412 protein-coding genes, 11 tRNA genes, 4 pseudogenes, 1 CRISPR repeat array and 3 riboswitches (1 of these 431 running past the window's edge) are annotated in these 461,373 nt (G+C 40.9%); of the genes and pseudogenes, 185 read left to right on the forward strand and 242 right to left on the reverse strand.

Going from position 1 to position 461,373, the window contains the following annotated elements; translation table 11 throughout:
• Positions 1–94: 94 nt before the first annotated feature.
• Positions 95–166, reverse strand: a tRNA-Met gene (locus IT6_RS04625).
• A 181-nt stretch (positions 167–347) separates the two neighbouring features.
• Here IT6_RS04625 and IT6_RS04630 point away from each other — a divergent pair.
• Positions 348–421 (forward strand) — tRNA-Pro (locus IT6_RS04630).
• A gap of 17 nt (positions 422–438) precedes the next feature.
• Entirely contained in the window at positions 439–1,083 is a 645-nt protein-coding gene (locus tag IT6_RS04635; RefSeq protein ID WP_206828189.1) for a polyphenol oxidase family protein, read from the forward strand.
• Positions 1,084–1,086: 3 nt separating this feature from the next.
• Here the strand turns inward: IT6_RS04635 and IT6_RS04640 are convergent, their stop codons facing one another.
• From IT6_RS04640 to lgt, 11 genes are all read right to left on the reverse strand, one after another.
• Positions 1,087–1,461, reverse strand: coding sequence for a hypothetical protein (locus IT6_RS04640; RefSeq protein WP_206828191.1), 375 nt, complete (start codon positions 1,459–1,461; stop codon positions 1,087–1,089).
• A gap of 39 nt (positions 1,462–1,500) precedes the next feature.
• A complete protein-coding gene (gene hpnH, locus IT6_RS04645; RefSeq protein ID WP_134439371.1) occupies positions 1,501–2,505 on the reverse strand; it encodes an adenosyl-hopene transferase HpnH in 1,005 nt (334 codons plus the stop codon).
• 121 nt (positions 2,506–2,626) lie between these two features.
• Positions 2,627–2,911, reverse strand: a complete 285-nt coding sequence (locus tag IT6_RS10640; RefSeq protein WP_134439372.1) for a Sec-independent protein translocase subunit TatA/TatB — start codon at positions 2,909–2,911, stop codon at positions 2,627–2,629.
• A 57-nt stretch (positions 2,912–2,968) separates the two neighbouring features.
• A complete protein-coding gene (gene ispG / locus IT6_RS04655; RefSeq protein WP_206828201.1) occupies positions 2,969–4,720 on the reverse strand; it encodes a (E)-4-hydroxy-3-methylbut-2-enyl-diphosphate synthase in 1,752 nt (583 codons plus the stop codon).
• A 12-nt stretch (positions 4,721–4,732) separates the two neighbouring features.
• Positions 4,733–6,178 carry an RIP metalloprotease RseP gene (rseP, locus tag IT6_RS04660; RefSeq protein WP_206828208.1) on the reverse strand — a complete coding sequence of 482 codons (1,446 nt, stop codon included), beginning with the start codon at positions 6,176–6,178 and terminating at the stop codon, positions 4,733–4,735.
• A 31-nt stretch (positions 6,179–6,209) separates the two neighbouring features.
• Positions 6,210–7,370, reverse strand: a complete 1,161-nt coding sequence (locus IT6_RS04665; protein WP_206828210.1) for a 1-deoxy-D-xylulose-5-phosphate reductoisomerase — start codon at positions 7,368–7,370, stop codon at positions 6,210–6,212.
• A gap of 42 nt (positions 7,371–7,412) precedes the next feature.
• A complete protein-coding gene (gene rplT / locus IT6_RS04670; protein ID WP_134439376.1) occupies positions 7,413–7,775 on the reverse strand; it encodes a 50S ribosomal protein L20 in 363 nt (120 codons plus the stop codon).
• 50 nt (positions 7,776–7,825) lie between these two features.
• The gene (gene rpmI, locus IT6_RS04675; RefSeq protein WP_134439377.1) at positions 7,826–8,035 is read right to left on the reverse strand and encodes a 50S ribosomal protein L35; all 210 of its coding nucleotides are present in this window, start codon (positions 8,033–8,035) and stop codon (positions 7,826–7,828) included.
• 27 nt (positions 8,036–8,062) lie between these two features.
• Positions 8,063–8,683 carry a translation initiation factor IF-3 gene (gene infC / locus IT6_RS04680; RefSeq protein WP_206828212.1) on the reverse strand — a complete coding sequence of 207 codons (621 nt, stop codon included), beginning with the start codon at positions 8,681–8,683 and terminating at the stop codon, positions 8,063–8,065.
• Positions 8,684–8,697: 14 nt separating this feature from the next.
• Entirely contained in the window at positions 8,698–10,533 is a 1,836-nt protein-coding gene (thrS, locus tag IT6_RS04685) for a threonine--tRNA ligase (RefSeq protein ID WP_206828524.1), read from the reverse strand.
• A 119-nt stretch (positions 10,534–10,652) separates the two neighbouring features.
• Positions 10,653–11,492, reverse strand: coding sequence for a prolipoprotein diacylglyceryl transferase (gene lgt / locus IT6_RS04690; protein WP_134439401.1), 840 nt, complete (start codon positions 11,490–11,492; stop codon positions 10,653–10,655).
• Positions 11,493–11,688: 196 nt separating this feature from the next.
• On the opposite strand from lgt, the gene IT6_RS04695 reads away from it, so the two are divergent.
• Positions 11,689–11,877, forward strand: a complete 189-nt coding sequence (locus IT6_RS04695; protein ID WP_134439379.1) for a hypothetical protein — start codon at positions 11,689–11,691, stop codon at positions 11,875–11,877.
• 137 nt (positions 11,878–12,014) lie between these two features.
• On the opposite strand, the gene cimA is transcribed toward IT6_RS04695, so the two are convergent.
• Positions 12,015–13,592, reverse strand: a complete 1,578-nt coding sequence (cimA, locus tag IT6_RS04700) for a citramalate synthase (RefSeq protein WP_134439380.1) — start codon at positions 13,590–13,592, stop codon at positions 12,015–12,017.
• 90 nt (positions 13,593–13,682) lie between these two features.
• Between cimA and hpf the strand changes: the two genes are divergently transcribed.
• On the forward strand, positions 13,683–14,030 hold the full coding sequence (hpf, locus tag IT6_RS04705) for a ribosome hibernation-promoting factor, HPF/YfiA family (protein WP_134439381.1): 348 nt from the start codon (positions 13,683–13,685) through the stop codon (positions 14,028–14,030).
• A 148-nt stretch (positions 14,031–14,178) separates the two neighbouring features.
• Here the strand turns inward: hpf and IT6_RS04710 are convergent, their stop codons facing one another.
• The 5 genes from IT6_RS04710 to IT6_RS04730 all read right to left on the reverse strand — a co-directional run bounded on the left by IT6_RS04710 (position 14,179) and on the right by IT6_RS04730 (position 21,358).
• Complete coding sequence (locus IT6_RS04710; protein WP_206828214.1) at positions 14,179–15,915, reverse strand: M3 family oligoendopeptidase; 1,737 nt, start codon at positions 15,913–15,915, stop codon at positions 14,179–14,181.
• Positions 15,916–18,333: a glycosyltransferase gene (locus IT6_RS04715; protein ID WP_134439383.1), complete on the reverse strand. Its 2,418-nt coding sequence runs from the start codon at positions 18,331–18,333 to the stop codon at positions 15,916–15,918.
• Positions 18,311–19,060, reverse strand: coding sequence for a DUF2334 domain-containing protein (locus IT6_RS04720; protein ID WP_206828216.1), 750 nt, complete (start codon positions 19,058–19,060; stop codon positions 18,311–18,313). Before IT6_RS04720 ends, IT6_RS04715 begins: the two co-directional genes overlap by 23 nt.
• A gap of 28 nt (positions 19,061–19,088) precedes the next feature.
• The gene (locus tag IT6_RS04725) at positions 19,089–19,916 is read right to left on the reverse strand and encodes a GNAT family acetyltransferase (RefSeq protein ID WP_242524346.1); all 828 of its coding nucleotides are present in this window, start codon (positions 19,914–19,916) and stop codon (positions 19,089–19,091) included.
• 221 nt (positions 19,917–20,137) lie between these two features.
• Positions 20,138–21,358, reverse strand: a complete 1,221-nt coding sequence (locus IT6_RS04730; protein ID WP_206828224.1) for a glycosyltransferase — start codon at positions 21,356–21,358, stop codon at positions 20,138–20,140.
• Between the two features lie 307 nt (positions 21,359–21,665).
• Here IT6_RS04730 and IT6_RS04735 point away from each other — a divergent pair, with 307 nt between their 5' ends.
• Both IT6_RS04735 and IT6_RS04740 read left to right on the forward strand, forming a co-directional pair.
• Positions 21,666–23,105 carry an outer membrane beta-barrel protein gene (locus IT6_RS04735; RefSeq protein ID WP_242524347.1) on the forward strand — a complete coding sequence of 480 codons (1,440 nt, stop codon included), beginning with the start codon at positions 21,666–21,668 and terminating at the stop codon, positions 23,103–23,105.
• Positions 23,106–23,164: 59 nt separating this feature from the next.
• A complete protein-coding gene (locus tag IT6_RS04740; RefSeq protein WP_206828226.1) occupies positions 23,165–24,157 on the forward strand; it encodes an NADP-dependent oxidoreductase in 993 nt (330 codons plus the stop codon).
• A gap of 10 nt (positions 24,158–24,167) precedes the next feature.
• Here IT6_RS04740 and IT6_RS04745 read toward each other — a convergent pair whose 3' ends face one another.
• The 3 genes from IT6_RS04745 to IT6_RS04755 form a co-directional block, all read right to left on the reverse strand.
• A complete protein-coding gene (locus IT6_RS04745) occupies positions 24,168–25,685 on the reverse strand; it encodes a maltokinase N-terminal cap-like domain-containing protein (RefSeq protein WP_134439386.1) in 1,518 nt (505 codons plus the stop codon).
• 32 nt (positions 25,686–25,717) lie between these two features.
• Positions 25,718–27,721: an alpha-1,4-glucan--maltose-1-phosphate maltosyltransferase gene (locus IT6_RS04750; protein WP_134439387.1), complete on the reverse strand. Its 2,004-nt coding sequence runs from the start codon at positions 27,719–27,721 to the stop codon at positions 25,718–25,720.
• Between the two features lie 128 nt (positions 27,722–27,849).
• Complete coding sequence (locus IT6_RS04755; protein WP_206828228.1) at positions 27,850–28,290, reverse strand: hypothetical protein; 441 nt, start codon at positions 28,288–28,290, stop codon at positions 27,850–27,852.
• Positions 28,291–28,388: 98 nt separating this feature from the next.
• Here IT6_RS04755 and IT6_RS04760 point away from each other — a divergent pair, with 98 nt between their 5' ends.
• On the forward strand, positions 28,389–28,808 hold the full coding sequence (locus IT6_RS04760) for an enzyme of heme biosynthesis (RefSeq protein WP_242524348.1): 420 nt from the start codon (positions 28,389–28,391) through the stop codon (positions 28,806–28,808).
• 48 nt (positions 28,809–28,856) lie between these two features.
• On the opposite strand, the gene IT6_RS04765 is transcribed toward IT6_RS04760, so the two are convergent.
• A complete protein-coding gene (locus tag IT6_RS04765) occupies positions 28,857–29,438 on the reverse strand; it encodes a hypothetical protein (RefSeq protein WP_134439389.1) in 582 nt (193 codons plus the stop codon).
• Positions 29,439–29,555: 117 nt separating this feature from the next.
• Between IT6_RS04765 and IT6_RS04770 the strand changes: the two genes are divergently transcribed.
• From IT6_RS04770 to IT6_RS04795, 6 genes are all read left to right on the forward strand, one after another.
• Positions 29,556–30,590, forward strand: a complete 1,035-nt coding sequence (locus IT6_RS04770; RefSeq protein ID WP_305798140.1) for an amine dehydrogenase large subunit — start codon at positions 29,556–29,558, stop codon at positions 30,588–30,590.
• Positions 30,580–31,140 (forward strand): MauE/DoxX family redox-associated membrane protein, encoded by a 561-nt coding sequence (locus IT6_RS04775; protein WP_206828230.1) that lies wholly within the window; start codon positions 30,580–30,582, stop codon positions 31,138–31,140. The genes IT6_RS04770 and IT6_RS04775 overlap by 11 nt, the downstream gene beginning before the upstream one ends.
• A complete protein-coding gene (locus tag IT6_RS04780; RefSeq protein WP_206828233.1) occupies positions 31,133–31,762 on the forward strand; it encodes a thioredoxin domain-containing protein in 630 nt (209 codons plus the stop codon). Before IT6_RS04775 ends, IT6_RS04780 begins: the two co-directional genes overlap by 8 nt.
• A gap of 16 nt (positions 31,763–31,778) precedes the next feature.
• Positions 31,779–32,336: a methylamine dehydrogenase light chain gene (locus tag IT6_RS04785; RefSeq protein ID WP_206828235.1), complete on the forward strand. Its 558-nt coding sequence runs from the start codon at positions 31,779–31,781 to the stop codon at positions 32,334–32,336.
• 44 nt (positions 32,337–32,380) lie between these two features.
• Positions 32,381–32,842, forward strand: coding sequence for a c-type cytochrome (locus IT6_RS04790; RefSeq protein ID WP_206828236.1), 462 nt, complete (start codon positions 32,381–32,383; stop codon positions 32,840–32,842).
• 182 nt (positions 32,843–33,024) lie between these two features.
• A tRNA-Leu gene (locus IT6_RS04795) sits at positions 33,025–33,110 on the forward strand.
• 15 nt (positions 33,111–33,125) lie between these two features.
• Here the strand turns inward: IT6_RS04795 and glk are convergent.
• The 4 genes from glk to IT6_RS04815 form a co-directional block, all read right to left on the reverse strand.
• Entirely contained in the window at positions 33,126–34,121 is a 996-nt protein-coding gene (gene glk / locus IT6_RS04800; protein WP_134439394.1) for a glucokinase, read from the reverse strand.
• A gap of 2 nt (positions 34,122–34,123) precedes the next feature.
• Complete coding sequence (locus IT6_RS04805; RefSeq protein ID WP_206828238.1) at positions 34,124–35,140, reverse strand: class I SAM-dependent methyltransferase; 1,017 nt, start codon at positions 35,138–35,140, stop codon at positions 34,124–34,126.
• Between the two features lie 48 nt (positions 35,141–35,188).
• Complete coding sequence (locus IT6_RS04810) at positions 35,189–35,860, reverse strand: energy transducer TonB (RefSeq protein WP_206828240.1); 672 nt, start codon at positions 35,858–35,860, stop codon at positions 35,189–35,191.
• Positions 35,861–35,973: 113 nt separating this feature from the next.
• Positions 35,974–36,369: a hypothetical protein gene (locus IT6_RS04815; protein ID WP_206828242.1), complete on the reverse strand. Its 396-nt coding sequence runs from the start codon at positions 36,367–36,369 to the stop codon at positions 35,974–35,976.
• A gap of 154 nt (positions 36,370–36,523) precedes the next feature.
• Between IT6_RS04815 and IT6_RS04820 the strand changes: the two genes are divergently transcribed.
• The gene (locus tag IT6_RS04820) at positions 36,524–37,090 is read left to right on the forward strand and encodes a Slp family lipoprotein (protein ID WP_242524350.1); all 567 of its coding nucleotides are present in this window, start codon (positions 36,524–36,526) and stop codon (positions 37,088–37,090) included.
• Positions 37,091–37,161: 71 nt separating this feature from the next.
• Positions 37,162–37,722 carry a Slp family lipoprotein gene (locus tag IT6_RS04825; RefSeq protein ID WP_206828244.1) on the forward strand — a complete coding sequence of 187 codons (561 nt, stop codon included), beginning with the start codon at positions 37,162–37,164 and terminating at the stop codon, positions 37,720–37,722.
• Positions 37,723–37,749: 27 nt separating this feature from the next.
• Here the strand turns inward: IT6_RS04825 and IT6_RS04830 are convergent, their stop codons facing one another.
• The 3 genes from IT6_RS04830 to IT6_RS04840 all read right to left on the reverse strand — a co-directional run bounded on the left by IT6_RS04830 (position 37,750) and on the right by IT6_RS04840 (position 40,815).
• Positions 37,750–38,796, reverse strand: a complete 1,047-nt coding sequence (locus tag IT6_RS04830; protein ID WP_206828534.1) for a PA0069 family radical SAM protein — start codon at positions 38,794–38,796, stop codon at positions 37,750–37,752.
• Positions 38,797–38,830: 34 nt separating this feature from the next.
• Complete coding sequence (locus IT6_RS04835; protein ID WP_134440614.1) at positions 38,831–39,847, reverse strand: LysR family transcriptional regulator; 1,017 nt, start codon at positions 39,845–39,847, stop codon at positions 38,831–38,833.
• 557 nt (positions 39,848–40,404) lie between these two features.
• Positions 40,405–40,815: a hypothetical protein gene (locus tag IT6_RS04840; protein WP_134440436.1), complete on the reverse strand. Its 411-nt coding sequence runs from the start codon at positions 40,813–40,815 to the stop codon at positions 40,405–40,407.
• 94 nt (positions 40,816–40,909) lie between these two features.
• On the opposite strand from IT6_RS04840, the gene IT6_RS04845 reads away from it, so the two are divergent.
• The 5 genes from IT6_RS04845 to thiS all read left to right on the forward strand — a co-directional run bounded on the left by IT6_RS04845 (position 40,910) and on the right by thiS (position 48,112).
• Positions 40,910–43,354: a Lon protease family protein gene (locus IT6_RS04845; RefSeq protein WP_206828247.1), complete on the forward strand. Its 2,445-nt coding sequence runs from the start codon at positions 40,910–40,912 to the stop codon at positions 43,352–43,354.
• Positions 43,351–44,154: a universal stress protein gene (locus IT6_RS04850; protein WP_134440438.1), complete on the forward strand. Its 804-nt coding sequence runs from the start codon at positions 43,351–43,353 to the stop codon at positions 44,152–44,154. The genes IT6_RS04845 and IT6_RS04850 overlap by 4 nt, the downstream gene beginning before the upstream one ends.
• A gap of 98 nt (positions 44,155–44,252) precedes the next feature.
• Entirely contained in the window at positions 44,253–46,730 is a 2,478-nt protein-coding gene (locus tag IT6_RS04855) for a class I SAM-dependent methyltransferase (protein WP_206828249.1), read from the forward strand.
• Positions 46,731–46,787: 57 nt separating this feature from the next.
• A complete protein-coding gene (thiH, locus tag IT6_RS04860; RefSeq protein WP_206828256.1) occupies positions 46,788–47,921 on the forward strand; it encodes a 2-iminoacetate synthase ThiH in 1,134 nt (377 codons plus the stop codon).
• Positions 47,900–48,112, forward strand: a complete 213-nt coding sequence (thiS, locus tag IT6_RS04865) for a sulfur carrier protein ThiS (RefSeq protein WP_242524352.1) — start codon at positions 47,900–47,902, stop codon at positions 48,110–48,112. The genes thiH and thiS overlap by 22 nt, the downstream gene beginning before the upstream one ends.
• A gap of 21 nt (positions 48,113–48,133) precedes the next feature.
• On the opposite strand, the gene IT6_RS04870 is transcribed toward thiS, so the two are convergent.
• The 7 genes from IT6_RS04870 to trpC all read right to left on the reverse strand — a co-directional run bounded on the left by IT6_RS04870 (position 48,134) and on the right by trpC (position 54,064).
• A complete protein-coding gene (locus tag IT6_RS04870; RefSeq protein WP_206828258.1) occupies positions 48,134–49,276 on the reverse strand; it encodes a 5-(carboxyamino)imidazole ribonucleotide synthase in 1,143 nt (380 codons plus the stop codon).
• Positions 49,277–49,282: 6 nt separating this feature from the next.
• A complete protein-coding gene (purE, locus tag IT6_RS04875; protein ID WP_206828261.1) occupies positions 49,283–49,786 on the reverse strand; it encodes a 5-(carboxyamino)imidazole ribonucleotide mutase in 504 nt (167 codons plus the stop codon).
• Positions 49,783–50,376: a flavoprotein gene (locus IT6_RS04880; protein ID WP_206828263.1), complete on the reverse strand. Its 594-nt coding sequence runs from the start codon at positions 50,374–50,376 to the stop codon at positions 49,783–49,785. The genes purE and IT6_RS04880 overlap by 4 nt, the downstream gene beginning before the upstream one ends.
• 28 nt (positions 50,377–50,404) lie before the next feature.
• Complete coding sequence (gene gmk / locus IT6_RS04885; protein WP_242524353.1) at positions 50,405–50,992, reverse strand: guanylate kinase; 588 nt, start codon at positions 50,990–50,992, stop codon at positions 50,405–50,407.
• A 144-nt stretch (positions 50,993–51,136) separates the two neighbouring features.
• Complete coding sequence (gene trpB / locus IT6_RS04890) at positions 51,137–52,354, reverse strand: tryptophan synthase subunit beta (RefSeq protein ID WP_134440446.1); 1,218 nt, start codon at positions 52,352–52,354, stop codon at positions 51,137–51,139.
• Positions 52,324–53,034 (reverse strand): phosphoribosylanthranilate isomerase, encoded by a 711-nt coding sequence (locus tag IT6_RS04895; RefSeq protein WP_242524354.1) that lies wholly within the window; start codon positions 53,032–53,034, stop codon positions 52,324–52,326. The genes trpB and IT6_RS04895 overlap by 31 nt, the downstream gene beginning before the upstream one ends.
• A 199-nt stretch (positions 53,035–53,233) precedes the next feature.
• Positions 53,234–54,064 carry an indole-3-glycerol phosphate synthase TrpC gene (gene trpC / locus IT6_RS04900; protein ID WP_206828265.1) on the reverse strand — a complete coding sequence of 277 codons (831 nt, stop codon included), beginning with the start codon at positions 54,062–54,064 and terminating at the stop codon, positions 53,234–53,236.
• A gap of 184 nt (positions 54,065–54,248) precedes the next feature.
• On the opposite strand from trpC, the gene IT6_RS04905 reads away from it, so the two are divergent.
• From IT6_RS04905 to IT6_RS04915, 3 genes are all read left to right on the forward strand, one after another.
• On the forward strand, positions 54,249–56,186 hold the full coding sequence (locus tag IT6_RS04905; RefSeq protein WP_242524355.1) for a tetratricopeptide repeat protein: 1,938 nt from the start codon (positions 54,249–54,251) through the stop codon (positions 56,184–56,186).
• A 65-nt stretch (positions 56,187–56,251) separates the two neighbouring features.
• On the forward strand, positions 56,252–57,553 hold the full coding sequence (locus tag IT6_RS04910) for an MFS transporter (RefSeq protein ID WP_206828270.1): 1,302 nt from the start codon (positions 56,252–56,254) through the stop codon (positions 57,551–57,553).
• Positions 57,554–57,718: 165 nt separating this feature from the next.
• Complete coding sequence (locus IT6_RS04915; RefSeq protein WP_206828272.1) at positions 57,719–59,017, forward strand: MFS transporter; 1,299 nt, start codon at positions 57,719–57,721, stop codon at positions 59,015–59,017.
• 147 nt (positions 59,018–59,164) lie between these two features.
• Here IT6_RS04915 and IT6_RS04920 read toward each other — a convergent pair whose 3' ends face one another.
• Positions 59,165–62,323: an efflux RND transporter permease subunit gene (locus IT6_RS04920; RefSeq protein ID WP_206828274.1), complete on the reverse strand. Its 3,159-nt coding sequence runs from the start codon at positions 62,321–62,323 to the stop codon at positions 59,165–59,167.
• Positions 62,324–62,671: 348 nt separating this feature from the next.
• Between IT6_RS04920 and IT6_RS04925 the strand changes: the two genes are divergently transcribed.
• Positions 62,672–64,102: a hypothetical protein gene (locus tag IT6_RS04925; RefSeq protein ID WP_242524356.1), complete on the forward strand. Its 1,431-nt coding sequence runs from the start codon at positions 62,672–62,674 to the stop codon at positions 64,100–64,102.
• An 8-nt stretch (positions 64,103–64,110) separates the two neighbouring features.
• Complete coding sequence (locus IT6_RS04930; protein WP_206828276.1) at positions 64,111–64,680, forward strand: hypothetical protein; 570 nt, start codon at positions 64,111–64,113, stop codon at positions 64,678–64,680.
• A gap of 530 nt (positions 64,681–65,210) precedes the next feature.
• Here the strand turns inward: IT6_RS04930 and IT6_RS04935 are convergent.
• From IT6_RS04935 to IT6_RS04960, 6 genes are all read right to left on the reverse strand, one after another.
• Complete coding sequence (locus tag IT6_RS04935; protein WP_206828278.1) at positions 65,211–65,612, reverse strand: hypothetical protein; 402 nt, start codon at positions 65,610–65,612, stop codon at positions 65,211–65,213.
• A complete protein-coding gene (locus IT6_RS04940; RefSeq protein WP_206828279.1) occupies positions 65,590–66,381 on the reverse strand; it encodes a type II toxin-antitoxin system antitoxin SocA domain-containing protein in 792 nt (263 codons plus the stop codon). Before IT6_RS04940 ends, IT6_RS04935 begins: the two co-directional genes overlap by 23 nt.
• A 2-nt stretch (positions 66,382–66,383) precedes the next feature.
• Positions 66,384–66,629, reverse strand: coding sequence for an HNH endonuclease signature motif containing protein (locus tag IT6_RS04945; RefSeq protein ID WP_206828281.1), 246 nt, complete (start codon positions 66,627–66,629; stop codon positions 66,384–66,386).
• Between the two features lie 524 nt (positions 66,630–67,153).
• Positions 67,154–67,245 (reverse strand) — tRNA-Ser (locus tag IT6_RS04950).
• Positions 67,246–67,316: 71 nt separating this feature from the next.
• Positions 67,317–67,772, reverse strand: a complete 456-nt coding sequence (locus IT6_RS04955) for a PTS sugar transporter subunit IIA (protein WP_134440311.1) — start codon at positions 67,770–67,772, stop codon at positions 67,317–67,319.
• 51 nt (positions 67,773–67,823) lie between these two features.
• Complete coding sequence (locus tag IT6_RS04960; protein ID WP_206828283.1) at positions 67,824–68,690, reverse strand: NAD(+)/NADH kinase; 867 nt, start codon at positions 68,688–68,690, stop codon at positions 67,824–67,826.
• Positions 68,691–68,858: 168 nt separating this feature from the next.
• On the opposite strand from IT6_RS04960, the gene IT6_RS04965 reads away from it, so the two are divergent.
• A complete protein-coding gene (locus IT6_RS04965; RefSeq protein ID WP_206828285.1) occupies positions 68,859–69,779 on the forward strand; it encodes a carbohydrate kinase family protein in 921 nt (306 codons plus the stop codon).
• Between the two features lie 287 nt (positions 69,780–70,066).
• On the opposite strand, the gene IT6_RS04970 is transcribed toward IT6_RS04965, so the two are convergent.
• The 17 genes from IT6_RS04970 to IT6_RS05050 all read right to left on the reverse strand — a co-directional run bounded on the left by IT6_RS04970 (position 70,067) and on the right by IT6_RS05050 (position 95,881).
• Positions 70,067–71,107: a type III polyketide synthase gene (locus IT6_RS04970; protein ID WP_206828287.1), complete on the reverse strand. Its 1,041-nt coding sequence runs from the start codon at positions 71,105–71,107 to the stop codon at positions 70,067–70,069.
• A 64-nt stretch (positions 71,108–71,171) separates the two neighbouring features.
• Complete coding sequence (locus tag IT6_RS04975; protein WP_206828289.1) at positions 71,172–72,212, reverse strand: NAD(P)/FAD-dependent oxidoreductase; 1,041 nt, start codon at positions 72,210–72,212, stop codon at positions 71,172–71,174.
• Positions 72,209–72,895 carry a class I SAM-dependent methyltransferase gene (locus IT6_RS04980; protein ID WP_206828290.1) on the reverse strand — a complete coding sequence of 229 codons (687 nt, stop codon included), beginning with the start codon at positions 72,893–72,895 and terminating at the stop codon, positions 72,209–72,211. The genes IT6_RS04975 and IT6_RS04980 overlap by 4 nt, the downstream gene beginning before the upstream one ends.
• Before the next feature lie 338 nt (positions 72,896–73,233).
• A complete protein-coding gene (locus IT6_RS04985; RefSeq protein ID WP_206828293.1) occupies positions 73,234–75,456 on the reverse strand; it encodes a filamentous hemagglutinin N-terminal domain-containing protein in 2,223 nt (740 codons plus the stop codon).
• 27 nt (positions 75,457–75,483) lie between these two features.
• The gene (locus tag IT6_RS04990; protein WP_206828295.1) at positions 75,484–76,674 is read right to left on the reverse strand and encodes a class I SAM-dependent methyltransferase; all 1,191 of its coding nucleotides are present in this window, start codon (positions 76,672–76,674) and stop codon (positions 75,484–75,486) included.
• A gap of 367 nt (positions 76,675–77,041) precedes the next feature.
• Complete coding sequence (locus tag IT6_RS04995) at positions 77,042–78,799, reverse strand: glycosyltransferase family 2 protein (RefSeq protein WP_206828297.1); 1,758 nt, start codon at positions 78,797–78,799, stop codon at positions 77,042–77,044.
• Positions 78,792–79,496, reverse strand: coding sequence for a DUF707 domain-containing protein (locus tag IT6_RS05000; protein ID WP_206828300.1), 705 nt, complete (start codon positions 79,494–79,496; stop codon positions 78,792–78,794). Before IT6_RS05000 ends, IT6_RS04995 begins: the two co-directional genes overlap by 8 nt.
• The gene (locus IT6_RS05005) at positions 79,493–82,567 is read right to left on the reverse strand and encodes a glycosyltransferase (RefSeq protein ID WP_206828302.1); all 3,075 of its coding nucleotides are present in this window, start codon (positions 82,565–82,567) and stop codon (positions 79,493–79,495) included. The genes IT6_RS05000 and IT6_RS05005 overlap by 4 nt, the downstream gene beginning before the upstream one ends.
• A 96-nt stretch (positions 82,568–82,663) precedes the next feature.
• On the reverse strand, positions 82,664–84,289 hold the full coding sequence (locus IT6_RS05010; RefSeq protein WP_242524366.1) for a methyltransferase: 1,626 nt from the start codon (positions 84,287–84,289) through the stop codon (positions 82,664–82,666).
• Between the two features lie 1,031 nt (positions 84,290–85,320).
• A complete protein-coding gene (locus IT6_RS05015) occupies positions 85,321–87,555 on the reverse strand; it encodes a beta strand repeat-containing protein (protein ID WP_206828306.1) in 2,235 nt (744 codons plus the stop codon).
• A 447-nt stretch (positions 87,556–88,002) separates the two neighbouring features.
• On the reverse strand, positions 88,003–90,096 hold the full coding sequence (locus IT6_RS05020; protein ID WP_206828308.1) for a beta strand repeat-containing protein: 2,094 nt from the start codon (positions 90,094–90,096) through the stop codon (positions 88,003–88,005).
• Between the two features lie 196 nt (positions 90,097–90,292).
• Positions 90,293–92,104 (reverse strand): ShlB/FhaC/HecB family protein, encoded by a 1,812-nt coding sequence (locus tag IT6_RS05025; protein WP_206828310.1) that lies wholly within the window; start codon positions 92,102–92,104, stop codon positions 90,293–90,295.
• 86 nt (positions 92,105–92,190) lie between these two features.
• Positions 92,191–92,583, reverse strand: a complete 393-nt coding sequence (locus IT6_RS05030; protein WP_206828312.1) for a hypothetical protein — start codon at positions 92,581–92,583, stop codon at positions 92,191–92,193.
• 10 nt (positions 92,584–92,593) lie between these two features.
• A complete protein-coding gene (locus IT6_RS05035) occupies positions 92,594–93,421 on the reverse strand; it encodes a peptidylprolyl isomerase (protein ID WP_206828314.1) in 828 nt (275 codons plus the stop codon).
• A gap of 363 nt (positions 93,422–93,784) precedes the next feature.
• Entirely contained in the window at positions 93,785–94,513 is a 729-nt protein-coding gene (locus tag IT6_RS05040) for a tetratricopeptide repeat protein (protein ID WP_206828316.1), read from the reverse strand.
• A 711-nt stretch (positions 94,514–95,224) separates the two neighbouring features.
• Complete coding sequence (locus IT6_RS05045; protein WP_206828318.1) at positions 95,225–95,389, reverse strand: hypothetical protein; 165 nt, start codon at positions 95,387–95,389, stop codon at positions 95,225–95,227.
• Positions 95,390–95,809: 420 nt separating this feature from the next.
• A tRNA-Thr gene (locus tag IT6_RS05050) sits at positions 95,810–95,881 on the reverse strand.
• 104 nt (positions 95,882–95,985) lie between these two features.
• Between IT6_RS05050 and IT6_RS05055 the strand changes: the two genes are divergently transcribed.
• Entirely contained in the window at positions 95,986–96,567 is a 582-nt protein-coding gene (locus IT6_RS05055) for a tetratricopeptide repeat protein (RefSeq protein ID WP_134440327.1), read from the forward strand.
• Between the two features lie 3 nt (positions 96,568–96,570).
• Here the strand turns inward: IT6_RS05055 and IT6_RS05060 are convergent, their stop codons facing one another.
• The 9 genes and pseudogenes from IT6_RS05060 to IT6_RS10645 all read right to left on the reverse strand — a co-directional run.
• Positions 96,571–97,791, reverse strand: a complete 1,221-nt coding sequence (locus IT6_RS05060) for an aspartate kinase (protein ID WP_206828321.1) — start codon at positions 97,789–97,791, stop codon at positions 96,571–96,573.
• Positions 97,792–98,231: 440 nt separating this feature from the next.
• Positions 98,232–99,872 carry an outer membrane beta-barrel protein gene (locus tag IT6_RS05065; protein WP_206828323.1) on the reverse strand — a complete coding sequence of 547 codons (1,641 nt, stop codon included), beginning with the start codon at positions 99,870–99,872 and terminating at the stop codon, positions 98,232–98,234.
• A 46-nt stretch (positions 99,873–99,918) separates the two neighbouring features.
• On the reverse strand, positions 99,919–101,556 hold the full coding sequence (locus tag IT6_RS05070) for an outer membrane beta-barrel protein (RefSeq protein ID WP_242524357.1): 1,638 nt from the start codon (positions 101,554–101,556) through the stop codon (positions 99,919–99,921).
• Between the two features lie 208 nt (positions 101,557–101,764).
• Entirely contained in the window at positions 101,765–103,429 is a 1,665-nt protein-coding gene (locus IT6_RS05075; RefSeq protein ID WP_242524358.1) for an outer membrane beta-barrel protein, read from the reverse strand.
• A gap of 1,276 nt (positions 103,430–104,705) precedes the next feature.
• Positions 104,706–106,100, reverse strand: a complete 1,395-nt coding sequence (locus IT6_RS05080) for a sigma-54-dependent transcriptional regulator (protein ID WP_206828324.1) — start codon at positions 106,098–106,100, stop codon at positions 104,706–104,708.
• Complete coding sequence (locus IT6_RS05085; protein WP_206828332.1) at positions 106,097–107,284, reverse strand: two-component system sensor histidine kinase NtrB; 1,188 nt, start codon at positions 107,282–107,284, stop codon at positions 106,097–106,099. The genes IT6_RS05080 and IT6_RS05085 overlap by 4 nt, the downstream gene beginning before the upstream one ends.
• A 95-nt stretch (positions 107,285–107,379) precedes the next feature.
• Complete coding sequence (locus IT6_RS05090; protein WP_206828334.1) at positions 107,380–108,408, reverse strand: N-acetylmuramoyl-L-alanine amidase family protein; 1,029 nt, start codon at positions 108,406–108,408, stop codon at positions 107,380–107,382.
• Entirely contained in the window at positions 108,399–109,172 is a 774-nt protein-coding gene (gene panC / locus IT6_RS05095; RefSeq protein WP_206828336.1) for a pantoate--beta-alanine ligase, read from the reverse strand. Before panC ends, IT6_RS05090 begins: the two co-directional genes overlap by 10 nt.
• Positions 109,173–109,394: 222 nt before the next feature.
• Positions 109,395–109,613, reverse strand: a pseudogene (locus IT6_RS10645) (helix-turn-helix domain-containing protein); the annotation flags it as partial.
• Between the two features lie 22 nt (positions 109,614–109,635).
• Here IT6_RS10645 and tnpA (IT6_RS05105) point away from each other — a divergent pair.
• Together tnpA (IT6_RS05105) and IT6_RS05110 are read left to right on the forward strand one after the other, a co-directional pair.
• Positions 109,636–110,050, forward strand: a pseudogene (tnpA, locus tag IT6_RS05105) (IS200/IS605 family transposase).
• A gap of 361 nt (positions 110,051–110,411) precedes the next feature.
• Positions 110,412–111,317: a TerC family protein gene (locus tag IT6_RS05110; RefSeq protein ID WP_206828341.1), complete on the forward strand. Its 906-nt coding sequence runs from the start codon at positions 110,412–110,414 to the stop codon at positions 111,315–111,317.
• A gap of 81 nt (positions 111,318–111,398) precedes the next feature.
• Here IT6_RS05110 and IT6_RS05115 read toward each other — a convergent pair whose 3' ends face one another.
• The gene (locus IT6_RS05115; protein WP_134438880.1) at positions 111,399–111,899 is read right to left on the reverse strand and encodes a bifunctional nuclease family protein; all 501 of its coding nucleotides are present in this window, start codon (positions 111,897–111,899) and stop codon (positions 111,399–111,401) included.
• Positions 111,900–112,008: 109 nt separating this feature from the next.
• On the opposite strand from IT6_RS05115, the gene speA reads away from it, so the two are divergent.
• Positions 112,009–114,009, forward strand: coding sequence for a biosynthetic arginine decarboxylase (gene speA, locus IT6_RS05120; RefSeq protein WP_242524367.1), 2,001 nt, complete (start codon positions 112,009–112,011; stop codon positions 114,007–114,009).
• 87 nt (positions 114,010–114,096) lie between these two features.
• Here the strand turns inward: speA and IT6_RS05125 are convergent, their stop codons facing one another.
• On the reverse strand, positions 114,097–115,026 hold the full coding sequence (locus IT6_RS05125; protein ID WP_134438882.1) for a LysR family transcriptional regulator: 930 nt from the start codon (positions 115,024–115,026) through the stop codon (positions 114,097–114,099).
• A 38-nt stretch (positions 115,027–115,064) separates the two neighbouring features.
• On the opposite strand from IT6_RS05125, the gene IT6_RS05130 reads away from it, so the two are divergent.
• From IT6_RS05130 to IT6_RS05140, 3 genes are all read left to right on the forward strand, one after another.
• Entirely contained in the window at positions 115,065–115,805 is a 741-nt protein-coding gene (locus IT6_RS05130; protein WP_134438883.1) for a YggS family pyridoxal phosphate-dependent enzyme, read from the forward strand.
• A gap of 18 nt (positions 115,806–115,823) precedes the next feature.
• Positions 115,824–116,651 (forward strand): hypothetical protein, encoded by an 828-nt coding sequence (locus IT6_RS05135; protein WP_206828349.1) that lies wholly within the window; start codon positions 115,824–115,826, stop codon positions 116,649–116,651.
• A 69-nt stretch (positions 116,652–116,720) separates the two neighbouring features.
• Positions 116,721–117,185, forward strand: coding sequence for an RrF2 family transcriptional regulator (locus tag IT6_RS05140; protein WP_134438885.1), 465 nt, complete (start codon positions 116,721–116,723; stop codon positions 117,183–117,185).
• 125 nt (positions 117,186–117,310) lie between these two features.
• Here IT6_RS05140 and IT6_RS05145 read toward each other — a convergent pair whose 3' ends face one another.
• From IT6_RS05145 to rpsO, 10 genes are all read right to left on the reverse strand, one after another.
• Entirely contained in the window at positions 117,311–118,030 is a 720-nt protein-coding gene (locus IT6_RS05145) for a hypothetical protein (RefSeq protein WP_206828351.1), read from the reverse strand.
• Positions 118,027–118,854 (reverse strand): ATPase, encoded by an 828-nt coding sequence (locus tag IT6_RS05150; protein WP_134438887.1) that lies wholly within the window; start codon positions 118,852–118,854, stop codon positions 118,027–118,029. Before IT6_RS05150 ends, IT6_RS05145 begins: the two co-directional genes overlap by 4 nt.
• A 157-nt stretch (positions 118,855–119,011) precedes the next feature.
• Complete coding sequence (locus IT6_RS05155) at positions 119,012–120,364, reverse strand: hypothetical protein (protein WP_134438888.1); 1,353 nt, start codon at positions 120,362–120,364, stop codon at positions 119,012–119,014.
• 20 nt (positions 120,365–120,384) lie between these two features.
• Positions 120,385–121,830, reverse strand: coding sequence for a leucyl aminopeptidase (locus IT6_RS05160; RefSeq protein WP_206828358.1), 1,446 nt, complete (start codon positions 121,828–121,830; stop codon positions 120,385–120,387).
• A 28-nt stretch (positions 121,831–121,858) separates the two neighbouring features.
• Positions 121,859–123,103 carry a 4-hydroxy-3-methylbut-2-enyl diphosphate reductase gene (locus IT6_RS05165; protein ID WP_206828366.1) on the reverse strand — a complete coding sequence of 415 codons (1,245 nt, stop codon included), beginning with the start codon at positions 123,101–123,103 and terminating at the stop codon, positions 121,859–121,861.
• 84 nt (positions 123,104–123,187) lie between these two features.
• Complete coding sequence (locus tag IT6_RS05170) at positions 123,188–123,739, reverse strand: hypothetical protein (protein WP_134438891.1); 552 nt, start codon at positions 123,737–123,739, stop codon at positions 123,188–123,190.
• Positions 123,740–123,830: 91 nt separating this feature from the next.
• Complete coding sequence (locus tag IT6_RS05175) at positions 123,831–124,922, reverse strand: 6-phosphofructokinase (RefSeq protein WP_134438892.1); 1,092 nt, start codon at positions 124,920–124,922, stop codon at positions 123,831–123,833.
• Positions 124,923–125,012: 90 nt separating this feature from the next.
• A complete protein-coding gene (locus IT6_RS05180; protein ID WP_206828368.1) occupies positions 125,013–125,498 on the reverse strand; it encodes a redoxin domain-containing protein in 486 nt (161 codons plus the stop codon).
• Between the two features lie 43 nt (positions 125,499–125,541).
• Positions 125,542–127,665 carry a polyribonucleotide nucleotidyltransferase gene (locus IT6_RS05185; RefSeq protein WP_206828370.1) on the reverse strand — a complete coding sequence of 708 codons (2,124 nt, stop codon included), beginning with the start codon at positions 127,663–127,665 and terminating at the stop codon, positions 125,542–125,544.
• A 78-nt stretch (positions 127,666–127,743) separates the two neighbouring features.
• Entirely contained in the window at positions 127,744–128,010 is a 267-nt protein-coding gene (gene rpsO, locus IT6_RS05190; protein ID WP_134438895.1) for a 30S ribosomal protein S15, read from the reverse strand.
• A 200-nt stretch (positions 128,011–128,210) separates the two neighbouring features.
• On the opposite strand from rpsO, the gene IT6_RS05195 reads away from it, so the two are divergent.
• Positions 128,211–130,139, forward strand: a complete 1,929-nt coding sequence (locus IT6_RS05195) for a phospho-sugar mutase (protein ID WP_206828372.1) — start codon at positions 128,211–128,213, stop codon at positions 130,137–130,139.
• Between the two features lie 75 nt (positions 130,140–130,214).
• Positions 130,215–131,831 (forward strand): sodium:solute symporter, encoded by a 1,617-nt coding sequence (locus IT6_RS05200; protein WP_206828375.1) that lies wholly within the window; start codon positions 130,215–130,217, stop codon positions 131,829–131,831.
• Here the strand turns inward: IT6_RS05200 and IT6_RS05205 are convergent.
• From IT6_RS05205 to IT6_RS05215, 3 genes are all read right to left on the reverse strand, one after another.
• Positions 131,828–132,745, reverse strand: a complete 918-nt coding sequence (locus IT6_RS05205; protein WP_134438898.1) for a beta/alpha barrel domain-containing protein — start codon at positions 132,743–132,745, stop codon at positions 131,828–131,830. The two genes, IT6_RS05200 and IT6_RS05205, sit on opposite strands and share 4 nt — an antisense overlap.
• 111 nt (positions 132,746–132,856) lie before the next feature.
• A complete protein-coding gene (gene lpxA / locus IT6_RS05210) occupies positions 132,857–133,633 on the reverse strand; it encodes an acyl-ACP--UDP-N-acetylglucosamine O-acyltransferase (protein WP_134438899.1) in 777 nt (258 codons plus the stop codon).
• A gap of 99 nt (positions 133,634–133,732) precedes the next feature.
• A complete protein-coding gene (locus IT6_RS05215) occupies positions 133,733–135,037 on the reverse strand; it encodes a bifunctional UDP-3-O-[3-hydroxymyristoyl] N-acetylglucosamine deacetylase/3-hydroxyacyl-ACP dehydratase (protein WP_134438900.1) in 1,305 nt (434 codons plus the stop codon).
• 341 nt (positions 135,038–135,378) lie between these two features.
• Between IT6_RS05215 and IT6_RS05220 the strand changes: the two genes are divergently transcribed.
• A complete protein-coding gene (locus tag IT6_RS05220) occupies positions 135,379–137,031 on the forward strand; it encodes an ABC transporter substrate-binding protein (protein ID WP_242524359.1) in 1,653 nt (550 codons plus the stop codon).
• A complete protein-coding gene (locus tag IT6_RS05225) occupies positions 137,019–137,564 on the forward strand; it encodes a methylated-DNA--[protein]-cysteine S-methyltransferase (RefSeq protein WP_206828379.1) in 546 nt (181 codons plus the stop codon). The genes IT6_RS05220 and IT6_RS05225 overlap by 13 nt, the downstream gene beginning before the upstream one ends.
• Positions 137,565–137,578: 14 nt before the next feature.
• Here the strand turns inward: IT6_RS05225 and IT6_RS05230 are convergent, their stop codons facing one another.
• From IT6_RS05230 to IT6_RS05250, 5 genes are read right to left on the reverse strand one after another with little or no spacing between them, the layout of a single operon-like run.
• Positions 137,579–138,499: a class I SAM-dependent methyltransferase gene (locus IT6_RS05230; protein WP_134438903.1), complete on the reverse strand. Its 921-nt coding sequence runs from the start codon at positions 138,497–138,499 to the stop codon at positions 137,579–137,581.
• Positions 138,500–138,510: 11 nt separating this feature from the next.
• Positions 138,511–139,314 carry an ABC transporter ATP-binding protein gene (locus IT6_RS05235; RefSeq protein WP_134438904.1) on the reverse strand — a complete coding sequence of 268 codons (804 nt, stop codon included), beginning with the start codon at positions 139,312–139,314 and terminating at the stop codon, positions 138,511–138,513.
• Positions 139,311–140,153, reverse strand: coding sequence for an ABC transporter ATP-binding protein (locus IT6_RS05240; RefSeq protein ID WP_134438905.1), 843 nt, complete (start codon positions 140,151–140,153; stop codon positions 139,311–139,313). The genes IT6_RS05235 and IT6_RS05240 overlap by 4 nt, the downstream gene beginning before the upstream one ends.
• A gap of 25 nt (positions 140,154–140,178) precedes the next feature.
• Positions 140,179–141,246: an ABC transporter permease gene (locus IT6_RS05245; RefSeq protein ID WP_134438906.1), complete on the reverse strand. Its 1,068-nt coding sequence runs from the start codon at positions 141,244–141,246 to the stop codon at positions 140,179–140,181.
• A complete protein-coding gene (locus IT6_RS05250) occupies positions 141,236–142,207 on the reverse strand; it encodes an ABC transporter permease (RefSeq protein ID WP_206828382.1) in 972 nt (323 codons plus the stop codon). The genes IT6_RS05245 and IT6_RS05250 overlap by 11 nt, the downstream gene beginning before the upstream one ends.
• Before the next feature lie 110 nt (positions 142,208–142,317).
• On the opposite strand from IT6_RS05250, the gene IT6_RS05255 reads away from it, so the two are divergent.
• From IT6_RS05255 to IT6_RS05310, 12 genes are all read left to right on the forward strand, one after another.
• On the forward strand, positions 142,318–143,682 hold the full coding sequence (locus tag IT6_RS05255) for an AsmA family protein (protein WP_206828384.1): 1,365 nt from the start codon (positions 142,318–142,320) through the stop codon (positions 143,680–143,682).
• A gap of 599 nt (positions 143,683–144,281) precedes the next feature.
• On the forward strand, positions 144,282–145,253 hold the full coding sequence (locus IT6_RS05260; protein ID WP_206828385.1) for a DHH family phosphoesterase: 972 nt from the start codon (positions 144,282–144,284) through the stop codon (positions 145,251–145,253).
• A gap of 40 nt (positions 145,254–145,293) precedes the next feature.
• Positions 145,294–146,007, forward strand: coding sequence for a tRNA pseudouridine(55) synthase TruB (gene truB / locus IT6_RS05265; RefSeq protein WP_134438910.1), 714 nt, complete (start codon positions 145,294–145,296; stop codon positions 146,005–146,007).
• Positions 145,964–146,971, forward strand: coding sequence for a bifunctional riboflavin kinase/FAD synthetase (locus IT6_RS05270; RefSeq protein WP_206828387.1), 1,008 nt, complete (start codon positions 145,964–145,966; stop codon positions 146,969–146,971). The genes truB and IT6_RS05270 overlap by 44 nt, the downstream gene beginning before the upstream one ends.
• 31 nt (positions 146,972–147,002) lie before the next feature.
• Entirely contained in the window at positions 147,003–147,548 is a 546-nt protein-coding gene (locus IT6_RS05275) for a DUF2165 family protein (RefSeq protein ID WP_242524360.1), read from the forward strand.
• 204 nt (positions 147,549–147,752) lie between these two features.
• Positions 147,753–147,847: riboswitch (Fluoride riboswitch) on the forward strand.
• An 18-nt stretch (positions 147,848–147,865) separates the two neighbouring features.
• Complete coding sequence (locus tag IT6_RS05280; RefSeq protein WP_206828389.1) at positions 147,866–149,620, forward strand: efflux transporter outer membrane subunit; 1,755 nt, start codon at positions 147,866–147,868, stop codon at positions 149,618–149,620.
• A gap of 63 nt (positions 149,621–149,683) precedes the next feature.
• A riboswitch (Fluoride riboswitch) is annotated at positions 149,684–149,762 on the forward strand.
• 120 nt (positions 149,763–149,882) lie between these two features.
• Positions 149,883–151,400, forward strand: a complete 1,518-nt coding sequence (locus IT6_RS05285) for an MFS transporter (RefSeq protein WP_206825429.1) — start codon at positions 149,883–149,885, stop codon at positions 151,398–151,400.
• Between the two features lie 14 nt (positions 151,401–151,414).
• Complete coding sequence (locus IT6_RS05290; RefSeq protein ID WP_242524094.1) at positions 151,415–152,722, forward strand: HlyD family secretion protein; 1,308 nt, start codon at positions 151,415–151,417, stop codon at positions 152,720–152,722.
• Between the two features lie 114 nt (positions 152,723–152,836).
• On the forward strand, positions 152,837–153,244 hold the full coding sequence (locus tag IT6_RS05295) for a universal stress protein (RefSeq protein ID WP_134438914.1): 408 nt from the start codon (positions 152,837–152,839) through the stop codon (positions 153,242–153,244).
• 232 nt (positions 153,245–153,476) lie between these two features.
• Entirely contained in the window at positions 153,477–153,890 is a 414-nt protein-coding gene (locus IT6_RS05300; RefSeq protein ID WP_134438915.1) for a DsrE/DsrF/DrsH-like family protein, read from the forward strand.
• Positions 153,891–153,902: 12 nt separating this feature from the next.
• Positions 153,903–154,145, forward strand: a complete 243-nt coding sequence (locus tag IT6_RS05305) for a sulfurtransferase TusA family protein (RefSeq protein WP_134438916.1) — start codon at positions 153,903–153,905, stop codon at positions 154,143–154,145.
• A 23-nt stretch (positions 154,146–154,168) separates the two neighbouring features.
• Positions 154,169–155,314, forward strand: a complete 1,146-nt coding sequence (locus IT6_RS05310) for an NAD(P)/FAD-dependent oxidoreductase (protein WP_134438917.1) — start codon at positions 154,169–154,171, stop codon at positions 155,312–155,314.
• A 74-nt stretch (positions 155,315–155,388) separates the two neighbouring features.
• Here the strand turns inward: IT6_RS05310 and IT6_RS05315 are convergent, their stop codons facing one another.
• From IT6_RS05315 to IT6_RS05325, 3 genes are read right to left on the reverse strand one after another with little or no spacing between them, the layout of a single operon-like run.
• The gene (locus IT6_RS05315) at positions 155,389–156,006 is read right to left on the reverse strand and encodes a class I SAM-dependent methyltransferase (RefSeq protein ID WP_242524095.1); all 618 of its coding nucleotides are present in this window, start codon (positions 156,004–156,006) and stop codon (positions 155,389–155,391) included.
• Positions 155,972–156,421: a hypothetical protein gene (locus tag IT6_RS05320; protein ID WP_206825431.1), complete on the reverse strand. Its 450-nt coding sequence runs from the start codon at positions 156,419–156,421 to the stop codon at positions 155,972–155,974. Before IT6_RS05320 ends, IT6_RS05315 begins: the two co-directional genes overlap by 35 nt.
• Positions 156,393–156,974, reverse strand: a complete 582-nt coding sequence (locus IT6_RS05325) for a GNAT family N-acetyltransferase (RefSeq protein ID WP_206825433.1) — start codon at positions 156,972–156,974, stop codon at positions 156,393–156,395. Before IT6_RS05325 ends, IT6_RS05320 begins: the two co-directional genes overlap by 29 nt.
• A 142-nt stretch (positions 156,975–157,116) precedes the next feature.
• On the opposite strand from IT6_RS05325, the gene phoU reads away from it, so the two are divergent.
• Positions 157,117–157,794: a phosphate signaling complex protein PhoU gene (phoU, locus tag IT6_RS05330; RefSeq protein WP_206825435.1), complete on the forward strand. Its 678-nt coding sequence runs from the start codon at positions 157,117–157,119 to the stop codon at positions 157,792–157,794.
• 208 nt (positions 157,795–158,002) lie between these two features.
• Here phoU and IT6_RS05335 read toward each other — a convergent pair whose 3' ends face one another.
• On the reverse strand, positions 158,003–158,566 hold the full coding sequence (locus tag IT6_RS05335) for a hypothetical protein (protein ID WP_242524096.1): 564 nt from the start codon (positions 158,564–158,566) through the stop codon (positions 158,003–158,005).
• 267 nt (positions 158,567–158,833) lie between these two features.
• Here IT6_RS05335 and gcvT point away from each other — a divergent pair, with 267 nt between their 5' ends.
• From gcvT to IT6_RS05365, 6 genes are all read left to right on the forward strand, one after another.
• Positions 158,834–159,955: a glycine cleavage system aminomethyltransferase GcvT gene (gcvT, locus tag IT6_RS05340; RefSeq protein WP_242524097.1), complete on the forward strand. Its 1,122-nt coding sequence runs from the start codon at positions 158,834–158,836 to the stop codon at positions 159,953–159,955.
• A gap of 30 nt (positions 159,956–159,985) precedes the next feature.
• Positions 159,986–160,372 carry a glycine cleavage system protein GcvH gene (gcvH, locus tag IT6_RS05345; RefSeq protein WP_134440587.1) on the forward strand — a complete coding sequence of 129 codons (387 nt, stop codon included), beginning with the start codon at positions 159,986–159,988 and terminating at the stop codon, positions 160,370–160,372.
• An 85-nt stretch (positions 160,373–160,457) separates the two neighbouring features.
• Positions 160,458–163,295: an aminomethyl-transferring glycine dehydrogenase gene (gcvP, locus tag IT6_RS05350; RefSeq protein WP_206825437.1), complete on the forward strand. Its 2,838-nt coding sequence runs from the start codon at positions 160,458–160,460 to the stop codon at positions 163,293–163,295.
• Between the two features lie 69 nt (positions 163,296–163,364).
• Positions 163,365–164,348, forward strand: coding sequence for a lysylphosphatidylglycerol synthase transmembrane domain-containing protein (locus IT6_RS05355; RefSeq protein ID WP_206825438.1), 984 nt, complete (start codon positions 163,365–163,367; stop codon positions 164,346–164,348).
• 20 nt (positions 164,349–164,368) lie between these two features.
• The gene (locus tag IT6_RS05360) at positions 164,369–165,709 is read left to right on the forward strand and encodes a CCA tRNA nucleotidyltransferase (protein WP_206825439.1); all 1,341 of its coding nucleotides are present in this window, start codon (positions 164,369–164,371) and stop codon (positions 165,707–165,709) included.
• Positions 165,710–165,804: 95 nt separating this feature from the next.
• Entirely contained in the window at positions 165,805–166,110 is a 306-nt protein-coding gene (locus tag IT6_RS05365) for an HU family DNA-binding protein (protein WP_134440591.1), read from the forward strand.
• 539 nt (positions 166,111–166,649) lie between these two features.
• Here IT6_RS05365 and IT6_RS05370 read toward each other — a convergent pair.
• From IT6_RS05370 to IT6_RS05400, 7 genes are all read right to left on the reverse strand, one after another.
• Positions 166,650–166,826, reverse strand: coding sequence for a hypothetical protein (locus IT6_RS05370; protein ID WP_206825440.1), 177 nt, complete (start codon positions 166,824–166,826; stop codon positions 166,650–166,652).
• 165 nt (positions 166,827–166,991) lie between these two features.
• Positions 166,992–168,626 (reverse strand): chaperonin GroEL, encoded by a 1,635-nt coding sequence (gene groL, locus IT6_RS05375; RefSeq protein WP_206825441.1) that lies wholly within the window; start codon positions 168,624–168,626, stop codon positions 166,992–166,994.
• 21 nt (positions 168,627–168,647) lie between these two features.
• A complete protein-coding gene (groES, locus tag IT6_RS05380) occupies positions 168,648–168,947 on the reverse strand; it encodes a co-chaperone GroES (protein ID WP_012464513.1) in 300 nt (99 codons plus the stop codon).
• A gap of 95 nt (positions 168,948–169,042) precedes the next feature.
• On the reverse strand, positions 169,043–170,959 hold the full coding sequence (gene dnaK / locus IT6_RS05385) for a molecular chaperone DnaK (protein WP_134439960.1): 1,917 nt from the start codon (positions 170,957–170,959) through the stop codon (positions 169,043–169,045).
• Positions 170,960–171,099: 140 nt separating this feature from the next.
• Positions 171,100–172,530: a UDP-N-acetylmuramate--L-alanine ligase gene (locus IT6_RS05390; protein WP_134439958.1), complete on the reverse strand. Its 1,431-nt coding sequence runs from the start codon at positions 172,528–172,530 to the stop codon at positions 171,100–171,102.
• A 43-nt stretch (positions 172,531–172,573) separates the two neighbouring features.
• On the reverse strand, positions 172,574–173,296 hold the full coding sequence (locus tag IT6_RS05395) for a hypothetical protein (protein ID WP_242524098.1): 723 nt from the start codon (positions 173,294–173,296) through the stop codon (positions 172,574–172,576).
• A gap of 10 nt (positions 173,297–173,306) precedes the next feature.
• The gene (locus tag IT6_RS05400; protein ID WP_242524099.1) at positions 173,307–173,825 is read right to left on the reverse strand and encodes a nucleoside deaminase; all 519 of its coding nucleotides are present in this window, start codon (positions 173,823–173,825) and stop codon (positions 173,307–173,309) included.
• 251 nt (positions 173,826–174,076) lie between these two features.
• On the opposite strand from IT6_RS05400, the gene ygfZ reads away from it, so the two are divergent.
• The gene (ygfZ, locus tag IT6_RS05405; RefSeq protein ID WP_206825442.1) at positions 174,077–174,952 is read left to right on the forward strand and encodes a CAF17-like 4Fe-4S cluster assembly/insertion protein YgfZ; all 876 of its coding nucleotides are present in this window, start codon (positions 174,077–174,079) and stop codon (positions 174,950–174,952) included.
• 10 nt (positions 174,953–174,962) lie between these two features.
• Here the strand turns inward: ygfZ and IT6_RS05410 are convergent, their stop codons facing one another.
• The 7 genes from IT6_RS05410 to IT6_RS05440 all read right to left on the reverse strand — a co-directional run bounded on the left by IT6_RS05410 (position 174,963) and on the right by IT6_RS05440 (position 180,719).
• Complete coding sequence (locus IT6_RS05410; RefSeq protein WP_206825443.1) at positions 174,963–175,418, reverse strand: hypothetical protein; 456 nt, start codon at positions 175,416–175,418, stop codon at positions 174,963–174,965.
• Between the two features lie 102 nt (positions 175,419–175,520).
• The gene (locus IT6_RS05415) at positions 175,521–175,844 is read right to left on the reverse strand and encodes a tetratricopeptide repeat protein (protein WP_134439951.1); all 324 of its coding nucleotides are present in this window, start codon (positions 175,842–175,844) and stop codon (positions 175,521–175,523) included.
• A gap of 21 nt (positions 175,845–175,865) precedes the next feature.
• Positions 175,866–177,404 carry a uroporphyrinogen-III C-methyltransferase gene (gene cobA, locus IT6_RS05420; protein WP_206825444.1) on the reverse strand — a complete coding sequence of 513 codons (1,539 nt, stop codon included), beginning with the start codon at positions 177,402–177,404 and terminating at the stop codon, positions 175,866–175,868.
• A 46-nt stretch (positions 177,405–177,450) separates the two neighbouring features.
• A complete protein-coding gene (hemC, locus tag IT6_RS05425; protein WP_206825451.1) occupies positions 177,451–178,347 on the reverse strand; it encodes a hydroxymethylbilane synthase in 897 nt (298 codons plus the stop codon).
• Positions 178,344–179,408, reverse strand: a complete 1,065-nt coding sequence (gene hemA, locus IT6_RS05430) for a glutamyl-tRNA reductase (RefSeq protein WP_134439946.1) — start codon at positions 179,406–179,408, stop codon at positions 178,344–178,346. Before hemA ends, hemC begins: the two co-directional genes overlap by 4 nt.
• A gap of 8 nt (positions 179,409–179,416) precedes the next feature.
• Entirely contained in the window at positions 179,417–180,226 is an 810-nt protein-coding gene (ccsA, locus tag IT6_RS05435) for a cytochrome c biogenesis protein CcsA (protein ID WP_206825453.1), read from the reverse strand.
• Between the two features lie 46 nt (positions 180,227–180,272).
• Positions 180,273–180,719 carry a GatB/YqeY domain-containing protein gene (locus tag IT6_RS05440; RefSeq protein ID WP_134439942.1) on the reverse strand — a complete coding sequence of 149 codons (447 nt, stop codon included), beginning with the start codon at positions 180,717–180,719 and terminating at the stop codon, positions 180,273–180,275.
• A 160-nt stretch (positions 180,720–180,879) separates the two neighbouring features.
• Between IT6_RS05440 and IT6_RS05445 the strand changes: the two genes are divergently transcribed.
• On the forward strand, positions 180,880–181,971 hold the full coding sequence (locus IT6_RS05445; protein WP_242524100.1) for an LptF/LptG family permease: 1,092 nt from the start codon (positions 180,880–180,882) through the stop codon (positions 181,969–181,971).
• A gap of 181 nt (positions 181,972–182,152) precedes the next feature.
• Here the strand turns inward: IT6_RS05445 and IT6_RS05450 are convergent, their stop codons facing one another.
• From IT6_RS05450 to IT6_RS05460, 3 genes are read right to left on the reverse strand one after another with little or no spacing between them, the layout of a single operon-like run.
• Positions 182,153–182,296 (reverse strand): hypothetical protein, encoded by a 144-nt coding sequence (locus IT6_RS05450; protein WP_166792847.1) that lies wholly within the window; start codon positions 182,294–182,296, stop codon positions 182,153–182,155.
• A gap of 41 nt (positions 182,297–182,337) precedes the next feature.
• A complete protein-coding gene (locus tag IT6_RS05455; protein ID WP_242524101.1) occupies positions 182,338–183,498 on the reverse strand; it encodes a M24 family metallopeptidase in 1,161 nt (386 codons plus the stop codon).
• Positions 183,461–185,083: an efflux transporter outer membrane subunit gene (locus tag IT6_RS05460; protein ID WP_242524102.1), complete on the reverse strand. Its 1,623-nt coding sequence runs from the start codon at positions 185,081–185,083 to the stop codon at positions 183,461–183,463. Before IT6_RS05460 ends, IT6_RS05455 begins: the two co-directional genes overlap by 38 nt.
• Before the next feature lie 195 nt (positions 185,084–185,278).
• Here IT6_RS05460 and uvrA point away from each other — a divergent pair, with 195 nt between their 5' ends.
• From uvrA to IT6_RS05495, 7 genes are all read left to right on the forward strand, one after another.
• Positions 185,279–190,786 carry an excinuclease ABC subunit UvrA gene (gene uvrA / locus IT6_RS05465; protein ID WP_206825455.1) on the forward strand — a complete coding sequence of 1,836 codons (5,508 nt, stop codon included), beginning with the start codon at positions 185,279–185,281 and terminating at the stop codon, positions 190,784–190,786.
• A gap of 70 nt (positions 190,787–190,856) precedes the next feature.
• Entirely contained in the window at positions 190,857–192,473 is a 1,617-nt protein-coding gene (locus IT6_RS05470; protein WP_206825456.1) for an alpha-keto acid decarboxylase family protein, read from the forward strand.
• Positions 192,474–192,523: 50 nt separating this feature from the next.
• Positions 192,524–193,204, forward strand: coding sequence for a response regulator transcription factor (locus tag IT6_RS05475; protein WP_206825457.1), 681 nt, complete (start codon positions 192,524–192,526; stop codon positions 193,202–193,204).
• Positions 193,205–193,220: 16 nt separating this feature from the next.
• A complete protein-coding gene (locus IT6_RS05480) occupies positions 193,221–194,192 on the forward strand; it encodes a sensor histidine kinase (RefSeq protein ID WP_134439930.1) in 972 nt (323 codons plus the stop codon).
• Between the two features lie 215 nt (positions 194,193–194,407).
• Positions 194,408–195,103 (forward strand): energy transducer TonB, encoded by a 696-nt coding sequence (locus tag IT6_RS05485; protein ID WP_206825459.1) that lies wholly within the window; start codon positions 194,408–194,410, stop codon positions 195,101–195,103.
• A 157-nt stretch (positions 195,104–195,260) separates the two neighbouring features.
• The gene (locus IT6_RS05490) at positions 195,261–198,038 is read left to right on the forward strand and encodes a TonB-dependent receptor (RefSeq protein ID WP_206825461.1); all 2,778 of its coding nucleotides are present in this window, start codon (positions 195,261–195,263) and stop codon (positions 198,036–198,038) included.
• Between the two features lie 140 nt (positions 198,039–198,178).
• On the forward strand, positions 198,179–200,866 hold the full coding sequence (locus tag IT6_RS05495; RefSeq protein WP_206825463.1) for a TonB-dependent receptor: 2,688 nt from the start codon (positions 198,179–198,181) through the stop codon (positions 200,864–200,866).
• A gap of 25 nt (positions 200,867–200,891) precedes the next feature.
• Here the strand turns inward: IT6_RS05495 and IT6_RS05500 are convergent, their stop codons facing one another.
• Positions 200,892–201,869 carry a deoxyhypusine synthase family protein gene (locus IT6_RS05500; protein ID WP_134439922.1) on the reverse strand — a complete coding sequence of 326 codons (978 nt, stop codon included), beginning with the start codon at positions 201,867–201,869 and terminating at the stop codon, positions 200,892–200,894.
• A gap of 268 nt (positions 201,870–202,137) precedes the next feature.
• Between IT6_RS05500 and hpnE the strand changes: the two genes are divergently transcribed.
• Complete coding sequence (gene hpnE, locus IT6_RS05505; RefSeq protein WP_206825465.1) at positions 202,138–204,378, forward strand: hydroxysqualene dehydroxylase HpnE; 2,241 nt, start codon at positions 202,138–202,140, stop codon at positions 204,376–204,378.
• 79 nt (positions 204,379–204,457) lie between these two features.
• Here the strand turns inward: hpnE and IT6_RS10650 are convergent.
• Positions 204,458–204,640, reverse strand: a pseudogene (locus IT6_RS10650) (transposase); the annotation flags it as partial.
• Between the two features lie 85 nt (positions 204,641–204,725).
• Here IT6_RS10650 and IT6_RS05515 point away from each other — a divergent pair.
• Entirely contained in the window at positions 204,726–205,094 is a 369-nt protein-coding gene (locus IT6_RS05515) for an RNA-guided endonuclease InsQ/TnpB family protein (protein WP_206825468.1), read from the forward strand.
• A 131-nt stretch (positions 205,095–205,225) separates the two neighbouring features.
• Positions 205,226–205,453 (forward strand): hypothetical protein, encoded by a 228-nt coding sequence (locus IT6_RS05520; protein ID WP_206825469.1) that lies wholly within the window; start codon positions 205,226–205,228, stop codon positions 205,451–205,453.
• On the opposite strand, the gene IT6_RS05525 is transcribed toward IT6_RS05520, so the two are convergent.
• From IT6_RS05525 to IT6_RS05560, 8 genes are all read right to left on the reverse strand, one after another.
• A complete protein-coding gene (locus tag IT6_RS05525; RefSeq protein WP_390881588.1) occupies positions 205,448–207,490 on the reverse strand; it encodes a sodium-translocating pyrophosphatase in 2,043 nt (680 codons plus the stop codon). The genes IT6_RS05520 and IT6_RS05525 overlap by 6 nt on opposite strands.
• A gap of 127 nt (positions 207,491–207,617) precedes the next feature.
• Positions 207,618–207,693: transfer RNA gene (locus tag IT6_RS05530), tRNA-Val, on the reverse strand.
• A gap of 3 nt (positions 207,694–207,696) precedes the next feature.
• Positions 207,697–209,121 (reverse strand): NADH-quinone oxidoreductase subunit N, encoded by a 1,425-nt coding sequence (locus IT6_RS05535; RefSeq protein WP_206825470.1) that lies wholly within the window; start codon positions 209,119–209,121, stop codon positions 207,697–207,699.
• Between the two features lie 87 nt (positions 209,122–209,208).
• Positions 209,209–210,675 (reverse strand): complex I subunit 4 family protein, encoded by a 1,467-nt coding sequence (locus IT6_RS05540; protein WP_206825471.1) that lies wholly within the window; start codon positions 210,673–210,675, stop codon positions 209,209–209,211.
• Between the two features lie 138 nt (positions 210,676–210,813).
• Positions 210,814–212,616 carry an NADH-quinone oxidoreductase subunit L gene (gene nuoL / locus IT6_RS05545; RefSeq protein ID WP_134439908.1) on the reverse strand — a complete coding sequence of 601 codons (1,803 nt, stop codon included), beginning with the start codon at positions 212,614–212,616 and terminating at the stop codon, positions 210,814–210,816.
• Positions 212,617–212,639: 23 nt separating this feature from the next.
• Complete coding sequence (nuoK, locus tag IT6_RS05550; RefSeq protein ID WP_134439907.1) at positions 212,640–212,945, reverse strand: NADH-quinone oxidoreductase subunit NuoK; 306 nt, start codon at positions 212,943–212,945, stop codon at positions 212,640–212,642.
• A 157-nt stretch (positions 212,946–213,102) separates the two neighbouring features.
• The gene (locus IT6_RS05555; protein ID WP_134439905.1) at positions 213,103–213,600 is read right to left on the reverse strand and encodes an NADH-quinone oxidoreductase subunit J family protein; all 498 of its coding nucleotides are present in this window, start codon (positions 213,598–213,600) and stop codon (positions 213,103–213,105) included.
• 111 nt (positions 213,601–213,711) lie between these two features.
• The gene (locus tag IT6_RS05560; protein WP_134439904.1) at positions 213,712–214,230 is read right to left on the reverse strand and encodes a NuoI/complex I 23 kDa subunit family protein; all 519 of its coding nucleotides are present in this window, start codon (positions 214,228–214,230) and stop codon (positions 213,712–213,714) included.
• Positions 214,231–214,473: 243 nt separating this feature from the next.
• Here IT6_RS05560 and IT6_RS05565 point away from each other — a divergent pair, with 243 nt between their 5' ends.
• Positions 214,474–215,502 carry an aldo/keto reductase gene (locus IT6_RS05565; protein ID WP_134439902.1) on the forward strand — a complete coding sequence of 343 codons (1,029 nt, stop codon included), beginning with the start codon at positions 214,474–214,476 and terminating at the stop codon, positions 215,500–215,502.
• Positions 215,503–215,795: 293 nt separating this feature from the next.
• On the opposite strand, the gene IT6_RS05570 is transcribed toward IT6_RS05565, so the two are convergent.
• The 6 genes from IT6_RS05570 to IT6_RS05595 all read right to left on the reverse strand — a co-directional run bounded on the left by IT6_RS05570 (position 215,796) and on the right by IT6_RS05595 (position 219,086).
• Complete coding sequence (locus tag IT6_RS05570) at positions 215,796–216,167, reverse strand: lipid-A-disaccharide synthase N-terminal domain-containing protein (protein ID WP_134439900.1); 372 nt, start codon at positions 216,165–216,167, stop codon at positions 215,796–215,798.
• 62 nt (positions 216,168–216,229) lie between these two features.
• Entirely contained in the window at positions 216,230–216,811 is a 582-nt protein-coding gene (locus IT6_RS05575) for a DJ-1 family glyoxalase III (protein WP_134439898.1), read from the reverse strand.
• A gap of 2 nt (positions 216,812–216,813) precedes the next feature.
• Positions 216,814–217,413: a DUF1802 family protein gene (locus IT6_RS05580; RefSeq protein ID WP_206825473.1), complete on the reverse strand. Its 600-nt coding sequence runs from the start codon at positions 217,411–217,413 to the stop codon at positions 216,814–216,816.
• The gene (gene pgsA, locus IT6_RS05585) at positions 217,406–218,011 is read right to left on the reverse strand and encodes a CDP-diacylglycerol--glycerol-3-phosphate 3-phosphatidyltransferase (RefSeq protein WP_206825475.1); all 606 of its coding nucleotides are present in this window, start codon (positions 218,009–218,011) and stop codon (positions 217,406–217,408) included. The genes IT6_RS05580 and pgsA overlap by 8 nt, the downstream gene beginning before the upstream one ends.
• A 107-nt stretch (positions 218,012–218,118) precedes the next feature.
• Positions 218,119–218,451 (reverse strand): DUF5666 domain-containing protein, encoded by a 333-nt coding sequence (locus tag IT6_RS05590; RefSeq protein ID WP_206825477.1) that lies wholly within the window; start codon positions 218,449–218,451, stop codon positions 218,119–218,121.
• A complete protein-coding gene (locus IT6_RS05595; protein ID WP_206825479.1) occupies positions 218,448–219,086 on the reverse strand; it encodes a c-type cytochrome in 639 nt (212 codons plus the stop codon). Before IT6_RS05595 ends, IT6_RS05590 begins: the two co-directional genes overlap by 4 nt.
• Before the next feature lie 129 nt (positions 219,087–219,215).
• Here IT6_RS05595 and IT6_RS05600 point away from each other — a divergent pair, with 129 nt between their 5' ends.
• The gene (locus tag IT6_RS05600; protein WP_206825481.1) at positions 219,216–219,782 is read left to right on the forward strand and encodes a BsuPI-related putative proteinase inhibitor; all 567 of its coding nucleotides are present in this window, start codon (positions 219,216–219,218) and stop codon (positions 219,780–219,782) included.
• Positions 219,783–219,820: 38 nt separating this feature from the next.
• On the opposite strand, the gene IT6_RS05605 is transcribed toward IT6_RS05600, so the two are convergent.
• From IT6_RS05605 to IT6_RS05615, 4 genes are all read right to left on the reverse strand, one after another.
• Complete coding sequence (locus IT6_RS05605; protein WP_206825483.1) at positions 219,821–220,780, reverse strand: NAD-dependent epimerase/dehydratase family protein; 960 nt, start codon at positions 220,778–220,780, stop codon at positions 219,821–219,823.
• Positions 220,781–220,799: 19 nt separating this feature from the next.
• Positions 220,800–221,495 (reverse strand): glycosyltransferase, encoded by a 696-nt coding sequence (locus tag IT6_RS10445; RefSeq protein ID WP_242524103.1) that lies wholly within the window; start codon positions 221,493–221,495, stop codon positions 220,800–220,802.
• A gap of 50 nt (positions 221,496–221,545) precedes the next feature.
• Positions 221,546–222,040 carry a hypothetical protein gene (locus IT6_RS10450; RefSeq protein ID WP_242524104.1) on the reverse strand — a complete coding sequence of 165 codons (495 nt, stop codon included), beginning with the start codon at positions 222,038–222,040 and terminating at the stop codon, positions 221,546–221,548.
• Positions 222,041–222,167: 127 nt separating this feature from the next.
• Positions 222,168–222,239 (reverse strand) — tRNA-Ile (locus tag IT6_RS05615).
• A 202-nt stretch (positions 222,240–222,441) separates the two neighbouring features.
• On the opposite strand from IT6_RS05615, the gene IT6_RS05620 reads away from it, so the two are divergent.
• Entirely contained in the window at positions 222,442–224,817 is a 2,376-nt protein-coding gene (locus tag IT6_RS05620; RefSeq protein WP_242524105.1) for a TonB-dependent receptor, read from the forward strand.
• Here IT6_RS05620 and IT6_RS05625 read toward each other — a convergent pair.
• From IT6_RS05625 to IT6_RS05685, 13 genes are all read right to left on the reverse strand, one after another.
• On the reverse strand, positions 224,805–225,821 hold the full coding sequence (locus IT6_RS05625; protein WP_206825485.1) for a small ribosomal subunit Rsm22 family protein: 1,017 nt from the start codon (positions 225,819–225,821) through the stop codon (positions 224,805–224,807). The two genes, IT6_RS05620 and IT6_RS05625, sit on opposite strands and share 13 nt — an antisense overlap.
• A gap of 6 nt (positions 225,822–225,827) precedes the next feature.
• A complete protein-coding gene (locus tag IT6_RS05630) occupies positions 225,828–228,449 on the reverse strand; it encodes a TonB-dependent receptor (protein WP_206825486.1) in 2,622 nt (873 codons plus the stop codon).
• 224 nt (positions 228,450–228,673) lie between these two features.
• The gene (gene murD, locus IT6_RS05635) at positions 228,674–229,981 is read right to left on the reverse strand and encodes a UDP-N-acetylmuramoyl-L-alanine--D-glutamate ligase (protein ID WP_206825487.1); all 1,308 of its coding nucleotides are present in this window, start codon (positions 229,979–229,981) and stop codon (positions 228,674–228,676) included.
• Entirely contained in the window at positions 229,974–231,392 is a 1,419-nt protein-coding gene (locus IT6_RS05640; protein WP_242524106.1) for a hypothetical protein, read from the reverse strand. The genes murD and IT6_RS05640 overlap by 8 nt, the downstream gene beginning before the upstream one ends.
• Positions 231,393–231,416: 24 nt before the next feature.
• Positions 231,417–232,160, reverse strand: coding sequence for a nucleotidyltransferase family protein (locus IT6_RS05645; protein ID WP_206825488.1), 744 nt, complete (start codon positions 232,158–232,160; stop codon positions 231,417–231,419).
• A gap of 40 nt (positions 232,161–232,200) precedes the next feature.
• Positions 232,201–233,964 carry a phosphoenolpyruvate--protein phosphotransferase gene (gene ptsP, locus IT6_RS05650; RefSeq protein ID WP_134439876.1) on the reverse strand — a complete coding sequence of 588 codons (1,764 nt, stop codon included), beginning with the start codon at positions 233,962–233,964 and terminating at the stop codon, positions 232,201–232,203.
• A gap of 60 nt (positions 233,965–234,024) precedes the next feature.
• Positions 234,025–234,342, reverse strand: coding sequence for an HPr family phosphocarrier protein (locus IT6_RS05655; RefSeq protein WP_134439874.1), 318 nt, complete (start codon positions 234,340–234,342; stop codon positions 234,025–234,027).
• The gene (gene hprK / locus IT6_RS05660) at positions 234,343–235,323 is read right to left on the reverse strand and encodes an HPr(Ser) kinase/phosphatase (RefSeq protein ID WP_134439872.1); all 981 of its coding nucleotides are present in this window, start codon (positions 235,321–235,323) and stop codon (positions 234,343–234,345) included.
• A gap of 53 nt (positions 235,324–235,376) precedes the next feature.
• Entirely contained in the window at positions 235,377–236,486 is a 1,110-nt protein-coding gene (locus tag IT6_RS05665; protein WP_134439870.1) for a chorismate-binding protein, read from the reverse strand.
• A gap of 103 nt (positions 236,487–236,589) precedes the next feature.
• On the reverse strand, positions 236,590–237,750 hold the full coding sequence (dnaJ, locus tag IT6_RS05670; RefSeq protein ID WP_206825489.1) for a molecular chaperone DnaJ: 1,161 nt from the start codon (positions 237,748–237,750) through the stop codon (positions 236,590–236,592).
• Between the two features lie 81 nt (positions 237,751–237,831).
• Positions 237,832–238,443, reverse strand: a complete 612-nt coding sequence (locus IT6_RS05675; RefSeq protein WP_206825490.1) for a nucleotide exchange factor GrpE — start codon at positions 238,441–238,443, stop codon at positions 237,832–237,834.
• Positions 238,444–238,465: 22 nt separating this feature from the next.
• Positions 238,466–239,725, reverse strand: a complete 1,260-nt coding sequence (locus IT6_RS05680; protein WP_134439866.1) for a PP2C family protein-serine/threonine phosphatase — start codon at positions 239,723–239,725, stop codon at positions 238,466–238,468.
• Positions 239,709–240,236 (reverse strand): STAS domain-containing protein, encoded by a 528-nt coding sequence (locus tag IT6_RS05685; protein WP_206825492.1) that lies wholly within the window; start codon positions 240,234–240,236, stop codon positions 239,709–239,711. Before IT6_RS05685 ends, IT6_RS05680 begins: the two co-directional genes overlap by 17 nt.
• Positions 240,237–240,446: 210 nt before the next feature.
• Between IT6_RS05685 and IT6_RS05690 the strand changes: the two genes are divergently transcribed.
• From IT6_RS05690 to trmFO, 4 genes are all read left to right on the forward strand, one after another.
• Positions 240,447–241,241, forward strand: a complete 795-nt coding sequence (locus IT6_RS05690; RefSeq protein ID WP_206825494.1) for an MBL fold metallo-hydrolase — start codon at positions 240,447–240,449, stop codon at positions 241,239–241,241.
• 70 nt (positions 241,242–241,311) lie between these two features.
• Complete coding sequence (locus IT6_RS05695; protein WP_206825495.1) at positions 241,312–242,106, forward strand: TatD family hydrolase; 795 nt, start codon at positions 241,312–241,314, stop codon at positions 242,104–242,106.
• A gap of 46 nt (positions 242,107–242,152) precedes the next feature.
• Positions 242,153–243,901 carry a dihydroxy-acid dehydratase gene (gene ilvD, locus IT6_RS05700; RefSeq protein WP_242524107.1) on the forward strand — a complete coding sequence of 583 codons (1,749 nt, stop codon included), beginning with the start codon at positions 242,153–242,155 and terminating at the stop codon, positions 243,899–243,901.
• Between the two features lie 56 nt (positions 243,902–243,957).
• The gene (trmFO, locus tag IT6_RS05705) at positions 243,958–245,304 is read left to right on the forward strand and encodes a methylenetetrahydrofolate--tRNA-(uracil(54)-C(5))-methyltransferase (FADH(2)-oxidizing) TrmFO (protein WP_206825496.1); all 1,347 of its coding nucleotides are present in this window, start codon (positions 243,958–243,960) and stop codon (positions 245,302–245,304) included.
• 236 nt (positions 245,305–245,540) lie between these two features.
• Here the strand turns inward: trmFO and pheT are convergent, their stop codons facing one another.
• Positions 245,541–247,844: a phenylalanine--tRNA ligase subunit beta gene (gene pheT / locus IT6_RS05710; RefSeq protein ID WP_206825497.1), complete on the reverse strand. Its 2,304-nt coding sequence runs from the start codon at positions 247,842–247,844 to the stop codon at positions 245,541–245,543.
• Positions 247,845–248,149: 305 nt separating this feature from the next.
• Between pheT and IT6_RS05715 the strand changes: the two genes are divergently transcribed.
• Positions 248,150–248,911 (forward strand): outer membrane beta-barrel protein, encoded by a 762-nt coding sequence (locus IT6_RS05715; protein ID WP_242524108.1) that lies wholly within the window; start codon positions 248,150–248,152, stop codon positions 248,909–248,911.
• A 33-nt stretch (positions 248,912–248,944) separates the two neighbouring features.
• Here IT6_RS05715 and trmB read toward each other — a convergent pair whose 3' ends face one another.
• From trmB to IT6_RS05730, 3 genes are all read right to left on the reverse strand, one after another.
• Entirely contained in the window at positions 248,945–249,595 is a 651-nt protein-coding gene (gene trmB, locus IT6_RS05720; protein ID WP_206825498.1) for a tRNA (guanine(46)-N(7))-methyltransferase TrmB, read from the reverse strand.
• Positions 249,596–249,696: 101 nt separating this feature from the next.
• The gene (locus IT6_RS05725; RefSeq protein ID WP_134439859.1) at positions 249,697–250,080 is read right to left on the reverse strand and encodes a dUTPase; all 384 of its coding nucleotides are present in this window, start codon (positions 250,078–250,080) and stop codon (positions 249,697–249,699) included.
• Positions 250,081–250,113: 33 nt separating this feature from the next.
• Positions 250,114–250,557, reverse strand: coding sequence for a thiol-disulfide oxidoreductase DCC family protein (locus IT6_RS05730; protein ID WP_134439858.1), 444 nt, complete (start codon positions 250,555–250,557; stop codon positions 250,114–250,116).
• Positions 250,558–250,693: 136 nt separating this feature from the next.
• On the opposite strand from IT6_RS05730, the gene IT6_RS05735 reads away from it, so the two are divergent.
• The 3 genes from IT6_RS05735 to IT6_RS05745 are packed head-to-tail and all read left to right on the forward strand — an operon-like array spanning position 250,694 to position 253,384.
• A complete protein-coding gene (locus IT6_RS05735; RefSeq protein WP_134439857.1) occupies positions 250,694–251,440 on the forward strand; it encodes a dolichyl-phosphate beta-glucosyltransferase in 747 nt (248 codons plus the stop codon).
• Complete coding sequence (locus tag IT6_RS05740; RefSeq protein WP_134439856.1) at positions 251,418–252,212, forward strand: polysaccharide deacetylase family protein; 795 nt, start codon at positions 251,418–251,420, stop codon at positions 252,210–252,212. The genes IT6_RS05735 and IT6_RS05740 overlap by 23 nt, the downstream gene beginning before the upstream one ends.
• Positions 252,209–253,384, forward strand: coding sequence for a glycosyltransferase family 87 protein (locus IT6_RS05745; RefSeq protein ID WP_206825499.1), 1,176 nt, complete (start codon positions 252,209–252,211; stop codon positions 253,382–253,384). Before IT6_RS05740 ends, IT6_RS05745 begins: the two co-directional genes overlap by 4 nt.
• Here the strand turns inward: IT6_RS05745 and hisF are convergent.
• From hisF to trpA, 7 genes are all read right to left on the reverse strand, one after another.
• On the reverse strand, positions 253,352–254,125 hold the full coding sequence (gene hisF / locus IT6_RS05750) for an imidazole glycerol phosphate synthase subunit HisF (protein ID WP_134439854.1): 774 nt from the start codon (positions 254,123–254,125) through the stop codon (positions 253,352–253,354). The two genes, IT6_RS05745 and hisF, sit on opposite strands and share 33 nt — an antisense overlap.
• A gap of 41 nt (positions 254,126–254,166) precedes the next feature.
• Positions 254,167–254,649, reverse strand: coding sequence for a tRNA (cytidine(34)-2'-O)-methyltransferase (locus IT6_RS05755; protein WP_206825500.1), 483 nt, complete (start codon positions 254,647–254,649; stop codon positions 254,167–254,169).
• A 68-nt stretch (positions 254,650–254,717) separates the two neighbouring features.
• Complete coding sequence (locus tag IT6_RS05760; RefSeq protein ID WP_242524109.1) at positions 254,718–255,191, reverse strand: hypothetical protein; 474 nt, start codon at positions 255,189–255,191, stop codon at positions 254,718–254,720.
• Positions 255,192–255,387: 196 nt separating this feature from the next.
• Positions 255,388–256,155 (reverse strand): tRNA pseudouridine(38-40) synthase TruA, encoded by a 768-nt coding sequence (truA, locus tag IT6_RS05765; RefSeq protein ID WP_206825502.1) that lies wholly within the window; start codon positions 256,153–256,155, stop codon positions 255,388–255,390.
• On the reverse strand, positions 256,152–256,838 hold the full coding sequence (locus IT6_RS05770; RefSeq protein ID WP_206825504.1) for an acyloxyacyl hydrolase: 687 nt from the start codon (positions 256,836–256,838) through the stop codon (positions 256,152–256,154). Before IT6_RS05770 ends, truA begins: the two co-directional genes overlap by 4 nt.
• Positions 256,839–256,859: 21 nt before the next feature.
• A complete protein-coding gene (gene ruvX / locus IT6_RS05775; protein ID WP_206825512.1) occupies positions 256,860–257,300 on the reverse strand; it encodes a Holliday junction resolvase RuvX in 441 nt (146 codons plus the stop codon).
• 40 nt (positions 257,301–257,340) lie between these two features.
• Entirely contained in the window at positions 257,341–258,135 is a 795-nt protein-coding gene (gene trpA, locus IT6_RS05780; protein ID WP_206825514.1) for a tryptophan synthase subunit alpha, read from the reverse strand.
• Positions 258,136–258,507: 372 nt separating this feature from the next.
• Between trpA and gltB the strand changes: the two genes are divergently transcribed.
• Both gltB and IT6_RS05790 read left to right on the forward strand, forming a co-directional pair.
• The gene (gene gltB, locus IT6_RS05785) at positions 258,508–263,064 is read left to right on the forward strand and encodes a glutamate synthase large subunit (protein ID WP_206825516.1); all 4,557 of its coding nucleotides are present in this window, start codon (positions 258,508–258,510) and stop codon (positions 263,062–263,064) included.
• A gap of 240 nt (positions 263,065–263,304) precedes the next feature.
• Entirely contained in the window at positions 263,305–264,924 is a 1,620-nt protein-coding gene (locus tag IT6_RS05790) for an IS1634 family transposase (protein WP_206825518.1), read from the forward strand.
• Positions 264,925–265,240: 316 nt separating this feature from the next.
• Here IT6_RS05790 and IT6_RS05795 read toward each other — a convergent pair whose 3' ends face one another.
• The 11 genes from IT6_RS05795 to IT6_RS05845 all read right to left on the reverse strand — a co-directional run bounded on the left by IT6_RS05795 (position 265,241) and on the right by IT6_RS05845 (position 279,252).
• The gene (locus IT6_RS05795) at positions 265,241–265,603 is read right to left on the reverse strand and encodes a LysM peptidoglycan-binding domain-containing protein (RefSeq protein WP_206825519.1); all 363 of its coding nucleotides are present in this window, start codon (positions 265,601–265,603) and stop codon (positions 265,241–265,243) included.
• 98 nt (positions 265,604–265,701) lie between these two features.
• Positions 265,702–268,012: a CRISPR direct-repeat array (repeat unit 37 nt; unit sequence GTTTCAATCCCTTTCAGGGAGTTATATTAGTTTCTAC).
• Between the two features lie 233 nt (positions 268,013–268,245).
• Positions 268,246–268,521, reverse strand: a complete 276-nt coding sequence (gene cas2, locus IT6_RS10655) for a CRISPR-associated endonuclease Cas2 (RefSeq protein ID WP_206825523.1) — start codon at positions 268,519–268,521, stop codon at positions 268,246–268,248.
• Positions 268,522–268,528: 7 nt separating this feature from the next.
• Positions 268,529–269,488, reverse strand: a complete 960-nt coding sequence (cas1d, locus tag IT6_RS05805; protein WP_242524110.1) for a type I-D CRISPR-associated endonuclease Cas1d — start codon at positions 269,486–269,488, stop codon at positions 268,529–268,531.
• A gap of 102 nt (positions 269,489–269,590) precedes the next feature.
• Complete coding sequence (gene cas4, locus IT6_RS05810; RefSeq protein WP_206825530.1) at positions 269,591–270,289, reverse strand: CRISPR-associated protein Cas4; 699 nt, start codon at positions 270,287–270,289, stop codon at positions 269,591–269,593.
• A gap of 89 nt (positions 270,290–270,378) precedes the next feature.
• Positions 270,379–271,221 carry a CRISPR-associated endoribonuclease Cas6 gene (gene cas6, locus IT6_RS05815; protein WP_206825531.1) on the reverse strand — a complete coding sequence of 281 codons (843 nt, stop codon included), beginning with the start codon at positions 271,219–271,221 and terminating at the stop codon, positions 270,379–270,381.
• A gap of 18 nt (positions 271,222–271,239) precedes the next feature.
• Positions 271,240–273,552, reverse strand: coding sequence for a type I-D CRISPR-associated helicase Cas3' (cas3, locus tag IT6_RS05820; RefSeq protein WP_206825532.1), 2,313 nt, complete (start codon positions 273,550–273,552; stop codon positions 271,240–271,242).
• Positions 273,542–274,300 (reverse strand): type I-D CRISPR-associated protein Cas5/Csc1, encoded by a 759-nt coding sequence (gene cas5d / locus IT6_RS05825; RefSeq protein WP_206825534.1) that lies wholly within the window; start codon positions 274,298–274,300, stop codon positions 273,542–273,544. The genes cas3 and cas5d overlap by 11 nt, the downstream gene beginning before the upstream one ends.
• A 12-nt stretch (positions 274,301–274,312) precedes the next feature.
• A complete protein-coding gene (gene cas7d, locus IT6_RS05830; RefSeq protein WP_206825536.1) occupies positions 274,313–275,275 on the reverse strand; it encodes a type I-D CRISPR-associated protein Cas7/Csc2 in 963 nt (320 codons plus the stop codon).
• Entirely contained in the window at positions 275,250–277,997 is a 2,748-nt protein-coding gene (gene cas10d / locus IT6_RS05835; protein WP_206825539.1) for a type I-D CRISPR-associated protein Cas10d/Csc3, read from the reverse strand. The genes cas7d and cas10d overlap by 26 nt, the downstream gene beginning before the upstream one ends.
• 120 nt (positions 277,998–278,117) lie before the next feature.
• The gene (locus tag IT6_RS05840; RefSeq protein ID WP_206825541.1) at positions 278,118–278,282 is read right to left on the reverse strand and encodes a hypothetical protein; all 165 of its coding nucleotides are present in this window, start codon (positions 278,280–278,282) and stop codon (positions 278,118–278,120) included.
• Positions 278,269–279,252, reverse strand: coding sequence for a helix-turn-helix transcriptional regulator (locus IT6_RS05845; protein WP_206825543.1), 984 nt, complete (start codon positions 279,250–279,252; stop codon positions 278,269–278,271). Before IT6_RS05845 ends, IT6_RS05840 begins: the two co-directional genes overlap by 14 nt.
• 745 nt (positions 279,253–279,997) lie before the next feature.
• On the opposite strand from IT6_RS05845, the gene IT6_RS05850 reads away from it, so the two are divergent.
• Positions 279,998–280,876: an FkbM family methyltransferase gene (locus IT6_RS05850; protein ID WP_206825544.1), complete on the forward strand. Its 879-nt coding sequence runs from the start codon at positions 279,998–280,000 to the stop codon at positions 280,874–280,876.
• Between the two features lie 63 nt (positions 280,877–280,939).
• Here the strand turns inward: IT6_RS05850 and IT6_RS05855 are convergent, their stop codons facing one another.
• Positions 280,940–281,485 (reverse strand): gamma-glutamylcyclotransferase family protein, encoded by a 546-nt coding sequence (locus tag IT6_RS05855; RefSeq protein WP_206825546.1) that lies wholly within the window; start codon positions 281,483–281,485, stop codon positions 280,940–280,942.
• Between the two features lie 562 nt (positions 281,486–282,047).
• Between IT6_RS05855 and IT6_RS05860 the strand changes: the two genes are divergently transcribed.
• Together IT6_RS05860 and IT6_RS05865 are read left to right on the forward strand one after the other, a co-directional pair.
• On the forward strand, positions 282,048–282,590 hold the full coding sequence (locus IT6_RS05860; RefSeq protein WP_206825548.1) for a LexA family protein: 543 nt from the start codon (positions 282,048–282,050) through the stop codon (positions 282,588–282,590).
• A gap of 115 nt (positions 282,591–282,705) precedes the next feature.
• Positions 282,706–283,953 carry a Y-family DNA polymerase gene (locus tag IT6_RS05865; RefSeq protein WP_206825550.1) on the forward strand — a complete coding sequence of 416 codons (1,248 nt, stop codon included), beginning with the start codon at positions 282,706–282,708 and terminating at the stop codon, positions 283,951–283,953.
• Between the two features lie 109 nt (positions 283,954–284,062).
• On the opposite strand, the gene IT6_RS05870 is transcribed toward IT6_RS05865, so the two are convergent.
• The gene (locus IT6_RS05870; protein ID WP_134440431.1) at positions 284,063–284,482 is read right to left on the reverse strand and encodes an NADH-quinone oxidoreductase subunit A; all 420 of its coding nucleotides are present in this window, start codon (positions 284,480–284,482) and stop codon (positions 284,063–284,065) included.
• A gap of 60 nt (positions 284,483–284,542) precedes the next feature.
• On the opposite strand from IT6_RS05870, the gene thpR reads away from it, so the two are divergent.
• From thpR to IT6_RS05910, 8 genes are all read left to right on the forward strand, one after another.
• Positions 284,543–285,148, forward strand: coding sequence for an RNA 2',3'-cyclic phosphodiesterase (gene thpR, locus IT6_RS05875; RefSeq protein WP_206825552.1), 606 nt, complete (start codon positions 284,543–284,545; stop codon positions 285,146–285,148).
• A gap of 83 nt (positions 285,149–285,231) precedes the next feature.
• Complete coding sequence (purB, locus tag IT6_RS05880; protein ID WP_242524111.1) at positions 285,232–286,524, forward strand: adenylosuccinate lyase; 1,293 nt, start codon at positions 285,232–285,234, stop codon at positions 286,522–286,524.
• A 13-nt stretch (positions 286,525–286,537) separates the two neighbouring features.
• A complete protein-coding gene (gene purS / locus IT6_RS05885; RefSeq protein ID WP_134440428.1) occupies positions 286,538–286,792 on the forward strand; it encodes a phosphoribosylformylglycinamidine synthase subunit PurS in 255 nt (84 codons plus the stop codon).
• On the forward strand, positions 286,789–287,493 hold the full coding sequence (purQ, locus tag IT6_RS05890) for a phosphoribosylformylglycinamidine synthase subunit PurQ (RefSeq protein WP_206825556.1): 705 nt from the start codon (positions 286,789–286,791) through the stop codon (positions 287,491–287,493). Before purS ends, purQ begins: the two co-directional genes overlap by 4 nt.
• Positions 287,417–288,157: a methyltransferase domain-containing protein gene (locus tag IT6_RS05895; RefSeq protein WP_242524112.1), complete on the forward strand. Its 741-nt coding sequence runs from the start codon at positions 287,417–287,419 to the stop codon at positions 288,155–288,157. Before purQ ends, IT6_RS05895 begins: the two co-directional genes overlap by 77 nt.
• Before the next feature lie 24 nt (positions 288,158–288,181).
• Positions 288,182–289,669 carry an ArnT family glycosyltransferase gene (locus tag IT6_RS05900; protein ID WP_206825558.1) on the forward strand — a complete coding sequence of 496 codons (1,488 nt, stop codon included), beginning with the start codon at positions 288,182–288,184 and terminating at the stop codon, positions 289,667–289,669.
• An 82-nt stretch (positions 289,670–289,751) separates the two neighbouring features.
• The gene (locus IT6_RS05905) at positions 289,752–290,510 is read left to right on the forward strand and encodes an inositol monophosphatase family protein (RefSeq protein ID WP_206825560.1); all 759 of its coding nucleotides are present in this window, start codon (positions 289,752–289,754) and stop codon (positions 290,508–290,510) included.
• Between the two features lie 10 nt (positions 290,511–290,520).
• The gene (locus IT6_RS05910) at positions 290,521–291,150 is read left to right on the forward strand and encodes a DUF4412 domain-containing protein (RefSeq protein ID WP_134440423.1); all 630 of its coding nucleotides are present in this window, start codon (positions 290,521–290,523) and stop codon (positions 291,148–291,150) included.
• A gap of 263 nt (positions 291,151–291,413) precedes the next feature.
• Here the strand turns inward: IT6_RS05910 and IT6_RS05915 are convergent, their stop codons facing one another.
• The 4 genes from IT6_RS05915 to IT6_RS05930 all read right to left on the reverse strand — a co-directional run bounded on the left by IT6_RS05915 (position 291,414) and on the right by IT6_RS05930 (position 294,346).
• Positions 291,414–291,959 (reverse strand): NUDIX domain-containing protein, encoded by a 546-nt coding sequence (locus IT6_RS05915; protein WP_134440422.1) that lies wholly within the window; start codon positions 291,957–291,959, stop codon positions 291,414–291,416.
• Positions 291,960–292,671: 712 nt separating this feature from the next.
• Positions 292,672–293,100, reverse strand: a complete 429-nt coding sequence (locus IT6_RS05920; protein WP_134440647.1) for an ExbD/TolR family protein — start codon at positions 293,098–293,100, stop codon at positions 292,672–292,674.
• Positions 293,101–293,121: 21 nt separating this feature from the next.
• Positions 293,122–293,781 carry a MotA/TolQ/ExbB proton channel family protein gene (locus IT6_RS05925; RefSeq protein WP_242524113.1) on the reverse strand — a complete coding sequence of 220 codons (660 nt, stop codon included), beginning with the start codon at positions 293,779–293,781 and terminating at the stop codon, positions 293,122–293,124.
• Between the two features lie 256 nt (positions 293,782–294,037).
• Positions 294,038–294,346: a DUF883 family protein gene (locus IT6_RS05930; RefSeq protein ID WP_134440645.1), complete on the reverse strand. Its 309-nt coding sequence runs from the start codon at positions 294,344–294,346 to the stop codon at positions 294,038–294,040.
• 387 nt (positions 294,347–294,733) lie between these two features.
• Here IT6_RS05930 and glgA point away from each other — a divergent pair, with 387 nt between their 5' ends.
• The gene (gene glgA, locus IT6_RS05935; RefSeq protein WP_206825564.1) at positions 294,734–296,338 is read left to right on the forward strand and encodes a glycogen synthase GlgA; all 1,605 of its coding nucleotides are present in this window, start codon (positions 294,734–294,736) and stop codon (positions 296,336–296,338) included.
• A gap of 1 nt (position 296,339) precedes the next feature.
• Here glgA and IT6_RS05940 read toward each other — a convergent pair whose 3' ends face one another.
• Positions 296,340–296,849, reverse strand: a complete 510-nt coding sequence (locus tag IT6_RS05940) for a c-type cytochrome (RefSeq protein ID WP_206825566.1) — start codon at positions 296,847–296,849, stop codon at positions 296,340–296,342.
• Between the two features lie 110 nt (positions 296,850–296,959).
• On the opposite strand from IT6_RS05940, the gene IT6_RS05945 reads away from it, so the two are divergent.
• A complete protein-coding gene (locus IT6_RS05945; protein WP_206825568.1) occupies positions 296,960–297,676 on the forward strand; it encodes a cyclase family protein in 717 nt (238 codons plus the stop codon).
• Between the two features lie 81 nt (positions 297,677–297,757).
• On the opposite strand, the gene argF is transcribed toward IT6_RS05945, so the two are convergent.
• The 8 genes from argF to IT6_RS05985 form a co-directional block, all read right to left on the reverse strand.
• Complete coding sequence (argF, locus tag IT6_RS05950) at positions 297,758–298,654, reverse strand: ornithine carbamoyltransferase (RefSeq protein WP_206825570.1); 897 nt, start codon at positions 298,652–298,654, stop codon at positions 297,758–297,760.
• Between the two features lie 85 nt (positions 298,655–298,739).
• The gene (locus tag IT6_RS05955; protein ID WP_206825572.1) at positions 298,740–299,963 is read right to left on the reverse strand and encodes an aspartate aminotransferase family protein; all 1,224 of its coding nucleotides are present in this window, start codon (positions 299,961–299,963) and stop codon (positions 298,740–298,742) included.
• A gap of 84 nt (positions 299,964–300,047) precedes the next feature.
• Positions 300,048–300,941, reverse strand: a complete 894-nt coding sequence (gene argB / locus IT6_RS05960) for an acetylglutamate kinase (protein WP_206825573.1) — start codon at positions 300,939–300,941, stop codon at positions 300,048–300,050.
• 8 nt (positions 300,942–300,949) lie between these two features.
• Positions 300,950–302,167 carry a bifunctional glutamate N-acetyltransferase/amino-acid acetyltransferase ArgJ gene (argJ, locus tag IT6_RS05965; RefSeq protein WP_206825574.1) on the reverse strand — a complete coding sequence of 406 codons (1,218 nt, stop codon included), beginning with the start codon at positions 302,165–302,167 and terminating at the stop codon, positions 300,950–300,952.
• Positions 302,164–303,201 carry an N-acetyl-gamma-glutamyl-phosphate reductase gene (gene argC / locus IT6_RS05970; protein ID WP_206825575.1) on the reverse strand — a complete coding sequence of 346 codons (1,038 nt, stop codon included), beginning with the start codon at positions 303,199–303,201 and terminating at the stop codon, positions 302,164–302,166. Before argC ends, argJ begins: the two co-directional genes overlap by 4 nt.
• An 82-nt stretch (positions 303,202–303,283) precedes the next feature.
• A complete protein-coding gene (rpsI, locus tag IT6_RS05975; RefSeq protein ID WP_242524114.1) occupies positions 303,284–303,694 on the reverse strand; it encodes a 30S ribosomal protein S9 in 411 nt (136 codons plus the stop codon).
• A gap of 1 nt (position 303,695) precedes the next feature.
• A complete protein-coding gene (gene rplM / locus IT6_RS05980; RefSeq protein WP_206825576.1) occupies positions 303,696–304,127 on the reverse strand; it encodes a 50S ribosomal protein L13 in 432 nt (143 codons plus the stop codon).
• A gap of 90 nt (positions 304,128–304,217) precedes the next feature.
• A complete protein-coding gene (locus IT6_RS05985; protein WP_206825578.1) occupies positions 304,218–304,565 on the reverse strand; it encodes a phenylpyruvate tautomerase MIF-related protein in 348 nt (115 codons plus the stop codon).
• A 137-nt stretch (positions 304,566–304,702) separates the two neighbouring features.
• Here IT6_RS05985 and ilvB point away from each other — a divergent pair, with 137 nt between their 5' ends.
• The gene (ilvB, locus tag IT6_RS05990; protein WP_206825580.1) at positions 304,703–306,472 is read left to right on the forward strand and encodes a biosynthetic-type acetolactate synthase large subunit; all 1,770 of its coding nucleotides are present in this window, start codon (positions 304,703–304,705) and stop codon (positions 306,470–306,472) included.
• 223 nt (positions 306,473–306,695) lie between these two features.
• On the opposite strand, the gene IT6_RS05995 is transcribed toward ilvB, so the two are convergent.
• Both IT6_RS05995 and hisB read right to left on the reverse strand, forming a co-directional pair.
• On the reverse strand, positions 306,696–307,607 hold the full coding sequence (locus IT6_RS05995; protein WP_206825582.1) for a dihydropteroate synthase: 912 nt from the start codon (positions 307,605–307,607) through the stop codon (positions 306,696–306,698).
• A gap of 32 nt (positions 307,608–307,639) precedes the next feature.
• Positions 307,640–308,260 (reverse strand): imidazoleglycerol-phosphate dehydratase HisB, encoded by a 621-nt coding sequence (gene hisB / locus IT6_RS06000; RefSeq protein ID WP_242524115.1) that lies wholly within the window; start codon positions 308,258–308,260, stop codon positions 307,640–307,642.
• Between the two features lie 268 nt (positions 308,261–308,528).
• Between hisB and IT6_RS06005 the strand changes: the two genes are divergently transcribed.
• The 3 genes from IT6_RS06005 to IT6_RS06015 are packed head-to-tail and all read left to right on the forward strand — an operon-like array spanning position 308,529 to position 310,846.
• Positions 308,529–309,251, forward strand: a complete 723-nt coding sequence (locus tag IT6_RS06005) for a hypothetical protein (protein WP_242524116.1) — start codon at positions 308,529–308,531, stop codon at positions 309,249–309,251.
• Positions 309,139–309,639 (forward strand): hypothetical protein, encoded by a 501-nt coding sequence (locus IT6_RS06010; protein ID WP_206825584.1) that lies wholly within the window; start codon positions 309,139–309,141, stop codon positions 309,637–309,639. Before IT6_RS06005 ends, IT6_RS06010 begins: the two co-directional genes overlap by 113 nt.
• 49 nt (positions 309,640–309,688) lie before the next feature.
• Positions 309,689–310,846 (forward strand): VIT1/CCC1 transporter family protein, encoded by a 1,158-nt coding sequence (locus IT6_RS06015; protein WP_206825586.1) that lies wholly within the window; start codon positions 309,689–309,691, stop codon positions 310,844–310,846.
• Between the two features lie 133 nt (positions 310,847–310,979).
• Here IT6_RS06015 and IT6_RS06020 read toward each other — a convergent pair whose 3' ends face one another.
• The 4 genes from IT6_RS06020 to nifJ are packed head-to-tail and all read right to left on the reverse strand — an operon-like array spanning position 310,980 to position 317,582.
• Positions 310,980–311,834: an FAD/NAD(P)-binding protein gene (locus tag IT6_RS06020; RefSeq protein WP_206825587.1), complete on the reverse strand. Its 855-nt coding sequence runs from the start codon at positions 311,832–311,834 to the stop codon at positions 310,980–310,982.
• Positions 311,835–312,968: a 4Fe-4S dicluster domain-containing protein gene (locus tag IT6_RS06025; RefSeq protein ID WP_134440019.1), complete on the reverse strand. Its 1,134-nt coding sequence runs from the start codon at positions 312,966–312,968 to the stop codon at positions 311,835–311,837.
• Positions 312,969–312,986: 18 nt separating this feature from the next.
• A complete protein-coding gene (locus tag IT6_RS06030) occupies positions 312,987–314,021 on the reverse strand; it encodes a dihydroorotate dehydrogenase-like protein (RefSeq protein ID WP_134440021.1) in 1,035 nt (344 codons plus the stop codon).
• Between the two features lie 12 nt (positions 314,022–314,033).
• Positions 314,034–317,582 (reverse strand): pyruvate:ferredoxin (flavodoxin) oxidoreductase, encoded by a 3,549-nt coding sequence (gene nifJ / locus IT6_RS06035; protein WP_206825588.1) that lies wholly within the window; start codon positions 317,580–317,582, stop codon positions 314,034–314,036.
• A gap of 139 nt (positions 317,583–317,721) precedes the next feature.
• Here nifJ and IT6_RS06040 point away from each other — a divergent pair, with 139 nt between their 5' ends.
• Genes IT6_RS06040 through IT6_RS06060 form a run of 5 tightly spaced genes read left to right on the forward strand, consistent with a single transcriptional unit; the run spans position 317,722 to position 322,214 of the window.
• Positions 317,722–318,861, forward strand: a complete 1,140-nt coding sequence (locus tag IT6_RS06040; protein WP_166792852.1) for a 4Fe-4S dicluster domain-containing protein — start codon at positions 317,722–317,724, stop codon at positions 318,859–318,861.
• 9 nt (positions 318,862–318,870) lie between these two features.
• A complete protein-coding gene (locus tag IT6_RS06045) occupies positions 318,871–319,332 on the forward strand; it encodes a cyclic nucleotide-binding domain-containing protein (RefSeq protein WP_206825589.1) in 462 nt (153 codons plus the stop codon).
• Positions 319,316–320,161 (forward strand): FAD/NAD(P)-binding protein, encoded by an 846-nt coding sequence (locus IT6_RS06050; protein WP_206825590.1) that lies wholly within the window; start codon positions 319,316–319,318, stop codon positions 320,159–320,161. The genes IT6_RS06045 and IT6_RS06050 overlap by 17 nt, the downstream gene beginning before the upstream one ends.
• A 6-nt stretch (positions 320,162–320,167) precedes the next feature.
• A complete protein-coding gene (locus tag IT6_RS06055; RefSeq protein WP_134440031.1) occupies positions 320,168–320,926 on the forward strand; it encodes an NADH-quinone oxidoreductase subunit B family protein in 759 nt (252 codons plus the stop codon).
• The gene (locus tag IT6_RS06060; RefSeq protein WP_206825591.1) at positions 320,916–322,214 is read left to right on the forward strand and encodes a Ni/Fe hydrogenase subunit alpha; all 1,299 of its coding nucleotides are present in this window, start codon (positions 320,916–320,918) and stop codon (positions 322,212–322,214) included. Before IT6_RS06055 ends, IT6_RS06060 begins: the two co-directional genes overlap by 11 nt.
• A 21-nt stretch (positions 322,215–322,235) precedes the next feature.
• Here the strand turns inward: IT6_RS06060 and IT6_RS06065 are convergent, their stop codons facing one another.
• The 5 genes from IT6_RS06065 to IT6_RS06085 all read right to left on the reverse strand — a co-directional run bounded on the left by IT6_RS06065 (position 322,236) and on the right by IT6_RS06085 (position 327,958).
• A complete protein-coding gene (locus tag IT6_RS06065; protein ID WP_206825593.1) occupies positions 322,236–324,047 on the reverse strand; it encodes a pyruvate kinase in 1,812 nt (603 codons plus the stop codon).
• Between the two features lie 323 nt (positions 324,048–324,370).
• The gene (rfbA, locus tag IT6_RS06070) at positions 324,371–325,258 is read right to left on the reverse strand and encodes a glucose-1-phosphate thymidylyltransferase RfbA (protein WP_134440036.1); all 888 of its coding nucleotides are present in this window, start codon (positions 325,256–325,258) and stop codon (positions 324,371–324,373) included.
• An 11-nt stretch (positions 325,259–325,269) separates the two neighbouring features.
• Positions 325,270–326,358, reverse strand: a complete 1,089-nt coding sequence (rfbB, locus tag IT6_RS06075; protein WP_134440038.1) for a dTDP-glucose 4,6-dehydratase — start codon at positions 326,356–326,358, stop codon at positions 325,270–325,272.
• Positions 326,359–326,578: 220 nt separating this feature from the next.
• Positions 326,579–327,178 carry a riboflavin synthase gene (locus IT6_RS06080; RefSeq protein WP_134440040.1) on the reverse strand — a complete coding sequence of 200 codons (600 nt, stop codon included), beginning with the start codon at positions 327,176–327,178 and terminating at the stop codon, positions 326,579–326,581.
• A gap of 51 nt (positions 327,179–327,229) precedes the next feature.
• The gene (locus IT6_RS06085; RefSeq protein WP_134440042.1) at positions 327,230–327,958 is read right to left on the reverse strand and encodes an SDR family NAD(P)-dependent oxidoreductase; all 729 of its coding nucleotides are present in this window, start codon (positions 327,956–327,958) and stop codon (positions 327,230–327,232) included.
• 79 nt (positions 327,959–328,037) lie between these two features.
• Between IT6_RS06085 and IT6_RS06090 the strand changes: the two genes are divergently transcribed.
• Positions 328,038–329,024 (forward strand): L-histidine N(alpha)-methyltransferase, encoded by a 987-nt coding sequence (locus tag IT6_RS06090; protein ID WP_206825594.1) that lies wholly within the window; start codon positions 328,038–328,040, stop codon positions 329,022–329,024.
• A 12-nt stretch (positions 329,025–329,036) separates the two neighbouring features.
• On the opposite strand, the gene IT6_RS06095 is transcribed toward IT6_RS06090, so the two are convergent.
• The 3 genes from IT6_RS06095 to mnmG all read right to left on the reverse strand — a co-directional run bounded on the left by IT6_RS06095 (position 329,037) and on the right by mnmG (position 333,885).
• Positions 329,037–331,136 (reverse strand): ComEC/Rec2 family competence protein, encoded by a 2,100-nt coding sequence (locus IT6_RS06095; protein WP_206825598.1) that lies wholly within the window; start codon positions 331,134–331,136, stop codon positions 329,037–329,039.
• A 50-nt stretch (positions 331,137–331,186) separates the two neighbouring features.
• Entirely contained in the window at positions 331,187–331,918 is a 732-nt protein-coding gene (locus IT6_RS06100; protein WP_134440048.1) for a rhodanese-like domain-containing protein, read from the reverse strand.
• Positions 331,919–332,013: 95 nt separating this feature from the next.
• On the reverse strand, positions 332,014–333,885 hold the full coding sequence (gene mnmG / locus IT6_RS06105) for a tRNA uridine-5-carboxymethylaminomethyl(34) synthesis enzyme MnmG (protein ID WP_206825600.1): 1,872 nt from the start codon (positions 333,883–333,885) through the stop codon (positions 332,014–332,016).
• 504 nt (positions 333,886–334,389) lie between these two features.
• Between mnmG and dnaB the strand changes: the two genes are divergently transcribed.
• Positions 334,390–335,802 carry a replicative DNA helicase gene (dnaB, locus tag IT6_RS06110; protein ID WP_242524117.1) on the forward strand — a complete coding sequence of 471 codons (1,413 nt, stop codon included), beginning with the start codon at positions 334,390–334,392 and terminating at the stop codon, positions 335,800–335,802.
• A 16-nt stretch (positions 335,803–335,818) separates the two neighbouring features.
• Here dnaB and IT6_RS06115 read toward each other — a convergent pair whose 3' ends face one another.
• Together IT6_RS06115 and IT6_RS06120 are read right to left on the reverse strand one after the other, a co-directional pair.
• Entirely contained in the window at positions 335,819–336,607 is a 789-nt protein-coding gene (locus IT6_RS06115; protein ID WP_134440053.1) for a thiazole synthase, read from the reverse strand.
• Positions 336,608–336,664: 57 nt separating this feature from the next.
• The gene (locus IT6_RS06120) at positions 336,665–337,513 is read right to left on the reverse strand and encodes an MqnA/MqnD/SBP family protein (protein WP_134440055.1); all 849 of its coding nucleotides are present in this window, start codon (positions 337,511–337,513) and stop codon (positions 336,665–336,667) included.
• Positions 337,514–337,572: 59 nt separating this feature from the next.
• On the opposite strand from IT6_RS06120, the gene IT6_RS06125 reads away from it, so the two are divergent.
• On the forward strand, positions 337,573–338,514 hold the full coding sequence (locus IT6_RS06125; RefSeq protein ID WP_134440057.1) for a histone deacetylase family protein: 942 nt from the start codon (positions 337,573–337,575) through the stop codon (positions 338,512–338,514).
• A 182-nt stretch (positions 338,515–338,696) separates the two neighbouring features.
• Here the strand turns inward: IT6_RS06125 and IT6_RS10660 are convergent, their stop codons facing one another.
• Positions 338,697–338,879: a transposase gene (locus IT6_RS10660; protein ID WP_390881589.1), complete on the reverse strand. Its 183-nt coding sequence runs from the start codon at positions 338,877–338,879 to the stop codon at positions 338,697–338,699.
• Between IT6_RS10660 and IT6_RS10455 the strand changes: the two genes are divergently transcribed.
• The 4 genes from IT6_RS10455 (at position 338,799) to IT6_RS06145 (ending at position 340,093) form a co-directional block, all read left to right on the forward strand.
• A complete protein-coding gene (locus IT6_RS10455) occupies positions 338,799–338,972 on the forward strand; it encodes a hypothetical protein (protein ID WP_242524118.1) in 174 nt (57 codons plus the stop codon). The two genes, IT6_RS10660 and IT6_RS10455, sit on opposite strands and share 81 nt — an antisense overlap.
• Before the next feature lie 21 nt (positions 338,973–338,993).
• Positions 338,994–339,362, forward strand: a complete 369-nt coding sequence (locus IT6_RS06135) for a transposase (RefSeq protein WP_206825606.1) — start codon at positions 338,994–338,996, stop codon at positions 339,360–339,362.
• Positions 339,363–339,517: 155 nt separating this feature from the next.
• Positions 339,518–339,781, forward strand: coding sequence for a hypothetical protein (locus IT6_RS06140; RefSeq protein WP_206825608.1), 264 nt, complete (start codon positions 339,518–339,520; stop codon positions 339,779–339,781).
• Between the two features lie 141 nt (positions 339,782–339,922).
• Entirely contained in the window at positions 339,923–340,093 is a 171-nt protein-coding gene (locus IT6_RS06145) for a hypothetical protein (protein ID WP_206825610.1), read from the forward strand.
• Between the two features lie 43 nt (positions 340,094–340,136).
• Here IT6_RS06145 and IT6_RS06150 read toward each other — a convergent pair whose 3' ends face one another.
• The 4 genes from IT6_RS06150 to nadC all read right to left on the reverse strand — a co-directional run bounded on the left by IT6_RS06150 (position 340,137) and on the right by nadC (position 343,414).
• Entirely contained in the window at positions 340,137–340,616 is a 480-nt protein-coding gene (locus tag IT6_RS06150) for a cytochrome C (protein WP_242524119.1), read from the reverse strand.
• Between the two features lie 163 nt (positions 340,617–340,779).
• Positions 340,780–341,661, reverse strand: coding sequence for a homoserine kinase (gene thrB, locus IT6_RS06155; RefSeq protein WP_206825611.1), 882 nt, complete (start codon positions 341,659–341,661; stop codon positions 340,780–340,782).
• A 6-nt stretch (positions 341,662–341,667) separates the two neighbouring features.
• Positions 341,668–342,357, reverse strand: coding sequence for a rhomboid family intramembrane serine protease (locus tag IT6_RS06160; RefSeq protein WP_242524120.1), 690 nt, complete (start codon positions 342,355–342,357; stop codon positions 341,668–341,670).
• 172 nt (positions 342,358–342,529) lie between these two features.
• Positions 342,530–343,414: a carboxylating nicotinate-nucleotide diphosphorylase gene (nadC, locus tag IT6_RS06165; RefSeq protein WP_206825612.1), complete on the reverse strand. Its 885-nt coding sequence runs from the start codon at positions 343,412–343,414 to the stop codon at positions 342,530–342,532.
• 224 nt (positions 343,415–343,638) lie between these two features.
• On the opposite strand from nadC, the gene IT6_RS06170 reads away from it, so the two are divergent.
• From IT6_RS06170 to argH, 15 genes are all read left to right on the forward strand, one after another.
• Complete coding sequence (locus IT6_RS06170) at positions 343,639–344,439, forward strand: Fis family transcriptional regulator (protein WP_242524121.1); 801 nt, start codon at positions 343,639–343,641, stop codon at positions 344,437–344,439.
• Positions 344,432–344,956: a GTP-binding protein gene (locus IT6_RS06175; RefSeq protein ID WP_206825613.1), complete on the forward strand. Its 525-nt coding sequence runs from the start codon at positions 344,432–344,434 to the stop codon at positions 344,954–344,956. The genes IT6_RS06170 and IT6_RS06175 overlap by 8 nt, the downstream gene beginning before the upstream one ends.
• A 161-nt stretch (positions 344,957–345,117) precedes the next feature.
• Positions 345,118–345,492 (forward strand): roadblock/LC7 domain-containing protein, encoded by a 375-nt coding sequence (locus tag IT6_RS06180; protein WP_134439712.1) that lies wholly within the window; start codon positions 345,118–345,120, stop codon positions 345,490–345,492.
• Between the two features lie 67 nt (positions 345,493–345,559).
• A complete protein-coding gene (gene atpB, locus IT6_RS06185) occupies positions 345,560–346,417 on the forward strand; it encodes a F0F1 ATP synthase subunit A (protein ID WP_134439713.1) in 858 nt (285 codons plus the stop codon).
• Positions 346,418–346,738: 321 nt separating this feature from the next.
• Positions 346,739–346,933, forward strand: a complete 195-nt coding sequence (locus IT6_RS06190) for an ATPase (protein WP_242524122.1) — start codon at positions 346,739–346,741, stop codon at positions 346,931–346,933.
• A 13-nt stretch (positions 346,934–346,946) separates the two neighbouring features.
• Positions 346,947–347,477, forward strand: a complete 531-nt coding sequence (atpF, locus tag IT6_RS06195; RefSeq protein WP_206825614.1) for a F0F1 ATP synthase subunit B — start codon at positions 346,947–346,949, stop codon at positions 347,475–347,477.
• Between the two features lie 27 nt (positions 347,478–347,504).
• On the forward strand, positions 347,505–347,900 hold the full coding sequence (locus IT6_RS06200) for a F0F1 ATP synthase subunit delta (protein WP_134439715.1): 396 nt from the start codon (positions 347,505–347,507) through the stop codon (positions 347,898–347,900).
• A 52-nt stretch (positions 347,901–347,952) separates the two neighbouring features.
• A complete protein-coding gene (gene atpA, locus IT6_RS06205; protein ID WP_134439716.1) occupies positions 347,953–349,506 on the forward strand; it encodes a F0F1 ATP synthase subunit alpha in 1,554 nt (517 codons plus the stop codon).
• Positions 349,507–349,520: 14 nt separating this feature from the next.
• Entirely contained in the window at positions 349,521–350,405 is an 885-nt protein-coding gene (gene atpG, locus IT6_RS06210) for an ATP synthase F1 subunit gamma (RefSeq protein ID WP_206825615.1), read from the forward strand.
• Positions 350,406–350,430: 25 nt separating this feature from the next.
• Positions 350,431–351,834 carry a F0F1 ATP synthase subunit beta gene (gene atpD, locus IT6_RS06215; RefSeq protein WP_134439718.1) on the forward strand — a complete coding sequence of 468 codons (1,404 nt, stop codon included), beginning with the start codon at positions 350,431–350,433 and terminating at the stop codon, positions 351,832–351,834.
• A gap of 6 nt (positions 351,835–351,840) precedes the next feature.
• Positions 351,841–352,275, forward strand: coding sequence for an ATP synthase F1 subunit epsilon (gene atpC, locus IT6_RS06220; RefSeq protein ID WP_134439719.1), 435 nt, complete (start codon positions 351,841–351,843; stop codon positions 352,273–352,275).
• A gap of 76 nt (positions 352,276–352,351) precedes the next feature.
• Positions 352,352–352,657, forward strand: a complete 306-nt coding sequence (locus tag IT6_RS06225; protein WP_134439824.1) for a DUF971 domain-containing protein — start codon at positions 352,352–352,354, stop codon at positions 352,655–352,657.
• A gap of 28 nt (positions 352,658–352,685) precedes the next feature.
• Positions 352,686–353,609, forward strand: a complete 924-nt coding sequence (gene tilS / locus IT6_RS06230) for a tRNA lysidine(34) synthetase TilS (RefSeq protein ID WP_134439720.1) — start codon at positions 352,686–352,688, stop codon at positions 353,607–353,609.
• On the forward strand, positions 353,606–354,340 hold the full coding sequence (locus IT6_RS06235) for a pseudouridine synthase (protein ID WP_206825616.1): 735 nt from the start codon (positions 353,606–353,608) through the stop codon (positions 354,338–354,340). Before tilS ends, IT6_RS06235 begins: the two co-directional genes overlap by 4 nt.
• A 33-nt stretch (positions 354,341–354,373) precedes the next feature.
• Positions 354,374–355,768 (forward strand): argininosuccinate lyase, encoded by a 1,395-nt coding sequence (gene argH, locus IT6_RS06240; protein WP_206825620.1) that lies wholly within the window; start codon positions 354,374–354,376, stop codon positions 355,766–355,768.
• 6 nt (positions 355,769–355,774) lie between these two features.
• On the opposite strand, the gene IT6_RS06245 is transcribed toward argH, so the two are convergent.
• Both IT6_RS06245 and tnpA (IT6_RS06250) read right to left on the reverse strand, forming a co-directional pair.
• Positions 355,775–357,445 carry a cytochrome c biogenesis protein gene (locus IT6_RS06245; RefSeq protein ID WP_242524123.1) on the reverse strand — a complete coding sequence of 557 codons (1,671 nt, stop codon included), beginning with the start codon at positions 357,443–357,445 and terminating at the stop codon, positions 355,775–355,777.
• A 194-nt stretch (positions 357,446–357,639) separates the two neighbouring features.
• A pseudogene (gene tnpA / locus IT6_RS06250) lies at positions 357,640–357,991 on the reverse strand (IS200/IS605 family transposase).
• Positions 357,992–358,011: 20 nt separating this feature from the next.
• Here tnpA (IT6_RS06250) and IT6_RS06255 point away from each other — a divergent pair.
• The 4 genes from IT6_RS06255 (at position 358,012) to IT6_RS06270 (ending at position 362,035) form a co-directional block, all read left to right on the forward strand.
• Positions 358,012–359,292 carry an RNA-guided endonuclease InsQ/TnpB family protein gene (locus tag IT6_RS06255; protein ID WP_206825624.1) on the forward strand — a complete coding sequence of 427 codons (1,281 nt, stop codon included), beginning with the start codon at positions 358,012–358,014 and terminating at the stop codon, positions 359,290–359,292.
• A 113-nt stretch (positions 359,293–359,405) separates the two neighbouring features.
• Complete coding sequence (locus IT6_RS06260; RefSeq protein ID WP_206825625.1) at positions 359,406–360,653, forward strand: bifunctional 3,4-dihydroxy-2-butanone-4-phosphate synthase/GTP cyclohydrolase II; 1,248 nt, start codon at positions 359,406–359,408, stop codon at positions 360,651–360,653.
• Positions 360,654–360,665: 12 nt separating this feature from the next.
• On the forward strand, positions 360,666–361,433 hold the full coding sequence (locus IT6_RS06265; protein WP_134439725.1) for a hypothetical protein: 768 nt from the start codon (positions 360,666–360,668) through the stop codon (positions 361,431–361,433).
• Positions 361,421–362,035, forward strand: a complete 615-nt coding sequence (locus IT6_RS06270; RefSeq protein ID WP_134439726.1) for a hypothetical protein — start codon at positions 361,421–361,423, stop codon at positions 362,033–362,035. The genes IT6_RS06265 and IT6_RS06270 overlap by 13 nt, the downstream gene beginning before the upstream one ends.
• A 203-nt stretch (positions 362,036–362,238) precedes the next feature.
• Here the strand turns inward: IT6_RS06270 and haoB are convergent, their stop codons facing one another.
• The 4 genes from haoB to IT6_RS06290 all read right to left on the reverse strand — a co-directional run bounded on the left by haoB (position 362,239) and on the right by IT6_RS06290 (position 367,058).
• A complete protein-coding gene (gene haoB / locus IT6_RS06275; RefSeq protein ID WP_242524124.1) occupies positions 362,239–363,180 on the reverse strand; it encodes a hydroxylamine oxidation protein HaoB in 942 nt (313 codons plus the stop codon).
• Positions 363,181–363,234: 54 nt separating this feature from the next.
• The gene (locus tag IT6_RS06280) at positions 363,235–365,400 is read right to left on the reverse strand and encodes a multiheme c-type cytochrome (RefSeq protein WP_206825626.1); all 2,166 of its coding nucleotides are present in this window, start codon (positions 365,398–365,400) and stop codon (positions 363,235–363,237) included.
• An 80-nt stretch (positions 365,401–365,480) separates the two neighbouring features.
• Positions 365,481–366,029 (reverse strand): YdbL family protein, encoded by a 549-nt coding sequence (locus tag IT6_RS06285; protein ID WP_242524125.1) that lies wholly within the window; start codon positions 366,027–366,029, stop codon positions 365,481–365,483.
• Positions 366,030–366,365: 336 nt separating this feature from the next.
• Complete coding sequence (locus IT6_RS06290) at positions 366,366–367,058, reverse strand: hypothetical protein (RefSeq protein WP_134439730.1); 693 nt, start codon at positions 367,056–367,058, stop codon at positions 366,366–366,368.
• A 54-nt stretch (positions 367,059–367,112) separates the two neighbouring features.
• Between IT6_RS06290 and IT6_RS06295 the strand changes: the two genes are divergently transcribed.
• Positions 367,113–367,643 (forward strand): NUDIX hydrolase, encoded by a 531-nt coding sequence (locus IT6_RS06295; RefSeq protein ID WP_134439731.1) that lies wholly within the window; start codon positions 367,113–367,115, stop codon positions 367,641–367,643.
• Here the strand turns inward: IT6_RS06295 and trhA are convergent.
• From trhA to IT6_RS06325, 6 genes are all read right to left on the reverse strand, one after another.
• A complete protein-coding gene (gene trhA / locus IT6_RS06300) occupies positions 367,631–368,251 on the reverse strand; it encodes a PAQR family membrane homeostasis protein TrhA (RefSeq protein WP_206825631.1) in 621 nt (206 codons plus the stop codon). The genes IT6_RS06295 and trhA overlap by 13 nt on opposite strands.
• 135 nt (positions 368,252–368,386) lie before the next feature.
• On the reverse strand, positions 368,387–369,559 hold the full coding sequence (locus IT6_RS06305; RefSeq protein WP_206825632.1) for a lipocalin-like domain-containing protein: 1,173 nt from the start codon (positions 369,557–369,559) through the stop codon (positions 368,387–368,389).
• Positions 369,560–369,571: 12 nt separating this feature from the next.
• Positions 369,572–372,142, reverse strand: coding sequence for an FtsX-like permease family protein (locus tag IT6_RS06310; protein ID WP_242524126.1), 2,571 nt, complete (start codon positions 372,140–372,142; stop codon positions 369,572–369,574).
• 24 nt (positions 372,143–372,166) lie between these two features.
• Positions 372,167–372,844, reverse strand: coding sequence for an ABC transporter ATP-binding protein (locus IT6_RS06315; RefSeq protein WP_134439733.1), 678 nt, complete (start codon positions 372,842–372,844; stop codon positions 372,167–372,169).
• A complete protein-coding gene (locus IT6_RS06320; protein WP_206825633.1) occupies positions 372,844–374,193 on the reverse strand; it encodes a CHASE2 domain-containing protein in 1,350 nt (449 codons plus the stop codon). The genes IT6_RS06315 and IT6_RS06320 overlap by 1 nt, the downstream gene beginning before the upstream one ends.
• Positions 374,194–374,347: 154 nt before the next feature.
• Entirely contained in the window at positions 374,348–375,175 is an 828-nt protein-coding gene (locus tag IT6_RS06325; protein WP_242524127.1) for a hypothetical protein, read from the reverse strand.
• Positions 375,176–375,486: 311 nt separating this feature from the next.
• Here IT6_RS06325 and IT6_RS06330 point away from each other — a divergent pair, with 311 nt between their 5' ends.
• The 9 genes from IT6_RS06330 to IT6_RS06370 all read left to right on the forward strand — a co-directional run bounded on the left by IT6_RS06330 (position 375,487) and on the right by IT6_RS06370 (position 385,281).
• Positions 375,487–376,221, forward strand: coding sequence for a MotA/TolQ/ExbB proton channel family protein (locus tag IT6_RS06330; RefSeq protein WP_134439735.1), 735 nt, complete (start codon positions 375,487–375,489; stop codon positions 376,219–376,221).
• An 18-nt stretch (positions 376,222–376,239) separates the two neighbouring features.
• Positions 376,240–376,653: an ExbD/TolR family protein gene (locus IT6_RS06335; protein WP_134439736.1), complete on the forward strand. Its 414-nt coding sequence runs from the start codon at positions 376,240–376,242 to the stop codon at positions 376,651–376,653.
• A 94-nt stretch (positions 376,654–376,747) separates the two neighbouring features.
• Positions 376,748–377,512 (forward strand): TonB family protein, encoded by a 765-nt coding sequence (locus IT6_RS06340; protein ID WP_206825635.1) that lies wholly within the window; start codon positions 376,748–376,750, stop codon positions 377,510–377,512.
• A 54-nt stretch (positions 377,513–377,566) separates the two neighbouring features.
• Positions 377,567–378,715 (forward strand): PD40 domain-containing protein, encoded by a 1,149-nt coding sequence (locus IT6_RS06345; protein WP_206825637.1) that lies wholly within the window; start codon positions 377,567–377,569, stop codon positions 378,713–378,715.
• A 104-nt stretch (positions 378,716–378,819) separates the two neighbouring features.
• Entirely contained in the window at positions 378,820–379,362 is a 543-nt protein-coding gene (locus IT6_RS06350) for an OmpA family protein (RefSeq protein WP_206825639.1), read from the forward strand.
• A 57-nt stretch (positions 379,363–379,419) separates the two neighbouring features.
• A complete protein-coding gene (locus IT6_RS06355; protein WP_206825640.1) occupies positions 379,420–380,784 on the forward strand; it encodes a replication-associated recombination protein A in 1,365 nt (454 codons plus the stop codon).
• Between the two features lie 52 nt (positions 380,785–380,836).
• Complete coding sequence (locus IT6_RS06360) at positions 380,837–381,859, forward strand: VWA domain-containing protein (protein WP_206825641.1); 1,023 nt, start codon at positions 380,837–380,839, stop codon at positions 381,857–381,859.
• Positions 381,816–382,556, forward strand: coding sequence for a hypothetical protein (locus tag IT6_RS06365; protein ID WP_206825642.1), 741 nt, complete (start codon positions 381,816–381,818; stop codon positions 382,554–382,556). Before IT6_RS06360 ends, IT6_RS06365 begins: the two co-directional genes overlap by 44 nt.
• Positions 382,525–385,281: a BatD family protein gene (locus tag IT6_RS06370; protein WP_242524370.1), complete on the forward strand. Its 2,757-nt coding sequence runs from the start codon at positions 382,525–382,527 to the stop codon at positions 385,279–385,281. Before IT6_RS06365 ends, IT6_RS06370 begins: the two co-directional genes overlap by 32 nt.
• Before the next feature lie 178 nt (positions 385,282–385,459).
• On the opposite strand, the gene IT6_RS06375 is transcribed toward IT6_RS06370, so the two are convergent.
• Both IT6_RS06375 and IT6_RS06380 read right to left on the reverse strand, forming a co-directional pair.
• Complete coding sequence (locus tag IT6_RS06375; RefSeq protein ID WP_206825644.1) at positions 385,460–386,620, reverse strand: hypothetical protein; 1,161 nt, start codon at positions 386,618–386,620, stop codon at positions 385,460–385,462.
• 221 nt (positions 386,621–386,841) lie between these two features.
• Positions 386,842–387,150: a Rieske (2Fe-2S) protein gene (locus IT6_RS06380; protein ID WP_206825645.1), complete on the reverse strand. Its 309-nt coding sequence runs from the start codon at positions 387,148–387,150 to the stop codon at positions 386,842–386,844.
• Between the two features lie 117 nt (positions 387,151–387,267).
• Between IT6_RS06380 and IT6_RS06385 the strand changes: the two genes are divergently transcribed.
• Positions 387,268–388,311, forward strand: a complete 1,044-nt coding sequence (locus IT6_RS06385; protein ID WP_206825646.1) for a L,D-transpeptidase family protein — start codon at positions 387,268–387,270, stop codon at positions 388,309–388,311.
• A 185-nt stretch (positions 388,312–388,496) separates the two neighbouring features.
• On the opposite strand, the gene IT6_RS06390 is transcribed toward IT6_RS06385, so the two are convergent.
• Together IT6_RS06390 and IT6_RS06395 are read right to left on the reverse strand one after the other, a co-directional pair.
• A complete protein-coding gene (locus IT6_RS06390; protein ID WP_206825648.1) occupies positions 388,497–388,751 on the reverse strand; it encodes a hypothetical protein in 255 nt (84 codons plus the stop codon).
• A 92-nt stretch (positions 388,752–388,843) separates the two neighbouring features.
• Positions 388,844–388,921, reverse strand: a tRNA-Pro gene (locus tag IT6_RS06395).
• 386 nt (positions 388,922–389,307) lie between these two features.
• On the opposite strand from IT6_RS06395, the gene sufC reads away from it, so the two are divergent.
• The 4 genes from sufC (at position 389,308) to sufT (ending at position 393,468) form a co-directional block, all read left to right on the forward strand.
• Positions 389,308–390,066, forward strand: a complete 759-nt coding sequence (gene sufC, locus IT6_RS06400) for a Fe-S cluster assembly ATPase SufC (RefSeq protein ID WP_305798136.1) — start codon at positions 389,308–389,310, stop codon at positions 390,064–390,066.
• Between the two features lie 61 nt (positions 390,067–390,127).
• Positions 390,128–391,552 (forward strand): Fe-S cluster assembly protein SufB, encoded by a 1,425-nt coding sequence (gene sufB / locus IT6_RS06405; protein WP_242524371.1) that lies wholly within the window; start codon positions 390,128–390,130, stop codon positions 391,550–391,552.
• A gap of 45 nt (positions 391,553–391,597) precedes the next feature.
• Positions 391,598–392,890: a SufB/SufD family protein gene (locus tag IT6_RS06410; RefSeq protein ID WP_134439749.1), complete on the forward strand. Its 1,293-nt coding sequence runs from the start codon at positions 391,598–391,600 to the stop codon at positions 392,888–392,890.
• A 23-nt stretch (positions 392,891–392,913) separates the two neighbouring features.
• Complete coding sequence (sufT, locus tag IT6_RS06415; protein ID WP_390881590.1) at positions 392,914–393,468, forward strand: putative Fe-S cluster assembly protein SufT; 555 nt, start codon at positions 392,914–392,916, stop codon at positions 393,466–393,468.
• A 9-nt stretch (positions 393,469–393,477) separates the two neighbouring features.
• Here sufT and IT6_RS06420 read toward each other — a convergent pair whose 3' ends face one another.
• Together IT6_RS06420 and IT6_RS06425 are read right to left on the reverse strand one after the other, a co-directional pair.
• Positions 393,478–394,767 (reverse strand): N-acetylmuramoyl-L-alanine amidase, encoded by a 1,290-nt coding sequence (locus IT6_RS06420; protein WP_134439751.1) that lies wholly within the window; start codon positions 394,765–394,767, stop codon positions 393,478–393,480.
• Between the two features lie 27 nt (positions 394,768–394,794).
• Entirely contained in the window at positions 394,795–395,418 is a 624-nt protein-coding gene (locus IT6_RS06425) for a hypothetical protein (RefSeq protein WP_242524128.1), read from the reverse strand.
• A 147-nt stretch (positions 395,419–395,565) separates the two neighbouring features.
• On the opposite strand from IT6_RS06425, the gene IT6_RS06430 reads away from it, so the two are divergent.
• Positions 395,566–396,663 carry a complex I NDUFA9 subunit family protein gene (locus IT6_RS06430; protein WP_206825650.1) on the forward strand — a complete coding sequence of 366 codons (1,098 nt, stop codon included), beginning with the start codon at positions 395,566–395,568 and terminating at the stop codon, positions 396,661–396,663.
• A gap of 7 nt (positions 396,664–396,670) precedes the next feature.
• Here the strand turns inward: IT6_RS06430 and IT6_RS06435 are convergent, their stop codons facing one another.
• Both IT6_RS06435 and epsC read right to left on the reverse strand, forming a co-directional pair.
• Positions 396,671–397,816: a cysteine desulfurase family protein gene (locus tag IT6_RS06435; RefSeq protein WP_206825651.1), complete on the reverse strand. Its 1,146-nt coding sequence runs from the start codon at positions 397,814–397,816 to the stop codon at positions 396,671–396,673.
• An 11-nt stretch (positions 397,817–397,827) separates the two neighbouring features.
• Positions 397,828–398,697, reverse strand: coding sequence for a serine O-acetyltransferase EpsC (gene epsC, locus IT6_RS06440; RefSeq protein WP_134439754.1), 870 nt, complete (start codon positions 398,695–398,697; stop codon positions 397,828–397,830).
• 216 nt (positions 398,698–398,913) lie between these two features.
• Between epsC and IT6_RS06445 the strand changes: the two genes are divergently transcribed.
• The 8 genes from IT6_RS06445 to IT6_RS06480 all read left to right on the forward strand — a co-directional run bounded on the left by IT6_RS06445 (position 398,914) and on the right by IT6_RS06480 (position 405,510).
• Positions 398,914–399,069: a hypothetical protein gene (locus IT6_RS06445; protein WP_166792835.1), complete on the forward strand. Its 156-nt coding sequence runs from the start codon at positions 398,914–398,916 to the stop codon at positions 399,067–399,069.
• A 15-nt stretch (positions 399,070–399,084) separates the two neighbouring features.
• Complete coding sequence (locus IT6_RS06450; protein WP_242524129.1) at positions 399,085–399,978, forward strand: shikimate dehydrogenase family protein; 894 nt, start codon at positions 399,085–399,087, stop codon at positions 399,976–399,978.
• Between the two features lie 302 nt (positions 399,979–400,280).
• Positions 400,281–401,648, forward strand: a complete 1,368-nt coding sequence (gene dnaA, locus IT6_RS06455) for a chromosomal replication initiator protein DnaA (RefSeq protein ID WP_206825652.1) — start codon at positions 400,281–400,283, stop codon at positions 401,646–401,648.
• A 205-nt stretch (positions 401,649–401,853) separates the two neighbouring features.
• Positions 401,854–402,969 carry a DNA polymerase III subunit beta gene (dnaN, locus tag IT6_RS06460; protein WP_134439756.1) on the forward strand — a complete coding sequence of 372 codons (1,116 nt, stop codon included), beginning with the start codon at positions 401,854–401,856 and terminating at the stop codon, positions 402,967–402,969.
• 12 nt (positions 402,970–402,981) lie between these two features.
• A complete protein-coding gene (locus IT6_RS06465) occupies positions 402,982–403,368 on the forward strand; it encodes a hypothetical protein (RefSeq protein ID WP_134439757.1) in 387 nt (128 codons plus the stop codon).
• Between the two features lie 101 nt (positions 403,369–403,469).
• Positions 403,470–403,928: a signal peptidase II gene (gene lspA / locus IT6_RS06470; RefSeq protein WP_256359900.1), complete on the forward strand. Its 459-nt coding sequence runs from the start codon at positions 403,470–403,472 to the stop codon at positions 403,926–403,928.
• A gap of 18 nt (positions 403,929–403,946) precedes the next feature.
• Positions 403,947–404,873, forward strand: coding sequence for a quinolinate synthase NadA (gene nadA, locus IT6_RS06475; RefSeq protein ID WP_134439759.1), 927 nt, complete (start codon positions 403,947–403,949; stop codon positions 404,871–404,873).
• 28 nt (positions 404,874–404,901) lie between these two features.
• Positions 404,902–405,510 (forward strand): RNA ligase partner protein, encoded by a 609-nt coding sequence (locus IT6_RS06480; protein WP_134439760.1) that lies wholly within the window; start codon positions 404,902–404,904, stop codon positions 405,508–405,510.
• Here the strand turns inward: IT6_RS06480 and IT6_RS06485 are convergent.
• On the reverse strand, positions 405,472–406,575 hold the full coding sequence (locus IT6_RS06485) for an RNA ligase (RefSeq protein ID WP_206825654.1): 1,104 nt from the start codon (positions 406,573–406,575) through the stop codon (positions 405,472–405,474). The two genes, IT6_RS06480 and IT6_RS06485, sit on opposite strands and share 39 nt — an antisense overlap.
• A gap of 274 nt (positions 406,576–406,849) precedes the next feature.
• Here IT6_RS06485 and IT6_RS06490 point away from each other — a divergent pair, with 274 nt between their 5' ends.
• The 11 genes from IT6_RS06490 to IT6_RS06540 all read left to right on the forward strand — a co-directional run bounded on the left by IT6_RS06490 (position 406,850) and on the right by IT6_RS06540 (position 420,924).
• Positions 406,850–408,139: a UDP-glucose dehydrogenase family protein gene (locus tag IT6_RS06490; RefSeq protein WP_134439762.1), complete on the forward strand. Its 1,290-nt coding sequence runs from the start codon at positions 406,850–406,852 to the stop codon at positions 408,137–408,139.
• Positions 408,140–408,149: 10 nt separating this feature from the next.
• Positions 408,150–409,418: an adenylosuccinate synthase gene (locus IT6_RS06495; RefSeq protein ID WP_134439763.1), complete on the forward strand. Its 1,269-nt coding sequence runs from the start codon at positions 408,150–408,152 to the stop codon at positions 409,416–409,418.
• Positions 409,419–409,580: 162 nt separating this feature from the next.
• On the forward strand, positions 409,581–410,369 hold the full coding sequence (locus IT6_RS06500; protein WP_134439764.1) for an isoprenyl transferase: 789 nt from the start codon (positions 409,581–409,583) through the stop codon (positions 410,367–410,369).
• A 51-nt stretch (positions 410,370–410,420) separates the two neighbouring features.
• Positions 410,421–411,311 (forward strand): phosphatidate cytidylyltransferase, encoded by an 891-nt coding sequence (locus tag IT6_RS06505; RefSeq protein WP_206825656.1) that lies wholly within the window; start codon positions 410,421–410,423, stop codon positions 411,309–411,311.
• A 21-nt stretch (positions 411,312–411,332) separates the two neighbouring features.
• Entirely contained in the window at positions 411,333–411,980 is a 648-nt protein-coding gene (locus IT6_RS06510; protein WP_134439766.1) for a phosphatidylserine decarboxylase family protein, read from the forward strand.
• A complete protein-coding gene (gene pssA, locus IT6_RS06515; RefSeq protein ID WP_242524131.1) occupies positions 411,977–412,858 on the forward strand; it encodes a CDP-diacylglycerol--serine O-phosphatidyltransferase in 882 nt (293 codons plus the stop codon). The genes IT6_RS06510 and pssA overlap by 4 nt, the downstream gene beginning before the upstream one ends.
• 92 nt (positions 412,859–412,950) lie before the next feature.
• Positions 412,951–413,034: transfer RNA gene (locus tag IT6_RS06520), tRNA-Tyr, on the forward strand.
• Between the two features lie 73 nt (positions 413,035–413,107).
• Positions 413,108–414,292: a KamA family radical SAM protein gene (locus tag IT6_RS06525; RefSeq protein WP_206825657.1), complete on the forward strand. Its 1,185-nt coding sequence runs from the start codon at positions 413,108–413,110 to the stop codon at positions 414,290–414,292.
• 32 nt (positions 414,293–414,324) lie between these two features.
• Positions 414,325–415,524, forward strand: coding sequence for a class I SAM-dependent rRNA methyltransferase (locus tag IT6_RS06530; protein WP_206825659.1), 1,200 nt, complete (start codon positions 414,325–414,327; stop codon positions 415,522–415,524).
• A 219-nt stretch (positions 415,525–415,743) separates the two neighbouring features.
• On the forward strand, positions 415,744–418,176 hold the full coding sequence (gene ppsA / locus IT6_RS06535) for a phosphoenolpyruvate synthase (RefSeq protein ID WP_134439770.1): 2,433 nt from the start codon (positions 415,744–415,746) through the stop codon (positions 418,174–418,176).
• 27 nt (positions 418,177–418,203) lie between these two features.
• The gene (locus IT6_RS06540) at positions 418,204–420,924 is read left to right on the forward strand and encodes a bifunctional acetate--CoA ligase family protein/GNAT family N-acetyltransferase (RefSeq protein ID WP_206825660.1); all 2,721 of its coding nucleotides are present in this window, start codon (positions 418,204–418,206) and stop codon (positions 420,922–420,924) included.
• A gap of 31 nt (positions 420,925–420,955) precedes the next feature.
• Here IT6_RS06540 and IT6_RS06545 read toward each other — a convergent pair.
• Positions 420,956–421,027 (reverse strand) — tRNA-Val (locus IT6_RS06545).
• 141 nt (positions 421,028–421,168) lie between these two features.
• Between IT6_RS06545 and IT6_RS06550 the strand changes: the two genes are divergently transcribed.
• Positions 421,169–422,041: a ParB/RepB/Spo0J family partition protein gene (locus IT6_RS06550; RefSeq protein ID WP_134439772.1), complete on the forward strand. Its 873-nt coding sequence runs from the start codon at positions 421,169–421,171 to the stop codon at positions 422,039–422,041.
• On the opposite strand, the gene IT6_RS06555 is transcribed toward IT6_RS06550, so the two are convergent.
• Complete coding sequence (locus IT6_RS06555) at positions 421,986–422,582, reverse strand: CAP domain-containing protein (RefSeq protein WP_166792836.1); 597 nt, start codon at positions 422,580–422,582, stop codon at positions 421,986–421,988. The genes IT6_RS06550 and IT6_RS06555 overlap by 56 nt on opposite strands.
• Positions 422,583–422,671: 89 nt before the next feature.
• Between IT6_RS06555 and mutL the strand changes: the two genes are divergently transcribed.
• On the forward strand, positions 422,672–424,459 hold the full coding sequence (gene mutL / locus IT6_RS06560; protein ID WP_134439774.1) for a DNA mismatch repair endonuclease MutL: 1,788 nt from the start codon (positions 422,672–422,674) through the stop codon (positions 424,457–424,459).
• 4 nt (positions 424,460–424,463) lie between these two features.
• Here mutL and ychF read toward each other — a convergent pair whose 3' ends face one another.
• Positions 424,464–425,564: a redox-regulated ATPase YchF gene (gene ychF, locus IT6_RS06565; protein WP_206825661.1), complete on the reverse strand. Its 1,101-nt coding sequence runs from the start codon at positions 425,562–425,564 to the stop codon at positions 424,464–424,466.
• Positions 425,565–425,693: 129 nt separating this feature from the next.
• Here ychF and nusG point away from each other — a divergent pair, with 129 nt between their 5' ends.
• From nusG to IT6_RS06585, 4 genes are all read left to right on the forward strand, one after another.
• Positions 425,694–426,251, forward strand: coding sequence for a transcription termination/antitermination protein NusG (nusG, locus tag IT6_RS06570; protein ID WP_206825663.1), 558 nt, complete (start codon positions 425,694–425,696; stop codon positions 426,249–426,251).
• A gap of 103 nt (positions 426,252–426,354) precedes the next feature.
• Positions 426,355–427,248 (forward strand): sugar nucleotide-binding protein, encoded by an 894-nt coding sequence (locus IT6_RS06575; protein WP_206825666.1) that lies wholly within the window; start codon positions 426,355–426,357, stop codon positions 427,246–427,248.
• 40 nt (positions 427,249–427,288) lie between these two features.
• Positions 427,289–428,518 carry a DegT/DnrJ/EryC1/StrS family aminotransferase gene (locus IT6_RS06580; protein ID WP_242524132.1) on the forward strand — a complete coding sequence of 410 codons (1,230 nt, stop codon included), beginning with the start codon at positions 427,289–427,291 and terminating at the stop codon, positions 428,516–428,518.
• A 79-nt stretch (positions 428,519–428,597) separates the two neighbouring features.
• Positions 428,598–431,093, forward strand: coding sequence for an LptA/OstA family protein (locus tag IT6_RS06585; RefSeq protein WP_242524133.1), 2,496 nt, complete (start codon positions 428,598–428,600; stop codon positions 431,091–431,093).
• On the opposite strand, the gene IT6_RS06590 is transcribed toward IT6_RS06585, so the two are convergent.
• From IT6_RS06590 to priA, 6 genes are all read right to left on the reverse strand, one after another.
• Positions 431,069–431,644: a pyridoxamine 5'-phosphate oxidase family protein gene (locus tag IT6_RS06590; protein WP_134439778.1), complete on the reverse strand. Its 576-nt coding sequence runs from the start codon at positions 431,642–431,644 to the stop codon at positions 431,069–431,071. The two genes, IT6_RS06585 and IT6_RS06590, sit on opposite strands and share 25 nt — an antisense overlap.
• An 11-nt stretch (positions 431,645–431,655) precedes the next feature.
• Positions 431,656–432,231 (reverse strand): K(+)-transporting ATPase subunit C, encoded by a 576-nt coding sequence (kdpC, locus tag IT6_RS06595; protein WP_242524134.1) that lies wholly within the window; start codon positions 432,229–432,231, stop codon positions 431,656–431,658.
• Positions 432,232–432,250: 19 nt separating this feature from the next.
• Positions 432,251–434,296, reverse strand: coding sequence for a potassium-transporting ATPase subunit KdpB (gene kdpB, locus IT6_RS06600; protein ID WP_206825670.1), 2,046 nt, complete (start codon positions 434,294–434,296; stop codon positions 432,251–432,253).
• Positions 434,297–434,299: 3 nt separating this feature from the next.
• A complete protein-coding gene (gene kdpA / locus IT6_RS06605; protein ID WP_206825672.1) occupies positions 434,300–436,024 on the reverse strand; it encodes a potassium-transporting ATPase subunit KdpA in 1,725 nt (574 codons plus the stop codon).
• A gap of 16 nt (positions 436,025–436,040) precedes the next feature.
• Positions 436,041–436,121, reverse strand: a complete 81-nt coding sequence (kdpF, locus tag IT6_RS10665; RefSeq protein WP_134439832.1) for a K(+)-transporting ATPase subunit F — start codon at positions 436,119–436,121, stop codon at positions 436,041–436,043.
• Positions 436,122–436,313: 192 nt separating this feature from the next.
• Positions 436,314–438,602, reverse strand: coding sequence for a replication restart helicase PriA (gene priA, locus IT6_RS06615; RefSeq protein ID WP_206825674.1), 2,289 nt, complete (start codon positions 438,600–438,602; stop codon positions 436,314–436,316).
• A gap of 111 nt (positions 438,603–438,713) precedes the next feature.
• On the opposite strand from priA, the gene IT6_RS06620 reads away from it, so the two are divergent.
• Positions 438,714–438,926 carry a dodecin gene (locus IT6_RS06620; protein WP_134439782.1) on the forward strand — a complete coding sequence of 71 codons (213 nt, stop codon included), beginning with the start codon at positions 438,714–438,716 and terminating at the stop codon, positions 438,924–438,926.
• A gap of 49 nt (positions 438,927–438,975) precedes the next feature.
• On the opposite strand, the gene IT6_RS06625 is transcribed toward IT6_RS06620, so the two are convergent.
• A complete protein-coding gene (locus IT6_RS06625; protein WP_134439783.1) occupies positions 438,976–439,482 on the reverse strand; it encodes a nucleoside deaminase in 507 nt (168 codons plus the stop codon).
• A gap of 269 nt (positions 439,483–439,751) precedes the next feature.
• Between IT6_RS06625 and IT6_RS06630 the strand changes: the two genes are divergently transcribed.
• The 4 genes from IT6_RS06630 (at position 439,752) to IT6_RS06645 (ending at position 442,849) form a co-directional block, all read left to right on the forward strand.
• Positions 439,752–440,426 carry a c-type cytochrome gene (locus IT6_RS06630; RefSeq protein ID WP_134439784.1) on the forward strand — a complete coding sequence of 225 codons (675 nt, stop codon included), beginning with the start codon at positions 439,752–439,754 and terminating at the stop codon, positions 440,424–440,426.
• Between the two features lie 16 nt (positions 440,427–440,442).
• A complete protein-coding gene (locus IT6_RS06635) occupies positions 440,443–441,840 on the forward strand; it encodes a cbb3-type cytochrome c oxidase subunit I (protein WP_134439785.1) in 1,398 nt (465 codons plus the stop codon).
• A 21-nt stretch (positions 441,841–441,861) separates the two neighbouring features.
• Complete coding sequence (locus tag IT6_RS06640) at positions 441,862–442,152, forward strand: hypothetical protein (protein ID WP_134439786.1); 291 nt, start codon at positions 441,862–441,864, stop codon at positions 442,150–442,152.
• A 190-nt stretch (positions 442,153–442,342) separates the two neighbouring features.
• Complete coding sequence (locus tag IT6_RS06645) at positions 442,343–442,849, forward strand: general stress protein (protein ID WP_134439787.1); 507 nt, start codon at positions 442,343–442,345, stop codon at positions 442,847–442,849.
• A 156-nt stretch (positions 442,850–443,005) separates the two neighbouring features.
• On the opposite strand, the gene IT6_RS06650 is transcribed toward IT6_RS06645, so the two are convergent.
• From IT6_RS06650 to IT6_RS06670, 5 genes are all read right to left on the reverse strand, one after another.
• On the reverse strand, positions 443,006–443,806 hold the full coding sequence (locus IT6_RS06650; protein ID WP_206825676.1) for a class I SAM-dependent methyltransferase: 801 nt from the start codon (positions 443,804–443,806) through the stop codon (positions 443,006–443,008).
• Between the two features lie 139 nt (positions 443,807–443,945).
• Positions 443,946–444,578 carry a superoxide dismutase gene (locus IT6_RS06655; RefSeq protein ID WP_134439789.1) on the reverse strand — a complete coding sequence of 211 codons (633 nt, stop codon included), beginning with the start codon at positions 444,576–444,578 and terminating at the stop codon, positions 443,946–443,948.
• Positions 444,579–444,669: 91 nt separating this feature from the next.
• A complete protein-coding gene (recN, locus tag IT6_RS06660; protein WP_206825685.1) occupies positions 444,670–446,343 on the reverse strand; it encodes a DNA repair protein RecN in 1,674 nt (557 codons plus the stop codon).
• Between the two features lie 33 nt (positions 446,344–446,376).
• Positions 446,377–447,511, reverse strand: a protein-coding gene (gene prfB / locus IT6_RS06665) for a peptide chain release factor 2 (RefSeq protein WP_242524135.1) whose coding sequence is annotated in 2 segments (ribosomal slippage) — positions 446,377–447,435 and positions 447,437–447,511 — 1,134 coding nt in all. Because the reading frame shifts where the segments join, the coding sequence is not laid out codon by codon here.
• A 39-nt stretch (positions 447,512–447,550) separates the two neighbouring features.
• On the reverse strand, positions 447,551–448,195 hold the full coding sequence (locus IT6_RS06670) for a hypothetical protein (protein ID WP_242524136.1): 645 nt from the start codon (positions 448,193–448,195) through the stop codon (positions 447,551–447,553).
• Between the two features lie 189 nt (positions 448,196–448,384).
• Here IT6_RS06670 and moaC point away from each other — a divergent pair, with 189 nt between their 5' ends.
• The 3 genes from moaC to hisI all read left to right on the forward strand — a co-directional run bounded on the left by moaC (position 448,385) and on the right by hisI (position 449,987).
• Positions 448,385–448,858, forward strand: coding sequence for a cyclic pyranopterin monophosphate synthase MoaC (moaC, locus tag IT6_RS06675; protein WP_134439792.1), 474 nt, complete (start codon positions 448,385–448,387; stop codon positions 448,856–448,858).
• Positions 448,855–449,373, forward strand: a complete 519-nt coding sequence (gene mog / locus IT6_RS06680; protein ID WP_134439793.1) for a molybdopterin adenylyltransferase — start codon at positions 448,855–448,857, stop codon at positions 449,371–449,373. The genes moaC and mog overlap by 4 nt, the downstream gene beginning before the upstream one ends.
• Before the next feature lie 176 nt (positions 449,374–449,549).
• On the forward strand, positions 449,550–449,987 hold the full coding sequence (gene hisI / locus IT6_RS06685) for a phosphoribosyl-AMP cyclohydrolase (RefSeq protein WP_206825688.1): 438 nt from the start codon (positions 449,550–449,552) through the stop codon (positions 449,985–449,987).
• Between the two features lie 16 nt (positions 449,988–450,003).
• Here the strand turns inward: hisI and IT6_RS06690 are convergent, their stop codons facing one another.
• Together IT6_RS06690 and IT6_RS06695 are read right to left on the reverse strand one after the other, a co-directional pair.
• Positions 450,004–451,083 (reverse strand): acyl-CoA reductase, encoded by a 1,080-nt coding sequence (locus IT6_RS06690; protein WP_242524137.1) that lies wholly within the window; start codon positions 451,081–451,083, stop codon positions 450,004–450,006.
• Positions 451,084–451,115: 32 nt separating this feature from the next.
• Positions 451,116–452,189 carry a LuxE/PaaK family acyltransferase gene (locus tag IT6_RS06695; RefSeq protein WP_134439796.1) on the reverse strand — a complete coding sequence of 358 codons (1,074 nt, stop codon included), beginning with the start codon at positions 452,187–452,189 and terminating at the stop codon, positions 451,116–451,118.
• Between the two features lie 78 nt (positions 452,190–452,267).
• Between IT6_RS06695 and IT6_RS06700 the strand changes: the two genes are divergently transcribed.
• From IT6_RS06700 to IT6_RS06710, 3 genes are all read left to right on the forward strand, one after another.
• Entirely contained in the window at positions 452,268–452,510 is a 243-nt protein-coding gene (locus tag IT6_RS06700) for a bactofilin family protein (protein WP_134439797.1), read from the forward strand.
• A gap of 23 nt (positions 452,511–452,533) precedes the next feature.
• Positions 452,534–453,277, forward strand: coding sequence for a polymer-forming cytoskeletal protein (locus tag IT6_RS06705; RefSeq protein ID WP_242524138.1), 744 nt, complete (start codon positions 452,534–452,536; stop codon positions 453,275–453,277).
• 62 nt (positions 453,278–453,339) lie between these two features.
• Positions 453,340–453,492: a small basic protein gene (locus IT6_RS06710; RefSeq protein WP_134439799.1), complete on the forward strand. Its 153-nt coding sequence runs from the start codon at positions 453,340–453,342 to the stop codon at positions 453,490–453,492.
• Between the two features lie 77 nt (positions 453,493–453,569).
• Here IT6_RS06710 and IT6_RS06715 read toward each other — a convergent pair whose 3' ends face one another.
• The gene (locus IT6_RS06715; protein WP_206825693.1) at positions 453,570–454,460 is read right to left on the reverse strand and encodes a ChaN family lipoprotein; all 891 of its coding nucleotides are present in this window, start codon (positions 454,458–454,460) and stop codon (positions 453,570–453,572) included.
• Between the two features lie 18 nt (positions 454,461–454,478).
• Positions 454,479–455,177, reverse strand: coding sequence for an HAD family hydrolase (locus IT6_RS06720; RefSeq protein ID WP_134439801.1), 699 nt, complete (start codon positions 455,175–455,177; stop codon positions 454,479–454,481).
• 59 nt (positions 455,178–455,236) lie between these two features.
• Here IT6_RS06720 and IT6_RS06725 point away from each other — a divergent pair, with 59 nt between their 5' ends.
• Positions 455,237–456,430 (forward strand): retropepsin-like aspartic protease, encoded by a 1,194-nt coding sequence (locus IT6_RS06725; RefSeq protein WP_206825694.1) that lies wholly within the window; start codon positions 455,237–455,239, stop codon positions 456,428–456,430.
• Positions 456,431–456,453: 23 nt separating this feature from the next.
• Here the strand turns inward: IT6_RS06725 and IT6_RS06730 are convergent.
• A tRNA-Lys gene (locus tag IT6_RS06730) sits at positions 456,454–456,525 on the reverse strand.
• Positions 456,526–456,652: 127 nt separating this feature from the next.
• Between IT6_RS06730 and folE2 the strand changes: the two genes are divergently transcribed.
• The 3 genes from folE2 to IT6_RS06745 all read left to right on the forward strand — a co-directional run.
• Positions 456,653–457,453, forward strand: a complete 801-nt coding sequence (gene folE2, locus IT6_RS06735) for a GTP cyclohydrolase FolE2 (RefSeq protein ID WP_134439803.1) — start codon at positions 456,653–456,655, stop codon at positions 457,451–457,453.
• A 90-nt stretch (positions 457,454–457,543) separates the two neighbouring features.
• A riboswitch (TPP riboswitch) is annotated at positions 457,544–457,658 on the forward strand.
• Between the two features lie 56 nt (positions 457,659–457,714).
• On the forward strand, positions 457,715–459,616 hold the full coding sequence (gene thiC, locus IT6_RS06740) for a phosphomethylpyrimidine synthase ThiC (RefSeq protein ID WP_305798138.1): 1,902 nt from the start codon (positions 457,715–457,717) through the stop codon (positions 459,614–459,616).
• 115 nt (positions 459,617–459,731) lie between these two features.
• Positions 459,732–461,373, forward strand: partial view of a 2-oxoglutarate dehydrogenase E1 component gene (locus IT6_RS06745; protein WP_206825695.1) — the 5' portion only. The gene runs 1,127 nt beyond the window's last position; the window shows 1,642 of its 2,769 coding nt (coding positions 1–1,642); its start codon is at positions 459,732–459,734; the stop codon falls past the right edge of the window.

The raw sequence follows: 461,373 nt of genomic DNA on the forward strand, positions 1-461,373 counted from the left end.
AGTTTTATAGGGTTTTTTTTAAAGAAAAAGAAAAAAAGAATTTTAGTTTCGTTTTTAATTGCTTATCAGTCTCTGATAGCAATAACTAAAGAAATGGCAGGGGAGAGGATCGAACTCTCGACCTAGGGCTTATGAAACCCCCGCTCTACCACTGAGCTACCCTGCCATCAAAATTATTAATTCTTTTAAATTTCTTTTGCGGATATTTTTTACGTCATGATGAAGAAAAATCTATTCTTTTTCAACTTCTATTTAAAAATGCTATTCTCAACCCAACAATGGAATAAAATCCGGATAAAGAAAAAAACTTTCCTTAGCTTGCCAATGTTGCCATATATAATTTTTTGCGGGCTGTAGCGCAGTCTGGTAGCGCGCTTGGTTCGGGACCAAGAGGTCCAGGGTTCAAATCCCTGCAGCCCGAACCCTTTTATAAATGAGATGAATACCTTACAATGGGAATTTTTCCCTGCCCTTTCTATCCGGCCGCTCAAGCATGGTCTTTCTCTACGTTATCCAAGAGACGCTGACCAAATACAAAACAAGGAGAACCTCCTCCTTAAGAAGTCTCTAAAAGGTATTGGACTGGATAAACCTATCCCTATTGCGAGTGCTGGCCAACCCCATGGAGATAACATTGCGATTATAAAAGGCCGTGATGAGCTCTATTTTCCAGAAGCTGACGGTCTTCTAACTTGCCTACCTCATATCCTTTTGGCTATACGGGTAGCCGATTGTGCCGCTTTATACTTCTATGATCCTCATACGCCTGCAATTGGACTTATCCACTCCGGTAAAAAAGGAACCAATCTTCAGATTCCAACAAAAGCGGTTAGAGCAATGAATCAGGCTTTCGGCTCGAAGCCTGCCGATCTTATCGTCCAGATAAGCCCATGCATCCGCTTCCCTCATTACGAGATCGATTTTGTTTCCGATATCATTGATCAGCTTAAATCTTGTGGAGTGGAAAAGATCTTTGATTCGGGAATATGCACGGTATGCAACCTGGAACGTTACTTTTCCTATCGCGCTGAAAAGGGAAACACAGGAAGAATGTGGGCTGTCTTAGCCCTTTTCCCTCAATAAACTTCAATCCAGAAGACCCGCTCTTTTCATTTCCGACTCGATTTTTTTAGACTCTTCCTGCCTTTCTTTCAGTTTTTTACTCTTCCAGGCTTCATAGGATTTCCCATCAGCCGCATCTTTTCCACTGAAATGTAAAGCGATTATCTGGTCAACAGGAATACACCTAGGGGTAGCCTCCCCGGCAACAAACATTTCAACAAAATACGGAGTTCTATCCAGTTGCCTATTAAAAAGGTAACCTTCTAGCTTTTCCCCGCTTGCAAGTTCAAGGGTAACATCTCCGCGATAATCAAAGGCAGCCTCTAGTAGTTCTCTTTTTTGAACATCATCTCCAAACACAAAGCTTTCTCCAGTCAAACTCTTTTTTGCTTCTCCCATAGCTTAATCCAATGAAAGAAGAGCGATCGGCACTCCTTTTTAAGATAAAGCTGCTTTAACCGTTTTAACAAACCCTTTCCAAGATCCAAAGGTATCGTTTACAGCTGTAGCTTCATAACCGGAATGAACCATACAGTTAGCACATTTTGGATTTCCACTTCTAAATCCATATTTCTCCCAAGGCGTCGTCTCTATGAGCTCCTTAAAACTTTTTGCATAACCATCCTGAAGAAGATAACAGGGTTTCTGCCAACCAAATACATTATAAGTAGGATTACCCCAAGGCGTGCAGTCATATTCGACATTTCCCTGCAGAAATTCCAGAAATAGAGGAGAAAGGTTAAATTTCCAGCTTTTTTTCTTTTCTCTTAAAATCTGCTGGAAAAGTTCTCTTGTTTTATTCCTCTGAAGGAAATGCTCCTGGTCTGGAGCCTTCTGATAGCTATACCCAGGAGAAACCATTATTCCTTCAATACCTAAGCTCATGACTTCGTCAAAGAAAGTTCTTACCCTTTGCGGATTGGCCCCATCGAATAGAGTAGAGTTGATCGTAACCCGAAACCCCCTTTTCACCGCCTCTTTTATGCCTTCAACAGCTGTTTCATAAACGCCTTCCCGGCAAACTGATTCATCGTGTTCTTCTTTCAGTCCATCCAGATGTATGCTAAAGGTCAAGTACTTGCTTGGCTTGAAAAGATCTATCCTCTTGCGTAAGAGAATCGCATTGGTACAAAGATAAATGTATTTTTTTCTTTCAATGAGTCCAGCAACGATCCGATCTATTTCCTTATGCACAAGGGGTTCTCCCCCTGCTATACTCACAATCGGAGCTCCACATTCATCAGCAGCAGCCCAACACTGTTCGGGAGTAAGCCTCCGATTGAGGATGTGGTCAGGATACTGGATTTTTCCACAACCTGCACAAGCAAGATTACACCGAAACAGGGGTTCAAGCATCAAGACAAGAGGATATCTTTTTTCCCCTTTAATTTTTTTGCTCAATACATAACTGGCCACAGTCCAGATTTGAGATAAAGGCACCATAATGAACAGGGAGAATAAAAAAGTGTACAAAAAAAGTCAATACCTAAGTGTTTTTTCTATAAAAAAATTAAGAAAACTCCCTAGTTTAACCTTAGACAACGTCTGATAAAAAGAAAATCAACTATGAAGAGCTCTGTTTAGTTGATTGCTCTTTATCGGTTATACTGGGTATTGTCCCCTCTGGAGGAGAAAATTTCGGGATACTTTGAACGCTATCTTCCGTTTGGATCTTACTTGACTCTCTTATTTCTTTTTCAAATTCTTCTTTAGCTTTATGAAATTCTCCCAGTGCTTTACCCAATCCCCGCGCTAATTCAGGCAATTTCTTCGCTCCAAAAAGAAGAAAAACCACAACAAATATCCAAAACCATTCCGAACCTGAAGGTAATCCAAATGCAAAGGTCATGAAATAATCTTATCGAAAAAAAAATTTTTATCAATCAAACAAATTTTTTTGAGATGCTTAAACCGGACCATCCACCCATTTGCCTTCTTTTTTTATGAGATCGATCAAAGCATCTACAGCTTCCCCCTCCGGAATATTAAATCGTACGGGTTTTTTCCCGACGTAAAGATTAACTTTCCCAGGAGCTCCCCCCACATAACCAAAATCCGCATCGGCCATTTCTCCTGGGCCGTTAACAATGCAACCCATGACTGCAATCTTAATACCTTTAAGATGACCCGTAGCCTTCCTTATCCGTGATGTTGTCGATTGGAGATCAAAAAGTGTTCTTCCACAGGAAGGACAAGCCACGTACTCAGTCTTCACGATCCGATTGCCCGCAGCTTGTAAAATGGAGTAAGAGAGGACCAAGGCATAGGAAGGATCGGGATCTCGTCTTAGTAATATGGCATCCCCAATGCCATCACATAAAAGAGAGCCAATATGGAGACTGGAAGCGATCAAGTTTTTTTCTCTATCCCCTAAGCTCTGGTCTTTCAAAGGAGAAAAGGTATCTTTTAAAAGAATAGGATGCGAGGAAGGAAGTAGGGTTGCTAGAGCTCTAAAAGCATAAAGAGGAGGATAAGGACAACCGTCTTTGATTGTCACAAGCCGAGCAGGACTGTCTTTAAGTGCACGGATAGAGTCGATATCCTCTAAATCCAGTTCAACAACCCCGGCTGGATCATAGCCAAATTCAGCGATGTAATCCTTTCCAGGAGGGGATTCTCTTAAAAACTTATAGCTTGAAACAGGCACAGCCACCCGAACCGGCTCATTCCCACCAATCCCTATACCCAAATCGACCTTCATTGATGGGCGTCTGTTGTATTCCATAGGCAGAGAGTAAGCCATGCTGAATTTTGGAGAAGGGGCTTGGGCTAATTCGTCGATGACTGCAATCAGCTTTTTAGCTACTGGAATTTCATATATGCTCTTTTCTGTGAGAGAAACACGAATGGTATCTCCAATACCGTCTGCAAGCAGGCTCCCTATACCAATTGCACTCTTTATTCGACCATCCTCTCCATCCCCTGCCTCTGTAACTCCGACATGCACTGGATAATTCCAATCCTCACCAAGACCCTCTAGACATTGGATGAGCTTCCTGTAAGCGCAAATCATAATCCGGGGATTAGAAGCTTTCATCGAAAACACAAAATCATGAAAACCATATTTTCTGCAGACCGCTGCATATTCCAAGGCGCTCTCCACCATGCCCTGAGGAGTATCTCCATATCGGTTCATGATCCTATCAGAAAGAGATCCATGATTTGTGCCAATGCGCAGTGCGATCTTCCTTTTTTTGCACAGCTCAAGAAGAGGTAAAAAGGCTTCTTCGATCCGTTGCAGCTCCCGGTTATATTCCTCATCAGTATAGGACCTAATTATAAACTTTTTTCGATCCACAAAATTGCCTGGATTAATCCGCACTTTTTCAACCCACTTCGCTGCTTCCATCGCCGCTTCAGGTTTAAAATGGATATCAGCGACCAAGGGTACATCACAACCGAGCTGATTCAAGCCCTTGCGAATGAATTCGAGGTTCGAAGCATCCTTTACCGTAGGAGCCGTTATTCTTACTATTTGACAGCCACTTTCAACCAGTTCAAGGGTTTCTTTTAGGCAAGCATCGGTATCCATTGTATCTGAAGTGAGCATCGACTGAACAACAATGGGATTTGATCCACCCAACCTCGCTTTACCCACCGCTACTTCTCGCGTAGATCTTTGCTCATACCTAAAAAAATTTTTTCTGTATGAGAACATGGTTGGCCTCCTTTATTTTCCATTTTCTAGCTGAGACTTTGAAACGGCTTCTTGGTTTTTAGAATGAAACTTCAATTCTTGAACATTTCCCTTGGATCTCCAAGGAATTTCTTGAACATCGAAGAAAGTCACATAAAGCATATAGCCAATAAGAAGGGTAGCAAAAAGGGTTTGAAGAGCTTCCAATAACTTTATATTCAAGGGCCTGCCTCTTATCCATTCCACGAGCCCCAGAAGTATATGCCCACCATCCAGAACGGGAATCGGAAACAAGTTAATCAGCGCAGCGTTAACATTAAATAGCACACTAAACCAAAGAGCAAGCCTCCACCCATGGGAACTTTCAAAGAGCATGTAATAAAACCTCATTATTCCAATCGGTCCACTTAAATGTTGGGGTTTGATGTCAGATTTAGGCGAGAGAACAGCTTGCAAAACATTAAACATTGCCGAAATACTCGCTTTGAGTTGTTCAAACGGTCCGGGATGAGAAAGGGTCATCTGGCCATTTAAATCCCAGAGTATACCGATTCGGGGAATCTTTTCACCCTCAGGAAAAGTGGGTTTTATATTTACTGTAAAAGTCTTCTTCCCTCTTCTAATCAAAAGGGTCATTTCCTTCTGAAGATGGGTCGAAATGTAGTCATTCAAAAGAAAGGGAGAATAAAGTTTTTGCCCATCAACCTCAAGAATTTGATCGTTAGGTTGAATAGATGCAGCATCGGCAGGGCTACCAGGGAAAACTTTAGCCACCGTAGGGGTCTGAGCGGGCATAATAAAAATCTGTCTTAAACTTTTTCTCTGAAACGCAGACCTCTCTTCTTTTATGGGAATTACGTTAAAATTCAATATTTTTCCCTCTCTCTCCACCTCAACAGCAATCGTTGATCCTTCACTACGAACGATGTTCCAAGTCACCGAATCATTGTCCATACCTTGAAAGCGGCTTACGGGATGACCATCAATTTTTAGGATTTTATCGCCCGCTTTTAAGCCCGCATGATCAGCAGGAGAATCCTTAACGACATAACCAATGACCGTCGTCATTTCGCTTTCACTCACGGGCCTACCCACAACATAAACAATCAGGGCAAATACGAGAGCCAAAAGAAGACTAAAAACGGGACCAGCAAGAGCAACAATAATCTTGTCCTTTGGAGAAACGGGAGGTAATTTGGGCTTAGAAGAGTTATTCTCTCCTTCTTTATCCTCGTTGGGTATCATCTGGGGCAGGGCAACAAATCCGCCTGCGGGTATCCATCCAAGGCTATAAGTCACTCCACCTATTTCCTTTTTCCACAGTGGATGCCCAAACCAAACTCCAAACCTCTCCACCACTAACCCTCTCCATTTTGCAGCTAAAAAATGGCCCAACTCATGAACAACAATCATGACGTTGAAAAGGAAAACCACCTCCAATAAAATGACCAGAAAATGAAGAAGCGATTGAAAAGACATGGAAATTATAAACAATTTATTCTACAAAGCACTAAAGTCGAACTCTTTTTTTTATCCACTCTCGCGCAGCTGCCCTAGACATCTTATCTGCATAGATGATCTCATCGAGTTGCGGATCTTTAATCTGTTTGTGGGTATCCAGAACATGGCGGACACAGTCCCAAATTTCAGAAAAAGAAATTTTGCCATCAAGAAAAGATTCAACAGCAACCTCGTTGGCTGCATTTAATGCGCAAGGATACGTTCCAGCTGCTTCCCCAGCAAATCTTGAAAGATTAAGAGCGGGGAAACATTTATGATCAGGTGATTCGAAGGTTAAAGAGCCAATTTCATAAAGGTTTAGAGGCCTAACAGGGCTAGGCAATCTTTCAGGAAAAGTAAAAGAAAACTGGATCGGCAGGCACATATCGGAATGGCTAAGTTGAGCAAGTTGAGAGCCATCACAAAATTCAACAAGAGAATGAATAATGCTTTGGGGGTGAATAACGACTTCGATTTGAGAATAAGGAATAGAGAAAAGATGATGGGCTTCAATCATTTCTAGCCCCTTGTTAAAGAGAGAGGCCGAATCAATAGTAATTTTTTTGCCCATTTTCCAGGTCGGATGATTCAAGGCCTCCTCAACCGTTACTTTCTTTAGCTTTTCGATACTATAACCTCTGAACGGTCCACCGGAAGCAGTAAGGATGATTCGTCTTATTGAACGCCTATCCTCAGCCCGAATGCATTGGAAAACAGCGCTATGTTCACTGTCCACGGGAATGATCTGGACATTCTTTTCCCTTATCCTCTTCATCACCACGCTACCAGCCATTACCAGGATTTCCTTGCTCGCCAAGGCAACATGGATCCCCTTTTCTATGGCTTTTAAAGTAGGTTCTAGTCCAGCCGTACCCACAATGGCCACAAGGATAATGTCCGCATCAAGCTCTTCAACTAGAGCGTTCAGGCTTTCTGGACCCCAAAACCCCTTGGAATGTGAAAATTCGTTGAACCATTCAGGCTGAAAGGACGCATTCCATAGAGCAAAAGCACGAGGATTAAATTCAAGGCACTGTTGCCTAAGCAGTTCTGACTGAGATCCTGCAGCCAAACCCACAATTTCAACCCGATCAGAAAGCTTCCTTGCCACCTCCAGAGCATTACGACCGATGGATCCAGTTGAACCAAGAATAATGACTTTTTTCCTCATGAACAAGTCAAGGAAAGGAAAATAGAGATTTTCGAAAGCCTCCTAATTTGTCGAATTTATATTCCTAGCTAACTCAAAAAGCCGATCAAATTCCTCTCTAGACCGAACCGCAAGTTCTGCTAGCATTTTCCTGTTCATTAGAACACCTGATTTCTTCAAGGCTTCCATAAACCGACTATAGGTCATCCCTCGATTTCTGCAGGCCACATTAATTCTCTGGATCCATAGAGCACGAAACTCCCTTTTTTTATTTTTCCTGTCCCTGTAGGACCAGTATCTGGCTTTATATAGGGCATCTTTAGCATACCTAAAGAGTTTGCTTCTTCTTCCTCGGAAACCTCGTGCACATCGTAGAAGCCTCTTGCGTCGTTTTCGTGACTGAGCTGAATTGGTTGCTCTTGCCATATCTACTTTCTCCTTAGCTCGTTAGCGTATCATTTAAAAAACTAGTGGTCTTAAGAAAAGGGCAGACTTTCAACAATTCTCTTTCTGTCCGAGTTGTCTACAACTTTTGGAGAACCTATTCTTCTCATCCTTTTCCTGTTTTTCGAAGAAGCCAAATGACGCCTCCCCGATCCAAAATAGAGGACCTTTCCTTTAGCTGATACTTTAAATCTTTTTGCCGCCGCTTTCTTTGTTTTTCTTCTAGCTATAGGTTTAGGCATCTTTATTTCTCCAGTCTTTTGAAATTTTTACTTCTCCTTCTGTTTTTCCTTCTCTTCTTGCTTTTGCTTTGTTGCCTCCAGTTCAGGAAGGTTATACTTTAGCATCCTTTTGTTTGCAGGTAAAGGAATAAAAGTAAGGGAAATGTTTCTACCTGCAAGTTTGGGCTCCTGTTCCGTTTGGCCTATATGAGCCAACTCCTTAATCAACCGATTCATCAGGTTCAAAGCTAAATCTTGATGGGTGATCTCTCTTCCTCTTAAAAAAAGATTGAACTTCACTTTCATGCCCTTGGCCATGAAAGCTTCTGCTTGTTTAAGCTTTATAAGAAAATCATGTTCGTTAATATTCACATGAAGCTGGATTTCTTTAAGCTTGACCGCCCCTTTTTTCGAATCTTTTTCCTTTTTGGACAACGAATATTTATATTTTCCATAATCCAGGATCTTACAAACGGGGGGATGCGCATTGGGAGAAACCTCCACGAGATCTAGTCCTTGTTGTTGAGCTCTTAGTTGAGCTTCTTGAATGGGAAGCACACCTAATGATTTACCTGTTGAATCAATGACAAGGACCTCTTTTGCTCGAATAGCATTATTAATCCGAACAAAGGTTTTCTTATTATGTTGGAAGCGGGATGATGGATGCACAGTGGAATCGCAACTTAGAGTCTACGCTCTTTATATTCAGCCGTAATAAGAGAAATAAAATGATCTAATTGCATTTCTCCAATATTACCTTTTTTTGCAGATCTAACCGAAACTCTAGACATTTGTTCTTCTTTTTTACCAACGATTAGCATATAAGGCACTTTTTCAAGTTGTGCAACTCTAATTTTTGCTCCAAGTGTTTCATTTTTTCTATCTAGATTAACTCTAAAATGATTTTGTTGCAAAATCTCTTTTATTTTTTCCCCATAATTCACAAAGGCATCGGAAACAGGGATGATTCGAACCTGTTCAGGGGCAAGCCACAAAGGAAAATGTCCCTCAAAATGCTCAATCAAAATCGCAAGAAATCGTTCAAGAGATCCAAACGGAGCCCGGTGGATGATTACCGGTAGATGAGGGTGTCCATCTTCTCCAACATAAGAAAGAGAAAACCGTGACGGTAAGTTATAGTCCAATTGGACCGTTCCCAGTTGCCATGACCTGCCAATAGCATCTTTTACAAGGAAATCCACCTTGGGACCATAAAAAGCGGCTTCTCCGGGTTCCTCCACAAAATCAAAGCCGCTCTGGGCAGCCGCTTTACGCAAATCCTCTTCAGCCTTTTTCCAGCTTTCAGGATTGCCCACATACTTCTCCTTATCTTCCCCTCTTAATCCCAACCTTACTTTCGTATCCAAAAGGCCCATTTTTTGAACAACGACTTTCACTAGCTCCAAGCAACTCAAAAGCTCACCCTCTACCTGACTTTCCATACAGAAAATATGGGCATCATCCTGGGTAAAGCCGCGCACACGGGTAAGACCCGAAAGCTCCCCCGATTTTTCAAACCTGTATACAGTCCCAAACTCGGCTATTCGAATAGGCAAATCCCTATAAGATCTCGGCTTAGAGTCAAAAATCCGGATATGCATCGGGCAGTTCATCGGTTTTAAAAGATAACCCTCAACCTCCCCTTTTTCTAAACGATTAGCCAGTTCCGCACAGCTCATGTTTTTGCTTTCAAAAGTCTTAAGCTCTTCAGGATCAAGTATCGGAGGAAACTGTGAGTCACGATAATAAGGATAATGTCCAGAGGTTCTAAAAAGATCAAGCTGACCTATATGAGGGGTATAGACTAACTGATAACCTCTTTTTAATAACTCATCGGTTAAAAAATTCTGAAGTTCCCTCCTGATCACAGCTCCTTTAGGAAGCCAAAGGGGCAGTCCTGCCCCAATCTTTTCGTCTATGAGGAAGAGTTCAAGTTCTTTTCCTATTTTACGATGATCCCTCTTTTTAGCTTGATCCAACTGGTTAAGATAATCTTCGAGTTCTTCCTTGGTATAAAAGGCCGTGCCATAGATCCTTTGCAATTGGGGATTTTTTTCATCTCCCTTGTAATAAGCACTGGCAACATGCGTAAGCTTAAATCCCTTGATCATTCCCGTGTCTTCGACATGAGGTCCTGCACAAAGATCAATAAACGGCCCATTCTGATAAAGGGTAATGGGCTCGTTGTCGGGAATCGACTCAAGAATATCGAGTTTATAGCGGCTTGGTACTTTTCTTTCCGAAAGTGCTCCCAATCTTCCTTTAAACCCTAGCTTCCTTGCTTCTTCTCTAGAGATCTCAATCCTTTTAAAAGGTTGTCTTTCGGCAATAATCCTCTGCATCCTTTCTTCGATGGCCGGAAAATCCTGCGGGCTAATCCGATGATCCAGTTCTACATCATAATAAAAGCCTCCTTCTACAGGAGGTCCCGCTGCTAACTGTGCATCAGGCCACAATTCCAAAAGAGCCGTAGCCAACACATGAGCCGCAGAATGGCGCAACTTTTCAAGTTCGTTCATCATACCAAACCCTTAAGAGGTAGTTTTATTTTAATCCAATGTTTAAAAATAGCTTTCTCCTCGCCCACCCTCAATGAAGCTATCGAAACAAAAATCTAAACCCATCTTTCATTTCTCATTTAACTCTTACAAGCAAGGGATCGCTTTGAACCGCTTAAAATTTTTCTTTTTTTCAAGTACAATAAAACAAAAGATAAAGCCAATGTAAACAGGGAAAGAATTTGGCCTTGGGTAACAAAGCCAAAGTAATAACCGATATGTAGATCGGGCTCTCGAAAACATTCTCCAAGGATTCTCAGCAAGCTATAACTAAAAAGAAAACCTATCGAAACGGATCCAGCCGATTTTTTACGGAAACGCAAATAAGTCAAAATTCCAAAGAGTACCACTCCTTCGAGCAGTGCTTCATAAAGCTGAGAGGGATGTCTCGGCACAGCCTGTCCATTAATCATAGGGGCATCCGGAAAGATCACCCCCCATGGAAGCGTGGTGGGCCTGCCCCAAAGTTCACCATTAACAAAGTTGGCCAACCTTCCAAAAAATATACCCACAGGGGCCAACCAAACAGCTGCATCAGCGATATGGAAAAAAGGGACTTTCCACTTCCGGGAAGCCCAAAATAGAACAATTAAAACGCCCAAAATACCCCCATGGCTGGACATCCCCCCCTTCCATATTTGGAAAACAAACCAAGGTTCTCTCACGGTATGAAAGAAGTCATAAAGAAGACAATAACCAAGCCGACCCCCGATCATAACTCCACCCAGGGCTATCCAGAAGACAAGATCATCGATCTGGCGAGTGGAAAGCTCAAGCAATCCATGTTTTCTTTGCCACCTCATCCCTAACCACAGGAAGAAAAACCCAAGGGCATAAGATAGTCCATAATACCGAATGCCAAAACCATTAGAAAACTGGATGAGAAAAGGACTGAGGTGATGAACAAAATAGGCGATCATCAGAAATTCAAGGAAAAATAAGATAATGGACAAAAAAACATTTTAGAAAGGCTTTGACTTCCAACTTCCTTCTTACTAAAATCCTTCATAATTAGCAATTAAAAAAGCTTACTTGCAATCATACTCAAGCCAGCGAAGAGTAGGAGTCTAGACGGTGGAAAATGATTAATAAAAAGAAAAACAAGGAGGTTATCCCATGAAAACACTTATCAAACTTTCTGTTGTCATGATGTCTTTAGGTCTTGCTTTCGGTCCACTTTGCAGCTTTGCGAAACCCAAAGCTCAACAAGTTCAAGACGAAACTAAACCTGAAAAAAAATCAAAGAAACATCATAAAAAAGAGAAAAAAGAAGAGAAGAAAGATCAAAGTTCTTCCAAATCCTAATCACCCATTGGCTTTTTTCCCATTGGCCGGATGATAGGTACCGCTTAAACTACCTTTCCTCTTCGCTGGTTTAAGTAAGTAAAGAGTCCCAAGTTGCCCGGTTTTTGTCTCTTCAGCATAAAAAAGAGATCTATCTCTTAGCTTTTTAACAGCCAATATTCGATACTATCGAAAAGGGCTAACCAAGATGCCTCTACAATATCATGCGAAACTCCGACCGTAGACCAGCTCTTTTTCCCATCAGTTGACTCAACCCATACACGAATAGATGACGCAGTGCCCTCTTTAGAGTCCACAATCCTGACTTTATAGTCTTCCAAGCGGACCTGGCTAATTTCAGGATAAAACTTTGCAAGCGCCTCGCGCAATGCCCTATCTAAAGCATGGACAGGCCCATCACCTTCAGCAACGGTGTATATCCTTTCTCCTCGAATAGACAGCTTAACTGTTGCTTCGCAAACTTTGTAATTTTTCGAAGGAAGCTGGCGGATCGACACGTGGTATTCCATCAAATTGAAAAAGGGAGGATAAGGAGAAAGTGTTTTCTTCAGCAATAGAGCGAAAGAGGCTTCTGCCGATTCAAATTCATACCCTTTAGCTTCCAACTCTTTGATTTTATTGAGAACCCGCTGGATGTTAGGGTTGTTTTCTTCCAAAATGATGCCCAAATCCTTGGCCTTGAGAATGATATTGGATTTGCCAGAAAGCTCTCCCACTAAAACCCTTCGGTTATTACCTACGGCCGAAGGATCAATATGCTCGTAACTTCTCAGCACTTTCTGCAAGGCATTAACATGCGTTCCACCCTTATGGGCAAAAGCGGACTTGCCTACGAATGGAGCCCTAGGATTGGGTTTAATGTTGGCAATTTCATCTACAAAGAGAGACAACTCCCTCAGTTCTTTGAGTTTTCCAGGTGGAAGGACTTTCTGACCCATCTTGAGTTCAAGATTGGCTATCACTGAAATTAGATTACAATTTCCAGTTCTTTCACCATAACCGTTAATTGTTCCTTGAACTTGCTGAACTCCCGCCTTTACAGCGACAAGAGCATTGGCAACAGCCAGCTCACAATCATTGTGTGTATGAATTCCCAAAGGAGTCTTGCAATGCGCTAAGACATCTGTCGTAATCGTCCCGATTTCCCAAGGTAACGACCCGCCATTGGTATCACAAAGAACAATGTAATCGGCTCCCGCTTCCTCAGCTTCTTTGATACACTCCAGCGCATAGGCTTTGTCCGCTTTATAACCGTCAAAAAAATGCTCGGCATCGAATATAACTTCACGGCCATGAGATTTTAAAAACTTTATAGAGTCCCTAATCATAGCCAGGTTTTCCTCAGGAGTAGTCTTCAATACCTCAAGAACATGGAAAAGCCAGCTTTTGCCAAACAAGGTGATGACGGGGCTTTGCGCCTCTAGCAGTAGCTTTATCTGCGGGTCTTCCTCCACATGCAGCTGAGCCCTACGGGTACTACCAAAAGCGGCGATCTTTGCCTGTTTTAGCTCTAAATCTTTTAAGTGGGTAAAAAAAGAAAAATCTTTAGGATTGCTCCCTGGCCATCCTCCTTCAATATAATTTATTCCAAATTCATCTAATCTCTTGGCAACACGGAGCTTATCAGATAATGAAAAATGGATGGCTTCCCCCTGAGACCCATCCCTTAAAGTCGTATCATAAAGAACCAATCGGCTCGGATTTACTGTATTCATCGCTGAAAGAATAACCTTCTCATAAAATAGGGAGAAATCAAATAGGATTTAATCTAGACAAGATAAATAAAAAAAAGATAAATTAATAGGATGCAAATTCAGATTTCATCACCAACCGTAAAGTTGACCGATGCTCTTTACAACCATATTGAATCGAAATTTGAAAAATTGACCCGAATTAACGACCGGATCCTTTCAGCCCAGTTGAACATTCATCACGAACCGGCAAAAGCTGATATTAGCCATCAAGCTTTTTCCATAAAAGCCAGATTATACATTCCAGGGAAAGACATTGTTGCTGAAGATCGTGGCCATGACCTCTATCAAGCCGTTGATCTCATCGTTGACCGCTTAGCTAGACAACTCAGGAAAAGAAAGACAGATCTCACCGATAAATCAAGGGACACTTCAAGAGAGTTTAAAGAAAAAGAAAAATAACCCTATTGTTTCACTGAATATAAAAGAAAGAAAGAAGGAAGAGGGAGTTGTTTTCTTAAGGCCTGTGGGGCTAAGGATATAACTCAATTTTTAGTTAAAACGACTGGCAGCAAAAGAGGGATAAAAGAAGTATAAAACAACTGATTTTTTAACTTTTTAAAAGGGTCCATTGTTCTCTGGCTGCATCAATCAAGGGCTTTAATGTTTTTGAGCTGAAATCAAAAGGCAAACCTGCTGCCTGGAAAAGCTCCCTGAGCGGTTTTGATCCACCCAAAGACAACGCATAAAGGTAACGTTCAAGGGCTGTCTTCAGGTCTTTTTTGGCTTCGATCCAGAAGGCTAATGCCCCCATTTGAGCAATGCCATATTCGATATAATAAAAAGGAATCTCAAAAATATGAAGCTGTCTGTGCCATAAATAGCGTCGGACTTCTTCATATCCCTCCCAATCCACTATTCCCCCAAAGCGGGCCATCAACCTCTCCCAAATCCGAGCACGATTCTCCCTGCTTTGATCAGGACTTGTGTAGAGTTCCTGCTGAAAGCCATCGACCGTCGCCATCCAGGGGAAAAACAGAAGGATACCTTCGAAAAGCTTTCTATTAGCCCTTTTAAGTTCTTTTTCCGAATAAAATTCGTCTAAATATGAGGAGGCGAACAGTTCCATGGACATCGAGGCAACCTCACAAAACTCAAGAGGAGCTGACCGGTAATCGTAAAGAAACTGTTCTCTTGCTGCCAAGGAATGAAAAGCATGTCCAGATTCATGGAGCAAGGTTTCTAGATCTCGATGTGTTCCTACGGCATTCATAAAAATAAATGGAAGACGTGCCAAGGACAGTGTACTTTGATATCCTCCTGGAGCTTTCCCTTTTCTGTTTTCCAAATCAACAAGTTTTTTCTCTCCTAAAACCTTATAAAAACTCCACAGTTTCGGATCCAGCTTCTTGAATATATTGCCGACTCTATCAAAAAGCTCTTCTGCTGTTTGAAAAGGCCTCAAAGGTTGACCCCCTTCAGGATCTACGGCAAGGTCCCACGGCTTTAATTGAACCAAACCCAGTTGCTCTTTCCTCCAATTTTCAATCTCTTTTTGCACAGGAACAACTGTCTGCTCTATAGCTTCAGCAAGTTTCAAACAGTCTTCAGGGGTATAATCGAAACGTTGATATTTCTCAAAAATATAGCTGCGGTAGTTATCGAAACCAGCAGTTGTGGCAATCTGATTACGGAGGGAGAGCAGCTTATCAAAAATATCCTCAAAAATCTCTTTTTTTTCTAGCCTCTTATTGGCGATGATCTCCCATACTTGTTTCCTTCTTCCCCTATCCTGTTCTTCAAGGAAACGGCTTAATTGGACAAGAGTATATTCTTTGCCTTCGTATTCGGCCGTGAGCCCTCCTGAAATCTTCTGGTATTGTTGACAAAGCTTTTCTTCTTCGACTTCCCTCTGCACATTTTCTTCTCTATAAGTTTTCAACTGGCTTAAAACTGATCTTTTGAAAACCGCATACGAAGAATCGAGAGCGTTAAAAAAAGGATTAGAGGCAAGTTGACTTAAAATAGCCATTTGCCTGGGTTTTCTCAACGGTTCGACCACCGTAATCACATAAAGATATCTTTTTTCCCTTTCCTCGTCGTCTGTCTGGCAGGTCATCGCGATATAACGCTTTGTCCTTTCCTCATCGAGTGCTTCTCTGAGTTCATCATAAAAGCCGATCCAACGTTTGAGATCTTCTACGCTATGAACATTCTGCAGCTCTTTTTGAAGCCTCTCCCATAAAGCACATAGGTTTTTTTCCTCCAGTATATCTTTATCTGGTTCTAGGAACTGTAAGGGTTCAAAGGAAGAAAACTCTTCAAAAGCCATCTTGTTCATATCCATTTAGTCCTCTTTAATTTTAAACATCTGCCAGAAATTTTGGAAAGCTCTATTCCAACTTCTTTCTTTTCTTATCTTTTCAGCCATTTCTATTCTCGATTCCCATGAGAGGGGGTGATCGAGATAAAAGCTGATGGTTTCTGCCCATTCTTTTATGTCTTTAGTTTTACAAATCCTTCCCACTCCCAGCTGACTGACTAGTTCAGAAGGTCCTCCTACATCCGAAACTATTGCAGGAACCCCCGAAGCCATGGCTTCAAGAACAACATTGCCAAAAGTATCCGTTGTGCTTGGAAAAACAAACAAAAAAGAGGAAGCATAGGCCTTGCTCAGCTCAAGACCTGTCAAAATCCCAGTAAAGATAGCTTCCGGAACAAGTTTTTGCAATTCTTCCCTAAAAGGCCCTTCCCCTACAAAGGCAACTGAAAATCGCTTTCCTTTTGCCCATAAGTAATGAGAAAGCTCAGCCAGGAAGGCCAACTCCTTCTCCTTTGAAATCCTCCCAACATAAAGAAGAACCGGCGAATCCAGTCCGTATTTTTTCCAGAACGAAGGATCAAAATAGGAAGGACTAAACATATCCACATCAATACCTCTGGGGAATAGAGCCAGTTTTTCAGGGGAGATCCCTCTTTGAATCCAACAATGCTTATAATATTCGGAATTGACCAGGATCTTGTTCAACTGTCCGTAAAACCATTCCATGTACCTCCAAGCCAATGTTTCCATCCACGAATCATCACTCAAGAAGCGGGCATACTGGGGAAAATCGGTATGATAGATCCCCATCATAGGAATTTTAAGAATTTTCCCTATCAAAAGAGCACATAGTCCCACCGGACCCGGAGTACTGATCACAAGATGAGAAAAATCTTCTTTTTTGACATAATCCATAATTTCCAAGAAAGGAGGGAAACTTAACTTCTGCAGCTTATATTCGGGAATCTCGAACTCACCCACCGGTTCAAAATTTTTCACCGGGATATCCAACTCTTTTAATTGACTTCTTGAAATCACCAGTTTCAAATAAGCATCTTGCTTATAGGCGGTTTTCGCCATCGCTTGGATCGTCCGAGCTACCCCATTGACATCATCAATGGTATCGGTAAACCAAGCCACCTTAATTTCAGAGAGTTCCTTGGGAAGACATCCCATATATCTGAGTGCCAGTTTTCTCAAAAAGGGCTTGTTGACAGACTGTTCAAAAAAAGCCCACAAATAGGGCATGACAGCGATCCCCAAGGGGAGAAAACCGGAGAGGGATTGAAAAGCGTCAAGATAATCTCCTTTTTCAAGCCTGGAGACAAATTGCAAAAAAAGCCTATAGGAAAGCTCGTTTACAATCTTGGATGCTATTCGAAAAGAACGGATTATGGGTTTTTCAGTTGAATTGACGATCGCATCGAGCATCTGTTTTGTTTTCGAATCGGTCAAAAAACCGATAAACTGTTTTGTTAGAGTTGATCCTTCAGTTAACCCTACGTAATTGAAAGCTTGACCTGTCCGGATCGCTTCGGCCAAATGACCCACCCTTTCAGCGAAAGAAAAAGCTGTAGGATTTTGCCCTTTGATAAACCTCTCGGCGATCTTCCCAACGAGCTCCGCAGTCAAAGGGGCTTTTTGCTTAAGCCGACCTAGAGCAAATTTAAAAAAAGTGTTGTAAAAACCGGTAGAAACTTTCAAAGGATCTCCCATTTCTCCTTGAACTCTTCCCTCACCCCTAAACAGCGAGTCAAAAAAACCTTCAATCCCATCCCCTGCCTTTGCCTCCGTCCATGCAGAAGCAACCGAAAGTCCTCCGTGGTCGTTGGATCCTCCAACGAAAATTTTTTCATGGGGTCGGCTTACCATGGAAGCCATACCCTGCCTTTGTTCAAAATCCTCGATATGTTTGGGAGTCAATGCACCAAGACAAAGGGAAAGAATTTTTTGAGACAGGGGTTCTAATGCCCCATTACAGACTTCAAATCCTTTAAAAAGAAGGATCATTTTTTCAAAATGATCCGTCGTGAGTTTTGAGTTTAGACTTTTCAAGGGATGTGCAACAGCATGGGGTATATTTTTTTCTACAAGGTAGCGGGAAAGCTCAAATACGTTCAAAGAGAGTTCTTTGAGTGTCTTAAAATCAAGCTCGTCAAAATGCCAAATTAAAAGATGGATTTCACAGCCATCGGGGAAAAAAGTGGATAATTCTACCCCTAAGAAAACATCCTGGTATTTTTCCATTAACTCCAAGCAACCTTCAATCCGGTTGTGATCGGTAATCGTTTTCCATCGCATTCCTTTGGATTGAAGTTTCTCATAGAGCTCTTGGGGGGGAGTGCAACTCTGGGGAAAGCCAATACGCCTAAGGACCCACTCAGAAGGTCGGTCTGAATAACTCGAATGAACATGAAGATCAACTTTTGACCAGGATTCCATAAGTTTGCGGCTCCATGCCCAGATCAAGAAAATGCTTAACGATCCTTTCAAGCTGCGACCACAAAGAACGATAATCGCTGTCCTCGGGATGAACGGCTACCCTTACATAAGCCTTTTTCCTTTTAATACAGTTGTTTTTGAGCCAGCCATTCCATACTTGGGAAATAGATCTTCTCCACAGTGATCTATTCGACCAACAAAGAGAAAATGAATAAATATAAGAAGGATTGGAACTTTCAAGTAAAATAATTCGGTCAATCGCTGCGGTATAGCTGAAGCGCTCTTTTCGAAGCCAATCCAATAAGGGGGGCTCATAAAGCCATCCTGGAGCAATGAAACCCTTCGACTGCCACCCTAGATTCATGAACATTTTTTTTGCTTGAACAAGCCTCTCAATCGCCTCTTTTTCTTCAATATTGAGGAATTCAGCTTCCTGTTGTGTATAAAATTGCGTCCAAAAAAGCTGAGAAATTTTTTCGGTTATTCCTAACCGGTCGTGATAAAAACCATGTATAATCGGCTCATCCCCTGCCTGTATACGGCTGGTTACCCAATTGCAAAACTTTTCATCCTCCTCGATAGATTTTTTGTGGTGATAATAAGGAATGATCAGCAAACCCATCTTGCTCACTCCCCAAGACAAAAGCTGTTCTCTTTGTTTTTCGATTTTGGAGCTGTTCAGGGGATGAATGTCATGGAGGGTGACAAAAAGGCTCCTTTCGATCATAGGTCTGGTCAAAAAAGATATCTATGCTTTATTTGGAATAGAGCAAAGGGGTTTTTTTCAAATCTTTTATTACAGTATAAAGAAAAACTTTTGAGTGATAATACTCTTTGTACTTGGTTACCTCTATGCTGTTAAGTACCTGGAATCCAAACCGATGGAAAAGAGCAGGTTTTCTCCTTTCTCCAAAGACGACTATCTGTCCATAAACTTGGCTATAACCCCTTGAAAGGAGATAAGACAAAAAGCTATCAATGAGTTTTCTTGTTGTCGTAGGGCTTTTTGCTTTCGGTAAAAGATTAATATGAAAATGTGGACAATTTTTGGGAGCCGGTGGGGTTTGCTTTCGTCCAAAGAAAAGAAGCCAATGGATATATTTTTTTGTCGAAGGCTTATAAGGCTTAAAGAAATAACGGAACATAACCTTGAATAATAAATAAGGGCTAACCCAAAGATCATACCAGAATTTGACCTTTGGCTTGCAACAACCAATAATATAACCCACAACCTCTCCGTCTATTTCACAAACAAAGGCCGACTCCGGTTCCATATCGGTGTAGTAACGAGTTAGAAAATCAGCAAAAAGTTCCCTGTCCTCAAAAATGGGATCGATCGGCTTACCTAAAAAGCCGGTATCAGCACATATCTTGCGAACCGCTTCCCTGTCCTGAGGACAAAATTTCCGAATAATCGGTTCTTTGTATTTCTTTTCTTCAAGGTTGATTTCCTTGTTAGCTGTAAGATTTATCAATGAGCTTGGGTCGTCCATATTGTGCTGCAAGCGCTTCATTCGAATGATTTTGAAAACCTTTCCAGCAATTTTAAAAACCTGCTTGAGTAGAGTTTTAAGGGAAACCATTCCTTCTGAGTCGGTAAGACCAACGGGCTTGCCCTTTATCCATTACTCCATTTTTTTGTAATGGAGCTTACTTTCTAGGCCACAAGCAAAAGTCTTGGCCCTCCATTCACATCTTGACAAGTGGTTTCTTTCTCTTCGATTGTTCTATATGTTAGCATACATTTTAAGTTTGCACGCTGTATATCGATGCTCTCCATCTATTCCCAGGTGACTAAAGGGGATTACGGTCCTCTGGTAGTCCCCCATTCCTCTAAAATGCTCTGTTTATGACCATTCAGTTTTTCGCCCCCTATCACTCTCAAGTAATATTCCCATAAGGTCTTAAAAACCTGATCCCATCCATATTTTCCTCTTACTTTCCGAGAGAGCTCCAAACCTAACTCTCTAAGATCGGTCTTGCGAAAATTCCTTATTGCTTCAGCAAACGCACGCGGGCAATTTTTCCGTGGCCAGTACTCCAATCCTCCTTCAATCTGCTCTTCCATGTTTGTCCCATAAACTCCTATAACGGGGCATCCACAAGATTGACTTTCAATCGTCACCAGGCCAAATGTTTCGACTATTCCAGGATGAACAAACAGATCTGCACTCCGGTAACTGCGAGCAAGATCTTTCTTGGAATCCAGGTAAGGAATCCAGACAATTCTGCCTAATTTTTTCTTAAAGTCCAAGACAAGGCTCCTTAAAGGGCCATCTCCAATGATCAGAAGCCAATAATCGCTTCCAGGCTGTTTTTCAAGCAGGCAACGGAAAGTTTCAAGAAGTAAAATAAGGTTTTTTTCTTTAGAGAGCCTTCCTACATAGAGAAGCAAAAAAGCATCGGCAGGTATTTCCAGCTGTTCTCTCCAGCTTTCTTCTTTGGTGCCCGGGTTGAAGTGCTCCGTATCCACACCAAGGGGTAGAGGAACGGAATTAATAAGCCCCCAGTTTTTAAGTAAATCGCAAAGTTTATAAGAGGGAACAACCGTGAGCTTAAATTTTGAAAAAAGTTTGACAATATAACTTTTGGCCATGCTTCTGAATGCTGCTTCGAGAAGTTTTCCCCCATAACGGGAGCATGTTCTTAAGTAAGCCTCCGGAAAATGGCTATGGTAGAATCCTATAACAGGAATTTTAAGTCTGCGGGCTTTCTTCAAGACAAACCATGCCAACTGGTAAGGATCGCCAACTTCAATGACGTCAGGCTTGATCTCATCTATGAGGCAAGATAAAGCTTTCAAGTTAAAAATTACTCTATATCTAGAAGTTTTATCTAGCCGGGGTGATCTAATCGTTATCGTATGGACAGATTGATCCACAAAATGTTGATTTTTTTCTCCAGGAATAATCAAGTAATGTTCATCTTTGCCTAGGCGGCGGACATAATCCTGTTTTTCAGAAAGATATCGTTTTACTCCACCACTTCGAGGGGAATAAAACTGGGTTATGTCACATATTTTCATCACATTTATAATTTTCTCTTCTCTACCCTTTCTCTAATAAGTTTTTATTTTCCGTTTTAAAAATCAGGGTAAGATAGAAAAATTCCATACAATAATAGCTTTAGAAAATATATTTTCCATAACATATCCTCAATTTTGATTAATTTTCTCAATAGAACTATCAAACCCAAGCTCCATCCACTCGCAAAGAAGTCCCTGATCTTTTTATTTCTTTCTTAAACCCCTATTTGGGGTTTTGGTATTCAACCTGCTTTAAGTCTTATCGTGACTATCCATCGATTCGATTGAAGACAAAAAAAAATTGCTTTTGGCTTATTCCTATTTCAATATCAACCCGTTATTGGATAGACTATTGTTTTTGGATCTTTCGACTATAAAGAGAATCTTTGCTTTGTTTTTGTTTTTTGGGATTATTGTCCAGGCTGCATTCTCCACCAACATCCAACAGGAAACCCTTGCAGAACTCCAAAAAGCTCTTGATGAAGGAGGGATTGCCGTAGAAAGCAGGCCTCCAGCCCTTTCTCTTTCCGGCTTCCTCGATAGCAGCTACACCTACAACTTCATTTCCGCACATTCGGGCAAAACAGCTCAACAAACCGCTCAAATCCCTACACGGATGGACAGCGACGGGATCGCCGGGGGAGGATGGAATCTCAACCAAGTCTACCTAGTCCTTGAAAAACCCCTCTCCGAGCTCAACGATTGGCAGGCTGGATTTAGAACTGACCTTATGGTTGGACAAGACGCGGCTTCCATGGGTATGCCCGATAACCTCGTAGGCTTATCCAGCCCGAACAGCAATGGATTAGCTTTGAACATCTCTTCATTTCTTTTGGCCCAGGCTTATGCCCAGTTTAGAGTCCCAGTGGGTAACGGGATAGATTTGAAAATGGGCAAATTCATGTCTCCTTTTGCTTTTGAACTGATGGAAAGGCCCGCCAACGTGAACTTTTCTTATGGGCTCATCTTTTCTAACCTCATTCCTGAAATTCTCGTTGGATTTGAAGCTATTTATCCCTTTTCCAGCTCCCTAGAGCTGACCTTGGGCATTACGGATGGGGGATTTAATACAGCAAGGGGAGGATTTCCTTTTTTTGGTGAAGTTAACAACGAACCCTTTTCTTCCCTTTTCCTCGGTTCTTTGCGATATGAAAGTCCCAAGAAAAATGCACTTATTAGCTCATCACTTCTTATTGGACCCAACGGAGCCAATCCCCCAGGCTTTGGTTTATATCCTCTTTTTGCTGGGGCTGGAGTTTTCAGGGAAAGTCCTTACAACCGCTCTGCTCCATTTGTTCTTGGGGATATCTACGGATCATGGATTCCACAAGCCAGCCATGACAGGCTGCTTGTGGCTTTCGAATTTACAGGAGGCTTTTACAATAGGGGAGTAGCCCTTCCTTCTGATCCCTTAGTTCAAAGAGCATCAGCTAATTGGTATGGCGCCAGTTTGTGGATGAAATACCAGCTTACAGCCCTTTTCAGTATCGCATTCAGGCAAGACTGGATTGAAGGATCAAACAATGAAATTCTCTACCAGCATGTGGGTCGCACCGACATATGGAGTTCAACCCTGACTTTCCGCATTGACCTGTGGGAAAACATGATGCTGAGAGTTGAAGGAAGAATGGATTGGGGAAAAGACGTGGCCGGAGAAATTCTTTTGCCCTTAGGTCTTCCCGGAGTACCCGTATCAACAGGTCCGGCTTTTTTTGCTGCCCTTGAAGCTGCTTATACTTTCTGGTAAAAGATATTAATTTGTATTAATTTCTTTTGTTGTATCCGTGCTTTGGATTAGTTTTCATTATGCAAAACAAACAGGTCATTCTTGTCAAAAAACCCGAAGGGCTTATTGACGAATCCCATTTTTCGGTTGTTTTTACAGATGTCCCTTCTCCCAAGGAAGGAGAAGTGTTGATCAAAAATCACTACGTTTCAATCGATCCTTATTTAAGGCTTCTCAGTGAGGAACCCACAACCTTCAGCAGGGGAGTAAAGGTAGGAAGCCGTATGGAAAGTTGGTCAGTAGGTGAAGTGATTGAATCCAAATCTCATTCTTTTGAGCCTGGCCAATACGTTCTTTGCTACTTAGGATGGCAGCAATATGGGGTCTGCGAAGGAAGAGACTTAAGAAAAATCGATCCTTCCCTTGCACCCTTACCCGCATTTCTAGGCGTACTCGGGATGCCTGGAATAACCGCTTATTTTGGAATATTCCGATACGGTAAGCCTCAAGCAGGGCAGACTGTTCTCATTTCCGCAGCTTCTGGTACGGTTGGAATGACCGCTGGACAGTTAGCCAAGATGCATAGTTGCAAAGTTATAGGGATTGCTGAAACCGATGAAAAATGTCAATACCTAGTAGAAGAACTCCACTTCGATCATGCGATCAATGTTTCAAGAATAAAACTTGAAGAAGGAATTAAGGCCTATGCTCCTGAGGGGCTTGATCTTTACTATGACAACGTGGGAGGAGAAACCCTTGACACCGCCCTTTTGTTCTTAAGAAAGAACAGTCGGGTCGTGATCTGCGGCATGATTTCCCAGTACAACCTTAAAGCCCCCTATGCCCTTAAAAATTTCGAACGCTTACATTCAGCCCGGGCTACACTTAAAGGCTTTATCGTAGCCGACCTTATGAGTGATTGGCCTGATGCCATAATCAAACTGGAAAAATGGGTAAAAGAAAAAAAATTGAAACACAAGGAAAATATCTTTCATGGACTTGAAAGTGCTCCCAAGGCCTTAAATTCCATTTTTACAAAAGCACCCATAGGAAAAACTGTTGTAGAAGTTTAAGGAGGAAGGGTTAGCTGATCAATTCCAACAAGGCGGATAAAGGGATTTCAACCCAAGAAGGTCTACTACCCAATTCATAACCTACTTCATATATGAGCTTTTCAAGTAGAAAGAAGCCTAGCAGCGGCTGCAAATATCTTTCAGTAGTTGGTAAAAGGAGCGTTCCCCATGCTTTTTGCTTGTAAGTCTCTAAAAAGTTTTTTGAAATTTTTAAATACCATTGGATAGCCAGCTCTTTTTCAAAAGGATCTTCTCTTTCTTTAGCCTTGAGACAACAGTAGGCTACATAATGAAATGACCGCATCATTCCCGCCACATCTCTCAAGGCCGGCCAGCGAATTTTCCTTTCCTCCATGGTTCTGTTGGGTTCCCCTTCAAAATCGATAATCAGGTAATCGGATCCTGTCCATAACACTTGGCCTAGGTGATAATCACCATGAGTTCTTATTTTATAAAGGCATCCTTCTTCGACCTCAGCGATCTTTTCCTCTAGCCTTTGTCGAACCCTGTCCTTTAAAGAAGAAAAGGAAAGATTTTTTTTCGATAACAACACGTTAAACCAGGGATTTGTTGTCGCATCCGCCCATCTCTCATCCATGAGTTGCAAGGTCTCATCAAAAAGAAAACTGAGATCTCTTTTCTCTAGGGGCTGTGGTTCAAAAGAGGCTATCCCTTGAGCATCCGCTAAGCCAAGATGGAGTTCAGCTGTTCTTTGCCCAAGCAAGGAAGCATCAGGGCCAAAATAATCGCTCTGTAATTTTTCGTCAAGCCACCGGTCCACTTCAGCGCTAGGAATACTTCTAGCTTGCTCAATACATCGAGACAAAGCTCCCAAAGCCCTCTTCCAACCGCTCCCCTGGTTATGAACATAGGTGGTCAGCAGGCCAACAGTATAATTTGTAGCCTCGATGAAGAGTTCAATTTTACCCATGCAGGCAGGAACGTGGGCAAAAGAAGACTTTTCTGTAAGAAACGAAAGAATCTCGACCTCTGGGTTCTCTCCCGGCTCAAGCTTTCTGTAGAGTTTCAAAAAAAATTGGTTGTTTAATACACAAGAACTGTTGGATTGTTCCAGGGATAAAAATTGTACTTTAACATCATCCGGTGCGTTCCAAGAGCGTAAAAAAGAAGAGCCATAACCTTTTAATTTGGCTTTTCTCCCATAGAGCTCAGTTTCTTTAGCGATCAGATCAAAGAACAATCGACACCACTTTGTTTTTGTTGTAGCCTCCAGGTATCTTATGGAATGCTCTGGATCAAAAAACAGCTCTTCTTCTTGACTCCGTTGGCTGGACTTTATTTTCTCTAGAGGCAAAGAATAGAGTTCACGCTGGCCATCGGTATAAATAACCCAGAAAAAAAGAAGACTGAACTCATTTGTAGGATTAAGAGAAAATTCTTCTTCAACATCAACTTGTTTTATGGTTTTTGATTTAGAAGAAAACCACCGACAACGAACCAAATAAGCTTGTAGAGCCTCTAACAGTGCCTTTTGCCTATGGGAAGTAAGGCAAAAAAAAGACTCCATGAATTTCAATTTTATTCTTTCTTTTATTAATGTCAGGGAGAAAACGAGCCATCTTGGGACAATCGAAAGATATGGGCAGGGCAGTTTTCAGGATCAAGTTTCACAAAGTTCCATTCTCCATGCCAAGTGTAGGTGACATCCGCAAGAAGATCGGTCAGCTGAAAGGGTTTGGAATGATCTAGCCCAGCCAACGATGGAGGAAAATGAACCCAACCCATCTCGGTATTCCTGCTCGTGTTTACAACAATAAGAAGAGGATCTCCCTGTCCAGGTAGAATTTTAAGATAAGCGAGCAGCCTTGGATTATCGGTTTGTATAAACTGGATGTTTTCCGTTCTCTGCAAGGCCAGATTATTCTTCCGGATATGGTTAATTTTGGTAATGAACTCTTTTATATTGCCAGGAGCATCCCAATCCCAATGTTTAATTTCGTACTTTTCAGAATCTTTATATTCTTCCTTTCCTGGTTCAAGGGGAACATTAATACAAAGTTCGAAAGCTGGACCATAAATCCCATAATTAGAGCTCAGGGTCGCTGCTAACACAAGTCGCATTTTAAAAACTGACGGTGGTGCATACTGGAGATAACTTGGCAAAATATCGGGAGTATTAGGCCAAAAATTAGGTCTAAAATACTCAACGAGCGATGGGGATACCAACTCCTCCATGTAAGCCCTAATCTCTGAGGCTTCTGATCTCCAGCTAAAATAGGTATAGCTTTGAGAAAACCCGCGCTTGGCTAATCCATAAAGCAATTTCGGCCTTGTGAATGCTTCAGAAAGAAAGAGAGTATCGGGATAATCCTTTTTGATTTCCCATAGAACCCACCGCCAAAACTCCAACGGCTTGGTATGAGGATTATCTACCCGAAAGATCCTGATGCCCTGCTCTATCCAAAAAACGAATATACTTTTGAGCTCTTCCCATAAGGCTTGCCAATCCTCCGTTTCGAAATCAAATGGAACTATATCTTCGTATTTTTTGGGAGGATTTTCGGCATACTGTACAGACCCATCGGGTCTCCATTTAAACCAGGAAGGATGCTCGATCAGGTAAGGATGATCTGGAGAACATTGAAAAGCGATGTCCAATGCTACTTCTATGCCATAATCAGCAGCCTTATTTACAAAATGTTTGAAGTCTTCCAGGGTACCTAAAGCGGGATGGACCGTTTTATGTCCTCCTTCGGCCGATCCAATCGCCCAAGGACTTCCTACGTCCTCCAGCGAGGCGATCAAAGCATTGTTCTTGCCCTTTCTTGCCTTTTTCCCGATAGGATGGATAGGAGGCAAATAAACGATATCAAAGCCCATAGCCGCAATTTCAGGTAGAAGTCTTTCACATTCCTTGAATGTTCCATGCCGACCAGGAACCGTACTCCAAGACCTGGGGAAAAATTCATACCAACTGCTAAATTGAGCCTTGGCACGTTCTACAAAAATAAAAAAAGGCCTATCGGATTCTACAGATAAACTTCTATCTGGATTTTTTGAAACCAGTTCTTGCAAGTAGGGATTTTTAGCCAAGTGTAACCTTTGGACCAGCGATAACCGTTCATCCTTGAGATTATCTATCCAGTTTTTGATTTCCTTGTTTTGGGTAAAAGAGAAATTTTTTTCAAGCAACCCTATCCCAATGGACAACTCCACCGCGATCTCTTCGTCGTTTTCTGCTAACTTATGAATTTTTTCCAACCAATTTTGAAAATGATCTATCCATCCGATGATTTTCCCCTCGTATATTCCCAGATTTTCTAAAGGAAATGAGGCTTCCCATTCATCATTTCCAAGATCCACCATGGGGATCTCAATCCATTGGCTTTGAGCAATATGTTTAAAAGCAAGACTAACCGAGATCCTCTCATGTCCATCGGAAAAGACATGAGCACGAACAACCATTGTTTGCCCAATTATCCTTTTCAGGGGAAAAGCACCACAATCCACCGAGGGAATAATCCGTTCTATAACAATCCTTTTTCTGCCATCGATAGGCATGGGAGACTTTTGAAGATCATTGCGAGATAAAGACGATTGCATCGCTTTAATAACAAAGGTTTAAAGTTTTTCAGCTTTTTTACTTTTTGAAATTAAAGCCAAAGAACTAAAGAATTTTTATTTTTTTGTATTTTTAACTTTTAGCTTGTGCTTCAACAAAAAAAAGAATTTTAGGAAAGACCAAAGGGAAAAATCCCATCTTCACCCCGAAAACGATGCTTGTTTATATCATTCGGCAACTGCTTATCTTCGCCAGCGGGATGATCCTCAAAAAAATCCCCTTCATCTTCTGCAGGAAAAACTTGATAACCCGAAAGTTTCATGTCGATCTGTTCCAATTTCTGCTCAATCCTGTCGAACCGTTCATTAAGATGTTGGTCAAGCTGATCGATCCGATCCAATACCGCTTTGACAAGAAACTGCAGTTCATCTTGGGGGTTTTGCCCAGTTGATAAATTTTCATGCCAAGCTCGGGTCAAATAATCGACACGTCTTTTAAGGAATGAAAGTTTATGATCAAAATACCACCAAAGCCCAGCAAAAAGGACAAGGCCCAACAAACCTAATACAAGAAATTCTAAACCATAGGCACCAAAGAGAAAAGACTTCATATTGTGTTCCTTACCGTCAATATTATTAAAAAAAATTATAATTAAAAGATGTTTTGATTTTTTTTTTAAAAATACTTTACAAAACTCTTTATCTGCTGATGTTCAAAAGCATAAACAATTATTTTACACAGTTGAAACCTTTAAGCTTAATCCTTTACCCAATCCTTTTCTTTTTTTTATTGTTCTGGGGAGGTTGCAGCGGAGAAGAGCAAGCCCATTTTGCGGAAAATAAAATTGAACAATATAAGCAGAACCCAACGAAAGAAAACAGGGAAGAAGCTCAAGCTGCTCTTTCCGAACTTGATGCCTCTATACACAGGCTTGAAGCGCAAATATCGAGAGAAACAGGAGAAACGAAAAGAGCCGACCAACAAAGATTAAGCAACTTAAAAAAAAGAAGATCCAAGCTCAATACAGATTTCACGAAAGCAGAAGCACAAACTCTTTTGAACGATTTAAAAAATTTTTTCCAAAACCCTCCCCTTTTAGACAACCAAAAGGATAATAAAACCCAATGATTTTGTGAAAGCTGTTTTCAAAAAAGAAAAGAAGCTTTTTTAATCTTATCAATAAAAGTTGGATTGTGCAAAACGCTGGGCCGACCTTGGACTTCTCTTTATGGATTGATTTGGAACAGGTCCCTGACTATAGGCTAGACGGTAAAGTTTCAGTCTCGAATATTCCTTAGGCCAGAGCTGCCAGAGAGAGGCGGGCTGGTTAAAATCGGAATACCATCTGCCTTTATAAAAAATTTCCATATGCCCGTAATGACTTCTTTTTCTGGGATAGAGGATATGGACATCAAAATCCCTAGGTTGCAAGTGGGGAGGAGCTTCCCTATAAAAACCTGTTTTGACCAAGGCCTCGCCATATTCCTTGGCATAATCCCTTCTTTCTATGGGTCTACCTATAAGTCTTTCAATACAGCTCCTTACTATCCGGGCACACATTCCCCTTGAACACTTTTTCTTTTTGGGAAGGAGAGCTTCAAACTCTTTTCTATGAATGTAAGCTGTCTTGGATGGAGAAGTGTTAGGAGGTTGTCCAAAAGCCGATTTCGAAGAATATGCCCAAAGCCTTCCTCCTTTAAACAACGAGAAAAAGCAAAGAGAAAAAGCAAAAAAACAAACTATCCATCTTGACCCCATATGAAATTTGAATTTCTGCCAAATTTTTTTTCAGTTTGCAACCTTTTTCTATTCTCCTTGAGTTTGACTTCCTAGCCCGGCTGCAGTTATTCTTAGAAAAAAGGGAAAGGACTTATTATAGAAAGCTTTAAGACACTTTCTCTGCCGCCACTTTCTGCAGAGCAGATTTTCGTTGTTGCTCTTAATCGGGCATTCTTCATCGATATTCAAAACCAAAGGGTTCTAGGAATGATCGATTTAGGCTATGTTGGCAATATCGTTCTTTCAGCGGATGCTCAATATGTGTATGCGGTAGAGAGTTTTTATAGCCGGGGAACAAGAGGCAAAAGAACCGATGTCGTTACTCTCTACGACATGAAAAATCTTTCAGTGGTTGATGAAATTGAAATTCCTCCGAAACGCTTTCTCTGCGTCATTAAAAAGTACACCCAAGCCTTGAGCAATGACGGCCGTTTTCTGCTTGTATGCAATATTACTCCTGCCAGTTCGGTAACGGTTGTCGATCTGCATAAAAAGAAATTCGTCCGGGAAATTGCTACTCCCGGTTATGTTTTGCTTTATCCCTATGAAAGTCGTCGATTTGCCATGTTCGGACAAGAGGGAAGCCTTTTGCTTTTCTCTCTCAACGATGAAGGACATTTGCAACAGAAAAACCGGATTCCAGCAGGTTTTTCTCTGAATGATCCTTTGTTTGAACATGGGGTTTATCTTAAAAGAACAAACCGGTATTGCTTTATCTCCTATGAAGGTATGATTAAACTCTTGCAGCTTTCTGGTCCAACGGCACAATGGGAGAAAAGTTGGGATATAACTCAAGGAAGCGACTACAGGCCTTGTGGCTGGCAGCTTCTCAGCTGTGATTCCCTGGAAAATAATCTTTATATCCTCATGCACAAGGCTGGAAAAGACAAACACAAAGAAAGTGGGAAAGAAGTTTGGGTAGTGGACTTAGTGGATCAAAAAGTCAGTAGGAAAATCGAGTTGGAAAGGCCGGTCGACTCAATTCATATTGTAGGTAAAGAAAAAACCTATCTTTGCGGTTTAAATCATAAGGGATATCTCGATATTTATGATCTTCAAAAGGTAGGCCGAACTGCTTTTATAGAAGAACTTGGAGAAGGAGCCTTTCTGCTTTTAAGCTATGAATTTTAAGCCGATGATCGATCCTCTGATCCATAATGGGCTTGTTTTTTTCCTAACAATTCTCTTTTTTTACTCTTCAATTCAAAAATTTGTCCATCACCCCTATTTTGTATTATCCCTAGAGAACTATCGGATTGTTCCCGCTCCTTTTGTAAAGCCTCTTGCTTTACTCATTCCCTTTGTTGAAAGTTTAGCTGCAGGCTGCTTATTTTTCCCTCAATTGAAAGTTTATGGGCTTTGCCTTGTCCTTGTGCTTCTTGGTCTTTTTTCCCTAGTGATAACAATCAAACTTTTCCAGGGCGAGGATTCAATCGACTGCGGATGCTTCGGTCCAGCTTTAAAACAAAAGCTTTCGTGGATACTCTTAGCCAGAAACTTCGTTTTGTCTTGCATTGCAGCCCTCTTATTTTTGCACCAATCCAACCGCGCCCTCACACCCTATGACCAACTGTTATCTCTATGGATAGCCGTCGTTTTATTCCTTAGTTTATCAGCTTGGAATCAACTAATCAGTAACCAGTCGCTTCCCCTTTTGAAAAAAAAGAGCTTTTATGAATGAACTCGTTGTCCCTCTGGTTGTTTTTGCTTGGATTATGATCGGTTTTTTGGCCTTAGGCCTTTTTGCCCTGGCCCGGCAAATCGGGATCCTTCATGAAAGAATTACCCCGCTTGGAGCACTCTCTTTTTCGGGAGGGATAAAAATTGGAGAAAAAATAAGACTTTTTGAGTTAAATGATGTCGATGAAAGCCGTCCTCCCATCCGCATTGGAGGAGAACACCCTCTTAAAAAAGACTGCCTCATTTTGTTTGTTTCACCACGCTGTCCTCTATGCAAAAAGCTTCTGCCTGGCATCAGCTCCTTTAGCCGGTTGTTAGACCACCTTGATCTTATTTTTGCAAGTGACGGAGAAGAAATCGCCGAACATAAAAAATACAGGAATTTAAAATTTTTGGCCCCATTTCCCTATGTCGTTTCAAGGGAACTTGGGATATACCTTGGAGTAGCTACCCTGCCCTACGCTATTTATATTAATGCCGAAGGCAGGGTCATGGCCAAAGGACTCATCAACAGTCTTGAACAGCTTGAAGGGTTAATCGATCATGTACACAATCTAAAGAATGGAAAAGGAACCTTTAGAACCACCTATACCCAGGAAGAACAAAACACTCCTCTGAATTAGCCAATATCTAGTTGCTATGAAAGGGATTGATCGGCTTATTGAGTTTTTCTGCCGCAGCCTTGCCTTGAGGCTTCCCAGGAGAAGTTTTATTGCCACATTTTCCCTTTTCCTTGGGGCTTCTTCAAAGATCGTTGCTTTTCCCGTTGAACACTCTAGCCGTTCAACAGAAGGGAGGGAAGAGAAAAAAGAAAAAAATGAAGCTTCAACTCAAGATCCTACTGCTTCCTGTTCCTACTGGAGATATTGCAGTATTGACGGGTTTCTATGCAGCTGTTGTGGAGGAGGAGTCACTTCATGTCCTCCTGGGACTTTTCCCTCTCCCACTCATTGGGTGGGCAGTTGTAGAAATCCCGAAGATAATAAACATTATCTTATTTCCTACAGGGATTGCTGCGGTAAAGGATACTGTGGACGGTGTTATTGCCGCCAAACCGACGAGCACGAAATGCCTGTGTACCAACTCAATCGAAACAATGATACAATCTGGTGCTTTGGCGCTCCCAACATGATGTATCACTGCACCGGGGCAGCGGTTCTGGGTCCTGCCCAGAATCATCCAGAAACAGAAAGATGACAAATAATTACGGCACATTGGACCGCTAAAAAAGATTTTTTTAGATGAGAATTACTGCTCGGTCACTACTCCTAATGATTTGTATCACCTCAAATTCTTTATTTGGCCTGTCCAAGGAACATGAGCTTTACTTGCTCCATTGTTCAGGTTGTCATGGATTAAAGGGAGAAGGAGTAGTCGGAGTGTCGCCACAAATTAATCGGATCATCGGCTATTTTCTTGCCAATAGAGAGGGAAGAAAGTACATCATAAAGCTTCCTGGTATCGCCCTTGCCCCTTTGAGTGATGAGCAACTTGCGGATCTTCTTAACTGGGTCGTCTCCCAATTTAGCTCGCCGTCTTTTTCTTTTCAGAAATTCACAAAAGAGGAGATTTCGAAAGAAAGAAAAGAGCCTCTTTGGGATATAGAAAAAGAAAGAAAAGAACTTTTAAAAAGACTTCCTGGAAATAGAGTTTTAAGTCGGTCCTGGGAACAATTCATTAGTTCTGCTTCACCTAAACAATAGGAGCACTCAAAGGCTAAAGGAATTTTTTAAGTCGCCTGCAGAATGAAAACCTGTGAACTTTGTTGCAGTTGTTTTAGACTTATAAATAAAAAAGGACCCTAGCTGAAAGAGATTTTATTTGTATTCGGTTGGCGACATGAGCAAAATATGCATTTCTTAGAAAAGGAACTATTTTTCATAAAGCCCTCGTGGCGGAATGGCAGACGCACAGGACTTAAAATCCTGTGAGCTTAAAAAGCTCGTGCGGGTTCGAGTCCCGCCGGGGGCATTTTTCTTGAACTTTTTATCTTTTAGCCCCGCCCATATTCTCTTCGATATAATGCAATGCACCGTATAGACCCAAATAAGGGGTAAGTACCACTTTAACGGGGATGGTTTTTAAGAAAAACGAAAGTCTACCTTTGTCACAAAAAGATTCAATAAATAAAGGTTCTTTAAACTTTTCCACAATGTGAGGGGCTATTCCCCCTCCAATATAGACCCCCGCCGAAGCCAAAAATTTTAGGGCTAAATTTCCTGCTTCAGCACCGAGCAGAGAGATAAAAAGATCGAGAGATTTCACACACAAGGAAGAATCTTTTTGGAGAGCATGAAGAGTAATCAGCTGCGGAGGATCTTCGCTTTTTTCAATCTGGCTATCCAGCTCCTGTTCATCCAATTGAGTAGAAGAGGCTTTCAAATACCTGTATATATTAAAAAGGCCTGGTCCAGAAAGTACTCTTTCATAACTTACATGCCCATAAAGCTGCTGTAGATACCTAAATAGTCCAATTTCTAGTTCATTTCTTGGAGCAAAGTCAACATGAGCGCCTTCAGAAGGAAAAGGCACAAAACGGCCATTTTCCCATCTCAATCCGGCTTCGCCTAAACCTGTTCCAGGAGCAATAAGAGCTTGACAACCCTTGGGATCGGCTTTCCCTCCTTGAATAACAAGAACATCTTTTTCTTCCAGGACAGTCAGTCCGTAAGCTGCAGCTTGAAGGTCATTGATAAGAAAGGCATTTCTTATACCACAAATTTGACGCAAAGTTTCTTCTTCGACTATCCAGTTTAAATTTGTTAATTGTACTTTCCCATCAACAATTGGACCAGGAAGACCAAAGCATGCCGCTTCTAGTCTCAGCTTTTTCTTTTCCAAAAAAAGACCTAAGAATGTTGAGAAATCAGCTATATCTTTGCTTTTATAATACTCAATGGGGTAGGAAAACTGCCTTGATTTTGTAGACTCAAAGAGAGCAAGCCGTACATGAGTTCCACCAATATCTCCAACAAGAATCATCTTTAATCCTTTGATCCCACAAAAATGCTATCTATCCCATTTTCAAGCATAAACTGCTGAACAGTTAAACCGCATTCTTCAAGAAAGGTTTTTATCTCTTTTTCCTCAAGCAAAAAGTTGCCTTCCACATTTTCGTGCAGATTTTGGAAAGCAACACTTTTCATATTCTCCTCTCTTAGTTGTTCGATGTCAGCTGGCCAAATAGGTTCCCAAACCAACACGCGTAGATGCGGTTTTAGGTAGGATTTGAGTTTCTGAACAAGCTTCGACCTTTCTGACCAGAGGTGATGTAACACTCGACTAAATGTAAATAAAGAAACCTCTTGGGGTAGCGGGTATTCAAAAAAATCCGCAGCTACAAATTGTACTCTTTCCTTAAATGAGCTGGAAGCAGCTTGTGCTTGAGCGATTCCCTCCTGGTTCGAATCGATACCTATCCCCCTTAATTTTTCAAATTGGGACAAAAGACGGCGCAGAAGCCAGCCGTTGCCACAGCCCACGTCAACGACAATCCCTCCCTGCCGTTCTATCTCTTCGATAAATGAAAGCCGAGGCAGAATCTCCTGCTGGAAAAGACTAGAAAACTTGTATTCCATCATCGTCCACATATAAGGGAAAACCTCCGGATCCTCAAAAGGAGGAAAAGCATGAATATGGCCTCCGGCTTTAGAAAACTTCGATATCTGGGTCGTTATCAACGGGTAAAAAACGGATTGAAAAACCAAAGGCAATGTTTTGCTCTTCGTTTGTTCTTCTACGAAAAGAGATCCCAGTGAAGAGAGAAAATACAACGAGTCTTTTCTTTCAATAAAACCAAAGGCATAGGCGGCCAAACAAAATCTTTTTAAGTATTCTGGATCGACACCCGTTTTTTCTTGCAAACCTTCAAGGGAAAGGGATCCCCCCGACCGATGCAAAGCTTCAAAAATTCCCATGGATATCCCCAAGTAGGCTACGTTGAGGCCTTGAAGCGAGCAGATCAACTTGTTGCCCTGCGTAAAAAGCTGTTCAAAGTTCATAAAGAAAAAGTAAGTAAAAATGGGACCAATGAGAAAAGCTTTTAGCTGTTACTCATTTAAAAGCTTAAACCGAATTGGAACAATAACATAGGAAGTTACAGGAACTCCAGCCATTTTTGCAGGATTAAATTTCCACCTTTGAACAGTCTCCAAGGCAGATTTATCCATGGGTACGAACCCAGAACTTTTCGAAAGCTGCACGCTCATCGGTTTGCCTTCTGGAGAAACACAAACTTTTAGAATGACTAGCCCTTCCTGTCCTCGACAGCGACATTCTTCAGGATAAGGAGGAATGGGGTTGTGAAGGTAATCGGGTGAAGCTGCACTCGTTACCCCTCCTCCACCACTTGATGTTCCTCTCACAAGGGTTCTTGTATTTTTGCCTTTCCCTAACTTTCCTTGCCCATTAATTGTAGAAGACCTTGGAACAGCTAGAGCAGGCTTAGGTTCTTCTTTCTTTTTTTCAACTAAAGAAAAATCTTCTGGTTTGGACACTTCTTCTTTCTGGGTTTGAGCAACTTGGGCAAGCTGAGGCTGAGTTTCTTCTTTTTGTGTAGCTGCAGTCCCCTCAATCAGATCGACTTGCGAATAGCCTAAAGCTCCTCCCATGGCATACTCAGCTTTTTTGTAAAACAAAGATCCCACACCAAACATAAAAAAACAGTGAAAAAGTAGAGAAAGAATAAATCCAATAAGACCTTTTTTTTCTACTATCCTCATAAACTTTATCCCCAAAACTCATTTTTTAAACCTCAAGTTTCAGACTCGACAAGGAATAAAAACTGACAGGTTTATTCCAGTTTTAATTCCAAAATAATCGACAGATAGACGGGTTAACAGGCCCTATAAACAGCAATAGCCTTTGGAGGTGGGGTAGGAGGTGGTTCCCCAGAAGGGCAACTAAAAGAAAATTCTAAGTAAGCTACAAAAGAATCTAATCCAAGGAAATGGCTAGAAAAACCGCTCGCAAAAAGGACCAGCATGAGATCTTTATCGGTAAGCTGAGGCCAGTTTTTTAGAGGAGGACCATCAAACGATCGAGGAATTTTTTTGCAGAGCTGGCAACTTTCTTTGCCGCCTAAGGTTTTTCCAATGGCTTTGTACCATGGAAGACTGCGAGAATAATCATTGAACATCCGAGTCCAAGCGATAGACTGAAGAATAAACAGCTGTCCTCCTCCAATCCAGATCAATGCCAAGGCTACTAGACAGCTTCCTACTTTTTTCATCTCTCTCTGTTTTCTTTATTTTAAGGGATAACAAGCAGAAGAACAACTTGTATTCTTACTAAAAAAATCAGAGAAAACCAAAAACTTCTTCGAGCTTTAACCCTTTATTCTATAAAATTCTATAGGGATTTGACCTAACTAAGGACCAGGCTCAATGCATAAATTTGTTTCTTTTGTTTTTTACACTACAATCAACTCCTTAATGGGCATAGCATTGGTGGCCATTCTTTGTTCCTGCAGCCCGTTATCTGGTCGTTATATAAAAGAAGCAGAAGGCAGTCCCTCTTTTAGTCAGATAAAAAAGAACCCTAACCTTTACAAAGGCAAAATGGTAATTTTAGGAGGAACAATCGCTCAAATCAAAAATCTGAAAAATAAAAGCTACATTGAAGTTATTCAAAATCCTTTAGATAATACAGATTATCCTTTAAATACCTCAAAATCCCAGGGAAGATTTCTAGCTGTCAGCTCCCGTTTTATCGATCCACAGGTTTACAGCGTAGGCAAAAGGATTACGATTGCGGGCCGGATCGTTGGGGGTCAACAAGGGGTAATTGGACAAAGAACTTATGTTTATCCCTTGATCTCGGCTTCCCAGATTCACCTCTGGCCTTCTACTTCGGCAGCTGAATATGACTATTGGGCTGCAGGCATGGGTATGGGCCCATTTGTTGGTCCAGCTTGGGGATGGGGAGGATACGGCCCAGGATTTTTCTGGTAGTTTTTTTCTTGCACTTCCTGTCAAAACATGGGAAGAACAGAGCATCTGAAAAAGAATGCTTCGGCTGCATAATGAAAGCCTTTAGATTTGATTTTAGGATTACCCAGTTTTTCCCCTTTCTCCTTTTTTTTGGATTGATTTCCTGCAGCCCTTTTTCAAGCACAGTTAAAAAAGAGACCCGAGGACAGCCCTCTTTTTCCCAGGTTTTAAGGAACCCTCAAGCCTACAAGGGAAGAGTGGTGATGTTTGGCGGAACGATAGCTCAAACAAAAAATTTAAAGAACATCACACTCATCGAAGTCATTCAAAAGCCTTTGGATAGTTCAACCGACAGACCCCTGGATACAGACAGAAGTGGAGGCAGGTTTCTTATTGCTTCAACCAAATTTCTCGATCCCTCAATCTATAGCAAAGACAGGGCCATTACGGTAGTAGGCAAGGTGCGGGGCGTGCAGCCGGGAGTTATTGGTAAAAGATCCTATAGCTATCCGGTGATTGGAGCACTGCAGATTCATCTCTGGTCGGAATCCTATTATTACCCGGGTTACTACTATCCTGGATATTTTTGGGGACCTGGTTGGGGGCCGGGCTGGGGCTGGGGTTGGGGTTGGGGTCCTGGTTGGTGGTGGTAACAAGTTAGAAGAGCCGAGATAAGGGCATCATTCTTTTTCAAATAGTTCCAGTTGTTGGGGAATAGAACCGTTTATCTTTTGTTTTTTCTTCTCAACCAATCCGTACTTGTGAAGAAAGCATCTAAACCACCGGCTAAATTCATCGGCTTGTTTTCCACTTCCCGAAAGCCTAGTCCCAAAAGAGCTATCTGAAATTTTACCTTCCCTATAATCTTTTATGCGGCTGAGGATCTTTTCTTTTTTGGCCGGAAAATGAGTGGAGAGCCACTCTAAAAAAAGATCCTTGACTGCCCAAGGTAGTCGCAATAGAGAATAACCAGCGAAAGTAGCTCCAGCTTCAGAAGCCGCTTTCAAGATTGAAGGCATCTCAAAATCATTCAACCCAGGAATTATCGGAGCAACCATAACACCCACCGGGACACCCACCGAAGAAAGCAACCGTATGGCTTCAAGTCTTAAGGCTGGCTTGCTTGCCCGGGGTTCAAGGACAGATGCCAGAAGGGGATCTAAGGTCGTCACGGAAATAGAAACGCTTAACAGATCAAGTTCTGCCAGCTGTTTCAACAGATCCATGTCTCTGCATATAAGCCGATTTTTTGTGATCACGGCAAGAGGATTGCGATATTTCAAAAATATTTCCAGGCAACGCCTGGTCAGCTTAAAATGGGATTCGCAAGGTTGATAACAATCCGTTACCCCACTCATCATGATTAACTTGGGTTTCCATCGCGGTAAACAAAATATTTTTTCTAAAAGAAGCGCAGCTTTGGTCTTTACAAGAATACGGCTTTCAAAATCTAGGCCAGCAGAAAATCCCAAATACTCATGGGTAGGACGAGCATAGCAATAGATGCATCCATGTTCACAACCTCTATAAGGGTTTAGGCTGAGCTCAAAACCAAGATCAGGGCTTTTATTATAAGACAAGATTTCAGAGGTCGGATCTTCGTAAAAAAAAGTTTTAATTACTCCTTTCTCTGTCGGATACTCTTCTTCCCACTCTAATTTTAGAGATTCAAATCGGTTGGATGGATTTGAAAGAGCTCCTCTACCTCTCCACCTCCCCTTGGTCATAGAAAAAGATGGTTGCACGTTCAGCTTCTTTTAATCAAGCGATCTTTCCCATCACATTGTTGTTTTCTTTTAGGGATTCATTTTTAGCCTTCCTATCCTGTATTCTATGACTCATCTGCATACACATATCAACAAGTGCCTGGGCAGCACGACTTTTCATCTTCTCAATGGGTTCGATGATGTTTATCCACCATTCAATGCCATGGGGAGGATCAATTTCACTAAAGAGAAGATCCGTGGTTCCATGTTCAAGGACTCGTCTTGCCACAAAACCTATGCCCATTTTTGCTCTTACCGCTTCTTTTACCGCATCCGCCCCGCTTACCTCAAAGCAAAGCTTGAATCTCAATCCTTTTTTCTCTATAGCCTTTTCAACCGTCTTTCTTACTCCAGATTCAGGTTCTCTCCAGATAATCGGATAATCAACCAGCTCCTCCAGCATTACCCCTTTTTGCCATTTTTCAGCCATGGGATGGTCTTTCCAATAAATCAAGACAATTTTATCTTTCCACCATTTCTTAACCTGAAAAGTTTCTGGAATATCCTCCTCAATAGGATCTTCAACAAAACCCAGATCCAAATCGGTCATGCGCCGGAACAGTTCATGAGTAGGAGCTGTCTCCACAGAAATTCGAATGCCGGGAAACTTCTTCTGGAACTCTACAAGAGATAGGGGGATGTAATAATTGGAAGCAGTGACCGTGGCCCCAATGCGCAAGGTTCCTGCAGATAACCCTTTTAGCCGCCGAATGTAGCCTTCAGCCTTTTTCATGTTTTCTTCAAGGGCCACGGCAAAAACCATCAAGCCCTCTCCTGCTGGAGTCAGAACGACCTCATGCCCTTTTCTACGGTATAAAGGCTCGCCCACAACAAGATTCAATTGACGAAGTCTTGCTGAAATAGCAGGTTGACCAAGATTCATAAGTTCCGCAGCTCGGGTCACACTTTTCTCTCTAATAACTCTCAGCAAAGTCAATAAATGATTAGGATTAAGTTCTATAGAATCAGCCCCCTGGAGTTTCTGAAAAAAATAATCATTATCATTTTCCATAATTTTATAATTTTTTTTGTTTAAGAGTAAATGTCAATAAAAATTATCAATAGATTTTAAAAAAAACTTTATTTTATAAATGTTATGATAAGCTTATAATTTCCAATAAATAAGCTTTTCTTTTGAATTATCGATTATTATTGGAACTCACATCTTTTTTAGGGATAAATTTGGTTGTTTATCTCTATCCTTAAGGGAAATAAAGTGCATGTCAGGGAAGTGGTTCATTTTCTCTAGATAGAAAAGAATGAATCGGTCAATAGTAGAGGATGTTTTGACAATGAACAATGAACTTAATCTATTCTGAAGAAATGATGAGAAACGAACTAGGCAGTTATAAAATTAGGGAAAAATCCGAAGGGATGATTTAGAAAGCTAAAAATCAAGCCAGTGTTGCTACCAACAAAAAAGCAATAGACTTCCCCAACCGCACCCTCATCGTTAGCCATCTTACATTACTATTGCTAACGGATTTTCTTCATGAACCGAGAGACATTGACAGGGCAAAGCTTTGTATGAAAGCTAAAGGACAATTAAAAAAGACTTAGCAGAGGCTCTTACTTTTTGATAGCCCACCAGTAGCGAAACTCACTGAAGCGTAGTGTACCTCGATGTCTGCCTACCCACCGGGGAACATAGGGGATTTCACTGCGCTTGATCAGAATAATCCCGGTTGCTCCATGTTCAACTGCTACCCTTGCGGCATGTTTTCTTTGCCTATTTGTCTCTATAAGCCCCAAGATATAATAAGGATAAGAGGGAGCAGAATCAATCCACACCTCTACGGGGATTTTAGCTCCATCGACAACGAGGGTAATTGTTTGGGGTTTTACTTTTGTCGTTGCCGGTGCATGGCGCTCAGGTTTAGGAGAAGGAAAATATTCTGTTTTGGCCAGGATCGGCGAACAAAAGGCAAGGCAAAATAAAAAGATATAACAGCTGCTCTTTATTTCTCTTGATTTTAGCATGATACTTAGTAATGAAAAAGGGAACTATTAACAAGAAAAAATTCAAAAAATTATCATTTTTAATAATTAAAAATGAATATGATGGACAATTTCTATGTCATCTCCCCTTCCATTGACAAGGCAACAGCTTGAAACTCATATCAGTTTTACAGAAATACCCTATGAAACAACCGAGGAAATTCCAGAAGGCGTTGAATTTGTGGGTCAAAAAAGGGCCTGCGAGGCTTTCGATTTTGGCCTTTCTCTTTTTAAGCCTGGCTACAACATTTTCGTCATGGGTCCCCCAGGCATTGGTAAAAAGACTTTCCTAGAAAAGGTACTGAAAGAAAAGGCAGCCCAGGGTCCTACTCCTCTTGATTGGTGTTATGTCTTTAATTTTGAGAATGAAAGCAAACCCAAGGCCCTATCATTTCCTGCTGGAAAAGCATCGGAATTTGCTGATGACATGGCAAGGCTTGTTGATGATCTTAAAATAGGAATTCCTGCCATTTTTGAAAGTGACGAATACCGAACAAGGGCCCAGGAAATCGAACAGGAGTTCATTGACAAGAGAGAAGAAGCTTTTAACAAGCTTAGAGAAAAAGCTCAAAAAGAAGGTATAGCTCTTCTACAAACACCCGCTGGGATTGCTTTTGCTCCCTTTAAGGATGGTGAAGTGCTCGATCCTGAAAGATACAATGCCTTGCCTGAAGAAGAGAAAAAAAGGATAGAATCGGCAATCCGAATGCTGCAGGAAGAGCTTACCGCCATTCTCAGGCAGATCCCAAAATGGCGCAAAGATGTCCAGAACAAACTTCGGGAACTCAACCGTAACTATATACAGGGAGTTGTTTCTGGGCTTCTCGAAGAGCTCAAAGCCAAATACAAACATATGGATAAGGTCTTGAGCCACCTTGAGGAGATTCAAAAGGATGTTCTGAAAAATGCCGAAAGTTTTCGGACGCCTAAGGAAGCTGAATTGCCTCCTTTCCCAGGTATGGGAGGAATGAGCCGAGAACCCTTAGAATATTTACTCAAGCGTTACAAAGTCAATGTTATCGTGGATCATTCTCAATTATCCGGTCAACCCATTGTCTTTGAAGATAATCCTTCTTTTGTAAACATTGTGGGCAGAATCGAACATATTGCCCAGATGGGAGCTCTCCTCACCGATTTTTCTCTAATTCGGCCAGGAGCCTTGCACCGTTCAAATGGTGGCTATCTTGTTATGGACGCCTTGCGGGTTCTTTCCCATCCCTATGCATGGGAAGGACTTAAAAGAGCCCTGCGCAGCCAACAGATCAAAATAGAACCTCTGGGCGAGGCCTTGGGGTTATTAAGTACAGTCTCTCTTGAACCCCAACCCATTCCTTTGAGTCTTAAAGTTATCCTTATAGGAGACCGGCTGATCTATTACCTGCTTTATCAACTTGATCCTGAATTTAAAGATCTTTTTAAAGTCAGCGCTGATTTTAGCGAAGAGTTTGAAGTCAATCCTCAAAATCTGCACCTCTACTGTCAGCTCATCGCTTCTCTTTGTCGTACTCACAACCTCGCTCCTCTGGACAAATCGGCTCTACGTCATATTGTTAAGCAAAGTTTAAGATATTCTCAAGATACCCAGAAATTCTCCCTACATACCAGAAGGATCCTCGACCTTCTTGAAGAAAGTGATTACTGGCGTAAAAAAGAAAATGCTCAGATTATTACCGCAGGACATGTCCGGTCAGCTATTGTATCTTATTATAATCGCATAAACAGAGTGCAGGAAAAAATTAAAGAATCTATTTTAAGGCAGATCCTGTTGGTTGAAACTGAAGGGAAAAAGATTGGTCAAGTCAATGGACTTGTGGTGGTTGATATGGGGAACTTTTCGTTTGGCTACCCAACAAAGATAACTGCCCGTGTGCGATTCGGTAATGGACATGTTATCGATATCGAAAGAGAAGTCAAATTAAGCGGTCCCATTCATTCAAAAGGGGTTTTAATCCTTTCTGGACTTCTAGCGGGCAAGTACCTTCCAGACGAACCTCTTTCTTTAAGTGCAACTTTAGCTTTCGAGCAATCTTATTCTTTTGTTGAAGGGGATAGTGCCTCTGCAGCAGAACTTTGTGCACTGCTCTCCGCTCTTTCTGAACAGCCCATAGCTCAATCGATTGCTATAACCGGTTCAATCAATCAACTCGGAGAAATTCAACCCATTGGTGGGGTTAACGAAAAAGTAGAAGGGTTTTTTGATATCTGTGCATCCCGAGGACTGCATGATCAGTGCGGGGTGATCATACCATGGTCTAATCTTCAACACCTTGTTCTTAAAGAAGAGGTCCTTGATGCTGTAGAAAAAGGACTCTTCAAAATTTATCCCGTGAAAACGATCGACGAGGTGATGGAAATTCTAACCGGGATTCCTTCGGGTCAAAGGGGACCGGAGGGAAAATATCCTCCAGGTAGCCTTAATGGGAAAGTCGAAGAAAAGCTGTCTCAATTTGCCAGACGCGCTCAAAAATTCGCCTCCCCTAATTTAAAAACGGGTACTGAATCCATGGAAGGAAATGAATGATTAATAAAATCCTACTTTTCGAAAATCTCACCGTTTCTCTCAACAATGCAGCGCTACTTGCTGCAAAGCTCGAAGCTGAGCTTTTAGGGCTATTCGTTGAAGATATCAACCTCTTACGGCTAAGTTCACTTCCTTTTGCTTATGAAACCGAAACGCACTCGGCCATAACAAGGCCTTTACATGCCGAATCCCTCTTAAGAAGATTCCGCAGGATGGCAAGCCAAATGGAAGAAAGACTTTCTCATGTAGCTCAGCAGCTCAATGTTCCCTGGTCATTCCAGGTTTCTCGGGGGATTCTCTGGATAGAGTTGGTCGAAGCCGCTAAAAATTGTGATCTCATTGTTGTTTCACAAAAAGGTCAATTCTCAAATTTTTTATCTTTTTTTGAAGACCCTCTTTTCCGGTTACTTGAAGAAGCTCAAAAACCCATTCTTTTCTTTTCTACGGAAAAGCAGCTCAGTCCTCCTTTCGGTTTGCTCATCGATCCTTCGAAAGATTTCGTCTCTATCCTCAATTTAGCTGTTGGTATTAGCAAGAAATTCTCTGCAGCCTTGACTCTATTTTTGTTGAACAAGCCTCTAGATGAGGTTCAACGACATAGAATCGAAACTCTGACAAAAGATATTGGTAGGCTTTCTGTTATTCAGGGAGTGGGAGAAGAGCCAACAGCAATCGCCTCCCTTATAGATGAAGAAAAAATTGGGCTACTGTTTTTCTCCCTGAAAAGCTTAAGTTTAGAGAAGGAAAAATTAAAGATTCTTCTGCGTTTATTGGATTGTCCAGTCTTATTATCTCCTTAAGGAAATCTCAAAAATTATCTTTAGCTTATCCTCCATTTTACAAATCATAAGACTTGCATTACTCGATTTACATCGATAAAAAAGAAAATAAAGTGTCGATGAAATCGGAAAGTTTAAATCCTTTTTGCCATCCTATTTTATCCCTTTATCCTGAAAGGTTAACCGCTGATTCCCTCTGGCATGGACATATTCCTTTTGCATTCTGGATTACAGCAGCGACTCAACCCCATGTATTCGTTGAGCTTGGTGTATACAAGGCAGACTCTTATTGTGCTTTCTGTCAAGCTGTAAAATATTTACATTATCCCACTGCCTGCTATGGCATAGATCACTGGAAAGGAGATGAGAACACCCCACCCCTAAGCAAGGATCAGGTAGAAGAACTGGAGGCGTACCATTACCCTCGTTATGGTTCTTTTTCAAAACTCCTTTCTCATAGCTTTGACGAGGCCCTGGAATTTTTTAAAGATAATTCCATAGATCTGCTTCACCTTGACGGATCCTCATCGTATCCTTCTGTACGCCATAATTTTGAAAGGTGGCTTCCTAAAATGTCCGATAGAGGGGTTGTACTCATTCATGGGACCAATGCCCGGGAAAAAGATTTTGGGAGTTGGTTATATTGGGAAGAAATCAAAGAGGCTTATCCTCACTTCCATTTTCTCCATGGCTATGGGTTAGGTATACTTGCGGTTGGCAAAGACATTCATCCTTCCTTAAAAGCATTGTTGAGCCTAGAAAAAGAACAGACAGATATCGTCCGCTCCTTTTTTTTACGTCTAGGGGAAGGAGTCGTAGCACTAACCAAAAACGAAAAGCTAAGAAAAGAAAAAGAGAGTCTTCTTTCGAGAATAAAAGAGCTTGAAGAAAAGATTCAAGAAAGTGCTCTTATCAGTTTGCAGTTAAAAGAAAAGGAAAAAGAAGCCGACGATCTGTCAGAAAAGCTCCATAAACTCCAAGAAAAAGAAAAAGAATTTTACCTGGATCTTTCTCAGCTCTTTAAAACTGCTCCGGAACAATCTACAGATCCCCTTTCTCTTTACAATAGCATTAAGGAAAAATGGGAAGAACAACACAACCTTATAGCCAGCTTAAACGACCGACTCAGCCGGCTAGAAAAAGAAAAAGAAGAGCTACTGCGTAGAGAAGAAGAAAAAAATAAGATCAAAGCTCATCCCGTTGAAAAAATAGATTTACAATCACCGATCAAGACGCCCAAAGCCAATTCTGTAGTGCAACAACTCAAGGTAGTTGTAGAAAAAGAGCCTTCCAGTTTTGATACATCTGAGAATTTAAAGAAAATACAGCTTAATTTAGCTAACCTTGAAAAAGAATTTCACACTTATCAAAACCGGTTGATAGAAGAAATTCGAAGAATTAACTGCCTGGATGCAAAGCGATTAGAACAGCAGTGTAAAATCTATAAAAAGACCGTGAAGAAAAATTCTTTCTTTGCTTGTCTTTTCAATCCGAAAGCCAGGGAAGAAAACAGGCTTTTCGAAAAAGTTCTTGAATTCAATCTCTTTGACCCCGATTTTTATATTCTTCAGGCTCCCGATGTACCGAGGGATGAAGCCCTACGCCATTATTTCAGAGAAGGCTGCTTTTCCGATCTCAACCCTAATCCCTATTTCGATACCTCTTATTACTTGAAACAAAATCCTGAAGTTAGCCAACAAAAGAAAAATCCTCTTATCCATTTTATTGAGGAAGGGGCAGCAAACCGGAGGAATCCCAGCCCCTATTTTGATATCCAGTACTACCTAGAACAGTATCCAGAAGTTGCAGAACAGAACTTAAATCCCCTTTCACACTTCCTTATCCAGGGAAGAAAGGAAGGCAGACTAAGCCGAGCTATTCTTAAAATCAGCTCCCGTATCAGGCCAAGTTTGATGCTTAAAGAACCACAACCAACCTCGCTTTGTCCAGTTTGCGGAAAAGAGCTTTCGCTTATTTCCAGAAAAAAGTCTTCACCGGATCAAATTATTTGTCCTCATTGTCACTCTAAAGAAGCGGAAGTGGAACTCAGCAAAACCCTGATTCAATACCTCGCCCCACAAGCCCATTGCCTCAAAGAAGTTGCCGAGATAGTCCAAGATAGACAACTTCTTCTTTTTGGGCCCCTTAAATCTATTCAAGAAGTTCTTTCGAGGAGTTCCACCGTTCATTTTTTCTCCGACTTTAATCCTCAACAGCTTTTGGCTTTTTCTAAAGATTTTTTCGACTTCGTTTTAGGACTTCTCCCTCAACATTTTCCTATGAAAGACAAAGAGCTGTTCCTGGCAATATTTGAAAGATTGAAGCCCAAAGGAAAATTGATTCTATCTTTCTCTCTTCTCAACGTTCCTTCTGAGCAGCCCATCAAGGAGGATCAAACCCAATCCGAACCCAGTTCGTCGGTTGATCTTAATTGGCAAACCGATTTATTTCAAATACTCAAAGAATGCGGTTTTAACTTTGTTAACCCTCAACAAGGAGTTATCCAACCCCCTGCCTCAGCTGTGATCGTTCTTGAAAAGCCAGAAACCCTCAGCGAGAAAAATCATTCCACTGGTTCTTCTGTTGTTGCAGAATAAGATATTGCGTGCTTGTCATTGTTTATTTTAAAGCTATTTTTTTATTTAACCTTGCTTATGACCAGCAGTTGCCTTCAAAAACTCCCCTTTTATACACATTGTGATAGACAGCTCTTATCGAAGTTCTCGGCTCTTATTGCTCCAAAAAACGATACGGAGCTGCACGCTCTAGCTCTCGAAGCCCGAAGGCTAACCCAGCTTTATTTTGGCAAAACCCTTCGGCTCTATACTCCTCTTTATCTTTCCAACGAGTGTATTAATAGCTGTGTTTATTGTGGGTTTTCCAGGGAAAATCCCATTCTGCGATTAACCCTAAGTCCCGAAGAGGTCTACCAGGAAGCTCTTTATCTTTGGAATGAAGGATTCCGATCGATCCTTCTTGTTGCTGGAGAACATCCGAAGTTTGTCTCTATAAACTACCTTGAGAGTTGTATAGATAAAATACGAAAGCTCTTCCCGGCGATCGCCATAGAGGTCGCCCCTATGGAAGTGGCTGAATACGAAAGAATGGTCAATGCGGGGGTTGAAGGAGTTGTCGTTTATCAGGAAACATATAATTTCGATCTCTACAAGCTTTACCATCTTTTTGGTCCCAAAAAAGATTTTTTCTGGAGAATGGATTCAGTCGAAAGAGCCTATGCTGCGGGTGCACGTCGATTAGGCATTGGTGCTCTTTTTGGACTTGCTCCATGGCGAGAAGAAGCTTTATGTTTAGCTGCCCATACATCATATCTTTTAAAAAAATGCTGGCGGGCTACAATCACTGTCTCTCTTCCTCGTTTGCGCCCTGCAGCTGGTGGATTCACACCTCCCTATCCTATGGAAGACAGGGACATGTTTCATTTTTTGTGTGCCTTCCGGGTTACTTTTCCCCAGGTAGGAATTGTTCTTTCTACAAGAGAACAACCTCAATTCAGGGAAAAATTAATTCCTTTTGGAATAACGGCTATGAGTGCCGGCTCAAGAACAGAGCCAGGAGGTTATACCCAAGCAGGGACACACTCTTTGCATAAACGGTTTAAGGGCAAAGAAATGCCACTTTGTGAAAGTGAAAAAAAAGGAGCCAAAGCTACCGAACAGTTTGAAATTAGCGATAGGAGAACCCCCGATCAGATTGCCAATGTTCTTAAAACCATGGGTTATGAACCCGTATGGAAGGATTGGGAAACATGTCTAAACAGATCCCGGTAACCGTAAATGGAAAAGTCATCACGGTGGCCGAAAACAGCTCTATTCTGATGCTTCTTCAACAACTCAATTTGGATCACAATACGGTTTTAGTCGAGTTAAACAAAACCGCTCTTTTAAAAAAAGAGTATGCTTGCACTGTTTTAAAGCCCCACGATAGGATCGAGTTAGTACAAGTCAGTGCAGGAGGCTAGCTGCGTTATTCGTTTCTTAATTCAAATCCTCTGCAAAATTTTCAGAGCCTGTTTATCCAGGCTAATTATTTCTTCGAGATCTTCACCCAGCAAGCAATAATGGCCCATTTTTCTACCTATTCTAGGATGCTTCTTCCCGTAAAGATGCAGCTTAAGAGATGGAATCTTCAACAATTCAATCCAATTAGGCGACTGGCCATCCTGCCAAAGATCTCCCAACAAATTACGCATGAAAACTGGTCCTCTCAGAGTCGTTTGACCTAGGGGTAGGTTACAGATAGCCCGGATTAATTGCTCAAATTGGCTTGTTAAACAACTATCTAAGCTAAAATGGCCTGAATTATGCGGCCTTGGAGCCAATTCATTGACAAAAATCTCAGCATTTTCTGTAAGGAAGAATTCAACTGTGAGTAGTCCCACTACCTTCAAGGATAAAGCAATTGCAAGTGCAATTTCCTTGGCCGTTTCTTCAATTTTTTTTTCTATGTTCGAAGGCACAATGGAATAATCTAAAATGGAGTTGCGATGAAAATTTCGAGGGATAGGGAAAAAAGCATAGTTCTTTTTATATCCTAAAGCAACGATGACAGAAAACTCTGCAAAAAGGTCCAGTTTTTTTTCGACCAAAGCCAGTTCCGGTTTGCCAATATCCTCCCACCCTCTCTGACAATCCTCGATCGAATGCAGTTGCACCTGTCCTTTGCCGTCATAACCAAGTAAGGCGGTTTTTAATATCAAGGGCAGCCCAAGCCTAGCGGCTGCATCTTTTATATCCTCAACGCTTCGGACTACTTGATGAGGAACAACAGGAAAGCCGTTGCAAGCCAAGAATTCTTTTTCTTTGACCCTATGCTGACTGATATCAAGAACTGACCCCGAAGGACAAACAAGGCTATTTTCCTCAAGCTTTTTTACCAATACAGCTGGAATATTCTCAAATTCGTAAGTGAGGATATCAACCGACTGAGAAAAATCCTTTAATCTATCGGAATCATCATAGGGATAGTTCCAATGCCGACTTGCCACCTTTGCAGCTGGACAAAAAGGATCGGGATCATAAATCTCTATCTCATAACCCATCCTTCGTGCTTCCATGGCGGTCATTTTCCCCAACTGACCTCCGCCAAGTATGCCTATTGTTGAACCAGGTAAAATTTCTTTCATCTTTTCTTACAACGTTTCATCAAGAACTTTTCGAGTCTGCTCTACCCTAAAAAGTTCGAGTTTCTTAGCCAACTCCTTATCTTCAAGGGCTAATATAGCAACCGCAAGTAAGGCTGCATTCTTGGCTCCACTTTCACCGATCGCTAAACAACCCACAGGGATACCAAAGGGCATCTGTACAATGGAAAGAAGAGAATCTACTCCTCTAAGTACCTTGCTTTCTACAGGCACTCCCAGTACAGGGAGTCGGGTATAAGAAGCCATCATTCCAGGAAGATGAGCCGCCCCCCCAGCTCCAGCAATAATTACTCGAAGTCCTTTTGCAGCCGCACTCAAGCCAAATTCCCTTAAAAGTTCAGGGGTCCGATGAGCAGAAACGATCTTTTTTTCATAACCAATGTCAAATTCATCAAGAATATCGGCAGCTGCTTTCATTGTTTGCCAATCAGAGCGGCTTCCCATAACAATGGCCACAACAGGAAGTTTATCTTTTCTACGGTCAAGATTCATTTTGTCTCATCTTTTTTTTCGAAATTCTTCAACGGAAATTGTTTTACTATTTTTGTAAATATTCCTTCCACAGGCCACAGCCTTCCTTTTCCATAATCCCCACATGCAAGTTCACCTTCATCAGGTCCAATGAGAGCAACACCTCTTTGTTTTAAAATTTGCACATTTTTCTGAACAGCGGGATGTTGCCACATGATCTTATTCATTGCGGGAGCGACCCACACAGGAGAATGAGTAGCAAGCAAAAGGGAGGTAAGAAGATTGGGAGCAAGCCCCAAGGCGTATTCGGCTATCAGATCAGCCGTAGCTGGGGCAAGAAGAACCAGTTTTGCATTGCGAGCTAACTCGATATGCACGGGATTCCCATTAAGGAGTTCCCAAAACATCTCATCGGTATAAGCCCTCCTATGAGTAACGCTTTCAAAGGAAAGCGGTCTTACAAATTGCAGTGCTGCAGGCGTAAGAACGGCATCTACAGCATAGCCTGCTTTAGACAAAGCACTAGCCAGTTCCACAGCCCTAAAGGCAGCAATTGAGCCACTTACTCCTAGAACAATCGGGAAAGATTCACTTTGTTTTTCTCCATTCATAACCCAATCTCTTTAAGGGCCAGGTCAATCAATAAATATCTTCAATCAAGGTGAGCCTTCGACTCAGGTAGCGCTCAGCACGCATGATCGCCCGGAACTTCGTCAAATCCTCCTCCATGGAACCACTCAGTATGGTATATTTAAACTCAGGCCAAAGCTTCATTTCTTCTCTGGCAGTTTTGAGCCGTTCACGGAGCTGTTCCTCAGTCTCAGTCCCCCTTTTCCTCAATCTTCTTTCTAGTTCTTCAAGAGTTGGAGGCATGATAAAAACATCGACTAGGGCATTCTTGAGGAGAGGATCCTTATTTGATCGAATTTGCCTTGCACCCTGAACATCGATGTCAAGAAGAACGTCAGTCCCATTTTTTAGGGCACTGATTACACTGCTTTTTAATGTCCCGTAATAATGACCATGAACCCGAGCATACTCGAGGAACTCCTGGGCTGAAATTTTTTTAAAAAATTCATCTTCGGTTAAAAAAAAATAATCCTCCCCATTAACTTCTCCGACTCGGGGTGGTCGGGTGGTGCAAGAGATTGAAAATATAAAATCAGGAGTTTTCCTTAAATTGGAACAAAGGGTACTTTTCCCCGCACCGGACGGAGCTGATATCACAAACAATATACCTTCTCTTCGAAAAAACTTTTCCATTAAAAAAAATATTTCAAAATGAAAAAGAAAATAAAGAAAATCTTATTTAATAACCTTTTTTTTTGCGGGTTAAAAATAGCACTTTTACTTTATGAAACTCCTCTTTGCTTAAAAGGCTTTTTGTTGCAAGGATGCAACTTGGCTTACGTCCTTGTCTCCCCTTCCAGAAAGGTTTACAGCTACGATTGAACCTTTAGGCAGTTGTCGACAAATTTTCATGCAATAGGCCACCGCATGAGCACTTTCCAACGCGGGCAATATACCTTCGGTTTTAGATAAAAGGAAAAACCCCTCTAAGGCTTCCTCATCTGAAACCTTCGTATAAAGGGCTCGAGAATGATCTCTTAAAAAAGCATGTTCAGGACCAACCGCTGGATAATCGAGTCCTGCAGAAACCGAATGGGTTAAAGCGATCTGTCCATCATCATCCTGCAGAACAAAAGTTTTCGTTCCGTGCAAAATCCCTAACCTTCCAGAAGCAAAACGGGCCGCATGATCACCCAGTTTCTCTCCTTTTCCTCCCGCCTCGACGCCTACCAGCTGAACTTGAGGATCAGACAGAAAGCCATAGAAAAAACCTATAGCATTACTACCACCCCCGACACAAGCTATAGCCACGTCGGGAAGCCTCCCTTCCTGCCTGAGAAATTGCTCTCTACACTCTTCACCGATCACTTTCTGGAAATTTCTAACAATCATGGGATAGGGATGTGGACCCAAGGCCGATCCAAGAACATAATGGGTTGTCCGTATATGGGTCACCCAATCTCGCATCGCTTCGTTTATTGCTTCTTTCAGAGTTCTCTGGCCAACCTTCACAGCCACTACTTCCGCTCCAAGCATCTTCATCCGAGTAACATTCAAGGCTTGCCTTTCCATGTCCACTTCACCCATGTAGATTCTACATTCCAAGCCAAAAAGGGCACAAGCTGTCGCTGTCGCAACTCCATGTTGACCCGCACCCGTCTCAGCCACTATTCTTTTCTTTCCCATTCGCCTGGCCAAAAGAACCTGGCCTAGAGTATTGTTAATTTTATGAGCTCCCGTATGGAGTAGATCCTCTCTTTTAAGATAAACCTTGACTTCTCCAAGGATTGAAGAGAGCCTTTTTGCATAATAGAGAGGAGTGGGTCTACCCGCATAATTTTTAAGCAGCTCTTCGAGTTCTTCTTTGAACCGGGGATCCTGCAAAGCTTTGTTGTATTCAACTTCTAACTGTAACAAAGCTTCCATTAACGATTCAGGCGCAAAACGTCCTCCATACGGACCATAATAACCTGAACTATCTGGAACAGTTAAGAGACTGGGTGAGTGGGTTTTTTGCATTTTTCGATAAAGTCCAAGAGTTTCTTTTTGTCTTTTTTCCCGGGATATTTTTCTACCCCGCTAGAAACATCAACCCCAAAGGGTTCGACTTCACGCAGGGCTCTTTGAATATTGTCCGGGTTTAGACCCCCCGCAAGAATAAAAGGATAAGAATAGTGTTGCCTTAGCAAAGAAGCTTTTCCCCAATCAAAGGGTTTTCCGGATCCTCCCCATTTTTCAGAAGGAGAATCGAGTAAAAAAGCGAATGTACAGTCTGCCCACTCTTTAATTTTTTGCTCAAAAGGAGGCCTTAAAGCCTTGATTATTTTACCCCGAGGCAAACGGTGACCGAGCGCGAGGGATTCTTCTCCATGAAGTTGCCAAAGGTCAATTGGCAGTTCTTTTTTTAATATCTCAATCTCTTCTAGCGATGGATTAACAAGAACAGCTACTTTCAAGATATTCAGCCGACTAAGGAGATTGGAGGCCTGGGAAAGGGGAAGATAGCGTGGACTTTGAGGATAAAAAACAAATCCAAGGGCATCAGCACCATATTCTATAGCCAACTGGCCATCTTCATAAGAAGTAATCCCACAAATTTTTACCCAGACCTTTGCCTTGCCAATAGGGTAATCAAAAACCGTTCCATCAGAATTACTCATTGCTGTCCATACATAATCGAAGCGGATTTCCTGCTTCATCGAGGCCCGTTTTACTTCGGGCTTTGCGGCCGAAGCCAGAGCCTTCCTCTTAACAGGACAGCCTTCCGGCAGAACTCGCCGTAGGGCCGCCCGAGGTAGGCCAAACCATGCTCCAGCATGCTCAAGTTATATAACAACACGCAACTTTGCACAAGCAACTAACGAGCAGTTATAACCCTTTTCATGGATTAGCCAAAATTCATCCAAATATAGGGCTCTTCCTCGTGCCCCTGGGTAAAAAAGATCGAGATAAAAGATCAGCAATCGCTTTTGCTGGATCTTCTTGCCTCATAAGAAACTCCCCTACTAAAACCGCATCCGCCCCTCTCATTCTCAAGTCACAAAGATCATCACTTGAACTTATGCCACTTTCGCTCACCACAATTTTATCCTCGGGAATAAGGGGTAGGAGTCTTCGGCTCACTAACAAATCCACATGAAACGTTCTTAAATCTCTATTATTAATCCCAATCATCGAGGCTCCTGCTTCCAATGCCCTCTCTATTTCCACTTCATCATGCACTTCAACAAGAGGCTCTATGCCCACCTGCATACAATAAGAATACAATCTAAAAAAGTCTTTTACGGGAAGGATTGAAACAATCAACAAAATCGCGTCAGCCCCTGCAAGAATACTTTGAAGAATCTGCAGTTCGTGAATGATAAAGTCTTTTCTCAACAAGGGAAGTTTAACCGACTGTCTTATTTTTTTAAGATCCTCCAGAGAACCATTGAAAAACTTTTCCTCCGTAAGCACACTTATACAATCAGCCCCAGCTTTCCTATATTTCGATACCTGCAGAATAGGATCGGTTGATGAACCGATAACCCCTACAGAGGGAGAACTTCTCTTAAATTCAGCGATCAATCCCATCTTTTTTTTGTGGCGTAAAGCTGCAGAAAAAGCTTTCCTGGGCATGGACAACTCAGAGAGTTCTTTTTCCATCTTGGAATGAAGAGGAAGGAGCTTTTTGATTTCCTCTTTTTTAGATGCGATAATCTGGTCTAACCAGCTTAAATTTCTATTCATATATTCCTTTTTTTTTGGCTAAAGGATAATATTGGTACTAATATTATGGGAAAAAGGGTAACGATCCGAAGAAAATTTATAATTTTTTAAACAATTTTCTCTTTTTAGGAGTAAAACCTAATAATCCGAAATCCAGTCAAAACTTATTGACTTTTAAACTAAAAGCGAAAAAAAATTGGCGACGATGCAGCGACAAAGACAGCTTTTTTGGCTCTTTTTCCTGCTATCAACCTTTTTATTGAGATCCATAGTTTTCGCTGCAATTTCCCCTCAAGATGAATTTTTGAATATCTACTTGTCTTTGCAGGAAGCCGAGCAGATGGAAAAAAAGGGGGAAATTGCTGGGGCTTTTCAAAAATATACTGAATGTTGTAAACGGCTTGAACTCTTGAAAAAGAACTATCCGGAATGGGAACCGGGTATTGTGAATTTCCGGATCAATTATTCCAAAGACAAGCTTAAAGTCCTTGCACCGAAGCTTGGTAAAACTCCCGATGATCTGCAAAAAGGAGTCATGACAGCCCTAGGTTCATCTCGAACTGAGCCTCCTACGTTGGAATCAAGCCATGACGTCATCAAAAGTCTCCTTTCAAAGCATAACAAGGGATCTAATTCTGACGAAGAAATAACCAAGTTGAAATACAGGATAAACCAGCTGGAATCCGAGCTTGCACAGACGAAAATGAAACTTGAAGAGGCTGTAACCGAGGCAAACATGCTTAGAAACAGACTTGCGGCAACACAAAAAGAACTGGCGATCTTTCGATCCTCAAACATCGAAAACAAAATTACCGCTGTCCTCCAGGAGAACAACTCTTTAAAAGCAAAACTTGCACAGGCTGAAGCAAAGATCCGGACTTTACAAGCTGGAAACAGTGAAGCGGGTATAGCTGCCCTACGCGATCAACTCAAAGGAGTTCAAGAACAACTGACCATCCTTGAAAGAGAAAACGAAGTTTTCAGAAATACAGCCAGTGCCCTTAAGTCACAACTGGAGAATGCTCAACAAAAACTTGCCGAGTCAGCCCGTGAATTGGCTACTGCACCCAATACCGAATCTTTAAGAAAAGAAAATGAGATCCTCAGGGGCATCATTAACAGGCAGCTTCAAGAACAAGCACGTCGGGACTCCGCGAAACGATTAGTTATTGAAGAACTCCAGAACCTTAAAATTGACTCCAAGTTCTTGCAGAAACAACTTGAATTTTTATCCTCCCCTGTCGTCAATCTCTCTCCTGAAGAAATAGCTTTACTTAAATCACCTTCCCAACCTAGGTTGAACGAAATACAGCAATCCAGTTTTGAAGCTCAGCTCACAAGACCACCTGAAGAACAACAACAACAATCCCTTGCTCAATCTAATGATGTCCCAAAAACAGAAACTAAGACTGAGACTACGGCCGACCACATTCAGGCAAATCCCGTGCTTCCTACTGAAAATGCCCAGCAAGTCGCTTATCATTTCCCTCATGAAGGAAGCGCAGCCTCCACCGATACCAAAACTCAAGCCGAAACTCCCAGTTCCCCTAACAACGAATCGGCCGCTGCCACTCTTCCCGCCGCTCTCCCTGAAGATGTCCAGAAACTTGTGGATGAAGCATCTACTCTTTTCTCTGGGCAGCACTACCAGGAAGCTGCAGAAAAATACCGTCAAATCTTGGAAAAATTTCCCAACAGCGTTACCGCTTGGGCTAATTTAGGGGTCATTTATTACCAACAGGGCCAGCTTAAAGAGGCTGAAAATGCTTTATTCCAAGCTCTGAAACTTAATCCTAACGATGCTTTTTCTCATTCTATATTGGGAATTGTTTACTACCAGGAGGGACTTTTTGATAACGCCGTCACTGAACTTACCCGGGCAATAGTTATTAATCCCAATGATCCTAAAACAAGAAATTATCTTGGGATTGCTTGTTCAAAAAAAGGATGGCAGGAAGCAGCTGAAAAAGAGTTGCGCAAAGCTTTAGAATTGGATCCTAACTATGGGGATGCTCACTTCAACCTTGCTGTTATCTATGCAACTCAGCGTCCTCCAGCCAAGGAACTCGCAAAAAGGCATTACCAGGATGCATTGAGTTTAGGTATACCCAAGGATCCAGGCTTGGAAAAATTTCTTGAATAATTTCCTCCTTTCCTTAATTTAAGCACTCAGAACTTCTTTTCTGTAGTTCACAAATTTTTTAAGGGATGATCGCATTTAAAAAAAATCCAAGCCCTAAATCCACACAAGAAGCAGGAATCCTTGAAAGAATATCTTGGTGTGCTTTTGATTTTTCCAACTCCGCCTTTAGTACCGTAATCGTTGATCTTGTTTTCAGCCTTTATTTTATAAGGATAATCTGTGCACACAGAACGGATGCTACCTTTTTATTAACTTTTACAACTTTTCTTAACCAACTGCTTGTTGGTCTTATTCTACCCCTAGTTGGAACTCTTTCTGATGTTACAGGAAAAAGAAAAGAGATTATTTCTTTTTTCTTTATCCTCTGCACCCTTAGTACCGCATACTTGGGAACTACCGTTGAAGGAGATATCTTGAAGGCTCTTATAACCTATGCCATCGCCCATATTACGTTTTCCTTTTCTGAAAGTCTCGTTGCAAGCTTTTTACCTGAAATCGCTCCCGAATCAATGTTGGGTAGGCTTTCAGGCTGGGCAAGATCTGCAGGTAACCTTGGAGCTTTTGTAAGTCTCATGGCTATTTATCCCATGCTTTCTGGAGGCTTTATCCAATCAAACATTGAGCGCATCCGGTTATGTTTCCCCTTGGTCGCAGCCTTGTATGGATTTGCTGGATTGCCTTTTTTCTTTAATACTCAACAACGAACTCCAGGTTCTCAAAAAGATTTCTCGGTAGCTCTAAAAAATTTTTATGCCCGTACTGCCCTTATGATCCCTTCCCTTTTAAAACAGAAATATGTGCTTCTATTTTTTTTGGCTTTTTTCCTCTATGGAAGCGGGGCAACGGTTATCATGGTTGTTATAGCCGTTTTTTCCCAAATGCAGCTAGGAATCAGCGGCGCTGAACAGATCTGGCTTTTTTTAACCCTTCAATTGGGCAGTGCTATAGGAGCATTCATTTTTGGATTTATCGAAGATACTTTCGGACCCAAAAGAACCCTCCAACTTAATATCGCCCTGTGGTTCATATGTGTAACCTTAACTCTTTTTTTGGAACAAAAGTGGCTTTTCTTCTTTGTCTCCTTTCTTATCGGGGCAGCCAATGGCTCTTTATATTCAGTCAGCAGGGCTTTAATGGGGCTCATCTCCCCTCCTGAACAAGTGGGAGAATATTTTGGTTTATGGGGATTGGTCGGCCGTTTTGCTTCAGGGATTGGGCCTCTTGTATTCGGTCTGCTTTTTGCTGTCAACAAGTCCTTTCAAACCCCTCTTTTTGCTCCTCTTGTATTTTTTGGATGTGGCTTAATTGTGCTATTTTTCCTTCCCAACCAGAAACCCCAGAAAATAGATCACAAAATCTCTACTTAGGATTACTTCCACAAATAAAGAAGGCTTATAGTAGGGGCAATATACAATTAGATTTAAACACAATAAAACGACTGATTTACAACTTGCTTATAAAAAAAATTAAGCCAAAGCTCGTTGGTGGGATACCCATTACAACTGTTAGCCTAGCAGCAAATCCAGGACGCAATGAATGATACTCAAAAGATCACTTTGAAGAATAATCTTTCTATCAGCATTAAAGAAAAATTATCCTGGGGCATTTTTGATCTGGGCAACGTATCCTTTACCATCGTTCTGGTTGATCTCGTTTTTAGTCTTTATTTTGTTCAGATCATTTGCGCGCGCCGGACCGATGGGACTTTTCTTTTAAGCCTAGCTGCTTTTTTCACACAAATCTTTGTGGCTCTTTTTTTGCCCTTTGTCGGGGCCCTGTCCGATATCATGACCAAAAGAAAGTTTTTACTCGGTTTTTTCTTTTCAGTTTGCATTATCGCTACAACTTTGTTGGGAACAACAAAAGAGGGAGATGTCTGGAAAAGCCTGCTTAGCTATTCAGTAGCAAATATCTCGTTTTCTTTTACCGAAAATATCTTTTCTACTTTTCTACCTGAATTGATCCCAATCAGCTTCATTGGTCGATTTTCAGGCTGGACCCGAGCTTTTGGAAACCTCGGTGGTCTTTTTAGCCTACTCATTGTTTATCCTCTTCTTTCCCCTGGCTTCACAGTCACCAATACCGAGCTGCTTCGACTCTGTTTTCCCATCGTTGCAGCTATTTACATGATGTGCGGGTTACCCCTTTTTTTTAATCTCGAACTGCAAAAAAAACCTAAAACCCACTTGAAATATAGCAAAGCCCTTTTAAAAATCTTTTCTGATCTTAAAGAAACTCTTCTTCTTCTATTTCATAACAAGGCTTTAATTCTTTATTTCGCAGGTTCTTTTCTTTTTTTCTCAGCGGCAACTATCCTTATGATTATACTGGCTGTTTATGCTCAGATGGAATACGGGATTACAGGAGCCCAACAGATCGGTGTTTTTCTTTTAATTCAGACAGGAGGCACTCTAGGTTCATTTATCTTTGGCTTAATCCAGGACAGGTGGGGATCTCGAAGAGCTCTACAAATAGATCTTTTGCTATGGATAATCTGTATCAGTAGTCTTGTTTTCGCTAATACAAAATCCTCTTTTTATGCTGCCTCCTTCCTTATTGGAATTGGTAACGGCTCCCTTCCCTCACTATCCCGAGCCGTCATGAGCCTTCTTTCAGATGAGGAAAAAATAGGAAAACATTTTGGTCTTTGGGGTCTTTCCTGCCGAATCGCTACAGGCATTGGTCCCTTGAGTTTTGGTTATCTGTTCATGATTACCCATTCTTTCAAAACCCCGATGCTTTTGCCCTTATTCTACTTTCTGGGAAGCCTCTTTTTTGTTTCATTCCTCCCTAAAATTAGAAGAGAATCAAGGCTATCTGATAGCGGTTGAATCTTTTTTCTAATTGCTTTCTCATTGCTTTTGCCAATTTGGCTTTTTCCGGTTATCTGGCAGTTAGTTTCAGGTCATTATTGTCATCGATCCTCAAATTATACTTGAGGAACTTGTTTAGATCACAACAGCTGGATTTAAAAAAAACTAAACATTTTTAATCAGCCATTTATGCCAAGCCTTTTCAATCCAAAAATAAAACACCGGAAGGACTACTAGATCCATCAGTGTTGAAGAAACTATGCCTCCAATGACCACTATCGCAAGTGGTTTTTGAACTTCCGCTCCTGGACCATGAGCAAAAGCCATGGGGACAAAACCTAGGATCGCCACAAGGGCCGTTGCCAAAACCGGTCTTAGCCGGATTAAAGCCCCTTCTTCTATCGCTTTTTCTAGATTATATCCTAAAGAACGCAACCGGTTAATCGCTCCCAACATAACCAACCCTTCCAATATGGCTACTCCTGAAACAGCGATAAACCCAATCCAGGCTGAAATACTAAAAGAAAGACCTGAAAAAAGCAGGGAAAATATTCCTCCTGTTATCGCCAAGGGAATGGAAAAAAATACGATTAAACAATGCCTGAAGTTTTTGAACAGAAAATAAAGCAAAAGAGCTATCGCCAACAAAGCCAAAGGAACAACCACTTTGAGTGTTTCTTTTGCTTCAATATAATTTTTATATTGGCCTCCGATTTCGTAATAATAACCTTGGGGAAAATGCAGCCGTTTCTTTATCTTTTCGGTAGCTTCCCTAACAAAACTTTCTAGATCCCTCCGTTCAAGGTCCACAAGCAAAGCGATACGACGTATCCCATTTTCTCTGGAAATCGACCGCAATCGCTCTTCGTACCGAGCAGAAGCCAGTTGAGATAAATAGAGAATACCCCCAGTTCCAGAGCGCACGGGTAAAGAGAGCAAAGCACCCAAATTTTTTCTCTCTTGATCAGGAAATCTAATCACAATATCATAGCGTCTGACTCCATCGATCATTTTCCCGACGATTTTTCCTCCCAAGGCTCCCGACACCGCTTCGTTAATCTCGGAAGATTGAACAATCTGTCCAGCCATCGCTGAGCGATCGGGAAGGACTTCAAGAGAAGGAGCAACCCCTGATGTTTCAAAAGCCAAACCGACAACTCCTCTCACATTTTCCAACAATTTCTTGATCTCCTCAGCCAATGAATAAATAGTGCTGTAATCCGATCCAAACACCTTGAAAGCCACGTCCGCTTTTACTCCTTGAAGCATATCATTAAACCTGTTTTCAATGGGTTGAGAAAAGATCATATCTTGTCCAGGAACCTTGAGTTTGATTTCCTCTTCAATCAGATCCTCTAGATCTTCCTTGGAAAGAGCTTTCCCATTGATTTTTCTCCACTGCGATTTGGGTTTCAGAAAAATATACAGTTCAGGTTCGTTAGGACTAGCGGGGTCAGTAGCAACATCAGCCATTCCAATCCGCGAATACACATAGCGAATTTCAGGAAAAGACTCCAGAAGTATCTCTTCGGTCTTTTTTTCCATAGCCACACTCGCCTCCAAGCTGATCGTGTTTTCCCTGAAGATATTGATATCGTAAGCTCCCTCGTCAAGCTTCGGAACAAAATCTGCACCCAATGAACCAAATTTCATAATGGCGATGAAAAAAAAGAGCAGGGCCGTAGAGCAAAAAAACCATCCATATTTGAGGGAAAACCGGATAAAAGGACGATAAATGCTTTGTAAAAAGTCCAGTAGCCTATTCTGCTTTCCCCTTAAAGCATGTTTACCCCCAAGTCCTATCGCAGCAAGGACAGGAACAAAAGTAAAACTAAAAATAAGGGAACCAAGGAGAGCAAAGATAACAGCTATAGCCATTGGCCTAAATGTCTTTCCTGCAACCCCACCTAAACTTAATATTGGAACATAAACAAAAGTAATAATTAATACCCCAATAAAAACCGAAGGTCCTACTTCTGAAGCCGTTTCTTTAACAACTTGTTCTTTTTCATTTCTGGAAAAGATTGAACAGCCCGTTTGAGCCTCTTTGTCAGATAACTTTCGAAGTATGTTCTCTACCATGATGACGACTCCATCGACAATCAGCCCAAAATCAATAGCCCCAAGGCTCATCAGGTTTCCCGAGATATGGAAAAGTTTCATCCCATAAAGTGCAAAAAGGAACGACAGTGGAATGGTAAAAGAAACAATCAAGGCTGCTTTAAAATCGGCAAGAATAAAAAAAAGGATCAAAGCAACGAGGGTTGCTCCTTCCAGGAGGTTTGAAAAAGCGGTGTGGATCACTTGATCGATAAATTCTGAGCGGTTATAAAGGACCTCTATTTTTATCCCATCAGCTAACCGGGATTGTATTTGCTGTATTTTTCTAAAAACTCTCTGAGAAACCGTCCTTCCATTTTCTCCACTTCGCATAAGAATAATCCCTAGAACCGTTTCTTTCCCATTTTTCAAGGCTGCTCCCACCCTTATTTTTGATCCGACTTGAACCTGCGCAACATCCTCAACAAGGACCGGTTTTACAGATCCTGGATATTTTATAGGTAGAATCTGTATCTGCCGAATATCTTCTACCCGACTCACCGCCCTGACCGTCATCTGCTCTCCCGCTTTCTTGATGTATCCACCCCCCACGTTTTCCACGTTCATGGCCACCACATCAGCCAATTCTTTCAAAGTCAACCCCAAGTTCATGAGTTTTTTAGGATCGGGCATCACGACTATCTCCTTGTCATATCCTCCAATGGTGTTCACCTCAGCCACGCCCGGAACCATCCGCAGCTGGGGAATAATCTGGTATTCCTGGATTAACTTGAGCTCCATGAGCTGCTCGTACCGAGTTGGAGGCTTATCTAAAGCATCTTCTTTCCAATCCAGGGAATAAACAAAAACTTCTCCCAAACCCGTACTCATCGGTGCTAATCTTGGAACAAGCCCAGCGGGTATTTTATCAAGAGCCGTCAGCAACCGTTCGCTAGTCAGTTGCCTGGCTCTATAAATATCAGTCCTGTCATTAAAAATAAGGGTAATCTGTGAAATCCCAAATTTGCTCACCGAACGCATTTCCTCTAAGCCGGGTATTCCTGAGCATTCTCTTTCCAAAGGAAAGGTGACGAGCTTTTCGATCTCTTCAGGGGCAAGATCTCGAACTGGAGTAATAACCTGGACTTGAACATTTGAAATATCTGGAACAGCGTCTATAGAAAGATGGGCTGCTGTATAAAGGCCTAAAACCAGATAGAAAAACAATCCGATGTTAACAATCAGCTTATTTGCTAACAAAGAAGAAATAAATTTTTCGAGCATCTTTATGAAGAAATCGAAAAGGGGTTTTTTACATTCCTTCTCGAAACCCAGTTTATCTTTAAGCAAAATAAGGCAAAGAGTAAAATAACAATACCAGCTCTTTGGCTTTCAGGATCAAAGCAAAGAATTTTTTAAACAGGAGTATAAAGAAAAGAGCCTTTTGGTCTGTTCTCAAAGCGAGGACAACTAAGTCGAGTAATTCTCAAAACCAAGACTTGCTTTTTACTTTAAAAAAATTTATCCTAAACTATTTGAGAAAGGGGAGGAGGATAGAAGATAAAAATTTTGGTAATCATAGAACCAGAAGCTCTAAATTGGTAAGCTTTTTGATTTTGTTTTTATCTTCTTATGAAAAATTCTAAAAACACAATCTCTCCTTTTTTCCAAGTCGCTAAGCTTTTTTTCTTCTTCTACATTTCCTGGTTTTTCCCCTGCGAACTTTTAACCGTTCGCAAAATGGGCAAACAATATGCCAATCCCAAGCGTTTTCTTTTTTCATTAGCTATCCTGTTAGTTTTAAGCTGGATCAATAAAAGCTCTCAAAACAAAGACATCGGCCTTGTTCTTTTATTCTGCGGACTTCTTACCCTTATCTATTTTTTTGAATCCCTTCGTCTCTATTACGAAGAAGAAAAGAAAAAGATTGCAAGAAATCCCCTATCTTGGGGAATTCCACTTCTGGGTATCCCTCGAAACGAATGGTTCTGGTATCTCTTTCAACCTTTAATGATCATTTTGCTCTCTTTTCTCTTTTCATTCTTTTCTCAAACCCTTTTCTTTTACTTTTTACTTTCGGCGATTTTTCTCTGGATCTTCCGATTTCTCTCTTTCCGATTCTATAAAGAAAAGGAAATACAACCCCCTTGGGATGATGATTTCTCCCCTCAAGAAGATCAAATAGTTAATAACAGTACCGAGATTATTGATCGTTCTCTAGGGAATGAGAATCAGCAGCAGACAAGGCTCAATCCTCAATTGATTTCCCTGGTCGTTATTGGCTCTTTGGCAATCTCCTCTTTCATTTTACATGAGAAACCTTTCTTCTCTTCGTTCATCTCTGGTAGCAGCTATTCGCTCTCCAAGGCGTTGGCCAAAGAAGAAGAACAGCTCTCCAGCTCCATGCCTTTTGGATGGACATTAAAGACTGCCCTCTCCAAGGAGGAATTTTTTTATACTGTTCCTCAACTTCTTGAGAAATACCAAAATCATCCCCATTCTTTCTTCCAACAACTCTGGTCTTACTGGAGAGAAGAAAAGGCTGAGGTCGTCTGCGGTCGGTTTACTCCCAAAAAGATTGAACCTTTATGGGCTCCATTCACAGGGGTCATGATCGCTTGGATCCCCGTAGAGGAAAATCAGAAAGAAAATCCCGACGTTGAGTTATGGACTTACATCGAAACACCATCCTCTCTCTACTCCAAACTGTCAAAATCCTTCTTAACTCGACCTTCTGTTGTCATAACTTTCGGTAAGGACCTTAAAGCCTATATATTTGATGTGACTCAGCTAAATGGTAAAACCCTATTCCATACGGTCATCCCCTTTCCTTTTACCCTTAATATTGCCGGCTGTTCAATTGTCCAGAATCCACAACCCTATTATGTCCAAAACGCATACCAATCTCAGGGACAAAAGATAAAGGAATTTATTATCAAAAGACAAAAAGAACTTTTGACCGAGCTTAAAACAACCCCTTTGACAAAAGAAAAACTTGAGGAAATTAAAAAAGAGGCCAATATCCTAAAAACAAAACTTGCTGAAATTGAAGGTAAAAAATAGGGTTGCCGATGAAAAAATTTGCCCTGCTTTTATTCCTTTTGTTGGCTTTAGGGTTAAATCTAGGAGCACAAACTTCGGAAACTGAAGAACTGGATAAAGCCATCGAACAAGCTCAAAAACAGTTAGAAAAACAACAAAGAGGAGGGAAAGAAGAACTCAACCAAGCAGCTATTAACAAAGCTCCTTCTTTAGAATATTCTCCTAAAAATGGGAAGCTTGTTTCAGCCCAAGATTTTTCCAGTTATATCAAAAAACACAAAACCAAAAATCTCTGGGTGTATGGGCATTTCAAAGTCGTTCAAATTAAAAAAAATAATCAACTTGTAGCTAAACCGATTGTGAAAGGATTTATTCCCTTGATCAATTCTCTGGCCTTACCTAAAGTCCGATTTGTCTTTTTAAACCCTCAAAATCTAAAGAACTCTAGCCATCTTTATCCCGGAGACAGCTTTTATGTTTCTCCCCGACATCCTGCCCTTGTTACTCGGGTTATTTATAAGAATAGAGAGGAAACTATAGCTAGAGCCCTTTTCAGCAACCAACCCATGAACCATCTGCTCAGTTCAAAAAATAAATAATTGATTGTCAACTCATTGATTGCAATCTGATAAGATCAAAAAATTGATTCTCTCTTAAAATATAGCGGGAAGAAGAAAAATTTATCTTTATCCAAAAGATTCAAACTTAATTTTTTTTCACAACTCGCACTTCCCCTCTTCTATTCCTATCTGATGGATCTAATCTAAGAAGAAATGGCGGTGTTTATTGGCTGAAATTCGAAAGACCTCTAAGAGAAATCCTGTGGATTGCGCTAATTGAACTTACCTCGTAGCTCGGTGTAACACTGCTCTGCATAAAGCCTGCAAAAAATGATTTATTTTGCAGAGGGAACGTGAAAAAAATCTTTTTCCATTAAGGAAACAATTGTTTGCGTACTTTGCTTGCTAATGCAATGACAAGCCGCTTCCCACCCTAAAGCCAAGTTTCGCGGGCAGAGCAGGCAGGCAAAACCCCTCTGGCGACAGGCAAGAATTCATTTTCCAAAGACCACTTTGTCCTTTTACCCGATTGCATGACTACACTGCTTTTCCATGTGGATAACAAAATATCATTTTGAGTGGTAGGTGGAACCATGATTTTTCAAATACTCTTTAATCCGCACAAAGTCCTCATTATTTTTTTCCCCTTTGTAGTATATCTCAATAAAATCAACCTTGAAAGTCGATGGATAAAAAGCATAAATGACTCGGATACCGCTTATTACGCCACTTCCTTTGAGTGCTTTGCAGGCGAATTTCTTAACTTTAAAGATCTTAATTTCATCGTTGCAAAAATCTGGTATGGGGAAAACGCTTCTGTTATCCATGTTCTTGAGATGGTAAAGCTCTATGGCGTTGCGCTTGACCGTTTCTAAATCTTCCTTAAGCGTTCCAAACTTCTTGAGGAGTCGTTTGAGATCTTTTTGAAAGACATTAGTTTCACTATATTCAATCTTCGTCGGTGTTGCCATATTCTCGAACTGATGTCTCGGGAGTTCGGTAGAACACCGACTCATAGTCAAGCCGTTTGCCATACTCTGCGCTTACCCATGGAACATCTTTATGTGATAATTCAGAAAGCTGCTTCGCAGTCAGATCAGAAAGTCGTTGTAGTTCCCAATCAATGTGCTCCTTCTCTCTTCCATTGAGGATGCTTAAATCCGGTTCAACCTCTGGATTGACAAGATATTTTGTCTGAGGGTACTTGTAAAATTTGCTTTTGATTTTTTCTACCTCGCCTTTTTTAATCATGTCTTCAATAAGCTTTTCAAACAAAAGAGGCGTTGGACCATGTTGGTTTTTAATATACACCAGACCCATTAGCTGATCTTCATATTTTTCGTAGTAGTCAAAATCCATGAAATAAAGCAGTTTATACAGAGCTGTCATGCCGATATTCGGCTTGCCGCCAACTTTTTTCAAAACATAAATTAAAATCTGCCGAAACTTGTCAACTTTTTCTTGAGGTACGCTAATACGAATTTCCTCTTTTGTTTCTTCCGCCTGTTTTTTCTTGCGATCAATTTCAACGATGGGTTTTGCTCCTTCTTTACCATGTAAAAAATTTTCCAAAGGAATATCAAAAACCTCCGAGAGCTTCTTTGCCTCAGTGATAGTTAAATCTCTCTCTCCCCGCTCAATCTGCATATAAGTCGTTCGAGAAATGCCAAGTATTGATGCCAAAAACTCCTGCGTCAGACTACGTTTTTTCCTTTGTTCTTGGATGAATTTAGCAAGCATGGCTATTTCCCTTTATGTTGAGCTTTTGTACCCTTCTTGCGGTTTTCTTGCCAATGAAGGGGTTGCAGATTTCTCAAATTATCACTTCCCCCTTTGTCCTTTGGATTCTTATGGTCGATTTCCCACCCATATTCACCATTTGTTCCATAAGAATCAAAACGAATTATATTTCCATAGTTATCTTTGCGCCATACCTTAGGATTTTTTCCGGGTATGGGTTTTGCTTTTTCCCAAACTTCTTCAATCATATTTTTCGAAACCATAATATAACTGTGCAGGATTTCTTGTCAATAAAAATGTCAGAAAATTATACACAGCTATTATAACATTTGATCCTCGCATCTCAGTGGATATTCGCGCAATATTCATTATACCATCAAACTCAAGCTGGTCTTTTTTCTTTAAGTCTTTGTGCGACATAACGAGATATTCCTGTTCAGGAGGTTGGCCATCAATACTCGATTTACTCGCAGCTTTGAGCGGCGCAGGCTTTAAAAATCACAATGAGTTTATTTGTCTCTTTTGATTAAAAGAATGATAATCGGTTCGACCCCTTGATCCGGTTCATAAAAGCCACCAACCAAGCTGAAAATATACCTTTGCAAGGGAATCCCGAGCAGTGTCAAGATTTCCTGAAAAAGATTGGTTTGAACCTCGCATTGCCGAGCGGACGCTCGACCTTAATGTCGAAATTCCTTTTAAAATCGCCATAAAATGGCGTGCCATGCGGTTTTGCCTTGAGATGCACTTACAATCTTCCGAAAGTAAAATTTGGCGGACAGGGCGGGATTCGAACCCGCGATGGGGTTTTAGCCCCATTCTCAATTTCGAGTTGAGTGCTTTAAACCTCTCAGCCACCTGTCCCTGATAGCTTCAAACCAACACTATATAATCATAAAAAAGAAAGAAAAAAGTTAATTTCATGCAACCATAGTTTATTGAAGCTGTTTTTCACATTCGCTGATAAGAGCAACGAACTCTTCAACACTTTTGACTCTAAGCAGGCGGTTTTTATTTTTTGATACAATTCTGGCAAGGGAACCTACCACGACGATATCGGTTGTACTAATTTTCTTAGGGGCACCGATTACGAAAATCAATTGGACCAGAGGAGCATTTTCCCTAAAGAATACTCCTGAGGGGAAAAAACCTACCGCTATGACAAGTTCCTTTACCAGTTCGCTTCGGATATGTGGGAAAGCAACCTCCTGTTCAAACCATGTTAAGCCCGCTTTCTCAGCTTCTATAACAGCATTCAAAAAAGGCTCAAAAGATTGAAGCTGGGGAGCATTCGAAAGGATCTGGACAACTTTTGTTATTGCTTCGAACCTGTCAGAAGCTGTTAGGTTAAGAAGGACTCGGTCCTGAGTCAAAATATCGGATAGGTTCATCGTTGTCTCTCCGTAAAAACCACAGAACATTCATGCCGGACAAATACCTCATTAGTCCTCGACAGCAGCACCGCTCCATCTTAGCTTTTTCCTTAATATTTCAAAAAAATCTCTCTCTTCAAGAAATCCCAGGACCACGCTTTCTGGTCTAGCTTCAACCTGAAGCCAATCCCCTGGATGAAGATCTCCATAAGCTATCCCATCATATTCAAGCCGCACCGGTCCTCCCCCCAAAGGGATAGAAAAGCGTAAAACCATCTCCTCGGCAAAGACCAAGCTCCTATTTGTCAGGGTATGGGGACAGATAGGATTTAGACTAAAAACCTTCGATTCAGGAACAACAATAGGCCCTCCAGTAGACAAGGCATAAGCAGTGGATCCGGTAGGTGTTGCAATAACAAGACCATCGGATTGATATTCGGTTACTAGGTTTCCTTGGGCAAAGACATCGATAGTAGTCATGTGGGAAAAAGATCCCCTGAAAAGCACAATATCATTGAGAGAACAAGGAATCTCAAAATCTTTTCCATAGGCACTGCCTATAGCTTTAAGAACCATTCGTGGACTTTTTCTAAAATGACCAGTTAAAATTTTGGGTAGCTCAGGAATAATTTCATCTCTGGAAACCGCTGTTAAAAATCCAAGACTGCCTGTATTTACCCCGAAAATAGGCACTTGCGATGGAAAAATTTCATGGGCTATGCGAATAATTGTTCCATCTCCACCTGCTGCCAGGATTAGATCCACTTCAGTAGAAATTTGGCTTAAGGAAACACCCTTTAGTCCTACCAGTCTTGCCGTAGAATCTTCAAGTGAAAAACAGACATTGTGTTTCTTAAAATATTCAAGAAGCTCTAGGAGAAGTTCAAGAGCACCTCTTTTCTCTTTATTGACAAAAAGGCCGACTCGTAAAGACATAGCTTTAGAAAGGAAGATTCTTCTTTCTTCTATATCCACAATAAGTCGTTCCCAGACATCCGCAATCTTTTTATCCTTTAAAAAAAAACCTGCTCTTGATTTTTTCTTTTGTTGTTCATCTCAAAAGAATCTTTTTCTTTTTCTACTCATCCGTAAAATTTTTTTCCAATGAAGAACGTGGATGTCCTTGCTATCGGGCATAGCTGTTATGACCTCTCCTTTTTCGTAGAGAACGACCCGCAAAGCGATGAAAAGACTACAGCCACAGACCTTATCCTTTGTGGAGGAGGACCTGCAGCAAACGCCGCGGTAGCGGTTAGCAGGCTTGGAGGCAAATCAGCGTTTTGCGGGTATGCAGGTTTAGATCCCTTAGGAGAAATGATTAGCAAGGAATTTAGAGATGAAGGAGTGGATACTTCCCTCTTGATAAGAAAAGAATATCCAACTCCGGTTGCCTGTTGCCTTGTTAAACCTAGCGGGCAAAGGGCCGTCGTCAATTATAGAAAAAAGACTCCATGCCTGGACCCTGGAGAGATCGACATTTTTGCTATAAGACCTAAGGTTATTCTTTTTGATGGGCATGAGCCAGCGGTTTCTTTGAAATTCCTAAACAGGGCTAAAGAAGAAGGCATTCCGACCGTGCTTGATGCTGGTTCATTGCATGAAGGCAGCTCGTTACTTGCTCCACAGGTCGATTACCTCGTCGCTTCAGAAAAGTTTATCCAACAACTCACAGCAGTAAAGGATCCAAAGGCAGCTTTTGAAAAATCATCAAAACTCTATTCCCATCTCGTCGTTACCCTTGGAGAAATGGGTCTGTTTTGGAGTCATGCAAACAAAAAGGGGATGATAAAAAGCTTGCCCATTAAACCTGTAGATACCAATGGTGCAGGAGATGTTTTCCATGGGGCTTTTTCCCTTGGCCTAGCCCATGGAATGGAGTGGAATAGCCTGCTTCTTTTTTCCACGGTTGCAGCCGGATTAAGCTGTACTCGCAAAGGTGCAAGAACCTCTTTTCCATCTAAAGAAGAAGTTGAAAATTGGTTAAAAAAAATTAAGCTTGAAGATTTTCTCCTTTTCCCCTTTTAGGAGCATCTACAAAAATAACAATCAAGGCTGTTGTCGTTGCCTTTTAAAAGCTTTTTTACCTCTAAATATTGCTACAATAGTTGAAATTGAAAATTTGCCCAAAACATGAACCATTCAAAAATAAGTTGAAATTAAGCTAAAACCAAAGAAAGACTTAAGTTCTTGCCGGAGATCTGAAAAGAGCGCAGCAAATCTTCAAAATAGAAGGGAATCAACAGGTAAAAATTTATACAATTTTTAAAAAAGCTGAAACTGCTCACAAAAACTTTTTAAAAATCTTAATGGCCCTAGTTAACACGACTCATCCGGCAACCATGACAAGAAAAACCTGCTCCAAAACTAAAAAGCAATATCTCTTTTTCTTTGAGTTGAAGTTCAATCCCTTTTTGAAAAGCGAACAAAACAGAAGGACTGCTCATATTACCGTAATCTCTTAGGACCTCAGCACTTTCTTCAAAGCGATTGGCAGGGAACCTCTTTTTGAGCTCAATAAGCACTTCTTTTCCCCCAGGATGAACAATAAGCTTCCGGCAATGGACCGAAGGATTATCCTCATACTTTTTATAAAGTTCAAAAACTGCTCCCGCAGCTAATACCGGAACAGTTCGATGAAGTTTATTACGCAGTTTTCCATAAGCATTCTCAAAGCGTAGCAGTTCTCTGTTTTTGGGAATATGAAGTGAAAAAAAATCCTTACTTTGCCATCCTAATCCTTCTTTTGATCCATGCCAAAGGGTAGCACAACATCCATCGGCAAAAATACACATACTAACCAAACAACCCGGATCATCATCAACATAAAAGGCAGTAGAGGAAAGCTCAACAGAAACTGCGGCAGCATAACAACTTGGATTTTCATTCAAAAAACTTTTTACGGCATGAAGTGTAGGCAAAGCCGCTCCACAGCCATGTCCAACGATATCTATAAGAAAACTGTCCGCCCGCATTCCTACTCTTTCAGCAATATGGCTAGAAAGTCCTGGACAGAGGTAACCTGTACAGGTACAAACAAAAAGGGCATCGAGATCAGAAGGCCTGAGTTCAGATCTTTCAAGAACTTCACAGAGTGTTTTAGCCGCTAATTTTGGAGCCAGTTCTTCAAATTTCTTGTTCAAGCTTTCTGCCGACATATCAAAGACCATTTCAATGGGATCGACTGCAAAATGTCTTTTGTCTATCCAACTGTCGCCTAGAAGAATTTTCTTTACCAGATCAACAGAAGATGCTTTCAGGGTACGTGCTACTCGAGAGCGACTAAAAATCTCCCAACATTCAGACTGCTTGTATCCCTGTTCTGGGACCAAGGAGAATATAGATTGTAGAAACATATTTTAGACTATTAAAAATATAGTGAAAAACTGCCTTATGGATGAGTTTTTTTTCCATCTTAGCTTATCCTTTTCTATCAAAAAACGAGAAATGATCCTTGGCTCGGGTGAGCTTGTAAAGGCTTTTGACAACACTGTTCTGAGTAAGAAAATGAAGAAGCAATTCTTGTTCATTCAGAAGTAGTGGATGTAAACAAAGACCAAGATAAACCCGCAAAGAAAATCGCTTTTTAAGTTTCTGATTAATGCTTTCTACCGCTTGAAGCCAACTGAGTTTTCCCAGAGCATAAAGTACAAGATCGTCTGCAGCTATGGCTGCTGATTCCATAGCCATCGCCATACCATTACCCATAAAAGGGGGGACGGTCACAAAACTATCTCCAATTTTGACAACTTGTTGGTTAGGTTGTAGAAATCCCAGAGAAAAAGAAGGAACAGCTGCAAAACTCTCCTCTAAAAACTGGCTTTTTTCAAAATAAAGGTAAGGTTTATTCAAGTTCAATACCCTAAGATAACCTGCGAACAGATCTTTTTTGGAAGTAGCTGAAACTTTGCATTTCTTAAAGAGCCCGCATAGATTTACTGTTTGGCTATCGATTTTGCAAAATCCCAGATAACCCTGAGTCGCTGCATACATCTCTAGATCGTGATCAAGTTTTACTCCTTGAAGATGGACTTTTAAGCCGATCCATTCACCCGCTTCCTTTTTTTTGCCGCAAGCAATCACCATCCCTTCTTTAAAAGAAGGAGAGCAGTAGGATCTCGTATAAAGGATCCCTCCACAATCCATAAAGCGGTAAGCCAGCAGGCTGTCCAGGTTTTCTCTCGGAGTAAGATAAACAGGAAAAGGAAATTTCAAGAAAAACTTTCTTTTATCTCCTATGGTAAAACTGGCTTCTTGAGCTTTGGGAAACTTTTCTAAAATATCTTCAATCCCTAGTTTCTGTATAACCCAGAAGGGAAGTCCAGAAAGAAACTCTCCGCAGACCTTTTTAAGGGGATAATCACAAGCTTCATAAACCCATACAGGGATATCAAACCTACGCAAGCAGATTCCCAGAGAAAGCCCTGCGATCCCTCCGCCTATGATAGTGATGGGTTTCACTTTACAATCGCTTCAAACCTATAAGCACCTAACCAAGTCATCTTTATTTGATAGGGCCAATCAACTCGATGAAGACCAAGAAAAACAGGAAGTTCATCACCATAAAATCCACTTTTAATGCTTAACAAGCCGTCATGAAAAGTAATCGGGTTAAGCCCTACTAACCGCAGCAAGGAGAGTTCAACCAAAGTTAACCCGCTACGCAAAGGCTCACAAAAAAAAAGAAACGAAGGCTTTATTTTGTTTATCCACTCTCCCAACCCCTCCAATTGAGAAGAGGAAAAATGATGAAGCACCATGTTCGCTAGAATGCCCTGAAAAGAAGAGGAATCGACAAAATCCTTGCATTTTATAAACTCAAAGAGATCCATCCTTATCCAATTCCAGTCTTTTGGCCAACCTTGCGGTCTTGGGATTCGATCCAATCCGGTTAAGTTCATCTTCTGCCTAAGGAGGCTATCTCGATAAAGAAATTGGCCTAAGGAACCATCTCCTGCCCCTATCTCCAGGAAAACTGCTGGCTTATCCAAAAAAGAAAGGCTATTTTTAACTTTCCTTTTAAACCAAAAGAAATTGCCCATTATAAAATTAATTTTCTTAAGGCCCCTTCTGCCCTTTATCGCTTCAACCGAGTCAGGGGGAAAAATGTCCAGGTACTCCATCTCTTCAAGCTTTCTTTCCATGGCTTGGTTTATCCCAACTCTTGGGGAAAAAAAAGATCCTTCTGCCCATTACCTTATCCAATGGCTTGCCCTTCGCAATAGGTTAATTCACAAAGCAGAAGATGGGTTCTAACCTCCTAAAAACTTCATTACAACCCGATCAAAAGGACAACTCGGTCTTAGCTGCAATCCATTCCCAGTCTACCCATTTAAGGGATTTGCCCTTTGGCAGTCCCCCCCCCGGGCTTTATTCTTGATACGGTTCCCAAAGCAATAGGACCAACCTAGTCCAGAGAAGAGAGAACAAAAACTCTTCTTTTAACTCTCTCTCTATGCCCCGATTAGCTTAATCTACTCGATTAGGGGCTCCAAGGAAAAGGTCCTACTACAAGGCCGGAAGGTTTCAATCCGACTGTATATACAGTCGGGTTAGAGGAAGAAATCGGGGTTACTGCATAAACCCCCTGACTAACCGGAGATGAAACTGTAACTAGGGTATTTCCATTGGTGACAAAAGGAGAAGCTACAGCTAGAGAAGATCCCGAAAGGAAAATCCCCTGATAATTAGTTCCTGCTGAAGGAGAATAGCCATTATCCAAAGACGCATTGACTGTAAGCGATCCTCCGGCTTTCATCGCGATACCACCTGGAAATACAAAACCGGGAAAGCCAAGGATATCCCTGCTCATCGCAAATTGAGAAGGATTTCCTGGATTGACCGTCAAATTCCCACTCACATTGAGAAGAAGATTACCACCCGCATTGGGAACGGTTAAGGTTAATCCCTGAACGCCGTTGACTGTGGCCTGCTCCATAAAGGTAGAAGTATTGCCTGAGTTAATCACCGCATTCCCATTTACCGCTAAATTGATGAACTGAGGTCCTGTCCCATCCGCATTCAGTGTAATGTTAGTAGAGCTAAAGGGCCCGTTGGCTAACTGGAAACCATTCAACAAGGGATTGGATTTTGAAACGAAATGATTGACATTACCACTGAGGGTAAGATCAAGCGATTGAACCGTCAAAACAGCCCCACCCACAAGACTACCTCCAGTAAAAGATACATTTTGAGCTAAGAGATTGGTAGCTAGCACAAAAGGATATCCGGGAGAAAACCCGCTACCCAAAAAAACATTGGTAAGCCCATTTTCTGAAGAATAACTTACTGTTCCTCCTAAATAACCAGGTCCTGTTGCACTACGGAAAATAAAAGTCGTTGGGGAATCCTCAGCGCTAAAAGAGATCGTTCCATTCGAAAATACCCCCCCTTTAGGAAAAATTCCTGTTCCCGAAGGATTAGTAGCCGCCACTATAATTTCATCATGACCGCTGATCGTGCCGTAGTTGGCAATCCCACCTTGCCAAGCTCTTAAAGTAACGTTCTGATCAACATCTTCGCTTTCCTGCCCACCCGTAATTGACCCATAATTAATGATAGAACCATTGACATTGATGACGATCGGTTGGTCTTCAAAAGATACAATCGAGCCATAATTGTATAGAGAACCACTGTACTGCCTGTTCGCAATAGTCAAAGGACCCGAAAAGGCTAACGTCCCATGATTAGCTAAAACCGTGGACCAAACCAGGCTTCCATAACCAGGAGCTCCAGTAGGAGGTAATACCACATTGCCTCCCGTTATATTGATACTTCCATTGCTAATCGCTGTAGCGATCACAAAAGGGTTTTCATCTTCTGACCCATGAATATTTAAGCTACCCAGAACACTAAAGGCACCATTGGCTGGAATTGTAAAGCCCTGTGCACTGGCATTAATGGCATAGCCAGTGATCAGGCTTACTCCTCCCTTAGCCACAATCCCTCCTTCCCCAGGTTCCCCTTTTAAAGCTGCAATGTTTACCGAGGAAGGAGCTGCAATCAGAATCATCGCCCCAGGCTTTTCGGATCTCAATGTTGCCCCATTCATCACCGTAACGAAACTGCCCGGCGTATCTTTGGCAATGCTCACGGAACCTCCAAAATTGGAGGGATTTATCGAATAACCAAAAAGACCTATTCCAGCTGGAGCATTGATCGTCCCTGAGGGTCCCACGATGATCCCACTGCCGTTTGCTAAAAAGAAGACAACATCACCTGCCACGGTGATATTCCCATAGATCTGGGAGGGATTGCCACTGACGTCTACATTTAATAATGTCGCTATGGTTGGACCAGGAAAATTTTTAACGATCCCAAAGTGAGCAGCTGAGCCCACATTAAACCCTGGGGGCTGATTGACATTTAAATTATAAGCTGGACCTCCCCATAGTATAGAGGTAAATGGACTATCCACATGAAGAGAGTTTCCAGGCGGGTTCAACGTCGCCGACCCACTCACTACTTGCCCATGACCAGGGAGTTGGTTCGGAGCAGGAGGAATAAAAGCTAAAAGCTTCTGACTACAAAGGCTAACTAAAAATAGAGATAAAAAAAGAAACTTCCTTAATTTTTTCAAAAAGTTCTTATTCATTTTTCCCCCCAAGAATTTTCCTTTGTCATAGGTATCCCTTTTCCCATTGAGAAAAAGAGTGAAAGCTATTACGGCAAAAAGAATAAAAAATGTCAACGTATTTTTTTTCATCTTCCAGAGATGAAAAAGAGCCAACCTTTAGCTTTTTTTCCTAAACCAGAATGAGCCGCCTAAGGGCTTTAATCCCTTAAGCTGGGGAGCCTCCCATAACTCAGCGAAAATTTTAACCAACTTAGCCTGTTTCGAAACAAAATGAGAAGCAAACAAGACTTCGAACTTCTCTTGGGAAAAAAGGAGAAGAGAACCTAATAGATACTGTTCAGAATAGTACCTTTTTGACCAATCTTTCGGATAATCCTCAGGCCAGAATATGTCATGGAGATGAATGATGACCCCGGGTTTAAGGGCCGGTAAAATTTCAAGGAAAAAGACCGTCACATCGGATCCCTGAAGAACCCGGTGCGATCCATCCAGAAATAAAATATCCCCTCCTTCCAGTTGTTCAAATAGAGAAAGGGGACAGCTTTGAAGTGCCGACCGGAAAGTTTCATCGACTAACTGCTCTACTGCTGTCCTGGGTTCAGGATCTATTGTCAGTATCTTTGTTCGGGGACTGTAGGCTTTTTTTGCCCTATAGGCAAATCGGGTAGAATAACCTGAGCCAATTTCCAGGAATATCTTTGGTTTTTGTTGGGCTATCATCCCAAAAAGAGAGATCGCATCCAGGCTATCAAACCATCTATTGTGCCAGAATGGGGAAAGGTTATCCGAAGGAGGAACAGGACTGATCAAAAGAAAATCAGCAATAAAATTTTTCCAATCGATAAGATATTGCTCGAAGATCGGAAGCTTCGATTCAAGAAGGGCGGTAATCAAGGGATGCCCACTTTTTTCATAGTTCCACCGAGGCTCAAGAGTCGCTCCGTAAGGATACCAATCTTCAACTTCCACAAAACCTCCCTCTGCTTCTTTTTGAACATTATCCTTTTTCTTTGAAACCAAAGCATAAAATTTTGCCAATCTTATCCAATCTCCCGATTGGCTACGAGCTAAAAGCCATAGAGTTTTAAAACCCCGACTCAGCTCTATTTCTAGCTCAAAACCGCTCAGCGGATCAATTTCTTTACCTTTTTGCTTATATCTATGTTGGACATCCAAGCGTTGAGCTTTTCTGGTAAAATAAACCTCTTTTTTGATGATCACCCGAAGCTCTTCGGCAGCCCTTCCCTGGGAATCAAAAAAATAGCCTTTAATGAAAAATTGCCGGTTAGGTAGAAAAAGGAAAGAAGAGCAAGGCTCTTCTATCTTATAGTAATAGGCCTTGGTCATCAACTTGCCCCAAAAAGATTGATCCAAAAATAGCCATCTTAAGATTTTATAGATAAAATGGCTATTTTAGAACAATTTTTTTTCGACTGGTTTTTTTTCATCTTTTTAAAGCCAATACTCTTTTCCATTAGGTCTGTTATTAGTCTCAACCTTCTATCCAGAAAGCAGAAGGACTACTTCAAGAAAAAAATCCTAAGAAAATTAGTCAGGAAAAAAAGCTTGGCTTTTTTAAGTTTCCCCAATTTCAAAAGAAAAACAAAGGGATAAGAAGCAAAAGATATTTTCCCATGCCCAGGCTAATCGGTAATAAGCGGTTTTCTTTGTCTTTGGACCATGAAAACAACAATGGAATTTTTTTTTTGTTATTTTAAAAATCCTTTTCCCCTTTAAAAGTCTCCCTCCAATAAGGACCAAGGATTGTAAAGATCTTTTCCTCTCCCCAAAGATCAATGGGTTTAATCGATTCTCTTTCTTCTTGGCTTGGTTCTTTTAATTTTCTAAAGATCATCGCACCAGAGAAGACTTTTTCCAGTTTCCACTCTTTTTCCAATAACCGCAAAAATTGACACAATAAAGCACAACCATAAAGAAAATTATCATTAATAATCAAAAGCCCCTTTTCCTTTAACCCCTTTGAAAGATAAAGAAATTCCATGAAAGGATAAGGAAAACCCTTTTTGCCATGCAAAATGGCTACGTCATAACCCCTTTGCCCTAGCCCGGGAAGTATTTTTTCGGTAGGCCCTCTTTCTATTCTTAATCGATCAGAAAAGCAGTTAGTTGTTTTCAAATAATCCTGGAGAGGGGCTTCCCACTGCGCCTTAGAAAGCAAAACGGTATGATCCATCTTTTTGTTGATAAAAATCAGGGTAGCGATCAATCCATCCACCTCGATGGTCTTGCTTCCTTCGGGAATCGTTTCCCACAGATATTCAGCAAGATTTTTGTCTATTTCCCCTTCATAATCGACTTCTCCCCCTGCTCTCAACGCTATGTTTTTTGCATAGGCTCTGTATATCTCATCGAGAAGAGTCGTCGAGAAGTTTTCTTGCGCCAAGGGCATTGAAGCCAGAATGGGCAGGCCTCTCTGAGGCAAGGGAACGATTAACTTTCTATGGTGCTGCTGGGCAAGATAGCCCTTTTCCCCTAGTTCCAAGACCAACTCCGCTCCTTCACTCATGCCCTTGTAAAAAAAGCTTTCTAAAACCTTCTGATAGGATTCATAAAGCAGGGTCCTTTGACTTCCCTCAATGGACCCGCCTTCTTTTACTCTTAGAGTTAGGCAATCATGAAGCTTTTTGACTGAACCATAAAGATTTTCATGAAAAGGATAGAGCTGGAGCCATCTTTTCTGCCAATCCTTGATTCTGGAATAATCTTTTACCTCTTGATCGTCATAAAGATAGCCAAAAAGATAATGGTATTTTCCTTTGCATCTTTCCCTCTGGCAGATCCCCTCAAAACCGGGGTTCCTGACAAGGATGGTCCGTGCCTTTTTGTTATAAACGACTTTGAGTCCTCTTTTCGAAAGCCTCCAACCCAGTTCTACATCTTCAAGAAACCTGAAAATCGGGTTAAAAATCCCTCCCTCAATGAGAAAAGATCGTTTAACAGAAATTCTTCCCGACCAGAACGTTTTCCAATCATAAATTTGCCCATCAGTCAAAGCCGGATAGCTAAAATACTGGCCTCCGTCACCGGTGACATAAACTAAAAGGGGGTCGGATCTCAACCTTTCCGAAAGCTCCGTGTAAGCCAGCACGGCAACCGAAGGATCAGGATAACGACGGTGAGAGTTCAACAGTTCAGATAGAAAAGAAGAAGTAGGAATATCATCGTCATCGAGAAAAACTAATATCTCCCCCTTGGCCAGATAGATCCCTAAGTTGCGCGCGGAGGCCTGGGCTGCATGTTCCTTGCGGACATAACGTATAGCCAGCTGAGCTGAAAAAGCTTCGACAACTTGAGGGCTATCATCACTGCCACCATCATCAATAATAATTAACTCAAAAAGAGAGTGATCCAGCTCTTGCTGACCCAGCGCATGGAGTACTTTTTGAAGGTAGACTGACCGATTAAAAGTAGGAATAATAACACTGAGCAGCGGAGAGGATGAATTAGACATAAACTTCAAGGATCTGAAATGCTTCTTCTTTTTTCAAGTGGGGATTAACCGAAAGAAAATACTCCATCTCTTTCCAAGGATTCGATTGCTCATAGTACTTCACGGGGATCCTAAAATTATGGATACAGCTAACCTGATCAATGATGCCCAACTTAAGGCCCGACTTTTGGAGAATCACAGGCCAGTGGTAATCGAGTCCCCAACCGGAGGGTGGAAATTCAGGAAAAGGAAAGAGTAGCTCTAATGCCCTTCTACTGATACAAACCACAGGGCCTATCTCTACATATCGAGTGAGCCTTGCCTTAATGCCATCGATCTTTTCAGTAAAAGGATGATCAATAAAACTTTGATGAGAGCGGGCAGGCTGTGAAAGATCAAAACCATATTTCAGAACCCATTCCATGTAATGATCAAGAAAACCATCTGGCAATTCGACATCATCGTCACATAAAAAGATATAATCAAATGAACTCTCTTTGGGAATCAGCTGGTTAGCCGCAGAAAACTTCCAGAAACTTCCTTTTTTTAGGGTATAGGCCTTAAGTTCAGGATCTATTTCCCCTTGCCCCAATGCTGCCCATCTCTGCTCAACATCCCAGTTTTGCGAAGAACTTAAAATTTTGACTAGATGCCTAATCAATGAAGCTCTATTTAAATAATAAACCCCAATGACTCCAATCTTCCCCTTGCAATTCATACCAAAGAAAAGGAAAAAAGTTTTTTTAATCTTGCTTTGACCACCGGCTTCGAAAAGTACTTCTCTACATGCTCAAGAGAAGCTTGAGAAAGACTTTCCCAAAGCCCCTTATCCTTATATAGCTTTAGCACAGCTTCAATAAACTCTTCCTTGTCATCACAAATAAAAGCGGTCTTTCCCCCTTCCAATTTCATCCCTTCAGCTCCAATGGTCGTTGTGACAACAGGAAGCCCAAAAGCCATCGCCATTCCTATTTTGCCTTTCATTCCCGCTCCAAACCTCAAGGGTGAAACAAATACCCTTACCTGCTCAAAATAAGGGCCAAGCTCTCGAACATAGCCAATCGGATTAATCCCTGGTTGGGTTAACAGATCTTTGGACACAAACTCTTCAAGAAAACTGCCAACAATATCGAAAGTACAACCTGGGATCTCTTTCCGGAGGCTTCCCCACATCTCTGAAATAAAAAACTTTAAAGCATCTACATTGGGAGCATGACCAAAATAGCCAAGGAATAAGATCCCCTTGCGGTCTTCCCACCGATTGGTAGGCGGACAGATCTCATGAATATTAGGAATCCAGACAACTTCTGTCTGAGCCCCAACTTCCTTTACAACTTCCTTTATCTTTTCTTGCTCCTCCTCGGTAATGGCCACAACGACGTCCGATCCCACAAAGTTTGCCCTATCGATAAATTGGACAAGCTCCGCTTCTTTTTTGACCGCCGAATCTCCCGTAAGGGTTGCTTCTCTCTCTAACCTAACAAAAGCAAGGTCCACCGGGTCGTAAATGAGCTTAGCATTGGTCGCATAACTTCTAATCATTGGAATGAAGCTGTAGGCAACGGTTGGGGAAAAAACGTAGGCTAAAGAAAACTCCTTTCCCCATTGGCTAAGAAAATTCTCTGTCTTTTTTTCTCCGTAGATTATCTTTTTAACCCCTACTTTAAAAAGAACCTCTTCGTAGTGTTGAATCTGTTCATCCAGAATTTCTTCTTTAAACAGTTTAGCATGCCCTTTTCGATCCAACAGGGTAGCTAGGGAAACTTCCCATCCCAATTCTCGAATAATTTTTATAATCTCGAAAGTTCTAAAATCTCCTCCTCTTCGGTCAGGAACAAGAAGATAGTCGGTAAAAAGAAGGACTTTTTTTTGAGGAACGATTAAAAAGGAGTTATCCCAAAAAGAAAGTTCTGTTTTCCCCCTAATGATCCTATTTTCCTTTTGCCCATAAACAAGGTAATGCCAAAGGGGATTGACTTGGGCTTCCTTGACGTCTGGATAACACCGCAGATAATAACGCAGATCAAAATCGGGATGCGGATTGCGCCCCTCCTTCCAACCCTGTTCAATAAAATGCAGTAGCGGATTGACTCCCGCCGCCTTGACATCGGCATTCTGTTCCAAGTAATAGGCGCTGTCAAAATAGCCATTAGGGTTCCTTCCCTCTTTCCACCCGTATTGAATATAGTGCAAAAGCGGATCAACCCCCGCCTCTCTCACATCCGGGTTATGCTTGAGGTAATAGGCTTGATCAAATAGAGAAGAACGCAAAATCTTAAAGTATTGACCCCATTGGAGAGAGTTTTCTTTGCCCTTTTGAGGGCTCTCCAAGGATTCCATGCTCTCTAAAAAATGCTTCAATGGATTGATTCCCAACTGCTTTACTTCTGGATGAGTTTCCAGGTAAATTCCTACGTCAAAATCGGGATGCGGATTGCGCCCCTCCTTCCAACCCTGTTCAATAAAATGCAGTAGCGGATTGACTCCCGCCGCCTTGACATCGGCATTCTGTTCCAAGTAATAGGCGCTGTCAAAATAGCCATTAGGGTTCCTTCCCTCTTTCCACCCGTATTGAATATAGTGCAAAAGCGGATCGAGCTGGCTTTGTTCAACATCGGGATAACTACTCCAGTAGTAACCGGGATCAAAAAGTCCAGATTCGATCAACCGGATCGCCGTTGCCTTAACCGGATCAACTTCTTCTTTTTTTCTCCATCCCCATTTTTTTTTCTTCTCTTTAGCCTCTAAATGAAACAGATCCCTGGAAATTTTAGCTATAAATTTTAGGTTAGCATTTCTAACTAAATGATTTTGTTTTAATTTTGCCTTAAGTTCTGAGATCTGATGTTTTGTGTCTTGGAGTTCTTCAATGAGCTTCTTTTCCTTACTATATAGCTGAGCAGTAATCTCTTTTTGTCTTCGGTAATAAGAATCAATGAGGCCGAAAAGGTCATGGAAAGCCGAAAACTCCCTGGAAAGCCTATCCATCCCTTCCTTGGCTTGTTGGGGAAGGGGATGAACGGTCATCGATTTTAGGAGTTTCCAGCTTTCGACAAGGGGATAAAAAGCCGCTTGATTCTGTTCGAGGTCCTGGTCTTTAAAATGGGCATGCCGGTATTCTTCTTTCAGAAAATTTCTTTTTAAAGCTAGAACAGCTTTTTCATCGTAGTGCAGCGATAAAACCTCGGCGATCCTTTGAAGATCCCTTTCAGGCTGTTGCAGGAACTGATCGTAATCGACTACCGCTTCCAAAAAAGGGGCATACAAAGGCCAAGGAGAAACATTATGGGAAAGCCATAGACAGAAAGACTTTACCACGGGAAACTGGTTTCTCTTATACAACGAATAACCCACGCTCAAAGGATTGCGAATAACCAGCAGATAAGAGGGCCTTATGCAGAGTTTTTCAAACACCGCATGCCAAAAACGAAGCAGGCGGATGGTTCTTGGATCCTTAAAAGTAAAATCCTTTCCTTTTAACTTCTGCTCGAGCAAGTCTTCAGCTTTTTTAAGAAGGGCAACCATCCTGGGCTCATGAAAGTCGAGGGAAGGAGGAGCAAAACTATCCCAGGATGAACCACTGGCAGCAAGGATTTCTTCGTTGATCTCCATGATGTCCTTGTCTTCCCAAAAACCTGTCGGATTATCCGGTTGAGGTTCAAGGATCTTTTCCCCTATCGATAAGCCTAGCTCTACTAAAGATCTTGTTAAAGCACTCGTGCCACTACGGTGCATTCCCAGGACGATGATAAGCCTCTTTTCGTTTTTGGTCTTTTCTCTATGCCCCATCCTCTAACCTCGATGAAACAATCGCCTATAGCTTAAAACACTAGATATTAGCTTTTGTCTTTTTGAATATCAAAAGAAAAAGGAAAAGCTTTTCTTTTATTCTTTTTCAAATACCATGATGTCTTGGAAAAAAACCCCAGGAATCTCTTTCCAATTTCCAGGATAATGACAAAGAATTTTTAAAGAACTCCTTTGCAAAAGCAGCCCAAGAGCTTCTTCTTTAATTCCGATAGCCTCTTCTGGCACTTTTGCCCATTCTGGGCAGAACCAGAAAGAAGAATCATAGGCAGGTTTACTAAATATCCACATGTTTTGGGCGGTCATATGATATTTTGCTTCTGCTTCTGCCCGAAAGGGCAAGCTTTTGTCATAAGCACGATCAAGCAAAAAAAAAGTGATGATCGCTCGGCCTTTTTTCTTCATTACCCGGCTAATCTCTGAAAAGTAAAAAAGACTATCTTCTTCAGAAAGATGCGTCCAAACGCTGAGGGCTGTAACAAGATCAAAAAATTCGTTTTCAAAGGGTAGTTTATCTTGAGTTTCATTTTGAGGAGCATAATGAGGGTTTTTTGCCTTTAAAGGGAAAAAATGGAATTTTTCAGCTGGATAATGCCTCCGACAAAACTCAATATCCTCAAGCCGAACATCAACCCCATAATAGGCTCCTTTTTCCCCCAGGAAAGGCTCAGAGGCAATCGCCAAAATCCCAGTTCCACAACCCATATCCAAAATGTGGTTATCTACCTTGCGATCAAGATGTTGATAAAAAAGCGTTTGAAAGATCCCAATAACCTGTGCCCATTCCCCATAAGCATATTTTCCCCCTCGCCGGTTCTCTTCGGTAGGGATTAACCGGAGATTTTTCGTTCGGCGAAGGTGGGTCTTATCCAGGGCTAAATAAGCTTTATCCAGGGCATGATAAGAATAAAATCCAAGGAGATTTTTTTTGTGGCTTTCCTCAAACGCAGGCTCATTAAATACAACCCCCGTCAAGTAGGCTAGTTGCTCTTGAGTGGGAAGGTTATTTTTATCTTTGGAAAGCAGATACCAGCTCTGCCTTGGATGATACCAGGGTAAACGGACAAAAAACAGGCAAGCTTCTTCGATCAACTGGGCGATTGTGGATGGCCGGTAACTTACAATTCCTGGATAAATCCATCCTTCAGCCTCAAAATCCTCCTTTCCCTCTATAAATGTTAAAGCAATCAGTCCTCGTGGCTTAAGAGACAAGCCAAAGGATTTGAGAGCTTTTTTAATCAGATCCTTTCCTGTGTGAGAAAAAATCGACTGAGCAAGAATGTAATCGAAATCCACGCCAAAAACATCGGTTTTGAAATCTTTGTTATGATCAAAATGGGGTTTTTTTATCTGGATAATATCGCTACCAATCTCATTTTTGATGGCTTCTTCGATTAACCATTCACAAGGTTCTATACCAAAATAATTTCCTTCCTCAAGATAGGGAATAAAAAGCTTGCCGGCGCGAAGAGAACCACAGCCAAAGTCAAGAAGTTTATGATGCGCTCTTAAACCTAAAGCACAAAGAAGCCTAAACTGGGTTGCTCCCATAAAATCATACTGGTCAGGATGCCCCACGTAGGCTTTATAATGGTGATCCCCAGGTTTTAACTGGGAAATATCATTATTATTCTTCTTCTGTTCTCTCTTTCTTTTGTTTTCTTTTTGATCAAGAAGACCCCAAAAAATGTCCTTAAATCTCATCAATGATAACTGGATAGTCTATCCAGCATAGAAAAGGGAAAAGTCCTTGTCAAGTTGCTCAATAAAAAGGAATGCCCTTTTGCTTTCTTCATTTTTTGGTTATCCTCTACTCCTGGTCGTGTTGCCAAAGGATTGCTTATCACCCTTTCCAAAATTAGGGAGCGATCCATGAAATCTTATCCATTGAGGACCCAGCGCTTAAGAAAACTCCTTGTACGTAATGGATGGAATACTTCTGAGACCATAAGCTGATCAAAGCAGCTGGCTGGGTAATGACAAAAAGACTACTAAGCTAAGAGATAATTTTTCAGTCCTAATCCATAAAAAATTGGGCAATAGGAAGAGTTCCATTAAAGCTGGAACCTAGGCCAGAAACATTCAGGCTACATTCCCAATTTGCCAAAGATTAGTTGTAGGCTTAGAAAAAAAAGAGCAAAGCCATGTTCATACCCCTCAATGCCTACGAAACTAAAAACCTCATTATCGACTTCTCTAGGCTTCTTGATCACTGTTCGGGGGGAAGTGGAAAAGTTTAAAACTATACCCTATGGTTAATCCCCATATTAATCCTTTTTAAGGAGACGATGAATATTTCCCCTTCACATTAATAAGCTATTTAATCCGTCTTTAAGGTATTGAGTACAAAATAGTCCTGAAAATAAAAAACTTAGGATTAAAAATTGGGAAAAGAAATTTTAATTTGTTTAGACTTAAGCTTTTCCCCTTTATAACCTTAAGAAAAAAGATCAAATCAATAAATGAAAAGGAAATTGAAACTCAAAACTCCCTAGCCTTATTTTACCAGGCTACCCCACCCATTACAAATCCAATCCATGCTTAAAGAAAAAAAAATCCTTAAGATATCCCTATCCAAAGAAGCCAATTTCCATTGCTTTACCTTTTCTTTCCAAAACATTTCCTTTTTACACTTTGCCTCTCCCTTTCATCCTCAATAAAAAAAAGAGGCGGAAACCTTCCGCCTCCTTTTTCTTCAATCCCATACAGGGTCTATTCCCACTAGCCTTTATGCCTTATTGCCAGGGGAATGGACTGGTCACCAAAGCAGTAGGTTTGATCACAGCATTATATACCCCAGGGAAAAGGGGAGACTCAGTAGCGGCATAAACCGTTGCACTCACTGGTATCGAGGTATGAACAAGAGTATTCCCATCGGTCACAAACGGGGCATTAACAATGATTTGAGGTGCCGAAAGGAATATCCCCTGTAAATTTGGTCCAGCCACTGCTGTGTAACCATTATCAATCGGCACATTCACCGTCAAGGTTCCACCCGCCTTCAAGGCTACCCCTCCAGGAAAGATGAATGAAGGACCAAGATGAAGAATATCAGTGCTTAAGGCATGATCGATAGGAGTACTACCCCCAACCGTCAAGTTGCCTGTAGCATTCACCAATAAGTTCCCTCCCGAATAGGGTTCAGCATTGGCTAATCCTGTGGGTATAAAAGACTTATTAATAAACGTAGAGTTGTGATCCGAATTTATGACCGCATTGCCATTAACAGCCAGGTTAATAACATGAGGAGCTAGAGCACTAGTCACATCAATAGTTATATCCGTAGAACCAAAGTGCCCATTGGCAATATTAAACCCATTAAGAAGAGCATTGGTGGGACTGACTACATTGCGAACATCCCCCACCGTTGTCAGGTTAAACTTTTCTGTTGTAAGGACCCCATCACCCGTCAAATTACCCCCTTTAAAACTCACTACTTGGGAAATAATTGGCATGTCTAAGAAAAATGTCGACAGTGGCGCTGCTGCCGAAGATAAAGCAACAGCATGTAAGCCATGTGGATCAGCAATATTCAGCGCTCCTCCCACAAAAAATACATCCCCTGTCGCACTCGAAGCCCATATATTAATGTTCGGAATCCCCGTTAACTGGTGGGGATAGAGAGGAGCAAATAAGCTTATGGCAAGATTTCCTGGATTGGTAAAGCTATCTGTCGAGGCCGTTGGACTTGTAATATTAATCTGCCCGCTATTATAAACACTTCCTAGGGGATATTGCGTATTCAATCTACCCGGATTCTGAGCAAATAAATTAACAAAGTCATAGCCTGACATTATCCCTTTGTTAATCAATGCTCCCTGCTGAGCCCAAAGATCCACGTTCGTATTCCCTCCATTCATCACCGCTCCTGAATGGTTAACGATGCTCCCCGTAACCCATATCACTATCCCAGGAAGGGTTGCTGCGGGATTGCCGAGTATTGTTCCTGAATTAGAGAGCGATCCATGATAACTTACCGTCTGAGGACTCAGTGCTTGGGAAAAACTAATTGTACCCAAATTATATAGCCAACCTTGCCACATCCCCATGCTCCCATAGCCTAAGCCCCATTGGATATCACTCCCACCAGGAAGAACAAGATTCCCATTTGTCGTTATATTCCCAGAAGACAAAAGAAACGAGCCAGCTGGAAAAACAAAACTACCAGATGCAGGACCTGAAATGGTAATAGATCCCGCTGTTGCCCCAGAAGTCGAATTGGTTATCACACTAGGTGAAGTCACAAATGTATTAGCAAAAGCATAATACCCACTAAATGCATAGCCAGATATAATATTTACAGTTCCAGAAGAACTCGTAACCAAAGAACCCGACGTAGCAATCCCCACATTCACAGAAGGAGCTGCAATTAATATAGATGCATAATGTGCTCCTGAAGCCGTAATAGATGCCCCAGACTCTACATTAACAAATGACCCGACTGTCGTGGGCGCCACACTCACAGTTCCATTAAAAGTCGAAGCTTGACTACTCAAATTATAGCCCAAAAGTCCAAGTCCCCCAGCAGCTGTAATTGAAGCATTAGGACCCACAATAACCCCACTCCCATTAGCCACATACACTGGGGTAGCACTGAATGTATGTATTGCTCCCATAATGTAGGAAGGACTGCCTGTCGTGTCTACATTTAATACGCTATTCCCCCCTATACTTAAGTAAGCAGAAGATCCCACATTAAAACCTGGACCACTCCCTGTAACATTCAATGTCCCCCCACTACTCCCCCATAAAATTGCCGTAGGTCCGATAACTGACAGCGTAGCAGCATTGGAATATCCTGGTGGTGGTGTCATAGTTGTATAATGCGCAGTGCCAGCTACAATTGTCCCGTTTCCAGGTAATTGACCAGCTCCAGGCACAGCCCAGCTTTTTGCCCCCACCCCGATCCAAAGTCCAGCCGCTAAAATTAAAAGCGCTTTATATAACTTCTTTAAAAATTTCCTTTTCACGGTCTCGTTTCCTCCGTTACGTTTTAGCTCATATTTTATATCAGATCTATTTTTTGTTTTCCTTCTTCTTGGTATTACATAAAAATTAAAAAAATATTCTAAGCTTTGTTTTCCTATTTTTTTATACTTACATTCTTCCTCTCTATATTCTCAAGAAAAAAGATAAAACCAATAAATGAAAAGGAAATTGAAACTCAAAACTCCCTAGCCTTATTTATCAGGCTACCCCAGCCGGTACAAATCCAATCCCTGCTTAAAGAAAAAAATCCTTAAGAATATCCCTATCCAAAGAAGCCAATTTCCATTGCTTTACCTTTTCTTTCCCAAACATTTCCTTTTTACACTTTGCCTCTCCCTTTCATCCTCAATAAAAAAAAGGAGGCGGAAACCTTCCGCCTCCTTTTCCTTCAATCTCAAACAGGGTCTATCCCCACTAGCCTTTATGCCTTATTGCCAGGGGAATGGACTGGTCACCAAAGCAGTAGGCTTGATCACAACATTATATGTCCCAGGGAATAAGGAAGACTCAGTAGCGGCATAAACCGCTGCACTCACTGGTACCGAGGTATGAACAAAAGTATTTCCATTGGTCACAAACGGAGCATTAACAATGATTTGAGGTGCCGAAAGGAATATCCCCTGTAAATTCGGTCCAGCTACCGCTGTGTAACCATTATCAATCGGGTTATTTACCGTCAAGGTTCCTCCCGCCTTCAAGTATACCCCACCAGGAAAGATGAATGAAGGACCAAGATGAAGAACATCAGTGCTTAAGGCAAAATCGGTAGGAAAACTACCCCCAACCGTCAAATTGCCTGTAGCATTCACCAGCAAGTGCCCTCCCGAATAGGGTTCAGCATTAGATAATCCTATTGGTGCCAAACTATTAATAAACGTAGAGGTGTCACCCGAATTTATGACCGCATTACCATTAACAGCCAGGTTAATAACATGAGGACCTATAGCAGTAGACGGATCAATTTCAATAGTCGTAGAACCAAAGGGCCCATTGGCAATATTAAACCCATTAAGAAGAGGATTGGTGGGACTGACTACATTTCTTACATTTCCCGCAACATCCAAATCAACAAAGTTAGCTGTTAAAACACCCAAGCCAGTCAGATTTCCAACAAAAAAATCTGCGTTGGTTGCCGTTAGATTGGTCCCTAAAAGCATCGTGCCAGTCGGGGATGTTTTAAAATGAGCTGTAGTACCGACAAGAGTAGCTCCCGCTAAGTTCACTGGCCCCGTTAAATAGATCGAGCCGGTACTTGGATCAGCTGAAAGACTTAAATGATTGGCACTACTGCTATTGGTAATTTGTATCGTCCCACTGCTCGCTATACTTCCAAGAGTATAAGGACCAAGCTGGTTAGGATTTTTTGCAGTAAGGGAGACAGCCGTATTTCCCATTATCGTTCCCATGTTATTAATTCCCCCACCCGCAGCTTTCAAAGTCGTATTAAATCCTGATGATCCAATGGTCGCCCCCACGTTGTTGGTAATACTTCCACCTACAGCAAGATGAATATTAGAACTACTTGCTATAATAGATCCATTATTGACTAATGAACCAGAGCTACCAGATGATGAAGAGAAATCTCCTGTAATCGTTCCATTATTGGTAAATGTGGAAGCAGCAAGATTAGAAGAATTCCCCGTACCCCATTGAGCTAACACACCTGTTAAAACAAGATTCCCATTTGTCGTTATATTCCCAGAAGAATATAAAAATGAGCTACTAGGATCTGTAAAAAATAATGATGAAGGTCCACTTAACGTAATCGATCCCGATGTCCCGGAAATCGGGGAGATCGAGCCAGCAGTAAAGCTACCATTTGATACATTATAACTTGCTACCGAATATCCCGAAAGAATATCTAAAAAAGTCATTCCAGAAAATGAAGTAGGAGTAGCCACAGCCACATTAACTTGGGGAGCAGCAACAAGTATAGTATTTCCGGCTCCTACAGTAATACTCGCCCCGGATTGAATCGTAACAGCCCCTCCCGTAGTCATGGTCGGTGTCACACTCACCGTTCCACTAAAACTACTCGCCTGGGCCGAGAGATCATATCCCAAAAGACCAACGCCCCCCGCCGTAATCGTTGCTCCTGAACCAACAATCACTCCACTCCCATTGGCCACATAAATAGGAATACCCGTAGCAGTAATCGCACCCATAATGTAAGAGGGGCTACCCGTCGTATCCACATTGAGAAGAGAAGTAAAACCAGTAATAGTTAATGAAGCCGCCGATCCCACATTAAACCCTGGTCCTGAACCGGTTACATTCAAAGTTCCTGTAGAACCCCACAAAATCGCTGCATTACCACTTCCATTCAGAGTAGCTGCATTAATATAACCAGGTGGTATAGCACTAGGACTATAACTACTAACTGTTCCCGATACAGTTGTTCCATTCCCCGGCAACTGTCCAGCACCCGGCACAGCCCAGCTTTTTGCACCCAACCCGATCCAAAGTCCAGCCGCTAAAATTAAAAGCGCTTTATATAACTTCTTTAAGAATTTCCTTTTCACGGTCTCGTTTCCTCCTTTACTTTTTAGTGTTTATTGTTGAAAGGATCTTCCCTTTAATCATTTTCTTTTTGAGTTGTCAAAGAAAAAATAGAAATTTTTAAAAAATTTTTTCCCTTGAGATTCTTTCCTTTTTAAAACTATCCGCCTTCTCAAGACTTTACCCTTCTTTCTTTTATTTTCTTTGGAATAGCAACAATTAAAAATTCTGTCTTAAAACAAAAAGAATCGCCGCTCTTCCCCCCGTGGCATAATTTCTCTGGTCAACCGGCACATTGATCGACATCACCGGAAATGCCGCGTAAGCACTGAGGGTTGTTCCATAACGATGGACCAGGTCAACACTTACTCCCACATCCCCTAGGTATTGCCAAGCCGCTACCGCCCCCTGGGGCAGAAAATTAAACCGACTTCCCCCAAATTCCGTATATCCCGATGCATTGATGGTAAATCCTCCAAGATTCCATGTTGGCGAGTAAAGAACGCTTCGCCCTATAAAGCCCGAATCTCCAAAAAGAACAGCCGGGTACCAAGCCGAAAGATTACCCATCCCCCCCAAAATCCACATGTCCATGATCGGCAAGGTGTTTTGCGAAATTTGCCCATAACCCGAAACCATGAAATTCATCCCGTAAGGAAGAGACTGCACATAATCCAGGTTGATCTTTTCATAAGTAAAATAGGGATTGGGCGCCCCAGGAATACCATCGACATTCTGGTTTAAGATCTGAAAACCACCATGAGCATAGGAATGAACTACGTGCGCTCCGGCATCCCAATGGGCTGGTCTTCCAAAAGCGATAAAATTCTGGGTATAGGTCGATCCAATCTGAAAAGAATTATAATCTTGAGCATAAAGGTGTTGAAAAAGAAAATAATCCTGGAAATTGGTAAAAGCCATGTACTCATCAAAACCCCAACGGATCGATTCACTGGCATAAGCAACCTGTTGTCCATAGAGCTGCCAGTAGCGCAGATCACCCGAGCTTCCCGAGGCCAGAAAACTGGCTAGCTCAGGGGTCATCCCCGGAATGTTAAAAAGCCCCAAGGCATTAGGTCCCTCCACAAAATGCATCTGCCTATACATCACCCCATAAACCCCAAAGGGATTAGCCCAGGAAAGACCAAAGGTTCCCGCATAATAAGTTCCCCCATTACTGTAGGTATCAAAACCGGTCAGTCCATCGGAAAGATCTCCCGTGATCTGTAGTCCATAGCCTGGCCTGTAAGCGACCACAAGATCAGTTAAATACCGAGAAACAAATCGAGTTCCGTAGTTACCAAACATTACGGAGGTATCCCACGGCTTGGCTTCATCGAGCACATTGGGCGTAAAAGTCTGAACGGGCTGCGATTCCACGAACATTTCACTGGTAGCATAATCTTTACCCGGTTCAAAATGGACTTTAGGCTGTTCTTGCTGCCTGCGTGCATAGTTTTCGGCATTAATGTTGTCCCGGATCACATCCGAAGTTTGCACATCTGTTCTATTCTTTAACCCGTAGTAAAAAAGATTAAGCGGTTTTTCTGCATGAATAGCGCTGATTTTTCCTTCGATCACTTCTAACTCTACCTGGTGATCTTCGGCATAGGCCCTGACGGTCACAAGAAAATAGCCCTTCCTCTGGTAAAGCGTTTTTAGTCGATTCACAGCATCTTCTGGGCCAGTCGCCTCCCTTAAGCTTTTTTTAATTGTTCCGCTAGAAAGCACCGTATTGCCCGTGACAACATAGGTATAAGGAGGGGCAGAAACGATGATCGGCTTGGCTTTAAGCTCCCTGGGATTGACGAAACTGACCGGTTGCCTTTCTTTGGGAAGATTAAAAGGAAGAACCTCAGGTTGTTGATCAGCTTGGGCAATGGGATTTTCTTCCCTTTCAGGATTACTAGGCAAGGCTTCTTCTGTCAATTCATTGGTCTTTGAACCATTTTGGCCGTTTTGTTCTTCACCTGCAAAAGAGAAAGAACAAAAAAAAATGAGCAAAAAACCGATTTTAAACAAAAACCTCATGGGAAAGTATTACTTGTAAAAGTTAACCCTTTACTTTTCAACCTGTTTTTAAGCTTAAATTTTTTTTCCCAAGAAATTTACAAGTCTTATTCTTCGACATACCGGATGGCTACCGCATGGTAGGCGGGAATGTAGCGGTTAAGGTTAGCGTCGTACATTCCCCCCGAAGTATTGATGATAAAAGGATTGCCAATGGGAACCGAGCGATCTTCTATGATCAAAGCTTCAGCTCCAAGTTCTCTTGCTTTCTGGCTTAAAGCGCTAACCAGTTCAGTCTTGGGGCTGTTTTCAGCTCCTCGAACATCCATTTCAGCAATCTTCACATACTTTCTTTTGGGCTCTTTATTTAAAATTTCTACATAGCGGCTCGGGCTATAAGTTTCGCTTCCCAATCTCTTGACTCGGACCGATTCCTGGTGAGCACAGCTCAAGAAAAAGAAAAGAAAGAAAATGCAAAAACCATAAGAAACAGAGCGCATGGAAGGGTTATTATGGGGTTGAAGAAGAAACATTCAAGGGGAAAATCTGAACTTGACTTGCAGCGATCAGTTCCTGGACATATTTCTTTAAGTTTTCCTGCTCGATCTGCTGAATTAACTGCGGTTTGAGTTCCTCGTAAGAGGGCACTTTCATGGGTCTAACCGCAAGAAGCTGGATCACGTCCCAACCCATCGAAGAAAGAATGGGGCCTCCCACCTCACCGGGTTTAAGTTTCTCGATTAAAGAATACGCGGAAAGTACAAGGCTCATGCTGTTCTGCCATCCCAACTCCCCTCCCCGGTCAGCGGTCTGTTTTTCTATGGATTCCATCGCCAACAAAGAGAAATTCTCTCCTTTTTTTAACCTCTCCATAATTTCAAGGGCTTTTCTCCTTGAGGGAAGCACAATATGCCTTAGCTTATATTCTACCTTGGGAAAGTTTTTTAAAAGCTGGGCATAGCGCATCCGCAGCTCTCCTTCAGAAGGGGGTTTAACCTTGATTTTCTTCTGTACAACCAGCTCGGTTAGGGCTTTACGGTTAAATTCTTCTTGAGCTTTGAGTAGTTCCTTACTTTTCTCCAGGTCAAGCTTGAGGGCCTCTTGATAAAGAATTTCCTGTTGGACAAGGCTAACGAGGGCATTTTGGATAGCCTGGTTATCGGGCTTGGTAATCCCCGCTTTTTTTAGCTCCGCAAGCACGTAAGATTTTCTGATTTCCACCCCATTGACCAAAGCAAGAACCTGGTCATCCTCCATTACCCCCGATTGAGAAAAAAGAGCGGCAAGACCAAGAACCCAAAAAAAGATAAAAAAGGAAAACTTCCGGACTGAATTCATGGTAAGATTTAGAGGGAATTTCATTATGAGCTTTAAAAAATGTTATTGCAACAAAAAAACATGGGTAAAAAAGCTTTCCTGGCTTCTTTTAAGCATTCTTACCCTGGATTGGAAAGATTAAACATCTCTCAATAAGATTAAGCTGCTTACCCTTTGAAGACAATCAACCTTAAAGACTTACAAGAGGCCATCACCGGTTTTTTTTTATCTCCTTAAGGCAAGGGGCCTTTTCTTTTTTCTTATCCTCTTTTTTTAACTTTCCCCAATCGATTCATCGCACTGGGTCAACTGGCTTTTCTTTTGAGGCACTCTTTTTTTTGCTTTAACATTTAGCCTGGAACTTGAGCGGTTGCAGCAATAGACTTAAGGCTTGGACTTCGGTTTATTTTGAGGGCCTGCATTGGTAATTCTAAGGAGGTTTTGCTGAAGGATCGCATTTGTCGGGTTTAAGAGATAAGCCTTGCTGAAAGCCTGATGAGCCGCTTCTTTTTTGCCTAACTTCTCATAACAAAGTCCTAAGCTATGGCGGGCATCAATGAAGCCTGGATCAAGATGGTTTGCTTTTTCCAAGGGATAGAGCGCTTCGTTATAGCGGTTTAAAGTCATGTAAGCTATCCCCAGATGATACCAGGACTGGGCTGTAGGCCTAAGTAAAGTGGCTTCTTTGAAGCTTTCGAGAGCTTTTTTAGTCATGTTCAGGTGTTCTTCTTCAAGACCCAAAGCCATCCAAAAATCGGGATTGGTAGGTTCTAACTTTACCGCTTGACGGTAAGCCAGAAGGGCTTTGCGGTGGTTTTGGCAGAGGATGTAGCTATCTGCCAAAAGCTTGTAAACTTCTCCGTTTTTAGGTTGTAGGCTTTGGGCTCTTTTCAATAATAAATAGGCTTTTTTCCACTGTTTTTCTTCGATCTGTTCCTTTGCCCGTAGGATTAAAAGCTTGGCGAGGCTTATTTTATCAGCTGGATAAGAAGAAGGGCTCAAAGCGGGTTCCGACTTTAAGGGACCGCTTGCCCTTGGTGGTTGAGCTTGAAGGACCGACAAGGAAAAAAAAACAAAAAAGATAAAAAAAGAAAACAACCCCTGTTTTTTCATGAATAAGTCCAATAATAAAAAGGGAAGGTAATATACGATAGAAAAGCATTTGCCCAAAAGAGCTTTTTTTTCTTTTATAGAAAAAGAAATTTTATCTCTTTTTTAGGTTACAATTTAGAGGGTAAGAAAACCAAAACAAAAGATAGTTACTTTTCTTTCTAAAGCATGGATCAAAAAAAGCTAAATTTAAATAAAGATCGGCTGCCTATCTCCAACCCAATTTTTTGGTTCTTCTATCGTTACTTTCTATATCTATCTCGATTGGGAACTCCTAAAAAATCATTTTTTTTTCTTCTTTATTCCTTGATGAAGATCGCGATCAGCTCTTTTCCAGAACCAGGAAAGAAAAATACCTTCCAGGGGAATACCCCGTAGCCATACAAGATTTATCTAAGAAACTGACATGATACCCTTTTAGAGTTTTTTTTGCGTTTAATGGCTTTGGGCTAGGAACTCATACTCAGCTCCTTGGGTCATCAAACAGTTACAAACTTCTTTTATGCCCGGTTGCTTGGGATATAATTAAAGCCTTGTTGGCCAATCAAAACAGGGTACCGGTGTAAAATGTTTTGGCCTTATTTTACTGCCACTGAAGCTGGATTTATTGGCTTGAGAACTACCCAAGCTAGCCATAAAAAAGAAAAAATCCAAGTTCAATAGCCTAGCTCAAAAACTTTTCCTTTTAAAGCCCGAGCAGCTAAAAACCTGTATTCAGTCATTGCAGCCAGCATTACTGGAAGGAAAAGGACTAACTCCTAACAGCCGAAAGATTTCTTTGATGGCTGAAAAGCTAGCTCCATTCCCTAACCCAATGTTACCCAGTTCACTAATCAAAACTTGCTTCCACTTTTGAGCAACAAAAAAATCTTCGGCCACTTGTCCCGGAGCCTAATTTGATCCTTTGAGGGGTATAATAGTCTTGGGGATAAAGCTTGGATACTTGTGTAATTTTTTTTAAGATCTTTAGGATCCATCCAGAAGAAAAACGGTACTCGGCTCTTTTGTAAGACCATTTTCCTAAAATTGATCCCATCTTATCAAAGACATTTTGATTTCTTCTGCTTTCTTCCTATACTGTGTCCTGTAGCCTTGCTTGAAGAAAGATATTGTTCATCATTCCTTTTTTTACTGATCATTTTGATTGCAGATATTAACAGCTAACCTTTCATTCATTTGTACACGCAAGCTTGCCCCGTTATTGCCTTGTTATGTATGTCTAGGGCATTATTTTCTTTTTTTTAAACTCCAAGAGGAGGATGATGAACGGAGGCTACAATATTGGCTTTTTTTCTCTTTAGCCGCTTGTGGGATTCGAACCCACGACCCACGCTTTACGAAAGCGTTGCTCTACCTCTGAGCTAAAGCGGCATATATCCTTTAAATTTGATAAAAGGTTATTTTTATTCGAAGAAAAATAAAAATTCTTTTTTATTATTTTCTTCTTTTTTCTTTAGCCTATCATTAAAGAAAAGATGAGCCGTAAAATTTCTACAGGTAGCCTTATTCTCATTGGAACGGTTAGTATATTTCTCCTTTTCTCTTTTGGACTCTTGGCCTATCGGCTCACTGTCGAACATTCTAAAGCTGAGTGGGATAAAATTATTTTAAGTTACAACCAAGCCAACTCAACAGAAGAAAAACTTAAAATCGCCAAGGAGCATCTTTCTCATAAGCAATCGGCTGTCTGGATTTTACAGTGTGCAGGGACATTTTTTGAAAAGGGAGCGGTGTCCGAAGCTTTATCAAACTTTCAGTTTTTTCTTGATCATTTTCCAGGCCATCCTTTGGAACAAGGAGCTATGCTTGGTGTAGGAGAATGCCTGGAAAGCCAAGGGAAAATAACAGAGGCCTTGGGTTGGTATCAGAAGATTTTAGAGAAAAAAGACATCGCTTCTTATAAAACAGTAGCCACATTGAGAATAGCCCAGATCCGAATCCAGAAAAAAGAATACGCTCCAGCAAAAGAGCTTTTAGAAAAATTTCTTACACACAACTCCTCTAGTCCTTTCGCCAACCAGGCTCAGATGCTCCTCGAGATGATTCCCTCATCCTAATCCTCAAACAAATTGATCTAGCTTAAAAGCGTCATGGACTACCTGTGCTGCCTTCTTTCCTACTTCCTCATCGATGATCACTGCAATTTTTATTTCGCTTGTCGAAATCATTTGCACGTTTATACCCGCTTCAGCTAGTGCAGAAAAAAGAAGAGCAGCTACCCCACTATGTGATCGCATCCCTATTCCCACCACGGAGAGTTTGGCTATACCCTCTGTAGCCCGAACCTCCCGGGCACCAATTTCGCTAACAATAGGTTCAAGAGCAACTAGGGCTTTTTTAAGCCAATCTTTGTGCACAGTAAAAGTAATATCGGTTAACCCATGATCGGAAATGTTTTGAACGATCATATCGACGTTAATCTCAGCTTCAGCAATCCTGCTGAATACCTTGGCAGCAATACCCGGTTTATCGGGAACACCTAAAATAGTGACTTTGGCTTGGTTAGGCTCCAAGCTAACCGCTCTCACAACTACTTTTTCCATCGTATGCACCTCTTCTTTCACTATTGTCCCGGCAGCATTCGTAAAACTCGAACGCACCTCAAAAGGCACCTTAAACTTTTTGGCAAATTCTACCGACCTAGCCTGCATCACTTTCGAACCTGAAGCGGCCATTTCCAATAGCTCATCATAGCTGATCTCCTTTATTTTTCTGGCCGTAGGAACAATCCGAGGATCAGCCGTAAACACCCCTTCTACATCCGTGTAGATCTGACAGCATTGGGCATGAATAACAGCGGCTAAGGCTATGGCGGTCAGGTCTGATCCACCTCTGCCTAAGGTAGTTATATGCCCTTCGACGTTTTGTCCTTGAAAACCTGCTACGACCACCACGTTACGGAGTCTTAAAAGTTCCTTGATCTTTTTTGGACTTATATTAAGGATTTTTGCCCTCGTATGCCGACCGTCGGTAATGATTCCGGCTTGAGCTCCCGTCAACGAAACAGCGGGAATTTTCAGGGCATGAAGAGCGATCGACAAAAGGGCTATGGTGGTCTGTTCGCCGGTAGAAAGGAGCACATCAATTTCTCTTTCTGAAGGTTCAGGATGGAGCTGAGAGGCTAGTTTCAAAAGCTGATCCGTTACTCCTGACATTGCTGAAACAACCACCACGAGGTCATGGCCTTGACGGTAAAATTCAGCTATGTGTTGTGCCACTTTTTTTATCCGCTCAACACTCCCAACAGAAGTCCCTCCATATTTTTGAACAAAGAGAGCCATTTCCTCTACTTTTCCCTTTCTTTATAAAGAACATTTATATAACAAAAGGTTAAAAAAATTGCAAATTAAGACTTAAAAACTATTGCATCGATCGCTAAAATTGTTGTAAAGACAAAAAAAAAGGGCGGCACATTTTCATGCGCCGCCCGGCCGGGAATCGTCAGAGGAGGAAAACGATCATTTAGAGGTTATTCATATATTGATACACCGTGATTTTTGAGTTTGTTCAAAAATTTTTATATCCTGCAGAAAGAGCTACATTTTAAAATAAATAAGGGCAGCAAGCCTAGCTGCCCTTTATCAACTTGTAACCTAGAGGAGGAGGAAACAAATTCTTTTCTATTTTTTAAACGATCCTTCCTGACTATCCGTTCAATTTTTTTTAAAGGAATTTTTTTCTTTTTGCAGTCTCTTTTCTTATTTTTTCATAAATAGAATCTTTAATAGCTATAAACAACGTCTACAGCCACAAACCAAAAAGGACCACTTGAAGGTTGAGCTAGCCCATTACCGTTCAGTCCCACAGCAGAGGGTGATATCCCGGCTGCCGGATAATACCAGTTCATGAACCCCTTGCCATAATCAGCCCGGTTTTCAATTCGAACCATAAAGTTATCCGCCAAATCAAACCGCCAATCCACAGTCACACTGTAAATATCCATGGGGAAAAGCATATCTGAAAAAATCTGATTACGGTTCGCATGATCGTACTGCTCTCTCCAAGCCATGCTAAAAACTTTGTTAAACTTGTAGATCTGATAAATAGAAATACCAAAAAAGCTAGTCGACCCTTCAAACCCATATAAGGGATAATTCACAGGAAAAACAAGTAGAGCATTTTGTTGGGCTGCACCCAGTTGAGCAATCCCCGATGGACCTATCCGATTAGAAAACCCCCCGACCAGTTCATAGGCAAACTCAAGCTTCTGGTCTTTAACAAACTTCGGAATCCAAGTCCCAAAATCGTTAAACTCCATAAACAGTCCATTATTATTGTAAGCCGAAGGAACGATGTCTCCTCCAATGTCATATGCTCCTACATAACTGCCATTGGGGCTCGTTCCAAACCCTGGAGGATTGACTCCATTGGGAGCAAACGCATACCCAAAGGTATTGAGAAAAAGTTTATCCTTGGATACGTAATCCCACATGTTAAATAACACAACTCCTTCTCCACTATTGATCATGTTATTGGTATAGCCAAAATAAGGATACCCGGCCCTAGCTACGTTCCAACCCCCGTTGGTCACTCCCCAACGAGTTGTCCAATTATCATTGAACTTGTAGAAGACTTCACCCCCAACCATAGTGAAGGGTTCGAAGTTATTGAAAAGAATTCCATAAGAAAAGTTAAAGTTTGCAGGTCTTTCCATGACTTCCAATCCAATGGGTGAGGCAAACTGACCGATATGAATTTCTAAACTTTTATCGCCAATGGGAGCTTTGAACTGGACATAAGCCTGTTCAAGAAATATGCCACTCGAATTAAAGCCTATTCCAGAATTAAATGCATTGCCGATTCCTGTTACCGCATCGGGCTCACCTAGGGCTGCGTCCTGGCCAAAAATCATATCCACCCTAAATCCAGCCTGCCATTTATTTTCATCAGTAAGTGGTTTTTCTAACGCCACCTTGAGCTGATTGAAGTTAAACGCTCCTCCCGGTATTCCATCGGTGGTAAACCGCAAGGGAAGAGCCGGATATGAAGGAACAAAAGGATGTGCAGCAACTGGACCATGCAGTCCACTCGTTGCGGGATTTGCAAAAACTGCCGGTATCTGGTTGAAGGAGGGAGCTGCTATAAAATTATAGGTATAGCTAGCCTCCACATACCCACTTAATTTAATGCCTGGATTATTTGCTTGAACCGCGGCAATGCCTTCTTCTTCAAGAATTTTCTTTAGATTTTCAACTTCCTTGGATGACCCCAAAGCTTCAGGATTTTGAAGTTCTATACTCTGCGTGGATGAAGGTTCCACGCTTTCTTTCTCGCCTTCAACTTCCCCCGCATAACTTCCAGGAAATACTCCTAATAAGAGACAAAATATAAACACTCCAACCGCTCTTATGCTCATCTTCATTCTCGTTTTCCTTTTCGTATGAGACTTTTTGGTATTGAGGGACTGCTTAGAAGCTGTAGACAAACTCCAAGCCGACGAAATAAACCGGTCCATTCGACGTTCCTAGGAGAGCTGTTGGGCTACCCGTGGGGTTTTGGAAAGGAAAGCCGTAATAGCCGAGCACCCCTTTGCCCCAGTCCATCCTGTACTCAAGCCTAATCATGAAGTTATCCGCTAAATCAAACGCCATCGTCGCCGTGTACGCCCATATGTCAGTCGGTGCGTTATGCCCAGCCAGAATCGAGTTCCATCCCGACTCCATCCAGTCCATCCTTTGCGCTATGCTGATAATATCCGTTATCTGGTATTTCATGTGCACTGATGCCCCATACCAGTTCGATGGTCCACTGGACAGGTCCAGCGGCAACCCACTCACAGCCGCCGGCACTACCGTCACGTTGTTGTTGTAAAATCCCCCCGTAAACTCAAACCCCAAGAGCAGCCGATCATGCGCAAACTTCGGCGCCCACGATCCCCATACATCCCCTAGAAAAAATGCATTGTTCTGGTTAAATGGCCCTTCTCCCCTTATCCCCTGCGCTATCCCATAAGGCTGCGCTACCCCATCTATCGGTGAGGCTCCAAAACCCGGAGGATTTACCCCGTTAAACCCATACATCAACGTCGCACTAAGCGTCGCATTCTTCCCCTTCGCATCCCACTGGCTGTTCAAAAATAAAAGGTAAGCATCGTTGTTATTGATCATGTTGTTGAGATAACCAAAATATTCCATCCCCCCACGGGAAACATTAAATCCTCCATCGGCTATCCCAAACCGGCTCGTCCATTGGTCATCCCACCGGTAGATCGCTTGCATCCCCGTTAGCGTCGTCGGCAAAAGATTGGCAAACAACAGTCCATAGGTAAAATCAAGGTTCACCGGCCGCTCCACCACTTCGTAACCGGCTGGATCCACAAACTTCCCAATCTTTATGTCCAACCCGTTGCCCACCGGTGCCCGAAATATCACGTAAGCCTGCTCAAGCCAAAAACTTGAAGTGTTAAACGAATACCAGGAACTCGATGGCACCCCAAGACCCGTGATCGCATCCGGAGCTCCAACAACCGCATCCTGTCCCACGATGAGATCAGCCCTAAAACCTGCCTGCCAGCGGTTTTCATCGGTCAGCGGCTTTTCCAAGGCAAGCTTGAAGGCGTTCATGTTAAACCCTCCCCCCGGTATCGCATCCACCGGTTCCCTACCCGGGATCGCCGGGTAACCCTGGGCAAACCCTGCCGTATTGGTCGGTCCTACATAGCCCGGTGGAGGTACAAAACCTGGCACCTTGTTGAAAGCCGGTGCATTGATGAAATTGTAGGTGTAGCTAGCGTCCACATAGCCACTGAGCACTATCCCCTTGGTGTTCGCCTGCACCGGTATACCTTGGTCTTCAAGTTTCTTTGTCAACTCCTCGATCTGCTTGTCCTTCTCCTCAATGGCCTCAGAAACATTAGCCTGAGAAGTCTTCTTTGAGTGCTTCTTTTTGGAAGGTGGCGGCTGGGGTTGTTCTTCTTGGCAATAGCCAGAATAGCCTCCTAAACCTATACAAAGAAAAATCGCGTATAAAAGAAAACGGCTAATTCTAAACACTTCTTGCCTCCTCTTTTTAGATGTTAGCCCATAGAGATTTGCTCTAATACCCATACTCCTTTTTCCTAGAGTTGAATCAGAGAAATCTTTTTGGCTTTTTTGCCTAAAGCATCTTCTATGCCACAGGATAGAAAAAAGAAGAAAAGGGATGCACTCAAAAAAGAGGCTTTGGAAATTAAAAAGAGATCAATTTAATAGGGGAGAATTGTTTTTGAGTAGCCTTGAAGCAAATTTTTAAGATAAGCAAAAAAGTAATAAAAAGTTAATAGCTAAAGACGACTTCAATAGCGCTAAAGAAAATGGGACCGGAAGAAGAACCCACAAGTCCATTACCTTTAAGTCCTATACTTTGAGGATTAACAAGAAGGTTAGGTTGATAATAACCCACTACGTTATCTCCCCAATCCGCCCTCCACTCCATGCGTACCATGAAGTTATCAGCTAGGTCGAAACGAAGGGTCAGCGTTGTTTCCCAAATATTGGCAGGAAAAATAAACCCCTCAAGATAGGAATTCCAACTTGCTTGGAGGTACTGTTCCCGAAGGTTCAAGCTGGAAAAATTATTAAGCTTGTATACTTGGTATAGACCTACTCCAAACCAGTTGGTAGGCCCATCGTAACCAAATGAAAAAGGAAAAGGTGGAAATATCCCCAACAGTTCTTCCTGAGCAAGACCTAAAGCGGGTATCCCTCCAGGTGCAACGGCATGGTTATAAAAGCCGCCCACAAGTTCAAAACTAAACATCAGCCGCTCTCCAGGCACAAAAGAAGGAACCCAAGTTCCATAATCGTTGAGTTCCATGTAAGTCCCGTTATTGTTATAAGGACCAGGAATAATGTCCCCGTTGGCATAAGCACCAGGATAATTCAGTGCTGGGGCAGGAGAAGTTGCAAAACCAGGAGGGTTTGTCCCATTAAACCCGTAAAGCAGGGCAAAATTATTAAGGAGTTTTTTATCTTTCGAAGCATAATCCAGATTAAAGGTTACAAGATAAGCGGGCAGGTTATTGATCGTATTATCGAGAAATCCAAAATAAGGAAATCCTCCCCGGGAAGTATTAAATCCACCATTTACAAGCCCTCCCCTCACTCTCCATGATGGGTTTATCTGATAGTAAATTTGACTGCCGACAAGAACGAAAGGTTCAACGTTGTTAAAAAATAACCCATAGGTGAAATTGAGATTCCCCGGTCTTTCCAGGACTTCAAAACCAACGGGAGCTTCAAATTTTCCTAAGTGGATCTCTACTCTGTGCTCATCCCCTGCAGGAATCTGGAAAGCCGCGTAAGCCTGTTCAACGAATATTGTGGAGGTGTTGAATCCCAAGGTAGTCGAATTGGCGTTTCCAAAGCCTTCAACGGCATCGGGTACACCCAGTCCTGCATCCTGTCCAAGCATCAGGTCAAAACGAAAAGCCCCATCAAACTTATTTTCCTGGCTCAGCTCCTTTTCCAGGACCACTTTTAGTTGATTTAAGTTAAATCCTCCACCAGGGATGCCATCATCAGCATAACGCAAAGGAGCAACGGGCACAGCTGGAGAGAATATCCTTTGCCCATTTAATCTTTGTGCGGGAAAAAGCGGGAGGTTCCCCAAAGCGGGTGCGTTGAAATAATTATAATCGTAGCTAGCATCAACATACCCGCTTAACTTTATAACGGGCTGCGGTTGCGGTACGGCAATCCCGCCCTCTTCAAGGATTTTTTCAAGTTTTTCTATGTCCACAGAACTGCCTACAACAGCCGGTAAGTCCTGAGACTCGCTATCCTGCGCAGAAAACCCCGTTTTATTTGTTTCTGCTGCCTTTCCCATGCCGAGGAGGAATAAAAACAATCCAAACATAGAAAAAAGCCTGCCTAACACCATTTCTATTCGTTTTAATTTTATTTCCTTGGTGTTTTGAGTCGTCCACGCTCGGCTGTTCATGCTTAAAGCACTAAACAAGTTTTTTTTCCTCAAACGCCAGGAGTTTTTCCAGGGAAAGATCAATATAACCCTTCATAAAATCTTTCAGGCAATGTGTCTTATTCTCGTTATATCTAGTAGATAGCGTTGTAGCAAACCCTTATAGTTCTGGCTTATGCAATCCATGGAGTTGTCCAAAACCGATACTCCGTAGCAAAGGCTAAGGTATTCATACAAGGTGTTGAAAGGATCAAATCCATATAGCCTTTGGTAACAACGAGTTGTGAGTTTATCTCTGGCTGTATTCCCAGCTCTTTACTTTTATGAAAAGTTGCACCATAGGGGATTGCTTCTCGGAGATGCGGTCAGCTGTTTTGCAAGAACCTTATTCTTTGAACAAAGTTTTGGGAAATTCATACATCCCGGAAATGACAAAAAAAAAGGTCCCAATTCCTATACCGGGAGATAATCGGACATAAAAGAAAGCGGTTTATCGTAAGCACCGTATACCTCCTCTTTTTTGGCTGTTAATCTATAGAGATTAGCCCTAATCCTCTCATTTTTAGCTCAAACAAGATAGAAAAATATTATTGGCTCTTTTGCTTATAGATTTTGTGACAAAGGATAGAAAAAAGAAGGAAAGGCATGAACTTAAAAAAGTAGGATTTGAAATCAATAAAGTATAAACAAAATCGATTGATCATGAGAAAGGAATTTTAGTTTACGAAATCTGATTAGCTTGTTGTTCCAGAAGAAAAGAAAGAAAATCCTTGTGATGAATTAAATGCAAAATCATAATTTTTTAGTTTTTTTTATCTTTTCCTCGCTTTTGTTAATATTTTGTTAATAACTTGGTTTTATCTCCACTCATAAGAATGAAAAAGCTTATGAACCATTTGCAGACTGCCTACTATAAGAGCAGCTGGCAAAGAAGATAGCAGGGGAAGCTCTTGCCTGACCGCTGGAATCAGCCCCTATGGGCTGAAGAGTTGTCCCAGTCCAAGAACTTTCACAAGGAGTGATGATCAAAGCCAGTGTCGCTTTCAGCGATCAGAAGAGAAACTTGTTCTGGCATTTAGCTCCAGATTCGTATGTTATGATCGTGCTCGGTTTTTTTTCCTCTTCCTTGCTGTAAACCAAAGGCATCCGGACTCAATGATCGACAAAAAAGAAATTGATCTTGTTGCTTAAGGATCTCAGCTAAACAATCGATCATAGCGTCGGATAACAGGGATCGATTGATCAGTTCCAGATCAAACACATTCAAGAAAATTTAATTCTGTGACGTTCGAAGTCCTTAATCTAGCTTTTCAAAATCGGAAAGCTCAAACTCCTTGATCTTTCTTTGTAGGGTCTTTCGACTTATCCCCAGTTTTTTTGCAGCCGTCGTTTTTTTGCCCTGGCAATATTTGAGGGCACTAATAATAAGTTGTTTTTCAGCTTCTTTCAAGTTGAAGCAATCCGTTCCTATTGATGTCGAGGGGATGGGCTCGTTAAACAGGCCCTTTGGTTTTCTTATTCTTTCAGGAAGGTCCTTAGGCAAGATCTCTTCTCCCTGGCAAAGAACTACCCCATGTTCAATAGCCATTTTTAGTTCACGGACGTTTCCTGGCCAATCGTAATCCAAAAGAGCTTCAAGGGCCTCAGGACTAATCCGATCAATTTTTTTTCCATTTTCAGCAGCAAATTCCGCTAGGAACGCTTTGGCAAGCAATGGAATATCCTCCTTTCTCTGTCTTAAAGGAGGCATCAAGATGCGCACTACATTTAATCTAAAGAAAAGATCTTCTCTAAATTTCCCTTCTTCAACCATTTTTTCAAGGTTCCTGTTCGTCGCCGCAATAACGCGGACGTCAACAGCTATCGTTTTGTTGCTGCCAACCCTTTGTATTGTTTTTTCTCCCAAGGCTCGGAGCAATTTAACCTGCGTGGGCAGATCGATCTCGCCTATTTCATCCAAGAAAAGAGTCCCCCGTGCTGCTTCTTCAAAACGACCTATCCTTCTCTCTACAGCTCCTGTAAAAGCTCCCTTTTCATGACCAAAAAGCTCACTCTCCAGAAGTTGCGGGGAAAGAGCTGCGCAATGGACAACGACAAAAGGACAATTTCTCCTGGGACTAAGTTGATGGATGGCATGAGCAACAAGCTCTTTACCTGTTCCACTTTCCCCTTCAAGTAACACTGTTGCTTTGGTCGAAGCTACCTGCTTGACCTTTTCAAAAACCTCTTTCATCAGCTTCGAACTGCCAATGATTTTCTCAAGACCATATTTTAAGTTGAGCTGACGTTTTAACTGCAGGTTTTCAGCTTCCACCTTTCGTGACCGATAAACCCTTTTTAGGGTAATTTCTAATTTTTCCAAATCTATCGGCTTAGTGATATAATCGTCTGCCCCATTTTTCATCGCTTCAACCGCGTTCTCTACCGAACCGTAAGCGGTCATGAAAATGCAGGCAGGGGGAAAAGACAAAGACTTTGCTTTTGATAGGATTTCAAAACCTGACTCTTTTCCCAGTCTTATATCAGCAAGAACGATATCGATAGGTTCATTTTCTAAAATGGCTATAGCAGAAGAGAGATCCGAAGCCTCATAAATGTCGAACTCTTCTCCTAGAGCCATGACCAAACCCATCCGCGTTCTTTTTTCATCTTCAATGATCAGCAGCTTGGGAGTATCGGCTTCCATATTCATTGATGAGCAGGGGTGTTCTTTTCTTCGGCCATAGGCAGCAGCCTGATCAGCCGCTCGGCTCGTGGCAAAAGAATTTTTACCGTTGTTCCTTTCCCATCTTGACTTTCAATCTGCACCTCTCCTCCATGGTCACGGATGATCCTTCTAACGATGAGAAGACCTAAGCCAGTGCCGGAGGTTTTAGTTGTGAAATACGGTTTAAAAATATGACTCATAGCTTGTTGTGAAATACCCGTTCCATTGTCCTGAAACGAAACGATCAAAAAAGCATCATCGGCATGAGTACTGATCTTTATGATTCCATTTTTTCCTACCGCTTCTATCCCATTTTTAAGAATGTTATAAAAAGCCTGTTTTAACTGATTTCGATCCGCTCGGACAAGAGGCAGTCCCTGATCGAGATCCATTTCGATGAGAATATCAAGGTTCTGGATTTCTGGTGAGAGAAATTCTACCGTTTGCTTCAGGACCTGGTTAAGAGAAATTAACCTCAATTTAGGAGCTGAAGGCCGGATCGCTTTGAGAAACTGGTTAATGATACCATCAAGCCTGCGGATTTCTGACCGGATGGCTGCAAAAGAATCCTCCAATTGCTTATCCTCTTGTTGGCCCTTTTTCAGATGAAGAAGTTTCTTAACTTTCTTTTCGATTAACTGAAAATGTATACCCAAAGCATTGATCGGATTGCCAAGCTCATGGGCTACCCCTGCCGCAAGAATGGTCAAAAGATTGAGTTTTTCACTTTCTATGGTCTCTAGAGTCTTTTCTCGCGTTGTTGTAATATCATAGAAAATAGCGATAAAAGCGGCATTTTTATCTCCAATTTCTTCGAGAGGAATTAAAGAAAGATTGAGATAACGCGTTTCAGGATAGAAAACCTGGAAATCTCGACTAATGACTTTTCCTAAAGAAATTAATTCCGACCAATCGATCAACGGAATAAACTGCTTGATTTCCTTTCCCAAGATATACTCGGGGGAAACGCCAAACAGCCGCTGGATCGTTAGATTACTATATTTAATTTTAGCCTGATTATCGAGAACGATAATGCCCTCTTGCAGAGCATTAAATATGGCTTCCAGAAACCCTTTTTCTTTAACCAACCTCAAAAAAACGCTCTGGATTTCTCTGGGTCCTACTCTTTCGAATTTCCCCAAAAGTTTACTTAAAAAAGAGTGGCGCATGAAAATTCACAAAACTATTTAGATATAAGTTTTTCTTATTTGTTGATAAATGCAACGGATAAACCGTTTTTTCGAAACCTTTTCTTTGAAAGAAATTAAAGACCAGAATCCCCAGAAGCAAACGCTTTCTTTTCTGCCCTTTTTCTGTGTGGGTTAACCTGCTCAAAGAAAGTCAATATTCCACGAGCAATGGCTTCGGCAAGTTTTTGCCGGTAAACGGAATGATCTACAAGAGAAGATTCAATAGAATTAGAAAGGAATCCTCCTTCAACGAGTACACTGGGAAGCATATTTTCCCTGAGCACTTTAAACCTTGCCCTTTTGAGGCCTCTATCCATATCTGAATCACCGGGATGAAGTCTGATGATCTGGCAATGAATGTCATGGGCAAGCAAAATATTAAGGGGATCAGTCCGGTTTCCAAGACTCGGGATATAATCGGTACGATAAAGCCTTCCACTATTCGTGGAAGGGGATCCATGTGGAGAAAGGGCATATGTTTCCAAACCGTGTCCTCCACCATAAGCCTGATTGTAATGAATACTGACAAAGATATAATCGGGATAAAAAGAGGCTATTCTGACTCTTTCTTCCAGTGGGACAAAAACATCCTCATTTCGGGTCATCACAACGGGTATCTCCTTGGCTTTAAGCAGTGCAGCAAGTCTGCGGGCTGTATCGAGCGCATAGTTTTTTTCTGTTCCTTTCCTTGAGACAGCTCCCTTGTCCGAACCTCCATGTCCCGGATCGATAACCACTCCACGATAAACCCGTTCAGTCTGAATCATCCGGGGTCTCAGTATGGGTTCAAACAAGCAGGACAGATCGGTTCTTGAAATCCATATCTCCCCAGAACGTTCAACAATAGGGAACGAAAGCCAATGCCTGACCCCATCGATATAGACAACCGAGGTATTGGGTTTAAAATCCAGGGTGGTAAAGCCATTGGAAAGATGGATGTCTTGGGTGGGAGATGAATCAAAGGATGAAAAATTGTAGAAATGGCAAAAATCTTCCAAGGGAACATATTGGCTTTTACCAAAACTTGCAAGATGCCATTGTTGAGCTCTTAAAAAAGAAAGGCCAAAAAAAAGAAATAAAAGTAAAATTCTAATCAGAGGCATGGGAAATTATCAATTAACCTTACATTATCTATCCATAATGCTGCACACAACCGCCCATTTACTTTTTCCACATAATCTAGTTTAAAACAAGGAATTTTTTCAAGCTCTTGCCTTGCCCAAACTTCACCTCCAGGCATTGACGCCGCTTCCTTCAGGATCCTTGGGAGTTGCGAAGCTATCTTTTTTTGTTCTTCACTCAAATAAGTGTTTCTGGAACTATAAGCAAGACCATCTTCATCTCTTACCGTTTCAACCCCAACAATTTTTATGGGTAGGTAAAAATCCCTTACCATTCTTTGCACCAGTTCAAGCTGTTGGGCATCTTTCCAACCAAAAACTGCTATAGAAGGTTGAATAAGCCAGAACAGTTTCATCAACACCGTGGCTACCCCTTTGAAATGTCCAGGCCTAAATTCTCCACAACGACCTTGAGAAATTTTTTCTTCGATTACCCAGCTTGAATGATCTTCATGATAGAGGCTTGAAGGAGCAAAAAGCACGTCCACTCCCTGTTCAATACAGACCTGTTTATCTTTTTCATAGTTTCTGGGATAGATTTGGTAATCTTCATGGGGACCGAATTGCTTGGGATTAACATAGATACTGACAACTAGAGGATCTCCTAGTTGCCGTGCCTCTTTGAAAAGAGCGATATGTCCCTTGTGTAAAGCTCCCATGGTAGGGACAAAAACCGCTTCCTTCCCTTGCCTTTTCCATTGCATGGCAAGAAGTTGCATCGTCAAAGGGGAAAAAATTTCTATCATCAATTATTGCCAGTTGCTTTGCTTTTTAATCTTTTGACATCCTCCCCGGCCTGAAGGCCGGAGATTCCTACGGCGCTACGCACGGATTGCTCCTTGCATAGTCGCTTCGGTGGGTTCCTGCTTCTGACCGCCACTGCGGTTCGATCCACAGGCCATCCGGGCGTGTCCCGCCCTTAAAACATTGATCGCGCCGACTAGATCGGCGTGTTCCTCAAATCCGCATTCCACTAGCCACTGCGTTTCAACGCTGTGGCACCACTCTGTGAGAAGCTTGCACAGCCCGGCGTAGCCGAGCTTCTTTTCTCCGCGCTCGTGGCGCTCTTTCTGCAACGCCAGCGCCTTGTTGTAGACGAACCGGCACGAGCCAGCAAAGCGGCGCATCTGCCGCTGCTGCTGCCCGTTGGGCATCAGTTCGTATTTGAAGGCTTGGCGGATTAGCATAAATTATAATTATACTTGGTCTATGAACGATGACAACAATATTCGACACGGTCGACATAGTGTTTTCAAGATGCACGTCCATTTGGTCTTTGTGGCGAAATATCGACGCAGGGTGTTCGATGGCGACGCCATCAACCGGCTGCGCACGATCTTCGCCAAGGCCTGCGCCGACTTCGCGGCACAACTGATCGAGATGGACAGCAAAGACGATCATATGCATCTACTGGTCGAGTACCCGCCCAAGGTCGCCGTCTCCAGCCTCGTGAACAGCCTCAAGGGCGTATCCAGCCGTCTGCTGCGCAAGGAGCGGCCAGACATTCAGAAACGCTACTGGCGCGGTGTGCTGTGGTCGCCGTCGTACTTCGCCTCATCCTGCGGCGGCGCTCCGATCTCCATCGTGCGCCAGTACACCAGGGCAGCTGCAGACGCCACACTGAAAACCCAAGGACGGCTACGCCCTCCGCGCTATCCTTCCCCGCCCCAAGCGGCGAGGCAAGCCCACGCACCGGGTCAATGTCAATCCAACAGCAAAGAAAAGTCGTATTAAAACATATTAATATTCAAAAAAAGGCTCAATCATAAAGAAAAGCTCTTGAGTTTTTATATTCAAAGCACACAAAAAGGAATTGATTTGGGGATCGAAATAAAAAAAAGCTAATCAAAGGAAAAAAACAAAGGAAATTTTCTAGGGAAAAGAAATCATTTTTACAACAAATAAACAAAGTTGAAAAAAGGTTTTTGTTTAAGGTTTTTATAAGGGTCACAATACAAAAGTATTAGCGAGTATAGGCACCATCCGTGGATCTTTTTTATATACTTTTTTTTTCTATATTGGGTATAGGGCTAGTCAGCCAAATCTTTAATTCTTTCCGATCAAAGGTTACGGTTCGGTTCTCTTTTGTCAGGTCTTTATCATGGATCTTTTTTTGTTTGCTTCTAGGACTCTGGCTAGGGTTCACAAAAGGAGCTGAAAAAGCATGGAGTTTTCTTGGCGTTTTTTGGATTGAATACCTTCTTAGCTTGGATAACCTTATCGTTTTTCATCTTATCTTCGAACTTTCTAAAACAGATCAGAACCTTAGGCAGAAAATTCTTAATATAGGTATTATTTCAGCCATTATACTCAGAGTTTTGTTTATCATACTTGGTCTTTCTCTTGCTTCACATTGGTCATTGATTTATCCCCTTTTTGGTCTTTTTCTTTTTTATGGGGCTTATCAGCTCTTCAAACCCGAAAAAGCTCCTTCCCACCATCCCTTTCCAAAAACTAGGAGTACACGGTTAGGTCCTTTTGTTTTCGATCCCCAAGAAAAAAAGAAATGGCTTTTCCTTACAAAAAACAAAATTGTTCTGGGAGCCTCTGCACTCACCTTGCTCACGATTGAGAGCAGCGATATTGTTTTTGCTTTTGACTCTGTTCCTGCCTCTTTTGCTTTGAGCTCAGATCCCCTTGTTATCATCGGAGGGAATATCTGTGGGGTACTGGGTTTAAGATCTCTCTATTTTATTGTTGAAAAAACAGCTCAAAAAATCATCTCAATCCGCAAGCTTTCCGCTTGGCTCCTGATACTTATGGGAACTGAACTCATAGCCAAGCTCTGGATAGATATTCCCCCTCTGTATAGTTTCATTGGCATAATGGTCTGCTGTATTTTCTACGGGATCTGGGAAAAGGGTTTTTTCAAAAAAAATACTAGCAACTGATTCTGCCAATCATCTTAAAAAAAATAGGCAAGGCCAAAGAAACCTCTTTTTGCCATAAGGAAGTTGCATAAAAAAGAGGCTTTATTTCGTTTCTTCCCCAAAAAACGGGGGTTCTTCTGGAGGTTCCTGCTGTTGTTTTTTTTGTACTTCCCTCATTTTTTCTAGAAGCTCAGACATATCCTCGACTTCTTCCCAGACGTCTTGAGCTACATAAATGGGGCATTTATATTGCAAAGCCAACGTTAAGCAATCGCTCGGTCGAGCATCCAATTCAATAATTTTTTTATGCACTTCATTTTCAGCGCGCAATAGCAGCCTTGCAAAATAGGTGTTACTACGCAAATCGTTAATGACTACCCGTTCAACACTGATCGAAAGGGAATCAAAAATCATCGCCATCAGCTCGTGTGTCAAGGGCCTTTCGTTCCTTTCTCCTCTAATAGCCATGGCTATAGCCCTACCCACATAGCTATCCACATTAATGACAAATACTTTTTCTTCGTTACCTAGAAATATGGCAAAACCGTTGGGGCTACTGGGCAAAATTCCTTTAACCTCGATCGGGATGACATCATTTCTCACACTCTTTTCATAATTCGGTTTTGCTGAGTTTGCAAGAGGCGAAAGAAAAAAATAAAAAATAATAGACAATTTTTGCGATTTTTTTTTGTAGTTTTATATTGTGAGTTCCATGATATCGCAAGCTAAAAACCCATGGGAGATAAACCAAGCCCTTAACACTTACCAGATACCCCGATGGGGAGCGGGCTACTTTTCCATTAACAAGGAAGGGAACATCTGTGTAAGACCTGTTCAAGATGCAGGTCCAGAGCTAGATCTTTTCAAGGTTATTCGCGAAGCCCTTGAAAGAAAACTCAATTTTCCTCTTCTTCTGCGTTTTCAAGATCTTTTACGTCACCGAGTTCTTAATCTTAACCAAGCATTCAATGAGGCGATCGAAGAAGCAAATTACAAGGGAAAATATCGAGCGGTGTTTCCCATAAAAGTAAATCAGCTGCGCGAAGTCATTGAAGAGATCGTTGATGCAGGTTCCCCCTTTCATCACGGTCTGGAAGCGGGAAGCAAAGCTGAACTTTTTGCCGCCTTGGCCATGCTTAAAGATTCAGAATCTTTGCTTATCTGCAATGGATTTAAAGACAGGCTATTTGTCGATTCAATATTCCTTGGACGAAAACTGGGCAAAAAAGTTATTCAAGTGCTTGAAAAAGTCGAAGAACTGGATCTGGTGATTGATGGGCTTAACCGGTTCAAAGTTGATCCAATCATAGGCGTTCGGCTTCAGCTCGCCTCAAAGGGCAGAGGGCACTGGGCCTATTCGAGTGGGGAAGAAGCAAAGTTTGGACTATCCACAGCAGAACTCTTGCAGGTTATCCAGAGGTTAAAAGACAACCATTTATCCTCTTGCCTTCAACTGATCCATTTTCATATCGGTTCTCAAATTCCCGATATTATTACCATTAAAAGAGCCGTAAGAGAAGCCTCAAGGTATTATGCCAGGCTTTACCAACTTGGGTTTCCTATCCAGTACATTGATGTCGGAGGAGGACTTGGCGTGGACTACGACGGGAGCAGGTCCACCGATTCAAGCATCAATTATTCCTTGCAGGAATATGCACGGGATGTTGTTTATAACATCGCTGAAATTTGTAATGAAGAAAAAGTTCCTCATCCCACCATTGTGACCGAAAGCGGAAGGGCGGTTGTCGCACACCATTCGGTTCTTGTTGTCGATGTTCTAGAGGCTATCCAGAAGATCAAACCGCTGACTCAACACAGCGTCAGTTGCAAATCTAATCACAAGCTTGTCCAGGATCTCCTTGAACTCAAAACATTACTCAACAAAAAAAACCGGCTTGAGAACTATCACGATAGCCTTCAAATCAAGGAAGATGCCCAATCCATGTTTGAGCTTGGACTACTTGATCTTCAAACCAAAGCTGAAATTGAAACCCTCTACTGGGAAATCTGCAAGGAAGTAGTTAATCTTTATAATGGGGCCAAACAGGTTCCGGAAGAGATTCGCAAATTACGAGAATCACTAAGCGATCAATATCTCTGTAACTTTTCGGTTTTTCAATCCTTGATAGATCATTGGGGACTTGGACAGATTTTCCCCGTTGTCCCCATTTCCATGCTCAATGAAAAACCCAATAATCGTGGATTTCTTGTGGACATCACCTGTGATTCTGACGGTAAAATCTGTTCTTTTCTGACTGGTGAAGAAAAACATCAGAGCTCTATCCCCCTGCACAACCTGGATTCCAAGCCTTACCTGTTAGGCATTTTCCTTGTGGGGGCTTACCAGGACATCATGGGGGATCTTCACAACCTTTTTGGAAGAGTTAATGAAGCTCATGTGTTCATCGACCCTGATGAACCTGATGGTTTTTATATTGAAGAAACGATCCCGGCCTTAACTATTGGAGAGGCTTTGAGCGCGGTTCAATATGAGCCCAAGATCCTTGAAAACGCCATGAAAAACCAAATTGATAACGCCATCAAACAAAATCTTCTTAAGCCCAATGAAGGAATGCGACTTCTCGAATTCTACGAGAACGGTTTAAAAAGATCCACTTACCTAGAGATCGAATACGATCAGCTTTACAAGAAAAAGTCGATCCTGGAAGTCGGCTTGGAACATAGCTTATCTACTGGACAACTGACCGATTAAAGGACTGAACACTATCCTCATTGAGCCGCCTGAAAATTGCCCACGAAAACTCCCTTGCCTTTCTACAACCCGGGATAAGCTTTTTTTTCAATTCCCATTTTTGATTTTTAAAAGATCTAAAGGAGTATCAATAGATACATCCTCTTTCTGGAGAACCTCGATAAACTTGCGCATCGCAGGGGTAAGCATGCGCCCTGACTTATAAAGAATCCCGATCGGTCTATAGCAAGGGGGCCCAGAAAGTTCGAGCATCTTTAGGGTGCCATTTCTTAACTCCTGGGTAATCGTGGCCATCGGCACAATGGCAATACCTGCGTCAATTTCTACCGCCCTTTTAACCGTCTCTACATTATCGAACTCCATAACAGGTCTAAACTCAAGACCCTTATCCCTAAAGAGCTTGTCGAGTTCCCTGCGCGTCGGCATGTCTGAGCTAAAAGCGATAAAGCCTTCTTGGGCAATTTGTTCCAAGCCTACCTCTTTTAAATGGGCAAAACGGTGGGTCGGACTACATATGACTACCATGCGATCTTTGCGGAAGGGCTCAATCTTGATCTGTTTTCTAGGGGATGGATAGGCCACGATGCCTATATCACTATTTCCTTCGGCAATGTCTTGATAAACTTGCCGAGAATGGCGGTATTCAACTCGGATGTTGACTTCAGGATAGAGTTTGAGAAACTTTTTCAAATAATAAGGCAGTTCATGAAGACCCACACTGTAAATAGCCGAAACACGAATAGTCCCCGAAACAGACTCCTTGATTTCGAAAATTTTCGCTTCTATTCTTGTATATATATCAACAATTTCCCGAGAAGCATGGTAGAGAATCTCTCCTTCCTTTGTCAATTGAACCTTACGGCTACCCCTCTCAATCAAGGGAACGCCAAAACGCTCTTCAAGAGAACGAATCTGTTGACTAACAGCAGATTGACTAATCTTGTTCAATTGTGCGGCCTTACTAAAACTTCGGCTTTCTACAAGATCCCTAAAAGCTTTGAGTGTTTCAATCTGCATCGAAATAATTTTTAGTAAATCTAATAATTTGTCAAATTATGAATTTTTCTTTTTATATTCCTTCAATTAAAGAAAGGTTAGAAAAACTTCAATCCAAAATAGAAACCGCTTCAAAAAAAAGTGGTCGAAACCCCAAAGATATCACTATTGTAGCGGTCACCAAAGGTTTTGGACCCGAAATCATCGAAGCTTTACTGCAGCTGGGTATTATTCATATAGGGGAAAACCGCGTTCAAGAAGCTCGCCTTAAAAAACAGCAGGTTGGGGAAAAAGGAATATGGCATTTCATTGGGCATCTTCAAAAAAACAAGATAAAGATTAGCTCCCATCTATTCGACTGGATAGATTCAGTTGATACACTCGAGGATGCTACCTTGCTTTCTCATTTTGCTCAAGAACTGGGGAAAACACTTAAGATTTTAGTCCAGGTTAACGTTTCGGGTGAATCGACAAAATTTGGAACCACTCCAGAACAGGCTGAATCCTTATGCATGTCTATTAACAGCCTTCCCCGGTTAGAAATCCTTGGGTTGATGACTATTGCTCCCTTTGTTGAAGATCCTGAAAAGGTAAGACCCGTTTTCTCTCGACTCAGGATGTTGAGGGACAAAATAGAATCCCATAACGGAGTTCATCTACCGGTTTTATCCATGGGTATGAGCCAGGATTTCGAAGTCGCCATAGAAGAAGGAGCAACGATGATTAGGATAGGAACTTTCTTGCTTGGGCCACGGAAAGGGTCATTTCTTAAAATAGGTGAAACCCAAACTTTTCTTTAATCCTCTGGGAAATAGCTTTTGAAGAATCTTTTTTACGTTTCTCTTATCTGGCTGATCTTGCCGCTGAGCGTTGTCCTTTATGCTCTGGATCAGAGCTCTCCAGGTTTCTCTTATACTTTTCTTTTCTTTAAAAATAAAGAAAAAGAGGAGCTTTACCTCAAAATCCAACAGCCCTTTCTTCGCATCGACCGGCCTAAAGAGTTATTTTCGGTTGTTTATAACCAAAAAGAAGACCTATTCTTGGGCATGGAGCACAGGGACGGACGATACTGGAAATTTAGTTGGAGTCAAATCCAAAAACAGGTAGAAAAGATCAAGGAAAGCAGCTATAATATTCGTCGAGATCCCTTTATTGATCCTACCGAACAGAGCATCGAAGAAATTCTAAATCCCTCTTTTTTCCCCCACTACGGGAGGTTTGATCCCTTTAGTCCCCCCCCACAGCGATCCTGGACAAAGAGTAGTGGAACCAAGATCTCTCCTTTTGGCCAACTCTTTCAGTGGATAGGGAAAAACGAAAAAACCGATTCTACCTGTTGGATACAACCCTTATTTGCTTCCGAAGCCGACGAGTGGAATAGGGTTGTCCCCGTTTTGAGAAAAACATGCCAGATCCTCTCCTTCATTCTTGGTGAAAATGCCTGGCCCTTTGCTGCCCTAGACATCTGGGCATCCCTTCCTCCCAAGGTTGGATTTCCTGTTGAAACTCAATGGAGGGAGGATGAACAACCAATGAAAATCGTTCTTCAAAAGAAAGAAATTCTTCTTGATTCGTCGTGGACTAAACCGCCTAAAAATTATCTTAGCGAAGAGCTCCCTATCCTAGAAGAATATAAGAATCAATAATTTTTTTAAAAAATTCTTTATCTCTATTTATTTTCTAGAGAATGTGATTAAAATATTTTTATCTAAAGTATGTTTTTAACTAAACGTAGCAAATATGCCCTTCGGGCACTGCTTTATCTAGCCAGAGAACAGCAGAGGGGAACGATTTTAATTCAGGAAATTGCTGAAAAAGAAAAAATTCCTAAAAAATTTCTTGAATCGATTTTGCTTGAACTCAAAAACAATGGCTTTCTGAGTAGCAGAAGGGGCAAAGGGGGCGGCTATGCTCTTGAATATCCCCCAGAAAAAATTGCTGTTGGATCGGTCATACGCCTTATCGATGGTCCTATTGCTCCCGTACGCTGTGTAAGCCAGACGGCTTATGCTCCCTGCGAAGATTGTATTGATGAGAAAACCTGCGTCATTCGTCTTCTGATGAAAGAGACCCGAGATGTGATATCCACAGTGCTTGATAAAACTTCCTTAAAGGAGCTATTACAAAAAGAAATGAAGTTGAAAGTCGAGGCCACTGACGGGTTCGTTTTTGAAATCTAATCCAAAGATCTTCATTCCCATAAAAATAAAAGCTTTCCCAAGCTATAGGAAATGAGAAAAATAGGCTAACAGGCTCAAAATTATTCGTGATAAGCACCAAAAGATAAAATTGAAGAAAGAGAAGCTCAAAAAATTTTAGGGAAAAGGATCTTAAGGATAAAAAATAATGATGCTCCCCCTAAAAACCCTACTGCCAAAAGAAACCATACTGCCCAAATTCTTAAGAGATGTTTCTTTTTTTCCAAGCTCTCCACACTTGTCAGAAGCTTTTTGATAAGCTCGTCTCGATTGGGTAGCTCTTTATCCTTCCTAGACTTTTCTTCAACCACGATCTGTTTTATTTCCTGGTGGCTCTCTGCCAAGGTATGAATAACCTCTTCAATTTGCTTTTGATAATTTTCCAGATAACTCACAAAGGCTTTTAACTCTTTGAGACCTTCTTCGAGGACATAAAAATTGTTTGAAGGAAGCGATTGTATTAATCGACTTACCTCCTTAGGGATTGAATCCAGATAAGCGGCATTGGCTTCAAGCAATAGCAAAAGGCCAGGTAATGTATCCAAAGGTTTCTCGCCTTGGCAATGCTCAATATACCATTCCCAAGCCATCTCTCTTTTTTCGGTGGGCAACCTTGATATCGCCGCTTTCCAATACCGGTGAGGATCTTCTTTGTCTTCAGAATAACCGTTTGAGGGCAAAGATGGGGATGGGACAGATTCTTCTTTCAAAGAAGAGTTTTCCCTAACAGGTTTTTGGTCCGCTGTTGTCGGCAATGGACTTTTTGAAGATGGAAAAGGAAAGGGGGATTTTGCAGGCACTGACCAGTTAGATTTAAAAGGTTTCATTGAAGATTCGATAAATTAATCTTTGAACCCCGTCTTTGCGAAAAAAGTCCTTTCTTTTCCTCGGCTGGTTTTTTCCAGGTTTCCATCACCCTCTTCGCCTCCTCATCAGGGAGCAAATAACCAGCAATTCGATCATACTGATCGAACATTGTTTTTACCCAATCTTCAAGTATCACCCGATGAAAAAGATCCATCTTGATCTTCTTATCCGAAATAATCTCTAAAATATTAAGCGGCCGTTGTAGCTCGATTTCCAATAGAGAGAGATAATTGCGAGTATCTGAAAGAAGAGCTGGAATTTCTAGGGTTGCAGCACCTAAAGCAGCAAGTTCTTTTTCTAGTTGGCTGCCATCATACATCCGTGTTTTAGGAGCTTTTGCTCTATTTTTAACAACCAGGTAATCTACGCTATCACCAAACTTTTCCACAATATCTGCTAGTTCATCCATGACACTCAAGTCGTCAACCGGGAAAAGCAAAAGAGTTGTCCGTATAGCCGACTGTGTGCTCCAATCAAGAAAATGAGTAAAATCTAACGAATGAAGCAGTACTCGGAAAAAATGAGCTTGAGGATCAAGAACGGTAACCGATTTTTCGGGAATTGTCCTAAATATTTTCAGAAAATCCGCTTCAGGTTCCTCTGATAACGTGACCAACTTCGCTTCTGGTATCGCTCGAGACAAGGTTTGGTTATCATTATCCAGGTCATAAGCCTGCCATGAAACGCTTCTAGCATTCATCCAGAATATCTGCAATAAAGCTTGTGTTGATTTCCCTACATTACCCTTGCTCTGCAAAGGCAGAGTAAATCGATGCTTAATCATAGTTAATAAGACTCCTTCCTATTTTTTAACTCTCTTTTTCTCAAAATTACTCAAATTATCCCTTAAAAGTTCTAACTAATCTTATTTTTTATTTTTTCAATGATTATTTCTAGTATTCTTGATCTTTTTCCTTTTTTTAAGCTTTTCTTCTCCAATATTAAGAGCCAGGAACAAAACGCACAAGTTGGACATCGTCAAGAGGTCCTAAGGTGTTAAAACGGGGGGTTCTCAATCCAAAATAAACTGCCCCTCTTTCATCTCTTGTTAGGCTAGGAAAAGGAGTACTTGTCATCGCCCCAAATTGCTCAATCCATAAAAGCTCTCCTTTATCACCCAGGCAAGCCAGGAAAACCCTTCCTGGTTTTTCACTACCAGTCAGTTGTTGGGGATAAACTTCTTTGATTTCCCCGATCACATAAGAACGACCATCTTTAGCTGTGGATATAGCCACTGGAGCCAGCGAAACTCCAACGCCAAATTGCCTACACCAGAGCAACTCGCCTCGAGCAGAATAACGAAAAACAAAAGTTTGCAGACTGTAAAGATCGTTGGGTGCGCGAAAAGATCCATCTGGACATGAAAAACTTTCTGAAACTCCGCACAAAGTCAAATTTCCAGAGGTTGAAAATGCCGAAACCACAAGATTATTCCAATTCCCTGGAAGGAGAACATTCCATAAGAGTTTTCCCCTCCGGTCGTATTGTCGAGCAAAAACATGAACATGAGAGACAATGAGCGGAGAGGAGAGCCAACCATAATCCATGGTTTGTCCTATATTAGCCGCAAATGGACCGAAGCCTGCAGTATAACCATAACAGAAAAATTGCTGGGAGGAAATGGGAACAATCCCCACGAGGGTATCCATGGTTTCTGGCCCGGAAGGAAGCCAACTATTTTCAGGACTTTTCCCAAAGGATAGGGGAAAATGATCTATCTGTTTTCCTTCTGCCGAGTAATGGACGATTTCCATTGGACTTATGTCCTTTTTTTCCGCCGAAGGAAAGAGACCCGCGGGCACTGCTACAAAAGCCCCTCCTTCACCATCGCCAACTGCGATCCTGTCAGGAAGTGAAAAAGCCGACTCTCTTTCTATTTTCCATAGAAGTTTACCCCCGGAACTCAATTTCCAGAGAATAAAACGATTTTCAATCACTCCCCGAATGAAAATTTCCTGAGGCCTGTCCGAAAAAAGGGAAAACCGGTTATCCATGCCATAATAATCTCCAATCGGTTTTTCCCAAAGCTCTCTTCCTTTCCTATCCCATTTTCCCAGCACCACTTTCCATTTATATGATGCTCCGGCAAAAGGCTTAATCGCTTCCCGAGCAAAAACGAGATAACAATCGCCGCTAGCAGAAACATAAAGATCGTAAGCTTTTTTAATTTGACCCTGTGCAAGGGGAAGGATAGCAAGGCGCTCCGAAAAACAAAAAACGGCTGAATGCAATAAAACAAAGGCTAAAACAAAAAAATAAATGAAGCTTTTCAATCCTCGAGAAAACCGCCTCATGTCTTCTTTTTTTATCTCAATTAAAGGGACTTATCCTCGATCCGCCTCATCAAATAGCGGCATATCAACCGAACCCCAAATCCCGTAGCTCCCTTTTCCAGATAAGGATATTCCTTAGTTATCCAAGCTGGACCCGCTATATCCAAATGGACCCAAGGAACATCTCCTACCCATTTCCGCAAGAACGAAGCCGCTGTACAAGCGCCCCCTTCCCTACCCCCCACATTTTTGACAGTCGCTACATCGCTTGATATCGCTTCATCAAACTCATCGCCTAAAGGCAGAGGCCATAACGGATCTCCATAATCCTCGCTTTGTTTCCAAAGAAATTCAGCTATATCTTCTCTGTTACTGAAAAGCCCAGCTTTCTGTTTCCCAATAGCCACAATACAAGCCCCAGTCAAAGTAGCTAGGTCAAAAACAAGGCAGGGATTAAACTGCTTTATCCCATAGGCTAAAGCATCAGCCAGCACAATTCTGCCCTCGGCATCAGTATTAAGCACTTCAATCGTTTTTCCCCCATAAGTCTGAAGAATATCTCCTGGCCTATAGGCTTGCCCACTTGGCATATTTTCAGCAGCAGCAATTATGCCCACAAGCCTCAGCGGCAACCCAAGCCTGCTTACCGCATCCACAATGCCCAAAACAGCACACCCCCCCATCTTGTCATACTTCATTTCATCCATATGTTCGCCCGGTTTTATCGATATGCCTCCACTATCAAAAGTGATCGCTTTGCCTACAACAAGGACAGGTTGAGCGGCAGACTCCCCTTGGGCATAATCTAAAACGATAAGCCTGGGTTCATTGATTGATCCCTTACCTACAGCGATCAGTCCTCCGAATCCTTCTTTTTCTAATCGCTCCCTATTAAATACTTCTACACGGATAGTTTTTCTTTTTTCGGCAAGCTCTAGGGCTTTCTGAGAAAGAACTTCAGGAGTTATATAATTAGCTGGCATATTGCCAATGGCTCTGACGTAATTAACCGCATCAGCGATCTCGACAGCCTGTTGCGCCTCTTTTTCTATCTTCTGAAGCAAGGATTCATCGGAAACCGGCCCGCTAATTATCCTTAAATCTTCAAGCTTGTTCTTTCTTTGGGCACTCTGCTCTTTAAATTGCTCAAAACGGTAGGAGCTAAGGATGGCTCCTTCAACCGCAGCAGCCGCAAAAGGCAGAAATTCAGCACAAGGGGAAAAATCAAGGCTAATGTCTCTAGCTCCTATTTTTAAAAGAGACTTAACCCCTAACCCCGCGGCTTTGCGCAGGGTGTCCCTTTTATAAGGATGAGTACCTATTCCCACATAGACAATCCTTCCCCAAGGCTCACGCCATAAAAGAGTGCTGAGTTTTTTGCCTTCAAACTCTGCTGGGCTCACCCCTTCTTTCTGAAACTTCCCCTCTTCGACAAAAACTATCTTATCTCCTCTTCCCGGAAATTCTTTCTGTACATGGAGATTCATAACTGTTTTCTTCTAAGCTCTAGTTGTCTCAATAACCCATGATATGGTTGGCTAAAAGGGTTTCAACCCCGATACCACGCAGTTCAAAAAGTCTTTGGATGGTTTCCTCGATTAAATTATTCGGGCAGGAAGCTCCAGCCGTAATCCCAACGTTAATCTCTCCATCCTTAAGCCATCCTTCGGTGATCACCTCCTGGCCTTTATGAAGATCCCAGTGTTGGATTTGATGACAAGAAATTAATTTCTCAGCATTCTTTATAAAATAGGTAGGCAACCGACTTTCCCCGATTTCAGCCAAATGAGAAGTATTGCTGCTGTTATAGCCGCCAACGACAATAAGCAGATCGAGTTTTTCCTTGTCAAGCATATCCAGTAGGGCATCTTGCCTTTCTTGAGTTGCTCCACAAATAGTATCAAAGAAACGAAAATGCTTGTGCAGGTTTTCTTTCCCATACCTATCCTCGATAGCCTTACAGATCCGGCGCTGTACCTCTTCAGTTTCTCCCCGCATCATCGTGGTTTGGTTGGCTACACCCACATGACAAAGATGAACATCGGGATCAAAACCTGGAGAAACCGCTCCTTTGAATTTTTCCAAGAATTCTTCCTTGTTGCCCCCATATCGAATGTAGTTGCAGACGTAATCGGTTTCTTCAAGATTGTAGACCACAAGGTAATGGCCGTTACCATTCTCCCCAATCGCCCGGGAAGCCGTAGCCTTGGTCTCTTCATGCCATGCTTTCCCATGGATAATCGAAGTTGCGCCCTCGTTCCGATATTGCCTGACCCGCTTCCAGACAGTCATCACATCACCACAGGTCGTATCAACAATTTGACAACCAATCTGCTGGATCCTTCTCATCGTTTCGACCTCTGCCCCAAAAGCAGGAATAATAACCACGTCATCGGCCGTCAATCCATCCAGATAATAACCTCCTTCTACCGCTTGCAATCTCTTTATACCCATCGCCGTCAGCTGATCGTTAACCTCGGGGTTATGAATAATTTCACCAAGCAAAAAAATCCGTTTTGAAGGGAATACCTTGGTCGTTGCATAGGCAAGATCAATCGCTCTTTCTACTCCGTAACAAAAACCGAATGCCTTTGCCAGTTTAACGGTAAGACCACCACCGGATAAATATCCTCCCGTTGTTTTTAAATAATCAACAAGAGGACTACGGTAATGTTTTTCGACTTCGGCTTTGACGAGATTCATGACCTCAGGGGTCCTTAAATTCACTTTCGTTGGTTTTTGCTGAATTTTTTCAACCATATTTTTTTAGCCGATTTTTTAATGATTTTTCTTTAACTTCTTTCTATACCACGAATGATTGCTTAGGTAAATTACTTTTGATCGTTATTCAGATTTAGGAAGAGGAGCGTCATCTGTCTTTTGCGGTTGCTGTTTAGCTTTCTCATAACCCGGAGGAGGACCTTCGTAGAATTCTTTGTGCCGGATTTTCCCTCCCGCATGAGCTGTCCACACTGTCATAAAAAAAGCGGCTAGTCCAACAATAATGGCAGCTGTGCCTAAAAATTGCATCGCTCTAGGAAATATTCCCAAGGCAATTAATCCAAGGATAGCTACAAGCCCCTCGGCATAGAGCACCCATACAGCCCGCTCTCCCCTTTCTTTATGAGCATCAAGCCATGCTTTTTCTTTTTCAGAAACCATCGCTTCGACTCGATCGTAGCCCTCTTCTCCATAATGTTCAACAATCCAACCCGATGCACAGGTCAAAAGGATTAAAACGAGCCCCACAGCCTGTACTCCCCTCGATTTTACCACAGAACCAATGATAAAGACCAGAAGTGCCATCCCTAATCCATAAACGGGCAACGGATTAAGTAGAACGTGGATATATTCAGGTTGCTTAAGGGTTTCTAAAAAATCTTTGAATTCGTTCACGATCTTTTCGTTTTAAACCAATTGAAAAAGCAAAGCAATAACATCAGAAAGGTCTATGCAAATAGAATAGGTCATAATTAAAAAAAGAAAGTTATTCTTCTCCAAAAGAAATCCCCATAGCCCGGGCAGTTTTAATTTCTGGACAATTAACATCCACCTTTTTTAACTCTCGTATCGCTTCCTGGATAAGAACAGCTCCAATCTTACCTTCGCGGTAACTAACCATATAGCCAAAGCGCTTTTCCCGTACCAATCCAACCGCCGCAGCACCAAACATCATGCCTAAATTTCGATCGAAAGCTGTAGGCTCTCCTCCTCTTTGAAGATGACCCAATATGACAGCTCTCACTTCTTGGCCGGTCATCAGATGGATAACTTTCTCCAGATGCCTGCTAATCCCTCCAAGCCTAATTTCAGCCGTTGCACTTTTCCCTTCTTCCACTACATAGTATTGACCATCCTTGGGATGGGCCCCTTCAGCCACAACGATCATTGTCTGGAAGTTGCCTTCGGCAATTCTTTTTCTAACCTGATAGGCGATCTTCGAATACTCGAAAGGAATTTCTGGAATCAATATCAAGTTAGCTCCACCTGAAAGGCCCCCATAAAGAGCGATCCAACCCGTATATCGCCCCATGACCTCTACCACCATCACGCGCCGATGACTCGCCGCCGTTGTCCTAAGCCTATCCAAAGATCGGCAAACATACTCCACCGCGGAATAAAACCCAAAGGTATAATCGGTAGCAGAAAGATCGTTATCAATCGTTTTAGGCACACCTACAATCGGTACTCCCGATTCATAAAGCTGTTGGGCAGCTGTCAGAGAACCATCACCGCCAATACAAATAAGTGCACCAATACCCAGTCCCTCAAGCGTCTCTTTTACTTCATCGATAAGATGTCCAGGCAACCTTTTGACTTCTCCTATCCCTGTTTTCGTCGTAAACCTTCCCCGGTTTGTCGTTCCTAAAATGGTTCCCCCAAGAGATATAATCCCCTGGGTATCTTCTTCATGCAAAATTTGATATCTAACTGGGGAAATGAGCCCTTCAAAACCATCAATAAATCCATAAACTTCCCAGCCCAAAAGACCTGCAGCACACACCACCGCCCTTATTGCCGCATTAAGCCCAGGACAATCTCCTCCACTGGTAAGTACTCCGATCCGATAACTTTTCATTTAACATCATTTATATCATCGACATACAGGCGTATTAGAAAGTCAACCATCCCTACCTCATTTTTTAATATAAAAGCCAATTGACAATTTTTAGCGGGAAAGAATCGACTGCAATGCTTCTTTGATTGGCTCAAACTTTGGCAGTTCAAGAGGAGAGGCTGTAACCTCTGTATAGACTATTTTTTGTCCTCTATCAATAACAAAAACAGCACGAGCAGCCACATCACCAATGCCGATCAACCCTTTTAGGAGCACATCGTAAGCTTTGCAAACTTCTTTGTTTAGATCCGAAAGCAAGGGGAGGATAATACCCTCTTTTTTTGCCCACGCTTCCTGTGCGAAGGGATTATCCACGCTAATCCCAAAAACTTGAGCATTCAATTTTGAATATTCGTTAATTGAAGATGAGACCGTGCACATCTCTTGAGTACAAACGGGTGTAAAGGCCATTGGGAAAAAGAGCAGGACAACATTATTTTTTGCAAGCTCTTCTTTGAGGTGCACCTGCTTTATCCCTTCTGGAAACTTAGAACTTAGGGTAAAGTCTGGAGCCAAACTACCTACACTTAGAGCCATAACTTATCCTCCTATTCCTGTAATTAATAATGAGAAAATACTCTTATTCAGTCCTCTTGGCATGAAGTTCTTTCATCGCCGCCTTTCTGCTAAATTTATAGCGACCCTTTTCGTCCACTCCAATACACTTTACCCATATTTCTTCACCAACCCTGACAACTTGGTCAACCCTTCTTACGGGTGTGTCAGAAAGTTCAGATATATGAACAAGCCCCTCTCCTTTTCCTTTTATTTCGATAAAACATCCAAAATCCTTTACAGATACCACTTTGCTTCGGTATAATCCGCCCACTGTCACCTCTCCAACCATGTCCTCAATCATGACCCTTGCTGCTTCAAGGCTATCCGCTGAAGAACTGTAGATCATCACCGTACCGTCGTCTTCTATGGTTATTTCAGCCCCAGATTCAGTAGATATTTTTTTGATTGTCTTCCCCCCTGGCCCGATTAAAAGCCCAATTTTATCAGGATGAATCTTTATTTTCTCTATACGAGGCGCATGTTTTGATATTTCTGACCGAGGAGCATTAATCACCTTATCCATGCAATCCAGGATAATCATTCGGGCTTTCTTTGATTGGAATATGGCTTTTTCCATAACCTCAAGTGGAATGCCGCTAAGTTTCAAATCCAGCTGAAAACCAGTTATTCCCTTCCGGGTTCCGGCGATCTTAAAATCCATATCTCCGTAATGATCTTCAAGCCCCATAATATCGGTCAAAAGGCAATACTGTGACCAATCTGAATCCTCTTCGTTACCCTTTACCAAACCCACGGAAATACCTGCAACTGAAGTTTTAAGAGGAACTCCCGCATCCATTAAAGCAAGACTACCTCCACAGACGGTTGCCATCGACGTTGAACCGTTAGACTCAAGAATTTCAGAACTTACCCTAATAGCATAAGGAAAATCGATCTCAGAAGGAATAACAGGCAGCAAAGATCTTTCCGCAAGAGCACCATGTCCTATTTCTCTCCGGCTTTGTCCACCAACTCTTCCCACTTCTCCTACGCTAAAGGGAGGGAAAAAATAGTGGAGTAAAAACCGCTTACTCTGTTCTCCTCCTCCATACGCATCCAATTCCTGGGCCTCATTCAATGAGGCCAGTGTAGCCATACACAGCGCCTGGGTTTCTCCTCGGCAAAATAAAGATGACCCGTGAGACCTTGGAACAACGGACGTCTCTATGCTTATCGGTCTAATATCTTCAAGCCCCCTTCCATCACAACGCTTTTGCGTTGCCAATACATTAGTGCGAAAAATAGTTTTCTGCAGACTGTCAAATGACCAGGTTATCTCCCGGGGAGTGGCTGTGGGAAATTCTTCCAGAATTTTAATGGACAGTTCTTCTTTAAGTTTGTGCAGCTTTTGATGTCGCTCGGTTTTTGAAGGCGTGTAGAGTGCTTCCTGGATTTGAGAATAAAAAAGCTCAGCAATGCGCTTTGTAATAGCTAGGTTCTCTTCAAAGAGTACACACCGTCTTTTGGGTTTTCCCGCTTTCTGGGCAAGTTCTTTTTGTGCATCAATAATCTCTTGAATATTTTGATGAGCAAATTCAAGAGCTTTTACAAATTCTTCTTCGGCAATTTCACGTGCACTTCCTTCGATCATCAAAGGATAATGTTCATTTCCCACATAAACAAGATCAATATCACTAATTTCCCTTTCCCTATGAGTAGGATTGATTATCCAGCGCCCATCTATCTGTCCAACCCTCACCGCTCCAACCGGTCCGTTAAAGGGTATGTCAGAGACCATCAGAGCTGCAGATGCTCCATTAATAGCCATCACGTCAGGATCATTTTGACCGTCAGCGGAAAGCAAGGTCCCCAGAACCTGGGTTTCATAGAAATACCCTTTAGGGAAAAGGGGACGCAAGGGTCTATCAATCATTCTTGAGGTAAGAATTTCTTTATCGGTAGGTCTGCCTTCCTTTCTAAAGTACCCACCTGGAAATCTTCCTGCTGCTGCAGCCTTTTCCCTGTATTCAACTTGGAGGGGCAAAAAATCCTGATCCTCTTTTAACTCCGTTACAGAAACCACGGTCACTAGAACAGCTGTTTCTCCATACGATACGGTCACTGATCCATCAGCAATTTTTGCCAGTTTTCCTGTTTCAAAGACTAAAGTCTGATCTCCAAATTTCCTTGTTGTATATTCTGGCATAATCTTTTTTTTCCTTCGATATTCAGTCGAAAGAAATCTTTATAAAAAAAAGGCTCTTTTTATATTTTTCGAAGATTCTTATTTTCGAAGAGAAAGTCGGTTAAGCATTTCTCGATATTTTTCAGGCTCTGTACGATTCAAATATTCCAGAAGCTTTCTTCTCCTGTTAACCATACGTAAAAGCCCTCTTCTTGAGCTATGATCCTTTCGATTATTTTGAAGGTGCGTGGTAAGCCGCTTTATTTTTTGAGTAAGCAAGGCGATTTGAACAACAGCAGAGCCGGTATCTTTCTCGTGAAGCCTAAACGATTCAATTAACTTTTTTTTGTCAGTTTCTACTTCCATAGGTATTCGTCAATATTGATATATATTCAGAAGGGATAAAGAGGCAATCATCTCTTTTCATTTTTTTCATCAAGCCTTCAAACTTGAAGTATGAGAGTCACATTGTCAATGAAAAAGAATTTTTTCGATTTTGAAGGGACTTTATGATTAAATGAGGTTTCATTGATTTAAAAACCTTAATCTTTTCCCACCATACGGCTATGAATAGCTTATTACAAGACACAATCGAAAAAGCCTTTAGAGAGCAAAAGCTTCTTGAAACTACCTTTCATAACCTTGAAGAATTTCTCTCTTTAAAAGACCTATCCGCTGTTGAAAGAGAATCTCTCAATGAACTTGTCCAGAACCAAAATTGGGAAGAACTCAACGAAAGGTTCTATAAAAGGCTTTCTTTTGGCACTGGGGGCATTCGGGGTAGAACTATGGGCAGGGTCATAACGAAAGCCGAACGCGGTAGTGCCAGCTTAGATGGTTCTCCTCAATATCCAGCCATCGGCTTTAACTGCATGAATGATCGAAACGTGCGCAGCGCAGCACTAGGGTTTGCAAGATATCTTCAAAGAGTATTCCCTGGAGAAGCCTTAAAAATAGTGATTTCTCACGACTCAAGGCATTTTTCCCGCTATTTTTCCGAGCTCTGTGGCCATACGCTTGAAAAAACAAAAGTAAAAGCTTTTCTTTTTCCTTCCCAAAGATCCACTCCACAGCTCTCTTTTACAGTCAGATGGCTCAAAGCTCATGGAGGAATTATGATTACGGCCAGTCATAATCCTCCCTATGATAATGGTTTTAAAGCCTACTTTAGGGATGGCTGCCAGCTTATCGAACCCCATGCTTCAGAAGTCATAAAAGAGGTGGAAGCTATCGAATCCAGAGCTGACTATCTCCTTCAAGATGGAGAAGGTAGTCCTATTATTCTTGGACCCGAAGCCGATAGTGCTTATATAGATGCAGTTGAAACCATTATTCTTGAACCCCAAGCCCTTGCGACAGCTCAAGAAAAACTAAAGATTGTATATAGCCCTCTTCACGGGACGGGGATAGAAATTATCCCAAAACTGTTAGACCGGCATAAAATTCGCTATCTTTTAGTTCCTAGTCAAATAATCCCTGACGGCAACTTCCCTACAGTAAAGTCTCCTAATCCAGAAGATCCTGCTGCTCTTTCTCTTGCCATCAATCTAGCTTTGGAACAAAAAGCAGATATCGTCATTGCTACGGATCCTGATGGAGACCGGATGGGAGCAGCGGTAAAGAACAAGCAGGGAGAGTTTGTCCTGCTAACAGGAAACCAGATATTTTCTCTTTTTGCCTACTACAGGACTTCCCGGTTATTTGAACAAGGTATTCTAAACGCCCAAAATGCTCATCGAGCAGTCTTGATTAAATCATTGGTTACAACCGATCTGATTAAAAAAATTGCCGAACATTACCATGTGCAGTGCGTCGAAACTCTTACAGGTTTTAAATATATTGGAGCAAAGCTATTAAAATACGAACTCCAATCCGGGCTTGAGGATTATGATAACCATCCCTTTAATGAAAGAAGAGCGGTTCAGCTCCAAAAGGGAAAGTATTTTATCTGCGGAGGAGAAGAAAGTTATGGCACTTCTTGCGGAGATTATGTCCGAGACAAGGATGCTAACAGTGCTACCCTTGAGTTGGTTGAGGTAGCCGGTTGGGCAGCCCGTCATTCAATGACTCTACTTGATTACCTGGACAGCATTTATACTACTTTTGGTTATTTTGCTGAAAAACTGGGGACGATGACATTCGAAGGGCCGGAAGGATCAAACTTAATTGTCCAAATTCTTAAGTCATACAGGGAAAATCCTCCTGGGGAGTTTTTAGGCAATAAAAGGGTGGGATTCGATGATTTTGGCCTAGCAGATCATTATGATATTGAAGGCGATCTTATTCCTAAAGAAATCATGCTCCGGTTTATATTTGAAAACAACAATAAGTTGATCATTCGAGGTTCAGGCACTGAACCTAAAATAAAATTCTACTTGTCTACCCATAGCCCAATAGAAAACGGACTTGAAAAAACAAAAGATAATGCAACGCATTTCCTTAATCGCTGGTGGGAAATCATTCAACAAGATGTAAAGAGAAGGATAAACCGCTAAAAAGGATTTCTCTTCCTTTTGCCTTGATCAGGTTGGTTATTATAAGTTAATAACCCCTAATCAATCGAATTCTTCATGTCTACTTCTCTAGGAATTGACGGTGTGGTCGTCGTCTTTTTTTTTCTGATCACCTTGGGTATCGGTTTGTTCAGTAGTCGAATTGGACAAAAGAAAAAGTATGATGAGCTCACCCTTGGAGGCAGGAGAATGCCATGGTGGGCTATTCTGGGATCGATCATTGCCGCAGAAACAAGTGCTGGAGCTTTTTTAGGCACCCCTGCCGAAGGTTACGTTCTTAAGGATTTTACTTATCTGCAGCTTGCATTGGGAACAGTCATTGCCCGGATCATCATCGGCTTCTTATTCATAAAGCCATTCTTTCAATCTGGAGTCCATTCGATATACCAATTTTTAGAAACACGTTTTGGACCTTTTACCCAGAAAATGGCTTCAGCAACCTTCCTTTTAAGCCGGATGCTTGCAACAGGCACACGGCTCTATGTGGCAGCGATCATTCTCGTCGTGGGGGCCGAGTTTTTTTTACATAAACCCCTTAGTCGGCCACAAGAGATCAGCCTTTATTTTATATCAATCTTTCTAATCAGTCTGTTCACCGCATCCTATACCGCCCTTGGAGGCATTAAAGCGGTCATCTGGACAGATCTTATTCAGGCTTTAATCATGCTTTTTGGAGCGGCTTTTGCCCTTTTTTTTATCTTCGCCAAACTCTCTTCTGTTTATTCCTATCCTGAAATTGTCCATCTTTTTTTCCATAGGCCATGGTTTACTACGGGCATAACTCCCTCGAAGGGTCTTCTTGGTAATCTTCTCGATATCCTTGCCATCGACTACACTTTGTGGTCGGCTCTGATCGGCTCTACTTTTACCACTATGGCTACCCATGGGACAGACCAGGACATTGTCCAGCGACTACTCACGGCAAAAAATTATCAGAAAAGTCGACTTTCTTTGATTCTCTCAGGGCTAGCCGATATCCCGATCGGTTTTTTATTTCTCAGTATCGGTCTTCTATTATCCTTCTATTACTCGGTTTATACCGATCCCGCCCTTCCAACCAAGCCAAATGAAGTTTTCCCTTATTTCATCATTAGCCAACTGCCCTCTGGCATAAGAGGAATGGTTGTAGCTGCAATCTTTGCAACAGCTACGGGTTCACTCAGTGCCGCTCTAAACGCCCTGGCTACTTCCTTTTGCCAAGACTGGCTTACCCCTTCTTTTGAACGACTCGTCGATGAGAAAAAAAAGGTTTCTAAGTTAAGAGGAGCTACCCTTCTTTTTGCCTTGCTTACTTCAACTATAGGAGTGGCCACCGCCCTTTATACCGTTTACTTTCCTTCCGCAAGAATTCTACCAATAATCCTTGGCATCATTGGTTTTAGCTATGGCCCCCTTCTAGGTGTTTTTCTTTTAGGCTTGCTCACCCGTCATAGGGGGACAGACCGAGGAAATGTTTTAGCCATGATCGTAGGATTTTGTGTCGTTCTTCTACTGAGCAAAATTCCAAATTCTACATCATATTTTCATGAAAAAAATAACAGCTTATTTTCTCTCGAATGGCTTCCTCACGTCGCCTACCCATGGAGGATATTCATCGGATCGGTAGCAACATTCTCTATTGGTATACTTTTCCGGAACAAAACCGCTTTCTCACAAAAGGCAAAACCCAGTTAAGATTTTTTGTATAAGGCAAAAGCTTCTTCAACAGAAACCCCATCAAAGGTGATGGCCGAGATGGCATTACAAAAAGCGATCGCTTCAGCTAAAGGTTTCTGGTGAATGTTTCTTCCCGTAGCGTTTCCAGATGTCCCACCAACATGAATCTGGCCGTGAAGCTGGGTAAGAAAATCCTTTACTCCTACTTCCTTACCCCCAGCACAGATTAACCGAGTTCTTCCAGCAGCAGCTACAGCTTCCTTTAAAGCGACATGGGGATCTCCATCTTTGACTCGAGGTGGATTAACCTTTACGAAATCAGCTCCAAGACAGGCAGCAAGACCAGCAGCTCCTGCTATAAGATGAGGATCGGTTTCATTGATCACTGCTTTTCCCCTTGGGTATGCCCAAATGATCACTAACAGTCCTCGCTGGTGAGCTTCAAAAACAAGACGCGCAGCTTCCTTCAACATTTGTGGTTCAAATTCGCTCCCCGGATAAATGGTGTAACCGACCCCCACGATGGGAATGGACTTGGCCTGCAGGAAATAATCGAGCTGTTCGAAATCTAACCATAGAAGACTCAACGGATCTCTTTGCGACGTTTTAACCAGATGAGTTTTACTGTTTAGCTTAACCACATAACGGATATTAGAATAATCCATGGCATAACGAGCAATGAGCCCAAGTTGAGTAGCAAAAGCCCCAATACGAGCATGGCTTGCTATTTTAAACAAATGTTCAGGATTAGCATCATCGGCAGCTATACCTTCCCCGTAAAAATCATCGTTAAGATGCTCAACTTTCTGGTCTCCCGCCATGAGCATAAGCCTGCCAGAGCCCTGGGTCACTTCAAAAAAAACTCTCTTATAATCGTCTCTTTTCGACTGCGGCACATCCAGGGGAACTTTTATCTGATCTAAGCTTATCATGACAATCCTCCTTTTAATAAAAAAATAAACAGTCAACTCCCCTCAAATGTTTCCATTGTTATTGATGCAAAGAGAAAAAAGTAGAGAAAAGCCAAAAGGAAAGAACAACCCTTAACGGATGATTCCTCTTTCTGAGCCCTTGATGAATTCGATTATCGCAGCAAGATCCTGGGTGTTTTCTGCTTGTTTTTCTAAAACCTCGACAGCCTGTGCTGTATTTAATCCTTCATCCAACAGCTGCTTTAAAGCAAACTTAAGCGTTTTGATCGTTTCTTCGGGAAAATGGTTTCTTTTCAAACCGACAAAATTAAGCGAACGAAGCCGAGCGGGATTGCCATCGACCAATCCAAAGGGTATCACATCCTGGACAATCTTCGAGCAGCCTCCAATCATGGCATGTTTTCCTATTCGACAGAACTGATGAACTGCAGAAAGCCCTCCAATTGTAACGTAATCTCCAACGATAACATGCCCAGCCAGTGTAGCGTTGTTGGAAAATACGCAACGATTTCCAATACGACAATCATGAGCAACATGAGTATAGGCCAAAAACACATTAAAAGAACCAATTTCGGTACTTTGCCCTCTGAAAGTCGATCGATGCACCGTTGAAAACTCCCGGAAGACGTTGCCTGTGCCAATCTTAAGATAAGTGGGCTCTCCCTGATATTTAAGATCCTGAGATCTTTCACCAATCACACAAAATGAATAAAACTCATTCTCCGGACCTATTTCGATCGGTCCTTTTAAAACGGCATGGGGGTGGATTACACAAAAATCCCCCACTTTAACCCCTTCTCCAATATAGGCATAAGGGCCTATTTCCACCCCACTACCTATTTGCGCTTTTGGGCTTACAATCGCTGTAGGATGAATCGAAGTCTGCATTTTAAAAGCCCATTGGAGATATTATCTTCTTTATAGAGCTTACGGCAAGTATAACAACTCAATGTTCTTGCCAATCTCCTCTATTCGGAGGATAGAGTCTTAACCATCGATGAGGGCAAAGAGCAGCTCTCCCTCGCAAACCGTTTCTTTGTTGACGTAACATTTCCCAAAGGCTTTCCCAATTTTTCCCCTGGCTTTGGTCATTTCCACTTCAATAATCAACGTATCTCCAGGCATAACCGGCTTACGAAACTTTACTTTGTCAGCACTCATAAAATAGCCGAGTTTCCCAGCATTGCCCGCTTTCCGTAGCAAAAGAATACTGGCTAACTGTGCCATGGCTTCAATTTGAAGCACTCCGGGCATTATCGGATGTCCTGGAAAATGGCCCTGGAAATAAGCCTCGTTCATCGTTACGGCTTTCTGGCCTATCGCCTTTACGTCATCCTGGAATCCAAGAACCCGATCAAGCATAAGGAAAGGATAACGGTGGGGAAGTATCTTCATCACCTCATTTATATCCAGAGCTCCTTCTCCAACGGGGATATTTTCCACAGGCATTAAGTGAGAAAGGTAATTTTTATAGGCTTTCTGGATCTCCTTGACAAATTTTACATTCAAAAAATGGCTAGGCCTTGCTGCAACCACCCTCGCTTTTAATCTTTTCGGGAACAAGGCAAAATCTCCAATCATATCAAAAATCTTGTGTCTGACAAACTCATTTTCAAACCGCAGGGGTTCTCGACAAAATATCGACTCTCCCCGGATAACTATGGCATTTTCCAAGCTCCCGCCTTTGATTAGCCCCTTTTCGATAAGGGGAAGAAGTTCTTCGTAAAAGACAAATGTTCGTGCAGGGGCGATTTCCGAAACAAAACTTTTAGGGTCGTAAGTCCAGCTAAAATACTGTGTAAAAAGCCCATTATGACTTGAGTGAGTACAACTGATCGAAAAGTTCTGATCAGGCCAGCCAGCAATGTATGCCCCATCTTCTCCTTCCACCCATACCGGTTCTCTCAATTCAAAAAAAGAAACCGGTTTTTCTTGTTCAACCGTTCCTACCCTGGCAATCTCGTTAGCCAGATAGATGCCACTGCCATCTCCAATGGGCGGTTCATTTGCATTCAACTCGATCAGCGCGTTATCAATCCCACACCCTCTCAAAACCGCAAGCACATGTTCGACGGTATGAACCTTGACATTGCCCTCCCCGATCGTTGTGGCTCTTTCTGTTTGCCTAACATTATCCACCGAAGCCACCACCGTGGGTTCATCAGGCAGATCAACTCTTTTAAAGACATAACCGCTATCCGCTTCGGCCGGCTTGATCACTAGCTTTACAGAATTGCCTGTATGCAGTGATTTGCCCTCCATGCTGACTTCATCCCGTATCGTCCTCTGCATTATCACAACTGACCACTCCTTTTTTTGAACTCGTTTCTCATATAAAGATCCAATGTAGCGGTTTTGCAAGCTTCTTCTCTTGTGTTTTTATCTAAAATTATATTTTTTCTTCACCCATGAGCTCTGCTACATTTGTTCAAATTATAAGCTAGGATCTTATTTCTTTTATGTTTACAACGGTTTTTTCTCGGTTCTCATCAAATAATAGAAATAACAAAGAAAAACTGTTTTTTTTTATTTTTTTCCCCCTTTTCTTTTCTCTCTTTTTGATTGTAAGCGGATGCAAGGGCCAGAGAAAAATCCAGCAAGCTCAAAGACCAGATTATCCCTTTTTTGAAGACATGGAAAAATCTTCTTTGCCTGCAGGCAAAAGGGGAGGGCTTTTTATCGAATCGAGTGCGGCTGAACCCTCAACTTTTAACTGGCTTGTCTCGGAAGATGCAACTTCTTCTTCTTTTCTCAACCTGATGTTTGATAGCCTTCTTTCTTACAACCCCATTGATGACAAGGTCATTCCTGGGTTAGCAAAGAGCTGGGAGGTTGAGCCGGATAACAAGACTTTCCGTTTTAAGCTAAGAAAAGGATTAACTTGGAGCGATGGCGTTCCCCTGACCGCTGATGATGTCCTTTTTAGCTTTTCCTGCATCTATGATCCAAGATTTCCCAACCGGAATGCTTACGACTTGTCTGTGGATGGAAAGCCTTTTAAAGTTGAAAAGATTGATGAGCTGACCGTTCAGATTCAAACCCCTGAAATCTTTGCTCCTTTTTTACGTTACATGTCAGGGATGCCCTTGATGCCTAAACATATCCTAGAGCCTTATTACAAGGATGGATCATTACAGAACCAATGGAATATTAGTACGGCGAAAAAAAATCCCCAGTCGATAGTTGTCAGTGGACCTTTTTTGATCCTTTCGTACAACCCTGGAGAGCGAATCGTTTTAACCGCTAATCCTAGGTACTGGAAACGAGCCGATGGAGAAATCCGACTTCCCTACATCGATTATTTGATCGTTAAATTTGTTAAGGATGCCAATGCCAGTTTGATCGCTTTTGCTTCCGGTCAAACAGACATCGAGGGGATAAGCCCTGACAACGTCGCGTGGGTTCAAAAAGGAGAGAAAATTTACCACTATACAGTCTATGATCGAGGTCCTTCTACGGCTTCCTCTTTCTTGTGGTTTAACCAGAACCCGGGAAAAAATAAAAACAATACTCCCTACGTTACTCCCTACAAGTTAAAATGGTTTCAAAACACCCTTTTTCGACAGGCTATTTCTTATGGTATCGACAGGGAAGGAATAATAAGCGGTGTACTCTTTGGCAGGGGTACCCCACTCTGGGGTCCAGAAACCCCTGCAAACGTCAAGTGGTATAACCCCAATGTCAAAAAATATCCCTATAACCCCAGGCTTGCCCTTGAGCTTCTGGAACGCGCAGGCTTTCACAGGGATACTTCGGGTCGGCTTTTCGACCAAGATAAGCATCCGGTTTCATTCACGCTTTTAACAAACCAAGAAAATCCTATACGCACTGCGATGGCTACTGTTTTCAAGGAAAACATGAAACAACTGGGTATCGAAGTAAACTTGCAATTCATCGATTTTGGAACACTGGTGACCAAAATCAGCGACTCCTATGAATATGAAGCTTGTTTGCTCGGACTGACTGGAGGCGGGGATCCTGCCGATGGCATGTCTGTGTTCATGAGCAAAGGAAGGCTTCACCAATGGTATCCTAATCAACCTTATCCGGCTACCCCTTGGGAGGCCGAAATAGATAGGCTTATGATCGAACAGCTAACAACTCTCGATGAAGAAAAGCGCAAACGCTGTTGGTTCAAAGTACAAGAAATCATGAGTGAAGAAGAGCCTTATATCTACCTGGTCACACCAAATACTTATGTGGGACTCAAAAACCGGTGGCGTAATGTGCAAATCCCCCGAATAGGACCTTTGGTTTGGAACATTGAAGAAATATGGACACCCTAATCCCTAAGAAGACTGGTAAACCGATCACCCTTTTTTGTGAAAGTGCAATCGGTCCAGTAAAAATAGTTCTTCTGGAAGGCCTGCCTACTCAACTCAGCCCAGTTGAACCCCTCACCCCAAGGCTTTCTCAACTCATTGCTGAAAGCCAAAGAAAGTTTCCCCTTCTTTACGCTCAACTCTACAAAACTCTTGTTGAAGGAGAGATCTTCGGCCAACAGCTCCGGATAGAAGGGATTTCTAGCTTTTACAAACGGGTACTGGAACGGGTAAAAACCATCCCTAAAGGGACGATCAAAACCTACAGCGAACTTGCCAAAGAGGTTGGCAGCCCACGGGCCGTCCGAGCCGTAGGCTCTGCTCTGGCTAAAAACCCCTTACCTTTACTCATTCCTTGCCATCGAGTTGTGAAAAAAAATGGCTGTATCGGCTCGTTCAGTATGGGAGGTAGGGTAGTAAAAGAAAAACTGCTCGAAAAAGAAGGATTTGTGATAAGCAAAAACCATAAAATTATGTTAGCCAGACAAGATATTTAAGAGATGAACTTTTTTTATGGGCTGCCAACCTCTATCCAACAGCTGGCAGGAAGTTCATTTTGAGGTATATCCGGTAAAGAGACAGGATAGTGAAGAAAATTAACCCTTATACTTTTTGCCCAAGCAACTCTTTTTGCTTTTAGGAAGAGATCCTTAGTGTTCCACCGCTTATAATTGGTTGAAAGAAACAAGGTGGCCTTTTGTTTAGAACAAAGCCCAAAGACTTTTTCAAGCAAAGAGTCCAAATCCCTAACGATTGAAAACTCACCGCTATCTTTCCCGTAAGAAAATGTGGGAGGATCGATAACCACATGATCAAAGATTATCCCTTTTTTGGTGAAAATTTTTAATGCTTCCCGCACGTCCATTGCCCAAAACTTGTGTGCGGCAGGATCAAGTCCGTTCAGTCTAAAATTATCTTTGCCCCATTCGAGACAGCCTTGAGATAAATCCACATTCCAACTCTCAGCTCCGCCAAGTGCAGCACAGAGTCCAAAAGAACAACTAAAAGCAAATAAATTAAGGAGCCTGTCTACTTTCCTCTTTCTTAAAAACATCCTGTTCTGTCTTTGATCCATGAATAAACCGGCTGATCCACCTTGATCAAACCGGATAGAATATAAAAGACCATTTTCCCTACATACAGTACGCATGGGAAGATCACTCCTTCCATGAATAAGATGCAGCCGGTTAGAAAGAGATTTTTCGTTTTTTGCATACCGTTTTTTTAAAAAAACTCTTTTACAGGCAAAGCCCTGTGAGCAACACCAACTTAACAGATCCTCCAACAACCTTTCTTTCTGCTTTTCCTCATTCAATACCAATACGAAATCCTGCCCATACCTTTCTATCCATCCTAAGGGCGAAGAATATACACGGTGTATATCGGTCGCCGACTGCTCGAAAGATTTGATAATTTTTGGATCGATCCACATGCCAGTAGTTTTCAAAGTGTGGGAATGGCTGAAATGAGCTTTTTTGTATATTCATCCTTGGGATGCTTATAAATCTCTTCAGGGATTCCCTCTTCAACGATTTTTCCCTTGTTTAAGACCAAAACATAGTCACTGACATATTCAACCACAGCGAGGTCATGAGAAATGAAAAGATAAGAAAGCTTGAGCTCTTCCTGCAGATCAAGAAGCAAATTAATAATTTGAGCTTGAACAGAAACATCCAGGGCACTCACCGGTTCATCACAGATGATCAATTGGGGATTGACGGCAATGGCCCGGGCGATGCCAATGCGCTGGCGCTGTCCCCCACTAAATTCATGCGGATAGCGAAAAATATGATCAGCTTTAAGGCCAACTTTTTCCAAAAGATCGACAATTTTTTCCCTTTTTTGATTTTTGGTCATTCCGGGAAAATGAATATCCAAAGGTTCCCTGAGTATGGCTTCGATATTTAATCGCGGATTCAACGAATTATGAGGATCCTGGAAAATCATCTGAATTTTTTTCCTGTAGGGACGGAATTGTCTCTGAGAAAGATGATGGATCGGTTCACCCTCAAAAAGAATCGAACCCGCGGTAGGGTCCTGGAGCTTAACAATGGTTCTTCCAATGGTTGTTTTGCCGCTGCCACTTTCTCCCACAAGACCAACGGTTTGCCCCTTTTTAATCTTAAAGGAAACTTCATCAACAGCCTTTACAAACTGCTTTGATTTGCCGAATAGACCCTTGCGCAAGGGGAAATAAACTTTGAGCGCCTCAACAGATAGAAGAGGCAGTGCAGTGGGTTCATTCATGGGTTTATCGAAGAGTCGATTAAAGCATAATCGATTGCACGCAATCTTTTTCCTTTTTCTCCAAGTTTCGGAACACAATCGATCAGAGCTCGAGTATAGGGATGTTCGGGAGAGTAAATGACTTTTTCAGTTGGTCCTTCTTCAACCACCTTTCCCCGAAACATGACAATAACCCGATCGGCAAAGCCTTTAACTATCCCAAAGTTATGGGTAATGAGCAAAATGGACATACCCAACTCCTTCTGAATTTTTGAAAATAATTCGAGGATCTGAGCCTGGATCGTTACATCAAGAGCGGTTGTGGGTTCATCAGCCACAAGAAGTTTAGGTTTACACAGCAGGGCCATGGCGATCATCACTCTTTGTTGCATGCCACCACTTAACTCATGGGGATAACTCTTCCAAACCCTCAGGCAATCTCCAATTCCTACTTTTTTCAGCACGTCTAAGCCAACCGCCCTTTTATCCTTAAGCTGGGGCTGATGGAGCTCGATTGCCTCCATAAGCTGAAAACCAATAGAATAAACCGGATTCAAAGACGTTGAAGGCTCCTGGAAAACATAAGCGATTTCTCCACCACGATATTTCCTCATTTCCTTAAGAGGTAATTTTAAAAGATCGACACCTTCATAGAGAATTTTCCCTTTCTTATAGACCGCAGGTGGACTATCCAAGAGTCTTGTCAAGGCAAGCGCTGTTACCGATTTGCCACTGCCACTTTCTCCGACAATGGCCACCGACTCCTTTTGGCCTATGCTGAAATTCACCCCGGATAGAGCAGCAATTTCGGCTGAAGGAGTTAGAAAATGGACATGAAGGTCTTCTACGTCAAGAAGCATGGTACTATCCTATACAATTCAACTATTATTTACTCCCAGTCTGGTACATGCGAAACTTCGGATCCACAAGATCTCTCAGGACATCACCAAGCATATTAAATGCTATAACTGTTATCAAAATAGCAACTCCTGGAGTTAAAAGCCACCAGAAGTTCAACATAAAGACTTTCATATCCTGTGCCTGTGCTAACATCAATCCCCAGGAAGAGGCAGGTTCCTGGATGCCCAAGCCAAGGAAGCTTAAGGCTGCTTCACCCAGAATATATCCTGGAATAGACAAAGCGGCCGATACCAATAAATAGCTTGCTAGATTGGGAAGCAAATGCTTGAGCAGAATGAGCACCGAAGATTGACCAAGGACAACCGCCGCATCCACAAAAGTCTGAGAACGAAGTGAAAGAACAAGTCCCCTAATAACCCTTGCAAATCCAGACCATCCGATGAAACTCAAGATGATGACAATAAGAAAATAGACTTGTGCTGAGCTAAATTTTACGCCAAATACCCCTCTCAAAGCCAGGAGCAAATACAGGCCAGGAACAGCCATAAGAAATTCAGTAAGCCGCATCATCACGTTATCAAACCATCCTCCATAATATCCTGACAATCCTCCAATCAGAAGCCCCAAGACCAGAGTAATTGTCACACCGATTAATCCGATACTTAAAGAAACCTGCGAGCCATAAACAAGCCTAGAAAAAACATCCCGTCCCGTATTATCACTACCAAGCAGGTAAATCCGATCAGGTTTATCTACCCCAAAAAGATGAATATTGGCGGGGATAATCCCTAAAAATCGATAAGGGTAGCCTCGGACAAACCACTTGATTGGACAGCCGTCTCCAGCAATCTCTTTATAGGTCGCAGAGGTCGGATCGACATTCCTGTAACGAGCAACAACCCATTGCCCATTGTGCCAGTAGATTTTGGTCGGAGGGTGATAAGTTCGCTTTAGGTCCTGGTCAGAGGGCTCATAAGGGGCAAGAAAAGGAGCAAAAAAAGCGATTAAATAAAGCAAAATGAGAAGGCTACAAGAGAGTATTCCAAGAGGATTTCTTAAAATTTCTTTAATAAAAGATCTTTTATCTTTCATGATGAACCACTCGAGGATCGACCCAAGCTAGAAGAATATCAGCAACAAGATTACCCACAATGAGCAGAATGCAACTGAAAACAACAGATCCAAGGACAACAAATTGGTCTTGTTTCATTAAAGCTGAATAGATAAGTTGACCAATTCCAGGATAATTCATGATATTTTCGACCAGAAGTGACCCACTCAAGAGCCCCGCAATCACATAACCAAAGGTGCTAATCAAAGGATTTACGGCATTACGAAATACATGCCTAAACATAACGAGGCTCTCGGGTAGTCCTTTAGCTCTGGCCGTCAATACATATTCAGCACGGATCGCATCCAAAAAACTGCCTCTCATGATCTTCATCATGTTCGCTATGCCACCCACACTCAAAACGAAGGTAGGAAGTATAAGGTGATATACGATATCTATCGCTTTATCCAAAGGAGAAAGAAAAGGATATTCTATGGATGTCAATCCTCCAATGGGGAACCAACCTGTTCTCGCAGCAAAATAGACAGCCAGGAGTGCAAGAAAAAATTCCGGGAAAGAGATAGAAATATAAGCAAAAAAAGAACTCAGACGGTCTATAAAAGAGTCTTTATAAATAGCCGCTAAAACCCCCAGTGGAAGAGCAATACACCAGGCGATAGCCAGAGAAGAAAGGTTTAATAACAAGGTGGCTTGAACCCTTTGTAAGAGCAACTCAATGACAGACATTTTGTAAGTCCAAGAGTAGCCGAAATCTCCATGGAGGACATTGGTTAGCCAGAGAAAATAGCGTTCATACCAGGGTTTATCAAGGCCAAATTTTTTTTCCAGAGCAGCAATCATCTCTGGACTGATATCTCTTTCGGCTTTTAGGGGAGTCAAATAATTAGTTTGAGTCAATGACATTAAGAAAAAGACCATGAAGGTCACCCCAAGTAAAAGTGGGATAAGAGCTAAAAGCCTGCGAATAATAAACGCTATCATAGCTAAGTTACAAATAGACGTACTTTAGGGCGGTCACAAACCGCCGCTTGAAGATAAATAGTTAAAGGTTATGATAAAAAAAACTCTTGCATAATTAGAAAACAAACTCAATGTACAAGAAATTATCTTATCTCTTTATAATTGCATTAGTTCTTATCCTAGGTGTTTTTGTGGCATTTATTTCTATCGTCAATTTTTATCTTTCAAGTCAAGGATTTCGAGATTTTCTTTCAGAAAAAATCACCCGCGTAATCCAGGTGGATGGAAAATTCAGCCCTATCCATATTCAAGGCAATGCGCTCTCTGCCGAAAAATACCTGGGTTATGGAGAACCATCCAGCCCGATCAAACAGATCGACGCCACTTCAATCGAATGCCAACTGCTCTTGCGCAAGATCTTTTCTCGACTAATCTACATCAAACAACTTAAAGTTGATCACCTGCGGGTCGATTTCAAAAAACAGGACTTCCAACATCCCAACTCTTCCATCTCCGCCACTCCTTCCTCAAACCCTGTTGAGAAGAGGCCATTAAAAGAATCCATTCTGACTCAGTTTATTCCTACAAAGGTCGAATTAGGACAAATAACGATTAAGAGCAGCACCGTGAGCTGGCCACAAGATATTGCCGGAGGAGGAAAGCTAGAAAACAGCAGTTTTGAGCTGAATAAATCTGAAGGCACCGACATGTGGATAGGTCAGGGATCGGGAGGAAATCTTTACATGGGATCCTATCCGCCTTTCAAACTCAAAGAACTTTTATTTAAACTCTTCTCTGATCATTGTTATATCCAAAGGCTAGTCCTTCTTCATGACCTGCACGGCCAAGTAGAAATAAGTGGGGAATGGAGTTGGAAAAATAGAGAAAAAAACATCGAAATCAATTTAACTGCTCTTCCTCTTCCCCTATTCATCCCTCCGTCTTGGAAAGGTAAAATAAACGGCAATATTTATGGAAAAACTTTTTTAACTCAAAGCAAAGCTTCAGAAACTTCCTTGGAAGGAACCATTCATTTAGAAAATGGAGTTATTGGAGACCTACCTTTGTTTGCTTCTTTAGCCCTATTTGGGACGAAAGAGAGTGTTCCTCTTGACTTAGCCAAAGCTAATCTTTATGTGACCAAAAACAAAACGCAATTAAACCACATCGAATTGGAAGCAAAAGGCAAAATAAAATTGGAAGGGCAGATAGAAATAGATGGAGATCAAATTCGAGGCGAGCTTTTAACGGGGATCAATCCTGAACAACTCAAACTGATACCCGGGGCGAAACAGAAAGTTTTCGTCCAGGAAAAAGAAGGTTACCAATGGACAACCGTCAATATTACAGGTTCTGTTGAAGATCCCAAAGAAGATCTTACACCAAGGATAACCGCCGCTGCTACTTCGACTTTGAAAGAAAACGCGGGACAAATCCTTCAATCAGCTCTGGATTTTTTAAAAAAAATTCAGAACCAGAAGCCTTCTTCCCAATAAAATATATGTTTTTTAGCTCAACTACGATCTATTTGCGAGTCATATATCCCCAGTTTCTTAGAAAATATTTTCCAGCAGGATATTTGAAAGCCAAAACAAGACGATAGGGAAAATAACAAAGCTTATTTATTTTTTTCACCTACGATTTGCCATAAGGGGCCCTTTTTTCCTTCAACGACAATCTTATGTTTTATGGTCAACTTATTCCAACTTACTATCGCAACGACAGCCATGAAAATAAGCAATATTAAAATATCGAAGAATCGTAGAATGAATTTGTTCATATGCTTCCTACAGGCTTTACTCAAAAGAGGGACAAAGATGCAACTTGGAAATAGCCTGCATGAATAGATTTATTTATTATATGATGACAGAGGTTTTTTTGGATGTCAAATCTGCAGTACGAGAGAAAGCCTTAAGAGCCCTTGTCAGCCGCCTCACGTTTTTTTCTTTGATCTTCTTTTGCATTTCCTTTACATTATTAGCTTTTATTAAAAGGACCTTGCAGCTTGGATAAGCTGCAATAGGAGAGCCCAAAAAGAAAGAACAATGGAGCAGGCTTTTCGATCCCCTAGCCTCCTCCCTCAGAGAACCTAAAAATGCAACCCGAATACGATTTAGCTGCCCTTAAATCCTTTTTCAAGGAGAACAGTTCTTTTGTCATACTTTCCCATTGCAGGCCAGATGGCGATGCCTATGGTTCGGCAATCGGCTTGGGACTAATCCTAAAAGATCTTGGCAAGAAAGTGGTTGTCCATATCGAAGAAGGGCTTCAAGAACATTTCAGGTTTTTACCCGGCTCCTCGATACTCCAAACGCCTCCCCCACAAGCCCCTGATCCCTGCGCTAAAATCATTCTTGTGGATTGTTCTAATGCCAATAGACCTGGATCTTATTTTGAATCATGGAGCCGGAAAGTCGATCTCAATTTCGATCATCACATCGATAACACCCTTTTTGCGACCCTTAACGTGGTTGATCCTCAGGCATCTTCTACGAGTGAGGTGATTTTTAGATGCATAGAGAAACTTTCTCTTCCCTGCTCAAAGGAAGCAGCTTCCAATTTTTATGTCGGGCTACTGACCGATACCAATGCTTTTTGTTTCCGATCTTTTCCTCCTGAAACTTTTGAACTCGCTGCAAAACTTGTCCGGTTGGGAGCTGATCCAGAACAGTTATCCGTCTTTTCTTTTAGAAATTATCCTCTTTCCCGGTTTTATTTGCTCAGGGAAGTCTTGAATCAAACCCAGTTTGTCGAACAATCTCAAATCGCCTTTTACATTTTAACTCAGGATATGTACCAAAGAACGGGTTCAGTACCCGGAGAGTCCGAAAATTTTCTTTATTATCTTCAAATGGTTAAGTCGGTTATCGTTGCGTTCATGCTTGAAGAACTTTCCCCAGTACTTACTCGATTAAGCTTACGTTCTTCCAAGAATTTTGATGTTCGTCAAGTCGCCTCAAAATTTGGAGGAGGAGGACACAAACAAGCTGCAGGAGCACGTTTGAAGCTTGGGCTAGAGGAAGCCAAGAGAGCTGTTTTATCTGAAATCAAGGCTTTATTGCGCTAAACGATTACAATTATACGGACGATGTTTTCAAGAGAGGGATATGGATATCGATGGTGTTCTATTGATAGACAAGCCTAAGGGATTCACTTCCCATGATGTTGTGGATTTTGTGAGAAAAAAATTCAAAATTAGAAAAGTTGGCCATTGCGGTACTCTAGACCCTATAGCCACTGGACTCCTTGTGCTTGTTTTAGGAAAGGCTACAAAAATTCAAGAATTGCTTATGTCTGAAGATAAGCGCTACGAAGGGTTGTTGCGACTTGGACAAACGACTTCAACCCAAGATTCTGATGGGCAGATTATTGAAGAAAAACCGGTACCTTTTTTTACTTTGGAAGAAATCCAGAAAGTTTTTGATCGGTATGTCGGAGATATCTACCAACTTCCTCCAATGTTCTCTGCGATTAAAAGCCATGGTGTTCCTCTGTATAAACTTGCCAGGCAAGGAAAAGAGGTCGAAAGAACACCCCGGCTCGTTCACGTCTACAGCTATACGATTAAAAAATGGGATCCCCCTTTCATCGATTTTGAGGTCTTTTGCGGAAAAGGGTTCTATGTCCGCACTTATTGTCATGACATTGGACAGGACTTGGGTTGCGGTGGACACCTTTTTTCTCTAGTCCGTCTCCAATCTGGAAATTTCAAGTTGAACCAGGCTCTTTCTTTTGATTTCCTAAAGTCTTTGAAAAGCCCCGAAGAACTTTTAAACCATGTGCTTTCCCTTCCCGAGGTCTCCAGAATCCGTCGGCAATGAGAAAGACGTTCCTTTCTTTGGAAATGATCTCAAGGAAAACGTCCTGTCCTTCTTTGCCCTTAGAGAAAATGTCCAAATAGAAAATATAGCCATAGGCGTATTCGATGGCTTGCATTTAGGTCACCAAAAGATTCTGCAGACCCTACTTTCCCAAGGAAATTCCGAAAACTGCCTTGTTCTGAGTTTCGATCCCCATCCTCTGGTTATCATATCCCCTGAACAGGCTCCTCCAATGCTTATTTCTCTAGCCCAGAAAAAAAACCTCCTCCATTTATATGGTATTAGCCATGTTCTTTTCATCCAGTTCGATCAAAGATTTAGACAGCTTACAGCGGAAGCCTTTTTGACTGGACTAAAGCAAATTTTCCCAAGATTAAAAACCATTGTCGTGGGTGAAGATTTTAGGTTCGGCTGGCATGCCGAAGGTAATGTGAATTTTTTAAAGGAAATGGGTAAAAAACTTAAGTTCGAAACCCTTGTCGTTCCACCTCTAACCTTTAATGGGGAACCGATCGCCAGTACAAGAATAAGGAAGGCTATAATAGAAAGAAATTTCGGACTGGCTTCTGAACTTATTGGTCGGAGCTATAGAATTGAAGGTGTTGTCACGACAGGTCAAGGCGCTGGTAAAGAAATAGGTTTTCCGACAGCCAATCTCAAGGACGTCGTTCAGCTTCTGCCTCCTTCTGGAGTATATGGCTGCCAGGTCGAATACAAAAAAGAAATTTTTCTTGGAGTAGTCAACCATGGCCGCAGACCTACCATTCAGGAGGAAGGGAAACTCGTCATCGAAGTCCATCTGCTTAACTTTAAGGGAAATCTTTATGGTGAAAAGCTTTCCCTCTTTAATTTTCTGTTCTTAAGAGAAGAAAAAAAATTTGACTCCTTATATGCCCTAAAATCGCAGATAGAAAAAGATATTCAAAGGACAAAAGAATTTTTCCTTCCAAAATTCCCTCAATAAATCGAAAAGAGCTTTGGCCGCAATCAAGGTTATGATAAAAACCTTTAGCCCTTCGATGCTTCACTTCACAAAAATCCCCTCACTGCTGTTTTGGATACGACTCTCAAAAATGATCATCCTTCTATTTTTTTCTTTCTATTTTCTTTTGATTGCCCTCAACAACATTCTGGATTACCAAGCCAATTTTCAATTTGTCCAACACATCTTGCTCATGGATTCGATTGACAAAGTCTCTCCTCTCCACAGTCGAGCCTGGAAATCACCAAACTTTCACGGTTTTGTATACACCCTCCTCATCGGGTGGGAGGCCATTTGTGGACTGGTCCTTTTTTTGGGTACAGCGGCTCTTTTTAAAAACCTGTTTCGATCTAAAGAAGAATTTCAACAGGCTAAGCGGTGCGGATCGATAGGTCTTTTTTTAGGTCTTTGCGGATGGCTCTTTTTTTTCATTCTCGGAGGGGGTGAATGGTTCCAGATGTGGCGAAGCACATCATTCAATGCTTTGCCTCAAGCTTTTAGAATGGCTATTTTAATCCTCCTTTTCCTTTCTTTTTTCATTCAAACTGAACCTGAATAATACCCCTTAAGTTCTGCGACCATAAAAAGAAAGCTTATTTTCCGTTTCGTTGTGGCTCCGTCTTCCACAAGGTTTTCGTTCTAGCTAAGTTTAATAATAAAAAGCTGTGCTTCTATAGCTGATGCTACGAGTGCACAGCAGATTAAATTTTTTTTACAAAATATTTTGACAACTTTTTTTAAAAGGAATACTCGAAACTGAAAAAGAATACCTGGCAATGGAGTTTGCCAGCCCTCGGTTCCGAAGTGTTTGGGCAAACCCCTTTTCTTTCATGAAAAGGTGATAACTCCTACTTCATTAACTTGGGCTGCAAACAAATGAATTCAGGTCGAAAGGCAAAGGGGAAAAAAGAAAAAGGACTTTTCGGTTTAAATAAGCCTTTGGCTTCTTTTAGCCTTCCTTTGCTTTCGGTTATACAATGGGCAATATTGTTTGTTTTTGTTAGCTGTTCGGTTGGTCCTGACTATAAACCCCCTAAAGTCGACATTCCCAAAAATTGGAAATGGGGAGAGCCAAAGCCTAACCCCAACCCTTCCCCAAGCCAGGGAAAGCCAAAGCCAGCAGTCAACAAAGAAGCAAATAAAGGAAATGGTCTTCAAAGTGAAGAAAACATAAAAAAAGCGATTGAAGAAGCGAAGAAAAACCCGGGAAAATGGAAAGTCGCTGAACCAAAAGATTTCATCAAAAAAGGAGAGTGGTGGAAAATCTTCAACGATCCGGTTCTTAACCAACTTGAAGCTGAAGCCGAAGTGGCTAACCAACAGATCAAGATGGCGATGGCCAACGTCGTCGAAGCCCGTGCGGGGGTGGGAGCAGCCTTAAGTGCTTTTTTCCCCCATACCAATTTCACTCCAAGCTACCAGCGTTGGAAACTCAAGACTCATCTTCCCTGGCTCCCTTTCATTTTACCTGAACCCATCTATTCCACAGTTCCCCTACCCGGTATACCCGCTGGCTCGATCATTGGAACAACCCACTATTATGGATTTCAGCCTACCCTGAATATGTGGCAAGTATATCTTAATTCAAACTGGGAACTGGATATATGGGGAAAACTAAGGAGGCAACTGGAAGCGGCAAAGGCCGAAGCTCAAGCTTCTCAAGCCGAACTAGAAGGCATGAAACTAACGATTCATGCCGACGTAGCCCAGGCTTATTACCTATTGCGTTACATCGATAGCCAACTTGAGGTAATGGAACGGATGATCCATGTCTACGAAGACAACCTGAAAAGGGTAGAAATTCGCTATAAAAGCGGTCTATCTAACGAGTTGGACCTAGCAAGGGCAAAAACCGATCTTTCACGGATAAAGGCCCAGTATATTGCTCTGGAAAGCCATAGGGCAAAAGTGGAAAATTCGATTGCCAGGCTCCTTGGTCAGCCCGCCTCAACCTTCCATTTTCCCCGAAAGCCCTTAAAAGAAGAACCTCCTGATATCCCCACAAGCCTACCTTCAGAAATTTTAGAGCAAAGACCAGACATATCTCAAGCTGAAAGGGAAATGGCTGCAACCAATGCGATGATCGGAGTAGCCTATGCGGCCTATTTTCCATCCGTCAATCTCAATGCCTACTTTGGATTTTTCAACACCGATTTTGGCCAGCTCTTTACTTGGCCTTCCAATTCATGGATATATGGCCCTTTGATTGATCTTCCTCTTTTTGAGGGCGGTAGACTATTGGCCAACTTGATGCAGGCTCGTGCTGCATATGAAAAAGCGGTAGCTTCCTACCGAGAGACCGTTCTTTCTGCGTTTGAAGAAGTGGAAAATGCTTTGATCGGTGTGCGGTTGTTGGAAGAAGAACAAAAAGTCGAGGATGAGGTTGTCGCTTCAGCTAAAAAACAATATGAGCTAGCTTTCGATCGGTTTCAAAGAGGACTTTCTCATTACATTGAAGTTGATACCACCGAAACGGTTTGGCTCAACGCCATTCTTACAGACATTGCATTGCGAGGTGAAAGATTTATTGTCCGCATCGCCCTTATACGTGCATTTGGTGGAGGATGGCAAGACAGCTCGATGAAAAAGTCGCCTATTAAAGAAGCTGAGTCTAAAAAAGTCCAAAAATAGAAATAAAAAGAGAAAATTTAAGTTGAAAATTAAAAATCTCTGGTTAATAAGGTCTGTAACACGACTATATTGGGCGATGGGGCTCGCCGACCGTTAACCGCCTTTCTTCAAAAAAAAGAAGGCTGATAGCTCCTACTGCTAATTTAATAAAAAATGAAAATGGGGCGGAAAACGGTCATCTTTACGAATAACTTCAAGTTATATTTCAATTTTCTCGATCCCCTCTTGACTAAAAGGAAAAGGATAAATTCTTTTGCCCACAATGAATAATTCCCTAAAACTTTTTTTTCTCTTTTTTCTTTATTTTATCCTTCAATGTTTCTGTTTTTTCCAATCGGGTTCCTATACGGACATCATTCCCTATGCAACCGCTGAGCTTGGCCAAAGTCAAAGTCATGGTGCATGGACTAATGGATTTTTTTTCTTAGGGCAAGGATTCGGCCTTCTCATGGCTAGCCCATTGAGCCTTCATTATGGAAGAAAAAAAACCGTACTCTTCTTTTCTTTTCTTCTCTCGGCCAGTAGCATCCTTTGTGCATGGGCCTGGGATTTCTACTTTTTTTTGATTGGTCGGTTATTGCAGGGTATTTGCTGTGGTGTGCTAATCATCGGCTCTCAAAGTTTAATGTTTGAAAATACTCCTGAAACCTGGAGAGTCTTTCCCTTAATGCTAGGGGCCATGGCTAGTGTGCTACCCTTTACAATTGGTCCAACAATTGGTGGCTATGGCAAAGAGTTTTTAGGCAGAGAGTCAAGCAGTTGGAGGTACTGGTTTTATCTGAGTGCTATTCTTTTTCTTATCCTCAGTTTGTTGCTTTATCAGCTGTTCGAAGAAAAGGGAGAAGTTCCGACAAAAAAGCGATGGGATTGGAAAGGCTCAATCCTTCTTTTTATAACCTTGGCTGCTGCACAAATGATTTTCAACATGGGCGATGATTACGAGTGGCTTATTTCTCCCATTATCGATTTTATGCTTATCTTGGCCATTGCCAGCTTTATTGGTTTGATAGTCGTGGAATTTAACCAGATAGATCCTTTCCTCCGTGTAAACCTTTTATTAAGAAAAAATTTTTTAATCGGTTCGGTATGCTTGACAATTGGCTTTCTCTTTTTTTATGGCTTGTGGACAACGCTGCTTGTCCGGCTTCAGAATCAATGCCTGTTCCCGCCACACCAAGCGGGGACTCTCTTTATCGGCATGGCACTTTTTTCCACACCCATCTCTTTTTTTCTACCCAGGCTAGTAGGCAAAATAAAATTTCGCATCTATGGTTTTTTTGTATTTGTCCTTCTGGGTGGACTTTACAGCTGGATGGGCTATTTCGATTTTTACCAGAAAAGATGGTTCTGGGTGCAATCCCCTTTTATTTTTCTTCTTCAGGGTATTGCTTTAGGTCTTTTCTTTATCCCTCTTACTAATCTGATCATCTCCGGCCTTTCTCCTAAAAATCAACTTCTAGCCGTTGAGCTTTCAAGCAGTATGCGTATTATTGGCCAGGGATGGGCTTCCCCCATTATCGGCACGATCCTCTACCACCGGATTGTTTTTCACAAGATGCGGCTAGCTGACTGGCTCTACATGGGTAATCCCTATTTGATGGAATATTATTCAAAGTTCAAAGAGCAAGGAATGGATAGAGAAATAGCCTTTAAGTTTCTCGATCAATCGGCCCTTTCCCACGCCTTTATCATAAGCCTTGATGATGCTTTCAGGTTCTGTGGCATAGGTTTCTTCATTTTATCTGGATTGATCCTTTTGGCTAAGGAAAAACAAGACTAAAGAGCTGGGATACCATGAAAGAGCATCGGAAAGAGGGAATGAAAAATGGATTTTCTCCTATTTTTAATGTCGTAGGGGAAAAGAAAAATAAGGGCCGTTTTCAGCAACTTTTCAAAGCGGTATTTCGCTCATGGGAAAAGGATCTTTCATCGTTTTTTTCCAATAAATATTTTATTTTACTGTTCTTTTTTATCCTGTTTGTCTTAGGAAGCTGGTGGTTTTTCTTTGCAACCCGTTGGGTATCAACAAATGATGCTTACGTAACCGGTAATGTTATTCCTGTCAAAGCCCAGACTTCAGGGAGAGTTGTGGAAGTCTTGGTTGAATCCACTCAATTCGTCCAAAAAAATCAGCTGCTTGTCCGGTTGGATTCGCTGAAACAGCAGGTAGCCTTTGAAAGTGCTAAGCACAACCTGGCTATGGCTGTTCGAAGGGTTGAAGATCTCTTCAACAAGGCAAGATCCTTGCGCAACAAAATCGCTGCACAAAAAGCCATTTTAGGCAGACAACGTTATGATCTTGGCCTTTACACGTCAGGAAGCAAAGCCGGAGTAGTTTCAATCCAAGATGCTGTGGATGCTCAATGGAAAGTAGAGGAGATAGAATCGACAATAAGGCAGCTTGAAGATGAATTGAGGTCAACCGAAGCTTGGATTCAGAAAACGACCATATGGGATAATCCCATTGTGCTCAAAGCGGCAGTAGAACTCAAAGATGCCTACCTGGCTTTATACCGGTGTCAGGTTGTGGCACCTGTAGCGGGTTATATCGCAAAGAGATCGGTACAGGTTGGCGATGAGGTGAATCCTGAAAAGTTGCTCATGTCTGTAGTGCCCCTAGATTATTACTGGGTTGTCGCTAATTACAGGGAGACCGAACTTAGGAAGATGAAACCGGGGCAACCTGTAAAAATCAGGGCAGACATCTATGGTAGGCGCTATTTGTTTCATGGAATAGTTGAAGGGATAGAACCGGGTTCTGGAAGTGTTTTTTCTCTACTTCCTCCTGACAATGCCACAGGCAATTACATTCATGTCGTTGAAAGAGTTCCTGTAAGAATAAAAATTGATCCCAAAGAACTCCAAAAACACCCTTTAAGACTTGGACTGTCGGTTGTGACCAAAGTGGATGTGGCCTATAAGGGTCAATCAGTGCTTAAACCCCTGACAGAAATTCCTCCTGAAGTCAAGAAAACCGATTATACTTCGTCTTATTTTACCGAAGAACTGGTGGGAGTAGACAATTTAATAAGATCGATCATTGAACAAAACCGTTATCCCCAAGACCAAACTCAAGGTTCTTTAAGCCAAAAAAAGGAATGAAATCCCTAAATCAGCTAAAACTGGACTTTCCTGATTTTTAAAATCCATTCTTAGTGTTTTTCTTTTGGGCTATAAAGTTCTAGAATCTATATTTATGCAACGTTAAAAAAAACAATGACCTTGGAAAAAATCCTTGTCGGCTACGATGGCTCGGAAGGAGCAAAAAAAGCGTTAAGTTTCGCTTTGAAATTAGCAACTGTTATGGGTTCAAAGATAACGATCCTTGCTGTCAGTCATCCTCCCGAGTTCAACCAAGATACTGAATTTAGTCTTGAAAGGCAGAAAATTGTATCTGAAATTAAATGGGCCATGGAAAAAGCGGCAGAAGAAAAAGTAGGGATTGAGGTAAAAACCGCGATGGGAGATCCAGCAGACAAGATTATTAAACTGGCCCGGGAAGGTAACTTCGATCTCGTAGTCTTGGGTCGAAGGGGGCTATCCAGGGTTGGATATTGGCTCACCGGTTCAGTGTCTGAACGAGTTGTCCGTCACAGCCCTTGCTCAATTCTGATTGTAGAATAGTTTTTTATCCCCCGTTTAGAGATTTAAGCTTTAAAATAAGCAAGCATCATCTATTTTATTTCGAATTCTTAAGAGAACTAACAGATCGACCAAATCAGCGTTTCCATCACGGGATTGGACAACAAAGCAGAGGATTTTTTTCTTAAGCTCAAAAACAATTTGTTAAAAAGAGCATTAATATCCTTGAATACTTTATTCCTTTTTTTTAATATTGTAATAACAAGGAAAAGTTATGGAAGAAAAAATATCGATCATTCTTTTTTCTGGAACCGTAGACAAACTTCTTGCCGCAGTTACAATTGCATCAGGTGCCGCAGCCATGCAAAAGAAGGTCCAGATTTTTGTGACCTTTTATGGGCTTTTAGCTTTTAGAAAAGATGATTGGAAAACCAATAGACGACTCAGTAAAGATTTTGAAGATTTTGCTACGGAGGCCTTAAAGGCGATGGAAGCCAAGAAGGTCCCCAATTGGTTGGATACGTTAAAAAGTGCGATGGAAATTGGAGATGTAACGGTTCATGCCTGTGGGCTAACCATGGATCTTTTAGCCATTAAACTTGAAGATTTAGAATCTGTTGTCAGTGATATTGTTGGTGTAGGGACGTTCATAGAAAATGCTTCCGGCGGCCAAATTCTCTTTCTCTAACAGGAGGTTAATATGGAAGGAATTAAAATTACAAAAGAAGTCGATGCTCGGGGCAGCTTTTGTCCAGGACCTTTGATGGAAATGATCAGGTTAATCCGATCTGCAAATGTAGGAGATGTAGTCGCTGTCATTTCGGGTGATGAAGGCACAAAAAAAGACCTGCCTGCATGGATCAAAAAGGCAAAGCATGAACTGATTGCTGAAGAACCCATAGAGGGTGGTGCTACTCGTTTTATCTGTAAGAAACTCCATTAATTCAATCAAAAGAGAGAGTTTTTATGGCCAAAAATATCTTGGTATTGGGAGGAGGAACAGGAGGTTCTATTGTTGCCAACATTTTGGCACGAACATTAAAGAGCCAAGAAGCACAAATTACGGTCATATCTGATTCTCCTCTTCATGTCTATCAACCTTTCCAGCTTTACATTCCTTTTGGCTACCAGGACCCCCGCAAAATCGCACGCTCTGAAAGATCGCTTCTGAACAGAAGGATATCCCTGGTTATCGATCCCGTTGAACAGCTCGATGTCAAGAACCATCAAGTCATATGTCATTCTAAGAAAAGCTATCCCTATGATTATCTGGTTATCGCCACCGGTTCTGTTGTCGATGAAGAGCAGATAGCGGGTTTTAAAGAGGGAGCTGATCATTTTTATACACCCAAGGCCGCTTTTTCTCTCTATGAAAAACTTCAAAATTTTAACGGGGGAACGATCGTTGTGGGTATTGGAGGACTGCCTTACAAGTGTCCTGTAGCGCCCATTGAGTTTACTTTCATGCTTGAGGAATTTTTGACGAAAAAAGGGTTACGTCAGCGGACTGAAATTATCTATACTTTTCCTCTTAATGATGTTTTTAATATCAAAACCGCAGCCGATTACATTCGAACTGACTTTGAAAAGCGAAATATTAAGACTGAGCTTTTCTTTAACTTGGCTGAAATTCATCCCGAAAAAAAGGTTGTTGAAAGCTTAGAAGGGACTGAGCTTTCCTATGATCTCCTTGTCATGACTCCACCTCATAAAGGAGCAACTTTTCTTAGGGGACACGAAATTGCGGATGCCGAAGGTTGGATAAATACGGATCGACATTCACTAAAGGTATTAAATGCGCAAGACATCTGGGCTCTCGGAGACACTACAAACTTGCCGATAAGCAAGGCAGGCAGCACAGCTCATTTCCAGGCCCCTGTTATTGCAAGACAAATCTGTGCAGCGATCAGGCAGGAAAATCTAGAGGATGGGAAAAACCGTTACAATGGTCATGTGGCCTGTTTTATCGAATCGGGGTACGGAAAGGCAACCATGCTCGATTTCGATTACGATCATCCTCCTCAACCCCCACCCCCTTCCGAGTTTATCCATTTTCAAAAATTAGCCCTAAACAAGTTTTATTGGTATCTTATTCCCAAAGCAATCATATAGAACAGAATTCCCGGGCAAAGTCAGCCTTGAGTATCTTTAGAAAGAACCCTTTATATTTGTTCTAGCCTTAATATTCAGATCCTTACCGCCTCTATCCATTTAACAATATCGAGATAAATGTTTTCTTCCTTCACAATCCTAAAACCACTGTTGCGCACGTTAGACACCGTATCCCGGTTCAAATCAGGGCCAAAGCGTTGAGAAAGAGGCGTAAGAAGATCAAAAAGAACACCAATAGGCCCTATCCGACTCCGGACATGTTCGAAAAGATAGAAATTTCCACTTGGACGTAAGACTCGATAAATTTCTCTCATCCCTCGGAGTGGATCAGCTACCGAACAAAAAGTACAGACGCTCAGAACGGAATCAAAAAATGCGTCGGGGAAATCCAAGGCACAGACATCGGCTTCTTTAAGTTCGAGAATAGCTGGGAAAAATTTTGCTTTCTGTGCTGCTCTTTCAAGCATCTTAGGACTGATATCGATGGCTATAACCTGCCCATCATGGGGTAAAAACTTGAAATCCTTACCGGTGCCCGCACCTACAAGCAAGGTTTTCCCTTTTATTTTCTTAAAAAGCCTGGATTTAAATGGAGAAAACCGCTTGTCATCAGCCCAAGTAAGGCAATCAAAGAAAAAACTAGCAAAATTCCATTTTTCACGACTCTTTTGTGCCTGCAGCTTCGTCTCCATAAAATTTTTCCCTTTCCCTCTGTAAAGCTCTGTCATATACATGAAATAAAGCCACAACAATGGCTCCAAAAAGTGCTCCAACCCATAGAGCTTCAGAAAGAGATTTCGAACCTGCTCCCATCGAATCTCTCATGGCAAAAAGCATACCCCCATACATCCCAATGATAGAACCAGGAACCATGGTCTGGAACATGCCTAACAAAGGAGCAATCAAGAAGCCTATCGCTAAATGCAGAACCATCCCTACTCCCATACCCAAGATCATGGCCAATACCATGTCTAGCCCTGAAGGAATTATACGGCGTACAGCCCAGGCAATAGCTACCCCAGTCAGAATACCTCCCAAGTAATCACCTAGCATAAACCAGAATAAATTTCCTTGTTTATCAGAAGGGCAATGTTGAGTGTTTTTCATCTATGTATCCTTTCTTTCCAGCTATTTCTTCAGCTAAAAGGCCATACACAAGCAGGTCTTCAAAAATTCCTCTCACTTTTAAATGTTTTCTTAAACAGCCCTCCCACTTCATCCCTAATTTCTGAATCAATTTTATCGAAGGAGTATTGCGAGCCAGGCAATAAGCACATATCTTGTTCAGGTTCAATTTCTTGAAAGCATAATCGATCACTGCCTGGCAGGCTTCAGTCCCATATCCTTTGGACCAATGCGGTTTGCCAATCCAACAACCAATTTCAGCCCGCTCATGATGTGGCTCAAAGAAAAGAATTACCGAACCCACCAATACAGAGTCTGCCCTCGAAACAATGGCCAAACTCAGTGTCTCTCCCCTGTTAGTCATGGCTATATGATCTTGAAGCCATAAGGGAGCTTTTTCAGGGCTATCGGGGTATGTAATCGGGCGCGTTCCCCAAGAAACATCTGGATCACCAGAAAGGCTTATAAGGCTTTCCTTATCTGTTTCTTCAAAAGGTCGAAGACAAACTCGATCAAGAACTAGGGGAAAAATCACCGTTTTTTTCTGCTAAAAAGAATTCTTCAAAACACATAAAAAAGGACTTTTTTTAGAACACCCAATCCTTTTTTATGTTATTATTATACTATTTTAAATAGTATACGAGAACAAAAGGCCGATCAATACCAAAGAGAACATAATGATAACAATAGGCGAAATCCGCGAGACACTTCTTTTAATGGCAAGCATCGCTGCCCGCAACCTTCAACTCGCCCTCAAAGCCCTGATAGAACGCAACGATGAACTAGCCCAAAGTGTTATTAAGGGAGATGAAGATCTTGACGCCCTTGAAATCAAAATTGACGATCAAATCATTACTTTTATTGCTACACATAGCCCGGTTGCGATCGACTGCCGGTTAGCCCTTGTCGCTTCGAAAATTTCAAGCGATCTTGAACGGATTGGTGACCAAGCGGTAACGATTTCAAGGATCGCATTACAACTTAACGAAAAACCTCCATTAAAATCATTTTTCAATATCGATAAAATGGCTGAAATCGCTAGAAAAATGTATCAAGAAGCCATTGAAAGCTTCATCACAGGTAACCCCAAAGAAACGTTAAGCGTTGTTCGAGAAGACAAGCTTGTAGATCGAATGAACAAGGAGCTGTTCAGCACCCTGGTTAAAATCATGAGAGAAGATCCAGATACTATTCCCCAGGGACTCAATCTTATGCTCGTTTCTCGAGCGATAGAACGAGCAGCTGATCACGCTAAAAACATCGCCGAAGAAGTCTACTATCTTTACAGGGCCAAAGACATTCGACACAAAACCAGCCTCATCAATGTAAATAAAGCAATAGGAGAAAACGTCTAAATTGATTGACCATTTAAAGATATATCCATTGACGCCAGAGGAACAAAAGGATTAAGCAAAGAAAGAAGAAAAGCAAAATAAAATTTCTTCGATCCTTTCTTTTTTGTGCCCTGTGAGAAAAAACAGAGGAACGAGACTCAACTCTCAATAAATATTGCCTAATTTCCTCGTCGTCGTTTTGCATAGATGATTTTCCAACCCTTTTGCATCATTTTTTGAGAAACCATATGGCCATGCCCGCCAAAAGTACAATAATAAGGGGTAAGGAATAGGCAAAGCCGCTCAAGACTTTATTCCAGAAATGAAAAGGCACTTCTTCCTCTTCAATTTCTTCCTCAACCTCGAGTTTCTCTTGGGCCGTACCTACTTTGTCTCGATACTGTGAATATATCGTCTTTGCCTGTTCGACTGTTACTAGAGCTCGGTTAAGTTCTTCTTCAAGGTTCATGGGATCCCATGAAGCAGGCTGAATACTTTCTATAGCCTTCAGCTGCTCGGTAAAATGAGAATGAATGGTTTCAAGCTCTTCAAGCTGTCTTTTTAACTCTCCACCCTGTCTTTCAAGAAGGACAAGACCCCTTGTTAATAAATCAACAGCCATTTTATGACCCTCTTCGAAGGTCCGCTGTTTCTGCCGAAGTTCCTCCAATTGTTTCTTCTGACGTTCAATCTCTTCTTTCCTTCTCTCCAGGTCAAGAAGGATTTCTTGGGCTTGCTGAACTTTTATATTCAAATCATCTATGGAAAAACGATTTTCATCGTTCTCGCTCACAGCTGCCTCCATAGGATTTAGACTTCAAGAACTTCAAAAGGGAATTCAAAAAGATAAAACCAAGCATGTAATAGAAATCTCCAAATCAATCGTAGTATTACCTTTTAATGCTAGATCTGTCAAAAAGAATAAAAAGAAAAAATTTTTTTGTTTTTTCTGCTTATTTTTTGTGACCTCTAAGAGGACCAATCAAACTTTTGAAAAGACACTGTCAAATAGGCTGTTCTGAGCTATTGAAAAAAAAGCCTTATACAGTACAATGTGGTTGTGAGTAACACTAATCAATCGGTTCCCTTCACTACCTTCTTGTATAAACACCACATTGAGCTTGGCGCACACATGGGATTGTTCGCCGGTTGGTGGATGCCCATCTATTACCATTCAGCATTAGCAGAACATAAGGCAGTAAGGGAAAATGCTGGAATCTTTGACCTTTGCCATATGGGACAATTCTTTGTCGAAGGACCGCAAGCCGCTGAATGGCTTAATGGTATTTTAACAAACGATTTGTCGCTTTTAAATGATGGTCAAAGTCAATATAACCTGCTGTTGACGGACAGTGGAGGTATTATAGACGACCTTCTTCTTTACCGGATTAATTCCACAAGTTATCTTCTTGTCGTCAATGCTTCCGTTGCCGATAAAGATTATAGCCTATTCCATCGTTTCTTACCCCACCAAGGAGTAACGCTCACTGACAATCGGCACAAATGGGGTTGTATCGCTATTCAGGGGCCACAATCCTGGGCTATTGTTAAAAAAGTTTTTGGGTTAGATCCTCTTCCAAAGCATACACTCAAAAAAATTATTTTCGAAAAACAGTTTTTATATATTGCTAGCACCGGCTACACGGGTGAAACGGGGGCTGAATTATTTTTCCCCGCAGCAATCGCTTCTCTCATCTGGACTAGACTCTTAGAGGAGGGAAAAATCATTCATTTGCTGCCCTGTGGCCTTGCGAGTAGAAATATTCTCAGACTTGAAGCTTCTCTTCCGTTGAACGGGATCGATCTGAGAGAAGACAAGAATCCATGGGAAGCCGAATTGGATAAGGCGGTTTGCTTATCTAAGCCCTATACTTTTCCTGGCAAATTTGCTCTCGTCCAGCTAAAGAACACTTTTCAAGATCTTCTGGTTGCTTTTACAGCTAAAGATATCATGTGTCCTCAACCAAGAACGGGATCTCCGATTTTTTTCATGGGAGAAAAACGGGGTGAGGTCACAAGCGGGGTATGGTCTCCTTCTTTAGGCCGCGTTATAGGCATGGGATACATTCATAAATTTTGCGCTACTGTGGGAAACACCATTGAGATAGAGATCAGAGACAAGCGTTATCCTTTTTTGATTCAGAAAAAACCCCTTTACAGAAAAGGCAGTTCTCATTCATAGTGAAATTTTGTGATCTAATTCTTTTTAATCATGAATATCCCAAGCGATCGATTGTACACTGAAACCCATGAATGGGTGTCTGTTAATGGAGATATAGCCACCATAGGTATTACCGAGCATGCCCAAAGAGAGCTATCGGACATTGTATATATTGAACTGCCTAAGGTTGGAGACCGTTTTACTCAGAAAGCGGTTGTTGGTGTTATCGAATCGGTCAAAGCGGCAAGTGATCTCTATGCACCGGTTAGTGGAGAGATAGTGGCAGTAAATACCCAGTTAATTGATCACCCCTCATTAGTTAACAGTAACCCCTATGGTGAAGGGTGGATGTTCAAAATGAAAATGAACCATCTTGAAGAACTTTCCTCTCTTAAAGACGCCGAAGCTTACAACGAATTTTTACGTGAAAAAGGCTGATATTCCTCTTCAAGGCTGCAATGTAGGGCTGTAATCTTTAAAGAAAAAAATTTAAATTTTGCTCCTTAAAAAGGTATAGAGCAACATGGATTCCTTCATAAAAAGACATATTGGCTCTTCGGAAGAAGAAATTCAGCAGATGCTTGATTTCCTTCAACTCAAAAGCTTGGATGAACTGATAGACAAAGTCATTCCTCCCTCTTACCGCACTCATACTGAGCTGCGCCTTCCCAGCGAAACTTCCGAAGAGCAAGCCTTAAAAGAGCTTAAAAACATTGGTAACCAAAACAGTTCCTTTCGATATTTCATCGGGATGGGCTATAGCGAAACTACTTGTCCCATGGTCATTCGGCGAATGATCTTGGAAAACCCAGAGTGGTATACTCCCTATACTCCCTATCAGTCAGAAATTTCTCAAGGACGGCTCGAAGCTTTGCTCAACTTTCAAACAGTCGTTTGTGAGCTGACGGGGCTACCTATTGCTAATGCTTCACTTCTTGATGAGGCTTCTGCCTGTGTCGAAGCCATGCTCATGTGTAAGCGGCTTGCTTCAAATAAAAACCGTAATAAATTTTTTCTCTCCAAAGATTGCCATCCTCAAATTCTTTCTGTCATCACTACTCGCTCTTCCCCTTTAGAGATCGAGCTTGTGATCGATGATTGGAGAAAGACCCATATCGATGAAAGTTTTTTTGGAGCCTTAGTGTCTTACCCGGATACAGCAGGAAGTATTTTTGATTATAGCTCTTTTTGTGAAGAACTTCACAAAAAGGATTTGGTTGTCGTTGTCAATACGGATCTTCTGGCTTTAACCCTTTTCAAATCCCCTGGAGAGTTTGGAGCGGACATTGCAGTAGGTTCCGCTCAAAGATTTGGTCTGCCTCTTTTTTGTGGAGGTCCTCATCCGGCTTTTATATCGGCGAAAAAAGGGATGGAAAGAAAAATGCCTGGAAGAATTGTGGGCATATCAAAAGATGTCTATGGGAATCCAGCCTTGAGGCTTGCCCTGCAAACACGAGAACAACATATAAGGAGGGAAAAAGCGACAAGTAATATCTGCACCGCTCAAGTTCTTCCCGCAATTGTTGCTTCTATGTATGCAGCTTATTATGGTGCTGAAGGTCTAAAAGAGATTGCTCAAAAGATCCTTTCGTATTCTTATTTCCTGTACAAGAGATTTTTGTTGTCAGGATTTTCTCCTTACCCCTTCCCTTTTTTTGATACCCTGAAAATTCCCCTCGAGGAACAAAGCATTCAAGAAATCAAGAAAAAAGCTATAGCCCAAGGTTACCTCTTCAGAGAGTTTAAGGACAGCCCCGCTTTAGGAATAACTCTTGGGGAAAAAACGACAATAGAGGATCTGCGTTGCATTTTGAATATTTTTGGCATTAGCAAACAGGACGAGCCGCTTCCTTCTACAGATATAAGCCTACCAGATATTCCTATTGCCCTACAGCGACAAACTGAATTTTTAAATTATAAGGTTTTCAAAAACTACCGCACCGAAACAAAACTTAACCGTTACATCAAAAAACTTTCCTCAAAAGATATCAACCTGACTACCTCTATGATTCCGCTGGGATCTTGTACCATGAAACTCAACCCCGCATCGGCAATGATCCCTATTCTTTGGGACTGTTTTACAGAACCCCATCCTTTTGCTGGAGAACAGTTTAATAAAGGATATCTGGAGCTGGCCTCTAATCTCAAGCAGTGGCTAGCAGAAATTACGGCCATGGATTGTGTTTCTTTACAACCTAACGCCGGCTCCCAGGGAGAATTAGCTGGTCTTATTGCCATTAGAAATTATTTTCAGTCCATGGGTCAGGATCAAAGAACGATTTGTCTTATCCCTACTTCTGCTCATGGAACAAATTGTGCCAGTGCTGCTTTAGCTGGACTCAATATCGAGGAAATAAATTGCGATAGCCAAGGTCGGCTAAATCTAGATGAGTTAGAACAGAAAGCGAAAAAATATGCTTCTAAACTGGCTGTAATGATGATCACTTTTCCCTCTACCTATGGGGTTTTTGAAAAAACTCTCATTGAAGCTTCCCAGATCATGCACAGTTATGGTGGTCAAGTTTATCTTGATGGAGCCAATGCTAATGCTTTCTTGGGATTATGTAAACCTGGAGAACTTGGGGTGGATGTCTGTCATCTCAACCTCCATAAAACTTTCTGTATTCCTCATGGTGGAGGAGGGCCTGGGGTCGGTCCGATCGCTGTTAAAAAACACCTGGAACCCTTCCTGCCTTCAACCCATTTAGAACTGCCAGTCAAAGGTAAAACCGGGCTACTCTGCTCTGCACCCATGGGTAATGCTGGAGTTCTTCCAGTCAGTTGGATGTACATAAGAATGGCAGGAGCTAAAGGCCTTAAACTATGTGCTCAATTGGCTATCTTAAATGCCAATTACATTGCAAAAAAACTGGCTGGTGCTTTCACCATCCTTTACAAGGGAGATCTCGGATACGTCGCTCATGAGTTCATTATCGATTTAAGACCCTGGCAAGAATATGGAATAGAAGTCGAGGATGTCGCCAAGAGACTTATGGATTATGGTTTTCATGCACCCACCATTTCCTGGCCTGTACATGGGACAATGATGATTGAACCCACAGAGTCGGAATCAAAAGAAGAACTCGACCGGTTTTGCGAAGCCTTGCTACTTATTCGTAAAGAACTTGAAGACATTAAAAACGGTGTTTATCCTCAAAACAACAATCCCATAAAAAATGCTCCTCATCCTCACAGTCTAGTCTGCTCGGATCATTGGCCTTTTCCCTATTCTCGGCAACTTGCAGCTTATCCCGCTCCATGGCAAAAAGAATTTAAATACTGGCCTCCCACGGGGAGGATCGATAACGTCTATGGAGATAGAAATTTTGTTTGCTGTATAGAAAAAAGGCTAGCTCTTTGATTCCCAATTTCTTTATTCTTTTTTCTGCTTTCTATTCCTTTACTTTGGGAGTTGAAATTTTGTCTTTTTATGAGCGATAAATCCTCCACGGCCAAGAGAAAGAAAAATTGGCTTTCGATCTTTTTACGCTCAGCTGTTTCAACAGGAATTCTCTCTTTTCTTTTTTTTAAAGTTGATTGGACAAAAATAACAAGCGTAGTCGAACGATCCAATCCTATCGATATCGTTCTGGGCATTTTTTTTGGTGGATGCCAAGTTTTTTTTTCCGCTGTGCGCTGGAAGATCTTGTTGCAAACCCAGGAAATCTTTATTCCCATGTTTAAGGCTTTTGAACTGACATTGATCGGACAATTTTTCAATGCTTTTCTGCTGGGCTCTACGGGCGGAGATATCGTTCGCATTTACTATATTGTGAAGTTGTACCCTGAAAAAAAAACTGCGGGTTCCCTTTCCGTTATTTATGATCGGGTAATAGGCCTAGTTGGTTTAATTTTAATTGGGCAACTCTTAGCCCTTAACTTTTTTAAACTGTTTGAAGCCCATCCTATTACCCGTCACGCTGTCTGGCTGTTTTTCTCCATCTCTCTGTTTATTCTATTTCTTTTTGGGCTGATCCTGTTCTTCCCGAATATCTTTTCTTTCGATAAAAGAAAAAAGAAAACGATAAGCTTATTTTCAAAACAGAACTTAAATAATCTCATTGATGCTATAAGCCGTTACCGGCACGGGAAAAAAGAGAATTTTATGGCTCTCTGCTACTCGGTCATTAGTCATGGATCGACTTTGATCATGGCATATTGTGCCACCCGTTCACTTCATCTCGATATTCCTTTTTTATTTCTTGCATCCATTCTTGCCATAGTCAGTGTTCTTATTTCCATTCCTGTGACAATATCAGGGCTAGGAGTCAGAGAAGGACTGATCGTTGTTTTTTTCCAGCTATTGGGGATCAAAGCGGAGCCCGCATTAAGCTTTTCTCTTCTTGTTTTTGCAATGAGCGTTTTCTGGAGCCTCGTTGGGGGTATCGTGTATTTACGCTACAAAAAACCTTAGACTCATGATACAATTTTCCAATGAGAGAAGAAGCCATTCGGATCGTGCGCATCCTTCAAAAGGCTGGCTTTATTGCTTTTTTTGCAGGAGGGTGTGTAAGGGATATCCTGCTCAAAAAGGAACCCCATGACATCGACATAGCAACATCAGCGACTCCCGATGAAATTCAAAACCTATTTCAAGAAAAAGCTACAGGACTTACTGGCAAATCCTTCGGAGTTATTCGGGTAAAATCTGGAGCTCATTTCTTTGAAGTAGCTACATTCCGAACCGATATCGGATCAGAGGGAGGAAGATGGCCACAGGCAATCAAATTTTCAACACCCGAAGAAGATGCTCTAAGGAGGGATTTTACAATTAATGGAATTTTTTATGATCCCCTTGCCAATAAAATCATCGATTATGTTGGGGGGAAAGAAGATATTGAAAAAAAAGTAATAAGAGCTATTGGAGATCCCCAAAAAAGATTTGAAGAAGATCATCTCCGTATGCTCAGGGCGATCAGGTTTGCCGTAAGCCTCGGATTTGAAATAGAAGAAAAGACTTGGAAAGCCATTCAAATTTCTGCTCATAATATTATTCACATAAGTGCCGAAAGAATAAGAGAAGAACTGGATAAAATCTTTACCAGTTCTAATCCCTCCAGAGGATTAGATCTTCTTGATCAAAGTGGTCTTTTGTATATTATCCTTCCTGAAATTTATAACTTGCACGGAGTAGAACAACCCAAGGAGTTTCACCCTGAGGGAGATGCCTTTAATCACGTTCGACTCCTATTAAGCCATCTTCATCATCCCAGCCTTGAGCTTTCCTTAGCTGCCCTTTTCCATGACGTAGGGAAAGCTGTTACTTTTAGTCGGGACACAACCGGCCAGATCCATTTTTACGGTCATGAAATAGTTGGCGCCCAGATAACAGAAAAAATCATGACCCGGTTGAGATATAGCAAGGATATCATAAAGAAAGTTGTCGAGTGCGTAAAAAATCATATGTCATTTAAAGATGTCCCAAAAATGAAAAAATCCACACTTAAAAAACTGATATTAAGACCGACTTTCCCCATAGAACTTGAATTGCATCGAATAGACTGCTTATCTTCGCATGGGAATCTTTCTATTTATAATTTTCTTAATGAAATAAAAGGACAGTACACTGCCGAAAACTTAGCTCCACCTAAACTCATCACGGGTTATGATTTGATTGCTTTAGGGATACAGCCAGGAAAGAGAGTTGGTGAAATCTTAGAGCTTATTCGGGAAGCCCAATTAGAAGACAAAATTTCTTCACGTACTGAAGCCCTATTAATGGCAGAAGATCTTGTTCGCAACGAACAAGTTAAAAAAATCAATAATTTTAAATAAACAATATTTTTGCTTTTTATTTTTTTATTTTGTTCTATATATTCATTGACTAATTATTTATAGTCACAGTAAACTTTAATTAAAAAGGAGAAATTATGGCAAACGAAGAAAAAAAGCAGGTTAGATTTAATAAGGCAAATTTAGTTGAAGTTGTCCAAAAAAATATGGGCAAAGATACAACTAAGGCTTTAGCTGAGAAATCGGTTGATGCTGTCATCAATGGTCTGAAGACTGGAGTATTAAAAAATGGAATCGTGCAGTTAATCGGTTTTGGAACCTTCCGAGTTATTACAAGAAAAGCTAGGACAGGCGTCAACCCCAAAACTGGAGAAAAAATTAAAATTAAAGCCTCAAAAACGGTCCGTTTCTCTCCCGGTAAAGAATTAAAAGAAAAGTTGTAATCAGTTTTCTACGGGAATCGTATTTCATTACAGTCAAAGAGAGGGGGGGTGGATTTGTTAATTTATAACTCATAGTAAGCATTTACTGACATATTTTATTAATTTACATTTATAATAAATATAAAGTTGTTGATAAGGTTTTATCAAAATAGGATTTATAAAATTAGTAACGCGGGAAACAACCACCCCCTTGTTTTTTTCCCGTCTTTTTTTATCATTCTTTTTAATCATTAACATTTTTTTGTAGTTTAAAAAATCACGACTGATTAATATAACATTTTTAGAGGGAGTGTTTTCTTATTCAACATTGCTCTTCTCTCTCTAAAAGAATGGCTATTCGTCATTCTTCTTAATGAGTTGACAACTGCTGTTGTTTTTTCCCAGCTACCAACTCTGACCACCTACGGAGAAGGAAAGTTGTTGATAAGTCCCTGAGCACAAGCAGAGAGCGCTTTGTGTGGGCTTTTCTGTAGGAGTCAACCAGTAAATTTGCAACTAACAAAAAAGAAAGTACTCAAGAAGAGAGATGCGAAGTGTGCTCAGCCGTTCAAAGGAGCAGCACCTATAACTGCACCAACTCTATCTTTTGCTATGGTTGTTTTTATACCATGATAAAAACTAATCAAGATTAAACTGGTATATATTTCTATGACCACTGCACGCAAAGTAGGCGATAGCGAGCCGATTTTCGTTGTTACCTCATAGATCTCATCCATCTCTAATAGCCTTTGTCTTTCCTTGTAAAATCCAATACGAATCCGAAAACATTATCTTGTCAATATTGAGTTAAAGACGTAAACCGGCATTCTTCATCAGATTGGCAAACCATAAAAAAAACAAGCCAGGAAATACATCCTGGCTTGTTTGGATAAGGGATTAAATTAATACTCCATATCACCCATTCCTCCAGCACCGGGAGGGGTCATCGGTTTCTTTTCCTTCTCAGGAATTTCAGTCACCATGGCCTCAGTTGTAAGGAGTAAACCAGCAATCGAAGCTGCGTTTTCAAGAGCTGTCCTCGTCACCTTTGTCGGATCAACGATCCCAGCTTCGAACATATCCACATAGCAACGGCTGGCTACATCAAATCCTTCATTGCCTTTCTTGGATTTGACTTCGTTGACAATGACACTCCCCTCTAACCCTGCATTGTCCGCAAGGGTTTTCAGAGGATATTCTAGGGCCTTGGAAACGATATTAGCTCCAATCTGCTCATCTCCTTTTAAAGAAAGGCCTTCAATCGCTTTCTGACATCTAAGGAGAGCAACCCCACCACCGGGAACAATACCCTCTTCCACAGCTGCTCGCGTTGCATGCAGAGCATCTTCAACCCTGGCTTTCTTTTCTTTAAGCTCGGTTTCAGTAGCCGCACCCACCTGTATAACAGCAACTCCACCCGCTAATTTAGCGAGTCTTTCTTGGAGTTTTTCCCGATCGTAATCAGAGGTCGTTTCCTCGATCTGTCTTTTGATTTGACTTATTCTCCCTTTTATCTCGCTACTGGATCCTGCCCCTTCGATAATCGTTGTATTTTCTTTCTCAACGATGACTCTCTTTGCTCTTCCAAGATCTTCAAGCTGAACATTTTCTAGCTTTATTCCCAGATCTTCAGTTAAGCAACGACCACCGGTTAAAATAGCGATATCTTCAAGCATCGCTTTCCGCCTGTCGCCAAATCCAGGAGCTTTTACCGCACATACTTGCAATGTACCCCTTAACTTGTTGACAACGAGGGTAGCCAAAGCTTCTCCCTCAACATCTTCTGCAATAATCAACAAGGGTTTACCCGCCTTGGCTATCTTTTCAAGGAGTGGTAAAAGATCCTTAAGATTGGAAATCTTCTTTTCATGGATCAAAATGTAGGCATTTTCCAACACCGCCTCAAGCTCTTCAGCATTGGTCACAAAATAGGGAGAAATATAACCTCTGTCGAACTGCATGCCTTCAACCACTTCAAGGGTAGTTTCAATATGCTTGGCTTCTTCGACAGTGACTGTCCCATCTTTACCCACTTTGTCTAGGGCATCAGCGATAATTTCACCAATTGAAGTATCCCAATTTGCGGAAACAGTGGCTACTTGCTTGATTTCTTCCTTACCCTTGACAATATGGGATATTTCCTTCAGCTGTTTGACTACGGCATGTACAGCTTTGTCAATACCCCGCTTAAGATCCATGGGATTAGCCCCTGCTGTTACATTCTTTAAGCCTTCCTTATAGATGGATTCAGCGAGAACGGTGGCCGTCGTTGTTCCATCACCGGCAACATCACTTGTTTTCGATGCTACCTCTTTTACAAGCTGCGCTCCCATGTTTTCCCAAGGATCTTCCAACTCTATTTCTTTAGCTACGGTCACACCGTCTTTAGTGATTGTCGGAGAACCGAATTTCTTGTCGAGAATCACATTGCGACCAGCGGGACCAAGCGTGCTCTTCACCGCTTTACTTAACTTTTCAACACCACGCAATAGAGCATGCCTAGCAGATTCATCAAAGATCAATTGTTTGGCAGCCATTGATTACCTCCTTTCTTTATTTTATCCTTCAATAATGGCTAAAATGTCATCTTCGCGAAGAATCTGAAAGGATTCTCCATCGATTTTTACTTCTGTTCCACCATACTTACTAATAAGGACCTTATCTCCTTTTTTCACTTCGATAGGAATCCTTTTCCCGTTTTCATCCAATTTTCCAGGACCAACAGCGATAACCGTTGCTTCCTGTGGTTTTTCTTTGGCTGTATCCGGAATGATGATCCCACCTTTTCTTACTTCTTGTTCTTCGATGAGCTTAACTAAAACACGCTCACCCAAAGGACGAATTTTCGGTTCAACCATCTTTACCTCCTTTCATAAATTTCGTTCTTTTAAATCCTTAAACAAAATTTTTTTGTTTTTAAGCTGCTTTTCAAAACCAATCGAAAAACCCTGCTTCATTTGGGTTTATCTTTGTCCACTTTTTCAAATTCCGCGTCAATCACATCAGACTTTCCCTCTTTAGATCCGGAAGAAGGGGGAGGAGGCGCACTGGATTTGGATGATGCAGCTCTATACATCTCTATCGATATCGCTTGCACTTTTTCATTGAGCTCATCCATCGCCCTTTTTATCGCTTCGGTATCATCACCTTTAATGACCTCCCTAACTTTCTCAATGCATTTTTCAATTTCCATCTTTTTGGCCGAATCAACCTTATCCCCGTATTCTCGCAAAAGCTTTTCTGCCTGGTAAGCCGCATTATCGGCATTATTCTTGGCCTCGGCTCTTTCCTTGTTCTTCATGTCTTGTTCTCGGTAAGCCTCGGCTTCCCGGGTCATCCGTTCTATTTCATCCTTGGAAAGGCCACTGGAACCCGTTATCGTAATTTTTTGTTCCCTTCCCGTTCCCAGGTCTTTTGCCGACACATGCAAAATACCATTTGCATCTATATCGAAGGTCACTTCTATCTGAGGCACTCCCCGAGGGGCCGGGGGTATTCCATCCAGGTGAAACACGCCCAAAAGTTTGTTGTCCCTAGCCATTGGTCTTTCTCCCTGGAGTACTTTAATTTCCACACTGGGCTGATTATCCGAAAAAGTACTGAAAATTTGGGATTTTCGCGTGGGTATTGTTGTGTTTCTTGGAATCATGGGTGTAGCAATTCCCCCCGCGGTCTCTATTGAAAGAGTAAGTGGGGTGACATCCAAAAGAAGAACGTCTTTGACCTGACCTTTCAAAACAGCTCCCTGGATAGCAGCTCCCACCGCAACGACTTCGTCGGGATTAACCCCCTTGTGAGGTTCTCTGCCTATAAGCTTTCTGGCTGTCTCAATAATTTTGGGCATCCTTGTCATGCCCCCCACCAATACAAGCTCGTCAATATCCGCAGCCGTTAACTTGGCATCTTTCAAGCAGTTTAGAACCGGCTGAACAGTTCTTTCCGCCAGATGTTCTGTTAATTGCTCAAGTTTTGCTCTTGTTAATTTTTTCTGGATATGCTTTGGACCCGTTTGATCAGCTGTAATAAAGGGGAGATTTATTTCATATTCAAGTGCCGAGGATAAAGCAATCTTAGCTTTCTCGGCTTCTTCTTTTATCCTCTGCACCGCATCGGGTTGACCATGAAGATCGATCCCTGTTTCTCTTTTGAAATCACCAATAATCCATTCCATGATCGCTGCATCCCAATCATCACCCCCTAAATGCGTATCACCATTAGTCGCCTTAACCTCAAAAACCCCTTCACCAATTTCTAGAACAGAAATATCGAAAGTTCCTCCCCCCAGATCATATACCGCAATTCTTTCATCTTTCTTTTTATCCAAGCCATAAGCCAATGAAGCTGCTGTAGGTTCATTGATGATTCTCAAAACCTCAAGACCTGCAATTTCCCCTGCAGCTTTAGTTGCCTGTCTTTGGCTGTCGTTAAAATAAGCAGGAACAGTGATAACTGCCTGCGAAATCTTTTCTCCCAGTTTAGCTTCCGCATCCGCTTTCAATTTCATCAATATAAAGGCGGATATTTCCTGAGGGGTATAAATCCTTCTCTCTCCTCCGACTTCAACTTCAACTGCGCAATCCCCGTTTTTCCCTTCTATGACTTTGTAGGGAACTCTCTTTATTTCTTCTTGAACCTCGCTATACTTCCTCCCAATAAATCTCTTTATGGAATAGATAGTGTTTTTAGAGTTGGTGATCGCCTGTCTTTTTGCTGCCTGGCCAACTAATCTTTCACCACTTTTGGTAAAAGCCACTATCGAAGGAGTGGTCCTAGCCCCTTCAGAATTTTCCAAAACAACGGGTTGCCCTCCCTCGACAATTGCCATGCAGGAATTTGTTGTCCCTAAATCGATGCCAAGTACATGTGCCATGCCTTATTTGGAGCATAATGCATGCCATATTTATAAGTATATTGATATCTCACTCACTACAAAGCATTTAAATATTACTACAAAAGAAAAGAGGAGGTTTTTAAGGAATCTTTATGAGTCATTTTGTCCCCTATGATTGGTCAAAATGATCCATTTTTATTTTTTAAAGTTTCAAACAAACGCAAAGGAATCCCATAAAATGAGCCGTTACTAAAGAAAACAACGATGTCTCCCGCTTTCACCACTTCGAGCAGTTTACAAAGGATATCTTGGGGATCCAAACAGAAAAATGAGGGTATCCCATTCTTGTTGAGCTCTTGAACAATTTTTTGAGGATCGAGTCTTTCGGAAGGGGCCAAACTGTCCTTGCTTGAGACTTCACTGATAATCACTCCATCCGCTACGGATAGAGAACGGGGAAGCTCTTGTTGGAAAACCGCTCTTCGGGTCGTATTGCTCCTTGGCTCGAAAACAGCCCATAGCCTCTTGCCTGGATAACGCTGCCTTATAGCAAGAATGGTTTTATGGATCGCTGTGGGATGGTGACCAAAATCATCCAATATTTTTATGCCACCCGCTTCCCCTATAACCTCCAATCTCCGTTTTACACCCTGAAATGAAGCTAACCCCCTGGAAATGTCTTCAAGCTTTATCCCATAAAGCGTTGCCACCGCAAGACACATGGCCGCATTTCTGACATTATATTCCCCAGGAATAGGCATAAAGAATTTTTCTCCAAGCATATGGAACCAGCTTCCAGTTGGCTCATAGCTGACTTCCGTTATCCTAAAATCAGCTTTTTCTCCAAAACCTACCGTATATACAGGAGCTAAAGCACTTTTGGCGATTTCAACTATCCTCGAATCATCCTCGGGAATAACCAGGTGTCCGTTTCTCGGTATGAGATGAATGAGTCTTTTAAAAGAAAGGAAAATCTCGTCCAGGCTAGAAAAAATATCGGCATGATCATATTCGATATTATTTATAATAACCGTCTGAGGCAGATAATGCAGAAATTTACTCCTTTTATCAAAATAGGCCGTATCGTACTCGTCACCTTCTAAAATCCAATATTCGCTTTGTGTATATCTACAGCCGGAGGGAAAATTTTTAGGCAACCCGCCAATAAAAAAGGATGGATTCAGAGAAGCCGACTCAAAAATCCATGCCAAAAGAGAACTTGTCGTCGTTTTTCCATGTGTTCCACTGACCACAATATTTTGTTTTCCCTGGAGAAAAAAAAATTTGAGAACTTCAGGCAAGGAAATAAAAAAGTATTTTTTTTCTAAAACCGCTTCTAATTCTGGATTGCCTCTCTTAATCACGTTTCCAATCACGATAACGGTTCCTGACTTATCAATGGGAAGATTTTGTGCCCTATAGCCCTCCTTTACCAAAATGCCTTTCTGGCTCAAAAAAGTAGACAAAGGCGGATACACATTTTCATCTGAACCCCCTACCTCGTAGCCCAATTCCTTTAGCATCGAGGCCACCGCTCCCATAGCCGTTCCGCATATTCCTAAGAAATGAAATCGCAATTCTTTATTAAAGAGCAGATCAATTGTGGCCATGGACTAAGAAAAAGCCAATTTTTATTGAACCGGAAGAAAAAGTTCAAGATTTTTCAGTAAAATAAGAATCTAATTTTGAGTTGATAAAATTTTCTATTTCCTGAATCCTGAACGTTGGCCAGAGAAAAAATTTTTCCCAGTGATTGATTATTTTGTCTATTCCTGAACTCAGAAGATAAAACTTCCATCGCAAGGAGTGAACAATAAAAGGATCAAAGCTACAAAAGCCAATAAATTTTTTTGAGCTTATCTCAGTTGCACGATTGAGCTGTTTGCAAACAAATACAACTTCTAACTTTGAGTTCCTAAATAAATAAAACCGATATTTAGTTAAACGGGGATGAACAGGATGAATGAGATCAATATTAGAGGGAAGCTCATCGAGTGGATCAATACTCCATATTCTTATTCGATCCAGCTTTTTGGATAGCAGTTCATATCTTTTTTTAAAATTGGAAAAATTCTTCGCTCCGTCGAGTAGGAGCGTTAGCTCACCTCCTTGCTCCCCATTTTCCAAGGCAAGGTCTTCTATGGTATGGCCTAAAGCTCTTTGCACATATCCATTGAAGAAATGGAGATGGTCAATTTTGGGAATCTCAACAATCTCTTTGGGTAATAACCCGTTTGTTGGACAATATCTTAATTTGACAGAATAACTCGCTGAACAACTACGCTTGAGATTCTCATGGAACTTTTTCTGAAACAATAAATCGATATCCGTTAATGGTCTTACACCAACTTTGTCATGAACGGGTTTTTCTTCCATGATATTGACATTAACTAATCCCAATATTGCGAAGTGGCAACTCCCTTTTTTTATTTCTTAGGATAAAAAAAAATTTGCGTATTAATTCTAATGACTCTTCAGATCTAACTCCCGGAACAATAAGAGGTTTTTTCTTCTCTGAAAAAAAATCTTTAAAAAAAGAAAAATTCTGTTGTTTCGGATCAGAAATTCCAAAGACAACCCGCTCTATTCTACTTAAAAAAATAGCTCCCCAGCACATCATACAGGGCTCTTTGGTTACATAAAGGGTTGTGGAGTCAAGCCGCCAATCACCAAGAAGAAGCTGGCTATGCCGAATCGCTTCCATTTCAGCATGCGCTGTTATATCCCGGCGTGCTTCAACCAGATTGTATCCAGAACCTAAAATTCTATCACCCTGGACAATAACGGCTCCAACTGGAACTTCTCCGTTATCAAAAGCCTCTCTGGCTTTTTGCAGAGCCAAGCCCATAAAATAATAATCGACCTCTAGCTTTCCCTTTTCAACGATTTGTTTTTGCAGAATCATTTCTCAGTTCTTTAATAGAACAGGCTTAATTTCCATGCCCAAAAGATCCCTTAAAATCAATCATCCTACGTTCTCCCTCGACTCCCTCAATCCATTAATTTATTCTGACTAAAAAATTAAGAGCAGAGGACTACAAAGATCAACTCAAAGATTGATTCTTTGTATTTTTATCCTATTACATTATAAAACAGTTAATAAAATCCTTATCTTTATTAACTATCTCTATAGCCCTAGGCATAGGGAAGAAAAAAATGAACGAACAAAAACTGTACGAAAGCTTAGTCCAAGGTCATCCGGGTTGGTGTTCTCTTTTAAGTCAATCGCTTTGGACGGTTCGAGGTAAAGATAGAATCAGGTATCTTAATGGACAGCTTGCAGCTGATATTTCCTCTCTTCCTATAGGATCTAGCGTGCACACCGCAGCGCTCAACCGCAAAGGAAGAATAGATTGCGATCTTTGGATTGCCAACCAGGGAGAAACGATTTTTGTGGACGGTCCCAAAGAGATTGAAGAACAAATAGCAAATCGGCTTAGTCGTTTTCTCGTCGCAGATCAGGTTTCGATCGAAAAGATCGATGGCCAGTTTTTCCTCTATCACTATTTTGGTCCCCATCCTCCAAAAGGATTCACACTTTGTTTTCAAAACAAAAGATTTGGTATCGAGGGTTGGGATATCTGGTCTGATACTTCTTTGGTCGATTTCGGCTGTCCAGAAGTTCCCCCTACAGTACAGGAAAGTTTACGGCTTGAAAACATGATTCCCCAGTGGGGCAAAGAGATAACCGAACAAACAATACCCTTAGAAGTATTTTTAACTAAACAATCTATAAGTTTTACAAAGGGTTGTTACGTAGGCCAAGAAATCATATCAAGGATTCATCACTTAGGACAGATTAATCAACTTTTAACTCTCTTTATTGCCTTAGAAAACAGCAACCCTCAGCCTGGACAACTGTATTATGAATCCCGGGCCGTAGGCCGGTTAACTTCCTGTGGATATTCTTTTGGTTATAACAAAACCATCGCTTTAGGTTTTATCCATAGAGAGCACAGGAAAGAACAAAATAGAGTTGAATCCAACGGGTGTTTTTTCAAAATCCTAAAAGCCCCACCTCCTATTGGATAGATTTGAGGTTTTAGTCGGTTTCTTTTATCTGCTCGTTGTCTAAGGACTTCTCTATAGACTTATCTTTTTTAAGCTCAGATTCTTCAAATCTATAAAGGCCTTTACCTAATTTTATGATTCCTGGAGTTTTTTTCCCCGTCGTATAAAACCAACAGTAAAGATTATTTACTTTTACTCCCAATTTCTTAGAAAGTTCTTTAACTGTCAATCCTTTACTTCCTGAGCTTCTTAAAGCCTCTATTATTGAACTTTTGAGTCGACCAGGGATGCTTCCTTTTTCTGGTCCCCTTCTCTTTTCTATTACTTGAGACTTAGCCGCTCTTTTCCCAGGCACTTTAATACCGACTTTCCATAAGGTTTGGATTTTCCGCTCTATTTCTGAAACTTTTTCTTGAAGTGCTTCTTTTTCTTGTACGAGCTTTGCTAATTCTTTTACTTCGGCACTCGTTAGTTGTTTTAGTCTCATATTATTATATGAATAATTTATTTAAATGAACAAATCTTACTTTATTATGTTCTCTATTTTTCTCAAATATTTTTAACTAAATATTCTTTTTTAACAATTTTCTTATGATTTTTTTTGCCAGGACAAGATTCGAGCTCTTAAAGAAGCTTTTTCAGCTTCGATTTTATTTCCTTGTCTGATATAAGCCAAAGAAAGACTTGTCCACACCATGGGATCATGAGGTCGCAACTCAATTGCTTTTTTATTCGCGTTAACAGCCTCATCGTATTGTCCTAATTTATAATAGGTCATGGCTAAAGCTTGCCATCCCTCAAAATAGGATGGATCAGAATCGATACTTTTTTCGTAATAATACTTCGCCTTCTCCAAATCCCCAATAGCAAGGGCTTCATTACCTAATTCATAAAATTCTATTTTGGGTTCCATAAATAAATTGAGTAAAAACCATTAATCTTTCTGCTTATTGCCTCTTAATTCTTCAAGAAGGGTTTCTACTAAACCATCGATAGTATGAACCTTTGATTCGATATAAACTTCTTGGTTAAGCTCTTTGAGAGCCCGAGTGGTTTGAGGTCCAATGCTAATAATTTTGGGTAACAGAGAAGTATCATGACAACTGAGATTAAGCCTATACCAGTATTTAACTGAACTTGCACTGGCAAATAAAATCCAGTGTGCCCCTGTTTGTTTAAACTTTTCTCTATCGCCACGCACATCTTCGGTTTCAGGTTGTATATCATAAAGAGACCACTGATCAACAGAAGCTCCAAGAGAGGTTAAAAACTCTAAAATTCCCTCATCAGCGAGAGCACTTCGAGGAAGCAAAAAACGTAGACCTTTGATCCTTTTCAGCGAGAAACAGCGAGCAAGATCCACGGAGGTAAACTTTTCTGGAATCACTTCTACAGGAAGATTATAAAGGCTAATAGCTCTTGCTGTAGATGTGCCAATAGCACCTATTTTGACTCCTTTAAGCTGTCGAATATCTCCTGTAAGCTTGAGAAATTCCTTGAAAAAAAGCTCTACTCCCGTCGGACTCGTAAAGAGAATCCAATCGTAAGAGGACCCTATGTTCTTTAAAAGGCGGATCTGATTTTCATTCAAGCATTGCGGAACTATCCTGATAGTCGGGATCTCCAGGACTTCGGCTCCTAAATTGGCCAGTTTTCCGGCAAGCTTGGCCGATCCTTCTTTAGTCCGGGTAACAACGATCTTTTGCCCATAGAGGGGTCTTTTTTCAAACCATTTTAAATCCTCTCGGAGCCGAACGACTTCTCCTATAATAAGAACGGCTGGAGGATCAATGGAAGGATGGCTGCCTGCTCCTATATCTGCCAGCTTTAATGTAATTACCTTTTGATAAGGCAAAGTTCCCCAACTAACTATGGCCATAGGTGTAAGAGGATCCATGCCCTGCTTGAGGAGTATTTTTGCTATAATGGCTAAACGTTCTACACCCATTAAGACAACTATTGTTCCCTTTGATTTTGCAATGGTTTCCCAACTCAGAGCTGATGATTCTTTTAGGGGATCTTCATGTCCGGTTACAATCGTCAACTGAGATGCCCAGTTTCTATGGGTCAGAGGAATACCCGCATAAGCGGGCACAGCTAAAGCAGAACTCACTCCAGGGACAATTTCAAAAGGAATTCCAGCTTTTTTCAATGCCTCCGCTTCTTCTCCTCCCCGACCAAATAAAAAGGGATCCCCCCCTTTAAGCCGCACAACGGTTTTACCTTCCTTCGCTTTAGCGATCAACATCTCTTCAATTTCCCTTTGAGAATAGGTCGCTTTAGAGGCAATTTTACCCACATAAACTTTCATGCAATGGGATGAAGACCAATCCAGGATTTTTGGATTACAAAGATAATCGTAAAATATCACATCAGCCTTCTCAATCAGCTCCTTGGCCCTGAGAGTCAAGAGCGAGGGGTCACCTGGACCAGCTCCAACCAAATAAACGACTCCATAGTCTTTGCCATTCATTTTTTTATAAGCCCTATAAAAAACGGCCCTAACATCCCGCTAAAACCTATAATTTCTTTAATAGATCTGCTAACTTCTTGCCTAGTTGCTCCGCTTGCTGCATTTCACCTACAATTTTGCCCTCCTTGGGTTGAATCGCTTCTTCGGGCCACCAGATTCCCTCCAATATCAACCTAGAGCCTTCGGGTTGTGCTTTTGCTCCAACAGCCGTTCTACATCCGCCCCCTAACTCATGCAGAAAAGCCCTTTCTGCATAAACGGCACAAGCCGTGGGAAAGTCATTAAGGCATTTGACGAGACTCTGGGTGTATTTATCGTCGATGCGAGTTTGAAGAGCTAAAGCTCCCTGTCCAGGAGCAGGTAACATCCAATCATCCCCCAGGGGAGTCCAAAGAAAGGAAGACAAATCTAACCCCATTCTTTTTATACCCGCCAGGGCCAATACCGTGCCTTGCCACTCTCGATTTTCCTTAAGTTTCTTAAGACGGCTTTCGACATTGCCCCGAATAGGGACAATCCTCAAATCAGGCCTTCTGCGCAAAAGTTGATTAGCCCTCCTGGGGCTTCCCGTACACACAATGGCACTGGGTTGAAGGCAAGAAGGATGGGGATGATTAAGACTTATCCAACAATCACGAGGATCTTCTCTTGGGGGTATAGCTGCGATAACCAGTTCAGGATGCAATTCTACGGGAAGATCTTTTAAGCTATGAATAGCCAAGTCAATTTCTCCCCCTAGAAGTTTATTTTCAATTTCTTTGGTAAAAATTCCCCTCTGGTCGATTTCACCTATGGGATGTGTATCAAAACGATCACCTGCCGTTTTGATGACCCGTGTATAAATATCTAGGTCAGGAAACTTTCTTTTGAGATTGTCAATAACAAGCTGGGCTTGTATTAAGGCCAGTTGACTGCCTCGACTACCTATAACAAGCGGTTTCACGCTATTCGGAAATTCCTCAAAAATTGTGTATCCTTAGAATTGATCGATCCAACCATCCAGTTATAAAAGCGATCGACGTAAGGTTCGATAAGCCGTTTACATTTATCAACCTCAGCGAGACGATCTTTCAAATTCTGCTGCGCTATCGACTGGAGATCATCGATGTTGTAGCAATAAACCTCTTCTAGATCCTGAACAGCAGGCTCAATATCTCGAGGAACAGCAAGATCGATTAAAAAAAGAGGCCTGCCTGCACGCAAACCTATATAGGCTGCCAGTTTTTCTTTTGTAATGATATAGTGAGGAGCAGAAGTTGAGCTAATGAGAATATCTATTTTGGCGATTCGCGAAGGGAATTCTGTCCAGGGAATAGCTTCTGCTTCTATCTCTTTACTGAGCTCCAATGCCTTTGCATAGGTTCGATTCGCAACAAGAATAATGTTCCCCCCTTTCCTCTGGAGTGCTTTAGCCGTCGTTTCGCTCACAGCCCCCGCTCCAACAACCATTATGGAACAACCATTTAGTTTTCCAAAGAGTTTTTCCGCTAAGTCCACTGCCACTGCACTCACCGAAATGCTTCCCCTAGTTATCCAAGTGGACGATCTTATTGTTTTAGCGGCTGAAAAACTGGCTTGAAAAAGTCTGTTTAGGTATTTTTTGGCCATTCCCTGCTCCTTGGCAATATGGTAGGCTTCTTTCAGCTGACCTAATATCTCTGTTTCACCCACAACCATGGATTTCAGTCCACTAGCAAGCTCAAAAAGATGCCCAATACAATGTTTCCCAATATAAAGCTGAGAATATAATTCGAAGGGAAAATATTTTTTATGGTATATTCTCAAAAACTCTCCCCATCCCTTAGATACTTGGTGAGGATCTTTACTTACAGAAAAAAACTCAACCCTGTTACATGTAGAAAGCAAAACCCCCTCTTCGAGATGCATGATCTCCTTCATTAGGGATAAAGCCTGAGGATATTCATCAGAGCGAAAAGCCACCTGTTCACGCAACTCTATGGATGAAGTGTCAAAAGAAAGACCACCGCCGACAAGAACATTCATGTTATAACTTAAAATTTGTGCATTTGACTAAAATAATTTATTCCCCAAAAGGTTAAAAAAATAAATAAAAATCCTCCAATCGATAAAAGCGATAAACGTTTCATTCTCGAATGGGAGAAAAAGCAACAGAAAACCAGATACAAGTAAAATAACCAGACCGCAATCGACCAACTGATTTTTACCCAATCCCATGTGCTTTTTGGAGAAATAAGAAGACCACCCATAAGACCTGCGGTAAGCAACAAAAGACCCACTAACAACACCCTTTTTTGAATGTAAGAAAGATCCCCAATAGGAGGGAACCAGAAAAAAAGAGAAGAAAGCTTGTGCGTTTTGAGTTCTTTTTCTTCTAACAGGTAAATCAACGCAGCCAAAGCCGCGATCGCAAAAATCGCATAGGCTAAGATCGAAAAAGCGGCATGCAGTTCAAGCATCCAACCCAATTCAGGTAATATCTTAGGGCTATCTGGACGCAGGATCAACCCAATAATATTAATGAAACAGGCAGCCGGAGCCGTGAAGAATCCAAGGATAGACATTCGATAAGCTGAACCAATGATGAAATAGAGCAAAAGTAAAGCCCAGGATAAAAAAACCATGGTTTCAAGAAAATTGGTTATAGGACAATGGTTTATCGAAATTCCTCTTAAATAAAGAAAAAGAGTTTCGAAAAAAAAGGCGACAAGAAGAGCAACAAAGCTGATGTTATCGCTTGCTGCCCTTTTTTTGCCTCTCAATACAAAAAATCCGTAAAGAGAGACAAAAAACTCAATAAAAGTAGCAACGATTAATTCAATTTTTTCTTGGCCAAAACTCATGTGACAACGTGAATCTTCAAAATAACATCTCCTATAGAGAAAGAATCTAGCTCAAAAATTTTTTTGCTATTTCTTGTAGCTTTTTTCCATCGGCTTTGCCCTCTGCACGAGCTATTGCCGTCTTCATCACCACTCCTAAATCTTTTTTATCTTTAGCGTGAGTTTCCTCTATCACTTTTTTCACCAGTTCTTCCATTTCCGCTTCAGTCATTGGTTGGGGCAAAAATTCTTTTAAGACAGCAATCTCTACTTTTTCCTTTTCAGCAAGCTCCAGCCTCTGAGCTTTTTCATACTCCTGGATCGACTCTTCCCTTTTTTTAATTTCTTTTGTGATTACCCCGATCACTTCTTGATCAGAAAGCTCTTTATGGGCTTTCTGGATTGAAGCATAGCTTATGGCTGCCTTGAGAAGTCTCAAAACAGAAATTCTCTCCACATCTTTTTTCTTCATCGCCTCTTTGAGCTGCTGGTCTATCTGAAGTAACAACGACATAATAGGTTTTCCTCTCTTTTCTTTATCACATGTTGCAATTAATCATTCCTTCTTCGATATTCTAACTCTAGAGTGTATACATAAAAAAGAGAAATATCTTTCTAAACATTATTTTATTTTATTCTCATCTTTTATGAGAACAATTTATAAATTTCTTTTTTTGGAACTATTTAAAAATTCTCTGATAACCACCTCGATTTTGACTTTTTTCTTGGTCATAGCTAACGCTTTTCGAGATCTATCTGATCTTCTTGTAAACAACGAAGTTCCTTTGTGGATTTCCTTGAAACTGCTTGTCTCTCTCATTCCCTTTGTCTTAACCTTTACTTTGCCTTGGGGATTATTGATCGCTGTGATCTTGCTTTTCGGTAAAATGTCCCAAGACAGGGAGCTTACAGCCCTTAAAAGTGCAGGCATTAGCCTTGGAGCGATAATGGCTCCGGTCATCTGGTTTGCCCTTCTTTACAGCGTTTTTAGCTTCGCCATCAATGCCTATATTGGTCCTAAAAGCCGTCATGCTTTCAAAGAAATATTCTCGGATGTCATGCTGCATAACCCGCTTTCTTTTTTTAAAAGCAACAAAACCATTGACCAGTTTGACGGTTTTCGGTTGTATGCAACCAACCGCATAGGAGCTAGGCTCCAAGATGTCTATATCTGGGAAACCGATGCCGATCTTCGTCCCTTGCGGTCTATCCGCGCTTCTGAGGCAGAAATAGAACCCGATTTAAATCATCAAAGAATTCTATTGACCCTTTGGAATGCACGGCAAGAGGAAAGAAATGTCTCTGATCCACTGAATGTAAAACTGGTCATGCCCGGTTCTCGCGCTACACAACTTCCCTATGAAATATCTCTTGCCCAGCTTTTTGACCGGTTGGCTGTAAGAAAAAGCATAGGGCTTTCGACCTTAGATGAGATTGGCCGGCAGATTGTCGCGGCTGACTTATTTGGTTTTACTTCAAATCCCACCCCGGTCTTAACTGAATTTCAGAAAAGACTAGCCTTTTCACTCTCCTGCTTTACCTTTGTTCTTGTCGGTGCTCCTTTAGCTATTCAAGTCCAAAGAAAGGAAACTTCTATTGGAGTAGCTTTGAGTTTACTCATCGTTCTTTCCTATTATGTTATCGTTCTACTTGCCGAAGCACTTAAAGCAAAAACTAACCTTTTCCCTGAGCTCATTATTTGGTTACCCAATATCATTTTTCAATCCTTGGGATTTTGGCTTATCTGGAGAGTGAATAGAAGATAGGTTTTAAGAAGCGATTTGATTCTTATCTGGCTTTTATCAGCTTTACGCAAGGATAAAACAAGCTTCTTGGGGATAGATGAGTATAGGCGGCCGCTAAGTGATTTTATTCTCAATACCAGACTGCTTTTGAACCGTTAAACTACACCACTGTCAGGAAGCTCAGAAGTCATCAATAAAAATACTAGGGCAACTCTCCTGGAGGCATAACGGGACCGGGAAAGCCAGGTAGGGCAGGAGGAGAAGGTGCACTGGGCTCAGGAGCTTCATCGGGAGCTTTAGGTTCATTTTCCTGCAAGGGAGGTAGCCAGAACAAAAACATGTTCATATCTTTTTTATTTTATTAAGAAATGCTTCTTTTTAACCTTTTCAAGCTATTTCCAATATTTCCTCGATTGTCGTCAAATTTTCTATACCCTCTTCTTTGATGACAACCATGTCTTCGAGCCTTACTCCTCCAATTTCTGGGTAATACAAACCGGGTTCGACAGTGAGAACCTGGTTTTTCTTAAACACCGCTTTCCTGAATCGAGGAGGCTCATGAATTTCAAGTCCCACACCATGACCTAGTCCATGGAAAAAACCAACCCATCTTCCGCCGCGAATTTCAGTGGGATATCCTTTCTTGGTAAACGAATTCCGAAGATCATTTTCTATTTTGTTGCCTCTTAACCCTTCTCGCAAAACACTTAAAACCCACTGTTTACCCTCTTTAACCGTTTTGTACAGCTCGACGAGTTGTTTTGCAGGTTTTCCTTTGACAACCGTCCGACTAAGATCTCCATAGTAACCTGTTGCCCTGTCTCTTGGGAAAATATCAATAACAATGGATTGGCCAGCCTTAAGTTTTCCTTTGCCAATCTCGTGAGGATCACAGGCTTCGATTCCACAGGCCACGATGGTTCCAAGAGCCATCCCTCCCTCTCTCATGATCTTTATTTCGATCTCTTCCCTTAGTAGCTTGGAGTCAAGAATTTTATCCTGCCATAAAAGTAAGCCCTCATCATTTATTTTACTTTCTCTAATGACTTCAATGGCTCTTTCCATCCCCTTCTCAGCCATGCGCAGGGCCGTTCTGATTGATTCAATTTCGGTCGGAGTCTTAATGGATCGCTCAGGGAAAAACTCCTCTTTTTTGGCTACAATGCTCAACCCTTCTTTTCGTAGGGTTTCAGCCAGTCCCAAAGGAAAATAAGAAGGCACAACTAGCCGGCTAATCCTAAGTTTCTTGCAAATCGTTTTGATCAAAAGAGGAATCGTTAATTTCTCTTCTTTTATTCCAGTTGCTTCTTGGTAAGAAAGGATAACATCGGCTTTAGCCTCCCGTTTGGCGCGATCAATTTCAAGTTTGCTTAAAAAAATATAACTTTTGGAATCCACTTCTATCCAAAGAAAGGGATCGGGAACCATGATCCGAGTAGCATAAAGCATGTTCGCATCTTTTTCCGATGCAGCAAACATCATTCGAGCCATAGCTTTTTCTACCGAGTTTTCAAGATCCAGAAGATTTCGATTTAGTCGATGCCCCAACAGGTCTCATGCTGTAATCTTCCCATCCTCCCCCAAGTGCTCTAATCAATGCCACCGTCGAAATAAACCGTTCACCAAGAATTTGTAGATTGAGCAGTTGGGCATTAAGCCATACCTGCTCGGTCGTATCGACTTCAATGTAATTAACCAATCCCTCTTTAAACCTAACCAAAGAAACATCGAACTGATCCTTGGCAAAAGCTACCGTTCTTTGCTGTGCCTCTTGTTGAGCTTCCAGAATCTTCAAGGCTGCCAGGGCATTTTCCACTTCTTGGAAAGCGATCAGCACTCCTTGCCGGTAATTAGCAACTGCAGCTTGATAAGCTGCCTTGGCTTGCTGTAATCCCGCCACAAGCTGACCCCCTTCGAAAATGGGAAGACTTACAAATGGACCAAGAGTCCAGAACCTACTTGAACCGTTGAAAAGCATTTCTATTGTTGAACTCAGCAGTCCAACCGAAGCCAAAAGATTCACCGAAGGGAAGAAGGCACCCAATGCTACCCCAATATCAGCATTAGCTGAAGCCATCTGCCTTTCTGCTTGAGCTACATCTGGCCTCCTTTGCAAAAGATCAGAAGGCAGATATTCGGGCAAAACGGGGACTGAACCCGAAATCGGGTTAGAAGCAATTTTTACAGAAGAAGCGGGTTTTCCAAGAAGAACGGCGATCGCATTTTCGATTTGAGCCCTGGTATTTTCCAACCCTATATATTGAGATTGCAGGCTGGCCAGATCTGTTTTTGCTCTTGCAAGATCAAGCTCGTTAGCCAGTCCTCCATCATAACGGCTTTGCACCAAGTAAAGATTATCTCTAAAGACATCGATCATGTAGCGGTAGACAGCCAATTGTGCATCGATATAGCGAATGGAAAAATAATCGGTGGCCAACTCCGCATGCAAACTAAGAAGCAAGTTTTCATAGGCTGCTTGGGTAGCTTGTGCAGAAGCTTTTGCAGCTTCAAGTTCGCGACGGTATCTTCCCCAGATATCCGCCTCATAAGATGCCGCTAAAGGCAGCGCCCATTCATTCCAATAAATAGGCAGACCAGTTTGAAACTGGGTAAAACCAATTTGCTGGCCTGTTGTTGAGCTAAAAACAGGGGCGAATACGGGATGTTGAAGGAAGAAAAAGGGCTGGTTTTGAGAAAATCTTAATCTGGAGTAGAAGGGATAAAACCCGATATGGGGGAAAAAATTGGAAAGAGATTGCGTTACCAGGGCTCTTGCCTCTACAACTTGAGCATAAATTCCTTTCAGTTGCTGGTTGCCTATCAACAGTTGAGCTTCCAATTGGTCTAACAAAGGGTCTTTAAAAACCTTCCACCATTCTCCTTTAGCGATTGCATCCTGAGGAAGGGCCTTCTTCCACCGAATACCTTCCAGCCTTTTTCCCGAGGCAGTTTGCACTTCAGTGGGTGTCACTCCTTCTTCTCCTGTCGTGGGTTTTTCAGCGTTAGGATTGTTTCCCCATTTGAAGGCTAGCGGAGTTTCTGCCACAGGCCGGTGGTAATCAGGACCAACGGCACAACCGCAGATCAAAAAAACCAATGGAAAAAAGAAAAGAGACTTCGGTGCTCTTTTCATTTCCCTTAGAATAAAAGGGCACTTCATTGCTTGTAGTTAGCGATAGGAGATTAAAATGGGTATTTTATTAATCAACATTAATTTTTCTTTTACCCTTATTCCCATATATCTTTTGTTCAATATCATCAAGTCTATTGGCAAAAGAAAAGCTTGGTAAGTGAAGAAAACTGATCATAAACGCAAAATATTAATGGAATGGAATCAATAAGGTTGCGGAAAATCTATGTTCATAATTTAAAGGGTATCGATCTAGATATCCCTCATAAAACCCTAACCGTTATCACGGGACTGAGCGGTTCGGGAAAATCTTCACTCGCATTTGACACCCTCTTTGCTGAAGGCCAAAGCCGTTACATTGAAACTTTTCCTCCTTATATTAGGCAGTTTCTTTTGAGAGTCGAAAAGCCCAAGGCGGAATCCATAGAAGGGATGTTACCCGCTATTGCCGTTGAACAGGATAGGACCACCGCTAACTCGAGAAGCACGGTTGCTACCATGACAGGGATTGCTGATTATCTTAAAATTCTCTATGCCAGGCTTTCAGTCCCTATCTGTCCCCGTTGCCATCAACCCATTCAAAAATCTACACCTAAGGGAATTGTAGAACAGCTTTTTAGATCTTACCTTCACAAAGACTTTCTTATCTGCTACCCAGTTCGTTTTGCAGCCCACACTTCTTTTAGGGAAGCCAGTCAGCTGCTCCTTTCCCAGGGGTATTCCAAAATCTGGTTAGGTAATCAGATCGTCAGAATCGATGAAGAACCCACTTGCTCCTCTCTTATGGATTTTGAGGAAATCCTCGTCATTCATAGTCTTGAAAAAGTTGAATATGAAAGGGAAAGCCAGCTTTTAGAAACTTTTGAAGAAAGTTTAAAGATGGGCAAGGGAACCATACAGGTCGTTTTTTTTCCCGAAAATAAGAGTCTTTCATTCAGTAACCGTTTAATCTGTCCGGTAGATAAAATTGAGTTTGAAGAACCTTTGCCTGCCCTTTTCTCGTTTAACAATCCTAAGGGGGCTTGTCCTACATGCCACGGCTTCGGTCGTATCATCACGATCGATTACGATAAGGTTATTCCTGAAAAGAATCTTTCGGTAGAACAAGGAGCTATTCGGCCTTTTCAGTCTGAACATTTTAAGCATTGGCAAATTTTCCTGGAAAGAATGCTCAAAAAAAGAAAAATTTCCCTTACCAAAAAAATTGCTTCCTACAATAAAGCTGAGTGGGACTACCTAGTCCAGGGAGAAGACCCTTCTACGGATGCAGACCTTTTAATCGAGCAGGACCGGTGGTGTGGAATCGATGGATTTTTCTCTATATTGGAAAAAAAAACTTACCAAACCCATATACGGGTGTTTCTGTCTCGATACCGGCTTTATACTCAATGTCCCGATTGCCAAGGGAGCCGGTTCAACAAAAAAGCGCTTGGCTATAAAGTTTTCTCTGGTCAAACACCCCTTTCTATCGGAGAGTTCCTGCAGTTGCCTATTACCGAGCTCATCCCTATTGTTAGCCAAATAGACATTCCGGTATGGGACAAAGCGGCGTTGAAGATAATAGAAGAGCTCGGTAGTCGACTGCGCTATCTAGATGATATTGGCCTTGGCTATCTGACCCTAGACAGAACGAGTAGAACACTTTCAGGAGGGGAAACAAGAAGGGCTAACCTGACAATCTGTCTGGGCAATAAGCTTACCAATACGCTTTTTGTCCTTGATGAACCCACAATCGGTCTTCATCCCAAGGATTCCTCTAGACTTGTCGAACTCATCAAAAAACTAAGAGACCAAGGCAACACGATCGTTGTTGTCGAACATGATGAAACAGTTATAAAAAATGCTGATTACATCGTAGAACTTGGTCCGGGGACAGGATCAGAGGGAGGAAAAGTGACTTATTCAGGTAATCTTCAAGGACTGCTCTCGAGTCCTTCTTCATTGACCGGTGCCTACCTGAGTAGAAGAAAAACAGTAGAGATTCCTCAAAATAGAAGAAAACCCTCTCAAGACCGACTGCAGGTTCGTAAAGCCAATATTCATAATCTTCAAAACCTTGATGTGGACATTCCCCTTGGCCTATTCGTGACTGTTACGGGAGTCAGCGGATGCGGCAAAAGCAGTCTTGTCCATGAGATTATTGCTCAGGGCCTACATCGAATCAAAGAGTTGGATCCCCCCCAGGGAACTTTTTTTACAGGAAGAGCTTATTTTAACGGATGGGAAAACATTGGCGAAGTTATCGAAATCGATCAAATGGCCATTTTGAAAACACCAAGGTCAAATATAGCTCTTTATTTAGGAATTTGGCAATATGTGAGAAAACTCTTTGCTTCTACGGATCAAGCGCTAACTCAAGGAATAGGAGAAAGCAGTTTCTCGATGAACTCTGGGGAAGGGCGTTGCCCAAGATGTCTTGGACTGGGATATGAAAAAATAGAAATGCAGTTTTTAGCTGATGTCTATGTTTGCTGCTCGGTATGCGGAGGCAAAAGATTCCAACCCCATATTCTTGCTATCCGTTACCAGGGAAAATCTGTTGATCAAATCCTTGAAATGACAGCTAAAGAAGCTTCACTGTTTTTTACTCCCCAAAAATCGGCTTCAGGTCCACAGTCGGTTCTTTGTAAAAAAATAGTCGATCGGCTCGAAATGCTCAAAGAGATCGGGTTGGATTATCTCCAGCTGGGCCATCCTCTAAGCCAGCTTTCTGGAGGAGAATCCCAGAGACTCAAGATCTTAAGCATTCTCTGCGAAAGCCCTTTTAGCTTTCCTTTGGATTTCAATAAAAAGACAAGAAAGACAAGCGGTGGCCAGCACCGGATAGTGATCCTCGATGAACCCACAACAGGCCTTCATATGGATGATGTGAGCCGGCTAATCGGTCTTTTACAGAAACTTGTTGATCGAGGAAACACCTTGATTGTCGTTGAGCATAATCTTGATGTAATCCTTTCTAGCGACTGGGTTATAGATCTTGGACCATCTGGAGGAAAGGCTGGGGGCAAAATTGTTGCCCAGGGGCCTCCCGAATCTATTGCTCAGTCTAAGCAAGGTTTTACAGCTTTTTTTCTAAACGAAAAGTTGAACAACAAAAGTTCCTTTTATCTTTCCCCCATGACTCCTTCGAGTGCTGCTGTAAAACGGCAAAGTTTATCTATTCGTGGAGCTCGTCATCACAACCTCAAGTCGATTTCTCTTGAAATTGATTTAGAAAAAACAACTGTACTGACTGGAATGAGCGGATCAGGAAAATCAACCCTGGCTTTCGATGTTCTCTTTGCCGAGAGCCGGAGGCGTTTTTTGGACTCTCTTTCAGGATATGCCAGACAATTTATCCAATCTCTTGAAAAGCCACAAGTCGATGACATCGAATGGCTTCCTCCTTCGATAGCCATTGAGCAAAGATCTACAATCCCCGGGGCTAAAAGCACAGTTGGAACTCTATCTGGGATCTATCCTTTTCTTAGGCTTCTTTTTGCTAAAACAGGGGTTCCTTTCGATCCAGATACCCATGAAGAAGCCATTCAACAAAACCCTAAGGAAATTTTGAATTCCATTCGCTCAAAGCTTCTAGCCGATCGGACATACCGCGTTTTAGCCCCTCTAGTCAGAGAAAGAAAAGGCATTTATTCATCTCTTGGCAAATGGGCACAAAAAAAAGGTTATCTTGGATTTCGAATTGATGGAGACTGGTATGAAGCCGTAGAGTTTCCACGGCTTTCCCGTTTTAAAAACCATACCCTTGATCTCTGGTTATGCACCCTAAATGGAGGAAGTGTTCCAGAAGATCTAGAAAAAAATATTTCCTTGGCTCTTAACCTTGGACAAGAATCAGTTATTTTATTCGATGAAACTGAAAACAAAGATACCCTTTATAGCACAAAATTTCATTGTCCTCAAAGTGGAAAAAGTTTTGATGCCCTTGACCCAAGGCTTTTTTCATTCCATTCCCCTTTAGGTTGGTGCCCCACCTGCCTTGGGAACGGCAAAATCGAAGAAAAAACGGGCCAAGACAGTATTCTTTGTCCCGATTGCCAGGGCAAGAAAATCAACCGACTGGCTCGGTCAGTCTTCCTTCCCTGGCCTATACATGGATTAAAGCCGACAATCGATCATCTCTGTTCTTTGCCTATAGATCAACTGATCAATTATTTTCAAGCAATCGAACCTTCATTCCATCAAAAAGCTATTGTAGAAAAAATTATTCCTGAACTGATCAAAAGGCTCCAATTCATAACTCAGGTTGGTCTTCATTACTTAAGCTTAGATCGGGAAGCCCAAACTCTGTCGGCTGGTGAGCTCCAAAGACTACACCTATGTTCTCAGCTAGGATCGAATCTTCAGGGCATTCTTTATATTCTTGATGAACCGACAATTGGCCTTCATCCCACTGAAAATCAAAAACTTTTAGATAGCTTGGAAGAACTCAAAAACAAAGGCAATACCTTGGTCATCGTTGAACATGACACAGAAACGATGAAAAGGGCGGACAAAATCATAGATCTTGGCCCAGGTGCCGGAGCAGAAGGAGGAAAAATTATTTTTGAGGGAAGTTATGCAGAGCTTCTTAATTGTAAAAATTCCATCACTTCCCGATATCTTTCCCAACCCATGAGTCATCCTTTAAAAGGAAACAAGCGGAGAAGCTGTGACGATCATGCATCTTGGCTAAAAATTTATGGGATCAATGTTCATAACCTTAAAAATGTAGAGCTGGAATTGCCTTTGGGTCGGTTTGTTGTCATTTGTGGAGTCAGCGGATCGGGCAAAAGTACTCTTTTAAAAGAGGTCATTTTTGCGGCGGTCAAGAAAACCCTTCAAAAATCGAGAGGACAGATACAAAACGAATATTGGACCAAGGTCATTGGAACCGAAGCACTCAGTGACGTCTGCTTTGTTGATCAAACCCCCATAGGGAAAAACTCTAGGTCAACTCCCCTGACTTATCTTGGATTGTTCGATATCATCAGAGAACTCTATGCCCAAACTCCCCTTTCTCGGCAACGGGGTTACACAAAAAGCCGCTTCAGCTACAACTCTAAAGAAGGAAGTTGTCCTGATTGCCAGGGAAACGGGACTATACAGGTAAGCATGCCTCTGCTTCCTCTTTTCTATCTTCCTTGCGAGTCTTGTGAAGGGAAAAGGTACAACCCACAAACCCTAGAAGTCCGATACAAAGACAAATCGATTTATGATATACTCTGCATGACCGCTGCTGAAGCCTGCAGCTTTTTCTGCTCGATCGAAAAATTACGCAAGCCTCTGTCTATCCTTTGCGATATTGGTCTTTCTTATCTCCAGCTTGGACAACCCACACCTACCCTTTCTGGAGGTGAGGCCCAGAGAATAAAGTTAGCCAAAGAACTTATCGCCGTAGAGCAAAAAATGATCCAAAGAGAATTGTTCTGGGGATCAGCCAATGAAGCCAGAATCCTTTATTTACTCGAAGAACCCACGATTGGACTTCATTTAGCTGACATCGAGAAATTTCTTCATCTGTGCCAGAGGCTGGTTGAATTTGGTCATACCGTAGTCATCATCGAACATCATCCCGACGTTATCGCCGAAGCTGACTACGTCATAGAACTTGGACCAGGAGCTGGAGAAAGAGGAGGAAAAATCATTGGGAAAGGGGCCCCTGAGCATTTTTCTAGAACCATGAATAGTCCTACAGCTCCTTTCCTGAAAGAAATCCTCTCTTAGCGTTTAGAAAAATAAAATGAGGCTAAAAAAGAAGATTTCTAGGAAGCCTTTTTTTAGGTAAAACTTAATCATGACCACGATTCAATTTCTGGCTCGACAGCTTCTTTCCCATAATGTCAAACATGTATTCAGTGTTCCCGGAGATTATTCCTTAAAAATCTTGGATAGCCTAGCCAAAGAAGGGATCAGGATTATCAACACCTGTGATGAGCAGGGAGCAGGTTTTGCTGCCGATGCCTACGGACGACTAAACGGTCTTGGAGCTGTGTGCATTACCTACTGTGTCGGGGGTCTTAAAGTTACAAATCCCGTAGCTGAAGCTTACGCTGAAAAATCTCCTGTCATTGTTCTTAGTGGGGCTCCTGGATTAAAAGAAAGACAAAAAGACCCTTTACTTCACCACAAGGTCAAAGATTTTAATACCCAGTTAAAAGTTTTCGAAGCCTTAACAGTTTTTGCCACCATTTTAGAAAATCCAAGAGATATCGGGGAACAGATTCTTAAAGCAATTGGTCTTGCCCTTAAATATAAAAGACCAGTGTATTTGGAAATCCCTAGAGACATCGTCACAGCTGAAATAGAAATCCCCAAGCATGATTTTCCCGAAGATGATCAGTCCAATCCCAAGGCTTTAGAAGAAGCTCTAAAAGAAGCTAAAGAAATGATCGAGTCTTCAACCCGTCCTCTCATTCTCGCAGATGTTGAGATTCAGAGATTTGGACTGCAAAAAGAACTTGAGATGCTTACGAACCAGACCGGAGTTCCTGTATGCGCTACACTCCTAGGAAAATCGGTCATTGCAGAAACACACCCCAACTACATTGGTGTTTATGAAGGGGCTACAGGAAGTGCCGAAGTCTGTGCTTATTTTGACCAGAGCGATTGCCTCATCTTGCTTGGCGTATTCATGACTGATATCACCCTGGGATCCACGAAATCTATCTTGGATATGGGTAAATGTATCTATGCCACCAGTGAAAAATTAACTATAAGACACCATTCTTTTGAAGATGTGCGCTTTGAGGACTTTGTTCGCGGACTTCTCACTTTAAATATTCGAAAAGCTCCTCCTGAAAAACTGCCCAACCCTACCTTGCCTCGAATCGAAGATATCGATGAGAACGAACGGATTTCGGTCAATTCCTTTTTTAGCCTTGTTAACAGCTTTCTCTCTTCCCAAACTGTTGTTGTTGCTGATGTGGGTGAATCTCTTTTTGGAGCTATTGATCTTGTTATTCATGAAAGCACCGAATTCATAAGCCCTGCTTACTATGCTTCCGTTGGATTTTCCATTCCTGCTTCGATAGGTGCTGAACTGGCAAAACCTCAGCTTGTTCCTTTTGTCATCTGCGGAGATGGGGCATTCCAAATGACAGGTATAGAGCTTGCTACCGCATGCCGTTACAACCTTCATCCCATCGTTTTTTTGCTGAACAACCGTGGATATTCAACCGAACGTATATTTCTAGACGGCTCCTTTAACGACCTCTGGAACTGGAACTATAGCAAGATCACCGAGTTATTAGGATGCGGGAAGTCTTGCAGCGTTAAAACGAATAAAGAGCTTAAAGTGGCGATTGAAAAAGCCATTTTAAACAGGGATTCTTTCTGGCTTATCGAGGTGACGATCCCTCCCACGGACCATTCTCAAGCTTTACAAAGAATGGCCGAAAGAATCATGCCCTAAAGCAAAAACAACGACTGACAATTTGTTTTTTTAAAGAATATTTCTTTTAGATGAAAGTATTGATTGTAGAAGATGATCAGAAAGTCCGCAAACATGTCAAGGCAGCATTGCAGGCTGAAGGTTATACTGTAGATGAATGCGAAGAGGGCGAAGAAGCTCAATGGCTACTTGAAAATTACAACTATGACTTGGCCATTCTTGACTTAATGTTGCCAGGCAAGGACGGAATAAGCATTGTCCGACAGATACGACGGCAAGGTTATTCTATTCCCGTTCTTTTTCTATCGGGTAGATCCGCAGTTTCTGATCGAGTTCATGGGTTGGATGCAGGCGGTGATGATTATCTAACCAAGCCCTTTTCCACTATAGAACTTTTAGCCCGAGTGCGTGCTCTTTTACGCAGGCGATCTCCGATTTCTCCAACAAAACTAAAATTTGAAGACCTGGAAATGGATCTCACACGAAGAACAGTTAGCCGTGCAGGACACCCTATAGAGTTAACCAACAGGGAGTTTGAGCTGCTCCGGCTTTTGCTCGAATCAGCTCCCAATCCTGTCAACAAAGCGATAATCACGGAGAAAATCTGGGATAGATGCTTTGATTCAGAAACCGCCCTTGTCAACGTCCATATTAACCATTTGCGCCAAAAAATACATTTAGCAGGACTACCTCCCCTTCTGCATACGGTTAGAGGGGTAGGGTTCATCCTCAAACGCCCAACCGACAAATGAACTATCTATTAAACTCATGCTAAGACGCTGGCATCTACTCACCGTTGTTTTTTCTTTTATTTTCCTCTTTCTCTCCGCCATTTTCCACTGGATAGCCACAGCTAAGGAAGCCCGTTTCCTGCAGTCCCGGGAACATCAAAGGGAGCTTGTTCGATGGGAAGCCTCTTATGCCCTCGTCATGGTCGTGAGTTTTGGATTGGCTAGCTATGGGCTTGCAAAACTGTTAAATAAACCGATTGTTCGACTCCGTTTGGATATCGAATCAATCGATCCTCATAACCCTTGGCAAAGAATTAAACCTGAAGGTTATCCTGAAGAATATTTATCTCTTATCCATGAAATCAACCAACTGCTCTCAAAGATTCAGAAAGTTGTTGAAGAATCCGATAAAGAAGCCGCACAGTTAGCTCATGAACTCAAAGTTCCTCTCACTCTTGCAAAAATCAGACTAGAAAAATCACTCGAAAAAATGGATCCAGAAATTGCCGAGGAGATCGACTCCGAACTCGAAAGGCTCAAGCAGCACATGGAAAGGGCAATACTGCTCAACAAGGCTGAAAAAGGCAATCTCACGATTTCCTGGGGAAAAATGGAACTTGGGAAAACTGCAGAAATCATTATCGAGGGATTTCGGTTGCTTTGTGAAACCGAACAAAGACATATCCATGTTGAAAGAGAAGAGGGGATTTTTATCGAAGCTGATTCTTCTTATCTTAAACAGATCCTTTACAACCTGATGGCTAATGCGATGAAACACGGCACCGGAGACATAACCGTGCGTATGAAAAAAAAGGGGAGTCTTGCAGCACAACTGCTCGTTTTTAATAAAATCAAACCCATAAGGGTAAAAACCGGCAGCCTGGGACTTGGCAAAAGAATAATCCAGGCTCTTGTTTCAGCACACGGGAATATGACCATCCGCTATAAACAGATGGGTTCTTTATATTGTGCTCGCCTTTCCATCTACCCCAGGACTTCAAAAGCCTAGATTTTGCAATCCTCTCTTTTTTTTTAGGCTAAGCTAATTTTTTACTTTCTTCTCGGCTAACTTTAAGAAAAATTAAACTATAGTTTTCGATAATTTAAAGTTTAGAGGTTTATTTTTTAAAAAGGGAACTAAAAGCTTTCCATCGTTATTAGGAAAGCAGAAGGATTTAGAGAAGGAGATGAGGATAAAAGTTATTCAAAGAAAGGGGGTGTAAAATGATCAAAGTGCTCAAGAATCAAGCTAAAGGCTACTTTACCTCTGAACCGCTTTTAACCCGAGATGATGAAAGAATTTTTCGACCGACAGAAGGGTTTTATCAAAAATACCTGAAGCCCATCCATATCTCTACTGAAACATGGGGATGGATATTATCAGTTCTTTTCCACGCACTTCTTCTTTTCGGTATAGGACTTTCCCTTCTGCCAAAGTCATCACTTCAAATGCCAGCCATACCTCCGGCTATGATCGAACTTGTCCCTTCAGTTGAACCTCAACAACCCCAACAAAAAATTGAACCCCAACAACAACCTACCATTCATCCTGATGACATGGTCAAAGCGATTGTTCAAAAACCCAAAGCTATACAAAAAAAACCGGCTCCTAAACCCCAACCTCCCGTTTCACAACGAGTAACGGCAATGGCCATGCCAGATTACCTAAGGAACCCTCCTCCTGTATATCCCGAGGAGGCAAGGAGAAAAGGAGAACAGGGGGTCGTTTACATCTGGGTAAAAATATCTCCTGCAGGGACTGTTTCTTCTCTAAGCGTCTATAGAAGTTCAGGTTTTGCTGATCTCGATGGTGCTGCTGTTGATGCGGTAAAAAGATGGAGATTTCATCCTGCTAAATCTGGAAATACACCTGTCGAATCCCAAGCGATAGTTCCTGTCCAGTTCCACCTCACAAAATAAATATTTATCCTACAAAGGGGGATACCTCCACCCCTTTGTAGGATAAAATTTAGATTTGATTTTGTTCAAAGAACTATGGGAATAAAGGATTGCATTCAGGAATAACTGAAGGCCCTTAATTTTTATAAGTTAAACCAAGGCAATGACCTAAGCATTTATGTTCTTGAGGAAAGAAAAATGTCTTTTTTTTTCTCTTTATCACCTCATTTTCTTATTTTTCTTTCCTATTAGCCTTCTTGCTCAAGTTTCAGCTAACTCCTCCATTTCAGCCCCACAACAACAGCCTCAAACAGAACAACCCCAAAACCCAGTACTTCCTTCAACCCAAAGTCCAGAAGAACCTCAAGTCAACCAAGAACTTCCCCAAGCTCCTTCTCAAGAAGAAACCCCACCTGGGGAAGCCCAACCTCAAGCCCCTTCAATACCTCCTTCTGAAACAGCTCCTGCCCCTCCTTCAGGACCTGCAACACAGCTCCCTCCCAATATTCCTCTTCTTTTGCCCATTAACGTAACAGCTCAAGAAGAGTTGCCCGAAGAAGAGAATGTTGTTTCCACCAACGAGGAAACGGGTGTGCTTGGACCAGCCATGAAAATCATTGATACACCAAGAACGATACAGGTGGTTACAAGACAGCAATTGAATACGATCAATGCTCAGACTGTGAATGACTTGGCTGCTTTTACTCCCGGAGTTAACCCCACCCAAATGACTGGTAGTCCTGTGGCTGAACCGATCATTCGAGGATTACCCGGAACTGTGTACCGCAATGGGATGCTCGTTGGATTTAGCCAATCTGCTCAATGGGGTCCTCTCATGAACATGATGGCTTATGACAACCTGGATGTGGTCACTGGACCTGTAAGCATTGTTTTTGGTCCCCAGGAATTGGCTGGGGGATTTGCAAATGAAGTCACCAAGCAACCCTTTTTTGACAAGTTCCGGGGTAGTGCCAGTTATACCACCGGCATGTATTCAACCAACATGTGGAATATTGACCTGGGAGGCCCAGTCATAAAAGATAAGTTGGCCTACCGGTTCGATTATTTTGGCCAGGACGGCTATGCTCCTTATAATTACTACGATGGAGCTTATCTTCAAAGACAATGTTTCTATCTCGATGTTGGAGCAAAACCTTATGAAAATTTAACAATCGATTTTAACACTGAACTGGATATCAATCATTTGAATACGGTTGCCGGGCTTAATAGACCAACCTCCTCATTGATTAACGATGGCTTATACCAGACAGGCAGCTGGGTTGGTTGGTTTGGCCCTCCTGGGGTGTTTCATCCGGGCGTAGGCACTGCTCCTCCAGGTGCTGGATATGCAGTGGACTGGGGGCCTCTGGTTCCAATAAGTAGAAGGACTAATTTATTTGCCAATCCAGAAAATTCAACCAACCAAGCCTATTATGTAGCACAAGCCGTCGAAAATTTGAAAATCACCGATAATCTTTCAGTTGTTAATAATTCCCTCTTTGAGTATTTCAGTACTACGATTAACCAGGCTATACCTTCTACATTTTGGGCCATTCTACCTTCAGGCTATGATTTTGATGACAGGCTAGAGCTTCGCTCTTTTTTTGATACCTTGCCCTCTTCTCAGAAAAAAGATAGTTCAATAAATATTGATCAATCTACACATACAGAACAGTCGGCTAAAGACCATCCTCTTCTCATGCACCATATCATAGATGCAGGTCTGGAGTTCAGGTATTTCAGTGATACCGAATATTCGGGAGTCTGGCATAGTCCCATAAATATCTGGAACTTGACACAACCCCTTGGGTATAACGATTTTTCTCCCTTGGTTTCTTTCGCACAGGCCACATCCCCCATTTTTGCAAACCCCTATCTGACAGATATTCCTGTGCCGGGACATCCCGGGAAATTTTTCAATGTCTTTAATTATCTGTCCACATCCAATACGTTTTATGAACTTTCGCCATTTTATCAACACCAGATCAATTTTACGGATCAATGGAGTTTAATGCTAGCGGGAAGAATGAATGCTTATTTTGTAGAGGCTTCTCCACCAGCTGGTACTCCTGCTATTCTTTCCGAAGTAGCTCCATCCTTCGGACTGCCCCCATACACCTCGACTTCCATGAACATTGTCCAGCCTGAAGTCACTATCAGTCCAAGCTATAAGCCTTTTCCTTGGATGACCAGTTATTTCACTTTTTTCTATGGACAAACCACTTTGCTTTCTCAATTTGGCAGTTTTGCTCCTGAATTTCCTTCGGCCTACTATCATCAGAATAATTTTCTCTATGAAGTAGGTACCAAGTTCAGCCTTCTTCACGACAAACTTTTTCTAGGGGTTTCTGGCTATTATCAAACAGGCTTTATTCCTGCCCAAGTCATTCCCGGTGGTCCCATAGCAACTTCTCAAGTTGCCATCAAAGGAGCCCAGCTTGTAGGCAACTACCAGCCAAACAAAAATTTCTGGCTTAATTTCGGCTATGCGTTTATCGAAGGAGAAGAGTTATGGCAGGGCCTTCCCATAGGTCCTCTTGCCTCTCAGCCTTATTCATCAACGGTGGCCAAGCTATATGGTTTACCCGTAGATCCTCTTGTTAACGAAGCGCCACTAAATTATCCATTTATTGGATTCCCTCATAACTATGGGAATCTTATGGCTACATACAAATTTGATAATGGTTTAGGCATCTCTCTTTGGGCTCTAGCAGAAAGCGGTAATTTTATCTTTTATACTTATTCGACCCGGATTCCAGCATGGTACACCCTGAATGCCAGAATTTTCTATACGGCAAAAAGATGGGAAGCAAGCCTTTATCTTTATAACTTTACCGATGAACACTACTGGCTTCCTGGCGCTCCTGGTTTTAGTGCAGCTCGATTCATGAACTATGATTATATCGTTCCACAGCTCCCATTCTGGGTACAAGGCACATTATCTATTTTTTTCTAGCATAGGGATGGCTATTCGCTGTTCGAACATCCTGATGCTCAGCCTAATTCATTCACAAAATAAAAAACAAATATTAACCCCTTTTTATATTATTAGCCCTATCTGTTAGCCGCTTGTTTTATTACTGTAGGGTTGGCCAAATGACTTATCCACTAAATAGGATAACCACTTTATTAAGCCTTAGCCTTTTTTTCTTTTTTATTCCTTGTTATGGGCTCTATATAGCCCAAATTCATGCCCAGTCTTTGTCTCCCGAACAACAGGATAAAGAGGACAAAAACTCTTCTCTTTCCACTCCCTATCCAGAAACCCAACCATCTTTTGAAAAGCCACCTTCAGAAGAGCCGCCTCTGTTACCCCCAAGTTCGGAACCCGCTTTAACTACCCCAGCTCAAGCTGGAAGTGAAATTCCTTCTTCTGTTCCAGTGCTTGCACCGGTTACCGTAACCACCCAAGAAGAGTTGCCTGAAGAGGAGAATGTTGTGCAATCAAACATGGAAGCCAACGTTCTCGGTTCTCCGATGAAGGTGATCGACATTCCCCGTACGGTCCAGGTCCTAACAAGACAAGAACTGAACACGATTAATGCCCAAACCGTCAACGATCTTGCCGCTTTTACTCCAGGAGTCAATCCCTCGCAACAAACAGGTAGTCCCATGGGCGAACCTATCATCAGGGGGTTACCGGGAACAGTTTTTCGTAACGGCATGCTTGTTGGATTCAGCCAGTCGGGTCAATATGGGCCACTGATGAACATGATGGCTTATGACAACATGGATGTGGTTACGGGGCCCGTAAGCATTGTCTTTGGTCCCCAGGAACTGGCTGGAGGGTTCATCAACGAGGTTACCAAACAGCCCTACTTTGACAAATTCCGTGGAAACGCAAGCTATACTCTTGGCATGTACAATACAAACTTTTGGAATCTCGACATTGGTGGACCTCTGGTTAATGACAAAGTCGCTTACCGTTTTGACTACTTCGGCCAAGATGGTTTTGCTCCCTATAACTACTACGATGGAGCTTATCTCCAAAGACAATGTTTCTATTTAGACATCGGAGCCAAGCCCTATGAAAATCTCACGATTGATTTCAATACTGAACTGGATATCAATCATTTTAACACTGTTGCGGGCCTCAACCGGCCCACCTCCGCTTTGATCAACGATGGGTTGTATCAATCAGGCAACCTCGCTGGTTGGTATGGTCCTCCCGGGGTTTTTCACCCTGGATTGGGTACAGCTCCTCCGGGTGCTGGCTACGCGGTTTCTTGGGGACCTCTCTTACCTATCAACCCCAGGACCAATATCTTCGAAAATCCTGAAGATGATGACCAGCAAGCCTATTATGTTGCTCAATGTGTAACGACTTTAAAAATAAACGATGAAACAAGTCTGATTAACAACAGCCTTTTTGAATATTACTCAGCTCTCATAGATCAGGCTATTCCGTCAGATTTTTGGGGATTTCTGCCCTCAGGTTACGATTTTGATGATCGGCTAGAAGTTCGTAGCAGCTTTGAAACTCCTCTCCACAGCAAAAATGATAAAGACCCTGAACAACCTTTCTCATTGCACCACTTGATTGATACAGGACTAGAATTTCGTTATTTCTCAGATACTGAATACGCCGGGGTGTGGCACGAGCCTGTTAACATTTGGAATCTGGTCCAACCTTTGGGTAATAATCGGTTCTCTCCTCTTGTTAGCTTTGCTCAGGCTACTTCTCCTCTTTTTGCCAATCCTTACCTGACCGACATTCCTATTCCAGGCTTTCCCGGAGGTTTCTACAACGTGTTCAACTATTTGTCCACCTCCGATACATTCTATGAACTCTCACCCTTTTACCAGCACCAGATCGATTTTATGGATAAATGGTCTTTAATGGTTGCGGGCAGAATGAATGGTTACTTCATCCAAGCTTCTCCTCCTCCAGGTACTCCTGCTATCCTTTCGGCTGTAGCACCTACTTTTGGGTTGCCATCCTACAGCTCCACTTCTATGAATGTCGTTCAGCCCGAAATCACTATCAGCCCTAGCTACAAGCCCTTTGCCTGGATGACAAGCTACTTCAGCTTTTTCTACGGTCAAACAACCCTTCTTTCCCAATTCGGTAGTTTTGCTCCCGAATTCCCTTCCAGTTATTACCATCAAAACAACTTTCTGTACGAAGTAGGGACAAAATTTAACCTTTTACACAATAAGCTATTCTTAGGCCTGTCCGGTTACTACCAAAGCGGATTCATCCCTTCCCAGGTTATCCCTGGTGGTCCTGTAGCGACAACCGAAGTCGCTATCAAGGGAGCCCAGCTCATGGGCAACTACCAACCAAATAAAAATTTCTGGCTTAATTTCGGCTACAGTTTCATCGTCGGCCAGGAACTCTGGCAAGGATTACCCCAAGGACCTCTTGCTTTACAACCCTATTCTTCAACCGTAGCCAAACAATTTGGGCTTCCCGTAGACCCCCTAGTCAACGAAGCTCCACTCAACTACCCCTTTATTGGCTTTCCCACTAACTATGGCAACCTCATGGCTACCTACAAGTTCAACAATGGCTTGGGAATTTCCCTATGGGCATTAGCTGAAAGTGGTAATTTTATCTTCTATACCTATTCCACAAGAATCCCCTCTTGGTATACCCTTAATGCTCGAATTTTCTATAGCTCAAAAAGGTGGGAAGCTAGCCTTTATCTCTATAACTTTACCAATGAACATTATTGGTTTGCGGGTGCACCTGGTTTCAGCGCAGCAAGGAATTTTAATTACGATTACATCGTACCCCAGCTGCCTTTCTGGGTTCAGGGAACGCTCTCCATTCTATTCTAGGCTACTCAAACAAAAGTTTAGGGACTTAGCTTTCCAAAACATAAGAAAATATAAGGGGAGCAACAATGGTAGCATCCGACTCAATCATGAACTTGTGGGTATCTTTACTTAACTTTCCCCAAGTGATTTTTTCGTTTGGAGTAGCCCCGCTATAGGAACCATAACTTGTTGTCGCATCGCTAATCTGGCAGAAATATCCCCATAAGGGAACATTTTCTTGTTTCATATCTTGGTGCAGCATAGGCACAACGCAGATGGGGAAGTCCCCAGAAATTCCCCCTCCAATCTGAAATAAGCCAAGAGAATGATTTTTTGTTGTTTCTAGGTAATATTGGGCAAGAGCCATCATGTACTCAATCCCCGTCTTCACTGTTAAAGGATCTTTGATTTCTCCAAGAAGACAATGAGCAGCATACATGTTTCCTAGAGTTGAGTCTTCCCATCCGGGGACTACCATAAAAATCTTCTTTTCCAAGGCGGCTAAAACCCAGCTATCCTTGGGATCTATCTGATAATAAGGTTCAAGTTTAGCCGATTGAATGACTTTCCAAATAAATTCATGGGGGAAAAACCGCTCCTTCTTTCTGTCCGCTTCCATCCATTCCTTAAGGATAGCCCGTTCGATCCTTCGCATCGCTTCCTCTTCGGGAATACACGTATCGGTAACACGATTCAGGTGACTTTTATAAAGAGCTATTTCATCGTCCGCGGACAGTTCCCTGTAGTGGGGGACCCTTTTATAGTAGTTATGGGCAACAAGGTTGAAAATATCCTCTTCTAAATTAGCCCCTGTGCAAGATATGGCATGAACCTTGTCTTGCCGGATCATTTCAGCCAAGGAAACTCCCAGTTCGGCTGTACTCATGGCTCCACCCAAGGCTATCATCATCTTTCCGCCAGACTCCAAGTGTTTCACGTAGCTTTGAGCCGCATCTTTTAATGTAGCGGCATTGAAATGCCTGAAGTGATGATCTATAAACTGTTTTATCGGCTGGGATTTCATTTTTCTCACCTCATCCACAAAAGAAAAAAATTCCGTGTCATCATTTAAAATGGAGATTTTTAATTTTAATGAATAAAATTTTATCTTAAAACCAAAAATATAATCTAAAATCAACTCCTTTCTATAGATCTAAAACCAAATGTTATAGTCTTGGTTTAGATCACAATAGGATAAACAACAAGAACATGAGAAAATTGAAAGTACAACCAGGATATGTTATCAGTCCAAGACAGAGATTAAGGAAGGCTTAAAAGCTAAAATTTATGCCATGAATACTCCGTGGATCGGACAAGCGGTGACATCCCAGAGCAAATCTAATTTAGCTCTTTCTTTCTTTTGTTTACCAAGAGAACAGAAATGGGCCATGACTGTATTCTATGCATTTTGCCGGGTCATCGATGATATTGCTGATTCTACCGAACTAAGCCTTCTTGAAAAAAAAGAGGGGATTGTTTTTTGGAAAAAAGAAATAGAGCGGATTTATGTTTCGGTGCCTTCTTCTCCTCTTGGCAAAGAACTCAGAGAAGTGGTCCTCAAGTGGAAACTACCTCAAGAAATTCTCCAAGATATCATTCTTGGAGTGGAAATGGACATAACCAAGAGCCGGTATAAAACCTTTGAAGAACTTTCTTTGTACTGCTATCGTGTAGCGGGAGCCGTAGGATTAATTAGCATTGAAATTTTTGGCTGCCGCCATTCTTGTAGTAAAGAGTATGCCCTTGCCTTGGGAACCGCTTTCCAGCTGACGAATATTCTAAGAGATGTTTCTAAAGATTCTTCGTATGGCAGAATCTATTTTCCATTAGATGAACTTGACGAGCACGGTATCAGCGAACAGGAACTGCTTACACAAAAATGGAGCCCAAAAATACGCGAGTTTTTTAGATTCCAATACCTAAGGGCTAAACATTATTTTGCCAAATCATCGAAATTAATTCATCCTTCGGACCGGCCGAAATTACTCGCTGCCGAAATCATGAGTTCTGTCTACAGAGCTATTCTTGAAAAAATCCGCACAAAACAGTTCAACGTCTTTCACCATTCTATCCGTTTAACCAAGTTACAAAAACTGGTCTCAATCCTTGGGGTCCTTGGCAAGAACTTCTGGGGACCGAAAAACCCCACTGCTTTCGTTCCACCCAAAAAAATAGTTATTCTTGGAGGTGGATTTGCTGGGCTTTCTGCCGCATTCGAACTCAATAGCCGAGGGCATGACGTAGTAGTGCTTGAAGCAAAGTCAATGCTGGGAGGAAGAGCCGGAAGCTTTAAAGTTCCTCAAGTTGGAGAAACTATCGATACGGGTCAACACGTGATGATGGGCTGCTACGATCATACCCTTGAACTGGTAGAAAAATTGGGTATTGGTTCAAAACTGTTCTGGATTGACCCTATAAAAATTGTTTTTTTAAGCCATAACGGCAGCTCTGTTCTTTCGGCTGGTCAGCTTCCTGCTCCTTTCCATTTGCTAGTTGGCCTTTTAAACTATAAATCCCTAAGTGTTGCAGATTGGATTAAGGCCTTTTCTTTCCTTTTTTCTATTTTTATCGCCGACAAGCCTTTTGAAAAAGAAACCGCTGATCAATGGTTGAAAAGAAAACATCAAAGTTCTTCGCTGATCCGCTCGTTATGGGAACCTCTCTGCATTGCAGCCCTCAATTTGCCTCTAAATGAATCCTCGGCACTTCTCTTTTACAGGGTAGTAAGAAAAACGCTTTTAGGTAAAAGAAAAGACCTAAGCCTTATTCTTTGTAGAATCGGACTTGGAGAACTTTTCACTAAAGAATGTGAACGACTACTGAAAATGTGTGGAAGCAGGATTCTTTTTAAAAGCTCCGTTTGCTCTTTGGAATTTGAAAACAACTATCTTAAAGCTGTAAAGACAACAGATGGGAAAACTTATAGTGCAGACTGCTTTATTAGTGCTCTTCCTTGGCATACTTTAGGCAGCTTGCTGCCCGAGGAGTCTTTGTTGAAAAAAAAATGCCAGTCTATTAAGCAATCTCCCATTTTGAGTCTCTATTTTTGGGTGGATCGACCCTTGACTAATGAACCCATTCTCGGTTTCTTGGACTCCCCTGTACAATGGCTTTTTTCAAGAAACCTGTTCATGGATAGCTCAATTTTATCCTTTCCTCTTTATTCCTACGTTGCTGTCATTAGTGCTCCACCCAAAGATATCCTGGCCATGTCCTCCAAGGAAATAGAAAAGATGGTTTGGAGAGAAGTCAATCAGCTCATTCCTGGCTCCAAAGAAGCACGGTTTTGCCAAAGCTTTCTTTTTAAGGCAATGGGAGCGACTCCAAAGTTTGATCCTGAATCTTTAAAACACAGATCCAGTCCTACGACTTCATGGAATAACTTTTTCTTGGCTGGTGACTGGACCGATACAGGATTGCCCGCTACAATAGAAGGAGCTATTCTCAGCGGTAAAACCGCTGCACAGTATGCTGATGCTTTCCCTCTAATTGCTCAATCCCCACCACTGCTGGTGGAAGAAAAGGCTACCTAAGCCTACGCCGCAGTGCTCCACCTATAATCGCGCGGCGATTTAGGTGGTGGTGAAGCGGTGCTATCGTCCGTCAGGGCGGTCAGTCCGGCGTGTTTTGTCCCTCGATGTATTGTTTTAGGACTGCAAGCGGGGCGCCACCCACGGTGATGATGCAATAGCTGCGGCTCCAGAAGAGAGACTTTTGCCAATAGAACTTCCGCAGGTGCTCGGAGAACTCCTTGCGGATCAGCCTGGAAGTGACGGTCTTGAGGTTGTTGACAAGAACCAAATGGTATTAAAGTTTGAAACACAGTGCTATAGTTGCTTCAATGGTTGTTTTTCCATAACAACCTAATATCATTCAAGCCATGGTGCATCGTAAAGTTACCTATCGATTGTATCCCACCCTGCGCCAGATCGAGGCGCTGGAGTGGTTGCGCTGGGTGCATTGCCTGCTGTGGAACAGGGCGATGGATGAACGCCGCAGGGCCTGGATTCAGCAGCAAAAATCCCTGTCTTTCTTCGATCAGTGCAAAGCATTGACCGACTGGCGGGTCCAATCGCCCTTGCTTCGGTCGGTCAACGCCCAATCCGAACAGCTGACGTTAAAGCGCCTGGATCTAGCCTTCCGGCACTTCTTCGGCCGGGTGAAGAACGGTGAGAAGCCGGGGTTTCCCCGCTTCAAGCCGCTGCATCGTTTCAAAGGATGGGGTTACAAGACCCACGGAGATGGCTAGCGCTTGCTTTCTGGTCCTGGGATGAAACACGGCAAGTTGCGCCTCTCTGGCGTTGGCGAGCTGCGCATCCGAGGCAAGGCCCGGAGGGTTGACGCACCCAAAACCTGCGAGATTCTGCACCGCCGCGGCACATGGTACGCCTCGGTTACGGTGGAGTGCGAGCCCGAGAGATTACATGGGGAACGGATCGGTGGCCTGGATTGGGGTGTGGAAACGTTCGCCACACTGGCCACGCCGGAAGGGGTGGAGCGGATCGAAAATCCCCGGCATTTGCAGCGCTCTACTCACGCCATACCATCAGGTTGGCGGGAGTAGTTCATTTTGGAAAATGCTCCTTGATCAATCTTATAGAATTATAAATGCCAGTATTTCGAGAAAATGGGGATGATCAAGATTGCCAATACATTAACGACCTTGATCATTGGGTTGATGGCAGGTCCTGCAGTATCTTTATAAGGGTCTCCAACAGTATCTCCCGTTACAGCCGCTGCGTGAGCTTCTGAGCCTTTCCCTCCAAAATTGCCCTCTTCAATCCATTTTTTTGCATTATCCCAAGCCGCTCCTCCAGAAGTCATGGAAATAGCAACAAAAAGACCAGTAACAATAGTTCCTATAAGTGCACCTCCCAACACAACCGGACCAAGTCCAGGAATTAATGCTATCCCTAGAACCGAGAGCAGAGGCAAGATCGCCGGGAATATCATCTCTTTTAATGCCGCTTTTGTAACGATATCTACACACCGACCGTATTGGGGCCTGTCTATACCCTTTAATATTCCAGGTATTTCTCTAATCTGACGACGCACTTCTTGAACAACACTTCCTGCCGCTTTTCCCACAGCCGACATGCTCCTAGCTGCAAAAAGATAGGGAAGCAGTCCTCCAATAAATAGACCTATGATCACTCTGGGATCCTGCAAATTGAACTGGAGTTGTTGGGCTATACTTGAAGAACTATAATGCTTGAGCTCTTCTACATAAGAGCCAAAAAGCACCAAGGCCGCTAAACCAGCAGAACCAATAGCATAACCCTTTGTTACCGCCTTCATCGTATTCCCAACGGCATCCAACTCATCCGTTATCTGTCTGACCGACTTGGGCAGTTGACTCATCTCTACTATTCCACCCGCGTTGTCCGTAATCGGGCCAAAAGCATCTAGGGAAATCACAATCCCCGCCATACTCAGCATGCATCGGACAGCTATTGCAACCCCGTATAATCCTCCAAGCCAATAGGTAAGCATAACCGCTGCTCCAATAAGCAGCACAGGGATAGCCGTTGCTTCCATGCCCATGGCTAATCCGGCGATAATATTTGTCGCATGACCCGTTTGAGAAGCATTAGCAATAAGCCGCACTGGCCTTCTCGTCGTGGCTGTATAGTAATCGGTTATAAGGAAGATGGCAGCAGTCATCAATACGCCGATTACCGAACAGGCAAAAATATTAAACCAATGGGAAGAGAAAAGGAAAATAGAAAGGGGCAAAAAGAGAATAGAAGAGACAAGGCCATTGACCATCACTCCATTTAAAAGAGCTTTCCCAGGAGAGGCTTTCGAAACGCCCACATAGAAAATCCCAGAGATTGCTCCCAAAATAGTGACCATACCCACTAGAAAAGGATAAGCCATCGCAGCAGGATCTGCCCCCAATCCAATAACAGCAACAAGAACAGCACCAATGAGACTGACCACATAAGTTTCAAAGACATCCGCTGCCATTCCCGCACAGTCTCCCACATTATCTCCAACATTATCCGCTATGGTCGCAGGATTTCGAGGGTCATCCTCGTTAAGGTTTTGTTCAATCTTTCCTGTTAAATCCGCCCCCACATCGGCCGCTTTAGTATAAATACCTCCACCAAGACGAGCAAAAACACTGATCAGACTTGCCCCAAGGGCTAAGCCAACAAGGGAAGCAGATGTCTCTGTTACACCCTGGTAATGAACTGAAAGACCATAAAACAAGCCAACAGAGAAAAGGGCTAAGCCCACGACAAGCAAGCCTGTCACAGCGCCACCAAGAAAAGATACATGCAAAGCTTTTTCTTTGCTTTGAGTTGCAGCCTGGGCCGTTCTAACATTGGCCTGAACAGCTACGCGCATGCCTATCAAACCAGCTAAATAAGAACAAACAGAGCCCAATAAAAATCCTGCAGCTGTCCACCAGTTTTTAAAAAATCCGATTAGAATAAAGAGGGCAGCAGCTATTCCCAGGATAGTTATAAGTTGTCTGTTAAGGTAGGCTTTTGCTCCCTCTTCGATTGCCCCAGCAATCATTTTCATCCTTTCGTTCCCACTATCTAGTGATCGAATACGTAAAGCGAGCATAATCGCTACAACAATTCCAAGAAGACTAAAGCTTATCGAAATTCCAATTGCGTTATGGATAAACAATGTTTGCATAATCTGGCGGGAAATTGTAGTTAAAGAGGTTGATGAATCAAGTTCAATCAGTGATTTAACGATTCCTAGTTTTTAATTTCATTCATGATCTTCATAGATTGACCTAAAAAGTTAATTATGGTGGGCAGTGAGGGAATCGAACCCCCGACCCTCTCGGTGTAAACGAGATGCTCTACCGCCTGAGCTAACTGCCCTTTTCAAGATAATACAGCTCCCACTAACTTGATTACCGGTTCAGCATAAAATCCAAGTAAAATAGATCCAATACTCAAAATCCATAACAAAACTTTGGTTGCAGGGCTCAAATCTATCCGTTGCACATTTTCGGGTTCTGTCCAAAACATGGCACGAACAACACCAATATAATAGTATAAGCCCGCAGCAGCGCAAATTGCGCCCACAATGACCAGCAAATGCTGTCCACTTTCCCAAGCGGCCAGGAAAACCATTAATTTACCGAAAAATCCCATCAAAGGAGGAAGGCCCGCAAGAGAGATCATCGCAAAAGCCATGGACCAGGCCATCAGGGAATTTTTCTGATAGAGACCATTGAAATCCTTGATTGAGACTCCACTGGGTTGATTTTTTTCCAACAGAACGATCACCAAAAAAGCGGCAAAAATGGCAACCAGATAGGCAAAGAAGTAATAAATGACGGCCGCACAACCTATCTTGTTGTGAGCGGAAAGCCCCATGAGTAAAAACCCTCCATGACTTATGCTCGAATAACCAAGCATTCTTTTTATATTTCTCTGGGGAATGGCCGCCAGGTTACCAAAAACAACGGACAAAAGAGCCATAAGAACAATTAAAGGAATCCAATGCTTTTGAAAGCCGGGATCATAAAAAGGAAGGTTTAAAATTCTTAGAAGGACAACAAATCCAGCGGCTTTAGAGCCTACGGCCAAAAAAGTAGTAATGGGTGTTGAAGCTCCCTGGTAAACATCCGGAGTCCAGACATGAAAAGGGACAGCTGAAGCTTTAAATCCCAGCCCTACAAGTATAAATACAAGACCAAGAATCAATGGAGCATTAACAGGACTTTTTTGCGCAAACCGGGCAACTTCATCAAATTGGGTTGAGCCAGTTATACCAAAAACAAAAGCTATACCCATAACCAGAAAAGAAGATGCCAATGCTCCAATAATCAAGTACTTCATTCCGGCTTCAAGGGCTGAAGGAAACTCCCTCTGAAAAGCCACGAAGACATAGAAAGAAACGGTAACAATTTCTAGCCCAACAAAAAGAAGAATGAAATCTCTGACCGAAGCTAACAAAGCCATTCCTGCTGTGGTCAGCAAGGGCAAAATATAAAATTCAGCCCTTGCTTTAGGTATAAGGCTGTCACTTTCCAAACTGATGTAGGAGACCAAAAAACCCGTAATCAAAAAAAACACTTTCCAAAGAACGGCCATCTTATCCCATACATAAAGGCCATTGTAGAAAATGCCTTGATTCTCAACAAAGGGAAGCAACAAAACCCCCGCTGCAAGATAATCTGCAAGGACAAGAACACCGACGCTTTTGTAATTCAATTTTGCGAAAGCCTGCCATAAAAGAAGAACTAAAGCTGAGGCAGTGAGAAAGAATTCAGGACTGCATAATATAAAAAAGGTATTCATTGTAAGATTAGCCGTTATAAATAGGATTATTTAAGAAAATCTCTTCTTTGTTTACTTTCATCATCGCCATGTACTTTTTCCTGAAGATCAATGCGTTGCAAAATATTGTTCTACAGTTGGTTTAATAACAGAAAGAAGAAAATTAGGCATCATCCCTATAAGAAGTAAAAAGGACATAAGCAAAATGTAAGGGAACTTTTTTGTTATCCCCTGGATATCTTCCACTTCTTTTAGATGGGTAGGGAGTTTCCCAAAAAACACCGATTGAACCGCTCGAAGTTGATATACAGCCGATATGACTATACCCCAAATAGCTAGAGCGGTTATCCATGGTTGTGCTTTCCAAGAGCCAAAAAATATCAACAGCTCTCCAGCAAAATTCGCTAACCCAGGCACCCCGATAGAAGCAAAAGAAGCCAAGATAAAAGCCACAGATACAAAAGGCATTCTTTGGCCAAGTCCCCCTAACTCACTGAACTTAATTTCTCCTGTCCTATCCTTAATTTCACCCGCAAGAGCAAACAATAAGGCTATAGAGAGTCCATGAGCAACCATCAGCACAACCACCCCACTTAGCCCAATCTTGTTCCAAGTCGCTAGCCCCAAGAAAAGATAGCCCATGTGCATGACACTCGAATAACCGAGCATGGTGGTAAGCTCTTTCTGGGCAATCGTCACATATCCAATGTAAAGGATGTTGCCAAGAAGAAGCGCGTACAATAACATCTTCCATTGCTCAAGTCCGCCTGGAAGAAGGGGAATAGCTACCCTCAAAAGGCCGTATAAACCAAATTTTTTCAACACACCCGCATGAAGCATTGCTGCAGCCGTGGGGGCTACCGCATAACCGGAAGGAGCCCAAGTGTAAAAGGGAAATAAGGAGACCAAGGTACCAAAGCCGACAAGCAAAAATCCAAAAGTTAAAGATTCCTTGTTTATCGGCAGTGGATGGGTTTGAACATAGTTAATAAGAGAGGGAATATCAAAGGTCCTGGCATCGGCGGGAAGCAAAACCAGCAGAGCCAAAATACCCACCAGCAAAATCATACTGCCTACGATCAAATACAGGGTAATTTGAAGACTGACAAATTGCCTATTTTCACTGCCCCAAATGCCGATCAACAGAAATGTTGGAACCAGGGCAAATTCATGGAAAATATAAAAAAAGAAAAGATCAAGAGAAACAAAAGCTCCCAAAGCTCCCAAGGAAATGGCAAGAAGATAGCTGTAAAATTCCCCCTCCCTTTTGATCCCTTCCGGTGATACAATCACCGCAGCCAAGGTAACAACCGTGGTCAAAAGAATAAGGGCTAAATTTATACCGTCAACACCCACATGGTAATGAATTTCAGGAAGAGCTGGAAGTTGGATCCATCGGATGTCCTGGACAAATTGGTATCCTTGAAATTGCGGATCATAATGGAAATATATCCATAAGCTAACCAAAAAATTTACGAGGCTAGCCCCCAAGGCGGCTTGTCGAGCAGGTACTCTAAAGAGTATAGCCACAAATGCTAATAAAGGCACCAAAAGAAGAACACTGACAAAAGACATAGCTATCCCTTTCCAAGATCTTAATTAAAAAAACAGAATATTTTGTCGCTGTACATTAAATCCATCGTTTTTATGAGCAAAATGCTCTTTCTCTTTTTTTCTATAACTGTTTTCAAAACTGGCGGTTTTACATTCGAACTAGCTTCGAACTAAGAAATAGACCAGTATCGCTGCTGCTCCTGCTCCAAAAAGAAAAGCATAACTTCTTATATTGCCTGTTTGAAAAACTCTCAAAATTTCCCCTCCTACACTCACTATAAAAGCCGATCCTCGGACTATTCCAAATCCAATAATCCATTCGTCAAACCAAGCCAACAGCTGTGCGCCTAGCTGCTGTAACTTTAAAAGGGTCAACTCATAAAATTCATCAAAATAAAACTTGTTTTTAAATATCGGTAAAATAACGATTTCGCTATTCTTCTTCCAGTAAGCAAAAAATCCAATTCCTACCCCTATTAATCCTACTAAGATAGAGAGTATCATCACGTTCAATTGTGAACCTTCACCAACCGGTTCATGCCCTGCATTCAAGGACTTCTCAAGACCAAGGAAGGGATATCCCCCTATAACTGCAAATATTGAGAGGATAAGCATCGGCATAACCATCACTAAAGGAGACTCTTTGGCATGTTCAGCAACAGCCGTTTTCGGTGAGCCCAAAAAAGTGACGACAAATAACCGGGTCATATAGAAAGCGGTCAGTCCCGCTGTAAATAAGGCAAGCCCAAAGAGCAGCTTATTTTTTTCTCCAACCATCTCAATGATCGTATCTTTACTGAAAAACCCAGAAAACCCTGGAATTCCAGCCAATGCACAGGTTCCAATCAAAAATGTCAAGAAAGTCAGAGGCATCTTTTTCCAAAGTCCACCCATCTTCCATATATCCTGCTCATGATGGAGAACGTGCAAAATGGACCCAGCACCAAGGAACAGAAGTGCCTTAAAAAAGGCATGCGTGCAAAGATGAAACATAGCCGCAACCGTTGCCGAAGAACCTACGGCCATGACCATATATCCAAGTTGGGACATCGTGGAATAGGCCAATATCCTTTTGATGTCATCCTGTTGAGTCGCTGTAAGAGCAGCAACGAGTGCAGTTATTGCTCCAGTCCATGCGATGATTTCTAAGGCTTGAGTCGATTGTTCCAACACAAAAAATATTCTACAGAGCATGTAAACTCCTGCTGCCACCATGGTTGCCGCATGAATCAATGCTGAAACGGGGGTAGGACCCTCCATCGCGTCAGGAAGCCAAACATGAAGGGGTATCTGGGCCGATTTTCCAATACAACCGCAAAAAAGAAGCAACCCCATGATGGTCACCAAGGGATGTCCCTTGAAATAAGCGGAAAGCGCAGGATCAAACATCAGACTGCCGGTTAACGTCCAAAATAGAATAATACCCAAAAGAAAACCGAAATCACCTATTCTGTTCGCCAGGAAAGCCTTTGTAGCAGCTGATGCAGCAGAGGGTTTTTCAAACCAAAAACCGATCAACAAATAGGAACTGACTCCGACAAGCTCCCAGAAGATATACATCATGATAAAGTTAGTTGCGACCACAATTCCCAACATGGAGAGCATGAAAAGGGAAAGTTCTGCAAAAAATCGACTTTTCCCTGGATCCTCTCCCATATAACCCATCGAATAAACATGAATCATCAACCCCACCCCAGATACGACCAGAAGCATTACTTTCGAAAGGGAGTCGAAGGTCATACCTAAAGTGATTGTAAGCCCACCTATATCTATCCAGGGAATAGCCTCAGGCACAGGGATTGAACCCATGGAGATTCCTAGGGAGATCAAGAAGGAAACCCCACATGCTCCTACGGACAGCCACTGGCTCAATAAGGGAAAAGGTTTTAAAAAGGCCCAGATGATGAAAGCCGAAGTTAACGGAGAAAGCAATAGCAGCCATGCCAAAAACTGTTCGTTCATAAGGTTTATCCAGGGAAAATATTCTAAAATTTAAGCAAAGTTATATCCTCGGCCTTGGTCGTGTGCTTGATTCGATAAAGAGCCACAATTAAAGCAAGCCCCACAGCAACTTCAGCTGCTGCAACCGTAATAACAAAAAAGACAAGTACTTGGCCCGAAAGATTGGAATTAAATCGACTAAAGGCAACAAGAGCAAGATTAGCCGCATTCAACATGATTTCCAAGCACATTAAAATAATAATCATATCCCTTCTTAAAATTATCCCGACAAGACCGATGGAAAAGAGAATACCACTGGCTGCTAGGTAATGACTTAATCCTATATGCATGATTTTTCCCTTAATCAATAATTATTAATGGTATAATCGGCTCTCTTTTTATGACCCCTTTGAACAAGGGCCAATCCGAAAGCTTTCTACTAGAGCTATACCCGAATTTCTATAGCTCAAAACAAAAAAGAAAATCAAAAGAAAAGAGTCCATCTTTTTATTCAAGGTCTTTTTTACTCAAAATAATTACTCCAACCATCGAAATTAAAAGAATAATGCCAACGGCTTCAAAAGCTAACGCATAGTTATTAAACAGCAACTCTCCCAGAGCCTTTATCCCTCCAGTCGTAAGCTCAACATCTTGTTTCGAAAAAAAAGTCCTAATCGGTTTTACGGCCAAGGAAAAACCAGCACCAAATAATAAAACGAGCAGCAATCCCCCAATAATGCCCAGTGGTCTAAAAGTCGTTTGTTCTTCAACTTTCAAGTCAAGCAGCATGATGATAAACAAAAAGAGAACCATCACCGCTCCTGCATAGACGAGTACCTGGACAGCTGCAAGAAAATAAGCTCCCAAAAGAACAAAAAGACCAGCTATGGATAAAATCATCAAGACTAGGTTCATGGCAGAAGTCACCGGGTTTTTATTGACGATCACCCCAATAGCACTCCCTGCCATGGTCAAAACAAAAGTCCAAAAAAAGAAGCTTTCCATTTTTAAAAAACGCTAACTACAAGAGTTTGAAAATTTATATCTGAAAATAAAAACCCACTACAAGATCATTGAGTTCATCTAGAAAACCCTATATAAATCGACTCCATCACTTTACTTTTTTTCCCATTTTCGAATTGGCCGGGGATAAATCCCACCCAACTCATATAAGGACTTTTTATCATGAACAAGTTCTTTTCGGCTGTAACCCGACAAAGAATAAATTTTAGGAAGAAGGAATATAGCTTCCTCTGGACATACCTCTTCGCATAATCCACAATAAATACATCTTGTCATGTCTATGAAAAACTCCTTGGGAGCTTTTTCTACTTTAGCATACTTATCTTGGGGTGGGATTTCCCCGGGTATTATACGTATCGCTCGAGGAGGACATATAAATTCACACATCTGACAACTTACACATTTTTCTCTTCCTTCCTCATCTTTGACCAAGAGAGGAGCTCCCCTTAATCCTTCTGGCAATTTAGGTTTTTCCTCTGGGTATTCCAGGGTAACTTTAGTTTTGCCTGTAAGCCTATCCCAAAAATGTTTAAGAGTAATTCCTAGTCCCTGAACGATACCTGGTAGATAGGTTTTTTCAAAGAAACTGAGTTCTGGCCTTCTTACTATCATAATAAAAATATAGAGAAAACATTAACTTAAGATATTAAAAACCTTCTTTTTATAAAAGGTGTTTTGAGCAGTTATCATAATCAATCAAAATATTCAATATTTTTCTTTTTTATAACCTAAAACCTCCCTTTCATTCTTAAGAAAAAATTTTCTCTTCATCCTTTTTTCCTAGTATAAGTTTACATTGAAATTCTTAGATGAATTTCCCTTCACTCTTTTCTGTTTTCTGTTAATTTCATAAGTATGAAATATCGAACACTTCCTGGAACGGACATTAATGTTTCAGCCGTAGGCTTCGGAGTATGGACATTAACAACAGGCTGGTGGGGATCTTATACCGAAGAAGAAGCCGTCAATTTGCTCAAGGAAGCTTATGAGCTGGGAATAAATTTTTTTGATACCGCTGATGTTTATGGGCATGGGTTTGGAGAAGAAATTCTGGCCAAAGCTTTTCCCCCTTCTACTGAGGTCGTTATTGCTACAAAAGTTGGATATAATTTTTATAATCACCAGGATAGAACAGCACAACACGAACTACCCCAAGATCTTAGCATTCCCTTTTTGAAAGAAGCCGTAAATCGATCACTCAAACGGCTCAACCGTGATTGCATAGACATTCTCCAATTGCACAACATTCGGATGGCTCATGTCAAAGACGATAGCATTTGGCAGCTATTGGAAGACCTGCGGAAGGAAGGGAAAATCCGTTCGTATGGTGTAGCCTTGGGACCAGCAATTGGATGGCTCTATGAAGGACTCGAAACCATTCGGCTCAGGAAACCCCATGTCGTGCAGCACATCTACAACATTTTAGAATCCTATCCTGGAAAGGCTCTAATGGACAATGCTCAATGGGACAAAACACGCTATCTCATTCGTGTCCCCCATGCGAGTGGAATGCTTGAGGGTCGATACAACCTGCAAACAAAATTTTCAGAAACCGATCACAGGCGGTTTAGACCCAAGCACTGGCTTGAAAACGGCCTAAAGAAAGTATCCACACTGCAGTTTCTGATTTTGCCAAATCGCACACTTGGACAAGCGGCTCTCCAATGGATATTGAATGAACAGAAAGTACTGAGTTGTCTTCCCAACATTTATAATCGTTCACAACTCCAAGAGTTTGCAGCCGCTACTGATTGTCCGCCTTTGACCAAAGAGGAGCTTTCAAAGATAGACAGCCTTATCGCTGTCAATTTCGGGGTAGATGAAGAGCCTGAATCCTATAAAGGAACGATGAGTCTTGAGCAACTCCAAGCTACCAGCTCATAAATAAAGGATTACATTTTTTGGGAAGTAACCTCTCTTCCTTATTGGATGAACTACTCCCGCCAACCTAATGGTATGGCGTGAGTTTCGCGCTTCTACGAGAGTGCCGGGTTGCCTGAAAGGCTTGCCGGTCTTACCTCTCTCTCCACGCTTGGCCGGTTCCCGGCCAACAATCTGCTTTGTGTATATACTAACCTTCCATTCAATGTCAACAAAATCGTTCTGGCAGACAATATCGCCGCTTCACCACCACCTAAATCGCCGCCCGATTATAGGTGGAGCACTGCGGCGTAGGCTTAGGTAGAATCTTTGGGATAATTGGATTCTGTTCCAATACAACTCCCAATGCTATTTTTAGCACTCAATCGCTCTTTATGTGCAAAATAAAGATTTCTACTATAAGGAATCCAACTGAATAGGTAGGCAAAAATGAAAACTGAATCCCACCGATAAAAGGCATATATGAGAAGCAATAAAGAACCCAGTAAACTACAATACCAAAACGCCAAAGGCACCACCACCGCTTTTTTCTTTTCGGTCGCTATCCACTGTATCACAAAACGAGAAAAAAAAAGAATGTTTCCAATCCATCCAATGACTTTCATTGGACTCCAATGAATCCCCAAGAAATCAGGAATGGTCGTAACTGCAAGGACATCATTTATCATAAGTTGCCTCCTGAATACTCGTTTTTTCTCTATTGATCAACCCCCATGCATTCTCAAGGACTTCAAGCAATTTCTGGCTCCATCCTTGGGCCCAAGGAGGAAAGAAATGACCTATTAACTTCTTCAACAGCTTCTTCTCCTAACAGCCTGCGAATAATTTCAAAGGCAAATTCAACAGCTCTTCCTGCTGCTTGTGCAGTAATCAAATGGCCATCGACAACAACAGCGCTATACTTGTCTAATCGGTCTTGAGGAATTTCCTCCCATATGGAAGGATGGCAACTTAGCTTGCTATAAGGCAAAAGCCCAAATTGAACAAGACAGCTAGGTGCTGCACAAATGGCAGCAATCCATCTCCCCGTGCTTAGTTGCTTTTCAAGAAGTTCCTTGACGCGAATGTCTTTTTTTAAATTTTCCGCTCCCTCCGCTCCCCCTGGAAGAATTACACAATCAAATTGCTCTTCAAGAACATCTTCCAAATCATAGTCGGGAATGATCCGGATTTTTCGAGAACCGGTAATTACCCCTGGTAAAAGACCAGCCACGACAACCTCAATTTTTGCTCTTCTCAATAAATCAATAGGGACAACCGCTTCAATTTCTTCAAAACCTGGAGCAAGGATGACCAATGCACGTTTAATCATAGTCAATTAATAATATGTAAAATGTTTTTACGCATTTCACAAAATTTTTCATCATTAATAACGGCTTCCAGCTGTATATCTGCTACCGAATAGGGGAGTTTTATCCATGACCGGCAACCTCCCAACTTTATCTTTTGTTCATCAAGTTTTAATGGGGGAAAGGCTCTATATACCCTGACTATGAGAAGAGACAATCCTTTCTTTTTGCCGTAATCAAAGCGGTTTTTTAATAGCTGCTCTTCCCAAATGTGGTAGTCGGATAATTTCCGAATTAGTTCCCAATCAGGAATAAAAAAATCTTCATGGACTTGAGCCCCATATTTTAGCTCCAATCCTTGAGGAGGCGGCTCTTCCTCGTGTTTTTCAAGATACCTGTACGCTGGCTTAATTTGGAGTAACTCTTCATGATAGTGTGTGGGCAAAAGCCAAAAGAAAGGGGATTTCAACTGGAACTCTTTTTCTTGAATGCCTCCTTTTCTCAAGAGGATCGACTGCACTCCCTTAGCCAAGGCTTCAACAACAATCCGCCATTCTTTAAAAGCATAGTCTAGAGGGGAATTTAAAAAATCAGCCGTTTTGCTGCCTACAAAAGACTCACTCACATTTTTTCTCCGGTTCTTTATGGATCAACTCCCAATTATGATAGAAATAATTTGTACCCGAGACAACCGTTATAACAACAGTTAAAAGCATCATGGGGAAAAGGGCATTTTCTAGAAAATATTCAAAAAAACCTGTTTTTAGTTTTATTTCTTTTAAACTCAACGAAACAAAACAGCCAATAATAAAAATCATCTGGGAAACCGTCTTTTGCTTCCCTCCCAAATCCGCCCCCATGACTTTGCCATGGATAGCCAAGAGTGTCCTTAGACCCGTAATTAAAAACTCCCTCGCGATCATGGTTATGACGGCCCATAAAGGAGCATAATTAAACTGGAGTAGAGAAAGAAGAGCGGCACTAATTAAAATTTTATCAGCCAAAGGATCTAATAGCTTTCCTAGCTCGCTCACTAGGTTATAGTTCCGGGCAATCCATCCATCAAGAAGATCGGTAATACTGGCAAGAAGAAAAATGAATAGGGCAGTAGTCGCCTGAAAAGGCCAATCGATGCTCAAATCAGCAACGAAAAGACCGCACATCCCTATTCTAGCCAAAGAAAGTTGGTTGGGCAAATTAAGCCTACCTGCATGCTGAGACACATTAGCCTTCGAATTTTCTTTTTATCTGTCCTTTGTGAATGACTAGCACAATTTATAATAAAGTGAGCCGTTTTTTGTCGATAAGCAAAGGATAACTAAAATAGGACTTAGGGCGAATGAGCAGGTTCTTTTTTTGAAGCACCAAATTTTACTTCTTTTGCTTCCCATTTATCTCCACTTTTCTTTGCATGGATGACCACCTTCATGCCTTTTTTTAATTGATCTAGAGAAGAGGGATTACCTTTGTAGATATACTGGGTTGAAGAAGTCAGTTCGACCGTTTTTGACTCTCCTTTTTTAGTTTCCACCACCAAAGATTTATCAGAAATAGAGCTGACCGTACCAAGAATATGCTCCAGGTTGCCATGGGCAAAGGCCGCTGGCGAACTCAAAACTAGCGCCCAAAAAAAGGATATAGCCAAAAGTTTAAAAGGTTTCATTCCTTCTTCTCCATTCTCATTTCATTTTGTTGTTTATCTTCTGAAGAATTCCCCAAAGAATTATCTTCTTCAAGAAATTTTTCTTCTTCTTTTTCTTCCTGAATTTCATGAGGACTAATCGGATTCATTTTTTCCATCTCTTTTTCTTCCTCCTTGGTCAAATAAGGTAAATGACGAATAAAATGGACCAGTTTCCAGCTGTCTTCATCCTGGTCTTTTTCTCCCCATGCTGGCATTCCCGTCCAGCGAATACCATTATGAATGATATAATAAATTTCACCGTCAGATTTCTTTTGTACCTCTCTTGACCTTAGATCTCCAGGTTTTGGATAAAGATTTTTACCTATGGTCGTTTCTCCACTACCGTTATTCCCATGGCATAATGCACAATGATCAGCAAAATGATCCCTGGCTTCCATCAAGACTTCTTGGGAAAAGGGGATAGGATTTTTCATTTCTTTTACCGTCTTTGGTATAGAAAGACTCAGTGCTGTTGTGGCGATTACCTTTTCCAGGGCAGGAGGATTGCTTCTTGCAGTAAAGCCTTGTCGAATTAAGAAATAGCCAAAAAGAAAAAGCATTACGAAAAAAAGCAAAAGCAGTAAACAAAGCCCATAAAAAAATCTTTTCAACATTCAAAACTAATATTTATTATTGGCTAAGGTATTAATGATTCCTTTATCAAGTTAATTCCAAAAATAGAAATAATTTTTCTGAATTTCGATACTTAAAACAACGAAAATAAATGTAAAAAATAGTGAACTATGAAGATCCATCGGATCTTTATTCCATTTATATTCGTTGCTACGGCCTATAGTATAGACATTAGCCCAAGTAAGAATACTCATCCTGATATTCTGCAGGCTCCCCGCAAACATTGGTCAATCATTCCTTTTGCCGACCCGAAAAGAATAGATAAAGCCAACGAGATTAATTTTCGGAAGATCCAATCATCACTTAAAATTGAGCCCACCCGTTTTTCCCTCTCTTCCCTTAAAGACAGCCTGACGACACCCTCCCTACGGATTGTTCTTACTATTCTGAATAACGGACGCAGAACCTACACATTTACATTTCCCGATTCCCAGAGATTTGATTTCAGGATAAGAAATGCCCAAAACGAGATTATCTACGTCTGGTCTGAAGATAAAGAGTTCCTCCCGATGGTAGGGACAACCACCTTAAACCCCAACGACTCTTTGACTTACAGCGAAGTCGTAGCTCTTGAAGACTTTGACCAACCTCTTACTCCAGGAACTTACTGGATAGACTCGATCTTAGCCAACTATCCTGAAATTTCCACGACAACGACATTTATCGTTGACCCATAATTCTCCCATCGAAAGCCTTTCACACTGGGTGACTTTTTTTATGTCCTTTGCGATAAACGGGTGGCAATCCAAGGATAAGTCCTTTGCAACCCTTCCATCAATGTGTACTTAGGCTTCCATCCAATGATTTGATAAAGTTTGCTATTATCGCTATTTCTTCCTCTCACTCCCTGGGGTTTAGAGAGATCGTGTTTTATGCGGATTTTTTTACCCGCTACTTTAGCCACCATTTCTACCAGCTGATCAATAGTGACAAGTTCTTCTGAACCTAAATTTAAAGGTTTATCATAGTTTGATTGGGTGATTAGATATATTCCTTCAACGCAGTCATCTATATACAGAAAGGAGCGGGTTTGCTTTCCATCCCCCCAAACTTCAATTTCAGAATTTTCCTGAGCCAAGGCGACTTTCCTGCAGATCGCCGCAGGCGCCTTTTCTCTTCCCCCCTCATAGGTCCCCAATGGACCATAAACATTATGGAACCTTGCCACTCTTGTCTCCACCCTTTTTTCTTCTTGGTAATATTGGCAGAGTTTTTCGGTAAAAAGCTTTTCCCATCCATATCCCTCTTCAGGTTCTGCAGGGATAGCATCTTCTTCCTTAAGAGGCAGTACGTCGGCCGATTGCTGCCTGTAGGCAGGATAAATACATGCGGAGGAAGAATAGAAGTAGCGTTTTACCCCATTTTTATAAGAAGCTTCCAACATGTGGGTATTAATTAAAATATTATTTTTAGCAATTTCAGCATGATTTCCGGATATGTAACCAATGCCTCCCATATCGGCAGCAAGCTGATAGACCTCATCGACTTCTTTTGTTACCTGTAGACAATTTTCCCAATACCTAAGATCGAAAAGAAGAAATTCATCGCAGCTTGTTTTTTCAAACTCTGGTTCCTTAATATCAACCCCTCTTACCCAATATCCTTTAGTTTTTAAATAACTGGCTAAATGATGACCAATAAATCCTCCAGCTCCGGCTACAACCGCTTTTTTCATTTTAGCTCTCCTTACGGTTTTATTTTTTTAAAAGATCCGCTATCGTTTTTTCCATTTCTTCAAGAACTTTCTGTTTTTGCCACCTTCCTAATGCATAAGCTCTTCCTTCCTGCCCCAATCGCTGCCTAAGCTGTTCATCTTTGCTAAGAGTTTCTACAGCTTCTGCCATCGCCTTAGAGTCTTCAGCCGGGACAACAATTCCGGCGTTAGCCTCCATAATGACCTTAGCCACCTCACTATTGTTGTTTACAGCACAGATTACAGGTTTAGCAGCAGACAGGTAAGTCATCACCTTCGAAGGAAAAACTATATCCCCTACCTCTTTTTTTTGGGTAACCAGGCAAATATCTATGGCCGAAAGAAGTCCGATATATTCCTCTTTTGAAAGAAGAGGAATAAATTTCAAGCAAGGGAGACTTAAGCTTTGTGCTTTCTCTTCCAGCCTGGGTCTATCGGCTCCATCTCCAACCAAAAGAAACACTATCCCCTTTTTTTCCCTTAAAAGCTCTGCCGCTTCAATAACAATGTCCAACCCTTGCTTAACCCCCATGTTGCCCGTATGTGCCACAATAAGGTGATCTTCTAAACCCAATTTTTTCCTGATCTCTAGGGCACTTTGTCTGTCAGGCAATGAAAAATAAATGGGATCAGCCCAATCAGGAAGAAGGATCACTTTTTCAGCCGATATTCCTTTGGAAATGATCTTTTGGCGCATGGTAGGAGTCAACGTGGAGACTTTTGCGGCATGTTTATAGGCAAACTTTTCTAGCTTATAGAGAAAATCAAAAAAAAATTGGATTTGATCATTCCAAGATCTCTTGCTGCATCGGGTTGAAGATCTGGGACGTGAAAGATATAGGGAACGTTCCAGAGCTTGCTTAAAAAAAATGCGGATAACCCAAGTCCAAGGGGGGGAGATACAATAAAGAGAATATCCGGTTTTTTGACCAAAAGAGCTCGAAGAAGAGAAGAAAGAAGAAAAGAAGCTTCATGAAGAATTCTAGTAATGGTCGATACTTTCTTGGGCACATAGATAAAAGAGCGTAATATGTTTACCCCATTTCTTCTTTCGGATTTAAAAATATAACCCCTATATTCAACGGGAACCTCCCAGAAGGGATAATAGGGGAAAGCGGTAATCATGGTCAGCTCATAGCCCTTTGCCGCCAGGAATTCGCATCTACCCGTATTGAAAACAGCTATACCCGTTTTTTCAGGCCAATAATTAATACCAATGAAAAGGATAGGGTTGCAAGTCATTAGAGAACTGAAAAATAAACTAAAAAAAGGCCGACTTGAGGCTAACCTTCAATTCGATAAGGGTCAAGAAAGAAAATTTGATAATGATTCAACCAGCTTTAATCCAAATGTTAGAGACGGATTTTTCTGGGTCTGACAGGATTCGAACCTGTAACCAAGGGATTATGAGTCCCCTGCTCTGCCGTTGAGCTACAGACCCTCTTCAAGTTTTTGATTCTACCTTAAACGGGCTGGTTTTCAAAAATTATTTTTATCCTTCTATCTTAGCTTTGAAGTAAAGATCAAAAGCTAAACTCAAATAACCTTGACAGTCAATTTATGCCTGATATTGATAACTCATTATCGATATTATGGGAAAGTGGTCTTGCATATCCCTTGTTTTGCTATGGGGTTTTTATTTCATGGCTTTTTGCCCAGCTTATTCCCAAGAAAGCTCCCAAAATGAGCCTCCAGACTCGAACCTGCCCTTATCTTCAGCTCTTCCCGAAGTTACCGTCAGTGCTAGTAAGCTCTCTGAAGTTTTCCAAACCGAGTCCAGTTCTTGTTATGCCACACCCATGTCCATTCTTGATACCCCACGAGTAGTCAGCCCCATTTCGCAAACCCTGATGAAAACCGCTGGTATAGGGTCCTGGGGAAAACTTGATCCTCTGAGTTTTACTTATGTTAATCCTGCTGCTATGGTTGATCCTTCTCAAACCGGTTGTGCTTCTTCTCCCGATATTCGAGGAACTACCGGGCTTACCTTTATCAATGGTATGGAAGAAACCATCAATATGCCACTGCAGGATGTACCTTGGAATCTCAACATGATTGAGTCGATCGATCTTGTCGAAGGTCCTCCTGGAGCTGTATACGGAGCTACTCAACCTGCAAATGGCTATGTCAACTATATAACCAAACAGCCTTACTTTGATTCATTTAGAGGAAACGTGTGGGATACCATTGGCATGTATAACCAATACATGTGGGGAGCCGATATAGGCGGACCCATACAAGGAACCCATAACAAAGTTGGTTACAGGTTCAGCTACATGGGAATTGAAAGTGGAAGTTACTATGACTATATAAAAGACAACCAGCAAAACTTTTACGCTGCCCTTGGATACAAACCTAATGAAAAATACCAGGCTGACCTTTATCTTGATTTTGGCACCTATAGCTACATGCTTGAAGATGTTCTATTAAATAGACCCACTGAGGCTTTGATCCAGAATGGACTCTATTATCCAGGATTTCTTCCTCCTTCCGAAGTCAATACAGGAACAGTGGCTAATCCCCCCGCTTCAAGCTATCTAGGAATACCTATGCCCATCAGTAGACGAGCAAATGTCAAGTATCCAGGTGATTTGGGCAGGGCGCAGACAGCTATGGCTCAATGGATTCAAAGATTCCATGTTAATGACAATCTTCAGATAGTCAATAACACCTTCTTTTGGTATCAATCCCATGTTTCCAGCGAAGATGAATTTTTCTTTAACGAAGCTTGGATTGGAAATTATGAAATCGATAACCGCTCTGAACTATTGTGGACATTCGATACTGCAGGTTTCAAAGAGTCCATGCATCACTTCGTGGATACAGGGTTAGATAGCCGCTATCAATATGTTTTAGCTTACGACTCTTTCAATTTTGTTGTCCCTAACGGTTGGAGCGTTTTTGAAAACCCTTACCAGCGAAATGCTATTTTTTCATCAAATTTTCAAGCTTTAATCAACAATCCTCTTGGTCCAGGCGGAGGTGAATGGCTTGTGCCCACCGGTCCTTACCCCCTTTATTTCGAGCCTTTGAATGGAGCCACCGGTAGCAATCTGAGCAGGTATTGGAGAGTCGCTCCATTCTTTCAAGATAATATTCAGCTGACAAAAACCCTTTCGATTATCCTTGGAACAAGGATGAACCTTTATATCGTATCGAGTGAAACTCCTCCTGGAACTCCCGCTTTTTTGTTTGAAAGTCTCTACACTTCTCAAATCGCTCCACAACTCAATATCAGTCCTTACTGGAAACCTTACCCATGGGTAAACTTTTACTTTAACTTTAATTGGCTACAAACTACCGTGGTTGGGGGTGGAGGAGGGTATTCTCCTCTGTTCGGTCCTTCTGCTTTCCATCTATTAAACGAACTGGAAGAGCTTGGCGTAAAATTTAATCTTATAGATAACCACCTTTTCCTTTCCTCTAACCTTTTCATGGAAAATACCTACCTTTTTAACTTTGGCCTGCCCCCTACACCTGTAAACATTAAAGGATTTGAAACTAGCCTCCAATATCAACCTTCTTACCACCTTTGGCTTAAAGTTAACTATCTTTTCATGAATGGAGTTGAAAATTGGAGCAAGCTGCCAACCGGCCCTCCTTTAGCTCAAACCTATTCGACAACCCTTGCAGATCTGCTAGGACTTCCCCTGGATAACTCTGGAACTTTTCCCCCTGGCCAATACGCTCTCATCGCCTGGCCAGAAAACATTGTTTCAGCAATGGCAACCTATCAATTTGAAAACGGCCTTGGAGTAAGTCTTGGAACAGTAGTGATGAGTGATATGTACTTGGGATATGAGCATCAAGTCAGAATTCCCACCCAATTTATTCCTAATGCCCAGATCTTTTATACCAGTAAAAATTGGGAGCTCAGAGCCGCTTTCTACAATTTTACCAATGAACATTACTGGCTTCCAAACGGCTTTGGATTTACCCAGGTCAGGACCCTTAACCTAGACACCATTTTTCCCGGTTGGCCATTTTGGGTAGAAGGCACTTTAAGCTATAAGTTCTGATTTAACATGCTTAATTTACCTACGGGCAAACACTTCAAAGGATACTGACCCGTAATTTTAGCCAAGGAAGAGAACTCCGTCCCTTTTTTCATTTTTTTAGCTAGCCAAGGGTTGTAACGGTGCAAAAAATTCTGACCCCTTAATTCTGCTGTGGCATAACAGCAAAGAAGATGACTGTAGCCTTTATAGTGGCGTATAGTCCCAATAATTCTAAAAAAATGGGGTTGTTCATCCTTTTGGATTTTCCTTGAGCCAAGAACCAGATAAGAATAGGCAAGCGAGCCAAGATCAATGCCTAAAAGATTTTGAGTATCACTCCAGAACGAACTTTGAAAAATTTGCCGCGGGACTGAAGCAAAGAAATGACACCAGTCTTTTTGCTCATTAAGCATCGGGCATCTTTCTTGATGAAGACAGGGGGCAATGACCAAAAACTTTTCCCTGAACAGTTCTCGCAACTGGATAAGCGTTTTCGAGTATTGCTTTTTTGCCGGCTCGACCCATAGGATTGCTATGGCCTTTTTTGCGATCGCAAGGACCTCCTCCATGGATTGCTCAGAAAGTTCACCCATCACATGACTCAGAAGAAGAATAAATGCTTCAGGCAGTTGTGTCGACTTAAGTTGGTTTGTAGGAATATTTGGAAATTCTTCTGAAAAAGCAGTTTGTGCATATTGAATGGCCAATGGAGAATGATCCCAGAAAAAGCAGGATAAAACCGGGTAATTATTTGCTACTGCCCAATGACAAAAACTTCTTGCAGCCACTCCTGTACCACAACCCCAATCAACCAAGGGACACTGTGGGGGAATCCAACCAAGCAAAGAAAGCTCTTTTAAAACACTCTGCCATTTCCACCGAATCCTTTGTCCAAAAACTTTGTCATAAACAAGCAAATCTTCTTTGGTTTTCCAATAAGGTTGTACGGGTTTTTTTTCGGAGAGAAAAATAGTCCTTAGTTTCTGAAGAATATGTGCTTCTTTTTTTGAAAGTCTTTGTTCCATCTTAAATTAAAATTGGTAAGCTACGGTCCCCTGTATCCAAAACGCCTGTCCAGGAACAACCCAATCAGAATTCGATCCGCTATCAGGAGAAGCTCCCGCGGCTGCGGCATAAGGAATCCAGTAGTGACTATTAAAGAAATTCCAGAAATAAAGGTTAATCTGCCAGTGTTTACTTTGGTAAAAAAGCTGGAGATTAGCATAATCTTGAGCTGGGATCCAGGCGGTGTAATTCCAAAAACTTGGGGTTGCATCCATCCAAGTTCCACTCAGGGTGATTCCAAAACCATTACTAAACTGATAACTGACCATGGCATTAGCCACAATCTCTGGAAAATCCATCCACGGCCATACGCCAGGCATATAACCAAATCCAAACATACCTGCATCGTCAAGAGGCAGGTGATGCCTAAAAGCATATCCCGTAGAATAAGACTGTGTTTCAGGAGGACCGAAAGGCAGATCACTAAAATTAGAAATACCACGCATGTAAGCAAAACCAGCCCTTGCCCAGAAATGCCTTGTAGGCTGATAATTCAAGTTGAATTGAAAAGCGGTCATATGAGTTACGACTGGAGGTAAAGCCACGTAGCCTTCTTCTAAATGGCTACGAATGCCCGCTGCAGTCAGATAAAGTTTGTTGTGATAAAGATTAAACTTGAGACCTCCTTCTATGTACTGGTCTAAAAGTCTCATGTTGTTGTCTGTAAAAACAGGAGCAAACCCACCCATATCGGCTGCTGCTGTGGAATAAAGCCAGTTAAAATTAAAATAGACGGTCATCCAGGGGAAAGGCCTGTATACTGGACTTATGTTGAAGAGGGGAGCAAGAGAAGTCGTGCGAAACTGAGCAAATTGATCTGAAGGAGTACCTGGAGGGGTCACCGCATCGACGATATAAGTAGTTGCCCGTGCACCGGCAAGCAAACTGACTTTTGGATGAAACTGAATGTTCCACTGGAGAAAGGGGGCAAAAGCCCAATATTGGGAGTCTGTTGTCCCTGTAATTCCGTTACCCGGTTCAAAATAATAACCTGGCATACCCGGAATGGGCACTTCGATCTGTTGAGCCACCAGAGCCTGCCAAGCGGGTGTTAGTCTTGCATCCCAAAGTAAAGGATTTTCGTTCATAATATCAAATTCATTAGGAATATTCAAAAAACTTGTTGAGACATAATCGACATTTCTTTGGTAATGCCACTCAAAGCCAGTATCCACGTAATGAGAAAAATTAAGACCCTCTTGCTCCTCAAAGTCCTCTTTTTTACCCCAATGTGTCTTTCTTCCCGGTTTGCCGCCAACCGGGGTGTCAAACTGCAGCCTGATCTCGGTTCGATTATCGACCTCGTAATCTCCCATGACCGCTTCGTCATAAAAATAAGCGGGTTGAATCGCCCGGTGTCGGGTGTACCAGACCAAGGTGTTGTTTACGATATCGAATCCATCGGTAACGTGGACTCTTTGAATCAGCTGGGTCATCCCCTGATAACCCGTTTGTGCAGCATCCGGAGGAATAAGCATCGCTCTTCGATTAACCGGTTCAAGACCAGCTCCCGGAAACTGATTATAAGGAATAGGGACTCCATTAGGATAGGTGGGAGGAAAGCTATTTATTTGAGAAGGCGGCAGAAATCCCGTGTAATACAGGCCATTTAAGAATAGTTCATTAGAAGGCCGATTCATGCCACTGTAGCCAATGGGAGAAGCATCGGCAAATTCCATGTTAAAATACCAATCTGCGGTATAATTCTCGATGGGCTTGGCACTTAAGGCCGCATAAAAATCCTGCTCATCATTATGTACGTATTGCCACCAGCTTCCACTTTCAACCCCCATGTAACTAAACCGGTAAGCCAGTTTATCATTGATTGGCCCTCCAATATCGAGTCCCCACAGATAATTTTCATACATCCCCGTGGTGTCATAAACATAACCCCGGAATTTGTCAAAATAGGGTTGTTTGGTCACATAATTCACTATGCCATTGGACCCCTGTGTTTGACCATAGACCGCATTGGCTGGTCCTTCGAGAATATCGAACGATTGGATCATATTCCAATTCCAAGGAAGACCTGCATTACCCATCATGATATTGGTTAATGAAAGTTCGATGCCATTCACATAAGGCACTGCTTGAGTTCCAAGGACATAGGGAGCATCGGTCATAAAATCCATAACCGATCCATAAGTGGTTGGATTAACAGTGAGTAACGCCATGGGATTCATCATCCCGCCAAGGGCATTGACACCACTGGAATACATCAAGGTTTGATTTACAGGGGTAACTGTTCTGGGTGTATCCATGACATTCATGGGAATTCCATAGACCGAGTCGATATCGGTTGAAGTCGGTTGCATAGGAAGGTTTGGTTGGGCATAAACGTTGACTTGCTCAATGGTTGTGGTGGGGGCAGGATCCGATTGGGTTGACTTCTTAAGAGTTGATCCTTCTTGTAGGGGAACAGTTCCATTCGGACCGGAGTCCTGAAAAAGCGGAGCTGGATCCAGGCTCGTATTTGCAGGGCTGCTAGCTGTTCCCTGTTGTGAATAACCTGGAAGACAAAGCGAATATAAACTACCCAAAAAAACAATAATCCTGAAGCCCAGGTTGAATAAGAAAATTTTTCTCATGGTCAAACCTCTACATTCATCGGTTTTTCTAAAAACGATCCCTTTTGATTATTTGATCCAAATAAATTGAGTAAATACTAACCTTTATCGTGATGCGTATTACCTCCTCTAATATGGGAGGGAGAATAAAGAGAAAAAATTTCCTAAATTTAGAAAATTTTTAACCCGTTTAGGTCTAAGCCTAAAAAGAGACTCCCCTCACTCTTTCCCTACAGAAAGAACACCTAGAGCTGCAATACTAGGTTTTTAAAATGTTCTCCTCGCTTTTCAAAATTGAGGTAAAGATGGTAGCTGGGAGCAGCAGGAGAAAAAAGACAGCTATAACCTTTAGGAGTATATCGGCTAGCCAAGAGAACCGCTTCCTCAAGATCTTTGGCAAAGAATATGTTTTTCTTTGTACATTTATCTTTTAACAAATAACCAATACGCCAACCGGTTTCAGGAAGAAGAATGAGATTTTCAATCATGGTCAGTTCGCAGAGCCTCGAACTGAAAGACTCAAGGGAAATTCCCCTATCTTGCCCTCCAATAATGAGTGAGCGGACAGAGGGAATGGCCTCAATCCCAGCAAGGGTCGCTTCAGGTACCGTAGATATCGAATCGTTGTAGTAAGCAACCCCTTTTACGGTCGCGACGTACTCGAGTCTATGCGGAAGCCCCTGAAAAGAATCCAAAGCTTCAGCTATGGCATTCGCAGGCATCCCAAGAAGCAAAGCCGCTGTGGCGGCAAACAGGGCATTCTTTTTATTATGCTTTCCAGGTATCTTTAGCCGGCTCAGATCGATCAGGTTATCCTCTTTGCCATCGAGCTGAACGGGTATACCAGGCATTTTTTCTTGTGAAAAGAGATAGTTCGTTAGATCTGGATTGTCTTGGTTATAGATGAAATAATCCCCTATAGACTGGAATCTTGCGATGTTGCTCTTGGCATGGGCATAAGCTTCAAAACTACCGTGATAGTTTAGATGTTCTTGATAAAGGTTTAACCAAAGAGCGATAGAAGGAGAATGCCTACAATACTCCAACTGGTAAGAGGAAAGCTCCAGTACCGCTATCGACTTTTCATCTGCAAAAGGAATAAGTCGAAAAGGAGGAATACCGATATTGCCTCCCATATAAACCTTGAATCCACCCTGTTTCAACAGGTGATAGATCAAAGAGCTTGTCGTGCTTTTGCCTTTAGAACCTGTTACACCGATAGTTTTTCCTGGCCAGAACCGAAGGAAGAGTTCTGTTTGTAACACGATTCGTTTCTTCAAAGAGGGATCAAAAGACAGATGCGCAGTTCGAATACCTGGACTTTTGACAATAAGCTCAAATTGATCAATCTGCTTGAGGAGCTGGTTTTCTTCAATTTTTTTTACCCAAGGATTGTTGATCGCATTCAACGCTTGGAGATCTCTGTCACAGACATAGAAAAGGGTTTCAGGCAGAGTTTTGAGCAGTAATTCTAGGGTCGCTTGGCCTTCCATCCCCAAGCCCCAAACAAGGGTCTTTTTCCCCAAAAAGAAATTGCGAATAGAGTCAATCATCGAAAAGAGCTTTTTTTATAACATTTTTTTGTAGAAGCGACAAAAATTTTTTTGGAAGGCTATGTTCAGTATTAACCAGGTCATAAGTTGCTTGGATAGCATTCCTAGTCATCAATAAATGAGGATATTGGCTAAAGAGTTTTTCAATCAAAACTGGGGGTTTTTTGCCAGTAGCTTTTGCTTTATGCCAGAGCAGACTTGCTGCAGCTAGGCTCTCTTCTTCCGTTCCCAAACATTCAAATGGTCTCTGTTCGGCTTTTCCACACAGGGACAAAAAAAGGGAAAAGAGGGATTGTTTTTCCAAGAGGTCGGATCCGAAAATTCCACTTATCTTTTGAGCTTCAACAAATGGTCTGAAAATTAAGAAACTAAATAAACATTTAGCACAATGACCACACCAACCTCCGCAATGTCTATTTTTATTACAACTTTGGAAAACAGACAATGCACCAGGAATTTCCGATATTAACCGGGCAATCTGAATTTCGCTTAAGGGTCTTAAAAGACTGAAATAACTAAAAGAAGGACAAAGAGAGTCGGCCAGGAATTTTTGGAAATCTCTTTCAAACTCGTAGGATTTAGAGTATTGATGATTTATGCTCTCAGAGGGGACTGTAGGATGATTAGCACTAGACTCCTGACTGGCTACATAATTTTTTATTTTGTAGAGGGCCATAAGCATCGTCCCCAAAAAAGCTAAAAGAGCCGAAAAAGGGGTATGCCCATTAAGAAAACCCTTTTTGTTAAGTTCGAGAAGAAGGCTATCGATCTGCCTTTCCACCACTATAACTTGATCAAGAGGATAAGAAAAATACCTGAGTGTATCCCATTGAGCTTTTATGGGATTCAATAAAAAACAGAGGTTATTTTCTTTTTCTTCTTTCATCCATTCCAAGGTCAAAAAGGAATCCTTACCGCCTCCGACCGGAATCAAATTACCTTGCAAAGAAAAAATTTCTACGGGCCTAAACTGTTTGGCTGAGTCGCATTCAATGTGCAAAATACCAGGATAGTCCCTCTCAATGCCGTTACGGAAAAAAAACTCTCCAAGTCCCTTCAAATAAAGTTTTTGCCACCATTTTATCTGTGATGCAGCAAGGGAGCCTGCCTGGATTAGAATTTCTGGAGAGCAGGTCGCTTTCCAGTAGCTGATGAGTTCAATCAGTCCAAGCTGAAAAAGGAAAGGATCTAGCCATTCAGCACTCCCTTTTTCTATTGGCCTTCCATATACCTTTAAGGAAGGGCGGAAAAAAAGAGCATTACGGCTATTCTTTCCAGTCCAAAATTCATATTCAATATAAAGGTGATCTAGCCTGTTCTCCCACGATACACGACTAAAAACAAACAGCGGATATAATTTCCTAAGCTGAAGAAAATCGGTTTTCCCGATCCCCGAAGAAACATAATCCATTTTTATCTTAAAATTTAATGGCTTTTAACCGAAGGCTTGGTTTGCCGCTTCAAGGACTTCCTTGCTTCCGATATCGAACCACAACCCTGATATTTCCCAGACATAGACGTCTTGCTTGGTATAAAGCCATTGGATAAACCGTCCAGGCTGATCCGTATTTTGCTGTTCCTTTAGATAAGTTTTGAAGGCAGTTAAGATCGTTTTGGGAAAAAAATAAAGGGCCATGGCAACCCATGTTGTTTGAGGATTTTCCGGTTTCTCCTCAAAATAAGTAAGCTTCCTGTTCTCATCAAAATTAACAACCCCGTATTTCGAAGCTAGCCTTTTATCTTTGAGGTTGTATATCCCCACAAGAGGTTTATTTTTTGTTTTTGCTTCATCCACAAAAGATAGAAGCGAAGAACTAAAGAGGTTATCGCTGGCAAGAACAAGCAAGTCATCCTCGATTTTCTTGGACTCTATGGCAAACTGGATATCTCCAATCGCTCCAAGCCGATTATGTTCTGTCGTTGAGCCATCATCTAGTATTTCAACAACAAGCTTTCTTGTCGATTTTCCTAGGTAGCGCTCTTTCCATTCAACAAAATGGGTATAAAACTTGTGATTGGTCACCACATAAATTTCATCTAGGCCAGGCAGTTCAAGGAGCTTATCTGTGATGTGGTTCATGATCGGTTGGCCAGCAACCGTTAAAAGGGCCTTGGGTTGGTTTAACGTAAGAGGATACAGTCTGGTTGCATAACCGGCAGAAAGCAGTAAAGCACGCATGTTTTCTCCGTAAAGTTTAAAATTGTCCCCGATCCTTGTCCTAGCTTTTGAAAAAGATGGGGGGTAAAAAAGATCGAGTGATCTCTTTTAATATTTCAAAAACTTCCTGAGCCGTCTTTGCTCTCCACAGTGGCTCAAGACTTCCTCTAATTTTGCTGACATCCAAGAATTGCACAGCTCTTTTGGTCCTCTGAATGAATACCGAACCCATGCTGAGTCTATCGATTCCTAAAGCAAGGAAAAAAGGTAAAAGGTAGATGTCGCTAGACATCTCCCCACATATACTAATAGGAATGTTTTTCTTTATCGCCGCGTCAGCTGCCATTCGAATCAAAAGGAGAACAGAAGGATGAAAAGGTTGATAAAGATACTCGACATTATTGTTCATTCGATCAACAGCTAGAGTATATTGAATGAGATCATTGCTGCCAATACTAAAAAAATCGACTATCTGGGCAAAGTGTTCTGCAATCAGACATGAAGAAGGAGTTTCAATCATGATCCCACACTGAGGCTCTCCAAAGGGAATGCCCTGGGTCGAGAGTTCCTCTTTTGCTTGCTCAATGATCTCTTTTGTGGCGAGCACCTCGGAGAGATCTGTGATCATGGGGAACATCACCGATACATTGCCCTCTACTGCCGCTCTTAAGATTGCCCTTAACTGCGTTTTAAACATCTCCTTTTCTTTCAAAGAAATCCGAATACCCCTTGCTCCTAGAACCGGATTTTCTTCCATCCATCTCCAGGGAAGATACGCAACCACTTTGTCTGCTCCCAAGTCCAGGGTTCTAATGATAACCGGGTTAGGCTTGGCATTGACCGCTGCATTTCTATAAAGTTGGTACTGCTCTTCCTCCGTAGGGGGACGATTGGATTTCAAGAAAAGGAACTCCGTCCGGTAAAGTCCAATCCCATCAGCCCCGCTTTTGAGCATAACCGGTATATCCTCTGGAAACTCGATATTGGCAGAAACATACACTTTTTGTCCATCTTGAGACTGTACTTTTTGAGAGAGGATTTCATGATCTTTTTTTTCGTAAAAGAAACAGGACAAAGCTTGCTTTTTCATCATTTCTATTTTTTCAGCTGAAGGGTTAACGATTAGAATTCCCTTTGAACCATCAACAAGAATTGTTTGCCCATTCGTTATGCTCTGCAAAAGATCCGGTACACCAACAATGGCGGGAATACCCTGGGACCTGGCTAAAATGACCGCATGAGAAGTTCTACTCCTATCTTCGGTAACAATACCTGCAACATGTCTGAGATCAAGAGATACCAGGTCAGAGAGCATCAGCAAATCGGCTATTAATATTCTAGGAGAATCAAGGATCGGAGTATATCCTTCTTCACCTTGAAGTTTTTTCAATACCCTTTTGGCTAGATCCCTGATTTCAATCGCTCTTTCCCTTAAGTATTCATCATCCCCGATCTTGTTCAGGCCAGCAATGAATGAACGGATGATATCCTGGTAAGCCGCTTCAACGCAAACAAGGTCCCGTTCCAATTTTTCTTTAACCGCCTGCAAAATCATTTCATCTTCAAGAGCCAGAATCTGCATATCAAAAAGGCTCTCTTCCACGGTCAATCCAAGGGAACTCAGTGAAGCTTTGGCTTTAAGAAGATCTTCTTTTGTTTGCAGAATGGCCTTTTCAAATCTTTCTAGTTCAGCACGAATTTCCGAAGGCAAAATCTTTTTTTGCCGGACGATTTCGTGCTCCAGTTGCAAGATCAAAGCAGAACCAATGGCAAAGCCTGGAGAAGCAGCAACTCCCTCCATGGCCTTTTCTTTAAGCTCCATCATATTTCGCCGTCTTTAAAAAACTAACTGGTCTTCTCCCCTTTTTTATGACTTATCCCTTCTTCAGGATTCTTCACCAAATTTGTTATTTACAAGGTTAACAAGCGCCTCTACGGCTTCCCGAGCATCCCTACCCGTAGCGGTTATTTTTAGTTTTGATCCTTTACTAGCAGCCAAAAGCATGATCCCCATGATGCTCTTTCCATTGACTTCTTCTCCATCTTTTTCTACCCTAATATCGGATTCATACCGGTTAGCAATCTTAACAAACATTGCTGCAGGCCTTGCATGAATCCCCAACTTGTTTTGAACAAGCACTTCGGATGCCACCGGAGAAAACTTTTCTTTTTGTTCCTCCGCACTTCGATCTTCTGCATTCATCTATAGTTTCCTACTGTTTTTGCCGGTTATTTTTAGCAATTTTTCGTTGAACTCAGCAGCAGCGTTGTATCCCATAGATCTTAATTTCTGATCTAATGCCGCCACTTCAACTAAAGTAGCCAAATCCCTTCCAGGCCGAATCGGGATAGTGACATGGGGAACTTTAATATTAAAAATCTCATAATAACTCTGATTTAAATTTACCCTTTCAATCTCATCCCCTTTTTCTACTTCCTTAAGCGTTGCAACCATGTCCAATTTTTTTTCAGGTCGAATGGCCCTTAATCCAAAAAGAGTAGTCACATCAATTATTCCTATTCCCCTCACCTCCATATGAAATCGACCCAAATCTGGAGCCCTACCCACCAACTCCCTTCCTTCCAGGCAATAAATCGTAGTAATATCATCAGCTACCAAAGAGTACCCCCTTTCGACTAGAGAAAGAACACATTCGCTTTTCCCGATCCCACTTGGTCCTTTGATAAGAACGCCTATGCCCTGAATATCCACCATGCTACCTTGTTCATTGGTCCGTGGCGCAAAATCCATTTCCAGGCATATAGTTACCGTATTGATTAACCTCATTGTATGGAGTTGTGAAACAAAAAGGGGAACTCCCAATAGTTCTGCCTGTTTAACGATAAAGGAAGGAGGCGTCATCCCCCGGGAAATAATCAGGCAAGGAATTTTCTTCATGAAAAGTTGTCTTACCCGTTGTTCAGACTCCTCGGTCGCAAGGCTTTTTAGATAGGACATCTCTCCCCACCCAATAATCTGAACTCTTTGTCTTGGGAAATATCGCAAATAACCTGACAGTTGTAAGCCTGGCCTGTTAATTGAACCTTCTCTGATCAGCCGATTAAAACCTTTTTTACCTGCGATCAGTTTCAGTTGAAGCAGTTCGCCATGTTGCTTGTAAAACTCTCCAATAGTTATTTTGGGAATAAACTTAGTCGATATACTATTGGATTGAACTTTCATCAAGAAGCTTGGCAAACTTTTCTTATAAGAAACAAAATTATCTTAAAAAATCATTATTTTAAACAATTCTCAAGAGCGGTTTTTATAAAAATTGCTTTTTGTTCCGTTTCCTCATATTCAGCATAGGGATCCGAATCAAAAGTAATGCCACTACCGACATGGAAACTAGCCCTTTGTCCTTCGATCTCTACAAGCCTTATGGCCATGGTAAAAGCCGCTTTTTCTGCCTTAAAATAACCGATCGCTCCAGAATAGTTTCTCCTGGGAAGGTTTTCGAGCTCCTTGATCAGTTCAATCGCTCTTTTTTTAGGCGTACCCGTGACTGATCCTCCAGGAAAATTAGCTAAAAAAGCATCTATACTGTCATAATGAGGAGAGATGATCCCCTCAATCTTGCTATGCATGTGATAAAGATGGGGATGCATGGTGACACGGCGCAGTTGAGAGACTTTAACCGATCCATAAACACAAACCTTACCAAAATCATTTCTTACAAGATCTGTAATCATTAAAAGTTCAGCTTTTTCTTTTTCACTTTTGATGAGATCAACCAAGTTTTTGCTATTGGCTGGATCTTTTCGGTTACAACGCGGCCTTGTCCCCTTTATAGGTTTGCTTATCAACTTCGTTCCCTCAATGCTTAAAAATAGTTCAGGACTTGCACAAACAAGTGTTTTAGGCCCATCGTCTATATAACAGATCCCTTCTAATCCTTCGCCTTCTTCAAGAAAAAAAACGAGCAAGGACAAAGGATCTCCCTGCCAAGGCAGTTCAATTTTTCTTGCTAGATTAATCACATAGATATCACCGGAGCTAATATAATCTTTTGCCCTTAAGACCATTGAAGCATACTCTTGTTTATCGGTATGGCTGATGAAAGAAAAGGGCACAGAAAATTTAGGCTGCGATTTTAGTTTTGTTCGCAGAAAACCTAACAGCTCTAACCTATCTTTAAAGAAAAGGAGTTGAGGATAGAACCCAAACCAGAAATTTCCTTCAAAATCGACATGACCAACAAGTCCAGAGTTTTTCTCCGCATTCTGTAGCTCCCCAAGGAAGGATTTAACCCCGCCCCAGTCAGTTGAGTTTCCATGAATAGAAAAAATTGGTTTTTGACCATAGTAAAAACCTTTGTACTTATTCCATGTTGGCACCACAACCATAGGGAAAAACCAGCTGGCCCCTGGGAATATTCGATAATCCTAGGTTATACCCAAGGAAAACCCGTGTAATTTTGATCATTCCTTTTTCAAGGGTTTTCAAAACTTAAGACGATCTGAAAAATCGTTTTGCCTTTTCAAAAAAGCTTTCCTGTTGAGGATGAGTCTTTTGATCGCAGGCCGCAGCAAAAGCCTCAAGCAGGGATCGTTGCGTCGGGCTAAGATGAGTCGGCACCTCAACATGAACTTTAACGAGCAGATCTCCTATGCCATGGCCATGGATATCGGCTATACCCTTGTGGCGGAGTCTAAAGATTTTTCCGCTTTGCGTCCCAGGAGGAATTTTAAGAATTTCATATCCAGTCAGAGTTGGAACCCGAATTTCTCCTCCTAAAGCAGCCTGGGCAAAACTTATCGGCAACTCGCATTGGATGTCGTTGCCCTGGCGGGTGAAAATTTCATGAGGCATGACATGGATAACGACATAAAGATCACCCGGAGGGGCTCCAGCCACTCCTGATTCTCCATGACCCGATAACCTCAAGCGATAACCTTCATCTATTCCAGGTGGAATCTTGACTTTGAGTTGTGCATTTTGCTTGATTCTTCCTTCCCCATGGCAACGCGTACAAGGTTTCTCAATAACTACCCCACTGCCGTGACACCGGGGACAGGTTTGCGCAAGGGTAAAAAATCCCTTGGTAGATCTGATTTGACCTGTTCCTGAACAAGCTGGACAACTCATCATCCCCGAACCCGGAGCATACCCTTTGCCCTCACAAGAAGGACAACTATCGAGCTTGGTAAAAGTAATTTCTTTTTCGCATCCCAAGGCAGCCTCTTCAAAGGTTATTTTCAAATCACACCTTAGATCCGCCCCCCTTTGCTGCCTGCCTCTTTTACCTACACCCACTCCAAAAGCTTCTTCAAAGAGACTGCCAAAAAGACTCTCTCCAAAAAATGTTCCTGAACCAAAAACCTCCTTGAAAATCTCAAAAGGATCGTGAAATCCCGAATATCCCGCTGCTGCTCTCTGATCAAATGCAGCATGACCATATTGGTCGTAAGCAGCCCTTTTATCCGGATCGCTCAATACCTCATAGGCTTCCCCTATGTCCTTAAACATTTCCTCGGCCTGTTTATCCCCCGGATTTTTATCCGGATGATATTTCAGGGCTAATTTCCGATAAGCTTTCTTTATTTCTTCCGCCGACGCTGTTCTGTCGACGCCCAATAGCTCATAGTAATCTTTCTTAATCCTTGCCATGCTCTCCTATTCTTGATTTTCAAATATCTTTACATGAAAAAAGTCTAAAAAATATATCTCTTAGTCGATATCCAGGAAAATTTATACTGTCTTATCCTCTTCTGTTTCTTCTAAAGGAAGATCATTTTTGACCGCAGATTCCGGTTTTTTTGCGACGTATACGGTTGCCGCCCTTAACAGCCTTCCTTTATACATATAGCCTTTTCTCAGTTGAGTTGCAACAGAACCTTCCTCAACCTTGTCCGTTTCAACAAACCCAAGGGACTCATGAAAATTGGGATCAAAAGGCTTTCCCAAAGCTTCAATCGGTTCTAAACCCTCTTCCTTCAAAATTTGTACAAGTTGAGACAAAACCATCTGAACCCCCGTAATCACGGATTGGACATCTGTCGCCTTCTGAGAAGAATGAATGCCGATCTCAAAGTTATCGATGACAGGTAAAAGGGCCTCCAATATTTTTGTGTTAGCCAGCTTGATGGCCTCTTCTTTTTCTTTAGCCATTCTTTTTCTTGCATTATCCCAGTCAGCAAGTGTTCTCAGTAACTTATCTTGCAGTTCATCGGTAAGCTGAGCTTTTTTCTGGAGCTGAGATAAAAGGCTAGAACTCACCACCTCAAAAGCAGCCATCTTCCCATTAAAACTCTTATTTGACTGCTCCATAGCCTTTTGTTCTTCATTCTTTGACTCGATCATAAAATTTCCTCCCTCTATTCAGCTATTTTTTGACCAGAGCTAAGAGCGTGACATCGTCAAAAGGAAAACAATCTTTACAAAACAAGCTCAGTCGATCAATCATCTCATTCAAAACGTACTCGGGATCTTTACCTGATAATTCCTGCACGATGTTTTCTACCCTTTGCCTGCCAAAAAAGACCCCCTCATTGTTTACAGCTTCGATTAGCCCATCAGTAAATAAAAGTAAAAAATCCCCTTTCTCTAATTTCAATTCATATTCTTTAACCATTTTGTTGAATAATCGTCCTTCGTCAATGCCCAAACATATCCCTGGAAATTCAATCTTCTCTATTTTTCCGTTGTGGCAAAAAATAGGCAACTCATGACCTGCCCTTGCAAAAGTAACCGTGCTTCTCTTTTCGTCAACCACCATGTAAATCAACGAAATAATGGTCCGTCCACAAATTTCAGGGTAGAGCAGCTCATTAAGCCTGCATAAAATGTCAAGTGGAGAGCGCCAGTGTTGGGTTAGACTCCGAATGGCTATCCGGCACATGGCGCTTATAAAAAAGGAAGCCAACCCTTTCGTAGCCACGTCACTTAAAACAAAGGCTTGGCAATTGTCATCTATCCTCATTGAATCGTAGAAATCTCCGCTAAAGCGCGAACAGGGAAGCGATTTTGCAGAAATCTGAAAACCAGCCAAGGAGTTCTCTATCTTAGGGAAGCATCCTTTCTGAAACTCTCCAAGAAGTCTTAAGGTTTCCTCCTTTAATTCCTGCTTAAAGATTCTAAAATAATAATCCGTTTCGAGAAAAAAAAGGGTCTGGTTTGCCAACATTTTTTCTAATTTCCTCAACAGCTGCTGATCCATTTCTTTCTCGAATTCTGCAAAAAGAGAACCCATTTTTTCCCCGTTTTTTTCAAGGATCACAAGAAGCGAATCCTTCACAGTTGTTTTTGCAGGATCTGCACGCAGTCTTTCATCCCATTTTTCTCTAGTAATATTTCCTAATTGCAAAACCGGCTCCAATGAACCTTTGCTCGAAGGCTTTTCCTGGAGAAAAACTATTCCTTTGGTAGGAATCCATTTGGTCACCAGTTCAAAAAGGCTCTGGACATTATCCAAAAGGGTTTTTTTTATAGAAAAATTCTCTAAGTAATCAATAAAAAGCTGGTTATGCTCTTCTGCCTTTTTCAAACGCAAACGCAGTGATCTTCCTATTGCAGTGGCATAAATACAAGAGCCTATTAAAGCTGCAAAAAGGAGAAAAAGGGTAAAATTAATGACGACCGTCATTAGGGGAAGAATGTCTAATCTCCTCTTTTAAATAATCGACAAGGTCTTGAAATTTCGCTTTATTTCGCGGATCAAGATCAATTAAAAGTTCGTGGGCTTCTAGCATGATCAGGGATGTGTCCCCTTTTCTCAAAGCCTGTCTATCTAAGGGAGCAAGATGATCGAGATATTGAGAAACATCCCACTGCTCAGAAATATCGAAAATCTTATCTAAACCCAGTGTTGAAATTGATTCTTGGTTTTTTTTGCTCACGTTGACCACTTTCAACTCACCATTGATTGAATTAAACTTAATTTGAATAGCCGCTAGTGTGCCTAAAAAAGTACTATCCATGTATGTACATTCCTGCAGATCAACGATAAGTCGCCGTATGCCGCTACTCAATAATTGATTGTAAAATAATCTTAATGAGCTAGATTTATCAAAAGATCCCCAGCCCACAACTTTAAGATAACCCCCATCTTTGGTGAGAGCATAATAAAGGGAACCATTTCCAACATGAGGAATCATATTCAAATTAAAAGACAAAAATATAAAAGTTTCTTATTTTTAATATAAATTAAATTCAGTATCATTCATAACGAACTTATGCAATATCCTTTTGTTTTTTCTTTTTTCTCTTCTTGTTATAAACTAGATTTTTTCGGTTCTAGTCAAACAATTTAAAAAAATGTTGGACCCTTTCCTTCTTTTTCACAGCTGTTTGGTTCACGGGTAAATATGGGTTTGCTTTCTGAAACATCTAGGATTGTCATTCTTGGTTCAGGAACCTCACAAGGTGTTCCTATGATTGGTTGTGGTTGTGCTACTTGTCGGTCTACTGATCCGCGTGATAAACGAACCCGTTGTTCACTTTACATTAGCAGTGGCAACACCTCCATACTTATAGACAGCCCTCCTGAACTGCGTTTGCAATGTCTCAGAGAAAACATAAATCATCTAAGCGCTATCTTGTTTACTCATTCGCATGCCGATCACATCATGGGATTTGATGACCTGAGAAGGTTTTGTGACCTCTGTGGCACAAGGCTGCCTATTTATGGTTCGGAAGAAGTCCTTTCCACTTTAAAAAGGATCTTTCCCTATGCTTTTGATCCAGCCTCAGAAAAAAACGGCTACCTCAAGGTCACTCCCCATGTCATAGAAAATCCTTTTGAAATTGGACCCTTTACGATTAGCGCCTTTCCTTTGGTTCACGGAAAAACAACCACTCTCGGTTATCTCTTCGAGTTGAATGGACAAAAAATCCTCGCCTACCTGGTTGATTGTAAAACCGTTCCTCGAACAACGATCGAAAGATTATCTGCAGTCCAATTTCTGATCATCGATGCCTTGAGAGATGACCCTCATCCCACGCATCTGAGCACTGCCGAAGCGATCGAGATTGCCCGGCGCATAGGGGCAAAAAAAACTTTCTTTACCCATCTTACCCATCATAAATCTCATAAAGAAAGGCAATCTAGCCTACCCAAAGACATTTATGTGGCTTACGATGGACTTGAAATTAGCTTTTAAAATGTTTTTAAATTTTACTTAAACCTTTTCTAGTTTGCAAAAAGGACAATAAAACAGCAGCCTTCTTTTTATGTTTATAGAAACTCATGCTCATTTGGATTTTCCCCAATTTTCTAAAGACCTAGAAGAGGTGGTCAAGCGTGCCATCGATTCGGGTATCGACAAAATAATCACTATCGGTACAAACCTCAAAAGTTCAAGAAAGGCCATTAGTATTGCCGAGCGCATTCCGGAGGTCTGGGCGGCAGTAGGAATTCATCCTTTAGAAGCTCACGAAACCCCAAAGGGTTTTGAAAAAGAGCTTGGGGAGCTGCTCGATCAGCCCAAAATTGTAGCCTTAGGTGAAATGGGGCTGGACTTTCATAAATTTGATCCTTCCCTAACCGCCGATGTAATCGAAGAAAGGAAAAAAATTCAAAGGGAGATTTTTCAACTCCAACTTGCGCTAGCCGACCAAGCCCATCTTAACGTGATTATCCACCAAAGAGAAGCTTTTGAAGAAACTCTCTCTCTACTGGCTCCATACAAGGGAAAGATTAAAGCGGTATTCCACTGCTTTGTAGGTTCAATAGAGGATGCAAAAAGACTGTTTGACCAAGGTCATTTTGTCTCTTTTACCGGTATTGTGACATTTCCCAACGCAAAGGATGTAAGAGAAACTCTCAAAGCGACTCCTTTGGATAAATTTATGCTTGAAACGGATTGTCCTTTTCTTGCTCCTGTCCCTTTTCGAGGGAAAAGAGCTGAACCCTCCCATGTCCGAAGGATTGCGGAGGAAGTTGCAAAAATCAAAGCGATTTCCCTTGAAGAGGTTGCTCAGTGCACTTCTCTGACAGCCAACTCATTTTTTTCTTTTCAAAGATAAACAGAAACTCAAGATTATTCCAAGACACCACAAACCAAAGATTGTTATGAATAAAGATAAAGATATGTCCTCCGGTCTTGTAGAAGAAGAAACAAAGAAGCCAAAAAGCTCAAAACAAAGTCTGCATAGGGCTTACTCCTCAGCGATTTTCGATGGCATTGTCCGTTCTCCCAACCGGTCGATGCTTTATCCTTTAGGCTTTTCTTCAAACGACTTATCACAAAAAGATCTTATCGGAGTGGCATCGACTTGGAGTCAGGTTACCCCTTGCAACATGCATATCGATAAGCTTGCCCGGGAAGCAGCTTTGGGAACTTCCGAAGCTGGAGGAAAAGCCCTCATATTCAATACGATCACCATTTCAGACGGGATATCGATGGGCACAGCGGGCATGAAATATTCCCTTGTGTCCAGGGAAGTCATTGCCGATTCCATTGAAACGGTGGTTTGTTGTGAAGGCATGGATGGACTTGTGGCCCTGGGAGGGTGTGACAAAAACATGCCAGGTTGCCTGATCGCTATAGCCAGGTTAAATAGGCCTGCCGTATTCGTTTATGGAGGAACAATTTTACCGGGTTGTTATGGAGGGCAAAATCTTGATATCGTTTCAGTTTTCGAAGCGGTTGGAGCCTATTCAGGGGGAAAGATTTCCCAAGAAGAACTCTTAGCTATTGAACAGCATGCCATACCTGGACCTGGATCCTGTGGAGGCATGTATACAGCGAACACCATGGCTTGTGCCATTGAGGCCCTTGGGATGTCGCTTCCTAATAGCTCTACTCATCCTGCAGTTTCAATCGATAAAAGCGAAGATGCACGCTCTGCAGGCAAAGCCGTACTTAATCTTATCGAGCTTGGTATAAGACCTAGAGATATCCTAACTAAAAAGGCTTTTGAAAATGCCATCACTGTAGTTATCGCTTTGGGAGGCTCGACCAATGCTATCCTTCATCTTCTTGCTATTGCTCATGCAGCAGAAGTTGATCTCAACCTTGATGACTTCGATCGCATCGGGAAAAATGTTCCTGTTTTGGCCGATCTTAAACCGTCTGGGAAATATTCCGTTGCTGATCTTTCCCAAATTGGAGGGTTGGCTCCACTGATGAAACGGTTGCTCAATTATGGACTTCTGCATGGAGATTGTCTTACTGTTACCGGTAAGAGCTTGGAACAAAATCTTGCCCATGTTCCCGATTATCCTCCTTCTCAAACCCTTATACGACCCTTTTCTGATCCGATTAAAAAAGACAGCCATCTTGTTATTCTTTACGGGAACCTTGCTCCAAATGGAGCCGTAGCAAAGATAACCGGTAAGGAGGGCAAAAAGTTTAGCGGTATAGCCCGCCCTTTTGATTCCGAAGAAAAGGCTCTAGAAAAAATTCTCGATGGAACCATTAAGGCAGGAGATGTCGTTGTCATTCGCTACGAAGGGCCCAAAGGTGGACCTGGCATGCGTGAAATGCTTGCACCCACTTCAGCGATCATGGGCAAAGGGCTAGGCAAAGATGTCGCTCTTATTACCGATGGTCGGTTTTCTGGAGGCACACATGGTTTTGTTGTCGGTCATGTTTGCCCTGAAGCTGCAGTTGGGGGACCTATAGCTGTGGTAGAAGATGGGGATCGAATCACTATTGATGCTGAAAAAAAAGAAATTACTCTCCATGTCAGTCCAACTGTCATTCAAAGTCGACTCTCTCAATGGACAGCTCCTCCCCTCCATGTTAAAGGGGTATTGTACAAGTTTGCAAAAACGGTAAGCCAGGCTAATCTTGGAGCGGTGACTGACCTGTTCTAAAGAATTTTAAAAAAAATTCCTTTTTTACCCCTACCCGTCGGGTCATTTTTCTTTAAGTGAAAGATTGCTCGAAAAAGGGAGTTATTGTTATAGGAGGCGGACTAGCAGGTTCGGAGGCCGCTTGGCAGATAGCTCAAAGAGGAGTCCCTGTTTTTCTTTATGAAATGCGACCTTTCGAAACCACTGGAGCGCATTCTACCGATCATCTTGCTGAAATAGTCTGCAGCAATTCCTTGGGTTCGAACCTACTGAGCAATGCTTCAGGATTGCTCCTTCAAGAACTGCGGATATTAAATTCTCTTCTTGTTAGAATTGCAGACAGCTGTGCTTTGCCAGCAGGAAAAGCTCTTGCCGTAGATAGAGAAAAGTTTTCTCTAACCGTAACTCAACATATCTTAAAACATCCTTTAATCACCCTTATAAGAAAAGAAGTTGTTGATCTGCCCACTGGCACGGTTTGTATAATTGCAACAGGTCCTTTAACAAGCCCACGCTTTGCAGAGAAATTGCAACAACTCATCCAATCTCCTTTCCTCTATTTTTATGATGCCCTTTGTCCCCTTATCGATGCTCATTCCATTGACTTCAATTATACGTTCAAGGCTTCGCGCTACTCTGATTCCAACAGCTCAGCCGACTACATCAATTGCCCCTTAACTCAAGACCAATATATAGAGTTGAGTCAAGAACTGGCCCAAGGGGAAAGAGTAAAACTCCATGACTTTGAAAAAGAAATTTTTTTTGAAGGTTGTCTGCCCATCGAAATTATGGCTAAAAGAGGGCTTCATACTTTAAGGTTCGGTCCCCTGCGCCCTACCGGATTAATGGATCCAAGAACTAAAAAAAGACCCTATGCCGTGGTCCAGCTCCGGCAAGATAATATAGCGGCTTCCCTCTACAATATGGTTGGATTTCAAACCAACCTTACTTTTAAAGAACAGGACCGGATCTTTAGGATTATCCCCGCATTGCAAAAAGCTGAATTTGTCCGGTATGGGCAGCTTCATCGAAACACTTTCATAAACAGTCCCAAAGTCCTTTTCCCTACCCTTCAATTTAAGATACTGCCCCTTCTTTTTTTTGCGGGCCAACTGGCAGGTTTTGAAGGCTATGCAGGAAATATAGCCAGTGGACTCGTTGCGGGTATCAATGGGGCAAGAATTTTTCAAGGTCAAGAACCCCTTGTTTTTCCAAGACAAACCATGATCGGAGAACTTGTCTGGTACATGACCCATGCAGATCCAGAGTATTTCCAGCCTATGAAAGCCAATTTTGGCTTGTTTAACGTTTCTTTGGAAGACAACCTACCCCAAGATAAAATATCCCGAACTCTTGCTTTAAGTCAGAGAAGTTTAAAAAAAATAGAAGCTTTGGCCAGGCAAATTAATGAAGGGTATTCTTGATTCTGGCAGATGGTCAAAAAGGATTTTAATTAAAAAAAATCCCCTCACTGCCGTGTGAATGAGACCTTTCATTCCTTTATGGACATAAAGGACGCGCTCCGAAAGTTCGCCTTCCAGTTAAGGCCTGGCGTCCTATCAAGAGCGTTAAGGCCCTATCAGTATTAACATCGAAGGAAAGGCAAACATTCCAATCACGTGCAGTGAAGGGAAATCCATAAAATTCAAAAACCTTTTTATTATTCCCTAAAACTACAGCCAATCCTTTTTTTTAGCTCTTCCTTTATGTTTACTATTATAATATTTATTTCGTCATCTGTCAAAGTGCGATCAGGTGCTCGAAATGTCAAAGCATAGGTCATAGACTTCTTGGTTTGAGCTATGCGGCTGCCTTGCAAATCTTCGAAAATATCAAACAGCTCTACAGTTTCCAAAAAAGGAACCCTTTGCTCACCAATCGCTTTAAGAATTTCTTCATGCACAATTTCCTTATCCACAATGATAGCGATATCCCTTCGAATAGAGGGTTGAGTAGGTAGAGGTCTATAGAGGGGGATTTCATCTTTTCTTTTCTTCCATTCTTCAAGAGAATACTCGGCGTAAAAACAGGGTAAGGGGAGATCTAATCCTCGAATAAAATCAATATTAATTTCTTTTAAATACCGACGATCTTCTTTGAAAAACCCTTTTTTGTCTTCAAGATAATCGATAATCTGCTTTAAGTCATAAAAATCTACTTTTCTTCGACCCTCCATCCAATGGAGCGAACCCATTTCTCCAGCAACAAGTATGCCTAAGCTCAGCTCTTCATGAACCACCCCTTCAATGTTAAAAAAAAGATTGCCTACTTCAAAAATCTTTATTTCTTTATTGCCCCGTCTCCAATTCGTATTGGCCACACTCAACAAAGAATCGAGGAAAGAACACCGCAGCTTTGCATAATGGATGGAAGAGGGATTGGATAAAGAAAGCTTGGCTGTTTGCTCATCATCGCTTACTAAGGGAATGGTTATACATTCGTGGTATCCCTTTGAAGCAAGAACCTGCTTAAGACTAAGAACCTTATCCCACTCTTTTTCTGCCTGGGAAGGCAAAGCAAAACCTGAGGGAATCCTTGAAGGAAAATCTGAAAATCCTTTGAGTCTAACCAGTTCCTCAATAAGATCTTCTTCAATTTCAAGGTCCTGACGAAACGAAGGGATCTCCCACCAAAACATCTCCTCGGTCTTTGCTTTTAAGGTTAATCCCAAAGATCTGAGTTTATCTTCCACTTCTTCTTCAGGCCAATAACAAACGGTAAATTCCTGGAGCTTTTTTTTCCGTAGCTTTATACCCTTTTTTTCCAGGGGAAGAGTCCCCGACTGCACATAGTCAATAAGGCTTGCCCCCGTAAGTCTTTTAAGTAGCTCAACCGCTCGGTTCCTCGCAGGTATAACGATCTGGGGATCTACTTTTCTTGAGAACCGAAAGGACGATTCGCTCACAACTCCAAGCCGAGTTGAACTTTGTTGAATAGAAAGAGGATCAAACCAAGCCGATTCAAGAAGTACAGAAGTTGTCGAATCAGTAATGGCCGAGCCAGCTCCTCCCAAAACGCCCGCCAAGGCTTCCACTCGATTGGGACTCGATATCACGAGGTCCGATTCGTTTAACTCATATTGCCCTCCATCCAATCCCACAAAAATTTCTCCTAGCCGACCATCTCTGACATGAATGTCAAAAGAACCAAACCGGTCGGCATCAAAGGCATGAAGAGGTTCACCCGTTTCAAGAAGAACATAATTGGTAATGTCTACGACAACATTGATCGGCCTGAACCCGCTCGCTTTCAGTCTTGAAGCAAGCCAATGGGGAGAGGGACCCACATGGACATTCTCAAGCAAACAACCCGAATAAAAAGGACATTTTTTTTCATTTTCAATAGTTAGCCGGCCAAAACCCCGAGCAGGGATCTCAAAAGGTTGATGAGTCAAAAAGCTTAGAGCTTTAAGTTTTCCCGATCCTAAGGCAGCAAGTTCCCGAGCAATGCCAATATAACTAAGAAGATCGGACCGATTCGGGGTAATTTCAAGATCAAGAATGTGATCCTTAGGAAAAATCGAAGAAAGAGCAGAGCCTACAACCGCATCTTTCGATAAAATCATTATCCCTTCTGAAGCGTCGGAAAGTCCAAGTTCCTTTTCAGAACAAAGCATCCCATATGAACGTTCTCCACGAATTTTTCTCTCACCAATCTGTATGCCCCCAGGAAGCACCGCGCCAGGCAAAGCTAGCGCCACCTTATCACCCCTATCAAAGTTCTTAGCCCCACAAACCACCTTTAATGTTTCTGTCCCTGTAAAAACCTGGCACAATCTTAACCTGTCCGCGTTGGGATGGATTTCCCAACTGACAATCTCCCCAACAATAATATTTTGTTCAGTTATCCCAACCTCCTTGATTTCCTCAACTTCCACCCCCCCCATGGTCAACTTTTCAACAATGGCAGAAAGCGGTTGCTCCAACTCTATGTAATCCTTAAGCCAGTTAATGGATATTTTCATCGGTTTTTTGTATTACTCAATGACGAACCCAATTTATTCTCAAGCTTAAACCATCTTTTTTTTCCTTAATCATAAAAAAGATTACTAACTAAAAACCATGGAAAATATAATTTAATCTTCTTTTTCCTAGTATGCCCGATCAGCTTTTTCCCAGATAAAGATTAATCATAAACATAAAAAGAAAATTATAATAATTTCTTTTTGATTTTTTTCTTAAAATTAGCTAAAGACACAAAGATGGTTATTAATGTTAATCTACTATAAATAAATTTAATAATAGTAATTGAAAGAGGAGGATAAATCAAGTGAAGAAGAATAAATGGACTTTCAAGGCACTTGGGCTTAGCGTTTTATTCTTTGCCTTGGGATTGGGCTTTCATCACCTGAAAGCCGAGGAGGTAGAATCAACGGGTATAGCTGAAGGGGATGAAATAGCGGTAAGTAAAGATAGCGATGCGAAGTATCAGGAAAGTAAAAAGGCGATGGAAAAAGCTGGGGGAGAAGCCAAACGTGTTGTTGGAGCTTGGTACATTGCTGGAGGCGCGGGCACCGGTTTTGTAGGAGCTAACGATGGTTTTGTTAATCCTGGTGGGCCTATTACTGTCAATACTAATTTTAGCACAGTTTTAGGAGTCCTTGGAGGTTACCACTGGTTAGATACCGAAACCCATCTGGCCTGGACAGTGGAAGCTGAAGCAGCCTATATTGGCACAGGGCATTATCTAAGCCTTCCGAGCATGAATACCGCCCTTAATATTGGCGCTTTCATGGTCAACGGCACAGTTGGTTATCACATCGGTAATTTTGAACCCTATGTCGGATTCGGAGTTGGGGCAGTTGTTGTGAATGCTGAAGTGGCAAGTGCTAACATTGGGACAAATTGGGCTTTTGCTTTTCAGCCCATAGCGGGTGTCCGCTATTTCATAACTGCACATTGGCTTGCTGCTGCCCAGTTCGAGTGGATCTGGACGGATACGCTTTCTGGATATAATATTGGGGCCACCCAAGTTACTATTGGCCATGCCATGATACCCCTTGGGCTTTTGGCCATTGGTTATGCTTTCTAGTACAAGGAGTATAGAAGGAAAATTAATTTAAGTTTAAGGGCATCCTTTAGCGGCTTTTTTTTCCCACAAAGCTTGAAAGTAAGGGATGCCCATTTTTTTAAACCTTTGTTCAAATAGGCTTTCAGGATAATTCTTTTTTGGCGTTATAAGTTCAAAATCAGCTGACAAGTTAAACAGTTTTGTTACAGCTAAAAAATAATCTTGGTTATCTGTAACAAGCCGGCATAAACCTTTTGGTTTAAGTACCCTGGATATCGACTCGATACTTTGGAAATTTAATGTTCTTCTGTTATGATGTCTTCTTTTAGGCCAGGGATCAGGAAAAAGAATATGAATTTCATCTACAGCAGAGCTTTTACAATAATCTTTTAAAAAGAGCTCCCAATAAAAATGAAGCACCTTTAGATTTTTTAAATTTAAGTTTTTGGCTTTTCTTACTATTTTCCTCACCCGACTTATTTTTTTTTCTATGGCTAAAACATAGCCACCTGAGTTTTGCAGGGCATAGGCTAGGGCAAAAGACCCTTCCCCTGCTCCTAAATCAAGAATAAATGGAACAGTTTGTCCGAATATAGAGTTTGAGTCGATCTCATTTCCCCCCTGTGGAAGGCTTGCCAACAAAGGGTCTTGGGTTTCTACTTCAAGGGTTTTGCTCTCTGGATAGAAACAGAACTGATCAACCATCTCCTCTGATCCCTTTACTTATATATGATACAACTGATGGGCAAATTGTACATCCTAGCTCAATAGGTTAATCTTCCCTCAAAAGGAAAGGAAAAGAGAAATCAAATATGCTTGCAATCGTTTTCGTCTTTGGAATGATAGCCCCCATCAATTCTTTTAACATTTACAAGATGTTTTTTGGTGTAAGCTTCAAAAAGATCGTCTGCACTCATGTCTAAGAGTTGGGCCGTGGAAACTAGAAAGTGCAACAGATCGACAACTTCCACCCTTGCATTCTGCAGGTCTGGTTTCTGATACTTTGCCCACCATTTCCATGGGATACAATCGACCAATTCAGCTAACTCTTGGCTAATCGCACGGGTATAGTTTAAAAGCCACTGCATTTTCGATTCTTGATCCATGCTTTTAGGGTCCACCCCAATTTTCAAATTTAATTTTTCCTGCAGTTCAAATATCCGCTCAAGTTTATCCTGTGTAGGTGTCATTTCCTTTTTATTGTTACAAAGAGAAAATAGGGATCAATCAAAAAAAAATTTTCTTTCCTCAGCGGTAGGTAGCCTGCAACTTTCCCTTTTCCCAAACCATTGATAGCGATTTTTTGCTACTGTTCTGTATACTTTATCCAGAAATGGCCGAGGCAAACAGCCAAGTACCTTGGCCAGGAAACGAAAGCCAGCCAGGCACTTTAAAATCTCAATTACAGCCTTTGATTCAGTAAGAAACTCCCATCGTCCATCCTTATACCGACAAAGAACGATTGAATCCACCCTTTTCTGTTCATCACTCATATATTCCTTAAAATTCTCGAACAACTTGCCCTGCCTTGGAGCAAAGACAAAACAATGATCCTTATCTTTTCTTAGTACAAACGAAACAAAAGAATTGCATAAAGCACAGATCCCATCGAAAAAGATAATTTGTTTATCTTTTTTGTTGTCTGGGGTAGAAAAATTATGATTCACGATTGAAAAATAACTAACAAGGGGAAAAAACAAAATCTGCTGGTTTATTAAAACTATGAACTATGCCAAAGAAAAAGTAACAGAATAAAAATTTTATTTTTTATTTTTTAAGATTTATTCTAGCTCTTTTGATTCCATGACCTTATTCAGCGTCGTTCTTCCCGTTTATAACGAAGAGAAAGTTATTCAAGCCGTCAGCCAGTCTATCTGCCGTTTTGCTCAAGAACATCCTCAATACGAATTTGTGTTTGTCAATGACGGATCGACGGATAATACGGGTATGTTGCTTAAAACCTCATTAAATGAGTTCCGGACAAAGCAAGTCCAGCTTATTGATTATAAAACCAATAGAGGAAAAGGCTTCGCAATCAGGGAGGGTTTTAAGCATACCACAGGTGATCATTTCTGTTTTCTGGATGGGGATTTAGCTTATCCGCTCGATTATCTGCCTCAATTCGAAGAAAAATTGCAAAATTGTGACATCGCTATAGGCAGTAGGGTATCAGAGAAAAAAGGGAAAAGTTGGGATAGAAGCTTGAGAAGAAAAGTCCTTGGTTTCTGTTTCAATAAACTGGTCAGCTCTATCCTTGGACTTCCCTATTCTGATACCCAAGCTGGGCTTAAGGCTTTTCGAAGGGATGTTGCCGAAAGACTTTTCAAAATGCAAAAAATCGAGGGCTTTTCTTTTGACGTTGAACTCATTTTTTTAGCAAGGAAACTGGGATACAAAATTGTTGAAATTCCTGTTAAAGTATCACCAACCCATTCCTACAAACATTCTAAAATCAAACTTTTTGGTGATTCTTTGCGTATGTTAAAAGAACTGCTGCAAATCAAACATTTTGACAGCATCGGTGAATATGACCGGCAAAATCTACCTTAACTTTGATCTTGAAGAGTTCGATATTCCTTGCGAATACGGACAACCCCTAGATGAAGAAAAACAATTTGAGGTGTCTTCCGAAGGATTGAAATATCTTCTGGATTTGTTGCAAAAAAAAGGGCTCATAGCCACTTTTTTTATCACCGCCTCTTTTGCTTTAAAAAAACCCTCCCTTACTGAAACCCTTCTCAAGCTTGGGCATGAGATCGCTTCTCACGGATTGGACCACAGCCCCTCTGGAAAAGAAGAAGATCTTTTCCTTTCCAAGAAAATTCTTGAAGAGCTCTGCTCCACTCAGGTTTTAGGCTACCGTAGCCCTAGATTCAGACCCGTTGATTGTCCTTCTCTAGTTGCTTCCGGATACATCTATAACTCCTCGATTAACCCAACATGGCTTCCTGGAAGATATAATTACCTTCACTATCCTCGAAAAATTTTCTTCGAACAAGGCATTATCCAGATTCCAATCTCGACTACGCCAATCATTCGCTTCCCTCTCTGTTGGCTTACTTTTAAAAACATACCTCTACGAATCTTTAAAATTCTTTCATGGGTAACCCTGAAGGAAAAAGGCTATCTTAACGTTTTTTTTCATCCTTGGGAATTTGCAGAGATTAAAAGCTATGCAATGCCCAAAGCCGCAAAATCCATAGATGGGAAAACCCTATTAAAAAGATTAGAAGATTATATAAGCTGGCTACAATCCTTTGAAACTTCCTTTGCCCGGCTCAGCGATGTCGTGCACCCTGAAAATAGCCCTAAAATAAAATGAAAACCCAACCCCTCTTTTCAAAAGAACAATGGGCAGGCTATGCTTTGTGGGCCATTCTTTTTGTGGTCATCTGTCTTATGATCGCCCACAACCCAACGCAACGAACTGTCAGTTTAGCTTATATTCAAGCCGCTGAGCGATTCATCGAGAAAGCTCCCTTGTACGAAAAAGAGGGCATTCATGGTTTTCTCTATTTTCCCCATTTTGCACTTTTTTTTTGTCCTTTTGCTTTCTTGGCCCCACTGCCACGAGAAATTTTATGGAGACTCTTTTCTCTGGGTCTTTTTATTGGGGCTATTCAAAAAGTGAGCTCTTCTTTTTTCCCACTCCTCAAACCAAAGGCTTTCTTATATTTCTCCTTGCTTGTCATGGTTAGCGCCATGGCTTCTTTGAGGAACGGCCAAACTAATCTTGCCCTGGCTGCAGTACTACTCCTTGCTTTCGTTAGCTGTGGTGAAAAAAAATGGATTCAAGCAGCTTTTTTTTTCTTTATTAGTCTCATTCTTAAACCCATTGCCCTATATCCTTTTTTATATGCCGCCTTTTTTTTCCCCGCTTTCAGAAAAACAGCCTTGGCAACCATTCTCCTTTTTATTCTTTTCCCTTTCCTCTTTTCTTTAAACGACCTGCACTATGTCTATGAACAATATCTTTTGTTCTTTAAACGGATGCTTACCGTCTCTCAACCCACCGAAGCCAATTTCGCTGATATCCAGGGACTCCTTTTTGCATTCAGTGTGAAACTTTCCTCTTCCCTCTCGCTGTTAATCCGGCTCCTTGGAGCTATAGGAACAATTCTTCTTGGCATGGCTTTTGATAAAAAGAATCCTTCCTTGTTCTCTGTTCTACTCTATTCTTTTTCAACGGCTTATCTGCTCCTTTTCAATCCTCGAACCGAACTTAACTCTTATGTGTTTCTAGGCCTGTCCATGGCTTTTTTTTCTCTTTACTTTTTATCAACCGAAAAAAAACAAAAAGCGGCCTTTCTTTTCATCCTTTTGACTCCTCTTTTAGGAATAGAAGCTTTGGGAGGGACATTCGTTAGGCTAGGGCTATGGTTGAAACCTGCAATTTGCCTCTTTGTCCAAAGTCTTTTGGTCTTTCTCCTCATTAAAAAACGACTCTGCTGTCCTCTCCCATCAAACCCGGATAGGGAACCCCCTTTTCTTTAAATAGGATTTGAGCTGACCGATATGAATCTCCCCCCTATGAAATACTCCCGCTGCAAGAACTGCATCGGCATGGCCCTGTTCTAGTGCTAATGCAAAATCTTCCATCTTTCCTGCCCCTCCACTGGCCACCACGGGAACAGGGAGCATATCTGCAAGTACTCTTATAAGCTTTAGATCATAACCCTCTTTTGTCCCATCCGCATCAATACTGTTTATAACAATTTCTCCAGCTCCCAACTCCACTCCTTTCATCGCCCATGCCCTTACTTCCCAAGCCGACTCTTTTCTTCCTCCATGACTGAAGACTTTCCAAGAGTTCTCTGCAACTCTTTTAGCGTCAATAGATAAAACTATACACTGCGAACCAAACTTTCGAGCTCCCTCTTCAATCAGTGCGGGGTTTGCCAAGGCAGCTGTATTCAAGCTGACTTTATCTGCACCGGCCAGTAATACTTCCCTTATATCTTCTACGGTTTTTATTCCTCCTCCCGCTGTTAGGGGTATGAAACAGCTCCGGGCTACAGAGCGTAAGACATCAAGCAAAGCTCCCCTGCCCTCGTAGCTTGCCGTAATATCGTAAAAAACAAGTTCATCGGCTCCTTCTTCGTTATATTTCAGCGCCAGCAAAGTCGGATCCCCCACATCGGTTAATTCACCCAACTCAGCCTTACCAAACTGTTTTCCTCGAGTTACCCTTCCCGCATGGACGTCTAAACAGGGAATAATTCTTTTGGCCAGCATATAAAAGAAATGATGTAGTCTTTGTTATCGATGAAGCAAAATTATTTTGAATTTTTGGTATAAATTTGTCTTAAAGCCTCATAAAGGACAATCGATACGCAATTAGCTAAATTGAGACTACGAACTGCACCGTTAAGGATGGGGATTGAAAAAATGGATTGGGGATATAGGGATAGAATCCTTTTTGATAATCCCTTGGTTTCTCGACCAAAAACAAAAACATCATGTGGTGAAAAAGAAGCTGTAAAATAAGAAGGATAATTTCCTGTTTCAAAAAAAAACAATTTTTTATTGGGATTTTTCGTTACAAAATCATCCCACCCTTCCCAGAGAAATAGTTTGACTTCGCTCCAGTAATCCAATCCCGCTCTTTTCAAGGAGGAATCTTCCAGAGAAAAACCAAGTGGTTTTACAAGATGCAGCTCAGTAAAAGTCGCTGCACACATCCTGGCTATATTACCTGTATTTTGAGGGATTTGAGGAGCAACAAGAACGATCGCTAAACCAAATCCTTTATTTCCCATAGGAGAAATAAAGCTTTCCCCGCGCCTTTTATCAACTCCTTAGTCAGAAGGCGCGGGGAATAAAGAGCTTATTTTTCTCTCTTTTCGGCTTTAAATAACCATTCCTTTAAAACAAGAACGATCAATGCTAAAAAGAAAGCATAAACACCCATCCAAAGACTGATAGGAATATGTCCCGGTGTAGATAACCGAGCGACAAGATAACCAATCCAAAGCATTCCACAAAAGTTAAGCAGATTATGCTCTTCTTTCTGAACCGCTATCTTTGTCCTTGCTAAGATCAAACAAGCCAATGCGATGCCCAGGACATCAACCGATAGCAAAAGGAAATTTCTTTCTACTATCCTTTTTAGAATAAAAAAATGATCCATTCCCGCCCTAGCTAACCTTTCATAAAAATAGGCTAACAAAGCCGGAACAGAAATCCAACAATAGACAAGAGCAAAAAACCTTGTCATCGGAAATATGCCCAACCCCCTTTGGGGCTTCGTATGCTTCACTGTATCAAAAGTTGCTGGATAGTTCATAACACCTCCATTCATTGATATTAATAATAGTTCATATTTTTACATTATCTTATTAATGTGTCAAATAAAATATATTAAGTTATGCTTATATTATAAATAAAGTATGAGTTGCGTATATGTGCTAATGTAACAATAAAATTAATTAATAGTTTAGTTTTTACTTTCCTCTTTAGATAACTAGAGCAGCAGGATGAGACAAACCCTCCTTTTTTCAGCTTTCCTTGTCTTGTGGGTAATCAACAGACAAAAGATATAGGCCCCACGGGGGGGCTGAGGCAGGGGCTAGTGTCCTTTTTTGACTCTCAAAAATGAATTTTAACTGTTCCAAACTTAATCTCCCTAATCCCACTTTGACTAATGCCCCCACTATATTGCGAACCATACGGTAAAGAAAACCATCGGCTTTAATTGTAAAAAGTAAAAGGCTTTGCTGTTGGGCAAAAGAACACTGGAAAACAGTTCTAATAGGGTTTTTAATAGGCATTCCAGGACTTGTAACAAAAGCCAAGAAATTGTGCTTACCCACAAACAGCTGAGCTGCTTCATTCATCGCCTTTATATCCAACGGCCTTGGTATATGCCATGCCCTCCAGATATAAAAGGGATCCATAACCGGGTTATTCCAGATCATGTATTGGTAGGTTTTAGCCATTGCATCAAACCGAGCACTAAACTCTTGAGAAACTATATGGACATCCCAAATGCGAATGGTTTCAACCAAATGATAATTCAGGGCCCGTTTGAGCACTTCGGCTTCTAATCTTTTTTGGGCAACAAAAGAAGCGACTTGTCCTAGTGCATGAACCCCCGCATCAGTACGTCCTGCGCCTTCAACAGGGATCTTTTCTTTCCAAATCTTGGCAACCGCCTCTTCAAGATAAAGTTGGACTGTAGGCAGTTTCCCCTGTTTTTGCCAACCATGGAAACCGCTACCATAATAAGAAAGAATAAGCTTATAGCCAACAAGAGCTAAGTTCAATGAGGCCGACCCAAAAGGTACGAAAATCCAATCAATCCTCCCAACTCATTTACTCCGATATTTCTACTGGCCATATCCGCATTAGACATGTGGTGAAAGAGAATCTCGAAATTAAACGACCAATGGGTATCCAGCATATATCTACAGCCACCCCCAAGTTGAGGGGTAAATTCTATGGCTTGCCCAATCATCGACTGGGTTTTGACCGTGTAGGCATCCGTAAAAACAAAACCTAACCCGCCTTCAACAAAAGGAATAAATCGACTATTCGGTTGGACAAAATTATACCGAATAGAAATCTGAGGCCCCACAACGGTACTTCCAAAACCTTTTATAATTGCACTAGCATAAAGACCTACAAGAACTTCGAGATTCCCGCGAAAAATGCCTCCTTTGTCTGGAGTCGTGAGCATCCAACCCCAATAGGTAAGGGTCGGGATCTCATCGAAAGGATATCTCCCATTACCCGATGCGGTGGAAAAAAGCCCTCCTGTCATAAACATGATTTCGTTGGCCCCTTCTTTAAAAAGGGCAACTTCAGGTATTTCTTCGGTTTTTAAGGGTACTCCAGATACATTTTGATCTTCACTCTGTGAGTATGTTGTTTCCCCACCAGGGCTAGCTTTGACTAAGGCGGGTAACAACAATCCTATACCCAAGATAACACAAAATACAAAACGCATTTTTTTTCTCTTATCAAAATGTTAAACAGTACTTCCAGCTTTTTTCCCCTTTAGGGGAAGTACATCTAAATAAGACTGAAGTATAACCGCAGCAGCATAACTATCGATCCTTTTTTTCTTTTCTATGCCTCTAAAACCGCCCTGAGTAAGTAGCCTGTCCGCAAACTTTGTACTTAGCCTCTCATCCTGAAATTCAACCGGGATATGAATCCACTGTCTTAGCTTAAGAACAAACTGCCTTACTTTTTCAGCGGCTAGCCCGTATGAACCATCCATATTTCTTGGCAAACCCACAATAAGAAGACTCACCTCATTTTTAATGATGATCTCTTTGAGTTTCCCGATAAATTTTGTTATTGGTTCTGCAGGCAAGGATTCAAGAGGAATAGCAATCGACAAAGTTTCGTCATTTATCGCTAATCCAATATATTTGCTTCCGTAATCTATAGACAAGATCGCCATTACTCTATTTTTTGTTTAATCGCTAGATTCCTTTTTGCTTTTAATGAACACTTTTTGCAAGAGAAAAAGCAAAGTCTTTGAATCTTTCTATGGAGCTTTTCCCCTCTGCAATCTTTGAAATTTCGTCAACCAAAGCACTCCCCACCACAACACCGTCGGCATAAGAAGCAACAATTTTAGCCTGTTCCGCAGAAGACACTCCAAAACCCACGCAAAGGGGAACTTTCTTTAAAGCTTCCAACGACTTGACCAGCTCATAGGCTTCCACCGATAAATCCTTTTGTATCCCTGTTATGCCGTAACGGGAAACGCAGTAAAGAAAACCTCGACTTTTGGCTGCTATAACCTTTCTTCTATCCAAAGAAGTGGAAGGAGTAACAAGAAGAATCCGATCCAACTTTTCTTCCAAGAAATCAAGCCCTTCGAGAGTCTCTTCAGGAGGCAGATCCACAATGAGCATTCCGGCAGCTCCACTATCAGCGGCTTTGGCAGCAAACCGCTCAAGTCCGTAACGAAAAATCGGGTTAAGATAAGAAAAAAGAACAACCGGAATGTCTGTTCTTTTTCGAATCCTTTGAAGTAAGCTAAAAACTTTGTCGATGTTCATTCCTTCTTTCAAAGCTCGCATAGCCGATTTCTGGATTATAGGCCCATCAGCCAAAGGGTCAGAAAAAGGAATACCCAGTTCCAATATATCGGCACCACTTTCATCGAGTGCTTCTACAAGATCAAGAGATAGCTCAAAGAAAGGATCTCCAGCCATTAGAAAAGGAACAAAAGCTTTTTGCCCTTTTTGGCTTAACTCGGCAAAAGTGCTTGAAATCTTTCCATTCATCGTCATAAAAGAAATTAGCTGGAGTCGAGCCGAAAAAAAAGAGCTTTATTCATAAAAAGCCAATTTGAATCCTTTTCCCTTTAACTACAAATTTCTTGTAAAAACAGGCCAGATGCATTGTTTTCTCTTTTTTTCACTCGACTTTTATTCTCAAATAAATGAAAGAAAAACTTTTTTCAAAAAGAACCAAAACTATTAAGGTTTTTGTTTCCTTATGGAATCAATCCAATCAGTCGCCAACCCGCTTATTGTCGAGTAAGGACAACTGGGTTATCTAGAGAAACGGCTTATAAAAAGAATATAAAACAAAGTTTAAAAAAAATATTAGTCATGCCTTGCCTCCTCGGTAAAGTTACCTAGAATAATCAAAACATGCATCAAAAGAAAATTTTTGATCAAAAAAACTTGCCCCCTTTATGGATTCCAGGGATGGAAAGATCTAGCTGTGGGGTGGGCTTTGTAGCTGACGTGCAAGGTAACAGCAACTACTCGATCTTAGACACTGCCTTGCGCTGTGTCTGTGCCCTGTCCCATCGGGGGGCTATCGATGCAGACATGAAAACGGGCGATGGAGCGGGAATCATGACAAGGATTCCTTACGATATTTTTAGGCCCGAAATCGAAAAAACTGGGCACCATCTCTTTAAAAATGAGGATTTAGCTATTGGTTTTTGCTTTTTGCCTGCGGAAGACTTGTACGTTCAAGCTCACTGTAAAAAAATCATTGAAGAAACGGTTCAAGAGCAGGGCATCTTTATCCTGGGTTGGCGGACTGTTCCTGTCCACAAGGATGCCCTTGGAGATAAAGCTCAAAGAACATGTCCCCAAATAGAGCAACTTCTCATGGCAAAGCCTCTTGACCGATCTTTAGACAATTTTGCCTTCGAACAGCTCCTTTTTCTATGCCGAAAAAAAATTGAAAATAAAATTGCTCAACAGGGCATAAAAGATTTTTACATTCCTTCTTTCTCTTGCCGAACCATTGTTTATAAAGGACTTTTTGTATCCCCACAACTTCAAAAATTCTACTCTGATCTCCATGATCCCCTTTTTAAAACGCCTTTTGTCATCTATCACCAAAGGTATAGCACAAACACTTTCCCTTCATGGTTTCTTTCCCAGCCTTTTAGGCTCTTGGCTCATAACGGAGAAATCAATACCATCCAGGGTAATCGGAGCTGGACAAGAGCAAAAGAGAAGGCTCTTGAAATATCCGAACCCTGGGGAAGGGAGGTAGAGAATCTTCTTCCGATCATAGCTCCAGCATCCAGTGACTCGGCCAGTTTAGACAATGTCCTTGAGTTTCTCAATCTTTCTGGCAGAGATATTTTGGAAGCCATCCATATGCTTGTCCCTGCAGCATGGCAAGCTGAAAAGCATATATCAGAAGAACTCAAAAGTTTTTACCTCTATAACGAACTTTTTTCCGAGCCGTGGGATGGCCCAGCAGCACTTGTATTTAGCGATGGAAGAATTGTTGGAGCTTGTCTTGATCGTAATGGATTACGGCCCGCCCGCTATAGGATTACCACCGATGGATTATTCATTCTTGGATCGGAGGCAGGAATAGGAAAAGTAGAGGATAAAACCATTATAGAAAAAGGAAGGCTTGGTCCAGGAGAAGTCATTGCTGTAGATATCGAAGCTAAAAAAATCCTCAGAGACAAAGAAATTAAATCCTTGATCTGTTCAAAGTATCCCTACAGTTCCTTTCTCAAACAGTGTCACAGGAAAATAAATAAGAAATTATCTTTTTCTACCCCTTTTCTTAAAGATCCAGAAGGGCTGAATAAAAATCTTCTATGCTTTGGATACGATGAAGAAGAGATCCAATATGTACTTAAACCCATGGCCCAGAAAGCTGAAGAGGCCATCGGATCCATGGGAGATGACGCCCCATTAGCTATTCTTTCAGACAAACCAAAGTTACTCTACTGGTACTTTAGACAACTGTTTGCTCAAGTTACAAACCCTCCAATAGATCCCATCCGCGAAAAACTGGTAATGTCCCTGGAGATCTGGTGTGGACGCTTTCCCCAATGGCTTCTTGCAAAACCGATCGACTACGAAGTCCTTCGGCTCAGTTCCCCTTTTCTATTCGATTCTGATCTAGAGGATCTGAGATCGAGGCCTGAGCCTTCCCTGCAATCAAGAACCATAAAATGCCTTTTCCCTGTGGAAGGAGCTGAAGAAGGCTTTCTTGCTCGGCTTTGGGAAATCAAAAAAGAGGCTGAGGAAGCGGCAGATGAAGGAGTCTCCATCCTCATTTTATCGGATAAGGGAGTCGATGAAAAACTTGCTGCCCTGCCCATGCTTCTTGTCGTAGGTGCTGTCCATCACCATCTGATCAGAACAGGGAAAAGGACAAAACTCTCTTTGATCTGTGAAACGGCTGAATGTCGAGATGTACATCATTTCGCCTGTCTTATTGGATACGGGGCTACAGCCGTCAATCCTTACCTCTGTTTGGATCTCTTTTTACATCTTCACCAAAACGGAGCTTTCGGGAACTTGACCAAAGAAGAGATAGCCCAAAATTACAAACTGGCCGTAGAAAAAGGACTACTTAAAATTTTATCGAAAATGGGAATCTCTACGATATCCAGCTACCACGGGAGCCAACTTTTTGAAGCTCTTGGGATTGGAGAAGAGGTTATTAATGATTGCTTTGAAAATACCCCTTCACGGATCGGCGGGCTAAACTACCGGCAGATCGCAAAAGAAGCCCTTCAAAGACATGAACTTGGATTTGGCAGCGCTGATCATAAACTCATGGACATGGGCTACTACCGTTACAAAAGAGAGGGAGAAAGACATGCCTTGAGTCCCCAGGCCATCAACTCCCTTCATATTTTTGTGGGCTTAAAGGGAAAAAATAAAGCTGGACAAGTTGAAGATTACCAGAGGTTTTCAGAGGCGATAAACAAGAATGCTCCCATTTCCATTAGGGACTGTTTAACCTTTCGCCCACAAACTCCTATCCCTATCGAAGAGGTAGAACAGGTCGAAGAAATCAGAAAACGGTTTACCACCGCAGCCATGTCTTATGGAGCTTTATCCCCTGAAGCTCACGAGACTCTATCCATTGCTATGAACAGGATAGGGGGCAAATCCAATACGGGAGAAGGTGGCGAAGACCCCGAAAGGTACAGTCCTTTGCTCAACGGAGATTCCAAAAATAGCCTGATTAAGCAGGTGGCTTCAGGCCGATTTGGGGTCACCGCAGAGTATCTTTCTAATGCTGCTGAGATCGAAATTAAAATGGCACAAGGTTCTAAACCCGGAGAAGGAGGACAAATTCCTGGTTTTAAAGTCGACTCAGTCATCGCCCGGCTGCGGAGAAGTACGCCTGGTTTCCCTCTCATCTCCCCGCCTCCTCATCACGATATTTACAGTATCGAAGATCTTTCCCAGTTAATTTACGATTTGAAACAAGCAAATCCTCGGGCAAAGATCTGCGTAAAACTCGTTTCAGAGGCAGGTGTAGGAACGATCGCTGCGGGTGTAGCCAAAGCCCATGCTGATATCATTCTTATCAGTGGAAATGAAGGCGGTACGGGAGCTTCTCCCATCTCTTCGATTAAATATGCGGGAACACCCTGGGAGTTAGGAGTAGCCGAAACCCAGCAGGTTCTTATGCTTAACGGGCTGAGAAGCCGGGTAACGTTAAGAACTGACGGAGGATTGCGTACAGGCAGAGATATAGTAATTGCAGCGATCCTGGGTGCTGAGGAATACAATTTTGGAACAATGGCCCTTATAGCCATGGGTTGTGTTTATGTCCGTCATTGCCATCTCAATACCTGTCCAACAGGAATTGCTACTCAAGATGCAAAGCTAAGAACAAAATTTAAGGGAACTCCGGAAGCCGTTATCGCCTATCTTAATGCGGTTGCACAAGAAGTTAGGGAAATATTGGCAAGCCTTGGTGTCCGGTCAATAAACGAGATTATTGGAAGGACTGATCTTCTTGAACAAAAAACTTTCCCCCATCATCCCAAGGCCCAACTCTTAGACCTCCGCTCCTTATTCTGGAAGCCCGAGGGGATGGAAACCGAGCCCCGTTATCACACTTGGGAAAGAAATGACTTCCAGGGTGACCGACCACTTGACGATCTCATCCTTCAACAAGCAAAATCAGCAATTCGAACCCGAAGACCTATCTCTATCCATTACAAAGTTAAAAATATCAATAGGAGCATCGGAACACAGCTTTCTGGAACTATAGCCTATCTTTATGGGGACAGCGGACTTCCCGATGGGACTATCCAACTTAACCTTTCGGGTTGTGCGGGGCAAAGTCTTGGAGCTTTTTTGGTCAACGGTGTAAATATCTGCCTGGAAGGAGAAGCTAATGATTATGTGGGCAAAGGGATGTGTGGTGGAGAAATTGTTCTCAAAGCTCCTGCAGAGGTCTTGTTTAAACCTGAAGAAAACGTGATTTGTGGTAATACAGTCCTTTACGGGGCCACAGGAGGAAGATTTTATGGTTGTGGCAAAGCGGGAGAAAGATTTGCTGTCAGAAATAGTGGGGCAACCGCTGTGATTGAAGGCATTGGGGATCATGGATGTGAATATATGACAAGAGGCAAAGTGATCGTCCTAGGGAAAACGGGGAAAAATTTTGCCGCTGGGATGTCAGGGGGAATCGCTTATGTGTATGATGAAGAAGGGAGTTTCCCGGATAATTGTAACTTGCAGATGGTCAGGCTAGAAAGATTGTCAACCAATGACGAGGATAAAGAACTACAACAGATTCTCTATGATCATTTAGAAAAAACGGGTAGCACCACCGCAAAAAAAATTCTTGAGAATTGGAAAACGGCAAGAACTTTGTTTTGGAAAGTTGTTCCCTTGGAACCTCCTCAATCTAAACCCAAAGCAAAAGAACTTGCTTCTAAAGAAATGTTTCAAGAAATTAAAGTTTAAGGTTTATTGCATTTAATACCTTTTTCTGACACCTTTGACGAAGAAACAAAAATTCGATAGCCTTCTTAATCAATTGGATAAATTGTCAGTTTTGTCATGTAGATTAACCGATCTTCCTTATGATTTTGAGCAATATTTAGGCAGACAAAGGACTTCGGGCCAGTAATGTAGGACGTAATATGTGAATAAATATGAATAATATATGTTGATTATTTTCTCATATTTTGACATACTGTAGGCATGTATTTGCAAGAGGTGCGTACCTACCAAAATGGCAAGATCTATCGGTCTTATCTCGTCCGGGAGTCCTACCGAGTAGGCAAACAGGTCAAGACAAGGATTCTAGCTAATCTAACGCGGATGCCTGAAGAAGTCAGGGATGCAGTCAGGGCTATCTTACAGGGGAAGAAGCTTGTGCCCATAGAGGAGTGGGAAGCCCCGGATGCTTTAGATTACGGAGGTTTGGCAGTCCTCGAGCAAGCCTGGCAACGATTCGGTTTGGATCAAGCGCTTGCCGGAGTCAAATCGGAACGGAAACGGAAACTTTTGAAGGCGATGATCTACGGGCGGATTCTTTTTCCCTCATCCAAGCTTGCCCTGCGGGAGGAAGCCCGGGGGACACTCCTGGCTAAGGCTTGTGGGTTGGAGGAGGATGACCTGGAGGAGGGAGATCTCTACCAAGCGATGGATGGACTCGGGTGGCTTTGGAGCGGGATCGAGAGGAAGCTCTACGAGGAATCTCAACCGGCTGGAGCAAGCCTGGTGCTTTATGATCTATCCAGTGTATATTTTGAAGGGGATGGTCCAGCTGGCTTGGCCCAATATGGCTACAGCAGGGATCATCGGCAGGATAGGCTGCAGGTTCTTCTTGCCGTCGCTACGGATAGTCGGGGCATTCCAATTCATGTGGAGGTGCTTCGAGGGAACCGGGCGGATAGTACGACCCTGACGGGGCTTTTGGTTACCCTGCGAGGAAGGTTTGGGATCCAGGAAGCGACCTTTGTCTTCGACGGGGGGATGAAGAGCCGGTGGAACCTGGAGATATTGACGGGTCTGGAACTCCAGTATGTGACACGAGCAACTCAAGCAAAGCTGCAGGAGATTATCGGAAGCCTTCCCGAAGACCGCCAGCTTTGGCTTACTGATCGGACTCGGGTTCTGGAGATTGAATACCAAGGAGTTCGCTATGTTATCGCCGGAGGGGAGTGGCGAGCGCAACGGGATAGGGAGCGACGGGAAAGACGGATCGAGAAAGGAGAAGAGCTGCTGCGCCAAATAGCACGATCGATGCGGAAGGGAGTGGATCCGGTCAATCTTGGCAGCCAAGTCGGCCGGGCGCTCCAGAAAATCCAGGCGCATAAATACTTTCAGTATGGAGTCGATACCAAAGGCCGGTTCTGGTGGAAGCTCGATAGGGATCGGGTCAAGGAAGAAGAGGCAATCGACGGTTGGTATCTTTTGGAGACTAACCTTCCCTCGACAAAAGCTTCGGATCAGCAAGTCCTCACGCACTACAAGAGGCTTGCAGAGGTTGAGTCAGCCTTTTCTGAGCTCAAAAGTTACTTGGAAATACGTCCGGTCTATCACTGGAGGCCGGACCAGATCCGTAACCACATAAGGCTCTGCTTCTTGGCCTTCTGGATCAGTGCCCAGCTCGGAACCGAATGGTTAGCGAAGGGTTTTACCGAAGAAGTTCCCAAAGTGCTCCGTCGCTTGCAATCAATCCGCTTGGTCCAACTCTCTAGCAAGGGAAAGCCTGTGATTAGTTTCTTATCCCGGATCCCTACGGAACTCAACGCATTGCTTCATAAACTCAATCTGCTACCGCTGTTTTCTCATCCGCCCAAGTGGATTATGTAGGCAGAATAAAAATGTTATCTCGTTCTGCTGCAATATTTTATATCTCAATGTTTCGGAAGTTCAGTTAAAGAGCCTTAGTCCTACCCCATCCGACTTCAGAAACATCTTAAGCAATTAAAAAACAACTAAGGCTTTTGGATATTGATATGTTTACCATCCATTTAGACCAGTAAGATGAGACAGCAAAAAACTATCTTATTTTCTCCTCCAGCTTTGCTTAGAAATTACAGTAACTGTTAAAAGCACAATTTCCAAACATAAAGGATCATCAACCAATCCCTTGATACACTCTATAGCCAGTGCTTAGACAGAAAAATCAGGGGTTTTGTGATGGGGTTGGCTCGGCTGATTTTGATGCATCCTTTTTTTCTTCTTGAGAAGGAGGTGGCAAAAGCTCTTTAGGAGGTGGTCTATAGCCTTTGGGAGGAATGATTAATTCTTGGCCAGGTTTCAATCGGTCATCTTTTAACTCATTGATAGCCATCAAGGCTTCAACGGTTACCTTGTATTTTCTGGAAATTTTCCAAAGACTATCTCCCTTTTTTACAACATACTTAATTTCCGTCGGTTTTTTGCTTGAAGTATCAGCAGACTTGGCAGATGATGAACCACTTTCTAAGGCATAACTAGGAGAAAGAAAAAAGGAGAAGGATACAAACAAAATTATTATCAAAGCCATTATGGGCATGATTTCATCATAGCTAGAATAAGTTTTTTTTAAAGAAGAAAAAAATGTTTTTTGATTATTTTTAAAACTTCCCTCTGGCTTACCTATGGGTTTCAATCCCTTTCAGGGAGTTATATTAGTTTCTACCCTGGTCTTATAATATTGGCTAGCCTTCTATGAGCATCGTTTCAATCCCTTTCAGGGAGTTATATTAGTTTCTACAAAATAAAATGAAAAAATTAATTATCGACAAAAAGTTTCAATCCCTTTCAGGGAGTTATATTAGTTTCTACATCAAATTCAAGTCACGAATGGCGGGAGTGGCTATACGTTTCAATCCCTTTCAGGGAGTTATATTAGTTTCTACGCATCATCATGGGTAGAAATAAGTGAAAAAGGACTTGTTTCAATCCCTTTCAGGGAGTTATATTAGTTTCTACCAGTTCCCGGGGCTTTCGGTTATTTGTGGAGTATTGGGTTTCAATCCCTTTCAGGGAGTTATATTAGTTTCTACATGGGAGAAGCACTTATTATTTATTTAGCTTGAAGGGTTTCAATCCCTTTCAGGGAGTTATATTAGTTTCTACCAGGTATCAAGGGCCTGATTTCTCCCCGCCATTTCCGTTTCAATCCCTTTCAGGGAGTTATATTAGTTTCTACTGATGATGAGGATGATGAGGAAGATAGGGAAGACGAAGTTTCAATCCCTTTCAGGGAGTTATATTAGTTTCTACTCCAATAAGTTGCGTGGGCAAGTATTAAATCAGAGGTTTCAATCCCTTTCAGGGAGTTATATTAGTTTCTACCAGAATTGAAGGATCGACAAAAAAGGCGTAGCAAATGTTTCAATCCCTTTCAGGGAGTTATATTAGTTTCTACCATATCATTTTTTCTCTCTCGATCTTCCACTGTTTGTTTCAATCCCTTTCAGGGAGTTATATTAGTTTCTACAAGCCCATCGAATGAACAAATACAAGGAATTACAGGGTTTCAATCCCTTTCAGGGAGTTATATTAGTTTCTACACACTTAAATTTTCCCAATTTTCCGGCAAATTACTTGTTTCAATCCCTTTCAGGGAGTTATATTAGTTTCTACAGGAAGAATATCATGGAATCCGCCTCAAATCGGGGAGTTTCAATCCCTTTCAGTGAGTTATATTAGTTTCTACCCTGCTACTACTTATTATATAGTATGCAATGCGATGTTTCAATCCCTTTCAGGGAGTTATATTAGTTTCTACTTTCTTTAGGCTGATATACCATTCCGTGATCATGCTAGTTTCAATCCCTTTCAGGGAGTTATATTAGTTTCTACTGGCCTTAGCCAGATGAGCAATCTAGCCAATGTAGGCGTTTCAATCCCTTTCAGGGAGTTATATTAGTTTCTACGGGAAATTATTTAAATCCTTATTTCCAAGCTGGCAGTTTCAATCCCTTTCAGGGAGTTATATTAGTTTCTACTTTGGAATCAATGCTGTAGGGGATAACTTGCAGATTTGTTTCAATCCCTTTCAGGGAGTTATATTAGTTTCTACCTATACAAATCCAGTAAGAGTTGCCATGCAATCTATAGGTTTCAATCCCTTTCAGGGAGTTATATTAGTTTCTACTCGGCATAATTTATTCCCGCTTTCTTTTCCGTTTCGGTTTCAATCCCTTTCAGGGAGTTATATTAGTTTCTACTCCTTTCTTCCGCGGGTAAGGCAAGGAGCGCTTCCCTGTTTCAATCCCTTTCAGGGAGTTATATTAGTTTCTACCCAATCGAAGACCAAGTCGCTATGCTAAGGAAAATGGTTTCAATCCCTTTCAGGGAGTTATATTAGTTTCTACGGAACCAGTCCAATGCTTGGCCCGTTACCTTTAACCCGTTTCAATCCCTTTCAGGGAGTTATATTAGTTTCTACAATACCGTTGTCCAAAGACTTGTATCTGCCCAATAATAGTTTCAATCCCTTTCAGGGAGTTATATTAGTTTCTACCCCTGTTTTTTGCTTTTTTTGTTCTATAAATTTTGCGTTTCAATCCCTTTCAGGGAGTTATATTAGTTTCTACTATTGTTTGCCTTCCGGCGGCTCGATTAATATTTTTAGTTTCAATCCCTTTCAGGGAGTTATATTAGTTTCTACCATCTGAAAATGATGCGGCTATCATATCTTTTGGAATGTTTCAATCCCTTTCAGGGAGTTATATTAGTTTCTACGGGCTTGGGGATATGATGATATAGAATTCGCATGGGGTTTCAATCCCTTTCAGGGAGTTATATTAGTTTCTACAAGTCTCTGGCTTTATGACTTCTATAGCCTCTGGAGGGTTTCAATCCCTTTCAGGGAGTTATATTAGTTTCTACAAAATAATATTACTTTACAAGTAAATAATATTTCTAGTTTCAATCCCTTTCAGGGAGTTATATTAGTTTCTACTCACTCTTCGCAATCCCTTGATATTCATGGCACTTATAATAATTTTCCGAGCATCTTCCTTTTTTTTGGCTATTAAGTTGTCAAAGAGCAATAATCTTTTTTGTAATTCTTTCATAAACTCAAGATAATATCAAGCATTTTTGATCTCCGAGTATTCCTAGAGAACTTCATGTAAGCTTCGATTCTCGGAGTCGTCGTATACATTATCTCTCAAATAATGTTGCTCACAATATTTATAATATAATTGCTTCTTCAGACATAGGTTGAATACCACCTATCCTCTCGATCTTCCGAATGTCTTCTTCACATAGAAAATAAAATCTGATACTGTCACCTTCTTGTAGGTTTATATGCTTTTCCAGCATATCCCTCATCCTCAGGTAATCCCCTTTCTCAATATCGCACTCAAACACGCTAAACTGAACCCACTGCCCGAAGTTTTTTAAGGTTCTAAAAATTCTTCCTCTACGACGGTCGTCTTTTATGTCATAGGATACGACGACAAACATCTCTTCCTCACTTAATTAGAAAAGGTATATACTCCTCAATCTCTCCTGATACGAACTTTCCAAGAAGCCTTGCTTGAAGCTCAAAGCTTCTCATATAGGATGCTTTGTAGTCAAAAAGAGGATGTTTTATCTCGGTTCTCTTTTTCTCTTCGTAATATTGTAGGAATTTTTTAAATGCAGTGTCTTTTAATTTATAAACATTCCCGACTTCTACATCAAAATCGTCAATCTGTATGACTCTCTTGTTTATGAGGGAAAGCACGAGGGAATCTACTATCACAGGTCTAAACTCCTCAACCATATCTAGGGCAAGAGACGGTTTTCCGTGTTTATCCGAATGAAGAAACCCGATATAGGGATCAAACCCAACAATGCTACAGGCTGTATGCATATCATTTGTAAGAAGAACATAACCTAGTGAAAGAAGGGCATTTAGTGGATCTGTTGGAGGTCTTTTCTCCCTACCTTCAAAGCTAAATCCATCAGCTTTAATTAGCTCACCAAAAACACTAAAGTATGCAGCGCTTCCTGCTCCTTCATATCCCCGGATTTCATCTACTGAAGCAGCATCTTTAAGCTTGGCGATTGTAATTCTTATTCTCTCAATAGCCTCTTCAGTCTTGCCTTCAAGTCCATTAAAACGTTCACCTCTGAGAAGAATAGTTCTCATATTGGAGAGCTTACCATAAACCAATGACCTACAAAGGCATGTGGCCTTACTTTTATCTTCCGAGGCTCTATATTGCGCCTTTCTAAGAATTGAGTTCTTTGAAAACTCTGGTTGTATTCGTCCTACATATTTTCCATATGTCGTGAGATAAACGATCTCAATTTTATGTTCAAGAAGGGATTTTACCGTATCAGGGGTAACAGTAACCCTTCCCCAGATTATGACTTGGTCAATCTTTATTAAGGGTACGTCTATGACGGTTTCTTTCTCAATTGTTACCTTAAGACGTTCATCCACTTTTCTAAGTACAGATCCGTCAAGAGTTACATGTAGTGTACTCACTTTCCCTTTCCCCTAACCTTAGCAATTAGTATTTGAGTTATTTGATTGTGCCAAAGGCTATCGATAAAAATCCAGTTTGACCTTCTTTGTCTTCTTTTCTTCCTTTGGAAGGCACACTGGATAGAGACTGCAACCTCTACACTGATTCTTGTAGACAGCAAGGGGTTTGACAGCATCCCTCATAAGTTGCCTTACCCTCTCTATGGTCTCAATTGTGTATTTTCTTAACTCGTCATCAAGAACCACCTCTACTCTCCTTCCTGTCGAGGCATAGTAGATGAATCCCTTTGGGATTCTGGTAACAGGTCTTTGTACCATTAGATTTCTTTTATCCAAAAACGAAATATGATCGACTGTCTCATCGAGCATTTCCTCAAGACAAAGAGCTTGAGCGCAAAGCTGAAGCTTGTCGTTTTTCCAGTCTCCACGCCTTCCCCTCTTGTATTCGACGGGATAGATATCTCCCGAGTTTTCCTCAATGAGATCGGCAAATCCTAGAAGGGCGTATTTTCTGGAATATATAAGAACCTTCCTTAGTTGAACTAGGTCACCCCTAGTGGTTTTCATTGTTTTATGGACGTTTTCGTGGATTAATTCTCCTTCAATCGTATATTCGTTATCCAGAAACTCACCCGTTACATAGATCCAGTAACATCTTGTTGGACAATATTCATAGTGATTAAGGGCTGAAATGCAGATATGGTCATTAACCGTTGGCCCTGTGATTTTATCGTTTGGGACTGAGTCATTAATCATTGTTTTTTTATTGATTCCAACGAGTTTTATATCGGATTCTTTTCATCTAAGTTTAATCTAAGAATTAAAGATTCTGGTCCCTTTAATATTTAATGATTAATTATCCTTCTTGTCATACCCATACCATGTGTTGTTTTTTTCCCAGTGCCGGCAAAGAATGAAAAGTCAGCAAGGAGATTAATAATTTTTAAAAATTCCTTATCCCTATTTTTAATTTTAAACCTGCAGGTTCCAACAAATCCCGGAGTTATGGTTTTTCCTTCTAAAAAGGGTAAGGTTTTTAGGTCATATTGTGATAAGATAACTGAGTCTTCAATATGATTGATAAGGGAATCATCAATTGTTATCCCCGAATATTTATTCCATTTCACTATATAACCCTTAAAGACAAGTTCTGGAATTGGGAAAAGGGTGTTTTTATCTCCCTGTTTAAAGGAAGTTGGTGTTGCAAATTGAAGTGTCATCTCATCTAAAGGCTCAGCTGATTCGTAAAGTTTTTTGTAATTCGAGAATCCATTCCACTGAGCCTCCTTTCCAGTTGTTACTTTGACCTCCCTAACCAGGAGCTCAACTAATCCAAGCCTAATTTCTGGATTAGGATTTTCAAGAAAGCGTAGACTAAATACTGGGAACACTGAATCATCAAGGAGGGTTACCCGAAACCAAACCTGATCTCCATCTCTTAGTTGCTGATCTTTAGTCTTTAGATCTTTCTTGTCTAAAGACGACAGACTAAAGACCATCGACCCTTTATAGAAAAGTGGTGATACGGTAAACGCCTTTCTTCCTTCTTCGCTATGTAGTTTCCTAGATATCTCTTCACTACCCTCAGAAAGGATATTAAAAAATGCTGCGTGAAGGTGATCTCCACGGACATCGTCGGAACCTTTAGAGGATTTAATATAACATTTGAGAGTTATTGCGTAGGGCATTGCTTAATCCGATCCACTCTAAGCTATAAACACAGTTGAATTTAATTTTTTTAAACTCCAACCATACTTTGAAAAAAATTTATGTGCATCGATTCCCATGAAGAAAAGATAAAGTTTTGATTTGCCATTAGAGGTGACTTCTAATTCAAAAGGATAAAACTCATTATTTATGCATTTGTAGATTATGGATGGATTAAAATTTTTAGGAAGGATGATCCCCGTAACGAATTTATCATATATTGCCATACTTATCTCTCTTGGCAATGGTACAAGATCTTCTCCTTTAAAGTCCTTTTTAAATCCTAATATCATCAGGTTATTTAAAGATATAAAATCTCCTACTAGCTCATTATCATAATCTTCAAAATTCATATATTCCGGAAGACTATATGCTATTCTTATGATACGAGGTTGAGGGAGAATATCTTTAGCAATAACATAAAGTTCTGCTTCAGGCGGCTCTCTCCTTGTTTTTTTGAAAGCATCGTTTTTGTCATCAAATAGCTCGAAATCAAAGTTTCTAATTAGGTGAAGAAAATCAAGAAGGACATAATCTTTACTTTCACTTATTAAACTATAAGGATCGTAAACTGAAACAGAGATATCTATTTGATTGTCTCTAAACTTAAACATAGCATCATACTTTGCAATTTTATTTCTGAGAAAAAACATGAACTCTTTCTTTATCTCGTTATCCCCATTTTCTATTAGCTGTTTAGCTATTGTAAAATTTGTACCGTATTTCTCTTGAAGAAGTGTTTGAGATTCATTATTTTTTAACTGACAAGGGGTTATCTCTAAGTCTTTTAAGACTTTTTTAATATTTTGAAATTCTTTTATTTCATTGTATAAACTCCTGAAACTCCTTTTAGATTTAGGACTATATACATGTTTAATAGTTTCAAATGTTTCTTCGATAAAGTCTTTTAAATCATTTGGGGTTATTTCTAAAATGTTCTTTATAGGAAGCATGACTTCTAATAGGGAAAAATAAGAAATGTATTCAGTATTTAAATCCCTCCTCATTAATCCATTAAGTTGTTCTTCAAAAGATTGCTTGAATTCGTTTCTTTTATAGTTATAGGAATTTAGTTTTTGTTGTATGAGTAGGTAAGCCTCTTCGGGAATAAAAGCATATGCATACGAGACTTCATTATGAATTGGTTTTCCAAGTACTCTTCCTATTCTTCCTAGCCGTTGCCAGAATTGATCAATATATTTTGCATCGAAATATCCAAAATCTATATTTTGTCTTTCTTTTTGTCTTCCGACGAAGTTGTAGCCTATATCCACAGTCGGAGTTGCTAAAATTAAAGGTTTAAAACTGGCTTTTTCTCGTTCCTCTCGGTTTATGGGGCCCGTAATACGAGCATATCTATCCTTGATAGAGGAAGAGTTTAAATTTTTGGCTATTATATTTATATTCCTGAGGCTACTAGATATTATCAATCCATCTTTATCTTCCCTGATATTTTGTTTTATTAAATCTAGAAAATACTCAATTTTCCGTGGAAAATCTGATAACTTTTGTAAAGGAAAAAGATTCAATACAAGCTCACTCAATACCGGTGTAGACGGCTTGCCAGGAAATACTTTCGGTTCTATTTCTTTTATCCTAATATTGAGTTTTTTCAATTTGCATATGAACTCTCTAAACTGAAGATCGGGGGTAGCTGTGAGAATAACTATTTTTCTGTTCTGCTTTTCAAAAAAACCAAACTTGTAAGAAAGAATAATAAAATAAAGAAAGTTGGCAAATTGTTTTGCATTATAATAATGGAACTCATCAATAATAATGTAATTAAAATCTATCATAAACTCTTGAGCAACATTGCGTTTATCTAATGAATTGAAAAGATAAAATATAGAGTAGTAAAAAATGTCAGGATTGGTAACTAGTATAAAAGGCTTTTTCTCTACTGGTTTTTCCTCTAAAATCGAAATGGGATTGGACAATAATCTATATATCTTTTCAGCAGCTCTTTGTGCATCTATGTCTATATCCTCTAGTTTTTCTTTTGTTAACTCTACTACGATATGGGATAGATTAAACTTTTTTTTAAAATCTTCTGCATCTCTTTTGTGTTGAGAAACTAGGGCGTTAGTTGGAGCTATAATTAAAGCATTAGATGTCGGAAAATTTAAGAGTCCAAGTAAAGCTGCAAGTGTTTTCCCTGTTCCAGTCGTAGATAGATTGAATATTAAGTCATTATCTTTGACTGAGTTAAATGTTTCTAACTGGTGATCTAGAAGATATGGCAGTTTATCATTAAAAGGATTGTCTGAGGCCAGAGGCTCAAAATGTGGAAGAAGATCGATCTCAATGCTCATTTTTTTTTCTTGATGTTTTTTCCTGTACCCGAGGTATCCCAAATCTTAGTCCTGATGGTAAGAAAATTCCATCGAGATAATAGAAATTGCCTTCAATTAATGCATTAGAGATAAGGGGTACAGGAGGAATATTAAAAAGGTCATAGAGTTTCAGGTTTGATTCAGGTGGTAAATCAAGAGGATTCAGATAAATATCAACACTTGCTTCATCCTTTTTGATAGCTATTGGATCGGTATAAACTTTTTTTATATCTACTTTAGTTTTGCTGTTGAATTTACCAAGTCGTATATAAGAAGGAATATGTATTTCTTGATTAGAGATGATGAAACAAGTAAATTTGTTTCCTCTTAATAAAAGTCTAAGCCGGCCTTGTTGGGGAAAGTTTGCAGGTCTTGCTGTTTTTTTTGTTAATTTATATTCCAAGCTTGCTGCTACAATGTTATTACTCATCATATACCAGTAGCTATCGGATAAGCCATTAAAACGCTCAAGTTCCAGTTCCACGCCATCAATTGGAGTAGCAGGAGTTATATAGATGCCCATTTCATTTATAGATCTTAAGTCCCATAGGTAGTTAGGAGTTTCGTTTTTTATAGAGTCAATGTGGTAGGGAGCATTCATAAAACCAAAAGCATACACTAGGGCATAATTACCGATAACAGGTTCTGTAATAAAAAAATTACTGATTTCTCTGCTTGCAAAAAACACCTTTTCCATAAGGCTTAATTCAAGCTTATAGATAATCATCGAACACCTCTATTATTTTTTCATTTCAGGGTAGGAATTTGTAAGGTTAATAAGAAACTGTTTTGGCTCTTCATAGATCCTGTTAACTTCAAATACCAGATTCCTTATTTCTTCTTCTTTCATTTGTACCTTTCGCCCAATAATCGAAGGAAGAAGATGAGATATAGCTTCTCTTGTTTTTGTAATCACTATCTGTGTATTTAATGGATGATCAAGTTCGTTCAAGTCAGCTTTAAGTAAATCATACGTTCTCTGAGTAAGCTCTAATGTGCTGAAAATTTCTGAGTTGCTAAATATGATTCCAACTATATGGTTGTCTATTCTTCCAATTTTAGAAGAGATCGCTCCATAGCGTTTTGAATTCAATATATTTGCTAGAACATAAACAAATTCAGCTTCTGTCACATCTTTTAAAGTTTCTATATCTATAAATTGGGATTCAGGTTTTACATATTCACTTGAACCAAGACTTGCAGATGGTTCACCTGTTTTTGGATGCCTCATTGTACTATTGTCGAAAAGAGCATTAAAGGTTTTTCTATCTACAATCTGTCCTGCAGGTAGAAGTGAAAATGCTTCTTCAGTAATCACCCTTGATTTTTGTGCACCCCCTCCACCTACAGCATAGCCATAAAGCCAGCAATCAACACATCTTTCACAAGGCTCGTTGGTATTTAACATACACTCCTTGCCATTTAGGCTTAACAGTCCATAAGACCTTAGAAATTCCCTACCTGTTCTACGCTCTACCGCTGTCTGCTTTCTTTTTGAAATGATTATTCTCTGAATGGGTTCATTGTGATCCATTCCTGCTAAGACAAATTCTCGATTTAATGGTTCTCCACTACCCTCCGTTCTAAATATCGTTTCTCCTTGAGTTTCTCTAACTAGGACTATGCTAATGTATTTCCCTAATGGAAGGTTTGAATAACTATCTAGCAAAAAATCTTTATAGTTTTGAAGAACTTGAATCATTTTTTTCCTCCTTAGAAGTATTTATTTCGTTTCTTAAATAAAATAGATAAGCCGATTTTATATCTTTCTCATCAGATAAAAGTTTAGATAGCTTGTTACCATACAACTTGTCATACATTTCAAGAAATGTATTTACGAAATTAGTTACATGATTATATTTTGTCTTTCCGACTTCCCACTCAATTATTCGACTAAGGTGATCAAATATTTTTTGGATAATAGAAGCTCTCTTTGCTTCAATATCGAAAACAGAGGATTCTTTTCTTAAATTATCAAATATTTCGTTTAAAGGATATAGTAGAGAATTTCTGACCAATGTCTCTCCTTTTATTTTCCCATCCCAACCTATTTTAGCTAATTCTTTAATGTAATCGGATAACTTTAACTTATCTTCACCCATAACATTCCTCCTTGAATCTAATCTTTCTACATCTTCTTTTATTTGTGAACAAATATTTATAGCAAGCCATTCGGGATTTTTTATTTTCGATCCTCTTAACTTTTTCTCCAACGTTCTGTCTATTTCCCAAAATATTCTAAGAGGGCTTTCTGCAAGTGATGTAATTAGTGTGTAAAAATAACTATGTTTCCAGTCATCTCTTATTTTGTTTTCTATACTCCTTACTGAATCAAAAGATGCTATCAAATCTTTTACTTTCTCTTTAGACACCTTTTTTCCACATAAAAATGATTGAACCTGCCAATTAGTATTATCAATAAAGAGGAACTCAAATGAATTTGCACTTAATGGTGGAATAGAAGATTCACTAACTATAACCTTTAATCCAAACTCTAATCCCAACCTTCCACCATACTCCAAAGCCCTGAGTGTCCTTTCGCTAGTGGTTTCCGCTTTTACAAAAACAGGAATAGATATTATATTTGCAATAACTTCAGAATACTTTGGAAGTGATATACCAAAATTCTTATTTCCAAAGTATACCTTTTCTTTTCTTTCAGCCAGGGACTTATCATCTAACCCCAAAAGTATATCCTCATCCCGAACCAGATCAATTAACTCTTTTTTTAGAATTTCAAGCTGAGCATAAGGCAAAAATCTTTCCGGCATAAAGTGGAGATACGTTGCTTTTTCTGAACCTGTCCTAAAAACCATCTTTTCTATGAAAAACTGCTCTTTTGTAATTTCAGACACATACCGTTTAGGCTCAATCGAAGCTCCTGCAGGAAGCCTGTTAGAAAATTGTTGAACCAAAATTCCGTTTGGGACTTGAGGAGCCATCCATTTATCTGTATTACCTTCGAAGGAACCGTAACAGTCTTGTTTATGGTTTTGAGTTACATAGGAAATTAGGAAACTTTCAAAACTCACTTTTGATTGATCTTGGCCTAAGTCAAACACAATTGATTTTTCCATGTAGGATTTGAAAATGTTATCCTTTAACTCCCTACTAGAAGAATTCCTCTTTATTAAGATTTCATTCCATAATCGAGTTAGCTTTTCTTTAAGCTCTTCTATGTTTAAAGAAACATTGGCTCCAATTACAAAAGACCTGTCATAAAGTTTATCAAAAACTTCAAATACATTTTCTTCGATACCCAACCTGTTGCAAATTAATTTCCAAGCATCATCTATATTAAACCAACTTTTAATCTCCTTTGAGAAATGAGCATTTATAAACAAATAAGTAGTTCTTAGAAATTCACCTTTAACCATATCGTCTCGAGTAGTAAACACACGCAAGCCGTTTTTCTTTATGTATTCATCGAAATCGATTCCATTCTTTTGTGCCTTTTCCTTTGCTTTTTCTATTTGGTCTTGAATTTTGAAATTTCTTTTATATATAAGTGTATCAACTTCCTTTAAAATTTCATCAGCAGGTAGAAGATCAATAATGCTCTCATCAATTTTAATTCCGTCTTTCGTCATGTTTATTACTTTTGATAAATCTTCGATTCGTAGTTTAGATAGTTTGCTATCAAATTTCTGAGAGATCTCTTCAATAAGATTTTCACGGGATGGCAGATCAACACTATTTGGTAACATGTACCATGTACCTTCAGCATAAACTAAAAGAGGAATTGCTTTATAAGATTGAAAGACATCAATAATCTGATTATGAATTATGTTACTTAAGACTCCTCTATGTTCAGTTAATTTGTGACTTATCCATCTATATTGTATTTTTGACGCTGAGTTTATGTGATGCAGAAATTCTTCTTTTTTTCTCCTTTCATTAAATTCCTTAGACAGATCTATAATATCTACAGCTTTCATAATATGGGAAAGCGCTTTTATTCTAATTAGACCGAGTTTAGTTTTGTCTTTAGCAGGGATTAATTGATCACCTGAAAGATGAAAGTGCCCTGAATGTGCCCTGATTAAGGAAATTATATCATTATAGTATTCCTCCCACTCTTTAAAGAACTTATCAACTGCCATTTTGAATATATTTTCCTTTACAAAATCCTGATTATCCACAAGCTTACTAAGCGAGGCTTCAGGATCATTTGAGAGTTTATTCAAATCGTGTATTGAGAAAGTTGACATAAGGAGCATGGTCTCTATATCAGAAAGTCCAATAGCGTTTTTGAGCGTATATATCGTAAATGCCCCGTTTATTAAATGATCTGCAAGCGTAGTCCCTTCTCTTATTCCATATTGCTTATGATCTTGGAGCGATTTTAGTCCGTCTTTGACTACGTGCTCTATGTAATTATCTATAATTGTGTTTGATAGTTTTTTATCAAGTAGAGTTGCCAATTTCTTAACCTCCTTTTAAAAGTCTTCCTTGGATAGGTGGGTTAAAGTTTTTTTCTCTTCTTTGAACGTTTTCAAATTTGTAAGAGTGTATTTGAATTCAGTAATTTTTCTTAATCGCTCTTATACTTCTTTATGAATGTCCTTAGATGATTTATTCTTTTTATTTACGGGATGAGTTGTTATATGCAATGTTTCTTGGCATGATGCGCCTTCTTCATTGGCATGCTTCTTTCTGGGCATTTTATATCTTTCTTCCCCATCTAACCAACCCTTAGATCTGTTCATTGATCTTGTCGTTTTTATAATTTCCTAAAGATCTATGAAGTATCTTTATTACTTCCTCCCTTAACCATTCTGGCCCAAGGATCTCGGCCTCATCTCCCCACTGAAGCACCCACCACATGACCTCCCTTGGATACGATGTTGTAATTTCATATATAATATCACCATTTGAAAGCATAGTAGTTATCTTCCCTCGCAATGACCATGGAGGTTCCTGCATGTATTTTGAAACTCTTTTTGTAAACCTTAGTTTCACTTTTGTTATTTGGCTTCCTATAAACACTCCAAAGCTATTCTTATGCCTTTCCTTAAAAGAATAGTCGCTTCTTCTTGGTACTATAAACTCAGTAAACCTTATATCCTTAATTCTGTTTATACGAAACATGCAATAATCCTTATGGGTAAAGGAATAACCCTCAACATAAAGTCCGTTCTTCTTCGGAAATATTGTGTATGGATCGAATTCGTATTCTACCAGTTCGCCTTTTTTATAGTTATCATAAATGATGATTAAACGTCTTACGTTTTCCTTTATCGCTTCAGTTAGAGTTTCTATTATCTTTGAATTACAACCAAAGCCTTCCTTAAAGACTATTTCATCAAGAGCACCCTGAAATATCCTCCTAACGTCAATCGGGGCCTGGTTTATTATCTTCCTTATGCCACTAAGGGCATCCTGTGTGAGGCTATAGTCCTCAATCGCTGAAAGCTGCCTTACTGACATAACAAGTGCAAATATCTCATTTAGAGTCAGATCGTATATATTTATTAACAAGTCCTGATCTATAATTAGAGATTTCTTTTTGGAAGAATAGGTAAATTTAAATCCCAGTCTCTCTAGAAGCTTTTTGTCCTTGTAAAACTGCTGTTTTGAAATATCCAAGGCTTCATAAAGTTCTTTTGGCCTTCGATTGGGATTTGTTTTTATTTCATGGCAAATTTGAATTAATCTTACCGGCCTCATTCCCGTCATAGATTATATTTTAATATTTGTTTAGCATTTATTAAATAAGTTAACAATCATAAATTTATATACAGTCAACACCTGTGTAGACCATAATCCGTTATTTTTTAATAGTTTAAAAAAAGACATTGAAGTTTTACTTTGCCTAGACAGAAGAATTTTCATTTCTCGAATCAACCAATCCTTCAATTATACCACTCTTTGAGGCAAATGGTATCTAAGCTGATACGGCTCTCAGGACAAGAAGCCATAAAAGTGTTAGAACGCCTAAGATTGTTCAAGTTAGTCAACTATAGACTCAGAAAGATAAACCGTGTTTTATTCTTTAATGAGTTTTATGAGAAACATTACAGATTGCAACACGGTGACGAAAAAGGGTAAAAAAACAACAATCCCATTTAAACTTATCCTATTGAGGAGGGATTGAAAGATAAACCCGTATAGCTAGAATGATGATGTGGTAAAGGTGATAAAAAAGAAAAGTTCATTTTGAACATGACTCCATTACTGAAGCAATAAGCTATAGAAGACTCGTTTATCCATACTCTATTTAATAATGGGATAATCTTCCTTCCTTGCTTTTTTCTTTCACAATCAATCTCTTCTTAGAGTGAGTCCCCGTCACCAACTAAGCAATGAGCTATCTAAAGATTAGAAAATTAAATTAATATTTTTTCTTGGTAAGGATATAATTGAGATAGAAAATCGCATTGTAAGAAAATAAGACAACTTACATAGATAGCTTTAAGAAAAAATGGGTTTGGAAAAAAAGTTTGATTTGTATTTAGAATGGACCAGTTTTTTACGCTCGAAGCTCTGCCAGATTATTCTCTGGGCATATTACAAAAATATCTTTTTGGGCGACTGGGTTCTTTACCTTGATAACGGCACAAAATTTACTTACCACTCAGACACGGGTCTCTTTCCCCTATCGTTTTCATTTTCAGGTATAACTGATTTCAGGGACATGAAATTTTTAAGCCGGTATTTAAGAAAAGGAGATTTTGTGTTTGACTGTGGTGCACATCAAGGACTTTACAGTGTATATCTAGCCAAGCTTGTAGGCAATGAAGGTCGAGTTTTTGCAATTGAACCTTCCAAAAGATTTATTTCCTATTTAGAGAAAAACAAACAGGAAAATAACCTTTACTCTATAGAAATCTTTCCTTTTGCAGCGGGGAATAAAAAAGAAAAAAAAACATTTTATGAAAACGGACCCTTTAGCCGACTATCTGTTCAATCTTTTGACAATTCCTCAATAGAAGTCGAGGTTATCTGCCTTGATGAACTCCTTGACCGTGGGCTTCGATATGCTTTTGGTAAAATAGATGTAGAAGGAGCCGAGCTCCTTGTTCTTCAGGGACTGACAAAAATGCTTAAAGAGGCAAATCCACCGGTCTTGCAAATAGAAATTACAAAATTAGTCAAAGATTACGGCTACTCAGCTCAAGAACTTAAAGAGTTTCTCTTCGATTTGGGCTACATGCTATATCTCTACTCCCCATGGTCAAATCAACTTTTAAAAAGAAGCAAACCTTGGAAAAGCTGCATAAACTCTTTAGCTATTCACCATAAAAGCATAGAGTTTGTGATCGACCGGCTGAAGTCAAAAAACCAAGAGAAAGGACTCTAAGAGATCACAGCTATGCTTACATACTTTTTTTCTCCACCTCAAGGGATAATAATAGACCAATTGTTATGATCTCCTTTGAGTTGGCCAACATCCTTCTTTAAGCCATACAAGGTTATCCCTACAAATAGATCCCCCTATGTAGAGCCAAGCAGCAAGAGATATTTTCTCAACGTTAACCGGAACAAGCACTCGCTTAAAAAGGCAATGGCTAGCCGGCCAAAATCCCTCGTAATCATCAATAAGTCGAAGCCGACTCTGTGGATCATTAAAAGTCAATAACTCGCCTTGGATAATCTGCCAATTGTTCTTTAACAGATTACTCTCATGGAGACCGAACCAAACGCTACCTTTAGACAACAGATTTTTTTGTTTAGCTAAATCCGAAAGATAATCTTCAGTTCCTTCAGCTAATATTGATGTTTCAGGCACATACAGGACGGGAAAACCTGATCTATGTTCATATAGCCGACCATAAACAGCCGCTTTCTTAATAGACAGCGCCCCTTTACAAAACTGTTCATGACCAGAGAACCCGCGCTTAAGCGTACCATAGACAAAAAGGTTTAATCGACCCAAAAGGTTTTGCCCTGTTAAATGACAGGAGTCCATATGACATGATCTCTTTCTGTTTGTACGGCTTATTCCATCCTTAGTTCTATTTTCTTTTCTCTATGAAGATCCTATCGGCCATTTATTTGGCTTCCATATTAAAATTAATATAACCAAGGCTCATAACCCCACTATAACCAAGTGGGTTCTTGGCATTGTAAATGCATCTTCTAAAAGACGTCCTGTTATTTCTCTTTGGCCAATGGTGAAGTCTTCAATTTTAATTGTCTTTAGAAATAGGGGATTGTTCAGCGCAATTAACCATTGAATTTAGGCAATTATCGTCTCCACAACTTGCAAGCTATCTCGGCAGAGCTTCATCAAAAGTATATCCGCAGCCGTTTGCACCCATTGGCTTTAGGCATTTGTATAACCTACTCTTGGAGTAGCAAAAAATGAGCTACAACTCTTCAAGCTGTGATCAATAAAATTCATCCGCATAATATCATTTCTACTTTCAAAATCCATTTCCAACGGAAGACAAAAGGTAATTGCAAGAGAAAACAGCATTTTGTCTTTCTGAGACAAACCAATTCGTTTTATATTGTTTTATTCGACGGCTATGAAAGAGAATCTTCCAGGGATCGAAACTTCTTCTTCCCCAAAAATTCTTCCTTTTGACCCAAAGAAAATAGAGGATAAAGAACCTATCCTTTTGCTCCAGGAAGGAAAATCCCTTCGAGCCTACAAGTTTGACCATGAAGCTGAACATCATCAGTATCCTCTCTTTAGCAGCCGGGTAGCCGCCGGTTTTCCTAATCCTGCAGATGATCATCTTGAAAAGAGCTTGAGTTTAGACGAGCTCTTAATTAGAAGACCCGCAGCAACTTTCTTTGTCAAGGCTAGTGGACACTCTATGGAAGGAGAAGGTATTAGGGATGGAGACGTCTTGGTCGTCGACAGGGCTGAGAAACCCAAAAATGGTTCGATCATTGTGGCTGCCGTAAACGGGGAACTCGTAGTGAAAAAGCTTTGGATCGAAGCTGGCCGCACATGGTTAAAATCTGTGCCCGCCAACGATAGCAAAGCTTTTTCCATGGAAATAAAAGAGGGAATAGAGTTGGTCATTTGGGGTGTAGTCACCGCCGTGATCCATAAATTTTGAATAAGCCCATTTCTCCAACCGCTAATGGGGTTTGGGCAGAGCTTAAGCTAAACCTAAAGAGCTAGGTTAACAGGCATCGCTATGGAGTAGAGAGCTTTTCTTACTGAATAGTGGGATGAAGAAAATATTTTGTCTGGTTGATTGCGACAATTTTTACGTCTCCTGCGAACGGCTATTTAACCCTGCATTAGAAGGTAAACCCGTGGTTGTCCTTTCAAACAACGACGGTTGCATCGTTTCTAGATCTCAAGAAGCAAAGGCTCTTGGCATTCCCATGGGAGCTCCTTTCTTTCAGTGGGAAGCATTTTTCAAAAAACATGGAGTCATTGCCCTTTCAAGCAATTATCCCCTTTACGGGGATATAAGTAGTAGGGTTATGCAAGTCCTCGAAGAGTCCGCTCCTTTCGTAGAAATTTATAGTATTGATGAAGCCTGGATCGACTTAAGCAACTGCCCATCTCCAGAAGATTTTGCAAGGAAGCTGAGAGAAAAAATCGGGAGATGGACGGGTATTCCTGTTACCTTAGGCATTGGTCCGACAAAAACGTTGGCCAAGGCCGCTTCAAAAATTGCCAAAAAAAACAGCAGCCTTAAAGGAGTCAATCTTCTTTTTGACGAAGAAGAAACGGCTAGAGTTTTAAGCAGCCTTGAAATAGAAGATGTCTGGGGAATAGGCAAAAAGCTTGCTACAAAGTTAAAAGATCTAGGAATTCACAAAGCTATTGATCTAAAAAATGCTGATCCTTTCAAGATTCGAAAAACTTTTTCTGTGATGCTCGAGCGGACGGTATGGGAATTACGAGGAATAAGCTGCTTTGGTTTTGAAGAAAACATTGATCCTCCAAAGCAGATACTTTCCTCGCAGACCTTTGGACAACCTCTTTCCAGATTGGACGACTTAAGAGCAGCAACAGCCAATTTTGTGAAAGAAGCAGGGAAAAAACTCAGGCGATTTGGCCTTGCAACGCGCCGTATGGCCGTTTTCATAAGACATGGATCATTTCCTGGATGTATGGAGTCGGCAAGTTTCTGCTTTATGGAACCGGTAGAAGACCTGATGAATCTGTTGGAAACAGCCGATAACCTTCTTCAAGCTCTTTACAAGCCTAGAAGAACATATACAAAATCTGGAGTAGTGCTGTTTGACCTTCTCCCCCGGGAAAATCATCAGGCTTCTTTCTGGCCTAGGGAAGGAGAAAAAGAAAAGAAATACTATACTCTTTCCCATCTCCTCGATGAGTTACCCAAGCCCCTGCTCCGGGTAGGCACGGAATTATTTGGTGAAAACTGGAGGCTGCGCGCCCAAAGAAAATCTCCAAGTTATACAAGCAAGTGGAAAGAACTTCCCGTAGTCAAGGCGTAAGCAAGGGCCAAGGCTAAAGAGTTTTAACACCGAAGAAAGAAAAAACCCTGCAAATTCTTTAACCAGGCTCGGTTTTTGTTGTTTAGGAATGGTTTTAGCCCAACCAAATTTATCCTTTTTGAGTCCAATCCAAGGCTTTTTTCCGGATCTCATAAATAAAGCCCACCCCAAGGATAAGGAGGAAAAAAAGAATGACCAGCAATGCTCCCCATCCCTTGGAGAGGAGGTCCTTGTAGGAAACAGCCCAAACGAAGAAAAAAATAGTTTCGATGTCAAAAAGAATGAAAAGCATCGCAACCATGTAAAATTTGACGGAAAACCGGGGAGCTTGGGGACCAATAGGATCTTTCCCGCATTCGTAAGGAATGTCTTTTTCTTTTGACCTTCTGCCTTTTTGACCGATCAGGTTGGAAACTCCAAGCATGCCCACAGCGACAGCGAGTGCAGCCAAGAATTGAAAAATAAACGCCACTGAGCTTAGCTGCTCAGAATAAGGTTGCGATTGTGCCCAAAACAAAATGATATTCATAAGAACTTCTTTCTTCTCTAGATATTAATTGAACAAGGTTTTATAGTCTAACTTGTATAGATGGATTTTTCAACGGATTTAAAAAAAGAAGAAAAAAAAGAAAGACTTTTCTTTGCCTTTTGGCCCGATAATCATTTGCAATTACTTCTTAGCCAATTGGTTGATAAATTATTCCCAAAAATCAAGGCTCGGGCTATTCCCCAAGACTTTCTCCATGTTACCGTTCTTTTTCTTGGATGGACACGGCCAAGCATCATTGAAGAAATTAAAGCTGAACTTCCATTTTGGTTAAAACCTGAAGGATTTCCTCTTTCCTTAGAGTTCAACAAAGCGGTTTTAAAAAAGAGAGGCAAAGAAGGTATTATCTGGTTTGAAGCTCCTTTGGTTCCCTCTCCAATAGAGGAACTGCTTCAAGTTTTAACTCATTTTTTAACCCAAAAAAACGTCTCTTTCCAGGCTTATGACCAATTCATTCCCCATATCACAATATTTCGCCATGTTTCCTACAAAAGTATTCCTGAAAGCCTAGCAAAACAAAAAATGGATCTTCCTTCCCCGTTTGAACTCACCGTTGACACTTTATACCTGGTTCAGTCTGAACTCAGGCCGGAAGGAAGCAGTTACAAGAAAATCTGGGCTTGCAAACTCTCCTCAAACAAAAGCTAAAAAGATAATCTTTTTATTTTCCATTCTCCTTCATTATCTTTAAGTTAATCTCTCCTATGATCGAAAGATACTCGCGTGAACCCATGCTCCGAATTTGGAGTGAAAAGAAAAAGATAGAATGGTGGATAAAAATTGAGCTACTTGTGCTTGAAGCACTTGTAGCTTTTGGGCGTTTGCCCAAAGCAGAAATTGCAGATATTCAAAAAAACATAGCGGTTTCTGTTGAGGAAATAAAAAAAAGAGAGGAACTCCTTCAACATGAAATTTTAGCCTTTCTTGAACCCCTTGCAGACCGTCTTGGACCAGCAGGTAGATTCATTCATTTTGGATTAACTTCTTCAGATATCCTTGATACCACATTTGCCCTCCAACTTAAGGAAGCCTCCAAGCTACTTCTTGAGGATATTGAAAATCTTCTTGAGCTGATTGAACAAAAAGCGATCCAGTATGCCTTTACACCAATGATTGGCAGAACCCATGGTGTTTTTGCTGAACCAACGACTTATGGCTTAAAACTTCTCCAGATGCGAGAAGAATTTAAAAGAGCTTATAGCCGACTTTCTTCTGCTCAAGAAGAAATATCCTACGGAATGATTTCAGGTGCAGTGGGCACTTATGCTCATCTCGACCCTCAAGTTGAAAGTTTTGTCTTAGAAAAACTTGGATTAAAAACTGAACCTATTTCTTCTCAAGTTATCCCTAGGGATCGACACGCCTTTCTGCTTAATTGTCTTGCTCTTATAGGCAGCTCAATCGAGAGGTGGGCAACCGAGTTCCGTCACCTGCAAAGATCAGAAGTGCTTGAAGTCGAAGAACCTTTCAAGACCACCCAAAAAGGAAGCAGTGCCATGCCGCACAAGAAAAATCCGATCATTTGCGAAAGGCTTTGCGGACTAGCCCGACTTTTGCGCGGTTATGCTCTTGCTGCCATGGAGGATGTTCCCTTATGGCATGAAAGGGATATCAGCCACTCCTCCGTGGAAAGAGTAGCTTTCCCAGACGCTACAATCCTTTTGGATTACATGCTTTTGTTGCTTTCTGAGGTTGTCAAAAATCAAAAAGTATATCCAGAACGGATGATGAACAATCTCTCTGCAAGCAGACAACTTTTTGCCTCTGAAGGAATCATGTTAGCCCTTGTTCAAAAAGGAATAAGTAGAAAGGAAGCTTACGAGGCTGTACAACAAGCAGCAATGAACTGCTGGAAAGGAGATAATCTTTTGAGTTTTTATGCCAAATCCCATCCGCTCATTTCCAGTTTGCTCAAGCCTCAGGAGATCGATTCTCTTTGTTCTATAGAATCTTACTTAAAAAATGTACCTTTTTTGTTCGCGCGATGTGGCTTAAAACTCCACTCACATCCCATTAACCCTTAATTTTTTGAAAAAAATGATTAGAGCTAAACTCCTTATTCTTCCCAAAACCGGCGTATTTGACCCTCAAGGGGAAGCACTCCGCAATGCCCTTATTCAACTAGGTCTTAACGAAACCCAATCCGTAAGGGTAGGTAAAGACATTGTCATCGAATTTAAAGATGCAGAGGAAGAAAAATTAAAAGAAAAAGTTGAAGAAGTAGCCAAGAATTTCTTATCCAATCCCGTCATTGAACAGTATGAAATCGAGTGGGAAAAGGAACAAAAATGAATTGGGCTATTGTTGATTTTCCTGGCTCTAATTGCGGTCCTGACTGTCTCTATGTCATTGAAAAGGTTTTAAAGCATAAGGCAACAATCCTTTGGCATACGCAAAAAAGAATACCACCCGTGGATGCTCTTATCTTACCGGGAGGGTTTTCTTATGGGGATTATTTAAGAAGTGGAGCCATCGCTGCCCTTTCCCCTATTATGGGAGCTGTTAAAGAAGCAGCAGAGATAGGTATTCCCATTATAGGCATATGCAATGGATTTCAAATTCTTTGTGAATCCAGGTTGCTTCCTGGAGCCTTGATCACTAACCGCTCTCTTCGATTCATTTGTGAGCGTATTCATCTTCGGGTGGAAACAACCGACTCTTTGTTTACTTCCCTGTTTTATCCTGGCGAAATCATTCAAATCCCGATTGCCCATGGACAAGGCTGTTTTTATGCTGACCCCTCTACCCTGCACAAAATGGAATCCGAAGGGTTAATCCTTTTTCGCTATTGTGACCAAAACGGCAATGTCAATGAAGAATCCAACCCAAACGGGTCAGCTAGAAACATTGCTGGAGTAATCAACACCAAAGGCAATGTCCTTGGTTTAATGCCTCATCCAGAAAGAGCTTCAGAGAGTGAATACGGATCTGTTGATGGAAAAAGAATTTTCGAATCAATATTTAGAGCCCTTGAAGAACGTAACGGAAAATAAGGGTAAACTGATTGACAATTCTCTTTATTATTCAACTATTACATCAATGGATACTGAACCCCAATCGCTTACTTTAGATAATCCCCTTTATTGGGAGTTGAAATACCAAGCCGGGCAAACGGGATGGGATAAAGGAGCTCCTTCTCCTGCATTGGTAGAAGCATTACAAATCCTACCGAATCCCCAAAGGGTCCTTGTTCCGGGATGTGGAGCTGGCCACGACGTCCGGTATTTGGCTAGTTTAAAAATAGAGGCAGTCGGCATCGATTTTGCTCCATCCGCTATCGAAAAAGCAAAAAAATTGTCCCAATCTCCCTTGGAAAACTACGTTCTTGCCGATATCTTTTCACTCCCTAAAGAGTTTTATTCTTCTTTTGATTGGATTTGGGAACATACCTGTTTCTGCGCAATCCCACCTGAAAAAAGAACTGATTACGTGCTTTCTATGAAAAATGCTCTTAAAGAAAAGGGCTTTTTCTTAGGTATCTTTTTTCTTGATACGGGTGAACCTGGAGAACCTCCCCCTTATTGTTTTGAACTCAGTGAAATTGACCATCATTTTGATCCTTACTTTCAACTCGAAGCAGAATGGTTGCCTTTCTCCTGTTATGAGGGAAGAGAAGGGGAAGAAATCGTACGGTTATACCAAAAAAGATCACCATAAAGGGCAAAATCAAAGGATCTTTTTATGCTTAAAAGGATAACCCCTTTAGCCCAAACAAAGTCCTTTTACCAAGTATTCGCTTTTGGACTCATCTTCATGGCGTTTTTTTTCCATCTCCTCTATGCACCTACTTTTGATCTCGTCCCTGATGAAGCCTACTACTGGCTCTGGTCAAAGCATCCTTCCCTTGCTTATGCTACAAAAGGCCCTTTGGTCGCCTGGGCCATTTCCGTTGGATCCTTCTTTTTTGGAGACACCCTATTAGGGGTAAGAATCATGTCTATTCTTTTCGGGCTGGGTAGTGCTGTCCTTATTTATTTGCTTGCCAAGAAATTATTTGAACCCCAAACTGCATTCTTAGCTGTCCTACTTGCCGCAGCTTGTCCTTTATTTTCCATCGGCTCTGTACTCATGACTATCGACTCTCCTTCCCTTTTTTTTTGGCTTCTAGCCGCTTTGCTCTTTGTTTATGCCTTTTCAGAAAACAAACGAAGGTACTGGATAGCTTCAGGAATAAGTGTGGGTTTGGGATTTCTAGCTAAATACGTAAACGGCTTTGAAATCCTTAGTTTTAGCCTTTTCCTAGCTCTCCAGTCCACCACAAGAACTCTTTTGTGGTCAAAAAATTATCTCTATTTTATTTTTTTCTTTTTACTCCTTTCCTTACCCATATGGATCTGGAACTTTAACCATGGATGGGTTACCGTCTATCATCTCCTTCACCGTGGAGGATTAACCTCCTCTTCTGTTGGGTTCCATGCCGAAGAGCTTTTAAAATTCTTTCAAGAACAAATTTTAAGTTACTCCCCTTTTCTATTTGTCGGAGTTCTTCTTGCAGTGTCTTTGACACTGCTTGTTCCTGTATTCCGTACTTCTGGAACCCTTTACTGCGTATCATTATTTTTACCCGTTTTTCTTTTTTACTTTCTCCTTAGCTTTCATCAGGCAGCAAAAGGGAACTGGACTGTCACTGCGATATCTGGGGGACTCATTCTTCTAGCCTATCTCAGTTCAAGTCTCTGGTCTCTGCCTTGGGTAAAAATATTTGTTCTGGGTGGGCTACTGCTCAGTTTCCTGCAAACCGCCCTACTGCATGGAGAAAGCCTTTCTTTCTTGGGAATAAAACCCGAAAAAGATCCTCTATTACGGCCTAGGGGATGGCAAAGTGTGGCCGTTCAATTGGAGGTCATCCAGAACAAATTCCATCCCGATTTTTTCATCGCAAACGATTATGCCTTGGCTAGTGCCCTAAGTTTCTTACACAGAAATTCATCCTTTTTTTTACCAACCGATCTTCGTTCCCAGACGCAGTTTGATTACTGGGACGGTTACAAAATAAAGCCCCATTGCCAGGCTGTTTACATTTCTAATGATCAAACGGCTTTTATCCCTGAATGTCTTAAAAAAGAATTTGTAAAAATTGAACCTGCTGGAGGATTTTGGAGGGAATACAAAGGGAAAAAAATAGAATATTACAGGCTTTGGCTTCTCTCCGCCTCTGCTGAAAAATAAGTTTGCCCTCAAACTGAAAACAAGGTAGCTCTTTTTATAGAGATAAAGCTTAAAACACAAGGAACAGAAAATTTAATCCGTTATGCCTACTGATTTTCTTGCTACAGCTATAGAATCCGCTCTTGAAGCTGGGGATTTTTTACGCCGTCATTTTGGAACGGACATAAAAATAGAGGAAAAATTTTCTTATGATATCAAAATTGAATTGGATAAGCTTGCCCAGGAAAAGATCACCCAATCAATCCTTAGGGACTATCCTGGGCATCAAATCATAGGGGAAGAAGGAATATCTGGCGCCAAAGAATCAGAAGTATGTTGGATTGTCGATCCTCTTGATGGAACGGTCAATTTCACCTATGGAATCCCTCATTTTTGTATTTCAATCGCTGTCCAACAATCCGGGAAAACTGTTGCTGGAGTTGTTTACGACCCCATCAGAGAAGAACTTTTCACGGTGAGTGACCCTGGCCTTCCAAAACTTAACGGCAGAGTGATTAAATCGAGTCCAAGGTCCTTCCTTTCGGATGCTGTGGGAGTCATCGGGTTTTCCAGAACAAAGGAGACAATCAGCAAAGCCACAGAGCTTTTTTTCGATCTCGTTCCTAAAGTGAGAAAAATCCGCTTTACAGGCTCCGCTGCTCTCGATCTTGCCTATGTAGCTTGTGGTAGGCTTGATTTTTATATCGAACAACAAATCCAGATTTGGGATATAGCTGCAGGATCCCTGCTCGTCGAAAAAGCGGGAGGCAAGATAATAACTAAAACCATTGTTAAAGGAAAGACTTTTGGTCTCAAAGCTACAAACGGAGTATTGAATCTTGATTTCGTCACCTTTGATTGACCAACTTATTATGCAATTTCTTAAAATTTCTAATAAAAAAAGAATATATTGGGTAGGCTGTTCTCTGCTTATCCTCAATTTTCTTTGTTGTAGTTATCTTGTTGGAGGCATTCCCTTCAAAGACGATACCCAGTTTAGTACTATCCAGGTCATTCATGCTGCAAATTCCCCTCCCCTTAAACAAAAAGTCTACGTTGATAACCAAAAAATGAGAATGGAATTAGAGGGAAGAGAACAGCAAAATACCATCATTTATCGATCTGATCTAGGCATTTTGTACATGATTCTACCTCAGAAGAAACTCTGTTTTATCATGCCTTATTCCGAGGCTTTGAAAAACAAGGATCCCATCTCTTCTAATGCCCTCAAAAACCTTAGCTTGGAAGGAACAGAAACTCTCGAAGGAGTTCTATGTGATAAATACGAAGTCACAGGTCCTTTCGGCAAAGCTTACCTGTGGATTAACAAGGAAAAAGAAATCCCTGTGCGGCTAAGCAGTCAGGATGGGAAAAATGTTGTCGATTGGATTGATTACCAAAAAGGTCCTCAGTCCCCGCAGCTTTTTGAACCTCCCAAAGACTACCAACTCATCGACATGTCTAAAAACATCCCCAAGAAATCTTCTCCACCCCCTCAGTAATCAACTCTGGGCCAATCTCCCAAAATAGCATAAGCAATCTAAGCGGTTAAAAGTATCTCTTCCTTGGTAACCTCCCCTGTTTGTTCTACCAATCCAAGCCTCTTATCCACTTGCAGGACTTTATGAACCCAATCCGATGACCTCTCACAAATCTAAGGTACTTAAGGTTTATGATTCAGTAAGATGAGACTAGCTAAAGCTGCTAACAGCAACTCAAGCTCGTTGGTCCTGTTGATCAAGTTCAATGTTATCAACATTATCCTTTAAACTCCCTTTTCAAGAAATTCCTTGAGCATCTTTTTAAGATCTGATGCAGCCGAATTTTCTTTTAAAAAAGAAATATGTTGTTCTTCTTTTAGGTCACATAGAAGTAAAAGCTTTTTACAACCCTCAACAATAAGGCTGTCGTGATCAAATGCCAAAGAAGGCAATTTATTTAAGGAGAAAAACCCCGTTTCCTTAGCATCGTCCCCAGCTACCGGCTTAAGTTCTTCAAGAGGTTTTACCGCAAGGTAAGCAACGCTTATTACCCTGCCGCGAGGATCCCTACCTGGTTTCCCAAAAGCCCCAATCTGGATCATTCTTTCCAGCTTTATGCCTGTTTCTTCTTCAAGTTCACGAATGGCTCCCTCTTCAAGATCTTCATTTTCTTCCACAAAACCACCCGGTAACGCCCACATTCCTTGAAAAGGAGGATTTTTCCTCTGTATTAGAACTACCTTTAATTCTTTGGGGTTGAAACCAAGAACAACGCTATCCGTCGTAACAGCATATCGTGGAGTTGAGGGACGCAGTCCAATGTTTTGCATAACTAAAAAGTACTTCTCTTACAATTCAATCTCAAATCTTGTCGACTACAATCGTTAACTTCAGCTGTAGCCAATGCTTAAGAACCCATTGACCAAAAGCCGATTATCAGAGAGCTGTTAAGTTTTTCTCCATGAAGCATGTTGAATTGGCAGCCTCTTTTTCATGTCCTAAACAAGGAAAAATCTTGGGAATAGCCTATCTTTTTAATATCCTTCTTTTCCCATTCAAGACTTCAAGTACAAGCTTTATGTTGCTAGGTTACAAACTTAAGTTTTATGATTTATATCTTTCTAAACAAATGCCTTATAAGAGTCTTAAATCCCTTTTTTTATTCCAAATTCTTTGACTTTATTTTGTATATTTCCTAATATTCCCGGCATGAAAAACTTATTCAAATGGAGTACAATTCTTATTCTTTTTGTTTCTTTCGGTTTTATCGCTTCTTTAAAGGCTGTTCAAAGCTCTGAAATTGCTAAAAAGAAAGCAAGCTGTGCTTGCCCTGAAAAATGCCCCAGGGTTGAATGCGCAGTTCATAAAGGAAAAGATTGCGATTGCTCTTAGTTTTAAGGAGCAAAAAACAAGATTAACCTAAAGTTATTTCAAATACCACAGATCGGGTTTGACCCCTCTGTGGTATTTTTTTTGAAGATGAATACCCAAAAAGAAAGAAAACCAAAGACTCTGAAAGTTTAAGCCGGGGCGTGAAAAAGGTTATTGTTTAGCTTGCCCTTTCGGTTCTTTTGTCGTTTGAATTGCGATCTTGGTCACCCCGTTTTTTCGAATGATATCCAAAACAGCGGTGACCTTTTCAAAAGAAGCCTTACAATCACCATTGAGGAAAACCCTCGGATCGGAATCCAGCTGCTTTAATTCAACGATTTTTGCAGGTAACGACTCTATAGAAACCTTGTCTTTGTTAAGATAGATATCCCCTTTGTCCGTGATCGTTACAGTGGTTTCTTTTTCCTTTCTTTCAACAGCAGTGCTACTTTTCGCAAAAGGCAAATCAACCGTCTGCCCTTCATTTTTAATCATGGCCAATGAAACCATCATAAAAGTGGCAAGCAGAAAGAACATCACATCAATGAAAGGAATGATTTCTAATCTCGGTCTTTTTTTTCTAGGAGAAACAACTTGCATAAAAGATCTTTATTTAAGAGTTTAAGAGTATATAGAAGGGCTTGACGAAGCTTTGGAGTTGCCTTCCATATAATGAGTATTGTTTATAGGGCCACGCGCAACTATTTCTTCTTCCTTCTCCCCCTTCAAAAGCAGAACAAGTCGTGTAGACGCTTCCTCTATCCTTCGACGGGCTCTATCCATCCGTGCGTTAAAAAAATTTAAAGGAATAATCGCTACAATAGCTACAGCCAAACCAAAACTGACGGCGATTAATGATTCAGCCACTCCCCCCGTTATAGCGGCCTGTTTTCCGGCTATCTCTCCTGAGCCTACAATACTAAAAGCATGCATCATGCCTGTTACTGTTCCAAGGAGACCCAAAAGAGGACCAAGAGTTACAGCCGTATCCAAGACCACCAATCCCTTGTTAAATCTTTCCAACTGGCTACTCGCAGCTTCCAACAAGGCATCTTCAAGGGATCCTTCCCTGTGCTTAAGCCCTTCTCCAAGTACCTTTAGAACATAATCTTTACTCTTCTCAGAAATCGCTAAAGCTTCATCGTATCTTGATTGCCCAACCAGTTCAAGAAATTGTGTCACAAGCTTTCTTTTCCGGGTGCGGCTAATTTCGAAAAGGAAAAGAAGTCTTTCAAAAATAACAGCCAATGTTACCACCGAAAGGGCCAAAATTGGCCACATGATCGGTCCGCCTTTTAAAAAAAATTGAATCATAAAAATAGTGCTAAATCAGGTTAGTATACAAAAATAATGTTCCTTTAATGTTCCCACAAAAATTTTGCGCATTCAATTTTTCAACCCAACCTCAATCTAGGAATAAAAATAATCGCCTTCTTTAACTCTTACATTAAACAAATTAGTTATCTCTCCAATATTTTTTTCAACTTTAAAAAAACAGCATCACTGCTTCTTTAATCAACCACAACTTGGCAAGATCTTATTTTCGACCAAGGATAATCCCAATGGCTATCCCTACAAGCAAGGAAATACCAATCGATTGGTAAGGATTTTTGCGAATGATCTCATCAGTGCTTTTAACCCTTTCTTTAGTTTTATCAACAAGCCAATCTTCAGAATTGCTTAGATAGTCCCTTAAAGAATTAAGTTTTGAGTTCAATCGATCAATGGCATCTTTTGTCTTTTCACCTATATCTCCTGCCGTAGATTTAACAAGGACATCTGCATCATGAAGGACAGCCTTGATATCATTGATTAATTTTTCCCTGCTCACAAATTCATTCATCATTCCTACTCCTGTTTTTAGTTAGTGTGAACAAATAATAGCACACTTCTGAAATGCTTGACAAGGGCAACATAACACTCAACAAAGCTTTTATTTATGTTCTAAACCCAATCCCCTAAAGAAATTTGAGAATACCCACGACACTCTCTAAAAATGCTCTTTCTTTTTAAAATATATACTTTTGTTCTTCTTCTGTTTTCCCTGCCCATCAATTAAGCCAACCTTTTTGGCCATTGGAAAAAAAATAACAACAAAAAACAATCGAGTAGGTCTTAAGCTATGTAATGGGAAAAAAGAAGAAAAGAGATATATTCAACCGCTTGCAAATAAAGCATTAGCTTTTTTTTATTGCTTGGCTTACCGCCTTCTTTTCTGTAGCTATAAAGGGTTATGGCATTATCGCAACCGAAACGAAAAGTTACACCAAAAAAAACAAGAAAAGGCACTTCTCGAACTTCTTCCCCAAAAGAACCTCTCCAATCTTCAAAAGAAGGCGTCATTGCCTCGGCTACAGGGAAAGAGTCAAAACCAAAACTCAAAATTCTAATGGTTGCAGCCGAATGCGCCCCCTATGCCAAAGTGGGTGGAATGGCCGATATGATCGCTTCTTTAAGTCGTTCCCTATCAAAGCTGGGTCACGAAATAAGAGTCATCATTCCTTTTTATTCTTCCATTGACAAGTCTCGCTATTGCTTTCGCTTTGTGGGTTCGGCTTGCGTGCATATGGGTTGTCAAACTGAACATTGGATCGGTCTTTATGAGACCTCCTTAAGTGATGATATTATCATTTGGCTTGTCGAATATGCCGATTTCTTTAACCGGAAAGGAATATACGATGAACCCAGTGGGGAATACAATGACAATGCTTACAGGTTCGGTCTATTTTCAAAAGCCGCTCTTGAAATCTGTAAAGACACAGGTTGGATTCCAGATATTTTTCATGTTCACGACTGGCAGACTTCCCTGGTCAGTGCTTATTTAAAAATATGGCCTAACCTCCTTTCCCCGTTTAAAAACTCCGCTTCCCTTCTCACCATTCACAATGTTTGCTACCAAGGAAAATATGATGCCATGGTGGTACCTTATTTGGGGATCGACTGGCAGCTATTCAGGGCCGATAAGTTTGAAGATTATGGAAAGATCAATCTTCTTAAAGCGGGTATCGTTTATAGTGACTTTATTACTACGGTTTCTCCTACCTATGCAAAAGAAATTCTTGAACCTTATGGGGGGGCTGGACTCCATGAATTTCTAAAGAAAAGATCGGGCGAACTTGTGGGCATTCTTAATGGAGTAGATACCGATATTTGGAATCCCAAAACAGATACCCTTATTCCCTCAAATTACCATAAAAACGATCTTCAGGGAAAGATAGTCTGCAAAAGAGTCCTCCAGGAAAAATTTAACTTGAGGCAATCTCCAGATATTCCTGTCATAGGTATGGTTACCCGACTGCATAATCAAAAGGGGATCTCACTTCTTGTTCCCATTTTAAGAGAAGCTTTGACAAAAGAAGATTTTCAGTTTGTGTTGCTTGGCAAAGGGCAAAGAGACTATGAAGACTTTTTTAAAACCATTGCCATGGAATTTCCCGGCAAAGTGGCCGCTTACATTGGTTTTTCTGAAGAATTAGCTCATCTTATATTTTCGGGAAGTGATTTTTTCCTGATGCCTTCTTTTTATGAACCCTGCGGATTAGGTCAACTCTACTCACAGCTCTATGGAACAATTCCTATAGCCAGAGCAACCGGTGGTATCGTAGATAGTGTCGAAGATATCCAAAAAAATCCCGAAGGAACTGGCTTTCTCTTTACCGAACCCTCCTCCCAAGCCCTTTTGGATGTTCTTAAAACAGCCTTGGACTGCTGGAAAAATGAACCCCAATTAATACAGAGCGCCCAAAAAAACGGCATGGGAAAAGATTTTAGTTGGGAGACAGCCGCACAAAAATACGAGGAAATCTATATTAAACTCAGCCAAAAAAAACCCAAATAACTTAGTGGCCACATCCTCCACAACCCATTCCCATTCCCATGGAATGACCATGCCTATGTCCATGTCCCATGTGTCCCCCTCCACATCCCATCCCTCCACCCGCAATCGGCTTGTTCTTGGATTTTTCTCTTACAAGGGAAACTTGACTGGGGCTAATAGGGTCCGCTCCATTCAGTGATCGGAGATAAGTTAAAACCGAAGCGACCTGGCTATCGTTTAATTCAGTCCTCCAGGCAGGCATACGGCCCCGGTACTCTTCATTGTTCACAATCATTCTACCCGCATAACCATTTAAGACGATCTGAATTAACTTTTGTGGATCTCCCCTTACCCATGAAGAATTCTTTAGGGGAGGATTCGATCCCAACCCTTCACCGTTCTGACCATGACAGCTTGCACAATGACTCAAATAAAGGCTTTCTCCTCTTTCAGCAAAAACATAACTTTTCAAAGTAACGAATAAAAAGATCATCAAAATGATTTGAGCACGAAGAAGAGAAGGAAATGTCATGTTATAAACATTTCCTCTTTGAGTGGACATTTAAAGTAAAAATTTCTACTCCTTTTTCCCTTTTGTTTTTCCCTACAATTTCTTAGCATCAAAAGCATAATTAAAGAAAAATGAGAGTTTCTTTTCCTGCTTCATTGCATTTTCGCACTCTCATAGATTTGAGCTATCCACTTGATTTTCATTTCCCTATTTTTCCAGGTCAGGAGCCCGTAGGTCAAGTTTCCCTGCGTGTTACTAAAGAAGATGGGTATGCTTCAAACCGGTGGGATATGCCCGAGCATTGGGGAACCCATTTAGATGCCCCCTTACACTATTCAAAAGGGGGGAAAACGGTAGCAGACATTGCTCTTTCAGAGCTTTTTTGTCCCCTTGCGGTCATTAACATTACAAATCGAGCCGCTACTGACCCGGATACTGAAGTTAGCCTTGAAGATATTCTTTCTTGGGAAAGAGAACATGGATTAATCCCAGAAAAATGCGTAGTCATAATGTATAGTGGATGGGGAAAATGGGTGTATAACCCTCAGTTTTATAATAAAAAAGAAGATGGACTTCTCCATTTTCCAGGTTTTTCTGTTGAAGCTGTCCAGTTCCTGATCAACGCACGGGAGATTTCCGGCATAGGCGTCGATACCCTTTCTATCGATCGTGGGAAAAGCCAGGACTACCCTGTGCATAAAACCCTTTTTGCAGCAGGCAAATGGGCATTAGAATGCCTGCACAACGTTCAAGATCTCCCTCCTGCAGGAGCTTGGATTCTTGTTGGGCCTATACCCCTCAAAGGAGCCACGGGTTTCCCCGCAAGAGTATTTGGTTTAATTCCTTAATCAGCCACTCAGCATCCCTGAACTGCCATTCACAGAGTCCTAGAGAAGAATAGGGTTATTCAAACCTTCAACTAGGAATCTTTAAATTTTTCCAACAATCCAAGCCAAAAGAGCTTTCTGGACATGGAGCCTGTTTTCTGCTTGGGTATAGATCTCTTCTTTTCTTTCATCGAATATTTCAGAAGAAATCTCCTGATCCCGATAAGCGGGCAAGCAATGAAACACAAGGGCATCTTTAGAAGCCAAACTTAAGGCATAACGATCAATCCTGTATTGAGAAAAAAGTTTCTGTCTTTTGGTTTTTTCCTCTTCTTTTCCCATGGAAATCCAAACATCGGTATAGAGAAGAGCAGCATTTCGAGCAGCTTCTTCAACGGAGGTAGTATTTTTGACAAAGGCATTCTTTACCGGGGAAAAATATTCAAGAGGAGAACCAATCCAGAGGGAAAAACCGAATTTTTCAGCTGCTAAAGCCCAAGACTTGGCAACGTTGCAACACCCATCACCAATGAAAGCGATTTTTTTACCTTTTATAGATCCTCTTTTTTCTTCGAAAGAAAAAATGTCTGAAAGAACTTGGCATGGATGTTCATCATCAGTAAGGGCATTAATAACAGGAATATTGCCATAGGTAGCGAAAAGTTCTACTTCTTTTTGATCATATGTCCTGATAATCAAACCATGGACCATTCTTCCTAAAACATGGGCTGTGTCTTCAATCGACTCCCCCCGTGAGAGTTGAAGATCCTGGCTATTGAGAAAGAGAGCTTCTCCTCCAAGCTCCCTGACTGCTACTTCAAAAGATAATCGCGTTCGGGTGGAAGGCTTTTTGAAAAGCAATGCCCATGTCTGGGAACCAAGGTAGCTTTGCTGCTCTTTACCCCTTTTTGCCTTTAGCTCTTCGGCTTTTTTAAAAATGACCCGTGCTTCTTCCTCGCTCATATCATTTATAGAAAGAAAATGGCGTAATGTTTTCATAATCATCCTTTCAAAGCGGCTTTTCAAAGGCCTTTTTTTTAAAGCAGCTCTCTTATTTCCTCCACAACCTAATTAAGAAAGGATTTTACAATTTAGAAAGCAAAAAATCCTCTAATATATTCCTGGCCTCTTCTGCCTCTTCAAGGCTCACGTTAAGCGGAGGCAAAAGCCTGATGGTGTTGCCACTGGCTGGAGCAACAAGAAGACCTTTCTTTATCAAATTTTCTGCTGCATTAAAAGAGGGCACAGCAAGTTCCAAACCGATCATCCCTCCTATTCCTCTTATTTCTTTAAGGAGGCTATTAGGCTTATTTTCAAAAATTTTTAGAGAACATAACAGATAGTTTCCTATTTCAAAGACATGCCTACCTAGATCATTTTTTTCGATCTCTTCAATAACGGCTAAAGCTACAGCACAAGCTAAAGGAGATCCACCAAAGGTTGAGCCATGGGAGCCTTCCTCAAGAATATCGCTGTAGCTTTCACTAATCCAGCTCACTCCAATAGGGAAACCTCCTCCCAATCCTTTAGCCAGGGATACCCCATCGGGGAAAACAGATTGCTTTTCTATAACTGTTGAGACTAAGCTTTGCCAAGCAAGGAAATGGCCAGTTCGCCATATTCCAGATTGTATTTCATCGATAAAAAAGAGGATATCCCTTTCTTTGCAAATCCTTCTTATTTCCAAAAGATAACCTGGAGAAAAAATATGAATGCCACTTTCTCCCTGGATTGGTTCTACAATAAGCGCCACCGTGTTATCTGACAGACTGTTCAGGAAATCTTTCACATCCCCTTTAACTATGGTCCTAAATCCAGGACAGAGAGGACCAAAGTCTTTTTTGACTTTGTGCTGGCCAGTGGCAGCAATTCCTGCAAGAGTACGGCCATGAAAAGAGTCTTCAAAAGAAAGGATCTCAAACCGTCCTGTTTTCTCGCCATACCGTCGGGCTACTTTAAAAAGACACTCGTTGGCTTCAGCGCCACTGTTTGAAAAAAAAACTTTCCCTCTGCCTATATGACCAACAATTTTTTGTGCCAGCTTCAGAGCTGGAAGGTGATAAAACAAATTGGAACAATGGATTATCTTTGCCGCCTGCTGAGCCAAAGCATTCCTGGTAGCCAGATGGGCATGACCAAGAACGTTAACAGCAATTCCCCCCGTAAAATCCAGGTACCGTTTCCCATCTGTATCCCAAAGATAACTGCCCTCGGCATGATCAACAACTACTGGAAACTTACGGTATGAGGGAACAATGTTAATTTTGTATTCCTCTATGACCTGCTGTACTGCGTTAAACTCTTGCATCTATTGCCTGTTATGTCTAAAAAGCGCTCTAAATAGCCCCTGAAAATTAATCTTATGAAACATCGCTCAACAACCAGTTTAAATTCAAAGCACAATTTCTGTTCCTATACCTTTATCAGTAAATATTTCAAGAAGAAGGGCATGAGGCATACGCCCATCAAGAAAATGTACTTTTTCTACTCCCGCTTCCAGTGCTTCCAGGGCAGAATCAACCTTGGGAATCATGCCTCCATGAATAACACCCTTTTGCTTTAAAATGCTGATTCTTTCCTTGTTGATAACCGAAATACGAGAAAAAGGATCCTTTTCATCTTCAAGTATGCCATTAGTATTGCTCAGATAAATCAACTTTTTTGCCTTTATGAACCCAGCCATTTTACTGGCAGCGATATCGGCATTAACGTTGTAAATATCTCCATTAAGAGCTTTTGCTAGAGGTGAAACAACCGCTATGAATTGGTTATGGAGAAGTTTTAAAAGCGGTTGGATCTCCACGTTGACAATTGAACCCACATACCCATAATCAATAGGGATGCCTTGGTCCGATAAAGCTTCCCATTTTGTTGCCTGGAAAACTTCTTGTCCAGGAACAAACACCGCTTTACCTCCATATTCAATTATTTTTTGAGTTATAAATGGACCAATTTCCAGGGAAAGAACTTCCTGAATCAAGGAAATGAGTTCTTTGTTAGTAATCCTTATCCCATTGACAAACTGAGGGTTAAGTCCCCTTTTTTTCATCGCCTTGTTTATCGACTCCCCTCCCCCATGGATAATAAGAGGATTAATACCCACCGCTTCGAGTAAAACGATATCCCGTAATGTCTGTTCGACTAAAAAAGGATCCTCCATCGCCGCTCCCCCATATTTGATTACAAAGATTGAGTCTCGGAATTTTTGAACATAGGGAAGAGCTTCTAAGAAAATGGTTACTTTTTGCTCTGGAGTCAATTCTTCACAAGGGCTTTTGCCAATCATCTCTTTTTTTATTCTTTATTACTGTTAATGCGTACGTATCGCTCCGACAGATCGGTAGAAAGAAACCGATATTGGCCTTCTCCTTTATGTAAATCAATAAGAATGGAAAACATGGGCATTTTTAGTATTTTTTTTATCTGGCCTTCCTTGATGTCTGTTTTTACCCCAGAGGAAACAATTTGAATACCACTATAAAAAACATCCACTTTATTTTGATCTACGTCAGCCCCGGAATAACCAATGGCACACAAAATTCTGCCCCAATTAGGATCTTCTCCATTCCAAGAACACTTTACAAGAAGAGAATTGCCTACAGCCCTTGCCACCTGTTCAGCTTCTTTATCTGAAACTGCTCCTTGAACGAGTATCTCAACGACTTTGGTAACCCCCTCTCCATCTTCTAAAACAGCACGAGACAACCGATCCAGAACAAGCCGTAAGGCATTTTTGAAAATTCCCTTATGGGGATTTTCAGATGAAATCATGGTGTTTTTGGCCATCCCGTTGGAGAACAACAAAATGGTATCGTTTGTAGAGGTTTCTCCATCAACCGATATTCGGTTAAATGTTTCTTGAACGCAGCAACGCAAAACCCAATCCAAATATTCAGGAGAAAGAACCGCATCGGTTGTAATTATCCCTAGTGTCGTAGCTAAATTGGGACAGATCATCCCCGATCCTTTGGCCATTCCGCCTATAAAAATCTCCTTGTCTTCTATTTTGACCTTCAATGCCGCTTGCTTGGGAACGGTATCTGTAGTCATTATCGCTTCAGCTGCATTTTTACTTCCTTCCACGTTCAATTGCTTGAAGGCTTTTTCTATGCCTTTAACAATCTTCTTCATCGGCAAGAATACCCCAATTCTACCTGTAGAACATACACAAACCTCTTCCGAGGAACAGCCGAGGAATGAAGCGGTCACTGCAGCCATCTGTTCAGCATCTTCCAAGCCCCTTGACCCTGTACAAGCATTGGCGTTCCCTGAATTAATCACTACCGCCCGAGCTTTCCCTTTCTTCACTCTTTTCATTGAGACAAGTACCGGGGCTGCTTTTATTCGGTTTTGAGTAAAAACCCCAGCCACATCAGCAAGTTGTTGGGAAACAACCAAAGCAAGGTCTCCTTTCTTGCCCGGCTTTATTCCACAACTCACTCCAGCAGCTAGAAAGCCACGAGGAGCAGTTACTCCTCCCGATTTAATAAACTCTATTGATTCCTCTTTCATGGGATTAATCCCAACGTTTGATCCAATCCAAACTTTATATTCATCACCTGGATTGCCTGTCCAGCCGCTCCCTTTCCTAAATTATCAATTACTGCCAAAATAAGCAGTTTTTTTTTGTCCGCTAAAACACAAGTTGAAAAATAGAGATAATTAGAACCAAGGACATACCGCAGCTCAGGCATGATTCCTCCCGTCAATATTTTCACAAAAGGAGCTTCTTTGTAAAAATGAAGAGCCAGCCCTTCCGCATCCTGTTGCGAGATTTCCTCGGTCAAAGAAGCAATGATACTTAAAAGAATGCCCCTTCGTAAAGGAGCAAGTATGGGAAGAAAAAGAACTCTTGAACAACGGTTCTGGGCTAGTTTTGCTATCTGTTGTTCAATTTCAGGAGTATGCCGATGGCCTGGGAAACCATAAGGTCTAAGATTTTCGGCAAGTTCACTAAAAAGAAGCTTACTGTCAAGGGTTTTACCCGCCCCGGTACTCCCACTCTGGGCAATAATTTCTATCGAGCTGGGATCGATCCATCCTTTCTTAAGGAAAGGAGCCACCGAGAGAAGAACTCCTGTGGGATAACATCCAGGCATGGCAAGCAACCGGGACTGAACAATTTGATCTTGATAAATTTCTGGCAGAGCATAAACCGCTTCCTCCAAAAGATCAGAAAAGGGATGTGAAAACTTATAATAAATTTCGTAATCGGAAGGGTCTTTTAGCCGAAAATCTGCACTCAAATCGATAACCACTTTAGCTCGATGATAAAGAAATTGGGCATAATGCATGCCTGCTCCATGAGGCAGGGCTAGAAAAACAACATCGGTTTGGCTATCGATTTTCTCAAGATTATCTGGATCATCAAATTGTATATTCCTGAAACTGCCTATATCGGGATAAACCGACTCGAGGCTCCTATGCTTATACTGCCGAGAAGTTATTACACGCAGATCAATTCCAGGATGACGAATGAGCAACCTGATTAACTCTTCTCCTGCATATCCCGAAGCCCCAATAATACCGACACGGATGGAGGACATGACATAAACCCACTTAGCGAATTTTAATCTCCCCCTCTTTAGCAGAAAACCTGCTAAAGAGCACCCTTTTATTACGACAAACCTAACGCTTGGAGAACTGGAATCTTTTCCTAGCTCCAGGACGGCCTGTTTTCTTGCGTTCCTTCATGCGGGGATCACGGGTCAAAAGCCCTTCTTTTTTCAACAAGCTGCGGTAAGAAGGATCATATTTTATTAAAGCACGAGCTATAGCTAATTTCATGGCTTGCGCCTGTCCCATCAGGCCGCCTCCCCTCGCTTTGCCAACAATATCGAATTTCTTCGTTGCTTCAATGACTTCCAAGGGCTTCAAGACTTCGTAACGATGAACAAAGGTAGGAAAGTAAAACTCCAGGTCTTTTCCATTGATTTTGATCTCTCCCTTCCCTTGATTGAGAACAACGGTTGCCGTAGCCGTTTTCCGTCTTCCCGTAGCTTGCATTAGTGAATTTTGAGTAATAACTGTCATCATCATCTCAATCTAGTTGAACAGGGGTTGGTTTTTGAGCAGCATGAGGATGTTCACTGCCTTCATAAACATGAAGCTTGGTATATACTTTTCGACCTAGCCGGTTATGGGGAATCATTCCTCTTATGGCATGTTCTATGATAAAAGTGGGTCTTTTCTGACGAATTATCTGAGGGTTAAAAGTTTTTTGTCCTCCAATGTAGCCCGAATAAGAAGAATAGAGTTTTTGGATCTCTTTTTTTCCACTAAAAACAGCTTTAGAAGCATTTATAATGATTACATTGTCTCCTGTATCCACATGGGGACTAAACACTTCTTTATGCTTTCCTCTGAGCAAGCAAGCCGCTTTTTCAGCCACTTTGCCTACAATTTTATCCTTAGCATCAATGATATACCAATGTCGCTGGACTTCTGCTGGTTTTTGAAAATACGTTTTCACTGAGGAAAAAAATTTGTTTCGTTTTAATACAGATGTCAAGGAATTAAAAAGCTTTTTGTAAAGGAAATTCGTTTTTCCCCAAAATACTCTTTATCCAAATGTTGTCCTATTATAGCCCCACAACTTGGCTGGAATGTCTGAAAAATTAATAAATACTCGTTCAGGCTTTATACAACAATATTTTTCAAGCAAAGCACAGATTTCCTTGGATAGATCTCCACACTGATCCGCAGGCAGATTTATTGCTCTTAACTGCACAAAAGCAGCAGCTTCTTCAGTTCCTGCAAAAAGAATTCTTTTTGTCTCCCCATAACTGACCATCGTGTAACCTTGTGGTTTTTTCATTTTATCCACGATAAGACGGCTAGCCGCCTCCATAAGATCTTTTTGTTGATTTTCAGATAAGCTTATATTCGTTTCAATGGATAAATAAGGCATGATGTTAATCTAATAGGTTGAAAAATTTACTGCAATCATTCATTTTAACTCAACACAATAATAAAGATAAGTAAAAAAGAATTTGTAAATGATGGTCTACTTAAAAGAAATTCTTAAATATTAGATATATTTTATTTATGCCTATCGGTTCTTATTCCATCCAACTGCCAACCTCAAAAGAGGGCACTGTTGGTCCAGAAATGTCGGGAGCAGATTGCGTTGTCGCTACCCTTGAAAAAGAGGGCGTGGATACAATTTTTGCTTATCCTGGAGGGGCCAGTATGCCCATGCACCAATCTCTTACGCGTGCTAAAAACCTAAGAACGGTTCTGCCACGCCATGAACAAGGCGGAGTTTTCATGGCTGAAGGCTACGCACGGTCTACGGGAAAAGTGGGCGTATGCATGTCTACTTCTGGGCCTGGAGCAACAAACCTTATAACCGGGATTGCTGATGCTTACATGGATTCGGTCCCATTAGTAGCGATTACTGGACAGGTTAAAAAAGATATGATAGGCAAAGGGGCTTTCCAGGAAACCGATGTTTTTGGGATTACCCTACCCATCGTCAAGCATAGTTATCTGGTTATCGATCCTCGAGAGATCCCTCAAATTATTAAAGAAGCTCTTTTAATAGCCAGATCGGGCAGGCCAGGGCCTGTGGTTATTGACATTCCCAAAGATGTGCAACAATCCCTATTCAAGCCTTTTTTCCCTCATACCACGGGACTGGAGTCCAAATTAAGCCCTCCACCCATTGATATTACAGCCTTAGAAACTGTACTTGATTGGATTGGGAAAGCTAAAAGACCGGTTCTTTATGTTGGTGGAGGTATTATTTCCAGCGGAGCTCATCTTGAGCTGTTCAAGTTTGCCGAGAAAACTTCCATTCCTGTAACCACCACCCTTATGGGGATTGGGTCCTTCCCCGAAAATCATTATCTTTCCCTGAAATGGTTAGGAATGCACGGCTCAGTTTATTCTAATTTTGCTGTGGACCAATCGGACCTTCTTTTGGCCCTTGGAGTGAGGTTTGATGACCGGGTTACGGGCAAAGTTGAAGCTTTTGCTCAAAAAGCACGAATTGTTCACATCGACATCGATAACTCGGAGTTGAACAAAAATAAACGGGTCGATTTGGCTATTTTAGGAGATGTCAAGGAGGCATTAAGCTTGTTGAACAAGATGATCGAAGAAAAAGAGTGGAAATCTCCTGGATATGCTTTATGGCATGAAGAAATACTTGCTTGGAAACTTAAATTTCCTTTCCGTTACAAAAAAATCGACGATCTCATTCTTCCTCAAATGGTTATCGAAGAAATCTACAAGTTGACTCAAGGCGAAGCGATTATCACTACTGGGGTGGGACAACATCAGATGTGGGCAGGACAATTTTACAACTTCCACCACCCCAGAACGTTTTTGACTTCTGGTGGCTTAGGCGCTATGGGGTTTGGATACCCTGCTGCTCTTGGAGCAAAAATTGCTCATCCGGAACTAACCGTCATAGACATAGATGGTGATGGGAGTTTTTTAATGAATATTCAGGAACTGGCAACGGCGGTTACAGAAAATATTCCCGTCAAAGCCGTAATATTAAACAATCAACATCTGGGAATGGTTGTGCAATGGGAAGATCGATTCTACGATAGCAACAGGGCCCATACATTCCTTGGACTGCCGCATAATAAAAATGCGCTTTATCCAGATTTTCCTCTAATTTGCAAAGGTTTTGGGATAAAATCAGAAAGGATAAGCAAACCTCAAGAACTAGTTCCCGCCTTGAAAAGAATGCTGAGTAGTGACGAACCCTATGTTCTTGATGTAATTGTTCCCTACACCGAACATGTCCTACCCATGATTCCAGCTGGAATGACTGTCAAAGATATCATCATCGATAACGACTAACTGCAATGCTTAAGCTCTCTATTCGAATAGGTCTCCGGCTGAATGTTGCTGTCCTTTGTTTTCTTTAGAGAACTCACTTCCATTGCACTGTTCCGTTTTCCGGATAACCCCAGCACTGTTAGTCCATAGGGCTGCACTAAATATGGGGCAAACTTGATCAAAGATCCCTGTAGCGACTCAAAGCCAGCCTAGCCAAAAAGAAAAAAATCAAATAGAGTTTAGTTCAATCCTTAGGAAGCTTATTCTTAGAGAAAATTTGCATAGTCTTTAACACACCCAGTACTTTGTTTATTTCATGGGTTCGCAGCAGATCCGTCTTCCCTAACAGGGCAAGGACAGCAAAGAAAGGCTCAGCTGTCCTGACTTCATCTTGGAAACATTCGAAGGCATGAGGCAAAGCATGGCATATGGGCCAGCCAAGCTTTCTAAGCCGAAAAGTGTGAAGAAAGATCTCCATTTGTCTTTGGATCCGGGTCGGGCCATCAAGAAGATTAGGATAATAAAACCCAAGACCAGGATCCAGCCAGATTTTGGTTACACCACAGGATAAAGCCTCTTCAAGCCGCTTTTCAAAATAAGGGAAAAGAAGAGTGAGCGGATCCTCAGGTAAAGGGATCGGCTCGACCTCTCTAACATTTTTACCGCTTACGAAGTTGATGATTACAGCTCCATCATGATCAGCAACAACCCTAAAAAAATCTTTTCCCTGATTACCTTTAGTGAGGTTTAAGATCGATGCCCCATTCTTAAAACAGGCTTTGGCTACTTCCAGGTGATAGGTTTCAACCGAAATAATCTTTGCTGACCGACTTAACTCCTTAACAATGGGGATAACAAGTTTTAGCTGTTCTTGTTCATCAACCCGAGAAGCATAAGACAAGGAAGACTCAGCCCCAATATCGACAAGATCAGCTCCGGAAGCATATAAAATTTTGGCCTTCCGAATCGCCGCCTCCACATCCAATGCAACGCTTTCCCTGTACCATGATTCAGCTGAGAGATTAACAACCCCCATTAGATCAGGCCTATTTGACGAAGGGAACTGTCTTCCGCGAAGTTCAAACTTGCAAACCTCTTTGGAATAATCATCGATATACCTCAAATACAGATCCGAAAGATAAGAGAGTGAGAGCATAACAATTAAAAAAAAGACCAATAAACAGTTTATTAGCCTATGATTCCTTTTGTGCTCGGTACGGAACCCAGAGTTGTCGAATCACAGCCAATCGCCATTTTCAATGTTCTTGCCAAAGCTTTGAAACTCCCTTCAATTAAATGATGAACCTCTTTACTCTCCAAAACATGCATATGGAGGCAAAGTTTTCCATGGGTCACAAAAGCCCTTAAAAATTCTTCTAGAAGTTGTGCTGGGAAATCCCCTGCACGAAGTAAAACAAGGGGCATGCTTTCGGGGACTCGAAAACAAAGGAAAGGTCTTCCAATGATGTCTACAGCTGAATAAACAAGCGTTTCATCCATAGGTAACATACAAAAGCCATAGCGTTTTATTCCTTTTTTGTCACCTAGGGATTTATTAAACGCCTCCCCTAGGACTATTCCACAATCCTCTACCGTGTGATGAAAATCCACGTGCAGGTCCCCCTCACACCGAAGAGTCAAGTCAAAGGAACCATGGAATGAAAAAAGCTCAAGCATATGATCTAAAAAACCAATGCCTGTTTTGATGTCGCTCTTCCCTGTTCCATCGAGGGTAATCTCAAGGGAAATGGCTGTTTCTTTCGTTTTCCTTTGTATTGAAGATGTCCTTAAGGTATTGATTTGTCCCATATCTTATTCCTTTTAACTAAGAGCATATCCCTGAGTTCAACAGTTGATTTTAAGATTGATGGAAACAGGCTATTTAAACCTACAGCTATCCATCAAGGCTTGTCATTTCAGAGCCGCTTCATCGTTTGTTACCATATTCCTAGATAGCAGTCAATGAAGAGTGGGATATTTTATTGTTTTAAAGATAACCCTATTTGTATTTATAATGAATCTTTAGAGATAAAACTTTTTTATTTCTTCTTTTTTTAATTGATTTTAATCCTTTGATATGGAAACAAAAAGGTTCAGCTTTATTTCTTTTTTACTCTTGTTTTTCATGATTTTTTTTCTCCCCATTCTTTTTACCAAAGGTCTCTATAGTCAAAAGGTTCTTCCCTCCTCCAATGAGTTTCTTTCTCGTTATGACCAGACAAAAAGGAAAAATGAAACGCTTAGTTCTAGAATCTACCTGATCACCTTAAACTCCGTGGGCATGGATACGGGAAGCCTGCCTGGAGGGGGCCTGTATTCAAGCTCAGCTGTTGTGAGCAGGATAATAGGTCAAGCTTTGGAGTCGCCTTTAAAAATCGTCTATTTATCGGATTTCTACCAGTGGCTTAAAACCAATGCCTTGCCTATAAAAAGGCCTTCAGAGCTGATGGCTGGGGATATCATCATTTCTCCCTCCTCTCGATATATCCAAGGGCATGTTGGTATTATTGGTGAAAAGATTTCAGAAAAACCGGATTTCAGCATCTATTCAAATTCGCTTGACAGTTGTTTATTTCTAAAAAACTGGACACTTTCCAGGTGGAGAGAATATTTTGAAAAAGATCTTAAACTTGATGTTTTTTATTTTCGAGTCCGTAAAACTTTTTCTCAACAAAATCCAATGGAATATGAAAAAAAGCCTATGTCTTCTATGCCTGGTTTGTCTCCTTTCCTCAGTTTATGGAATAGAGCCCTCCCTTCTTCTTCCCAATTTAACCCCACGACTGGCCAAGTACCTTGAAAGTCTTCCGCAAAATGCTCAGAAAGAAATAACGAGCATATTCAAGGAAAATCTTTCTTATGATCTTATTGGGGAGAAAAAAGTCGAGGATGATCCTTCAAAACGCATTGTAGAAATTGACGAAGCGACGGAAGCCAGCCATGGCATCCTGGTTTTTGAAATTACATCGAATAGCGGCCGTTTTTTATATCTTAACGACCTTCCCTATAAAATTCCGCTATCAGAGCTTTCTCAATCCGAGAAACTCACTATCGCCCTGATTTTTGCTGAACATGAAAAAAAAATATTCATAGATAGAAATTGGGGAAGAATGTGGTTCGATCCGCCTTCAGCCATGACTGATATCCAGAAAGAAGCTTACCTGAAGTTGGAGTTGATCCACAACTAAAAATAGCTGAATATTTCTAAAAAAAAGCTCAAGTTGCCTTTTCTCCCATATGAAACCCCAATCCAACTCTTTTGTCCAGATACTCAAGCAAAACTGGCTCAACGAAAAGAAAACGGCCAGAGCTTACCGTGACCTTGCGGAAATAGAAAAAAATCCATATAAAAAAGAAATTCTGATTAAACTGGCTGAAACAGAAGAAAAACATGCCTTAAGATGGGAAAAAGAATTAAATGCCTTGGGTGAAAGCTGCGTAGAAAAAAGTTCTCGATTCAAAAGAAGCCTGGAGAAATGGATAAATCAAAATTTAGGTTTCAAGAATGTTATCCAGAGGATGGAGAATGCAGAAGAACAAGATAAACTCAAATACTTGCAGCAAAAAGAAAAGTTCAAGGATTCAGCGGGAATTGTAAAAATTCTTGACGAGTTCGCCAGAGAAGAAAAAAACCACGCGGCTATCCTTCATAATTTATCCAGAGAAAAACCCTTTTCAGAAAATATTACTGAAAGAATTTTATCTCGTGAAAAATGGCATGGCCGAGGAGGGAACTGGATTACCGATTCCATCTATGGAATCAATGATGGGTTGGGGGCTGTTTTTGGGATAGTTTCGGGTGTAGCAGGAGCCACGGAAAACCAAACGCATTACATTGTTATCTCTGGGCTTGCCGGAATGATCGCTTCGGCCCTATCCATGGGTGCAGGAGCTTATCTTGCGGCTAAGAGTCAAAAAGAAGTTTACGAGGCAGAAATATCCAAAGAAAAGAGGGAAATAGAAGAAAATCCCCAGGAAGAAATTGAAGAAATGGCCCTTTTCTACCAATTGCAGGGATTTAACGAAGAGGAAGCAAAATGGATCGCTGAAAAATTATATCAAAAACCCGAACACTTTTTGTCTGCAATGGTCAGTTCAGAGCTTGGCCTATCCCAGGCTTCTTTTCCTAGGCCTTGGAATGCTTGTTTATCGGCTTCTCTTTCTACAGCCCTCGGTGCTTTTATTCCTTTAATTCCCTTTTTTTTCCTCTCTGGAGTTTGGGCTATAACCCTTTCATTTTTCATAAGCTTAATTGCACATTTTCTCGTCGGAGCAGCAAAAACCCTAATCACGACACGAAGCTGGTTATACAGCGGCCTGGAAATGACCGTAGTCGGGATTATCGAGGCGGTTGTAACCTATTCCCTTGGCCTTCTTTTTCGCCTTCCCGCTTGATTTCAAGCCCCCCTTGCTTAGGTTTCGGTATTCACGATGCATTTTAGCTTATAGACATGCCTATCTCACCGGATGGTTCATAACCTCCAAACCCATCATTTAAATCGAGGGATTGTTGCTTCCAATCCCACGACTAAATTTCAGGAATGTTTAAAAAAGGTTCTATGGTTTTATAAGAAAAAACAGGACCATTTTTGCACAAAAAAAGGGGTCCAAATTGACAATGGCCACAAGAACCAATGGCACAGCGCATATTTCTTTCCATGGAAAAATAAATGCTTTCTTTGGCAACCCCACGCTTCAGGAGTGCATAGGCACAAAATCGCATCATAGGCTCCGGTCCACAAACAAAAGCAACAACCGATTGGGGATTAAACCTCAAGGAGTCAACAAGACTAATCACATTACCAATCGAGCCATTCCAATTTCTACTCGTGGCCAACTCTACAGATATTTTAAGCACTAATTCTTTCTGCTTGGAAAGAGACTCCCAGCTTTCCTTATAAAGAATATCGTGAGGAGACCTAGCCCCATACAAAAGAAAGACTTCGCCATAGTTTGAGCGATCCTTGAAAATAAAAGGTAACGTTGACCAAAGAGGTGGAAGGCCAATTCCACCTGCAACAAGAAGGATATCTTTCGAAACCGCCTCTTCTAAGGGCCAACCCTTACCAAAAGGACCTCGTATGCCTACTATATCCCCTTGCTTGCAATGCTCAAGGGCTCGAGTCACAGTACCCACGGAACGGATGGTTAATACATAACTTTCTTCGGTCTCATCCTTTTCAGCGATCGATAGAGCGACTTCACCCACACCAAAAACATAGACCATCAAGAATTGTCCAGGTTTAAAAGACAGTTCACCGTTTCCCAAAGGAGAAAGCCATAGACTAACAACCCGCGGATATTCGACCTTCTTCTTTTTAATCTGGAAAGGAATGGGCAGAAGAAACTGAGCAGAAGGGTTAAAAAGTGAATTTGTTTTCATTTAAAGATCAGGTTTTTCCCTCAGTGCAGCCAGCTCTTCAGTAACATCGATTCCCACCGGGCACCAGGTTATGCAACGGCCACAACCAACGCATCCTGAAGTACCAAATTGATCGATCCAGCTCCCAAATTTATGACTTAGCCATTGTCTATACCTCGATTTCAATGTTGAGCGCACGCTGCCCGTTGGCAAATGGCTAAATTCCATCGTATAACAAAAATCCCATCTTCTCCATCTTTCAGCTTTAAGGCCTTCTACAAAAGAAGAATCTTCTACGGTCCAGCAAAAACAGGTTGGACAAACCATCGTGCAAGTCGAACAGCCAATACAACGCTCAGCTACATCATCCCAGCGAGGATGTTCCCAGTTATTATAAAATAGATCCTTGATAGATTCGGTATTGACCTTTTTTCTCATCTGATTTAGCGCATTCTGTATATGGCTTTGAGCTAGCCTAAGATCTTCTTCGGTTACCTCCCTTAGCGGCAAAAGAGTTGCTATTTCCTCCCCTCTCTGACTGCCTATCTCGACGAGGAAAAAATGGTTTTCCCTGTCAATGCATTCGGTTAAAGCTAAATCAAAGCCTTCTTGGGCCTTAGGCCCAGTGCCCATAGATCGACAAAAACAACATCCAGATGCCTGGCCACACTGAACAACAATAATGAGAGCTTCTTGCCTCCTCTTTGCATACAACGGATCGTAAGATGAGCCCTTGCAAAAGATCTTATCTTGAACGAACACAGCATGGAGATCACAAGATCTGACACCTAGAAAAGCGTATTTCTCTTTGGGGGTTTCTTCGGGAATAAAAAAAAGAGCTCCCTGTTTTTTTTCAACGCTAAATAACCTCTGTCTTGGAGGAAAAAGGTATTTTTTTATGCTCTGAAAACCAACGTTGTATCCAAAAAGAGCCTCATCTTCACGTCGTTTAAGCTGAAATTTAGCCGGCTCCTGGATATCCATCCATCCTATGGGAAGATCGGTTTCTTCATGAATTTCCCCAAAACTAATCGCCGTTTCAGTTAAAACCGGCCCTATAAGGGTGTAGCCCTTAGTCCTTATCGCCTCGATAAGTTGTGAAAAATCAGCTCGTTGTAAAATCTTCTTTTTCTCTAAAAATTGGCTAGCTGTCATTGTCTTTTTCTATGGAACTTATCCTCTTTCTTTTTTTTCTAAACCAGAAAGAGAAGGGGTTGGATAAACCGAAAGGGCATAAACATACTGAGCTCTTTCATAGCTCGATGGATCAGGACAATTTTTCTGACTTAATAACCCTCGGATCGAACTGACCGAATAATAGCCTTTCTTTTCCATCCATTCGACCATCCCGTTTCTGATCGTTTTCAAATACTCCACACCATGATAGAGAAGAGCAGAACAGAGTTGAACAGTAGTGGCTCCCGAAAGAATGGCTTTCAAGGCATCTGTTGCCGTCAATACTCCTCCTGTTGCAGATAGATCAAGCTTTAACCGGTTAAAGAGTATGCCTATCCAGGTAATTCTTAAAAGCAATTCATTTTCTGTACTTAAAGTAATCCTCGGTTCAACATTCATATTTTCCAAATCAATATCAGGCTGAAAAAAACGATTAAACAGAACAAGCCCGTTGACTTCTGTTTGTTCTACAAGACTGGAAAAAGAGAAAAAGTTGGTAAAGAAAGGACTTAATTTGACCGCAATGGGGATTTTTACAGCCTGCCGACAAGCCTTGATAACTTCCAAGTATTTCTTTTCCAGCTCCTGTGAAGAAAGGCTAGCTATCGTGGGGATGGAATAGAGATTAAGTTCCAAGCCGTCAGCTCCTGCTTCTTCGATTAGTTTTGCAAACTTTATCCATTGGCCAGGGTTCTGCGCGTTTAAACTGGCAATCACCGGGATCCCCACCGATTGCTTTACCCTCATTAAATGATCAAGATAATAATCTGGACCTATCCGTAAAGTTGGGACATCAGGAACATAGCTAAGAGCTTCGGCAAAAGACTCAGCTCCCACCGTTAACGATTGCTCCAGGCTCGATGTTTCTTTTTCAATATCCTCTTCAAAAAGAGAATAAAGAACAATGGCTCCCGCTCCCATTTCTTCCAGAACTTTTACAGTATCAAGTGATTTGCTTAAGGGAGAGGCCGAAGGAATAAGTGGAGAAGAAAGTTTCAAGCCTAAATAGGTTGTTTCTAAGCTGACACTCATATATCCTTAATCTTAATTCATTTTTTTGTAATATTCGAAACGGTTCCGACAATCAGCAAGAGCCAAGGCAAGCAGGTCCTCAGCACGTTCGGGATCACTTAAAAAAAGCATTCTAAACCTATTCTCGCTTAGTTCAGTTTTCTCAAAACCTTCTATCAGCCTTGTCCAATCAAGCTTCAGATGTTTGCCGTCAGCATATCCCTTGGGATTGTAACGAAATATCGGCCATCTGCCCGAAGCTACAACGGATTTCTGGTGATGCATCGCCTTTGCCATGTCAATACCATGAGCGATGCAATGCGCATAGGCAAGGATAAGACTAGGCCCTTCGAAAGCATCGGCCTCCAAGAAAGCATTGATCGTGTGTTCTTCATCCGCTCCAACTGCCACAGATGCCACATAAACATTGCCCAGGGAAATGGCCATGAGGGCTAAATCCATTTTAGGCGTTGTTTTTCCTGAAGCTGCAAATTTGGCTACTGCACCTCGAGGTGTGGCTTTTGAGGCTTGCCCCCCTGTATTAGAATAAACTTCGGTATCCAAGACCAAAACGTTGACCTTGTAGTTAAGCGCTAAGACATGGATAAGTCCCCCTAGGCCTATGTCATAAGCCCAGCCATCTCCTCCTATAATCCACACGCTTTTTCTTGAAAGATAACCAGAAAGCTTTAAAAGCTCATAGGCTTCAGGCTGCTCCAACGTTTTAAGTTTTTCTTGGAGAAGTTTTATCCGTTTTCTTTGGTCGGAATATTCCTTTGGGCTTTTTTCTTCAGCTTCAATTAAATCTTGAACAAGACCATTTTCTATAACTCCCTTTTTAGTCAAATCCAATAGCCGTTTCTGAGTCAAGTTTCGGAGTTGATCAACCCCAAGATAAAGTCCAAGGCCAAACTCTGCATTGTCTTCAAACAAGGAATTGGCCCAAGCTGGGCCCCTGCCTTCCTTGTCTTTAGCCCATGGAGTTGTTGGCAAATTACCTCCATAAATCGAGGAACAGCCAGTTGCATTGGCGATAAGCATTCTATCTCCAAAAAGTTGGCTAAGTAACTTCAAGTAAGGAGATTCACCACACCCAGCACAAGCTCCAGGATATTCAAAGAGAGGACGCAAGAGGGCAACGTCCCTTAACGATTGGCAATCGATTTTGTCTTTCTCTACATCTGGAAGTGACTCGAAAAACGCAAAATGTTCCATTCTTGATTCATCAAAAAGGTCCTTGCGCACAGTCATGTTAAGGGCCTTCTTTGCAGGCTGGTATTTATCGAAGGCTGGACAAACATCTACACAGATTTGACAACCCGTACAATCAGCCTCCGATACGGCGATTGAATACAATAAACCTTCCCATTCAGGATATCTCGGCTGAGCTTTCAAAAAACCACTTGGTGCTTTTTCTAAATAGCTGGGTTCATATACCTTTGCCCGAATGACGCTATGAGGGCAAGCAATAACACATTTGCCACACTGAATACAGATCGAAGGCTCCCATAAAGGGACTTCAATAGAAATGTTGCGTTTTTCCCACTGGGATGTCGCCGTGGGGAAATCTCCATAAGGAGAAAAACAGCTCACGGGCAGCTTATCCCCTTCTAAAGCGATCATTTTTCCTATTACTTCTTTTACATATCGAGGAGCCTCTTTGGGAATGAGGGAAAACTGAGGAATTGAACTAAAGGGTTTTTGTTCATAGTCAATTTCAAAAAGGGCGGTTCGGGCTTTTTCTAAAGCTTCATAATTTCGATTGATTACTTCCTCACCCCGGTACCCATAACTACTTCGAATATGCTTTTTAATAAAGGTCAGTGCATCTTCGATAGCAATGAGTTTGGACAGCTCAAAAAACGAAACCTGCATAATCGTATTTATCCGACTGCCCAAGCCCGATTCCTTCGCAATTTTATAAGCATCAATAATAAAAAAACGGATCTTTTTATCTTTTATTTTTTTCTGGACCGCTTCAGGAAGCTTACTCCATGTTTGTTCAGCTCCAAAAGGACTATTGAGAAGTAGAATCCCTTCCTTTTGAATCCCTTTCAACACATCGTATTTAAAAATAAACTCAAATTGATGGCAGCCTACAAAATGGGGTTTTTCCACCAAGTATGGAGCAGCAATGGGTTGAGTATCGAAACGCAAGTGAGAGATCGTCAATGAACCCGATTTTTTAGAATCATAAACAAAATAGCCTTGGGCAAAAAGCTTGCCTTCTTCACCCACTATTTTAACCGTATTTTTATTTGCACTTACCGTTCCATCCGAACCTAACCCGTAAAATACCGCTTCATACCTATACTGTTTTTCTAGCGAATAGGATTCATCTACAGGTATGCTTCTATCGCTGACGTCATCGACTATCCCTACCGTAAAATCACTCCATCCCTCCTCTTTAGACAAATGATCGAACACCGCTTTGGCCATAGCTGGGCTAAATTCTTTGGAAGACAACCCATACCTTCCCCCGATTACACGAGGTATATTTTGAAAAGGAAAATCTTTCTTTAATGCATTGTTCAATATAGCCGAAGAAACTTGGAGAAGAAGGGGTTCTCCCGCCGCTGTTGGTTCCTTGCATCGGTCCAGTACAGCGATTGAGCGAGTAGTTGGAGGAAAAGAACTTAAAAATCGATGTTGATCAAAAGGACCAAATAACCTGACTTTAACCACTCCTGTCTTCCAACCTTTTTTGTTAAGATCATCCACAACTGAACAAACAGTTTCAGCCGCTGACCCCATGACGACAACAACCAAGGTCGCTTGCGGGTCTCCATGATATTCATAAATCTCATAGTATCGGCCAGTCAGTTTCCCAAATCTATCCATGACGGTTTGGACAATTCCAGGACAAGCCGAATAGTAAGGATTAATCCTTTCCCGGGCTTGAAAAAAGGTATCGGGATTTTGAGAACTTCCATAGAGTAAGGGTTTTTCAGGATTAAGCGCTCTTTGTCTAAATCTCATGATTGGCTCTAAAGACACTAACTCTTTAAGCAAGGTCTCATCCACCAATTCGACCGTGTTGATTTCGTGACTGGTTCGAAAACCATCAAAAAAATGAAGAAAAGGAAGCGAAGACTCCAAAGCCGATAGATGGGCGACAACAGCAATGTCAGCAGCTTCCTGGACTGACTGGGAGTTCAAAAGAGCAAATCCAGTTGACCTCGCCGCCATGACATCACTATGGTCTCCGAAAATGGATAAGGCATGAGTAGCTACCGTTCTTGAGGCAACATGGAAAACAGCGGGCAAAAGCTCGCCCGCTATCTTAAACATATTGGGAAGCATAAGCAATAGCCCTTGTGAAGCGGTGAATGTTGTCGCCAGGCTTCCCGATAAAAGAGCACCATGGATCGCGCCCGCAACCCCTCCTTCACTTTGCATTTCAACAACTTGTGGAAGTAAACCCCAAAGGTTCGTTTTTTTTTCTGTTCTCCATTTATCAACCCATTCTCCCATGGGTGATGCGGGTGTGATGGGATAAAGAGCTATGACTTCACTCAGTAGATAGGCTACCTGGGCTACTGCCTCGTTGGCATCCACTGTTTTTAAAGAAATGTTTGCCACTTTTTTATTTTATCTTTTTCCTGCAGAACTTTAAACTGTAAAGAATTCTAGGACCTAGCCCTATTTTAAGTAACACGCATAGAGCTTTTCTGTTTTTATTATATAGGTCTTTCCTATATATTTTGTTTTCGAATTCGTGATGAACTCAAAAAAGTTCAAAATTTCAAAAAATGCTCTTCAATCCCTCATTGATCATCTCAAAGCTGAAGGTTTCAAGACCATTGGACCAAAAGTGTCAAGAAACGCTATCGTGTATGATGAAATTGACAGTTTAGATGACTTTCCCATAGGTATCGGAGATGAACAGGAGGCGGGTAAATACAAACTAAAAAAAAACCCTTATCCAACTCTTTTTGGATTTGCCTCTTCTCCTCATAGCTGGAAACAGTTTCTATTCTTAGCTCAAGAAAAAATTTTTAGCTTCCGTAGCCCTTTGAACAACAACGAAGCGCCATCAATTGAGCCACCCATGTTTCAATCTACTCCTCTTGCTTTTATCGGGGTAAGATCTTGTGATCTCCATGCCCTATCCATTCAAAATCGAGTATTCCAGGAAGGACCCTACATTCACTCAGGCTACAAGGTTCGATCACAGCACCTTTTTATCCTGGCCGTAAATTGTACACATCCCTCCGCTACCTGTTTCTGTTCATCCATGGGGACAGGTCCAAAAGCCAAAAAAGGCTATGATCTCCTACTCACAGAAATTGTCGAATCAAATAAAGCCCCCTATTATGTTATTGAGCCAGGAACCGCTTGCGGTGAAGAACTCTTATCGCTGATTCAAAAAGAAAATGTTTCAGAAGAAGAACTCAACAAAGAACAACAAACCTTAAAAGAAGCTGAGCAGAAAATCACTCGACAACTGGATACCCATGGCATCAAAGAACTTCTCTACAACAACCTGAATCATCCCCGGTGGGAACAAACCGCTCTCCGCTGCCTTTCTTGTGCTAACTGCACGTTTGTTTGCCCCACCTGTTTTTGTTCAACCCTGATCGATATCCCTCGAAAAGCAAACGAAGTAGAAAGATGGATGGTATGGGATTCCTGTTTTAGCCTGGAATTTACTCATACCCCCTCGGGAAGCACAAGAAAAACAGTTCTTGCCCGATACAGACAATGGATGACTCACAAACTGGCCTCATGGATTGATCAATTCGGGACTTCAGGATGTGTGGGTTGTGGCCGTTGCATAACCTGGTGTCCTGTTGGAATCGATATCACAGAGGAAGCCGCTATTATTCGAAAAACATCTCCCATAGAAAAGCTATCTTAAGAAAAAATCATGAAATCCATAAAACTGCAGCTCTCTGAGCATCCTTTCCTAAGAGACATTAGAGAAGATTACATAGATACATTATCTGAGCTGGTTATGAACGTTTCCTATAAAGCTCAAAGTTATCTTTTCTTGGAAGGACAAAAAGCTGACCAATTTTTTCTGATCCAAAAAGGGCTTATCGCTCTGGAAAGTTATTTTCCAGATCGAGGTTTTCTCACCCTCCAAACCATAGGTGCGGGCCATGTCGTGGGATGGTCCTGGATATGTCCCCCTTTTCTTTGGCATTTTTCTGCTCGAGTCGTTGAACCCGTAGATGCCTTGGTCTTTGATGCAGTCCGACTCAATCAAACGATGGAGGCTAATCCTTCTTTGGGTTACGCGATAACAAAAAGAATTATTCCCTTGATACTCGATAGGCTACAAGCCACGCGGCTGCAATTTTTGGATATCTATGGACCACCCTCTTAATCCAGCACCTAGCCCTTTTGTTCCCCAATTGTTCATCGTTGAAGAAAAAAAGAAGGAATCTTCCTCTGTTTTTACTCTTTATCTTAGCTCGATAGAAAAAAAACCATTTTATTTTTCTCCTGGACAGTTCAACATGCTTTCGGCTATTGGGGGAGGAGAAGCCGCTATATCTATCGCAAGCGATCCCACAGACACCCTCCATCTCATCCATACCATCCGCATTGTGGGCAATGTCACCCAGGCGTTAAATAGGCTTCAACAAAAAGATTTTGTTTTCGTACGCGGCCCTTACGGCAAAGGTTGGCCAATAGAACAGGCTAAAGATAAAACTCTTGTCCTTGTAGCCGGAGGCATAGGATTACCCCCCTTGCTTCCCATAATACATAAGGCTAACAAAGAGAAGGAGTTTTTTAAAAAATTGATTCTCCTCTATGGGGCAAGAACAAAAGACGATCTTCTTTTCATTCCTTTTTTGGAGAAGATGGCCAATGAAAAAATCATCGATTTGCATATCACCATTGACCGGCCTAGCCGCGACTGGAAAGGACACGTCGGCACGGTAACCACTCTTGTCTCCAACCTAACTATTGATCCCCAACAGACTGTAGTGTTTTGTTGCGGACCTGAAATTATGATGCGGTTTACCGCAAGAGAGTTTGAACGCCGAGAAGTTCCTAAAGATAACATTTTTTGTTCCTTAGAACGAAATATGAAATGTGCTATTGGCATTTGTGGACATTGTCAGCTTTGGGGTTATTTTCTATGTAAGGATGGCCCTGTTTTCCCTTATGGAAGAATCCAGGAATTGTTAACTATTGAAGAGCTCTAGGGGTTTATGACTAAAATTGCCATCTGGAAATTTACTTCTTGTGATGGATGCCAACTTAGCTTGTTAGACCTCGAAGAAGATCTTCTGGAAATAGCCAAGCATTTTGAGATCTCCTATTTTCTCGAAGCAAGCAGCAAAAGGGCTGATCCACCTTACGACATTTCACTCGTCGAAGGATCAATCACTACGGAAGAGGCAAAACGCAAAATTATGGATATACGCGCCCAGTCCAAATATCTCGTTACTATTGGAGCTTGTGCTACTGCAGGAGGCATACAAGCTTTAAGAAACTTTGCTTCCCTTCAAAGTTTCAAGCAAAGGGTATATCCACGTCCCGAAGTCATAGATGTTCTGCCTACCTCTCTGCCCATATCCCACTATGTCCGGGTTGATTATGAACTTCAAGGTTGTCCAATCAACAAATTGCAGCTGCTTCAGCTTCTTTATTCTTATAGCCGTGATCTCCGACCTTCCTTTTCTAGTGGAAGTGTGTGCATGGAATGTAAAAGAAGGGCCATTCCTTGTGTAATGGTAGCCAGCAAAACTCTCTGTCTTGGTCCCGTCACTCATGGAGGCTGTGGTGCAATCTGCCCGAGCTTTGGCAGAGGCTGTTACGGCTGTTACGGCCCAAAAGAAACACCCAATAGTGCTTCTCTTTGCCAGTGGGCAAAGGATGAGTTGGATTTCGATCCCCTGGCCTTAGACCATGCCTTCAAGAAGTTCTACTGTATTGCCGAAGGATTTAAACTTTCTCATGAAAGCTGAAAGTAAGCAACCTGTCCACCTTTCGGTTTCAGCCCTATCACGCGTTGAAGGCGAAGGAGGGCTTTGGATTAAAATAGAAAATGGGAAAGTCTTAAGAACCGAGCTGCGTATATTCGAAGCTCCCCGCTTTTTTGAATCTTTTTTAATAGGCAGACATTTTTACGAGCCACCTGATATTACTGCTAGAATTTGTGGCATATGTCCTGTAGCCTACCAGATCAGTTCAACCGCCGCGATCGAAAATAGCGTTGGGCTTACTGTCCCTGAATGTATTTGGCAATTGCGCCGGCTCCTTTATTGTGGAGAATGGATAGAAAGTCATGGTTTACATGTTTTCTTTCTCCATGCTCCCGGATTTTTAGGCTATCCAAGCCTAATGGATATGGCTAAAGACTATCCTAAAGAAGTGAGCTGGGGCTTGCAGATTAAAAAAGCGGGCAACGCTCTTATACGAGCAATCGCTGGCCGAGAGATCCATCCTATTAATGTGCGTGTGGGCGGTTTTTATCATGTTCCTGAAAAAAAAGAGCTTGAGAGTCTTTTGGATTCCCTAAAAAAGGGATTAGACTATAGTCTTCAAGCCATAAAATGGATCGGCTCTGTCTGTTCATTTCCTTCATTCAAAAAAGAGTATACATTTGTTGCTTTAAAGAATGATAGCTGCTATCCCATAGAAAGAGGGAGACTTTATTGTGGAGAACAGGCTCTAGCCCTTGAAGAGTTTGAGAGCTATTTTACTGAAGAACAAACCGATTATTCCCATGCTCTCAGATGGTTGGATAGCCACGCAAAACCTTGTGTTGCTGGTCCTCTTGCACGTTTCAATTTAAATTATCATCCCTTGCCGACTTTTATAAAGGATATCCTCAAAGAAACTCCTTTAGAATATCCCTGTATGAATCCTTTCCAATCCATACTTGTAAGACTTGTAGAAATCGCTTATGCATTTGATGAAGCAATAAAATTGATTGATAAATATGAACCTCCTGAACCATGTTATCTCCCTTTAGAACCTTGCGCTGCTGTAGGCTATGGTATAAGTGAAGCCCCCCGTGGCCTGCTTTATCACCGTTATCTTATGGATGACAAAGGACTTATAAGAGGGGCCAAAATCGTCCCTCCTACCTGTTTTAACTTGGCCTCTGCTGAAGAAGACATAAAAAATTGGATTGAGTCTCACCTAAACGACACGGCCGAAAAGTTAACAGCTGATTGTGAACAGCTTGTTAGAAACTATGATCCGTGTATTTCCTGTGCGACCCATTTTCTTAAATTAAAATTTTTGTAGAAAGTAGACTGGTTACCAAGTTTACAAAGGCTGGTTTAAAAGGGAAGCAATTTGTAATTTGCGTAGCATAGAGCGTTTTTTCCTTTGATGGGCTTCCATTCTTTTTAATATGTCAACCAGCGATTTTACGGCTTCAACAATATAAGATCCTTTATTGAGCATAACACATTCTGAACGCTGAGCCATTGCGGCATCAGTCACTTCAGCCCTGGAAGGAATACCTGTTTTGGCTAAAGATTCCAAAACCTGTGTTGCCCAAATTACAGGGATATGTGCAGCTTCCGCTATCCAGAGTATCTCTTCTTGAACTTCAGCAAGCCGTTCATAGCCGCATTCAACAGCCAGATCTCCTCGGGCGATCATGACCCCAATTGACCTGTATTTCATCGCTTTAAGTAGAATTAAAGGGAGGTTCTCAAAGCCTTTTCGGGTTTCTATTTTTAAAACTATCCCTAGCTCCGAAATTGATTCTTTGCTCAAAGCCTGATCAAGATCGTCAATATCTGAAGGCAATCTTAAAAATGAGATTCCCACTGCATCCGCATGTTTCACTACAAAAGAAAGGCTGCGGATATCCTGTTCTGTCAATGCTGAAATCTTTAGATCAGAGAAGGGTAAATTAATTCCCCTATCCACTCGCAGTTTATAGCCATTTGGCTGAACATGAGTGATTTCGACAAGAATACCTCGAGAGTCACTGTGTATAACCTTTCCTCCAACTTTTCCATCATCAAACCAGATTTGCTCTTCGGCTTTAATATCTGCAAGTATTTGAGGATGAGAAATCCTTAGAAAACCAACGACCTCTTCTTTGTGATTGAACAGACCGTTGTCTTTGCAAATCCACAACCGATCCTTGTTCCTAACCAATAGAAAGGGTTGTTGAGGAGATAAACTTTTAAGTACAGCTGCTCTTTGAGGTTGTTCAGGAGAATGGGGCAGATGAACAAAAACAATCCCTTCTTTCAGATAAGCGGTCTCGATTGAATGAGCAAGCCATCCTTTTTCTATCTGCTGATCGATTTTTAAGGTTCTCCCTTTGCCCCTTGCATCAAAAAATCTTATCGTGTCTCCCTCTTTGAGAACTTCAACCCACTCCCTTGGAAATCTCAAAAAGCTATTGGCTTTAATGGGGGGATCCGTTCTTTGTTCTTCACTACCGATCCAAACCCAACCCGGATCAACTATCTTTCCTAAGAGATCTCGTTTAGGCCTAATGGCACATGCCTTAATGGCGGGATCTAGAGATACAATACGCAGCTTAGGCCCAGGTAGATCCATTAAAATCTTGCAACTATAGCCTAATTGAGAAGAAGCCTTGCGGCTATTTTCTATCATCTTCGACCATACTTCTGGGTTGTCATGTCCACAGTTGATACGCACGACGTTCATTCCAGCTCGAAGGAGCTCTTCAATCAGCTTGGGGTTTTCAGCCGCTTCAGTCGGTAAAGTAACCATGATACTGCATGGAGAGCCGAGATGAGATTCCCCTAAAAGTCTTTGTTTATTGCGCACAAGCAGTGCCGCCCCTTCCTGTCGTGAAAGAGGATAAGGCCGGCTTGGGACTTCTTGTCCAAGAGCTTCAAGTACTTTCTCAAGGCTCCATAACACACACGACTCGGACCGACCCAGCGAAGATATTCCCCAATCGGAGAGTGCATCTTGGATTTGCCTCAGATCGTAACGACGAAGAACCAGGTAATGAATGAGGTTCGATGCACTCAACCGGTTATCAGGATGGGCAGAATCGATAAGGCTATGGTAAGTTTGTTCAGCCTGAAGGGCCTCTTTATAAATACTGAACAATAATTTGGTCAGTTCTGTTCTGCTCATCTTTATTAATTTAATCCAAAGAAAGCTTGGGCTATACTGCCAATTTCTTCTTTCTTTTGTATCCAACGACCTTTTTTGCCTGATCAAAAAGCTACTTGACACAGCCTTCCCTTTATTCTTTCACTGATCTATTTCTTCAAGAATCTGACCCTTAATGAATATCCCAATATTATCGTTGGGTTTAGCCCAAAGCTCCCCCAAGTTTTTTTCGCAACGAGGATAAGAAGTTATCCTTAGAGTAGGGATGGAGTGAACAAAAGAATATCACTCTTTTTTTTTGAAAATAGACCTTGGGCTTAAGCTTTAGACTTCACTATGAATATTCAAACAAATGTTCTAGGCGTCTCAAGGAGATGTCTAAGATAATTGGCATAAGAAGAATTACCCATTTTTTTAATCTGGGATTGGAGCTGTTCTTCACCTATCCAGCCTTTATGATAAGCGATTTCTTCTAAACAGCCAATCTTAAGCCCCTGTCTCTGCTCTATGGTTTTGACAAATAGGGATGCATCGTAAAGGAGATCATGCGTTCCCGTATCAAGCCATGCGATACCTCGACCCAACAACTCTACATCCAGGCTACCTTCTTCCCAATATTTCTTATTCAAATCGGTGATCTCTAACTCACCCCGGGCTGAAGGCTTGAGTTGATGAGCAAAAGAAGGAGCCCTACCGTCATAAAAATAAATTCCAGGAATGGCATAGGAAGATTTGGGCTTAAGGGGTTTTTCTTCGATAGATATAACCCTCATCGACCGATCAAACTCAACCACTCCATAAGCAGAAGGATTGGAAACATGATAACCAAAAATGGTGGCTCCCTGCTTTTTTTGGGTCGCTTTGTTTAAAGTTGCACTCAAGCTATGCCCATAGAGCAAATTATCTCCAAGAATCAGGCATGAAGGCCTGCCCTGGACAAACTTTTCCCCTATTTTGTAGGCTTCAGCCAGTCCTCGTGGATAAGGTTGTACAGCATAACTGATAAAAAGTCCAAATTGAGAGCCATCACCTAACAGTCTTTCGAACAAACCAATATCATGAGGAGTAGAAATTAATAGGATTTCCCTGATGTTAGCCAACATCAAAACCGACAGTGGATAATAGATCATCGGTTTGTCATGAATGGGAAGAAGCTGTTTGCTTAAAGCGATTGTCACTGGATAAAGCCTGCTACCCGTTCCTCCAGCAAGCACTATTCCACATCTTTCCATATGTTCCTGCTCTAAGAAGTAATTTTGGCTTTTCGATATAACCCCTGCCTTTTTAAGGCATATCCCTTTTCCATGACAGATCTTATCCAATCCTTGTGCTCAACATACCAAAAAATGGTTTTCTCTAATCCTTTCTCTAATTCCATTTGTGCTTCCCAACCTAATTCTTTTTTCATCTTAGATACATCCAGGGCATATCTTAAATCATGTCCTGGCCTATCGGCTACAAACCGTATCAACTCCGAGTAACTCTTTCCCGTAAGCCTGGGGAAAAAAATATCTAATAGAGAGCAAATTTTTCGAACCAGTTCAATGTTCGAAATTCCACTCCCTTTGCCTATATGATAAACTTCTCCCTGTTTACCCCAACACAAAACCCTCCATATCCCCGCACAATGATCTTCAACATAAATCCAATCTCGTATATTTAAACCTAGACCATAGACGGGCAACTCTTTTCCTTCTAAAGCATTACAGATCATATGCGGAATCATTTTTTCAGGATGCTGCCTTGGGCCATAATTATTAGAACTATGGGTAATCATAGCCGGCAATCCATAAGTCTTGTAGTAAGCCCATACAAAATGATCTGAAGCAGCTTTTGAAGCTGAATAAGGACTTGAAGGGGCATACAGCCCTCCTTCTTTTGCAGGAGATGCATCCATAGGTATGGACCCATACACTTCATCGGTAGAAATATGCAAAAATCGAAACTTTTCTTTATCTTTATGAGCAAGGGAAGAAAAGTAATGAAAAGAGGATTCCAACAATTTAAAGGTCCCCACTACGTTTGATTGCACAAAGATCGCTGGATCATCTATCGAGCGGTCAACATGAGATTCAGCAGCAAAATGAATAACCGCATCGATCTTTTCATCAAAAAGAAGTTGCGTTATAAGCTCTTGATTACAGATATCTGCTTGAATAAAGCAGAAATTTTCTTTCTCCATCAATTCTGAAATATTTTCTATCGATCCCGAGTAGCCCAGCTTATCGATAACAATTATTTTCTCAATCTGAGAAGAAGGCTCATGCGCATAGCAATAATGACAAAAATTAGAACCAATAAAACCTGCTCCACCCGTTACAAGAATCTTCATGAACCAAGAGTATTGCCTAGTTTATAATTTTTTAGAACTTAGCGTAAAGTTATAAACCACACCGATTTTTTTGTAAAGTTTTCCATTGGTTTATCCCTCAGTCCAAATCCAACTTCATTCTAACGGTGCCTGACACAACATAGATGGGACAAGGTTTAAGAACAGATTACTAAAAAAAAGGGTCACTCAGGGCAACGGGATTAACGAATAAAATAGTGTTTTATTTTGTTTTACCCCAACCCTGGAGAATCCCTGCTGCATATTTTGCCAATAGATCGAATTCAAGGTTAACCCTGTCGCCCGGTTTTTTCTTTTTTAAATTGGTATGAGTAAAAGTAAAAGGAGTAATGTACACACAAAAATTTCCAGCCGTTACACTCCCGACTGTCAAACTAATCCCATCAACGGCAATCGAGCCTTTTGGAACTATAAGATGTTGTGCAAAGAAAGGATAATTTATCCAAAACTCTTTTTCTTCACCCCAATCTTTTATGGTATATATGGTTTCCTTGCAATCAACGTGACCCGTAACAAAATGGCCTCCAATCCGATCGTTGTATCTTAAGGGAAGCTCGAGATTAACTTCCTCTCCTCTCTTTAGTTCTCCCAAAGTCGTAGCCCGAAGAGTTTCCTCAAGGACATAAAACCGAGCTTTTCTTCCCTCAATTTCAAAAACAGTCAAACAGCAACCATTGACCGCAAGACTCATTCCTTTTTTCAATTCAGGGGCAAGTCCTCCTACATCCAAGGTTAACACTTTATCACTACCCTCAGGTAATGTTTCAACCCATCCCACCGATTCAATAATGCCTGTAAACATATTTAGCTTTTATGAACATCTATCATTATCTTTTTAATCTTGGGATTACCTTCAGCGCAGATTCCACCCTCCACTGACAATCAGATGGCTTCCAGAGACATAGTCCTGTTTTTCATCTAAAAAAAACTTAACCCCATTCCATATATCTTCGAAGGTACCGAAACGACCTGCTGGCATTTTACTGACGGGAGGCAGTCCCTGGCTGTTTTCAAGATAGCCTGGAGAAACCACATTGACGGTTATCCCGTAACGGGCGTTTTCCCGAGCAAAAGATTTTGTTAGTAGATAAACGCCGATTTTTCCTAAATGATAGCCTAAAGCCATCTCTCTACTGCCGATGCGATCACAACTCGAATCGCCAATGTTGACGATTCTCCCTTTGCCCGAAAGTCTTAAAAGAGGCAAAGAAGCAAGAGTTGTAAACAAAACGGAACTGGCTGTAGAGTTTATTCCCCTAAACCAATCCTTTTCTTTTGTATCCTCAAGAAGGACAGGATCATAAACACCCGAGTTGTTAATGAGAGCATCGAGCCGACCAAAAACAGATTTGATCTTATCCACGACAGCGATCGCTTCGGCCTGCCGCGAAAGATCAGCTTGCACCCTCAAGACTTTTCTTTCTTTTGCCAATAATTCCTGTTCTAAAGAAATTGCCTCTTTTTCACTCCTATAGTAATGGATAGCAACCGCCCAATTTTCATCACTTAGTTTTCGACACAAATAGGCTCCTAAACCCTTTGCCCCTCCAGTAACCAATATCACTTTCTGCTGCTCTGCCATTATTCTATCCGTTCTCTTTAGGGATTAGCTCAAAATTTTCCCTGTTGTAAATTATTTCTACTTTATTCATCTTACTCTCATGATGTCTACACCGTATTTCCCCATAAAAGTTTTTCTTTCCCATTCCTTATCGGAATGGGAACAAAGAAAATATAACTGCCTAGCTCAAGGAGAAATCGATCCCATATTTCATTATACCACTGCAGCGCAATCTCATCTTTGGAAACAACTTTTTGAACTCTATTCACCATTTTCAAGAGAAAACGGAAGAGAATTTTACAAAAATTGCTTTAAAGAAATATCTCAGACAATTCCTTCATCTTTTCCCTACGAAATTGTCAGTCTTGGATGCGGCAGTGGAGAAAAAGACCATCTGCTGCTTAAAGAACTTATGCCTTCGTCTGTAGATCTTTGGTGGACAGCTATAGACACTAGCCTGCAACTCCTTTTGGAAGCCTGTATCCACTGCCCTTTAAACATAGAAAAAATCAACCCCATTTTATCGGATATCCTCTGGGAAGATACCTTAAAAGTCTTAAAAATAACAAACTCACAAAAAAGGATTTTTACCCTTTTTGGCGTTCTTCCCAATATTGATCCCTTTGTCCTTTTTAAAAGTTTAGAAACTGTTTTGTCTAAAGAGGATTTTTTGATTTTAAATGCGCATCTGGCACCCGTTAAATCTGAATCTCAACAAGATTATATCGAAGGCATAGAGTCGATCCTCTATCAGTATGATAATAAAGAAACTCGGTTGTGGCTGACCGAAGTTCTTCGAGATTGGGGAATCGAGAACAAGACTGAATTATTCAACATTTCCTTCAGCATGCATAAGAATTTTTTTCGCATTGAAGCAACAGTTTATTGGAAAGAAAATGGACGGCTTGTTCTCGGACAGGGCAAAGAACTGAAAATGGTCAAAGGAAGTCCCCTGCGTTTATTTTTCAGCTACCGGTTTACACCCGAAAGACTTGAAGAATTTTTTTCCCATTGGTCATTTAGAGTCATTAACCGCTGGCTATTCTCCAATAAAGAAGAAGGGATATGGCTTTTGCAACGGATATAGACGCCAAGGGGATCAATTTTCCGTTTCTAATTGAATTTTCTTTTTATTGATGAAAACCCAAACCCCTTTTTTAAAAGTTCTGGATTTCTTTTCCAAAGACCAAGGATTTATCCCTGGAAAAGAAAGATCATAATAAATTTTGATGAAAGAAGAAAACCGGGGAAAATTCTTTTTTCTATTCAAAAGATGTTCAATTAAGAGATCACAAGGCAGGTTTTCTAGATGAGATAAGGACGGGAGAGAATAAGAAAGGATAAGAATTTTCTTGTTTTCGTTATTTACAAGGCAATAAAACTGTCCATCTTTATTTCCTTTAAAAGCAATATCCAAGTTGTTATCGTCTTTCCAGTTTAGTTCTCTATTGGCTTCAATGAGGTTTTCTCCTAATCGCCATTGCCCTTGCTGAAAAGCAAGATAGGGGCAATGAGGGGGTATGAAAAGATCTTTCTGCAGAATAGCAAGCAGATGTTCGTTTTCTGCCGACTCTAATGTATCCAGGATCCAATAACTGTTTTGGTTTTTTACAACGATAAGATGACCGGAATCAGCTTGGGCAATGTAAATCCAAGGATCGAAAGGATGCCTAAGTATTTTCATATCCGGTACGGCAATGATACCGCTTGGAATTTTTGCCGAAAAATCGATGAAAACAATCAGAGCCCAAAGAAAAAACCGATTAATAGTGTTGAAAAAAACCGCTATGGAACAAGAAAAGAACCCTCCAATGGCCGATATTGAGCCAAGAAAAACAATGATTTCAGCTATCGGAACAGCAATAATGTTGTTGAAAATCCCTATCCAGCAAAGTGAATGAAAGAAGAAAAATTCGCAGGGTAATGCCCCAAGCCATGCTGCAAGCGAAGTTGAAAAAAGAATAGCTCCTATTTTTCCCATCTTATCCGTTACACGCTTCCTTACAGGAGCTAGGGATTGAGGAATATAGGGGTCGAGCCTGAATGGATAATATAAAAGATTAAACAGGGGCTTAGAAAGAAGAAGAAGAGATAAAACTACCGCATAAGAAAGTTCCAAGCTTATATCCATGACTGAAAGTGGATCATAAATCAAAAAAGCGAATAAACTTACTGACCAACCATTAAGGCCAGAGACTTTCCTTTTCAGGGCCCATCCTACAGTGCAGTAAATGCAAGCGATGCTAGCTCGGACTACACTGGCTCCATTGCCTGAAACAGCGCTGAAAATCAAAAGCAAGGGAATAAAAAGAAATGCATATTCCCACCGATTCTTTCCTATCCCCTGTAACAAAAACATTCCCATGCAAAGCAAAATCCCTACATTTTGACCGCTTACAGCAAAAAGATGATAAGCTCCAGCCTGTTTGAAAGCTTCAGCTTCTTTCTGGTCAAGTCCAGCTACATCCCCATAAATCATTCCGCAAAGCAGGGAAGAAAGTTTTTCTTCGGGAATACCCACCGTAAGATTCTCTTTAATCTTTCTTCTCACTGCCTCTATGAGCAGCCCTTCTGTACGATCTCTTTGAGGTATTGGAGTAAGAAAAGCCCCTTCTGAGAGCAGTTCAAACATAAGCCTTTTCGATAGGGTTAGTTTATAATAATCGATCTCTGCTGGATTTCTTTTCCTTGAAGGCAAAACGATTTTAGCCCTAAGTTCTATCGCTTGTCCCAAATAGAGTTCCCTATGAAGGTCAACGATCCGGCAGGATATTTTCTCTTTAAAAGGGACCTGTTTTTCTCCCATCCTAATCGCCTGGAGTTTGAGATGGAAAAAATGAGTATTATTCTTTTTTTGAGGAAAATTATCTATAATTCCTTGATAAAGAGGCTCTTTGAGTGTTTTGAGCATTTTATACTCTTTTATCCTTTGCATATTAAGCCAGAACCATTGGATTTTAGAGTGTAATAACCCAACAAAAAAAAGGCTTACCAGCAACAAAGGATATTGCCACTGTGATTTTTGCAGCTTAGTCCATAAGGCAAAGCTCAAAAACAAACAGCCCAAGGCGGTCATGCCTTTAAGCCAACCTTGGACTCCCCCATAACAACCAGCGGCAAAGACAACCACAGGGACCAATAAGGGAACTTTTTCTCTCTCCCTTTCTACATTTTCCACGCATTTTTTAGCAAAACACATGAATCTCGGCCTTTATTAATGAAGTAAGCCGAAAAGAGGGAGATCAGACTTTATTTTTTATGTTTTTTGCCCCAAAACCAAAACTGCGGCTTTTGCACACCCTGCATTTTCCTTAATTGGCAGCGTTCATTATACAGTTCGATAGTATGATGGGTCGGCCATGAAGGACCAAGGATCTTTTTTAATTCAATCAAGAAATTTTGTTCATTACTAGAGGATACAATCAGTTTTTCAAGCAGAGAGGAATCAATGCAGAGAAGTTCAAGTAGGGCTTTATCCCAATCATCTTGGATATATTCTGTTGGAGGCAACATTCCAGCATAAATCGCTTTTATTTTATCATACAACCGGGCTAAATAACAGATTGAACCTAATTTTTCCAAGTGATCTCTTAACTCCAGCTGCGGTGAATAACTTATTGGATATTTCAACTCTTTCCATCCCTTCCACCCTTTTTCCATCCAATAAGCCTGACTATAACCCATTTCTCCAAGGCTATAGGTGGCAAGCATCGACAGTTGGCCATCACCGCAATAACAAATCAGAGGAAAATCGGTTTGCTGAATGACATTTTCGATTTCCCACTCAATTTTGGCTCTTTCAATGGACAGCGCTCCAGGAATATGACCCCTAAACCATTCTTCTTTTTCTCTGACATCGATGACAATGGCTCGATTGTTCTGTATTCTTGCATAAGTTTCCTGGATAGTGATGCTTTTTAGCTTTTTTTTTATTTTTTCTAAGTAGTTCTGGAGTAGGAGATGAGATGAGACTGTATTCATTGAAGTCCCTTAAGGGAAAAGAACCCTTTTATTTTCTATTCTATGATTTTTGTATTCCGATAACAATGCTATCCTTAATAACGTTATGACTTCTTTTATAAGGTCTCATTTCTTGCGGCTTTTATTCTTTTAGACCACACCATAATCACCGCAACATCTGTAGGATTGACTCCGGGTATTCTTGCAGCTTGTCCAAAAGTTAAGGGTTTAATCTTCAGGAGTTTTTCTCTGGCCTCCTGCTTTAACCCTGGAATTTTTTCGTAATCTATATTTTCAGGAATCAAGGAGTCTTCAAGTTTTTGACGTTTCAAAATCAACTCCCTTTCCCGTGCTATATAGCCCGCATATTTTATCTCACATTCGATATGCAAGGCCACCTCTTTCGGAACATTTTGAAATTCCTGGGGAAGATCATTCCAGCTACATTCGGGCCTTTTTAGAATTTCTTCTAAAGTCATTCCATTGTGTCGATACTTCCTTATTTTCTGAAAGGTTTCTTCTATCATCCTCTTTTTTTCTTGAACACGAAGTAACCTGGACTTGGGAACTAGTCCCATTTCATATCCTATTTCTGTAAGTCTCAAATCGGCATTGTCTTGGCGAAGCAAAAGCCTATGTTCAGCCCTGGAAGTAAATATTCTATAAGGTTCTCTTATGGGTTTTGTCGTTAAATCATCAATAAGGACTCCTATATAGGCTTGGTCCCTGCCCAACACGAGAGGAGGCTCATTTTGGATTTTTCTTGCGGCATTGATTCCGGCCATTATACCCTGTGAGGCGGCCTCTTCATAGCCTGTTGTTCCATTAATCTGCCCAGCGAAAAACAGCCCTTCAATAGCTTTTGTTTCCATCGTCGGGTATATCTGGGTTGCCGGGCAGTAATCATATTCAACTGCATATCCTGGCCTAATAATCTGGCAGTGCTCAAGTCCTTCAATGGTATGTATAAACCGATCTTGAACCTCAAAAGGCAAGCTTGTTGAACAACCATTGACATAATATTCTTCGGTGTGTTTACCTTCTGGCTCTAGAAAAATCTGGTGTCGCTCTTTATCTGCAAACCGAACAATTTTATCCTCTATCGAAGGACAATACCTTGGCCCAATTCCCTGGATCTCTCCGCAGTAGAGAGGTGATTTATGCAAATTTTCTTTTATTATCTCATGAGTCCTGGCATTTGTATAAGTAATAGCACAAGATAATTGTTCCACGTGGAACATTCCCCCTTTCCATCGATTAAGCGAATACATGCCTTCTTCATCCATGTCGATATCAGCTAAAGCAAAAGAAAAATGTGGGGGAGGATTGTCTCCGGGTTGAATGGTGCACTTGGAAAAATCGATCGATTTCCCGTTTACTCGAGGAGGAGTTCCAGTTTTAAGCCGACCCAGTTCAAAACCATATTTTCTTAAAACATCCGAGAGACTACTTGAAGACTCCCCCATTCTCCCTCCCGTTTTTTTATTCATGCCTACATGGAGCAAGCCTCTTAAAAATGTTCCCGTTGTAATAATGACTGCAGCCGCATAGATGACAATACCCAACTCAGTAACAATCCCTTTTATTGTATTTTCCTTGATTATAAGATCAGCAACGGAGGCCTGGAAAAGATCTAGCCGAGCTGCTCTTTCACATACCGCTTTGAGTCTAAACTGATAGGCTTTCTTGTCGCACTGGGCTCGAGGTGCTTGAACGCTATAGCCTTTTCTCATGTTGAGCATGCGAAACTGTATCCCTGTCAAATCCGTATTAATACCCATCTCACCTCCTAAAGCATCAATTTCTCTAACAAGATGACCTTTGCCAATACCTCCAATAGAAGGGTTACAGGACATCTGTCCTATGGTATCGAGGTTCATGGTGAGCAATAGTGTCTGGCAACCCATGCGAGAAGAGGCTAATGCAGCTTCTATTCCCGCATGTCCCGCCCCAACCACAATTACATCGTATTTCTTAGAGTATTCCATTTTTTTAAACTATCCCTACAACAACAATCTAAAGGTTTTATCCTTTTCTGATTTGTTCCATCTCTGCTTCAACGGCATTCTTAAATATAACTAATAAATTTTATTCTTTGATTATTTTATTAACCAATAGCTTGATTTTAAACCTACCACAGAACAGGGCAGATCTAGGCCAATCTAGCTCTTAATATGTTATATCTTTCCTCATTCAGACAACTCAGCTAATTGTACAGCCTCTTTCACTGATTTATCCAATTAATATTACATAATGAAATGCATAATTTTTTATGCATGGATAAAAAGAGTTGTCTTATCCTCTTGATTACGAAAGATTTCTGGGAATCATTTTCTTCTCACTCGATCATATTGTTGAAAAATGATCTTAATGGTCTTCATCTTCGTTTTAATGTTTAATCTCTTCATACAGAACCCATTACTCTTTTGTATCAAAAAATTTAACCTTGTCTGAATTTTATCGACTTATAATAAATAAATATGGGCAAAAACATGAAAAAAAAGGCTGAGGATTCAACCCTCGATCCTATCCCTTCTCTTTTTAGTGGAGAAGCTGAAAAGGCCATACTTGGCCTTATGCTGACTAATCCAGAACTGGTCATCGATCAAGTCATAGAAAGGCTGACTACAGATGATTTTTATGTCCCCGCCCACCGTGTTCTTTTTGATGTCATAAAAGATTTACATTTTAGAAATATTGTTATCGACCTTACCACCGTTCATCAATATCTGGTAGACCACCATCTTGAAGAGAAGATTGGAGGGCCATCTCTGCTTGCCGATCTCATTGCTTCTTTTGCAACCCATCTTAATCTAGAAGCCTATATCAAGATCATTAAAGACAAAAGCATATTACGCAAGCTCCATAGTGCAGCACTGAATATTGTACAAAATATTTATGAACATTCCCACTCGGTTACCCAAGTCCTCGATCAAGCTGAAAAGCGCATTTTCGAAATCACTGACCTGACTATCAGCCGCTCTATGGTTAAGGCTGCAGCAGAGATGCAGAAAGCGATCGATCTTATTGAGTGCTTTCATAATCATAAAAGAAAAGGCAGATTGTTTGGAATTCCTACGGGTTTTCATCAACTCGACCAGATTACAACAGGTTGGCAGAATGGGGATATGATTGTTTTAGCTGCAAGACCCGGAGTAGGGAAAACGGCATTGGGTCTGACATTTGCTTGTAAAGCCCTAAAAGAAAGATATGACCAGGATAAGGATCTTTGGATTAAACCTGGCTATGCCGTTGGATTCTTTAGTTTAGAAATGACCGCTGTTCAAATCATGTTAAGGTTTTTAGCGTCGATTGGCAGTGAAAGCTTACAAAAAATACGTCGAGGCGAACTTGAAGCTTCCAGTTTGGAAAAATTAAAAAGACTTGCTGAGGATGCCAAGGATTGGCCTTTTTATATCGATGATTCGAGTGATTTGACTATTCATCAGCTGCGTGCCAAAGCCCGAAGAATGAAAAACCAGTTTGGTATTGATTTAATCATCATCGATTATCTCCAACTTTTACATTCCGACTCTGAACAAGCAAAAGAAAATAGGCAGGTAGAAATTTCAGAAATATCACGGGGGATTAAAGCCCTAGCTAAGGAATTAAATATCCCCATCATCGTTTTGTCCCAGCTCAATAGAAGAATGGAAGAAGGAAAAAGCGAACCCGCTCTTCATCATTTAAGAGAGTCGGGTGCCATAGAACAGGATGCCGATGTTGTTCTTCTCCTTCACAAATTAGAAACAGAGCCGGGTGCAGATCTGTCAAAAATCCCTTACGTCATTCATGTAGCTAAACAAAGAAATGGGCCTACAGATAAAATCGACATTTTATTCAACTCCCCTTATACTCGATTTGATGATCCCTTAAAGCATGAAGCTGAAATGAGCTATGCCTAACAAAACCACTTTTTCTTTACAAAAATGATTCGATCGGACTTGTGGGCACAGCTAGCCTTGATATTTCATCGGTTCCAAATTCAAAAGCCATTCTTCCTGCCTCAATAGCCATTTTAAAGGCCTTAGCCATTTTACAAGGATCGTTGGCTATGGCTATAGCCGTATTGATAAGAACCCCATCCGCTCCCATCTCCATAGCCATAGCAGCATGAGATGGCTTACCGATTCCCGCATCAACGATCACTGGGACATTAGCCTGTTCAATGATAATCTCTATCTGCGCCTTTGTCTCTATGCCCCGCATTGAACCAATAGGAGATCCAAGAGGCATAACAGCCGCAGCGCCAGCTTCTTCAAGCCTTTTAGCAATTACCGGATCGGCATTAATATAAGGAAGAACAACAAAGTCATCTTTAACCAGCAGCTGGGTCGCTTTGAGTGTTTCCACTGGATCAGGAAGCAGATACCGAGGATCAGGATGGATTTCAAGCTTAATCCATTTGGGCAATCCTCCGTAGGCTGCAATCTTTGCAATCCGAACAGCTTCTTCGGCATCCATGGCTCCACTTGTATTGACGACCACAAGATATTTTTCTGTATCAATAAAAGAAAGTATATCTTCTTTTCTTTTATTTTCGCCTATCTCAACCCTCCTCAAAGAAACGGTTACGATTTGACAGCCACTGGCCTCAAGGGCCTGAGACATCTGCAAATATGAACCAAATTTACCAGTCCCAAGAAGGAGCCGAGATTGGAAAGATCTGCCCGCAATGACCAACTGCTCTTTTGTTGAAATCCCTTCCATGGCTTAATATGTCCTAAAATAGCTATTTTTTAAAGGTCAAAAGAAAAAGATAGCTTTTTATTCAACAAACTCCACCTGAATGTCCGGATCAACCATGCCTAGCATTTTTGCTTGAGCAATAAACTGCAAAATAGCTTCTTTACCCTCAGGGCCATAATCTATCGTTCGTTCGTTGACATACATGGCCACAAATTGATCAGTTAAGGCCGGCTCAATCCCCCGACTGTATTTTTGTGCATATTGAAGGGCTTCATTGCGGTTTTTCAAGGCCCATTCTATACTTTGTCTAACAATAGATTGAAGTTCTCTACATCTCTGAACACCTAGGGCACGCCGTATCGCATTGCCACCCAAGGGGAGGGGAAGGCCAGTAGTCTGTTTCCACCACCACCCCAAGTCTTCGCAAAGCTCTAAGCCTCTTTGCAAATAGGAAATTTGCCCTTCATGGATAACCAGTCCAATATCTGCAGATCCCATCTCCACAGCCATAAATACTTGATCAAAGGGACAAACCATAAGGTCTAAATTTTTTGGCCTCTTTCCTAAGTAAAGACATAGAGCAAGCAGTGCGCTGGTATGCAAACCAGGAATGGCTATTTTTTTTTGAGACATCTCTTTTTTTTCAAATTTGTGCTTGGCCACAAGCCTTGGTCCATAACCCTCGCCCATACTCGCCCCACAATTCATCAGCACATAGCGATCAGCCACTTTGCAGTAAGTATAAATGGACAAAGCGGTGAGATCTATTTTTTCATCCATGGCAAGATTGTTTAACGTTTCAATATCGCTGATCGTCTCTTTAAAGATATAGTTGCCTAGGGGTATTTTTTTTTGGGACAAAGCATAGAACATAAAGGCGTCATCCGCATCGGGAGAATGACCAAGAGTAATTTCGACAGAGTTCATGGCCAATGTTAGCATTATTCAAACTTGCATCAACAGTTAAAATTGCAATAAATATAAACATGGATCTTAAAACGGCTCTATTGAGTAGCGAAAAATTTGCTCAACATCGTCCTCCTTCTGGACATCCCGAATCGCCTGCGCGTATAACTGAAGTGCTTCCTAAGTTAAGAGAAGATTTCCTTGACTCAGTTTTGTGGATAGAGCCTACGACCGCTTCCGAAACGTGGATTGAACGGGTGCATACTCCCCAGTACGTGGAAAAAGTAAAAAAAACGCAGAAATGCCCCATGGTTCTACTCGATGGGGGAGATACCTTTGCTCATGGGCCTTCATATGAAGTTGCATTACTAGCTGTTGGAGCTGCTTTAACGGCCGTGGATAAAGTCATGTCCCACGAAATAAAAAATGCGTTTTGTTTGGTGCGGCCACCCGGTCATCACGCTTTGGCTAATGCTGCAATGGGTTTTTGTCTATTCAATACGGTGGCCATCGCTGCCCGCTATGCTCTTGAAAAACATGGATTAAAAAGAATTTTTATCATTGATTGGGATGTTCATCATGGCAATGGAACCCAAGACATTTTTTATGAAGATCCCCATGTATTTTATGTTAGCTTACATCAATTCCCTCACTATCCTGGAACAGGGAAAACTTCCGAGATAGGAAAAGGAGAAGGCGAAGGGTATACCCTTAACCTTTGTATGCCCAGGGGAGCATCAGATAAAGATTATGAAAAGGCTTTTTACGAAAAAATATTACCCGCCATTGATAGATTTAAACCCGAACTCATATTCATTTCTGCTGGCTTTGACGGCCACAAAGACGATCCCTTAGGAGAAATTTATTTAACAGAAAAGGGTTTCGAAACAATGACTCAATTGGTCAAAAATGCAGCCGAAAGACATTGCCAAGGCAAAATTATTTCTGTCTTAGAGGGAGGCTATAATACAGAAAGTCTTTACAGGTCCATAAAAAGTCATGTCAAAGTTCTTTCAAATTAGTGTTAATAGGTGGCGTAATAAAAAAAATTGTTTGTTTTATTAATGAAATGATCAGAACTGCTGATAAAAAGGACTCTATAAGGATATTCTACTTTCTACCCAAGCCTACGCCGCAGTACTTCACCTATAATCGGGCGGCGATTTAGGTGGTGGTGAAGCGGCGCTATCGTCCGTCAGGGCGATCAGTCCGGCATGTTTTGTCCCGCGATGTATTGTTTCAGGACTGCAAGCGGGGCGCCACCCACGGTGATGATGCAGTAGCTGCGGCTCCAGAAGACAGGCTTTTGACAATAGAACTTCCGCAGATGCTCGGAGAACTCCTTGCAGATCAGCCTGGAAGTGACGGTCTTGAGGTTGTTGACCAGAGCGGAGGGCGCGGTTTTTGGTGTCAGCTCCAACAGGATATGGACATGATAAAACACAGTGGTATAGTTGCTTCAATGGTTGTTTTTCCATAGCAACCTAATATCATTCAAGCCATGGTGCATCGTAAAGTTACCTATCGATTGTATCCCACCCTGCGCCAGATCAAGACGCTGGAGTGGTTGCGCTGGGTGCATTGCCTGCTGTGGAACACGGCGATGGATGAACGCCGCAGGGGCTGGATTCAGCAGCAAAAATCCCTGTCTTTCTTCGATCAGTGCAAAGCATTGACCGACTGGCTGGCCCAATCGCCCTTGCTTCGGTCGGTCAACGCCCAATCCGAACAGCTGACGTTAAAGCGCCTGGATCTAGCCTTCCGGCACTTCTTCGGCCGGGTGAAGAACGGTGAGAAGCCGGGGTTTCCCCGCTTCAAGCCGCTGCATTGTTTCGAAGGATGGGGTTACAAGACCCACGGAGATGGCTAGCGCTTGCTTGCCGGTCCTGGGATGAAACACGGCAAGTTGCGCCTCTCTGGCGTTGGCGAGCTGCGCATCCGAGGCAAGGCCCGGAGGGTTGACGCGCCCAAAACCTGCGAGATTCTGCACCGCCGCGGCACAGGGTACGCCTCGGTTACGGTGGAGTGCGAGCCCAAGAGATTACATGGGGAACGGATCGGTGGCCTGGATTGGGGTGTGGAAACGTTCGCCACACTGGCCACGCCGGAAGGGGTGGAGCGGATCGAAAATCCCCGGCATTTGCAGCGCTCTCTGGAACGAATCGGCGCCGTACAAAAACGCATCTGCCGCAAGGAGGAAGCCGCGAAAAAGGCCAGCGGCAAGATGAAAGGCTTTCCCCTCTCCAACCGTCTGAGGAAGAAATACGCCCTTTTGGGCAGGTTGCATGAAAAGGTGCCGCAGGCGGCATGCTCCATCAGATGCTCAGGTACAAAGCGCAAGAGGCTGGTGGCTGGGCGATGGAGGCGGATAGCCGCAAGCATAAGCCCAGCCAGCGCTGACAGCTGTGCGGCAGGCTGGAGAAAAAGCCCTTGTCGCAGCGCTGGCATGATTGTCCTTGTGGCGCATCTTGTTCAGGTGATGAGAATGCCGCCAAGCTGCTTTTGAGCTGGGTCATGAAACAGATTGGTGGCCGGGAACCGGCCAAGGCGTTGAGGGAGGTAAGACCGGCAAGCCTTCGAGGCAACCCGGCACTCCCGTAGAAGCGCGAAACTCACGCTATACCATCAGGTTGGCGGGAGTAGTTCATTTATCGAAAAGAGTAGAACTTTCTTCACCGCTCTTGGTAGCTGATTCTTTTTTATCAGTTTCACTATTATTCCCATCTTTTAAGCTTTCCAAATAAAGAGTTATAGCCAAGGCATCCTTATGGCTCATGCGATAGGGAGGCATGGGCGGCTTGGTATATCCCCCATTGGGTAACATGCCTGTTTCTAAGTACTGGACCATATCAGCCTCTTTCCATCCTTCCGGTAATCCTACAAGAGAGACAGCATGAGATGACCAATCTTTGTAAGAAAGTTGATTTACCCAGGCCAAAGTAGCTCCTTGAAGCCATTTATCCATAATGGGCCGATTTTGAGAGTCTTTTGGAGTATGACAATCTCCACAGAGAGCGACAGCTTCGACCAAATATTTTCCATGTTGAATCATTTCTCCTATTTTTGGGTTTGAGGAGGGTTTTAGCGCAGGAGGTTGAGATTGCAAAACTTCTTCTTTAGACAATGGAAAAATATTCAGTTCTTCCTCAACGGCCCATAAATGATTGAGAGATAAAAAAACAAATAAATAAAATGTGGATAAAAAAAACCTCAGCACGGTGAAATTAAAAAATATTTTTTAAACCTATAAAAACAAGCTTTTATTTGAGCTGAAGCAATTAAAAACCTTAAAAAGTTGAAAGCCGAATTCCATGGTTATCCGGTTTTAAAACAAGGATGTCTCCCTCAATAGCGAGTTTCGTAGATTGCTTTTTTAGAGCTTGAACTACCTCTGTAGGATCTCCATAGGTTATGGACATAAGGGTTGAGCCCGATCCACTCAAATAAAAGCCCAAAGCCCCAGCCCCTAAGGCAGCTTTTTTCAACTCTTCCCAGTATGGGATATATTTAAGCCGATAAGGTTCATGAAAATGATCAACAAATAAACCGGGAAGATCTTTATATTGTTTTTTGAAAAAACAGACCGCTATCATTGATGCTCGTTGAATGTTTTCAACAGCGTCTTTGAGTTTTACTTCTTCGGGCAATATCTTGCGGGAGAGTTGAGTGGAAATTTCAATCTGAGGTACAAAGGCTATGAAAAAAACTTTGGAGTCTATTCTACATCTAAAAGCTTTTTGAGGGCTACAAAGGATAAATCCTCCTTGAAAAGCAGGTCTTACATTATCTGGATGACCTTCAAGTTCGATGGCACAGTCCAAAATCTCATCGTTTTTTAAAGGAGAGTCTTCCAGGGCATTTATGCCCGCTAGCAGTCCCAACCTAATTGTGGCGCTGCTTCCAAGGCCTCGAGCTTGGGGGATTTGTGATTTGACAGACCATTTAATTAAAGGACAAGGTCTACTGGTTCTTTTTTCGAATTCCTTCAACGTTTCAACAACCATTGGATGATGCACAGAAGAATGAGCTTCGCTTGTTTTTTCAACCGTAATCACATTGTATAGCGAAAGAGCCGCACCGAAAGTATCGAAACCTGGCCCAAAATTGGTTGTCGTAGCGGGTATCTTTACACGACATCCTTTTATTACTTTTCGAGGAGGGATCGACATGGTCTTTTAGCGAAATGGGTGCGAAGAAGGCAAAAAAGCTTCCAGGGGTTTTATCGGCCATAACTTCACATAGAGGTATCCAAAAATGGCACCTGCTAGATGAGCGGTATGGGAAGATCCCGTATGGATATCAAAGACAAGACAAAGAGCCTCAAAAACAACAAATACAAGAACAATGACTTGAATAACGAGGAAAAAGGTAGGATTAAAGATAAATCGTTGAAAAGGAATATCTTGGTTAAGAGTTAGGCTCCTGATCCAAATTTCTTGGAGACAAAAAGCAAAAGCAAGAAGAAAAGAGAAAACCACCCCACTTGCTCCAATTAATCCTGGCTCATGCATAGGCCCTCCAAAAAAGAACCATCCCAGTCCTCCAGAAATGGCCCCCCCCACAAAAAGCAAGGCAAGTCTCAAATGTCCAAGGACTTTTTCTAGTTGATTGCCAAGGGAATAAATGATAATGGCATTGGTCAGAAGATGAGGAGGCTCCATTTCATCATGAAGGAAAGCATAAGTCAAGAACTCCCATAACCTTCCATGGAAGACGCCATCGGTGGTCAAAGCAAAAAAAGACCTAAACCAGGTGGAACCAAAAACAAACAAAAATGTGATCTGAATAAGATAAATAATAAAAAGAAAAGTGGTGAGAGCTTGGGTTACCCAAGGCAGAGTTTTTAAAAAATAGGGAGAAGACATGTCTTTAAACAAAATCCTCTTATCTTTTTTCATTACTGTTGGTTTATTTTGTTGAAAAACTTCTCTGGGCTTTAAGAATTTTCAAAAGATTTCCTTTTCTAAGTTGGTCGTTTTGAAAGCAAAAATCAACCCTATTTCCTTGCTTCTCTCTGTATAAAATATATTGAGGTTTTCAAACTATATTCATGGAAATATCTATAGCCTGGGCACTATGGGTAAGAAGCCCAAGGGAGATATAATCGACTCCGAGCCGACTTACAGCCAGTAGTTTTTCTCTATCTACTTTTCCAGATACCTCCACAGCAACTCGAGATGCTATAATGTTAAGTGCTGTCGTAATCTCATCTATGCTCATATTATCAAGCATAATGATGTCAGGGGATAGCTCACAAAATTGAGCAACTTCTTCAAGAGTTGACGCCTCAATTTCAACCTTCACAAAGGGCTTTTGATCTCTAACGGCTGCGATCCGGGTTTTCATCCATTGCAACCAATCATCTTTATGGCTTTTTTTCAGAAGGGCTATGTGGTTATCTTTAATAAGAATATGACCACTCAGAGAAAGCCTGTGGTTTGACCCACCTCCACAAATCACAGCATATTTCTGCAATAATCTCAATCCTGGCAACGTCTTGCGAGTATCCAAAATTTTCGTTTTTGTTCCTTCTAGAGCACGAACAAAATGGCTTGTCAGGGTAGCCACTCCACAAAGATGAGACAAGAAATTTAAAGCCACTCTTTCTCCCATAAGTATGCTTTGGGCATTCCCAGAGATTTCCATTATTGGAGTGTTTTTTTTGACTTCCTGCCCATCCTCAGCCAAAAAGAAGCATTCTACAGAGTGATCCAGCAAGCGAAAAACCATGCTAGCCAAAGAAAGTCCACAAACAATGGCATCCTGCTGGATAATAATTTGGGCTTTTGTTTTTAAATTCTGAGCAATGAACAGAGAAGAAGTAAGATCTGCTGTTCCGATATCTTCTTCTAAACAGCGTTGAACTATCTGTTTCAGAATCAATTCAGGAATAAAATAAAGGGGGGAGTTTTCTTTTTTCATTCTTATTTCGCCTTACTTTCCTTTAAAGGATAATCCAAAGCCAAAGATGATAATTTAGATAAATGACATTTTTTAAAATTTTTCCTATTTTAGTGTAAAGGCTAGAGCAGTCATCATAAAAGAAATCTTGATCCATAAAAATAAATATTAGGCATGGAAATAAGATGAAAAAAAAATAAAATTTTAAACTCTTTTTGATAAACTGTATTCTAATTCCAAATAATATGCTCTTTGGAAAAATAAAATCTATTCCGCTGCCTCAAGTCGCCAAAATGATTGGTGACAAAAGCGGAATTATCGAAATAACCACCCCAGAAAATGAACTGTATAAATTTTTCTTTTCAAAACGGCTGTTCTTGGGGGCTGAAAAACAAAATGTATTAATCGAAAACATTTTTACATTAAGATCTATACTCTCAGAACTTTCAGAAAAACATGAAAGCCGCTTTCTTTTTAAGGAAATATCGATCGAAAGTAAAATTAGTGGATTTTCTCTTACGCTTGACCAGTTTATTATCGCTTCCCTTCATCCTCTCAAAATCAAATACCAAAAGACTACTGCTGATTTTTATCCTGATCCAGATACCGTTTTTATTAACACCGGTACTGATACAAGCTGTATTGGATGTGATTTTTTATTATTCTGGATAGAAGCCCAGCCCTTTTTCTCAAGAGGAACAAGTGCAAAAGAATTATCAAAGTTCCTGTTTTTTTCTTTGGAAGATATTCTTTATTATACCTATACACTCAACCTTCTCGATATCATTAGACTAGCTGATAAAAAAAGGGTCTTTCAACTGCCTCTATTGAAAACTCCCCAAATTCAAAACGTGGAGAATAAAACGGAGCTTGCTCTTGTTTCTTCTTCAACCCCTATAGAAGAAAAGAGTTCTCCCTATCCTGTGCAAACAACAACCGAGTCCCAGGCAATTCAACTCTATCAAGTTGATAATCAACAAAAAAAAGGATTGCTTAGGCGCTTGATTTATGGTTTTAAGAACTTCTTTAGGAAAATGTATGAATGAGAACGTTATAAAAATTTTTGTGACAGGACCTTCTGGGGCAGGGAAAACAACCTTTATTCGTTCGATAAGTCAATCTGAAGTGATCTCCACAGATGTTCCTTGTACCGATATGGTTGGAAAGAAAGAAACGACTGTGGCAATGGATTACGGCACACTTGATCTTGATAGATACTCAATCCATCTTTTCGGTTCACCCGGGCAAGACAGATTCAACTTCACTTGGGATATTCTTAAGGAAGGAGCTTTAGGGATAGTCATTCTTGTGGGCGGTCATGATCCAAGCCAGCTTCCTTTATTAAAAAAAATACATGATAAATTTGTAACCGAATCGACTGTTCCCTATATCCTGGGTGTTACTCATCAGGACTTAAAAGAAGTGTGGACACCCGAAGAAATAGCCCTTTACCTCAATATAGATCCTTATCTGTGCGTTGGTATAAATGCGTTGGATGAAAATAGTGCGACAGATCTATTGGTACGTTTATTCGAAATCATTGAAAAAGGGATGGGTGAATAACTCTTATTTTTAGGTGAAATTTAGTTCTCTTTTAAAAGAGCTAAATAAAGAAGCAAAAAGAAGTTAAGGAAAAAGTTTTTTCAATTTTTCTTGATCTATGCTTAGAACAAAATTATGAACTTTTAATCTAAAATTATAAATTCAAAAAGGAGCATGTTAAAATGTCTATTTCTGAGGAACTCAATATTGTACTTGGAGGATTACGAAGCGCTGTTCCAGAGATTACCGCAGCCTTGATCGCTACCACAGATGGTTTACCCGTTGCTCACTCTCTTAGTTCAGGTGATCCCAATCGGCTTTCGGCCATGGCTGCAACAGCCTTAGGACTGGGGAAAAGAATATGTGAAACATTTGGAGGAGGTGAGTTCAAAGAAAATACTGTGTCAGGTTCAGAAGGACAAATGTTTATCTATTCTGCTGGGGGAAAAGCGGTTCTTGGTGTCATCACAAAAACAGGCGGTAATGTTGGGCTTATCCATCTTGAGTCAAGAGAAGCAGCCAATAAAATCGCTTTAATCTTAAGTCGAGGGATGTAAGGGAACAGAGATTTGTTCATTATTTTTACTTGACTTTCATATTGTCATCGATAAGAAAAAAACACTCATGACTTATTGGCTTATCGCTACTTTATCAGAAGGGAAAACTGAGCCACTCGTTCAACCGGCAGCAGAGACCCTTTTCTGGATAGGTTTTCTTCCCGTTACTAGTTCCATGATTCAAACATGGATAGTGATGGGAATAATGTTTTTGATTATTAGGCTTGGGACATTAAAGCTTTCGCTGATTCCGGGAGGTCTTCAAAATGCGATTGAAGCAGCGGTAGAGGGCTTAGAAAAACTCACCCGAGGCCTACTCGAACCGAAGGTAGCGGATTGGGCATTTCCCCTTGTAGCGACCTATTTTATTTTCATTGTTTTTTCCAACATTACTGATCTGCTTCCCGGTGTGGGCAGTATAGGCTTTGGGGAAAAAGATCTGGGAAGACATATTCCCCTGGCTATAAAGCATACTTCTGTTCCTCTTTTTAGACCTCCCACCTCCGATGCAAACATGACTACGGCCATGGCTTTGATATTCTTTATAATGAGTAGCTTTTGGGCCATTCGTTATCATCAAGGGTTTAAAGGGCTTTTTACGCATATTTTCGGGGTTAAAGGAGGGTTTAAAGGCTGGATAGTCATTCCTCTAACAGTTCTTTTTGCAGCTGTTGGTTTAATGGAAATTATATCCATCCTTATTCGACCCGTGGCCTTGGCCATGCGGTTGTATGGTAACATTTATGGTGGGGAAACTGTCCTGCACATGATGACGGGAATATTGTGGGGACTGCCCGCTGTGCCTTTCTATTTTTTTGAATTTATGGTCGCTATAATTCAGGCACTCATATTTACGTTGCTTTCTATTGTTTTTACCGGAACTCTCTGTTCCCATTTTGGGGAAGAAGAATCAAAAGAGGAATAATCTAGTTTTAAAAATATTTATTTTTTAGATTTATTAGAGATAGTTTTTCGTTGTTTTATTTTACGAAAAAGGGTAAGTGAGGGAAAATGCAATGGCTTGAATGGAATGCTGAGTAAGGGAGTATTTAATTTCTATTCTAAAAAATGCTTGTTTTCGTCAAGCGATAAAAAAATACTCATTTTATAAGCTTTTACTTATAAAATTTATAAACACATGAAACAACGGTTGTTTCATGTGTAAGCAAAAAAATAAACAATAAATATCATCCAAATGATTAAATAAATAAAAACAGGGAGAATAAAAATGTTGTTCTTAGCTCAAATGGTTTCTGGAAATGTAGCCATCGGTTTGGCTGCTTTAGGTGGTGCTGTTGGAGTAGGACTGGCTGCTTTGGGTGCAGCTGGAGCCATAGGGAGAAATCCGGGGGCATTTGGTCTTGTATTCACGACAGCTTTGCTAGGTATGGCCTTGTCAGAAGGATTGGCCATCTTGGTCTTCTTCGTTGTCGGAAAATAACCCTAAGGATATTATGGAAGACACCTTACACCAACTGGGCATTGAATGGAATAAACTCATTGCTCAAATCATAAATTTTGTTATTGTACTATGGGTTCTTAATCGCTTTGCCTTCAGACCCGTACTTAAGATTTTGGAAGAAAGGAGACAAAAAATTGCCGAAAGTCTCCAAAATGCTGAAAAGATAAAACAAGAACTGGCTGAAGCTGAAGAAGCCAGAAAAGAAATATTGCGTAAGGCAAATGAGCAAGCTTCCTTAATCGTTGCTGAAGCGCAAAAAGTGGCCACATTTCAAGGCGAAAAGAAAATTCAAGAAGCCGTTGAGGAGGCAAAAAGGATTCTACAAAAAGCAGAAGAGACAGCCAGGCTTGAAAGAGAAAAGGCAAAAGAAGAAATGCGCAGGGAAATATTAAAGCTTGTGGTTGATATAAGCTCTAAAGTTGTAGGAAAGACGCTTTCTTCCGATGATCAGGAACGGTTGAAAAACGAAGTATTAAGCAGATTGCCTCAAAGAGAGGTTTCAGATGCCTATTCTAGAAATTAATGCTTTTTGTTGGCAGAAAAAAGATCGATGAAAATTAGTAGAGAAGCTAAACGCCAAGCTAAAGTTCTTTTTAAGTTATGCCAAAAGAATGGCTCTATCGATACGATAAAACTTAAAGAAGTGATCAATAGGCTATTAGAGGAAAAGCCTAGGCGTTATTTAGAAGTTCTAGAGAGGCTCAGACAACTCGTTACCCATGAAGTCGCTAAAAATACCTATGTGGTTCAAAGTCCCATAGAGCTTCCAGATCAAGGTAAAACGGTTTTTGAAAAGCTTGAAAAAATCTTTGGCCCAGCTCTAGAAAAGAAATATCAGATCTGTCCGGAGCTGATCGGTGGGATTAGAATTCAGGTGGGTAGCGATGTATGGGATGGGTCAATAGCCTATAAACTTAAAAATCTCGAGGCAAGCTTAAATAAATAATTTCTTATTGAGCTAGATGGCAACCAACTATTGTTGAACAGGAGAATCTAATATGGACATTTCTCTTCTCCAAGAAATAGAAGAAAAAATATCTGAACTTAAACTTGAAATCGGCAAATCAAATGTAGGGGTTGTGAGGGAAATAGGCGATGGGGTTGTAAAGATCGAGGGCTTAAGTGATGTAGGCATGAACGAAGTGATAGAGTTTCCTCACCGGCTCGATGAATTTGGACAGCCTATAAGGGCTCTCTGCTTAAACCTCGAAGAAACCGAGGTGGGCGGAGTCATCCTGGGAGACTATTTACCCATTCGTGAGGGAGATGAAGTCAGAACGACAGGCAAACTTCTTCGTGTTCCCGTAGGTAAAGAGCTTTTAGGTCGGGTAATCAATCCTTTAGGACAAGCTCTTGATGGGAAAGGTCCTATATTAACGCAAAAGAGCTATCCGGTAGAAAAAATTGCCCCTGGTATTATAAAACGCAGAAGTGTCAATCAACCTGTGCAAACCGGTATTGTAGCCATCGATGCCATGATTCCCATCGGAAGGGGACAAAGAGAACTGATTATTGGGGACAGGTCGACAGGCAAAACAACAATCGCAATCGATACTATCATTAATCAGGCCCATCTGAACAGGGCTAATGAAAAGGATCCATCTTACAGACCTCTTTATTCCATCTATGTGGCTATAGGTCAGAAAAACGCCAACATTTCTAGGGTTATTGACACACTTGAAAAACATGGTGCGTTGGCTTATACCGTAGTTGTTGTGGGATCGGCCTCTGATCCCGTCACTTTGCAATACTTAGCTCCTTTTGCAGGAACAGCAATCGGGGAATGGTTTATGGATAATGGTATGGATGCTTTAATCGTATATGACGATTTATCAAAGCATGCCGCTGCTTATAGGCAAATTTCTCTGGTTTTAAAAAGACCCTCGGGTAGAGAGGCCTATCCAGGAGATATCTTTTATCTTCACTCCAGACTTCTTGAAAGATCGGCCAGGCTTAACGAAAAAAGTGGAGGAGGCAGTTTAACCGCATTGCCTATTATTGAAACTCAGGCAGGGGATGTTTCAGCCTACATTCCTACAAATGTTATCTCTATAACCGATGGACAGATATATTTAGAAACCGATCTTTTTTATCAAGGCATAAGACCAGCCATTAATGTTGGGCTTTCTGTTTCTCGCGTGGGTTCTTCAGCTCAACTCAAAGCTGTTAAACAGGTTGCTGGCAAAATAAAACTTGAACTTGCCCAGTTCAGGGAATTGGCTGCATTCGCCCAGTTTGCTACAGATCTTGATCCGGCAACAAAAGCTAAACTTGATCGTGGAAGTCGAATTGTGGAAATTTTCAAGCAACCCCAATATTCTCCTGTTCCAGTAGAAATACAAGTGGCGGTGCTATGGGCAGTCCAAAATGGATATTTTGATAAGATAGCCCTAGAAAAGGCAAAACAGGTTCAAACAAAACTTGTTGATTATCTCGAGAGTAGAGAGCCTACCATTCTTGAATCGATCAAATCTAAAAAGGCCTTGGACGACGATATTATTAAATCTCTTCGGCAAGCATTAGATAACTTTTTCCAAGGCCTTGTCGAATAAGGATTATTTCAATCATGGCTACAACTAGGGAAATCCGAAGACGTATCAGATCTATAAAAAATACTGCTCAGATCACCAAAGCGATGCAGATGGTCGCTGCATCGAAAATGCGTAAAGCCCAACAAAGAGCCATTGAAGGAAGACCCTATCACAGTCTTTTCCAGGAAATTGTTCATAGTCTAATTCCTCAAGCTGGCCAACTGATTCATCCTTTACTGCAAGCAAGAACGATACAAAAAGAAGCTGTATTTGTGATTGGAACAGATAAAGGTCTATGTGGTCCATTGAATACCAATCTTCTTCGTGAAATTATCAAACATCATAGTCCAAACCATGTGTATGTCAGCATGGGAAAGAAGGTCAGAAATTATCTGTCTACTCTAAAAGGGAGCAAAGGAGAAAATTTGCTTTGGGCTGATTTCGAACTCAAAGATAACCTTTCTTTCCGGGAGGCAAAAAGGATAGGTCAGTTTCTTATTGAAAAATATCTTAATAAAGAAATTGATGCCATTTCAATCGCCTATTCTCATTTTGTCAACCCACTCATTCAAAAGCCTATTTATCGACGCATTGCTCCGCTCAGTGAAGTGGAATTAATGAAAAAAGAAGAAAAAAAAGAACAGCACTCTGCAGAAAGTTTTATTCCCTTTAACTTCGAGCCCTCTCCAGAAGAACTGCTCAACAATATTTTACCCTTTTACGTCCACTGGGAAATCTATCAATCTATTCTGGATAACCTGGCCTCGGAACATAGCGCAAGAATGGTAGCGATGAAAAGCGCCACAGAGAATGCCAAAAGTTTGCTTCAAGATTTATCCTTGGAATACAACAAAGCCAGGCAAGAATCGATAACAAAAGAAATTCTGGAAATTGCAACCGCGCAATATGCGATGGAATAAAAATTAAACCTAAAAAGCAAGCAAAATGAAAAAAGGAAAAGTTGTACAAATTATTGGACCAGTTGTAGATGTTGAATTTTCAGATACAGAAGTTCCTCCTATTTATAACGCCTTAAAAATAAATTACCTGAAGGAAGGGGAGCCAACTACTTTGACCCTTGAAGTCCAACAACATCTTGGGGAAGGTTGGGTAAGAGCCATTGCGATGTCTTCAACGGATGGGTTAAAAAGAGGAATGGAAGTTGAAGACACCGGCCAGTGTATTGCTGTGCCCGTTGGACCATCCGTATTAGGAAGAATCTTTAACGTGCTTGGAGATCCTATTGATGAAAAAGGGGAAGTCCATGCAGAAAAAAGACTGCCTATTCATAGGCCAGCTCCAAGCTTATTGGATCAAGATATTAAAGCCACAATTCTAGAGACGGGAATAAAGGTTATTGATCTGATCTGTCCATTCCTGAGAGGAGGAAAGGTGGGAGCTTTTGGGGGGGCCGGTGTAGGGAAAACGGTGGTGATTATGGAGCTGATTAATAACATCGCTAAAGCTCATGGAGGATTTTCCGTTTTCTCCGGTGTAGGAGAAAGAACTCGTGAAGGCAATGATCTTTACAATGAAATGGCCGAGGCAAAAGTCATTGATTTAGAAGATCTTTCAAAATCAAAAGTAGCATTGGTCTATGGACAGATGAATGAACCTCCTGGGGCCAGATTACGGGTTGGGTTATCTGGCTTGACTATGGCTGAATATTTCAGAGATGAGATGAAACAGGATGTTCTTCTGTTCATCGATAATATCTTTCGATTTTCACAAGCAGGCTCTGAAGTTTCCGCTCTTCTTGGAAGAACACCTAGTGCCGTAGGCTATCAACCTACTCTAGCCTCCGAAATGGGAGCTTTGCAGGAAAGGATTACTTCTACTCGGAATGGTTCCATTACATCCTTTCAAGCTGTTTATGTTCCTGCGGATGATTTAACCGACCCAGCTCCCGCAAACACTTTTGCTCATCTTGACTCGACAATAGTTCTTGAAAGATCGATTGCCGAACAGGGGATTTATCCGGCTGTAGATCCTTTAGCTTCAACTTCAAAAGCGCTTAGCCCAGAGGTAGTAGGGCAAGAACATTATGAAGTAGCCAGAGGAGTGCAACGGGTTCTTCAAAGATACAAGGATTTGCAGGATATTATCGCTATTTTGGGCATGGACGAGCTTTCTCCCGAAGATAAGCTCATTGTGTATAGGGCAAGGAAAATCCAGCGATTTCTTAGCCAACCTTTTCATGTAGCTGAAGTTTTCACTGGCATTAAGGGTCAATATGTGCCGATTAAAGAGACTATTCGTGGCTTCAAAGAAATTCTTGAAGGTAAACATGACGATGTGCCCGAAGGTAATTTTTATATGAAAGGAACTATAGATCAGATTCGATCCTAAGGAGTTATGAGCATGACATTGCAACTGGTTACTCCAGATGGAGTGACCTTTTCAGAAGAAGTTGAGCAGGTCACCTTGCCAGCTATTGATGGAGAAATGGGTATTTATCCTAATCATGAACCTCTAATAACCCAAATCGTTCCCGGTGAATTATCCTATACAAAAAATGGCGGTAAAAAATATTTTCTGGCTATTGGAGAAGGATTTGTAAAAATAACGGCTAAAAATGTATCCATTCTTGTCGATATGGCTTTAAGAGAAGAGGAAATAGAAGAGAAGAAAGTAGAGGAAGCTATTGCTCGGGCCCAAGCTGCCATAAAGCAAAAACTTATTGGAGAAGAGGAACTCGCAGCTACTCAAGCCATACTCCTGAAATCCATGGCACAATTAAAAGTCAAACGTAGAAGGCATGGCTCTGGAGCACCTCCAGCAACAAGTTAAGATTAGAATTAGTCAAAGAACCAAAAAAAAGGGCATAAAATGGTTTTGTTGCTGTGGATTGGTTTATATTTTATTCATGATTTTTCCAAGACACGTTGATATCGTTGGTCATTATTTAGCTATTCAATGGAATGATCAGTCGGAGTCCTTGATTCTCCTTGAGAAACTAAGAAAAAACTGCCCTTGTGCCCTTTGCCAGGGTGAAAGCACGATACTTACTCAAAAAAAAGCTCCATCCCTTTCCTATAGTCCTCAAAGCATGGAATTAAAAGAAACACGGATTGTAGGCAGTTACGGACTCCAATGCTTTTGGGCAGATGGACATCAAACTGGAATTTATCCCTTTTCTTTGCTTTACGAACTGGGGAAAGAAAATAGTTGAAAGTTTAAAGAATGAACTCTTTCAAACGATGAAAGAAATAAAGTCGGCTGTCAATCCCTTTAAAGAAGCCTTGAAATTTCTTCCAGCCGATATCCTTTGTGGAATCTCTGGAGGAGTAGACTCCATTGTCCTTCTCCATAGTTTGGTAGAATCAGGGAAAAGACCAGTCGTCTTACATTTCAAACACGGCTGGAGAAAGGAAGAAGAATATGATGCAAAACTCGTTGAGGAAACGGCAAAAGAACTCGGTGTTGAATTCATAACAGGAAAATCTAAAAAATCACTACCCCAAAGCGAAGCTATAGCTAGAGAAGATCGTTTCAGATTTTTTAAAACCGTAGCAGAGCAAAAAAACTGTTTTAACCTTGTTTTAGCGCATCATGCTGATGACCAGGTAGAAACCTTCTTGATGCAACTGATAAGGGGGACAGGAAGCAGGGGATGGGGAATGGACAAGCAAACTAGTTTTGGAAAACTCATTATCTATAGACCCTTTCTCGAATTCTGGAAATCTGATATTATCAGTTTTGCTCAAAAAAGAAATTATCGATGGGTAGAGGATCAAACCAATGACAATGCTCTTTTTCTTAGAAACAGGATTAGAAAAGAACTTATCCCATTTTTAGAGAATCGGTTTTCTAGATCAATCAAAAAATCCTTATGGAAATTTTGTGAGGTGTTAAGGGAAGAAAAAAAATGGATGACCAGCCTTGTTCAAGATTTGTCATCTTCTCACACACTCCGCTTAGCCGATTTAGAAAGTGCTCCCATTGGGAAAAAACGATTAATTCTAGCTCTTTGGCTTAAAAAAAGAGGAATTAGCGACATCAGCTTCGATGATATTGAGTCCATTCGAAAACTGATCGAAGAACAGGGCAAAAAAAAATGCAATTTAAGCAGAAAAGCTGCTGTCATATTAACTAAAGGTGAACTCCTTTTAACCACGCAATGAAAGCCCATCTTGGAATTGTATTCCCAATCAGGATTAATCGTTATCTGGCTTCTTGCGGCCTTGGTTCAAGAAGAAGTTGTGAAACCCTTGTCCGTGAAGGACGGATTAAGGTAAACGGTCTTATAGTCAGAACTCTTGGACAAAGAATCTATCCTGAAGACAAAGTAGAGTTAGACGGCAACCAGCTATTATGCCCACAACAAAAACAAACTTTTTTGTTTTACAAGCCAAGAGGAATAGTCTGTAGCCGAAAGAATGCCTTTGGAGAAAAAACGATCTACGATCTTTTACCTCCCTCTGTTCAGTCGCTATTCTATGTGGGTAGGCTTGATAAAGAAAGTGAAGGGCTTCTCCTTTTGACCAATGATGGGTTGTTAGCCAACAAAATTCTTCATCCCAAATATCACTTTACAAAAAGCTATATTGTTAGCCTTGGAAGAGCCTTTGACGAAAAAGATAAAAAAGATCTTCTTAAAGGTATGTATATCGAAGGAAAAAGAGTTAAGGCAGAAGAGGTAATCATTCAAGAGGAAAACAAGTTAAAAGTTGTATTAACTCAAGGGATGAAGAGACAAATCCGGATAATGTTATCGATTCTTGGATACAAAGTCATTAGGCTTAGAAGAATAGCTATAGGCCCTCTTACTCTTGGAAAAATGAAGCCGGGAGAGCTACGTCCCTTAACAGAAAAAGAAAAAAAATCCCTCTATAGAGCTTGCGAACTTTTATGATGACACTTTAACTACAAAAAAGAGAAACCGAGTATGAATAGCAACAACCCTCTATGGGGAGGTCGTTTCAATGAAAAGCCTTCTTCAGTGTTTTTAGAATTTAGTCAATCAATAAGCTTTGATTGGAGGCTTTACAGCCAGGATATTCGGGGAAGCATCGCCCATGCTCGAATGCTGGAAAAAATTGGCATTATTAATGCCACAGAAAGTGAAGAAATTCAAAAAGGGTTAACGGAGATTCTTCAAGAGATAGAGCAAGGACAATTCAGCTGGTCAACAGAGCTTGAAGATATCCACATGAATATTGAAAGCGCTCTTATTAAAAAAACAAAAGCAGGTCTCAAACTCCATACGGCTAGGAGCAGAAATGATCAAATTGCGACAACGATGCGTTTGTGGCTAAAAGAAGAAGTCCAAAAAATACTAACTCTTCTTAGCCGGCTGCAAGCCGTTTTGGTCTCTTGGGCTGAAGACAATTTGGATGTCGTTATCCCTGGCTACACACATCTTCAAAGGGCTCAACCTGTCTGTTTATCCCACCAGATTCTGGCTTATGTTGAAATGCTAGAGAGAGATAAGGAAAGGTTTCAAGAATGCTATAAGCATGCGGATGTTTTAGTGTTGGGCAGTGGTGCCTTGGCAGGAAGCACGCTCCCTTTAGACAGGGAGTATGTGGCCAGGTTGTTAGGCTTTGAGAAGATAGCCGAAAATTCAATGGATGCGGTCAGCGATCGAGACTTTGTTCTAGATTTTCTCTATGGAGCATCTACATTGGGTGTTCATCTATCACGGTTTGCGGAAGATATGATTCTTTGGTCTACAAGCGAGTGGGGGTTTTTGGAATTACCTGATTCGTTTTCTTCTGGTTCAAGCTTGATGCCCAACAAAAAAAACCCGGATTGCTTTGAACTTTTGCGTGGAAAATCGGCTCGGTTGATCTCGAATCTAACCAGGTTATCTATTCTCCTCAGATCACTGCCCTTGACCTACAATAGGGACATGCAGGAAGATAAAGAACCACTGTTCGATTCCGCAGACACCGTTGAGCTCTGTCTTGAAATGCTTATAGCTGTGGTACCCAATCTAAAGATCAAAAAACACCGTTGCATGCATCAGTCTCAAGATCCTCTTCTTTATGCCACTGACATCGCCGATTGGCTTGTAGAAAAACAGGTTCCCTTTAGGGAAGCCCACCATAAAGTGGGTGAGTTGGTGGGTTATTGCCAAAAAAACTCCCTTTTGCTGTCCGCTGTTCCAGAGTCTATTTTAGAAACCATACATCCCGAGCTCCCAAAGCAATGGAAAACATTCTTTGATCCCCAAAAATCCCTGGAAAGGAAAAAAACTCTCGGCTCACCTAATCCAGATTTTGTAAGGAAAAGAATTCAGTTCTGGAAAGAAAAATTAAAAAAGTTTCAGAATTCTTAAAAAAGCTCAAACCTCAATAGGAGAAGGGGGAGGATTTTGTCCTTCTTTCTTTCTTAACCTATATTGTACCACACTGTAAAAAACAAAAACTATTTCTAATAAAACATAAACCAGAACATAGCCCAGTCCACCACTGCCAAATCCATAACTGTGTAAGCCCTTCCCTAATACGAAATTAACTCCATACCAAGCCATAAGAACACTCAGAAAACAGAATATGGAACCTATAGCCAATCCGAATTCTCCCCACCATCGAGCTATGCGGCCATGTAGGACAACTAAATAACAAAGAAGAGTAATTAAAGCCCATGTTTCTTTAGGATCCCAATCCCAGAATCTTCCCCATGAATAATTTGCCCAAACCCCACCAAGAATGGTCCCTGTAGCCAACAAAAACACTCCAATTTGAAGAGAGCGGTAAATATACTTTGCCAAAATCCCTCTTTGGAAATTTCCAAATTCAGGATTTCTGAATGAATTCCACAAGTATATATGGCCAAGCCCAAGAGCAAGGGCAAAAGCAGCATAGCTTAAAGTAATAGTTAATACATGAATAGTTAGCCAAAAATTATTCCGCAGTACCGGGACAAGGGGCTGAATGGTAGGATCAAAAATCAAGGGTTGAGATTCAACTATAAGCATGCATACCGCTGCAAAGGGAGTGGATGCGACCAAGAAAAAATGAGAATGATAAATGGCCTCAAAAATAAGAGAAAAAAGTATAGCCCCAAAAGAAACCCAAATAACCGACTCATACATATTACTTACAGGAGGCCGACCCGCAATAAGTATTCTGCAAATAAACCCGTAAACATGGAAAAGAAAACCGAAAACCGTCAACCCCCAACCAATCCTATATCCTAATTCTTTCTTCCAACCGCTAGTCACAAGAAAAACAACAGAAGCCAATATATAGCAGACAAGAGTCCATTTCCAAGGATCCAAAACCGAATAAGTATGCTCAAAAAGGAGGGAATCCACTGCAGGATATATCCTTGGACTGTAATCTCTGATCTGTTTAGCAAATTGAGCGGCCTCTTCCTGAGCTTTTGATATCTCGCCTTTAAGATAAGACCTTTTCATCGAATCGAAAATGGCCGTTAAGGCATCCGAAAGACCTTGAGGATAATAAAGATTGGCTTTCTCAACCGTAACCCATTTTTTAGTAGGATCTGAAGAGTCGGGAATGACATCAAAAATCTCCCCTGAATACAGCTCTTCGAAGAGTTTCATTCGTGAAGAAACAGCCATTGCTTCTTTTTCCTCAGGTTTTAACGAAGAACCTTCAGTACTACTCCTATGCAGATGTCTTAAGGCAAAGTCCTTAAAAAGGGTGTTTTCTTGGAGTTGTTGAAAAGAAAAAAGTTTTCGATGCAAATCTAATCCAATATCTTTTCTTAATACAGGACTATCGACAAGAATCACCGGTTGCCTTTCCCATCCCTCAGGATGAAACCATAGGGATAGAACAAAATCTGTACTTCCAATCTTTTCACCTTCATTAGTTCTTATTGAATCTTTACCACTCAAGCTAAGCAATATTTCTCGAGCAAAAACTGTTAAGGGTTTTTTTCTGCCCGCATGTTGAATAGCTATCTGAGAAAATTGGTTCAGTTCCTTTGCTCCTAAGGATGGGGGAATTATGCAGAGAACAATCAGAATTACCCTCAATATCATTTTGGACATCATGATAGTAAAAAGATAGTAATTGAGTATTTAAAGTAAATAAACAAAATACTATTTATGTCAAAAGAAGCAAGCTTTCTCTTTCCTTCTTTCTATAATCAACAATTTATTTGACCAAGTGCGCGGGCTTGCCCCGCCGCTTGGGGCGGGGAAGGATAGCGCGGAGGGCGTAGCCGTCCTTGGTTTCAGTGTGGCGTCTGCAGCTGCCCTGGTGTAATGGCGCACGATGGAAATCGGCGCGCCCCCGCAGCTTGAAGCGAAGTACGACGGCGACCACAGCACACCGCGCCAGTACCAGCTCTGAATGTCGGGCCGCTCTTTGCGCAGCAAGCGGCTGGATACGCCCTTGAGACTGTTCATGAGGTTGGAGACGGCGACCTTGGGCGGATATTCCACGAGCAGATGGACGTGATCGTCCTCGCCGTCCATCTCGTGATGGCGTCGTCGAACACTTTGCGGCGGTATTTCGTCACGAAGATGGACATGCATCTTGAAAACACAGTGCCGTCCATGCCTTATATCTTGATTTTGCGCCATAGGCTAAGTATAATGTTTCCATGCTTATCCGCCAAGCCTTCAAGTACGAATTGATGCCAAACGGCCAGCAAGAGCGGCAAATGTGCCGCTTCGCTGGCTCATGCCGGTTCGTCTACAACAGGGCGCTGGCGTTGCAGAAGGAGCGCCACGAGCGAGGCGAGAAAAAACTTGGCTACGCTGGGTTGTGCAAGCTGCTCACCGAGTGGCGCAACAGCGCGGAAACGGCATGGCTCAAGGACGCTCCGGTGCATCCCTTGCACCAATCCCTCAAAGACCTGGAGCGAGCCTACGCCAACTTCTTTGCCAAGTGGGCTGGTTTCCCACGCTTCAGGAAGAAAGGCATGTCGGATAGCTTCCGCTACCCCGACCCGAAGCAGATCAAGCTGGAGCAGCACAACAACCGCATCTTTCTGGCCAAGCTCGGCTGGCTGCGCTACCGCAACAGCCGGGAGCTGCTCGGTGTAGTCAAGAACGTCACCGTAAGCCAGTCATGCGGTAAGTGGTACGTGAGCATCCAGACCGAGCGGGAGGTTGAGCAGATCGTCCCGCAAGGGGGTACGGTTGGCATCGACATGGGGATCGCCCGCTTCGCTACGCTTTCGGATGGCACGTTCTACGCCCCGCTCCACAGCTTCAGGCGGCATGAGATGGCGTTGCGCAAGGCGCAGCAGTCATTGAGCCGCAGGGTCAGATTTAGCAACAACTGGAGGAAGGCAAAAGCAAGAGTTGGGCGCATCCACGCACGCATCGCCAATGTCCGCCGCGACTTCCTGCATAAGACCTCGACAGCGATCAGCAAAAACCACGCTGTAGTCTTCGTCGAGGACTTGCAGCTACGGAACATGTCCGGGTCGGCGGCGGGCACTGTCGAGGCTCCAGGCCGAAACGTTCGGGCCATGTCCGGCCTGAACAAGTCGATCCTGGATCAAGGTTGGTTCGAGTTCGGTCGCCAACTGGACTACAAGCTGGCATGGCGGGGCGGCCGGCTGGTCGCCGTGCCGCCGCAGAATACGAGCCGCGCCTGCCCGTGCTGCGGACACGTTTCGGCGGACAACCGCCAGACGCAGGCCCGGTTTGCGTGTGTGGAATGTGGTTTCGAGGACAACGCCGATGTGGTCGGTGCAATCAACATCTTCTCTCGCGGGATGCAAATGTTGCGGGACGAAGGGCAGGGCACGCTGCACGCTTGCAGCGGGATGGCGCAAGCCGTCAGCCCGGATGGCCTGTGGATCGAACCGCGCTGGCGGTCGGAAGCAGGAACCCACCGAAGCGACCCAGGAGAGGCGCCATGCCACCCCTGAGCGCCGTAGGAATCTCCGGCCTTCAGGCCGGGGAGGATGTCAAATTTCATTGACCTAAGAAAAATTGAAAAACAATGATCAGTTGATTTTAATAAAGAGTTTCAGTTCAAAAGATGCCAAATTTTCACAATAGACTTAATTCTATCCCTGAAGCATTAGAATGCTTAAGAGAGGGTAAGCTCGTCATTGTCGTCGACGACGAAGATAGAGAAAATGAAGGCGACTTTATTGGCGCAGCCGAACTTTGCAATGCAGAGACAGTCAATTTCATGACAAAGGTAGGCCGGGGTCTGATATGCGTCGCGTTGACTCAAGAGCAGGCAGATAGACTAGACCTTCCTTTGATGGTTCAACCCAAGGATAACACGGCCCTCTATGGTACACCCTTTACCGTATCAGTAGATTACATTGAGGGCACGACCACTGGGATTTCTGCCGAAGATAGAGCTAAAACCATTAGAGCCTTAGCCCATCCAAGATCTCGTTCCTCCGATTTTAGAAGGCCTGGACATATTTTCCCTCTTCGTTCTTCTCCAGGTGGAGTATTAATGCGTGCTGGCCATACTGAAGCAGCGGTTGACTTAGCGAGGTTAAGTGGCTTAAATCCAGCGGGGGTTCTTGTCGAAATTATGAAAGATGATGGAACCATGGCTAGATTAGATGATCTGCAAAAAATGGCAAAGACTTATGGTTTGCCTATCATTACCATTAAAGATCTCATCTCTTATCGCATCCAAAATGAATCGCTTGTTGAAAAGCTCATTTCGGTCAATCTTCCTACAGAATTTGGCTCTTTTCAGTTACTGGCATTTAAAAATATTTTAACCCATGAAGAACACCTAGCCCTGGTCAAGGGAAAATGGGATCCCGATGAAGCTGTTTTAGTAAGAGTACACTCCCAATGTCTTACCGGAGAAATCTTTCATTCCCTTCGCTGTGATTGCCGGCAACAATTAGAAATGGCGATGGAAGCTATCGAAAAAGAAGGTAAAGGGGTAATCGTTTATCTCAAACAGGAAGGAAGGGGAATCGGCCTTTTAAATAAACTTAAAGCCTATAGATTACAAGACTCTGGAATGGATACTGTAGAAGCAAATCTAGCTTTGGCCTTTGCAGCGGATAATAGGGATTATGGAATAGGCTGCCAGATTTTACGATCTCTTGGGATCCGTCGTCTTCGCCTTCTCACCAATAACCCCATTAAGCGTATTGGACTGGAAGGGTATGGGTTGGAAATTGTTGAAAGAATTCCCTTACACGTTAAAGCTAACGATTACAACAGAAATTATCTTCGGACAAAGGTTGATAAACTGGGACATTTAATACCTAAAGAATTAATAGATTCGACCGATGATAAATAAGGTTGTGGGAAGATGGCTGGGAAAAAAAATTTAAAAAATCTTTTTTGCAGTATTCTCCAGGTAATCCTTAGTCTTTTTCTTTTTATTACCATGGATAATGTCATCTTTCTTTTGGTCGATTCATCCGCTTATGGAAATTCGAATCAAGGGAAATTAGAGGAGTGGATAGTGGTCAGTGGTGGGCCTGCTTTGCGCTTTTTTGAACATGGCAAAGCGGATTCCCATGATAAATATTGGGGAAATTTTATCCGGGCTTCTGTAGCAAGGATTGAGCAGCTGCAATTATCTCAACCTCAAAATGTTGAAATAAGCTGGCTTGTTTTTCGTCCCGGATACTTAAGACGCAGCAAGGAAGAAAAGCTTGATATTCTTGCTCAGATCGTTAATCAAGCTAATGCTCTTGGAGTTCAACTATTCTGGTTCGACACAAAAGAAGAGTTGATCAATTATCTTAATTTTGGCAAAGATCGAAAATACGAACCAATCGGTAATTTCGACTATTTTGGCCATTCTAACAAAGCCTGTTTTATGTTTGATTACAGCTCGCAGTTTGACAATCTTTCCCAGGAATTTCTCCACGAGAAGGAATTAGCTTTAATTGAAAAAAAAATATTTACTAAAAAAGCGACTATCAAAAGCTGGGGATGTCATTCGGGAGAGTTTTTTTCACAGAAATGGAAAAAAAGATTTGGTATACCTATGACAGGAGCTGTTGGTAAAACTGACTATACAAGTGCAAGCCTCCCTTATTTATCTAAAAACGGCAAATGGACTCAATAAGAACAATTGGTTTTCAACTGCTTAGCATTTTTTTCTTTTTAACCTTCGGAACACTGTATGGTCAACCCTCGGCAACAGCAGAAATTCCTCGCTTGCCCATTCCATCTCCCCCTAATGATCCCCAACAACAGAGTTCGGTTGTAACGGCTGATCGAGCGAACACTGAAAAAGAAAAACCTCTTTTACCTCCCGCTCAATATGCCACTGAACCTTTAAACCCACCTCCTGGGATATCCGTAGAAGAATACATTGGCCATAGAGCTGTGGACAAAAATGGCAGTGGATGGGGATGGGTAAAAAGACCAAATGAGGACTGGAAAGATGCCCATTGGGTAGCTTTAAAAGAGACTCCCGGAGGAATAGTTGCTCCCTGGAGAAAACTTAAAAAAAAGACTGCTGATGATAATTTTGAATATCGAATGAAAGGATACATAACCGATTATAAAGTCTACGACCCTCATACAAACGAATTACTAGAAGTTTTTGTTCCCGAAATGATCGTACCCATAGGACCAGCAAAACCTTTAGCGATGAAACCCGGTCCTCCGTCCCGTTTTTCTCATATTCCGGAAGAATGGACTACAAGGAGAACCTCTCAATAGGATTTGCAAGCTTTCATATCCAACCTTGCGTCTACGTGATGAGAACGCCGCCAAGGTGCTTATGAGCTGGGTCATGAAACAGATTGGTGGCCAGGAACCGGCCAAGGCGTGGAGGGAGGAAAGACCGGCAAGCCTTCCAGGCAACCCGGCACTCCCGTAGAAGCGCGAAGCTCACGCCATACCATCAGGTTGGCGGGAGTAGTTCATTCAATCTTATAAATCTGTATATATCCTCCCCAAGTTGACTGATAGAGAAGCTTTACCCCAGCAAGAGGATTCTTTAGGGAAGAAGTTAAGGGAAGAAGTCTGCCAAGAAGAGTTTCTTGGGCTCTTTTGTCTGCCCTCCAGGCTAATATGGCCTGGGTAGGTAATTGTTGAAGAAAAAAACTAGCGGACTGTTTTTCGTTTACCCATTTCATAACTGTGGGGATAGATCCATGAATATCTGATCCAGAAAGAGGGAAAATCCTCATCTCAAAACCCATTTCATAGGGTGTTTTACCAAAAGCCAGGGCTAAATTTGAAATGTCTTCGGCACTTACACAGACAAACAAAGCACGGTTCTTAGGTAAAGCTTGCTTGAGCATTTCCAGCCCTTCAGATGCAGTAGAGTTGTAAGCTTTAGCTAAAATAGCCAATTTTCCAGTTTCTAGGGGAGCACCAAAGATCTCTTCAAAAAGAAAATTAACCTTTTGGGGTATAACCGTTGAATCATAGTTTTCAATCCATACTTCTTGGCCAGTAAAAAGTTTTAATCGCTGGGAGATATCCCACCAACCAATAAAAAGAGAGTTGGGGGGAGCATGATTGCTGACTACTCGTGCTAGATCTTCCCATAATCGACACAATATATCATCTGTTTCAGTACCTATGGGTTTAGGAGGATATATCCTAGCTAAAGATTCTTTCTTTTTTTCGTCCAAATAATGAGCAATCCAAAAATCTCCATTTTTGCTAAAGGTATAATGGAAATATTTCAGAATGGGGAAAAAGGTAGGAACTGAAAAATATTTACCCTCTTTTGTTTCGACAGTAAAGGGCGGGGAGGAATTTCTCTTGGCTACAAATAAACTCTGAACAACCAATAATATTCCCCCAATGAGAAGGACCAGGCCCAAGATAATTTTGAGATTAAGTTTGCTCAAAAATTTTTTTATTTCTGCAATATTCAATAGATCATTGCAATAAAAGAGAAAGACTTATTTTTTCTTTTTGCCCATCATGATCGAAAGAAAAGCTGAACTTAACAGGAATGCTCCAAGACCCGATCCCGCAATACCTACAAAAAGTTTTATTTTTCTAGCAAACGGGGATGGCGAATCTTTTTTGTCAGAAAGCGGCTTACTTTTTGCCCATCCTCTCAGCCGGGTATTTTCATCCATTATTTCAGTATATCGTTCAAGCAATACTCCCCATCCCGCCGAATAGGTAAATCCACCTGGATTTTCATGCATTACCCCTTTGTAATGTTGTATCATATCATGCTCCCACATATTGGCATAAACTCTTTCGACATGACTGGGATTGTTGTCCTTAGCCCAAAAAAGCTGGGAAAACGCACCAGGAGAATCTTTTTCGGGGGGAGGGGGAGCAGGTCTATTCGTTTTTTGCCCTACAAGAAGCCCATCCTTATAAAGGGCTTCAACCACTTTTTTAGCTTCTTCTTGGACCTTTAATCCGTCAAAGATGGCTTGATCGGCGGTGTCTAACCAATCTGAGGCAAAACGAGCAGAGTGACAAGCAGAACAAGTAGTTATCCAATCCTCTTTTCTCTGTTGATACCAAGGATGTTTTTCTTTGATTCCCTGAGCTATTTCAGGGGTAGGATTAAATGCCCAACGGACTTTTCTTACAAGATTATGGCTATACTCCCCATGATACTCAAAATGACAACTTGCACAGGTCGGAGCCGTATAGGCACCTTTTGTCATGGCCTCTTTTAAAGGCAGCTCAAAGTTCCAATTTTTGCCTTGAACCTGAAAAATTGTTCCATGTTTAGAAAGCATGTAGTTTTCAAATTCATTGTGATCCACTCCATTATGACAGGTTGAACAAGATAAGGGGTTGCGGGCTTCGGCAGCCGAAAAGCTATGCCTAGTATGACAACCATCACAGCGATTCTGCTGGTAATGGCACATATCACAACCTTGAGCAACAGCACGTTCAGGCATAGCTGCCCAAGCTGCAAGATTGACATTTGCTTCCCAATCTACTGCATGAGAAGGATGTCCTTGCGGCCATTCATTGTTTGGCCATTTCTGTTTTCTCTCAGCCTCAGATTCAGCAAACTGCTTAACATGACAACTTCCACAGGTGACCCTATCAGGCATATGGAGATCTACATCATGCCGGATTTTCTGTGCTCCAATTGCTCCATGGCAATCGATACAGGAGACTTCCTTAAGGTGTTCATTTATCTTGAGAACTCCAGCATCACGGAGTTGTTTTTCTACCGCTTCGAGTTCTTTCTTTTTATATGCTTTGGGATCTTGATCAGAAAGTTGTCTGATAGAGCTGATTTGTCCATGGGTACTTTTTTCCCAAGCATGGAATACTCCTGGAGTCACTGATTTATGACAAGTTATACAATCCGTTCGGCTGACTTCTCCTTTAATTGTTTGAGGAGGATGATAAAAAGTCTTTGGATTCCAATACCTTTCCACGGGAATGGGTTCCCAATATTGGGCATAAATGCCTTTAGCTGGATGGGATTGATCATATCCTTTTATCAGGGAATTCAGATCCTCTTCAGGCACATTGGCCAACTTAACAGACAGTTCCTTAGGCCTTGAAGTCCAGACAGCATAAGCTGTCATGGATTTTTTCCTATGCATTTTGACATCCTCTGAACTCACATAAAGATTATTTGAAGAACGCTTTTCTTGAGCACCCCACCTGTTGATCACGTAATTGAGCACATCAGCAATCTGCTGGTCATTAAAAACATTGGCCCATCCAGGCATTGATCCATTGTATCTTTGATCACCGACTTGAATGGGTCCTTCAACGCCAAAAAGAACAACATCAATGAGATAATCTTTAGCCTTTTTTGAGCCCATGATTTCAGGGATATGCCCTGCAAGGGGAGGGAAAACACCCGTTAAACCAGCCCCCGTTTGCTGATGACAGCCCGCACAGCTACGGCTAAATACTTCCTTGCCGCTACCGCCGTTTTGTTCCTCCTTGTCTTTGGATAACAAAGGGGCTGTATTTAAAGCTAACTTTGAGGAACTGTTCTGTAACCACTCAGCCAAGAGAACTTTTTGGTTGTTTTCAATTTGCTGGCCAACGGCAATCCCCTTTTCAAGGGTATAAAACGAAAGAGAGCCAACAAAGAATGAATATAAAACCCGTTGGAAAGCCATTTTTGGTAGCCGTTTTTTCTCTACCTTATTAAGCAAGTCAGTAAAATATTCAAATGATTTTAAATTATTTTTTCTAATCCCTAAAAAAGGTCCTCATTTTTGGTTTGCCAACCTTCTTCTCCTTCAATGAGTTCACCTTTGAAAGCCCTGGACTGCCATTTTTGACCATATTCCTTTTCGACCTGGGAAATTTCTTTGCCATTTTTTTTGGCCTCAAGGTTATAAAGGATTTGCCTGTCTCGATTTTCTCCATCGACAATTTTATGAACATAATCCCTGTATTCTTCATCTTCTGGGGATTTCAGAATGTGTAGGTAACCATCTTTGCCTTCCCCAATGATTCGGCTGTTTTTAAGACTCTGCACTTGCCCCATTCTCATTCTTCTTCTTTCTTGAATAGAACCGTAAGAATAATAAGGTTGTTGCATCGGTGGACTTTTTACATCTACTGAAACGTTAACATCGTAGAGAACGGGTTTTTGGGGAACCATATGCACCGATCGACAACTTGAGGTTATCAGGACTTGAACTAAAGCCAAACTCCCAAAAAGGATTTTGACTTTAATGTTTTTAATATCTTTTGTCCCACCCATTATTATCCCTTTATCGGAAGCGATGTTTTGAAGCAAGAGGATATTCTTTTGGCTTTTTAAAAAGGGCAAATCGAAAAGAATAAAAGAGCTTGTAACATTCTTTGCCTACCAAAAGGGATAACAAGCTTCTTGCCCACTGACACAGATTAGGGGTCTAACCTAAGATCACTTACAACTCTATGGTGCTAAAGTTTCATGCTTCAGCAAGACAACCCTTGCCAGTTGGATCCAATAGCTGACCAATGCTTTGGTTACTGCACCTTCGGAATATTCATCGGATAGTGATCTTCAACGTGTTAGGAAACCTTAGCCCTCGATCATCGTTAGAGATAGCCTAAATTGCATACTTAAAAAAAGTCGCTTTCATCGTGCCTACTCGGACAATGGAAGAGAGAGTTGAGAAAAATGGAAAAAATTTTCTTTAATTTCATTTAAAGCAAATCGTACTTCTTTAAAGGCTGACGAAAGGAATGAAAAAATACCCTGCAAACTGTGCTTTTTAGCTTCGGGATAACTTGCCGCTCGAGCATAACTTCTTTTCCCAATGTCTTCGTAAAATTCAATACCCGCAGAACCATTCCAGCAACGCTCCACATTTTCTTTAAAAATTCCACAAACAAACAAGGAGTAATCGGCAATAAAATGATAGAGTCGAAAGGCTTGTAAAGGAGAAGTGGTAGATTTTTCCATTTGCACAAGCAGATCGAATATTCTCAGAAAATGTCTTCGGCTTTCAAACCGACCGAAAGCATGAAAAGATTCAGTTTTCAAAAAGCGCAAGAGCAGTCTTGATATGTATAGGTTTAACTCTTGGTTACTCAGTCCTCTTTTGCCTAAAACAAGCCTTCCTAAACATTGAAAATAGAGTTGAGGAGAAAAGGGAATAACGTTGGGCTCTTCGAGGATAAACCTTTTTACTGCTTCGAGATCGAGAAATTGCTCAATCTGTTGGGGTTCGTCTTTGAGAAGATGACTCAAAGCCATCTTTTCTTTTTGGGTTTTCCCTAGCTTTTGTGCTAAAATTTCAATATCTTTTTGGGTTATGTTTAGATTACTCTTGCTCATTTCGATAATTTATTAAGCACTTTTAATACCAGCTTCAAGGATCTATTTACAACCATGGAAGAATATTTTGATGTCGTAGACGACAAAGATAAAGTCATAGGGAAAGAAACTCGAAAAAATGTTCATTTAAAAAATCTCAAACATCGGGCTGTCCATATCCTTTTAGAAAACCAGAATAAAGAGGTTTTTCTTCAGAGAAGATCACCCTTAAAGGATATCAATCCAAGCTGTTGGGATTCTTCTTGCAGTGGACATGTCCTGTCTGGTGAGGATTATGATACGGCTGCTCAAAGAGAGTTAGTCGAAGAGTTAGGGGTAAAATTAGATAAACCTTTAATCAAACTCTTTAAATTACCTGCAGATACAAAAACAGGAAATGAATTTATATGGGTTTATTTAGGTTTTTCGAATGGACCCTTTCTTCTTAATCCAATAGAAATATCCGAAGGCTGCTTTTATTCTCACTCATGGATTGATTTGAAACTGGCTACAGAACCTCAATCTTTCTCCAACGCCTTTATTGAAATCTGGAAATTTTTTAGAAACAAAAAAGTTTCTTCTTATGATCAAGCTCATAAGTTATAAACCATCAAATACATAAAAAAGCAGCCAAGAAGAACCATGATATGCCAAAGGTTATGAAAATTAAGGGAGCGCGAAGCATTTGGCCATTTGAGCATGTAGCTTAATGCCCCCACTGTATAAACAACCCCTCCTTCCAAGGCATAAAACAAAGCAACCCTAGGAAGCTGAATTTTAGGCAAAAAGAATATGCCTACCCAACCCATACTTATATAGAGACTGGTATAGATAAAACGAGAGGGGTAAGAAAAAAATATTTTAAAAAAGATCCCTGCAGCTGCGATTGTCCATATAAGGATCAAAAGAAAACTTCTCCATTCTTTATTTGCTGCTTCTACAATGACCGGAGTATAGGTTGCAGCAATCAAAACAAAAATTGAACAATGATCTAACCTTCTTAAAAAAGACAAGGTCTTAGATGAACAGTTCAAGGAATGGTATAGGCTGCTTGCTAAAAACATAAGGAAAAGACCCAATCCGTAGATTAAAATATCAAGAGGTATGGTGCCCTTATTTGCTTTTTTTAAAATTAGAAAAAGCATGCCTATAATGGATAAAACAGCTCCAAAAACGTGAGTATAGGCATTAAAAGGTTCTCTAATTTTATTCATGATTTTTCAAAGTTTTCACTTCCCAGCTCACCCCTCTTTTTTTCTTCCCTTTTTATATTCTAGAATGTCAAAAAAAGAAATATCATTCTTAAGATAAAGAAAGCTCCTCTATTAAGGGATGAAGAGGAATATTTTTTATTTAAGCAAAGAAGATTCTGATTTTTTAAAGGAATAACCTAAATAATCTTGCAAGGGTGCAGCATAACCGGTCAGTTCAACATAGCCTTCTCCATGAACTGGATTTTCCCCCTTTTTTCCCTTAACACTTACCGCTCCTTCCCAATAGGCAAGAAAACCGAGTTGATTTAATACCAGCTCCTGATCAGCCATTTTTGGCTTGATTTCAATTTCAATGGAGGGATCTAGAAGTTTAATTTTCCAGCCCGAAGGATAAATAGCCCCCGTATGGGGACTTTTCCAAAAAGCTGTCCGAGAGATTATAAAATCGTTAAGCGTAAGCTTTCGAGTTTCTTCTTTCCCAATCCAGGTTCCACCTGAGTTATGATCGAAATCTCCATCCTTTGTTCGGAGGCAATAAAGCATAAGTTCTTCACCAGAATCCAATTGGATTGCAAACCAATCCCATCCCACTTCATTTTTCCCTAGTGAATTTGTGGTAAACTCATGATCAAACCAAGATGTTCCTTTAACATTCCAACTTTTATTTGATATTCGAATTAAACCCTCTGTTTGGAGCCGGCTAAAGGAATAATAATAAGAAGCAGCTCCCTTTTGATCGGCTTTTCTACTTAAGCCGTTTTCACCATGTAAAACAGGGGGTTTCAGAGGTTCCAAATCGAGATCTATGGCTACGGCCTCTTCCTGGGCATAAATATGAAATCTTTTTTTTGGGCTACCAAAAGATTTAAGCTCCCATCCTCGAATCCAGCCCCCCATATCCCCAATGGTTGTACCTGCAAGTTTTAAAGCCCCACGATCGGCTTTCTCAAAAGCATAAAATTTTTTTTTGGGGATATCGCTCAAAGCAAAATGGGCAAAATAAATATCTCTCAAAGCCCACCGAGTTGTCCTTGGAGGCTGTGAACTGAAAATGCCTTGCCTAAATAATGTCCATTGAAACCCGAAAGGTTCTTGTTGAGGGCCATAGAGATTACCTGTAAAATACCACCATTCTGTCTGAAACTCGGGATGATTGCCATGATCCCGGGGAAACACCCATGACCAAGGCCGGTCAACAACTGCCCAATCTTGAAGGGCATACAACAAAAATTGCCCTTTGCCATAAAAAAGGAAAAAAAAGGAGAAAAGAAAACACAAAAAACAGCTCTTTAATCTCTTTATAAGCATCAATGGCATTTTTTATTCAACTCTTAGATTTTGCGATATGTTTGCTTTGCCTAATTGAAAGGCAGGTAAAATTGATGCTAATAAAGAAATAAAAATGACCATTAAAGGAAGCCAAAGAAGCGTTGACCAAGGGGTTGACCAATCAATGGTCCAACCAAAAAAAGATCTATTAATGACATAAGTAAGGACTACGGCTAGGGCTAAACCCGCTATCAATCCCAGTAAGGAAGAAATCAGGCCCACAAGACCAGATTCCCCTAGTACAAGAGCATAAACCACTTGCCTTGGTGCACCCACTGAACGCAAAATTGCAATTTCGCGGTTCCTCTCAGAAGAAAGAATCAATAAATTGAAAAATATACCCGCTGCGGAAATCAGCAAACTGGTAATTTTTAATAACTGAGTAATAGAAAAAGTTTGATCAAATATCCGGAATATCTCATTTCTTAACTGAGCATTAGAATAAACAATATAATCGCCTAGCAATTGGAGTTTTTGATCAAGCTCTTTTTTAATCTCCTCAGCCTGCCTGGAATCTTTCAAATAAAGGGCAAGGCTGTTGCTTCCCGTCTGGCTCCAATACTTGTTCATGGTTTGCCAATCCATTAAAACCAATCCAAATTCAGTGGTATAATCCTTAAAAATTCCAAAAATTTCAAAATCAACTCTCCCTTTATCTGTTTTAAGAGAAATAATATCTTTTTCTTTAAGTTTAAATTTTCTCGAAAGACTTTCGTTTATAAAAACGCGATTTGATCCTACCGCCTCTCTCAATAATTTTTCTGCTTTCCCTGTTCTAAACTCCAAGTTATTTCTTCCAGCCGCAACAGAAAAACAAATCGCTGATATTTTTATTGGCGAATTCCTAAATTCCGATCGAAATTCGTAATAGCGGTCAACAGCCTCAATCCTGCTATCGGATTTAATGAGTTCTTCAGCTGCAGAAGAAAGCACTTGATGAATTCCACTGGCAAGATTGGCTGCAGTCGTTACAAACAGATCAGCCCTGACGCTTTGTTTCAACCATCCATCTACCGTATAGCGAAAGCTTTTGATCATGACCGAAACACTGATGACCATAGCAAGAGCCGTAAGAAGAGCCGATATCGTCAAGGCATTGCGATGGATAGAACGGCGAAAATGAGATAGAATTAATTTGAATGTAACCTGCTTAGGTTTGATCAGTTGAACTACGATCTTACAAACAAAGGGAGAAACAAACGAAAAAGCCAAGAGCAAAAACAGAGCTGCTCCAAAACTCAAGACCGGCAACCCTCCCATAAGACTTAAAAAGGACAAAATTAGGGCAAGGAGTATAAAACCGATTACACAGAGAAACCAAAAAGGACCAAACCGATGGACTTTATCTTCAAGGGTTGCAGGGCTAAAAGCTTGGACGGGAACAATTTTGGATGCCTCTATCGAAGGGAAAAAAGAAGCTACTCCACTTGCAGCCATTCCGACAATAAAAGCCAAAGCTAAATGATAAGGGGATATAAAAATCTTTTCTATACTCGATAGCAGATAAAGTGAAGTCAGACTTGAGGAAACCCATCCAACTAGTTTAGAAGCAACGACATAACCAACGGGTATACCCAAAACTATTCCTATGATACTTACAATCAAAGATTCTCCAAGACAAGCTGCAATGATCGATTTAGATCCTAAGCCAAGACAACGCAGCAGGGCAATTTCTGATCTTCTCCTTACGACTCCCACAAGCACCGTATTGTAAATTATGAACATCCCTACAAAGAGAGATATCAAAGAGAGAGCTGTTAAGTTGAGCTGGAAAGATCCAAGCATTTTTTCTATCTTCATATTCCTTTTTTCAGGAGTCTGGACAATAACTGTGGGAGGCAATTTTTCTTGAAGAGATCGAATAAACTCCATCCGATCTTTTTTCTTACTTACCAAACAGCTAATTCTTGATAATTGACCAACCTTATGAAACAGCTCTTGGGCATTGCTGATATCCATGACCGCCATATGCTCATCAGAACCTATGGCTCCTGATTCAAGTTCCAAAAAAGAATGTACTTTTAACTCCACAATCCCTTCAGGAGTGCGTAGTTTTAACCGATCGCCCCTTTTTATTCCCAGCCGCTGTGCAAGCTTTTTATTGAGTCCTACAGCCTGAGGGTCTTTCAAAAAATCGATGATGTCTTCTTTGTTGTTAACCGTGGATGAAAGTTCAAAACTTCTTACAGGACGATTGGTTAGAAAATCCACTCCTACTATGTCTAGATATTCACCGGGATGATTCTCTAACATGCATACTTGCTCTAGAATTGGCGTAGCAACAAGGACATCAGGATCGCTCACTACTTTTGATAATATCTGCTCATCAAAAGGGGCACTCTCAGCAGCTATCTCCAAATTAGCTTTCCCTCCAACGAGATCTATTGAAGCTCGAAATGATTCCAAAGCGGAATGATTAATGAGCTGGATGGCAATGAAGTTGGCAATGCCTAAAGCAATACAAAATATATTCAGAATCAAAAGAAAGGGATGTTGAGAAAAATACCGAAAACTATGATTAAAAAAAATTTTGTAAAGGCCAAACCCTTTCATCCTGGTCATAACTGCTTTGATTAGAGTTTCTTTTCAACAGAAAAGACAGCCATCTTTCATGTTTAATATTCTGTCCGTTGATTTAGCCACTTCAAGACTATGGGTAACCATCAAAAGAGTTAAATGATATTCTAAAACGAGCTTTTGGATCAAAGAAAGCACTCTTTGGCTTGTCTCTGAATCGAGGTTGCCTGTAGGTTCATCGGCTAATATAATCTTTGGCTTCATAATCAGCGCCCTTGCCAAAGCCACTCTTTGCATTTCACCTCCAGAAAGCTGATGAGGATAATGGCATAATCGATGAGAAAGTCCCACTTCTTCAAGTAATGCTTTTGCTCTTTGGGAAGCTTCGGAGTCGGCAACCCCTTGCAAAAGCGCTGGGAGCATCACATTCTCTATTGCAGAGAGAGTAGGAAGCAGATTAAAAAATTGAAATACAATGCCAATAATGCTGCCTCTTAAGCGGGCTAATTTCCCCTCATTTAAAGAATGAAAAGGATGCCCATCTACATATATTTCTCCTTCGGATGGACTATCTATTCCCGCAATCAGATGAAGTAAGGTACTTTTCCCACAACCACTGGGTCCAACCAAGGCAACAGATTGTCCAGGATATACTTCCAGATTTACCTTTCTCAAAGCAGCAGTTTGAACTTCTCCATTGTTATAATATTTAGTTACGTTTCGAATCGTTATAATAGGGTTATTCATTAATCAGGTTTATTTGTTCCATCATGTAATAATTTTTTTTCAATCCTTTCTAAGACAGCTTCCATTCTTTCTAGATGAGGAGACTTCAAAATTATAACATGGAACTTCCAGTATCGGGCAGACAGCCCACATAAGATAATACCAACAGAAAGCAGAAAGAAAGAAGCGACAGGGAAAACTAGATTATACAAGATAAAGCCTCCGACTGATAGGCATAAAATGGTTCCCAATAAAATAAAAAAGAAAAGAAAAGCCTTGAGCAAAGAAAACCGAACAAATAATCGAGGGGCTAAAATAGCGAGCAAAAAAAGAAAGGCAAACGCCGCCCCTTTGGGTATTCTTCTTAGAAAATCACCCTGAACTATTTGTCTTGTAGCTTCTAACCTAATCTCTACGGGACTCATTTTCCCTATATCTGTATCTAGCCAATTGGTAAACGCTGGATCAGTAAGACCAAGCCATACCTGCTTGCCATGAATCAACTGAAGATCAAAAGCGGGTTTTATTCCTCTAGCCAATTGATCTGCATAGAGTAAAAAATCATCATATTTGATATGGATTACTCCGGAGCGGGAATGCTTAAACCTAAGTTGCATTCTTCCTTCAGCATCCAGGGGTATTCTTCTTAAAATTTGACCACTATCATTGCGCAACAGGAAAGCTTTATTTAAACGGGCTTCGGATTTTTTTATCGAAGCATCCATTTTGGCTGTTGCTGCAACCAAAGAAAGAGAAGGGACAAAGTTTTCGTTAAGTTGAAAAAAAAGAGGAACTGATCTTAACCCTCGATTTGTTCCCACTCCCAGATTGTTAATCCCGACTGGGTTACCTTCCGTCAAATCTGTTGAAGGCCAAAAAGCTGATCCATACTTAGGTAAAAAGCGTGGATCGCCTCTAACAAGAAATTTTTCAAAAAGAATCTGCTGGTGAGCTAAGGTTTCCGTCTTAAGCGCTGCACCTGCAAAACAAACACGATTGAGCCTGTTTATGAGAGAGCGGAATGTTTCATCGAAACTATCTAATCGTGGACCCCTTTCTGTAAAAAGAATGTCCATGACTACACTCTGAGGAGTAAGAGGAATTAAGCTTCTTAGAAAAAGAGAATATTCTAGCCTAGGCCACGGCCAAGGTCTGTCGACTGGAATTCTATCTATTTCAATTAATACAAATTGGTTTGCTTTTTGAGGCGTAGGCAGTAATTCCTCCAAACGTATTATTTTCTCTTCAACAGCATTTAACAAACCCACCCAAAAGAAAACACCAACTGCTGATCCCCATAAAAACCCTAGGATCGAGGCAAGAAGTAGCCTTTTTTTAGTTTCTATAGGAAAGTTATTTATAACAGCCATTTAAACAGAAACCATTTTGAGAAAATAAAAACACTTTCAATGAGCTTGAGAGCACATTGAATTGTTTCTTTCCTTTTTTAAAAAAGAAAAAACTACAGACTTCTTTCTAATTTGGATAATCTAAAGAAAAATGTCTAGAAAATATGTGTTAGCCCTATTTTTCTTCAAGACCCCCTTTTTTGATTTTCCTATATCCCTTTCTTTTAGCCATAACTCGTCGAGCCTCTTGTTTCCATCCTTTCATTTTTTCTTTTAATACAAGGAGTTCTTTTTTCTTTTCTTTAATTTTTGCATTCACCCAGATTTTTATCTTTTGGATATATTTTGCATCAATCTGCAACTGTGAAAATCCCCAAGCAGGATCGCCTAAACAACTCTCCAACTCTTTGGTTTTTTTTTGTAACGTTTTACTCAAAATGACGATTCTTTTCTGCAAAAGAGAAATAGGAAGATTATCCAATTGTTTTTCTTCAAGATAATACAGTGATTCCAGCAAGTCTAAATCTTTAGCCTTATACGCCAGTTGGGCAGCATACCATCTCTCCATCTTTTCGGCTGAGACTTTATTGTTAATATCCGGATGAAGAAGCCGGGCAATAGCTCTATAAGTCGCTTTGAGTTTGTTTTCCTGCAAAGGTTTTTTCCCCCTATTCTTATAGGTATCGATCCTTTTTTCATTTTGAAGAACGTCATCGAAAGAAGAATCTATTTTTTCTTCCGGACTCCAAACCGTTTTTTTCTTTTTTCTTTTCTGTAGAAGAAAATGGCAAGAAATGGCTAATCCTCGGTTATGTAAAAGGCTGTCAATTTCTATTTCAAAAATAAGTTGCTTGATTTCGGCTATAGCGGATTCAACTCTCTTTAGTTCTGCTGTTTCCTTGGGAAAGGTTGATTCAACCCATATAATATATTTTGGCTTTTCATAAGCTAAAAAATTTTGCAGTTTCTTTTGCACCTCTTCTAGTTTTTGCTGTAGATCCATATAATGAGTTTCCCAATTTTGCCTGATTTTTTTATTATCGACACAAACCAGGGGAAAAGAGGATTCAATAGATTTGCAAGAAGCAGAAACTGCTGATTTACGGAGAGAGCGTAGTAATGGCTTTTTCCCTTTCATCAACGGAGGTTTGTAAAACAACCTCCGAGTCAAAGAGGTTATGATTTTTTTATTAAAAAATCAAACAATTATAACGGAGATACCTTGAACCCAAAGAAAAGTTTAGCTTTAACTTTTTTCTTCTTAAAAACCCGATTATTTTTAATCCAGATTATTCCCTTTTGCTCAAAAGACAAATGAACGCTCTTTTTTTCCTATCCTCTGGACTGGTCTTTTCTTTTGAAAAAGCAACCTTGGCTACTAAACTTATTCTATTTTTCCTTTTGGGCGTTTCTTCTATAAGCTGGACAGTGCTTTTAATAAAACTCAAACAGATTCAGTCAGCCAAGAAACAGAGCAGAAAGTTCTTACGTAAACTTAAAGCTTCAACTAAATGGTTAGCGCTATTTTTAAGTAGGGAAGCCTTTCCCGGTTCACCCCATCATGCTGTTTATGTGACTGGCTGCAAGGAATTAATGAATATATATCCTGGAACAAAACCGATAGCCGAAGGATATCCTGAAAAAGCTCTCCTGAAAATCAAAATCTCAGAAAAATCATTAAAATTAATCCAATCAGCCATAGAGAGAGAAATAGGAAACCAGATACTCCTTCTTGAAGATCAAATGATTCTGCTTGCTACGGCGGCAAGCGGAGCCCCATTTATAGGGTTGTTGGGAACCGTATGGGGAGTAATGGATGCTTTTGGAGATCTTGCTCTTTCTGGAAAAGCGACCCTAGCAACGATGGCTCCAGGTGTTTCTGGTTCTCTTCTTTCAACGGTCATGGGGCTTATAGTTGCTATTCCTGCTCTTTTTGGATATAACTTTATCGTAGCAACCCTCAAGGAATTAACGATTGATTTGGAAAATTTTGGAACTGAAGTGCTCAGTGAAATAGAAAAGAGATTCGTGATGGCAGAATCTGACTAATGAGCGAATCAAGCGACGATGAAAAAATTTTCGGATAGATGGCGTTACTCTGGGTTTTCAGAACTAAACGTTACACCGATGCTTGATTTCGCTTTTACTTTGTTAATTATTTTTCTTATTACCACTCCTCTTTTGGAACAGAATCTGGATATCGCTCTTCCTTCCCTTGAATCAAAAAAAGCAACCTCTAGCCCTAATCCTTTCGTGATCCAGATTAATAAAACGGGTAAAATTTTTTTCAATGACAGGCTTGTAGATAAAAAACAACTCGAAAGCATTCTTTCTGAAGGAATAAAAAAAGATCCGAATTTAACCGTATCCCTCAAAATGGATAAGGATTTAAAATATGAAGAATTTTTACCTTTTATGGAATTTCTTGAGGAGCTGGGAATAAAAAGAATAGGACTTGTTCATGTCCCCAATGAAAAATAAGAAAGTCCAAGTTTTCTCTTTTCTTCTCTTTGCGAATCGGTTTTTCTCTGACTGCTGCCCTATTAACCATGGATTTCATGGATAAAATTGTTTTATGTCTTTGATGCCTACACAACAAAACAGAGAATTAAAAGGTAGAAATCTTTTTTGGAAAGTCTTTTTAATTGTTTTTAGCCTCCATTTCATCCTCATTTTAGCCTTTTTTATGATCTCTGCTTTAAAAAAAACAAGAAAACCCAAAATTTCCTCTTTCAATATCGTTTCCACTCCTTTGAATGATTCATCTCATTCTTCAAGCAAAACTCCTCTCGCAGAACAACCCAAGAAGGAAGCTGCTTCAAGAAGTTCTTCTTTATCTCCCATGGAAAATATCCAATCTCATCCATCGACCCAAAAGAGTCTTGCTCAAAAAACTTCACAAAAGTCAGTCTCGGTCTCTAAAAAAGAATTCAAAAACAATCAGGTCAAAGCTCAACAGAAGCATACCGTAATTCCTAATCTGACAGAAGTGAGTCGAAAAATTCCTCCTGAAGCCAAATCCCATTCTTCCGAAGAAAAAGACGCTCATGATCAAAACAGCGCCGACTCCCCTGAACACTACTATGCCCTTATCCGTGAAAAGCTGTATTCTGTTTGGGACCAACCAGTAGACTTATTAGGCCTAGGACTTTACTCTGTTGTAGAGATAACCATTGATGATATGGGAGCAATTGTTAAATACAGGCTTCTCCAAAGTTCTGGAAACGAAAAATTTGACCAAAGTACGTTGCTTGCCGTAGAAAGGCTTGAAAGTATTGGACAACGTAGACCTTGGGATATTCCCAAAGTCATTACTGTAAAATTTCAAATGGAAAAATGACCCATTTAAAGGTCCTGTTTTGGAAATTAAAAGAATATAATATTTTCAAAAAAAATGATAGCTGTTTTATTTTTCGTTTCTTGTCTTCTTTTTCTACCTAGCATTTGTCTTTATGGTCAAGTCGAAGTGACCGGTGGAAAAGTAAGAGTTTTTTTAGGCCATTTCCAAGGTAAAGACGCTGAAAGTTGCCGTAAAATCATTTCAAAAGACCTACTTCAAACCCTTCTTATTGATGTCAGTTCAGAAGAAAGCGAACGTTACGAGATCAACGCTCATCTTACCGATAAAGTTCTTGAAGGCAGTCTGCTCGATAAAGTCAAAAAAACCGAACTCATTCACAAAAGCTTTTCTGGAGGAGATTTGCGCCAGTCTTCACACCTTTTTTCAGATGCCATTTTAGAGACCTTAACGGGTATAAAAGGTTTTTCAAGCTGTAAAATTGCTTTCATATCTTCCGAAACGGGTTTTAAAGAGCTTTACATTATGGATATGGATGGAGCGGGTCTAGCCCGACTAACGGCTGACAAGACCATTAGTGCCCATCCTCGATGGAGCCACGATCGTTCGATGATTGCCTATACCTCCTATAAAAGTGGATACCCCGACGTTTACATCATCAAACTGGCTAAGCATTCTAGAATCCGATTTTCCTTTTTCCCTGGAGTTAATTCCGGTGCTTGCTTTTCTCCCGACGACAAAAGCTTAGCTCTTACCTTGAGCAAAGACGGAAACCCTGAAATTTATATCATGGATTTAGAGGGAGGAACTCCCCGACAACTGACACAAAATAGAGCGACCAATACTTCTCCTTGTTGGTCTCCAGACGGCAAGCAGATCGTCTATACTTCAGATGAAAGAGGTAGCATTCAACTCTTTGTTATTCCTGCTGAAGGAGGTCATCCCAAAAGATTAATTACGGGCAATACTTATAGTTCTGAGCCTGATTGGTCAGCCGATGGCCAAAAAATAGCTTTTAGTGCAAGAATAGGGGGGCAATTTCAAGTCGGCGTATACAACTTGAGCACCAATCAAGCCTCTATTCTTACCACTCAAGGAGGAGAAGACCCTTCTTGGACCCCCAACTCCAGGCACTTGGTTTATGCTTCAGAAGGTTCTCTTTATTTAATGGATACGGTGAGCAGGCAAACCACTAAACTTAACTGTGAACTTAAAAATTGCAGTCAGCCTTCCGTTTCTCCTTAACCTAAAAAACTATCTTTTCCCTTTACAATTTTAGCTGCTTAGAAATAAAAATCTTAAAAACTTTAAATGGATCATCCTTAATCCTTTTTATCTCGTAGTCAACTATGAAAAAGAAAAGCCACCCGTTGAAGTTAAATGCCCTGCGCATTCTTCTTTTTTTTTCCTTCACCTTTATTGTCATCAGTAGCCTTGGTTGCGCCAAACATCCCAAAGGCAAAGAAAAACCAGCACCTGAAGAGGAAACTTTAGAAAGCTCTCCATTACCGAGCAGAGGAGAATTTAATCCTGATTTTGATGTCGATTATTCGCCTTTAAAAGAAGAGATTATTTATTTTGCCTTTGACAGCGCCGCTATTCCAGGAAGTGAACGAGGAAAAATTGAAAAGATAGCCGACTGGATGAACCAACATCCTCAAACATCCATACTCCTCGCTGGCCATTGTGATGAGAGAGGGACCGAAGAATACAACCGGGGGCTTGGAGAAAGAAGAGCAATTGCTGTAAGAGAATATCTTGTAGGACTAGGTATTTCACCTGAAAAAATCCATACGATTTCATATGGGAAAGATCGTCCTATAGCCATAGGACATACAGAGGCCGATTATGCAAGAAATCGAAGAGTCGAAACCGGGGTAATTCGCAAATAAGCTTGTTTAATTGAAAAGAATTTTACTTACCCTCACTTCTGAATTCTATTTCGATTAATGCAAGAATTATTCGAGTGGTATCCTAACAATACCGAACAGCTTATCAGTCCCACTGCACCTCTTGCAACAAAAATGCGGCCAACAACCCTTGAAGAGTTGGTTGGCCAGGATGATATTCTGTTACCCGGAAAGCCCCTAAGAAGGCTCATTGATGCAGATAGAATACAGTCTTTAATTTTCTACGGCCCTCCCGGAACAGGAAAAACAACATTGGCTGAAATTATCGCCAAAAAAACAAAGAGTTTTTTTGAAAGATTAAACGCTGTAGAAGCAGGGGTATCAGAGATAAGAAAGGTTCTTAGCCAAGCTACCCTGCGATGGAAAAAAGAAAAAAGATATACACTTTTGTTTATTGATGAAATTCATCGGTTCAACAAATCTCAGCAAGATGTTCTGCTTCCTGAATTAGAAACAGGAATCATAAAATTCATAGGGGCAACAACCCATAATCCTTGTTTTTACTTGACCGCCCCCCTTTTGTCTCGATCCCATCTCTTTGAATTTAAACCTCTATCAAAAACATCCTTAGAAAGCTTGCTCTTTCGCGCTTTGAGTGACAAAGAAAGAGGGCTTGGAAACTATGAAGTGAGTATTGACCCAGAAGCAAAAGAGCTTTTGTTGAATGTATCTGAAGGAGATGCTCGACGGCTTCTGAATTATTTGGAGATAGCTGTTCTTTCTTCTCTTCAAGAGAACAAGCAGGCCTCGATTACCATTAGAGTTGAAACAATCCAAAATCTGCTCCAGAAAAAAATTCCCCGCTACGATCGCGCTGAAGACGAACATTACGACACCATTTCAGCTTTTATTAAATCTGTACGAGGCAGTGATCCCGACTCGGCTCTTTATTGGCTAGCCAAGATGATTTCTGCCGGTGAGGACCCAAGGTTCATTGCTCGCAGACTCGTCATCCTCTCAACTGAAGACATCGGCCTGGCTAATCCAGAGGGACTAGCTGTTGCTGTAGCTGCCTTTGATGCGATAGAAAAAATAGGGATGCCAGAAGGAAGAATTCCACTTGCTTTTGCTACCCTATACTTGGCTTTATCCCCCAAGAGCAATTCGGCCTATCAAGCCATTGAAAAAGCTATGGAATGGATAAACAACAAAGAAAGAGTCGAAGTTCCCCAAGCATTAAAAGACAGTCATTATTCGGGAGCAAAAAAACTGGGCAAGGGAGTAGGTTATCTTTACAGTCATAATTTTAAAGAGGCCGTAAGCCCCCAACTCTATGGAATAGAGCCAGGAACTTTTTATTCCCCTACAGATCATGGAAAAGAAAAGGAATTCAAAGAAAGACTACAATATATTAAACAATTAAGAATAAAACAACAAACCAACTCCCAATCTTCGCAATCATGACGGCCGCATTTTCTTCCTTCTACCGGATTCTTTCAAAAATGATGCAGTTCTTATGAATTTAATGAGTCCTCAATTGCTTTTAGGTTTGCTTTTCTTACCCCTTATTCTTTTTCTTTTTTATCGCAAAAATGTACAAGCAAAGGCCACGTTCAGTCATCTTTTTAAAGTTTTTTTTTCGCCCAAGGGTATCGAGTTAAAAAAACAAGAAAAAAAACAAGCCTCTTTGCCATGGTTATTCCTTGCATCCTCTATTCTTTTCTTTATCGCCCTGTCTCGACCGCAATGGGGAAAGTCAGAAGTTGAACTGCTAGAGTCAAACATCGATTATCTTGTCGCTCTAGATGTTTCCAAAAGTATGTTAGCTGAGGACATCGTTCCTACTCGATTAGATAGAGCAAAGCTGCTCGCTACAAATTTCATCTCTAAGCTCCATGGTGAAAGAGTGGGTTTGCTCGCTTTTACAAAAAACGCTTTTATTGAAGCTCCTTTATCCACTGATTATGAGCTTTTAGAAGAAATTCTTACAGAACTTTCGCCCAACGATTTTCCCAATGAGGGAACGAATTTTGCTGCGATGCTGGATGAAGCGCTGCAGTTTTTTTCTTCCAATGAAAAAGCTAAAAATATGCTTATTCTATTAAGCGATGGTGAAGATCATGGGGGAGGATGGCAACAAAAACTAGCTGAGTTCAAAAAAGAGTCTATCCAGGTATTATCTATTGGCATTGGAGCTTCCCATGGGGCGGTTATAAGAAATCCCAATGGTTCTCTTTATAGAGATTATAAAGGACAGCCCATTGTCACAATTTTTAATCCGGCTTCCCTTGAATTTATTGCCCGTTCTACGGGCGGAGTTTATATCCAGGCGGATAAATACTTTGACATCTCAACCGTTGTAGAGGGCATGATAAAAAATCCAGGATATACAAAACGTAAAGAAAAAATGAAAACTCATGCAGAAAAATATACTTATTTTCTTTTGCCCGCCATCGTATTGGCATTAGCCAGTTTTTTGTTCGAATTTCCTTTATATGAAAATCGCGAGGTTAAGCTTGGGTCAAAAGATAAGTCTTAAGAGGATTCTCCCTTTTTTTGTTTTCTTTTTGTATCTTTCTTTTACTTCAGCAAAGGGAGAAGAAATAGAAAGTTTCATAAACAAAATAGATGAGTTTAGTAAAAAGTCAGAATTAAGCAAGGAAGACTGTCTATCCATTGCTCAATCGACTATCGATTTAGGGAAAAAAAACCAGATTCCCCCAGGAGTTATTGAAGATGGAATAAAAGCCGTAGAGCTAGGCAAAAGATTGGATCCACACTTTGCTCCATGGGAAGACTATCTCCAAGAACTCTTAAGACTTCTTAAAGAAAATTCTTCTTCAGCTTCCTCAAACAAAAACAAAAAAGAAGGGCAGAGTCGGGAAGGCATGCAAGAGATGTCTTCCTTCGAACCTAACTTCAGAAAAGGAACATTGAATTCCATATCAAATCCGAGTGATCCTCGAAATCTAACTGGAAATAAACATTCTTCCTCTTTGAATTCTTTGATCAAAGAACAGAAAAAAGAAAAACTGCTTTATGCACCAAAAAACTCTTCTTCTTCCTCTACGGAAAATCCGTCTGAAACTAATCAAAACCAAAGTAGCGAACATTTTGAATGGGCAATAAAATTAAGGCAGATTAAGCAGTTGGATAGCCCCTCAACATTCTTTAAAAGGATGCGTCAAATAGAAAGTGAGACAAATGAAACTTTTTGGGAAGATCCAGATTGGTAATCAACTGCTGGATTTTCCTTCTCTTTTGCTTACCTTGCTGATCTTTTTTGGGTGTGTCTTAAGGGCAATGGCCTTTTCGGTTCATTGGCTTCCGATAAGCGAAAAAATCGAAGTGGGAAAAGAAAGTCATCTTTCCCTTTTGTTTGAAGATTGCTTGCCTCAAGAAGAAGTAAGACCCCCTAAAATTTCATTTTTGGAATTTGGGGATCCCGTCGTAAATCGGGTTGGCCATTCCCATTTAATATATGAGTTTCCTGTAATTGCCCAACAAGCTGGCAATTACATTATTCCCCCTTTCTTAATCGCCACCGATCATGGACTTATTGAAGCCGCTCCGATGTCCTTAAATGTAACCGAAGAGAAATTTTTTGCTCTTCCAGCAGATGCTATAGATGCCCGCGTCATTGTTCCACAAGGAATATTGTGGATAGGCCAGCCTTTTGCTATCGAGTACAGACTTCTTGCGCATTCAGGAACATTTTTGGACATTACGAGTCAGCCAGAATGGAACCCGAAAGATTTTTTGGCCAACAGGTGGGGCAAACCTCAAAGAATCGTCTTAAATTCCAACGGTTCTTATGCCAGTGGGTTACGTTATACGACAACTCTTCTTCCTCTCAAATCGGGAAAGATCGTTTTACCTTCAATCACTCAGCAGCTGACTTTAGAAATTGAAAGATTAGGTCATGGCCTTTTCTCTCAACCTCTTGTAAAAGCGATTAGGGCTACAACCGAACCAAAAACAATTGAAATTTCTCCTTTACCCGCTCCAATCCCCAAAGATTTTTCTGAAGCTATTGGCAACTTCAAACTCTCTTGCAAGGTTAATCCCATTGATGCTGTTCAAGGTGAACCCATATCGATAACTATAAAAATAGAAGGTATAGGCAATTGGGCTGTTCCCTGGAAACTCAAGGATTTTCCAGAATGTAAAGGTTTGAGAATAATTAATTCAAAACCTTTCCGTCAAATTGATCCTGAATCTCTATTTAATGGGGTTTTAAAAATGGAATTAGTCCTCATCCCTGATATATACGGAGAAATAGACATTCCTTCTTATTCTTTTACCTATTTTGACACTACACTGGGTGAATATCAAACTTTAAAATCAGACCCCTTCCACATTTCTATAAAAAAATCTTCCTCTACAGTGGAATTAGCAGATAATAAACAAAATGAGTCGTTGAATAATCTTTCTTTAACTAATCCTGGATATCCTCGGGATATGATGCCTATAGGACCTCTTTTTGGATCTACAACCGGCTTAGCTCCCTTTTCCCCTTATGCAATTGGGGAAGAAGCCATTCTATTGACAAGCCTATTTCTTATACTATGGATCTATCTTTCTTGGGAAAAGGCATCCTGCGATCCAGCGATTACCAAGAAAAAAAGGGCAGCTCTTTCTTTAAAGCTTACGGCACAGTCCCTAGCTAAAGTAAAAACTGCTGAAGAATTATATCAAATCATGCTTCTTTGGCAGAAAGCGTTCAAAGAATTTTGGGAAATTCCTCATGCTTTTCCTGACGAAAACATAATTGAAAAACAACTCGTCAATCGATTTCCTAGAAATCTTACCCTGGCAAAAAAGTGGATATCCCTTTGGCATGAATCACAGCTCTGTTTGTATAGTCCAACTCTTTCGCCCTCTTCTCAATGGATTAATGATGCCCTGGAGCTTGCAAGAAAACTTCCAAGGGTCACCCCCCCTATAAAAGCAATTTTTAGCCCATCCAATCTTTTCCCTTTTTTCCTCTACGCTGCTCTTTTCTTTACTTTTGTTTTAATACCCTTTAAGAATAACCCCATATTTTGTTCTCCTGCAAGACAAGAGCTCTCAGACTCAGGCAGATTTCCTTTTTTTATCCCTCTAAAAGATAACCCTAGTAGAAAACAACTCACCGCTCCTCTTTATTTTGCCCATTCCAACCTCTTCTGCCCAATATATTCTTTGTTTGGATCCTTGGCCCGTTTTCCCTCAAGCGAGGAGGCAATTGCCGAATATCAAAACGGAGACTTTCCTAAAGCTGCAGAAACTTGGGGAAAAAAAGCTCTCCTTCAACCTTTAGATTGGAAAACAAGGAATAACCTTGGGTTAGTCTTTGCACAACAGGAACAATGGCCAAAAGCGCTTGGAGAATGGACAGCTGCTTTCTTGCTTGCACCTCGTGATCCTGTAGTGGCTTGGAACTTTAACTTGGCGTTAAGCAAAAATCCAGGGGCCGACATTCAACTTCTAACGCTAAGTAAAAAAAATTTATTAAATAAAATAAAGGCCTTTTTTTCACCTGGAGAATGGGAGAGAATAGTTTCCCTAAGCCTTTTTTCCCTTTTCTTCTTCTTTGGCTTAGCGCTTTTGAGCGCTTTTCGCAAAATCCCTCTACATTCTTTTGTTTTGATCGGGTTGATTATGTTTTCTACCCTAAGTTGTCTGTCTTTCTGGGAGTTTGTTTCCTATGGAATTTTCACCGATCCTTTTTCTGGAATTATCGTGCAAGACAGTTTCATTCGTTCTGTTCCTACGGAAATCCAGCAACAGAATCTGCCTGTAAAAGCCGGTTCGGTTGTTAAAATTAAGAAAACCTATTTGGGATGGTATATGATTGAATTTATCAATGGCCAGAAAGGTTGGATCAGATCCCAAAATGTTACCCTTTTTTATAAGCCTCCTCAAGAATTAGCTCCACCTAAAGAAAAGCCTTTCTATCTTTCTATTTTTCCACCTTAAGCACTTCAGAAGTTTCTCATTGCCTTCAAAAAAATTTGTAATAATTTTCCCTCATAAATCATCCAAAGGATTTGCTCTGAGTATAAATGAGAAACTCACAAATCCAATAAAACTGATTTACTTTTAAAACTGAAGAAAAACAAAGCCTTAACCCTACCTATTCGATAAATAGGCAAATTTAGTTCTTTTTTTCGTATTTTTCTAACTGCTCAACCACATTCCAAGCTACTTTTTTACAGTCGAAAAGAGTTTCTGCTAGATGATGGGCTTTCATTGAATGGAAAGAATAATCTTGTTCAATTTTATTTATGGCTTCAATCGCCTCGTCTAAAGAGTTAAATGAAAAAAGCCCTTCACCCGTGGGAATGATTTTTGACCATCCTGTATCTTGAATAACAGCAGGCTTTCCCATGGCCAGATAACACACGGTGCGATCACTAAACCAACCACTTTCACTTTGCCTATAGCCACTTTTGACAACGGAAAATTCTCCACGAGACTGCCCAATAAAATTCCTGTATTTGTCGAAATCCGCAGCGATTGAAAAACTACTGATCATATCCCAATTTTTTGATAAAAACCGCTTGCGAATTTCATGATCATCTTGAAGATCAGAGGCGATTTGGAATCGGCTTCTCCCCTTATACCTTAGGGGAAGATCTATAAACTTGTCAAACTCAGCGGCCTTGTTACCATAAGTTTTCCCAGCCCATTTTACTTCTGGATAACCACACCAATGAGTAATCGTTGACCATTCCATCCCTCCTTCTTTTTTAGGCCACCACTCCAAACAGACGGGAGGAAAAGTAGGATGCCATTTTATTCCTGTAAAAGGAACTTTTACATTGTCTTCTTTCAAGGTCAAACCCACAGAAAAATAAAGATCATGGCCTTCCAAATTCATATCGCATCCATACCCCTTGGCCCATATCTGGGTAAAGCCCGGGTCCAAATCAAGATAAACCTTTTTTTTAAAAAGGGAGAGAAGAGAGCGGTTTCGTATCAATCCCGAAATATTTAAAAGAAAACGACTCTCTTTAGCAAAAAGCAGGAATTTTTCTAAATGAGTTGTCGATCCATCAATAAATAGGGCAGAATGATCTTCAAAACCAAAACGGCAGAGAACACTTTCCCACTCTTTTAAACACAACTGAAGGGTCTGATCTCTTCCCAATGTTTTACTTTGGGGTAAGTCCTTAAGGGATAATTCTTCTAAAAGTCCGACCTCCCATCCAAGCTTGCGAAATCCACATGCCCAATGGAGAAAAACAAAATGTATTCCGACAGAATAAAAAGGGTAACCTCCAATTCGACACCCCACTACAACTTTGTTTGCCATGAATGATTTTAAGCTATTCTAGCCAATCTAACCGATTTAGCCTTTCCAATCCAGCTACTCAAACCGGGTTACCCCTTTATCATGATTCATCAAACTATAATAGCTTTTTTGTATATGTTATCTCGGCTCCATGCTAATAAGCTTTAAAAAAAATGCACAAAAGAAATAAATTTGATTCTTATCCAGATTATTCAATTTTTAGCTATTTATCTTAATCCGCCTCAAACATCTAATTCAATATCATCTCCTGTTTTTGTACAGGGATAGGCCTTGACTCCTCTTGTCGCGGGCCCACAGAGTACTTCTCCGGTTTTAAGATTAAACCGAGCTCCATGCCACGGACATTCCACTTCGCCGTTTTCAATAAAACCCTCACTCAAGGGCCCTCCCTCATGAGGACAAGTATCATCCAAGGCAAAATATTCCCCTTTATAACAAAATAGGGCAATTTTTTTTCCTTGCAGATCAAAACACTTTCCTCCCCCTTCGGGTATTTCAGAAGCTTTAAAAGGACATTTGACTTTAGCCATAGCGCTTTTTTAAGTTTTTAAAAACGAGTTGTCAACTAGATAGTCATGGAAAAAGCCGATTAATTTTGATTGCATACAATGTTTTGTTCCATAAAATGAATAAGAAAATCGGAATCCATGCGTCTAAACCTTCTCTTTGTATCGGTCGTGCTAGTGGTTCTTAGTAGTGGCTGCGCTCTAAACAATAGACAAACAAGACAGGTTTCTTCGGCTTTGCCCTCTAATCTGATTCGAGTAAGCATCCATGATCAAAAGATGGAATTAATTCAAGATGTGGGCAAAACAACTGAATCACACCATTTTTATCCCGTATCCACCTCTAAATATGGTATTGGAGATGAATGGAACAGTTACAAAACGCCTATAGGTCGTTTCATTATCGCCAAAAAAATTGGCGATGGGATACCTTTGGGAGGAAAATTTTACCATAGAAAATTTACAGGTGATGTGATCAAATTGGCTTCCTATGATCCCTCGAAACCCGCATTTAATCATGACAGTATATTAACAAGAATTTTGTGGCTTAAGGGATTGGATTCTCAGAACAAAAATTCATTTAATAGAGGGATATTTATCCATGGAACAAATCAAGAAGCGCTTGTGGGACAACCTGTTAGCTATGGATGTATAAGAATGAAAAATAAGGATGTTGTTCAACTTTATGATCTTGTCTCTGAATATACTCCAGTATACATCCAAAAAGAACCGCTTAAAAAACCCATACCGAAAGAAGTTCTTGCTAGTTTCCATTTCAATCATTCTCCAGTTTATTCCTCCACAAATCAATTTTCTTCACCGACTCTAGTTTTTAATGAATATTCCCCAAAGGCTATACCCCTTTCAACAACATCCCCCGTTTCTTTCAACTCTTCTCAAAAAACACCGACTACCAATGAACAAAAAGAAACAGTAATTAAAAAGGCTTCTTTGAGTCACTCACCCATAAAGAATTCCACTAAAGAAAGAGTATCAACTCAAATGACAAAAAGTGCTACTGAAAGAGCCATTCATTCTTCCACTGAATCAAAAACTTCTTTAACAAAATCCAGTTCCCACACAAAAAGAAACTCTAGATCTCATAAAACAGTCAGTCATTCAACTTCCGCTAAAAATATAACCTTTAATTCCTCTCAAATTAAAAAGAAAAAGAACCTTGAATAAATCGAAAAAAAGAGACTTTCTATTTTCAGGAAATCATTTCTGAAGGATATGTGAAACAAAATTATCTGCTCTGAAGGATAGGGACCCACTCCTTCGGCTCGCCACCTAAGGGCTGACAAAGTTCACAATATTTTCCCCTTTAATGATCAGCCACAAAATTCTTTTTCATTTAAGGGAACAAAAATTTATCTGTCTTGTCCTTCTGCAAATGGAAGAATTGCAGAAAGGCTTTTCCACCCACAATCGAGGCAGGCGAGCAAAAAATCCTTTCCCCCAGACTCGCTTTTCTTTTTGCCCGCCATTCCCGCCTCAGTGTCGAGCCAATGATTTTTATTGATTCGGTTGGGTAGTCTTTGTAGCGGATGAAAGCATTTGTTGGGTTGAATATTTACCATCCTAATCAATGCGGCTGCTTTTGTGTTTTCAAAGATTTTCCACACTTCTGTTTCGTCCAGTGTAAAAAGTAGGAAGCGAGCTTACTGGAAAGCAAGGTAAGTAGGCAAACTCTGCGTAAAACCCGTTAAGATTTATCTGGTCGGGGCGACAGGATTTGAACCTGCGACTCCCTGCTCCCAAAGCAGGTGCTCTAGCCAGGCTGAGCTACGCCCCGCCAATACATGATCATAATAATGGATAAAGTATTAGTTCTGGAAACATAACTCTGAAAATTTATTTTCAGAGGATATGGAATAAACAGGTAATATCATCTCGTTACTATTTTAAATAAAATAACAATCGGCCGAACCCAGAAAAAATTTTTACAATGAGCTAAGCATGCTTTATATCGTTTTGCCGTCAAGAAAAAAACCACTTGTTCTTTACAAAAAGGCTAACAAAGCCGAAATTTTTATTAAAAGAAATTGAATAAGCCAAAATTTTTGCAATGTTATTTTCTGTACAGAATTGTAGCATTTCTCTCAATAATAATTAAGAAATTTCCCGAATATAGAGAGGAAAATGTTGGCATAGTTTTAGCTCTAGTATAAAAATAAGATTATGAGCTTAAAGATAGAAAATCTACATGGTGGAATAGGCGGAAAAGAGATTGTTCAGGGCATATCTTTGGAGATTAACCCTGGAGAGGTTCATGCCATAATGGGACCTAATGGATCGGGGAAAAGTACGCTTTCAAAGTTACTTACGGGACATCCCGATTATGAAGTTTACTCTGGATCGGTATGGATGGATGGAGAGTCCATTCTAGAGATGGAACCAGACGAGAGGTCAAGAAAGGGGCTTTTCATGGCTTTTCAATATCCCTGTGAAATTCCAGGGGTGACTGTAGCTAATTTTCTTAGGGCAGCTTTGCAAGCTCGACTTCCAGAAGGCAAAACGATTAATGTCACGGATTTTTATAAAGAACTTTATGCCGCAATGGAAAAACTATCCATGGATAGGAAATTTAGTTCTCGATATGTTAACGAAGGGTTTTCTGGCGGGGAGAAAAAAAGAAATGAAATCCTCCAGATGGCTGTATTAAAACCAAGGTATGCGATCCTTGATGAAACAGACAGTGGCTTAGATATAGATGCTTTAAAAATTGTTGCCAATGGTGTAAATGCCTTGAAAGGTCCTCATATGGGCATTTTACTTATTACTCATTATCAAAGGCTGCTGAATTATATCATTCCTGATTATGTTCATGTGATGGTCAAAGGGAGGATAGTAGCCAGTGGAACAAAAGAGCTTGCATTAAGTTTGGAAGAAAAAGGATATAGCCAGTTTGAAGAAGAGTTTGTTGCTCAAACTCATTAAAAGGGATATGCGGAGTAAAAAAAGATTGAACTTTTAACCCATTAAAAAGGGGATAATGCCTATGCAGAGTGTAAAAGAAACCCATAAGGAAGATGTTATAAATATTAATTCCCTAGTTGAGGATTTTTTCTACGATGTAAACTACACCTATGACGCGGGGGTAGGGCTCAATGAAAAAACAATCGATTATATTTGCGATATAAAAAATGATCCAGATTGGATCCGTGCATTCCGGAAAAGAGCTCTGCAAATTTTTTTACAAAAACCCCTGCCTGTGCATTGGGCGAGTAAAGAACTTGAAAAGATCGACTTCGATAAAATCCGCTACTATTTAGCTTACGATAAGAAAGCCCAAAGGAGTTGGGACGAAGTCCCTGCGGAGATCAAGAAAACCTTTGAAAGATTGGGTATACCTGAACAGGAAAGAAAATTTCTTGCAGGAGTAGAAGCTCAATTTGATAGCGAGTCGGCCTATTCGAACATAAAAGAGTCCTTGAGTAAACAGGGAGTAATCTTTGTTGGAAGTACTGAAGGTCTTCATAAATACCCTGAGATTTTCCGCAAATGGTTTGCTAAAGTTATTCCTCCAGCTGACAACAAATTTGCTGCTTTAAATAGTGCAGTGTTTAGCGGGGGAAGCTTCATTTATGTTCCTCCTGGGGTAAAAGTTCAGCAACCTCTCCAAGCCTATTTCAGAATAAATGCTGAAAGTTTTGGCCAATTTGAAAGAACACTGATTATCGCTGATGAAGGCTCCGAAGTGACCTACATGGAAGGTTGCACGGCTCCCCGTTTCGAAACTTCCACTTTACACAGTGCAGTAGTTGAGCTTGTTGCACTACCAGGAGCAAAAATTCAATACATTACTGTCCAAAATTGGAGTTCGAATGTTTTTAATCTGGTGACAAAAAGAGCTATCGCCATGGAAGAAGCGGAAGTGCGCTGGCTTGATTGCAATATTGGTTCAAGGCTGACCATGAAATATCCCGGAGTTATTCTCAAGGGTAGAAAGGCAAGGGGAGAGGTGCTTAGTATTGCTCTTGCCAACACGGGTCAACATCAGGATACAGGAGCAAAGATGTATCATGCTGCAGATGAAACATCAAGCAATATTATCTCTAAAAGCATTAGTATTGGATCGGGAAGAGCAAGCTACCGGGGACTTGTCAGCATACCTGACCACTTAAGAAATTGCAAAAACAATACCGAGTGTGATGCTTTGCTTATCAATTCCACTTCTCGAACGGACACCTACCCCGCTATCACCGTTATGGGCAATCGGAATGCCACCCAACATGAAGCCAGTGTAAGTAAAATTAGTGCTGAACAACTTTTTTACATGCAACAAAGAGGATTGCCTGAAGACGAAGCCATGAGTCTGTCAGTCAACGGTTTTATCAATGACCTAGTTAGAGAATTTCCCATGGAATATAGCGTGGAGTTAAAAAGACTTATCGATCTGGAGATGGAAGGTTCTGTGGGATAAAGATCTTGAAGCTTTCAATTTCCCATAAACTAACAGGAGTTCCCCATGCAACTCATACAAAACAACTCTGTAGTGCCAAAGGACATAGAAAGACCCTATCCGAATTGGTTTGAAAACAGACGCAAGCAGTCATTATTGGAATTTGAAAGTCTTCCCTTTCCCCAGAGAAAAAATGAAAAATGGAGGTTCTCCAGCCTAGAGAAAATAAAATGGGATGGTTATTCCTCCAAGGTCCAAGTTTCTCCTTTTGATATTGAAAAGTTAAGCTCGTTTTTCCCTTTTGAAAATTCCTTTGGGGCTATCGTCTATGGGAACAATGATCTTCTTTTTTATACCCCCATTCCAGAAAAACTCCAAAAACTGGGGATTATCTTTAGCCCTTTAAATGAAGCCTTGGCTCTCTATCCTAATCTGTTAAGAGAGCATTTATTCAAGGAAACTCTCTGTATGGGCTCAGAGAAATTTGAAGCCCTTCATAGGTCGAAAACAGAGTCGGGAGCCGTGTTATATGTTCCGAAAAACATAGAAATCCAGGAGTTTTTAGAGCTAGGGTTTTGGATAACTGAACCTTTCGCGGCGATTTATCCCCATATCCTTATTGTGCTTGAAGAAGGAAGCAAAGCTAAAATCCAACTTAATTTTAGATCACTCAATCCAAGGGGTGGTTTGAGTTGTTCAGCCATAGAAAGTTATCTCGGAAGATCCTCTTTTCTCGAACTTGTTTGCGTTCAACAATGGGCTGATGAAGTCAACTCTTTTATGTTTAGTTCATCGACTGTCGGTCAAGATGCCCAATGTACCTCTCTTTATGTCAATGTTGGAGGTAGTTACAATCGATTCGAAGGCAAGACCCATCTGAGTGGTGCTGGAGCAAGTGCAGAAATACTCTCAGCAACTATTGCAAAAAATAGCCAGGAATTTGATCAAAGAACTCTACAGATCCATTCAGCTCCCTATACGACCAGCGATCTTTTGTTTAAAAATGTTTTATTTGATTCAGCCAAAACGATTTTCTCAGGTATGATTGATGTATCTGCTGAAGCCCAAAAAACAGATGCCTACCAGAGCAACAGAAATTTAATTCTAGGAGAAAATGCGGAAGCAGACTCTTTACCCGGACTCGAAATTATGGCTGATGATGTCCGATGTACCCATGGTGCAACGACTGGAGGCATAGCTAAAGAAGAACTTTTTTACAGCCAACAACGAGGAATTCCTAAAGCGGTTTTTGAAAAACTTTATTCAATCGGTTTTCTTTCTGAGTGTATCCAACGAATAAAAAATCCTCAAGTCGTCGATCGACTTCTTGACTTTCTTGATACTTCACTGCAAATATAGGGAAAGCAAATATTTATATGAATATGAAAGGAGAAGAGCCCCAATCTAAGTTAACAAGAGATGTTGAAGCTGTGCTCATTCCAAGTGGCGACAAAATACAGCTTGAAAAAGATAAACCTTTTCACATTACTCAATCGATGGGGGGTTCTTATACTCTTATTTATGATAACCGTGTGCTTGTCAGGGTTGATGCCAAAGATTGCGATGCCCTTGGGATTGATATAGGACCCGCTCTTCAAAAAGAGACTTTAAATCAAAATGAAGAAATTACCGAAGAAGTTATTTATAATCGACTAAAAGAAGTTTATGATCCAGAAATCCCCGTAAACATTGTTGATCTTGGATTAATTTATGATTGTCAAATAAACAGAAAAGAAGACGGCAGCTATGCTGTTGCTGTCAAGATGACCCTTACAGCTCCAGGTTGTGGAATGGGAACGATTTTGGCGCAAGATGCACAATCAAGAATCCTTGAAATTCCTTCTGTCTCTGAAGCTCAAGTCGATCTCGTTTGGGATCCCCCATGGAATCCGAGCATGATCAGCGAAGAAGGGAAAATGATTTTAGGATTGGTATAAAATAGTTTTTTATTGCTGGACGACTATTCCCTCTTTCGATGTAGCCCAAGATATTACTCCTTGGGTTATGATTTCAGCATATTCGACAAAAATACTTTTTAGAGATTTTCCGTTGATATTTTTGTTTCCATCATAATCCCCAGCAATAATCCGATCATAGGCATCAACAGCATTCATGTAAGGCCCCTCAACAAAAACGACTGGACAATGATATATGCGATTAGCCAACAAGTTTCTTGCAAAAACATAAGGGCTTTTGCCTATCTTATAGGCTGTAGACCAATTATTATAGTTTTCAGGAGGATAATTCCATACGACTTCCATTTCCTTTGATACGGCTTCGGAAACTTCTACTTCGGGGACCGAAGTCCGCGATAAAAGCTTATAGAGCAAATCCCATTTCTGATCATCAAAAACAAGTTCCTCTTCGGAATAATTCCCATTGACAAAAATCACAAGCTTACTCTGTGGAACAAGCTCCTTGCGGGTTGGATGATCAGACCATTTATCAGCATTAAAATGTACACAGATCGTTAAATCTGGATTTATTCGATTGACAATCTCGGCCCTTGCCCTAATTTCAGCGTTTCTATAAAAGAGCCTTTCGGCGGTTAATAAAATTTTTTTTTCGATTTCATCAGAGAATCGATCAGGAAGACTTTCTTGATTTTCAAAGGGGAAAAGAAGGGCCAAAGCATCAGCTCTTAAATTTGCAGGCCGCAGTTCAGTAACGGGTTCAAAATTTTTCTTTGTCCAGACTACTTTTGCACCTGCATCTTCCAGAAAATGAGCTGCCCTTCGACATACATTCATATTTAGTTCAGCTTCGATCACTGGAGGATCAGAGCCTATTTGAAAATAACGTTCTTCCATTTTTGCCCATTGCCCTCCGATGTGACCTGGATCAAGACATATCAAAAATCCTTTAAGAGGTTTAGTCTCAGTAGGACCTTCGCCTCTGGTTTTGATGTTAGATATCCAGTTAGCCTTTAAGGGCACCTGCGATTCTGAATCTGGAGCAAGGCGTAACCGGTAGAGTAACTCATTATGTTCAATATCGGAATAAATAGTTACCTCATTCCCATTAATAATGGTGTAGCGCCAAAAAGATCCATTAGGTGAATAGATTGTATTGATTAATTGAACAAATTCATCTTTAGTGATGGTTTCCTGGAATTGATCGAGCTTTGACCAATCAGGAGGAGGAGCTAAAGGGGACAATTTTTGCATTGCAAAAAGACAGCTCAGGGAGACATTCAAGAAAAAAAAAAGGATCAGTAGGGAAAGCCCTTTTTGCATATGTCTTTCAAATGTCAAAGCGTTTAATTAATGTAAAACTTTAGAAAAATTAAGTTTCATTTTATAGACTCTTGCTGTTATTGCTCCGACCATGACATAACCAATAGAATGCTCAAATCCATTTTTATCCGCAAAAAAATCCATAATCCAACACGGTTCTTCATATCCCTTTAGAGAAGCGAGACGAAAGGTTACGGTACTCAATTTAACCGTTCTAAACATTTCATTGGATTTAATGGCAATATCTAAGGCCCTATTAGAATCAACTTTTAGTTTGGAGGGTTGTATAGTGTTTTCCTTTTTATAAGGCAATAGATGTAAGTTGCCAAGAGAAAAAAGCCCATCTTTTATTTGTGTCACCTGTCCTCCCGCAACAGTAACCTGTTGAGAATGAGACCAAGTATGCGGATTCCAATAAATAAACTGCCAACTTACTGGAGTCAATGTCGTAGGACTCCGTTCTCCAATTATTCCATAGAGGTATTGTTTGGATTCTGGATCGAGCTGTTTTTCAGCTACTTTGAGGGCTTCAAAAGCTGTAGGGGTTTTGGCGACGAGAAGACAGGGATAAAATAATAAAACAGATAGGAAAAAAAACCGAATCATTCTACTTTCCTTACCAAAGGTTATGCCTTCTTTTTTTTCAATCATAGAAAAGAAAAAGGTCTAAAAAAGAAGGATAACCAAAAAATCTAAGGGAAGAAAAGTTTCTTTTTTATTCATTTTTTGATTTAAACTATTTTTATCGATTCTCTGTCTTTTTTATAATTTTATCTTTTACATAAAATCTAGAATTGTATGGCCACCATTCTTGTCTCTGGGGGTACCGGTTTCATAGGCAGACACATTATTCGGCTCCTTTGCCAGCTTGGCTATAGAGTAAGAGTAGCAAGCCGAAATCCTAATAAAGAGCGATTTATAAAAGGTTTTTGCCATGAATTTTTAACAGGAGATCTTTCAGATTTATCTTTTGCCCGGAAATGTTGTTCAGGAATAGATGCGGTCATCCATCTCATCGGTATCCTTGTCGAACAAGGACAGGATACCTTTAAAAAAGTCCATGTCCAAGTAACAAAAAACATGATTCAAGCTTCTAAAGAAAACGGAGTAAGCCGTTTCATTCACATGAGCTCGCTTGGAACACGCCCTAACGCAAAAAGTCGCTACCATCAAACAAAATGGACAGCTGAAGAGATGGTGAGAAAGAGTGAATTAGATTGGACTATATTCCAACCCTCGGTGGTCTTTGGTATCGGAGATGATTTTACTAAAAGGCTGTATAAAATGTTTTTTATCAAAAACAACCCCTTACTACTTTTTCCTTTAATAGAAGGGGCTAAAAGTAAACTCCAACCTATTTTTGTAGAAAATGTGGCAGAGGCCTTCGTTCGAGCTATACCCAATCAAAAAACTTTTCATAAAACTTACCCCTTAACCGGTCCTGAAATATTTTCTTTAAAAGAAATAATCTTGCTTATTATGGAAGAAGCTCATTTGGCTTATAAAATTGAAGCTTTTCCTTTTCATGCCCTGCTAAGAACTGCTCTAGTTTTATTAAATTTTATAATTTACCCCTTTTTGGGTTTTAAGGCTATTGGCCAAAACAGCAATGGAGAGTTCTGGGCAATTTATTTTGTCTCATGGCTTTTCTTTCTCCAGCTCTTAAAAAAGGACATGAAAAGGAGGATCCTCTTTCATTTGCCCGTCTCTATCGCTACTCCTTTTATCGGTATAACAGAAAAATGGATGAAAAATCCTCCTCTAACTCACGATATGCTTCTGATGATGCTCGAAGATAACATTGCTGACAGTTCTGAAGCCGTATCTGAGTTCGATCTCAAATTGGTTTCTTTAAAAAAGGTCCTTCCAGATATCCTTGAGTCCCTGCATTATTAATGATCGATCAGATCATTAAAGAAGAAATCTTCAGATGGTTATTTACCACTTTTTTTATTCTTTGTGCCGCCTCATCAATTTCTTCTTCAGTTGTATATTTTCCGATAGAAAATCGAATCGATGATCCCGCTCTTTGACGATCATAGCCCATAGCCATAAGGACATGTGAAGGCTGGATTGTTCCAGACATGCAAGCTGAACCACTCGAAGCAGCAATTCCAGCAAGATCAAGACCTATAAGAAGATCGTGACCTTGGAGTGTTGAAAAGGTAACAAGAAGGGTATTAGGAACACGCCGTAGAGGATTACCCACGCGCTCGATACCAGGAAGATCAGCTATTTTATCCCAAAGTTTTTCAATCAGTTGAAACTGTCGTTGCCTTTGGTTATCCATATCAGAAAGTGAAATTTCAAGGGCTTTAGCAAGACCAACAATTCCAATAACATTTTCTGTCCCTCCACGTTTACCTTTTTCTTGACCACCTCCATAAATAACTCTTTCAAAAGGGATCCCATCCTTCACGTAAAGTATTCCCACTCCTTTTGGTCCATAAAATTTATGCGCTGAAAGACTTGCCAAAGAAAATTCTTTTATATCCAAAGGCACTTTGCCAACACTCTGGACTATATCGGAGTGAAAAAATATTCCCTTCTGCTTGCAGAGCTGAGCAATCTGTTCAACAGGTTGACATACCCCTGTTTCATTATTTGCAGACTGTACAGAAACAAGAAGAGTACGATCGGTAAGAGATGAAGTTATTTTTTCACAATCTATGATACCCTCTTTGGATGCAGGAACATAGGTGATTTCATAACCTCTTTTTTTTAGGGCAGCTGCAGTCTCCAAGACTGCATGATGTTCCATGGCAGAAACGACAATATGAGTCCTTTTCTGGTTGTCTCCATAAACTAAACCCATCAAGGCAAGGGAGTCACTCTCCGATCCCCCAGAAGTAAAAACAATTTCTTTACTTTTAACTCCTAAAAGCTTTGCTACCTTTTCTCGAGATTGTTCGATAATAAATCTCAAATTTCTGCCTTCTTCATGAATGCTTGATGGATTCCCCCAAGTATCCATACAGCAGACCATTTCCTTGATAACTTCTGGATCCAAGGGGGTTGATGCATTGTAGTCAAGATAAATACGCTTCATTATTCAAATTTCTATTCATTTTTTGTTCTTACTCGAATTTCTTGGTCTACAAGCGTAACAATGGAATTAGGAGGAACGGGATGAGTAAGCCAAACATTACCTCCAATCACACTGCCTGCGCCAATAACCGTTTCTCCTCCAAGAATGGTTGCTCCCGGATATATCGTTACATAGTCCTCAATAGTAGGATGTCTTTTCTGGCCCCTTAGTTTTCTTCCCCCACGAGTAGAACGAGCACCTAATGTTACTCCATGATAAATTTTAACATGATGACCAATTTTACAGGTTTCACCAATCACAATTCCTGTTCCATGATCAATAAAAAAGTCTGAGCCAATTTCTGCTCCAGGATGAATATCAATTCCTGTTCTGGCATGAGCCCATTCGGTCATCATTCTGGGAATCAAAGCCACGTTCTCCAAATAAAGGATATGGGCCAGTCTATAGACCGCAATGGCCTCTATTCCCGGATAAGCAAGAAGAACCTCTTCAATACTTGCTGAGGCGGGATCTCCTTCAAATGTAGCTTTGAGATCTGTAGCCAAAATTTTTCTTGTCTCGGGAAGTTTAGACAAAAATGCTTGTCCAATGGAGACCGCGGTCTTATCTTCAATTGGACAGAAAAGCAAACTTTTTTCTACTTCCTGAACTAAAGAATGATAGATTCTTTTTAAAACTTCCAAACAAAAGGAAGCCATTTTGTCCTGAGAAAGAGAGAGAGAAAAATAAAAGCCTGGAAAAATTAGGCTTAACAGATCCTCGGTTAATTTTGATACAGCTCTTTTTGAAGGAAGATTGGTTCCATCTGAACAATTAATTGCTCCATCATGGTAATAGGAATCTAAAAGCTCATTAACAATAGAATCGAAAAAAAGATTCATCTTTTAACCCTGATTCATTTTTAACCCAACTTTTTTAATGAAAACTCACTTATTCTCGATTATCAAGTCCTTACTCATTATATTCAAATATAACTTTTATTTTGATTAAAGGTAAGTTGAGCTTACTTGGGCTTGTTTTGGCTCCCCAGCTTCTGCTGCTTGTGCGGCCTAGTTGGTGTTTAAAACAAGCTTAGAACTAATTGATCAGATAAAAGTATGGAGTCCCTCAAATGGTATAGAAATAGCTACCAGGGCAATGATCAAAAGAGCTACTATGGAACGACGAGAATCGGTATCGGACGAGAAGAAAGAAACAAGCATGAGAATAGAAGAAAAGCCAATGCAGGCTTTTCAACTCAATCCTTTGAATGAGTTAGAACCTTTGCGATGAATATAAATAAAAAAAGTTTTTTTAGCCTCAAAGATCTTAGGGATTTTGAGCCCAATAAACCCAGTTATGCCGTTTTGGGTAAACCTATTGCCCATTCACTCTCACCCCTTTTTCAGAATGCGGCCTTTAAAAAATTATCTTTTGATGCGGTTTATATTCGGGTAGAAGTAGCAGAAGAAGAATTGGAGCAAGCGGTTAATCTCTTAGTTGAAAAAGGATTTTTGGGTTGGAATTGTACATCTCCCCTTAAAAAAAAGATGGCTTCTCTATGCAACGCTCTTGATAAGAGTGCTACCTTACTGGGCTCTGTAAATACTGTTTTAAGAAAACCAAATAATTTTCTAGTTGGATATAATACTGATGGCAGTGGATGGGCAATTGATGTAAAAAAAACATTTTCTATTGACTTCTCAAAGCTGACTATCACTGTTCTTGGGACAGGAGGAGTAGGTGAAGCTATTGCCAAGCAATCAGCTTTAGAAGGTTCAAAAAAACTTATTTTACTCAATAGAACTTACGATAACGCCTTAACTGTAGCACGGAACATAGAAAAAAATTTTAATGTTGAAGTCCAGGTTTTGTCTTTAACCGAACAAAATCTAAAAAATTCAATAATCAAAACTGACCTCTTCATCCAGTCTCTCCCTTTACTCCCATTCAAGTCTCTAAACTTTCAATGGGAAAAGATCTTACATCCTCACATCCTCATCTATGATCTTTTATATTTTCCAATGCCTACACCAATTGAGTCCATAGCTAAAAGGATCGGCTGTAAAGCCACCAATGGATTGGGAATGCTTATTGAACAAGGAGCTCTTTCTTTTTCAATTTGGACTGGTCTAAATGCTCCTATAGAAACAATGAGAAAATCAGTTTATTTAGAGTTCTAATATTAATTTTTTTTTTAGATTTAAAAAAAAATTAATGTCAATATTTTTTACATTTATTTTTTTAAATGATCAATTTGCTTGTTAGAAAAATAAAATTTTAAAAAAATAAGAACTTACATTGGATTACAAAAATAAATGCAGCAAAACCTCTGTGAATAACTTTAAAAATAAAAGCCTTGGTTTTTCATAAAATAAGAATACAGCATTTGAATAAAATTATATTTATTTGATATCCAATAACTTACAAAAGATTTTAAAAACAAGTAGATCTAAAAATAAATTTTAAGAGATGTTAATAACTTGTGAATAAATTGACAACAGAGCTTAATCTAGTCTGGAATAGTATCTGTTTAGAGCTTCAAAAAGTCATTTCTAAGGAAGCGATAGAAAAGTGGTTTATTCCTATTGAACTTGTTGATATAGAAAATGATCATCTATTATTAAAAGCCCCCGATGCTATTTATCAATATTGGATTGAAGAAAATTATCTTAATCAGCTTATTGGAGCATCTTGTCGAATTTTGGGAAAAAATCTTAAAATTGTTTTTTACACTGAATCCAATGGGGGAGAAGAAAACAAAGATTTAGAAAAAAAAATCAGGCAATCTAATAAAGAAGAAAAAATCGCTATTTTTGAATCTAAAGGGTTAAACGCTAAATTTTCGTTTGAAAATTTTGTTGTTGGTCCAAACTCCGAGTTTGCCGCCGCAGCAGCAAAAGCTGTTGCAGAGTCTCCTGCAAAAGCTTACAATCCCCTTTTTCTTTACGGGAAAGTCGGTTTGGGTAAGACCCATCTGATGCAAGCTATTGGCAATTATATCTTAGCAAAAAACAAAAAGGTCCTTGTACAATATGTGACAACTGAACAATTCACTAACGATTTTATTGAAGCTGTGCAAAAGGGCAGTCTCATTCAATTCAGGAAAAAATACCGGCAAATAGACGTTCTTCTTATTGATGACATTCAATTCTTAGCAGGAAAAGAACGTTCTCAAGAAGAGTTTTTCCATACATTCAATTGTCTTTTTGATGGAAGCAAACAGATTGTTTTAAGTGGGGATGAAGCCCCAAGTGCACTCCAAAATCTAGAAAAAAGATTAATCTCCCGATTTGAATGGGGTCTTATTGCAGAGATTCTGCCTCCTGGAATAGAAGTTAGGTTGGCTATTTTAAAAAACAAATTAAAAAATTATCCGATTTCTCTTGATGAAAAAATCCTCGAATACATTGCTGAAAAAGTAAAAACAAATGTAAGACAGTTAGAAGGAGCACTGAACAGGCTTTGTGCTTATGTCTCAATTCGACAGGACAAGACAATAACCCTGGAAGAAACGCAAACTCTATTAAAAGATCTCGTTTCTCTGCAACCCTCAAAGACAATAACCATTGAAATGATTCAAAAAATGGTCTGTGAAGCCTATGATATTCGTTTTTCAGACATGGTTTCAAAAAGAAGGATATCGGCTATAGCTTTTCCTAGAATGGTTGCCATGTTTCTGGCAAGGAAGTTAACAAATTTTTCGTTATCACAGATAGGTGAAAGTTTTGGAGGAAGAGATCATGGTACAGTCCTTCATGCTCAACGGACAATATTCGAAAAAATGTCCAAAGATCCTGATTTAGCTCAGTTGATAAATAAAATTACCGAAAAGTTAACTTCTTCTCAATAAGTGGTGAAAAAAATGGAAAAAAGAGAGAAATATATATTTTATTTTGCTAAAACAATAAAATTATTAACGATAGTTTCTAATTATTAAAAACTGGAGTGAAAAGAATATCTTCTTCCTTACAAAGAAGTTAAAAAGTTTTTCTCCAACTTATTCCATATGAATTTTACTGTTATGAAATAAGAAGCTTTATTATAAGATAAACATTATGAGATATTCAGTGGAAAGGAAACAGTTTATTGATTATCTAACTCTTATCCAAAGCATTATAAACCCAAGGTCTACTTTACCTATCCTTAGTCATGTACACTTAACAGCCCAAGTTCCTGACCAACTCGTGCTCTTTGCTACCGATCTTCAAACCACATTAAAAATTATTCTTCCTGCGACTGTGGAAGAAGGAGGAACAACAACTTTACCAGCTCGAAGGCTTTTAACTATTATTAGAGAACTTGATTCTGACCACTTATTGTTAAAAACAGATAGTCGTCACCAAACAACTCTTTCTTCAGGGAAGGCTTTTTTTCAGTTAAACGGTTTACCCGACGATGATTATCCCAAGTTTACAACAGAAAACGGGATAGAAGGCCTAACCCTATCTCAAGGAAAAGTTCGCAAAATGCTAAGAATGGTTCAATATGCTATGGCCGATGAGAGTAGACCTGCTTTGAATGGAGCTTGGTTTTCTATAAAATCTGGACGCTTCGAAGTTGCTGTTACAGATGGTAAAAGACTGGCCTATATTTTTGAAGAAATTGATAATGAAGGGATTGAAGCAGAAGGCATTGTTCCTGCAAAAGCTGTATTGGAAATTTCAAGAATCCTTGAGGGATCTGACAAAACCTTGAAGTTGTTTTTAGACTCGAATAAAATATTTCTGCAGTTTGAAAATATTCTATTCTTTTCTAAACTTACTGAAGGAAAGTATCCAAATTTCAAACAGGTCATTCCCAAAACGACTACTCAAAAAGCGGTTATAGATCGTAATAGTTTTATCCATGCGATACGCAGGGTATCATCCATTGCCATAAGTGGTTCGAGCGCACCGCCTATCTTTTTAGACTTTTTAAAAACTCAAGAGTTGGTTCTTTCCTGTCAGGCTTCAGAGATTGGAAAGGCTCAAGAAACTCTTTCACTCAAGGCATTTGAAGGAGAACCTTTCTCTATTCCTTTCAATCCCCTTTATTTAATTGAACCCTTGAGGGAGATGGAAAAAGAAGATGTTACTTTGCAATTTGTGAACCCAACAACAAAAGGTAATCCCTGTTTAATTACTGAAGGAACTAATTTTGTATATGTATTAATGCCTATTAAGAATCAATAATTTTATTAAGTTATGATACAACGGACTGGATATATTGGTGTTTTTTTGGAGCCCCTGACTAAAGAAGAAGTCGAAAAATTGGTTGTTCATTGGATCAATCGCTTTGATCGAGTCGAACAAGTTATCCCTGGACAAAATAATTATACTTCGACCATGCTGATAGAAAAAATCGAAGATATTTTTTATGAAGAACATCCTCAATTTCGAGTTATTCAAGGAGATGATTTTAGCTGGGTGTATCTGTCTTATAATCGGCAGATTATCGAAACTTCTGGATTTTACTCTGACCAGATTCCATTAAGTCTAGAGGTTCTTTTAGAATTACCTAATCTTGTCGAAGTCGTTGAAGAAACAAACGAAAAAAGATTAAAGGAACTTGAAGATGAAGGGTTTTTTTAATCTTTTTTGTCATATATCTTTAGGTTTCTTTTTTTCCTTTATTCTTTCTAACATTTCATAGCAAAACAATTATTCATGCAGTTACTCCAAGTTTTTTTTTTATTATCGTTGTTGGTTTTCTATTGCTGCTTGACTTTATAACTAAATCCTGGATTTCTTCTCTTTTTGGAGCTTCTTACGACAAGACAATTATCCCCGACTTTTTAGATTTTGTTTATGTAGAAAATACGGGAATAGCTTTTGGGCTTTTTGCTGGAAATAATAGATTTTGGGAAATATTTACATTATTATTAATTTTGATAGGTTTTTTTGGTTTTAGAAAACAAATTTTTAAAACTTTTTTTAATAGGATAATTAGCGCAATGATTTTTGCTGGGGCTTTAGGAAATTGGTTAGATCGAATTATCCATGGGCATGTTATTGATTTTATTGATATTCATTTTTTTAAATACCATTGGCCCGCCTTTAATCTTGCTGATTGTTATTTGACCATCGGTTTTATTGGTGTCTTCTTACATTTAATAAAAGTTAAGCAAATTTCCCATCAAAAGAATATTTAATCCGAAATAGGTTTAAAAATGGGTATAGATGAAAAAAAAGAGAGGGTATTGAAACTTAAAAAAGAAAAAAATGCCCTTATTTTAGCTCATAATTATCAAGAAGCCGAGATCCAAGATATAGCTGATTATGTTGGGGACTCATTAGGGTTATCATTTAAGGCCAGAGAGGCTACGCAAGAAAGAATTGTGTTTTGCGGCGTTCATTTTATGGCTGAAACTGCAAAAATCCTAAATCCTAACAGAAAGGTCCTTTTACCCGATCTGGAAGCGGGTTGTTCCCTGTCAGATTCCTGCAGTTATGAAGAGCTTCTTGAGTACAAAAGAAAAAATCCTGACACTTTCATCGTCACCTATGTAAATACTTCTGCAGCTGTAAAATCATTAAGTGATTGTATCTGTACTTCTGCCAATGCCCTAAAGATTGTACAAAAAGTTCCCTTGGACAGAAATATTCTTTTTGTACCTGATCAAAACTTAGGGGAGTGGGTACAAACTAAGACGGGAAGACAAATGGATTTATGGCCTGGTGAATGCTATGTTCATGTGGAGTTTACTTATCAATCTTTGCTGGAATTAAAAAACAAGTTTCCTGATGCTCCCATTGTTTCCCATCCTGAATGTGAAAGGGCGGTAAGAATGTTTTCGGATGTAGTCTGTTCAACCGAACAGATGATCGGATATTGTAAGGATCATCCTGCTCAGACATTTATAATCGTTACTGAGGCGGGAATGATAACCCGACTTAAAAGAGAAATTCCAAACAAAGAATTTATTCCAGCGACAACAGCTAGGTGTGCTTGTGCCCAGTGCAAATTTATGAAAAAAATTACACTGGATAAGGTTATTTATTCCCTTGAATCTGATCAATATGAAATTGAGGTTCCACTTGAGATCTGCAAGAAGGCATTTATTCCTATTCAACAAATGTTAGAATGGAGTGTGTAAAAGTAGCCGTTATGTAGTTTTTTAGAATGTGAGAAAATTTGTTTTAGATACGAGCGTTTTTACTAATCCAGATATATCTCAGCAATTTGGAGATGATGATAGTACCGTATTAAGTGGCTTTCTTTCTTTAGCATCCCAAGCAGATGCTCATTTCTATATGCCCTTGTCCGCTTATAAGGAACTTAAACAGATAAAAGGATCTGTTTTTTTTTCTGCTGATTTTGAATCAATTGTACATATCCGGTCACCAAGGAAATTTACACTTCTGATCCCTGGCTCTGTTCTTTATGATTTTATCGATGAAATAAGAAAAAGAATCGATCATGGATTAAGAATTGCTGAAGAACATCTAAAACTTGCTGGACCAAACGGAGAAAATCCAATTCCTTTTGATCAACTGGTAAATCGACTAAGAAATCGTTACCGTGAAGCTTTAAGGCAAGGCATATTAGATAGCAGGGAAGATGTTGATGTCATTCTTCTTGCTTACGAACTTGAAGCTGTTCTTGTAACTGCGGATGAAGGTATGAAAAAATGGGCTGATAAAATGGGCGTAGAAATATTAAACGCAAGTTATTTAAGAGACTGCTTGAAAAAACTAATCAAACCTGAGGGCTCCGGAGAGCCAGTTCCTTAAAGAATCCCCTGTTGAAGGGTATATTTTTTCAAATTCTAAAATCCAGTACTCTTTATCTTTAAAAAAACCTTTTACTACGATGTGTTCTTCATGTCTAGGAATATGCTTAAGATGATCGATGAAATGCTGAGCATTTTGAGGATTTCTGAATCGACAACGAAAGAGTCGGCTTGATTTGCCATTTTCTTTAAGGTAGTTTAAAACTTCTTTGATTGAAGATACGAAAGCCTTTCCTAATTTCTCCTCCCATCCGTTTTCTTCGATAATTCCCATATCGATCAAGAATAGAACATATCTTAAAATTCTATCGATAAAATAGTTAGGACTAATATCCATGATCTTGCGAGAAAAAACAGCAATATCGTTTAAATCGGAATTAGCTGTCACATATTTTGCACGACGTCCTGAAGGTTCTTCTTTGAATACCACTCCTTCTCTATATTCGTAATGGAGATTAAGGAGGATCTTTTTTATTTTCTCAAAATCTTCTTGCCGATTCTCAAATAGACCGAAGTTCTTGACTGAAGGAAGACCATAGCGATAAAGAAGCTCTTGTTTTTGTTGTTGAGGTAAAAACTCGAAGGTAGGCAGCTTAGCAATATCGAAAATAAAAAGTTTTATATCTTCGTCCACTAATGGAGATGGTCCTTCAATATAGGGGTTTTCTGGACCTGTGATTTCTCCACATAAAACAAGTGTGGGATAGTCATTGAAAATGTCTGCTGACATAAGATCCATGATTCTATCCGTACTAAATGGACAGATAAAACCACCCCGAGTAGCACATAATATCTTCCCTTGATAGTGGAAAATCCTAACGTTGTATCCGTCAACTTTTTCTTCCATCCAGAAAGAACAAGAAGCAAACTGTTTTTTAAGTCCAGACACAAGAGCGTTTATCCTCCCTATCTTAGGAAAGCCAGATACCGCTAAATCTTTAAGAAAAACCGTTCCTTCTGGCCATCCTCCATAAGCATGAGTCAACCTGAGATAAGTATGTTCCCAGAATTTTCCTAATACCCCTTTTTTTGAACGAAGAATTTCTTCGAAAAGCTCTTCATACATAAAAAATCATAAATATAGCTATTTGATTTTTAAAGATAGAGCAAAGCCAAGAAGCTAAGAAAATAGAAAACTTTAATTGCAAAATCAAATGAGCATGAAAAATTTTAAAAGATTAAAATTGCAAGATTTTTAAAAATAACTATATCGTTTTTTTGTTTTGTCCTCTACAAAAGATCAGAAAGTTTATCAAAAACCCATAAAGGTTTGTTCATTAAAGGAAACCTTAATATTTTAAGCAATTTGCCTTAAATAACTGTTATCGTATTGAAAAAATATGAAGATTGCAATTATTGGCTCGGGATATGTGGGATTAACTACTGGAGCATGTTTTGCTGATGTCGGACATGAAGTCATTTGTGTTGATAATGATGCAAAAAAGATAAAAATGCTCAGGGAAGGTCAAATTCCCATTTACGAACCAGGTCTTGAGGAAATAGTTAAAAAAAATTTAGCAAGGGGCTTTCTCCATTTTACAGAAAGTATTGCAGAAGGCGTAGAAAAAAGCCTTGTCATTTTTATCGCTGTACCCACTCCTCCCCTAGAAGATGGCAGTGTAGACATGACTTATATTGAGAGGGTAGCAAGGCAAATAGCGGCGGTATTAAAAGAATACAGAGTCATTGTGGATAAAAGTACTGTTCCGGTCAAAACTGGAGAAAAGGTATATCAAACCATTAAACGTTACAATAGTCACAATATTGATTTTGATGTGGTCAGTAATCCCGAATTTCTCAGAGAGGGGGTAGCTGTTCATGATTTGCTTCATCCAGATCGGGTAGTGATAGGCGCAACGAGCGACCGGGCGATTAATATAATGAAGGAGCTTTATTCTCCTTTTAAAGCACCGATCTTAATAACCGATCTTAATTCCGCTGAACTCATCAAACATGCTTCCAACAGCTTCTTAGCTTTAAAAATTTCTTACATTAATGCCTTGTCAAGAATATGTGAAGCGGCAGGGGCTAACGTTCAAATGGTAGCTGAAGGCATGGGGTTAGATCATAGAATTGGAAAACATTTTTTAAGAGCGGGCATCGGTTGGGGAGGATCATGTTTTCCCAAAGATGTTGCCGCTTTTATCAAGATCTCTCAGGAACTGGGCTACGATTTTAAACTGCTCAAAGAAGTTTCTCAAATCAATGTCGACCAAAAAGAACATTTCTTGCGAAAAATAAAAAACGTTTTGTGGGTATTAAAGGAAAAAAGAATAGGCCTTTTAGGTTTAGCTTTTAAAAATAACACCGATGACATTAGAAGTAGCGTAGCGATGGATCTTGCCACGGCTTTCTTAAAAGAAGGGGCAATAGTTCAGGCTTTTGATCCCAGGGCCATGGAAAAAGCAAAGGAAAAGCTCCCTTCAATCCATTATTGTTCATCGGCTCAAGAGGTAGCCAGGGATTCAGACTGTATAGTCATTGCTACCGAATGGGAAGAGTTTATAAATTTAGATTGGAAGTCGATGAAATCGGCAATGATTAGTCCCATCATTTTCGATGGGAGAAATCTCCTAGATAAGAAGAAGATGATTAATATGGGATTTCATTATATTGGAATTGGAAATTGAAAGCTCGATTATGAACTCTGTTCTTGTAGGTGCTCAATGGGGGGACGAAGGGAAAGGGAAAATTGTGGATTTTCTCACTCAAGACGTGGATGTCGTTGTGCGTTGTCAGGGAGGAGATAACGCAGGTCATACGGTTGAAGTTAACAATGAAAAGTTTGTTCTCCATCTCATTCCTTCGGGTATTTTATGGCCCGACAAGATCTGTTTGCTTGGAAGTGGAATGGTTATCGATCCTGTTTCATTGGTTGAAGAAATCAAGAATATAGAGAAGAAGGGAATAGAAATTCGCAACCGGCTTTTTATTTCTGAAACCGCACACATGGTTTTCCCCTACCATAGGATTATTGATGAGCTTCTTGAAAAAAAAAGAGGGAAAAGCCGCATTGGGACAACAAGAAAAGGAATAGGACCAGCTTACGCAGATAAAGTCAGTCGGACAGGGTTGCGTATTCTTGACCTACTCGACAGGAAATGCTTCTTAGAAAAGCTTCAAGGGCTAATCGAAGAAAAAAATCGTTATATTCAATATTTAGGTGGAGAACCTCTCTTTTGGAAAGAAATTGCCGAGGCTTATTTAAAGGCTGCCGAAGAGATTTCTTCGATGGTTGTCAATACTGCCGTTTGGCTTTATGAGGCTTTATCTTTAGGTAAAGATATTCTTTTTGAAAGTGCACAAGGCACTTTCCTCGATATTGATTTTGGAACTTATCCTTTTGTAACCTCCTCGAATACAACAGCAGGGGGAGCCATTACGGGAAGCGGACTGCCTCCACATAAAATCGACCGGGTCATTGGTTGCATGAAAGCTTATACAACACGGGTAGGGGAAGGTCCGTTTCCTGTAGAAAACAGTGAACTATCAGATATGCTTCATGCCTCTGGCCGGGAATTTGGATCAACGACAGGAAGGGCAAGAAGATGCGGTTGGTTCGATGGTGTTTTGGCCAGATATGCTTCTTTGATTAACGGGTTTAATGAGGTTGCTGTGACCAATCTGGATGGCCTTGACTCCGTAGCAAAGATTCCTGTTTGTGTATCCTATGAATTAAAAGGCAAAATCCTTAATTATCCGCCTAACTCAGTCCAACAGCTAGCAGAATGTACACCTATTTATGAAGAATTACCTGGGTGGTTAGAGCCTACGGGAGGGATTCGCTCTTTTAAAAAACTTCCTAAGGCGGCTCAAAATTACTTGAATAAATTAGGCATGCTTGCTAGAGCTCCAGTGCGGATCGTTTCTGTTGGAGCTTCTAGGGATCAGACTTTTTTTGTTGATTGATTTCCTAACAAAATAACTGGATTTTATCTTTATGTATGGTTATAAAAAATTCTTCCTTTTTTTCTATTTTTTAATCCATTTTCTCATGTTTCATTTTAATACCCACAATATAAATATGAGAATAGGGGAGTAATATTTAGGGTAAAATCAAGACAGTTTTAGATGAATAATGACTTAGGACTTGAACAGCAAGGACAAAACGGGATTGCTGAATCCCCAAGTTTTTATTTTTTAGATAGGCGTAATATCCCTGAACATGTTGCAATAATTATGGATGGGAATGGTCGTTGGGCAGAAAAAAGAAGTTTACCTCGAATCGAAGGGCATAAGGAAGGGCTCAATGCTGCAAAAGAAGTTGTCCAAACAGCTTTGGAAGTGGGTATTCATTATTTAACCCTTTATGTTTTCTCCATTGATAACTGGAAAAGGCCCTATTATGAAATAAAAGCTCTTATGGAGATGTTTGAAGATTTTTTAAGCAAGAATGAAAAAGAGTTAGTTGAAAGAGGGATAAAACTTCTAACTATAGGAAGAAGATCAGATCTACCAAGAGGACTTCAGAAGCAGTTGCTTTCTATCTGTAAAAAGACAGAATCCAATTTTAAGCTGATTTTAACGTTGGCTTTAAGTTATGGGTCGCGACTTGATATCATTAATGGGGTGAAAGAAATTGTAAAAAAAGCTCTTTTAGGTCAGATTAAGATTTCAGATATAGACGAGAAACTTTTCAAATCCCATCTTTCAACTTCTTTTTCTCCTGATCCTGATTTATTAATAAGAACAAGTGGGGAGATGCGTTTAAGTAATTTTCTTCTTTGGGAATCTTCTTATACAGAGTTTTATTTTACAAATACCTATTGGCCTGATTTCAGAAAGAAAGAATTTTTAGAAGCCCTATGCAACTTTTCTAAAAGGCAACGTAGATTTGGTCAAATTTTCGCAAAAAATTGATAACTCTTTTTTTTCTTTTTTTATTCTTTCTGTTTTAATCGATTATAACAGATGACCATTGAAATGTTAGAAAAAGAATCCAATTTTTATGCCCGCTTTTTTTCATCCCTCGTTCTGTGGGGTGTTCTCCTTTTTGTTATCTTATATGGTTTGAAAATCATCGAGATGATCATCTTTACTTTTTTTGGAGTATTGGCCTTGGAAGAGTTTTATCGGATGCAACAGGTCAAAGGCAATAGAGTATTTCGAACTGCGGGACTGACTGCTGCCTTTTGTCTTTATATTGGTATTTGGTTTTTTTGGAATTTTCTACCTAACGGATCCACTTTATATTATTTTTTCGAACAGGTACTCTATTTTGCGTTTATAGCCAGCCTTTTTTCCCTTGTTATTTGGAACTGGGACATATTGGAAAATCCAGTATCATCAATAGCGTTGACTCTTTTAGGATTTTTTTATGTAGCCTTTCTTTTTAGTTTTCTTGAGCGGATTTCTTTTTGCAAGGGCCTTCCCTTTAATGCTGATGCAGCTCTTTTTTACGTTATAGCGGTGACAAAACTCAGCGATACAGGCGCTTTTCTAATAGGGAAAAACTTCGGACGACGGTTTCTACTTCCCCATATTAGTCCCAAAAAAACATGGGAAGGATTGGGCGGAGGCATTCTTTTTTCCTTTTTAGCTGGGATAATGTTACCCTTTGGATTTTCTAGTTTTTTTAAAGGGTTTCCCTATGCCGACTCTATTTTATTAAGCGTGGTTATAGGTATAGTAGGAGCGATTGGAGATTTGGCTAAAAGCACTGTCAAAAGAGATGCTCATGTCAAGGATTCGGGTCATGTTATTCCCGGGATTGGGGGGATATTAGACCTCATTGATAGTCTTCTTTTAAGTGCACCTTTGTTTTATTTTTATTGTATTTTGAGATACCACATATTGCCCTAATTTCTTTGTAAAAAGAAAAAAATGAAACTACCCCTTCTTTTGCGTGAAGCCTCTTTTTTGGCTTTAATCCTAGCGGCTCTTTCTATTCTTTTTTTGATGTTGCCTTATAAATCTGCAAAAGTTATAGGATTTCTTTTCTTATTAAGTTTTTCTTTTCTTTTTTACTTCTTTAGAGATCCCCAAAGAGCTATTCCGACGAACCCTCATTATATTTTAGCTCCTGCAGATGGTAAAATCGTAGAAGTCAAAATCGAAGAAAAGTCTCCTTTTTTTGAAGGCAAGGCAAAAAAGATCTCCATATTTCTTTCAATTTTTGATGTTCATGTCAACCGTTCTCCTGTTAGGGGTAAGCTTATAAAGAAAGAGTACTCTAGGGGAACTTTTTTGGATGCTCGCAATCCTCTTTCATCTGAAAAGAATGAAAGACAAGATTGGTGGATAGAAACCCCAGAAGGCTATATTGTAGGAGTAAGGCAGATTGCAGGTTTTATTGCTAGGCGGTTGGTTTCTTGGAAAGAAATAGGACAAAGGGTTGATGCAGGAGAAAAAATAGGAATGATAAAGTTTGGTTCTAGAACGGAGCTCTATTTGCCTGATGTTTGTAGGCTAGAAGTAAAGATCGGGGATAGAGTGGAAGCAGGAAAATCAGTTGTAGCGAAATGGCCATGAACAATTGGGATCCTCAAAAAAATGAAAAAATTTATCTTTTGCCTAATCTTTTGACAGCTGGAAACTTGATTTGCGGTTTTCTTGCTATTCTAAAAATCCTGGAAGGAAGCATTCTGAGGGATAGTGATTCGGCAGGTTGGATTCATACCTATGAAAACAGCCTTAATTTTATTTTAGCGGCCTTTGTCTTTGATGTTTTGGATGGTAGGCTCGCTCGGTTTGGCGGAAAAGAAAGCATGTTTGGTAGGGAATTTGATTCCTTAGCTGATCTGATCTCTTTTGGTGTTGCCCCCGCATTGCTTGTGTTTGAAATTGTGTTGTATCAATTTCCCCATAAGATAGGCTGGATTGTAGCTTCCATCTATCTTGTATGCGGTGCTTTAAGGCTGGCTCGATTCAATGTTCTTTCCACTCAATATAAGGGAACTAACCTGGAATTTACAGGCTTTCCAATTCCTGCCGCAGCTGGTCTTGTCTGTTCAATCACTTTGCTTATGCTCTATTTTTATGAAACAGATAGGGAGCTTGAAAAAGGATGGGGAAAGTATATTTTGGTCATTTTGTTGCTTTTCCTATCAATGATGATGTTTAGCAAGAATCTCTATCCCAGTTTTAAAGGGATTACTTGGAAAACAAAATGGACAGTGCCCAAGTTTTTATTTGTGGTTTCCATTCTAGGATTGACGATAGTTTATTATAAATGGATGTTGGCGATTGATTTTTTAGGATATCTTTTGTATGGCTTTTTTAGACCGTTTATTTCGAAACCCTTGAGAAAAGCTATCGAAGAGGAGGGGGAGGAAGAAGAAGAGGATGAAGAAAAGAGTGAGCCGAAAAAAACACTTGAAGTCGATTCAGAAAAAGGAAAATTCAGATAAAATTTGTTGTTTTTGATAGCCAAGAAATTTATGGTGTGACCTTTAATGAATTTTGAAAGAGAGCATAACGCTTTTTGTGAGTTTTTTAAGGTGGGCAGATACCCAAGTGGCCAACGGGGGCAGACTGTAAATCTGCTGGCTTTACGCCTTCGCTGGTTCGAATCCAGCTCTGCCCAATTTTTTAGACTCTCTTTATTGACATATACGGACATTTCCTTAAGCTAATAACAAAAAAATAAGGTAATTGCTTTGAGTGTTTCCCATCGAGATTTTGTTTCTCCAGGGAAAGGTTGTTGGGCATCAGTATCCGATAGGGATTGGAACGATTGGCATTGGCAGCTGAAAAACCGCATACATTCCCTTGATCAAATTAAAAAACTTCTATTTTTAAGTCCCGAAGAACGTCGCGGATTAATGTTCGCTGCAAAAGAAAAGCTCGCCTTTTCCCTTACTCCTTATTTTTTCAATCTTATTGATCCCCACAATCCCAACTGCCCGATCCGTCGTCAGGTTATACCCAGGTCCGAAGAATTAGTGAGTATGTCCTATGAAATGATGGATCCCTGTGGTGAAGATAAAGACATGGTAGCTCCAGGGCTTGTGCATCGTTATCCAGATAGGGTTCTTCTTTTGGTTACGGATAGGTGTGCATCCTACTGTCGGTATTGTACCAGGAGCCGAATTGTCAGTGGAGTGGGAGGACAGAAACTTGAAACAGATGACAAATTGCCTTTCGATTATCTGAAAAATCATCCAGAGATAAGAGATGTCCTCATTTCTGGTGGTGATCCCCTGCTTCTTTCGGATGCACGATTAGAAAGGATCCTCAGGCAGTTAAGAGAAATACCTCACATTGAAATTGTCAGAATAGGCAGTCGCATCCCTATCTTTCTTCCGCAGAGGATAACCGATAATCTATGCAAAATTTTGAAAACTTATCATCCTTTATGGCTTAATATTCATTCCAATCATCCTAAGGAGTTGACTTTGGAAGCTAAAACTGCACTTGAAAAATTAGCTGATGCGGGAATCCCTCTAGGGAATCAATCGGTTCTTTTGAAAGGAGTCAATGATGACCATCAGGTCATTTTAGAACTGCTAACAAAACTTATCCGCTGTCGTGTAAGACCCTATTATCTCTATCAATGTGATCTTATCCAGGGAACACACCATTTTCGCGTTCCCATTAAAAGAGGTTTGGAGATAATGCAAAGACTTAGAGGTTTCACTACCGGTTTTGCCGTACCGCAATATGTCGTAGATGGGCCAGGAGGAGGGGGAAAAATTCCGTTGAATCCCGACTATGTCATAGGATATTATGAGGATAAAGTGTTGTTACGTAATTATGAAGGCAAAATATTTTCCTATCCCGTGGGTCAAAATAATGCCAAAGGAGAGGAAAACTATGATAGGCAATCCGAAGCGGGGGTTTAAAATCGTAAGTTATAGATCGGACTAGTTTTATCATGTCTTTGGAGCCGACTCCTTTTGCTGGCAAAGTGTATTTATTAAAAGAGGGAAAGCACAGGATTTTAGAAGGTCATGTCTGGATATATCGAACCGAGATTGATCATTACGATCGGCATATTAAAGATGGGGATGTCGTAGAGGTTATTTCTGCCAGCGGTCAGAGCTTGGGTGTGGGCATATGGAATAGTCAATCCCAAATTTCTGTACGGATTTATGCTAGAGAAAGGCTTCCTTTAAATAAGGAGATTATCTATTCTTTTTTAACCAAGGCTTTTAGTTACAGAGAAAAGCTTTTTCAGGCTAAAGATAGAAATGCCTACAGGCTATTTTGGTCTGAATCGGATGGATTCCCCGGGTTAGTGATAGACAAATATGCGGATTGGTACGTCGTTCAATTGCTGACTTCTGGAGCTGATCTTAAACGCAATGAAGTCATAGAAGTCTTGAAAGAGATCACCAAAAGTTCAAATATAATCCTTCGCAATGATGCTCCTGTAAGGCTTCTTGAAGGGTTGCCTTTGGGAAAAGAATGTTTGGGCAAAGACATTCCTGCTCTTTATTCGGTTTGTATTGAGGGGATTCCAATTTTAGTCGATCTTCTTAATGGGCAAAAAACGGGTTTATATTTAGACCAGGCTGCAAACTACAAACTCATTTCGCAGATAGCAAAGGGCAAAAGGGTGCTTGATTGTTTTTCTTATCAGGGATTATTTTCGATATTTTGTGCTCAACAAGGAGCACAAAGTTGTGTAGCAGTAGATCAGTCTAGAACAGCGGTCGATATAGGGAAAGAAAATGCCTCTCGGCTTGGATTGAAAATTGAATGGGTCTGTGAAAATGCTTTCGATTGGCTTAGAAAAAAAGAAAGAGAAAGGGAAAAATTTGATTTGGTCATCCTTGATCCTCCCTCTTTTACAAAAACAAAAGCCCAAAAAGATTCGGCTTTCCGTGGATATCATGAAATTCATTTGCGTGCCTTAAGATTACTCGACTCTGGAGGTTTTTTGGCTAGCTTTTGTTGTTCTCATCACATTACGATGGAAGAATGGAAGGAGTTAATCTCTAGAGCTTGTTGGGAAACAAGCTCAAGGCTTCGTTATTTGGGCTGTTTACCGCAAAGTCCAGATCATCCTATTCTTTTCAATATCCCTGAAACTGAGTATCTCAAAGGAGTTCTTGCTCAGAAAATCGATTAATACAGCTCTTGCAGATACAAAACTAAGATGGTCTAGGTCGGCTGAATTTTGACAAATCCATAATAGAATCCTTAGCCTTTTGTCTGTGTTATAGAATAATCCCTAAAGCCAGTTTAGAAAATAAACAGGTTGTTTTTGAAAAAAATAAAGCTTAGTATTAAAATACACAAGCCTATTTCTGGATTTCTTCAAACATTAAATCAACAAAAGAGGTTATCAATGAATCTCATGTCTCATTCCTCTGATAAGCAAAACGCTTTGATACTGTGGTTTGATGAAATAACCCTTGAAGATGTTCCCCTTGTAGGGGGTAAAAATGCTTCTCTTGGAGAGATGTATTCCCGTCTTTCTTCTAAAGGTATAAAAGTTCCTCATGGTTTTGCTACAACCACCAAGGCCTACCGGTTTTTCCTGTCTGAAAACAAGATTGAAGGAGAAATATCTCATATCCTTTCGGAATTAAATCCACACGACCTGGAGAGTTTAAGAGAGAAAGGAAGGAAAATCCGCTCTCTAATCATAGATTGTCCCTTACCCAAAGAGCTTGAAAAAGAAATATTGGATGCCTACTCGCAACTTAGCAAGGAAGCGAACCTCAAAGCCGTAGATGTAGCCGTACGTTCAAGTGCCACAGCTGAAGATCTTCCGGGTGCCAGTTTTGCTGGCCAGCAAGAGACTTATTTGAATATCAGGGGAAAAGATAACCTTTTGTATTCAATCAAAAAATGCTTTGCCTCCTTGTTCACCGATAGGGCTATTTCTTACAGGACAGATATGGGGTTTGAACATTCCAAAGTAGCTCTATCTGTGGGGGTACAGCGAATGGTTAGGTCGGATCTTGCTTGTTCAGGAGTGATGTTTTCGATAGACACTGAATCTGGATTTAGTAATGCCGTACTCATCAATGCTTCTTATGGATTGGGAGAAAATATCGTACAAGGAATTGTTAATCCTGACGAATACTATGTTTTCAAACCCACCTTGATGAAAGGATATAAGCCAATCTTACAGAAAAGGTTAGGCGGCAAGGAAATCAAACTTGTTTATGATATCGGGGGTGAAAAAATTGTAAAAAATGTCCCTGTTCCTCCTGAAGAAAGGAAAAAGTTTTCATTAACCGAGCAAGAAATTTTGACCCTTGCCCGGTGGGCCTGCATTGTTGAAGAACACTATTCGGAGCTCAAAGGAAGTTTTACACCCATGGATATGGAATGGGCAAAAGATGGATTAACAGGTGAGCTTTTCATGCTCCAAGCAAGGCCAGAAACAGTGTATAGGGGCCAGCTACGCAATTATATTGAGTTTTACCGGCTAAAAGGCAAAGGTCGCGTTCTGGTCGAAGGAAGGAGTGTTGGAGATAAAATTGCTCATGGGAAAATAAAGGTAATTAGGAATATTGGACAGATTGACCAGTTTAAAGAGGGAGAAATCCTTGTTACCGAAAAGACAGATCCTGATTGGGAGCCCATCATGAAAAAGGCAAAAGCGATTGTGACCAATCGTGGAGGCAGGACCTGTCATGCAGCGATTGTTAGCCGGGAATTAGGTGTTCCGGCTATCGTAGGGACCGAAAATGCAACAGAAATCCTCAAAGACGGTATGACTGTAACTGTTAGCTGTGCAGAAGGAGAGATTGGAAAAGTCTATGAGGATGAAATTCCTTTTGAGATCGAAAAGGTCAATCTTAAGGAAATTCCTCGCCCTCGAACAAAGATCATGATGAATGTAGGTAATCCTGAAGAGGCTTTTGAGCTTTCCTTTCTTCCCAATGATGGAGTGGGATTAGCTAGGGAAGAATTTATTTTAACCAATTATGTCAGAATCCATCCCATGGCGTTGGTCCATTTCGATAAACTCAGGGAAGGGGAAGATAAGGAAAAAATTAAAACGATGACCGAAAATTATCCTCGCAAAACCGATTTTTTTGTAGAAAAGCTGGCCGAAGGCATAGGCATGATCGCGGCGGCATTTTATCCAAAAGATGTGATTGTAAGACTTAGCGATTTTAAAACCAACGAATATGCCAACTTGATTGGAGGTGCGGATTTTGAGCCACAGGAACGTAATCCAATGATCGGTTTTAGAGGGGCATCCCGTTATTATAATCCAAGATATCAAGAAGGATTCGCTTTAGAGTGTCAGGCCATTAAAAAAGTAAGAGAAAGCTTCGGTCTTGTTAACCTTAAGGTTATGGTTCCTGTCGTGAGGACCGTAGAAGAAGCTAAAAAAGTCATTGCTGAAATGGAAAAAAACGGGCTCAAAAAAGGGGAAAATGGGCTTGAAATCTACATGATGTGCGAAATCCCTAGCAATGTTATTCTTGCAGAAGAGTTTTGTGAACTATTCGATGGCTTTTCCATCGGTTCTAACGACTTGACACAATTAGTTCTTGGATTGGATAGGGATTCAGAAATTGTTGCTTATCTTTATGATGAGCGCAATGAAGCGGTAAAACGAATGATTTCTTCTGTAATTAAGACAGCTAAAATGAAAAAAAGAAAAATCGGTATCTGTGGAGAGGCTCCAAGCAATTATCCTGAATTTGCTGAGTTCCTTGTCAAAGAAGGAATTGATAGCTTATCTTTGAGTGCCGATGCCATCATCAAGACAACTTTAAATATTTTGCAATTAGAAAAAACTCTTTTTGGATAATCAGTTGGTCCAACAATACTTCTGCTGATGAGATTAAGTTCTAAGCTTGTTAGGGGAACTTATGGGTTAAGAAATTTTCTTCCTCCCCAGCGTGTTGCCCTTGTGGGAGCATCGGAAAAACCTGCAAGCGTAGGAAGAGCTGTAATGGAGAATTTGATCAAATGGGGGGGTGTTTTTTATCCTGTTAATCCCTATCATAGTGAAATCTTTGGTAGAAAATCTTACCCCAATATTGAGAGCTTACCAGAATCTGTCGATTTAGCTATTATAGCGACTCCTGCCTCAACGGTCCCAGCCGTCATAGAAGATTGTGTTCGTGCCTCGGTTAAAGGGGCAGTGGTGTTATCAGCTGGTTTCAAGGAAATTGGAGAATCTGGAAGGATATTGGAAGAAAAAGTAGTGGCAATAGCCAAACAGGGAGGATTAAGGTTAATTGGTCCTAACTGCATCGGCCTTATTTTACCTCATGCTCGGTTTAATGGCACTTTTTTAACGGGAATGCCCAAAGCGGGTCATATTGCTTTTTTAAGTCAGAGTGGAGCACTTGGGGCCGCTGTTTTAGATTGGAGTTTTAGCAAAAATATCGGTTTTAGTGCTTTTGTTTCACTTGGATCTATGGCTGATGTGGATTGGGGGGATATCCTTTTTTTCCTCGCTGAGGATTCCCTGACCCGAGTAATCCTTATTTACATGGAGTCTATAGGCGATCCTTCCTCTTTTCTTTCCGCAGCAAGGCAGGTTAACTTTCAGAAGCCCATTTTAGTCTTGAAAGCCGGTAGATCAAAAGAAGGCAGTCGAGCAGCGTTGTCTCATACAGGATCGATGACGGGAAGTGACGAGGTCTTAGATGCGGCATTTTTGAGGACAGGTGTTTTGAGAGTAGCTTCTTTTTCTGAGTTTTTTTCCTTGGCTTCTTTTTTTAGTCAAAGACCTCTTCCAGCGGGCCCTCGACTGGTCATTTTAACCAATGCAGGGGGGGCGGGTGTGCTTGCGACGGACAGGTTAGTAATCACTGGAGGCGAACTAGCCAATCTTTCAGAAACGACTATTCAAAATTTAAATGAATTTCTTCCTCAGGCTTGGAGTCATGGGAATCCGGTTGATATTATAGGGGATGCTGATGCCCAGCGTTATCATAGGGCTTTGGACATTTTATCTAAGGAAAAAAATACAGATGGCATTCTGGTTATCCTTACCAAGCAGGCCATGACCGATCCTGAAGAGACGGCTAAGCAAGTTGTTCTTTTTGCTAAGAACTACCCTAAGCCTATTCTATGCTGTTGGATGGGGGGAGAGTCTGTTCATAAAGGAAGGGTCATACTTGAAAAAGAAGCAATACCTACGTTTGAGTTCCCTGAAGAAGCTGCAGAGGCTTTTTCTTTTGGTTGGCTTCATAGAAAAAGCTTCTCAGCGCTCTACGAGACTCCCATGCCTGTGGGAGAGACTGATGAACTGATTAAAGCTAAAGAAAACTCCTCAGCTATTATTTATCAAGCAAAAGAAAAGAATCTAACCCTTTTAACCGAGTATGAATCTAAAAAGATTCTGCGTTTTTATGGCATTGATGTGAATGAGACCTTTTTGGCTAAAGATTCGGAAGAAGCCATTTCGATTGCAGAAGAAATTGGCTATCCGGTCGTCGCCAAACTCAATTCGACTCAGGTTACCCATAAAAGTGATATTGGAGGAGTAATCCTTGGAATATCGGATAAGGATTCCCTAAAGAGAGCGTTTGAAAAGATTAGACAGAACACCATAAAGCGGTTTTCAGAACATGCATTTGGGGGAATAACGATTCAAAAAATGATAACCGAAAAAGGGATAGAGTTGATTTTAGGGGGAAGTGTAGATCCCCAATTTGGTCCAGTTATGCTATTTGGCTCAGGGGGTGTATTTGTAGAAATTTATAAAGATAGAGCTCTTGCTTTGCCTCCTCTTACAACGGTTCTTTCTTCGATTCTTATCGGACAGACCAAAATAGCCAAGGCTTTGGATGGTTTTCGAGGAGTACCCCCCATAGATAGACAAAAACTCAATCAGACCTTGGTGCGCTTCAGTGAGTTGCTGGTAAACGAGCGAAGGATAAAAGAAATCGATGTTAATCCCCTGTTTGTTCATGGAGAGAAGGTTATAGCTTTGGATGCAAGGATAATTCTTCATCCTTTTTCTCTGGAGGACAACTCTATTCCTTCTGCCTCTATTAGGCCCTATCCCCTGGAATATATCTGGAAGGAGATCCTTCTAGACGGAACCAAAGTCTTGATTCGGCCCATCAAACCGGAAGACGAACCTCTCATGAGGGAATTTCATAAAGGTCTTTCCCAGGAGTCTGTTTATTATCGTTATTTTCAAAATCTATCTTTAGAAGAACGAATTGATCACCAAAGACTTTCTCGAATATGCTTTTCGGATTACAGCATTGAAATTGTGCTAGTCGTCCAGGTTCTTTCAGCAGATCAGCCGGCTGAAATAATTGGGGTAGGCAGGCTAGGAAAATATCATGGGTTTGAAGGGGCTGAATTTGCTCTGATTATACAAGACCGTTGGCAAAATAAGGGTCTTGGGACTCTTCTTGTTCGCAAACTCAAGGAAATAGGAAGAAAAGAAAAATTATCTTGGATTATTGGCAGAATGCTGCCTTTGAATGAATCGATGAAAAAGATCGCCGATAAAGAAGGCTTTAGTTTATATTTCGATGAATCTGCCCATGAATATATTGCAGAGCTGGATTTGAGAAAAGAACTATGATTGCTTGTGAAAAACCAAGGACTAACTGGCCTGCGCGGTACAGGGATTGAACCTGTGACCTCTCGCGTGTGAAGCGAGCGCTCTCCCACTAAGCTAACCGCGCTATGGCTGGAGAAAAAATAAATATTTAACTCATTGTAGTAGATTAAAGTTTGTCTTTCAAAAGAATTGTCTTTTTCACTAAAGAAAATTCTTTTTGATTTCTCTTTTGTTGAAGTCAACATAGTAGTAACAAAAAAAGAGTATGTCTAAAAGAAGCCTTGGAAAAGGTCTTAGTGATTTGATTAATCCTAAATCTCTCTTTTCATCTCAGCCTAGCGAAGAATTAGGAGAAAAAATAAGCATGTTAAAGCTGCAAAGTATCCTCCCTAATCCTTATCAACCTAGAAAAGAGATCCATGAAGAAGAATTGGAGGAGTTGGTTCAATCCATAAAGGAAAAAGGCGTACTCCAACCTATAATTGTCAGGCAACTCAAAGAAGATTGTTTTGAGTTGATCGCTGGAGAAAGAAGATGGAGATCGGCAAGAAAAGCTGGACTTGAAGTTATCCCTGCGATTGTAAGAAAAGTTTCTGACAGCGATCTCATAGAGCTGGCTTTGGTAGAAAACCTTCAGCGGAGCGATCTTAACCCCATTGAAGAGGCCAGAGGTTATGCCCTGATGATCGAAAAATTTGGGTTGACCCAGGAAGCTGTAGCCCACAGGCTTGGGAAAAATAGAGTAACGGTAGCTAATTCTCTAAGGCTATTGAGCCTTTCGCAACCTGTACAAGAGCTTATTGAAAAGGGTATTCTCAGTCAAGGTCATGGAAAAGTTTTACTCGGTATTGTTGATCAAAAGCTGCAGGAGAAAATCGCTCAAAAAATAGTTAAAGAAGGCTGGTCGGTAAGGAAAACTGAGCAATTTGTTGGTAGCTATGAGAGCAGAAGAAAAAAACATGACCAAGTCAAAGAGAATCAATCAGTTCCATTTAAAACTATTGAAACAGAGCTCTGTTCAAAATTAGGTTCAAAAGTGAAAATCAGAGGAGATAAAAATTCAGGAAAAATTGAGATTGCTTTCAATTCTCTTCAGGATCTTCAGCGGGTTCTTTCTTTCCTTGGAATAACTTTTTAAAAAAAAGAGGCAATCGAGCTGAAGAAGAATTTTCTCTACTTATAACTGATGCTCCGTTAAAAACGACGTAACCGGTCCTTCCATTTTCTGCTGCGCCTATGCCTGCTATTTGAATGCTTTCATCCAGTAAATTTTTTCTATGACCAGGACTTTTTTGCCATGCCCTGACCGTTTCCTCTGGATCGAGACCTTCGGTTGAATAATGAAGGTTTTCATTGATTGAACCCCATCCTTCCTCTTGGACAATTTCTTTTAAAGAGCTCAAGGAACGATGCACAAGTTTTTTTTCCTGAGCGATATGTTCTGCCCACTGTTGGCTGATTTTATCAAGAGCAGGATTAGAAGCCAGGGAATGGAGGTTATGCTCCTGGCGGAATTGGTTAATGAGAAGGAGGGTTTTATGCCTAAATTCTTCCAAATTAAAGGATGAAGAAGGACTATTTTCCGAGGTCATTTGTCCACATACACAAAAAGGAAAAAGAAAAATAGACCAAAATATTTTATAGCTTACCGTCCTAAATCGTGTTTTCTTTTCATTCATAGAGCAGTAACTATGATGAGGGAAATTGAGGGTCATCACAAGACCAGAAAATGCATTAAAATTTGTAGAAAAGAAAAAATGGGTAAAAGATGGGAAGAAAAATTCACATCTTGGCAGAAGATGTAGTGAATCAAATCGCTGCGGGGGAAATCATCGAAAGACCCGCTTCGATTTTAAAAGAACTCTTAGAAAATTCAATAGATGCTGGGGCAACCCAAATCGATGTTGAAACTCGTTCTGGAGGTATATCCTGGATCAAGGTCAAGGATGATGGGTGTGGAATGAACAAAGAAGATGCTTTTCTCTCGTTAGAAAGGCATGCAACAAGCAAGCTTTACAGTTTGAATGACTTCTCAAATCTTATGACTTATGGATTTCGTGGAGAAGCACTTCCGGCCATTGCATCAGTCACCAAATTTACGTTAGCTACCCAAGAAAAAGATAGTCCAGAAGGAGTGATTATTGAAGTCCATGGGGGGAAAATTGTTCGGGTGGAGCAAACTGCTGGATTAGCAGGAACTTCAGTTACGGCTAGTTCTCTTTTTTATAATTTGCCTCCTCGGCTCAAGTTTTTGAAATCTCCTCAAACCGAGCTTTTGCATCTTCAAAGGCAGCTTATTTTAGCAGCTCTCTCTCATCCTGAGATTGGCATTCGATACAGCCATAGCCCAGGAGGTAAAGGACAATGGGAAAAAGGCGAAGATCTTTGGACAAGAATCAGTTCTGTTTTAGGAGAGGAATGGGCAAAAGAACTTTGCTGGATTGATAAGGAAGGGGAAGGATTTAGGATTTATGGGGCTGTGAGTAAACCTGGTGTAGGAAGACCTTCTCGAGAAGATATGTTCTTTTTTGTTAATAAAAGGGCAATAGAATCAAGAAGTTTTTATCTGGGAGTAATCGATGCTTATCGCAACTCTTTAATGAAAGGACTCTATCCTCTTTGTGCTCTTTATGTAGAAGTCAATCCCGATGAGATCGACATCAACGTGCATCCCACAAAAAAGGAGGTCCGTTTTAAAAGGGAATATGCTTTTAGAGATTTTGTATACAAAGCTATTTTAGAAAAACTTTCCACAGCTAAGCTCTTTTCGAATCAGGTTGTTGAAGAACAAATCGATGAAAAAATGCTCCCAGAGAATTCAAAAGGCTTTACTCAATTACATCCTTGTATAACGGCGAAAGCCGAGAACGAAAAGCTCTTTGATAGGGAACACCGCTTTCATGCCAGGGCTATTGAAGATAACCAAGGGAAAGAAAACAGTGTTGAATACAAGGTTATCGGTCTTTTTTGCTCCCTTTACATTGCTATCGAAACCATTGATGGGATTATATTGATTGACCAGCATGCCGCACACGAAAGGGTATTGTTTGAAAAAATGCTTTTGGAGTTTGAATCTTTTAAAAAACAGTCACAAAAGTTACTTGCCCCCTGTCTTTTAAAGCTTTCTTCAGCTGAGGCTGAGGTGCTATCAAATTGTCTTAGCTGGTTTGAGAAGCTTGGTTTTGAGATCCGTCCCTTCGGGCTTTGTACTTTTCTTTTGGAATCCATCCCTAGTGGAATAAAAAGAACCGACTATGAACAGTTTTTTCGAGAAGTTATCGCAGAGTTAGTGGAAACAGACAGGCAAAATAAAACGGCCCGTTTTTTTTGGCATAGAGACATTGCCCTAGCTGTGTGTCGACAAGCCATAAAATCGGGAGATCCATTGACTAAAGAAGAACAAGAAGAGTTAGTTAAAAGCCTTTTTTCTTGTCAATTTCCCAACACCTGTCCTCATGGAAGACCAACTTGGATAAAAATCAACTACAAAGAAATTGAAAGCCGTTTTGGACGATCTGGTCCCTCAGGCTGTGCAATGAAGGGACAACTTCTATAAAGGTTTAAACATTAAAACGAAACTCGATAATTTCTCCATCACCCACGATATAATCCCTGCCTTCAATCCTTATCTTTCCCGCTTCCCTAGCTTTAGCAAAAGAGCCATACTTAATAAAATCTTCATAGTAAAGACATTCAGCAGCAATGAAACCTCTTTCAAAATCAGAATGAATGACCCCAGCTGCCTTAGATGCCGTATCACCTGCACGTATCGTCCATGCACGGGTTTCTTTGGGCCCTGTTGTAAAAAATGTTCTTAATCCCAACAGCTTGTATACCCTCTGTATAAGATTATCACATCCGGAATCCGTGAGGCCTAAAGAAGCCAGGTATTCTTTTTTTTCTTGGATTTCAAGTTCGTTGAGTTCTGCTTCAAGTTGAGCAGAAAGAATGACATATTCATAGAAGGGATTTTTTCCCACATAATCGATAACCTTCTTTACAAATGGATTGTTTTCTCCCAGCTGAAGTTCGGTTTCATGAACATTGCAAACTAATAGAACAGGCTTAGCTGTCAACAGGCAAAGACTTTTTATTTGGCTCAACTCTTCAGCCTTTAAACCTATAGAAAAGACAGGTGTTCCTTGAGCCAGAAAAAAGGATAGTTTTTCCAGAAGAGAAAGATCGCAAAGTACCTTCCCCTTGGAAAGACTCCCTTTTTTGGCTTTCTCCAGCTGTTTTTCTACGCTTGCATAATCAGCAAGCGAAAGCTCAGTAAGGATAATGTCAAGATCCTCTACTGGATCTATGTTTCCTGAGACATGATGAATTTCGCTACCCCCAAAACAGCGAAGCATCAAAAGAATCGCATCGACTTCCCGAATATGACTCAAGAATTGATTGCCTAAACCTTCTCCCTGACTTGCTCCTTTTACAAGTCCTGCAATATCAACAACCTTAATTGCAGCGGCAATGATATTTGCTGATTTTGAAAGCTGAGCCAGTTCTTCAAGCCTATTATCCGCAACTGTAACAATGCCAACATTAGGGTTAATTGTACAAAAAGGATAATTGGCGGCTTCAGCTTTTTTGCTCTTTGTAAGGGCATTAAAAAGAGTGCTTTTACCCACATTAGGTAATCCGACAAGGCCTGCTTGTAACATATTGTAGTTTGGTTATCAATGAATTAAAATCTAGGTGAAGTTATTTTTAGAAAGTTAGAGAACTTTTTAAATCCATTATCGAATAAACAGAAAACATTCTATATTATAACTTAAATTTTGAAAATTACCATGGAGAAAAGATGGTCTGAGGAATCTTTGTGGTACTGTCTTTCTATACATCCCAAAAAAGAAAAAATTGCGGTGGAAAATTTAAAAAAAGAAAATATTGAAATCTATTTTCCTCAACTCTGTTATAGTAAAACAAGGGGTGGAAAGGTTTCTAGGGTATTGGAACCCTTGTTTCCGGGCTATCTTTTTGCTAAATTTAATCTTTACTCCAAGCTTATTTTGGTTCGTTCTACAAAAGGGATAAAAACAGTCGTTCATTTTGGTTTCAATTATCCCATCATTCCCGAGTGTTTTATCCATGAGTTAAAAATGCATTTTGGGGCTGAGGGAATCAAGACAGTTCAGAAAAGGATTGAAGTTGGTTCAACGATTACTATCGCTAAGGGTCCTTTTCAAGGTTTTCCGGGTATTGTGCAGGGATATGTTCCAGCAAAAGAGCGAGTCAGAGTGCTTCTTGAATGGTTGGGAAGAACTGTCCAAACAGAAATCGGGATAAAAGAAATTGAGCTCAATGACTTGACCCTTTTCAAGAAGGATTTAGGGCCTTCAGATCACTAAATCTTTTACCAGGGCTATAGATCTAATAAGGCTTTTTTCTGTTGTCTTGATAATGGCGTACAATGCACTTGAAAGGGCATAGAGATTGTTATACAGAAAAATAATGATTGTTTTGTTTGGATCAACGGGATATGTCGGAGGATTTTTTAAAAAACTGCTTCAATCAAAAAACATTGATTTTGTTGCACCTTCCCACAAGGAAATAGACCTGCTTAATGAACGACAACTTTTAGATTTTTTCGATCGGCTTTCCGTTGATTTTATCATCAATGCTGTCGGTTATACAGGAAAGCCCAATGTCGATGCTTGCGAAGACAACAAGTTAGATTGCCTTTTAGGCAATGTTGTTATTCCTGGAATTCTTGCAAAAATTTGTAGTCAAAAAAATATTGCCTTTGGTCATGTGTCATCGGGCTGTGTATACCAAGGGGATAAGGGAACAGGGCTTGATGGCTCAATAATAGGGTTTCAAGAAAACGACCCTCCCAATTTTTCTTTTAGAACCTCAAACTCTAGTTTCTATAGCGGATGTAAGGCACTGGGAGAGGAAATGTTGACAGCTAGTCGTTGTTACATATGGAGATTGAGAATGCCTTTTCACTGGCAAGACCATCCTAAGAATTACATTTCAAAACTGCTCTTTTATCAACGTCTTCTTGATGCACGCAATTCACTCTCGGAAGTTGAGGAATTTGTTAGAGCTGCTTTCGAATGTTGGGAGAAAAGATTGCCATACGGTATTTATCATATAACCAACACTGGATCGATCACGACAAGACAGATTGTAGAAAAAATTCTTGGTTCTCCCCTTGGAGCTCAACTGAAGGAGAAGGGAAAAAAGTTTCTTTTTTTTGGTAACGAAGAAGAGTTTTTAAAGCATGTTAAGGCTCCCCGGTCAAACTGTGTCCTGGATAACACAAAGTTACTGAGCAAGGGTATTCATATTAGGCATGTCGAAGAAGCTATAGAAGAAGATCTCAAGCGATGGCAATCTTGAAGGAACAGATCTCATAAGGATATTTCCTGGAGGATACAAAGTGGAAGAAAAAAAGCTATTAGCCGTTCCCTTTATGGATTTGAAAAGGGTTTTAGATTTTGAAAAAAAAAACTTACAAGAAGCGTTTAACCGAGTCCTTGAAAGTGGACGATACATTCTTAGCCAGGAGGTAGCAAGCTTTGAACAATCGCTTTCAGCTTATCTGAATATAAGACATTGTATCGGAGTTTCTTCTGGAAGTGATGCCCTTTTACTTTCTTTCTTAGCTTTGGGAATAAAACCAGCTGAAAAAGTAATATGTCCTACATTTACCTTTTTTGCTACTGCAGGTTCCATTGCACGGATTGGAGCTAGACCCGTTTTTGCTGATAGTTGTCCAGGTTGTTTTCAACTCCCTCCTTTTGAAGCTCAATCCAGAATCGATTCAGAAACTCGAGGAATAGTTCCAGTTCATCTTTTTGGACAATGTGCGGATATGGATGGCTTTAAGGCAATTCAACAAAAAAAGGATATTTTTATTATTGAAGACAGTGCACAGGCTTTTGGAGCATCGCTAGGGGACAAAAAAGCGGGTGTTCTTGGGGATGTGGGTTGTTTTTCGTTTTTCCCAACAAAAAATTTAGCCGCCCTCGGTGAAGCGGGACTTGTTGTGACAGCTTCAGATGAAATCGCTTATAAATTAAAAGCTTTAAGGGTACATGGGTCGTTTAGGCAGAAATATATCCATGAATTAATTGGAGGGAACTTTCGCATGGATGAAATGCAAGCGGCTTTCCTTCACGTTCGATTAAATGCTGTTGATAAACTGATCGAACAAAGAATAAAAAACGCTCTGCTTTATGAACAAGCTTTCCTTTCTTCGGGTATCGCTATACTATGCCCTGATCCTTGCTTATGCCAGACTAAAAAATATGAGGGACTAAGCCATTGGGACAAAGATAACTATTATCCTATCTATCTTCCTCGATCGGTTAGAGGAAGGCATACCTTTAATCAATATGTAATTAGAATAAAAAAAGAAAGAGATAAGCTTAGGGATTATCTTAAAGATCGGGGTATCCAGACCGAGATCTATTATCCCATGCCTTTGCATCTACAACCTTGTTTTTCTTCCTTGGGTTATCAAAAGGGTGATTTCCCCATTGCTGAAAAGCTTTCTCAGGAAGTTATGGCCCTCCCTATTTTCCCTGGACTGACAGAGGAGGAGATCGAAAGGGTTGTTAAGGTTATTTGTCAGTTTTTTGGCCATCCTTATAAAAGCTTACCCTAGAGAAGCTTTTTGTTTGTCAATGAAATATTAGCTTGTAAACAACTTCATTTTATTTTTTACTTTTATATCTATTGCCCATATGTATTTGGCCGATCTTCTCTTTAATCAAAAGGAATCCAGGGGCTGCAATTTCCTAAAAGGGCTATTTATTATTGTTTTTCTGATATTCTCTTTTTTTGTTTTTTCTATTGAGCTTTCAGCCCAAGACGATGAAGTAACTGAAGAACAAAATGTTCCTCCGGGACAAATGCCCATAGAAATTACTGCCGAAGAAACTCATTTCGTTGGCAATATCGCTGTAGCTAGGGGTAATGCGGTGGCCCATTATGGAGAGACGGATATCTATGCCGATCAGATAAGCTATGATGCTCAAAAACGAGAAGTCATAGCTGATGGTAATGCCCGAGTTTACACAGAAAAACGAGTCTTTAGAGCATCTCATATCGTGTATAACTTGGATACTAAGGCGATTACGGCTCAAAATTGGTCCCTTTTTGATACTCCTCTTTTATCCTCCGGTCAAACTTTAACCACCCCTGAAGAAGATCATTATCATATAGAAAATGGAATGTTTACTGTTGAGAATAGGGAAAATCCTTATTTTCAAACTAAAGCTAAAACGATCGATATTTATGCCAATGACAAGATTGTCATGAAGAATGTTACCGTATACATGGGCAAGATTCCAATTCTTTGGCTTCCTGTTATTAGTCAACCTTTAAATAGTGAAGAAAGTACTTACAATGTGATTCCAGGAGAAAGGTCTTACTGGGGATGGTTTGTAACCTTTACTTATAACTATAAGTTTAGTGAAAAAGCGGCAGCTACTTTTCAACTTGACTACAGATCCTTGAGAGGTGCGGCAGGGGGGGCAATTCTAAAATTTATTCCTAGTGAGGGAGGTACCGGTTTTTTGAGAATGTATTATGCCAATGACTTGGATTACCAGCTTAATCCAACCTCTCTTCCTCGATTTGACGTTGGTCCCAACCGAGGAATGGTTAATCTGGCTCTGAAAATGCCTTTAACTCAAGAATTTACTCTTTCTACAGATATCAATTATTGGACTGATCCTTACATAATGGAGGATTTTCTTTGGAATACTTACATGTATAACCGGCAACCGGACAATGTGGCTTGGCTCAATTATTATAATCCGAATTTTACTGCCGATCTTTTGGTAAGGGATAATTTAATGCCTTTTTTCAATTCTATAAACAGGCTGCCTGAACTTTCCATTTTGACTAACCGTACCCGTATTTTCAATACCCCTATTGCTTATCAATCCCGCTACAGCGTGGTTAATTTTGAAGAGCAATTTTCAAATCTCAATTTTACTCCTGGCAATATCTTTGGCCTTTTTTATCCCTGGCAACCTCTCAACCGTTTTGTTTTCCCTTTAGCTCGTACTCAAACCTTGACTCCAGCCCAGCTCCTTTCCTTGCCTCCTCCCTACTATCTAAGCAATTATGGGGGCTACAGGTGGGATACCTACCAAGAACTGAGCTATCCTAAAGAATATTTCCATTGGTTATCGGTCACTCCTCGTATAGGATTTGAAGGCACATATTGGAGCGACCAAAATGTACTGAGTGCTGTCCCCACCGCTAGCCGATTGGATTTTAGTAGAGCCCTTTTTGTTGCTGGACTTGAAAGTTCGTTTAAGCTTTCGCATGTTTGGGAGAATGTCGAGCTATCTTCCTTGGGGATTCATGGGATAAGACATGTCGTTCAGCCTTTTATGAATTTTCAGTATATTCCTAATCCCTATGATAATCCTTACCAAGTTTTAGGATTTGATAACTTTATGCCCACGATTACCCCCCCTGTGATCAATCTTATGAATTATCCATCGATCGACTCGCTATTTGGGATGACTTATCTAAGGGCGGGAATAAAACAAAGGATTCAAACCAAAAGAAATGGAAGTACTTATAATCTTATCGAATTTACGGCCTTTGTTGACGCAAATTGGGATAGAAAATACAATCAGCTTCTCATTCCCATGAGTGATACAGTCGATGAGGTCTATGGGGTAGTAGATATTAATCCTGTACCCTGGTTAAGCTTGCATTCTGATATCGCTTTGCCGACCTGTGATTTAGGATATACAAACTGGACTACCTCCATTGCTTATCAGTTTCATCGATCTAATGATGTTATGCTGGGATATTCCTATTTAAATAATGTTCAAGTGCCTATCAGCTTTCTTCCCATACCGCTTACCGCTGCGTTTCCTGCTGTTATCAATGGGGTCCCCAGTTTGAATGGATCGATACTCAGTGCCTATTCACAGGCCTTTATTGGGCAGCAAAACACCGTTTTTGTATCCGATTTCTGGAGGATAAATAAGGATTGGCAGGTGATGGGCATGTTGACCTACCAAGGTACAGGAAGTTATATTCCTTTTGAAAACTTTACCATTTATAGAGATCTCCAGGATTGGGTCCTTTCTTTTAATTTTCAAAACATCATGTTTCCTGGTAGCCCCTCTATCCAAATGTATTATGTCGCTTTGACCTTGAAAGCATTCCCTTCTCTTAAGGTGGATTATGGTTGGGGAAGTGGAATGTGAGGATCTTTGGGGATAGAAAATTCTGTAGAGATACCATCAATACTGACTGCATTTTTTTGCTGCCAGTATTGCTGAATACCCTTTTCTCCCTTTTTGTTTGCCCAACGAATGAGATGTTCTCTATCTGCTTTGAATTGAAACAAAGGAACACCAAATCCACAGGAAGTCGATACGAGATCAACAATCATTTCTATGAGCTGTCTTGATCCTGGAAGAGAAGGGAAAAGCTTAATGAGCTCTTCCCACTTTTTTTCCCAGGGATGTATAGTCGTGCCTTTTCCGTAAAGCCTTAATATAAGAGGATCTCCTTCAAATGAACAAAACATAAGGGTTATTCGTCCGTCAACTTTAAGATGCGCAGCCGTTTCGTTACCACTTCCTGTAAGATTAAGCCAAATGAGCCTTTGTGGACCTAAAATGCGTAAAGTATCTAAGCCTTTAGGTGAGATATTAATTCGACTTGTAGCTGTTGCTGTGGCAACAAAAAATATTTTTTGCTGTTCAATAAAATCTTTAAGTTCTGGAGTAATTTCTCTGTATTTTTTCCCCATGGTTTAAAAGCCTATCTTCTTGGATACAACTTGTCGAGTTCAAGATTTAGTAAGAGCACGTTAACCACCCGTTCACCGAATACCCCGGCGATGGGACCTTGAGTATATTTGAAAACGAGTTGTTCAATTGTTTTTATGTCCGCTTTCCTTTCATGGGATATTCGAGGAACTTGAAGGAGAGCATTTGCAAGGCTAATGTGGGGATCTAAGCCACTGGCTGATGCAAAGACCGCATCGGATGGAACAAGGGTTGTAGTGGACAAACTGTTTTCTTTTCTGTACCTTTGTATTCTTTCTTTAACCGTTTGCAGCAGTGTTAAGGAAGAAGGGGCAAGGTTTGAACCCCCGGAATTTAACCCATCATAATCTGAAGCTGAAGGACGTGAATGAAAATACCAGGGAGATTCGAATTTTTGACCAATTAGAGCCGATCCCACTATTTTTCCGCTTGGATCTTTGATTAAACTCCCTTCAGATTGGTAAGGGAAAAGAATTTTTCCAATGATATAAATCATCAAAGGATAAAGGCCACCTAAAATGAGGGTTAATAGAAAAGTGATTTTTAAAGAGAGGATCAACGAAGACATGATTTTCATGGCTGAAGGATTAAACAAGATGCAGGAAAAATAAGAGTTCGTCTATGACTTTAATGCCAAGGAACGGGGCCACAATCCCCCCTATTCCATAAATAAAGATGTTTTTAATCAATAAGGTTTCGGCAGAAGTCGTTTTTAATTTGACCCCTTTTAAGGCGATCGGAATAAGCAAAACGATGACGATGGCATTGAAAATGACTGCACTGAGAATCGCACTTTCAGGAGTCCGCAGTTGCATGATATTCAGGGGAGCGATTTCGGGAAAGGTAGACATCAGCATGGCTGGTATGATAGCAAAATACTTGGCCACATCATTAGCTATGCTAAATGTGGTCAAAGCACCGCGAGTAATAAGAAGTTGTTTGCCGATTTCAACGATTTCGATCAGCTTTGTCGGATTACTGTCAAGATCGACCATGTTTCCAGCTTCTCTTGCCGCTTGCGTTCCCGTATTCATGGCTACTCCTACATCGGCTTGAGCTAAAGCAGGAGCATCATTTGTTCCATCCCCTGCCATCGCAACGAGATGCCCAAGCGCCTGTTCTTGTCTAATCCTTTTAAGCTTTTGTTCAGGAGTAACCTGGGCCATAAAATCATCAACGCCCGCTTCTGCGGCTATAGCTGCTGCGGTAAGAGGGTTGTCTCCTGTAATCATGATAGTCTTTATTCCCATTTTTCTCAGTCTTGCAAAACGTTCCTGGATTCCCCCTTTAACGATATCTTTAAGTTGAATGACCCCAAGAACCTCCTGGCCCTCTACAACAACCAAGGGAGTACCACCGGTTTTGGCCACACTGGCAACAATTTCTTTTACAGGTTGAGGAAAAGATCCACCTATTTCTTTCAAGTAATTTTCTATGGCATCCATGGCTCCTTTACGTATTTTCCTTTCACAGCAGGAACCGTCAGCTGAATAAAAATCGACGCCACTCATTCGGGTTTTTGCGGAGAAAGGGATAAATTTTGCTCGATTGTCGAGCACTTCTCTTCCTCTCAATCCATATTTTTCTTTAGCCAAGATAACAATAGATCTTCCTTCAGGAGTTTCATCGGCAAGGCTTGCCAGCTGTGCGGCATCGACAAGTCTAAAGTGATCTATGCCTGGTGCGGGTATAAATTCGGTGGCCATTCGGTTTCCAAGGGTAATTGTGCCCGTTTTATCAAGAAGAAGAACATCTATATCACCAGCCGCTTCAACCGCTCGCCCACTTGTAGCTATGACATTATGTTGGACAAGCCTGTCGATCCCAGCTATGCCGATGGCGCTCAGAAGGCCACCAATAGTAGTTGGGATCAGGCAAACGGTTAGACTCGATAAGATTGGAATCGATACGGGAGCTTGGGAGTATTTTAATAAGGGCACAAGTGTGACCACAACCAACAAGAATATGAAGGTTAAGGAAGCTAAGAGTATAGTTAAGGCAATTTCATTTGGTGTTTTCTGTCTTTTTGCTCCTTCAACCATGTCGATCATCCTGTCTAAAAAAGTGTTGCCTGGCTCGGCCGTAATCCTTATAACAATCCTATCGCTGATGACTCTTGTACCCCCAGTCACAGCACTTCTGTCTCCTCCACTTTCTCGGATAACGGGAGCAGACTCTCCGGTAATGGCTGATTCGTCGACTGTAGCTGCCCCTTCAATGACCTCACCATCTGAGGGGATGGTATCACCCGCAACGCAGACTACCAGATCACCTTTTTTTAATGCTCTGGCATTGACAATTTCTTCTTTTCCTTGAACAAGTTTTTTTGCTACGGTAATGGTTCTGCTTAATTTTAAGCTCTCTGCTTGGGCTTTCCCCCGGCTTTCAGCGATGGCCTCGGCAAAATTGGCAAAAAAAACGGTAAACCATAACCACAGACAGATCTGTATGGTAAAAGGCAAGGGTTCAGAAGAATGGCCTATTTCTATTGTTGTGACTATTGCGCCAATTTCAGTCACGAAAATGACTGGATTTTTCCAAAGAGTAAGAGGATTGAGTTTAAGGAAAGCTTCTTTAATAGCTGAAATGATAAGAGAATAATTCCAGAAAGAAGGAGTTTTTAAAGTTTTCATCGGTTAAAAGGTTTTTCCCATACCCATCATGAAATGTTCAAGGATAGGACCTAGTGTAAGGGAGGGGAAAAAGTTAAGGGCGCTGAGAAGAAAAATGGTTGAGCCCAAAACAAAAACAAAGAGAAAGCCTGTGGTAGGAAAGACGGTTTGACTTGCATAACGTTTCTGGCACACTAGAGAACCCGCTATGGCAAGGATCGGAATAAGAACAAAATACCTTCCCAAAAACATGGCAACTCCAAGAAGAAGAGCATAGGGCATTGAGCTAGCATTTAGTCCTCCAAAAGCACTTCCATTGTTTTCAGAAGTCGAAGTAAAAGCATACAGAATTTCTGTCAGTCCATGAGGCCCTTTATTGCCTAAGGCTGAAACTCCCCATGAAGAATGTATAGCCAGAGCCGAAAAACCTAGTATGAGTACATATTGAATCATGAGAGCAAGGACGGCCATTTTAATCTCATAGCTACCGATTCTTTTCCCTAGATAGCCGGGGGTTCGGCCAATCATAAGCCCAAAAAGGAAAACCGTAAGAATAACAAAAAGAAGAATGCCGTATAAGCCTGATCCAACTCCTCCAAAAATGATTTCTCCAAGACTCATGTTAAAAAGGGGTATCATTCCAGCCAAAGGCTGGAAAGAATCATGCATGGCGTTAACAGCGCCACAGGATGTGCTTGTCGTTATAGAAGCAAAAAGGCTGGATTCGAATATTCCAAAACGCATTTCTTTGCCTTCCATATTTAAAGGATTTTGTATACTCAGGGATTTAAAAAGGGGATTCGCTGATTGCTCAAAATAAAAGCAGCTTAGAACAAGGATGAGAAAAAGGATGACCATCGTCAGCCATATAGACCAGCCATGGCTAAGTTTTTTACAACTTAATCCAAAAAAATAGGTAAGTGCACTGGGAATGAGAAAAATGGCAAGCATTTCTACGAAGTTGGAAAGAGGGGTAGGATTTTCATAGGGATGAGCCGAATTGGCATTGAAAAAGCCTCCCCCGTTAGTCCCTAAAAGTTTGATCGCTTCTTGAGAGGCTATTGGACCTTGAGGAATTATGGAAAGACCGGTTTCGTTCTGTGCGCCATGATCAAGAGGGTTATATTTAACATAAGAATTGAAGTTTTGGGGAACTCCTTGAGAAATGAGAATCAAGGCTATTAAAAGGGAAAGGGGCAAAAGCAGATAGTAGTGTATGCGGATGAGATCGATCCAGCAGTTCCCTATGGTTTTCATTTCAGTTCGGACTATGCCTCGAACCAAAGCAGCGGCTGCAGCGACTCCGGTTGCAGCCGAAGTAAAGTTGGGTACAGCCAGTGCAAACATCTGGGAAAAATAGGATACGGCTTTTTCAGGGATGTACGATTGCCAGTTTGTATTGGTTCCAAAACTAATGGCTGTATTGAAGGCGATAGAAGGGGGCATCGCTCCAATTTTCTCGGGGTTAAGAGGAAGAATATGCTGAAGTCGTAAAATGAGGTAACTAAAGATTATACCAATAAAATTAAAAGCAAGAAGACCAAATGCATATTCAATCCAGCTTTGTTCTTTAGACTTGTCGATGGAACAAATTTTATAAGTAAAATTTTCCAAGGGTTTGAGCAAAGGATCGAAAAGCGTTTTTCCCTCTTTGTCGAGTACCCTAAAGATATGAATACCAAGGGGTTTGTTAAGTACTGCTAGCAAGGAAATAAAAAGGCCAAGTTCAATCCATAGGGAAGGTTTCATATGTTTTTTAGTAACCTTAAAATTTCTCTGGCCAAAGGATTACCACAAGCAAATACAAGAGTAACAAAACAGAAAGACAAAGCAGAAAAATTAGCATATAGGCAATGGACTTTTCGTCATTTCTTTAAATTTTATCACATCCCATACAATAGAGTAGACTGCACGAAAAGAGCATAAAAATTAAAAAAATCATAAGGAGATCACTCATAGTCCAATAGTAATTTTTTTTTGTAACATTGAGGAATTAAAAGATTAAGTGAAGATATTAAAATTCCATAAAAACTTTGTTTTATTTGAGTAGATCTTGAGGATCAATATCTACCCTAACGATGATACCCCACTTTTCTTCTCTATCTAAAATGATTTCTCTTAACTTTTGACTGACTTCCATAACCTTTAAGCAACGAAGAAAAAGCTGGTAATGATAATTTCCTTTGACCTTGGATAGGGGGGCTGGCGAGGGTGTGCCAACAAGGGTGAGAGAATTTTCAACCTTTTCTTTGATTTCTTTGGTTAAAGCATCAGCCACATATTTTACTTTTTCTTCGGGATGGCCTATAAAACGGATCATTATTGCCCTATAAAAAGGGGGATAAGAAAGGGTTTTCCTAAATTCCAACTCCTGATCAACAAAACCAAGATAATCATGATGTCTTGCAAATTGAATAGCGGGATGATAAGGAGTCCTTGTCTGTACATAAACCTCCCCTTCAATGCTCCCTCTTCCTGAGCGCCCTGATACCTGAAGAAGCTGTTGAAAACTTTTTTCCGAGGCTCGGAAGTCAGGAAGATGAAGAAGAGTATCGATGGAGACAATGCCGACGAGGCTAACATAGGGGAAATCCAATCCTTTAGCGACCATCTGGGTGCCAACTAGAATATCGAAATTGCGCTGGCTGAAAGCCCTGAGAGCTTGTTCTAATGCTCCTTTTTTTCTCATTGTATCTGAGTCCATTCTTAAAATCCTGGCTGAAGGGAACAATTGGCTTAGGTATTCTTCTACTTTTTCCGTACCGCTCCCTAAAAACTTGAAATTTCGATCTTTACAAATGGGACATTGGATAGGGACTGAAGAGCTGTAATTGCAGAGATGACAGTTCAAAATAGCTGGAATTTTATGATAACTTAAGGATATCGAACAGTTTGGACAAGGGAGCACATACCCACAACTCGAACATTGAAGGGAAGAAGAATACCCCCTGTGGTTAATGTAGAGAATAATTTGTTCTTTTTTTCCTAACCTTTTTTCTATCGCTTCCTTAAGCTCGCTTGAGATTAACTCTTCGGTATTCAGGAAAGCATTTTTTGTTTCTTTTTCTGAAGAATTTTTTTTTCGTCTTCTTTGATCAATCACAGTGACTTGAGGCAGTCTTCTTGCTTCTACCCTTTTTTTTAGCTCTACAAGATTATATTTCGCATTCAGGATATTATAGTAAGATTCTAAGGAGGGGGTGGCCGAACCTAAAATAACAAGGGCTCCTTCAAGTCGACCGCGCATGACGGCTACATCTCTTCCATGGTATCTAGGGTTTTCTTCTTGTTTGAAGGAACTTTCATGTTCCTCATCGACGATTATTAAGCCAAGGGAACGGAAAGGGGCAAAAATTGCTGATCTTGTTCCAATGAGAATGTCGATCTTATCCGAGAGGATTTGATTCCAAAGATGGGCCTTTTCAGCACGAGATATTCGGCTATGCCAACAACCTAATGTATAAGAAGAGTCAAATCTAGATTTAATTCTTTCCCAAAGCTGTGGCGTAAGGGCAATCTCGGGGACAAGAAGCAGAACCTGTTTTTTTTGGGTTAAACATCTTTCCATCGCATGGATGTAAAGTTCTGTTTTGCCGCTGCCTGTCACTCCAAAAAGCAGAATAGGCTTAGGTTTGGGTTTCAGCATTTCTGTTTCAATGAACTGCAGAGCTTGGCTTTGTTCATCAGTAAGGTGTTGGGGTTGAGTTTGATTGGGAAAAATGGGTTGAGGAAGTGGGTTTTTTTTCTCAGTTAAAAGGCCTATCGCAAGTCCCTTACGCAGGAGCTTATTCCAGATGTTCCTTGGTATTCCAGTTTTTTGAGGGAGTTCTGAGAGTCGAGCGGGATGGTTTTTTTGAAGGTAAGCCAAAGCCTCTATTTCTTTTTTTGCTCTTTTATGCTCGTTTTGAAAAACCATGGGATTGAAATCAGTAGCCAAAGTAAGCAGCAGATCCTGCTTTGGTTTTATGTCTGATCTAACCGACTGGGGCAGAGCGGCTTGTAAGGCAGAGATAAGCGTGCAACAATAATAATCAGCTATCCATCGACAGAGTTTAAGAAGGTTGGGGGGGACCACAGGTTGCTGATTTTCAAGCCGTGTTATGATCTTAAGGCGATCCGATTGTTGTTTTTCAAGGATTTCCACTACGATTCCTCTGCCAAATCCATGTTTGAAAGGGACGCGCACATAGGATCCAAGGGTAATCACTTGCTCAAGTTCTTCGGGAATAAAATAATCGAGCAAAAAATCCCTTTTGTTATCCAGAAGGACTCTTGCTACGAAGAGCTGAGGCGAGGGGCAAGGAGGGAAAAAAAATTCCTGTTCCATTGAATAGGCTTTTTAAAATAAACAAAAGCGAAGAGAAAAAGAAAAGTTTAAAAAAAGAAAGCTTCTAGATTTGCTCCATATATTATAAGATCCTTGAGAAAGAGGAAAGTTATGACATCAGACAAGATCTATAAAATTGTTCATGTAGTAGGCATTTCCAATGAAAGTATTCAGCAAGCGGTGCGCAACGCTATCGAAAGAGCGGGGAAAACTCTCCGTAACCTCGATTGGTTTGAGGTAAAAGAAATTCGAGGATCCATAAAAGATGGAGTGCCCACATTCCAGGTCGAGGTAAGAATTGGCTTTAGATTAGAAGACTCATAATGGCTATTATTTTGAGCAAATAAAGGGGGGGAAACGGGATAAGCAGGGTTTAGTAAATCACTTTTAGAGGAGATTTTTCCCAGTTTTTAAGGATAGAAAGGCCTTCTTCTCTCAAAAGCTGAATAGTTTGGAGCTTTCTTTGTTGAGGGGGTTTTTTTAGTTCTTCATAGAGCAAAGCGTCTTGGAAACCAATTTCTTGGGCATCTTCCTTGCAGCAAGCATAGTAAACCTTGCTTATGTGGGCCCAGTAAATCGCAGAAAAACACATAGGGCAAGGTTCACAGCTTGTGTATATAATTGATCTTTCCAAGTCAAAGGAAGAAAGCTTTTTTGCAGCTCTCCGAATAGCCAAAATTTCAGCATGAGCGGTAGGATCAAGGCTAGATAGAACTTCGTTGTGAGCAAGTCCTATAGCTTCCCCATCTAAGACGACTACAGCTCCAAATGGCCCTCCTTCTCCTCGTTCTGAGCCATATTGGGCTAATTTAAAAGCGAGTCTTAACCAGTAAAAGTGATCATCATTTCCTCTGATAGGGTTATCATCAATGTTATCCATAACGGGCAAAATTTAATCTTTTTAAGCTAAACATAAAAGGCAAAGCCTTATGAAAAAAACGATTAAAAAGTAATTCTTTTGTTTTTAAAATATCACTGAATGGATCTGTGCTTGAGGTTTGCATTCTTTAAAACAAATTCACACTTTTTTCTATCGATAAAAAAAAGAGCTGAGCTTTTCCCTTATTAGCGACTAAATTTAATCCCTCATCTCAGCTCGGAGCTTTTCAGGATTCTTTTTGTCATTTGTATCAACTAAAATTCATTTACGTGAAGTTGGGATGGCTAGAAATCACTATTTTTTCCATTGTTCTCACTGTTGTGATTTCAGCCCTCTTTGTCCGTGGGAAAGACTGGCTTGATCCTGGGTTTTGGGCAGTTTTTGCTATCGTGGGTTCCCTGATCATGTTTAGCGTTCTTTGGTTCTTGACTTTCGATACCTTAAAAAAGATGTCTTTGGGTTCTAAAAGAGTGCCTTCGCCGACTGTAATAAATCATAGGGTGGGATACGAATTTGATCCTGAAAGGAAAATTTATGTGCCTACGATAGGTGAAGAGGAGCCTTTTTTTGGTAAAAAATGGTCTGAAGACGAAGCTATTCAATTGATTACCAAGGGAAAACTAGCGATCCAGAGCAGAAATTGCATGGATTGCCATACTCTTTTAGGTAATGGTGCCTATTTTGCTCCTGATCTCACTAAGTCCTGGCTAGATCCAAAGTGGGAAACAATGATCAAACCCATGGTTGGAGCGCAAACAAAAGAAGAAGCAATAGCCAAATGGATTCAAAATCCGCAGTATTATGCCACTTGGCAAAGAAGGATGCCTAATCTGAAAATCAACGAAGAAGAGGCAAAGGCGATTGTTGGCTATCTCAAATTTATGTCTGCTATTGATACAAACGGTTTTCCGGATCATTTTGGAAAGTCTTCCTTAGCTTATTGATAGCCATATAGAATAGATGAAAAACAAAAATTTTCTTTATGAGTCTCAAAAACTAGCTTTCTGGTACTGGACATTAGCCCTCATCCTTTTTGGCTTCCAGCTCGTCTTTGGGCTTATCATCGCCTATCAATATATTCAGCCTGAATTTCTGCATAAAATTTTAAATTTTTCTATAGGCCGACTCTTGCATCTCAATGCGATGATTCTTTGGCTGCTTTTTGGTTTTATAGGTGGAATCTATTGGTTTTTGCCCATGGAAACAGAAAGAGAAATCGTTGGCCTGTTCTGGGCTAAAGTTGCTTTTGGACTCATTGCGGTGGCCGTTGGAATTGTGGTTGCCGTTTTTCTGCTGGTTCAAATAGGAAAAGCAGATTGGGTAACCCTATGGTTTATTACCGAGGGAAGAGAATATATTGAAGCACCCCGGTGGGCTGACATCGGGATAGTAGCTGTCTTTTCAATTATTTTTTTTAATGTATTTGCCACAATCTGGAAAGCCAAAAAACTCAAAGGGATTCTTTGGGTTTTAGTTATCGATTTGCTGGCCATTATTGGATTTTATATCGCTGGAATGTTTTTCACCCCTAATATTTCGGTGGATCAATTTTGGTGGTGGTGGGTTGTTCATCTTTGGGTAGAAGCGACATGGGAGGTGCTTGTTGGGGTTCTTGTGGCTTGGATCCTTATGTCTGTTTTAGGTACTCCAAGGAAAATCGTAGAGGGCTGGCTCTATTTAGAAGTTTTCCTTGTTTTTGGAACGGGGATATTGGGTCTGGGACATCATTATTTCTGGATTGGAGCACCCGAATATTGGTTGGGTATTGGAGGGTTTTTTTCGGCACTTGAGCCTCTGCCCCTTGTGGCTATGGTTGTCCATGCGGTATATGATGCTGGAGTTCATCGGTTAAAGACCGTCAATAAGCCTGCTTTTTTTTGGATAGTCTTCCAGTCTTTCGGTAATTTTGTGGGTGCTGGAGTATGGGGTTTTATGCACACGTTACCCCAAATCAATCTTTATAGTCATGGAACCCAGATTACAGCAGCTCATGGTCATCTTGCCTTTTTTGGAGCCTATGTGGCTACAAACATAGCTATGATTTATACTGCTCTTCAGAAAGTTCGGCTAAATGAAGGACAAATTCTTGATGGGGGGTTATGGAAATGGGCTTTTGTGAGTTTGATCATATCCATATTTGGAATCACTGCTCCATTAACGGTAGCTGGTTTTGCACAAACTTTTATAGAAAGGGCTGTGGGAGGATCGAGCTGGCAGGCTTATATTAATGGCCAGCTCCATCCATGGGTTAAAGAGTCTATGGTTTGGCGTTTTGGATTTGGTATAATGTTTTTTATTAGCTACTTGTTGCTTGTAATCGATCTTTTAAAAATTGGCAAGAAGCCAGCTATTGCCTAAGAAAGCTGTCTAGTTGCATCGATGAATGCTGAAACTATACTTAAAATGCTGATTGCAGGTTTTTCTTTTACCTTATCCGCCGGTTTATATGCATTTTTTTATGCCTTAGGTAGATTGAGCAATTCCTTTTTGTTGGAACTCTTTTCGTTTGTTTTTGCTTTCTTAATGATTCTCAGCGGGTTTTTTTTGGTCGTTTGTCCTGTTTTTACCCTTTTTTGGAAGCTCCTTTTGGTGTTTTCGATTTTTGCCTATTTAATTATACCCAAGGGAATGCTCTGGATTGTCAAAAAACTTCATCAAAAAGAAAAATAAATGCAGTCTCCCTTATCCAGACCTTAGCTGCAGGCTAGGCTACACAATCTCATCGTGGCCTTTTGAGCTGAATTGTTTCAAAGCAGCCGCTCAAAGCATCTTATCCAACAATTTGGATGGAGGTTCTCTCATAGAAGGAAATTAAAAAAAGAGGTTTTATTTTGTTTGTTAAAGTTTTAATATTTTTTGCATGGCAGATATGACTTTGACAGCTGTATATCCTTCTATCGAAGTGGCCGAGGAGGCGGTAAAACTTCTTGAGGAAAACCATTTTCCGGTCGAGAGGGTTTCAATTTTAGCTCAGGATCTTTCGAGTGAAAAAAAAGTCCATGGATATGTGAAAGCCGGAGACATAGCCAAATCGGGAGCTACAATTGGGGGATGGGTTGGCGGTCTTTTTGGAATACTGGTAGGAGCGGCGTTCATTTGGGTGCCAGGATTTGGACCTCTTATTGTTGCTGGGCCTCTTTCAGCCGCTTTACTTGGGGGCCTTGAAGGAGTGGTTGCAGGAAGTATAGCGGGAGCAACACTAGGATTTTTATCTGGATTAGGAATCGAAAAAAAACATATCTTGAAATTTGAAGAACATCTCAAGGCGGGTAAATACCTTTTGGTGGTTCAAGGGAGCCAAGAAGAAATAGAAAGAATCAAAAAAATTCTCGATGATACTCATCCCGTAGAAATTCAAGTTCATTAGCTTGTCGGGTCTAATTACCCTTTTTGCGATCACCCGTTTATTGTATTTGTCCAATAATTATTGACTGATTAGGGATGCAATGAATTTCATTTCAACTATGCGAGTTTGTTAAGCCTTTTTAAGAATTTTAAATTTTTACGAAATCATAATTAAATTTTATGGTTTTTTACAGATGACTGTCACTACGCTATGTTTTCGCTCAATGCCTTTAGGAGTTCTTAGTCTTTCAAGCCCCTTTTTAATCTCTTCGGTAATTTGAGGTTTATACTCTTGAGGGATTTGAGAAAGAAAATTGCCGAAGCTACTTGAAAGAAAAAATTCCAGAATCTGTTCAGCAGAATCAGAATAAAAAGAATCTTCGTTTATCTGGAACAGGGTTATGGACAAACCGCTTCTTTCAATTGTTCTTTTTATGTCCTGGGAACTTAAGGAAAATGGAGAAAAGACTTCTTCTTGAGGCTTATATCCAAGAATTTTTATGATTGCATTTTCGATGATTAAACGGATTGGATTTTTTTGATCTTTATCTCCGGTAGTCAGGCCAAGTTTTCCATTTTTTTTAAGAATCCTTTTTATTTCTCTCAGTGTATCTTCTTTTTTTTCAATCCAATGGAAAACACTATTGAGATAAACACAATCAAAAGATTGATCAGCAAATCTATACAGGTCATCTGACCCCCCGACCTCAAAAAAAAGGTTTGCTTTTGCTCTTTTTTTTGCAATTTCTATCCGACTTGCAAGAGGATCTATGCCTATGACCTTTCCTTTTGGCCCCGTTATATCCGAGACATACGAGGTCAGTTTACCGGTGCCACAACCAATGTCTAATACACAGTCAGCTGGCTTAATTCCTAATAGCTCGATCATTCTTAGACCATGGGCAAATTGTGAATCACTCAACTGGTCATATCTTTGAGCTAGCTCTTTTGTATCCTTATCCAAATAAACAATTTTCATATCTTCATTACTCAAAAAATAAATAACCTCATGCCTGAATAGGTTTCGATGGAGGATAATCTCTTGGAGTTGGTCTAGAACAAGTTTAACAAGTCTAAACAGCTAAATCGCTCTTTTTTCAAAAAAACGAATCAAAGCTTTACATTATGGGTAGATTTTTTTCTATTTCTTCCCAATCAATCACGTTAAAAAATTCTTCAATGTAGCCTTCTTTATCTTGACCAAAGTCTGGTTCATAAGCATGTTCGGCAAGATCAATAGCTATGAGGGTGCTCATTCCTGAAAAAGGGAAAGCATCTTCTCTGTTAGCCGGAATATTAAAAATTTTACCCGAATAGTGATCTAAAACTGTCCAAACCCATCCTGAAGCATGCAAGGCTTTGAGTTTAATGTCTAATTTGAAGTTTTGGATTGAACCAAAGTTTGCTTCTATGAGTTCCTTTATTTTTCCTTCGCAACTGCCATTTTTACGCAAGCAATTAAAATAGAGCTCATGGCTAGCAATCCTTCCGTAGAGTGAGAACCATTCTCCAATGTTGGAGATGATATTCTCGTTTTTGGAAAGTTCTTCAGCGGGTGCAGAAGATAGCCATCGACCCATGTATTGGGTGTATTCCTTTGCCAACGTATTGGCTTCTTCTAGAAGATTTTTGTATAAACTGACGTGGTTTGCCAAAGTCTTTGAGGATAGTTTACCAATACCGCTTTCAAACTTTTTTAAAAACGTATCGGATTGATCAACTATGAGTTTTAAGGATAAATGCTCAGCCATTTTTAAATTATATGAGCAAAAAAAAATTCTGCCTAGAAAAAAACCTTTCCTTCAAAGGGGTATTGTAAAGATGTTTTAAATCTGTTAATCGTCAATTTTCTTTTGTAGCAGACAGCAACAGTCTTTGGGCAAGCCTAACCGACTCCTCGTTTACTCCACCCAGCATTCTTGCTATTTCTCTTAAACGATCTTCAGCCACAATTTCCTTGAGGAGGACTCGAGTGGATTTTTCATCTTGTTCTTTTAGCACTTTAAAATGGGCATTGCCTCCGGCAGCCATAGAAGGAAGGTGGGTAATACAAAGGATTTGATGCCGTGCTGACAGTTCCCTTAATAAGGCGCTTACATTCCAGGCTATTTCTCCTCCAATGTTAGCATCGATTTCATCAAAAACAAGAATTGGAATGGGATCAACGGTAGCCAGAACAGTTTTGAGGGCCAGCATTACTCTGGCTGCTTCGCCACTGGATGCAATTTCTTTAAGAGGTTTAAGAGGCATACCCGGGTTAGGGGAAAAAAGAAATTCGATATCATCTTGACCAGAGGGACTTATTTTATCTTTTTTTTCAAAACTGATTGAAAAATCCGATTGTGCAAATCCCAGGGATTTAAGGACCTTTTGGATAGAAGATGTGAGTGTTTGAGCTGTTTTTTTACGCATCATGCTTAAAAGCGAAGCTTCTTTTAAAAGATTCTCTTTGGCTAGATTTTCTTCTTGGTTAAGGGATTGGATAAGCTTTTCTTCTTTTTCAGCTTGTGCGATTTCATCAATAATCTGGTTTTTCAACTGAATAATTTCTTCGATGCTTAAAGCAAATTTCCTTTTCAAATTTTGTAGAAAATTTTTCCTCTGTTCGAGTTTTTCCAGTTCATCGGGATCGATTTCAATTCTAGAAAAATAATCTTCAACGAGTCTATCGAGCTCTAATAAATCCCGGTTGGCGGACTGTTCTAAAGATATGGCTTGGGATCCGAATTGGGGATCAATTTTTTCAACAGTACAAAGCAGCTTATGGAGAGTAGATAGGGATGATAGAATTGAAGGATTGTTCTGAGAAAGGATAGAACGCAACTGCGTAATACAATCACACAGTTTCCAACCGGCCCTCGCTAAGTTTAATTTGTTGTCAATCTCATTTTCCTCTCCGCAAACAAGATTTGCGGCATTAATTTCAAAAAGTTTACGGTTTAGATCCTGCTTTTTTTTAAGCAGCTCTTCCAAAGAAAATGATTCCTTTTTCTTTAATAGTTTTTGGTAATTTTCATAGGCATTTTTTACTCGCAAAACATGCTGCTCTAAACCCCCAAAACTATCGAGCAGTTTGAGTTGGATTTTTTTATCAAACAGGGATTGGTGGTCATGAGGACCAAGAACATCAATGAGGTTTTCGCCAATCTCTTTTAAAAGCGAAAGGGGGATAAGAGCTCCATTTATAAATTGACGAGTTGATCCTGTGGGACGGATTTCCCTTCTAAGAACAAAAAAAGGGTTATCAACTTCTTCAATTCCTCTTTCTTGGCATAAGCTCGACACTCTTTCCCAACATTCCCCGGATAATTGGAATTCTCCTTCGACCAAGCCTGTTTTTTCTTTATTTTTAAGGAATGAAAGAAGAGACTTCTCTCCTGTTAATAACTTCAAGCAATCAATGATGATGGATTTTCCTGCCCCTGTTTCTCCTGTTAAAACATTAAGTCCAGGAGCAACAGACCATTCAAGCTCATCAATAAGGGCTAGATTTTCGATCCTTAGTTTGAGCAACATGTAAGTGTCATATTAAAAAAAAAGGATCTTCGTTCAAGTTTCCTGTAATTCAGGGGATGGATCTCCTTTCTTTTTGCCGAGCAAATAAGACCAGATGAAAGAATCGAGATCCCCATCAAGAACTTCTTCAACCTGGGATTGGGTTAGCCCTGTTCTCAAGTCCTTAACCATCTTATACGGTTGTAAGACATAGGAACGAATTTGTCTTCCCCAGCCAATTTCTCCTTTTTGGCCATAGATTCTTTCCATTTCTGCTCTTTTTTTGTCTTTTTCTAGTTCATAAAGCCGTGAGCGCAGTATCTTCATTGCTGTTGCCTTGTTCTGGATTTGGCTTCTTTCATTTTGGCAAACAACGACTATACCGGTGGGTAAATGGGTAATGCGCACTGCAGAATCCGTGGTATTAACTCCTTGGCCCCCATGGCCTCCAGATCGAAAGACATCTATGCGTAGATCACTATCTTTAATATCAATTTCAATGCTTTCGTCCACTTCAGCTACAACATCAACAGAAGCAAAAGAAGTCTGTCTTTTGCCTTGTGCATTAAAAGGTGAAATTCTGACCAGGCGGTGGACACCCCGCTCTGCTTTGAGATAACCATAGGCATAACTTCCAGATACAAGAATAGAAGCTGATTTAATGCCCGCTTCTTCCCCAGGAAGAATGTCAATCAGGCTGACTTTATAACCATGTCTTTCAGCATATCTTTGGTACATCCGTAAAAGCATGGCAGCCCAATCACAGGCTTCGGTTCCTCCTGCCCCAGAATGAATTGATAAAATCGCATTTTTCTGATCCATTGGGTCGGAAAGAACAAGTCTGACCTCTAGACTTTCGAGAAGCCTAGAATAATCATTGATTTCTTTTTCTAGCTCTATTTCTAGAGAGGGATCTTCACTTTCTTTTAAGAGATCAAAAAGAGCTTCTATATCTTTTAGCCGGCTATAGACAGTTTGGTAATCGGTCAGTTTGGCTTTGAGTTCTTTTGCTCTGGATAAGGCTTTTTCAGCTTTTTCAGGTGCCTGCCAAAAACCAGGATCTGTCATCTGCTTTTCTAAGTGCTGGAGTTCTTTTTCAATCTGTTGAGGGTCAAAGAAACCCCCTTAAGACAACAACCCTTTGATTCAGTTCAGAAAGTTTATCGGCGATAAGTTTAAGGTCTATCATGGATTAAACCTATCTTATTCAAATCCTAAAGACAACTGCTTAAGAACCTTTGGTTTTTAAAAAATCTTCCTTATTTAAATTGACTGAAGGATGGGAGTCTCTTTTTTCTCTAGTGAGCTTCTGAATGGCCTTGTGAATCCTTTTTAGAGTAAAATCGACGTTATCAAGATTTTTTTCTACCTGGTAGAGATTTCCAGACTTGTCATAAATTAAAATCTGGGTGGTGTTCTTGGGCACACCGAAGTCTTGGCTTAGCTTGCCGTTATAGTCCAGGACAGGAAAGGGCCTGGAGTGATCATTAAAATGCTTTTTAATATGGGAAAGAGCCATGGCTTTAAAAAAACCGGCGTGAGCTATATCTTCGACTAAAATAAGGGCAACGTTATTGGGAAGTTTTGACTGTGGGTCTTCTGCCAGAAGCTTTGCCCATTTTTCCTGTTTTCTGCCTTGACTCATGTTAGGTACCGAAACGATAAAAACAGAAACTTTTCCAGAAAACTGTTCTTTGGAATGTTTCTTGCCCATGGGATCGATTAAGGTTGTAAAAGGAAGATGGCGGGCATATCCATCGTAATAAGTTGGGCTATGCAAAGAAGACCTCTCCGTTGCCATAAGGGAAACAATGGGTATAAGAAAACAAAGAAAGACTAAGCTATAATTTTCAAAATTAAAACTGTTTCTCATGGGTAAGGCAACTGCTTTTCTGCTGATTGGCTAAATTACTCTTAAGGGTATTCTTCAAGGTTATAAACGAGACTAAAGAGTCCATGGAAGGAAAAATAAAGCTTTCTTTTTGAAAAAAACAAATTCTGTTTGTTTTGTTGTGGAAAAGTCTTAGCTTAATTAGTTTTTTTGAAAAGCTATTTCGTTTTTATGGAGCTAGATTATACAAAAAACGAAGAACCCCACTTTTCCCATCTTTCTTCTTCGGGTGAAGCAAGAATGGTTAAAGTGTCTGAAAAACCAGAACAAAAAAGGACCGCTATTGCTGAAGGGTTTATAGCTCTTTCGCAACGAACCCTTGAACTGTTAAAAGCAAAAGCTATTCCTAAAGGAGATGTTTTAACCGTTTCTAAAATTGCTTCAATCATGGCTGCAAAGAAGACGGCGGAATTTATTCCTTTGGCGCATCCTATTGGACTGACTTTCGCGGATACCACTTTTGAAATTGAAGATAAGGGAATAAAAGTGGTTGCGACGGCTGAGTCTGTTTCCAAGACAGGGGTAGAGTTAGAAGCTTTAGTAATGGTTTCTATAGCTCTCTTGACTCTTTATGACATGTGTAAGGCGGTTGATAAATCGATGATTATTGGGCCTATCAAGCTTGTAGAGAAAAAGAAGGAATGAAAATTGGACGCATAACGCTGAGTGATCGCGCTTCTGCAGGGATATATAAGGATAAAAGTGGACCTGAAATAGAAAGAGTTATCAAAAATCTCTTTGCAGAACCTCTTGAGTTTGTATCCGTATTGATCCCTGATGATAAAGATCAGATCGTTTCTGAATTAAGCCGGCTTGTAGACGAACTGGATTGTCCTCTTGTTTTGACTACAGGGGGTACGGGGCCCAGTTTGAGGGATGTGACCCCTGAAGCGACAAAACTTGTCCTGGATAAAGAACTTCCTGGATTTGGAGAAATTATGAGAATGGAGTCTTACAAAAAGGTTAGGACAGCAATTCTGTCGCGAGCCACAGCGGGTATCAGGAAACGCTCCCTGATCATCAACTTGCCGGGCAATCCTTCGGCTATTTCTGAATGCTTATCCTTGCTTGGCGAAGCGATTGCCGAATGTTTAGACCACATTCGAGGCTATAGACCCGCTTTGGCCAGTAAGCCTACAAAGAATGGTGGACCGAGTTGATGCTGAAGAAAAGTTGACATTGTAAAAAATTCCATAAACATAACGAAGGGGGGGCAACTGGATTTATGGAGATAAAAGAGAGGAGGGAGCTGGATTTGAGCTCAAGATTGCGGTAATGGGATTTTAAATGAATGAACGAAAGGAAAGATATTTTTTTTATTTTCTAAAAACTACCTATGAACGAAGAGAGTAAACCTACAGTTTTTGAAATTGAAGAAGGTAACAAGTTATTACCTCGATTTGATCTACATGAGTTCCTTCCCTGTATAACACTTGATGCTGACACGGGGGAAGTGCTTATGTTAGGTTACATGAATAGAGAAGCATTAGAGAAAACGATAAAAACCGGTCTTGCAACCTATTATAGCCGATCACGTAAGAAAATTTGGGTCAAAGGAGAAGAGTCAGGTTTCTTTCAGCATGTTAAAGACATTTTTATTGACGATGATCAAGATACGATACTTTTAAAAGTCAAGGTTGATGGAGGTGCGTCTTGCCATGTAGGCTATAGAAGTTGTTTTTATAGGAAGTTAAAAAAGGGGAGTAACGAAGAGCTAGAATTTACTGAAACACATAAGGTCTTTGATCCTAAAATCGTTTATAAACACGCTTAAATTCAAATCATTCTGGTTATTCCCAATCTACCCATCGAACCATTTCTTGAAGCCTGGTCCTTCCATCATGATGCCAGAAAGCGGCAGGCTGTTGCATGCTCCCGATGGGGCAAAATCTGGATGTAGCTGACTCTATAAAAATCGAAATGATGTTTTCGGGCATTTTTTCAAATACCCCAACCGTACTGATCATGCCTTTTATGGGTTTAAGCCAATCTTCAAGTTTCGATTTTTCAATCAGGTCTACATAGATAGTGCGGTAGCCGCAGGTTGGTTCGAAAATAGGGCTTTTTCTTAGGATGACTGTCCATGGGTTGGGTTCCAAAAGACTGCTTTCCCATAAAGCCCATCCTAATGCTTTAGCACAATCTCTATGTTGCTTGATGGCGGCAAGTTCATCGATATCTAGGGATTGGCTTTGGATGGACATGTCCTGTCTGAGGCTATCAGCAAGGACTTGACAAAAAGATTCTATTTTTTCACTAGAAGAGTTTTCTTCGATAAGGATCGATTGGGGAGAAAGACAACCTAATTGGCTGTAAAGACTAATGTCACGGCTGATCAGCGCCATTTTTTCCCGATTAACTTCTTCGACTCTACCTGCCCAAATAAGGCTTACTTTATGCCCATGACCAATAAACCTTTTATGCGTAGGGGTAAGGTTTTTAAAATATTCGATTGTTTTTTGTTGTCCGAAAACCACAATGCAATCGGAGTTTTCAAAAGCATTTATATTGAACTCGTCATAGAGTTCAACTTTATGCTGTAATTTTTGGGGAAGAGAAGAGACAAAACGAAAAAGGGAATTTTTAACAGGCTTTGGACATTGAACTGCATTGAAAGATCCCAAAAGAAGCCCGAGCAAAAGGCTCTGGTACCCTGCTATGGGAGTGTTGGCTGCAAGCACATGATAGATTTGTGAAGGAGCAATCGCTTTTGTTTTTCCATGACCATAAGAAAAAAATTCATCCAAGGCTGTTAAACTTTTAAGTTCAAGCTCTAAAAGGGCAGCAAGATCTTCTTTGCCCTTGAATCCGGTCTCGGGGAAAAGCTTGCAGACTTCGTCAAGCAGCTCAATTCTCTCCAGAGTATGCATGATTCGATTTTTTTTTTGAAAATTTTTAATTTTTAAAAAGAGGACATTTCTTCGAAACTTAATGAACATCCTCTTGGAGTAGCTTTTATCGACCTGCCTAAAAGAAAGAAGCTTTTTGGGGTTCTTATACCGATATCCAATGTTTGGATGCATAAGACAGAGTCAACATTGGCAAGGTCAATCCAGCGAATCAATCCTCTTTGACCTACTTGACACTCTTGATCAGTTCGAGGATCAATAATGAGGACTCTGGCCCATGGGGGAAGCTGAAATTCCCCGTCATATCCACGCGAATAAGCCTGAGTAGACAATTCTGTCATCCCGTATTCACTCACTATTTGATCTTGAGGTAAACCAAAATAAGAAGAAAGTCTTAGGTAAAATTCTTTTCTGTCAACTTCTCTGTGTTTTCCTTTCATGCCACCTGTTTCAAGGATGAAAGAACCTTGAGGGAGAATCATTGGATCATTAGGCTCGTTGTCCATGAGATAAGCAAAGCTGAAAGCCGTTCCGCAGACTCCTACTTTTCTATTGGCGATGATCTGTTCGGTGAGCGTTTGCCTAAAGGATTTGGTTTGTAATACGTTGTTTTTGATCCAAAAATGGGAAGGAAAGGGATTTTTCTCCGCCCAGAACGAGAACATGGCAGATAGGGAAGAGTGGGGTTCTTCTTTGGAGGAAGGGACTAGAAAATGCAGATGAACCTGATCTATGGGGATTTCCGCTTGCACAGCTCCAAGCACTGAGATAGCTTTGTAAACCGTATTGTCCAGAAAATTATGTTTTCCCCTTGCTCCAGAAGTAGTCCCGCTAGATAGATAGTAAAAGCCAGCTTTATTTATGTCATGGCAAAAAACAGTTGTTTTTTTAAAAAGTTCTTGAGGGAGAGCTGGAATATCTCTCCAAGATGAAATATCTTGCGGAAAACATTGGCAAAAAGTTTTATAGACAGCGCAATGGTTTTTTTGAAATTCAAACAAAAACAAGGCTAGGTTATCAAAATTTTGAGGATTTTTTCTTAGAGAAACAATCTGGTCAATCCACCATCGCCTATTACAAGGATCTTGAAAAAAACTTGCGGGCAGTTTTTTAGCTTTTTCTTTCATTTTTTTAAGAGAGAAATAAACTAGTTTTAAATATAGCGGTTTTTTGGGGAAATTCTCTTTAAATCCCGAGTACGGCCAATGCAAAACAAAAATGACCAGACTTTTTTGTCTCCTTCTATTAGCCTTGACGGAGAGTTATGGGTAAAAGATAAGGCGGTTGTCAATTGTCATTTTCATGGAAAGATAAGAGTAGATGGAAAATTAGAGATTCTTTCTGGAGCTGTGATTGAAGGAGAAGTTTATGCACAAGCCATAGAAATTGATGCAGGAGCGACAATCAATGGGAAAATAGTAATCGGAAAAAGAAATCTAAACAGTTAATGCACTTTATTCATCTAAAGGATTTGAATAAAAAAACACAAATCGTCTGTTGCCCTTTTTGTGGGAATACTCAAACTGAGTCCAAATGGGCCCTATCAACTCTTTGTAAAAAATGTGGCCATTATATAGGTTTAGCCTCCAAGAAAGAAGACCATCTTTTTAGTTCTGTCTCTTTATTGCCAAAAACTCGCGAGTTGACCTGTCCTTATTGTAACCATTCTCAGAAAATTTATGCTGAAGCAATTTCTGTGGGATGTTCCCATTGTGGAGCTTATCTTTATGTGGAGAATCTCTATGTAAAGGGTAAAATAAAAAGGAAACTTTCTACGCTTGGAGATATCCAATTTGGTCACGGTTCAGAGTACTCAGGGCCAGCAGTACAGGGAAGAAAAATATGGGTTAGGGGGATTATTCATGCCTCTATCAAGGCATTGGAAGAAATAGAATTCTCTTCTAAATGCATGGTCAAGGGGATAGTCCATTCTCCTCGAGTAGTCATTAACCGGTTTTGTTCTGTCAAAGTCAAAGAGATTATTAGTCGAGAGCTTATCGTGAAAGGGGTAGTTGAGTGTGAAAAGCTCATAGCGCGGGATTTCCTAAAAATTGAGTCTTTTGGTCATTTAACCACAGAAAAAATATTGACTAATAGGCTAGTTGCTGAACCTTTTTCTCATTTAGAAGCCGAATTTAAAACTTATTCTTCTCTTTGCCCTCAAGGGCAAAAAAACTTCGTTGAGCTGGGTGAAGAAAGACTATTTTGGATTTGAAAAAGGTTTGATTTATACCCATTGTTGTGCTTTGGTATATCACTTTATCTGGAGGAAAAGAGATGTCCCAACATAGAAGTTATCGTAGTGGTTCGTTGCTTGCAGCTAAAAGAAATGTTCTTAAAAGATACGAAAGAATTAATATATTAAAGAAACAGGGAAAATGGAAGGATGGAGATAAAGTCCTTGGGTTACCCAAGACAAAACCGGTTTGATTTGGAGACAAGCTAGTCATTATATAAGCCCAAATGAAAAGCCGATAGCAGTTTATATTTTCAAACTTGACCCATTATCATTTTTCCAGCAGTTCAAAATAGTCGGCTACAGGGGACCGGATAAAAGAAAATTGTTTATGTGCTAAGCTTACTTTCTTGCTCATTTGGATCTCTTTTGCAGTAAGCTTAATGGGTTCTTTTGAGCCAAAAAGAATAATCCGTTGAGGATATCGCTGGCATAATTGTGGAATGCCTAGTCCATAACGAATATGGATCTCTCCAGTTATAACACAGACTGTCCTTTTTATTCCAAGAGGAGATTGAAGGAAGTTTGTGATTTGCTTAGCCATAAAGGCTTCTCTTACCCTTTGGGCCTCTATAGCATAGGCTATCCTTTTGTTATCCATGAAAGAATGAACGGATAAAAAGGGCGATAAAAAATTTCTGTAGAGAGAAGATAGGGAAGTCAGGGGATAAAGTTCTTTTTCTTTTTCAGTCAGGGAGCTATAGCCGTATTTTGCAATTCGGGAAGGTATAGAGTGGCTAATGTCTATTCCTATAATAGGAATATGATGTTTTTGAGCAAAAAGGCAGAGGGGACGATAATCAAGATAATTGGGCCATTTTTTTTGCCAGCTAATCATTGCTGAAAATTGGTCAAAACTTAACTGACCTTGTATAAACCGATTAATGTAGGCTTGATCTTTGGCTTCCAAAGATTCCAGAGCTAAAGCAAGAGGCACATGCCTCTTGTTAAGCAGTCGCAGAATATCTAACTGGGCTTTATGATGGCTTTTCAAGGTATGCACCTCTCCTAGATAAATGATCCTTGATCGGGAAAGGTCGCTCAAGACTTCTTGCTGATCTACAAGAGTACCATGCAAAAGGTCTAACCAGCTGTTTGCTGTGGCCAATGCTTTTGTGAGAGCACACAGCTGGAGTAAACAAATAATAAAGAGCCTGTTCACAAAAAAGTATAAAGAAAATTAGCTATGATAAGATAAAGAGTTGTGATCAACCAAAGCCTCAATTTTTTCTATTGATAACTCTTCCCATCCGTCAACAACGATATCCGCTCTTTCCAAGCTTTTTTTGGGTCTTGTGGTTGTCAAAGCGACTACATGCATTCCGGCAGCGATTGCGGACTCTACCCCAACAGGGGCATCTTCAAACACGACACAATGGCTTGGCGGATAACGCAGTTTCTGGGCCGTTAAGAGATAGGGCATGGGACTGGGTTTGCTTTCCTTGACATCTTCAGCGCAGACGAACTGCCCAAAATAAGAGCTAAGCCCAAGTTGTTGTAACACAAATGAAATGTTGGTTTTTGTTGTCGAAGAGCATATAGCCATGGGAATATTTTTCTCTTTTAAAGAGAAAAGAAAGTCTTTTATCCCTTTTACCAGATGAAGTCCTTCTTCAGTTACAATTTTTTTGTAGAGCTCTTCTTTTCTTTTTGCAAGTCGGTTAATCTCATCCAAGTTTTGAGCCCAGCCTAGATATTCAGAAATGATCTTTTCATTTTTCATTCCAAATGTTTTTTCCATAAAATCCTGGTCGATCTCTTTACCTAATTCGGCTGCAAGAAGGCTCCAACTTTTTTCATGCTGTTTTAAAGAGTCAACGATGACCCCATCCCAATCGAAAAGAGCAGCCCATGGAGGATAGACTGAATGTTTTTCCATAAAAAACGATTGTAGGTTTGACGAACTCAAATGAGTTTGCAAATAAAAAACAATCTATTTTGAGCAAAACATTAGGTTCTAAAACAAGAATATTATTATTGTTAATCTGTTTTTGGACAATCTTTATTTTGCTTTCTCTTTTTTTTTGCCTGGATTTGTGGGCAATTCAACCAAAAAGCAAGTCAGGGAACCCAGACAATAAAAAGGCAAAAGACTATAAACTCAAAGGGCTCTATTCTTTTTATTCTAATCACAACAGTGTTGCCATTAAGTATTTAAAGAAAAGTTTGTTATCAACAGCTGAAGATAAAGAACTGTGCGAACTCGTTGCCTTAGCCTATCTAAGGCAAAACGACAATCAAGAGGCAGCCTTTTGGTTTGAAAAGGCAAAACTCTGGTCTATGGCTTCTTTTTATAGGCAGATAAGCCATCCTTTTGAAGTTTTGCCCGGTTGTGAAAGCGCTCAATTGGCTTTCATGGACTCGTCCTATCCTTTTTATCCCATTGTCGAGGTGAAGATGAACAACCAGAGCTTTTTATTTTTGATCGATACGGGTTCTTCAACAACTCTTGTGGATATGCAGCTAGCACATAAGCTGGGAATAAATGGAAAAGAACATTCGCAGTTAGTTTTGAGTAATGGTAAGCAAACAAAGGCCCTGTTGGGTACGATTGAGAGTATGAGTTTAGGACAATGGGTAATCAAAAATGTTCCCGTTCTTATTGTTGAGGAACTGCATCGAAAATCGAATGGCAAAGAGTGTAATTTTCAAGGTGTTCTAGGGATGGATTTTTTGTCTCGGTTCAATCTTCTTTTGGATTATCCGGCTCGTAAGGTTAAATTTCATAGAAAAAATAGACATGCAGCAGGTCTTGTTCCAGCAGGGTCTAGGCTCGTTGCAAAAATTCCTTTATTGCTCAGTCCTCAAGGACTTTGTCTGCTACAAGGAAAATGCAACTCCAAGGTCATTTTCTTTCTTTTTGATACCGGTTCAAGAGATTATCCCCTGGAATTCTATAAGGAGTCGAGCAAAGAGTTTAAGTTCTCAGAGGGATCTTCAGGTTATCTTTTGGATCATTTACATTTTGGTTCAATAACGATCCATAAAGCAAAGGGCATTTTTACTTCAGTTCCTTTCGGAATATCTTATCCAGCAGAAATCCCTTTCTGCGGGATAATCGGCAATAGTTTGTTTCACCGCTACAAAGTGCTGTTGGATTTTGATAGAATGGTCATGGAACTTTTTTTATAAAGTGAGAAGATTAAAGAAAAAAATGGGCAGACAGGGATTCGAACCCTGAACCAAGTGCTTAAAAGGCACCTGCTCTACCGTTGAGCTATCTGCCCTCGATTCAAACAATTTATTTTTTTTCAAAAAATTGTCTAAAAAAATTCAGTGATTAGGCTCTTTTCTTATATGAAAATAATATAGTTTTTGTCTATATAAAAGATATAGTTCTGAAAACTCTCATTTATGAAGAATACCACAACGATATCTCTGGCTGATTGTCAAAGTCAAAAAGACCATAGGAAAATTAAGATAAATAGGGTAGGGGTTAAAGGGCTTAAATATCCGATAGAGGTTCGAGATAAAAATTTCGAGAGCCAGCATACGGTCGCGACTGTGTCTCTTATGGTTGATCTGCCGCATCATTTTAAAGGCACCCATATGAGTCGGTTTGTAGAAGTCCTTAATTCCCATGGCCGAATGGTTCATGTAAGCAATGTTTTTTCAATCGTTCATGAACTTCAAAAGAAATTGCATGCTGAAACGGCCCATATTATTCTTGAGTTTCCCTATTTCATAGAAAAAAAAGCACCGGTAACCGGTTCAAAAGGGCTAGTCGATTATTGGGTTAGGTTCGAAGCGGCTGCATATCTTAATGAGACCGATTTTGTAATGTGGGTTACTGTTCCTGTGACGACTTTATGCCCTTGTTCAAAGGCGATTAGTGAGCGTGGAGCCCACAACCAGCGGGGTTATGTTTCAGTCGCTTTAAGATTTAACCATACAATTTGGATCGAAGATGTCATTGAGATGGTTGAATCCTCGGCAAGTAGTCCTATTTATTCTCTTCTCAAGAGACCCGATGAAAAGTATGTGACGGAGCAGGCTTTTGATAATCCGGTATTTGTAGAAGATCTTGTTCGTAATGTTGCTCTTAGGTTCAATGCCAACCAAGACATTTTCTGGTATAGAATTGAAGCTGAAAACATGGAAAGTATTCATAACCATGCCGCTTATGCCTGTGTGGAAAAAGGAGAATTACCCTAGTGCAAAGGCTGCTTTCTGAAAGCCTTTATGAAAAAAGAAAAAAGTGTATTTTTGTTGCATATTTTTTAGATTAAGTTTAGAATATATCATTTGAGATCCTTGGGGGAGCCCTAATGGCTGAGAGGTTTCCCTTTAAATTGGAGGGAAACGACCCTATGAACCTGATCCGGATAATGCCGGCGGAGGGAAGGATGAACGTTCTTTTTTTGATCTTAGTTTCTCTTCTTCTGTTCGGCTATCCTCTTTATGGAGGAACTAGCTATGATGCAAAACCATCCCCATTTGACTTATCTTGATATCGTATCAAAAGGAAAGGAATTAAATTCTTTTCTCTTATCTTTTTTCCCCAACTCCAAGAAGATCTATGTGAAAGGAAATTATCCCGGGCTTAAAGTTCCTTTTAGAGAAATAAAGGTATCCAAAAATGAGAGAGAAGGGTCTACTCTCCCCTCTTTTTTTTATGCTTATGATACCTCTGGACCTTACACGGATCCTTCGGAAGGGGTTGAAATAGGGAAAGGACTTTTCCCTTTACGTGCCGAATGGATAAAGCAAAGGGCCGATACCGAGTTTTATGAGGGAAGATTTAAAGGCAATGGTCAGATTGCGGCTAAACAAAAGGAGCCAGCCTTTAAAAATGGATATTTAGATCCTTCGAGCCGCATGCCTTTGCGAGCTAAAAAGGGCAAGGGGGTAAGCCAGATGTATTATGCGAAAAGGGGAATTATTACCCCTGAGATGGAATTTGTGGCGATAAGAGAAAACCTAGGGAGGAAAGATTTTTCTTTGCGTCAGGGCCAAGGCCCTCTTTATAGGCAACATACAGGTCAGGCATGGGGAACATCGATTCCAGAAGAAATCACCCCTGAATTTGTAAGGAAGGAAGTGGCCGCAGGCAGAGCGATTATTCCTTCTAATATTAATCATCCGGAACTTGAACCCATGATTATTGGTCGCAATTTCCGAGTCAAAATTAATGCCAATATAGGGAACTCGGCTATCAGTTCTTCGATGTCCGAAGAAGTGGCTAAACTTCTTTGGGCGATTCTTTGGGGAGCGGATACTGTAATGGATCTTTCTACGGGTAAAAATATTCCTCAAATCCGTGAATTAATTATCCGTTCCAGTCCCGTCCCTATTGGAACCGTGCCTATCTATGAGGCATTGGAAAAGGTTGGAGGAGTGCCTGAAGAATTAAATTGGGAAATCTACAGAGACACTTTAATCGAACAAGCGGAGCAAGGAGTAGATTATTTTACTATTCATGCAGGGGTTCTTTTGCGATACATCCCTTATACGATCAATCGGCTTTGTGGCATCGTCAGTAGAGGTGGGTCGATTATGGCCAAATGGTGTTTGGCTCATCATCAAGAAAATTTTCTTTATACTCATTTTGACGAGATATGTGAAATTTTAAAAACCTATGATGTGAGTGTTTCTCTTGGAGATGGGTTAAGACCTGGGGCGATAGCTGATGCTAACGATAAGGCACAACTGAGCGAGCTTTTTACTCTTGGAGAGTTGACAAAAAAAGCATGGGATCATGATGTACAAGTCATGATCGAGGGGCCAGGGCATATCCCGATGCAATTGATCAAAGAAAACATGGATTTAGAATTAAAACACTGTTTTGAAGCCCCCTTTTATACCCTTGGTCCTTTGACTACCGATATCGCTCCAGGCTATGATCATATTACGAGTGCAATCGGAGCAGCAATGATCGGTTGGTTTGGCTGCTCTATGTTATGCTATGTTACCCCTAAGGAACATCTTGGGCTACCTAACCTAGACGATGTCAAAACTGGTGTTATTGCTTATAAAATAGCTGCACATGCCGCAGATCTGGCAAAAGGCTTCCCTGGAGCACAACTTCATGATAATTTCTTGAGCGATGCCCGATTCCAGTTCAGATGGGAAGATCAATTTAACTTAAGCCTCGATCCCCTAACTGCTCGCCAATTTCATGACGAAAACTTGCCTCAACCTGCCGCAAAAAATGCCCATTTTTGTTCAATGTGTGGTCCTAAATTCTGTTCGATGAAAATTACAGAAGAAGTTTTGAGCTATGCCAAAAAAAACAATTTAACCCCCGAAGATGCTTTAGAGGAGGGGATGAAAGAGAAAGCTGAAGAATTTAAGAAAATCAAAAATATTTATATATAATTTTATAAAAATCATAATTTTTTAATTTTTCTTCTTTTCTTTTAAAAATAATAATATTTTATAATTAAAACAAAAATATTTATAGAACTTGGCTTTGTTTTTTCCCTTTTTCGTTATGGATAAAAAGTCTTTATCTACAGCTTTTCGTGGGGTTGGTTCTAAGAGAAGCTCAATTGGGTTGGAGAATCTTTCTTTGCTTGAAGATTATTATGAACGCTGGAAGAAAGATCCCACATCCGTATCTGAAGATTGGAATGCCTTTTTCGAAGGTTTTGAATTTGGCTATAGTGAATCATTGAAAAATGGGCAAATGGAGTTTGCCAAGAAGTCCGTTGTCCCTGTTGATCTTAAGAAGCAGCGTGCGGTTTATGAGCTCATCAATGCTTATCGAACTCTTGGTCATTATATAGCCAATCTGGATCCTTTGGGATTTAACCGTTATGAGTTTGATGAGTTGAAATTGGAGAGATTTGGTTTGGATCAAAAAGACCTTGATAAAGAATTTGACTCTGGGGATCTGGCAGGAGGGGGACAAAAAAAATTAAGAGAAATATTGACCATTCTCAAAGAATCCTATTGTTCGACTCTGGCTGTCGAGTTTATGCACATGGACTCCTTCATCCAGAGACAATGGATAGCTAAGCGGATTGAAGGGGGGGCATTTAAAAAGAGATTTTCAAAAGAGCATAAAAAACAGATTCTCTATGATTTACTGAAGGCTGAACTCTTTGAAGCCTTTTTACATACCCGATATGTAGGCCAGAAAAGATTTTCCTTGGAAGGGAGCTGTACTTTCATTCCCATGATGGATGCTGTCATTGAAAGCTGCCCAAATTATGGAATAGAACGCATTGTTATTGGCATGGCTCACAGAGGAAGGCTTAATTTTGTCACCAATATCCTTCAGCAGGATTACAAAGTTATCTTTGACGAGTTTTCCGAAAATTATGTTCCAGAAGGGGTATTAGGAGATGGAGATGTTCGTTACCATTTAGGCTTTGAGGCAGCTTTGAAAACTCGTTCCGGTTCAATTGTAACCGTAGGGCTAGCTCCAAATCCGAGTCATTTGGAGGCAGTGAATCCTGTTGTTGAAGGCAAAGCCAGAGCGTGGGAAAGAAGGCTACTCGATACTGAGAAAAGAAAAAAAGTTTTACCTGTTCTCGTCCATGGTGATGCTTCCTTTATGGGGCAGGGTGTGGTACAGGAAACATTGAATTTGTCCCGACTCGAAGGATACAAAACGGGAGGGACTCTCCATATTATTATCAATAACCAGATAGGTTTTACAACTGTTCCTCAGGATGGGAGATCGACTCATCATTGTACCGCAGTTGCCCTCATGTTGGCTGTTCCCATCTTCCATGTTAATGGAGATGATCCTTTGGCAGCCGTATTTGCTGTTTTGATGGCATTAGAATACAGACAAGTTTTTGGCCAAGATGTGGTCGTGGACCTTATTGGTTACAGAAGATATGGCCATAATGAGGGCGATGAACCGAGTTTTACCCAGCCCCTACTATACAAGGCGATTGCTCAGCATCCCAACATCAGCGATGTATTCCTGGATCAATTAATAAAGACAGGGGAGATGACAAGGGAAGAGGCAAATGCCTATCGCAAAATTTTTGTTGCTGAATTAAACCAAAAAATGGAGGAATCCAAAGCGTGGATTAAAACTGAACAGCCTCCTACACTCAGGCAAAGAATGTCTTGCCCACGGATATTTGACCCGGTCAAAACAGCCGTTTCTTTGGAAG

Source organism: Methylacidiphilum caldifontis (genome assembly GCF_017310505.1).
Classification (GTDB): domain Bacteria; phylum Verrucomicrobiota; class Verrucomicrobiia; order Methylacidiphilales; family Methylacidiphilaceae; genus Methylacidiphilum; species Methylacidiphilum caldifontis.

Excerpts from the sequence above, each read along its gene's own strand:
- truB (WP_134438910.1), top strand. The coding sequence starts at position 145,294 with ATGGATATCGATGGTGTTCTATTGATAGACAAGCCTAAGGGATTCACT.
- IT6_RS05285 (WP_206825429.1), top strand. The coding sequence starts at position 149,883 with ATGAATAATTCCCTAAAACTTTTTTTTCTCTTTTTTCTTTATTTTATC.
- IT6_RS06385 (WP_206825646.1), top strand. The coding sequence starts at position 387,268 with ATGCGTCTAAACCTTCTCTTTGTATCGGTCGTGCTAGTGGTTCTTAGT.
- IT6_RS05130 (WP_134438883.1), top strand. The coding sequence starts at position 115,065 with ATGAATTTTTCTTTTTATATTCCTTCAATTAAAGAAAGGTTAGAAAAA.
- IT6_RS06625 (WP_134439783.1), bottom strand. The coding sequence starts at position 439,482 with ATGGATAACATTGATGATAACCCTATCAGAGGAAATGATGATCACTTT.
- IT6_RS05205 (WP_134438898.1), bottom strand. The coding sequence starts at position 132,745 with ATGATAAGCTTAGATCAGATAAAAGTTCCCCTGGATGTGCCGCAGTCG.
- IT6_RS06505 (WP_206825656.1), top strand. The coding sequence starts at position 410,421 with ATGACCATTGAAATGTTAGAAAAAGAATCCAATTTTTATGCCCGCTTT.
- thpR (WP_206825552.1), top strand. The coding sequence starts at position 284,543 with ATGGATTTTTCAACGGATTTAAAAAAAGAAGAAAAAAAAGAAAGACTT.
- IT6_RS06040 (WP_166792852.1), top strand. The coding sequence starts at position 317,722 with ATGAACTCAAAAAAGTTCAAAATTTCAAAAAATGCTCTTCAATCCCTC.
- IT6_RS06720 (WP_134439801.1), bottom strand. The coding sequence starts at position 455,177 with ATGGAAAAACATTCAGTCTATCCTCCATGGGCTGCTCTTTTCGATTGG.
- IT6_RS04640 (WP_206828191.1), bottom strand. The coding sequence starts at position 1,461 with ATGGGAGAAGCAAAAAAGAGTTTGACTGGAGAAAGCTTTGTGTTTGGA.
- ruvX (WP_206825512.1), bottom strand. The coding sequence starts at position 257,300 with ATGGCGATCTTGTCTATAGATTACGGAAGCAAATATATTGGATTAGCG.
- ccsA (WP_206825453.1), bottom strand. The coding sequence starts at position 180,226 with ATGAGTTTTGGCCAAGAAAAAATTGAATTAATCGTTGCTACTTTTATT.
- IT6_RS05275 (WP_242524360.1), top strand. The coding sequence starts at position 147,003 with ATGATAAAAACCTTTAGCCCTTCGATGCTTCACTTCACAAAAATCCCC.
- IT6_RS06430 (WP_206825650.1), top strand. The coding sequence starts at position 395,566 with ATGGCCACCATTCTTGTCTCTGGGGGTACCGGTTTCATAGGCAGACAC.
- IT6_RS05280 (WP_206828389.1), top strand. The coding sequence starts at position 147,866 with ATGAATTCAGGTCGAAAGGCAAAGGGGAAAAAAGAAAAAGGACTTTTC.
- epsC (WP_134439754.1), bottom strand. The coding sequence starts at position 398,697 with ATGAATCTTTTTTTCGATTCTATTGTTAATGAGCTTTTAGATTCCTAT.
- IT6_RS05865 (WP_206825550.1), top strand. The coding sequence starts at position 282,706 with ATGAAGAAAATATTTTGTCTGGTTGATTGCGACAATTTTTACGTCTCC.
- sufC (WP_305798136.1), top strand. The coding sequence starts at position 389,308 with ATGAGCTTAAAGATAGAAAATCTACATGGTGGAATAGGCGGAAAAGAG.
- IT6_RS04855 (WP_206828249.1), top strand. The coding sequence starts at position 44,253 with ATGAAATCGGAAAGTTTAAATCCTTTTTGCCATCCTATTTTATCCCTT.
- hpf (WP_134439381.1), top strand. The coding sequence starts at position 13,683 with ATGCAAATTCAGATTTCATCACCAACCGTAAAGTTGACCGATGCTCTT.
- IT6_RS04830 (WP_206828534.1), bottom strand. The coding sequence starts at position 38,796 with ATGACCAAGGGGAGGTGGAGAGGTAGAGGAGCTCTTTCAAATCCATCC.
- trhA (WP_206825631.1), bottom strand. The coding sequence starts at position 368,251 with ATGAATAAAATTAGAGAACCTTTTAATGCCTATACTCACGTTTTTGGA.
- IT6_RS04995 (WP_206828297.1), bottom strand. The coding sequence starts at position 78,799 with ATGTCTAATTCATCCTCTCCGCTGCTCAGTGTTATTATTCCTACTTTT.
- IT6_RS05220 (WP_242524359.1), top strand. The coding sequence starts at position 135,379 with ATGGAAAAATCTTCTTTGCCTGCAGGCAAAAGGGGAGGGCTTTTTATC.
- groL (WP_206825441.1), bottom strand. The coding sequence starts at position 168,626 with ATGGCTGCCAAACAATTGATCTTTGATGAATCTGCTAGGCATGCTCTA.
- IT6_RS06295 (WP_134439731.1), top strand. The coding sequence starts at position 367,113 with ATGGAAGAATATTTTGATGTCGTAGACGACAAAGATAAAGTCATAGGG.
- IT6_RS05200 (WP_206828375.1), top strand. The coding sequence starts at position 130,215 with ATGTCTACTTCTCTAGGAATTGACGGTGTGGTCGTCGTCTTTTTTTTT.
- IT6_RS06550 (WP_134439772.1), top strand. The coding sequence starts at position 421,169 with ATGTCTAAAAGAAGCCTTGGAAAAGGTCTTAGTGATTTGATTAATCCT.
- IT6_RS04960 (WP_206828283.1), bottom strand. The coding sequence starts at position 68,690 with ATGTCTTTACGAGTCGGCCTTTTTGTCAATAAAGAGAAAAGAGGTGCT.
- IT6_RS05655 (WP_134439874.1), bottom strand. The coding sequence starts at position 234,342 with ATGAATGCAGAAGATCGAAGTGCGGAGGAACAAAAAGAAAAGTTTTCT.
- IT6_RS05440 (WP_134439942.1), bottom strand. The coding sequence starts at position 180,719 with ATGTCGTTGTTACTTCAGATAGACCAGCAGCTCAAAGAGGCGATGAAG.
- IT6_RS06645 (WP_134439787.1), top strand. The coding sequence starts at position 442,343 with ATGGCAGATATGACTTTGACAGCTGTATATCCTTCTATCGAAGTGGCC.
- ilvB (WP_206825580.1), top strand. The coding sequence starts at position 304,703 with ATGCCTATCGGTTCTTATTCCATCCAACTGCCAACCTCAAAAGAGGGC.
- IT6_RS05555 (WP_134439905.1), bottom strand. The coding sequence starts at position 213,600 with ATGGAAAGCTTCTTTTTTTGGACTTTTGTTTTGACCATGGCAGGGAGT.
- nadC (WP_206825612.1), bottom strand. The coding sequence starts at position 343,414 with ATGAAAAAAGAAAACTCCCCCCTTTATTTTATTCCTGAATTGATTCTG.
- IT6_RS05295 (WP_134438914.1), top strand. The coding sequence starts at position 152,837 with ATGACCTTGGAAAAAATCCTTGTCGGCTACGATGGCTCGGAAGGAGCA.
- uvrA (WP_206825455.1), top strand. The coding sequence starts at position 185,279 with ATGGAATCAATAAGGTTGCGGAAAATCTATGTTCATAATTTAAAGGGT.
- IT6_RS06360 (WP_206825641.1), top strand. The coding sequence starts at position 380,837 with ATGAATTTAATGAGTCCTCAATTGCTTTTAGGTTTGCTTTTCTTACCC.
- IT6_RS05515 (WP_206825468.1), top strand. The coding sequence starts at position 204,726 with ATGGTGCATCGTAAAGTTACCTATCGATTGTATCCCACCCTGCGCCAG.
- IT6_RS06640 (WP_134439786.1), top strand. The coding sequence starts at position 441,862 with ATGAATGCTGAAACTATACTTAAAATGCTGATTGCAGGTTTTTCTTTT.
- IT6_RS06030 (WP_134440021.1), bottom strand. The coding sequence starts at position 314,021 with ATGAGTGTCAGCTTAGAAACAACCTATTTAGGCTTGAAACTTTCTTCT.
- IT6_RS04760 (WP_242524348.1), top strand. The coding sequence starts at position 28,389 with ATGTTCAAAAGCATAAACAATTATTTTACACAGTTGAAACCTTTAAGC.
- gcvP (WP_206825437.1), top strand. The coding sequence starts at position 160,458 with ATGGATTCCTTCATAAAAAGACATATTGGCTCTTCGGAAGAAGAAATT.
- IT6_RS05535 (WP_206825470.1), bottom strand. The coding sequence starts at position 209,121 with ATGAATACCTTTTTTATATTATGCAGTCCTGAATTCTTTCTCACTGCC.
- IT6_RS06255 (WP_206825624.1), top strand. The coding sequence starts at position 358,012 with ATGCTTATCCGCCAAGCCTTCAAGTACGAATTGATGCCAAACGGCCAG.
- IT6_RS05400 (WP_242524099.1), bottom strand. The coding sequence starts at position 173,825 with ATGATTCTGCAAAAACAAATCGTTGAAAAGGGAAAGCTAGAGGTCGAT.
- IT6_RS05795 (WP_206825519.1), bottom strand. The coding sequence starts at position 265,603 with ATGGCTTTGATAATAATTTTGTTTGTATCCTTCTCCTTTTTTCTTTCT.
- IT6_RS06365 (WP_206825642.1), top strand. The coding sequence starts at position 381,816 with ATGAAAATCGCGAGGTTAAGCTTGGGTCAAAAGATAAGTCTTAAGAGG.
- IT6_RS05850 (WP_206825544.1), top strand. The coding sequence starts at position 279,998 with ATGGGTTTGGAAAAAAAGTTTGATTTGTATTTAGAATGGACCAGTTTT.
- IT6_RS05225 (WP_206828379.1), top strand. The coding sequence starts at position 137,019 with ATGGACACCCTAATCCCTAAGAAGACTGGTAAACCGATCACCCTTTTT.
- IT6_RS05945 (WP_206825568.1), top strand. The coding sequence starts at position 296,960 with ATGAGAGTTTCTTTTCCTGCTTCATTGCATTTTCGCACTCTCATAGAT.
- IT6_RS04915 (WP_206828272.1), top strand. The coding sequence starts at position 57,719 with ATGAATGATACTCAAAAGATCACTTTGAAGAATAATCTTTCTATCAGC.
- IT6_RS05645 (WP_206825488.1), bottom strand. The coding sequence starts at position 232,160 with ATGCGTGCTTTACTGCTTTCTGCCGGTTATGCAACCAGACTGTATCCT.
- IT6_RS06085 (WP_134440042.1), bottom strand. The coding sequence starts at position 327,958 with ATGGCAGAGCAGCAGAAAGTGATATTGGTTACTGGAGGGGCAAAGGGT.
- IT6_RS06620 (WP_134439782.1), top strand. The coding sequence starts at position 438,714 with ATGACATCAGACAAGATCTATAAAATTGTTCATGTAGTAGGCATTTCC.
- IT6_RS05495 (WP_206825463.1), top strand. The coding sequence starts at position 198,179 with ATGACTTATCCACTAAATAGGATAACCACTTTATTAAGCCTTAGCCTT.
- IT6_RS05565 (WP_134439902.1), top strand. The coding sequence starts at position 214,474 with ATGAAATATCGAACACTTCCTGGAACGGACATTAATGTTTCAGCCGTA.
- IT6_RS06690 (WP_242524137.1), bottom strand. The coding sequence starts at position 451,083 with ATGCATACTCTGGAGAGAATTGAGCTGCTTGACGAAGTCTGCAAGCTT.
- IT6_RS04755 (WP_206828228.1), bottom strand. The coding sequence starts at position 28,290 with ATGAAGTCTTTTCTCTTTGGTGCCTATGGTTTAGAATTTCTTGTATTA.
- IT6_RS04815 (WP_206828242.1), bottom strand. The coding sequence starts at position 36,369 with ATGAAAAAAGTAGGAAGCTGTCTAGTAGCCTTGGCATTGATCTGGATT.
- IT6_RS05370 (WP_206825440.1), bottom strand. The coding sequence starts at position 166,826 with ATGGATGAGATCTATGAGGTAACAACGAAAATCGGCTCGCTATCGCCT.
- IT6_RS10450 (WP_242524104.1), bottom strand. The coding sequence starts at position 222,040 with ATGACTTGCAACCCTATCCTTTTCATTGGTATTAATTATTGGCCTGAA.
- nuoL (WP_134439908.1), bottom strand. The coding sequence starts at position 212,616 with ATGAACGAACAGTTTTTGGCATGGCTGCTATTGCTTTCTCCGTTAACT.
- IT6_RS06500 (WP_134439764.1), top strand. The coding sequence starts at position 409,581 with ATGAATAATGACTTAGGACTTGAACAGCAAGGACAAAACGGGATTGCT.
- IT6_RS05540 (WP_206825471.1), bottom strand. The coding sequence starts at position 210,675 with ATGTCTTTTGTCAGTGTTCTTCTTTTGGTGCCTTTATTAGCATTTGTG.
- IT6_RS05235 (WP_134438904.1), bottom strand. The coding sequence starts at position 139,314 with ATGAATGAACCCACTGCACTGCCTCTTCTATCTGTTGAGGCGCTCAAA.
- IT6_RS06425 (WP_242524128.1), bottom strand. The coding sequence starts at position 395,418 with ATGATTGAAAAAAAAGAAGGCATAACCTTTGGTAAGGAAAGTAGAATG.
- IT6_RS06005 (WP_242524116.1), top strand. The coding sequence starts at position 308,529 with ATGGAAACAAAAAGGTTCAGCTTTATTTCTTTTTTACTCTTGTTTTTC.
- IT6_RS05250 (WP_206828382.1), bottom strand. The coding sequence starts at position 142,207 with ATGATAGCGTTTATTATTCGCAGGCTTTTAGCTCTTATCCCACTTTTA.
- IT6_RS04730 (WP_206828224.1), bottom strand. The coding sequence starts at position 21,358 with ATGAAAATATGTGACATAACCCAGTTTTATTCCCCTCGAAGTGGTGGA.
- rplT (WP_134439376.1), bottom strand. The coding sequence starts at position 7,775 with ATGGCAAGAGCAACCAATTCAGCTCAGTCACGAAAACGACGCAAGAGG.
- IT6_RS06265 (WP_134439725.1), top strand. The coding sequence starts at position 360,666 with ATGGCTGGGAAAAAAAATTTAAAAAATCTTTTTTGCAGTATTCTCCAG.
- mutL (WP_134439774.1), top strand. The coding sequence starts at position 422,672 with ATGGGAAGAAAAATTCACATCTTGGCAGAAGATGTAGTGAATCAAATC.
- IT6_RS06135 (WP_206825606.1), top strand. The coding sequence starts at position 338,994 with ATGGTGCATCGTAAAGTTACCTATCGATTGTATCCCACCCTGCGCCAG.
- hpnE (WP_206825465.1), top strand. The coding sequence starts at position 202,138 with ATGAATACTCCGTGGATCGGACAAGCGGTGACATCCCAGAGCAAATCT.
- speA (WP_242524367.1), top strand. The coding sequence starts at position 112,009 with ATGATATCGCAAGCTAAAAACCCATGGGAGATAAACCAAGCCCTTAAC.
- IT6_RS04970 (WP_206828287.1), bottom strand. The coding sequence starts at position 71,107 with ATGTTTCTACAATCTATATTCTCCTTGGTCCCAGAACAGGGATACAAG.
- IT6_RS05260 (WP_206828385.1), top strand. The coding sequence starts at position 144,282 with ATGCAACCCGAATACGATTTAGCTGCCCTTAAATCCTTTTTCAAGGAG.
- IT6_RS06065 (WP_206825593.1), bottom strand. The coding sequence starts at position 324,047 with ATGAGCAGAACAGAACTGACCAAATTATTGTTCAGTATTTATAAAGAG.
- IT6_RS06190 (WP_242524122.1), top strand. The coding sequence starts at position 346,739 with ATGGTTTCTGGAAATGTAGCCATCGGTTTGGCTGCTTTAGGTGGTGCT.
- IT6_RS04880 (WP_206828263.1), bottom strand. The coding sequence starts at position 50,376 with ATGAATGGAGAAAAACAAAGTGAATCTTTCCCGATTGTTCTAGGAGTA.
- IT6_RS05475 (WP_206825457.1), top strand. The coding sequence starts at position 192,524 with ATGAAAGTATTGATTGTAGAAGATGATCAGAAAGTCCGCAAACATGTC.
- IT6_RS05870 (WP_134440431.1), bottom strand. The coding sequence starts at position 284,482 with ATGAATATCATTTTGTTTTGGGCACAATCGCAACCTTATTCTGAGCAG.
- IT6_RS06160 (WP_242524120.1), bottom strand. The coding sequence starts at position 342,357 with ATGTCTTCTCCCTATTTTTTAAAAACTCTGCCTTGGGTAACCCAAGCT.
- IT6_RS05470 (WP_206825456.1), top strand. The coding sequence starts at position 190,857 with ATGACCACGATTCAATTTCTGGCTCGACAGCTTCTTTCCCATAATGTC.
- cas6 (WP_206825531.1), bottom strand. The coding sequence starts at position 271,221 with ATGCCCTACGCAATAACTCTCAAATGTTATATTAAATCCTCTAAAGGT.
- IT6_RS06585 (WP_242524133.1), top strand. The coding sequence starts at position 428,598 with ATGTATTTGGCCGATCTTCTCTTTAATCAAAAGGAATCCAGGGGCTGC.
- purB (WP_242524111.1), top strand. The coding sequence starts at position 285,232 with ATGCTCCGAATTTGGAGTGAAAAGAAAAAGATAGAATGGTGGATAAAA.
- IT6_RS05595 (WP_206825479.1), bottom strand. The coding sequence starts at position 219,086 with ATGTTGAAAAGATTTTTTTATGGGCTTTGTTTACTGCTTTTGCTTTTT.
- IT6_RS06115 (WP_134440053.1), bottom strand. The coding sequence starts at position 336,607 with ATGGAAGGGATTTCAACAAAAGAGCAGTTGGTCATTGCGGGCAGATCT.
- kdpB (WP_206825670.1), bottom strand. The coding sequence starts at position 434,296 with ATGAAAACTTTAAAAACTCCTTCTTTCTGGAATTATTCTCTTATCATT.
- IT6_RS06710 (WP_134439799.1), top strand. The coding sequence starts at position 453,340 with ATGTCCCAACATAGAAGTTATCGTAGTGGTTCGTTGCTTGCAGCTAAA.
- IT6_RS05940 (WP_206825566.1), bottom strand. The coding sequence starts at position 296,849 with ATGACATTTCCTTCTCTTCTTCGTGCTCAAATCATTTTGATGATCTTT.
- thrS (WP_206828524.1), bottom strand. The coding sequence starts at position 10,533 with ATGAACGAACTTGAAAAGTTGCGCCATTCTGCGGCTCATGTGTTGGCT.
- IT6_RS05745 (WP_206825499.1), top strand. The coding sequence starts at position 252,209 with ATGAAAACCCAACCCCTCTTTTCAAAAGAACAATGGGCAGGCTATGCT.
- IT6_RS05175 (WP_134438892.1), bottom strand. The coding sequence starts at position 124,922 with ATGAAAAGTTATCGGATCGGAGTACTTACCAGTGGAGGAGATTGTCCT.
- IT6_RS06025 (WP_134440019.1), bottom strand. The coding sequence starts at position 312,968 with ATGACAGCTAGCCAATTTTTAGAGAAAAAGAAGATTTTACAACGAGCT.
- IT6_RS05060 (WP_206828321.1), bottom strand. The coding sequence starts at position 97,791 with ATGGCTCTCTTTGTTCAAAAATATGGAGGGACTTCTGTTGGGAGTGTT.
- IT6_RS06330 (WP_134439735.1), top strand. The coding sequence starts at position 375,487 with ATGAACGCTCTTTTTTTCCTATCCTCTGGACTGGTCTTTTCTTTTGAA.
- IT6_RS05395 (WP_242524098.1), bottom strand. The coding sequence starts at position 173,296 with ATGGAAGAAAAACCCGTTCATGACAAAGTTGGTGTAAGACCATTAACG.
- hisB (WP_242524115.1), bottom strand. The coding sequence starts at position 308,260 with ATGGGACAAATCAATACCTTAAGGACATCTTCAATACAAAGGAAAACG.
- IT6_RS10640 (WP_134439372.1), bottom strand. The coding sequence starts at position 2,911 with ATGACCTTTGCATTTGGATTACCTTCAGGTTCGGAATGGTTTTGGATA.
- IT6_RS06380 (WP_206825645.1), bottom strand. The coding sequence starts at position 387,150 with ATGGCTAAAGTCAAATGTCCTTTTAAAGCTTCTGAAATACCCGAAGGG.
- atpC (WP_134439719.1), top strand. The coding sequence starts at position 351,841 with ATGAGCATGACATTGCAACTGGTTACTCCAGATGGAGTGACCTTTTCA.
- groES (WP_012464513.1), bottom strand. The coding sequence starts at position 168,947 with ATGGTTGAACCGAAAATTCGTCCTTTGGGTGAGCGTGTTTTAGTTAAG.
- IT6_RS05985 (WP_206825578.1), bottom strand. The coding sequence starts at position 304,565 with ATGCCTTATTTATCCATTGAAACGAATATAAGCTTATCTGAAAATCAA.
- IT6_RS04725 (WP_242524346.1), bottom strand. The coding sequence starts at position 19,916 with ATGGTTTCCCTTAAAACTCTACTCAAGCAGGTTTTTAAAATTGCTGGA.
- argB (WP_206825573.1), bottom strand. The coding sequence starts at position 300,941 with ATGATTGGCAAAAGCCCTTGTGAAGAATTGACTCCAGAGCAAAAAGTA.
- kdpA (WP_206825672.1), bottom strand. The coding sequence starts at position 436,024 with ATGAAACCTTCCCTATGGATTGAACTTGGCCTTTTTATTTCCTTGCTA.
- IT6_RS05185 (WP_206828370.1), bottom strand. The coding sequence starts at position 127,665 with ATGCCAGAATATACAACAAGGAAATTTGGAGATCAGACTTTAGTCTTT.
- IT6_RS04665 (WP_206828210.1), bottom strand. The coding sequence starts at position 7,370 with ATGAGGAAAAAAGTCATTATTCTTGGTTCAACTGGATCCATCGGTCGT.
- cas7d (WP_206825536.1), bottom strand. The coding sequence starts at position 275,275 with ATGATTCAAGTTCTTCAAAACTATAAAGATTTTTTGCTAGATAGTTAT.
- trmB (WP_206825498.1), bottom strand. The coding sequence starts at position 249,595 with ATGGTTGATCAGTTCTGTTTCTATCCAGAGAGCAAAACCCTTGAAGTA.
- atpA (WP_134439716.1), top strand. The coding sequence starts at position 347,953 with ATGGACATTTCTCTTCTCCAAGAAATAGAAGAAAAAATATCTGAACTT.
- hpnH (WP_134439371.1), bottom strand. The coding sequence starts at position 2,505 with ATGGTGCCTTTATCTCAAATCTGGACTGTGGCCAGTTATGTATTGAGC.
- IT6_RS05770 (WP_206825504.1), bottom strand. The coding sequence starts at position 256,838 with ATGCGTTTTGTATTTTGTGTTATCTTGGGTATAGGATTGTTGTTACCC.
- IT6_RS04845 (WP_206828247.1), top strand. The coding sequence starts at position 40,910 with ATGTCATCTCCCCTTCCATTGACAAGGCAACAGCTTGAAACTCATATC.
- IT6_RS05245 (WP_134438906.1), bottom strand. The coding sequence starts at position 141,246 with ATGAAAGATAAAAGATCTTTTATTAAAGAAATTTTAAGAAATCCTCTT.
- IT6_RS05415 (WP_134439951.1), bottom strand. The coding sequence starts at position 175,844 with ATGGAACCCAAAATAGAATTTTATGAATTAGGTAATGAAGCCCTTGCT.
- gltB (WP_206825516.1), top strand. The coding sequence starts at position 258,508 with ATGCATCAAAAGAAAATTTTTGATCAAAAAAACTTGCCCCCTTTATGG.
- IT6_RS04895 (WP_242524354.1), bottom strand. The coding sequence starts at position 53,034 with ATGAAGCAGGAAATCCGCTTCGATTATGTATGGACAGCAATGAGTAAT.
- IT6_RS05900 (WP_206825558.1), top strand. The coding sequence starts at position 288,182 with ATGCTTAAAAGGATAACCCCTTTAGCCCAAACAAAGTCCTTTTACCAA.
- IT6_RS05790 (WP_206825518.1), top strand. The coding sequence starts at position 263,305 with ATGTATTTGCAAGAGGTGCGTACCTACCAAAATGGCAAGATCTATCGG.
- IT6_RS05485 (WP_206825459.1), top strand. The coding sequence starts at position 194,408 with ATGATCAAAGTGCTCAAGAATCAAGCTAAAGGCTACTTTACCTCTGAA.
- IT6_RS04925 (WP_242524356.1), top strand. The coding sequence starts at position 62,672 with ATGAAAAATTCTAAAAACACAATCTCTCCTTTTTTCCAAGTCGCTAAG.
- lpxA (WP_134438899.1), bottom strand. The coding sequence starts at position 133,633 with ATGCAGACTTCGATTCATCCTACAGCGATTGTAAGCCCAAAAGCGCAA.
- IT6_RS05145 (WP_206828351.1), bottom strand. The coding sequence starts at position 118,030 with ATGAAACCTTTTAAATCTAACTGGTCAGTGCCTGCAAAATCCCCCTTT.
- IT6_RS04740 (WP_206828226.1), top strand. The coding sequence starts at position 23,165 with ATGCAAAACAAACAGGTCATTCTTGTCAAAAAACCCGAAGGGCTTATT.
- ptsP (WP_134439876.1), bottom strand. The coding sequence starts at position 233,964 with ATGATGGAGCTTAAAGAAAAGGCCATGGAGGGAGTTGCTGCTTCTCCA.
- IT6_RS06420 (WP_134439751.1), bottom strand. The coding sequence starts at position 394,767 with ATGCAAAAAGGGCTTTCCCTACTGATCCTTTTTTTTTTCTTGAATGTC.
- ppsA (WP_134439770.1), top strand. The coding sequence starts at position 415,744 with ATGAATCTCATGTCTCATTCCTCTGATAAGCAAAACGCTTTGATACTG.
- cas5d (WP_206825534.1), bottom strand. The coding sequence starts at position 274,300 with ATGATTATCTATAAGCTTGAATTAAGCCTTATGGAAAAGGTGTTTTTT.
- IT6_RS04765 (WP_134439389.1), bottom strand. The coding sequence starts at position 29,438 with ATGGGGTCAAGATGGATAGTTTGTTTTTTTGCTTTTTCTCTTTGCTTT.
- IT6_RS06245 (WP_242524123.1), bottom strand. The coding sequence starts at position 357,445 with ATGATATTGAGGGTAATTCTGATTGTTCTCTGCATAATTCCCCCATCC.
- cas2 (WP_206825523.1), bottom strand. The coding sequence starts at position 268,521 with ATGTTTGTCGTCGTATCCTATGACATAAAAGACGACCGTCGTAGAGGA.
- IT6_RS05040 (WP_206828316.1), bottom strand. The coding sequence starts at position 94,513 with ATGAAAAAACAGGGGTTGTTTTCTTTTTTTATCTTTTTTGTTTTTTTT.
- IT6_RS06280 (WP_206825626.1), bottom strand. The coding sequence starts at position 365,400 with ATGGCTTTCCAACGGGTTTTATATTCATTCTTTGTTGGCTCTCTTTCG.
- IT6_RS06320 (WP_206825633.1), bottom strand. The coding sequence starts at position 374,193 with ATGGCTGTTATAAATAACTTTCCTATAGAAACTAAAAAAAGGCTACTT.
- IT6_RS04940 (WP_206828279.1), bottom strand. The coding sequence starts at position 66,381 with ATGCTTGCTAAATTCATCCAAGAACAAAGGAAAAAACGTAGTCTGACG.
- kdpC (WP_242524134.1), bottom strand. The coding sequence starts at position 432,231 with ATGTCTTCGTTGATCCTCTCTTTAAAAATCACTTTTCTATTAACCCTC.
- rfbB (WP_134440038.1), bottom strand. The coding sequence starts at position 326,358 with ATGAAGATTCTTGTAACGGGTGGAGCAGGTTTTATTGGTTCTAATTTT.
- thiS (WP_242524352.1), top strand. The coding sequence starts at position 47,900 with ATGTCTAAACAGATCCCGGTAACCGTAAATGGAAAAGTCATCACGGTG.
- IT6_RS05320 (WP_206825431.1), bottom strand. The coding sequence starts at position 156,421 with ATGAAAAACACTCAACATTGCCCTTCTGATAAACAAGGAAATTTATTC.
- moaC (WP_134439792.1), top strand. The coding sequence starts at position 448,385 with ATGGAGCTAGATTATACAAAAAACGAAGAACCCCACTTTTCCCATCTT.
- IT6_RS05010 (WP_242524366.1), bottom strand. The coding sequence starts at position 84,289 with ATGAGATTTAAGGACATTTTTTGGGGTCTTCTTGATCAAAAAGAAAAC.
- IT6_RS06435 (WP_206825651.1), bottom strand. The coding sequence starts at position 397,816 with ATGAAGCGTATTTATCTTGACTACAATGCATCAACCCCCTTGGATCCA.
- rpmI (WP_134439377.1), bottom strand. The coding sequence starts at position 8,035 with ATGCCTAAACCTATAGCTAGAAGAAAAACAAAGAAAGCGGCGGCAAAA.
- IT6_RS05035 (WP_206828314.1), bottom strand. The coding sequence starts at position 93,421 with ATGAATTCAGTCCGGAAGTTTTCCTTTTTTATCTTTTTTTGGGTTCTT.
- IT6_RS05685 (WP_206825492.1), bottom strand. The coding sequence starts at position 240,236 with ATGATTCCTCATGTTGGAAATGGTTCCCTTTATTATGCTCTCACCAAA.
- IT6_RS06410 (WP_134439749.1), top strand. The coding sequence starts at position 391,598 with ATGCAACTCATACAAAACAACTCTGTAGTGCCAAAGGACATAGAAAGA.
- atpF (WP_206825614.1), top strand. The coding sequence starts at position 346,947 with ATGGAAGACACCTTACACCAACTGGGCATTGAATGGAATAAACTCATT.
- IT6_RS06655 (WP_134439789.1), bottom strand. The coding sequence starts at position 444,578 with ATGGCTGAGCATTTATCCTTAAAACTCATAGTTGATCAATCCGATACG.
- IT6_RS05180 (WP_206828368.1), bottom strand. The coding sequence starts at position 125,498 with ATGGCTCTAAGTGTAGGTAGTTTGGCTCCAGACTTTACCCTAAGTTCT.
- IT6_RS06450 (WP_242524129.1), top strand. The coding sequence starts at position 399,085 with ATGAATATAAATAAAAAAAGTTTTTTTAGCCTCAAAGATCTTAGGGAT.
- IT6_RS06540 (WP_206825660.1), top strand. The coding sequence starts at position 418,204 with ATGAGATTAAGTTCTAAGCTTGTTAGGGGAACTTATGGGTTAAGAAAT.
- IT6_RS05905 (WP_206825560.1), top strand. The coding sequence starts at position 289,752 with ATGCCTACTGATTTTCTTGCTACAGCTATAGAATCCGCTCTTGAAGCT.
- kdpF (WP_134439832.1), bottom strand. The coding sequence starts at position 436,121 with ATGCTAATTTTTCTGCTTTGTCTTTCTGTTTTGTTACTCTTGTATTTG.
- IT6_RS05755 (WP_206825500.1), bottom strand. The coding sequence starts at position 254,649 with ATGGGAAATAAAGGATTTGGTTTAGCGATCGTTCTTGTTGCTCCTCAA.
- IT6_RS06695 (WP_134439796.1), bottom strand. The coding sequence starts at position 452,189 with ATGAAAGAAAAAGCTAAAAAACTGCCCGCAAGTTTTTTTCAAGATCCT.
- IT6_RS05590 (WP_206825477.1), bottom strand. The coding sequence starts at position 218,451 with ATGAAACCTTTTAAACTTTTGGCTATATCCTTTTTTTGGGCGCTAGTT.
- IT6_RS05290 (WP_242524094.1), top strand. The coding sequence starts at position 151,415 with ATGAAAGAGCATCGGAAAGAGGGAATGAAAAATGGATTTTCTCCTATT.
- IT6_RS04910 (WP_206828270.1), top strand. The coding sequence starts at position 56,252 with ATGATCGCATTTAAAAAAAATCCAAGCCCTAAATCCACACAAGAAGCA.
- IT6_RS06310 (WP_242524126.1), bottom strand. The coding sequence starts at position 372,142 with ATGACCAGGATGAAAGGGTTTGGCCTTTACAAAATTTTTTTTAATCAT.
- IT6_RS05855 (WP_206825546.1), bottom strand. The coding sequence starts at position 281,485 with ATGGACTCCTGTCATTTAACAGGGCAAAACCTTTTGGGTCGATTAAAC.
- IT6_RS04715 (WP_134439383.1), bottom strand. The coding sequence starts at position 18,333 with ATGGAATCCTGGTCAAAAGTTGATCTTCATGTTCATTCGAGTTATTCA.
- IT6_RS06635 (WP_134439785.1), top strand. The coding sequence starts at position 440,443 with ATGAAAAACAAAAATTTTCTTTATGAGTCTCAAAAACTAGCTTTCTGG.
- cimA (WP_134439380.1), bottom strand. The coding sequence starts at position 13,592 with ATGAATACAGTAAATCCGAGCCGATTGGTTCTTTATGATACGACTTTA.
- IT6_RS06180 (WP_134439712.1), top strand. The coding sequence starts at position 345,118 with ATGTCTATTTCTGAGGAACTCAATATTGTACTTGGAGGATTACGAAGC.
- nadA (WP_134439759.1), top strand. The coding sequence starts at position 403,947 with ATGGGTATAGATGAAAAAAAAGAGAGGGTATTGAAACTTAAAAAAGAA.
- IT6_RS06325 (WP_242524127.1), bottom strand. The coding sequence starts at position 375,175 with ATGGATCTACAGCAAAAACTAGAAGAGGTGCAAAAGAAACTGCAAAAT.
- recN (WP_206825685.1), bottom strand. The coding sequence starts at position 446,343 with ATGTTGCTCAAACTAAGGATCGAAAATCTAGCCCTTATTGATGAGCTT.
- IT6_RS06490 (WP_134439762.1), top strand. The coding sequence starts at position 406,850 with ATGAAGATTGCAATTATTGGCTCGGGATATGTGGGATTAACTACTGGA.
- IT6_RS04820 (WP_242524350.1), top strand. The coding sequence starts at position 36,524 with ATGCATAAATTTGTTTCTTTTGTTTTTTACACTACAATCAACTCCTTA.
- IT6_RS05140 (WP_134438885.1), top strand. The coding sequence starts at position 116,721 with ATGTTTTTAACTAAACGTAGCAAATATGCCCTTCGGGCACTGCTTTAT.
- argH (WP_206825620.1), top strand. The coding sequence starts at position 354,374 with ATGAATAGCAACAACCCTCTATGGGGAGGTCGTTTCAATGAAAAGCCT.
- IT6_RS06020 (WP_206825587.1), bottom strand. The coding sequence starts at position 311,834 with ATGAAAACAAATTCACTTTTTAACCCTTCTGCTCAGTTTCTTCTGCCC.
- panC (WP_206828336.1), bottom strand. The coding sequence starts at position 109,172 with ATGATAGAAATTTTTTCCCCTTTGACGATGCAACTTCTTGCCATGCAA.
- IT6_RS06235 (WP_206825616.1), top strand. The coding sequence starts at position 353,606 with ATGAAAGCCCATCTTGGAATTGTATTCCCAATCAGGATTAATCGTTAT.
- IT6_RS04750 (WP_134439387.1), bottom strand. The coding sequence starts at position 27,721 with ATGCAATCGTCTTTATCTCGCAATGATCTTCAAAAGTCTCCCATGCCT.
- IT6_RS05845 (WP_206825543.1), bottom strand. The coding sequence starts at position 279,252 with ATGACGGGAATGAGGCCGGTAAGATTAATTCAAATTTGCCATGAAATA.
- IT6_RS05570 (WP_134439900.1), bottom strand. The coding sequence starts at position 216,167 with ATGATAAATGATGTCCTTGCAGTTACGACCATTCCTGATTTCTTGGGG.
- hisI (WP_206825688.1), top strand. The coding sequence starts at position 449,550 with ATGAACGAAGAGAGTAAACCTACAGTTTTTGAAATTGAAGAAGGTAAC.
- IT6_RS04840 (WP_134440436.1), bottom strand. The coding sequence starts at position 40,815 with ATGCTAAAATCAAGAGAAATAAAGAGCAGCTGTTATATCTTTTTATTT.
- IT6_RS05490 (WP_206825461.1), top strand. The coding sequence starts at position 195,261 with ATGTTCTTGAGGAAAGAAAAATGTCTTTTTTTTTCTCTTTATCACCTC.
- IT6_RS04635 (WP_206828189.1), top strand. The coding sequence starts at position 439 with ATGAATACCTTACAATGGGAATTTTTCCCTGCCCTTTCTATCCGGCCG.
- thiH (WP_206828256.1), top strand. The coding sequence starts at position 46,788 with ATGACCAGCAGTTGCCTTCAAAAACTCCCCTTTTATACACATTGTGAT.
- hemA (WP_134439946.1), bottom strand. The coding sequence starts at position 179,408 with ATGAATGTTCTTGTCGGCGGTGGTCTTTCTTTTGACACTTCATCCATA.
- IT6_RS06080 (WP_134440040.1), bottom strand. The coding sequence starts at position 327,178 with ATGTTTACAGGCATTATTGAATCGGTGGGATGGGTTGAAACATTACCT.
- IT6_RS05240 (WP_134438905.1), bottom strand. The coding sequence starts at position 140,153 with ATGCTTCTTGACGTAGAAGACCTTCATGTCCATTTTCTAACTCCTTCA.
- IT6_RS04785 (WP_206828235.1), top strand. The coding sequence starts at position 31,779 with ATGAAAGGGATTGATCGGCTTATTGAGTTTTTCTGCCGCAGCCTTGCC.
- cobA (WP_206825444.1), bottom strand. The coding sequence starts at position 177,404 with ATGAATGGCAAAGACTATGGAGTCGTTTATTTGGTTGGAGCTGGTCCA.
- IT6_RS05680 (WP_134439866.1), bottom strand. The coding sequence starts at position 239,725 with ATGACGGTCGTCATTAATTTTACCCTTTTTCTCCTTTTTGCAGCTTTA.
- IT6_RS10445 (WP_242524103.1), bottom strand. The coding sequence starts at position 221,495 with ATGCGCCAAAAGATCATTTCCAAAGGAATATCGGCTGAAAAAGTGATC.
- IT6_RS05075 (WP_242524358.1), bottom strand. The coding sequence starts at position 103,429 with ATGAACAGCCGAGCGTGGACGACTCAAAACACCAAGGAAATAAAATTA.
- IT6_RS04850 (WP_134440438.1), top strand. The coding sequence starts at position 43,351 with ATGATTAATAAAATCCTACTTTTCGAAAATCTCACCGTTTCTCTCAAC.
- IT6_RS05955 (WP_206825572.1), bottom strand. The coding sequence starts at position 299,963 with ATGCAAGAGTTTAACGCAGTACAGCAGGTCATAGAGGAATACAAAATT.
- rseP (WP_206828208.1), bottom strand. The coding sequence starts at position 6,178 with ATGTCTTTTCAATCGCTTCTTCATTTTCTGGTCATTTTATTGGAGGTG.
- nusG (WP_206825663.1), top strand. The coding sequence starts at position 425,694 with ATGGAGAAAAGATGGTCTGAGGAATCTTTGTGGTACTGTCTTTCTATA.
- IT6_RS05065 (WP_206828323.1), bottom strand. The coding sequence starts at position 99,872 with ATGAAGATGAGCATAAGAGCGGTTGGAGTGTTTATATTTTGTCTCTTA.
- IT6_RS06315 (WP_134439733.1), bottom strand. The coding sequence starts at position 372,844 with ATGAATAACCCTATTATAACGATTCGAAACGTAACTAAATATTATAAC.
- glgA (WP_206825564.1), top strand. The coding sequence starts at position 294,734 with ATGGCATTATCGCAACCGAAACGAAAAGTTACACCAAAAAAAACAAGA.
- IT6_RS04920 (WP_206828274.1), bottom strand. The coding sequence starts at position 62,323 with ATGCTCGAAAAATTTATTTCTTCTTTGTTAGCAAATAAGCTGATTGTT.
- pssA (WP_242524131.1), top strand. The coding sequence starts at position 411,977 with ATGAACAATTGGGATCCTCAAAAAAATGAAAAAATTTATCTTTTGCCT.
- ilvD (WP_242524107.1), top strand. The coding sequence starts at position 242,153 with ATGAATAAAGATAAAGATATGTCCTCCGGTCTTGTAGAAGAAGAAACA.
- IT6_RS05365 (WP_134440591.1), top strand. The coding sequence starts at position 165,805 with ATGGCAAACGAAGAAAAAAAGCAGGTTAGATTTAATAAGGCAAATTTA.
- IT6_RS04825 (WP_206828244.1), top strand. The coding sequence starts at position 37,162 with ATGAAAGCCTTTAGATTTGATTTTAGGATTACCCAGTTTTTCCCCTTT.
- purQ (WP_206825556.1), top strand. The coding sequence starts at position 286,789 with ATGAATTGGGCTATTGTTGATTTTCCTGGCTCTAATTGCGGTCCTGAC.
- IT6_RS05230 (WP_134438903.1), bottom strand. The coding sequence starts at position 138,499 with ATGTGGATCGATCCAAAAATTATCAAATCTTTCGAGCAGTCGGCGACC.
- IT6_RS05410 (WP_206825443.1), bottom strand. The coding sequence starts at position 175,418 with ATGAGACTAAAACAACTAACGAGTGCCGAAGTAAAAGAATTAGCAAAG.
- hisF (WP_134439854.1), bottom strand. The coding sequence starts at position 254,125 with ATGCTGGCCAAAAGAATTATTCCCTGTTTAGACGTCCATGCGGGAAGG.
- IT6_RS04935 (WP_206828278.1), bottom strand. The coding sequence starts at position 65,612 with ATGGCAACACCGACGAAGATTGAATATAGTGAAACTAATGTCTTTCAA.
- IT6_RS06350 (WP_206825639.1), top strand. The coding sequence starts at position 378,820 with ATGAAAAAGAAAAGCCACCCGTTGAAGTTAAATGCCCTGCGCATTCTT.
- IT6_RS05630 (WP_206825486.1), bottom strand. The coding sequence starts at position 228,449 with ATGAGAAAAATTTTCTTATTCAACCTGGGCTTCAGGATTATTGTTTTT.
- IT6_RS04775 (WP_206828230.1), top strand. The coding sequence starts at position 30,580 with ATGAATTTTAAGCCGATGATCGATCCTCTGATCCATAATGGGCTTGTT.
- IT6_RS05270 (WP_206828387.1), top strand. The coding sequence starts at position 145,964 with ATGTGCTTTCCCTTCCCGAGGTCTCCAGAATCCGTCGGCAATGAGAAA.
- IT6_RS05690 (WP_206825494.1), top strand. The coding sequence starts at position 240,447 with ATGGGTTTGCTTTCTGAAACATCTAGGATTGTCATTCTTGGTTCAGGA.
- atpB (WP_134439713.1), top strand. The coding sequence starts at position 345,560 with ATGACTTATTGGCTTATCGCTACTTTATCAGAAGGGAAAACTGAGCCA.
- ygfZ (WP_206825442.1), top strand. The coding sequence starts at position 174,077 with ATGAACGAACAAAAACTGTACGAAAGCTTAGTCCAAGGTCATCCGGGT.
- IT6_RS05625 (WP_206825485.1), bottom strand. The coding sequence starts at position 225,821 with ATGGAACAAAGACTTTCAAAAAAAGAAGCACATATTCTTCAGAAACTA.
- IT6_RS06060 (WP_206825591.1), top strand. The coding sequence starts at position 320,916 with ATGAAAGCTGAAAGTAAGCAACCTGTCCACCTTTCGGTTTCAGCCCTA.
- IT6_RS05155 (WP_134438888.1), bottom strand. The coding sequence starts at position 120,364 with ATGAGGCGGTTTTCTCGAGGATTGAAAAGCTTCATTTATTTTTTTGTT.
- IT6_RS06340 (WP_206825635.1), top strand. The coding sequence starts at position 376,748 with ATGTCTTTGATGCCTACACAACAAAACAGAGAATTAAAAGGTAGAAAT.
- IT6_RS05460 (WP_242524102.1), bottom strand. The coding sequence starts at position 185,083 with ATGAAAAGAGCACCGAAGTCTCTTTTCTTTTTTCCATTGGTTTTTTTG.
- IT6_RS05360 (WP_206825439.1), top strand. The coding sequence starts at position 164,369 with ATGAGAGAAGAAGCCATTCGGATCGTGCGCATCCTTCAAAAGGCTGGC.
- IT6_RS05390 (WP_134439958.1), bottom strand. The coding sequence starts at position 172,530 with ATGGCCACAATTGATCTGCTCTTTAATAAAGAATTGCGATTTCATTTC.
- IT6_RS04980 (WP_206828290.1), bottom strand. The coding sequence starts at position 72,895 with ATGGAAAGAAAGCTTGAAGAGATGGAGTACCTGGACATTTTTCCCCCT.
- IT6_RS06125 (WP_134440057.1), top strand. The coding sequence starts at position 337,573 with ATGGATCTTAAAACGGCTCTATTGAGTAGCGAAAAATTTGCTCAACAT.
- IT6_RS06650 (WP_206825676.1), bottom strand. The coding sequence starts at position 443,806 with ATGAAAATTGTTTATTTGGATAAGGATACAAAAGAGCTAGCTCAAAGA.
- IT6_RS04695 (WP_134439379.1), top strand. The coding sequence starts at position 11,689 with ATGAAAACACTTATCAAACTTTCTGTTGTCATGATGTCTTTAGGTCTT.
- IT6_RS05070 (WP_242524357.1), bottom strand. The coding sequence starts at position 101,556 with ATGGGTATTAGAGCAAATCTCTATGGGCTAACATCTAAAAAGAGGAGG.
- IT6_RS04990 (WP_206828295.1), bottom strand. The coding sequence starts at position 76,674 with ATGACCAAGGCCTATTACTATAAGATAGAAGAGCCTTGCTCTTCTTTC.
- atpD (WP_134439718.1), top strand. The coding sequence starts at position 350,431 with ATGAAAAAAGGAAAAGTTGTACAAATTATTGGACCAGTTGTAGATGTT.
- lgt (WP_134439401.1), bottom strand. The coding sequence starts at position 11,492 with ATGATCGCCTATTTTGTTCATCACCTCAGTCCTTTTCTCATCCAGTTT.
- purS (WP_134440428.1), top strand. The coding sequence starts at position 286,538 with ATGATTAGAGCTAAACTCCTTATTCTTCCCAAAACCGGCGTATTTGAC.
- dnaN (WP_134439756.1), top strand. The coding sequence starts at position 401,854 with ATGAGATATTCAGTGGAAAGGAAACAGTTTATTGATTATCTAACTCTT.
- IT6_RS06015 (WP_206825586.1), top strand. The coding sequence starts at position 309,689 with ATGAAACCCCAATCCAACTCTTTTGTCCAGATACTCAAGCAAAACTGG.
- IT6_RS06225 (WP_134439824.1), top strand. The coding sequence starts at position 352,352 with ATGATTTTTCCAAGACACGTTGATATCGTTGGTCATTATTTAGCTATT.
- IT6_RS06050 (WP_206825590.1), top strand. The coding sequence starts at position 319,316 with ATGGACCACCCTCTTAATCCAGCACCTAGCCCTTTTGTTCCCCAATTG.
- glk (WP_134439394.1), bottom strand. The coding sequence starts at position 34,121 with ATGATTCTTGTTGGAGATATTGGTGGAACTCATGTACGGCTTGCTCTC.
- IT6_RS04835 (WP_134440614.1), bottom strand. The coding sequence starts at position 39,847 with ATGGAAAATGATAATGATTATTTTTTTCAGAAACTCCAGGGGGCTGAT.
- tilS (WP_134439720.1), top strand. The coding sequence starts at position 352,686 with ATGAAAGAAATAAAGTCGGCTGTCAATCCCTTTAAAGAAGCCTTGAAA.
- IT6_RS05520 (WP_206825469.1), top strand. The coding sequence starts at position 205,226 with ATGGTACGCCTCGGTTACGGTGGAGTGCGAGCCCGAGAGATTACATGG.
- IT6_RS04985 (WP_206828293.1), bottom strand. The coding sequence starts at position 75,456 with ATGAAAAAAAATACGTTGACATTTTTTATTCTTTTTGCCGTAATAGCT.
- argC (WP_206825575.1), bottom strand. The coding sequence starts at position 303,201 with ATGTCCTCCATCCGTGTCGGTATTATTGGGGCTTCGGGATATGCAGGA.
- IT6_RS05030 (WP_206828312.1), bottom strand. The coding sequence starts at position 92,583 with ATGCGCTCTGTTTCTTATGGTTTTTGCATTTTCTTTCTTTTCTTTTTC.
- rpsI (WP_242524114.1), bottom strand. The coding sequence starts at position 303,694 with ATGATGATGACAGTTATTACTCAAAATTCACTAATGCAAGCTACGGGA.
- IT6_RS05640 (WP_242524106.1), bottom strand. The coding sequence starts at position 231,392 with ATGGATTATGTTTCTTCGGGGATCGGGAAAACCGATTTTCTTCAGCTT.
- IT6_RS05305 (WP_134438916.1), top strand. The coding sequence starts at position 153,903 with ATGGAAGGAATTAAAATTACAAAAGAAGTCGATGCTCGGGGCAGCTTT.
- IT6_RS05620 (WP_242524105.1), top strand. The coding sequence starts at position 222,442 with ATGGCTTTTTGCCCAGCTTATTCCCAAGAAAGCTCCCAAAATGAGCCT.
- thiC (WP_305798138.1), top strand. The coding sequence starts at position 457,715 with ATGATGCAAAACCATCCCCATTTGACTTATCTTGATATCGTATCAAAA.
- IT6_RS06670 (WP_242524136.1), bottom strand. The coding sequence starts at position 448,195 with ATGAGAAACAGTTTTAATTTTGAAAATTATAGCTTAGTCTTTCTTTGT.
- IT6_RS06055 (WP_134440031.1), top strand. The coding sequence starts at position 320,168 with ATGACTAAAATTGCCATCTGGAAATTTACTTCTTGTGATGGATGCCAA.
- ychF (WP_206825661.1), bottom strand. The coding sequence starts at position 425,564 with ATGTTACAAGCAGGCCTTGTCGGATTACCTAATGTGGGTAAAAGCACT.
- atpG (WP_206825615.1), top strand. The coding sequence starts at position 349,521 with ATGGCTACAACTAGGGAAATCCGAAGACGTATCAGATCTATAAAAAAT.
- mog (WP_134439793.1), top strand. The coding sequence starts at position 448,855 with ATGAAAATTGGACGCATAACGCTGAGTGATCGCGCTTCTGCAGGGATA.
- IT6_RS05480 (WP_134439930.1), top strand. The coding sequence starts at position 193,221 with ATGCTAAGACGCTGGCATCTACTCACCGTTGTTTTTTCTTTTATTTTC.
- IT6_RS06465 (WP_134439757.1), top strand. The coding sequence starts at position 402,982 with ATGATACAACGGACTGGATATATTGGTGTTTTTTTGGAGCCCCTGACT.
- IT6_RS05675 (WP_206825490.1), bottom strand. The coding sequence starts at position 238,443 with ATGATCGAGTCAAAGAATGAAGAACAAAAGGCTATGGAGCAGTCAAAT.
- ispG (WP_206828201.1), bottom strand. The coding sequence starts at position 4,720 with ATGTTCTCATACAGAAAAAATTTTTTTAGGTATGAGCAAAGATCTACG.
- IT6_RS05840 (WP_206825541.1), bottom strand. The coding sequence starts at position 278,282 with ATGAACAGATCTAAGGGTTGGTTAGATGGGGAAGAAAGATATAAAATG.
- pheT (WP_206825497.1), bottom strand. The coding sequence starts at position 247,844 with ATGAAAATATCCATTAACTGGCTTAAGGATTACATAGAGTTGGAGCAA.
- IT6_RS04810 (WP_206828240.1), bottom strand. The coding sequence starts at position 35,860 with ATGAGGATAGTAGAAAAAAAAGGTCTTATTGGATTTATTCTTTCTCTA.
- IT6_RS04745 (WP_134439386.1), bottom strand. The coding sequence starts at position 25,685 with ATGGAGTCTTTTTTTTGCCTTACTTCCCATAGGCAAAAGGCACTGTTA.
- IT6_RS05740 (WP_134439856.1), top strand. The coding sequence starts at position 251,418 with ATGACCGGCAAAATCTACCTTAACTTTGATCTTGAAGAGTTCGATATT.
- IT6_RS06355 (WP_206825640.1), top strand. The coding sequence starts at position 379,420 with ATGCAAGAATTATTCGAGTGGTATCCTAACAATACCGAACAGCTTATC.
- IT6_RS04805 (WP_206828238.1), bottom strand. The coding sequence starts at position 35,140 with ATGAACTTTGAACAGCTTTTTACGCAGGGCAACAAGTTGATCTGCTCG.
- IT6_RS06200 (WP_134439715.1), top strand. The coding sequence starts at position 347,505 with ATGAAAATTAGTAGAGAAGCTAAACGCCAAGCTAAAGTTCTTTTTAAG.
- IT6_RS05450 (WP_166792847.1), bottom strand. The coding sequence starts at position 182,296 with ATGAACATGTTTTTGTTCTGGCTACCTCCCTTGCAGGAAAATGAACCT.
- IT6_RS05910 (WP_134440423.1), top strand. The coding sequence starts at position 290,521 with ATGCAATTTCTTAAAATTTCTAATAAAAAAAGAATATATTGGGTAGGC.
- IT6_RS05695 (WP_206825495.1), top strand. The coding sequence starts at position 241,312 with ATGTTTATAGAAACTCATGCTCATTTGGATTTTCCCCAATTTTCTAAA.
- IT6_RS06495 (WP_134439763.1), top strand. The coding sequence starts at position 408,150 with ATGAACTCTGTTCTTGTAGGTGCTCAATGGGGGGACGAAGGGAAAGGG.
- nuoK (WP_134439907.1), bottom strand. The coding sequence starts at position 212,945 with ATGCATATAGGATTAAGTCATTACCTAGCAGCCAGTGGTATTCTCTTT.
- trpC (WP_206828265.1), bottom strand. The coding sequence starts at position 54,064 with ATGAATAGAAATTTAAGCTGGTTAGACCAGATTATCGCATCTAAAAAA.
- IT6_RS05300 (WP_134438915.1), top strand. The coding sequence starts at position 153,477 with ATGGAAGAAAAAATATCGATCATTCTTTTTTCTGGAACCGTAGACAAA.
- IT6_RS04930 (WP_206828276.1), top strand. The coding sequence starts at position 64,111 with ATGAAAAAATTTGCCCTGCTTTTATTCCTTTTGTTGGCTTTAGGGTTA.
- IT6_RS05080 (WP_206828324.1), bottom strand. The coding sequence starts at position 106,100 with ATGAATATGGAAGCCGATACTCCCAAGCTGCTGATCATTGAAGATGAA.
- murD (WP_206825487.1), bottom strand. The coding sequence starts at position 229,981 with ATGATTGACTCTATTCGCAATTTCTTTTTGGGGAAAAAGACCCTTGTT.
- IT6_RS06090 (WP_206825594.1), top strand. The coding sequence starts at position 328,038 with ATGATGTCTACACCGTATTTCCCCATAAAAGTTTTTCTTTCCCATTCC.
- IT6_RS04720 (WP_206828216.1), bottom strand. The coding sequence starts at position 19,060 with ATGATCGAAAGGAGCCTTTTTGTCACCCTCCATGACATTCATCCCCTG.
- IT6_RS06270 (WP_134439726.1), top strand. The coding sequence starts at position 361,421 with ATGGACTCAATAAGAACAATTGGTTTTCAACTGCTTAGCATTTTTTTC.
- IT6_RS05725 (WP_134439859.1), bottom strand. The coding sequence starts at position 250,080 with ATGACACCTACACAGGATAAACTTGAGCGGATATTTGAACTGCAGGAA.
- IT6_RS05195 (WP_206828372.1), top strand. The coding sequence starts at position 128,211 with ATGAATAGCTTATTACAAGACACAATCGAAAAAGCCTTTAGAGAGCAA.
- IT6_RS05915 (WP_134440422.1), bottom strand. The coding sequence starts at position 291,959 with ATGCAAAACATTGGACTGCGTCCCTCAACTCCACGATATGCTGTTACG.
- IT6_RS05150 (WP_134438887.1), bottom strand. The coding sequence starts at position 118,854 with ATGATTAAGCATCGATTTACTCTGCCTTTGCAGAGCAAGGGTAATGTA.
- IT6_RS04870 (WP_206828258.1), bottom strand. The coding sequence starts at position 49,276 with ATGAAAGAAATTTTACCTGGTTCAACAATAGGCATACTTGGCGGAGGT.
- IT6_RS05025 (WP_206828310.1), bottom strand. The coding sequence starts at position 92,104 with ATGAGGTTTTTGTTTAAAATCGGTTTTTTGCTCATTTTTTTTTGTTCT.
- IT6_RS04965 (WP_206828285.1), top strand. The coding sequence starts at position 68,859 with ATGAAGAACGTGGATGTCCTTGCTATCGGGCATAGCTGTTATGACCTC.
- IT6_RS05665 (WP_134439870.1), bottom strand. The coding sequence starts at position 236,486 with ATGGTTGTGGTGCCAACATGGAATAAGTACAAAGGTTTTTACTATGGT.
- IT6_RS06375 (WP_206825644.1), bottom strand. The coding sequence starts at position 386,620 with ATGGCAAACAAAGTTGTAGTGGGGTGTCGAATTGGAGGTTACCCTTTT.
- IT6_RS05000 (WP_206828300.1), bottom strand. The coding sequence starts at position 79,496 with ATGAATTGCAAGGGGAAGATTGGAGTCATTGGGGTTTATTATTTAAAT.
- dnaK (WP_134439960.1), bottom strand. The coding sequence starts at position 170,959 with ATGGCACATGTACTTGGCATCGATTTAGGGACAACAAATTCCTGCATG.
- IT6_RS06335 (WP_134439736.1), top strand. The coding sequence starts at position 376,240 with ATGAAAAAATTTTCGGATAGATGGCGTTACTCTGGGTTTTCAGAACTA.
- argJ (WP_206825574.1), bottom strand. The coding sequence starts at position 302,167 with ATGAAAGAGGAATCAATAGAGTTTATTAAATCGGGAGGAGTAACTGCT.
- IT6_RS05995 (WP_206825582.1), bottom strand. The coding sequence starts at position 307,607 with ATGCTCTCACTCTCTTATCTTTCGGATCTGTATTTGAGGTATATCGAT.
- folE2 (WP_134439803.1), top strand. The coding sequence starts at position 456,653 with ATGAAGAATACCACAACGATATCTCTGGCTGATTGTCAAAGTCAAAAA.
- phoU (WP_206825435.1), top strand. The coding sequence starts at position 157,117 with ATGATAACAATAGGCGAAATCCGCGAGACACTTCTTTTAATGGCAAGC.
- IT6_RS06175 (WP_206825613.1), top strand. The coding sequence starts at position 344,432 with ATGAATGAGAACGTTATAAAAATTTTTGTGACAGGACCTTCTGGGGCA.
- trpB (WP_134440446.1), bottom strand. The coding sequence starts at position 52,354 with ATGCAAAAAACCCACTCACCCAGTCTCTTAACTGTTCCAGATAGTTCA.
- IT6_RS06590 (WP_134439778.1), bottom strand. The coding sequence starts at position 431,644 with ATGGGGAAAAAATACAGAGAAATTACTCCAGAACTTAAAGATTTTATT.
- IT6_RS05600 (WP_206825481.1), top strand. The coding sequence starts at position 219,216 with ATGAAGATCCATCGGATCTTTATTCCATTTATATTCGTTGCTACGGCC.
- IT6_RS06370 (WP_242524370.1), top strand. The coding sequence starts at position 382,525 with ATGAAACTTTTTGGGAAGATCCAGATTGGTAATCAACTGCTGGATTTT.
- sufB (WP_242524371.1), top strand. The coding sequence starts at position 390,128 with ATGCAGAGTGTAAAAGAAACCCATAAGGAAGATGTTATAAATATTAAT.
- IT6_RS05085 (WP_206828332.1), bottom strand. The coding sequence starts at position 107,284 with ATGCGCCACTCTTTTTTAAGTAAACTTTTGGGGAAATTCGAAAGAGTA.
- IT6_RS04790 (WP_206828236.1), top strand. The coding sequence starts at position 32,381 with ATGAGAATTACTGCTCGGTCACTACTCCTAATGATTTGTATCACCTCA.
- IT6_RS05760 (WP_242524109.1), bottom strand. The coding sequence starts at position 255,191 with ATGAATGGAGGTGTTATGAACTATCCAGCAACTTTTGATACAGTGAAG.
- IT6_RS06290 (WP_134439730.1), bottom strand. The coding sequence starts at position 367,058 with ATGAGCAAGAGTAATCTAAACATAACCCAAAAAGATATTGAAATTTTA.
- cas4 (WP_206825530.1), bottom strand. The coding sequence starts at position 270,289 with ATGATTAATGACTCAGTCCCAAACGATAAAATCACAGGGCCAACGGTT.
- IT6_RS04955 (WP_134440311.1), bottom strand. The coding sequence starts at position 67,772 with ATGAACCTATCCGATATTTTGACTCAGGACCGAGTCCTTCTTAACCTA.
- IT6_RS04945 (WP_206828281.1), bottom strand. The coding sequence starts at position 66,629 with ATGATTGAAGAAGTTTGGGAAAAAGCAAAACCCATACCCGGAAAAAAT.
- IT6_RS05355 (WP_206825438.1), top strand. The coding sequence starts at position 163,365 with ATGAGCGATAAATCCTCCACGGCCAAGAGAAAGAAAAATTGGCTTTCG.
- IT6_RS04780 (WP_206828233.1), top strand. The coding sequence starts at position 31,133 with ATGAATGAACTCGTTGTCCCTCTGGTTGTTTTTGCTTGGATTATGATC.
- gcvH (WP_134440587.1), top strand. The coding sequence starts at position 159,986 with ATGAATATCCCAAGCGATCGATTGTACACTGAAACCCATGAATGGGTG.
- IT6_RS05860 (WP_206825548.1), top strand. The coding sequence starts at position 282,048 with ATGAAAGAGAATCTTCCAGGGATCGAAACTTCTTCTTCCCCAAAAATT.
- rpsO (WP_134438895.1), bottom strand. The coding sequence starts at position 128,010 with ATGGAAGTAGAAACTGACAAAAAAAAGTTAATTGAATCGTTTAGGCTT.
- trpA (WP_206825514.1), bottom strand. The coding sequence starts at position 258,135 with ATGAATGGAAAGATTTCAAGCACTTTTGCCGAGTTAAGCCAAAAAGGG.
- IT6_RS05575 (WP_134439898.1), bottom strand. The coding sequence starts at position 216,811 with ATGATTAAACGTGCATTGGTCATCCTTGCTCCAGGTTTTGAAGAAATT.
- IT6_RS05500 (WP_134439922.1), bottom strand. The coding sequence starts at position 201,869 with ATGAAATCCCAGCCGATAAAACAGTTTATAGATCATCACTTCAGGCAT.
- IT6_RS05605 (WP_206825483.1), bottom strand. The coding sequence starts at position 220,780 with ATGAAAAAAGCGGTTGTAGCCGGAGCTGGAGGATTTATTGGTCATCAT.
- IT6_RS06445 (WP_166792835.1), top strand. The coding sequence starts at position 398,914 with ATGGAGTCCCTCAAATGGTATAGAAATAGCTACCAGGGCAATGATCAA.
- dnaJ (WP_206825489.1), bottom strand. The coding sequence starts at position 237,750 with ATGGCAAGGATTAAGAAAGATTACTATGAGCTATTGGGCGTCGACAGA.
- IT6_RS05255 (WP_206828384.1), top strand. The coding sequence starts at position 142,318 with ATGTACAAGAAATTATCTTATCTCTTTATAATTGCATTAGTTCTTATC.
- IT6_RS06120 (WP_134440055.1), bottom strand. The coding sequence starts at position 337,513 with ATGAACTCTGTCGAAATTACTCTTGGTCATTCTCCCGATGCGGATGAC.
- purE (WP_206828261.1), bottom strand. The coding sequence starts at position 49,786 with ATGAATCTTGACCGTAGAAAAGATAAACTTCCTGTTGTGGCCATTGTT.
- IT6_RS05215 (WP_134438900.1), bottom strand. The coding sequence starts at position 135,037 with ATGCAGAGGACGATACGGGATGAAGTCAGCATGGAGGGCAAATCACTG.
- rfbA (WP_134440036.1), bottom strand. The coding sequence starts at position 325,258 with ATGGAAAGATGTGGAATAGTGCTTGCTGGAGGAACGGGTAGCAGGCTT.
- mnmG (WP_206825600.1), bottom strand. The coding sequence starts at position 333,885 with ATGGAATACTCTAAGAAATACGATGTAATTGTGGTTGGGGCGGGACAT.
- IT6_RS05090 (WP_206828334.1), bottom strand. The coding sequence starts at position 108,408 with ATGCCTCTGATTAGAATTTTACTTTTATTTCTTTTTTTTGGCCTTTCT.
- IT6_RS05165 (WP_206828366.1), bottom strand. The coding sequence starts at position 123,103 with ATGGTTGAAAAAATTCAGCAAAAACCAACGAAAGTGAATTTAAGGACC.
- IT6_RS06170 (WP_242524121.1), top strand. The coding sequence starts at position 343,639 with ATGCTCTTTGGAAAAATAAAATCTATTCCGCTGCCTCAAGTCGCCAAA.
- IT6_RS06045 (WP_206825589.1), top strand. The coding sequence starts at position 318,871 with ATGAAATCCATAAAACTGCAGCTCTCTGAGCATCCTTTCCTAAGAGAC.
- IT6_RS05005 (WP_206828302.1), bottom strand. The coding sequence starts at position 82,567 with ATGGGGCATAGAGAAAAGACCAAAAACGAAAAGAGGCTTATCATCGTC.
- IT6_RS05930 (WP_134440645.1), bottom strand. The coding sequence starts at position 294,346 with ATGATGAATGAATTTGTGAGCAGGGAAAAATTAATCAATGATATCAAG.
- IT6_RS06260 (WP_206825625.1), top strand. The coding sequence starts at position 359,406 with ATGCCAAATTTTCACAATAGACTTAATTCTATCCCTGAAGCATTAGAA.
- cas3 (WP_206825532.1), bottom strand. The coding sequence starts at position 273,552 with ATGAGCATTGAGATCGATCTTCTTCCACATTTTGAGCCTCTGGCCTCA.
- IT6_RS05925 (WP_242524113.1), bottom strand. The coding sequence starts at position 293,781 with ATGTGGCCAATTTTGGCCCTTTCGGTGGTAACATTGGCTGTTATTTTT.
- dnaB (WP_242524117.1), top strand. The coding sequence starts at position 334,390 with ATGAAAAAAAAGGCTGAGGATTCAACCCTCGATCCTATCCCTTCTCTT.
- IT6_RS06575 (WP_206825666.1), top strand. The coding sequence starts at position 426,355 with ATGATTGTTTTGTTTGGATCAACGGGATATGTCGGAGGATTTTTTAAA.
- IT6_RS04905 (WP_242524355.1), top strand. The coding sequence starts at position 54,249 with ATGCAGCGACAAAGACAGCTTTTTTGGCTCTTTTTCCTGCTATCAACC.
- sufT (WP_390881590.1), top strand. The coding sequence starts at position 392,914 with ATGAAAGGAGAAGAGCCCCAATCTAAGTTAACAAGAGATGTTGAAGCT.
- IT6_RS05125 (WP_134438882.1), bottom strand. The coding sequence starts at position 115,026 with ATGCAGATTGAAACACTCAAAGCTTTTAGGGATCTTGTAGAAAGCCGA.
- IT6_RS06555 (WP_166792836.1), bottom strand. The coding sequence starts at position 422,582 with ATGAATGAAAAGAAAACACGATTTAGGACGGTAAGCTATAAAATATTT.
- IT6_RS05160 (WP_206828358.1), bottom strand. The coding sequence starts at position 121,830 with ATGAATCTCCATGTACAGAAAGAATTTCCGGGAAGAGGAGATAAGATA.
- IT6_RS05560 (WP_134439904.1), bottom strand. The coding sequence starts at position 214,230 with ATGATAGTAAGAAGGCCAGAACTCAGTTTCTTTGAAAAAACCTATCTA.
- IT6_RS06530 (WP_206825659.1), top strand. The coding sequence starts at position 414,325 with ATGTCTTTGGAGCCGACTCCTTTTGCTGGCAAAGTGTATTTATTAAAA.
- IT6_RS05055 (WP_134440327.1), top strand. The coding sequence starts at position 95,986 with ATGAGCCGTAAAATTTCTACAGGTAGCCTTATTCTCATTGGAACGGTT.
- IT6_RS05735 (WP_134439857.1), top strand. The coding sequence starts at position 250,694 with ATGACCTTATTCAGCGTCGTTCTTCCCGTTTATAACGAAGAGAAAGTT.
- IT6_RS06095 (WP_206825598.1), bottom strand. The coding sequence starts at position 331,136 with ATGTGTTTTGCTAAAAAATGCGTGGAAAATGTAGAAAGGGAGAGAGAA.
- IT6_RS06305 (WP_206825632.1), bottom strand. The coding sequence starts at position 369,559 with ATGCTTATAAAGAGATTAAAGAGCTGTTTTTTGTGTTTTCTTTTCTCC.
- IT6_RS06010 (WP_206825584.1), top strand. The coding sequence starts at position 309,139 with ATGAAAAAAAGCCTATGTCTTCTATGCCTGGTTTGTCTCCTTTCCTCA.
- IT6_RS06700 (WP_134439797.1), top strand. The coding sequence starts at position 452,268 with ATGCAAAACAAAAATGACCAGACTTTTTTGTCTCCTTCTATTAGCCTT.
- IT6_RS06485 (WP_206825654.1), bottom strand. The coding sequence starts at position 406,575 with ATGTATGAAGAGCTTTTCGAAGAAATTCTTCGTTCAAAAAAAGGGGTA.
- IT6_RS05920 (WP_134440647.1), bottom strand. The coding sequence starts at position 293,100 with ATGCAAGTTGTTTCTCCTAGAAAAAAAAGACCGAGATTAGAAATCATT.
- argF (WP_206825570.1), bottom strand. The coding sequence starts at position 298,654 with ATGAAAACATTACGCCATTTTCTTTCTATAAATGATATGAGCGAGGAA.
- IT6_RS05310 (WP_134438917.1), top strand. The coding sequence starts at position 154,169 with ATGGCCAAAAATATCTTGGTATTGGGAGGAGGAACAGGAGGTTCTATT.
- priA (WP_206825674.1), bottom strand. The coding sequence starts at position 438,602 with ATGGAACAGGAATTTTTTTTCCCTCCTTGCCCCTCGCCTCAGCTCTTC.
- thrB (WP_206825611.1), bottom strand. The coding sequence starts at position 341,661 with ATGTCGATCCCTCCTCGAAAAGTAATAAAAGGATGTCGTGTAAAGATA.
- IT6_RS06510 (WP_134439766.1), top strand. The coding sequence starts at position 411,333 with ATGAAACTACCCCTTCTTTTGCGTGAAGCCTCTTTTTTGGCTTTAATC.
- IT6_RS05315 (WP_242524095.1), bottom strand. The coding sequence starts at position 156,006 with ATGGAGACGAAGCTGCAGGCACAAAAGAGTCGTGAAAAATGGAATTTT.
- IT6_RS04710 (WP_206828214.1), bottom strand. The coding sequence starts at position 15,915 with ATGGATATGAACAAGATGGCTTTTGAAGAGTTTTCTTCCTTTGAACCC.
- IT6_RS06345 (WP_206825637.1), top strand. The coding sequence starts at position 377,567 with ATGATAGCTGTTTTATTTTTCGTTTCTTGTCTTCTTTTTCTACCTAGC.
- hprK (WP_134439872.1), bottom strand. The coding sequence starts at position 235,323 with ATGAAAGTTCAATCCAATAGTATATCGACTAAGTTTATTCCCAAAATA.
- IT6_RS06100 (WP_134440048.1), bottom strand. The coding sequence starts at position 331,918 with ATGAATACAGTCTCATCTCATCTCCTACTCCAGAACTACTTAGAAAAA.